This window comes from Sphingobacterium wenxiniae (assembly GCF_900116225.1).
Taxonomy (GTDB): domain Bacteria; phylum Bacteroidota; class Bacteroidia; order Sphingobacteriales; family Sphingobacteriaceae; genus Sphingobacterium; species Sphingobacterium wenxiniae.
Window position 1 is genome coordinate 1 of the sequence record NZ_FOZZ01000002.1, and the last position, 461,373, is coordinate 461,373.

The 461,373-nt window shown below is 40.5% G+C and carries 402 protein-coding genes, 12 tRNA genes, 8 pseudogenes and 1 riboswitch (1 of these 423 only partly in view); of the genes and pseudogenes, 195 read left to right on the forward strand and 227 right to left on the reverse strand.

The features are described 5' to 3' along the window. The 3 genes and pseudogenes from BM375_RS02355 to BM375_RS02365 all read right to left on the reverse strand — a co-directional run. Positions 1-279: transposase (locus tag BM375_RS02355; protein ID WP_170852570.1), on the reverse strand; the 279-nt coding region annotated here is incomplete at its 3' end. A gap of 25 nt (positions 280-304) precedes the next feature. Continuing rightward, positions 305-640 carry a cupin domain-containing protein gene (locus tag BM375_RS02360; RefSeq protein WP_093363583.1) on the reverse strand — a complete coding sequence of 112 codons (336 nt, stop codon included), beginning with the start codon at positions 638-640 and terminating at the stop codon, positions 305-307. 7 nt (positions 641-647) lie between these two features. Then, positions 648-1,190, reverse strand: a pseudogene (locus BM375_RS02365) (nitroreductase family protein); the annotation flags it as partial. A 198-nt stretch (positions 1,191-1,388) separates the two neighbouring features. Between BM375_RS02365 and BM375_RS02370 the strand changes: the two are divergent. The 4 genes from BM375_RS02370 (at position 1,389) to BM375_RS02385 (ending at position 3,896) form a co-directional block, all read left to right on the forward strand. Continuing rightward, on the forward strand, positions 1,389-1,688 hold the full coding sequence (locus BM375_RS02370; RefSeq protein ID WP_212611617.1) for a winged helix-turn-helix transcriptional regulator: 300 nt from the start codon (positions 1,389-1,391) through the stop codon (positions 1,686-1,688). Then, positions 1,689-2,282, forward strand: a complete 594-nt coding sequence (locus BM375_RS02375; protein ID WP_093363585.1) for a Crp/Fnr family transcriptional regulator — start codon at positions 1,689-1,691, stop codon at positions 2,280-2,282. An 84-nt stretch (positions 2,283-2,366) separates the two neighbouring features. Then, entirely contained in the window at positions 2,367-3,428 is a 1,062-nt protein-coding gene (locus tag BM375_RS02380) for an NADH:flavin oxidoreductase/NADH oxidase (RefSeq protein ID WP_093363586.1), read from the forward strand. Between the two features lie 48 nt (positions 3,429-3,476). Beyond that, a complete protein-coding gene (locus BM375_RS02385; RefSeq protein WP_244525824.1) occupies positions 3,477-3,896 on the forward strand; it encodes a DMT family transporter in 420 nt (139 codons plus the stop codon). A 64-nt stretch (positions 3,897-3,960) separates the two neighbouring features. On the opposite strand, the gene BM375_RS02390 is transcribed toward BM375_RS02385, so the two are convergent. From BM375_RS02390 to BM375_RS02415, 6 genes are all read right to left on the reverse strand, one after another. Next, positions 3,961-4,566 carry an RteC domain-containing protein gene (locus BM375_RS02390; protein WP_093363588.1) on the reverse strand — a complete coding sequence of 202 codons (606 nt, stop codon included), beginning with the start codon at positions 4,564-4,566 and terminating at the stop codon, positions 3,961-3,963. 272 nt (positions 4,567-4,838) lie between these two features. Beyond that, positions 4,839-7,343: a cation-translocating P-type ATPase gene (locus BM375_RS02395; RefSeq protein ID WP_093363589.1), complete on the reverse strand. Its 2,505-nt coding sequence runs from the start codon at positions 7,341-7,343 to the stop codon at positions 4,839-4,841. 77 nt (positions 7,344-7,420) lie between these two features. Continuing rightward, on the reverse strand, positions 7,421-7,984 hold the full coding sequence (locus tag BM375_RS02400; RefSeq protein WP_093363590.1) for a cytochrome b/b6 domain-containing protein: 564 nt from the start codon (positions 7,982-7,984) through the stop codon (positions 7,421-7,423). A 4-nt stretch (positions 7,985-7,988) separates the two neighbouring features. Further along, positions 7,989-8,738: a phosphatase PAP2 family protein gene (locus BM375_RS02405; RefSeq protein ID WP_093363591.1), complete on the reverse strand. Its 750-nt coding sequence runs from the start codon at positions 8,736-8,738 to the stop codon at positions 7,989-7,991. Position 8,739: 1 nt separating this feature from the next. Next, complete coding sequence (locus tag BM375_RS02410; protein ID WP_093363592.1) at positions 8,740-9,867, reverse strand: efflux RND transporter periplasmic adaptor subunit; 1,128 nt, start codon at positions 9,865-9,867, stop codon at positions 8,740-8,742. A gap of 9 nt (positions 9,868-9,876) precedes the next feature. Continuing rightward, positions 9,877-14,196, reverse strand: coding sequence for a CusA/CzcA family heavy metal efflux RND transporter (locus BM375_RS02415; RefSeq protein WP_093363593.1), 4,320 nt, complete (start codon positions 14,194-14,196; stop codon positions 9,877-9,879). A gap of 17 nt (positions 14,197-14,213) precedes the next feature. On the opposite strand from BM375_RS02415, the gene BM375_RS17120 reads away from it, so the two are divergent. After that, positions 14,214-14,387, forward strand: coding sequence for a hypothetical protein (locus BM375_RS17120; RefSeq protein ID WP_170852571.1), 174 nt, complete (start codon positions 14,214-14,216; stop codon positions 14,385-14,387). Here the strand turns inward: BM375_RS17120 and BM375_RS02420 are convergent. The 5 genes and pseudogenes from BM375_RS02420 to BM375_RS02440 all read right to left on the reverse strand — a co-directional run bounded on the left by BM375_RS02420 (position 14,384) and on the right by BM375_RS02440 (position 17,885). Beyond that, complete coding sequence (locus BM375_RS02420; protein ID WP_093363594.1) at positions 14,384-14,779, reverse strand: hypothetical protein; 396 nt, start codon at positions 14,777-14,779, stop codon at positions 14,384-14,386. The genes BM375_RS17120 and BM375_RS02420 overlap by 4 nt on opposite strands. A gap of 106 nt (positions 14,780-14,885) precedes the next feature. Then, positions 14,886-15,332: pseudogene (locus BM375_RS02425) on the reverse strand (conjugal transfer protein TraG); the annotation flags it as partial. A 227-nt stretch (positions 15,333-15,559) separates the two neighbouring features. Continuing rightward, positions 15,560-16,033 (reverse strand): Dps family protein, encoded by a 474-nt coding sequence (locus BM375_RS02430; RefSeq protein ID WP_093363595.1) that lies wholly within the window; start codon positions 16,031-16,033, stop codon positions 15,560-15,562. Positions 16,034-16,066: 33 nt separating this feature from the next. After that, entirely contained in the window at positions 16,067-16,846 is a 780-nt protein-coding gene (locus BM375_RS02435; RefSeq protein ID WP_093363596.1) for an SDR family NAD(P)-dependent oxidoreductase, read from the reverse strand. A 124-nt stretch (positions 16,847-16,970) separates the two neighbouring features. Then, positions 16,971-17,885 (reverse strand): AEC family transporter, encoded by a 915-nt coding sequence (locus BM375_RS02440; protein ID WP_093363597.1) that lies wholly within the window; start codon positions 17,883-17,885, stop codon positions 16,971-16,973. 116 nt (positions 17,886-18,001) lie between these two features. Here BM375_RS02440 and BM375_RS02445 point away from each other — a divergent pair, with 116 nt between their 5' ends. Beyond that, positions 18,002-18,526, forward strand: a complete 525-nt coding sequence (locus tag BM375_RS02445; protein ID WP_170852572.1) for an FUSC family protein — start codon at positions 18,002-18,004, stop codon at positions 18,524-18,526. 18 nt (positions 18,527-18,544) lie between these two features. Next, positions 18,545-19,411 carry an AraC family transcriptional regulator gene (locus BM375_RS02450; protein WP_093363599.1) on the forward strand — a complete coding sequence of 289 codons (867 nt, stop codon included), beginning with the start codon at positions 18,545-18,547 and terminating at the stop codon, positions 19,409-19,411. A gap of 21 nt (positions 19,412-19,432) precedes the next feature. Here the strand turns inward: BM375_RS02450 and BM375_RS02455 are convergent. Both BM375_RS02455 and BM375_RS02460 read right to left on the reverse strand, forming a co-directional pair. After that, a pseudogene (locus BM375_RS02455) lies at positions 19,433-20,790 on the reverse strand (IS3 family transposase). Positions 20,791-21,097: 307 nt separating this feature from the next. Continuing rightward, positions 21,098-22,354 carry a site-specific integrase gene (locus BM375_RS02460; protein WP_093363600.1) on the reverse strand — a complete coding sequence of 419 codons (1,257 nt, stop codon included), beginning with the start codon at positions 22,352-22,354 and terminating at the stop codon, positions 21,098-21,100. 286 nt (positions 22,355-22,640) lie between these two features. On the opposite strand from BM375_RS02460, the gene BM375_RS02465 reads away from it, so the two are divergent. Continuing rightward, positions 22,641-24,038 carry an APC family permease gene (locus tag BM375_RS02465; protein ID WP_093363601.1) on the forward strand — a complete coding sequence of 466 codons (1,398 nt, stop codon included), beginning with the start codon at positions 22,641-22,643 and terminating at the stop codon, positions 24,036-24,038. A gap of 29 nt (positions 24,039-24,067) precedes the next feature. Next, complete coding sequence (locus tag BM375_RS02470) at positions 24,068-24,598, forward strand: SAM-dependent methyltransferase (RefSeq protein WP_093363602.1); 531 nt, start codon at positions 24,068-24,070, stop codon at positions 24,596-24,598. Between the two features lie 80 nt (positions 24,599-24,678). Here BM375_RS02470 and BM375_RS02475 read toward each other — a convergent pair whose 3' ends face one another. From BM375_RS02475 to BM375_RS02485, 3 genes are read right to left on the reverse strand one after another with little or no spacing between them, the layout of a single operon-like run. Then, on the reverse strand, positions 24,679-25,245 hold the full coding sequence (locus BM375_RS02475) for a pentapeptide repeat-containing protein (protein WP_093363603.1): 567 nt from the start codon (positions 25,243-25,245) through the stop codon (positions 24,679-24,681). A gap of 19 nt (positions 25,246-25,264) precedes the next feature. Then, on the reverse strand, positions 25,265-25,867 hold the full coding sequence (locus tag BM375_RS02480; RefSeq protein WP_093363604.1) for a 5'-methylthioadenosine/S-adenosylhomocysteine nucleosidase family protein: 603 nt from the start codon (positions 25,865-25,867) through the stop codon (positions 25,265-25,267). A gap of 40 nt (positions 25,868-25,907) precedes the next feature. Next, positions 25,908-26,387, reverse strand: a complete 480-nt coding sequence (locus BM375_RS02485) for a GNAT family N-acetyltransferase (RefSeq protein ID WP_093363605.1) — start codon at positions 26,385-26,387, stop codon at positions 25,908-25,910. A gap of 78 nt (positions 26,388-26,465) precedes the next feature. On the opposite strand from BM375_RS02485, the gene BM375_RS02490 reads away from it, so the two are divergent. After that, positions 26,466-26,879 (forward strand): NUDIX hydrolase, encoded by a 414-nt coding sequence (locus BM375_RS02490; protein WP_093363606.1) that lies wholly within the window; start codon positions 26,466-26,468, stop codon positions 26,877-26,879. 28 nt (positions 26,880-26,907) lie between these two features. Here the strand turns inward: BM375_RS02490 and BM375_RS02495 are convergent, their stop codons facing one another. The 4 genes from BM375_RS02495 to BM375_RS02510 are packed head-to-tail and all read right to left on the reverse strand — an operon-like array spanning position 26,908 to position 30,312. Beyond that, on the reverse strand, positions 26,908-27,834 hold the full coding sequence (locus BM375_RS02495) for a LysR family transcriptional regulator (protein WP_244525800.1): 927 nt from the start codon (positions 27,832-27,834) through the stop codon (positions 26,908-26,910). A 33-nt stretch (positions 27,835-27,867) separates the two neighbouring features. Further along, complete coding sequence (locus tag BM375_RS02500) at positions 27,868-28,794, reverse strand: molybdate ABC transporter substrate-binding protein (RefSeq protein WP_093363607.1); 927 nt, start codon at positions 28,792-28,794, stop codon at positions 27,868-27,870. Positions 28,795-28,807: 13 nt separating this feature from the next. Continuing rightward, positions 28,808-29,272, reverse strand: a complete 465-nt coding sequence (locus tag BM375_RS02505) for a DsrE family protein (RefSeq protein ID WP_093363608.1) — start codon at positions 29,270-29,272, stop codon at positions 28,808-28,810. A 17-nt stretch (positions 29,273-29,289) separates the two neighbouring features. Next, positions 29,290-30,312, reverse strand: a complete 1,023-nt coding sequence (locus tag BM375_RS02510; RefSeq protein ID WP_093363609.1) for a c-type cytochrome — start codon at positions 30,310-30,312, stop codon at positions 29,290-29,292. 234 nt (positions 30,313-30,546) lie between these two features. Here BM375_RS02510 and BM375_RS02515 point away from each other — a divergent pair. The 3 genes from BM375_RS02515 (at position 30,547) to obgE (ending at position 32,341) form a co-directional block, all read left to right on the forward strand. Beyond that, positions 30,547-30,620, forward strand: a tRNA-Arg gene (locus BM375_RS02515). Between the two features lie 74 nt (positions 30,621-30,694). Further along, entirely contained in the window at positions 30,695-31,270 is a 576-nt protein-coding gene (locus BM375_RS02520; protein WP_093363610.1) for an adenylate kinase, read from the forward strand. A gap of 72 nt (positions 31,271-31,342) precedes the next feature. Next, entirely contained in the window at positions 31,343-32,341 is a 999-nt protein-coding gene (gene obgE, locus BM375_RS02525; RefSeq protein ID WP_093363611.1) for a GTPase ObgE, read from the forward strand. 145 nt (positions 32,342-32,486) lie between these two features. Here the strand turns inward: obgE and rimK are convergent, their stop codons facing one another. The 3 genes from rimK to BM375_RS02540 are packed head-to-tail and all read right to left on the reverse strand — an operon-like array spanning position 32,487 to position 35,106. Next, positions 32,487-33,425 carry a 30S ribosomal protein S6--L-glutamate ligase gene (rimK, locus tag BM375_RS02530; protein ID WP_093363612.1) on the reverse strand — a complete coding sequence of 313 codons (939 nt, stop codon included), beginning with the start codon at positions 33,423-33,425 and terminating at the stop codon, positions 32,487-32,489. A gap of 51 nt (positions 33,426-33,476) precedes the next feature. Further along, a complete protein-coding gene (locus BM375_RS02535) occupies positions 33,477-33,923 on the reverse strand; it encodes an ATP-dependent zinc protease family protein (RefSeq protein WP_093363613.1) in 447 nt (148 codons plus the stop codon). Positions 33,924-33,927: 4 nt separating this feature from the next. Continuing rightward, a complete protein-coding gene (locus BM375_RS02540) occupies positions 33,928-35,106 on the reverse strand; it encodes an AIR synthase related protein (RefSeq protein ID WP_093363614.1) in 1,179 nt (392 codons plus the stop codon). Positions 35,107-35,282: 176 nt separating this feature from the next. Here BM375_RS02540 and BM375_RS02545 point away from each other — a divergent pair, with 176 nt between their 5' ends. The 6 genes from BM375_RS02545 (at position 35,283) to BM375_RS02570 (ending at position 39,970) form a co-directional block, all read left to right on the forward strand. After that, the gene (locus BM375_RS02545; RefSeq protein WP_093363615.1) at positions 35,283-36,086 is read left to right on the forward strand and encodes a sulfite exporter TauE/SafE family protein; all 804 of its coding nucleotides are present in this window, start codon (positions 35,283-35,285) and stop codon (positions 36,084-36,086) included. An 80-nt stretch (positions 36,087-36,166) separates the two neighbouring features. Further along, positions 36,167-36,724 (forward strand): YeeE/YedE family protein, encoded by a 558-nt coding sequence (locus BM375_RS02550; RefSeq protein ID WP_093363616.1) that lies wholly within the window; start codon positions 36,167-36,169, stop codon positions 36,722-36,724. 18 nt (positions 36,725-36,742) lie between these two features. After that, a complete protein-coding gene (locus BM375_RS02555; RefSeq protein WP_093363617.1) occupies positions 36,743-37,159 on the forward strand; it encodes a YeeE/YedE family protein in 417 nt (138 codons plus the stop codon). A 1-nt stretch (position 37,160) separates the two neighbouring features. Further along, positions 37,161-37,808 (forward strand): Crp/Fnr family transcriptional regulator, encoded by a 648-nt coding sequence (locus BM375_RS02560; RefSeq protein WP_093363618.1) that lies wholly within the window; start codon positions 37,161-37,163, stop codon positions 37,806-37,808. Between the two features lie 85 nt (positions 37,809-37,893). Continuing rightward, positions 37,894-39,312 carry an MBL fold metallo-hydrolase gene (locus BM375_RS02565; RefSeq protein ID WP_093363619.1) on the forward strand — a complete coding sequence of 473 codons (1,419 nt, stop codon included), beginning with the start codon at positions 37,894-37,896 and terminating at the stop codon, positions 39,310-39,312. A 229-nt stretch (positions 39,313-39,541) separates the two neighbouring features. After that, positions 39,542-39,970, forward strand: coding sequence for a cold-shock protein (locus BM375_RS02570; RefSeq protein WP_244525801.1), 429 nt, complete (start codon positions 39,542-39,544; stop codon positions 39,968-39,970). A 61-nt stretch (positions 39,971-40,031) separates the two neighbouring features. Here the strand turns inward: BM375_RS02570 and BM375_RS02575 are convergent, their stop codons facing one another. From BM375_RS02575 to BM375_RS02635, 13 genes are all read right to left on the reverse strand, one after another. Further along, complete coding sequence (locus tag BM375_RS02575; RefSeq protein WP_093363620.1) at positions 40,032-40,742, reverse strand: HesA/MoeB/ThiF family protein; 711 nt, start codon at positions 40,740-40,742, stop codon at positions 40,032-40,034. Beyond that, complete coding sequence (gene thiH / locus BM375_RS02580; protein ID WP_093363621.1) at positions 40,739-41,848, reverse strand: 2-iminoacetate synthase ThiH; 1,110 nt, start codon at positions 41,846-41,848, stop codon at positions 40,739-40,741. Before thiH ends, BM375_RS02575 begins: the two co-directional genes overlap by 4 nt. A gap of 14 nt (positions 41,849-41,862) precedes the next feature. Further along, positions 41,863-42,636, reverse strand: coding sequence for a thiazole synthase (locus BM375_RS02585; protein WP_093363622.1), 774 nt, complete (start codon positions 42,634-42,636; stop codon positions 41,863-41,865). A gap of 40 nt (positions 42,637-42,676) precedes the next feature. Continuing rightward, positions 42,677-43,291 carry a thiamine phosphate synthase gene (locus BM375_RS02590; protein WP_093363623.1) on the reverse strand — a complete coding sequence of 205 codons (615 nt, stop codon included), beginning with the start codon at positions 43,289-43,291 and terminating at the stop codon, positions 42,677-42,679. Further along, entirely contained in the window at positions 43,281-44,024 is a 744-nt protein-coding gene (locus tag BM375_RS02595) for a hydroxymethylpyrimidine/phosphomethylpyrimidine kinase (protein WP_093363624.1), read from the reverse strand. Before BM375_RS02595 ends, BM375_RS02590 begins: the two co-directional genes overlap by 11 nt. Continuing rightward, on the reverse strand, positions 43,997-44,587 hold the full coding sequence (locus BM375_RS02600) for a thiamine phosphate synthase (protein WP_093363625.1): 591 nt from the start codon (positions 44,585-44,587) through the stop codon (positions 43,997-43,999). Before BM375_RS02600 ends, BM375_RS02595 begins: the two co-directional genes overlap by 28 nt. Next, entirely contained in the window at positions 44,584-46,401 is a 1,818-nt protein-coding gene (gene thiC / locus BM375_RS02605) for a phosphomethylpyrimidine synthase ThiC (protein WP_093363626.1), read from the reverse strand. The genes BM375_RS02600 and thiC overlap by 4 nt, the downstream gene beginning before the upstream one ends. 33 nt (positions 46,402-46,434) lie before the next feature. Then, complete coding sequence (gene thiS / locus BM375_RS02610; RefSeq protein ID WP_093363627.1) at positions 46,435-46,641, reverse strand: sulfur carrier protein ThiS; 207 nt, start codon at positions 46,639-46,641, stop codon at positions 46,435-46,437. Between the two features lie 62 nt (positions 46,642-46,703). Then, positions 46,704-46,801: riboswitch (TPP riboswitch) on the reverse strand. A 150-nt stretch (positions 46,802-46,951) separates the two neighbouring features. Beyond that, positions 46,952-47,146, reverse strand: coding sequence for a cold-shock protein (locus BM375_RS02615; RefSeq protein ID WP_093363628.1), 195 nt, complete (start codon positions 47,144-47,146; stop codon positions 46,952-46,954). Positions 47,147-47,187: 41 nt separating this feature from the next. After that, complete coding sequence (locus tag BM375_RS02620) at positions 47,188-48,297, reverse strand: DEAD/DEAH box helicase (protein WP_093364039.1); 1,110 nt, start codon at positions 48,295-48,297, stop codon at positions 47,188-47,190. A 337-nt stretch (positions 48,298-48,634) separates the two neighbouring features. Next, positions 48,635-49,696, reverse strand: coding sequence for a fatty acid desaturase family protein (locus BM375_RS02625; protein WP_093363629.1), 1,062 nt, complete (start codon positions 49,694-49,696; stop codon positions 48,635-48,637). A 187-nt stretch (positions 49,697-49,883) separates the two neighbouring features. Continuing rightward, on the reverse strand, positions 49,884-52,073 hold the full coding sequence (locus BM375_RS02630; RefSeq protein ID WP_093363630.1) for a glutamine synthetase III family protein: 2,190 nt from the start codon (positions 52,071-52,073) through the stop codon (positions 49,884-49,886). A gap of 185 nt (positions 52,074-52,258) precedes the next feature. After that, positions 52,259-55,054, reverse strand: a complete 2,796-nt coding sequence (locus BM375_RS02635) for a S9 family peptidase (protein ID WP_093363631.1) — start codon at positions 55,052-55,054, stop codon at positions 52,259-52,261. 91 nt (positions 55,055-55,145) lie between these two features. On the opposite strand from BM375_RS02635, the gene BM375_RS02640 reads away from it, so the two are divergent. Beyond that, a complete protein-coding gene (locus BM375_RS02640; RefSeq protein WP_093363632.1) occupies positions 55,146-55,892 on the forward strand; it encodes an SIMPL domain-containing protein in 747 nt (248 codons plus the stop codon). Positions 55,893-55,931: 39 nt separating this feature from the next. Here BM375_RS02640 and rnhA read toward each other — a convergent pair whose 3' ends face one another. Beyond that, complete coding sequence (rnhA, locus tag BM375_RS02645; protein ID WP_093363633.1) at positions 55,932-56,423, reverse strand: ribonuclease HI; 492 nt, start codon at positions 56,421-56,423, stop codon at positions 55,932-55,934. A 108-nt stretch (positions 56,424-56,531) separates the two neighbouring features. Here rnhA and BM375_RS02650 point away from each other — a divergent pair, with 108 nt between their 5' ends. Next, positions 56,532-58,376: an alpha-L-fucosidase gene (locus BM375_RS02650; protein WP_093363634.1), complete on the forward strand. Its 1,845-nt coding sequence runs from the start codon at positions 56,532-56,534 to the stop codon at positions 58,374-58,376. Between the two features lie 46 nt (positions 58,377-58,422). Here the strand turns inward: BM375_RS02650 and lon are convergent, their stop codons facing one another. Then, entirely contained in the window at positions 58,423-60,882 is a 2,460-nt protein-coding gene (gene lon, locus BM375_RS02655) for an endopeptidase La (protein WP_093363635.1), read from the reverse strand. Positions 60,883-61,170: 288 nt separating this feature from the next. Here lon and BM375_RS02660 point away from each other — a divergent pair, with 288 nt between their 5' ends. After that, positions 61,171-61,833, forward strand: coding sequence for a tetratricopeptide repeat protein (locus BM375_RS02660; protein WP_093363636.1), 663 nt, complete (start codon positions 61,171-61,173; stop codon positions 61,831-61,833). Between the two features lie 174 nt (positions 61,834-62,007). Next, entirely contained in the window at positions 62,008-63,435 is a 1,428-nt protein-coding gene (locus BM375_RS17615) for a 7TM diverse intracellular signaling domain-containing protein (RefSeq protein ID WP_093363637.1), read from the forward strand. Positions 63,436-63,483: 48 nt separating this feature from the next. Here the strand turns inward: BM375_RS17615 and BM375_RS02670 are convergent, their stop codons facing one another. Beyond that, the gene (locus BM375_RS02670; RefSeq protein ID WP_093363638.1) at positions 63,484-64,062 is read right to left on the reverse strand and encodes a PhnA domain-containing protein; all 579 of its coding nucleotides are present in this window, start codon (positions 64,060-64,062) and stop codon (positions 63,484-63,486) included. A gap of 793 nt (positions 64,063-64,855) precedes the next feature. On the opposite strand from BM375_RS02670, the gene ypfJ reads away from it, so the two are divergent. Then, the gene (gene ypfJ, locus BM375_RS02675; protein WP_093363639.1) at positions 64,856-65,722 is read left to right on the forward strand and encodes a KPN_02809 family neutral zinc metallopeptidase; all 867 of its coding nucleotides are present in this window, start codon (positions 64,856-64,858) and stop codon (positions 65,720-65,722) included. 69 nt (positions 65,723-65,791) lie between these two features. On the opposite strand, the gene BM375_RS02680 is transcribed toward ypfJ, so the two are convergent. Further along, positions 65,792-66,766 carry a long-chain-fatty-acid--protein ligase gene (locus tag BM375_RS02680; protein WP_093363640.1) on the reverse strand — a complete coding sequence of 325 codons (975 nt, stop codon included), beginning with the start codon at positions 66,764-66,766 and terminating at the stop codon, positions 65,792-65,794. Between the two features lie 51 nt (positions 66,767-66,817). Further along, a complete protein-coding gene (locus BM375_RS02685) occupies positions 66,818-68,545 on the reverse strand; it encodes a tetratricopeptide repeat protein (protein WP_093363641.1) in 1,728 nt (575 codons plus the stop codon). 505 nt (positions 68,546-69,050) lie between these two features. On the opposite strand from BM375_RS02685, the gene BM375_RS02690 reads away from it, so the two are divergent. The 6 genes from BM375_RS02690 to BM375_RS02715 all read left to right on the forward strand — a co-directional run bounded on the left by BM375_RS02690 (position 69,051) and on the right by BM375_RS02715 (position 79,694). Beyond that, positions 69,051-69,692 carry a phage tail protein gene (locus BM375_RS02690; protein ID WP_093363642.1) on the forward strand — a complete coding sequence of 214 codons (642 nt, stop codon included), beginning with the start codon at positions 69,051-69,053 and terminating at the stop codon, positions 69,690-69,692. Between the two features lie 5 nt (positions 69,693-69,697). Further along, positions 69,698-70,237 (forward strand): phage tail protein, encoded by a 540-nt coding sequence (locus BM375_RS02695; protein ID WP_093363643.1) that lies wholly within the window; start codon positions 69,698-69,700, stop codon positions 70,235-70,237. A 12-nt stretch (positions 70,238-70,249) separates the two neighbouring features. Beyond that, positions 70,250-70,810: a phage tail protein gene (locus BM375_RS02700; protein WP_093363644.1), complete on the forward strand. Its 561-nt coding sequence runs from the start codon at positions 70,250-70,252 to the stop codon at positions 70,808-70,810. 245 nt (positions 70,811-71,055) lie between these two features. Then, positions 71,056-72,201, forward strand: coding sequence for an ABC transporter substrate-binding protein (locus BM375_RS02705; protein WP_170852573.1), 1,146 nt, complete (start codon positions 71,056-71,058; stop codon positions 72,199-72,201). Between the two features lie 14 nt (positions 72,202-72,215). Further along, positions 72,216-78,617 carry a T9SS type B sorting domain-containing protein gene (locus tag BM375_RS02710; RefSeq protein WP_093363646.1) on the forward strand — a complete coding sequence of 2,134 codons (6,402 nt, stop codon included), beginning with the start codon at positions 72,216-72,218 and terminating at the stop codon, positions 78,615-78,617. 189 nt (positions 78,618-78,806) lie between these two features. Then, positions 78,807-79,694 carry a PorP/SprF family type IX secretion system membrane protein gene (locus tag BM375_RS02715; protein WP_093363647.1) on the forward strand — a complete coding sequence of 296 codons (888 nt, stop codon included), beginning with the start codon at positions 78,807-78,809 and terminating at the stop codon, positions 79,692-79,694. Between the two features lie 267 nt (positions 79,695-79,961). Here the strand turns inward: BM375_RS02715 and BM375_RS02720 are convergent, their stop codons facing one another. The 11 genes from BM375_RS02720 to BM375_RS02770 all read right to left on the reverse strand — a co-directional run bounded on the left by BM375_RS02720 (position 79,962) and on the right by BM375_RS02770 (position 91,139). Further along, positions 79,962-80,333, reverse strand: a complete 372-nt coding sequence (locus BM375_RS02720; protein WP_170852574.1) for a PQQ-binding-like beta-propeller repeat protein — start codon at positions 80,331-80,333, stop codon at positions 79,962-79,964. Positions 80,334-80,400: 67 nt separating this feature from the next. Further along, a complete protein-coding gene (locus BM375_RS17410) occupies positions 80,401-80,787 on the reverse strand; it encodes an RNA polymerase sigma factor (RefSeq protein WP_262987255.1) in 387 nt (128 codons plus the stop codon). A 354-nt stretch (positions 80,788-81,141) separates the two neighbouring features. Continuing rightward, the gene (locus tag BM375_RS02730; protein ID WP_093363649.1) at positions 81,142-81,555 is read right to left on the reverse strand and encodes a hypothetical protein; all 414 of its coding nucleotides are present in this window, start codon (positions 81,553-81,555) and stop codon (positions 81,142-81,144) included. A 173-nt stretch (positions 81,556-81,728) separates the two neighbouring features. Next, positions 81,729-83,228 (reverse strand): SulP family inorganic anion transporter, encoded by a 1,500-nt coding sequence (locus BM375_RS02735; RefSeq protein WP_093363650.1) that lies wholly within the window; start codon positions 83,226-83,228, stop codon positions 81,729-81,731. A gap of 115 nt (positions 83,229-83,343) precedes the next feature. Beyond that, a complete protein-coding gene (locus BM375_RS02740) occupies positions 83,344-84,663 on the reverse strand; it encodes an ABC transporter permease (protein WP_093363651.1) in 1,320 nt (439 codons plus the stop codon). Continuing rightward, positions 84,656-85,594, reverse strand: coding sequence for an ABC transporter ATP-binding protein (locus BM375_RS02745; RefSeq protein WP_093363652.1), 939 nt, complete (start codon positions 85,592-85,594; stop codon positions 84,656-84,658). The genes BM375_RS02740 and BM375_RS02745 overlap by 8 nt, the downstream gene beginning before the upstream one ends. 62 nt (positions 85,595-85,656) lie before the next feature. Further along, positions 85,657-86,562, reverse strand: a complete 906-nt coding sequence (locus tag BM375_RS02750) for a serine hydrolase (protein WP_093363653.1) — start codon at positions 86,560-86,562, stop codon at positions 85,657-85,659. Then, complete coding sequence (locus BM375_RS02755; protein WP_093363654.1) at positions 86,555-88,042, reverse strand: amino acid permease; 1,488 nt, start codon at positions 88,040-88,042, stop codon at positions 86,555-86,557. Before BM375_RS02755 ends, BM375_RS02750 begins: the two co-directional genes overlap by 8 nt. Positions 88,043-88,063: 21 nt before the next feature. After that, complete coding sequence (locus BM375_RS02760) at positions 88,064-88,762, reverse strand: hypothetical protein (RefSeq protein ID WP_093363655.1); 699 nt, start codon at positions 88,760-88,762, stop codon at positions 88,064-88,066. Positions 88,763-88,789: 27 nt separating this feature from the next. Then, positions 88,790-90,739, reverse strand: a complete 1,950-nt coding sequence (locus BM375_RS02765) for a M1 family metallopeptidase (RefSeq protein WP_093363656.1) — start codon at positions 90,737-90,739, stop codon at positions 88,790-88,792. A 52-nt stretch (positions 90,740-90,791) separates the two neighbouring features. After that, positions 90,792-91,139, reverse strand: a complete 348-nt coding sequence (locus tag BM375_RS02770) for an ArsC family reductase (protein WP_093363657.1) — start codon at positions 91,137-91,139, stop codon at positions 90,792-90,794. Positions 91,140-91,359: 220 nt separating this feature from the next. Between BM375_RS02770 and fbaA the strand changes: the two genes are divergently transcribed. From fbaA to BM375_RS02810, 8 genes are all read left to right on the forward strand, one after another. Then, positions 91,360-92,439 carry a class II fructose-bisphosphate aldolase gene (fbaA, locus tag BM375_RS02775; protein ID WP_093363658.1) on the forward strand — a complete coding sequence of 360 codons (1,080 nt, stop codon included), beginning with the start codon at positions 91,360-91,362 and terminating at the stop codon, positions 92,437-92,439. A 129-nt stretch (positions 92,440-92,568) separates the two neighbouring features. Continuing rightward, on the forward strand, positions 92,569-93,447 hold the full coding sequence (locus tag BM375_RS02780; protein WP_093363659.1) for a tyrosine-type recombinase/integrase: 879 nt from the start codon (positions 92,569-92,571) through the stop codon (positions 93,445-93,447). A gap of 15 nt (positions 93,448-93,462) precedes the next feature. Beyond that, entirely contained in the window at positions 93,463-93,807 is a 345-nt protein-coding gene (gene hpf / locus BM375_RS02785; RefSeq protein ID WP_093363660.1) for a ribosome hibernation-promoting factor, HPF/YfiA family, read from the forward strand. A 104-nt stretch (positions 93,808-93,911) separates the two neighbouring features. Continuing rightward, the gene (locus BM375_RS02790; protein ID WP_093363661.1) at positions 93,912-94,274 is read left to right on the forward strand and encodes a DUF6686 family protein; all 363 of its coding nucleotides are present in this window, start codon (positions 93,912-93,914) and stop codon (positions 94,272-94,274) included. A 163-nt stretch (positions 94,275-94,437) separates the two neighbouring features. After that, positions 94,438-94,965 carry a ferritin gene (locus BM375_RS02795; RefSeq protein WP_093363662.1) on the forward strand — a complete coding sequence of 176 codons (528 nt, stop codon included), beginning with the start codon at positions 94,438-94,440 and terminating at the stop codon, positions 94,963-94,965. Positions 94,966-95,343: 378 nt separating this feature from the next. Next, positions 95,344-97,941 (forward strand): outer membrane beta-barrel protein, encoded by a 2,598-nt coding sequence (locus BM375_RS02800; protein WP_093364040.1) that lies wholly within the window; start codon positions 95,344-95,346, stop codon positions 97,939-97,941. Between the two features lie 79 nt (positions 97,942-98,020). Beyond that, complete coding sequence (locus BM375_RS02805; protein ID WP_093363663.1) at positions 98,021-98,986, forward strand: NAD(P)H-quinone oxidoreductase; 966 nt, start codon at positions 98,021-98,023, stop codon at positions 98,984-98,986. Positions 98,987-99,068: 82 nt separating this feature from the next. Continuing rightward, on the forward strand, positions 99,069-101,363 hold the full coding sequence (locus BM375_RS02810) for a GH92 family glycosyl hydrolase (protein WP_093363664.1): 2,295 nt from the start codon (positions 99,069-99,071) through the stop codon (positions 101,361-101,363). 55 nt (positions 101,364-101,418) lie between these two features. Here the strand turns inward: BM375_RS02810 and BM375_RS02815 are convergent, their stop codons facing one another. After that, positions 101,419-103,896: a Kelch repeat-containing protein gene (locus BM375_RS02815; protein ID WP_093363665.1), complete on the reverse strand. Its 2,478-nt coding sequence runs from the start codon at positions 103,894-103,896 to the stop codon at positions 101,419-101,421. 400 nt (positions 103,897-104,296) lie between these two features. Between BM375_RS02815 and BM375_RS02820 the strand changes: the two genes are divergently transcribed. From BM375_RS02820 to BM375_RS02850, 7 genes are all read left to right on the forward strand, one after another. Further along, a complete protein-coding gene (locus BM375_RS02820) occupies positions 104,297-105,763 on the forward strand; it encodes a glycoside hydrolase family 76 protein (RefSeq protein ID WP_212611618.1) in 1,467 nt (488 codons plus the stop codon). A 107-nt stretch (positions 105,764-105,870) separates the two neighbouring features. Then, entirely contained in the window at positions 105,871-109,008 is a 3,138-nt protein-coding gene (locus BM375_RS02825) for a SusC/RagA family TonB-linked outer membrane protein (RefSeq protein WP_212611619.1), read from the forward strand. Positions 109,009-109,035: 27 nt separating this feature from the next. Then, on the forward strand, positions 109,036-111,096 hold the full coding sequence (locus BM375_RS02830; protein ID WP_093364041.1) for a RagB/SusD family nutrient uptake outer membrane protein: 2,061 nt from the start codon (positions 109,036-109,038) through the stop codon (positions 111,094-111,096). Positions 111,097-111,116: 20 nt separating this feature from the next. Beyond that, on the forward strand, positions 111,117-111,932 hold the full coding sequence (locus tag BM375_RS02835) for a DUF3823 domain-containing protein (RefSeq protein ID WP_093363668.1): 816 nt from the start codon (positions 111,117-111,119) through the stop codon (positions 111,930-111,932). Positions 111,933-112,071: 139 nt separating this feature from the next. Next, entirely contained in the window at positions 112,072-114,255 is a 2,184-nt protein-coding gene (locus tag BM375_RS02840) for a hypothetical protein (protein ID WP_093363669.1), read from the forward strand. An 84-nt stretch (positions 114,256-114,339) separates the two neighbouring features. Then, the gene (locus tag BM375_RS02845; RefSeq protein WP_244525802.1) at positions 114,340-116,805 is read left to right on the forward strand and encodes a glutaminase family protein; all 2,466 of its coding nucleotides are present in this window, start codon (positions 114,340-114,342) and stop codon (positions 116,803-116,805) included. Positions 116,806-116,912: 107 nt separating this feature from the next. Further along, positions 116,913-118,364: an aminoacyl-histidine dipeptidase gene (locus BM375_RS02850; protein WP_093363671.1), complete on the forward strand. Its 1,452-nt coding sequence runs from the start codon at positions 116,913-116,915 to the stop codon at positions 118,362-118,364. Between the two features lie 221 nt (positions 118,365-118,585). Here BM375_RS02850 and BM375_RS02855 read toward each other — a convergent pair whose 3' ends face one another. The 5 genes from BM375_RS02855 to BM375_RS02875 all read right to left on the reverse strand — a co-directional run bounded on the left by BM375_RS02855 (position 118,586) and on the right by BM375_RS02875 (position 122,716). Next, complete coding sequence (locus BM375_RS02855) at positions 118,586-119,665, reverse strand: agmatinase family protein (protein WP_093363672.1); 1,080 nt, start codon at positions 119,663-119,665, stop codon at positions 118,586-118,588. Positions 119,666-119,720: 55 nt separating this feature from the next. Next, positions 119,721-120,644: a DUF1801 domain-containing protein gene (locus tag BM375_RS02860; RefSeq protein WP_212611620.1), complete on the reverse strand. Its 924-nt coding sequence runs from the start codon at positions 120,642-120,644 to the stop codon at positions 119,721-119,723. A 43-nt stretch (positions 120,645-120,687) separates the two neighbouring features. Beyond that, positions 120,688-121,101 carry a DUF6157 family protein gene (locus BM375_RS02865; protein ID WP_093363673.1) on the reverse strand — a complete coding sequence of 138 codons (414 nt, stop codon included), beginning with the start codon at positions 121,099-121,101 and terminating at the stop codon, positions 120,688-120,690. A gap of 11 nt (positions 121,102-121,112) precedes the next feature. Beyond that, a complete protein-coding gene (locus BM375_RS02870) occupies positions 121,113-121,694 on the reverse strand; it encodes a Crp/Fnr family transcriptional regulator (protein WP_093363674.1) in 582 nt (193 codons plus the stop codon). A gap of 131 nt (positions 121,695-121,825) precedes the next feature. Further along, positions 121,826-122,716 carry a DMT family transporter gene (locus tag BM375_RS02875; protein WP_093363675.1) on the reverse strand — a complete coding sequence of 297 codons (891 nt, stop codon included), beginning with the start codon at positions 122,714-122,716 and terminating at the stop codon, positions 121,826-121,828. A gap of 104 nt (positions 122,717-122,820) precedes the next feature. On the opposite strand from BM375_RS02875, the gene BM375_RS02880 reads away from it, so the two are divergent. Beyond that, positions 122,821-123,291, forward strand: coding sequence for an Lrp/AsnC family transcriptional regulator (locus BM375_RS02880; protein ID WP_093363676.1), 471 nt, complete (start codon positions 122,821-122,823; stop codon positions 123,289-123,291). Positions 123,292-123,348: 57 nt separating this feature from the next. On the opposite strand, the gene BM375_RS02885 is transcribed toward BM375_RS02880, so the two are convergent. Further along, a complete protein-coding gene (locus tag BM375_RS02885) occupies positions 123,349-125,937 on the reverse strand; it encodes a DUF5686 and carboxypeptidase-like regulatory domain-containing protein (RefSeq protein WP_093363677.1) in 2,589 nt (862 codons plus the stop codon). A 157-nt stretch (positions 125,938-126,094) separates the two neighbouring features. After that, entirely contained in the window at positions 126,095-127,777 is a 1,683-nt protein-coding gene (locus tag BM375_RS02890) for an RluA family pseudouridine synthase (protein ID WP_093363678.1), read from the reverse strand. A 193-nt stretch (positions 127,778-127,970) separates the two neighbouring features. Here BM375_RS02890 and BM375_RS02895 point away from each other — a divergent pair, with 193 nt between their 5' ends. Both BM375_RS02895 and BM375_RS02900 read left to right on the forward strand, forming a co-directional pair. Further along, on the forward strand, positions 127,971-128,441 hold the full coding sequence (locus BM375_RS02895; RefSeq protein WP_093363679.1) for a Dps family protein: 471 nt from the start codon (positions 127,971-127,973) through the stop codon (positions 128,439-128,441). 86 nt (positions 128,442-128,527) lie between these two features. Continuing rightward, on the forward strand, positions 128,528-128,950 hold the full coding sequence (locus BM375_RS02900; RefSeq protein WP_093363680.1) for a DoxX family protein: 423 nt from the start codon (positions 128,528-128,530) through the stop codon (positions 128,948-128,950). A gap of 40 nt (positions 128,951-128,990) precedes the next feature. Here BM375_RS02900 and BM375_RS02905 read toward each other — a convergent pair whose 3' ends face one another. Together BM375_RS02905 and BM375_RS02910 are read right to left on the reverse strand one after the other, a co-directional pair. Next, positions 128,991-130,538, reverse strand: coding sequence for a SusD/RagB family nutrient-binding outer membrane lipoprotein (locus BM375_RS02905; RefSeq protein WP_093363681.1), 1,548 nt, complete (start codon positions 130,536-130,538; stop codon positions 128,991-128,993). A gap of 9 nt (positions 130,539-130,547) precedes the next feature. Continuing rightward, positions 130,548-133,721 (reverse strand): SusC/RagA family TonB-linked outer membrane protein, encoded by a 3,174-nt coding sequence (locus BM375_RS02910; protein WP_093363682.1) that lies wholly within the window; start codon positions 133,719-133,721, stop codon positions 130,548-130,550. Positions 133,722-134,028: 307 nt separating this feature from the next. On the opposite strand from BM375_RS02910, the gene fabV reads away from it, so the two are divergent. Next, a complete protein-coding gene (fabV, locus tag BM375_RS02915) occupies positions 134,029-135,228 on the forward strand; it encodes an enoyl-ACP reductase FabV (protein WP_093363683.1) in 1,200 nt (399 codons plus the stop codon). Positions 135,229-135,333: 105 nt separating this feature from the next. After that, positions 135,334-136,995, forward strand: a complete 1,662-nt coding sequence (locus BM375_RS02920) for a PNGase F N-terminal domain-containing protein (RefSeq protein ID WP_093363684.1) — start codon at positions 135,334-135,336, stop codon at positions 136,993-136,995. A gap of 59 nt (positions 136,996-137,054) precedes the next feature. Here BM375_RS02920 and BM375_RS02925 read toward each other — a convergent pair whose 3' ends face one another. From BM375_RS02925 to BM375_RS02940, 4 genes are all read right to left on the reverse strand, one after another. Next, positions 137,055-137,351 carry an HU family DNA-binding protein gene (locus BM375_RS02925; RefSeq protein ID WP_093363685.1) on the reverse strand — a complete coding sequence of 99 codons (297 nt, stop codon included), beginning with the start codon at positions 137,349-137,351 and terminating at the stop codon, positions 137,055-137,057. A gap of 219 nt (positions 137,352-137,570) precedes the next feature. Further along, positions 137,571-138,557 (reverse strand): aldo/keto reductase, encoded by a 987-nt coding sequence (locus BM375_RS02930; protein ID WP_093363686.1) that lies wholly within the window; start codon positions 138,555-138,557, stop codon positions 137,571-137,573. Between the two features lie 112 nt (positions 138,558-138,669). Continuing rightward, a tRNA-Ala gene (locus tag BM375_RS02935) sits at positions 138,670-138,743 on the reverse strand. A gap of 6 nt (positions 138,744-138,749) precedes the next feature. Continuing rightward, positions 138,750-139,055 (reverse strand): hypothetical protein, encoded by a 306-nt coding sequence (locus tag BM375_RS02940; protein ID WP_093363687.1) that lies wholly within the window; start codon positions 139,053-139,055, stop codon positions 138,750-138,752. A 242-nt stretch (positions 139,056-139,297) separates the two neighbouring features. Between BM375_RS02940 and BM375_RS02945 the strand changes: the two genes are divergently transcribed. Then, on the forward strand, positions 139,298-140,707 hold the full coding sequence (locus tag BM375_RS02945) for an alkaline phosphatase (protein WP_093363688.1): 1,410 nt from the start codon (positions 139,298-139,300) through the stop codon (positions 140,705-140,707). Positions 140,708-140,899: 192 nt separating this feature from the next. On the opposite strand, the gene BM375_RS02950 is transcribed toward BM375_RS02945, so the two are convergent. Next, entirely contained in the window at positions 140,900-141,286 is a 387-nt protein-coding gene (locus tag BM375_RS02950) for a single-stranded DNA-binding protein (protein WP_093363689.1), read from the reverse strand. 169 nt (positions 141,287-141,455) lie between these two features. Here BM375_RS02950 and BM375_RS02955 point away from each other — a divergent pair, with 169 nt between their 5' ends. Further along, positions 141,456-141,818 (forward strand): hypothetical protein, encoded by a 363-nt coding sequence (locus BM375_RS02955; RefSeq protein ID WP_093363690.1) that lies wholly within the window; start codon positions 141,456-141,458, stop codon positions 141,816-141,818. A gap of 440 nt (positions 141,819-142,258) precedes the next feature. On the opposite strand, the gene BM375_RS02965 is transcribed toward BM375_RS02955, so the two are convergent. The 4 genes from BM375_RS02965 to BM375_RS02980 all read right to left on the reverse strand — a co-directional run bounded on the left by BM375_RS02965 (position 142,259) and on the right by BM375_RS02980 (position 148,926). After that, positions 142,259-143,374, reverse strand: a complete 1,116-nt coding sequence (locus tag BM375_RS02965) for a serine hydrolase domain-containing protein (protein WP_093363692.1) — start codon at positions 143,372-143,374, stop codon at positions 142,259-142,261. A gap of 85 nt (positions 143,375-143,459) precedes the next feature. After that, complete coding sequence (gene purL / locus BM375_RS02970) at positions 143,460-147,131, reverse strand: phosphoribosylformylglycinamidine synthase (protein ID WP_093363693.1); 3,672 nt, start codon at positions 147,129-147,131, stop codon at positions 143,460-143,462. Positions 147,132-147,358: 227 nt separating this feature from the next. Then, positions 147,359-147,580 (reverse strand): VF530 family protein, encoded by a 222-nt coding sequence (locus BM375_RS02975; RefSeq protein ID WP_093363694.1) that lies wholly within the window; start codon positions 147,578-147,580, stop codon positions 147,359-147,361. A 71-nt stretch (positions 147,581-147,651) separates the two neighbouring features. Next, positions 147,652-148,926, reverse strand: a complete 1,275-nt coding sequence (locus tag BM375_RS02980) for a DEAD/DEAH box helicase (protein WP_093363695.1) — start codon at positions 148,924-148,926, stop codon at positions 147,652-147,654. A 507-nt stretch (positions 148,927-149,433) separates the two neighbouring features. On the opposite strand from BM375_RS02980, the gene BM375_RS02985 reads away from it, so the two are divergent. After that, on the forward strand, positions 149,434-150,567 hold the full coding sequence (locus BM375_RS02985) for an acyltransferase family protein (protein WP_093363696.1): 1,134 nt from the start codon (positions 149,434-149,436) through the stop codon (positions 150,565-150,567). A gap of 266 nt (positions 150,568-150,833) precedes the next feature. Here the strand turns inward: BM375_RS02985 and BM375_RS02990 are convergent, their stop codons facing one another. From BM375_RS02990 to BM375_RS03010, 5 genes are all read right to left on the reverse strand, one after another. Further along, complete coding sequence (locus tag BM375_RS02990) at positions 150,834-151,826, reverse strand: bifunctional riboflavin kinase/FAD synthetase (RefSeq protein ID WP_093363697.1); 993 nt, start codon at positions 151,824-151,826, stop codon at positions 150,834-150,836. Between the two features lie 31 nt (positions 151,827-151,857). Further along, on the reverse strand, positions 151,858-152,595 hold the full coding sequence (gene truB, locus BM375_RS02995) for a tRNA pseudouridine(55) synthase TruB (RefSeq protein WP_093363698.1): 738 nt from the start codon (positions 152,593-152,595) through the stop codon (positions 151,858-151,860). Beyond that, positions 152,596-153,390: an undecaprenyl-diphosphate phosphatase gene (locus tag BM375_RS03000; RefSeq protein ID WP_093363699.1), complete on the reverse strand. Its 795-nt coding sequence runs from the start codon at positions 153,388-153,390 to the stop codon at positions 152,596-152,598. It abuts the gene before it with no gap. A 6-nt stretch (positions 153,391-153,396) separates the two neighbouring features. Beyond that, a complete protein-coding gene (locus BM375_RS03005; protein WP_093363700.1) occupies positions 153,397-153,633 on the reverse strand; it encodes a DUF3098 domain-containing protein in 237 nt (78 codons plus the stop codon). Positions 153,634-153,708: 75 nt separating this feature from the next. Continuing rightward, complete coding sequence (locus BM375_RS03010; protein ID WP_093363701.1) at positions 153,709-154,587, reverse strand: cell division protein FtsX; 879 nt, start codon at positions 154,585-154,587, stop codon at positions 153,709-153,711. 210 nt (positions 154,588-154,797) lie between these two features. Between BM375_RS03010 and leuS the strand changes: the two genes are divergently transcribed. From leuS to BM375_RS03030, 4 genes are all read left to right on the forward strand, one after another. After that, on the forward strand, positions 154,798-157,581 hold the full coding sequence (leuS, locus tag BM375_RS03015; protein ID WP_093363702.1) for a leucine--tRNA ligase: 2,784 nt from the start codon (positions 154,798-154,800) through the stop codon (positions 157,579-157,581). Between the two features lie 78 nt (positions 157,582-157,659). Next, the gene (locus tag BM375_RS03020; protein WP_093363703.1) at positions 157,660-158,280 is read left to right on the forward strand and encodes a hypothetical protein; all 621 of its coding nucleotides are present in this window, start codon (positions 157,660-157,662) and stop codon (positions 158,278-158,280) included. A 1,029-nt stretch (positions 158,281-159,309) separates the two neighbouring features. Then, entirely contained in the window at positions 159,310-159,603 is a 294-nt protein-coding gene (gene trxA, locus BM375_RS03025; protein ID WP_093363704.1) for a thioredoxin, read from the forward strand. A 4-nt stretch (positions 159,604-159,607) separates the two neighbouring features. After that, complete coding sequence (locus BM375_RS03030) at positions 159,608-160,048, forward strand: rhodanese-like domain-containing protein (protein WP_093363705.1); 441 nt, start codon at positions 159,608-159,610, stop codon at positions 160,046-160,048. A gap of 134 nt (positions 160,049-160,182) precedes the next feature. Here the strand turns inward: BM375_RS03030 and BM375_RS03035 are convergent, their stop codons facing one another. From BM375_RS03035 to BM375_RS03045, 3 genes are all read right to left on the reverse strand, one after another. After that, positions 160,183-160,638, reverse strand: a complete 456-nt coding sequence (locus BM375_RS03035; protein WP_093363706.1) for a nuclear transport factor 2 family protein — start codon at positions 160,636-160,638, stop codon at positions 160,183-160,185. 209 nt (positions 160,639-160,847) lie between these two features. Continuing rightward, positions 160,848-163,331, reverse strand: a complete 2,484-nt coding sequence (locus BM375_RS03040) for a DPP IV N-terminal domain-containing protein (protein ID WP_093363707.1) — start codon at positions 163,329-163,331, stop codon at positions 160,848-160,850. Between the two features lie 79 nt (positions 163,332-163,410). After that, positions 163,411-164,448: a threonine aldolase family protein gene (locus BM375_RS03045; protein WP_093363708.1), complete on the reverse strand. Its 1,038-nt coding sequence runs from the start codon at positions 164,446-164,448 to the stop codon at positions 163,411-163,413. A gap of 224 nt (positions 164,449-164,672) precedes the next feature. Here BM375_RS03045 and BM375_RS03050 point away from each other — a divergent pair, with 224 nt between their 5' ends. Further along, complete coding sequence (locus tag BM375_RS03050; RefSeq protein ID WP_093363709.1) at positions 164,673-165,644, forward strand: YihY/virulence factor BrkB family protein; 972 nt, start codon at positions 164,673-164,675, stop codon at positions 165,642-165,644. On the opposite strand, the gene BM375_RS03055 is transcribed toward BM375_RS03050, so the two are convergent. From BM375_RS03055 to BM375_RS03085, 7 genes are all read right to left on the reverse strand, one after another. Further along, positions 165,645-166,652, reverse strand: a complete 1,008-nt coding sequence (locus BM375_RS03055; RefSeq protein WP_093363710.1) for an ATP-grasp domain-containing protein — start codon at positions 166,650-166,652, stop codon at positions 165,645-165,647. 12 nt (positions 166,653-166,664) lie between these two features. Further along, on the reverse strand, positions 166,665-168,500 hold the full coding sequence (locus BM375_RS03060; protein ID WP_093363711.1) for a peptidase MATCAP family protein: 1,836 nt from the start codon (positions 168,498-168,500) through the stop codon (positions 166,665-166,667). Further along, on the reverse strand, positions 168,487-169,272 hold the full coding sequence (locus BM375_RS03065; protein WP_093363712.1) for an N-formylglutamate amidohydrolase: 786 nt from the start codon (positions 169,270-169,272) through the stop codon (positions 168,487-168,489). The genes BM375_RS03060 and BM375_RS03065 overlap by 14 nt, the downstream gene beginning before the upstream one ends. A gap of 11 nt (positions 169,273-169,283) precedes the next feature. Then, positions 169,284-169,844 (reverse strand): NADPH-dependent FMN reductase, encoded by a 561-nt coding sequence (locus BM375_RS03070; RefSeq protein ID WP_093363713.1) that lies wholly within the window; start codon positions 169,842-169,844, stop codon positions 169,284-169,286. 66 nt (positions 169,845-169,910) lie between these two features. Then, a complete protein-coding gene (locus BM375_RS03075) occupies positions 169,911-170,219 on the reverse strand; it encodes a DUF4342 domain-containing protein (RefSeq protein ID WP_093363714.1) in 309 nt (102 codons plus the stop codon). A 65-nt stretch (positions 170,220-170,284) separates the two neighbouring features. After that, positions 170,285-171,235, reverse strand: a complete 951-nt coding sequence (locus tag BM375_RS03080; RefSeq protein WP_093363715.1) for a DUF4407 domain-containing protein — start codon at positions 171,233-171,235, stop codon at positions 170,285-170,287. A 2-nt stretch (positions 171,236-171,237) separates the two neighbouring features. Further along, the gene (locus tag BM375_RS03085) at positions 171,238-171,768 is read right to left on the reverse strand and encodes a hypothetical protein (RefSeq protein ID WP_093363716.1); all 531 of its coding nucleotides are present in this window, start codon (positions 171,766-171,768) and stop codon (positions 171,238-171,240) included. A gap of 330 nt (positions 171,769-172,098) precedes the next feature. Between BM375_RS03085 and BM375_RS03090 the strand changes: the two genes are divergently transcribed. Both BM375_RS03090 and BM375_RS03095 read left to right on the forward strand, forming a co-directional pair. Beyond that, positions 172,099-172,986, forward strand: coding sequence for an ABC transporter ATP-binding protein (locus tag BM375_RS03090; protein WP_093363717.1), 888 nt, complete (start codon positions 172,099-172,101; stop codon positions 172,984-172,986). Then, the gene (locus BM375_RS03095; protein WP_093363718.1) at positions 172,979-176,620 is read left to right on the forward strand and encodes an ABC transporter permease/M1 family aminopeptidase; all 3,642 of its coding nucleotides are present in this window, start codon (positions 172,979-172,981) and stop codon (positions 176,618-176,620) included. Before BM375_RS03090 ends, BM375_RS03095 begins: the two co-directional genes overlap by 8 nt. 157 nt (positions 176,621-176,777) lie before the next feature. On the opposite strand, the gene BM375_RS03100 is transcribed toward BM375_RS03095, so the two are convergent. Then, entirely contained in the window at positions 176,778-178,649 is a 1,872-nt protein-coding gene (locus BM375_RS03100; protein ID WP_093363719.1) for a TonB-dependent receptor plug domain-containing protein, read from the reverse strand. Between the two features lie 52 nt (positions 178,650-178,701). Between BM375_RS03100 and BM375_RS03105 the strand changes: the two genes are divergently transcribed. Beyond that, positions 178,702-180,183 (forward strand): aminotransferase-like domain-containing protein, encoded by a 1,482-nt coding sequence (locus BM375_RS03105; RefSeq protein ID WP_093364043.1) that lies wholly within the window; start codon positions 178,702-178,704, stop codon positions 180,181-180,183. Between the two features lie 216 nt (positions 180,184-180,399). Here the strand turns inward: BM375_RS03105 and BM375_RS03110 are convergent, their stop codons facing one another. Continuing rightward, positions 180,400-181,341, reverse strand: a complete 942-nt coding sequence (locus tag BM375_RS03110; RefSeq protein ID WP_093363720.1) for a zinc dependent phospholipase C family protein — start codon at positions 181,339-181,341, stop codon at positions 180,400-180,402. A gap of 366 nt (positions 181,342-181,707) precedes the next feature. Between BM375_RS03110 and BM375_RS03115 the strand changes: the two genes are divergently transcribed. From BM375_RS03115 to BM375_RS03125, 3 genes are read left to right on the forward strand one after another with little or no spacing between them, the layout of a single operon-like run. Further along, a complete protein-coding gene (locus BM375_RS03115) occupies positions 181,708-182,697 on the forward strand; it encodes a glycosyltransferase family protein (protein WP_093363721.1) in 990 nt (329 codons plus the stop codon). Then, positions 182,694-183,428 carry a BamJ family beta-barrel-assembly machinery protein gene (locus tag BM375_RS03120; RefSeq protein ID WP_093363722.1) on the forward strand — a complete coding sequence of 245 codons (735 nt, stop codon included), beginning with the start codon at positions 182,694-182,696 and terminating at the stop codon, positions 183,426-183,428. The genes BM375_RS03115 and BM375_RS03120 overlap by 4 nt, the downstream gene beginning before the upstream one ends. Positions 183,429-183,456: 28 nt before the next feature. After that, on the forward strand, positions 183,457-184,368 hold the full coding sequence (locus tag BM375_RS03125; RefSeq protein ID WP_244525803.1) for an aldo/keto reductase: 912 nt from the start codon (positions 183,457-183,459) through the stop codon (positions 184,366-184,368). 11 nt (positions 184,369-184,379) lie between these two features. On the opposite strand, the gene BM375_RS03130 is transcribed toward BM375_RS03125, so the two are convergent. Continuing rightward, on the reverse strand, positions 184,380-185,114 hold the full coding sequence (locus BM375_RS03130) for a tRNA threonylcarbamoyladenosine dehydratase (protein ID WP_093363723.1): 735 nt from the start codon (positions 185,112-185,114) through the stop codon (positions 184,380-184,382). Beyond that, a complete protein-coding gene (locus BM375_RS03135; protein ID WP_093363724.1) occupies positions 185,111-185,776 on the reverse strand; it encodes a TatD family hydrolase in 666 nt (221 codons plus the stop codon). Before BM375_RS03135 ends, BM375_RS03130 begins: the two co-directional genes overlap by 4 nt. Positions 185,777-185,963: 187 nt before the next feature. Between BM375_RS03135 and BM375_RS03140 the strand changes: the two genes are divergently transcribed. Further along, complete coding sequence (locus tag BM375_RS03140) at positions 185,964-187,250, forward strand: hypothetical protein (RefSeq protein WP_093363725.1); 1,287 nt, start codon at positions 185,964-185,966, stop codon at positions 187,248-187,250. Here the strand turns inward: BM375_RS03140 and BM375_RS03145 are convergent, their stop codons facing one another. From BM375_RS03145 to BM375_RS03160, 4 genes are all read right to left on the reverse strand, one after another. Further along, complete coding sequence (locus BM375_RS03145; protein WP_093363726.1) at positions 187,251-188,540, reverse strand: anthranilate synthase component I family protein; 1,290 nt, start codon at positions 188,538-188,540, stop codon at positions 187,251-187,253. It lies immediately after the preceding gene. 6 nt (positions 188,541-188,546) lie between these two features. Further along, a complete protein-coding gene (locus tag BM375_RS03150; protein ID WP_093363727.1) occupies positions 188,547-189,818 on the reverse strand; it encodes an adenylosuccinate synthase in 1,272 nt (423 codons plus the stop codon). 129 nt (positions 189,819-189,947) lie between these two features. Beyond that, complete coding sequence (locus BM375_RS03155; protein ID WP_093363728.1) at positions 189,948-190,445, reverse strand: Fur family transcriptional regulator; 498 nt, start codon at positions 190,443-190,445, stop codon at positions 189,948-189,950. Between the two features lie 80 nt (positions 190,446-190,525). Continuing rightward, positions 190,526-192,733 carry a RelA/SpoT family protein gene (locus BM375_RS03160; protein WP_093363729.1) on the reverse strand — a complete coding sequence of 736 codons (2,208 nt, stop codon included), beginning with the start codon at positions 192,731-192,733 and terminating at the stop codon, positions 190,526-190,528. Between the two features lie 148 nt (positions 192,734-192,881). Here BM375_RS03160 and BM375_RS03165 point away from each other — a divergent pair, with 148 nt between their 5' ends. From BM375_RS03165 to gloA2, 4 genes are all read left to right on the forward strand, one after another. Further along, on the forward strand, positions 192,882-193,523 hold the full coding sequence (locus BM375_RS03165; RefSeq protein WP_093363730.1) for a DUF4294 domain-containing protein: 642 nt from the start codon (positions 192,882-192,884) through the stop codon (positions 193,521-193,523). A gap of 20 nt (positions 193,524-193,543) precedes the next feature. After that, positions 193,544-194,035 (forward strand): glutathione peroxidase, encoded by a 492-nt coding sequence (locus BM375_RS03170; protein WP_093363731.1) that lies wholly within the window; start codon positions 193,544-193,546, stop codon positions 194,033-194,035. Between the two features lie 247 nt (positions 194,036-194,282). After that, positions 194,283-194,999, forward strand: coding sequence for a bacillithiol biosynthesis deacetylase BshB1 (bshB1, locus tag BM375_RS03175; protein WP_093363732.1), 717 nt, complete (start codon positions 194,283-194,285; stop codon positions 194,997-194,999). After that, positions 194,999-195,388, forward strand: coding sequence for an SMU1112c/YaeR family gloxylase I-like metalloprotein (gloA2, locus tag BM375_RS03180; protein ID WP_093363733.1), 390 nt, complete (start codon positions 194,999-195,001; stop codon positions 195,386-195,388). Before bshB1 ends, gloA2 begins: the two co-directional genes overlap by 1 nt. Before the next feature lie 28 nt (positions 195,389-195,416). Here gloA2 and clpB read toward each other — a convergent pair whose 3' ends face one another. Further along, the gene (gene clpB, locus BM375_RS03185) at positions 195,417-198,017 is read right to left on the reverse strand and encodes an ATP-dependent chaperone ClpB (RefSeq protein WP_093363734.1); all 2,601 of its coding nucleotides are present in this window, start codon (positions 198,015-198,017) and stop codon (positions 195,417-195,419) included. A 283-nt stretch (positions 198,018-198,300) separates the two neighbouring features. Between clpB and BM375_RS03190 the strand changes: the two genes are divergently transcribed. From BM375_RS03190 to BM375_RS03210, 5 genes are all read left to right on the forward strand, one after another. Beyond that, positions 198,301-198,373, forward strand: a tRNA-Thr gene (locus tag BM375_RS03190). Between the two features lie 218 nt (positions 198,374-198,591). After that, on the forward strand, positions 198,592-199,401 hold the full coding sequence (locus BM375_RS03195; protein WP_093364046.1) for a hypothetical protein: 810 nt from the start codon (positions 198,592-198,594) through the stop codon (positions 199,399-199,401). Positions 199,402-199,422: 21 nt separating this feature from the next. Continuing rightward, positions 199,423-200,490 (forward strand): Rv1355c family protein, encoded by a 1,068-nt coding sequence (locus BM375_RS03200; RefSeq protein WP_093363735.1) that lies wholly within the window; start codon positions 199,423-199,425, stop codon positions 200,488-200,490. Positions 200,491-200,569: 79 nt separating this feature from the next. Next, the gene (locus tag BM375_RS03205; protein ID WP_212611621.1) at positions 200,570-202,657 is read left to right on the forward strand and encodes a sensor histidine kinase; all 2,088 of its coding nucleotides are present in this window, start codon (positions 200,570-200,572) and stop codon (positions 202,655-202,657) included. Positions 202,658-202,710: 53 nt separating this feature from the next. Further along, a complete protein-coding gene (locus tag BM375_RS03210) occupies positions 202,711-203,796 on the forward strand; it encodes a hybrid sensor histidine kinase/response regulator (protein ID WP_093363737.1) in 1,086 nt (361 codons plus the stop codon). Between the two features lie 21 nt (positions 203,797-203,817). On the opposite strand, the gene BM375_RS03215 is transcribed toward BM375_RS03210, so the two are convergent. Continuing rightward, positions 203,818-204,288, reverse strand: coding sequence for a response regulator (locus tag BM375_RS03215; protein ID WP_093363738.1), 471 nt, complete (start codon positions 204,286-204,288; stop codon positions 203,818-203,820). A gap of 402 nt (positions 204,289-204,690) precedes the next feature. Here BM375_RS03215 and BM375_RS03220 point away from each other — a divergent pair, with 402 nt between their 5' ends. Further along, positions 204,691-204,840: a thermonuclease family protein gene (locus tag BM375_RS03220; protein ID WP_093363739.1), complete on the forward strand. Its 150-nt coding sequence runs from the start codon at positions 204,691-204,693 to the stop codon at positions 204,838-204,840. A gap of 69 nt (positions 204,841-204,909) precedes the next feature. Here the strand turns inward: BM375_RS03220 and BM375_RS03225 are convergent, their stop codons facing one another. Next, a complete protein-coding gene (locus tag BM375_RS03225; protein ID WP_093364047.1) occupies positions 204,910-206,547 on the reverse strand; it encodes an ABC-F family ATP-binding cassette domain-containing protein in 1,638 nt (545 codons plus the stop codon). Between the two features lie 487 nt (positions 206,548-207,034). Here BM375_RS03225 and BM375_RS03230 point away from each other — a divergent pair, with 487 nt between their 5' ends. Both BM375_RS03230 and BM375_RS03235 read left to right on the forward strand, forming a co-directional pair. Then, positions 207,035-208,378, forward strand: a complete 1,344-nt coding sequence (locus BM375_RS03230) for a PDZ domain-containing protein (RefSeq protein WP_170852575.1) — start codon at positions 207,035-207,037, stop codon at positions 208,376-208,378. A 103-nt stretch (positions 208,379-208,481) separates the two neighbouring features. Continuing rightward, positions 208,482-209,603, forward strand: a complete 1,122-nt coding sequence (locus BM375_RS03235) for a YARHG domain-containing protein (RefSeq protein ID WP_212611623.1) — start codon at positions 208,482-208,484, stop codon at positions 209,601-209,603. Positions 209,604-209,685: 82 nt separating this feature from the next. Here BM375_RS03235 and BM375_RS03240 read toward each other — a convergent pair whose 3' ends face one another. Then, on the reverse strand, positions 209,686-211,506 hold the full coding sequence (locus BM375_RS03240) for a hypothetical protein (RefSeq protein ID WP_093363741.1): 1,821 nt from the start codon (positions 211,504-211,506) through the stop codon (positions 209,686-209,688). 165 nt (positions 211,507-211,671) lie between these two features. Between BM375_RS03240 and BM375_RS03245 the strand changes: the two genes are divergently transcribed. Further along, on the forward strand, positions 211,672-212,451 hold the full coding sequence (locus BM375_RS03245; RefSeq protein WP_093363742.1) for a hypothetical protein: 780 nt from the start codon (positions 211,672-211,674) through the stop codon (positions 212,449-212,451). Positions 212,452-212,665: 214 nt separating this feature from the next. After that, entirely contained in the window at positions 212,666-214,165 is a 1,500-nt protein-coding gene (locus tag BM375_RS03250) for an acyl-CoA dehydrogenase family protein (protein ID WP_093363743.1), read from the forward strand. Positions 214,166-214,256: 91 nt separating this feature from the next. Here the strand turns inward: BM375_RS03250 and BM375_RS03255 are convergent, their stop codons facing one another. The 7 genes from BM375_RS03255 to BM375_RS03285 all read right to left on the reverse strand — a co-directional run bounded on the left by BM375_RS03255 (position 214,257) and on the right by BM375_RS03285 (position 222,271). After that, the gene (locus BM375_RS03255) at positions 214,257-214,622 is read right to left on the reverse strand and encodes a response regulator (RefSeq protein WP_093363744.1); all 366 of its coding nucleotides are present in this window, start codon (positions 214,620-214,622) and stop codon (positions 214,257-214,259) included. Between the two features lie 16 nt (positions 214,623-214,638). Beyond that, a complete protein-coding gene (locus tag BM375_RS03260; protein ID WP_093363745.1) occupies positions 214,639-215,208 on the reverse strand; it encodes a chemotaxis protein CheB in 570 nt (189 codons plus the stop codon). A gap of 19 nt (positions 215,209-215,227) precedes the next feature. After that, entirely contained in the window at positions 215,228-216,052 is an 825-nt protein-coding gene (locus BM375_RS03265) for a CheR family methyltransferase (protein WP_093364050.1), read from the reverse strand. Positions 216,053-216,054: 2 nt separating this feature from the next. Continuing rightward, positions 216,055-216,432 carry a response regulator gene (locus tag BM375_RS03270; protein ID WP_093363746.1) on the reverse strand — a complete coding sequence of 126 codons (378 nt, stop codon included), beginning with the start codon at positions 216,430-216,432 and terminating at the stop codon, positions 216,055-216,057. Between the two features lie 12 nt (positions 216,433-216,444). Continuing rightward, positions 216,445-220,032, reverse strand: a complete 3,588-nt coding sequence (locus BM375_RS03275; RefSeq protein WP_093363747.1) for a response regulator — start codon at positions 220,030-220,032, stop codon at positions 216,445-216,447. A 7-nt stretch (positions 220,033-220,039) separates the two neighbouring features. Further along, positions 220,040-221,509 carry an ATP-binding response regulator gene (locus BM375_RS03280; protein WP_093363748.1) on the reverse strand — a complete coding sequence of 490 codons (1,470 nt, stop codon included), beginning with the start codon at positions 221,507-221,509 and terminating at the stop codon, positions 220,040-220,042. Positions 221,510-221,731: 222 nt separating this feature from the next. Next, positions 221,732-222,271, reverse strand: coding sequence for a hypothetical protein (locus BM375_RS03285; protein ID WP_093363749.1), 540 nt, complete (start codon positions 222,269-222,271; stop codon positions 221,732-221,734). A gap of 479 nt (positions 222,272-222,750) precedes the next feature. On the opposite strand from BM375_RS03285, the gene BM375_RS03295 reads away from it, so the two are divergent. Then, positions 222,751-223,428, forward strand: coding sequence for a hypothetical protein (locus tag BM375_RS03295; RefSeq protein WP_139227484.1), 678 nt, complete (start codon positions 222,751-222,753; stop codon positions 223,426-223,428). Positions 223,429-224,039: 611 nt separating this feature from the next. Here BM375_RS03295 and BM375_RS17130 read toward each other — a convergent pair. From BM375_RS17130 to BM375_RS03320, 6 genes are all read right to left on the reverse strand, one after another. Further along, a complete protein-coding gene (locus BM375_RS17130; RefSeq protein WP_170852587.1) occupies positions 224,040-224,438 on the reverse strand; it encodes a nucleotide-binding domain-containing protein in 399 nt (132 codons plus the stop codon). 396 nt (positions 224,439-224,834) lie between these two features. Continuing rightward, positions 224,835-225,236: an SMI1/KNR4 family protein gene (locus BM375_RS03305; protein WP_093363753.1), complete on the reverse strand. Its 402-nt coding sequence runs from the start codon at positions 225,234-225,236 to the stop codon at positions 224,835-224,837. An 18-nt stretch (positions 225,237-225,254) separates the two neighbouring features. Further along, entirely contained in the window at positions 225,255-225,485 is a 231-nt protein-coding gene (locus BM375_RS03310) for a hypothetical protein (RefSeq protein WP_093363754.1), read from the reverse strand. Between the two features lie 243 nt (positions 225,486-225,728). Further along, positions 225,729-227,678: an ATP-dependent DNA helicase gene (locus BM375_RS17620; RefSeq protein WP_093363755.1), complete on the reverse strand. Its 1,950-nt coding sequence runs from the start codon at positions 227,676-227,678 to the stop codon at positions 225,729-225,731. Positions 227,679-227,703: 25 nt separating this feature from the next. After that, positions 227,704-227,856 carry a hypothetical protein gene (locus BM375_RS17290; protein WP_212611624.1) on the reverse strand — a complete coding sequence of 51 codons (153 nt, stop codon included), beginning with the start codon at positions 227,854-227,856 and terminating at the stop codon, positions 227,704-227,706. A gap of 6 nt (positions 227,857-227,862) precedes the next feature. Continuing rightward, on the reverse strand, positions 227,863-229,002 hold the full coding sequence (locus tag BM375_RS03320) for a PDDEXK-like family protein (protein WP_093363756.1): 1,140 nt from the start codon (positions 229,000-229,002) through the stop codon (positions 227,863-227,865). A 416-nt stretch (positions 229,003-229,418) separates the two neighbouring features. On the opposite strand from BM375_RS03320, the pseudogene BM375_RS03325 reads away from it, so the two are divergent. Further along, positions 229,419-229,581, forward strand: a pseudogene (locus tag BM375_RS03325) (tyrosine-type recombinase/integrase); the annotation flags it as partial. 442 nt (positions 229,582-230,023) lie between these two features. On the opposite strand, the gene BM375_RS03330 reads toward BM375_RS03325, so the two are convergent. Together BM375_RS03330 and BM375_RS03335 are read right to left on the reverse strand one after the other, a co-directional pair. Next, positions 230,024-231,283 (reverse strand): AAA family ATPase, encoded by a 1,260-nt coding sequence (locus tag BM375_RS03330; RefSeq protein WP_093363757.1) that lies wholly within the window; start codon positions 231,281-231,283, stop codon positions 230,024-230,026. A 6-nt stretch (positions 231,284-231,289) separates the two neighbouring features. Then, positions 231,290-232,057, reverse strand: a complete 768-nt coding sequence (locus tag BM375_RS03335; protein ID WP_212611625.1) for a hypothetical protein — start codon at positions 232,055-232,057, stop codon at positions 231,290-231,292. A gap of 220 nt (positions 232,058-232,277) precedes the next feature. On the opposite strand from BM375_RS03335, the gene BM375_RS03340 reads away from it, so the two are divergent. Continuing rightward, the gene (locus BM375_RS03340) at positions 232,278-233,990 is read left to right on the forward strand and encodes an N-6 DNA methylase family protein (protein ID WP_170852576.1); all 1,713 of its coding nucleotides are present in this window, start codon (positions 232,278-232,280) and stop codon (positions 233,988-233,990) included. Here BM375_RS03340 and BM375_RS03345 read toward each other — a convergent pair. From BM375_RS03345 to BM375_RS03355, 3 genes are all read right to left on the reverse strand, one after another. Then, a complete protein-coding gene (locus BM375_RS03345; protein ID WP_093363759.1) occupies positions 233,977-235,095 on the reverse strand; it encodes a nuclease in 1,119 nt (372 codons plus the stop codon). The two genes, BM375_RS03340 and BM375_RS03345, sit on opposite strands and share 14 nt — an antisense overlap. Next, positions 235,092-235,331: a helix-turn-helix domain-containing protein gene (locus BM375_RS03350; protein ID WP_093363760.1), complete on the reverse strand. Its 240-nt coding sequence runs from the start codon at positions 235,329-235,331 to the stop codon at positions 235,092-235,094. The genes BM375_RS03345 and BM375_RS03350 overlap by 4 nt, the downstream gene beginning before the upstream one ends. 402 nt (positions 235,332-235,733) lie before the next feature. Then, positions 235,734-236,252 carry a hypothetical protein gene (locus BM375_RS03355; protein ID WP_093363761.1) on the reverse strand — a complete coding sequence of 173 codons (519 nt, stop codon included), beginning with the start codon at positions 236,250-236,252 and terminating at the stop codon, positions 235,734-235,736. Positions 236,253-236,737: 485 nt separating this feature from the next. Between BM375_RS03355 and BM375_RS03360 the strand changes: the two genes are divergently transcribed. Next, entirely contained in the window at positions 236,738-237,634 is an 897-nt protein-coding gene (locus BM375_RS03360) for an IS1595-like element ISSwe1 family transposase (protein ID WP_086558096.1), read from the forward strand. Positions 237,635-237,652: 18 nt separating this feature from the next. Here BM375_RS03360 and BM375_RS03365 read toward each other — a convergent pair whose 3' ends face one another. From BM375_RS03365 to BM375_RS03375, 3 genes are all read right to left on the reverse strand, one after another. Continuing rightward, positions 237,653-238,561: a hypothetical protein gene (locus tag BM375_RS03365; protein WP_093363762.1), complete on the reverse strand. Its 909-nt coding sequence runs from the start codon at positions 238,559-238,561 to the stop codon at positions 237,653-237,655. Between the two features lie 144 nt (positions 238,562-238,705). Then, positions 238,706-239,176: a thermonuclease family protein gene (locus BM375_RS03370; RefSeq protein ID WP_093363763.1), complete on the reverse strand. Its 471-nt coding sequence runs from the start codon at positions 239,174-239,176 to the stop codon at positions 238,706-238,708. A gap of 95 nt (positions 239,177-239,271) precedes the next feature. Then, positions 239,272-239,631: a hypothetical protein gene (locus BM375_RS03375; RefSeq protein ID WP_093363764.1), complete on the reverse strand. Its 360-nt coding sequence runs from the start codon at positions 239,629-239,631 to the stop codon at positions 239,272-239,274. Between the two features lie 697 nt (positions 239,632-240,328). Between BM375_RS03375 and BM375_RS03380 the strand changes: the two genes are divergently transcribed. Genes BM375_RS03380 through BM375_RS03390 form a run of 3 tightly spaced genes read left to right on the forward strand, consistent with a single transcriptional unit; the run spans position 240,329 to position 245,668 of the window. After that, entirely contained in the window at positions 240,329-241,087 is a 759-nt protein-coding gene (locus BM375_RS03380) for a TlpA family protein disulfide reductase (RefSeq protein ID WP_093363765.1), read from the forward strand. Then, positions 241,084-244,296, forward strand: a complete 3,213-nt coding sequence (locus BM375_RS03385; protein WP_093363766.1) for a SusC/RagA family TonB-linked outer membrane protein — start codon at positions 241,084-241,086, stop codon at positions 244,294-244,296. Before BM375_RS03380 ends, BM375_RS03385 begins: the two co-directional genes overlap by 4 nt. A 10-nt stretch (positions 244,297-244,306) precedes the next feature. Then, entirely contained in the window at positions 244,307-245,668 is a 1,362-nt protein-coding gene (locus BM375_RS03390; RefSeq protein ID WP_093363767.1) for a RagB/SusD family nutrient uptake outer membrane protein, read from the forward strand. Between the two features lie 39 nt (positions 245,669-245,707). Here BM375_RS03390 and BM375_RS03395 read toward each other — a convergent pair whose 3' ends face one another. Next, complete coding sequence (locus tag BM375_RS03395; RefSeq protein WP_093363768.1) at positions 245,708-246,136, reverse strand: hypothetical protein; 429 nt, start codon at positions 246,134-246,136, stop codon at positions 245,708-245,710. Positions 246,137-246,303: 167 nt separating this feature from the next. Between BM375_RS03395 and BM375_RS03400 the strand changes: the two genes are divergently transcribed. Then, on the forward strand, positions 246,304-246,951 hold the full coding sequence (locus tag BM375_RS03400) for a hypothetical protein (RefSeq protein WP_093363769.1): 648 nt from the start codon (positions 246,304-246,306) through the stop codon (positions 246,949-246,951). Between the two features lie 6 nt (positions 246,952-246,957). On the opposite strand, the gene BM375_RS03405 is transcribed toward BM375_RS03400, so the two are convergent. Together BM375_RS03405 and BM375_RS03410 are read right to left on the reverse strand one after the other, a co-directional pair. After that, a complete protein-coding gene (locus tag BM375_RS03405) occupies positions 246,958-247,956 on the reverse strand; it encodes a helix-turn-helix transcriptional regulator (protein WP_093363770.1) in 999 nt (332 codons plus the stop codon). Between the two features lie 113 nt (positions 247,957-248,069). Further along, complete coding sequence (locus BM375_RS03410) at positions 248,070-248,501, reverse strand: hypothetical protein (protein WP_093363771.1); 432 nt, start codon at positions 248,499-248,501, stop codon at positions 248,070-248,072. A gap of 309 nt (positions 248,502-248,810) precedes the next feature. On the opposite strand from BM375_RS03410, the gene BM375_RS03415 reads away from it, so the two are divergent. Then, positions 248,811-249,746: a hypothetical protein gene (locus BM375_RS03415; RefSeq protein ID WP_093363772.1), complete on the forward strand. Its 936-nt coding sequence runs from the start codon at positions 248,811-248,813 to the stop codon at positions 249,744-249,746. Positions 249,747-249,783: 37 nt separating this feature from the next. Here the strand turns inward: BM375_RS03415 and BM375_RS03420 are convergent, their stop codons facing one another. Next, on the reverse strand, positions 249,784-249,984 hold the full coding sequence (locus tag BM375_RS03420) for a hypothetical protein (protein ID WP_212611626.1): 201 nt from the start codon (positions 249,982-249,984) through the stop codon (positions 249,784-249,786). 525 nt (positions 249,985-250,509) lie between these two features. On the opposite strand from BM375_RS03420, the gene BM375_RS03425 reads away from it, so the two are divergent. The 10 genes from BM375_RS03425 (at position 250,510) to BM375_RS03470 (ending at position 261,863) form a co-directional block, all read left to right on the forward strand. After that, on the forward strand, positions 250,510-251,268 hold the full coding sequence (locus BM375_RS03425; RefSeq protein WP_093363774.1) for a hypothetical protein: 759 nt from the start codon (positions 250,510-250,512) through the stop codon (positions 251,266-251,268). 175 nt (positions 251,269-251,443) lie between these two features. Then, the gene (locus tag BM375_RS03430) at positions 251,444-251,848 is read left to right on the forward strand and encodes a DUF5675 family protein (RefSeq protein WP_093363775.1); all 405 of its coding nucleotides are present in this window, start codon (positions 251,444-251,446) and stop codon (positions 251,846-251,848) included. 93 nt (positions 251,849-251,941) lie between these two features. Next, positions 251,942-252,145: a hypothetical protein gene (locus BM375_RS03435; RefSeq protein ID WP_093363776.1), complete on the forward strand. Its 204-nt coding sequence runs from the start codon at positions 251,942-251,944 to the stop codon at positions 252,143-252,145. 7 nt (positions 252,146-252,152) lie between these two features. Next, complete coding sequence (locus BM375_RS17135) at positions 252,153-252,293, forward strand: hypothetical protein (protein WP_170852577.1); 141 nt, start codon at positions 252,153-252,155, stop codon at positions 252,291-252,293. Positions 252,294-252,481: 188 nt separating this feature from the next. Beyond that, entirely contained in the window at positions 252,482-253,492 is a 1,011-nt protein-coding gene (locus BM375_RS03440; protein WP_093363777.1) for an SMP-30/gluconolactonase/LRE family protein, read from the forward strand. A 92-nt stretch (positions 253,493-253,584) separates the two neighbouring features. Continuing rightward, complete coding sequence (locus tag BM375_RS03445; RefSeq protein ID WP_093363778.1) at positions 253,585-254,037, forward strand: GNAT family N-acetyltransferase; 453 nt, start codon at positions 253,585-253,587, stop codon at positions 254,035-254,037. Next, complete coding sequence (locus BM375_RS03450; protein WP_093363779.1) at positions 254,030-255,016, forward strand: amidohydrolase family protein; 987 nt, start codon at positions 254,030-254,032, stop codon at positions 255,014-255,016. The genes BM375_RS03445 and BM375_RS03450 overlap by 8 nt, the downstream gene beginning before the upstream one ends. Before the next feature lie 700 nt (positions 255,017-255,716). Then, positions 255,717-256,859, forward strand: coding sequence for an Sb-PDE family phosphodiesterase (locus tag BM375_RS03460; RefSeq protein ID WP_170852578.1), 1,143 nt, complete (start codon positions 255,717-255,719; stop codon positions 256,857-256,859). 10 nt (positions 256,860-256,869) lie between these two features. Continuing rightward, on the forward strand, positions 256,870-260,109 hold the full coding sequence (locus BM375_RS03465) for a SusC/RagA family TonB-linked outer membrane protein (RefSeq protein WP_093363782.1): 3,240 nt from the start codon (positions 256,870-256,872) through the stop codon (positions 260,107-260,109). An 11-nt stretch (positions 260,110-260,120) separates the two neighbouring features. After that, on the forward strand, positions 260,121-261,863 hold the full coding sequence (locus BM375_RS03470; protein WP_093364052.1) for a RagB/SusD family nutrient uptake outer membrane protein: 1,743 nt from the start codon (positions 260,121-260,123) through the stop codon (positions 261,861-261,863). A gap of 294 nt (positions 261,864-262,157) precedes the next feature. On the opposite strand, the gene BM375_RS03480 is transcribed toward BM375_RS03470, so the two are convergent. The 7 genes from BM375_RS03480 to BM375_RS03510 all read right to left on the reverse strand — a co-directional run bounded on the left by BM375_RS03480 (position 262,158) and on the right by BM375_RS03510 (position 265,322). After that, positions 262,158-262,230: transfer RNA gene (locus BM375_RS03480), tRNA-Lys, on the reverse strand. A 180-nt stretch (positions 262,231-262,410) separates the two neighbouring features. Then, complete coding sequence (locus BM375_RS03485) at positions 262,411-262,707, reverse strand: LPXTG cell wall anchor domain-containing protein (protein WP_093363783.1); 297 nt, start codon at positions 262,705-262,707, stop codon at positions 262,411-262,413. A gap of 158 nt (positions 262,708-262,865) precedes the next feature. Continuing rightward, positions 262,866-263,309, reverse strand: coding sequence for a 50S ribosomal protein L9 (gene rplI, locus BM375_RS03490; protein WP_093363784.1), 444 nt, complete (start codon positions 263,307-263,309; stop codon positions 262,866-262,868). Positions 263,310-263,324: 15 nt separating this feature from the next. Beyond that, the gene (gene rpsR, locus BM375_RS03495) at positions 263,325-263,588 is read right to left on the reverse strand and encodes a 30S ribosomal protein S18 (protein WP_093363785.1); all 264 of its coding nucleotides are present in this window, start codon (positions 263,586-263,588) and stop codon (positions 263,325-263,327) included. Continuing rightward, positions 263,588-263,956, reverse strand: coding sequence for a 30S ribosomal protein S6 (gene rpsF, locus BM375_RS03500; protein WP_093363786.1), 369 nt, complete (start codon positions 263,954-263,956; stop codon positions 263,588-263,590). Before rpsF ends, rpsR begins: the two co-directional genes overlap by 1 nt. A 105-nt stretch (positions 263,957-264,061) precedes the next feature. Further along, entirely contained in the window at positions 264,062-264,442 is a 381-nt protein-coding gene (locus tag BM375_RS03505) for a YchJ family protein (RefSeq protein ID WP_093363787.1), read from the reverse strand. Between the two features lies 1 nt (position 264,443). Then, a complete protein-coding gene (locus tag BM375_RS03510) occupies positions 264,444-265,322 on the reverse strand; it encodes a cupin-like domain-containing protein (protein WP_093363788.1) in 879 nt (292 codons plus the stop codon). Positions 265,323-265,445: 123 nt separating this feature from the next. On the opposite strand from BM375_RS03510, the gene BM375_RS03515 reads away from it, so the two are divergent. Then, positions 265,446-265,952, forward strand: coding sequence for a lipocalin-like domain-containing protein (locus BM375_RS03515; protein WP_093363789.1), 507 nt, complete (start codon positions 265,446-265,448; stop codon positions 265,950-265,952). Positions 265,953-266,001: 49 nt separating this feature from the next. On the opposite strand, the gene BM375_RS03520 is transcribed toward BM375_RS03515, so the two are convergent. Genes BM375_RS03520 through gyrA form a run of 3 tightly spaced genes read right to left on the reverse strand, consistent with a single transcriptional unit; the run spans position 266,002 to position 270,851 of the window. Further along, a complete protein-coding gene (locus tag BM375_RS03520; RefSeq protein WP_093363790.1) occupies positions 266,002-267,171 on the reverse strand; it encodes a tetratricopeptide repeat protein in 1,170 nt (389 codons plus the stop codon). Between the two features lie 2 nt (positions 267,172-267,173). After that, positions 267,174-268,268 carry a tetratricopeptide repeat protein gene (locus BM375_RS03525; RefSeq protein ID WP_093363791.1) on the reverse strand — a complete coding sequence of 365 codons (1,095 nt, stop codon included), beginning with the start codon at positions 268,266-268,268 and terminating at the stop codon, positions 267,174-267,176. A 15-nt stretch (positions 268,269-268,283) separates the two neighbouring features. Next, complete coding sequence (gene gyrA / locus BM375_RS03530; protein ID WP_093363792.1) at positions 268,284-270,851, reverse strand: DNA gyrase subunit A; 2,568 nt, start codon at positions 270,849-270,851, stop codon at positions 268,284-268,286. A gap of 363 nt (positions 270,852-271,214) precedes the next feature. On the opposite strand from gyrA, the gene serC reads away from it, so the two are divergent. The 4 genes from serC (at position 271,215) to lysA (ending at position 276,197) form a co-directional block, all read left to right on the forward strand. Beyond that, the gene (gene serC / locus BM375_RS03535) at positions 271,215-272,282 is read left to right on the forward strand and encodes a 3-phosphoserine/phosphohydroxythreonine transaminase (protein ID WP_093363793.1); all 1,068 of its coding nucleotides are present in this window, start codon (positions 271,215-271,217) and stop codon (positions 272,280-272,282) included. A 94-nt stretch (positions 272,283-272,376) separates the two neighbouring features. Continuing rightward, on the forward strand, positions 272,377-273,324 hold the full coding sequence (locus BM375_RS03540) for a D-2-hydroxyacid dehydrogenase (RefSeq protein ID WP_093363794.1): 948 nt from the start codon (positions 272,377-272,379) through the stop codon (positions 273,322-273,324). Between the two features lie 261 nt (positions 273,325-273,585). Next, entirely contained in the window at positions 273,586-274,899 is a 1,314-nt protein-coding gene (locus BM375_RS03545) for an aspartate kinase (RefSeq protein WP_093363795.1), read from the forward strand. 122 nt (positions 274,900-275,021) lie between these two features. Next, positions 275,022-276,197, forward strand: coding sequence for a diaminopimelate decarboxylase (lysA, locus tag BM375_RS03550; RefSeq protein WP_398357074.1), 1,176 nt, complete (start codon positions 275,022-275,024; stop codon positions 276,195-276,197). Positions 276,198-276,275: 78 nt separating this feature from the next. Here lysA and BM375_RS03555 read toward each other — a convergent pair whose 3' ends face one another. Then, positions 276,276-277,910: an ABC-F family ATP-binding cassette domain-containing protein gene (locus tag BM375_RS03555; RefSeq protein ID WP_093363796.1), complete on the reverse strand. Its 1,635-nt coding sequence runs from the start codon at positions 277,908-277,910 to the stop codon at positions 276,276-276,278. A 158-nt stretch (positions 277,911-278,068) separates the two neighbouring features. On the opposite strand from BM375_RS03555, the gene BM375_RS03560 reads away from it, so the two are divergent. From BM375_RS03560 to BM375_RS03585, 6 genes are all read left to right on the forward strand, one after another. After that, on the forward strand, positions 278,069-278,920 hold the full coding sequence (locus BM375_RS03560; protein WP_093363797.1) for a TraB/GumN family protein: 852 nt from the start codon (positions 278,069-278,071) through the stop codon (positions 278,918-278,920). Between the two features lie 95 nt (positions 278,921-279,015). Further along, positions 279,016-279,876: a CPBP family intramembrane glutamic endopeptidase gene (locus BM375_RS03565; RefSeq protein ID WP_093363798.1), complete on the forward strand. Its 861-nt coding sequence runs from the start codon at positions 279,016-279,018 to the stop codon at positions 279,874-279,876. A gap of 156 nt (positions 279,877-280,032) precedes the next feature. Next, complete coding sequence (locus BM375_RS03570; protein WP_093363799.1) at positions 280,033-281,829, forward strand: DUF4091 domain-containing protein; 1,797 nt, start codon at positions 280,033-280,035, stop codon at positions 281,827-281,829. Between the two features lie 162 nt (positions 281,830-281,991). After that, positions 281,992-284,004 carry a BCCT family transporter gene (locus BM375_RS03575; RefSeq protein WP_093363800.1) on the forward strand — a complete coding sequence of 671 codons (2,013 nt, stop codon included), beginning with the start codon at positions 281,992-281,994 and terminating at the stop codon, positions 284,002-284,004. Between the two features lie 411 nt (positions 284,005-284,415). Then, a complete protein-coding gene (locus BM375_RS03580) occupies positions 284,416-285,666 on the forward strand; it encodes a site-specific integrase (protein ID WP_093363801.1) in 1,251 nt (416 codons plus the stop codon). A 122-nt stretch (positions 285,667-285,788) separates the two neighbouring features. Beyond that, positions 285,789-288,188 carry an AAA family ATPase gene (locus BM375_RS03585; RefSeq protein ID WP_093363802.1) on the forward strand — a complete coding sequence of 800 codons (2,400 nt, stop codon included), beginning with the start codon at positions 285,789-285,791 and terminating at the stop codon, positions 288,186-288,188. Between the two features lie 88 nt (positions 288,189-288,276). Here the strand turns inward: BM375_RS03585 and BM375_RS03590 are convergent, their stop codons facing one another. From BM375_RS03590 to BM375_RS03600, 3 genes are all read right to left on the reverse strand, one after another. Further along, positions 288,277-288,558 carry a helix-turn-helix domain-containing protein gene (locus tag BM375_RS03590; RefSeq protein WP_093363803.1) on the reverse strand — a complete coding sequence of 94 codons (282 nt, stop codon included), beginning with the start codon at positions 288,556-288,558 and terminating at the stop codon, positions 288,277-288,279. Further along, positions 288,555-288,851 (reverse strand): helix-turn-helix domain-containing protein, encoded by a 297-nt coding sequence (locus tag BM375_RS03595; RefSeq protein WP_076752779.1) that lies wholly within the window; start codon positions 288,849-288,851, stop codon positions 288,555-288,557. Before BM375_RS03595 ends, BM375_RS03590 begins: the two co-directional genes overlap by 4 nt. A 379-nt stretch (positions 288,852-289,230) precedes the next feature. Then, positions 289,231-289,731, reverse strand: coding sequence for a DUF3408 domain-containing protein (locus BM375_RS03600; RefSeq protein WP_093363804.1), 501 nt, complete (start codon positions 289,729-289,731; stop codon positions 289,231-289,233). A 447-nt stretch (positions 289,732-290,178) separates the two neighbouring features. Between BM375_RS03600 and mobA (BM375_RS03605) the strand changes: the two genes are divergently transcribed. The 8 genes from mobA (BM375_RS03605) (at position 290,179) to BM375_RS03640 (ending at position 301,405) form a co-directional block, all read left to right on the forward strand. Further along, entirely contained in the window at positions 290,179-290,706 is a 528-nt protein-coding gene (gene mobA / locus BM375_RS03605; protein ID WP_244525804.1) for a conjugal transfer protein MobA, read from the forward strand. A gap of 4 nt (positions 290,707-290,710) precedes the next feature. Then, complete coding sequence (mobB, locus tag BM375_RS03610) at positions 290,711-291,970, forward strand: conjugal transfer protein MobB (RefSeq protein ID WP_093363805.1); 1,260 nt, start codon at positions 290,711-290,713, stop codon at positions 291,968-291,970. Between the two features lie 48 nt (positions 291,971-292,018). Further along, positions 292,019-292,357 (forward strand): DUF6660 family protein, encoded by a 339-nt coding sequence (locus BM375_RS03615; RefSeq protein WP_003010400.1) that lies wholly within the window; start codon positions 292,019-292,021, stop codon positions 292,355-292,357. Positions 292,358-292,489: 132 nt separating this feature from the next. Further along, on the forward strand, positions 292,490-296,848 hold the full coding sequence (locus BM375_RS03620) for a CusA/CzcA family heavy metal efflux RND transporter (protein WP_093363806.1): 4,359 nt from the start codon (positions 292,490-292,492) through the stop codon (positions 296,846-296,848). Positions 296,849-296,856: 8 nt separating this feature from the next. Beyond that, positions 296,857-298,140 carry an efflux RND transporter periplasmic adaptor subunit gene (locus tag BM375_RS03625; RefSeq protein ID WP_093363807.1) on the forward strand — a complete coding sequence of 428 codons (1,284 nt, stop codon included), beginning with the start codon at positions 296,857-296,859 and terminating at the stop codon, positions 298,138-298,140. Positions 298,141-298,153: 13 nt separating this feature from the next. Continuing rightward, entirely contained in the window at positions 298,154-298,576 is a 423-nt protein-coding gene (locus tag BM375_RS03630) for a Fur family transcriptional regulator (protein ID WP_013597180.1), read from the forward strand. Between the two features lie 47 nt (positions 298,577-298,623). Further along, the gene (locus BM375_RS03635; RefSeq protein WP_093363808.1) at positions 298,624-299,328 is read left to right on the forward strand and encodes a transglutaminase-like domain-containing protein; all 705 of its coding nucleotides are present in this window, start codon (positions 298,624-298,626) and stop codon (positions 299,326-299,328) included. 22 nt (positions 299,329-299,350) lie between these two features. Next, the gene (locus BM375_RS03640) at positions 299,351-301,405 is read left to right on the forward strand and encodes a heavy metal translocating P-type ATPase (protein WP_013597178.1); all 2,055 of its coding nucleotides are present in this window, start codon (positions 299,351-299,353) and stop codon (positions 301,403-301,405) included. Positions 301,406-301,531: 126 nt separating this feature from the next. On the opposite strand, the gene BM375_RS17140 is transcribed toward BM375_RS03640, so the two are convergent. Further along, positions 301,532-301,708 carry a hypothetical protein gene (locus BM375_RS17140; protein WP_170852579.1) on the reverse strand — a complete coding sequence of 59 codons (177 nt, stop codon included), beginning with the start codon at positions 301,706-301,708 and terminating at the stop codon, positions 301,532-301,534. A 36-nt stretch (positions 301,709-301,744) separates the two neighbouring features. Between BM375_RS17140 and BM375_RS03645 the strand changes: the two genes are divergently transcribed. Beyond that, positions 301,745-302,566 carry an RteC domain-containing protein gene (locus tag BM375_RS03645; RefSeq protein WP_093363809.1) on the forward strand — a complete coding sequence of 274 codons (822 nt, stop codon included), beginning with the start codon at positions 301,745-301,747 and terminating at the stop codon, positions 302,564-302,566. Between the two features lie 330 nt (positions 302,567-302,896). On the opposite strand, the gene BM375_RS03650 is transcribed toward BM375_RS03645, so the two are convergent. The 3 genes from BM375_RS03650 to BM375_RS03660 form a co-directional block, all read right to left on the reverse strand. Then, positions 302,897-303,457, reverse strand: coding sequence for a DUF4256 domain-containing protein (locus tag BM375_RS03650; protein WP_093363810.1), 561 nt, complete (start codon positions 303,455-303,457; stop codon positions 302,897-302,899). A 53-nt stretch (positions 303,458-303,510) separates the two neighbouring features. Further along, positions 303,511-303,595, reverse strand: a tRNA-Leu gene (locus tag BM375_RS03655). A gap of 5 nt (positions 303,596-303,600) precedes the next feature. Then, positions 303,601-303,673: transfer RNA gene (locus BM375_RS03660), tRNA-Gly, on the reverse strand. Positions 303,674-303,857: 184 nt separating this feature from the next. Here BM375_RS03660 and BM375_RS03665 point away from each other — a divergent pair. The 4 genes from BM375_RS03665 (at position 303,858) to trxA (BM375_RS03680) (ending at position 311,846) form a co-directional block, all read left to right on the forward strand. Next, positions 303,858-306,089 (forward strand): glucoamylase family protein, encoded by a 2,232-nt coding sequence (locus tag BM375_RS03665; protein WP_093363811.1) that lies wholly within the window; start codon positions 303,858-303,860, stop codon positions 306,087-306,089. Positions 306,090-306,147: 58 nt separating this feature from the next. Then, positions 306,148-306,663 (forward strand): outer membrane lipoprotein YfiB, encoded by a 516-nt coding sequence (locus BM375_RS03670; RefSeq protein WP_093363812.1) that lies wholly within the window; start codon positions 306,148-306,150, stop codon positions 306,661-306,663. Between the two features lie 335 nt (positions 306,664-306,998). Beyond that, positions 306,999-311,423: a DNA polymerase III subunit alpha gene (dnaE, locus tag BM375_RS03675; protein WP_093363813.1), complete on the forward strand. Its 4,425-nt coding sequence runs from the start codon at positions 306,999-307,001 to the stop codon at positions 311,421-311,423. 105 nt (positions 311,424-311,528) lie between these two features. Further along, a complete protein-coding gene (gene trxA / locus BM375_RS03680; RefSeq protein WP_093363814.1) occupies positions 311,529-311,846 on the forward strand; it encodes a thioredoxin in 318 nt (105 codons plus the stop codon). 164 nt (positions 311,847-312,010) lie between these two features. Here the strand turns inward: trxA (BM375_RS03680) and BM375_RS03685 are convergent, their stop codons facing one another. The 9 genes from BM375_RS03685 to BM375_RS03725 form a co-directional block, all read right to left on the reverse strand. Beyond that, positions 312,011-312,571 carry a DUF4230 domain-containing protein gene (locus BM375_RS03685; RefSeq protein WP_093363815.1) on the reverse strand — a complete coding sequence of 187 codons (561 nt, stop codon included), beginning with the start codon at positions 312,569-312,571 and terminating at the stop codon, positions 312,011-312,013. Between the two features lie 45 nt (positions 312,572-312,616). Further along, positions 312,617-313,870, reverse strand: coding sequence for a hypothetical protein (locus BM375_RS03690; RefSeq protein WP_093363816.1), 1,254 nt, complete (start codon positions 313,868-313,870; stop codon positions 312,617-312,619). A gap of 4 nt (positions 313,871-313,874) precedes the next feature. Then, positions 313,875-315,896 (reverse strand): hypothetical protein, encoded by a 2,022-nt coding sequence (locus tag BM375_RS03695; protein ID WP_093363817.1) that lies wholly within the window; start codon positions 315,894-315,896, stop codon positions 313,875-313,877. A gap of 2 nt (positions 315,897-315,898) precedes the next feature. Further along, positions 315,899-316,615 (reverse strand): hypothetical protein, encoded by a 717-nt coding sequence (locus BM375_RS03700; protein ID WP_244525805.1) that lies wholly within the window; start codon positions 316,613-316,615, stop codon positions 315,899-315,901. 82 nt (positions 316,616-316,697) lie between these two features. Beyond that, positions 316,698-317,048: a DUF4870 domain-containing protein gene (locus tag BM375_RS03705; protein WP_093363819.1), complete on the reverse strand. Its 351-nt coding sequence runs from the start codon at positions 317,046-317,048 to the stop codon at positions 316,698-316,700. A gap of 40 nt (positions 317,049-317,088) precedes the next feature. Continuing rightward, a complete protein-coding gene (locus BM375_RS03710; RefSeq protein WP_139227487.1) occupies positions 317,089-317,556 on the reverse strand; it encodes a hypothetical protein in 468 nt (155 codons plus the stop codon). A gap of 147 nt (positions 317,557-317,703) precedes the next feature. Further along, positions 317,704-318,333: a response regulator gene (locus BM375_RS03715; RefSeq protein ID WP_093363821.1), complete on the reverse strand. Its 630-nt coding sequence runs from the start codon at positions 318,331-318,333 to the stop codon at positions 317,704-317,706. Next, positions 318,330-320,579, reverse strand: coding sequence for an ATP-binding protein (locus BM375_RS03720; protein ID WP_093363822.1), 2,250 nt, complete (start codon positions 320,577-320,579; stop codon positions 318,330-318,332). Before BM375_RS03720 ends, BM375_RS03715 begins: the two co-directional genes overlap by 4 nt. Positions 320,580-320,748: 169 nt before the next feature. Further along, a complete protein-coding gene (locus BM375_RS03725) occupies positions 320,749-322,077 on the reverse strand; it encodes a WG repeat-containing protein (RefSeq protein WP_093363823.1) in 1,329 nt (442 codons plus the stop codon). Between the two features lie 1,136 nt (positions 322,078-323,213). Between BM375_RS03725 and BM375_RS03730 the strand changes: the two genes are divergently transcribed. Together BM375_RS03730 and BM375_RS03735 are read left to right on the forward strand one after the other, a co-directional pair. Then, positions 323,214-323,825, forward strand: coding sequence for an RNA polymerase sigma factor (locus tag BM375_RS03730; RefSeq protein ID WP_093363824.1), 612 nt, complete (start codon positions 323,214-323,216; stop codon positions 323,823-323,825). Positions 323,826-323,837: 12 nt separating this feature from the next. Then, positions 323,838-325,175, forward strand: a complete 1,338-nt coding sequence (locus BM375_RS03735) for an outer membrane beta-barrel protein (RefSeq protein ID WP_093363825.1) — start codon at positions 323,838-323,840, stop codon at positions 325,173-325,175. Here BM375_RS03735 and BM375_RS03740 read toward each other — a convergent pair. After that, the gene (locus BM375_RS03740; RefSeq protein WP_093363826.1) at positions 325,172-325,783 is read right to left on the reverse strand and encodes an HAD family hydrolase; all 612 of its coding nucleotides are present in this window, start codon (positions 325,781-325,783) and stop codon (positions 325,172-325,174) included. The genes BM375_RS03735 and BM375_RS03740 overlap by 4 nt on opposite strands. A gap of 11 nt (positions 325,784-325,794) precedes the next feature. Next, entirely contained in the window at positions 325,795-326,994 is a 1,200-nt protein-coding gene (locus BM375_RS03745; protein WP_093363827.1) for a proline dehydrogenase family protein, read from the reverse strand. An 89-nt stretch (positions 326,995-327,083) separates the two neighbouring features. Here BM375_RS03745 and BM375_RS03750 point away from each other — a divergent pair, with 89 nt between their 5' ends. The 16 genes from BM375_RS03750 (at position 327,084) to BM375_RS03830 (ending at position 349,026) form a co-directional block, all read left to right on the forward strand. Further along, complete coding sequence (locus BM375_RS03750; RefSeq protein WP_093363828.1) at positions 327,084-327,293, forward strand: RNA-binding S4 domain-containing protein; 210 nt, start codon at positions 327,084-327,086, stop codon at positions 327,291-327,293. Between the two features lie 10 nt (positions 327,294-327,303). Continuing rightward, entirely contained in the window at positions 327,304-328,368 is a 1,065-nt protein-coding gene (gene aroB / locus BM375_RS03755; RefSeq protein ID WP_093363829.1) for a 3-dehydroquinate synthase, read from the forward strand. A gap of 3 nt (positions 328,369-328,371) precedes the next feature. Beyond that, positions 328,372-329,082 carry a ThuA domain-containing protein gene (locus tag BM375_RS03760; RefSeq protein WP_093363830.1) on the forward strand — a complete coding sequence of 237 codons (711 nt, stop codon included), beginning with the start codon at positions 328,372-328,374 and terminating at the stop codon, positions 329,080-329,082. Between the two features lie 596 nt (positions 329,083-329,678). After that, on the forward strand, positions 329,679-332,957 hold the full coding sequence (locus BM375_RS03765; protein ID WP_093363831.1) for a SusC/RagA family TonB-linked outer membrane protein: 3,279 nt from the start codon (positions 329,679-329,681) through the stop codon (positions 332,955-332,957). Between the two features lie 19 nt (positions 332,958-332,976). Continuing rightward, entirely contained in the window at positions 332,977-334,695 is a 1,719-nt protein-coding gene (locus BM375_RS03770) for a RagB/SusD family nutrient uptake outer membrane protein (RefSeq protein WP_093363832.1), read from the forward strand. A gap of 135 nt (positions 334,696-334,830) precedes the next feature. Next, a complete protein-coding gene (gene dacB / locus BM375_RS03775) occupies positions 334,831-336,135 on the forward strand; it encodes a D-alanyl-D-alanine carboxypeptidase/D-alanyl-D-alanine endopeptidase (protein WP_093363833.1) in 1,305 nt (434 codons plus the stop codon). A gap of 832 nt (positions 336,136-336,967) precedes the next feature. Continuing rightward, positions 336,968-338,275, forward strand: coding sequence for an MFS transporter (locus tag BM375_RS03785; protein ID WP_093363835.1), 1,308 nt, complete (start codon positions 336,968-336,970; stop codon positions 338,273-338,275). Continuing rightward, positions 338,272-339,000, forward strand: coding sequence for a (Fe-S)-binding protein (locus BM375_RS03790; RefSeq protein ID WP_093363836.1), 729 nt, complete (start codon positions 338,272-338,274; stop codon positions 338,998-339,000). Before BM375_RS03785 ends, BM375_RS03790 begins: the two co-directional genes overlap by 4 nt. 62 nt (positions 339,001-339,062) lie before the next feature. Continuing rightward, positions 339,063-339,947 (forward strand): sugar phosphate isomerase/epimerase family protein, encoded by an 885-nt coding sequence (locus BM375_RS03795; protein ID WP_093363837.1) that lies wholly within the window; start codon positions 339,063-339,065, stop codon positions 339,945-339,947. A 154-nt stretch (positions 339,948-340,101) separates the two neighbouring features. Then, a complete protein-coding gene (locus tag BM375_RS03800) occupies positions 340,102-340,902 on the forward strand; it encodes a hypothetical protein (protein ID WP_244525806.1) in 801 nt (266 codons plus the stop codon). Between the two features lie 149 nt (positions 340,903-341,051). Further along, the gene (locus tag BM375_RS03805; RefSeq protein WP_093363839.1) at positions 341,052-342,758 is read left to right on the forward strand and encodes a peptide MFS transporter; all 1,707 of its coding nucleotides are present in this window, start codon (positions 341,052-341,054) and stop codon (positions 342,756-342,758) included. Positions 342,759-342,989: 231 nt separating this feature from the next. Then, positions 342,990-344,747, forward strand: coding sequence for a peptide MFS transporter (locus BM375_RS03810; protein ID WP_093364055.1), 1,758 nt, complete (start codon positions 342,990-342,992; stop codon positions 344,745-344,747). 33 nt (positions 344,748-344,780) lie between these two features. Continuing rightward, positions 344,781-346,265 (forward strand): peptide MFS transporter, encoded by a 1,485-nt coding sequence (locus tag BM375_RS03815; RefSeq protein WP_093363840.1) that lies wholly within the window; start codon positions 344,781-344,783, stop codon positions 346,263-346,265. Between the two features lie 36 nt (positions 346,266-346,301). Beyond that, positions 346,302-347,030 carry a polyprenol monophosphomannose synthase gene (locus tag BM375_RS03820; protein WP_093363841.1) on the forward strand — a complete coding sequence of 243 codons (729 nt, stop codon included), beginning with the start codon at positions 346,302-346,304 and terminating at the stop codon, positions 347,028-347,030. A gap of 28 nt (positions 347,031-347,058) precedes the next feature. Next, positions 347,059-348,081, forward strand: coding sequence for a Holliday junction branch migration DNA helicase RuvB (gene ruvB, locus BM375_RS03825; RefSeq protein WP_093363842.1), 1,023 nt, complete (start codon positions 347,059-347,061; stop codon positions 348,079-348,081). Positions 348,082-348,144: 63 nt separating this feature from the next. Continuing rightward, on the forward strand, positions 348,145-349,026 hold the full coding sequence (locus tag BM375_RS03830) for a hypothetical protein (RefSeq protein ID WP_093363843.1): 882 nt from the start codon (positions 348,145-348,147) through the stop codon (positions 349,024-349,026). 63 nt (positions 349,027-349,089) lie between these two features. On the opposite strand, the gene BM375_RS03835 is transcribed toward BM375_RS03830, so the two are convergent. Both BM375_RS03835 and BM375_RS03840 read right to left on the reverse strand, forming a co-directional pair. Beyond that, a complete protein-coding gene (locus BM375_RS03835) occupies positions 349,090-349,638 on the reverse strand; it encodes a hypothetical protein (protein ID WP_093363844.1) in 549 nt (182 codons plus the stop codon). Next, on the reverse strand, positions 349,628-351,049 hold the full coding sequence (locus BM375_RS03840) for an ATP-dependent DNA helicase (RefSeq protein WP_093363845.1): 1,422 nt from the start codon (positions 351,047-351,049) through the stop codon (positions 349,628-349,630). The genes BM375_RS03835 and BM375_RS03840 overlap by 11 nt, the downstream gene beginning before the upstream one ends. A gap of 91 nt (positions 351,050-351,140) precedes the next feature. On the opposite strand from BM375_RS03840, the gene BM375_RS03845 reads away from it, so the two are divergent. The 4 genes from BM375_RS03845 to BM375_RS03860 are packed head-to-tail and all read left to right on the forward strand — an operon-like array spanning position 351,141 to position 353,344. Next, the gene (locus tag BM375_RS03845; protein WP_093363846.1) at positions 351,141-351,935 is read left to right on the forward strand and encodes a DUF3822 family protein; all 795 of its coding nucleotides are present in this window, start codon (positions 351,141-351,143) and stop codon (positions 351,933-351,935) included. After that, complete coding sequence (gene rsmD, locus BM375_RS03850) at positions 351,926-352,465, forward strand: 16S rRNA (guanine(966)-N(2))-methyltransferase RsmD (RefSeq protein WP_093363847.1); 540 nt, start codon at positions 351,926-351,928, stop codon at positions 352,463-352,465. The genes BM375_RS03845 and rsmD overlap by 10 nt, the downstream gene beginning before the upstream one ends. 26 nt (positions 352,466-352,491) lie before the next feature. After that, on the forward strand, positions 352,492-352,959 hold the full coding sequence (gene coaD / locus BM375_RS03855; protein WP_093363848.1) for a pantetheine-phosphate adenylyltransferase: 468 nt from the start codon (positions 352,492-352,494) through the stop codon (positions 352,957-352,959). A gap of 25 nt (positions 352,960-352,984) precedes the next feature. Further along, a complete protein-coding gene (locus tag BM375_RS03860; protein ID WP_093363849.1) occupies positions 352,985-353,344 on the forward strand; it encodes a DUF4180 domain-containing protein in 360 nt (119 codons plus the stop codon). A gap of 9 nt (positions 353,345-353,353) precedes the next feature. On the opposite strand, the gene BM375_RS03865 is transcribed toward BM375_RS03860, so the two are convergent. Next, the gene (locus BM375_RS03865) at positions 353,354-354,658 is read right to left on the reverse strand and encodes a DEAD/DEAH box helicase (RefSeq protein WP_093363850.1); all 1,305 of its coding nucleotides are present in this window, start codon (positions 354,656-354,658) and stop codon (positions 353,354-353,356) included. Positions 354,659-354,932: 274 nt separating this feature from the next. After that, positions 354,933-355,520, reverse strand: a complete 588-nt coding sequence (locus BM375_RS03870; RefSeq protein ID WP_093363851.1) for an outer membrane beta-barrel protein — start codon at positions 355,518-355,520, stop codon at positions 354,933-354,935. Between the two features lie 404 nt (positions 355,521-355,924). On the opposite strand from BM375_RS03870, the gene BM375_RS03875 reads away from it, so the two are divergent. Then, positions 355,925-357,646, forward strand: a complete 1,722-nt coding sequence (locus BM375_RS03875) for a M14 family zinc carboxypeptidase (RefSeq protein ID WP_093363852.1) — start codon at positions 355,925-355,927, stop codon at positions 357,644-357,646. A 7-nt stretch (positions 357,647-357,653) separates the two neighbouring features. Here the strand turns inward: BM375_RS03875 and BM375_RS03880 are convergent, their stop codons facing one another. Continuing rightward, positions 357,654-357,980, reverse strand: coding sequence for a c-type cytochrome (locus BM375_RS03880; RefSeq protein WP_139227488.1), 327 nt, complete (start codon positions 357,978-357,980; stop codon positions 357,654-357,656). Positions 357,981-358,095: 115 nt separating this feature from the next. Here BM375_RS03880 and BM375_RS03885 point away from each other — a divergent pair, with 115 nt between their 5' ends. Next, entirely contained in the window at positions 358,096-358,953 is an 858-nt protein-coding gene (locus BM375_RS03885; protein ID WP_093363854.1) for a DUF808 family protein, read from the forward strand. Between the two features lie 99 nt (positions 358,954-359,052). Here the strand turns inward: BM375_RS03885 and BM375_RS03890 are convergent, their stop codons facing one another. Continuing rightward, the gene (locus tag BM375_RS03890) at positions 359,053-360,177 is read right to left on the reverse strand and encodes a lipid II:glycine glycyltransferase FemX (protein WP_093363855.1); all 1,125 of its coding nucleotides are present in this window, start codon (positions 360,175-360,177) and stop codon (positions 359,053-359,055) included. 243 nt (positions 360,178-360,420) lie between these two features. Here BM375_RS03890 and BM375_RS03895 point away from each other — a divergent pair, with 243 nt between their 5' ends. Further along, on the forward strand, positions 360,421-361,509 hold the full coding sequence (locus tag BM375_RS03895; RefSeq protein ID WP_093363856.1) for an endonuclease/exonuclease/phosphatase family protein: 1,089 nt from the start codon (positions 360,421-360,423) through the stop codon (positions 361,507-361,509). A 118-nt stretch (positions 361,510-361,627) separates the two neighbouring features. On the opposite strand, the gene BM375_RS03900 is transcribed toward BM375_RS03895, so the two are convergent. The 8 genes from BM375_RS03900 to BM375_RS03935 all read right to left on the reverse strand — a co-directional run bounded on the left by BM375_RS03900 (position 361,628) and on the right by BM375_RS03935 (position 369,596). After that, positions 361,628-362,833: an NAD(P)/FAD-dependent oxidoreductase gene (locus tag BM375_RS03900; RefSeq protein WP_093363857.1), complete on the reverse strand. Its 1,206-nt coding sequence runs from the start codon at positions 362,831-362,833 to the stop codon at positions 361,628-361,630. Positions 362,834-362,926: 93 nt separating this feature from the next. Next, complete coding sequence (locus tag BM375_RS03905) at positions 362,927-365,041, reverse strand: catalase (RefSeq protein WP_093363858.1); 2,115 nt, start codon at positions 365,039-365,041, stop codon at positions 362,927-362,929. A 60-nt stretch (positions 365,042-365,101) separates the two neighbouring features. Then, positions 365,102-365,608, reverse strand: a complete 507-nt coding sequence (locus BM375_RS03910) for a pyridoxamine 5'-phosphate oxidase family protein (RefSeq protein ID WP_093363859.1) — start codon at positions 365,606-365,608, stop codon at positions 365,102-365,104. Between the two features lie 150 nt (positions 365,609-365,758). After that, complete coding sequence (gene dnaJ / locus BM375_RS03915) at positions 365,759-366,907, reverse strand: molecular chaperone DnaJ (protein ID WP_093363860.1); 1,149 nt, start codon at positions 366,905-366,907, stop codon at positions 365,759-365,761. A gap of 4 nt (positions 366,908-366,911) precedes the next feature. Then, on the reverse strand, positions 366,912-367,445 hold the full coding sequence (locus BM375_RS03920; protein WP_317614812.1) for a nucleotide exchange factor GrpE: 534 nt from the start codon (positions 367,443-367,445) through the stop codon (positions 366,912-366,914). A gap of 190 nt (positions 367,446-367,635) precedes the next feature. Beyond that, a complete protein-coding gene (locus BM375_RS03925) occupies positions 367,636-368,316 on the reverse strand; it encodes a cell division ATP-binding protein FtsE (RefSeq protein ID WP_093363861.1) in 681 nt (226 codons plus the stop codon). An 8-nt stretch (positions 368,317-368,324) separates the two neighbouring features. Next, positions 368,325-368,528, reverse strand: coding sequence for a fructose-6-phosphate aldolase (locus tag BM375_RS03930; protein ID WP_093363862.1), 204 nt, complete (start codon positions 368,526-368,528; stop codon positions 368,325-368,327). 54 nt (positions 368,529-368,582) lie between these two features. Further along, the gene (locus BM375_RS03935) at positions 368,583-369,596 is read right to left on the reverse strand and encodes an acyl-CoA reductase (RefSeq protein WP_093363863.1); all 1,014 of its coding nucleotides are present in this window, start codon (positions 369,594-369,596) and stop codon (positions 368,583-368,585) included. A 144-nt stretch (positions 369,597-369,740) separates the two neighbouring features. Here BM375_RS03935 and BM375_RS03940 point away from each other — a divergent pair, with 144 nt between their 5' ends. Continuing rightward, positions 369,741-370,091, forward strand: coding sequence for a 4Fe-4S dicluster domain-containing protein (locus BM375_RS03940; protein ID WP_093363864.1), 351 nt, complete (start codon positions 369,741-369,743; stop codon positions 370,089-370,091). 177 nt (positions 370,092-370,268) lie between these two features. Then, positions 370,269-371,708 carry a dicarboxylate/amino acid:cation symporter gene (locus BM375_RS03945; RefSeq protein WP_093363865.1) on the forward strand — a complete coding sequence of 480 codons (1,440 nt, stop codon included), beginning with the start codon at positions 370,269-370,271 and terminating at the stop codon, positions 371,706-371,708. Between the two features lie 120 nt (positions 371,709-371,828). Here BM375_RS03945 and BM375_RS03950 read toward each other — a convergent pair whose 3' ends face one another. Both BM375_RS03950 and ribD read right to left on the reverse strand, forming a co-directional pair. After that, positions 371,829-372,455, reverse strand: a complete 627-nt coding sequence (locus BM375_RS03950; protein ID WP_093363866.1) for a TetR/AcrR family transcriptional regulator — start codon at positions 372,453-372,455, stop codon at positions 371,829-371,831. Between the two features lie 63 nt (positions 372,456-372,518). Beyond that, complete coding sequence (ribD, locus tag BM375_RS03955) at positions 372,519-373,571, reverse strand: bifunctional diaminohydroxyphosphoribosylaminopyrimidine deaminase/5-amino-6-(5-phosphoribosylamino)uracil reductase RibD (RefSeq protein WP_093363867.1); 1,053 nt, start codon at positions 373,569-373,571, stop codon at positions 372,519-372,521. Between the two features lie 63 nt (positions 373,572-373,634). On the opposite strand from ribD, the gene prmC reads away from it, so the two are divergent. Both prmC and BM375_RS03965 read left to right on the forward strand, forming a co-directional pair. Continuing rightward, positions 373,635-374,501 carry a peptide chain release factor N(5)-glutamine methyltransferase gene (gene prmC / locus BM375_RS03960; protein WP_093363868.1) on the forward strand — a complete coding sequence of 289 codons (867 nt, stop codon included), beginning with the start codon at positions 373,635-373,637 and terminating at the stop codon, positions 374,499-374,501. Positions 374,502-374,634: 133 nt separating this feature from the next. Continuing rightward, positions 374,635-374,707 (forward strand) — tRNA-Lys (locus BM375_RS03965). Positions 374,708-375,494: 787 nt separating this feature from the next. On the opposite strand, the pseudogene BM375_RS17425 reads toward BM375_RS03965, so the two are convergent. The 3 genes and pseudogenes from BM375_RS17425 to BM375_RS03975 form a co-directional block, all read right to left on the reverse strand. After that, positions 375,495-376,244 (reverse strand): annotated as a pseudogene (locus tag BM375_RS17425) (recombinase family protein); the annotation flags it as partial. A 26-nt stretch (positions 376,245-376,270) separates the two neighbouring features. Further along, on the reverse strand, positions 376,271-376,432 hold the full coding sequence (locus BM375_RS17150; RefSeq protein ID WP_170292239.1) for a hypothetical protein: 162 nt from the start codon (positions 376,430-376,432) through the stop codon (positions 376,271-376,273). Between the two features lie 190 nt (positions 376,433-376,622). Further along, positions 376,623-376,808 (reverse strand): hypothetical protein, encoded by a 186-nt coding sequence (locus BM375_RS03975; RefSeq protein WP_093363869.1) that lies wholly within the window; start codon positions 376,806-376,808, stop codon positions 376,623-376,625. A 184-nt stretch (positions 376,809-376,992) separates the two neighbouring features. Here BM375_RS03975 and BM375_RS03980 point away from each other — a divergent pair, with 184 nt between their 5' ends. Continuing rightward, complete coding sequence (locus BM375_RS03980; protein WP_262987252.1) at positions 376,993-377,625, forward strand: antirestriction protein ArdA; 633 nt, start codon at positions 376,993-376,995, stop codon at positions 377,623-377,625. Positions 377,626-377,742: 117 nt separating this feature from the next. On the opposite strand, the gene BM375_RS17155 is transcribed toward BM375_RS03980, so the two are convergent. After that, positions 377,743-377,895, reverse strand: a complete 153-nt coding sequence (locus tag BM375_RS17155) for a hypothetical protein (RefSeq protein WP_170852581.1) — start codon at positions 377,893-377,895, stop codon at positions 377,743-377,745. Between the two features lie 126 nt (positions 377,896-378,021). On the opposite strand from BM375_RS17155, the gene BM375_RS03985 reads away from it, so the two are divergent. Then, entirely contained in the window at positions 378,022-378,267 is a 246-nt protein-coding gene (locus tag BM375_RS03985) for a hypothetical protein (protein WP_093363870.1), read from the forward strand. Between the two features lie 2 nt (positions 378,268-378,269). Further along, positions 378,270-378,989, forward strand: a complete 720-nt coding sequence (locus BM375_RS03990; protein WP_093363871.1) for a hypothetical protein — start codon at positions 378,270-378,272, stop codon at positions 378,987-378,989. A 34-nt stretch (positions 378,990-379,023) separates the two neighbouring features. Here the strand turns inward: BM375_RS03990 and BM375_RS03995 are convergent, their stop codons facing one another. The 15 genes and pseudogenes from BM375_RS03995 to BM375_RS04065 form a co-directional block, all read right to left on the reverse strand. Beyond that, complete coding sequence (locus BM375_RS03995) at positions 379,024-379,404, reverse strand: response regulator transcription factor (protein WP_093363872.1); 381 nt, start codon at positions 379,402-379,404, stop codon at positions 379,024-379,026. Between the two features lie 297 nt (positions 379,405-379,701). Continuing rightward, entirely contained in the window at positions 379,702-380,595 is an 894-nt protein-coding gene (locus BM375_RS04000) for a hypothetical protein (protein ID WP_093363873.1), read from the reverse strand. A gap of 40 nt (positions 380,596-380,635) precedes the next feature. Then, positions 380,636-380,914: a molybdenum ABC transporter permease gene (locus BM375_RS04005; RefSeq protein ID WP_093363874.1), complete on the reverse strand. Its 279-nt coding sequence runs from the start codon at positions 380,912-380,914 to the stop codon at positions 380,636-380,638. Between the two features lie 104 nt (positions 380,915-381,018). After that, positions 381,019-381,417 (reverse strand): DUF3872 domain-containing protein, encoded by a 399-nt coding sequence (locus BM375_RS04010; protein ID WP_398357077.1) that lies wholly within the window; start codon positions 381,415-381,417, stop codon positions 381,019-381,021. A gap of 59 nt (positions 381,418-381,476) precedes the next feature. Then, entirely contained in the window at positions 381,477-382,034 is a 558-nt protein-coding gene (locus tag BM375_RS04015; protein WP_093363876.1) for a conjugal transfer protein TraO, read from the reverse strand. Positions 382,035-382,051: 17 nt separating this feature from the next. Continuing rightward, the gene (gene traN / locus BM375_RS04020) at positions 382,052-382,954 is read right to left on the reverse strand and encodes a conjugative transposon protein TraN (protein ID WP_170852582.1); all 903 of its coding nucleotides are present in this window, start codon (positions 382,952-382,954) and stop codon (positions 382,052-382,054) included. A gap of 24 nt (positions 382,955-382,978) precedes the next feature. Beyond that, positions 382,979-384,304, reverse strand: a complete 1,326-nt coding sequence (gene traM, locus BM375_RS04025) for a conjugative transposon protein TraM (protein ID WP_093363878.1) — start codon at positions 384,302-384,304, stop codon at positions 382,979-382,981. Continuing rightward, positions 384,291-384,575 carry a nitrogen regulatory IIA protein gene (locus BM375_RS04030; protein WP_093363879.1) on the reverse strand — a complete coding sequence of 95 codons (285 nt, stop codon included), beginning with the start codon at positions 384,573-384,575 and terminating at the stop codon, positions 384,291-384,293. Before BM375_RS04030 ends, traM begins: the two co-directional genes overlap by 14 nt. Positions 384,576-384,578: 3 nt before the next feature. Then, positions 384,579-384,974, reverse strand: a complete 396-nt coding sequence (locus BM375_RS04035; RefSeq protein ID WP_045756384.1) for a hypothetical protein — start codon at positions 384,972-384,974, stop codon at positions 384,579-384,581. Between the two features lie 10 nt (positions 384,975-384,984). Then, entirely contained in the window at positions 384,985-385,608 is a 624-nt protein-coding gene (traK, locus tag BM375_RS04040; RefSeq protein ID WP_093363880.1) for a conjugative transposon protein TraK, read from the reverse strand. 13 nt (positions 385,609-385,621) lie between these two features. After that, positions 385,622-386,617, reverse strand: coding sequence for a conjugative transposon protein TraJ (traJ, locus tag BM375_RS04045; RefSeq protein ID WP_093363881.1), 996 nt, complete (start codon positions 386,615-386,617; stop codon positions 385,622-385,624). A 3-nt stretch (positions 386,618-386,620) separates the two neighbouring features. After that, a complete protein-coding gene (locus BM375_RS04050) occupies positions 386,621-387,253 on the reverse strand; it encodes a DUF4141 domain-containing protein (protein WP_093363882.1) in 633 nt (210 codons plus the stop codon). 21 nt (positions 387,254-387,274) lie between these two features. Beyond that, positions 387,275-389,832, reverse strand: a pseudogene (locus tag BM375_RS04055) (TraG family conjugative transposon ATPase). Continuing rightward, entirely contained in the window at positions 389,829-390,161 is a 333-nt protein-coding gene (locus BM375_RS04060) for a DUF4133 domain-containing protein (protein ID WP_093363883.1), read from the reverse strand. The pseudogene BM375_RS04055 and the gene BM375_RS04060 overlap by 4 nt, the downstream one beginning before the upstream one ends. 11 nt (positions 390,162-390,172) lie before the next feature. After that, a complete protein-coding gene (locus tag BM375_RS04065; protein ID WP_093363884.1) occupies positions 390,173-390,478 on the reverse strand; it encodes a DUF4134 domain-containing protein in 306 nt (101 codons plus the stop codon). Between the two features lie 318 nt (positions 390,479-390,796). On the opposite strand from BM375_RS04065, the gene BM375_RS04070 reads away from it, so the two are divergent. After that, a complete protein-coding gene (locus BM375_RS04070) occupies positions 390,797-393,829 on the forward strand; it encodes a metallophosphoesterase (protein WP_093363885.1) in 3,033 nt (1,010 codons plus the stop codon). A 146-nt stretch (positions 393,830-393,975) separates the two neighbouring features. Here BM375_RS04070 and BM375_RS04075 read toward each other — a convergent pair whose 3' ends face one another. From BM375_RS04075 to BM375_RS04095, 5 genes are all read right to left on the reverse strand, one after another. Continuing rightward, positions 393,976-394,614, reverse strand: a complete 639-nt coding sequence (locus tag BM375_RS04075) for a conjugal transfer protein TraD (protein ID WP_093363886.1) — start codon at positions 394,612-394,614, stop codon at positions 393,976-393,978. A 2-nt stretch (positions 394,615-394,616) separates the two neighbouring features. Further along, on the reverse strand, positions 394,617-394,892 hold the full coding sequence (locus BM375_RS04080; RefSeq protein WP_093363887.1) for a DUF3408 domain-containing protein: 276 nt from the start codon (positions 394,890-394,892) through the stop codon (positions 394,617-394,619). Between the two features lie 11 nt (positions 394,893-394,903). Then, complete coding sequence (locus tag BM375_RS04085) at positions 394,904-395,317, reverse strand: DUF3408 domain-containing protein (protein ID WP_093363888.1); 414 nt, start codon at positions 395,315-395,317, stop codon at positions 394,904-394,906. Between the two features lie 4 nt (positions 395,318-395,321). Beyond that, complete coding sequence (locus BM375_RS04090) at positions 395,322-396,089, reverse strand: ParA family protein (protein ID WP_093363889.1); 768 nt, start codon at positions 396,087-396,089, stop codon at positions 395,322-395,324. A gap of 156 nt (positions 396,090-396,245) precedes the next feature. Continuing rightward, the gene (locus tag BM375_RS04095) at positions 396,246-396,683 is read right to left on the reverse strand and encodes a hypothetical protein (protein WP_139227489.1); all 438 of its coding nucleotides are present in this window, start codon (positions 396,681-396,683) and stop codon (positions 396,246-396,248) included. 160 nt (positions 396,684-396,843) lie between these two features. Between BM375_RS04095 and mobA (BM375_RS04100) the strand changes: the two genes are divergently transcribed. The 3 genes from mobA (BM375_RS04100) to BM375_RS04110 are packed head-to-tail and all read left to right on the forward strand — an operon-like array spanning position 396,844 to position 399,488. Further along, the gene (gene mobA, locus BM375_RS04100; protein ID WP_093364059.1) at positions 396,844-397,281 is read left to right on the forward strand and encodes a conjugal transfer protein MobA; all 438 of its coding nucleotides are present in this window, start codon (positions 396,844-396,846) and stop codon (positions 397,279-397,281) included. Position 397,282: 1 nt separating this feature from the next. Beyond that, positions 397,283-398,572 carry a conjugal transfer protein MobB gene (gene mobB, locus BM375_RS04105; protein ID WP_093363891.1) on the forward strand — a complete coding sequence of 430 codons (1,290 nt, stop codon included), beginning with the start codon at positions 397,283-397,285 and terminating at the stop codon, positions 398,570-398,572. 40 nt (positions 398,573-398,612) lie between these two features. Beyond that, positions 398,613-399,488: an AadS family aminoglycoside 6-adenylyltransferase gene (locus BM375_RS04110; protein WP_093363892.1), complete on the forward strand. Its 876-nt coding sequence runs from the start codon at positions 398,613-398,615 to the stop codon at positions 399,486-399,488. Between the two features lie 161 nt (positions 399,489-399,649). On the opposite strand, the gene BM375_RS04115 is transcribed toward BM375_RS04110, so the two are convergent. Further along, a complete protein-coding gene (locus tag BM375_RS04115; RefSeq protein ID WP_434059696.1) occupies positions 399,650-400,456 on the reverse strand; it encodes an aminoglycoside 6-adenylyltransferase in 807 nt (268 codons plus the stop codon). 249 nt (positions 400,457-400,705) lie between these two features. On the opposite strand from BM375_RS04115, the gene mobC reads away from it, so the two are divergent. The 8 genes from mobC to BM375_RS04155 all read left to right on the forward strand — a co-directional run bounded on the left by mobC (position 400,706) and on the right by BM375_RS04155 (position 406,802). Further along, entirely contained in the window at positions 400,706-402,703 is a 1,998-nt protein-coding gene (gene mobC / locus BM375_RS04120; RefSeq protein ID WP_093363893.1) for a conjugal transfer protein MobC, read from the forward strand. A gap of 151 nt (positions 402,704-402,854) precedes the next feature. Next, a complete protein-coding gene (locus tag BM375_RS04125) occupies positions 402,855-403,766 on the forward strand; it encodes a bifunctional helix-turn-helix transcriptional regulator/GNAT family N-acetyltransferase (protein WP_244525808.1) in 912 nt (303 codons plus the stop codon). 3 nt (positions 403,767-403,769) lie between these two features. Beyond that, positions 403,770-404,180 (forward strand): DUF2000 domain-containing protein, encoded by a 411-nt coding sequence (locus BM375_RS04130; protein WP_093363895.1) that lies wholly within the window; start codon positions 403,770-403,772, stop codon positions 404,178-404,180. A gap of 9 nt (positions 404,181-404,189) precedes the next feature. Next, complete coding sequence (locus BM375_RS04135) at positions 404,190-404,513, forward strand: cupin domain-containing protein (protein WP_093363896.1); 324 nt, start codon at positions 404,190-404,192, stop codon at positions 404,511-404,513. Between the two features lie 44 nt (positions 404,514-404,557). Further along, positions 404,558-405,238, forward strand: a complete 681-nt coding sequence (locus BM375_RS04140) for an alkylmercury lyase family protein (protein ID WP_093363897.1) — start codon at positions 404,558-404,560, stop codon at positions 405,236-405,238. Positions 405,239-405,247: 9 nt separating this feature from the next. Further along, entirely contained in the window at positions 405,248-405,649 is a 402-nt protein-coding gene (locus BM375_RS04145) for a PaaI family thioesterase (protein WP_093363898.1), read from the forward strand. Positions 405,650-405,661: 12 nt separating this feature from the next. Continuing rightward, positions 405,662-405,898 (forward strand): hypothetical protein, encoded by a 237-nt coding sequence (locus BM375_RS04150; RefSeq protein ID WP_139227490.1) that lies wholly within the window; start codon positions 405,662-405,664, stop codon positions 405,896-405,898. Positions 405,899-405,974: 76 nt separating this feature from the next. Further along, positions 405,975-406,802 (forward strand): RteC domain-containing protein, encoded by an 828-nt coding sequence (locus BM375_RS04155; protein ID WP_093363900.1) that lies wholly within the window; start codon positions 405,975-405,977, stop codon positions 406,800-406,802. Between the two features lie 162 nt (positions 406,803-406,964). On the opposite strand, the gene BM375_RS04160 is transcribed toward BM375_RS04155, so the two are convergent. The 4 genes from BM375_RS04160 to BM375_RS04175 form a co-directional block, all read right to left on the reverse strand. Continuing rightward, the gene (locus BM375_RS04160) at positions 406,965-409,049 is read right to left on the reverse strand and encodes a type IA DNA topoisomerase (protein WP_093363901.1); all 2,085 of its coding nucleotides are present in this window, start codon (positions 409,047-409,049) and stop codon (positions 406,965-406,967) included. Positions 409,050-409,153: 104 nt separating this feature from the next. Continuing rightward, positions 409,154-410,596, reverse strand: a complete 1,443-nt coding sequence (locus tag BM375_RS04165) for a DUF3945 domain-containing protein (protein ID WP_093363902.1) — start codon at positions 410,594-410,596, stop codon at positions 409,154-409,156. 87 nt (positions 410,597-410,683) lie between these two features. Beyond that, positions 410,684-410,992 (reverse strand): helix-turn-helix domain-containing protein, encoded by a 309-nt coding sequence (locus BM375_RS04170; protein ID WP_090603262.1) that lies wholly within the window; start codon positions 410,990-410,992, stop codon positions 410,684-410,686. A gap of 264 nt (positions 410,993-411,256) precedes the next feature. Further along, positions 411,257-412,105 (reverse strand): RteC domain-containing protein, encoded by an 849-nt coding sequence (locus tag BM375_RS04175; protein ID WP_093363903.1) that lies wholly within the window; start codon positions 412,103-412,105, stop codon positions 411,257-411,259. 268 nt (positions 412,106-412,373) lie between these two features. Here BM375_RS04175 and gapS4a point away from each other — a divergent pair, with 268 nt between their 5' ends. From gapS4a to BM375_RS04200, 5 genes are all read left to right on the forward strand, one after another. Beyond that, positions 412,374-413,309 (forward strand): GapS4a family protein, encoded by a 936-nt coding sequence (gapS4a, locus tag BM375_RS04180; RefSeq protein WP_028069427.1) that lies wholly within the window; start codon positions 412,374-412,376, stop codon positions 413,307-413,309. 4 nt (positions 413,310-413,313) lie between these two features. Beyond that, complete coding sequence (gene gapS4b / locus BM375_RS04185; RefSeq protein ID WP_037532904.1) at positions 413,314-414,420, forward strand: GapS4b family protein; 1,107 nt, start codon at positions 413,314-413,316, stop codon at positions 414,418-414,420. Between the two features lie 905 nt (positions 414,421-415,325). Further along, positions 415,326-415,505 (forward strand): hypothetical protein, encoded by a 180-nt coding sequence (locus BM375_RS04190; RefSeq protein WP_093363904.1) that lies wholly within the window; start codon positions 415,326-415,328, stop codon positions 415,503-415,505. After that, on the forward strand, positions 415,502-415,957 hold the full coding sequence (locus BM375_RS04195) for a hypothetical protein (protein WP_093363905.1): 456 nt from the start codon (positions 415,502-415,504) through the stop codon (positions 415,955-415,957). The genes BM375_RS04190 and BM375_RS04195 overlap by 4 nt, the downstream gene beginning before the upstream one ends. Positions 415,958-416,024: 67 nt before the next feature. Beyond that, entirely contained in the window at positions 416,025-417,137 is a 1,113-nt protein-coding gene (locus BM375_RS04200) for an MBL fold metallo-hydrolase (protein ID WP_244525809.1), read from the forward strand. A gap of 28 nt (positions 417,138-417,165) precedes the next feature. On the opposite strand, the gene BM375_RS04205 is transcribed toward BM375_RS04200, so the two are convergent. Then, the gene (locus BM375_RS04205) at positions 417,166-418,506 is read right to left on the reverse strand and encodes an amidohydrolase (protein ID WP_093363906.1); all 1,341 of its coding nucleotides are present in this window, start codon (positions 418,504-418,506) and stop codon (positions 417,166-417,168) included. 312 nt (positions 418,507-418,818) lie between these two features. Between BM375_RS04205 and BM375_RS04210 the strand changes: the two genes are divergently transcribed. The 4 genes from BM375_RS04210 (at position 418,819) to BM375_RS04225 (ending at position 421,166) form a co-directional block, all read left to right on the forward strand. Continuing rightward, complete coding sequence (locus tag BM375_RS04210) at positions 418,819-419,313, forward strand: hypothetical protein (protein ID WP_139227491.1); 495 nt, start codon at positions 418,819-418,821, stop codon at positions 419,311-419,313. Positions 419,314-419,397: 84 nt separating this feature from the next. Next, entirely contained in the window at positions 419,398-419,688 is a 291-nt protein-coding gene (locus tag BM375_RS04215; protein ID WP_262987253.1) for a helix-turn-helix domain-containing protein, read from the forward strand. A gap of 93 nt (positions 419,689-419,781) precedes the next feature. Beyond that, positions 419,782-420,591: a metallophosphoesterase family protein gene (locus BM375_RS04220; protein WP_139227492.1), complete on the forward strand. Its 810-nt coding sequence runs from the start codon at positions 419,782-419,784 to the stop codon at positions 420,589-420,591. Then, positions 420,591-421,166, forward strand: a complete 576-nt coding sequence (locus tag BM375_RS04225; RefSeq protein ID WP_093363910.1) for a hypothetical protein — start codon at positions 420,591-420,593, stop codon at positions 421,164-421,166. The genes BM375_RS04220 and BM375_RS04225 overlap by 1 nt, the downstream gene beginning before the upstream one ends. Before the next feature lie 12 nt (positions 421,167-421,178). Here BM375_RS04225 and BM375_RS04230 read toward each other — a convergent pair whose 3' ends face one another. Together BM375_RS04230 and BM375_RS04240 are read right to left on the reverse strand one after the other, a co-directional pair. Further along, positions 421,179-421,901, reverse strand: a complete 723-nt coding sequence (locus tag BM375_RS04230) for an AAA family ATPase (RefSeq protein WP_093363911.1) — start codon at positions 421,899-421,901, stop codon at positions 421,179-421,181. Positions 421,902-422,678: 777 nt separating this feature from the next. After that, positions 422,679-423,872, reverse strand: coding sequence for an ATP-binding protein (locus BM375_RS04240; RefSeq protein ID WP_093363913.1), 1,194 nt, complete (start codon positions 423,870-423,872; stop codon positions 422,679-422,681). A 635-nt stretch (positions 423,873-424,507) separates the two neighbouring features. Here BM375_RS04240 and BM375_RS04250 point away from each other — a divergent pair. Beyond that, positions 424,508-425,668: pseudogene (locus tag BM375_RS04250) on the forward strand (site-specific integrase); the annotation flags it as partial. A gap of 159 nt (positions 425,669-425,827) precedes the next feature. On the opposite strand, the pseudogene BM375_RS17680 reads toward BM375_RS04250, so the two are convergent. Further along, a pseudogene (locus BM375_RS17680) lies at positions 425,828-425,947 on the reverse strand (conjugative transposon protein TraK); the annotation flags it as partial. On the opposite strand from BM375_RS17680, the gene BM375_RS17435 reads away from it, so the two are divergent. From BM375_RS17435 to BM375_RS17450, 3 genes are all read left to right on the forward strand, one after another. Further along, positions 425,939-426,298, forward strand: coding sequence for a hypothetical protein (locus BM375_RS17435; protein ID WP_093363916.1), 360 nt, complete (start codon positions 425,939-425,941; stop codon positions 426,296-426,298). The pseudogene BM375_RS17680 and the gene BM375_RS17435 sit on opposite strands and share 9 nt — an antisense overlap. A 514-nt stretch (positions 426,299-426,812) precedes the next feature. Further along, the gene (locus BM375_RS17445; protein ID WP_093363918.1) at positions 426,813-427,385 is read left to right on the forward strand and encodes a hypothetical protein; all 573 of its coding nucleotides are present in this window, start codon (positions 426,813-426,815) and stop codon (positions 427,383-427,385) included. Next, positions 427,363-427,611 carry a TonB-dependent receptor gene (locus BM375_RS17450; protein ID WP_093363919.1) on the forward strand — a complete coding sequence of 83 codons (249 nt, stop codon included), beginning with the start codon at positions 427,363-427,365 and terminating at the stop codon, positions 427,609-427,611. Before BM375_RS17445 ends, BM375_RS17450 begins: the two co-directional genes overlap by 23 nt. Positions 427,612-427,736: 125 nt before the next feature. Here BM375_RS17450 and BM375_RS04280 read toward each other — a convergent pair whose 3' ends face one another. The 4 genes from BM375_RS04280 to BM375_RS04295 all read right to left on the reverse strand — a co-directional run bounded on the left by BM375_RS04280 (position 427,737) and on the right by BM375_RS04295 (position 430,591). Continuing rightward, on the reverse strand, positions 427,737-428,561 hold the full coding sequence (locus BM375_RS04280; protein ID WP_093363920.1) for a hypothetical protein: 825 nt from the start codon (positions 428,559-428,561) through the stop codon (positions 427,737-427,739). Between the two features lie 62 nt (positions 428,562-428,623). After that, positions 428,624-429,421 (reverse strand): helix-turn-helix domain-containing protein, encoded by a 798-nt coding sequence (locus tag BM375_RS04285; RefSeq protein WP_093363921.1) that lies wholly within the window; start codon positions 429,419-429,421, stop codon positions 428,624-428,626. Positions 429,422-430,016: 595 nt separating this feature from the next. Next, entirely contained in the window at positions 430,017-430,274 is a 258-nt protein-coding gene (locus BM375_RS04290; protein WP_093363922.1) for a hypothetical protein, read from the reverse strand. 134 nt (positions 430,275-430,408) lie between these two features. Continuing rightward, positions 430,409-430,591, reverse strand: coding sequence for a hypothetical protein (locus BM375_RS04295; protein ID WP_093363923.1), 183 nt, complete (start codon positions 430,589-430,591; stop codon positions 430,409-430,411). 32 nt (positions 430,592-430,623) lie between these two features. Here BM375_RS04295 and BM375_RS04300 point away from each other — a divergent pair, with 32 nt between their 5' ends. After that, positions 430,624-430,830, forward strand: a complete 207-nt coding sequence (locus BM375_RS04300; RefSeq protein WP_093363924.1) for a hypothetical protein — start codon at positions 430,624-430,626, stop codon at positions 430,828-430,830. A gap of 135 nt (positions 430,831-430,965) precedes the next feature. On the opposite strand, the gene BM375_RS04305 is transcribed toward BM375_RS04300, so the two are convergent. Then, a complete protein-coding gene (locus tag BM375_RS04305) occupies positions 430,966-432,267 on the reverse strand; it encodes a site-specific integrase (RefSeq protein WP_093363925.1) in 1,302 nt (433 codons plus the stop codon). 188 nt (positions 432,268-432,455) lie between these two features. Next, positions 432,456-432,529: transfer RNA gene (locus BM375_RS04310), tRNA-Ile, on the reverse strand. A gap of 88 nt (positions 432,530-432,617) precedes the next feature. On the opposite strand from BM375_RS04310, the gene BM375_RS04315 reads away from it, so the two are divergent. Both BM375_RS04315 and rpsU read left to right on the forward strand, forming a co-directional pair. Beyond that, positions 432,618-433,247 (forward strand): HAD family hydrolase, encoded by a 630-nt coding sequence (locus BM375_RS04315; RefSeq protein ID WP_093363926.1) that lies wholly within the window; start codon positions 432,618-432,620, stop codon positions 433,245-433,247. A gap of 115 nt (positions 433,248-433,362) precedes the next feature. Further along, on the forward strand, positions 433,363-433,554 hold the full coding sequence (gene rpsU, locus BM375_RS04320; protein WP_093363927.1) for a 30S ribosomal protein S21: 192 nt from the start codon (positions 433,363-433,365) through the stop codon (positions 433,552-433,554). Positions 433,555-433,689: 135 nt separating this feature from the next. On the opposite strand, the gene BM375_RS04325 is transcribed toward rpsU, so the two are convergent. The 4 genes from BM375_RS04325 to BM375_RS04340 all read right to left on the reverse strand — a co-directional run bounded on the left by BM375_RS04325 (position 433,690) and on the right by BM375_RS04340 (position 434,597). After that, a tRNA-Pro gene (locus BM375_RS04325) sits at positions 433,690-433,763 on the reverse strand. A gap of 114 nt (positions 433,764-433,877) precedes the next feature. After that, positions 433,878-433,962: transfer RNA gene (locus BM375_RS04330), tRNA-Leu, on the reverse strand. A 5-nt stretch (positions 433,963-433,967) separates the two neighbouring features. Further along, positions 433,968-434,040, reverse strand: a tRNA-Gly gene (locus BM375_RS04335). Between the two features lie 62 nt (positions 434,041-434,102). Then, a complete protein-coding gene (locus BM375_RS04340; RefSeq protein ID WP_093363928.1) occupies positions 434,103-434,597 on the reverse strand; it encodes a regulatory protein RecX in 495 nt (164 codons plus the stop codon). A 73-nt stretch (positions 434,598-434,670) separates the two neighbouring features. Here BM375_RS04340 and BM375_RS04345 point away from each other — a divergent pair, with 73 nt between their 5' ends. From BM375_RS04345 to BM375_RS04355, 3 genes are read left to right on the forward strand one after another with little or no spacing between them, the layout of a single operon-like run. Then, the gene (locus BM375_RS04345; RefSeq protein ID WP_093363929.1) at positions 434,671-437,103 is read left to right on the forward strand and encodes a bifunctional UDP-N-acetylmuramoyl-tripeptide:D-alanyl-D-alanine ligase/alanine racemase; all 2,433 of its coding nucleotides are present in this window, start codon (positions 434,671-434,673) and stop codon (positions 437,101-437,103) included. A gap of 24 nt (positions 437,104-437,127) precedes the next feature. Then, complete coding sequence (locus BM375_RS04350) at positions 437,128-437,721, forward strand: DUF502 domain-containing protein (protein WP_093363930.1); 594 nt, start codon at positions 437,128-437,130, stop codon at positions 437,719-437,721. Positions 437,722-437,730: 9 nt separating this feature from the next. Further along, positions 437,731-438,336, forward strand: a complete 606-nt coding sequence (locus tag BM375_RS04355; RefSeq protein ID WP_093363931.1) for a hypothetical protein — start codon at positions 437,731-437,733, stop codon at positions 438,334-438,336. A gap of 339 nt (positions 438,337-438,675) precedes the next feature. On the opposite strand, the gene BM375_RS04360 is transcribed toward BM375_RS04355, so the two are convergent. Continuing rightward, positions 438,676-439,521 carry an ATP cone domain-containing protein gene (locus tag BM375_RS04360; RefSeq protein WP_093363932.1) on the reverse strand — a complete coding sequence of 282 codons (846 nt, stop codon included), beginning with the start codon at positions 439,519-439,521 and terminating at the stop codon, positions 438,676-438,678. Between the two features lie 101 nt (positions 439,522-439,622). On the opposite strand from BM375_RS04360, the gene BM375_RS04365 reads away from it, so the two are divergent. After that, positions 439,623-439,931: a YgaP family membrane protein gene (locus BM375_RS04365; protein WP_093363933.1), complete on the forward strand. Its 309-nt coding sequence runs from the start codon at positions 439,623-439,625 to the stop codon at positions 439,929-439,931. A gap of 184 nt (positions 439,932-440,115) precedes the next feature. Beyond that, the gene (locus BM375_RS04370) at positions 440,116-440,799 is read left to right on the forward strand and encodes an SIR2 family NAD-dependent protein deacylase (RefSeq protein WP_093363934.1); all 684 of its coding nucleotides are present in this window, start codon (positions 440,116-440,118) and stop codon (positions 440,797-440,799) included. 188 nt (positions 440,800-440,987) lie between these two features. On the opposite strand, the gene BM375_RS04375 is transcribed toward BM375_RS04370, so the two are convergent. From BM375_RS04375 to BM375_RS04410, 8 genes are all read right to left on the reverse strand, one after another. After that, positions 440,988-441,233 carry a hypothetical protein gene (locus BM375_RS04375; protein WP_093363935.1) on the reverse strand — a complete coding sequence of 82 codons (246 nt, stop codon included), beginning with the start codon at positions 441,231-441,233 and terminating at the stop codon, positions 440,988-440,990. Positions 441,234-441,316: 83 nt separating this feature from the next. Next, the gene (gene gdhA, locus BM375_RS04380) at positions 441,317-442,651 is read right to left on the reverse strand and encodes an NADP-specific glutamate dehydrogenase (RefSeq protein ID WP_093363936.1); all 1,335 of its coding nucleotides are present in this window, start codon (positions 442,649-442,651) and stop codon (positions 441,317-441,319) included. Positions 442,652-443,037: 386 nt separating this feature from the next. Beyond that, positions 443,038-444,282, reverse strand: a complete 1,245-nt coding sequence (locus tag BM375_RS04385) for a sulfate adenylyltransferase subunit 1 (RefSeq protein ID WP_093363937.1) — start codon at positions 444,280-444,282, stop codon at positions 443,038-443,040. A gap of 87 nt (positions 444,283-444,369) precedes the next feature. Further along, positions 444,370-445,260, reverse strand: a complete 891-nt coding sequence (cysD, locus tag BM375_RS04390; protein ID WP_093363938.1) for a sulfate adenylyltransferase subunit CysD — start codon at positions 445,258-445,260, stop codon at positions 444,370-444,372. Positions 445,261-445,374: 114 nt separating this feature from the next. Continuing rightward, on the reverse strand, positions 445,375-446,082 hold the full coding sequence (locus BM375_RS04395; RefSeq protein WP_398357012.1) for a phosphoadenylyl-sulfate reductase: 708 nt from the start codon (positions 446,080-446,082) through the stop codon (positions 445,375-445,377). Positions 446,083-446,094: 12 nt separating this feature from the next. Next, positions 446,095-446,667, reverse strand: coding sequence for a precorrin-2 dehydrogenase/sirohydrochlorin ferrochelatase family protein (locus BM375_RS04400; RefSeq protein ID WP_093363939.1), 573 nt, complete (start codon positions 446,665-446,667; stop codon positions 446,095-446,097). Then, complete coding sequence (gene cobA / locus BM375_RS04405) at positions 446,668-447,429, reverse strand: uroporphyrinogen-III C-methyltransferase (RefSeq protein ID WP_093363940.1); 762 nt, start codon at positions 447,427-447,429, stop codon at positions 446,668-446,670. 48 nt (positions 447,430-447,477) lie between these two features. Next, on the reverse strand, positions 447,478-449,577 hold the full coding sequence (locus tag BM375_RS04410; protein ID WP_093363941.1) for a HEPN domain-containing protein: 2,100 nt from the start codon (positions 449,575-449,577) through the stop codon (positions 447,478-447,480). Between the two features lie 160 nt (positions 449,578-449,737). Between BM375_RS04410 and BM375_RS04415 the strand changes: the two genes are divergently transcribed. From BM375_RS04415 to BM375_RS04430, 4 genes are read left to right on the forward strand one after another with little or no spacing between them, the layout of a single operon-like run. Then, on the forward strand, positions 449,738-450,742 hold the full coding sequence (locus BM375_RS04415; protein WP_244525812.1) for a PstS family phosphate ABC transporter substrate-binding protein: 1,005 nt from the start codon (positions 449,738-449,740) through the stop codon (positions 450,740-450,742). Positions 450,743-450,788: 46 nt separating this feature from the next. Further along, positions 450,789-451,604, forward strand: coding sequence for a phosphate ABC transporter permease subunit PstC (gene pstC, locus BM375_RS04420; protein WP_244525813.1), 816 nt, complete (start codon positions 450,789-450,791; stop codon positions 451,602-451,604). Then, a complete protein-coding gene (locus tag BM375_RS04425; RefSeq protein ID WP_093363944.1) occupies positions 451,604-452,458 on the forward strand; it encodes a PstA family ABC transporter permease in 855 nt (284 codons plus the stop codon). Before pstC ends, BM375_RS04425 begins: the two co-directional genes overlap by 1 nt. Positions 452,459-452,463: 5 nt before the next feature. After that, the gene (locus tag BM375_RS04430; RefSeq protein ID WP_244525814.1) at positions 452,464-453,222 is read left to right on the forward strand and encodes a phosphate ABC transporter ATP-binding protein; all 759 of its coding nucleotides are present in this window, start codon (positions 452,464-452,466) and stop codon (positions 453,220-453,222) included. Positions 453,223-453,282: 60 nt separating this feature from the next. Here BM375_RS04430 and BM375_RS16975 read toward each other — a convergent pair whose 3' ends face one another. From BM375_RS16975 to BM375_RS04445, 4 genes are all read right to left on the reverse strand, one after another. After that, positions 453,283-453,435, reverse strand: a complete 153-nt coding sequence (locus BM375_RS16975) for a lmo0937 family membrane protein (protein WP_139227493.1) — start codon at positions 453,433-453,435, stop codon at positions 453,283-453,285. A 148-nt stretch (positions 453,436-453,583) separates the two neighbouring features. Beyond that, positions 453,584-456,913, reverse strand: coding sequence for a DEAD/DEAH box helicase (locus BM375_RS04435; RefSeq protein WP_093363947.1), 3,330 nt, complete (start codon positions 456,911-456,913; stop codon positions 453,584-453,586). A 180-nt stretch (positions 456,914-457,093) separates the two neighbouring features. Further along, positions 457,094-457,627, reverse strand: a complete 534-nt coding sequence (locus BM375_RS04440) for a DUF1697 domain-containing protein (protein ID WP_093363948.1) — start codon at positions 457,625-457,627, stop codon at positions 457,094-457,096. 121 nt (positions 457,628-457,748) lie between these two features. Further along, positions 457,749-457,836: transfer RNA gene (locus tag BM375_RS04445), tRNA-Ser, on the reverse strand. A gap of 95 nt (positions 457,837-457,931) precedes the next feature. Between BM375_RS04445 and BM375_RS04450 the strand changes: the two genes are divergently transcribed. The 4 genes from BM375_RS04450 to coaA all read left to right on the forward strand — a co-directional run. Next, entirely contained in the window at positions 457,932-458,981 is a 1,050-nt protein-coding gene (locus BM375_RS04450) for a patatin-like phospholipase family protein (RefSeq protein WP_093363950.1), read from the forward strand. 66 nt (positions 458,982-459,047) lie between these two features. Further along, entirely contained in the window at positions 459,048-460,277 is a 1,230-nt protein-coding gene (locus BM375_RS04455) for a nucleoside recognition domain-containing protein (protein WP_093363951.1), read from the forward strand. A 21-nt stretch (positions 460,278-460,298) separates the two neighbouring features. After that, entirely contained in the window at positions 460,299-460,664 is a 366-nt protein-coding gene (locus BM375_RS04460; RefSeq protein ID WP_093363953.1) for a methylglyoxal synthase, read from the forward strand. A gap of 120 nt (positions 460,665-460,784) precedes the next feature. After that, positions 460,785-461,373: the 5' portion of a type I pantothenate kinase gene (coaA, locus tag BM375_RS04465; RefSeq protein WP_093363954.1), read on the forward strand. 359 nt of this gene lie beyond the right edge of the window; only the first 589 of its 948 coding nucleotides appear in the window; it begins with the start codon at positions 460,785-460,787; the stop codon falls past the right edge of the window.

A 461,373-nucleotide genomic window follows, 5' to 3' on the forward strand; every position in this document is an offset into this window, starting at 1 on the left:
CTCGAAAGTGCCGTTTCGGTCACGACCGCTCTCCAGTTCAAAATGACCCGATTGGAGGCTTCTTACGGTCTTTTTTGTCTTCCCGTTTTTACGGTTCGACTCTCCGGAAGCTTTATTCTCCTGCAGGTGGTGATCAAGCTCTCCTTCTAACATCGATTCCAATAAGTGTTTTAGCATAGGGGCAAAAACACCGTCTGTACCACCCATTTTCTTGCCTTTATAAAGGCCTTTCATTGCTTCTTCCTTGAAGCGCTCAAAATCAAATTCCTCTTTTTCCATTTGCTGTGTCTAATATAAAAATTCTTTATTTGACACAGTTTACTTTACACCCTCCATTTGGCGGAATAATAATTCCATCTCCGGCTTTGACGATATATTTATCATTGTTGATTTGTACTTCTACACTACCTTTGATAATAATAGAATACTGCTCATTACTGTGTTGATGAGTTGGAACAACTGGCCCTTTTTTATAAGTGAAATATCCTATGTTGCCTTGTTCGCCAAAAATACTTCCACGAGTTAATAGTGAATTGACATTTTTACTTGGTAAATCTGCTAAAGTAAATTTCTTTACTTCCTGAGCCTGTAACAAATATTGCGACAATATGGCTAAGCCCGTAATAATACTTTTTTTCATGTTTAGATTATATAGAGTGAATAATGTTTTTTGATGATAAACATGATTTAGGATTGCGAGACGGCTGATTACTGTCTTCGGGATTTCTGTAACCGATAGCCACGGCAAATAACGTTTTGTAGCCATCCAATTTTAGTATTTTATCATACTCAGCGTTTTTAATCCCTTCCATAGGTGTACTATCAATCCCTATAACAGCACAACCACTAAGGAAAAAACCTAAAGAAAGATACACCTGGTGTTGCAACCAGGATTTGATTTCCGCTTCGGGCAAGGGTTTCAGAAAGTTGTTATAATAATCAATCGACCCCTGTGGCAAATTTTGTTGAATCTGCTCTTCAAATTTTTCCACCTTATCAATAACGGTAAACACCACCAAATGACTGGCATCATTAATTTTATGCTCGTTAAAATAAGATACTTCTGCCAATTGTCGCTTTGTGGTTTCATCCGAAATAAAGTAAAAATTCCACGGTTGACTGTTAATTGAAGAAGGACTTAAACCAATTATTTCTTTCAGTTCTTCAATTTTATCAGATGATATTTTTTGATTTGGGTCGTACTATTTTGTTGTGTACCTGTTTTGTGCAATTGTTGTAAAATCCATTTTTCCGTTTTTAATTAAACTATATAATTTATAGTTGCAAAACTAAATATAGTATTGTACATTTGCAATAACGGATAAAAATGATAGTAACAGATGTATTGTATAGACAATAAACAATTTCCTTGCAGCACCAGCTTGACAATGAAGTATATAGGCGGAAAATGGAAGGCTGTAATCCTCATTCATCTAATCGAAAAAAAACGATATAATGAATTGCGTAAAGAGCTGCCAATGGTTACGGAACGCACCATCAGTCTGCAATTGAAAGAATTGGAAGAAGATGGTTTGATTTCCCGTACTGTTCACACCAGCAAACCACCTTTAAAAGTAGATTATGAACTAACAGATTTTGGGAGGACACTCATTCCCGTATTGAAAGTTATTGCCGATTGGGGGAAAGAAACGGCGAAAAATGACAAACGTATCAAAGAGATAAAATAAATGGATTCTCCGACACAAAAAATAATTACATTTCTCCGTCAGCGGGTAGATGTTTCGGATGCCGAAGCATTGGAATTTGCTGCTATGTTTCAGGAGAAAAAACTGCGTAAAAAGCAGTTTGTCATTCAACCCGAATTTGTAGCCCGACACCGCTATTATATCATTGATGGGGCGTTGCGGTCGTTTATTGTAGATGACCACGGGCAGGAAACCACCATTGCACTTGCCATTGATGATTGGTGGATTACCGATTACAACAGCTATATCTATCAGCAACCTGCTACCTTGTTTGTTGAAGCGGTTTCTAACGCCACCGTTTTACAATTGAGTTACGAAAATGAGCAGAAGCTCAAAACCTCCAATCCTAAATTTGAAACTTTTTTCCGCATCATTGCCGAGCGTGGACTGGCCGCCCAGCAACGCCGGATCATCACCAACCTCACCCAAAATGCTGAACAGCGATATGAAAGCTTTGTGCAGAAATATCCGCAGTTTGTCAACAGTATTCCGCAATACATCATTGCATCTTTCCTGGGAATGTCCACCGAATTTCTTTCCAAAATCAGGAATAATAAAGTGGGTAAAAAATCTTGAACTACTTCAACCTTATTTTTTAAGCTGCTTCATTTTTGTTGACGATAGTGTTGCTGAACTTTGTGTCAACAAAAGCAGATAAAAATGAAACATCTTTTTAGCCCGCTGCGGTTGCGGGATATGACCCTCAAAAACCGCATCGCTCTTTCGCCGATGCAGCAATACAGCGCCGTTGACGGCATTCCGGGACAATGGCACTTAGTGCATTTGGGCAGCCGTGCCGTGGGTGGTGCCGGATTGATTCTCACCGAATGTACCGCCATTTCTCCCGAAGCCATGTGTACCCTTTACGACACCGGAATATGGAACGAAGCCCAGGTTGCAGGTTGGAAATTTATTGTAGATTTTGTGCATCAGCAGGGTGCAAAAATGGGTGTACAGCTTTGGCACGCCGGCGGAAAAGCCAGCAGTAAACATCCCAACGAAGGAATGAAACCGCTCCCCTTGGAAGAAGGCGGCTGGATACCTAAAAGTTCTTCTGCTACGCCTATCAATGCCCACCATCCGCAGGCAATGACTTTGCAGGAAATACAGGAAGTGAAAAATCAATTTGCCCAAGCAGCAAAAAACGCGATAAAAGCAGGGTTTGACACCATTGAGTTGCACGCTGCTCACGGTTATTTATTGCATCAATTTTATTCTGGATTGATCAATAAAAGAACCGATGAATACGGTGGCAGTTTTGAAAACAGGATACGACTTTTGGTAGAAGTGGTAAATGAAGTTCGTAATACTATTCCCGATGAAATGCCTTTGCTGGTAAGGCTTTCGGCGGTTGATTACAGCAACGAACCCGAAGCTTGGACATTAGCCGACAGTCTGAAACTGACAGAGATTTTAAAAGACAGCGGTGTGGATTTAATAACCGCATCGGGCGGCGGATTTGTACAGGTTGACCCTTCAATTGTAAAACCGAATTACCAATTGCCTTTGGCTACTGCCATCAGAGAATCCGCCAATATGCCCGTAGGCACGGTAGGAATGATTACCGATGCACATCAGGCAAATGCAATCATTGAAAACAGCGAAGCCGACCTCATCGTAATAGCAAGAGAACATTTACGCAATCCTTATTTCGCTGTGGATGCGGCAATAGAACTCGGACAAACGCCGGATGTTCCGTGGCAATATAAAAGAGCTTATTAATCATTAAACTAAAAATCGAAAACAATGGATAAAATAATCTGGATCGCAATGGCATTTTTGGCGGGAGCATTTCTTCCGCTGCAAGCCGGGCTTAATAGCAAACTCGCCAAAACAGGCGGCAGTCCTGTTCACGCTTCGATGATTTCGTTTGCAGTGGGCGTGGTGGCATTAATCGTTTATATTTTTCTCACCTCGCAAAACGTATCGTGGAAAGGCATCCGTGAAGCGCCGGCGTATGCCTGGGCAGGCGGAGTTTTGGGAGCGTTTTATGTAACCGTTATCGTATTGGCATTTCCGAAAATTGGTCCCGGACTCACTTTCGGATTGGTGGTGGCAGGTCAATTATTAATCTCTATGCTGATGGAACATTTTCAGGTATTGGGCGCACAGCCGCAGCCTGTCAGCATCGGGCGTATATTGGGTATGCTGCTCATTATCGGCGGTGTGGTGGTGATGAAAAAGTTTTGATATGTGAATAATGCTTCTTAGTGATGTTATCTTGTTTTCCTTAAATCTCCACTGCAACTTCCTTCTATTCATCCTGCAACTTAAAGAATTGGAAGAAGACGGTTTTCATTATAGAGTTTGATGAAATATTAGACAGCTTATTTTCCAAATAGACTTTTATTAAATCATTGGAAATAATTTTGGCTACCTTGTAATCATAAGAAGTCGAAAAGCTGTGGTCAACTTCAAAAAAGAAGGTGTCAAGAGTTAATTTGATATCATATCTGCCCCTAACAAAATACTTATGGTCAAGATAGGTACTGTTTGTTCTATAATATTTGCAAAAATCAAGATTATTGTCAGAGAAAATTTTCAATTTTAATATTTCATTATTCAAATATGTCTTTATCACTTCCATTCCTCCAAATGGCATTTTTGTCTTAATTTTGTAGATTGAATTGTAGTAGATCAGTTTGGAAAGTATCAAAGGTTTTAGATGCTTAAAAAAGTGAATTTCTTCATTTTCACTCTGAAAGCCATTCTGTAATACAAATTTTTTCAACGTAGCCATATTTTCTAAAATTTTATGAATTATTGTTTCACATAGTTGAATGATGTCCTTATTATCTTTAGATAAGACATCTATTTCCATAGCCAGTTTTGTAATTGTTTTATTGCTAAATTCATTCATGAGTATCGATTATTAAATGATATATATGGCAACATAATCTATACTCTACAGGAGAATTAAATAATAATTTTCACATAGATTATATAGAGATTGTATGGTAGCTACCATTAAAAATTGCCATTGAACCTGCCGATATTGCTCCATTAGTAATGGAAATTGAATACAGGCATTTATTTGATTTGGTGTCATTAAAGAATATATTTGCCATATTTCGTTGCCTTTCTCTTATTATAGAAAAATTGTTTTCTACTTAAACTGTTAAATGAAAAAAATCAATTCTTCTTCCGTCTTTTCATCCATTTGTAAGCCTCAAACCAAAGCACCGAAACAGCGGATATAAGTACTGCAAGTGATAATTCAGTAAGACCTAAGTTCGTCACCTTAAAGAAAACTGATACTGCCGGGATATACAGTATAGCAAAAAGCAATATCAGGGTCAAACTACTGATTGCAGGAAAGAGGATGTTTCGGTTCTTAAAACTGTCAAACATGCTATAATAAAACGAACGGTTTGTAAAGCTTAGCAGGATGTTGGCAAAAATTAGTGTGGTGAACACCATTGCCCTTGTTTTTTCCTCGTTTCCGCCTTGAATAACACTCCATTGATATGCAAATAACACTCCTGCTGTAATAAAAAGCCCTTGTACGATGCTGATGGTAAGTTCTTTCCAGTTAAGAAAAGTTTCGGTCATTTTTCGGGGGCTTTGTTGCATAGTATTCTTTTCCATCGGTTCATTTTCATAAACCAATGAGCAGGTAGGTCCCATAATCAGTTCGAGAAAAATAACGTGAACCGGTGTAAAAATGTGCGGAAATATCCACCCTAAGAACAGCGGCAAAGATACTGTAAGTATGATTGGGATATGAATGGAAATAATATACTGAATAGCTTTTTTTATATTGCTGTATATCCGTCGTCCGGCAGCTATAGCCGTGATAAGTTTATCCAAATCATCGTTGGTAATAACCAAAGAGGCGGCTGCTTTGGCTATTTCAGTCCCCTTACTACCCATAGCCACACCTATGTGAGCAGCTTTCAATGCCGGACCATCGTTTACACCGTCGCCCAGCATAGCCACTACTTCACCTTTCTTTTTCAGGGCATTGATCACCGTAAGTTTTGCATCGGGAAACATACGGGTAAATAATACCTTTTTTTCCACTTCTTCCAAAAGCTGATCCTCGCTGTAATTCATAATAGCTTTACCTTCTATCGCATCAACTGTATTCACAATTCCAGCCTGTGCAGCAATACTTTGTGTGGTGTCTGAATTATCTCCGGTAATTACTTTGACTTTTATGCCAGCATCGTAGATATGTTGGAATACTTCTTGAATACCTCGCTTTGGTGGATCGAAGAATACGACCAAACCTAAAAAATCAAATCTGAAATCCTGCTGTTTTTCTGGAAAATTATCTCCTTCAAAATGGGACTTCGCTACACCCAGAACCCGAAATCCCTGTTCTCCGAAATTTCTGATTATCTGACGAACTTTTTCTTTCTCTTTTTCTGAAAGCACCGATACTTGAATAATGGCTTCAGGAGCCCCCTTTGCAGCAACGATCCTTTCTTTGTGCCCGTTTTCAAAAAGATGGGTCATCATAGGAGGTTTGCCCTCCAACGGATATTCATGGAATAACTGCCATAATATCCGTTCATCCCGCTGTTGCGTTTCTTCATAAACCCGGTGAAGTGTTTGTTCCATAGGGTCAAAAGGAACGGGTTCGCTACTCCACATCGCATAATCAATGAGCGTAGAAAGGGTTTCGTCGTTAAAGTGACTTTCATTAAAAGTTTTGTCAGATGAATAATCATATAGATACTTCAACTGCATCGTATTTTCGGTAATAGTTCCTGTTTTATCAGTACAGATAACAGTAGTGCTTCCTAATGTTTCTACAATACTGCTTCTCTTGATAATGATACCATCACGCATCAGCTTCCAGGCACCAAGAGCCATGAAAGTGGTAAAGGCAACAGGTATTTCTTCAGGTAGTACCGACATTGCGAGTGTAAGTCCGCTAAGCAGGCTTTCTACAAGATTTTGGGTACGAACATAATTCACCAAGCATACCAATAAGAAAATCAAAAAACCTATGACTGCCATTGCCTTAACAAATTTCCGGATCTGTATTTGCAATGGAGAGGTTTCGGTTTTAATTTCGTTAATGGATGTTCCTATCTGACCAATACGGGTTTCCTTTCCTATTTTCTCTACTTTAAAAACTGCCAGACCCGAAACGGCTATCGTGCCACTATACACTTTGTTGTCATCGGAACCAACACTTTTGAAGACAGAATAGCTTTCTCCGGTAAGCGAGGCTTCATTGACTGAAAAATCATTACTATGAATAATTTCGCCATCGGCATTGACTACTTTTCCTTCTTCGGTAATGCACAAATCGCCTACGACTATTTCATGGGTAGGAATTTCTTCAACCGTTGAATTTCGGATTACTGTACTCAATGGCTCGTTCAGTTTTTCAAGTGCTTCTAATGCTTTTTTACTCCTGTTATCCTGATAGAATGATATAGCGGATACTGCAATAATTGCTACAAACATGAATAGAGCTTCTCCATAATCCCCTACGATTACGTAGATAATGGATATGGCAAAAAGTAAAATGAGCATAGGCTCTTTCAATATGTCAATGAGCATATCCAATACGCCGTTTTTTCTTACTGTCTCCAATTTATTGAGACCGTATTGTTTTTTTGAAAAGTCTACCTCATTATCACTAAGACCTTTGAGATAGTCTGGTATGTTGTATTTCATTTATTTCACTTTTTAATGGGATTTACCCCTCATGATAAATTAAACAAGTTTAGTATTTCTTTTGCTATAGGAATAAGCTATCCACCAATCATTTTAGACGTTATTCCCTTTTTGCCTGTTAATTCCGCTATAACAATACCTGTAATATGTACCAATATAAAAATCGGAAAACAGTATATCGCCAGCTTATGTACAGTTTCCATAGGCTCTTTCCATTCCCCGTTACCCCATTTGAGATAAAATCCGGTGATACCGGCAATAATGACAAACACATAAAATAATATATATGTCATCCCTTGCAAACGTTCTTTTATGGACTGTTTTCCGATAAAAGGATTGGGGAAACGAACTCCTTTCATCAACATATAAGCAATCCTCATTAAGAAGATAAAAATGATGATATACGATGCGTATTCGTGCCATTGCCACATAGGATTAAGAATATCATTGACTATAGCCATTGTCTGTTCCTTTGTCATCACTCCGGGAGCATCCTGCTCGATGACCGCAACAATGGGCTTTCTACCCATCCATTGCATTCTTAAAAATCCGGTGATGAACAGTACGGTCATCAGAAGTCCCAATAACCAGTGCAATATTCTATCAGTTACAGTAAACTCTTTCTTAATAATTGTTTTCATTATTTTAAAATGTTTTAATAATTGTAAGTCCAACAGCTTTGGATTGATAGAAAGGAACAACAGACAATGCTTGCCTTTCTTCTTTTGACGAAAACCATTTCGATGTGAGAGGAAACAGCCAATAGGCAATCTCGGTGGACAAGATACCAATGCCTGCCCCCGCAACAATATCACCGACCCAATGCTTATCGTTGAATACCCTGTATATTCCTGTCATAGCTGCCACAGGATACCCTGATATGCTAAGCCAGAAATTACGGTCCTTATATTCCCTGAACATAAAATGGGCGGATGAGAAAGCCGTAGCCGTATGTCCGGAAGGGAAAGAAAAATTATTAGAACCATCGGGGCGTTCTTCGCCTACGAATTGTTTTGTGGGCAGTACCAATGCTGCGGAGACTAATTGAGACGTAGCATAGATAATGGTTCTGTCTTTAAAATTATGCTTTCCTTTAACTCCTGCAAGATTAAGCCCATATACGGCTGCTGCCGGAGCATACTGCATATAGTTGTCTATGGTTGCTCCGGCAATGATATGTTCCCGTGTTTCGTAGCGTGTAGACTGGTTCAATGATTTTAAATCATCCGATATCAAACTCAATACTCCGTATGAAATCAAAACAGAAGGAACGATCAGTTTTTTTGCCGAAAATTTATACGCTTTATCGTCAATGTTTAATGTGTCGTTGCCTCCTGTTTGAGCTTTTAAGCTCAACGCATACAGCAAAGTCATCAATAACAATACAGGCTTCATCTTAATCCTCTGCGGTATTTTTTAGTGCCATTAATAAAGTATAAGCCCCTTTCTGTGCGATTTTTTTACCGCTCAATTGGTTTCCGTTGACAATCTCTATCCAACCATCGCCAGTGTTTCCGATTTCTACTGTTGTCATCCTGAAACTGTTCTTGTCCAATACTTCAAAGACGTAATGTTTTCCTTCAAACGCCAAAATGCTTTCCTCCGGTAGTGCCAATGCCTTGCTTTCGGGTATGGGAACCTCGGCATTCATATACAGACCGGGAATAAGCTGTGCATTGCTTTCCGTGAAATGGGCGTGAACCTCCACAGCACGGTCTTGGGAAATATTTTTACTGATCAGAATGATTTCGCCTCCGTATTTCTTTTCCGGATGGCTGTTGGTGTATGCCGTAAGCGATTGTCCGATGCTTATTTTATCCCAATCTTTTTCAAATACTTTCAGGTTCAGATGCAGATCTTTCGGATCTACGAGTTCAAACAGCACATCCGATGGCGAAACGTATTTGCCTACATTCACAAAAACCTGCGAAACGAAACCGTCAAAAGGTGCATACACAGATGCAGTACGTTTGATGTTGTTCACCGAAACATTAGAAGGATTGATGTGGATCATCCGCAGTTTTTCTTCCAGTGCCTTTTGGCTGATGAGCAGCGTTTCATAATTGGCTTTTGCCTGCAAATACACTTTATCACTGCTTGCTTTACTCTGGTTCAATTTCTTCTGGCGGTGGTATTCGGCTTCTGCATTTTGCAATTGAGCCCTTGCCGTCAAGTAATCCTGTTGCAGTTGGATGAACTGGTTGTCTTCCATTACGGCGATCACTTCACCTTTTCGGAAGTGCATTCCGGGCAGCAATTTCGTGGATTTTACATATCCGCCCAATGCACTGCTTACCGACACGAGGTTTTGTGGCGGTACGTCCACCGTTCCGCTCAGTTTTAGCGTTTTTGTCACGTTTCTTTCTTTTAATTCAACGGTCGTCAGCGAGAATGCTTTTAGCTGTTCGTCCGATAGTTTCAACACATTTTCGGTAGTTTCCGTAGTGTTTTCTTCTGTTGTGTTTTCCTTATTTCCGCAACTCCATAACAGGAGCAAAACGAAAATTCCGACTATATTTTTCATTTGAATAATTTATTTTGAAATGAGATATTGAAGATTGATGATTTGGAAATTGAGCTGCATCACGGCATCGTAATAATCACGCTGTATCTGTATCGCCTGATTATTGATCATCACCCAGTCTAAGTAATTGATTTCGCCATTGGCAAATTGTTCTTCTGCTGTTTTGAAAATCTGCTCGGCTGCCGGCAATTGTTTTTTCTTATACGTCCCGACGATGTCAAGCTGTGTCCGGTACTGCTGCAATGCCGCTTCATAGCCGCTTTCCCATTCGGCTTTACGCAAAGCGAGTTCATTTTCCGTGAAGAGAATACGTTGTTCCTCTGCTTTGATCTGTGATTTCTGTGCTTTGAAAAAAATAGGTATGCCTACACCCACCTGAAAGGAATTAAAGCGATTGCTGTTCAAATCCCTGAAGCTCTGGTTGAAATAACCAACGGACAGATTGGGCAACAGCTTCGATTTTTCTAATCGAACCGATGCTTTTGCTTTTTCGATTTCCTGTGCCGACAATAGCAAGACCGGATGTTGTGCGACATCTGCATCCGCATCAAAAAGTCCATCCATAACAACGATGCCGGAAGCCGATGGTTCATAGCGGGTGTCAGCATTCAGCATCAGTTGAAGCTGTATTTTTGCCAACTCGATTTCGTTTGCCAACGCTTTTAATTGTATAGCAATGTTTTCCCGTTGCACTTCGGCAGCCGTTTTTTCAAGCAGGTTGCTTTCACCGCTTTCCATTCGCAGAGAAGCTTTTTCTAAAAAACCTTTATACATTTCATTGGTACGGTTCAGGATTTTTTCCCGCTCACGCAAAACCAAAATTTGGTAAAACAGCTCGCTTACCGTCTTGCGGATGTCCAGCTTGTTCAGGTTCACCGAAATCACTGCCGAATTCCATTCTTCGTTCAGCAATTTCTGTTGGTTGCCATACACAGTCGGAAAACTGAAAGATTGTGAAATCCCGAATTTATTATCGGAAGTACCACTATTGACCTGCCCGAATTCGCCCGTTACGACAGCCTGTGGAATGTTGGCTCCGGTAGCCGTCCGCTTTTTATAATATTCGGCAAGCAGGTTTTGGCTTTTTGCCGACAGGTTGTTTTCCGTAGCCATTTTTACCGCTTCTTCGAGTGTGATGCTTTGCGAAAATGCCGAACCACTTAAACCCAACAAAATAAGCAGTGTTGCACTTTTCCTGCCGAATGTCAGCTTGGGAAATTTAAGTTTTTCAAACAGCACAAATAAAGTAGGCAATACAAAAAGGGTCAGAAATGTGGCAAACAGTAAACCACCGATAACCACCGTTGCCAACGGACGTTGCACTTCAGCTCCTGCACCGTTGCTCACCGCCATCGGTAAGAAACCGAGTGATGCTACGAATGCGGTCATCAGTACCGGACGAAGCCTTGTCTTTGTTCCAAGCAATGCTATCTGGTACAGGTCTTTATCGCCCGTTTGTTTCATCCGGTTAAACTCTGCGATAAGCACAATCCCGTTGAGTACGGCTACCCCGAAAAGGGCAATGAAACCGATACCTGCACTGATGCTGAACGGCATTCCACGCAATGCCAACAGGAATATTCCGCCGATTGCAGACAGAGGAATGGCGGTATAAATCAACAAACTTTCCTTGACGGAACGAAAGGCAAAATACAGCAGAATGAATATCAATGCCAGCGAAACAGGAACGGCTACCATCAATCGGTTGGTGGCTTCATTCAGGTTTTCAAATGCTCCTCCATAGGTTACGTAGTAGCCGGGCGAAAATGCCATCTGTTTATCGGCTTTCCCCTGCAATTCGTTGACGATGCTCTGTACATCACGTCCACGAACGTTGAAACCAACCACAATCCTTCTTTTGGCATCTTCCCGTTGGATCTGTGCAGGGCCTTCAATGATCTGCACATCAGCTACCTGATACAGCGGTATCTGGTTGCCTTTGGGCGTTGGAATGAGCAGGTTGCGTATATCTTGTAGATTTTCACGTTGTGTTTCGTCCAGACGAACCATCAGGTCGAAACGTTTCTCTCCCTCATATACTTTTCCCGTGCTTTGCCCCGCAAAAGCAGTGTTCACGACTTTGTTGATGCCGGCTATATCCAGATTGTACTGGGCAATGTTTGCACGGTTGTATTTGATTACCACCTGCGGCATTCCTGTGATGGGTTCGATGTATAAGTCCTGAGCCCCTTCAACCGTTTTGATGATTTCGCCGAAGCGGGCTGCATAAGCCGACAGGCTATCCAGATCTTCACCGAAAATCTTACAGACCACATCCTGCCTTGCTCCGGTCATCAGTTCGTTGAAACGCATCTGCACAGGATATTGGAAACCCGTGGTAATACCCGGAACAGCTTCAAGGGATTTTCCCATTTTTTCAGCCAGTTCGGGAAAGGTTTTGGCAGATGTCCATTCCTTTTTATCTTTCAATATCACCATCAGGTCGCTCGCTTCCATCGGCATCGGGTCGGTGGGTACTTCACCGCTTCCTATTTTGGTCACGACCTTTTCTACTTCGGGATAATCCCTGATGAGGATATGGGCTGCTTTCTGCGTGTATTCAACCGTTGTTTTCAGATTACTTCCCGTCAATACACGGGTATCTACCGCAAAATCGCCTTCTTCCAATGCCGGAATAAATTCGCCTCCCAAGCGGGACAAAATAAGCACCGCAACGATGAACAGAGCAACCACCACACCAATAACCATTTTTGGAAAATGCAGCACCTTAGCGAGTGCTTTGTGATGAATGTTTTCCAACTTTTGCATAATGCGGTCGGAAAAATTGGGTTTGTGCTTGATTTTCTTACTCAACACCAATGAACTCATCATCGGGATATAGGTCAGTGAAAGGATGAATGCACCGATCAGAGCAAAAGCTACGGTCTGTGCCATCGGTTTGAACATTTTTCCCTCGATGCCTTCGAGCGTGAAAATAGGCAGGTACACAATCAGGATAATGAGCTGACCGAATACGGCACTATTGACCATTTTGGTAGCCGAATTGCTGACCTGATTGTTCATTTCGTCCTGCGAAATACGATTGGCAACTGCAAATTTCTTTCCGTGCAACTGGTGCAGCACGGCTTCGACTATGATGACCGCTCCGTCCACAATCAATCCGAAATCCAATGCCCCCAAGCTCATCAGGTTACCGCTCACGCCAAACAAATTCATCATAATGATGGCAAACAGCATCGACAGCGGTATGACGGAGGCAACCAGAAATCCTGCCCTGAAATTTCCGAGGAACAAGACCAGTACAAAGACTACGATCAAGGCTCCTTCGGCAAGGTTGGTCTCAATGGTGCTGATGGCATTGTTGACCATCTTGGTACGGTCGAGAAAAGGTTCAATGACCACACCTTTGGGCAATGTTTTTTTGATAACGGCAATGCGTTCTTTCACATTTTTGATAACTTCGGCACTATTGGCTCCCTTGAGCATCATCACCACCGCACCGGACACTTCCCCCTGATCGTTGTAGGTCATAGCTCCATAGCGTGTGGCATAGCCTGTTTTCACTTCGGCAACATCTTTCAACAATACAGGAATACCATCCTGCGTAGCCGTGACCGAAATGTTTTCTATATCTACTTTATTACCGATCAGTCCTTCGCTACGGATATAAAGCACGGTAGGGCCTTTTTCGATATAAGCACCTCCGGTATTCTGGTTGTTATTTTCCAATGCCGTGAATACGTCACTGATGCTGAGGTTCAGCGATTGCAGTTTGTTGGAATTGACCGCAATTTCATATTGTTTCAGCTTACCTCCGAAGCTGCTGACTTCGGCAACACCTTTTACACCTAATAGTTGTCGCCTTACGATCCAGTCCTGAATGGTACGCAGTTCGGTGGCATCGAATTGGTTTTCAAACCCTTTTTCGGGTCTTACCACGTATTGGTAAATCTCTCCCAATCCGGTGGAAATAGGCCCCAGTTCGGGCGTACCTACACCGTCGGGGATTTCGTTCTGTACGGTTTGCAGCCGCTCGGCAACTTGCTGTCTTGCCCAATACACATCGGTATTGTCGTCAAAGACGATAGTCACCAACGATAATCCGAAGCGGGAAAAACTACGTATTTCGGTGATGCCGTTGATATTGCTGTTTGCCTGTTCAATGGGGAAAGTAACCAGACGTTCGATGTCGGTCGCTCCCAATGAAGGAGCTACGGTAATGACCTGCACCTGATTGTTGGTAATATCAGGTTGTGCGTCAATCGGCAATTTGGTGGCTTCGTATAAGCCCAAGCCGATAAGGGCTATGGTAAAAAGCCCGATGATGAGTTTATTCCGAATAGAAAACTCAATAATTTTATCTAACATAATTTGTAATACTGTTAATGATGAATGGAATACGGGATTTGCAGGCATACACTGGTAGTGCAAAGCCCGAAAAAACGCAGATGATTAATTGGGAACAGGCTTATGCTGCGGCAATATGCTTTCTGTACAGATATACAGAAGTAACATCCGCAAAAGCGAATTTAATTAAAAATCTGTCCAAGAAAAATTAACAGTATTTGGGCGGTTGCCAGATAGCAGAAAGATAGTTTTTGTCAGAGAATGTATCGTCCAAAGGCAAGGCTTTGGGTTCTTCACCCACAGGGATTTTCGTTTCTATTTCAAAACTAAAAGGTGGGGTAAGTACAAAACTGATACTCAAAACATCGGTATGAACAATAAACGGTAGTTTCTTATCTTGTTCGTAATCGTCATCCTTTGGATGATTTTCGAGGTGATTGCCTTCGTAGTGAAGTGCGAGAAATTCAACCACAGTCATTTGAGGGTTTTTCTCTTTGTGTTCGAAATAATGTTCTACCAGCATAGGGAATTTCAGCAACTGACCTAATTCAGTTGTTGAAATAAGATACACGGATAGAAACAATATGGCGAGTACTCTCCTCATACAGCAAAGTTAATGAAAAAGAGTATTCAGTTTTTTAAGTTGTTGTAATTTAAAAGCTTTCAAAATTAGGAGCTAAAGAAAGTTAGATTTTTTTAAATATTTCTATTTACCCCTGTTGTACCAAATGTTGCAAATTTGGGTCATTTTTAATTCTTTCCATCTCACTCTCAACAATATGAACAATGTCTGATTTTATCTTACGGTAATTGTTCTCAATATCCTGTTTCATATTATCTGTTCCGTGTTCATCTACAAAGGATAGAATTTCGGGTATCTTCTGATAGGTTTTTGTTTCGGCTGCAACTTTCTCGTTATCTACGACAATTTCAGCGTGGAATATCTTTTGTTCGATACGTTCATCGAAGTTATCGGAAACAGAACCGACAAACATACCTTGTGTTAAAGTTGAAATTTTGGAAGCTGGTATCAAGCTATCCAACTGTGTGGATATTGAAGTAGATTTATCGTTACGGTTAATCGTCATACTCTGCCTTTTTTGTAAAACTTTCCCAAAACGTTCCGAAAGGCTTTTTGCCGTTTCGCCAACTGTTTTTGGTAAATAACCGTGAACACATCTAATTTATATTACGATAAGAGCATGGGAATCTATGTCTTAAAAGTTGAATAAAATATATGAAAAACGTAATCAGCCATTTTATTGTTGTAATTTTTCATACTGTAATTTTTCGTTTTTATACTTAACAAATAAAAAGAAGAAAAACCAATCTTATTCATTCTAGGATTGGTTTTCTTTATAACTAAAGATGGATTTAAAATTTACTATTTCAAGTGTGCTCTTAGCATCCACGCCATTTTTTCGTGGGTTTCAATAAATCCGGTGATGTAATCGCTGGTACCGGCATCTTTATATTTTTCCTGAACTTCATCAATACTACCTCTGATAAAATCGATTATTGCGTCATGATCAGCCAAAAGTTCTGTTATAAAACTGGCACTGTCATTTTTTTGGTTAGTGGCTTCGCTAAGATGCGTAAGTTCTAAAAATTCTTTTAATGTTCCGGGAGCGTAATGACCTATAGTACGGATACGTTCAGCCACACCATCCATCAAGTCTGCCAATTGTTGATATTGACCCTCGAAGAAAATGTGCATAGAATGAAAGTCAAGGCCTTCTATATTCCAGTGTGCATTTCTTGTTTTGGTGTACAATACAAATTCATCTGCCAATAATTTACAAAGAATTTCGGCTACTGCCTGTCTGTTTTCGCTTTTAATTCCAATTTGCGTTTTCATTTCTTGATTTTTTAAATTTATTAATAATATTTTTTACATAGTCATCCCGCCATCAACGGCTATGGCTTGCCCTGTGATGTGTGGAGCAGAAGCGATGAATAAAACTGCGTCTGCTATATCCTCTGCACTTTGATCTACACCTTGTGGTATCAATGTCTTTTTGTTACGTTCCCAAGACTGGCTTTCGGTTTCGTCGTCTTGTTTCCAGCGGTCTGCGATACCGCCTTCGCCACGCCACATGCCAGTACCAATGATACCAGGACAAATAGCATTTACGGTAATTCCTGTTTCAGCCACCTCTTTTGCAATACTGTTGGTAAAACCAATCACTGCAAATTTAGAAGCTACATAGTGTGATAAATGTGCCATGCCCATCTTGCCGGCTATAGAAGCGGTATTGATGATTGCTCCACTTTTTTGTGGTTTCATGACTTCTAAGACAGCTTTGGTACAAATAAAAACTCCTTTTGCATTTACCGAAAGTACTCTGTCCCATTCCTGTTCGTCTATTTCCTCGATACTTCCTATACCCACTACACCGGCGTTATTTACGGCTATGTCTAAACTTCCAAAGGCATTTACTGTTTCATTTACTGCACTTTTTACGGAAGCATAATTGGTTACGTCTACTGCCAAGGCCAAAGCTTTGCCTCCAATTGCTTTGATTTCTTCAGCCACTTTTTCAACATATTCTTTTTTTACATCTGCCAAAGCTACATAAGCACCTTTCTTAGCAAAAGTCAAAGCAATTGCTTTTCCAATTCCGCCGCCAGCTCCGGTTACAAATACTGTTTTATCTTTAAAATTGTCCATTTTTTTACCTTTTTAATGTTAGCTATTTGTTTTTTATACTACAAATATACTTCATTATCAGCCAAGTCAATTTGTAGAAAGATGACAAAATGATGTAGAAAAGATTTAATCATTCTAAAATCTGTCAGATACCCAATAACTGCATAATGCTGTTCCAGAATGCGGTAGTAATAAAACCAACTAAAATGCTGACCCCGATAATCAGGTTAATTAACCTCGCATTAAGCCTGAATTGTTCTGCTATAATGCTGGAAGTAATCAGCGTGGGCATTGCCGCTTCAAATACGCTTATACGTGCAATATCTCCTTTGATGCCCAGAAAAAGTGCAGCAATTAAAACCAATGCCGGAGCAATCATTAATTTGTACAGCATAGTCATTGAAATCTGGGAGATTTCCTGTTTCCATCCATTGAATTTCAATTGTAAGCCAACGGAAAAAAGAGCTAATGGCCCTACCGTTGCTGCTAATTTATCAAAGAAAGGTTCAGCTATGCTCAAATCTGTCACATGAGATAAGATAAGCGCACCCATACAACCTATAAACGGTGGAAAAGTCAGCAATCTTTTAACCAAAACCGATGCTTTTATTCCTTCTTTATCTGAACGGTTTCCTTTAATTGCTGAAATTATACCTACAGTGGATAAAAGTACAAACATCACCTGGTCGCAAATAATGGCTATGCTTAAATCCTGCTCGCCATAATATGCCATAATCAATGGAAAACCTATAAAAGACGTATTGCTGTATCCACCGGCAAGCTCAAGTGTGCTTCGGGAGCGTTGACCATACCCTTTATATCGGGAATAAAGCTCCATAAAAACCCAGCATCCAGCCCAAACCAATATAGGAGAAAGAGCAGGAAACAACATTTGACTGCTCCATTCAATCTTAGGAATATATTTAAAAGAAACAGCAGGAAGTGCCAGATATAAAATCCAAGTGTTAATTCCCTTATGTGCATCTTGTGGAATTAATTTTGCTTTTCGAAATATCATTCCGGCAGTTATGCAGAATGCTATCATGACAAAATTGACCATAATTTCAATAAAATTTTAACTATGCAAAGTTAGCCGATAGGAATACCGTTGTGCTTGTATAAAATAAATAAAGGTTTGTATATTTGTGTTATATTAACCTATCTGAAAAAGAATTTGTGAAACTTGATTTTTTTAAAGATCCGCCCGATGCCGGTATTGTTGTAAAAGCTTCTTTACTTACGCTTGTCATACTCATTTCTTATTTTTTAGGACTTGGGATTAATAAGTTACTACAACTTTCTGATGATTATTTAAGCGGTATATGGTGTGCCGTATCTGCCATTGTGGTGTTTGATGACCTTCCAAAAAATGCCAAAAGCCTTATGAAAGACCGGCTTTTGGGTACATTTGTAGGTGCTTTATTAACCACTATAATTGTTTACTTTACTAGAAATCTTTTCTTGTCAATTGGCATTGCATTGTTCTGTACTTGTATTTTTATTTCTGTTTTTAAATGGACTGGGGCTTTGAAAATTGGATGTATAACAGTGATTATTGTAGGATTGAGTACCCATGACAAAGCTTTTGAAATTGTTTGGCAGTCAGGATTAATGCGTTTTCTTGAATCTGTTGCTGGATGTACTCTATCTCTTATCGCTACCATAATCATAGAACAGATAAAAACACGAACTATTAAGTAATATTTGAGAGAAAGAACTATGACCAAACTAAAACAGTTTTATCCCTTAGAGATATTGGATTTTGAAGAGGCTTCATTTCACCTTACGGTTCACGGTCAAAATTATTTTGAGCTGGTGTATATTTATGAGGGAAAAGGTATTCACCAGATTAATCAAAACCAGCTTCCATATTGTTCAGGAGACTTATTTGTAATTTCTCCGGAAGATGAACATAATTTTAAAATGGATACAAAAACCAGAATCATCTGCATTAAGTTTACAGATGACTATTTTAGCGGTAAAGAGCATTGGAAATTTCAGGATTATATGAATAACAATCCTGAAGGCATTATGAATAACAAAATCTTGAAGGAAGTCAAATTAGAATTTAGTCAAGAAATTCATCAAATACTACGACATATAATTGACAATATATTGCTTTACAACGCCTCGTATAATGTTGCTACCTCACCTGTCGTTTTTCATCAGGTACTTTCTGTTTTCGGTATCATAAAGGAAACGATGCAGGATATGTCACTTAACGGGAATGACCACCTTCCCGAAAAAGAACAATTGATTTCTTATATTCATCAGCACATTTACATTCCTGAAAAAGTAAAAGTAAAGAATATTGCTTCACATTTCAATATCGCCATTACCTATTTCAGTGCTTATTTTAAAAGAAATTTTGAAATGAACTACAGAGATTACCTAAATCAATATCGACTTATGCTCATTAATAAAAGACTGGAATCTGGTCAATTTACTATGAGCCAAATTGCTGAGGAATTTGGATTTAATGATGAAAGCCATTTTTCCCATTTTTATAAGAATAATGTAGGTATTAACCCCTCAAATTATGTTTCACTTGTACGTCTTCAAACTAAATTAGACACATTAGGATGAAACCTTAAGGAGACTTTCGAGTTATAAATTTATTAATTTTTGTTGATTATACAATTGTCTTCTTTTATTCAGAGAATCGATTTTTACCTGTTGTCTTTTTTCCAAAATTCTTTCAGATCGTCCACAATAGACATCTGCAGGTGTTAAGTTTTGCAGCGATTCGTGATAACGTCTGTTGTTATAGTTGTCCACAAAGTTTCCCAGGGCTTCGATAAGTTCTTCTGGATGGTAAAAATGGTTTAATTTCACTACGTTTTTCATCGTTCTGTGATACCGTTCAATTTTTCCCTGTGTCTGCGGATGCATTGGTCTGCCGTGAACCTGCTTCATCTTCATATCCTCTTTCAGATAAGTTTTTAACTCGCTGGAGATATAACAAGGGCCGTTATCGGATAGCAATTTCGGTTTTGCTTTCGACTTTAATTTTGCTTTTTCAATGGCTGTATTTACCGTTCTTTTCACATCTTCTGCATTCATTGAATCGCAAAGCTCCCAGTGGATGATATATCGACTGTAATCATCCAGAACCGTGCTCAGATAATACCATCCCCAACCGATAATCTTGAAATAGGTAAAGTCGGTCTGCCACATCTGGTGCACAAATTGGGTTTTGTCTTTGAACTCATTAGCTGCCGAGATAAGAATATGATTCGGAGCCGGGATTAGATCCCTTTGCTTCAAAATCCTGTAAACACTGGATTCTGATATGAACACACCCTGTTCATCCGTGATCTTGTGCGCCAGTTCCCGAGAAGATAACTCAGTGTGTTCCAGAGCAATTTCAACCACTAGGTCTTTTTGTTCTTCGGGAATACTGTTCCATTGTCTTCTAGATGCCCTGCAACCTTGTTTCAAGCCGTCATAACCGTTCTTGAGATAGTTTTGCTACCATTTGTAGAAGGTACTCCTTTGGATACCGAAGCTTTCAAGGGTGCGCTTTACACCAATTGCACTGGTGGTAACCGTTTGTATGATCTCGTATTTTTCTGCAGCTGATAATCTCATATATTTTCGGTATTTATGGATTAATCCAGCATGTCCAAACTTTTTTTTACGATATCGTAACGCAATACCAGATCGGCCACCATCTCTTTTAAGCGAGCGTTCTCTTTTTTGAGCTCCGATACTTCATCGCTAGTGGCTTCTCTAACTACATCACCGTTCAAACGCTTCTTGCCTGCTTCCATAAACTCTTTGTTCCAAGCGTAAAACTGGGATTGGGCTATGCTGTGCTTTCTACAAAGCTCTGCAACGGAAAGCTCTGCTCTAAGCCCCTCCATAACGATCAAAATCTTCTGCTCCGCTGTAAACATCCTACGTGTCTGCCTGCGAATGTCCTTGACAAAGGATTCAGTACTCTTCTTCTTCGGTGTTCCCATAATTAAATCTAATCTTTTTTGATGAAAACACTCCTTATGATTCTAAAATATCGTGTCCACTTTTTGCTGACGATTTACATATTTTTTACTGTGTGGCTTTGAGAGCCACCTTACCAGGGATTTTAAAAATGCTGTAAATGGTAGTAGCGTAGGTAGGGCATTTTTCAAATGGCTGTTTCAGAAGTAGCCGAAAAAGCTCTTTTACAGTGAGGGAATAGGAAAGCGGTAAACGTGCTTTGGTTATCGAAAACTTGGGCAAAAAAAACAGAGCCGTCAAGCTCTGTTCTATAAGTTGTGTTGGATTTAATTAAATAGCTACCGTTAAAAATGCTTCTTCCATTGCCTTGAATTTCGGTGTTACCAAATCCATATCCTTGCTGATTTTATGGCTGGTAATTTTTGCATAAATCTGTGTAGTGGAAATGTTTTTATGCCCCATCATTTTGCTAAGGCTTTCAAGCGGTACACCCTCGGTCAAAAACATTGTTCCGAAAGTATGCCTTGCCGTGTGGAAAGTTACTTTTTGTTCCGTAATAATTTCGGCTTTCTCAATCAATTTACCTATGTGAGTATTGCAGGTCGCATTGGTCGGAACCGGAAAGATAAATTCATTACGGGTTGCACCCTGATACTTTTCAATGATGCGTTTCGGAATTTCCATTAACCGAACATTGGAAGCAACATCTGATTTCTTTCTCCTACTGATAATCCACTGATGACCGTCAAAGAAAGATTGAATATTGTTCCTTGTCAGTTTTTTAATATCCGCATAAGCAAGCCCGGTGAAACAACTGAAAATAAACAGGTCTTTTACAAGTTCGTACCGTCGTGGGTGTGACGGCATACACAACATCAATTTTTCTACGTCTTCTTTTAGAATATAACCCCTGTTGGTTTCTTCCATACTAATTTCGTAATCCTGAAACGGATTATCACGTATCAAGCCTTTCTTAATAGCTAACTCCACCAGACTTAATACAGGCATTGTGTAAACCCAAACCGTATTATGTGCACACTGTAAATCGTACCGGAGGTAAAAATCAAACTCACGGATAAAATCGGCAGTCAATTCTCGAAAAGCCATATCATCACGATGATAGCGTTCTTTTATAAACGTGCTAAGATGGTTGTAAACTGTGATGTACTTATTATAGGTGGCTCCAGACCGTTCTTCTTTTTCGACCAATTTTTTAAAATATTCATTTTGGTCGTTGAAGACTTTCAATATGGCATCATCCATTACACCCACACCCAAAAACGAAAGTTTTACTTTCTGTGCGGTTGCAAAGCCCTCGTGCTTCAGCATATCTTCGTATATCTTGTCGATACGCCCACGTATGTTGTCAAGTTTTTTGTTAATGCTCAAAGCTGTGGCACTCTTGCCCTCAACTCTTCCATATTTTAAATCCCAATTGTTAGGGTCAATTTCTAACTTTGTTCCCAAAGTTTTAGCTGTTCCATCAATGGTAATACGTGCCATAATCGGGGCGTTCCCATTCTTTTTCAGTTCGTTCTTTTTCAAATAGAAAAGCAGTTTGAACGTCGATTTTTTTGTCTGCTCCATAACTCAAATGTTTAATGTTTAAAATTAAATTACATTGAGTTACAAGGGAATATAAAAAAGGGTGCAAAACTCTGAAATATAATCAGTTATAATATATGCTATTGCCTTTGTCAATCGGTAACGAATTAGTAACCTAACCTTGTCGTTTTAAGCCCAAAACCTATCAGACACCGAGTTCCAAACCAAGACTACTATTTTATAAAGCATTGTATAGCAACGGTTCTAACCGTTTTGCCTATTTTTGCTTTTTACTAATCTTTTTTTATAAAAAAGTTCAATACATTATATGAAGGAAGGGAAAACAAGCTCTTATCAGAATAGGGACGCGGCTTTGGATGGTGAGGTAGGAAGGGGTAATACGCCAAAGCAGGTACTGAGTGTCACCGATGCGGTTTTTGTCATTGTAGGGATTGTAGTAGGAGCTGGTATTTTTCGTACACCGTCAATTGTCGCATCGCATACTGGCAGCTGGCAGTTGTTTTTATTCGTGTGGGGTTTGGGCGGTGTAGTGTCGTTGGTAGGTGCGATGTGCTATGCGGAGTTGACAGCTGCTTTTCCAAATACAGGAGGAGACTACCACTTTCTGTATCGAGCTTTTGGTCGACGGTTTGCCTTCCTGTTTGCTTGGGCAAGGATGAGTGTTATACAGACTGGTTCCATAGCTTTGTTAGCGTTTATCGTGGGTGATTATATGGCAGAATTGTATGCTATTGGCCCTTATTCTTCGTCCATCTATGCGGCGATTGTGGTCATTGGATTGACCATGGTGAATATTGTTGGCGTTCATGTCGGGACAAGTGCACAAAAGATATTGGTTAGTTTGCAGTTCATTGGACTTTTTATTCTGGTGATTGTTGGTCTTTTTTTCAGACGAGGGGATGGGGTTGTAGCTGAGTCTCAAAGCCTCGAGCAAAGCAACCATATGGCAAAGGCGATGGGGGCGGCACTGATTATGGTTCTGTTGACTTTCGGTGGTTGGAATGAGGCGGGGTACATCTCCGCCGAGATGCGAGGTGGGAGTAAAAAAATGGCGACGGTAATGGTGGTGAGTATATTGCTGATCACAGGGATTTACCTGCTCATCAATTTGGTTTATCTCCATGTGCTTGGTATGGAAGGCATGGCACAGTCAGATGCGGTAGCAGTAGACATGATGCGGATAACAATGGGTGAAGCAGGCGTTGTTTTTATCGGTTTGTTAGTGATGATAGCCGCATTGACTTCTACAAATGCGACAATCTTTACAGGCGCGCGAACCAATCATGCTTTAGGACGGGATTTTCCGTTCTTTTCTTTTATGGGAAAATGGCAATCACGTAAATCTACACCCGTAAATGCGTTACTCATTCAGGGAGCTATTGCTACAGTATTGATTGTTATCGGTTCTTTTGCCCGTAGTGGATTCGAATCTATGGTCGATTTTACAGCGCCGGTATTTTGGTTCTTTATTTTATGTACAGGGATTGCACTTTTTGTGCTGCGCTATAAAGAGTCAGAAGCTGTGCGACCTTTTAAAGTCCCATTTTATCCTGTTTTGCCGTTTATATTCTGTTTAAGCTCGGGGTATCTGCTGTATTCTAGTTTGGTATTTGCAAGCAAAGGAGCATGGTTAGGTATCATTGTACTTGCATTAGGAATGTGCTTTTTTTGGCTCATGCCTGGCAAAGGAAGTGAGAAGATGTAATTGTGTAATATATTTAACGTTATTTGTGTATGAAAACTTTAAGAAATTTTTTGGTAGTCCTTTTTGTTTTGGGAGGGCTACAAACTTTTGCGCAGACAAAAGAATTGGATGTGCCGTATGTACCCACCAATCAGGCTGTCGTGGATGCTATGCTTGACCTTGCTGGTATCAAGTCAGGTGATATCCATTACGATTTAGGTTGTGGAGATGGTAGGATTGTGATTTCGGCGGCTAAACGCGGAGCAATAGCCACAGGAATTGATTTGGATCCGCAACGCATCAAAGAGGCTAATGCAAATGCACAGGTAGCAGGGTTAGCTGATAAGGTGAAATTTATTGAAGGTGATTTGTTTGACTTTGATTCTAGCAAAGCAGATGTATTGACTTTGTATCTTTTACCTTCAGTGAACTTGAAACTGCGTCCTAAAATCATGGAGGAACTAAGACCAGGTACGCGTGTGGTATCGCATGCTTTCGATATGGGTGATTGGGAACCGGAAAGAGAAATTGAAGTGGGCGGAGACAAAGTATTTTTATGGATTGTTCCAGAGAAGGAGTAATACACTTATTTTGTACGACCCCGAGCTAATTTGGTTCATAAGTCGTTGAAATAATATTGTTCAGCTTTTACTTATGCGCTTTAACTATTTTCAATCTGGATATCGTATTTGTCCAAAAGCCCGGGGATACCCGATAAGGAGAATTTTGCTTTCTTGATACGGTTGGTCTCAGGAGGGATGGAATAATGTCGGGCAGTTCTGAAGTCTGCACGTTCCAATATCGTACGGTCGAAGACGGCTTGTGTTAGGTCGCAGTTATCAAAAATAGCTGAGGAGAGGTCTGCTTCTGCAAAATCGGCCTCTTGCAATAGGGAATTCCTAAAAATGGTTTTCTTGATTTTTGTTTTATAGAATGACGAATGGTTCAACTGACAATTGTCAAATGAAAAAGAAAGACCAAAATCGTCGCAGGTATCGAAGTGTAGTCCGAGCATCTTGCAATCTTTGAATTGTACATTTTGAAAACCAGTTTGGTTGACTTTCGCTAATGTGAAATTGCATCCGTTGAAAACGCAGTCTATAAACTTGAAAGCCGAAAGATCGCTATCGGAAAAATTGCAACCATTGAAAATACAATTTTCGTACTCGCCTCTTGGGAGTTGTTCGTCTTTATTGAAGGTTGTGTCTTGCGTGATATAGTTCTGCATGCTTGGGCAAAAGTTGGATTTATATTGAAATTTTGTTGCTATTTAACTTGAGTACCTCACCGAAAGCAACAGCTGCCTTATGTACCTGGACTGTCCAATCCTCAGCTGCATTGTCATCCGCACCGTCTGAAATATATTTTAGGCTAAGGAACGGGATATTTTCCTGTTTAGCGACCAAAGCTAAGGCATAGGCCTCCATATCCACGATATTGTAAATAGTTTCGGCATGTGCCATTTCAAAATTATCACCCGTTCCACAAATAGCTTCAGGCAGACCATCCATCTTCAATCCGTATTCTAGGACAATGGGTAATCCCGACAGGGGTGTTTCGTATAGGTCAAAGCCTAATCCGCGTACATCCATATCTCTTTGTACAAATTTTGTACAGCAGATAACCTCGCCTTTTTGATAATGATTGCTCCCGGCAGAACCCAGATTTACAATTAATGAAGGTTTCTTTTGCTGAATGGCTTTTGTTAGGTTATAGGCTGCGTTAACTTTGCCAATACCACAGATTAAAAGTCGGTAGCCTGTGAATACATCTGCAGCCTCGGATGCTAAAGCAAATGTGAATAATACGTCTTCAATAGGAAAAATATGTTCTTTATTGATGCTAATCATGCGTTATATATAATTTGGAGCAAAGTTAACCTTTTTGGTTTTAACAGTTACGGTCTTTGATTAGATCATCAAGTGGATATATCATTTTGTACATATCGAAGCCTTGAGCCCAGTAGTCCTGATGTATTTCCTGTAGTTCGAAACCATTCTTCTCATAAAATTTGTAAGCAAGCTGAGAGGTTCTTACCATGATGATTTTGATATTGCTCATTGATTTGAGGATATTCAACCGATGGGACAATAGTTTTGCTCCAATACCCATACCTTGAAAGTCTGGATGTATCAGATCCCAACTGATTTTTCCTATCTGTTGGTCGTCCTCAAAATTAATCCCTCCCGAACCGATTAAAATTCCATTCATCTCTATAACGAAGTATAGCTCAACCTCCTGATCCAGATACGTCCTGAAATCTGCAACCTCGGTTTGGTCAAAGTATTTTGGTATGTTTAACTGCAACAGCGTTAAAAGCTCGGCTTTGTCACTATTGATGAATGGTCGGATATAAATGGTGTTGCTCACAATAGATAAAGCTACAAAAACTTAAGAATAAACGATGTCTTTTTGTAGTTTTGAACATTTGTTTTAAAGAATAACCCGATGTCGACAAAAATTATTAAAACTGCTGGATTGATTGTCGTGCAGGACAATAAACTGTTTTTGGCTTACAGCAACAATAAGAAGGCCTGGTATCTTCCTGGTGGAAAAGTGGATGCCGGGGAAACATCCCTGCAGTCTTTACAAAGAGAGATATGGGAAGAACTTACGCTGAAGATTGATGCAGAAGATTTACAATACTACTACCATATTACCGCGCCTGCTTATGGAGAGCAGAAAGATGTCGTAATGGAACAGGACTGCTATCTGTATGACTTAAAAGAAGCTGTCGTGCCAAGTCATGAAATAGGAGCGGTTAAGTTTTTTGATGCAATGGAATATGCTAAGGAACCTGCTCAAGTGGTAGGCGTCATCGAGGCTTTCAAGAAGTTGAAGGTTGATGGATTATTAGCTTGACTTTTTCTTGGGAAAACGGATGGTTGTATCAACCATCCGGATGGAAAATGCCATTCTTTTCAAATCGCTGATAGGCAAATCTTCTAAAAGCTTCGGGTAAGTGACCGATGACTCCGTGCGGCCTGACAAAATAAAAGTTGCGCTCCATATTAAGGTTTTCTACGTCAACGATTTCCAATTCGTCGCTTTGCAACTCTTTGGAGATGGCGTGTACCGACAAGAAGGAAAAACAGTTCGTCTTCAACAGAAAATTCTTGATGCTTTCCGAACTTGCCAGATGTACTTTAACATACAGCGAATGCCAATCTATCCCTACTAGCGTAACAGCTTTTTGGATGACATCATTTGTACCGGAGCCCTCTTCTCGGAGCACATATTCCAAGTTCATAAGCTGTTTGGGCGAAAGTGTATCCTTTCCTTTTAATTTGGGATTTCCTTTCCGGGTTACCAACACCACTTCATCTTTAAGAAAAGTCTCGTATTTCATCGATGAATTGTCCGATAGTCCTTCTACCACCCCTAAATCTATGGTTTTGTCCGACAAAAGTTCTTCTATCTTTCTGGAATTGCCATGAAGAACTTTTACGTTGATGCTTGGAAACGAGAGGTGGAATTCTGCTAATATTTCGGGCAAGATATAGTGAGAGAGGGTCGTGCTTGCCCCCAGTCTAAGCTCACCTAATAAAACACCATCCAGTAGACCTAATTCTCCGTTAAGTGTTTCGTAAATGGAGGTGAGCCGTATAGCATGCTTCAAGAACAATTGTCCAGCTTCTGTGAGCGTCAAACGATGTCCGCTCCTTTCAAAAAGATTGCGGCCAGCCTGTGCTTCGAGTTCCTGAATGTTCTTGCTGACAGCTGGTTGGGAGATATTCATCTCCTTCGCAGCTCTCGTAAAGTTCAGATTCCTTGCAGCAGAAATAAACACCAATATTTTGAAATCAACATGGATCATGACCAATTATACTTAAAATTTCTATATATCCGGCTATTCAACTTCAAATCCATACTTTTTATATATTTCCTTTGCTTCATCGGAAATCAGGTATTCCATAAATAAATCTGCCGCTTCAGGTCTGGGTGCATTTTTGAGCCTACCGGCACAATATGTTGACCTGATATTGTGTTCTTGTGGGATTTCTACTTCATCAACAGGATGCCCTATCATTTTTTGGTAAACGACTTCAGAAGTCCAAACAGGTGCAGCATCGCTCTCTCCTAAAAGTATTCTCAAAGGGCTTTCCCGATGATGAATGCGTGTGAGATAAGTTGAGCCGTCTTCCACCTTCTTTTCCATTATTGCTTGGTGTAATGCATCTCCGCCAGCTTTTTTATAAGCAATTTCTATCTGTCGGCCAATGCCCTCCCAAGCAGGGTTAGGCATGCTTACCCGCACATTTTTGGATTGAAGATCTGTTAGTTTATGAACCTTCTGGGGATTTCCCGACGGCACCATAAGGCTTAGCTTGTTATAGGCGTAGCTTTCTATCCGGCTAAAATGATCCTCCATCAATTCTATCCTTGATTTCCCGGCAGTATATACATCCGGTTTATGAGTAATGCGAAGGTTTCCAATGGTCAACGAACCGCCTTCAATCTGCTTTGCCAATATACCTGGAGGTAATGTTTCCGCAAAAATACGCTCGATATGAGGATGCTTCTTTTTGAAACCTTCCAAAAGTTCGTCAATGCACATAAACTGATTACCGGCAAAAAAGACAACAAGCTGCGGGTCGACAATATCTCCATAGAGATCGGGTACATTATTTATCCCTTTTATTGTAAATTCAACTGCAGCTTTCGGAGCTGTGTTCCACGGTGGGTCAAAGCGGTGCGCATCTTGCGCTTGAACAGTTGCTGCGGTCGTAAGAAATATCAGCGAAACGCCGTAAACAAGTTTTTTAAATAATATCATTGTGTCTACTTCTTTATGGTTTGATAATTGTCCAACCTTCGTTGGCTCTGATAAGAAGCTCTCCGTTTCCTGTTGGTACGTAAGCCAGGAAATCGTATAATTCGCTCTTGTTAATCTTTCGCTCTTGTAGCGTATTCAAGCATTGGGCAACGATGACGCCCTGATTAATCAGTCCCTTGATGGCTTCTTCGTATTCGCTGCCTTTGCGGTAGGCTTCTGTGCCACAGGAAAAGGCGACAAGCTCTATCTGCACTTTTCCTTTTAGCCTCGGATCTTTCAGCAGGTTGTTGATATTCCGAATCGTCTTCTTGATAATTTCGGGCGAACCATTATCCATTTGATAGATCGCCTTATAGACTTGCTCCGTAGCTTGTGCTCCGTTGTAGAGCTTGTTCTGTTCCAATGCTTCCTGTGCATGTGTTTGTGTCGTTAAGCACGCGATAGCGATAAATGCCAATAGAATGAATTTCTGTCTCATGTGTACTGTGTTTTCGTTTAAAAATTAAATGGGCCAATTTTATGTTGTTCCTGTGGAATATTGTCGTTATAAGGTGGATAAGGGCAATCTTTAGGCTTCTTTGCCAGATTGGGGTAGTCCAATTCTTTATTTGCTTTTTCGGGTCTGTTGTGACTATTAATATATGCAGCTACATCATAAGCTTCTTCGTCGCTGAGTTGAGGCGCATCATGGGTCACCCCGTAGGGCATGTTCCCTTTAATGAATCTGGCGGCAGTAATCAAGCGCGCCATGCCAGCACCATCGTTATAGGTGTCATCACCCCATAGAGGTGGATAAATGTAACCACCTTCTCTATTACCGGCGATCCCTTTGATGCCTTCACCGTTGGCACCGTGGCATGATAGACAGGTGTTTTTATAGACCAAAGCGCCTTTCTCTATATCCGCTGGTCTATCCGGAGCAACAAAATCTACAAAGCCCTGTCCTTTGATTCGATTTCCGACAGGTGCATCTTTGCTGATGTGTTTAATATAACTCATCATAGCACGCATTTCCTTGCTGTTGACATCGATGGCTTTCCCGTTCATGCTCCGTTCGAAACAGCCGTTGATTCGTTCTTCCAGCGACCCAACCCGGTCTTCTCTACCCGAATACATAGGGAATATTCCGCTCAACCCTACGTAGGGTGCTGCATAGGGTTTGGTTCCACCTTCGAGGTGACAGCTTGAGCAAGCCAGTCTGTTGCCTGTTGTGGCCAATGCTGTCCCAGGACCTATAAGGGCATAAGTTTCGGTAATCAAGCGGTATCCATATTCAGCCATCCGACCTTCTTCTGTATCGTCAAAAGGTGGAATTTGGAAATTGTCGGTTAGGATTGCTGTTTCTGCTGTTGAATTTTTTTCTTCGTTTTCCTCTGAAGGCAATCTGCCTGCGTTGACATGCAGTAGTATGGGCACAACTATCAACAGGATGATACACAGCACGGCTAAAAATTTAACATAGCGGAGTATTCCTTTTATATCAGATATAGTGTCTTGATTTGTATTTTGTTGTTCCATGTTGCAAATCTCTTGAAAGATGGCATGACATGGAAATGACACTTTTTTATGGGCTATAACTTTTGGTTATCATAATCTATGATGTTATGGGGGACATTCTAATCATTAAGTGGTGTGCAAAATACAATTTATATAGCTTAACAAAATTGAAAAAAAGTTTGTGTAGCGCTTGAATTTCGCTATATTTGCATCACCAAAACAGAAAAGGCCATAAGTCAGGAAGTAATGGTAGCCGCGTTCCTAGCTCAATTGGATAGAGCATCTGACTACGGATCAGAAGGTTAGGGGTTCGACTCCCTTGGAGCGCACGAAGTAATATAGCGAAGCCTAATTCTCAAAAAGATGGATTAGGCTTTTTTTGCGAACATAACATACTTAACTCATGCTAAACCTCGTTTTATTCGGGCCTCCAGGGGCTGGTAAAGGTACCCAATCGGAAAAGTTAATTGAAAAATATCAATTAGTACATATCTCAACGGGTGATCTCTTCCGTGCACATATTAAAGGACAGACTGAACTTGGACAACAAGTAAGTCAAATTATTGCAGATGGTAATCTGGTTCCTGATTCGATAACGATTGCTATGTTAGAGGAAGAAATCAAGAAAAACCCGCAAGCAAAAGGGTTTATCTTTGATGGATTTCCACGTACGGTAGGACAGGCTGAAGCTTTGGATGCTTTCATGGCTTCTATCGGTGAAGAGATTTCTGGTGTAGTGGCTTTGGATGTAACCGAAGAAGAGTTGACACAGCGTATCGCTAAACGTCAGGAAATTTCTGGCCGTGCTGATGACGCTGCAGATAAGCTTAAAAAACGCATTGAGGAATACTTCAGCAAAACAATCCATGTGTTGCCATATTATGAAGGACAAGGTAAGCTGTCTAAAGTAAATGGTATTGGCGATATCGACACGATTTTTGCTTCTTTAACTGCTGTTGTAGATAGCTATAAAGCATAATTTTTTAACGACTACAATGAGATTTCAAGCAAATAGCTTGACATCTTATTGCTATTATCTGATATCTAATATATGGCGCAAGGTTCTAATTTTGTTGATTATGTGAAAGTCTGTTGTCGCTCCGGACATGGAGGGGCAGGCTCGGCGCATTTGCATCGTGATAAGTTCACTGCCAAAGGTGGACCCGATGGTGGAGATGGTGGTCGTGGCGGTCACATTATCCTCAAAGGGTCAACACAGCATTGGACGTTGCTGCATTTGAAATACCGCAAACATATTATTGCCGCCAATGGCGAACCGGGGGGAAGCGGGCTTCGAAGTGGGGCAAACGGTAAGGATGATATATTGGAAGTGCCCTTGGGCACGATAGCCAAAGATGCTGAAACCGGCGAGATCCTTTTTGAAATTACAGAAGACGGTGAGACAAAAATTCTTACGCCAGGTGGACGTGGCGGATTGGGAAATTGGCATTTTAAATCTTCTACACAACAGACTCCACGCTTTGCACAACCGGGTATGCCTGGTAAAGAAGAGTGGATCATACTGGAGTTGAAGGTGCTAGCCGATGTGGGTTTGGTCGGTTTTCCGAATGCGGGTAAATCTACATTACTTTCTGTAGTTTCGGCAGCTAAACCCGAAATTGCCAATTATCCTTTCACGACTTTAGTGCCTAACTTGGGGATTGTCGGCTATCGGGATAACAAGTCTTTTGTAATGGCTGATATTCCCGGTATTATTGAGGGGGCATCACAAGGCAAAGGATTGGGATACCGTTTTCTGCGTCATATTGAGCGTAATTCAGTGCTTTTGTTTATGGTTCCTGCGGATACTGATAGAAGTATTGAAGAAGAATATCAGATTTTGTTGAATGAACTCACCGCATACAATCCAGAATTAGTAGACAAACCACGTTTGTTGGCTATTACAAAATCAGACATGTTGGATGATGAATTGGAACAAGAGATGGCTGAAACTTTGCCACAAGGAATACCATCAGTTTTTATATCCTCCGTGTCAGGGAAAAATATTCAGCAGCTTAAAGATATGATTTGGAAAGCTATCAATAGCTGATTCCAAAAAGCTTGCCGTCACCGTCATTGCGAGGTCTCGAAGTCCCGCTTTGAGCGGGAGTGATGGCAAAAATGCAGATTGCTTCCTCACTACGTTCCTCGCAATGACGCATTTTTACGTTTTGAAATTTTCAAAACCGCTTTTCTTATAATTTACTTTCCTTTTTTACTTTTCTTTTTCTTCCGGTTGTCGGTACTGATGCCTGTTTAATGGTATACTGGTTTTCAAGATATTTGATTACTTCGGTCGCTATATCCTTACCAGTAGCGGTCTCGATACCTTCCAGTCCTGGGGAAGAGTTTACCTCCAGAATAAGCGGTCCGCGGGCGGAAGGGAGCATATCCACTCCAGCTACAGTTAGTCCCATGGCTTTTGCAGCCGAGATGGCCGTTTCTTTCTCAGCTCGTGTTAGTTTTACGATTTTAGCTGTTCCTCCACGGTGTAGGTTGGACCGAAATTCACCTTCTTTAGCCGTGCGTTTCATAGCACCGACTACCTTGCCATCTACAACGAAAGCACGTATATCAGTTCCTCGAGCTTCCTTAATATACTCTTGGATAAGGATGTTGTTTCCAAGTCCGTAGAAAGCTTCTATTACTGAAGATGCCGCCTTTTTGGTTTCTGCCAAAACGACGCCTATACCTTGTGTACCTTCCAATAATTTGATGACCAAAGGAGCTCCACCAACCATATTGATTAAATCATCCACGTCAGATACCGAACGAGCAAAACCAGTTATTGGCAATCCCAATCCAGCACCGGAGAGGATTTGCATACAGCGCAGTTTATCGCGCGAACGTGTAATCGCTTGACTAGGATTAGCTGACACGACGTCCATAACTTCAAATTGTCGGACAATAGCCGATCCGTAGAACGTGATGGAGGAGCCGATACGCGGAATGATGGCATCAATGTGGGACAGATCCTGTCCTTTATAATGTATAGTGGGCTTGCCTTGTTGGATACCGACGTAGCATTTGCTATGGTCGATGACCTGACAGTTATGTCCTCGGGCTTCAGCCGCTTCAACGAAACGGCGTGTCGAATAGAGATTTCTATTCGTAGATAAGACAGCGATATTCACTTGATGTATTTTTTTATTGTAATTAACAGATAGACGGTGTGTCAGGTTTTGCTAACCTGTGTTTTTAGCTAAATATTTTTGTGATACGTCCACTAAAAACTTTTTATTGATAAAATTTCGTCCCAACAACATGGGATAGGACATGTTTGAGCGGTCTCTTACAGATAGTTTAATGTCAAATAATGTGTCAAATAACTTAATCTTTGTAATAAAGATGTGGCGTAATTCCGCCTGTCCGAAAGAACTTTTGACGACGCGTTCCCGGTGAATAGGGAAAGTAATGGTGATAAATTTCCCTTGTTTTGTCTCCGGATGCTCGTCAAGTTCACAGCGGATATAACGATGTCCGTTCTTCTCAAAAATTTCAAAGTTCTCGCAATGCAATACCGATGTTGCCGCGCCTGTGTCGATTTTCGCTTGTATGTTATACAAGCCAAGCTCGGGTAGGTCTACGATTTCCACACTGCCAATGATGGGCTTCTGAGGCAATACAGGCATTGTCCTATTCGTATATGAATTCTCCAAAAGGGGAACGGATGGTCACTTTTTTCTGCGAAGCAGATTCTACACGTCCGATAATCTGTGCAGGAATACCAAAAGACTCGGAAATAGCGATGATATCAGCAGCAATTTCTTCGGATACATACAGTTCCATACGATGGCCCATATTAAATACCTTATACATCTCTTTCCAATCTGTATTAGATTGCTTCTGGATAAGCTCAAATAGTGGAGGAATAGGGAAGAGGTTGTCTTTTATGACGTGTACATCTTCTACAAAGTGCAACACTTTGGTTTGTGCACCTCCTGAACAATGAACCATGCCGTCAATCTGTTTACGGTATTTGTCTAAAATTGCTTTAATAACAGGTGCATAGGTACGTGTTGGAGAGAGCACCAATTTGCCTGCCGTAACTTCCTCTCCGGTCTCTGTTTTGATTTTATCCGTTAAGGCACACCCACCGGCAAATACCAATTCATAAGGCACTGCTGGATCGTAGCTTTCTGGGTATTTCTCTGCTATGGCTTTGTGAAATACGTCATGGCGTGCGGAAGTTAACCCATTGGATCCCATGCCGCCATTATATTCTTTTTCGTAGTTTGCTTTGCCATAAGAAGCCAAGCCGACGATAACATTCCCACCTTGGATACGGTGGTTGGAGATGACATCTTCACGTTTCATACGGCAAGTTACGGTGCTGTCTACAATAATAGTACGCACCAAATCTCCAACATCAGCTGTTTCACCTCCTGTAGAATAGATACCAATACCTAACTTGCGAAGTTCTTCCAGGATTTCCTCGGTGCCGTTGATGATTTCGGCGATTACTTCACCTGGGATGCAGTTTTTATTTCTACCGATAGTTGAGGAAAGCAGGATATTGTCTATTGCCCCTACACAAAGTAGGTCATCAATATTCATAATGATAGCATCCTGCGCTATACCGCGCCATACGGAAGCATCACCTGTTTCTTTCCAGTACACATAGGCTAAAGAGGATTTAGTGCCAGCTCCATCGGCATGCATAATGTTACACCAGTTCTCATCGCCACCCAAAATATCTGGGATAATCTTGCAGAAAGCTTTAGGGAACAAACCCTTGTCAATGTTCTTGATCGCATTATGTACATCCTCTTTTCCTGCGGATACACCTCTTTGGTTATATTTTAAATCTGACATCTTGCCTGCAAAAATAGCTAAACCGACTGATATTAAAGGAATGGAAAGATTATTTTTTGTGATATCGGAGAAATGTAACCGAAGTTGCTTTGGATTAAAATTTATTATTGGACATTTGTAGACGAAGAAGAAGAGTAAAGAGCAAAGAATCAAGAATAAAGAAGAAAGAACCAGATATGGTAATAGGATTAATATTAGCGATTGTAGTCGGTATAACATTAGGGCTGGTTGGTAGTGGAGGAACAATATTGACAGTACCTATATTGGTTTATCTCATGGGAGTGAATCCGATTCTTGCGACAACCTATTCTTTGTTTGCAATTGGTATTACCTCATTTGTTGGTGCTGTGAAAGGATATAGGGAAAAGGAAGTGGATGTGAAAAAAGTATTCGCTTTTGGTCTTCCATCTTTAGTAATGGTATTCATCACAAGAACTTTTATTTTGCCTTTAGTGCCGGATGTTATTCATATCGGCCCTTGGGAGTTCGAGCAGGAGGTGTTGTTGATGATTATCTTTGCCTTTGTTATGCTGGCATCCGCTATTTCAATGATTAAGGGCGCTAATAATGATACGACGATTATTCCCGAACGTGTCAATACACCTTTGAGCTTAGTCATTGGGCAAGGTGTTTTTGTAGGTATGGTTACTGGTGTAGTAGGCGCTGGTGGTGGTTTTTTGATTATCCCTGCATTGATTAATTTCTTTAGGATGCCCATTAAACGAGCCGTGTCAACCTCTCTGGCTATTATTGCGATCAACTCGTTTTTCGGTGTATTGGGTGATTTAGAGAAGTTTGCAGAATTTGACTGGTTAATGATCCTGACCTATACTTTTCTTACTGTTTTAGGACTTTTTATTGGTTTTGCCGTGTCCCGAAAAATGGATGGCAAAAGCCTCAAAAAACTATTTGCTTATCTTATTCTAATTATCGGAGCCTATATACTGTTTAGGGAGGTGTTTGTGGAGGGAAATATCTAACTTTCCCCAATTGTAACCTATGTAACCAAGTATTTCCACTTATTACCTCATTTTTGTAGCAATAACAATTAAATCATTATATGGAATGGATTTTAGCACCCTGGCCTTGGTATGTAGGAGGCCCGCTTATAGCTTTGACGATGTTCACCCTATTATATGTTGGGAAAAGCTTTGGCGTATCATCTAATTTTAGGACTATGTGTAGTATCTGTGGAGCAGGGAAGACCTGTGATTTCTTTTGCTTCGATTGGAAGTCCCAAAGTTGGAATCTTTGGGTTCTTCTAGGTGCTGTAATCGGTGGGTATATTGCATCGCATTATCTTGCTGTTCAACAAGTTCCCGAAATTAACCTTGATACAGTAGCTACACTTCAAAGACATGGTTTTGAAAGTGCAGGGCAGGCTTATGCTCCTACGGAATTATATGGCGATGGGGCATTTTCAGATGTGAAAACAGTACTACTTTTATTAGGAGGAGGAATGCTTATCGGTTTTGGTTCCCGTTATGCAGGAGGTTGCACCTCGGGACATGCTATTTCGGGATTGAGCAATTTGCAGTTGCCCTCTTTGCTGGCAACTATCGGCTTCTTTATCGGAGGACTTCTTATGGTACATTTGATTTTCCCACTGTTGTTTTAAAGAATTAAGGATAAGATAATGAGAAAGAATATTATATATTTATTAGTCGGCATTTTCTTCGGTATTGTGATGTATAAGTCCGAAGCAGCATCCTGGTTCAGGATTTTTGAGATGTTCCAGTTTCAGTCTTTTCATATGTACGGAGTAATAGGTTCTGCTTTGATATTGGGGATATTAGGGACACAATATATCAAGCGTAAACAAATGAAGGACGTAGCGGGTAATACGATTAAAATAGCTGACAAAGAAAAAAGTATTTCCCGGTATCTTTTTGGCGGAATTATTTTTGGGTTGGGTTGGGCTTTAGCGGGAGCTTGTCCAGGGCCGATGTTTGTTTTGTTGGGTGCCGGATATTTACCTATTTTAGTGGTGATATTGGGGGCTTTGTTAGGTACTTGGCTCTATGGCCTGCTAAAAGATAAATTACCACATTAATATGGACAAGCAAGCATTACTTTATGATGTTTATACTGGTGTTTTTGAAAAGCCTTTGATCGAAGAACTGATTGTCGTTGGTCAGTTGCAAGCCTTTCAAGATGGCGATGTGCTGATTGAGATTGGTAGGTATATCAAAACGATGCCACTGCTACTAAGTGGTGCAATAAAAGTGATGCGTGAAGATGCAGACAAAGGAGAGCTTTTGTTGTATTTTTTAGGAAAGGGAGATACATGCGCCATGACGTTAGCTTGTTGTATGGGTGATAAAAAAAGCGAGATTAAGGCTGTGGCCGAGAATGCAGGTGTATTGCTGATGATTCCAGTAGGGAAAATGGAGGAATGGATGGGGAAGTATCGTTCTTGGCGAAATTTTATCCTTGAAAGTTATAATAACCGTTTTAATGAATTATTGTCCGCTATTGATAGCATTGCTTTTATGCATCTAGACGAACGTTTAGAAAATTATCTCCAAGAAACGGTCAAAGTCAATAATTCACCTGTTATCAACAAAACACACCACGAAATTGCGCATACTTTGAACAGTTCAAGAGTTGTAATTTCACGCTTGCTTAAGGTTTTGGAAAAAGAGGGAAAGATTCGCTTGCATCGTAATAATATTGAGGTACTTGTATTAAAAGATAACTGAAAAATCATAGTGTAACTTAGGTTACCCCTAGGGCTATAAATGAGTCCTATCTTTATTTCAGTAGTTAAAGAAGAAAGGAAAGAACATGAATGTTGAACAGATTTATACCGGATGCTTGGCACAGGGCGCTTACTATATAGAGAGCGATGGCGAAGCCATAGTCATAGACCCACTTAGGGAAGTAGAACCTTATATCCGTAAAGCAGAAAAGCGAGGAGCAAAGATAAAATATGTTTTGGAAACTCACTTTCATGCCGATTTTGTAAGTGGTCATTTGGATTTGGCGAAGAAGACCGGAGCAACTATTGTGTATGGTCCAACGGCAAAACCAGGGTTTGATGCACATATTGCAGAAGATGGTGAGGTGTTAGCGCTTGGAAAAGCACAGATAAAAGTTATCCATACGCCAGGTCACACCATGGAAAGCACTTGTTTTCTATTGATGAATGAACAAGGAAAGGAAATCGCCTTGTTCACAGGAGATACATTATTTATAGGCGATGTGGGGCGTCCAGATTTAGCGCAAAAAGTGGTGGCAGATTTGACACAGGAGAAGTTGGCGGCACATCTATACGAATCGTTACACCATAAGATTATGCCTTTGGCGGATGACATTATTGTATATCCAGCCCATGGTGCAGGATCTGCTTGTGGTAAAAACATGAGTAAAGAAACAAGCGATACATTGGGTAATCAAAAACGGACGAACTATGCCCTTCAGCCGATGAGCAAAGAAGAGTTTGTGGAGAAAGTATTGGATGGATTGATGCCTCCCCCCGCATATTTTCCCGAAAATGTGTTGATGAATATTCAAGGCTATGAAAGCATCGATGAAATACTGGATAAAGGATTGAAAGCTTTAGATCCAACGGAGTTTGAACATGCCGCAAATACGAATGATGCGCTAATATTGGATACCCGCGCACCGCAAAATTTTGCGAAAGGGTTTATTCCGAACAGCATAAATATTGGTATTGATGGTAATTTTGCGCCATGGGTTGGTGCATTGATTCCAGATATTCGTCAAGCTATTTTGATTGTGGCTGAACCGGGGAGGGAAGAAGAGATCGTAACGCGGCTGGCACGTGTTGGTTATGACCATACCATTGGGTTTTTGGACGGAGGTATTGAAGCTTGGGAAGCTGACCAAAAAGAAATAGATCGTATTGAATCCATTCCGGTAGAAGAATTGCACGTAAGGTTACAAAGAGACCCTGAATTGCATATTCTCGACGTACGTAAAAAGAGTGAACATTACTCCGAACATGTTATTGGTGCTGAAAATATGCCCTTGGATTATATTAACGAGTACCTTTCGGAGGTGGATAAAGACAAGACGTATTATGTACATTGCGCAGGAGGATACCGCTCCATGATTTTTATCTCTATTCTAAAAGCGCGAGGTTATGAAAATCTGATTGATATTCAAGGAGGATTCAAAGCTATTAAAGAGTCGGGTGGTTTTGATGTGAGTGATTATGTTTGTCCTACAACGATGTTGTAGGCGAGGTTTTCTTGTATATTTCTTTGCCATGGCTCAGGTGGCAAAGAAATTTTGATCAAAGAAAATAAACATAACAAGACTTATGAAGAGAAAGCATCTATTCGTTTTTCTCGGGTTAAAATCGTATATTTGTAAACATCTCTTAAAAAGGCTTTTATTTCTTATCCAAAGCTATTTCCGCTACTTTAAGACTTGCAGCAGCAATATTTTTTTATTTTAACCCCTTTTAATGTCAAGAAATCAATTAACATTCAAGAAAAAAGAACGAGCAAAAAAACAGCAACAGAAGAAACAAGAAAAACTGGAAAGACGGGAGTTCAACAAATCCAATAATAGCAAAGGCAAATCCTTGGAGGATATGTTTGCTTATGTAGATGAATTTGGAAATATCTCGGATCGTCCGCCTGAAAAGCCCTATAAATTTAAAGAAACAGATTTAGAACGGCCAAAAGACCCTACGGAAGAATTTCAGTATGGAAAGGTATCCTATTATAACGAAGCCGGACATTATGGTTTCGTCCGGGATAATCAGACAAGGGATACTGTTTATTTCAATGATACATTAGCCGGCATGGTGTTGCAGCTAAACCAGAATGTCAAATATAAATACATTCGGACGAAGCAGGGTAACCAGATTTCAGAAATCGAATTGATATAAAAATTGATATAAAATAGGAACGCGATGAAAATCGCGTTCCTGTTTTAGTAATTTTAAGACACTAAAACACGACTTGATCTGTTTTTTCATGATACGTGTCGACGATAGTCAAGGTGTTGATGGCGATAGGCAAACCTGTAATTATTTTCAACACATGCATAGCCATCATCGATCCGATGATACCCGCTAGAGGGCCGAGAACTCCTCGGCTGTCACAATCAGGAAGCAGGTCCTCGTTTGGTGACTCAGGAAAAATATCCCGCAAATTTTTACTCCCATGTAGGTTGAAGACGGCCGTTTGGCCTTCGTAAGCCAATATGCTACCATATACTAACGGTTTTCCTAAGATGACACATGTATCATTGACGAGGTAACGTGTAGTAAAGTTATCCGAACCATCAACCACGATATCATAATCCCGAATAAGGTCAAGGGCATTCGCTTTGGTTATTTTTGCGTGGATTGGAATTAAATTGATGGCAGAATTCAAAGATTGCACGAAATGTACCGCACTATCCACCTTCGCTTTGCCTACTTGTGCTTCGGAATGGATAACCTGCCTGTTCAAGTTATGTAGTTCTATACAATCATCGTCCACTACGCCAATTTCTCCTACACCACTTGCTGCCAAATATTGTATAACAGGACTTCCCAGTCCCCCTGCACCGATAATCAATACTTTTGCCGCCATAATCTTTCGTTGCCCGCTTACCCCGATCTCCTCGATGAAGATTTGTCGACTGTAACGTTTAAAAACCTTTTCTTCATTCATAAATAATGCTCCCAATCTTTCATAACAGGATCATAGCCTGCCTCACGAATAATTTTTTTTATCTCTTCCATACTGCGTTCGTCACTGGTTTCAAATTGCTCCAGAGATTGCTTATCCACACTATATCCTCCTGGGTTAGTCTTAGAACCAGCACTCATCGTGGTTGCTCCTAGGTGGATGATGTGATTTCTGAAGGCTTCATTTTCACGCGTTGAAACCGACAATTCCAGGTCTTCGTTCCAAATCCTGTAGGCACAGATCAATTGCAAAAGCTCGCGATCTTCCATTATGAAATTGGGTTCGATGATTCCTTCGGCTGGACGTAAACGTGGAAAAGAGACGGAATACTTTGTCTGCCAATATTGCCGTTGTAAATAATCGATATGTAGCGCATTGAAAAAACTATCTACTCGCCAGTCTTCCAGCCCCAATAAGACACCAAGACCTATCTTGTGCATGGTAGCTTGACCAATACGATCGGGAGTTTCGAGACGAAAGCTGAAGTTTGATTTTTTACCTTTCGGATGATATCGTTGATATACTTCTTGGTGATACGTCTCTTGGTAGACCAAAACGGAATGCACTCCTGCTTCGTGCAATGCCCGATACTCTTCCTCAGATAAGGGTTGTACCTCGATGGAGATATGTGCAAAATGTGGCCGTAACAATTGGATGGCATTTAGAAAATAATCAATGCCGACGGTTTTATTGGCTTCTCCACTTACCAGCAAGACATGTTCTATGCCCATCTCTTTCAAAGCAAAGGTTTCTGATAAGATCTCGATATTGTTCAATGTTTTTCGCCGAATACCGTTGTCCATACTGAAACCGCAGTAGGTGCAGATATTCTGACATTCATTGCTCAAGTATAAAGGCGCGTAGAGCTGTATGGTTTTTCCGAAACGCTTTTGTGTAGTGCTTTGCGTTATTCTCGCCATTGTTTCCAACTCTGTGGATGCAGCAGGAGATAAAAGATTTAGGAAATCAGCCAATGTTTTCTTCCTTTTGTATAGGCTGTGTTGTACTTCTTCTGGAGTAACGGCGTAAATACGTTTTTTTATTTCGTCCCAACTATACTGCTCAAAGATTTCTTTAAATGATCTCATGTTTTATAACAACTTCATTCTCCTAATAAAAAACTCGTCAATGGACTTGAGGCTGATGCTTCAGTATGTGGCATTGCCAATCCAGCTTCGTAAGCTCTCCTGCCAGATTTTACAGCTTCCTTGAAAGCTATCGCCATTTGTACGGGATTTTGTGCTACCGCGATTGCAGTATTTACCAGAACAGCATCTGCTCCAATCTCCATGGCCTTGGCCGCGTCTGAAGGAGCGCCTATGCCAGCATCTACGACCACAGGAACTCTACTCTGTTCGATGATGATCTCCAAAAAATCCTGTGTGCGTAAGCCTTTGTTGCTGCCTATGGGGGCTCCCAATGGCATCACAACAGCCGTTCCAGCCTCTTCCAAGCGCTTGCAAAGAACTGGATCAGCATGTATATAAGGCATCACGATGAAGCCTAAGTTAGCCAATGTCTCCGTTGCCTTTAGCGTTTCTATGGGATCAGGTAATAGATAACGAGGGTCGGGGTGGATTTCCAATTTTACCCAATTTGTCTCCAAAGCCTCCCTAGCCAGTTGTGCTGCTAAGACAGCTTCTTCAGCTGTCCGAGCTCCTGAGGTATTGGGGAGGAGGTTCACATTTGAAATCTGTAAAGCATCCAGAAACCTATCGGCTTCAGATTGCAGGTTGATCCGCTTTAATGCCATAGTTGCCAATTCTGATTCGCAGGCGATAATGGCTTGTCTCATTACTTCTAAATTCCCAAACTTACCCGTTCCTAAGAATAGGCGGGAAGAAAAAGGCTTATCTGCTATAGTTAAGTTTGTCATGTCTATTTTGTTTTACATTTCTAATTCCATTTTCTTTTCACTAGGAGTTTAACAAAGTCTTTATTTTAGGAATACAATCAGGACTAGTGCCTATTAAACCTGAAACAGCGACCCCGTAGAGACCAATTGACCTCAATAGAGGAATATCCTCCAATTGAATTCCGCCTATGGCGTATATCGGTGGGTGAAAATTAGCTTTCAATCCTTGCATGATGGACGTATAGCCGTCTAACCCCAATACTGGACTTAGTTTTTCTTTGGTCGTTGTAAAACGAAAGGGGCCTAATCCGATGTAGTCGCAACCTTCCTGTATCCTTTGAGACACGTCGGTCAATGTATTTGCTGTTCCACCTATAATCTTATTCGGACCCAATAATTTCCGTGCCTCAGTAATAGTATCATCCGTTAAGCCCAGATGTACACCGTCTGCTTCAACGGCTTGCGCCACATGGATATGATCGTTGATGATACAAACCCCTCCATATGCTTTTGACTGCATGACCACGGTTTCTGCTAAGGTCAGAAGATCGGATAGTGAAGCTTCTTTCCAACGCAATTGTACCCATGTTGCTCCATTGTCGAAAGCCTTACGAATGTTCAGTTCCTGCTCAGCGGCGGTCTGTCCTTGTGATATGTATTGTAATCTATCTTTCATTGTGGTGATACCCGGTTAAAGTTGGGCTACTTTTTAAAAAGTTTTCTACATATTTTTTCCCTAGTCTGCAAGCTTCTTCTAGTGATTGACCGTTTGCCAGGTGGGCAGCTATTGCTGATGATAATACACAGCCTGAACCATGTTTTGGAAATATCTCCTGTACATCCGACGAAGGAAGCAAGCGTATTTCCCTGTCATTCTGTAAGAGGATATCGGTGCCTTTGTTGTCACTACGATGTCCCCCTTTTATCAAGATTGACAATCCGCCATAAGGACTTATATAGGGCTTCAATAGCTCGTATTCAGGATAGTTTGGTGTTATCAACTCGATGTATTTCATCAATTTGACCAGCTTAGGTAGGTCTTGTTCATTGAAAAAAGATGTTCCTGATGAACTCCTGATAACTGGATCCCAAACAATACGAATATGTTGTGCTTGCTGTCGTAATGTGTACAGTATTGTTTGTAATATTTTAACATTGGGCACAATCCCGATTTTTGCGACATCAATGGAATAGTGGTTCATCAGAACACCAATCCCTTTCTCAATATCTTCTGCACTACGCCAAATTACTTCGTAGCATACTTTCTCTGTCTGTAAGGTATCGGCCGTTATGATGGCTAAGCTTTGTACTTGGAGACTTTCAAGCGTCTTTATATCAGCCAAGATTCCAGCACCACCAGAGGGGTCAAATCCAGCGATACTTAGTACGATAGGTTTTTCTTTTTGCATTTCAAAAAAACAGCTAATGGATTATTATTTTGCCACAATGCTCCCATGAGGGCAATTCCGTCTATTCCCATTTGATAGAGATGATGACAGTTGCTCGCATCGACTCCACCCAGACCAATCAATTTTGTATTGTGGTTTTGCCTATGCGAAAGCGTATCTCTTACGTGTTGCACCACACCATATCCTGGTTTAGAAATACTGGGATAAATCGGTGATAAGAACGCATATTGCCAGCGATTGTCCAGTGTATTGAAATCAGTTGTGGAATGTGTGGAAGTTGATAATATATAATTACCATTGAGATACGTATAGCTTTCATTCTGCCTTTCCACCTCCCGAATATGTAACCTGTGGATGTTGAATTCCTCAGCCAGATCATGATGGGTGTGCAACACTAATCTATCTCGGTACGATTTATCTATTTCACCAATATAGTTTTGCATACTTTTCTTATCCAGCTGATATTTGCGGATATGACAATATTCCAATCCATTCTCTAACAGACGGTTTAGCCAATAATGTTCCTTTTGCAGGTTGTGTTCAGGGGTAAGAGCGATAATCATATATAGATCTCTTTTCCTTTTTCAATAAACTCCTGGGACATGTCCTGCATTCCTTGTTCAGCAGTATCTCGAATCTCCTGTGTGATTTTCATGGAACAGAATTTTGGCCCGCACATCGAACAAAAGTGTGCTACTTTGGCACCGTCTGCCGGAAGCGTCTCGTCGTGAAATTCCCGCGCAGTATCGGGGTCAAGAGACAGGTTGAATTGGTCTTCCCAACGGAATTCAAAGCGAGCTTTACTCAATGCATTATCACGGTATTGCGCACCAGGATGACCTTTGGCTAAATCAGCGGCATGTGCTGCAAGTTTGTAGGTGATTACGCCATCTTTTACGTCCTTCTTGTTGGGCAAGCCTAGATGTTCTTTCGGTGTGACATAGCATAGCATTGCACAACCATACCAACCAATCATGGCAGCACCGATTGCGGAAGTGATGTGATCATATCCCGGGGCAATGTCGGTAGTTAGCGGGCCTAGTGTATAAAATGGAGCTTCGTCACATTCTATCAGCTGTTTATCCATATTTTCTTTGATCATGTGCATAGGCACATGACCTGGGCCTTCTATCATGACCTGTACATCGTGCTTCCAAGCTATTTTGGTCAGTTCACCCAAAGTCTCGAGTTCGGCAAATTGAGCTGCATCATTTGCGTCTGCAATTGAGCCCGGACGAAGTCCATCTCCAAGTGAAAAAGCTACGTCATATCGTTTCATGATTTCACAAATTTCCTCAAAATGGGTGTACAGAAAATTCTCTTTATGATGATATAGACACCACTTTGCCATAATGGAGCCTCCACGAGATACAATGCCTGTCACCCGTTTTGCGGTCAGATGTATGTAGCGTAATAGCACCCCGGCATGGATGGTGAAATAGGAGACCCCTTGCTCAGCTTGTTCAATCAACGTATCTCTAAAAATCTCCCAGGTTAAATCTTCTGGTATTCCTTTGACCTTTTCCAATGCTTGATAAATCGGGACGGTACCAATTGGAACAGGAGAGTTTCGGATAATCCACTCACGGGTTTCGTGGATGTTTTTCCCTGTAGAGAGATCCATGATGGTATCGGCTCCCCAACGACAAGCCCAAACTGCTTTTTCCACTTCCTCTTCGATGCTTGAGGATACTGCACTGTTACCGATATTGGCATTGATTTTTACCAAAAAATTTCTACCAATAATCATGGGCTCGCTTTCTGGATGGTTGATGTTATTGGGGATAATAGCCCTGCCAGCAGCTATCTCATCACGGACGAATTCTGGGGTAATCTTTCCTACAGGTGTGCGGGCACCAAAGCTTTCACCAGGGTGTTGCTGTTTCATTTCTTCCGATGCAAGGGCTAATTGCTGTTCAATACGCTGATTTTCACGGATAGCGATATATTCCATCTCGGGGGTGATAATACCTTTCTTGGCATAGTACAGCTGTGTTACATTTTTACCCGCTTTGGCTACTTTGGGCCTATGGCTGTATTCAAAGCGAAGTTCGTCCAAGGATTTGTCTGCTAGTCGTGCTCGGCCATATTCAGAACTGATCGTATCTAATATGTCCACATCGCCTCTGTCCAATATCCATTGCTCACGGATTCTTGTTAAGCCTTTGCGGATATCGATTTCGGCGTTTTCGTCTGTATAAGGACCTGATGTATCGTAAATAGTAACAGGAGGGTTATATTCGATTTTACCATTGCTTAATTTTGTAGGCTGTAGGCTGATCTCTCGCATAGCCACTTGAATAGGAAACAAAGTTCCTGAGGCATATACCTTCTTAGAGTTTGGAAATGGTGCTTTCGTAATGGTTTGTTGTATCATAGCTATTTGAATTAAAATAATCGGGGATAAATGTTAGCCGCCCTGTGTGGCGGTAATGATAAGGATAGTGTCGTTTTCCCTAAGGGATTTAGATGCCCATTGATCTCGTGGTACGACCTGGTTATTGAGTGCCACGGCAATCCCTCTGGGGACTTCGGGGATTGTCAATTGCATCAATGCTTCCAAAGAGGAAGGTAGTTCTTCGAAAAATTTCTTTTGGTGATTGATTGTGATTTCCATTCCTTTAAATTCTATGTGTACATAAAACTTTAGGAATGACCACAATAGTGCAGAACGCACCATAGAAGACATCTACTTTTTCCTACGCTGGTATGATCCAGATCAGGTTCAAAGGGTAAATCTCAGCCTGCAAATATTGCAGACACCCCTAAAGTCGAGGACCAAGATAGGGGAAAAAGATGTATAACGCAAATTTATGCGTCAGAACAACAGAAATTAATATTCAAATAAAAAACCTGTCTTCTACATCTGCATGAAGCAAAAATAGAAGACAGGTTTCTTTTCTGTCTCGTTATGTATTATAGATAAACTATCCTACTACACGTACATTAACGGCGTTAAGACCTTTTTTTCCATTCTCTACATCGTATGTTACTGAGTCGTTTTCACGTACATCATTAACTAAACCAGAGATATGTACGAAAACATCTTGGCCACCATTAGCTGGTGTGATAAAACCGAAACCTTTGGTAACGTTAAAGAATTTTACTGTTCCTTCTTGCATTGTATTATTATTTATTGATGAATTAATTTATTTCTGTTTTATTATTGTGCTATCGGCAGTTGATAGCCGATTAACTTTTGTATATTTTTCAGTGCTGGTTTTTCCTCTTCACTACAGAAGGAATAAGCTAGGCCATCTTTGCCGGCTCTACCTGTTCGTCCGATTCTATGCACATAGGTTTCCGCATCTACCGGTAGGTCATAATTAATAACCTGTGGTAATTCCTGTATATCTATTCCGCGAGCCGCAATATCCGTAGCAATTAATATCTTTATTTTACCATTCTTAAAGGAAGATAATGCATTTTGACGGGCATTCTGCGATTTGTTTCCGTGGATGGCTGCTGAGATAATACCATTTTTACCTAGTACTTTAACCAGTTTATCGGCTCCATGTTTGGTGCGTGTAAACACCAATGTTTGGGTCAGACCACTTTCCCGGAGCAATTCCATAAGAAAAGCCGCCTTTTCTTTCTTCTCAATAAAGAATAAAGATTGTACAACCTTAGGAGCTGTTGAGGAGACTGGTGTGACGTTGATTTCTTCCGGATTGGTCAATATGGTATTCGCAAATTTACGTATTGGAGGTGGCATGGTGGCCGAAAAGAATAGCGTTTGTCTTTTGGCAGGAATATGCTTTAGAATACGCTTAATATCATGGATAAAGCCCATGTCCAACATGTTGTCTGCTTCATCGAGAACAAGTGTCTTTATACTTCCGATGCGCGCGTAACCCTGTTGTACCAAATCCAATAGGCGACCTGGAGTAGCAATGAGAATATCTGTGCCGCGTTGCAGTTCATCTACCTGTTTGTGCTGTGATACTCCGCCGAAGATAACGGTATGTTTTATAGGGAGGTACTTGCTGTATTGGCCTACGTTTTCTGCAATTTGCAAAGCTAATTCTCGAGTAGGGGCTAAAACTAAAACTCGTGGGTGTTTATATTTCTGCTTATCTGCGGCTAAGTTCTGTAAAATAGGAAGTGTAAAAGCCGCTGTTTTGCCTGTACCTGTCTGTGCACATCCGATGATGTCTTTTCCTGACAGAATTATTGGAATAGACTGTTGTTGTATTTCTGTTGCCGTCGTATAACCCATGTCATCGATGGCTTTTAAAAGGGTGTCTATTAACCCTAAAATATTGAATGTCATTTTTCTTTCTTTTTTACTCCAATTGTGGAGGTTCTTATATACCTTTTCTAATGATAGGGTATAAACTACTTTTTGAACAAGGTTTTGCTTTGACAAAACGTTGTCTATTCAGTTAACAGTAAATAATAAGGAGAATTTCAGGCTTGAAGACTTTTGATGCCCATCAACAGAATGCTATAGATATTATTTTGATAACGTAAAATGGCTACTGAAAAAGCGAGAACTGAACAAAGTCAGAAAAAGCAGAGGCAGCGCCTTATATGCCCCAAAGGTAAGTTTAATTAATTGTAAATAACAAATATTTCTTTTTTATTTTTTAGTTGAATTGAAATGCTTGTTAGCGCGCCATAGCTTGTATAACCTTAATATGTGATCGAAAAGCCTGCCAAAAGGTTGGGTATTCTATATATTGGATATTATACTCCTTACACGTTTGTTGTACTATGGCATTGATAGCAGGGTAGTGTACATGGCTGATTTTGGGGAACAGATGGTGTTCCACCTGAAAATTCAATCCGCCGAGTAACCAAGTCAGTACTTTACTCCTTGTCGCAAAATTTGCGGTGGATTGAAGTTGATGAATCATCCATTCTTCCTCTACCTTGGACTCATCTATTGTTTTGAATTCTGTATCTGTTACGACATGTGCCAGTTGGAATACAGTTGCCAAGCTTAAGCCACAAACGGCTCCAGCCACTAGAATGCCTATCAATGTGGGTAAAACCCCTACAGAAATCATAGGAATAACGATAAACACCAAGAAATGTAACGTTTTGCTTGTCCAAAAGATGATTTTTTCGCGTAGAGGGAAATGAAAGGTTTCTGAAGTTTTCCCCATTTTTTGGCGGAAGTATTTTTCATAATCTTGATAGAAAATCCAGGCTAAATAGGAGATACTATATAAGAATATAAAATAGATATGTTGGTAACGATGATGTTTCTTTAATTGCTGGTCTTGATGAATCCGCATAAATTTAACCTCGATGTCGTGGTCCTCTCCATCGATATTCGTGTAGGTATGATGGGCAACGTTATGCTTAAGCTTCCAGAAATATATATTCCCGCCGAGGAGGTTTAAAGTGTAGGATAATATGGTGTTCAGGCGTTTATTGTCCGAGAAAGAATTGTGTCCGGCATCGTGCATGATGTTAAAGCCGATAGCTGCCAAATTTGCACCTAATAACATACATAAAGGGATGCTGATAGCCCAGTGTGGTTGTACGAAGACTAGAATAATGTACAGCGCTACTATACTGCTTAGTAATACGGCTGCCTTAATATAAATTCTTCTGTTTCCGGTTTTGTTCTGCGAAGTGTTTTTGAAATAATCGTTGGCTTTAAGTTTTAAGGTTTTAGAGAACAATGTATTAACATTGTTAAATTTAACAGTTGATTTCATGTAATGTAAAAAGGGTATTAGACTGTGTTGTTGTATAGACCTAATAGGCTATAGAAAATTGTATTTTCAGTAAAGGTATCCTTTATAGTTGGTTAAATGTTATAATTGGCTGTTAAATATCTGTTAAATAAAAAAAGGGTTGTCTTCTGGACAGAAGACAACCCTTTGATGATGAAAGTCATCTAAATTATCTTAAGAACAATAATTCACGAAGCTTAGGCAATGGCCATTTCGCATCGTCAATGATTTTTTCCAGTTTATTGACATGATAACGGATTTCGTCAAAGTAAGGTTTAACGATTTCATCATAAGCGATAGCTCTTTCGCGAACATTTTCGATGTTGTTAGCTTTTTTACGTTCTTGACGCATCTCTTCTGCTTTTTCAAGGATGAGGTTCGTGTGCTTAGAAATACGCTCTACCAAGTTAAGTTGTGAACTGTAAGCTTCTTTTGCCAAGCCCAAATCTTTCAAGCCTTTTACGTTGGAAATCAGTTCATTTTGATAGGTGAAACAAGCAGGTGCGATCTGGCTGGTTACAACCTCACCGATAACACGAGCCTCAATTTGTAATTTTTTGAAGAAGTTTTCCAACAAAATTTCATGACGAGCTTCGGATTCACGTTTCGTATAGATGCCCAATTTCTCGAAAAGTTCTAAGATGTCCTCTTTTACGTATACGTCAAGCGCTTTTGGTGTAGATTTGATGTTGGACAAACCCCTTGCTTCAGCTTCTTGTGCCCACTCATCGCTGTATCCGTTGCCTTCGAAACGTACTGCTTTGGATTCTTTGATGTATTTGCGAACAACATTCAAAAGAGCTAAGTCTTTTTTCGTTCCTTTTTTGATCTGTTTGTCGACTTCGGTTTTAAATTCTACAAGCTGTGCCGCAACGATAGCATTCAGAATGGTCATTGGCTGAGCCGAGTTGGCTGCCGAACCTACTGCACGGAATTCAAATTTATTACCCGTGAAGGCGAAAGGCGAAGTACGGTTACGGTCGGTGGTATCTAATTTCAATTCCGGAATTTTTGGAATCCCGTGCCATAAGCTAGCTTCGTTCTTCACTTTTTTAGCCACACGTGCAGATTCTACTTCTTCTAAGATTTCATCCAATTGTGATCCCAGGAAGATGGAAATGATTGCCGGAGGAGCCTCGTTGGCACCCAAGCGGTGATCGTTACTGTGACTGGCAATAGAACCACGCAGCAAATCAGCATATGTGTGTACTGCTTTGATTGTATTGACAAAGAAAGTTAAGAACATGAGGTTGTTCTTAGGGGTTTTGCCTGGAGACAACAAGTTGATACCTGTGTTGGTAATCAAGGACCAGTTGTTGTGTTTACCTGAACCATTTACACCGCTATATGGTTTTTCGTGCAATAATACTTTGAAATGGTGACGTATAGCGATTTGCTCCATCAAGTTCATGAGCAATTGGTTGTGGTCGATGGCTAAATTGATTTCCTCATACATCGGCGCACATTCAAATTGAGAAGGAGCAACCTCGTTATGGCGGGTTTTCAGTGGAATGCCCAATTTCAAGGCTTCATTCTCCAAATCAACCATATAAGCCAATACGCGTTCAGGAATAGCTCCGAAATAGTGATCTTCTAATTGCTGGCCTTTTGCGGACATGTGGCCGAATAAAGTACGGCCAGTCAACTGCAAGTCCGGACGTGCGTTATATAAAGAAAGGTCAACTAAGAAATATTCCTGCTCGATACCCAAGGAAGCATTGACTTTTGTTACAGACTTATCGAAGTACTGTACTACATCTGTAGCAGCTTTATCGATAGCTGCAATCGCTTTCAACAAAGGAGCTTTATAATCTAACGATTCACCCGTATAGGAAACAAAAACAGTTGGGATACATAAGGTTTTGCCAGCTACTGTTTCAAAAATGAAAGCAGGAGAGGATGGATCCCAAGCAGTGTAACCACGTGCCTCAAATGTATTACGTATACCACCATTTGGAAACGAAGAAGCATCGGGTTCTTGTTGTACCAAAGAATCTCCAGAGAATTTCTCGATCGCTTGTCCATTATCATCAGGTTCAAAGAAAGCATCATGCTTTTCAGCAGTAGAACCAGTCAATGGTTGAAACCAGTGTGTGTAGTGCGTAGCACCATTGGCCAAAGCCCAGGTTTTCATTGCTTGCGCAATAAATTCTGCGATATCACGGGATATAGGCGTTCCTACGTTTATAGCGTGTACTAATTCTTTGTAAGTGTCTTTTGGAAGGTAATCACGCATTTTAGCAATGGTGAACACGTTTTTTCCATAAATACTTGTAGATTTTAGAGGTTCTATTTTTTCTACCTCTTCTAATGATCTTGATGCAGCAGATTGTGCTGCTTTAAAACGTAAAGTTGACATTTTTTTATGGTGTAAGATTGATTTTTGTCAAAAAAATATTATTTATACACTGTAAAAGTACATGAAAAAAATAAAAATCAAACTTATTTTTTATAAAAAATAAAAGAAAACGTTTGTGTTGAACAAAAAAGAGGAAATCATCCATGGATGATTTCCTCTTTTTTGTTTGGCTTTAGGGAATGGGGTTATTCTAATCCCCAGTTTATACCTTTTTCTGTGGCTTTAACACCTTTTGATAACCATTCCGGTGCAGGTTTGCCCTTTAAGAAATGATCGAAAAACTGAGATTGACGTATTTGTATGTCTTTTCTGTTCTGTCTTTTCATCAAATTGTGCTCGTCGCCGTTGTAATTGAGTAGCCAGACGGGTTTTTGGAGTCTACGCAAAGCAGTAAACATCTCGATGCCTTGATACCAAGGTACAGCGCCGTCGTTATCGTTATGCATAATAGCTACCGGAGTTGTTACACGGTTCATAAAGAAGAGAGGAGAGTTTTCGATATATAGATCCTGATCTTCCCATAAAGTTTTGCCTAATCTGGATTGTGTTTTTTCGTATTGGAATTGTCTTGACATACCCGTTTGCCAACGAATGCCACCATAAGCCGAAGTCATGTTGACTACGGGAGCTCCACTCCATGCTGCTGCATACATTGGTGTCCGCGTAATCAAGTGTGCAACTTGATAGCCTCCCCAACTTTGTCCTTGTATAGCCATTTTGGTGGAATCTACCCAAGCGTTTTGTGCGAGGTGACGCATACCGGAGTTGACATACTCCTCGGCCGATTTGCCAGGATACCCGATTTCATAACGGATGTCTGGTGCAAAAACCAAATACTCGTTGCTTACATAATAGGGGATATTCAAACGCGAAGGTGTAGGAGCAGGTGCTTGATAGGTGTATAGTCCATCGCTTAACCGTTCGTAGAAATAAGCGATGATCGGATATTTCTTATTCGGGTCGAAATTTTCCGGTTTATATAGGATACCTTGTGCCTCAAAGCCATTTGGCGTTGTCCATTCTACCAATTCGGCTGTTCCCCAATTGTAATCACTTTGTTGCGGGTTGATGTCCGTTAAGCGGGTTTCATCTTTAAAGTTTGATGTCAGATACAAATCGGGAGAAGCGGTGTAGTCCTCTTTGGTATAGACGATAACTTTTCCATCTTCTGAACTGTTGAACGTTCTATAGGTATGTGGAAGCGTGAATATTTCCTTCGGATTTGCATTTTTGGTAGAATTTGCAGTTGCAATACCATTGTACTTGGTTTCTTCATCAAATACGGTTAAATAGATCTCTTCTTTGGCAGGAATGAGCGTGGTACGTTTCCTCGGAAGGTCTTTTCTGGACAGATCAATATAGCGAAATGTGCGTTTGGTAACACGTCCTTCGCCGTTGGTCAACAGCTTTTTATCCTTTCCTTGCAGATCAAACAACCAGATGTCATAACGGTCATAGATGTAAATACCTTTGCCGTCGGCTGTCCAGCCAGCATACCCGTATGCGCCAGCATAGGTTGGTGAGTCGTTTTCTTCATCCGTGAAGTTGACAGGAATGCCATCGTTTAATTGTACGGAAGAACCGGAAGCAATACTGTAGCTATACCAATTGCTGCTTTCTCTGTCTAAATATACTACAAAATCACCATTCGGGGAAAGAAAAGCATAACCGTTCAAGTTTTCCTTCACTAATTTCTTTTGGCCATTAAGGGTAGAAACAAGATAGATGTCCGTAGGTGTAGAACCTTCCCATTGCATAGCGATGCGCTTATCGAAATCGGAAGTCGCTAAGATCCATTCGTTGTTGGCATCGTCCGTTGTGCTTGTGCGGCTGAATTTTTCGTCTACCAACGAAATAAGTCGTCCGCCTTCTTGCGGGTAAACAACGGCAAGATAATTCCGGCTTTGATCGCGTTTTAGGTTAACTAACTGCATTGGCTGCAAATAATCGTCTTTCCAATGCCAGATGTCTACCTGTGCATGTTCAAAATCGACTAAGGTCGTATCTTTTACCTTCGGAATAGGGGCTAAGCCAAAGAACAGTTTTTTGCCATCGGCACTGAAATTGACCTGTCCGTCTCCGCTGACATACCAGTTTTGTGGTACGCCTGCGGTATTTTGTTGTGCGAGGATGCGCGCTGTATCCAAGGCAGGTGTATAGTAATATAGTTTAAAGTCTTTTAATTGGGATTTCTCAGGAGATTTATCCGCCAGGAAGGAAAGTTGTGAACCTTGATCGTCAAATGTAATCTCTTTGTAGGTGCCTTTTCCATTGCTGATTTTCTTGAGCTGCTTGCTGGTAATGTCAAAGATGTATAATCCCGCATCATTTGCTAAAGAATCCTTAGCGTCGTTTTTCTTGCTGAAAGCGAGGAAATCCTCATTTTGACTCCAGACGTACTGCTCTACTTTTGGAAAGTGTAAAGTGTCACCCGTGCTGAGGTGCTGTACAATTAGCGTTTCTGTCTTTTTAGGTTTGTTCTTTTCCGTTTTGGTCGAATCGCTTTCGGTTATGCTTTTTTCTACTTCTGTAAGATAAGCTACATATTCGTTTTTTTTCTGCGCGAGCTTATAGGATTTTACGGCAGGAATTTTGCTTTCATCTTTGTTCTGAAGGTTCACGATCAGTAGCGAATCCTTAGGCATCTCATCGTTCTTTTTCTTTTTAATCTTAGCCTGTCTCGTTTCTTCGAATGTAGGCTTGATGCTTGTTAGAACAAAGTTTTCGTCTGTTGTAAAGGTTGTGTTGGCTGCTCGGGGAACGGCTAGGATAAGGTCGTTTTTGTTGGATTTGATCTGCAATAGACCATCACCTTCTTGCGGGGTAATCTGATAGTAGATAAATTGTCCGCTTTTACTGACATTGACCTGATTAAGGCTTTTCCAACCGTCATATACGGAGTGGTCTATGGGCTTTTTCTGTGCATATAAAGTTCCTGTGCAGAGTAGTGTGAGACCCAAGGCAATTGTTTTGATTTGCATAGTGTAAAGAATTTTGCAGACTAAAAGTAAGGTTTTTTGTGTAGATTTGATTGTGTATTTTCACATTGTTACAGAATAAATACGTAAGGATATGTCAAATAATTTAAGATCGAATAGTGTTATTGTAGCGCTGATAGGCAGTATTGCCATTATTGTTTTTGCTTGGGTGTTGGGCAATGCCTACAAATATAAATACCGAGTGAACAACACGATTAACGTTACCGGAAATGCCAAAAAGGATTTCGAATCGGATATTGTAAAATGGACAGCCTATTACAGTCGTAAATCCATGGATCTGAGTGTGGCCTCCGAACAGCTTGGTAAAGACCGGGATTTGGTTCGCCAGTTTTTGGAAAAGCAGGGGATTAACCCCAAAGAAATTTTGTTCAACGCAGTGAATATTAACCGTGAGTTTGCTTATCACTCCGATGGGCAGGGCAATAGCTATAATACGTTTACAGGTTATAGTCTCTCACAGAATGTCAGTGTGGAATCCAAGGATCTGGACAAAGTAGATAATGCTTCACGTGAGATTTCGACATTGATATCCCAAGGATTGGAATTGAGTTCGAATTCTCCGAGTTATTATTATTCCAAGTTGGAAGACTTGAAATTGGAACTTATATCGCAAGCTTCGGAAAATGCGAAGCAACGGGCAGCCAACATAGCCAAAGAGGCGGGCTCGTCTTTAGGCGACCTGATGAAGGCTGATTTGGGGATTTTCCAGATAACAGGTCAAAATGATAACGAAGAATATTCCTATGGAGGGGCATTCAATACTACTTCAAGGAACAAAACAGCAAATATTACTGTTAAAGCAAGTTACGGGGCGAATTAGTTTTGTTCTTGGCCGCCCTTTGGGCGGCCAAGAACAAAACTAACCATTCTCTGCCTCAAACACGGTATCAATCTTCCAACAAGATTTATCCTTAGAAGCTTTGACAGCGAGCTGGTCGCATCGCTCATTTAAAGGATGTCCCGCATGGCCTTTTACCCAGACCAGTTTAACCTGATGACGTTTATAGAGATTCATCAGTTTAATCCATAAATCCTTGTTTTTCTTGCCTTGAAAACCTTTTTGTATCCAGCCATAGACCCATTTCTTATCGATGGCATCAATAACATATTTGGAGTCTGAATAGATAGTCACCATCTGATTGTCGTTTTTTAAAGCTTCCAGACCTACAATAACCGCAAGCAGTTCCATACGGTTGTTGGTCGTCTTACGAAAACCACCCGAAAATTCCTTTTCGATGAGTTTGCCTTGAAAAGCAGGATTCGAGCCTTGGTATATTGTTCGCAGAATGGTGCCGTAGCCTCCCGGACCGGGATTGCCACTTGAAGCACCATCAGTATAGAGTTCTATCATTGCGCCAAAAATAAGGAATATCTTTATAGGTAGCCATATTTTTTATATCTTCAAAGTTTCAAATCTAATATCTCAATACGCAATACTCATATCTCAATACTAAATATAATGCAATTCAAGAAAAAAATAGTTTGTGCGTTGCTGTTGCTGTCTGGAGGCGTTGGACATGTGTCTGCCCAGGAGAAAGCATCGGCAGTGGAACAAAAGAAAATGGAGTGGTTTGACGATGCTAAGCTAGGGATTTTTATCCACTGGGGCATTTACTCCGTACAAGGTATTTCCGAATCATGGGCATTTTTCAATAATTATATAAGCCATGACAACTATATGAAGCAGTTGGATGGTTTCACCGCTTCTAACTATGATCCCAAAGAATGGGCACAGTTGATTAAGGAGGCCGGAGCAAAATATACCGTTATAACATCCAAACACCATGACGGTGTGTCGCTTTGGGATACCAAAGCCCCTGAAGCGATTACGACATTAACCCATACACCGGCAAAAAAGGATGTATTGACACCTTTTGTAGAGGAAGTGAAAAAAGCAGGATTGCATACGGGTATTTATTTTTCGTTGCCCGATTGGAGCCATCCTTATTATGATGTAAATACCCGCACGCAAAAACGCTACGAGATGAAAGATGATGCCTCGCGTTGGGCAAAGTTTGTAGGGTACTATCAGCAACAGCTTACCGAAATCTCTACGCAATTTAAACCAGATTTAATATGGTTTGATGGCGACTGGGAACATTCTGCCGAGGAATGGCAATCTCCGCAGACGTTGGCACTCTTGCAGAAATATAACCCGAATATTATTATCAATTCAAGGTTGAACCATTACGGTGATTATGAGACTCCAGAACAGGGTGTGCCGGTTGTTAAGCCAGCAAGCCGGTATTGGGAACTTTGCTATACGATGAACGATTCATGGGGGTATCAGCCTTTTGATAAACATTACAAAACACCCAACATGATTGTGCGTACATTGGTCGATTGTATTTCCATGGGAGGTAATTTGTTGTTGGATATTGGCCCTAAGGCAGATGGCTCTATTCCTAAAGAACAGCTGCAAATATTGCAGGAGTTGAAGCGTTGGACTTCCAAACACGGTGAAGCTATCTACGGTACGCGTGCGGGTTTGGGGCAGAGTATGCTGCGTGATAAGTCAGCTTTCTCCAAAGATGGGAAGACCTTGTATGTCTACCTTGACCACGTGAAAGAGTCAGTAGTGCTTAATAGTTTGCAGACAAAGCCAACTAGGGTGCGGATTGTAGGAGCGGAAAAAGACCTTGATTTCAATTATTCTTCCGCCATTGCGAGATGCCGTGTGAATTTACCTGCCGAATTGTTTGATAAGACGGTGACAGTGTTGGCTTTTGATTTTGATGAAAAGCCTGTTTTTACAGAAATGGTAGAAGGAACATTCCCTTTGCAAGAGATAGTGAAATTTAAGAAAGACAAATCTGTTATCGGTATGCTGGTCGATAAAACGGATAAAGGCTATAATCTGCTTGCTGGCAAAATAACAGAAGATGGACGTGTTTTAGACCAACAAATTGAGCAAGCTTCCCCTGCTGTACAAACTTGGATTAAGAAGCATGCAGAAGTATTGCATCAGGCGGAAGCCGGTATGCCGGAAGGTCATTATTCGGGATATTCAGCATTGTCTAAAGATAAACAGACCTTGTATCTTTTTGTTGAAGGCAAACCAACTGGTCCAATCGCCTTAAAAGGACTTAAAAATACGATCGCACGTATTCGTATTGTAGGAGAGGGGTCGATGATTGGTCATCAGATATTTAATAAGCTGTATTGGTCAGCCATTCCGGGGATTGTTTATATTGATGTGCCGGCAGATCGATTAGATAAGGACTATACAGTAATTGCGGTTCTGTTGGATAAGCCTATTGAACTTTATCGTGAGGAAGTAGGTGCTATTGAAAGTAATCTATAAAAATAAAGCGGCGAGGATAACCCCTCGCCGCTTTATTTTTATAGCGTTAATCCACGCTATTCAAATCCTTCGGATTTTTTACTTTCTTGTCCAGTAAGGCCAGTTTAATGACATCGGACATCTGCGTAACATAATGGAACGTCAAATCCTTGATGTAATCTTCCTTGATTTCCAGAATATCTTTCTCATTGGCTTTGCAAAGGATGATTTCCTTGATGTTGGCACGTTTAGCAGCTAAGATTTTCTCCTTGATACCACCTACTGGAAGTACTCGGCCACGCAGTGTGATTTCGCCGGTCATCGCCAATTTCTCTCTAACCTTGCGTTGGGTGAATAAAGAGGTCAAAGCGGTCAACATGGTGATACCTGCTGATGGCCCGTCCTTAGGTGTGGCGCCAGCCGGAACGTGAACATTCACATCCCATTTATCAAAGACTTTATAATCGATACCAAATTCATCAGCATGTGAGCGTAGGTAAGCCATGGCAATCGCTGCAGATTCTTTCATCACGTCACCCAAATTACCGGTCAAGCTTAATTTTCCCTTGCCCGGGCTTAGGCTCGATTCGATGAAGAGAATGTCGCCTCCAACCGAAGTCCAGGCCAAGCCTGTAACCACGCCCGCAACTTCGTTGTCTTCGTACAGTTCTTTGTCGAAAATAGGTGCACCCAATATTTCTGTAACCAATGGGGCATCTACTTTTGGATTATAGGCTTTCTCCATGACTATGCGGGTAGCAACCCCTCTGACAATGGAACCTATTTTTTTCTCCAACCCACGCACACCGGATTCGCGGGTGTATTCTTCGATAATTTTCTCGATAATCTTATTGCTCAGCGAAACATCTTTCTTTGTCAGCCCGTGGGTCTCCAATTGTTTGGGAAGAAGGTGTTTCTTTGCAATTTCTATTTTTTCTTCGATGGTGTAACCATTTACTTCGATAATCTCCATACGATCCAACAAAGCTGGCTGTATGCTATTCAGCGAGTTTGCCGTAGCAATAAACATAACCTTGGAAAGATCGTACTCCATTTCTACATAATGGTCATAGAAATTCGTGTTTTGTTCCGGATCAAGTACCTCTAGTAAAGCGGATGAAGGATCTCCCTTGAAATCGGAAGCAATTTTGTCGATTTCGTCCAATACGAATACCGGATTGGAGGTTTCAGCTTTTTTCAACGACTGGATAATACGTCCGGGCATAGCACCGATATATGTTTTGCGATGTCCACGAATTTCTGCTTCATCACGCACGCCACCAAGTGCCATACGGGTGTATTTTCGACCCAATGCCCGCGCTATGGATTTTCCCAAAGAAGTTTTACCAACTCCCGGAGGGCCTACCAGACACAGAATAGGTGCTTTCATGTCATTTTTCAGCTTTAGCACGGCAAGGTATTCGATGATACGTTTCTTTACCTTTTCCAAACCATAATGGTCTTTGTCTAGCACACGAACAGCACGGTTCAGATCGAAATTATCTTTTGAGTATTCACCCCAAGGTAAGTCCAATAACAATTCGAGATAGTTCAATTGCACCGAATAATCCGCCGCCGCAGGATTGATGCGGCCTAATTTCTCAAGTTCCTTATCGAAGTGTTTCTGTACTTCTTTTGCCCATTTTTTTGACCTTGAGCGTTTGTGAAGCTCTTCCATTTCCAGATCAGGCGTATTCCCGCCTAATTCCTCTTGAATGGTTTTTAGCTGTTGATTTAGAAAATAGTCCCGCTGTTGCTTGTCCAGATCGATACGAACTTTGTTTTGGATCTGGTTTTTGAGCTCCAACATCTGTATTTCCGTCGTTAGGTGCTCCAAAAGCATTTTCGCCCGTTTCACAAAATCTTTGGTTTCCAAAAGAGCTTGCTTTTGTTCCATCTCTAAAGAGAGGTTGGAAGAGATAAAGTTAACCAAGAAGGTTGGGCTTTCAATATTCTTGATCGCTAATCCGGCTTCGCTTGGTAAGTTGGGCGAGAGCTGAATAATCTGTAGCGCAAGTTCTTTGATTGAGGAAATCAAAGCCTTGAATTCCTTACTGTTCACTTTTGGCTTGTCTTCTGGCACGCGTTCAACCCGTGCCTTTAGGTAAGGCTCTGAACTGACAAGCTCACTTAGCTTAAAGCGTTGTTTACCTTGGATAATAACGGTGGTGTTCCCATCGGGCATTTGCAATATCTTGATGATATTGGCTACTGTGCCTATTTTGTGGAGCTGCTCTATTGTAGGTTCTTCGATGCTCATGTCCTTTTGGGAAACCACACCTATCGTGCGGTCACCTTTATAAGCTTCTTTGACCAGTTTTATCGATTTGTCACGCCCTACGGTAATAGGAATGACCACTCCCGGAAAAAGAACCGTATTGCGTAAAGGCAAAATAGGTAATATTTCAGGTATATCAGCCTTGCTCATCTCTTCTTCGTCCTGAGAACTCATCAGTGGGAAAAATTCGGTGTCTTCGTTTATGACAGATATTACTTGGTTGATATCAAACATGTCGTTTTTGTTCATATATATGTGTTTAAACCCGACAAGTTGTCAGATTTATGCTGTTTTATTTTAAATAAAGAATATCTACCCAATAATTGCAAGAGAAATGCCAACTTTAAATTTTGGTATCATTTATGTTAAGAAAAGAGTGTCTCCTGTTAAATCGGCAGTTTCAAAGTTAAGTATTAGCAGGGTAAGAACAAAAAATGTGGAAATGTTTATAACTTCGTGTTGGAAGCTTAAACTATTTAGTGGAATTTTATATCTAATAGAAGTAAAAGGTTAAAAAAGTATAGAAAAAGAGAACATATGAAACGTAGATTTTTGAGTAATCAGTGGAAAACAATTAAGTTAGGGATGGCTTCAGTAGCGTTGGCACTATTGACTTTGTCGGTACAAGCGCAAGAGCAGCATAGCAACGCAAATGTTCGTTTAGGACAGAAAGCGTTATTGGACGGAGATTTTAAAGGCGCTGCGGCTCATCTGCAAAAAGCTCTTCCTGCGGAAGCAAACGATCCGGATGTACAATATTTATTGGGATATTCTCAATTCCAGAGTGGAGATTTCGCAAAATCTATTGAAACGTTCAAAAAGGTATTGGCTTTAGAAGCAAAACATGGTTCTGCACTTTATTATAAAGCGAAAGCAAGTAATAATATCGCTGTAAGTGATAGTAAATTGAACAATAACGCGAAAGAACAATTATTGAAAACAGCCATTGAAGATTATAGTAAAGCTATCGCTATCAATGCCAACGATGCAAAATTGTATCAAAACCGTGCGATTGCGTACCGTGATTTAGGTATCTTAACCGGAACTACCGGTGCTGCTAATTACGATAAAGCTAAGGCTACTGATGCATACAACAAGGCGGTAACTGATTACGAAAAAGTGCTGTCTTACGATGCTTCCCGCAAAGACATCCAGACAGAAGTGAAAAAAGCGAAAGTCTATAGGGATAATTTAAAGTAGGCTACTTAAATCCGGCTGATTTAACATACAGAAGAGACGTAAGGAATTACGTCTCTTTTTTTTGTGCTAATTAAGATAATTGTATTGTCTTAGAAAATACCGTACGCTAATCTTATAACCGAACGAAAATAGTAGCTTTGTACAACTTGTCTTAACTATTAGTTATTGCTGTCGATGAAATATTGGTTGCGTGGAGTGTGTATTTTATGCTTATTACTGTACATGGGAGGATTTGCCGAGGCCCAAAGTCAGATCTTTTCGGTTGATCAGCTTCGAGAACTATCTTTTGAGCCTATAGATGGAAGCGATGGGCTGGAGATGGCCATTGACCGTTTAGGTAATAAATGGGTCCGTGGATATATTCCCTTGAGTTTATTGGGGAAATCGATTGTGTTCCAAATTCCTTCTGCGCGTATTCATCATTATAAATTATTTATATTTCAAGAAGGGAGGTTACAGCAGTTACTTCCCAATACATTTGAAAGTGGAGATTATTTTAAAGCCCGGTTTCCACAGTACAGATTTACAGCACAAGATTCTATTTATTATATTCAACTGCAACATAACCTGCCGGGGATTTTACAAGTGTCATTATATGAGCGACATGCTTTTTCTTCTGTAGAATCATCACAGTTGCTTCGGATAGGGTTATATTATGGATTGGCTTTGATGTCTGTTGTATTTAATGTGGTATTCTATGTTATATTCCGTGATAAACGCTTTATCACCTATTGTGTGCTGTTATTTACAACTTTTCTTTCTTTTTTCTATGAAGATGGTATGCTATATTATCTTACGGATGGCCGTTGGACAATGGATTACCTTATTATTTGGAATATTAGTATAACAGCCATCGTGTCACTTATGTTTACCTATTATTTCTTAGGATTGGAAAGGGTGTTACGATCCTATATAAAATGGTATATACTGGCTTCTGTTGTCCTGCTATCAGGAGCGTTGGTGTATACGCTGACGGATTACAACTGGGTTTATCATTGGGTATCTATATTGTGTTTTTGTTTTGCCCTTGTAGCACTCTATTTGGCTATACGGCGTTTTCGTAAAGATATATATGCACGTTTTTTAGTGCTGTCATTTAGCTTTGTGGTGCTGACGGCTATTTGTTATGTCATGTATACTTATGTGAGCTCTTCCTCCTTTGCTTCTTTTGATATTGGTGTATTCCGGACGGTGAGTGCCATCGAAATCATTGCTATCAGTTTTGCTATTATCTTTAAAGTGAAAAATTTACAGGAAGAGAACGAGCGATATCGAATGGAGTTGGATACTTACCTTCGCCGACTAGCCTATCAGTCTAATGGCTTGAAAGACGATGCAAATGAACACGATATCATGATGCTCGGTTCTCCTGTTCAGCGCACAAAAGAACAAATTGGAGCATCGCTACGGAAACAGTATGAGCTTACGGAACGAGAAATAGACGTATTACACGCCATCTGGGATGGTTTGACCAACAAGGAGATTGCTGAAAAACTTTTCATTACACTTAGTACAACGAAATATCACGTAAGCAACTTATACTTAAAACTGGATGTCAAAAACCGTAATCAGGTACAGGTACTGCGGGATTCATTGAAATAATGAAACGAGAGTCTCTAAAAGCTTATCTTTTTAGACACTCTCATCTGGTTAGCCTTTACGCAGATATTTTGTCAGGATAACAATGGTTTGTCCTTCTACCTTTCCTTCAATCTGCTCTGTATTATCGGGTACCAAACGTATATTTTTCACCACCGTGCCCAGTTTAGCTGACAAGGTTGAGCCTTTTACATCCAATGTTTTTATTAAAACCACGGTATCGCCATCATATAACCTTGTTCCGTTGCTGTCTTGATGAAATTCTACGGTTCCATCCTGCTCATGATCGCCTGTTTTCTTCGCCCATTCTAAGGTTTCATCATCTAGATAAAGAATATCCAAACTATCGGATGCCCAAGCCTCATTGCGCAAACGGCTTAACATGCGCCAAGCGACTACCTGTACAGCAGGATGTTCAGACCACATGGTGTCAGAAAGTACTTTCCAATGATCAGCATTTAACTGCTCACGTTTTTCTAACTGATCTAAGCAGGTTTTACAGACCAAAACGGCGTTATCCGCATTTACCTGATCAGTTGGTGGTACAGCATAAACAGCTAATTCTCCGGTGTTTTTACACAGCTCACATTCGTTATTGCTACGTGTCGCTAATTGTTGCTCTAAAGACATTGTTTAATTGATTTGCGACAAAGATACGAAATTCTCTATGGACTCCTGTTAAAGCCGTCCTGCATAGCAAACGCATTCTATTTTTATTTTTAAAATAAACGGAGGTTTTCTTTCGACAGGTTGTCGATTTTTTCCATCGCACAACCTGTCCGCCCCTGGCCGGGGCAAGGCTTTGTACCTTTTTTATAAAAGGTACCCAAAAATCGCCGCTGAAAAGTTTTGATGGGTAGGGTATTGCTAAAATTAGATTTCTACATATTTCAAAATTTTTGAGGCGACATTTAGGGGTAATGAAAGGACAGTGCGAGTAGTCTTTGTAGACTTCAGAAGTTTCAAAAACTTCCGAAGTCTATGTTCTTATCGCATGGTCCAATCCTTAACGGAAAAATGGCGCCTCCCTTTTTGTGAAGTATTGTAGTCATTTGCCTTTTGCACAAACAACATTTTCACAAAAAGAAGCACCGAGTTTACCTTCGGTGAGCTCGCTTCGCTCGGTTTTGTTTCTTTTTCCGGTCAAAAAGAAAAGCCATGCCACGGCTCGAGTGGTAAAGAAATTTGAATAAATTAAACCTCCAATTAAACTTTATAACGCTTTGATGCCCGAAGTTTTCAAACGGCGAAGCACTCAACGAAGTTAAACTTCGAAAGCTTAAACAACAAAATCTCAAAAATTTTGTAATATTGATTGGAATTTAACATAGAGTGATGATGGTGATACAGCTTATGGTAGTGATGAACGTTGCCTCCATAACTTCCTTCACTTTTGTCACTTCGTAACTTTAAACAAAAATATATGAAATGGCAAAGCGGCCGCAGAGGCAGTAATATAGACGACAGAAGAGGAATGAGCGGTGGTCAGAAGTTGACCATAGGCGGCATAGGCGGAGTTATCGTCTTGATAATTGGTTTTCTGATGGGGGGCGATCCTGCACAATTGCTTAATCAGATGCAGGGTCAAATGAATGGGGCAGGTACTACGGAAGGTACCTATGAATCCACACCGGAGGAAGACCGCTTACTTGATTTTGCTGATGTCGTACTGGCAAGTACAGAAGATGTGTGGACAAACCTGTTTAAAGAGGCTGGAGAAGGCTATCCCAAACCGACTATGGCAATCTATACGCAAGGCACGGAAACTGGTGGTTGCGGTTATGGACAATCCCACTTTGGGCCTTTCTATTGCCCTGGTGATCAAACTGTTTATTTGGATCTGAGCTTTAATAAAGAATTGAGTGGTAAATATGGTGCAAAAGGAGAATTTGCCTTGGCTTATGTGATTGCTCATGAGGTAGGTCATCATATTCAAAATGTATTGGGAGTGTTGCAGCAAACAAATTCCCTGCGTGCAAAAATGAGCGAGACGGCATATAACAAAATCTCCGTCATGACTGAATTACAAGCTGACTTTTATGCGGGTGTCTGGGCACACCACGTCAATAAGATGACCGATATTGAGCTGACATATCAGGATATTGTGGAGGGAATGCGAGCAGCCGCAGCCGTAGGAGATGACCATTTGCAGGAGCAAGCCTACGGCCATTCCAATCCTGAATCTTTCACACATGGAACTTCGGAACAACGGGCTTATTGGTTTAAAAAAGGGTACGATACAGGCGATATCCGAGCAGGCGATACATTTAGTGACCCGAGTTTGAAATAAATAACCATCTGTTAGATATTATTGTATACATTGCATCAGATATTTGCCAATTTTAAAATGATTTTTATGCTATTGCACCAATAAATTGCAACCCCGGATATCGCTATTGTCAAAACGTCCTAAAATTTCAAAAGAGCCATCGGCATGGTATTTACCCAGATCCTGCGTGGCGATAAATGAGCAAGAATGATAATTGGCCAGATCAATAACATTAATTGCTCCAGTACGATTTTCCGCGATCAACGACAAGGGATCGTTGGTATCGCGTATAAGCACCCGCATCCATGGCGGTGTTTTAAAACGTCCTTTACCCGAAGAATAGCCTTGTGATAGCAATTCTGTCATCCCGTATTCGGAATGGATGTCAGATACACCGAAGCCTTTGCAAAGAATAGCATGCAGTTCTTCACGTATCATTTCTTTACGTTTGCCTTTCATACCTCCAGTTTCCATTACGGTGAGTTCCGGAAAATCCAATTGGAAATGTTCGCAGAAATCCAAAAGCGCATGGGTAACACCGATTAGAATCGTTTTCGTTCCTTTTTCTTTCAGAGCAAGCAATTTGTGGTAAAGTTCTTCATGATTGAAAAGGAAAAAATTCGACTCTGGCTGTTGGCTTTGCTGTATCAAATCGTTGACCATATAAATCAGTGAGGAGCCTGAACGTTCCAAATAGGAAGGGAGTAAAGCTAAAAAGGCGATGTTTTGCGATTTTCCGTAAAAAAGCTCGAAACAACGACGGAAGCTTTGTATGTAATAATCCAAGTCAGCTACTAGATGTCGGCTGTTAACCATACCTGTTGTGCCTGAGCTGGTAAAGATAACTTCGGGTTTATATCCTCGTCCAATTACATCCTGAGTTTTAAAAAAATCGATGGGTAGAAAGGGTATGTCTCGGTAGTTTTTTACCGTAGCGGGATGTTTACCTAAATGCTGGACAAATTGACTGTAAATCTGCGTGTTTTCGTATTGAAACCGAAAGGTTTCAATACATAAACTATGGAAGTCCTGTTCATCGCGTATAGAAAGAATGGAATGTAGCATGTAATACCTGCAAAGGTAAGAAACGTTTTTTCTTTAAACAAAGTAGCCTATTTACGACTCTTCTCCAGCATCCTTAAAAGAGCGTATTTGATCGAACTCATCGCCATATTTTTTCTGAAGGCGTTGCTTCTGTTTTTTAACGGCCTCTACTGTTATGCCCAATAAGTTGGCAATTTGTGCATTTCTGAGATTGATCTTGAGCAGTAGAATAAGCCGGAGATTAGTTTCGGTAATATCAGGAAACATATACATGATATAATCAAAATAATCCGGTTCTTCGCGAATAAAAGCTGCCTTAAACCTGTTCCAATTCTCATCTGTCATCAAATGTGAAGTTAACATCTGCTGTAAAGGATCTTTAGGCTTAGGGGAAAGTCTATTGTTGTTTCCGGATTTAATTCGCTCTTTAAGCTTATGGAGTTCCGCTAGTGCGCTATCTCTTTCCATCATATAGGTTTGGTGAGCTTCTAAAGAATGATTGGCGCGGGCAAGCTTATCTTCTGATACCATCATGGCTAATTTTAGCTCTGCAATTTTTTTTTCGGACGCCAACTGCTTGCCATGCAGTTTCGTACGGTATAACATCGCTAAGGCCAAGCACAAAGTTAATAGCAGGATAACAGTTACCACATAGATGCGCTTCATAAACGTTTGGTGGTCGATTTCTTTTTGCTGATGCTCAAGCTGCCATTGAAATTTCTGCGCTTCTGTTTGTAGATGCACTTGGGTATTGGCCTGCTGCATCTTTTCGTTGCTTAAAATATGGTGTAATGAATCCAATACACGGTAGGTTTGTAATTCCGTGGCAGTATCTTTTTCCTTTTTCGCGATTTCGAGCGCAATTTCCGATAGTTGATAGTAGAAATCTTTAAGATACGGCTTGCTAGACAAATATATTTGGGCCTCTTGAAGGCTTGTCTTCGCCTCCTTTAATTTATTTGTATTTTTAAGTGCATTTGCGAGCGCTATCTGCGCATACATTCTGTTGCGATCATCGCCATATCTATTTGATATCCGTATATCTTCGCGTAGTAATTTTATTGCTTCTTCGGGTTTGCCATCGTCCATAGCTACGTAAGCCAATTCGCCCAACGCTTTTGCATAGCGTATGCTATCACCTATTTGGATTGCAGTTTCCTGACTTATCAGATAATAATGTCTAGCTGCATCTAAATTACCCTCCTTATAACGCTCCATTCCTAAGGAAAAAGCTATCTCGGCATAATCTGTTGAATGTGGAACTGCGATTTTATGCGCATCTTTTAATAAAGCCGAACCCAATTCCGTATATCCTATAGTACTAAAGTAGTAGCTGTTTTTTTTCAATACATCTACGCGTTGTATACCGGTATCTATGAGTGGCTGGTTACGCAATAAATGGGAGGCCTGGAGGAAATAGGGCATGGCTTGTATGTACTCCATGTAGCGGTAGTAATAAAATCCTGTTTCCGTGTTGACCCAGATCTGCAGATCCTCATCACGGAGCTGCTTGCTTAGCTGCAGTGCATCTTGATAGAGACGTGCACTTTCTGTATTCAAGCTATCCACTTCCTGTCGCCATCTGTCGGCTAATAACACAAGTTGAATAACGTTAACTACTTTTTTATCATCGCCTTTATACAATTGTTTTAACGAATCAAGTCTGTGCATCAGCACCTGACGATTCGTAATCTTTTTATTGTTTTCGATGATGTCATTCCAAGAGAGTGCCGAAGTCTTGGCAGCCCCAGCAAAGAAGGGTAATAATAGGATAAAGAATGACAACAGTAATCTGTGCATAGCCAAGCGTTAGGAAAAAAAGTTAATCAACATTTTCATAAATACTATAGAAAAAGTGGAAATTATTAAGTCTAACAAAAGTAAACAAATAGTTTGAAAAAAATAACACTATTTAAGCGCCATCAGAAGAGATGCCCTGTACTTTAGTATAGGGTCTACCTATTCTTTAGTGTAGGTGAAAAATGACTTTGCCGCTATTTTTTTCTAAAATGTCCACCCTGATGTCCACCATTAAATCAGGTCTTTTCAACCGGAGTAATTTATCTTTGTTCAGCAATACGACGCTATTCTCCTATTTGAGAAAGTCGGTTGCTTACTATGAAAAAATACCATCTTGGTATCATGAAATGTAAATGGGTCTAAGAAGTCCATTTTTAGACCCCTTTTTCTCTTTTAAAGATGGTAGGTGTGTAAGATGAGGTGCAACTATGAATACTGAAAAGAGTACTATATTATATATAGCACCGGCCTTGAATAAGGTGTACAGTGTTAAAAAAAATAAACCATGAAAAGTAATAACCGTAGGGAATTTATCAAAAACAGCAGCCTGCTGTTGGGTGGGCTATTGCTCAATTCGAGCAAGATATTTAGCAGGGAAGATGCTGCTTTATTCAGCACAAAGCCTTTTCTTGGGGAAATAGCGATATTTTCTTTCAACTTTGCGCCCAAAAACTGGGCACAATGCAACGGACAGCTGTTGCCTATTAATCAAAATCAAGCCTTATTTTCATTATTAGGCACTACTTTCGGTGGCGATGGTCAGGTTGATTTTGCCCTGCCCGATCTTCGAGGCAGAGTACCCATACATGTAGGCAATGGCCATATTTTGGGGCAAAGAAGCGGTGAGCAGGCACACACCTTGCACATGCACGAAATGCCGATGCACAAGCATGCCGGCAAAGTATCCGTTGTCCAAAAGATTGGAGGCAATGCTGACCAGGAAAGCCCTGTCGGGGCTCTTCCCGGGAAGAACGATAACCATGCAAATCGTTTCTCGGCTTCGTATGACGAGATGATGGAGCTGGCTATTCCGGCAGCTGGAAATGAAGGAACGGTAGGAGGAAGCCAGGCGCATCAGAATATGCAGCCTTTTCTCACATTAAATTTTTGTATCGCTTTAGTGGGAATTTTCCCAACACGAAATTAACGATTATGGCAGCAGATCCCTTTGTAGCAGAAATAACTATTTATGCCTGTAATTTCCCTCCAAGAGGTTGGGCAGCATGTGATGGACAATTATTACCTATATCGCAGAATACCGCTTTATTCGCGTTATTAGGCACTACTTATGGCGGCGATGGTAAATCCACCTTTGCTCTGCCTGATATGCGGGGGCGGGTGCCCATGCATCCCGGGCAAGGTCCGGGCTTATCTTACCACGATCTGGGCGAGACTGGAGGCTCGAAAACAGTTACGCTTCTGGAAAGTGAAATCCCGCAACATAGTCACCCTATAAAAAACATCAGCTATCCGGTAGCGGGAGAGGCAGCTACGGCGAGTCCCGTGCAAGCCTATCTGGCTGAGGTAGCTGGAGAAAACCTGTACAGCAGCACATCGGCCAATGGGACAGCAAGAGATCTGATGGTGTTTGACTTGCCTGTCGGGGGCGATCTGCCCCATAACAATATGCAACCCTATTTAACATTAAATTTTTGTATTGCTCTGCAGGGCGTATTCCCTCCAAGAGGTTAATAATAATAAACTATGGCACAACCTTATGTTGGCGAAATAAGAATATTTGCAGGCAACTTTGCCCCAGAAGGCTGGATGTTCTGCGAAGGACAGTTATTGCCTATTGCTGAGTACGAGACTTTATTCAATTTAATCGGCACCACATACGGTGGCGATGGGCAGTCCAGCTTTGCCCTGCCGGATTTACGCGGACGCATACCCATGCATATGGGTAATGGGTTTCAACTTGCCGAAACAGGCGGAGTGGAGCAGGTGACTCTCAGTGTGAATCAAATCCCAGCACACAGCCACCTCGGTTCGAGTGTAGCGCATGAAAATGTAACTGCCAAGCTCTCTGCAGGTGCCCAGGGTTCGCAATCCGGCTCTTCAGCAGCTCCTGCAACAGGCTATCCGGCGATAGTGCCCGGCTTTAAACAATATGGTGATGTGAAATCTGCCGATAGATCAGCAAAGCTATTTGAAGATACCTATACACAGTCTAGAGGAGGTAGCCAACCGCATACCAACTTTCAGCCTTATCTATGTGTGAATTTCATTATTTCGCTGTATGGTATTTTTCCATCACCTACGTAAGAATCAAGTCAGGAAGAAATAACGTATACTCTTTGCTGTTGCACGGGCAATGTCATTAAGATGCGTTATGCTGTCATCGACTTCGGAAGGATCTATTTGAACGCTGTTTTTTTTAGATGCTTCCTATCGTCAGCATGACAATTAAAACGGCAGGTATTTTTAACCCTATCAAAAAAGACATAAGCTATAGGCCTGCGTCAACAAAAAAAACAACAATAACAACACCGATACACCATATATATAAAATGACGATAGCCGTACTGTTACCCAGCTCTACTACCCACAAGCAATTGGGGTACGATTTCTACCTGTCCCTGCAGTATGCCTTGGAACAAGAGCATAAGGATATAGAATGGATGAGTTCATCCATTGGGTTTGGAACAGACGAAGTAGATATGCTTGCCAAAGCGGAAGATATGTTGCTCAACAGAGGAGCGGACTTACTCATAGCCTTTGCGGATTACCCAAAGTTAAGTGTTGTTTTTCCGCTTTTAGAAGCGGTCAACAAGCAACTGCTGCTGGTCAATATGGGCGCAAAGCTGCCGGTTGATTGGCGGCCGCACCCACAGGTATTTCATCTGAATCTGCAAGAAAGCCTGCTGGCGCATATAGCCGGCAAGACGCTATATCAGGAAGGTAACCCCGAATTCGTGCTGGCGACAAATTATTACGAGGGCGGTTATGCACCCTGCCAGCTTGCCGTTGATGCTTATATGCAACAGGGCGGTACGGTTGGATATAATTTTATCCCCCATACGAAAGGAGAAACTTTCTCCATCGAACCGCTTACAACCTATCTTGCTGAATCTGAAACAAAGCCTGCCATATATGCTAATTATTCCCATCCGCTAACCACAGTTTTTTGGGAGCAATGGCAAAAATCAGCCGCTGCACAGGAAAATATACTTTGGTGCAGTTCCATCCTGTTGATGGAAATATTAGCCACCGATCCCGATACCCTGCTTAACAGCAAACATATAACAGGTCTTGTTGCATGGCACCATGCTTTGGATAATGTAGAAAACACAACGTTTGTGCAACAGTTCCAACAGAAACTTAATCGACCTGGCAACCATTTTGGAGCCTTAGGCTGGGATGCGGGACTACTGATAACACATGCGTTGCAAGCTTATCAAGCCCGACAGCCCTTTGAACTTGTGGCTGCTTTGACCAATTCTGCAAGTCCCATTAAACTGAGTAGAGGTGAAGCTGTGGTAGACAAAGATTTTCAGATGCTTATAGCGCCTGCCTATCGCTTGTCGGTAGTCGACAGGCAACTGCATTATCATGTTCTTGATGCCGCCGAATTGCTTGCAGCATGGCAGGAACTCAAACAACAACATCCACAACCCAATCAAAACGGTTGGTTTAATACCTATTTATGTTCCTAAAGAACGACTAGACTATGAAAAAGATACGCTACATCCTCATCAGCTTACACCTTGTCCTCCTCCTGCTTGGAGGGATAAGTTCGCTGCATGCACAATGTGTTGATAATACCGGACTAATTGCTTTTACGGGCTATCAGATAGCTGATGCCGGTAATCCGCAAGGACAGAGCGACAGGTTTTCTTTTGTCACGCTTGACTCCATACCGCCTAACACACCTATACGGTTTACGGATAGGGGGTTTACCGGGGGCAGCTCATTTCAGGACTTTGGCAATGCGCTCACTGATGGTGATTTTTCATGGTCAGATGCATCGGGCATTAGCCCTGGCACGCATATCGTTGTCACCTTGGGTTCTGGTACGGCGACATCCACTATAGGCAGTATAACAGGTTATTTGGGTAATTTTAATTTAGGGCTTTCGGGCGATCAAATCTTTGCCTATACAGCAAGCCCTTCTTTCAAGATACATGCTGCCATGCTGATCAACAAGTCTGCCTGGGATACCGAAATGCTTGAATTGGGCAACCCGATAGTAACTTCCTCGAAATCGCTGAACCCCGCTATAGCGCCAGTCAGACAATCCATTACTGTATATAATTCGACAGATGATGCCTTCCAGGCTAAGCTGAACCCGATAACATTGACCGGAAGCAGGACAGCATTACGCAATCAACTGTTCGCCGGAATATTTAATATCGCTAACAGCTTGAATACCGATGCCGTTAATTTATCCGTTTCACCTTTAACATGGAATGCCAGCGTACCAACTTATACGCCCATATCGCTTAACAATAAAATATTGTCAAGTACGGTTACAGATGCCTGTTATATCCAATGGCAAAGCAGTATCGATGGGATAAACTTTAGTAATATCAACGATGGGACAGCATTTAGTGGTACGAAGACTGCAAGTCTCACGATCAATACCCCGCTTGTGGCAGACACTTGGTTTCGTATGCACTTGACTGGAGCAGCTTATACCGTTACCGATGCTATAAAACTTACTTTACCCGCCGTCACGGCTCATCCCCTAAATAGATCGATATGTGTGGGCGAAAATACCTCCTTTTCAGTTACGGCCACAGGCACTGACTTACAATATCAATGGCAGGAAGACCGAGGTAGCGGATTTACCGATCTTTCAGATGGTGGGGTATATAGCGGCGTAACAACATCCACGTTGAATATCAGTGGTGCAACAGCCGGAATGGATGGTTATCAATACCGTGTTCGAGTATACAGCAGCATCGCCAACCCGGTAACTTCCAATTCTGCAACGCTTTCTGTCAGCAATATACAGGCCACTATATCCAAAACAGACGTAGGGTGCTTTGGCGAAGCTTCGGGATCCGCTACGGTAAGCAACGTAATGGGGGGGATAGGATCTTATACCTACAGTTGGGTACGTCAGGGGACAACCGATATCATATCTGACACAGAGACGGCTTCCGGTCTGACTGAAGGGACATATACCGTTACCATCAGAGATGCTATAGGATGTGTCAAAACGCTGGATGTTATTATTATGCAGCCATCTGCACTGACAGCCTCGACCACCCAGACCAATGTTTCCTGCTTCAACGGGTCAAACGGTACCGCTACGGTCTCTGTAAGCGGTGGCACAGGCCCTTATACCTATAGTTGGTTGCCATCGGGCGGTACAAGTCAAACGGCGACCGGTCTATCGGCAGGCACCTACACCGTCACCGTGACGGATGCAAATTCCTGCCAGATTACACGGTCTTTCACGATCACCCACCCGCCTGCATTGATGGCATCCGATGGAGGGAAAACCAATGTCTCCTGCAATGGTGGTAGCAACGGTACGGCTACCGTAAACGTCGTTGGCGGTACAGGTGCATACACATACACCTATAGCTGGGCTCCATTTGGCGGTACAAGTCAAACGGCGACAGGCTTGTCCGCAGGATTATATACTGTTACCGTGACGGATGCAAATGGCTGCCAGACTACACAGAATTTCGAGATTTCGGAGCCGACTTCAGCAGTTGTCATAACGACAAGCGACATTATGCATGTAAGCACAGTTGGTGGATCCGATGGTTCAGCTACCGTGGACGTTATGGGCGGAACAGCACCTTATACCTACAGCTGGTCGCCTACAGGCGGCACAGGTGCTACAGCCACAGGCCTGTCGGCAGGTGTCTATACCGTAACTGTGACGGATGCGAATACCTGTACGTACTCGCATAATGTAACGATTGAGCAACAGGCAGTCAATCAAGCGCCGGTCATCAGCAATCTGAATGGCGATGCCGTTACCTTTACCGAGGATGGTCCGGCTGTACTGCTTGATGTATTTGGAAATGCTACGGTCAGCGATCCGGATAGCCCCGATTTCAATGAAGGTAACCTTACGGTCTCCATCGTAACGAATGGCGTTGCGGCAGAAGATAGGTTGGGCATACGGCACGAAGGGTCTGGCCCCGGCCTGATCGATGTGGCAGGCGGTGACGTATATTACGGCGGAACACCTATAGGTTCACTTACCGGAGGTATTGCTGGGCAAGACCTTGTCGTAACGTTCCTTCCGAATTCGACTCCTGCAGCTGCGCAGGCATTGATCCGAAACCTGACCTATAGCAATGTAAATACAGGAAATCCTTCATCCGCCCCACGCACGGTCTATATTACTTTGTCAGATGGCGATGGTGGGACAAGTGCCGTTCAGGCCGTTACGGTAAGTATTAAGACGGTCAATGATGCGCCAACAATCTCGGTACCGGTACAGATTAATGTAACAGAAGACGTACCTGTTGCATTGACAGGGATTACTTTTTATGATGTTGATAATACCGATGTAACCGTGACCTTTAGGACCACCATCGCAGGGGCAGGTAGCGGTACGCTGACGGCAACGTCTACAGCGGATGTGACGGTCAGCGGTTCGGGTACGAACGAATTAACTATGGCAGGACCATGGGCAAGCATCAATAACCTGATAGCTGCTAATGGATTGGTATTCCTGACCGATCAGGACAACGTGAATACTGTCTTTCTAAATATTCAGGTAAGCGATGGAGCATTGGCTGATAGTACTGCTACTTCGCTAATTGTCGCTGCGGTCAACGATGCACCACAGATTAGTGTTCCTCTCTTGCAGACTGTCCTTCAGGATGCAACGCTGACATTCAATGCCGCCAATGGTAACCCTATTTCCATCAGTGATGTTGATGCCGGAACCAACCCTATAAAACTTAACCTGACTACAACCAGAGGTCTATTGAGCTTAGGAAGTACAAATGGCTTGTCTTTCGATATAGGAAATGGAACAGCGGATAATACGATGGAATTTACAGGAACGCTCGCCGATATCAATGCTGCACTAAATGGATTAGCATTTGAACCTACGGGCGGCTATTACGGACCGGCGGCTATTAATATTACGGCAGACGATCAAGGAGCGACCGGCGCGGGAGGACCAAAATCTGTTACGCGAGAAATCCCTATAACGGTCGAACCATTGAATCCGAAAGTAACTTCCGTTAGCGCATCAACGGCTGATGGCTTGTACAAAGCAGACGATGTGATTACGCTTACCGTTACCTTTAACCAGAACGTCGTTGTCAATACGAACGGTGGTGATACTCCAACCCTGCTGTTGGAAACCGGAATCATTGATCGCTCTGCGATCTATATGGGTGGTTCGGGAAGTAATACCCTGACCTTTATATACACCGTGCAGCCAGGCGATGTGTCCGCGGATCTGGATTACGTAAGCATATCGGCTCTTTCGCTCAATGGGGCAACAATCCTAAGTAGCTACAATGGCGCAAATGCCGTGCTTACATTACCAACCGTTGGCGGTGCAAGCTCTATTGCCGGGCAGAAAAATATTGTTATCGATGGCATAGTGCCTGTGGTTAATGCTGTTGCTGTGCCTGCCAATGCTTATTACGGTTCGGGAGATCAGTTGTACTTTACTGTCGAATTCAGTGAAGCGGTAGCGGTTAATACAACGGGAGGTTCACCTGCCTTATCGCTTACTATCGGTTCGCAGACCGTATCAGCACAATATTTAACAGAAAGTTCGACCACGACCGACTTGCTATTCCGCTACAGCGTAGCTGCGGGTATGCAAGACCACGACGGCATCGAAATCGGTACATTGAGCTTGAATGGAGCGACTATCCGTGATGCAGCAGGCAATGATGCCGTGTTGACATTGAACAATGTAGGCGCTACGACACATGTCAAAGTAGATGCTAAATCTCCGGTCGTGACGATGACGATCAACGGCGGCGCTACGCATACCAACGACCGCAATGTTACGCTTACGCTGACGACTGCGGACACCGATGTCGCAACGATGTCGTTCATGAATAGTCCTATTTTCTTTCCGGGATCGGGGGCATCACAACCGGAACCATTTGCGCCAACAAAAGCATGGCAACTGACCGCTGGAGATGGCATGAAATTCGTCAGTGGAATTGTGATAGATGGGGCAGGTAATTTGACTTCGGTGCTAGCTGTGATTACGCTCGACCAGACTGCGCCAATCGTGACCGGTGTGGATGAAGGCGAAAGTTATAATACAGACCGCACGATTACATTCAACGAAGGTACGGCGACATTGAACGGAGCAACGTTCATCAGTGGTACGACCGTAAGCCAGGACGGTGCATATACACTCATTGTAACCGATGAAGCGGGCAACAGCACCACCCTAAGTTTTGCCATTGACCAGACAGCTCCTGCTGTACCTGCCGGACTGACCGCTACGCCGGATGCAGGCAATATCAACCTGCAATGGACAGCCAATCAGGAGGCGGATTTAGCAGCTTACCGTCTGTATAGCGGTACAGCAGCCGATCAGTTGAGTGTATTGGCCGATATTCCGGCAGGCACAACGACCTATACCCATGGGCCGTTGACCATGGGTCAGCGCTATTATTATGCGATTACAGCCATCGATGCCTTGGGCAACGAAAGTGCACAGTCCGTTGTGGTGGATGCCTTGCCACAGGATACACAGACCATTACATTTGGTACTTTGAATGATATGACCTATGGCGATGCACCATTTGCCCTGACCGCAACGACAACTTCCGGTCTGACAGTGGCATACAGCAGCAGCGATAACAGCATAGCCTCTATCGCCGGAGATGTGTTGACTATCCATCAGGCAGGCGATGTCGTGATAACCGCAAGCCAGAACGGTAACAATGCATTCCTTGCTGCAACGCCCGTGACACAGGCATTGCATATCAATAAAGCTGATTTCGCAGGAATCACATTTGATGATAAAACGGTAACATACGATGGTTCGGCTCATTCGATTTTTGTGTCAAATGCTCCAACTGATGCAACTGTTATTTATACGAATAACAACCAAATCAATGCTGGAACGTACACCGTAATGGCAACGGTTTCGCAAGCGAACTACAATGATTTGCCATTAACAGCGGAATTAACCATCGAAAAAGCTGATTTCGCAGGAATTACATTTAACGATGCCACGGTAACCTATGACGGTTCGGCTCATTCAATAGCTGTAGCAAATACTCCAACAGGTGCAACGATAACCTATGTTGGAAATGCTCAAATCAATGCCGGAACGTATACGGTAAGGGCCACGGTTTCACAAGCGAACTACAATGATTTGGTGCTGACAGCTGAATTGGAGATTACTAAAGCAATGTTGACGGATATTGCCTTGAGAAATAACAGTTTCGTGTACGATGGCAATGCGAAATCCTTGGAGATTTCTGGCATATTGCCGACAGGTGTTCAGGTTATTTATACTGGTAATAATCAAGTGAATGCAGGTATGTACACCGTTGTGGCAGAGATTGCCGACACACAGAACCATACCGGTTTACGTCTGGAAGCACAGCTTCAGATCGATAAAGCTCCTCAGACGATTACTTTTACTTCACCGGGAATGCTTGGACGTGATGCAGGAACAGTAGCACTGGATGTGCGTAGTGACAGCGGTCTACCTGTTAGTTTATCTGTTGATGATGATATGGTCGGGAGAATTGAAGGTCTGAACCTGGAAATCCTTCGTCTGGGTACGGTGACTGTTACTGCAATTCAGCCAGGTAACGGGAACTATGAAGCCGCTGAACCGGTGAGCTTCAGCGTGCGCGTAGCGAACGATGCTACTGCAGCAGTGCCTATCCGTGTTCATCAAGCCGTATCACCGAACGGAGACGGTATTAACGATTTCCTGATGATGGAAGGGATTCTAGACTATCCGGAAAATAAGGTAACGATTTTTGATAAATCTGGAAAAGTGATCGACGTAATCGAAAGCTACAACAACAGGGATCGGGTGTTCACGGGACAGTTTGTGAATGATGGAACCTATTATTACTACATTGATGTTAAAGATGGTGGTGTTTGGAAACGAGAGAAAGGGTTCTTTGTCGTGAAGAGGTCTGTGAATTAGGAGTAGAGTGTTTAATGGGTTAATCGATTAATTGTTTATGTCTAACTGTCAAGGTAACTATACTTGTCCCTCTCTTTTGCCGTGCCTCGGCTCTGACGAGGGAGGGGGTAGGGGGAGGATGATACGAAAATGAAAAAAGTTAGACTTCCGAAGTTTTTACAACTTCGGAAGTCTTAAAAAAAACAGCATATGAAAAAAAGAATAATAAAGCTGATTATAGGGGCATTGGGATTTTTGCCATTCCTTGCGGAGGGGCAGCACGGAGTGAGCTACAACCAGTTTGGGCAGCTGCGGAATGCCTTTAACAGTTCGCTGAGCACGATGGATCTGGGCGGTAGCTTCAGTACGATAGGGCGCAGCCAGTGGGTTGGGGTAGATGGAGCTCCGAAGTCGGTCTGGGTCAATGGGAATATCGGTTTTCAGAAGGCATTGCTTACGGTTGGTATCGATGCGAAGCATGCTTCCTTGGGTGTGGTCAAAGAGAATGAGCTAAGTGCCTTTGTCGCCAAAGCGGTACGTTTATCAGAAGATGAATATCTGAGCCTGTCGATGGGCGGTGGGCTGATCCACTTCCGCGGTAACTACAATCACCTTGACCCGAACGACCCAGCCTTCCGCAACAATGTACAGGAATCGAACGGTTTCCTTAGCCTGAGCACTTCGTATTATCGGGAAGGTCGTTATTATGCTGGTATTTCGATGCCCCGCTTCTCGCTGAACCGGAACAAGAACCGGGAATACGAGTTCAAAAATATTTACTACATCACAGCTGGTGCTGTCTTTGCTCTAGATGAGTCTTTCCACCTGCGTCCTTCGTTCATTGTTAGCCATATGGATGATATGACACCGCGCTACGATGTGAGCGTTCTAGCATTTGTTAACCGCAAATTTGGCTTGGGTATGGGTGTGCAGAATCAAGGTGATCTATCGGCCTTGATGCAGTTGAATTTCGGGAATTTCGGCGTAGGTTACAGCTATCAGTTCAGTCCGAAAAGTCCTACAATGAACCAACGGCTTTCGACCAATACGCATGAAGTAGGGTTAAGGTATAGAGTAGGCGGGATAAGTATTCTTTAGTGAATAAATTAAAACCTATAAGGTTTTCAAAAACCTTATAGGTTTTTAGTTTTTAATTACGATGTCCACCCTAATATCCACCCTTTAAAGAGCCGATAAATGTTGCACTATATTTATCTTTGTATCAATAATAAGGTACATATAGAATTATGTATACCTGCTATGAAAAAATACCATTTATTATGAAATGTAAACACCCTCTCTCAGAATACTCAGAGGAGGGTGTTTTTGCTTTATAACAAATTTTGTCATCTCATCTTTTCAACCTCAATCTATACGGAAGCAAGAAACATTTCCGGCAAAATCTGCAACATAAAGCTGATTTCCTTCTACGGTTACTTCGGCAAAAATTGGAGCACCTATATTAACTTTGTCCAATAGCTTACCTGTCGTATCCAGCATGTATAGGTACCCATCCGAAGCACCGAAGAAAAGCTTCCCATTGGCTTTCACGATGGAAGATTCTACCGTGGCAACCGGTTGATGTTGGTCAGGTGTGCTGTATGGCGCAGTATATATCAATGCTTCTCCGGTTTGGAAATGCCATCTTTCAGCCAAAGTTATTTTATCGTATGCTTTTACACCCGTTGTTGAGGTTGGCATAATCCATAAATTTTCTAATAACAGCGGATTTGCCATTACTATCATTACTAAGGATATAGAAGTACCGAAAAAAAATGATTTTTATAAGATTTTAGCTGAATGTTTATTTGAACTTACTCTTTAATTTGTTGAGGGCTAACGAAATGTTGTTTTTTACCGTCTGTTCTGAAAGTGAAAGCTCCAATGAAATATCTTTGATGGTCATAGCTTGGTTGCGACTCATTGTAAAAACATTTCGCATGGTTGGGGGCATACGATCGACTTCTTGGTCAATGAGTTGAGAGAGTTCTTTTGCAATAAGGTGTTCTTCACTCGACCAGGTAACGAAAGACATTTTACTCATCTCTACTAATTTTGAGGCTTGTTTAATACTTTTTTGTTTTTTTACCATCCAGTCAATGACTTCATAACGAGCTGATTGGAATAGGTAGGGGTAGAAAGAATCTTCAATTTTAATCTCTTGTCTTCTTTTCCATAATGAGGTGAAAATTTCCTAAAGAATGTCTTGTGTGTCATTGCTGTCAGATATACGTTTATTAATGAATCGGTAAAGGACGGCAGAATAGCGTTTTACGATTTCTGCAAAAGCTAATCTATTATCCGCCTGAATACATTTTAATAACTCTATATCTTTAGGCAATCCATAATTCCTACTTTTATTAAGAGACGTGTACTTTAGTTGGTTGTGAATTTACAATTGTGATATTAAGGTAATGTTAAAAAATAGAATTTTAAAATAATATTCTTACTCAATCGATTGAGTAGTTTTTGTTTTCTAAAAAAAATCACCATGTAACAAACTTTGTAACATGGTGATATAATTGTGTTGAAAGAAAAATGGTTATTATCTCATATTGACAACCTCATCCACAACGTAGCGTGTGTTGCCTCGCCAAGGTAATACCCCATGATACTCTTTGTAGTGCAGGTCAAAATATTTGCCGCTATTGACCTCGAGGATTTTAAAGATGGAGTCGCTTTCTACGGAAAACTCAAATTCATTGTTAGAAACTCCAGTACCAACCTGATTGGTGCGTAATCCTTCCTGTATAAGTTTGCCTTCATAGGTTTTGAAGAGATTACCTTTTTTTACAGCGTAGTTCAGATAACCTGATTTTACGCCTTCACCGAAGACGAAGTAGTATCGGTAATATACATAACCGCCAAGGCCCAAAATCAGAATGACCAATAGCCAGCTTATAATACGGGCGAAGATGCCAGATTTTTTCTTTTCAGTGTCGGGAGAGGTGGTTTTCATTGTGTGACATATAGATTAAAGTGAATAATAAAGTTATGGAAGTGAACGAAGTTATGGAGGTGATGGAAGCAATATTCCTTATCACTATCTTCACTGCCATAGCCACTGTCACTTTATTTTAAAGTTAGCATGTTTTGTTATAAAATAAAACAAATTTTATTTCTGGATTATTGTTACTTGAACTTAAAGGTGATTGTTCCTTTTGTGTTTTCAATCAATCGCCTGCCGTCGTCGTTAACCTGTTGCAAATAGACCTGTTTGCCTAAAGCGTGATAACGATCTTGTATCTTTTTCAAGGCTTCGAGGGCGGACATATCGACGATTCTGCTTTCACTAAAGTCGATAATGACCTGTTGTGGATCGGTCGCAATGTCGAATTTTTGCATAAAAGTCGTAGCTGAACCGAAAAACAACGGCCCATAAATATGATAATACTTGATGCCGTCAGCGTCTACATGCTTTCTTGCACGGATCATCTTGGCATTATCCCAGGCAAATACGAGTGCAGATATGATAACCCCAACTAGCACAGCTAAAGCGAGATTATGAAGAATGACTGTAATCGCTGCCACAGTGATGCACACAAACATATCGGATTTTGGCATCTTGTTAAGCATGCCGAAAGTTCCCCATTTGAACGTACTGATGGCGACCATCATCATCACACCGACCAAAGCAGCCATCGGAATTTGTTCGATAATGCTGCTGCCGAATAAGATGATACATAATATGGTCAATGCTCCGATGATTCCGCCAAGGCGTGCCCTTGAACCGGCGTTGAGATTCACGAAGGTCTGGGCAATCATAGCACAACCGCCCATTCCTGAAAAGAAGCCATTAGCAATATTTGCTGTACCCTGCGCTATGCATTCCCGATTGGAGTTGCCGCGTGTATCCGTCAGCTCATCGACGATAGTCAACGTAAGTAAACTCTCGATAAGCCCAACACTGGCCATCATTAGAGCGTATGGAAAAATAATAGCTAACGTTTCCAGATTGAAAGGGATTGCCGGGATATGAAAAGGAGGGAAGGAGCCTTTGATATGTGCGATGTCTTTTACAGTTTTGGTGTCAATTTGGAAAATCAAAACGACAGCAAAGATAACGACAATCGCAATGAGGGAAGCCGGAATTGCTTTGGTCAGCTTGGGGACAAATTGGATAATGACAATGGTTAATAAGACCAAACCTAGCATATACCAAAGTTGAGTACCTTCTAACCAAGCGGATTGTTCTTGGTCAACAGCTTTAAACTGTTCTATCTGCGCCATGAAAATGATGATAGCTAAACCATTCAAGAATCCATACATAACAGGTTCGGGAATAAGTCTAACGAATTTCCCTAATTTGAATATACCGACCAATATCTGTATTAAGCCTGCCAGGGCAACGGCGGCGAAGAGATATTCCACTCCATGGCTGCTGATGAGTGCCATCATAACCACAATGGTTGCCCCTGCACCACCTGAGACCATTCCGGGACGTCCGCCGAGAATAGCGGTGATTAACCCCATAAGGAAAGCCGCATAAAGTCCGGTAAGAGGAGATAAACCCGCAAAAATAGCAAAGGATAGGGATTCAGGAATCATGGTCATAGCTACGGTTAAACCAGCTAAGACCTCGTTTTTGTAGTTGACCTTTTGCTTAAAGTCAAATAAAGCAAAATTGCGCATAAAATAAACCAGTATTCTATGCGCAAAAGTGCAAATTATATTTTAACGACAAAAAACCGTTTTTGAAAAAAGCATCATTGCGAGAGTTTTCTCTTTTCTTGTTGTAATATTTAATTTAAGCGCTGCGTCTAAACCATTTGATTAGTTCTTTGAAACTTGCTTTTTTACCATACATGAGGATTCCTACACGATAGATACGTGCTGCTACCCATGTTGTAAATATGAAACCTCCTATAAGTAGGAGTGCTGAGACGATAATCTGCCAGAGGGGTACACCGAAAGGTATACGAACCAGCATAGCAATTGGAGAGGTTAATGGTATAAAGCTCAACCAAGTGGCAATAGGACCGTGAGGATCGTTAACCAGCACACCGAAGGAAAGCACATAAGGTATGAGCAGAGGCATGGTAATTGGCATAGTGAATTGTCCGGCTTCGGTTTCATTATCGACTGCAGAACCTACAGCCGCAAATAAGGCGCTGTACAATAGGTATCCCCCCAAGAAGAATATAAAAAAGCATATCAATAGCTCGGGGAAGTTAACTGATTCTAAGGCTGCACTAATATCAAAGCCCGATTTGCTGGCCTCTATCTGGGCATTCGCCATATCTGGCATAGACTGTTCCATAGCTTGCTGAGCGGTATCTTTGTTGCCTAATAAAGCAGAGGTCGCAATGGTAATCAAACCAAAGGAAAGTAATATCCAAAGAGCAAACTGCGTGATACCAACCATACCTATACCAATGATTTTACCCATCATCAGCTGGAATGGTTTGACAGAAGAAATAATAACCTCAACAATACGGCTTGTTTTTTCTTCAATGATTCCGCGCATCACCTGCGTTCCGAAAAGGACTAACGATAGGTAGATAAGGAAAGATAGTGCCATCGCAATACCCATCGCTACCTCGGTGTGGCTTTCTTTGGCATCTCCTGTTTCGGTGACTTCTTTTGCTGCGATTTGAATTTTGTCGTCGATGTTACGAATGCTATCAACATTAAATCCCATTTTACGGTACTGTTCGTTACGGATAATATCCCGCAGTTGTGTTCTTACTTCTCCCAGTGTGGCCATATTGGGTTTGCCTGAGGAAAGGAGCTCAATTCTGCGAGAGGTATAAAAATCAGCAGGAATAATTAGGAGATTGTTGTTTTTTTCCTTTTGTTTCAGTTCTTCGATCTGTTGCTGTAAATCCTCTTTTGAAAAGGAATATGTGATGTTTTTGTTGCTCTTCAGCTGTTCACTGATACTCCCTTCTTGATCTACAACGTGAATGATAGCGTGATTGTCCTCAAAGCTTTTCATCGTTAGGTAGAATACTGCGAAATACATACCAATGAAAAACAGCGGTACAAGAAAGGTAGCAAGCAAGAAAGATTTCTTCTTGACGCGGCTAAAGTATTCGCGGTTTATGATGAGTAATATCTTATTCATGATTTGCGGTGTTGGAAGTAGAAGATTGCGTGACTTGGTTAATAAAAATATCGTGCATGGATGGAATTATCTCTTTGATTTGATGGATCTCGACCTGAGGAATAAGATAGAGCAAGATCTCGTTCAATGATTTAGAAGCATCAATACGGATGGTGATTTCGGTTTGTTCTTCTGTTGTATTTTCGGATACGATTTCAAACAAGTCTGTATGGGTTAAGGTCAAGCCATTGCTTACTTTCGGTTCGTATTCGATTGTAAAGGTCTGATTACGGTAAGAGCGCTTGATGTCTTTTACAGCTCCGTCCAGAATTTTATGTGATTTGTTGATGAGCGCAATGTTGTCACACAACTCTTCGACAGACTCCATGCGATGCGTAGAATAGATGATGGTTGCTCCTTTCTTGTTGAGTTCCAAAATTTCCTCCTGGATAATCTGCGCATTGACCGGGTCAAAACCGGAGAAGGGTTCGTCAAGGATAATCAAATCTGGCTCATGGACAACTGTTGCAACAAATTGTACCTTTTGCTGCATTCCTTTACTGAGGTCTTCGACTTTCTTATCGTACCAAGTATCCATGTTGAGTTTTTCAAACCAATATTTGATACGGCGTATGGCCTCTTGTTTTTCCAGACCTTTCAACTGGGCGAGGTAAATCATTTGTTCGCCAATCTTCATTTTCTTGTACAGTCCGCGTTCTTCAGGCAGATAGCCGATGCGTTCGATATGTTTGGGGTTGAGAAGTTCGCCGTCAAAATAAATTTCGCCGCTATCGGGAGCGGTAATCTGGTTGATGATACGAATGAGGGAAGTTTTTCCTGCTCCGTTAGGCCCCAATAAGCCAAAAATACTTCCTTTAGGCACATGAAGGGAAACATCGTCCAATGCACGATGATTGCTGTATTGTTTTACAATATTCCGAATATCTAACATATAAGTTGGTTTTGGTCTTAAATATAATAAAAAAGTGGATGATTAAATCATCCACTTTTTTATTATAGTACTGGTTCGTAAGCTTTAAACCGTTGTTTGGGCTCAAAATAATCCCAAAGCAGATGGGATATTTTACGTGTTAATTCCTCTGCTTCATTAGTATCTGTCCAACTCTGGTCTTTGTTGTTTTTTGTCAGTACTGAAAACATATAATCTCCGGAAGGAGCGTGGACAACGACAACCTCGCCACGGGCATCATCTACTGATCCGGTTTTGGATGCAGTAGCGATGTGTGCAGGAATCTGGGAAAGCGAACGTCCGTTGTAGAACTGGTTCTTCAAATAGCGGTACATCTTATCAGAAAGGCGTGGGTTCAATGCTTTTCCTTCGCGTATCAATCGCATCAGTTCTACGATTTCACGAGGGGTGGTCTGTCCCCAGCCATACTTTTTCCATATTTCTTCACGTCCTTCGGTGCGTGAATTTACTTTAGTATTTGGAAGCCCTAATTCGTCCATCAGCTGATTGATCGTAGCGCCACCTCCAGAAAGTTCCTGACACCAGATGGAAGTGACATTATCGCTATAAGTCAACATAAGCGAGACCATGGTGGATAAATCCGTCTGCGCACTGTCTTTGTAAAACTGCATCAGTCCAGAGCCTCCATATGCACGTTTTGCATCATAGCGATATGAATCGGAGAGTTTCAACTCGCCTTGATTTATTTTATTGAATACACCGACCAGAATTGGCACTTTCACGATGCTAGCTGTAGGATAAATCGTGTCTGCATTTATCGCTACAGATGTGTTTTTCTTGCTGTGGTATACATAAATACCTATGTCGCCTTGGAAATCCTTCACTTGTTCAAGCAGAAGGTTTTCCAATTTGCGATCGGTTTTCTGGGCAAAAACGGTCATTGTGTATATAGCAACCGTAATAAACAATATGATTCTTTTATTAAACATTTTGTTCTCCTTTATTCTGTGCCTGCTGGCGTATTTTACTGTGTTTTTTGCTGTAGAAAATATAGATTACTAGACCAAGAAGTAACCATATGCCCAAGCGTTCCCAGCTTTCTATAGGTAATGACGCCATCAATACTACACAGACTATTACTCCTAAAATAGGAATAACAGGAACAAAAGGTGTTTTGAAAGGTCTTTCGATATCCGGACTGCTTTTGCGCAACACAAGCACACCAATACACACCAACGCAAAAGCGAAAAGCGTACCTATACTGACCATGTGTCCTAAGTCGGAAACTGGAACAAACCCAGCAAATATGGAAACAAAGACCATGAAAATAAGGTTGGTCTTCCAAGGAGTTTGATTTTTAGAAAGGTCCGAAAATATTTTAGGCAGTAAACCATCTTTACTCATGGAATAGAATACACGACTTTGTCCAAGTAGCATAACCAAGATTACCGACGTATAGCCAGCAATAATGGTGATGATAAGTGCCGTGTTCAGGAAAGTATATCCAGTCTTTGCGAAAGCTGTAGCAACAGGTTTGGCGTCACCGGCAAAAACTTTATAATTTTCCAATCCTGTCATGACATAGGCAAACAATACATAAAGGATCGTACAGATGACCAAAGAACCGATTATACCTATTGGCATCCCTTTTTGGGGATTTTTTGCTTCCTGAGCAGCAGTACTTACGGCATCAAATCCTATAAATGCAAAGAACAATACTCCTGCAGCCCGTAAGATGCCGCTGATACCAAACTCACCAAAGTGTTCACTTTTTAAGAAAGCCCAAAGTCCCATTTCGCCGCTTTTTACCATTTCTTCACCTGTATTAGCAGGAATGAATGGGTCGTGATTTGCTGAGTCAATAAAACTCCAACCCAAAGCGATGAAAATCAATACAACACTGACTTTTAAGATAACAAGAATGTTGTTTACGGTTGATGATTCCTTGGTTCCGCGCATAAGTAGGAGCGAAAGCAAGCAAACTATAATGATGGCCGGAACGTTGACAATACCGCCTTCCCAAGGTCCTTTTAAGAAGTTGTCTGGAATGGACATACCAAAGGTCATCAGTAGTTGGTTGAAATATTGCGACCAGCTGACAGCAACCGTGGCACTGGCAAGGGCATATTCCAGAACCAGATCCCAGCCAATAATCCAGGCCATGAATTCGCCCATGGTTGCATAGGAATAGGTGTATGCACTTCCTGCAACTGGGATCATGGATGCAAATTCTGCATAACATAATCCGGCAAAAGAACAGGCCAAAGCGGCTACGATAAATGAAATGATAACGGCGGGTCCTGCATTTTCAGCTGCGGCGATACCAGTTAAGGAGAAAAGCCCGGCACCGATGATAGCCCCCACGCCTAGGGAGATTAGCCCTGTGCTGGTTAATGTTCGTTTAAGGGTATGTTCACCACTTTCTCTGGCTTCCTGAATAATCTGAGGAATAGATTTTTTATAAAGCATGGTATTTATAGGGTTAGTTGTTTATTTGTTGTTCGATTTGAATTTACTGTATGATTCTAAAATATAGGCACGGATATCCTCCGGAGAGGCTGTTTCCATGAACTCCTGCGTAGGGCGGAATTGCTCTCGGAATAGTGCTAGTTCAGCATCATCAAGTGGTACAATGCCAATTATTAATTGCTTGCTGAATAGACGGTCTACTCTTCTGTCGTTTTGTTCTCGGAGAAGCAGATCGAGATTCTGACGTGCTAATTTTCCCTGTTTGCCAAACAGACGGGAAGGGGATAAGCGCAGGCCACCTCGGTGTTGGCTAGCTTCAGAGACCTGTCCTTGTTGTTTGGCCTTTGCAATTTCATAGACCAAGCGGCTATCCGTTAAACGACTGACTACGATTTCATCTATGACAATGGCTTTCTCATCGCGGACAAGGTAAATGCGTTGGATACCTTCTTGGTAAATAAAGGCGGTATCCACCTCATAACCAGATTGTGTGAGGGTAAGATAGTCGTTTATCTGTCCCTCAATATGGAATTGTCCTTCTCTATCTGTGAGTGTTTCCTCCGCTGTCCGTAGATTCTTTACTTTAACACCAGGGATACGTTGGCTGCTTTCCAGCTCATGAACGATACCTTTAATGGTATGTGTCTGGGCTGTAGCGATAGCTACGCTGAAGAGCAATGCTAACAGGAGAATATGACGGATATATTTATATGTGTTCATGTGTGTTTTGTTTGTTGTATGGTTCTTCTATTTTTTTTGCCATACATTATTATCCGGATTGATATCTGGATAAACCTGATCGGGATCGATTACTACTTTTGTTAATGGTTCCGTCGTGTCTAGTTTGAATGTCCAGGTTTGATTACGTTGCCAGACTTCAACAGGCAGTTTCTTACGTACTTTTTTACCGGATTCTGTTGTTGCTTCGATGACCACTGGCATCGGAAGCTTTTGCAGGTTTTCAATAGTGATGCGCGCACCGTTCTTGGCGTCAAAATTTTCATAGTCCACATTGCTTATAGCCTGATCCAATTTCCAGTTATTCTGGAACCAGCCTCGCCAGAACCAGCTTAAGTTTTCGCCGGTTTCATTTTCCATAGTGCGAAAAAAATCGTCTGGGGTTGGGTGTTTGTAAGCCCAGGCAGCTATATAATTCCGAAAAGCTTTGTCAAAACGCTCCGCTCCGATGATTTCATCGCGCAATAACCGCAGACCAAATCCAGGTTTATAATAAACGAGGATACCGATGTTGCGCTCTTTCATGTTTTGAGGCGAAGACATAACAGGTTCCAAGTTATCGTTGAAAAGGGCAGGAGTGATGCTATTTCTATTTCCCATACGTCTGTGATATTCGCCTTTGTTAAAAGCTTCTGTTGATAGTTGGTTGATAAAGGTATTGAAGCCCTCGTCCATCCAACCATGCAGACGCTCATTGCTGCCGACAATCATCGGGAACCAGTTGTGTCCGAATTCGTGGTCAGTAACACCCCACAAGCTTCCTCCGCGGGCCTTATGACCACAGAAAGACAAGGCAGGATATTCCATGCCGCCAACATTGGACGCTACGTTTACAGCAACCGGATAGGGGTATTCAAACCACTTGTTGCTATAATATTCAATGGATGCTTTGGTATATTCTGTCGAACGTTCCCAAGCATTGTTTCCATTGCTTTCCACCGGATAAGCCGAAAGTGCCAAAGCCGTTTTTCCGCTTGGGTTATTGATTTTAGCGCCGTCGATGATGAATGCTGTCGATGATGCCCATGCAAAATCGTGTGCCTGTTGGAGCTTATATTTCCATGTTAGCGTAGATTTATTCGGACGAGAAGCTGGATTTGCCACCTCTTCGGCAGAACGAATGATAACTGTTTTATCGCTTTTGTGTGCCTGCTGATAGCGTTTTAGCTGTTCTGGTGTCCAGACTTCCTCCGGATTGAGCAATTCGCCGCCCGCAACTACAATATGGTTGGCTGGTGCGGTAACCTCTATTGTGTAATCACCAAATTCAAGGTAGAATTCACCTGGGCCTGTATAAGGTTCTGTATTCCAGCCTATGATGTCATCGTATACACAGACGCGTGGATACCATTGCGCAATCGCATATATTTTACCATTTTGTGTAGGAAGTATTCCTGTACGGTCTGCACCGTATTCCGGAACGGTATAAGAAAAGTCTAAATCAAAAGAAATTTGGCCTCCTTGTGGCTTTAGGGACGCTGGTAATTCCAGCCGCATGCGTGTGTCGATGATAGCGTATTTTGCAGGAGTGCCATCTGCGAAACGGATATTGTCTAATGTGAACCCACCGTTGAATGTACTGGAAGCTGAACCATAACGGCTATCTTCTAAAGGTACAACTGCCTGTCCGCGCGAATCTTGATGGAATAAATTTTGGTCGAGCTGTAACCATATAAAACTCAGCTCGTCAGGACTATTATTGGTATAGGTGATGGTTACTTTGCCCGCGACTCCATCCGTTTTGTCGTCTAAGGATACCTTGATAGCGTAATCGGCACTGTTTTGCCAGTAGGCGTGTCCCGGCTTACCATTTGCAGAGCGGTAAGGCGTACCGTTTTGTGTGTAGAAAATAGGGTTGAAAGCCTCCGTATAATCGTAAATGCTGCTGTTTTGCGCTTGAGTAGCCGTACTCCATAAGAGGAGCCCCATGCAGCTTAATCCCAATAGTTTCTTAATCATTGTTTATAAAATTATGAAAGTGAGCGAGGTTACGTGAAGTAATATCATCACTTTATTTTAGTTTGTCTTGGTATTCTTTTTCGTCAAAACCTAAAATAATGCCTTTGGTGGATTCGATTAAAGGTCTTTTTATCATACTGTTATTTTGTAATAGCACTTGGTTTGCCGTGTGTGCATCAACAACTTGGGCTTGTTCTTCAGCTGATAACTTTCGCCATGTCGTTCCTTTTTTATTGACTAGGGCTTCCCACTGTACTTCTTTTTCCCACTGTTTGAGCTTTTCTTCTGTAGCAGGTTCTTTTTTATAGTCATGGAATTCGTAGCTTATTCCGTTTCCTTCTAACCAAGTTAATGCCTTTTTGACTGTGTTACAGTTTTTAATTCCGTAGATATGTAGCATGCTAAAGTTTATTTGTCCCAATACGTATAACCAAAGATATTAATATATTTAAAAAAGGAAGAACGGTATGTGTAATTTTCTATCCGGTTGATGCGATTCAAAGGAGAATCCATAATAAGGGTAAGTGTATTTTTTACACTATGGATTGCGGAAATAAAAAATTATATCTACCTTTAGTCATTCGTATCAAATAGAATAATTAAAAAATAAATAATAAAATATGAGCCTAAAAGATTTTAAAGGTGTTTTGACAGGTGATCAAGTTCAAGAATTATTTGAAATAGCTAAACAGCATAAGTTTGCTTTGCCTGCGGTAAACATAATCGGTACTAATTCGATTAATGCAGTGATGGAAACAGCAAAAGCTGTGAACTCTCCTGTAATCATTCAATTATCCAACGGAGGAGCCCAATTTTACGCGGGGAAAACATTGAATAATGATAATCTAAAAGCTTGTGTTCTGGGAGCAGTCTCTGCAGCACATCACGTTCATTTATTAGCTGAGCATTATGGTGTAGCGGTTATCTTGCACACGGATCATGCTGCTAAAAAATTGTTGCCTTGGATTGATGGTTTGTTGGATGCCGGTGAAAAATTCTTTGCTCAGCACGGTAAACCTTTGTTCTCATCCCATATGTTGGATTTATCAGAGGAGCCTATTGAAGAAAATATTGAAATTTCTGCGAAATACTTGGCACGTATGAAACCGCTTGGCATGACAGTAGAAATTGAGTTAGGGGTAACAGGTGGAGAAGAAGATGGCGTGGATAACTCGGATGTGGATAGTTCTAAATTATATACACAGCCGGAAGAAGTGGCTTATGCTTACGAAGAGTTGTCTAAAGTATCAGATAAATTCACAGTAGCGGCAGCTTTTGGAAATGTACATGGGGTTTACAAACCCGGCAACGTGAAATTGCAACCGGTTATCTTGCATAACTCACAAGAATATATCCGCGAGAAATACAGCTTAGCAGCAGAAAAACCAGTTAACTTTGTTTTTCATGGTGGTTCTGGTTCTTCACCAGAGGAAATTGCGGAAGCGATTTCATACGGAGCTGTTAAGATGAATATCGATACAGATATGCAATGGGCATTCTGGGATGGTGTTCGTGCTTACGAAGCGAAAAACCACGATTACCTACAAGGACAGATCGGTAGCCCCGAGGGAGCGGATTCACCAAATAAAAAATACTACGATCCACGCGTATGGTTACGCAAAGGAGAGGAGGCATTTGTTACACGTCTGACACAAGCTTTCGAAGAATTGAATGCTGTAGATATCAATAGCAAGTTGTAAGCAAGAGCCTATAATAAATAAGGAAAGCCTGAGCCGTAGAAATATGGTTCAGGCTTTTTTGTTTTTTTTGTGAAATAAATTTGTTTGTATCCTTCTTTTTGTTATTTTTATGGGAGAAGGTTGGCGGTTATGTATAAGCAAAGATTTTTAAATTTTCTGCAGTTTGAGAAGCGCTATTCAGAGCATACACTGACAGCATATACGTTGGAAATAGATGTGTTCTTGACGTTCTTGGAACAGGAGAGTATTGCTTTTGAGGAAGTGGATTATCGGGTAGTGCGGCATTATCTGGCTACGTTGAAAGATTCCGGGAAACAGTCTTCCTCAATTAACCGTACAATTTCAGCCTTACGTTCTTTTTATAAATTTTTAGTGCGTGAAAACTTAAGCAAGAGTAATCCCATCAATATGGTGAAGGCGCTCAAGACACCGAAAAAATTACCTGTTGTTGTTGAGCAGGATAAATTGGTGGATTTGCTGGACAGGCAATCTAATCCGGAAAGTTTTGAGGAGGTACGCGATTTGTTGGTTTTAGAGCTGCTTTTTGGTACGGGTATACGTTTAGCTGAATTGTTGGCTATAAAGGAACGTGATGTGGATATGTACAATAAGAAGATCTTGATTTTCGGGAAACGCAGCAAAGAGCGTTATGTGCCTATACACGCAACATTAGTGGAAACGATCAAGAAATACCTGCATGCCAAATATGCAGCAGGGTATGAAAACAATTCACCGAACCTTTTGGTTACGAAAGAAGGCAAGCCGGCTTATCGAGAGTTGATATACCGTATCGTAAACCGAAACCTGTCGCAGATTACTTCGCAGGATAAGAAAAGCCCGCATGTGCTGCGGCATTCGTTCGCCACGACATTGTTGAATAATGGTGCTGACTTGAATGCTATAAAAGAGCTGTTGGGCCATGCAAATTTGGCCGCAACACAGGTGTACACACATAATTCTATTGAAAGATTGAAGTCAATTTATAAACAAGCCCATCCAAAGGCTTAAAAAAAAGGAGGAAAAATGAACATTACTGTGCAATCTATCAAATTCGATGCAGATCAAAAATTGGTTGATTTTATTAAGAAGAAAACCGGTAAACTGGAGCAATTCTTAGATAATATTATTGAAGGCGTCTGCTATTTGCGTGTGGAAAATGTCGAAGATGAGGCTAATAAGATAGTGGAGCTCAAGATAAATATTCCCGGAAGCCAGTTGTTTGCAAAAGCACAGGCCAAAAGTTTCGAGGAAGCGACCGATGTGGCTGTAGAATCGTTACGAAGGCAAATCAATAAACATAAAACCAAAACCCGTACAAACGTCAGCAACCATAAGGAATTGTTGAACACACCGGAAGACGAGTTTTAGTATATTAAAAATTTTTTTTAAAGCCAATCGAAAAGATTGGCTTTTTTATTTGGATTGAATACAGATAAGGTTTATATTTGCTCAGCAAAAATTGAGAGAGAACGATGATTTGCCCATTAGCACATGTAGAAGAGGTGTTTCAGACTAGCAACGGAGCGGTATACCAATGTAGCCGTAAGAACTGTTATTGGTTAGAATTCAACGATACGACAACTGCTTTTAAGGTGTCGGATTTTTTCTTGTTCAAAAAACGTATTGATGCTATTGATGTCGCATCCATGTTGGCCGATACATCGCGAAGTTCAGATTTTGCAATTATTATGCCTCACCGTACGGAACGATGCTTTATTCTCTCTGTGCAGGATATTCTCAACTTAAGAGAGATTTTAGCAGGTGCCAAGTTTATGATTGAGCTCAACAGCGAAGTGAAGAAGATGCTTCGAAAGGATGCTATTCTTGCTTTTTAATTATACTGATTCCAAACAACTTACGGTTTTGTGTATCTAATTTAGACTGAATTCGTATTGCAGTTTTTTTGCTTATTTTTTCTTGAGCTACTGTATCTTTGTAGCAAACAATGGGAGGAAAACATTGTTGTAATTGATAGGAACAAATAAGTAAAAAACAGATATGAAAGATTTATTGAAATTAAAATCATCTTTATCCGAAGAGATTGAAAATATATTGAATGCCCAAGTTAAAGTTGAAGGACATGCATCTGCATTGTATTTGGCTATGTCAGCGTGGTGTGACGATCAAGGCTTGGACAATGCAGCTACTTTCTTTGCAAAACAATCCAACGAAGAGCGTGAACACATGTTGAAACTTTTCAACTACATCAGTAGCCGTGGTGGTCGTCCGATCTCTCCGGAAATCTCCAATATCCCTGTTGATTTTGACTCCTTCCGTGGTGTTTTCGAACAAACTTTGGAACAAGAGATGTTCGTAACGGAGCAGTTTAACAACATTGCAGACAAATGTATGAAAACAAAAGACTATGTTACTTTTAATTTCGTGCAGTGGTTCTTAGCAGAGCAAGTAGAGGAGGAGTATGTTGCTCGTCGTATCCTTGAATTGTTCGATGTAATCGGTGAAGAGGGAACTGGTAGATGGGAAATCGATAAACACTTGGTGAAAGTGACTTTCGATGGTGAATAGTCTTTAAGAAGAAGAGATAATAGAAAAGCGGGTTGTTTAATTATTAAACAGCCCGTTTTTTATGCGTTTATTTGTTTTTAACAGACAAATCAAGTTTTGCGGGAGATATGACAAAGAAACAATAGATTATACAAAAAAAGCAGAATGTTCGTTATTAATATAACTTTCGTGAAACGTTAATTTTTTGTATATTGACCTCAAACGTAAGGAAAAGTTGTTTTTGTGCAAAAGCATCGGTGTCTGATATTCTTTTTTTCGCTAACGATATGCATTTTAGCATGTTGTCCCTTTTATGTAGGGGCTCAATCGCCATCTAAGCATATCGAAGGATATGTCGTCGATACGGCTGGTGTACATCTGAAAGGTGTTACCATCCGGATGACTAGTAAGACAGATACGTTGGTTGTCATTAGTTCTGAAAGAGGATTTTATAAATTTCCCCAGGTACAAGGAGAAGATATCCGGATCTCATATAGTTTAATCGGTCATCAACTTGTTTATAAGAACGTCCCACTTTTTGGGAATACTTCTTTTATCCTTATGCCCAATGTAGTCATGATTCCTCAGCCCTCGTTGATCGAACATGTCAATATTGTAAAAACTATACCTGTTGTCTATCTCAACGATACTATTCAATATAATATGGATGCCTTTTCCTTTAGGAAAAATGCTTTACTGGAAGAGGCTTTAAAACAACTTCCTGGAATTCAGGTGTCGCGGGATGGGTCGGTCTACGCACATGGGAGGTTGATTTCTTCGGTGCAGGTAGATGGGAAAAAGTTTTTTGGAGGTGACGTTTTGACTGCTACCCGTAATCTTCCTGCAGATTTTATCCAGAAAGTTCAAGTGATTGATTTTTATGGGGACATGGGAGAAGAGCGGGGCATAAAAAATGAGGAACCCGAAAAAATACTGAATTTTGTATTGCGAGAAGATCGCAAACGTATATCTTTTGGACAGGCTACGGCGGGTATTGGTACCAGTGAACGTTTTATCGGTAGCATTGGGGCGAATCGTTTCAACGACGGACAGGAATTTTCAATTGTAGGTTCTATAAATAACACGAATACGAGTCTGTTTTCGTTTGGGTCGCCGAGTGGTGCGGGGGAGCGGGAACGCTCTCTTTTTGATGCGGTTGATTTCGTGGATCCTACAGATGGATTGAACAATATCAAATCTCTTGGATTTAATTTTTCTGACAACTTAGCCGAGCGCACATCTTTTAATGCAAGTTATAGCTTCACGCGCAAGGAGAATGTGACCAAAGGGATTTCGAGGCTTCAATCTAATTATATCGGGAACTCAATTTCTAACGAGGAAACCTACGAAACACAAACGCAGGATAATTTCCATAGGTTGACAGCAGAGTTTAAACATCGCTTTAAAAATAATGATATGTTGGAAGTCAAACCTGTCTTTTCTTATAATCGGGTGGGCGTTGATAATATCAGAGAGAGGTTGGTTGAAAATATTCGTATAACGAATGATGGATATTATAGGGATTCTTCTTATAACTCCAGTCCCAATATGGATTTGGATGTACTTTACGCCAAGTCTTTTCGAAAGCCTGGACGAAAACTGTTGGGACATGTAGCATTGAATTTCAATAACCATGATAAGGAAGAAGATGTCCGGGATACTTATCGCACGATAGATGAAAGAAAGACTGACCCTGTTATATCCCGGTTCGAACAAGAGTTATTTATTCGTCAAAAGAACGGTACGAATGGAGTGAAAGCAAATTTTTCTTACGTAGAGCCTTTTTTGGAGCATAGCTTGTTGGAAGTAACATACAACTATGAGTTGACGGATATGAGTGCCATGCGCTTGGTGGAAGATAGGTTGCAATCTAGAGGAACAGGTTTTCCTCACTTTGTGGACTCTTTGAACGTAAATTATAATTATCGTTTTCATAGCAGCAGAGCTGGTCTGAACTATCAATACAACCCAGATAAAACGTTCCGTGCTAATATTGGTTTTGCGGTTCAACCGCTTACACTTTCGGGTTATTTGCCACGGGAAGACATGCATTATGAGTATTCAAATGTGAATTTGGTTCCGACAGCCGGTTTTAAATGGCGCTTTAGTGAGGAAATGGATTGGAGCGTGGATTATGTGGGGAAAAATAACCAACCGAACTTTATGCATATTATTCCCGTGAGGGATAACTCAAATTCCCAGAATATTGTTGTGGGAAACCCGGAATTAAAAGCCGAATTTTCCAATAGGATTGCTACGACTCTGCGTAAGTTCGTGAGTAGTAGAGGACAATATTTTGAAACCAATTTTGCCTATAATTTTGTGTTGAACAAAATTGTGTCTGATAAAAAGGCAACGGGAAGATCCACAATACAGGAAACGACATTTAAAAATACGAGTGGGTATTACGACTTAAAATGGTATTTTCTATTCAATACGCCTGTATTTAATGAAAGCCTACAATTGGATATTGTTGGCAATACTGATTATTACAATAATCTTTCTTATGTGGAAGATAAGCAAAACACGACCCGACAGTTTATCTACTCGCAGTCATTGCAGTTACGATATAGCTGGAGTGATTATTTTGAATCGGCGTTTAATACTAATTATATGCTGAACCACGCCCGCTATACATGGCCTAGTGTCAATAAAATTACAGCACATAGTCTATTGCTGAGTGCGGGAACGAAAGGTTATCTGGGGGACTACGTGACGATTGGGGGTGAAATGTCGCAGCGTGTTAACGCAGGCTATGAGAGCGACTTTATGAACAATAGCCCGACAATTATCAATGCCTATATGGAGTTTTCTTTCAATAAAAATAGGCTGTTGATGCTGCGTTTGCAAGGGTTTGACTTGTTGGATAAAAATAAGGATATGGGAACGTATAGCGAATATATCGGCAATGATATGTATGAAGCCCGTAACAACCGACTGGGGAGATATTTTATGGTAACATTGAATATGCGCTTACAGAAATACCCAAAGAAGTGATAAGTAATCAGTGATAAAGGACAAGTAATCAAATCTCTAACCTTCGGTTTCCAATCTCCAGTCTCTAACATCTAAAAAAATGAAAGCAGTTATTATTACAGAATTTGGTGGGCCAGAAGTATTGCAGGTAGTGGAAAGACCTATTCCGATTATTCGGGAAGAAGAAGTTTTGATAAAAGTAAGCGCTGCTGGCGTTAATCGTCCGGATATTTTTCAGCGTAAAGGAAACTATCTTGCTCCTGTAGGGGTTGTACAGGATATTCCAGGATTAGAGATAGCAGGGGAGGTCGTACAAACAGGAGCAAAAGTTGATACGGTGAAAGTTGGGGATGAGGTTTGTTGTTTGGTTGCGGGAGGAGGATATGCAGAGTATGCAAGTGTGCACCATCGCATGTGTTTGCCGGTGCCCGAGGGATTTACTTTTGTGGAAGCAGCAAGTTTGCCGGAAACTGTTTTTACGGTGTGGGATAATGTGTTCCGAAGAGGGAAGTTAAAACGAGATGAACGTATATTGATTCATGGTGGCTCCGGTGGTATCGGCTCAGCGGCTATACAGCTTTGCAAGGCTATGGGCGCGGAAGTATACGTCACAGCGGGGTCGGAGGAAAAAGCTGTCTACTGTGAACAACTGGGAGCTGACCATGTTCTTAATTATAGGACTCAGGATTTTTCGGAAGTATGGCAGAGTGAAAATATGAATGTGGTACTGGACAGTATTGGCGGTGATTATTTCAGTAAACATATTGCACTCTTGGCAGAAGATGGTCGGCTGGTGCATATCAATGCGGTGAATGGAGGAAAAGTAGAGCTTAATATTTTTAAAGTTATGCAGAAGCGTATTGTGATAACGGGAAGTACATTGCGAGCGCGTTCACTAGATTTTAAGATTGAGCTTGCAGATGATGTATTGAAGCATATTTGGCCACTGTTGGGACAGCAGTATCGACCACAAGTTTATAAATCTATTCCGTTGGTAGAGGCCGAGAGGGCACACCGGATGATGGAGATGGGGGATGTGTTTGGTAAGTTAATCTTGATTCCTTAACTCTGCTAAATACTTTTAGCAATACTGTTTTGGTTTTTATTTTATAACTTAGTGAAAAAAATAAAGTAAACCTATTGCTTGTATGAAGTTAAAACTATTAGCAACATTGCTTTTGTCGGGAAGTCTTTTTTCGATAGAAGCGCAAACGATTGACAAGGTAGATAAACCTATTGACCTGGTTAGTACTTTAGTGGGTACACAGTCATCATTCTCTTTATCTACAGGAAATACCTATCCGGCTATTGCGATGCCATGGGGGATGAATTTTTGGAGTCCGCAGACCGGTAAAATGGGAGATGGGTGGATGTATACATATACCGCAGAGAAATTGCGTGGCTTTAAACAAACCCACCAACCTTCGCCTTGGATCAATGATTACGGTCAATTCTCTATCATGCCCATGGTGGGAAACAAGACATTTGACCAAGATAAGCGAGCTAGCTATTTTTCGCATAAAGCTGAGATAGCCAAGCCTCATTATTATTCGGTTTACCTGGCTGATTATGATGTGAAAACAGAAATCACCCCGACCGAAAGAGCAGCTTATTTCCGTTTTACATTCCCGAAAACCAACGAAGGCTATGTGCTGATTGACGCTTTTGATAAAGGTTCTTTTGTCGAAGTGCTTCCGCGGGAGCAAAAAATCATCGGCTATTCTACTAAAAACAGCGGTGGTGTACCTGAAAACTTTAAAAACTATTTTGTTCTTGAATTTGATAGACCATTTGCCAATGTGGCTACGTTTGCTGATTCAGTGTTGACTGATGGACGGTATTTAGTACAAGCAAACCATGTTGGGGCTATCGTAGGCTTTCAGATTGCAAAACCGGGAGAACAGGTGTTGTTGAAGGTTGCTTCTTCTTTTATTTCGCCGGAGCAAGCGGATCTCAATCTAAAAGAATTGGATGGAACAACCTTTGACGAAAGAGTGGCGAAAGGTGAAGAGACCTGGAATAATGAATTGAAGAAGATTGAAATTGAAGGTGGCTCCATTGACGATATGCGTACATTTTACTCTTGCCTGTATCGCTCATTGCTGTTTCCTCGGATGTTCTATGAGATTGATGGTAATGGACAGGTAATGCACTATTCACCGTATAACGGACAGGTTCTACCAGGCTACATGTTTACCGATACAGGAATTTGGGATACATTCCGTAGTCTGTTTCCTTTCTTAAATCTGATGTATCCGGAAATGAATTTAAAGATGCAGGAAGGGTTAGCAAATGCTTACCGTGAAAGCGGTTGGTTGCCGGAATGGGCAAGTCCTGGTCATAGAAACAGTATGGTAGGGAATAACTCTGCATCTGTTGTAGCTGATGCATGGATAAAAGGTGTGCGTTCGGCAGACATTGAAGTGCTGTATGAAGCGTTACTAAAAGGGGCAAACAATGCAGGCCCTATCACTTCGGTAGGTCGTGCAGGTGCAGAATATTACAAAGAATTGGGCTACGTACCATACGATGTTAAAATCCATGAAAATGCAGCACGCTCATTGGAATATGCCTATGACGACTTTGCTATTTATCAATTAGCAAAAGCATTGAACAAACCGAAAGAAGAACAGGAATATTATAAAAAACGTGCTTTTAATTACCAAAAGTTATATGACCCAGCTACGGGGTTGATGCGTGGCAAAAACAAGGACGGTAGTTTCCAAACGCCTTTCAGTCCTTTTAAATGGGGAGATGCTTTTACGGAAGGAAATAGCTGGCATTATACTTGGTCTGTTTTTCAGGACGTAGAGGGATTGGCCAAACTGATGGGTGGGCATCAAGCTATGGGCATCAAGATGGATTCTGTGTTTACTCTGCCTCCTGTTTTCGATGATTCCTACTATGGTTTCCCTATTCATGAAATCCGAGAAATGCAAGTTGCCAATATGGGACAGTACGCGCACGGTAATCAACCTATCCAACACATGGTTTACCTGTATAACTATATTGGTACACCTTGGAAAGCACAGTATTGGGTGCGTGAGACAATGAAAAGGATGTATACACCTAATCCGGATGGTTATTGTGGTGATGAAGATAACGGACAGACATCGGCATGGTATGTGTTTTCTGCATTAGGTTTCTATCCTGTTACGCCGGCTACCGATGAATATATTGTGGGAGCACCATTGTTCAAGAAGGCTACAGTACACTTGTCCAATGGAAATAAGGTTATCATTGAAGCACCTGATAATTCGGATACAAATAAATATATCCACAGTATGAAGTGGAACGGTAAAAACTATACAAAAAATTATATCAATCATAGTGAACTTATCAAAGGAGCCACACTGCGATTTGATATGAATGCAGAACCTAACACTACGCGAGGTACAGCCAAAGGAGATTTACCATTCTCTTTAAGTAAAGACGATATGTAACATACGACAAGAGGCGCTTTTCAGCGCCTCTTGTCGTATGTTATAGATGTTTTTATTATGTTGCTTTCTGCCATATCTCTTCAAAAGACAACCTATAATTTTCTCCTATTAATCGTTTGTACTGTTCTGTAAAGCGTTGGTAGAAGTCCGCAGGACGGGTTTCTATATTTCCTTTATTCAGAGCGTATAAGCCATTTTCTAACGCAAACTCATTGACGGGATCAATGTTTAAGAGCATATTTGCTGCTTGAAACAGAGCATACCAGTCCCGTTGTTCACGGCTTTTTAACATGGACTCCTGAAAAGCTTCAATCAGCATGCTTTCCAAATCGTGTTTAGCTTTATCGAATACCGAATCGTCAATACCCAACAAAAATTCACCACGTTCGAGAATTGTAGCGATCTCTGGTGAAAGGATGTCGGCTCCATTCCTGAGTAATTCCTTAAGATGCCAGTAATCGCAATAGCCTATGTTGCTGAATTCCACTCGGTAATGACCATTTTCATAAATAATTTCAATACCATCAATCTCCGTTAATACCTTTCGCAGATTATTGATAGCGACACCCCGCGAGGTTTTGACTTTATCCTTTGGCTTGTCCGGCCACAAAAGGTGACTGAGTAATTTGGAGCTAATTCCTGCGGCGTGACTGTGGAACATGATAAGGCAAAAGACCTGTTGTAAACGTGTGCTGAACAGATGTGAAATATCTCTTCCTCGTTTATCCAAAGCGGTGAAGTCACCGAAAAGATAAACCCGGTTTGCCCACGATTGTGCAGTGAGTTTTGTTTCGCCTATCGGAGTGTGGCTTATCGTTATTTGCTTTTTCTGGTGCCGCTTGTAAAAGATGTATACCGCCGCAGCAACAGACAGAACACCGAGAAGTGTGAAGAAATAAGGCAATATGCTCCGCCTTTGGCGCTCTCCGGGGAAAGCGTGCAGTTCGGATTCACTGATAGCCGGAAAATCTATGCTATAGACCGTAAGAGTAGACTGTATATCATCATTCGACTCTTGCACAAGCGCGATAAGTTGCTTGAGATGCGGATCGAAATTCAGCTTCGCATTGGTACTGATCTTGTCCGAATATATAGGGATGGAGTCGCCAAGCTCTTCCTGTTGTCCGTCTTGTATGGAAAATCTCCGTAATTTGATATGCGAGTGGGTGAGATGTTCCGGATAGCCCAGCATATACATCCAGTTGGTATCGGGAATAACAAGTCCGCGCGCTGGTACGAAAAGGTTTTCTTTGCGGTCGAGCTCCCAAAGTTTGGTTATGCGATTGGCTGCAGGGTCAAATTCGTACAAATCATAGAAATATTTACGTCCTACAATATGTTGACCGGCCTCATTACCCATACCACCAAAAATATAAAGCTTTTGATTAACCACTGAACGACCTATAGAAGTAAAGTAGCGGGGGATAATGGGATCGCCGGTTGCTGTCATCGGTGTAGACCAGCTATTGCTCTGGAGCATGTAATAACAAAAATCATTACTGTAGGTCATTTGACCGAAACCGCCGAATAACAGGAGTTTACGATCTTCTTCCAGGTAATAGGCCGCGTGATGGTTAAGCTCACGCTGCGGATAATCGCTACTTTCTATCCGCCAGATAAATTCCTTCAGATCTAGACTGGCGACAGTGGGACCTTTATAGGGCGTTTCGTAGTAAGTTTCATAGACATATAGCCTATCCTCTTGCTCGTCGATGAAGCTGTTGCAGAGTTTTAGCCGCATCGGGCAAGGTTGCAGAAAGGAAATAGTCCGTATTTCTCCTGACTGGAGTTGATAAATCTGTAGGGAATCGCGGTTAAAATAATAGATGGATTTTTTTCTCGCATCATATGCCGATCCTGCGGGAGTAGACGAATGCATCGTTGCCTGCTTACGCCATTGAAAAGCATTGTTCAATAACCAGGTTCCATTGGTCAGTGTTCCCCGCACTTCGCCCGTCGCATCATGTAGTTTATCCCCCTGACTTTCCCGTAATTGGAATACAATTTCTTTTTCATCATTACCGACACGAAAATTGCGGAGGGCAAAAGAAGGGACGTCGATTAGATATTCGCTTCGTCCGAAAATGATCGTGGGAGAGTAGGAGGAAGGAAAGGATGCATGGACGGATTGCTCGGGTTGATCGGCTATCTGCAGCCTGATCTGCTCATTCTGCAGGTCGCAGTGTAACTGTATAGGAAACCAGTGTTTTTCCTTGAGTTTATCAAGGGGAATACGCATGGTAATCAGATTGGTCTTGCCTTCTTCGTTGAGAAGGAACACGGCATGCCCGTTTTCTTGATCATAGTACAGGTTATAAATTGAATTTTCATTATGCCCCTTAATCCGGATGATATAACCAATAGTACCATTGTTAGGTAATTGAAGATCAAAGTTAATCGTGAAGTGCCGATGGAAGGACGGGGCCTTATCAGCAAAAAAAGTTGCAGATGTACGCTTCTCAATAGGTTGGTCACTTCCTGTAAATTGTATACCCTGTCCTAAGCTATGCTTGGAGAATAGCAGGGAACTCATTACCATGAATAGAGAAAGATAAAACCTTGAGATTCGGAATATGCTTATATTTTGGTTGATCACTTTCATGAAAGGTGTCTGTAACTTTTAAACAAAGATAAGTAATATCAGGTAAAAGCTGTGATTCCTTTGCTGGTTGTGGAATGTTTTATAGAGCAAGGAAATGGTTAAAAGTAAGGAAGGGTTTTCGGGCATGTGAAAGACATCCGTTAGACCTTATGTTGTGAAAAATATGGACAAAAAAATAGGGTTAATACTTTTTTAATGGGGTTAAATCGGTTTTTTAACCCAGGTTTTAATCCTTAAGTTTCTAAATTCCCTAAGAAATACGTCGAAAAAGACCTGTTTCGCCAATTTTAAATTTTGTGTTATAAATCTGAAAAACAATCTCGTTATGAAGATGAGTGTTACAACCATTTATTGTACGACGCTATTGAGCATGGCATCGGCAACAGTTATTTTTACAGGGTGTACGAGGAGTTCTGTGCCCACCCATGTGGAGGAAGAAGGAAAAGAGAATCTGGGTGAATTAGCTGTGCAGAACCTGCAACGGGCTGTAGATCTCGTAGACCTAACAATTGCGAACTACTTTGACCCTACGACCTTTGAAATGCGCCGCTTCTACAATCCCTTTACCCAGGTGAAGTCTGATGAACGGGCTTCAGTATGGATGTATACGGCGGGTATTGAAGCCGTTAATGCGGTCTTATCCGGACTTAACCAGGCTAAGGAAGCCGGGGAAAGTAAACTCTATGACAGCCACTATGAGCGTTATGTCCAGCTATTGGATGATCTCTATGCCAATGCAGATTATTACCTCGGTACATTTGAATTGGTCTCTTACACCCAAACCAAAAGCTGGTCGGTATATGCAGTTGACCGCGTAAATCAGAAAGGACAAGCAAATGTAACAGGCATACTGAACGTTTATGACGATCAGATGTGGCTGATCAGGGAATTGCTGGACTCGTATAAGCTGACAGGTAACAGTGCGTATTTAGAAAAAGCAGAATACCTGACGGCTTATGTGCTGGATGGTTGGGATGTGACACGTGATGAGAACGGTAAAGAGAACGGCGGCATCCCATGGGGACCGGGATATACGACCAAACATGCATGCAGCAACGGGCCGTTAATCAGTCCGTTGGTCTGGTTACATGAACTCTATAAAGGAAAGTCTGACAAGATAGAACATCGCTATATTGATGAAAATGACCGCAAAACCCGCCGTACGAAAGAAGTGGAGAAGCAACAATATTACCTTGATTACGCGCGTGCGGTCTATGACTGGCAGAAAAGTAAATTATTGAATGCTGATGGCGTGTATACTGATATGATGGGTGGATGCGTGCCAAACTGTGATTTGCGCTATGAAGAGGTGGACGGCGTGCGCTATCGTGCAAATACACCTTTAACCCAAGCTGTAGGTCAAAATTATACCTATAACAGCGGAACCATGCTATCAGGCGCGGTCGACCTATACCGTGCTACGGTAGAAGAGAAATATGCTGCCGATGGACAGCAACTCGCTAAAAACAGCTTCAGGCATTTTGCTGAGTTGGGAAAAGAAGTGCCGCAATATTACAGCTTTGAAACCGAAGGATTTAGGAATTGGTTCAACGGTATTTTGATGCGTGCTTATCACGAAGCGGTTACGCTTGACGATCAGGCTGGAAATTACCTGACCGTTTTTCAACGGAACCTGGACTATGGTTTTGAACGCTTTAACCACAATGGTTTTCTGCCGACCAATTTATTAACCGGATGGGCTGGGGATAAGGAAGGTCAGGGTGTTGAGGGGATGTTTATGTTTACTTATGCTGCGCAATATGCCATTTTAGGGAAACATCAATTAACATCCCATTGATAAACATGCGGACAGCAAAAAAAATAGTTAGCTAATATCATCAATCTTTTAAGCATAAACTAATCTATATGAATGTAAATTTAACAACACGAAAACCATTATGCAAAATGGTGTCTATCCTGGTGCTTATACTGCTACCGGGATGGCTGTGGGCACAGAATCAAGTGTCAGGCGTGGTTACCGGTTCTTCAGGTTTCCCGATTAGTGGTGTATCGGTCGTCGTTGTCGGATCTTCTCCGCAGATTGCGACCAGTACGGATGAAGCCGGTCGGTACTCCCTACAAGCACCGACAGGTGCTGTACTTCGGTACACTTTTGTGGGGTATCAGACGCGGGAGGAACCGGTCGGTACACGTACCCAAATCAATGTTTCCCTGGAAGAGGATGAATCGACTTTGGATGAAGTCGTTGTAGTGGGATACGGTACCCAAAAGAAAGTAACGCTGACGGGAGCCGTCTCCGGGGTTAAAGGAACGGAAATGCGCGCCACCAAGAATGAAAATCCGCAAAATATGCTTGCCGGGCGTGTGGCCGGTGTACGTGTATGGCAACGCGGTGCTGAGCCGGGATCCTATCAGGCAAATTTCGATATACGCGGGATGGGTGCGCCATTGGTCATTATTGACGGTGTTCCGCGGTCTATTCAAGATTTCCAGCGTTTAAACCCTAACGATATTGAGGATGTGTCGGTTCTGAAAGACGCTTCAGCTTCGATTTATGGAGTGCGCTCGGCAAACGGGGTGATGCTCGTTACGACACGTAAAGGACGTGAGGGGAAAGTATCCGTAGGCTACAACGGGTCGTTTACAATGCAAAGACCGTCAAACATGCCTTTCCTGGCTGATGCCTTTGGTGCAATGACGTTGTATAACGAAAGGTCAATGAACAATATTAACGGCGGTAGTCTGATCTATACCGAAAGCGACTTTGAAGCATTTCGTAACGGTACGCGTCGCTCTTCAGATTGGACGTCACTGATCTTTTCAGAAGTATCGCCACAGACGGCACATGATCTGAGCGTATCGGGCGGTAGTGCCAAAACCCAGTATTATATCGGTACGGGATATTCCTATCAGGAAGGATTTTTCAAGACCGGCGATCTGAATTATAACAAGATGAACCTGCGTTCGAATATCACGACAGAGATTGTCAACGGATTGAAGCTGGATCTTAATCTTGCAGGCATGGCCGATCAGCAGAACAATCCGTACTCCAGCTCGGTGGATATTATCCGGAATTACTGGAGGCAAGGAGTGTTGTTTCCTGCCTATGCTGATCCGGAAGGAACTATGCTGAATTATGAAGGTCTGGATTTGGAACAGAATACTGTAGCGATGATCGATGCAGATATTTCTGGTTACAGAAAATACAAGAAAAAGACTTTCCAGTCCTCAGCAGCATTGAATTATGACTTTGGAACCTTAATGGAAAGCTTGAAGGGATTAAGCGCAAGAGCGTTGGTGTCTTATGACTATCGAGCGGATAATAACAGCATTTTCCGGAAAGAATACTTCCAGTATGCGCTTGATCCCGTTAGTAACAGTTATCTGCAGAAACGCTACGACCTGAGCAGTCCGAACCGTATGCGTCGTGAATTCTATGAAAAGCAGCAGATACTAAGTCAGATTACTTTAAACTATGAGCGGTTATTTGCCGAAAAACATCAGCTGAGTATGCTACTGGGTTGGGAAACGCAGAAGAATGATGGCGATAACTTCTACGGGATGAAGAATCTTGCGTTTGGTTCGGATATTCTACTTTCCGGTGTGGAAGAAGGACGGATGACAGGCATGTCGGGAGGATTAGCCGATTATTACCGCGAAGCGAAACAGGCTGCATTGGGGCGTGTGAACTATGACTTCCGGGGGCGTTATATTGCAGAATTTCAATTCCGATACGACGGTTCATCCCGTTTCGCCAAAGGAAACCAATGGGGATTTTTCCCTTCGGGTTCAGTCGCATGGCGTATCTCGGAAGAGCCGTTTTTTAAATCTATCAATGCATTAAGCTTTGTTGATCAGTTTAAGGTACGCGCAAGTTACGGAGTGTTGGGAGATGACCTGTCAAGCGATTGGGATTTCGGTTGGGTAGCAGGCTATGATTATCCATCGACCAGTGGAAATGCAGAAAATGGGTATTATAACCAGTATGCTCCGGGCTATGTGTTCGGTGGTCAGTTTATAACAGCCGCTAACCGCAAGGCAATTGCGAATGCACTTATTACCTGGTACAGGGCAAAAACTTTGAACGTTGGTGTGGATATGGATGCCTGGAACGGCAAATTCGGGTTTACACTCGATTATTTTGATCGTCGTCGTACAGGATTGTTCCAACGTCGCACAGGGTTATTCCCGACCGTTATCGGCGCAACCGCTCCGATGGAGAATGCAAACAGTGACCAGCACTATGGCTTAGAACTTGAATTGCGTCATCGAAACCAGATCGGAGACTTTGGTTACAGCATAAAAACCATTGCCACGATTACACGAAACAAGTACCTTACTGCTGTGCAGAATGGTCCTTATAAAAATTCCTATGACCGTTGGCGCAATGATAACCTGAACAACCGCTATCAGGGTATTCAGTTTGGCTATCGTGGAGATGGTCGCTTTATGGACTGGAACGATATTCGGACATATCCGATCTACACCGAACGCGATCAGTTGCCTGGCGATTATAAATATGTTGACTGGAACGGTGACGGGGAAATCAGCGGTCTGGATGAGCATCCTTTTGCTTTCGATCAGACGCCTTGGTTGAACTTTAGTGCGAATCTGCAGGCGAATTATAAGAATGTTGACCTTTCGATGTTGTTCCAAGGGTCGGCATTGGGTTCTATGGAATATAAAGAGCCTTTGTATTCTATTTGGGGAACTAACGGAGGCGGTACGTTGACGCAATACCTGGATCGTTGGCATCCAGTAGACCCAACAGCTGATCCTTATGATCCAAGTATAGCATGGGTGCAAGGGCATTATGGCTTTACGGGACGCTACCCTAGAGGTAATTCCGATTTCAACAGGGTAAGCACAGCTTATCTGCGCCTGAAAAGCTTAGAGCTGGGATATACTTTGCCGACATTCCAAAGGCGTCCGAATATGCGTCTGCGGGTGTTCGCTAATGCCTATAACCTGCTGACTTTCACAGCGGTGAAGTTTGTCGATCCGGAGCATCCGGATGATGACCTGGGTCGGATGTATCCATTGAATAAAACGTATACCATGGGCGTTTCCATGACTTTTTAACGTGATGTAGAGAAAAGAAAAATGAACATGAAAAGATTATTATTCATATTGGCGATCGCTGCAAGCGGCAGCTTGAATTCCTGTGTAGACATGGATATAACGCCAAAAAATATTGTTACCGATAATGAATTGCTCAATACACCGGCAGGAATGGATATTTATATGTCCCGAATGTACAGCCTGATGCCTTTCGAAGATTTTAAGTATACAGCGCAATGGGGTTTTGAAAGCAACGGCTGGCTAAATTCTACAGGTATTGAGGGAACAGGCGAAGCTGTCAACCGGGAGGGACTTTCTGCTTCTTTTACCGGGGAACGCACATCTTATTGGAGCAAGGGTTTTGTACTGATTCGCGATGCGAACCACCTGATAGAGACATTACCGGCTTTTAGGGAGAATTTCAGTGAAGAGCTGTACAATCATTACCTCGGGGAAGCGTATTATGTCCGCGCAATGACGTTCTATACGATGGCGAAGCGATTCGGGGGGATTCCATTGGTGACTAAAGTTATCCAATACCCATCCAGTGAGGATGAAATGGAAGTGCCGCGGGCGAGTGAAGAAGAAACCTGGGATCAGATACTTGCTGATTTTGATCAGGCTATCGAATTGTTGATGCCGCAGGAGATTAAAGAAGGTTATGCCAATAAGTATGTCGCGTTGGCCTTTAAATCCGAAGCCATGCTTTATGCAGGTAGTGTAGCCAAATACAATCAGGATGTATCGGGACGTTTGACCGGAATAGGACGTAAGACAGGCGTAAGAGTAATCGGTTTTGATGAAGCGAGCTGGAGGACGGCCTCTGTCCGTTATTTTACAGAAGCTTATCAGGCTGCACGGACGATCATGCAGGATGGGAAATATTCCCTTTACAAGAAACGTTGGATAGCGGGAGATACTGAGGCGCAATACCAGAATATGGTGGAGATGTTTTCAGATTTAAGCAGCCCGGAAAATATCTATGTAAAGGAATATATATTCCCGACAGCAACGCATTCTTTCGATGCATATAACATGCCATTTAGTTTCCGTTCACCATTATCGGCAGGAACCTGCCCGACATTGGATTTCGTAGAGCTGTTCGACGGTTTTGACCGTTATCCGGATGGCAGTATCCGTGTGACGAATGGCGACCAAAATGCATCGGGCGAGTACCTGATGTTTGATAGTCCGCTTGATTTTTTCAAAGATGCTGAACCACGTCTACGTGCTTATGTAATCTTCCCGTTCGATCAGTTCAGAAACAAACAGATCGAAGTACGCGGTGGCGTATATACCGGAGATGCGCCGATCAAGCCTTTCTTTTCGAGCTATGCGTATAACAATGCGGATACACGTTATCAAAACCTGTCTATCTATAATGGTTCCTCCAAATCGCTGTACTTAAGTCCGCGTGAAGGGGGAAGTCAGGAACTTGTGGACTATAATGGGCAACAGATGACGGCGGCAGGTCAGGAAGGGCCTTTCTTTGACAATGGTGAAGCTACCGTAACAGGGCTTTATCTGCGCAAATGGCTACAGACCAATCCGAGTGCTGAACTCGGTGAAGGAAAATCTGCACAGCCTTTTATCCTGATGCGTTATGCTGATGTACTGCTCAATGCTGCCGAAGCTGCTATAGAATTGGAGCTGGTTGGCGCGAGCTCACCTGACGGCAGTAGCCTTTTACAAGTCGCTACTGATGCAATAAATGCGATCCGTGAAAGAGCGGGGGCGGTAATGTTGCAGGGAACACTTACGGGAGATGTCAACGGGCGCAATATTGTGCGTAAAGAGCGCCGCAAGGAACTGGCTTTTGAGCATAAATCCAAATGGGACATCCGCCGTTGGCGCGTAGCACACTACGAAGGAAGAGATGGTTTCTGGGGCGAGTCAAGGGATAAGAATAAGTTCAGCAACAACGAAAATTTTCGTTTCCGCGGGCTTTATCCATTCTTCTCAACCAAAACCGGGAAATACTTTTTTGATGCCCGTTTCCAATGGATAGCCTCTAAAACATTTGGGTACAGACCGTTGGATTATTATTTTGAGGTTCCAAGTGGCGAAGTGGCCAAAAGTAGTGTTATTGATCAACAACCGAATAGATAAGGATTTTAGAATTGATAAATATGAAAAAGATAATAAAAGGCGGACTGTTGTGCATGTTAGCACTGGTGAGTTCATGCAGCCTGTTTGAAGCGGATAGTTACGATGCGCCGGATGTGACATTAGTAGGTTCGGTCGTAGATGTATTAACCGGAAAACCGGTATTAACCGATCAGGGATCGGAAGGAATACGGGTCCGGTTGACAGAGCTAAGTTGGGGAGATAATGTAGAGCATAACCCTGATTTTTACTGTATGCCTGACGGCACCTTCCAGAATACCAAACTTTTTAAAGGGAATTATCATATTACTGTTGATGGCCCGTTTGTTCCTTTGCTACGCAGGGATCCCGATGGAAAGGAGTTAGCAGATGAAAGTATAGTGATGAATCTGGAAACCAGCCATCAGGTGAAATTTGAAGTGCAGCCATTTCTGCATGTGGAATGGGTAGGAGAGCCTACCGTGCAAAACGGCAAGATTACAGCAAAGGTGAAAGTAACCAGAGGAGTGAGTCCGGAAGATTTCAAAGCAAAGGTTGAGCCTATGGGGAATTACAACGACGATTTCCTGAACATGACCGATATTCAGTTTTTTGTGAGCTATTCCTCGAGTGTGGGGTATCGTGCACGTGATGAGCGTTGGTCAAGTCGTCTGGATTACTCCGGTAATTCTTTTGAGGACTTATTCGGTCAGACGATAACGATTGAATCCAATGGTGAAATTCCTGCAGGGCGTACGGTGTTTGTTCGTGCTGCTGCGCGCATCAACTACAATACACCGGTCGGTAGCGGTACAAGGCGTTGGAATTACAATGAGGCAAAAGAGATCCTGGTGAATTAATACGGGGATATTAACTTGATTTCCTCCTGTCACATGGAATTAATAGACGTGTGGCAGGAGGAGATTTTCAAGGATGCGGGGTTATGATTTGAATTCGCATACATCAGTAAAACGGATTAAATAATTAACGAATTATAAAATGATAAATTGGAAAGTACTTATAGGCACGTTTGGCTTGCTGGCACTCAGCGGATCCCTTGCTGCACAGAAAAAAACAGATCAGGTCAAAACCACCTTTCAAACTTCGCGCGAATGGTGTCCTACTATTGACAATCGCGCCGATGCGGTGATGATATATGGCGTAGGTGGCAATCCTTCAGACAAACATAAAAGGGTTCCCTTTGCAGAACGTATAAAATCCTGGAAAGATAGAGGATATACTATTCATTTCATGACCGGGATTGCCTGGGGTGAATATCAGGACTATTTTACGGGGCAGTGGGATGGCGAGTGGCATCTGGATGAAGGGCAGGTTACGCAAAAACAGGACACCATCTGGCATGGATATATGGTGCCTTATATCGTTCCGACAGATAATTTTCTCAAATACCTAAAAGAAAAACACGTTAAACCTGTCATCGACGCGGGTATCGATGCTATCTTCATGGAAGAACCGGAGTTCTGGGCGCGGGCAGGATATAGTGAATCGTTCAAGCGCGAATGGAAAAAATACTACGGATTCGACTGGCGGCCTCAACACGAATCCCCGGAAAACACTTACCTCTCCAATAAGCTCAAGTACCACTTGTATTACAAAGCGCTGAATGAAGTGTTCACGTTTGCCAAGGAATATGGAAAATCAAAAGGGATGGACGTAAAGTGCTATGTTCCTACACACTCTCTGGTGAATTATGCACAGTGGATGATTGTTTCTCCGGAAGCCAGTCTGGCATCGTTGCCTGTGGTGGACGGATATATCGCCCAAGTGTGGACAGGTACATCCCGTGAACCGAATTTCTTTAACGGAAAGGAGAAAGAACGGGTGTTTGAGACGGCTTATTTAGAATACGGTTCAATGGAATCGATGACGGAACCTACGGGGAGAAAGATGTTTTTCCTGACTGACCCGATTGAAGATCGCGCCAAGGATTGGGTAGATTATAAAGTCAACTATCAGGCAACTTTTGTTGCTCAGCTGCTTTACCCGAATATCGCAGATTACGAGATCATGCCCTGGCCAGAGCGTATCTATGAAGGGTTGTACCGTACGAATCCAAATAGTGATCAGAAAGAACGTATCCCAAGACATTATTCTACACAGATGCAGGTCATGGTGAATTCGCTGAACCAAATGCCGCTAAGCAAGAATAAGCTATCGGGCAGCGAAGGTATTTCAGTACTGATGGCAAACTCTTTAATGTTTCAACGTTTTCCGATACATGCAGGGTACGATGATCCGCAATTAGCAAATTTCTATGGCTTGGCACTTCCTTTTCTTAAACGTGGTGTGCCTGTAAAGACGGTGCATATCGAAAATATCGGCTATAAGGAAGCTTTACGGCATACCAAAGTATTATTGATGACTTATGCTAATATGAAGCCTTTGGATCCGATTGCACATGAGCAATTGGCGGAATGGGTAAAAGCCGGAGGACAACTTGTTTACAGTGGAACCGACAAAGATCCTTTTCAGCGTGTACAAGAGTGGTGGAATACGGGAGGCAATCAATACCAAACGCCTGCAGATCACCTTTTTGAAAAGATGAATATCCAACCAGGTGCGGTTGAAGGTATTTATACTTATGGAAAGGGCACTATACAGATTATCCGTACAGACCCTAAGGATTATGCGATCAAGGCTAATAACAGCAAATCGCTGATCGATGCGGTCCAGGAACGGTATAAAGCTTCGGGAAGCGGCACATTAGCCTTTAAAAACCATTTTCATTTACAACGTGGTCCTTTTGAATTGGTTGCCGTAATGGATGAAAGTGTCAGTGCGGAGAGTTATACCATTCAGGGGACACTGATTGATCTTTTTGATCCCAATCTGCCGGTGGACAGTACGCGGGCTGTTGACCCCGGCGAGCAAGGTTATTTTCTGAATATAGATTTGATCAAAAACAAGAAACAACCACAGGTTTTAGCGACAGCCAGCCGTGTTTATGACGAACAGATAGGTAAAAACAACTATTCCTACATCGCCAAGAGCCCTATAGAAACCACGAATATCGCCAGGGTGCTTCTACCTAAAACACCACAGAGTGTTAAAGTTAATGGTGAAGAGGTATTTGCAGCAGCAAACTGGGATACAAAATCTAAAACTTACCTTCTTGGATTTGAAAATGATCCTGAAGGAGTTCGTGTTGAATTTGTATGGTAGGATGAATTAAATAACTATTTAGGATGCGGGTATCGTTGGCTATGTCGTAGTAAACGATTGCGTATATTGAAAACACAAAATTTTATGAAAATGCGAGTATATGTATGGTTATGGTTCTTTGTTTCTGTATTACCCATTAAAATGACCTATGCTCAGGATGGTCAGGTTCGAAAGGCAGCGGCTTATCCGTTGATTACACATAATCCGAATTTTAGCATTTGGTCGACCAATGATGTATTGACAGAACAAGCCACCGAGCACTGGACCGGGACCGAACATAGTTTAACCGGATATATTGAGATAGATGGTGTTATGTATCGTTTTATGGGTAAAGAAACTCCTCAATATAAAACGATATTACCTACAAATGATGATGCCAAAACGCGGGTTAAATATGCAAAGAATGGACAATTGGGGGATTGGAAATCCCTGGATTTCAAAAGTGAGGGATGGAAAGAGGGTGAACTCCCTATCTCTGATAATAAGGTATCGTCCGGTACATTTTGGAACTCCGATAAAATATGGATAAGGCGTGAGTTCTCGCTTGACAAAATAGATCTGAACGAGCCTTTATTCCTCAAGTTACATCATGATGATAATATTGAGGTATATTTAAACGGTGAGTTAGTGTTCAAAAGGGATGGTTGGAACAATCGATTTGATTATTTCGATATATCTTCGAAGGCGAAAAACCTACTAAAAACAGGCAAAAATGTACTGGCCATTCACCTGAAAAATACGGCTGGCGGACGCTTCCTGGATTTTGATTTGGTGAAGAAAGTACAGGATGACAAGACAAATATGCCTGTTGCAAAGCAAACATCGATAGATGTCCACGCTACGCAGACGGTTTATACTTTTGATTGCGGAACGGTTGGCCTTACCGTTACTTTTACTTCGCCTCTTTTGATGGACAACCTTGATCTTCTTGCTCGACCAATCTCGTATATATCATACGATGTAGTCGCTAAAGACGGGAAGAAACACGATGTAAAATTACACCAGTTGGTTTCATCGGACATCGCGGTTTACATGCCCGAACAGACGGTAGAAAGCAGAGTCTATAGCGATGATGGAATATCCATCTTGAAGACTGGTACTGTTGAACAGCCGGTATTTCAGAAAGCTGCCGACGATATGCGTATAGATTGGGGGTATTTATATGTAGCTGCACCGTCAGGTAATGATGTGAAGCAGTTTGTGTCGGAATATGAGGGACCGTCGAGTAAGGTTAATAAAAGAGATACACACCGTGGAAAATCCTTATCGTTGCATACAGAATTTTCACTGCAAAATGTTGGTAATACGCCTGTTCGTCGCTTTCTATGTCTTGGCTATGACGAAGTATATGCTATCCAGTATTTCAATCATGATTTACGCCCCTGGTGGAATAAAGAGGGCAACCTTACCTTCGAATCGCAATTGCATGCAGCCGTAAAGGACTATGAAAAATTGATGAAACAATGCACTGATTTTGACAAATCCCTGTGGCATCGGGTTGAACAGGCAGGAGGTGAAAAATATGCACACTTGTGTGTGCTGGCCTATAGACAGAGTATAGCCGCGCATACCTTGGTTGAAGGACCGGAAAAAGAGGTTTTGTGGCTCTCTAAGGAAAATAACAGCGGTGGTTTTATTAATACAGTAGATGTGACCTATCCATCCTCTCCATTATATTTGATCTACAATCCTACCTTGTTGCAAGGGATGTTGAATGGTATTTTTTACTTTAGCGAAAGTGGCAAATATCCTTATCCGTGGGCTGCCCATGATTTGGGTACGTATCCTTTAGCAAACGGGCAGACTTATGGCGAACCGATGCCGGTAGAAGAGTCAGGTAATATGCTGATTCTGACTGCTGCTATAGCACGAGCGGAAGGGAATGCACGGTATGCAGAGAAACATTGGAAAATTTTGACACAATGGGCTGATTATTTAGCAAAGGAAGGACTTGATCCCAAGGAACAGCTTTGCACAGATGATTTTGCAGGTCATCTTGCCCGGAATGCTAACCTTTCGTTGAAGGCCATTATGGGTGTAGCGAGTTATGCCAGGCTGGCCGATATGTTGGATTTGAAAGAGACAGCTGTTCGGTATCGGAAGATTGCGGAGGAGATGGCAAAAGAGTGGTTGGTATTGGCGCACGCAGGAGATCATTATGCATTGACATTTGATGATCCAAATACATGGAGTCAAAAATATAACTTGATTTGGGACAAGGTGTTGGCGTTCAACTTATTTCCCAAAGAGGTCATCGATACGGAACTTGCTTATTATATCCCGCGTATCAACCGTTACGGCTTGCCATTGGATAGTCGAAAGAATTATACGAAAAATGACTGGATAGTATGGACGGCTACCCTGGCAGATAATCCAGAGACTTTTGAGAAATTAATAGAACCCGTGTTTCGACATGTTTTAGAGGGTCCTACACGTGTACCGTTGAATGATTTCTACGATAGTACGAGCGGTATACGTGAAAATTTTAAAGCAAGAAGTGTTGTCGGAGGGTTCTATATGAAATTGCTTTCGGAGATGTGGGATAAATAATGTTTTTGAATTAAAGACGATATGTAAAATACGACAAGAGGCGCTGAAAAGCGCCTCTTGTCGTATAAAATAGGTAACTTTGAACTGTAAAAATCCATAAAGAAAGAATGAGTTTGAATGTTAGAGATTTAGAACCGAAAGCTATATGGCAGCATTTCGATGATTTGAATGCTGTACCAAGAGCTTCCAAAAAAGAAGAGCGTGTTATTCAATTTGCCTTAGATTTTGGGAAGAATTTAGGTTTACAGACGGAAAAAGATGCTGTCGGTAATGTGATTATTCGTAAGCCGGCAACATCGGGCATGGAAGACCGTAAAACGGTTGTTTTGCAATCGCATTTGGATATGGTGCACCAGAAAAATAACGACACCGATTTTAATTTTGACACACAAGGTATACAGATGTTTGTGGATGGAGATTGGGTAAAGGCTGATGGTACAACTTTAGGTGCGGACAATGGAATTGGCGTAGCTGCAATTATGGGGCTGTTGGCTTCAACGGATATTCCTCATCCGGCATTGGAAGCACTATTCACTATTGACGAGGAGACCGGTATGACTGGCGCCAAAGGCTTGGAAGGAGGGGTCTTAACAGGTGATATTTTGTTGAATCTGGATACGGAAGAGGATACGGAAATAGATATTGGTTGTGCAGGAGGTGTGGATGTGACGGCTAAGTTGAGTTATGAACCAGAGCAATTGCCTGCCAACGGACGAACTTATCTTTTAGAGGTAAAAGGTTTGCAGGGCGGACACTCGGGAATGGAAATCCACAAGGGATTGGGAAATGCCAACAAGATATTGACGCGTATATTATTTGAATTGGAGCCATACAGTATTCGGTTAGGGCAAATTGATGGGGGAGGTTTGCGTAATGCTATACCACGGGAATCAAGAGCTTGGTTTGTGGCAAATGCAGATGATAATTTGCAAACCGCAGTAGAAAATATTGCTCAGGCTATTCGACAGGAATACCGCACTGTGGACTCCGGTTTACAAATTGTACTGAAACAAGCGGATACACTTTCGGATGTTCTTCCACAGACCGTACAGGATAAATTGATTCGAGGACTGTATGCTACACATAATGGGGTGTACCGTATGAGTGCCGATTTTGATGAGCTTGTAGAAACATCCAATAATGTAGCGCGAGTGGAAGTAGGAAAGGGGAATATCACGATAAAATGTCTTACACGTTCTTCTGTGGAATCTTCTAAAATGGACTTGGCGCAAGCACTTCGTGCGACATTTGAATTGATGGGAGCTGAAGTGACTTTTTCGGGAGATTATCCAGGTTGGACACCGAATGCTGACTCAGCTATTCTGAAAGTGCTCACCTCTACCTATACCCGTTTGTTCAATGAAGAACCAGCAGTAGTGGCCTGTCATGCAGGACTGGAATGCGGTATCTTGGGCAGCAATTATCCGGGTATGGATATGATTTCTTTTGGACCAACTATTCTGGGGGCACATTCACCACAAGAACGCGTGTCTATAAGCTCAGTTCAGAAATTCTGGAGTTTTCTGTTAGCAATATTGCAGGAGACGCCGAAGAAATAGTATGGAGTAGTTCGTATTGGGTATTGAGAAAAAAGAGGGTGTCTAAAAAGCTAAACATCATCGTCATTGCGCTGTGCCACGCCTCTGGCGGTGGAGGTAACGAAGTCCCGCCTGAGGCGGGAATGATGTCAAAAACGCAGATTGCTTCCTCGCTACGCTCTTCGCAATGACGCGTTTTGCGTTTTATAGACCTTTTTAGACAGCCCTTTTTTATTTTTTATTTAGAAATAAATTCTTTCGCCGGTAGTCAAACCGTTGTTCTTAGCTAATGTACCACACATGTGGAATAACAAACGAGCTCCTACATTTCCGTCCCACTCGTCGTGTTCGCCAGGAGCGACTTCTACTAAATCTATACCAATGATTTTTTTGTCGGAAGCTGCTAATTTATTCAACATATAAACAGCCTGTTCGTAGGATAAACCTCCTGGTACGGGGGTCCCTGTATTTGGACAGTACCAACGGTAAAGTGCATCGATGTCAAAGCTTACCGCAACATGCTCAGGTAATAAATCCAGCATTTCGTCTACCTGCTGTTGCCATGTACGGCCTTCAAATTGTCCTTTTTTCAAATCTGCATCCGTAAATACTTTTACTTTACCTGATGTGCGTACAACCTCAACTTCCTGTTCGCAGAAATCGCGGATGCCGACCTGTACCAATTTACTTACCTGCGGCAATTGAATCGCGTTGTACATGATTGAAGCATGCGAATAGGTAAAACCTTCGTAAGCTATACGCAAATCCATATGTGCATCAAAATGTAGGATACCAAAGTTGTCATATTGGGATGCCAAAGCCTGATAATAACCTAACGGTGTAGAGTGGTCGCCCCCCAAAAGGATAACTTTCTTACCTTGTTTTGTCCAATGCAGTACTTTTTCTTTTAATGTTGCATTCAGCTGTGCACAGGCTTCATTGATTGCTTCCAAATCTGCCTGGAGCGCAGGGTGGTCGGCTATATTTTCACCGGCTTCCAAAGCTTCAATAATGGGTTGAGCCAGTGCTTTGAACTTTACACTGTTGTTTTTCCAATTTTCAGGAGCCTCATCCATATAGATACCCAGCTTCCATAGGTCAGGGAAATCTTGATGAAGCAAATCTACTTGAAAAGAAGCCTCAAAAATGGCTTCCGGGCCATCTGAAGCACCAGCACCATAACTTACGGTTACTTCCCATGGTACAGGTACGATAATGATTTCACTTTCCTCCGCTGTAAAGGGCAAGCCATAAATACTGCCTTCTGCCAAGCCGGGCTGGGATGGATCGAAAGTTGCTATTTTCTGTTCTTTTGTTGACATATGTTAATTCAAAAAATTAAAGAGCAAAGATAAGAAGATAGGCTAATAATCGGTTTTACTTTTTATACTTATCATGTAGTCCTTTTCCTTCTAAAATCAGCGATTTTATTTTATCTATGCGTGATAATTTTGTTTTTTCCTGTTTCGCTTCATCGACGTACAGGATATACTCTTTTTGTTTGCCTGGTGTTAGCTTTTTAAAAGCTTCGCTCAGCTGTTTATCTTGGGTTAAAGTTTTCTTTAGGATTCCTGCAAGCACTGGAGTTTGGGATTTTTCTGGTTTGATTTCCTTGCCATCTATAACCGTCTGTATCGCTTCCTGAATATAGGTTTTTATTTTGTCGGGTTCGATTTCATCTGACGAAGAGAAACGCCATTGCCGTAATGCTTTGGTCTTTCCTTCTGAAGCTGTGATTAATACATTGTATTTATCTTCCAAGAATACGCCGTTATAAAACAAAATAGCAAAGTGGTTTTTAAATCCGCCATACCCGACAACATTTTTACCCTGATAGGTGTATATGTCGCCACCCCATTTAAATTCTTTGGTCAACGGAAGTTCATTAATAACCTGCTGAACAATTTCAGCAGCTTCTTTCCATTGTTGGTTGTACCGTTTCCAATCCGGACTTGATTTATCTTTGAAACGTTCAAGATTGAAATACACAATAGCTTCAATTATTTCGTCGGGGATCTCCTTGTCCAAGGGAAATTGAATGGTGCCTTTGGATGTTTTGAATTCATGTAGTTGCTCTTGAAAGGCTTCAATGGCTTCTGGGCCGGGATATACGCCTAAGTGGTTTTTGGATAGAGCAAAATGGATAAGGTTTCCCTTTTGACGAAAGGTTGGCATCTGATAACTCATGGTTTCCGTTGCCTCGGGGGCAGCCTTTCGGATGCGTTGGCGGAGTTTTTCCAGAAGCTTTTGTGCCGCTGTGTCAAATTGGGCGATATATTCGTCAACGCTGTTTGGTTTCATGTCTGTTTAGATGTTTTATTCTCTATTTGTCCATAAGTTCCTTTTACTTTTTAGATTTCATTGCTGAAACCTTTTTGATTTGTTCATCGCTTAACATTTCCTGAAATTCGGTAGAGGCTGAGTCAATGAGTTTTATTTTCCCGTCTTCATCGGCATAAATGCCCCAACCATAGGTTTTTGTAAGGGGTGAAGTCCGTAAGCAGGGCTGTCCTTTGGAGAAAAACTGCTGTCGGGCAGCTTCTTTTTCCGTAGGAAGTAAATCTTGCTTTAAGGCATAAATCTCGAAGATAATATCGTCGGAGGTGTATTGGAGGGGATGCTGGCTTATCCACTCAAACTGATAGTTGGCGATGGTCTTCTTATCCACCTTCTCTGGCGGAACGATACCTTGTTGCGCACTGCAATCCCGTGCAGGAGTAATCAAGGTTTTATAGTAGTTCGTCGAATGGGTTTTCATATACTGAAGTTTTAAGGCTTGTTCACTATTTCTTTCCGTATCCGGCTCAACGAGGTGTCAGTTATGCCGAGATATGTGGCTATATGTTTCAAAGGTGCCTGTTGCAAAATCTGTGGTTTTTCATCCAAAAGCTGTTGATAGCGATCCGATGCGGAAAGGCTAATCATTTCCAAAGAACGTTTTTTGCCCAGAAAAAGTTGATAGGCCATCCATGCACGTCCCCACTCGGCAAGTGCCGGAATAGTTTCAAAAAGGCTTTGGAAAGCATCAAAATCTATTTTCCAGAGTGTACAATCTGTTAAGCATTGTATATATTCATTCGTAGGGATACGATGAAAAATGGAAGCAACCTCAATGACCAATTCATTATTGCACATAAAATCCGTGGTAATCTCATGACCTTCGTAATCATACACAAAGGAACGAAGCAAGCCGGATTCAACGATATAGTACGTATTGGACACCTGTCCTTTACGAAGTAAAAAATCACCCTTATGACAGCTTATTTTTTCATGGGTAGCAAATAGCATTTCCAAATCTTGCTGTTGGAAAAGGGGGTGTTGATAAACTTGTCTTAAAACGTCGTGTTCCATTGAATAAATTTAGGGAATATCAACCGTAATAAAACAAACAAAATGATAAAAGCCCCAGTCCTTACGGAACAGAGCTTTTGCTTAACTTTTTTTATATATCGAATTACTAATAGCTGTAATATTCCAAAATATTATTTTGTTTCTTTTTTTGTTAGCAAAAATACGGTTGATATAATGCAAAGGCTTCCAATCCACTCAATGATAGAGAAAGGAGTTTTTAGCCAAATTACGGATAAAATAACAGCTACAAGAGGCTCTGCTGATGCCAGTAAACTTGTTTTTTGTCCACCGATAATCTTAACTGCATTTAAATAAGCATAAAAAGCTATCAATGTGCCAAAAATGATGATGAATGCAGCACTGAGAACTGTTTTTATATCCCAATCTCCTTCTACTTGCCACGGAGCTTTTACAAAACTGAATATAATTCCACCAATAAGCATTCCCCAACCTACAACCAATGCAGAATTATATTTTGAGAGTAGTGTTTTGGGTTGTAGGGTATAGATGGCTAAGGTAATAGCCGATGCAATTCCAAAGAACAAAGCCGTTCCCGAAATGGAAAGGCTGTTAAAATTTCCACGGGTTACCAGTAAAAAAGTGCCTGTCACAGCTAATAAAATAGCTAACAGCTCTAATTTTTTAGGTAATCTTCTGTATTTCAACGCCAGATAAATTGCAATAAAAATAGGTCCTGCAAATTGCAAAACTGTTGCGGTAGCTGCATTTGAATGTTTGATGGCAGCAAAATAAGTGTACTGCACACCTATCATTCCCATTATACTGAAAATGAAGATTTGAATAGCATCTTTTTGATTCGTCCAGATGGTAAAAATATTGTTCTTCATACTTTTTGCAAGCAGTAAAAGCCCAAATCCGGAAAGTAATAATCGAAGTGTGATGAGCCATTCTACATTTATTCCTCTTTGCTGAAATAAAAACTGTCCCAATGTTCCTGATATTCCCCAAAGTGCAGCTGCGATAATGCCTAATAAAATCCCTTTCTTACTTTCTGTGTTCATTTAGAATTAATCATTTTTTGCAAAAATGCATCAAAATAAAATTGTTTTTTCATTAAATTGGATTGTTGATTTGCAATTTTGTTTCATCGAAAGACTGTTTTAGTATGCTTGATACTTTTGACCATAAGATTTTAGAGATTATTCAGAAGAATAATTTAACGCCTCAAAGAGATATTGGAGAGCGAATAGGATTATCTGCTGCTGCGGTTCAAAGACGAATAAAGAGAATGCGTGAGTTGGGCATCATTGAGAAAGATATTACCATTGTTAATCGGGAGAAGATAGGCAATAATGTTACCTTGCTTGTCGAAATTTTTCTTGATAGCGAAAAGATTGAACAAATCGATACTTTAAAAAGGGAGTTTGAAAAAATCCCTGAAGTTCAACAATGTTATTACGTTACAGGGGAATCTGATTTTTTTCTTGTAGTGGTTGTTCCCTCCATGGCATATTATGAACAGCTTACCCGAAAAGTATTTTTCAGCAATGAAAACATCAAGCGTTTTCGCACGGTCGTGGTAATGGGGATAACGAAAAACAGCTTGGAGATACCGTTTAGTTTATTTGTCTCATAAAATGGTAAAAGCCCCATTCCTTACGGAACAGAGCTTTTGCTGTTGTTTAGTGATATTTTAAAAATCAAATTTTACACGGACACGAACACCATGTTTAGGGACATCCGGCTGATCGAGATAGTTTAACCGTCGGACATAATCCACGCGGATAAACTTAAATATGTTTGTCAATCCTACGCTGGCCTCCACATAAGGCTTACTGCCTAAGCCATAGGTAATAGCTTCCTGATCTTCATTTTTCTGAAACTGGAAGACATCATCTGTAAACGCCGGGTTATTGGCATCGCGCAGACCACCATAAATCGCTTTTGCGCTGAACACTTCACGCCATTTTAGCTTCTTGATCAAAGGTACTTTGTTGAGAATGAACCCATTCATGTAATATTGCACATTCGCAGATACCGAGTGGTCACTCACGAATTCCAAAAAGTTCATCAAGTTGTATGAGCGTAGCTGATAAGCATAGGTCTGGTTTGCCCGGTGTATATTCAAGAAAGGAAAAGGAATATTGTCACCCAGGATATAATTACCTTCTACATTGACATCTGCATAGCCAAGCTGCGAGAAATAAAACCGTTTATCTACCCCTAAAGTAAAGTTGTGGTAATTATATTCACCTTGCAACACATTTTTCAGTCCTGCCACATAGTTCAGATAGAAAATAGGGTACTTGTTGTAAATAGGCGTACGGTACAGTTTCCCCTGATAAAATTCCTCATGCGGAGCGTAACGCAAACTCAAGGATAATTCTGTCGTGTTCAGATCATCGAACAATTGACTATTGCCTTGGTTGTCAATTTTCTGATAGGTCAAAATTCCGGCTGGGCTTTGTCGCCATTTGGAGAATCCCAGTGTGTAGGAAAAGTTATTTTCAAATTCCCGCTTATATTCCAAACGGTAAATATCGTTGTAGAGGTAACGCTCGTTTTCTCCTCGTTTAAAAGAAAGTAAGAAGTTGTCTTCTTGTACGAACTCCAGGTTTTGCCCCGGAATTTTGGTGTCGCGCATAAAAGAAGCACGCAGGTAATGCTGTGGGAAAGTATATACTGATTTGTTGTTTAAAGAGTAGGTTCCACTGAGGAAATACTTCCATTTTTCATCTTTGAAACCATAGGCCGTATAGCCCTCTGCATAGAACCTTTTGCTTAACCTATCGGTCGTACGTCCCCCTACACGTAACCGAAAACCTTCCACAGGATTGAAGCTGTAGAAAGTATTGACAGGGCCGATTTCCAAAGGACCAGCCTGCTTGTATCCTGAAAGTATCAACGCGCTGATGTCCATAAAGCGTTGGAAAGAAGGAATTAGCTGCAGGGTATCTATATTGTGGTAAATATTCTGTTCGTTTTTACGCAAAGGAATTGGGCGGTTTTGCACAAAATATTCCTCCAGATCTTGTTTTGTTTCTTCTTTTTTGACATAGACCATTGCAGGTCCGGCATAAATGCTGTCTGGTTGAACAATATCTGTTTTAAAGTCGTTAAACGTAACTGTCCGATTTCCCCGTATCCCAGTACCTTTGTCGGTCAGGGAGAAGTCCAGTCCTAAGGAGCTGGTTTCCAGGTAATATTTTCCATTTGGATCGGTGCTGAAATCTAATTTTACATCCAAATCCCGTACAAAGTTCAGGTTAATGTCGTCCGAAACCGCCAGTTCGGCTTTTTTAACAGCGTATTTGCCATCCAAAGTGATATAAAGTTTGCCCTGGAACAACATATCGGCTTTATTGCGTGGGAAAAAACTTAATTCCACGAGATATGGACTTTCTGTTTTTACAGTATCTGTGATATAAAAGCGATAGAAAGTCGGAGAAGAGGAAGCAATAGGGCTGAGGAACTGATTGGTCACCAATTCGATATTGCTCTCATAGATGTCGATATCTTGATATAACTTGTTAAAATAAGCCGATAAACCGTCATTATCAACGAACTTTGGATCAAATTGCGCTTTCTGTTCAGCTAACACCAATTGTTTGGTTTTGCTCGGTTTTTTGCGGGAATAAACTTGGGATAAGCGCTCCTCGATATAGGCGGGCAGTGTATAACTGCTACTTTGGCTACCTTCTTCTGCATCCTCTTTTTCAAATAGAAATTGATAGTTTTTGAAAACTTTTCTATTCTTGAATTTTTCTGAAAGGTTGCTTAGTCCCAAGGAAACTTTCTCATATTGTTGATATTCTGTATAGTCGTAAGCACTGAGACGGTTTTCGTCTTTATGCGCTATAACTTTGCGTATCAATTCTACAGCTGGATTATTTTTGTTGGAATACTTTGTTCTTCTTGGTGCTTTGATAACAACAGCTTCGATCGTATTCTCCTCAGGAACTAAATAGATGTTCACCTCCTGAAAAGCTTCTTGGGTAACGGACAATTCCTGGGTTTCGTAACTTAAATAAGATATTCTGATTTTGGAGTAATTGCGTGGGATTTCCATCGCATAGTTTCCATTTTCGTCTGTGGAAGTTACCTTATTAGCACCAATAGCAGCCACAGTGGCATAGCCAATAGGTTCTTTGGTAGTGATATCCATGACCTTTCCTTTCAGATGGATGTTCTGAGCCGAGGCGATGGAGGAGATAAAGAATAATAAAATGCTTAAACTTATATAGAGTTGTTGGCCAAAATTCGTTGTAAAGGTATATCTCATATCATTCAAACTATCTTTTTGACTATTGTTCTTTTTTAGTCAATTATTTTAAAAACGAACAAATGTAAGTATAGTTTGGATGATAAAGAATACCTAAAATAGCAGAAAGTCAGATTGTGACTTTTCGCTGATTTTTCTGATGTTGAGGTTGTGAAGATTAAAAAGGATCGGCCACGGTAAATGTTACCTTTTCTTTGGAAGAGGGGTGGATAAAGGTAATCTTTCCGGCATGAAGATGCAGTCTATTGGCCCGTTGTCCATAGAGATCATCTCCTACGATTGGATAGTTTAATCCCAGATGATGGGCTGCATGCATGCGTAATTGGTGTGTGCGTCCAGTCAACGGGAAAAAATGAATTTTTGTTTGTCCCTGCTTTCTCTCGACGACTTTGAACCTTGTCTGAGCAGGCTTGCCATATTGGTAACAAACCATTTGGCGAGGTCTGTCGTCAAGGTCTACACGCAACGGAAAGTCTATCAAGCCTTCTTCTGTTTCCACCAAACCGTCTAAAAGCGCAGTGTATCGCTTCTCTACAGTGTGGCGGATGAACTGATCCTGGATAAACTTGTGGGCATCTTTGTTTTTGGCTAAAACCAAAATGCCAGAGGTAGACATATCCAGTCTATGGATAATGACCGGTCCTGTGATTTCCGGACGCATGGTACAAATACGTGTATAGACTGAGTCCTTCACATGGATGCCGGGGACGGAAAGGAACTCTTCAGGTTTGTTGACAACAATAATGTCTTCATCTTCAAAAAGAATATCAAAACTTCGTCCTTTCGCAGGATTCTCTAGTAAGGGGTTGGTTTCTACGGAAAGCCCTTTTAGCATGTGAGTGAGGATTGGTTCACATTTACTTTTGCAGGAAGGGTAGAAGAGCTTGTGTTTTCTGACTTCGGAATTAGGGGATACGCCCCACCAGAACTCGGCTAATGCGATAGGTTGGAGTTGATGCTCATAGGCATACTGTAGCAGTTTTGGTGCGGCACATTCGCCTGCGCCAGCAGGAGGCAACATTTGTGAACTCTCTTCAAAAATATCGAGTACGGAACGTCTTTCTCCTTTTGCATTCAGAAATTGATATCGTTCGAAAAGTTGTTGTTGTAAAGTAGAAGATTTCTGCTTCCGAAGGCGTTTTAACTCCTCAATCTTTTCTTTTTCCTGATCTATAGCCTTTTGGAAAGTCTGTAATTGATTTTTCCAATGGTCTTTTAGTACCGCATATTCATGTTGGTCGCGATAGCTTTGCTTGATGAGGTCTTGTTCTAACGCAGTATATTCGATAGGATTCAGCTGTGATTTGGCCCTTTCCCGAATGGATTTGCGCCCCGCTTTTGCTACTTTCATGGCATCTCGTTTAGCTTTTAGCTCAGCGTCTGAGATTTCCTGTTGCTGCTGTGCTTGTTTCTGCAATGTTGGAATGTGTTCTTGTAGCTGCAACTGTTTGATTTGACGGTTCAGTGCATTGATCGTTTCTTCTTCTTTGAGGAAAAAACTGTCTTTAGTCAGCATATCAAAGATCGGGGGCACGAAATAACGATGTTGGTTGGAATTTGCCAATTTGCCGGATGTCGCTGCCAGATAACCCAATTTGCCTTCAGTATTTTCAACGACCAGTACGCCGAACATCTTACCGATAGGCTGTCCTTCCATGGGGTGCAAACCAAAATTATGGACAAAATCTGTTTGAGCTTCCAAATACTGTTGCAGCTCTTCTGCAGCTAAAATACTTAACGCATGCGGTGTATAGGAAAAAGGAAAGGTGAATTTTTCGGGCTTGGCGATATGGGAAATATCTTGATTGAAATCATGAAAAAAAATAGGGCTTCCGCTCATCCTGTCGCTGTTGTTAAATGTCTACGCAAAAATAGGAAGGTTTTTTGAATTATATGACAGTAAAAGGAGGATGTTATGACAGCTATAGCGAGATGTTTTTCGTATCTTGTATACGTAGTAATTTTAAGAAAAAAGCAAACAAGCTGCCTTGAAAATTGTTATGGAATTAATCGTTTAACAAAAAATAATTTTTATGAAAACAAATATTGGATTAAAAGAAAAAGATACCGCTGCAGTAGCTGTAATTTTGAATAAATTGCTAGCAGATGAAAGTGTGCTTTACCAAAAAGTAAGAAATGCACATTGGAATGTTGAAGGCCCTGGTTTCCACGAATTGCACCTGTTTTTTGAGACTATCTATAATGAACTAGCCATTGTGGTGGATGATGTGGCTGAGCGTGTACGTACTATTGGGCATTATGCGGCAGGTACATTAAAAGAATATTTAGAATTGACACAATTGACCGAAGCGAAGAAAGGTAAGAATGATGGAAATTCGTACATCAGTGAGTTACTAAATGATTTTGAAAGTTTGATTATTTCTATCCGTGGCGATATTGATGTCGTTGAAGAACATGGTGATAAAGGTACTTCAGATTTTCTGAGCGGTGTTGTTGAGCAGCATGAAAAAACAGCCTGGATGCTACGTGCACATTTGAGATAGTAGTGTAAGCACGTAAATATTAGAAAAGCGAAAGAAGAACTCTTTCGCTTTTTTGTTATTTTTGAAACAAATAACTAACAAATAATATGATAAAAAGATTTTTTCTTTCGGTGAATAAAGGTACTTCAACTTCCAACTTAACAGCATTAGTCTTACGCTTGGGTTTTGGGATATTGATGATACCTAAACACGGTTATGCCAAATTAGTAGGATTTAATGAGCTAAAAGGTCAATTTGTAGACTTTATGGGATTGGGAAGCACGCTATCCTTAGGGTTGGCTGTATTTGCCGAGTTCTTCTGTTCTATTCTATTGGTACTTGGGCTATTTACACGATTTGCAGCATTATCCTTACTGATAACGAGTTTGGTTATTCTTTCCGTGCACGATTGGCAGATTTTTGGGAAGTATGAGTTAGGTACAGCTTTTTTTATAGGTTACTTAGCTATTCTTATACAAGGCCCAGGAAAATACAGCTTGGATTACCTTATCTTTAAGAAAGGACGTTAATAATAAGAGCGGACAACTAATTAGCTGTCCGCTCTTTATTCTACTTGTTCCACCAGATTTTGGTATTGATAATATCATCACCTTGTTCGGACAAAGCTTGTTGATAATTACTTCTATTGGTGCTTTGTTCTTTTAGCGGATAAGTCAATCGACTTGGAACAGCATTTCCTACTTCCGGTTCAAAATAATAAGTTTTTGGTGTGCCGCCTACTGTTCCGCTCCACAGTAAATCACCTTTTTTCACGATAAAATTCGGATAACCGGTTCTTCTCAGTTCTGACCATCCCTCGATACCTTGTCCATACAGGGCGAAGTATTTCTGCGTCAATACTGTTTCTTGGTTCGCCGAAGGAAGGCTGTTGATATAATCCTGAAAAGCAGCGGCGGTTATGCCCCATTTTTCCAAGGATGCCTTAACTCCTTTTTCATAATGGCTTTGATCCCAATTTTTGTATTCGGCAATCAAAAATTCCACTTCGGCATATTCCTGTAATACCTCTGCATAATCTGCTGCATTCAAAATCGAACCCGGTAACGAAATTCTATTGTAAGGAAAGATATTGCCTGCTTCCAGTGGAAGGCCGTAAGGCTGTCCTACGTAGTCGCCAGCTTCATTCGGGTTTGCGTATTTTTCTAAACGAGGGTCAGCATGGGTGAAAGGTCCGCGACGACCGCTCAAAGCCTCCACAATAACATTGGACACGGCGAAATCCTTTCTGTTAGCGATGACCGTGGCACGGAATAAAGGTGCTTCATTTGGCGAGTTAGTAGAGTATTTAAAAACAGCATTATCACTGTTTGTTGTGAACACACCTTGTGCTAAAGCATCTTCGATATGCTGTTTTGCCACAGCTGGTTCTTTTGCGAGGATACGATTTGCTAAGCGTAGGCGTAAGCTGTTCGCGAATTTGTACCATTTGCTGTTATCTCCTTTATAGATGATGTCTGAGGCCCCAAAAGTACGTTGCGTTTGATATTTGTATAAGGTGTCAGCAGCCTGATCCAGTTCGTTCAGGATGTCGGCGTATATTTTTTGCTGGCTTGCATATTTTGGTGTCAGAATATCCGGTGCTTGTTGCAGTGCTTCAAAATCAGCATCCTTATTGCCGTATGATTCATACGGAATATTGCCGAAAACATCCGTTAAATTATGGAAAACGTAGGATTTTAAAATCCGTGCAATAGCAATCTGATTTGCGTTAGTACCTGCCGTTCCGGCGCTGGCAATCGCCTTGGTGCTTTCGTCACTGTTTAACTTAATGATTTCGTTGAACGTGTTCAACGATAGGTAAGCACTGTTCCAGAAAGAGCCTGCATAATCTACAGGAATCAGATAACGCGATTGGTCGGTGTAGATATTTTGGGCATAATATTGCGCAAATAATTGTGCGCCTCGTAAATGTATGCTTTCACTGCGTATAGCGTTCAACGCTTGTTTTTGACCCGAAACCAACAGACTTGTAGTCGCTACTGTAGTAGGATTGTTGGGGTCGGTATTGATCTCCGTAAAGATTTGGTCAGAACAGGCTGAAAAAGCCGTTATAGAAAGACCAATCAGGGCTATATAGGATTTTTTAAATAATTTCATGAGTACAGATTAAAATTTAACGTTGACATTAAAACCATAAGATACTGGCGTTGGGATATTTCCGCCTTCAATACCTTGTACATTTCCACCGCTACTGGTCACTTCAGGATCTATATACTTGCTCTTTGTATAAATATTCCATAGGTTTCGTCCATAGACAGATACTCCTAGGTTTTTCACAAGAGAGGTGTTTTTAAGCGGAATATTGTAGCCGAAAGTCACTTCGCGCAGCTTGATGAATGTTGCATCAAAGATGCTGAACGTTGTAGGTCCGCTGTATTCATTCCGCGCCCATTGCAAAGCGGAAATGTTTTTGTCGTTCGTTGCTGTATTGGTTACGGTATACGTCCCATCCGAATGGAATTGTACATCGCCGGTAACACCATCCAACACTACGCCTGTCTCGCGTATATTGTTTGCAGCAGTTTTGTCCAAAATACCGGCATACATTGCCACTTTATAGGTTTGGGAGAAGAAATTACCACCAAAACGGCTGTCAATCAGGAAGCCCAGGGTGAAATTCTTGTAGCGGAACTGGTTTTGGAAACCAGCTAAAAAATCAGGCAGTACAGAACCCAAAGGCACCAATTGTGAAGTACGCATATACGTGCCGTCGTCTTGCACTACACGTTGTCCATCCGGCGCATAAACGAAATCATAGCCGAGGAATTGTCCATAAGTCTGTCCTTCGCGTGCCACAAGATTAACCAATCCGTCGCTAAGCGTGAGTGTGTTCACAAGATCATCTAGTTTGACAACTGTATTTCTATTTTTAGACCAGTTTACAGTGGTGTTCCATTCGAAATTGTCTTTTCGGACAGGAGTTCCTGTTAACGTAATTTCAATACCTTTGTTGTTTATCTTGCCGGCATTCAGGACTTTGTATTCATAGCCAAAAGCGGTTGAAACAGGAACCGGCAGAATCTGGTTTCGGGAGTTGTTGTTGTAATACGTTACATCTAATCCCAATCGGTTTCTGAAAAACTGCAGGTTGATACCTGTTTCCCACGAACTAGTGATCTCTGGCTTCAATTCTGCATTATTTAAAGTTGTTGGTAGGGCATATGAGGGGTTTCCTTCGAATGCTTGCTGTGCCACATAGGTTTTGTACAATTGATATGGGTCAGTATCATTACCAACCTGCGCCCAGCCCAATCTTACTTTACCGAAAGATAACCAATCGATTTGGCGGAAAGCATCCAACTGACTGAATACAAAGCTTCCTGTTACAGAAGGGTAGAGGAAGGAATTGTTGTTGACAGGAAGGGTCGATGACCAGTCGTTGCGTATTGTACCGTCAACGAAGAGAATGTCGTTATATCCCAATGAAGCACTGGCGTATAAGGATGATACACGCTTATGGTAGGTGTAATTGTTGATTAATACATTGGATGCATTTTTCAGATTGTAGTAGTTCGGTAAGATTAGTCCTCCTTGCGTAATAGCATAGTCTGAACGACGTTGCTGGTCGCGAAGGTTGGCGCCGACATTTGCAACCAACGATAGATTGTCCCAATTCTTTTTCGCAGTGGCCAAAAACTCATAATTGTATTCATTCAGCTTAAGGCTTGTTTCTTCATACTGTGATGCTGAGCGAGAATATACAGCGATGCGGTCTTGCGTATCGTATGCATAAATATCGCCATGGGCTTTCGCTGTTAAGGATAACCAGTCAGTCGCATCATAGGTCAGCCCAAAGTTACCGTAAAAACGATCTCTGTTTTCTTCGACATAGCTCTCGTAGGCTGCCCAATATGGATTATCGATAAATCGGGTAGCCTCTCCAGCGGCGGTATTTTGGTGGCTTGTCCTGTTCCAGGAGATTTGCGTGCCGTCCGCACGTTTATAATTTTTAAGCTTTTCGAAATCCACCTGCACACCTCCCCATTGGAAAGCATTTAGGATGATGCCTCGGTTGGTCGCCCCAACCCAAGGTTTACCCACACTTGAATTTTTTATGTAATTGACATTTGCACTCACTTGTATCTTGCCCAATCGGGTAGAACCAGATAAATTCAAGGTATTTCGATTCAATGAGGAATTTGGCGTTGTTCCACCAACATTCTTGTTGGTATAGGAAAGCCTGTAGTTGGTATTTCCACTTGAGCTACTGATGGAAAAATTGTTGGTATTTGCCAGACCTGTATTGAAAAAGTGTTTTACATCGTGTTTAGGATATACCCACGGTGTCAATTTAAGATAGTTTTCTTCATCTTCCGGATCTAAGCTGTACCATTGCAACACAGGTGTTCCGTCTAATTTTGGTCCCCAGCTTTCGTCGGAGGCATAATCTACAATCTTGTATTCCGTACCATTGATAGTCGCGGTCTGGAAGATCGTAGAATACCCTTGACCATACAATTGCTGGCGCTTTGGAAGGCGAACCACATTTTCGAAGTCCAAACCTGTATTTAGGGAAATATCGATATGTTCGCCTTTTGCACCCTTTTTCGTGGTGATCAGGATCACGCCATTCGCTGCACGAGAGCCATATAGAGCGGCTGCAGAAGGTCCTTTCAATACGGAAATGTTTTCAATGTCATCCGGGTTTAAATCCTGGATCATACTACCCAAATCTTTACCCGCACTGCCGTTTACTGTCGCAGAACTGTTTGGGTCCGTATTATCTATTGGTGTGCCGTCGATAACATATAAAGGCTGGTTGTTTCCAGAAATCGAGTTGATACCTCGCAGTAGTATCCGACTGGAACCGCCCATATTTCCTCCTGAAGAGACCACTTGAAGACCTGCAACTTTACCGGATATGGCACTCAGCGCATTGGTTGGTCGGGTTTGCAGTTCACTCGATTTAATGTCCTGAACAGCATAACCAAGCGCTTTCTTTTCTCTCGATATGCCTAATGCTGTAACGACTACTTCGCCAATTTCCTGATCGGTGGATTGTAAGATAACGGACAATGGAGATGCCGAATTTACCGTCAATGTCTGTCTTTGATAGCCCAACAGGGTAAAAGTCAGGTTGGCTGGAAGCGTTGCTATTTGGATGCTGAAGTATCCCTGTGCATCAGATTGTGTGGTTGTGCCTGTAGCTGTAACAGTAGCCCCGGCTAATGGATTTTGCGCGTTATCTGTGACCTGTCCTTGGATTTGGACTTGGCTATAGGCCAGTTGACAGGTCAAAAATAAGGCAATAAGAAGTATGTAATGAATTTTCCTATTCATAAGTTCATCTGTGTTAATACAATAAATAAAAGTTGTTAATTCCTAAAGAAAGGGGTTATTGGAGAATAAGTCTACTTACTCTCCTAAGCGCATTCGTTGATTGTGGTTTGGTATCTTCACTATGTTCAATCCTTTTGATTTGTTTGCGGTGCAAATATATAAAATCTATTAAATAGGTAGATTAAATATTTTTATTTTTTTGTTTCAAGTGTACTGTTGTAGAAGTTTATCACGGAAATTTCATATTATTCTATTAAATTTACTTAATTTGCATCTTGAAAAATTAGGAACAGCATAAAATAAGAATATGATTATACAACCACGTGTAAGAGGATTTATTTGTCTGACGTCGCACCCAGAAGGTACGGCAGCGCATGTAAAGCAACAGATAGACTATGTAAAATCTAAGGGCAAAATCGAGAATGGCCCGAAAAAAGTTTTGGTAATCGGAGCTTCTACAGGTTTCGGCTTAGCTTCGCGGATTACCGCTGCATTCGGTTCGGATGCTGCTACTATCGGTGTTTTCTTTGAAAAACCTGCAGTAGAAGGTAAGCCTGGTACAGCCGGATGGTATAATTCGGCGGCTTTTGAGAAAGAAGCGCAAGCGGCAGGTTTATATGCGAAGAGCATTAACGGCGATGCTTTTTCGGATGAAGTGAAGCAGCAGACCATCGATTTGATTAAACAAGATCTAGGACAGGTGGATTTAGTGGTTTATTCTTTAGCCTCTCCACGTCGTACACATCCGAAAACAGGTGTGGCACATGCATCGGTGTTGAAACCGATCGACCAACCTTTTACGGATAAAACGGTTGATTTCCACTCAGGTGTGGTATCTGATATTTCTATCCAACCAGTTGAGAATCCTTCAGATATTGAAAATACAGTTGCCGTTATGGGTGGCGAAGACTGGAAGTTCTGGATAGAGGAATTAAAAGCCGCAGGTGTTTTGGCTGAAGGGGTGAAGACGGTAGCCTATTCGTACATCGGTCCTGAATTGACCTATCCTATTTATAGAAACGGAACTATTGGTCGTGCAAAAGATGATTTAGAAGGTACTGTTTCTGTTCTGAACGACTTGTTAAAAGACCTGAATGGTATTAGTTATGTGTCTGTAAATAAAGCTTTGGTTACGCAATCCAGCTCAGCTATTCCTGTTGTGCCTTTGTATATTTCCTTGCTTTATAAAGTGATGAAGGAAAAGGGTATTCACGAAGGTACAATCGAACAAATGCAACGTCTTTTTGCCGATAGATTGTATTCCGGCAAAGCTGTAGAGTTGGATGAAAAAGGCAGAATCCGTGTAGACGATTGGGAAATGCGCGAAGATGTACAGGCTGAGGTTGCGGCACTTTGGGAACAAATCAGCACGGAAAACTTAGAGGAAATTTCAGATATTGCAGGATATAGAAATGACTTCTTCAACCTTTTCGGTTTCAACTTTGATTCCGTAGACTACGATGCAGACACCAACGAAGTGGTGGATGTGCCGAGTATTAAAGGGTAATCTGGACGGATTCCATAACTATTATAATAAATTTAGGTGTCTAAAGATTTGCTCCAAGCAATTTTTAGACACTTTTTTTCTTTTTTGCAGTTAATTTAAAAGTATATGAAGTATTTATTTTCTCTCCTGCTGACAACAATATTCTGCCTGCAATCCTGGGCACAAAATACCTATAGAATAACCTATCAACGGAGCTATAATGACCAGGTTAGTCCTAATCAAGATCCATTACTGGTTTACACGAATCCGGAGCAAACGGTCATAAGCAGTGAAAAGATTGTACAATCGGAGGCGAAATACCCTTATGAGACTTTTTATGTGGAGCGAAGAGGTAATCTCTATCATCGTTTGACTTCTTTTTCAGCGACCAAAGAACTGGCTACGGTTGATGCTACAATTTTGGATAGGAATACCTATACCTTTTCAGATGAGACAAAGGTTATCTTGGGGCATACCTGTAAAAAAGCAACAACATCGGTTAATTCCAATACCATTGAACTCTGGTATACCGATGAATTGGGTGTAAAAGGCGCACCAACTGAACTTGGGCAGAATTTAGGTTTGGTATTAGAGTATGTGCGTAATGGAAATACCAAGATTACGGCCAATAAGATAGAGCCGATAGACCATATCCCGACACATGTAGCCTTACGCTCCTTTGAGAAAACGGTAGATGCGGTGGCTTACCAGGATGCTGTTTGGAAAAGTCGCTTTATCCATATTCCGGTTTTTCAGGATGAGCAGATTAATTTCGTAGAGACACCAAAACAAGACAGTGTTCTACGTTTTGCTCATGGCACGGTGATTTTGAAAAAAGTAAAAATTCCAGTACTCAATAAGGGAAGCCAGGCATTTATACAGCTGATTGAAAAATCCAACGGTGATGCCTACGACAGAACAGGTTCTATATTTATGATTGCAGATGATCAGCCGCAGACATTTTTGGATGGTATGAAAAATGGCATGAATACCCTGCCTATGTACACTAATGGTGATGGCGATGAGTATCCGGGCATGGTTCGTACCGATAGCTTTTCACCTGTATATGAACTGATGCGTTTCTTTACACCGTTTGGCGTATCGCATTTCAATGAAAGAGCCAACCTGATGGGAAAAACATGGCAAGATTCCGTAATCTATCGTCAGGATGTTTCTGAATTCCTGTCGGTAATGTCTGGCAAGGAAGTGTATATAGGGACGTATATCGGTAATTATGATGGCGGTGGACATAAAGTAAGCGTCGAGCTGACGATACACCCGGGATATTCCAAAATGGGCTTTCAGAAGGTAATGTCCATCTTTAACAGTACCAATGTGATGGAGATGGGAGGGCAGACGTATGCTCGTTTTTTCAGTCAGGAGAAGGGCTTGGAAGTGACCTTTGAGTTACCAGAAGACGCCAAAGATGTTCAATTGCGTTACATCACTACCGGACATGGAGGATGGGGCAATGGCGATGAGTTCGTGCCAAAAGAGAACAGTATATTCTTAAATGGAGAATTGGCATTCAAATTTACACCATGGCGGACGGATTGCGGTTCGTACAGATTGTACAATCCTGTGTCCGGCAATTTCCAGAATGGCCTCTCTTCATCGGATTTAAGTCGTTCCAACTGGTGTCCGGCTACAATAACGAATCCCAACTACATTAGTCTGGGAGATTTGAAAGCAGGTAAGCATACTATCCGTGTGCATATTCCACAGGGAGAGCCTGAAGGTTCGAGTTTTAGCTTCTGGAATGTGTCGGGAGCGTTGATTTATAATTGATCACAAACGAGAAAAGGAGTCGCGAACGACTCCTTTTCTTTTTGTCCGAAAGGACAATTTTATTTTTTCTTACCTTTTTTAGGCGCTTCTACAGCTTCTTTCAAAGCTTTTCCTGCTGTAAACTTAGGAAGTTTTTTAGCAGCGATTTTGATAGTAGCACCAGTTTGCGGGTTTCTACCGTTGCGGGCTGCGCGCTCAGAAATTCCGAAAGTACCGAAACCGATTAACGTTACATTTTCTCCTTTAGCTAAAGAAGAAGAAACTGCTCCTGTAAAACCGTTAACGGCTTTCTCTGCTTGTGACTGCGTAATTCCAGCCTCGCTGGCAATATGCTTAATCAAGTCTGTTTTGTTCATTAGTATTAAATTTAAGATTTATAATATTATTTTACCAATTTTGATGCCAATAAATCAAGGTTTAAAAAGAAAGTATCCTTTTGCACGGAAATTTATTGTTAAACTTTTCTTTCTGTGCTATCTACTTGGTTTATCCTTATTTACGAATCTAATATAGGGATATATATTTTAAAAGGCAAAAGATATTTTTTAAGTGATGAGTGGTACTTTACCACTTCATTAGATAAAACTATTAACCAGCTTATTAATTGTTTCGATTTCTTGGGCTGTTAATTGCACGTCGATACTTTTAGCATTTTGAATAGCCTGCTCTGCATTTCTGGCACCGGCTAAAGCTATAGTAATGCCTGCACGCTCAATGGTCCAACGTAGAACCAGTTGACCAAGGGATACCCCTTTGCTCTCGGCTATTGGTTTGATTTTATCTAAAAGAGCATTGGTCTTTTCAATAAAATCTGGTTGGAAGTGTGGTAAAGAAGCACGGTGATCACCATCTTGAAAGGTGTATCCACGATGGATTTTTCCTGTGAGTAGCCCGCGTTGGAGCGGACTATAAGCCAGTATAGATTTTTTATGACGGATACAGTAAGGGACGGTTTCCTCTTCAATGCTGCGGTTAACCATGCTAAAAGGTATTTGATTGGACACCAATGGGACGGATTTCTCTGCTTCTGCCATCTGTGTGCTTGAATAGTTGCAGACTCCGGCGTAACGTACTTTTCCTTGTTCTATCAATCTTGAAACAGCTTCAAAACTTTCATCGATAGGAGTAGTAGTATCCGGCCAATGTATTTGATAAAGATCAATATAATCGGTTCCTAAGCGTTTAAGGCTTTGCTCACATTCATATATGACGCTTTCCTTTCCTGCATACCGATAAACATCAATGCCCTGACCATCGTTGTTTTTGCTATGCATAGCGAAATCTCCTTTTGCTAAATCCCAACGCATACCAAACTTAGTCAAAACTTGGACTTTGTCACGAGAAATGCCACGGATAGCTTCGCCAACAATTTCTTCACTGGTACCTTGTCCATAGATAGGAGCGGTATCGATTGACGTTACACCCATATCATAAGATGCTTTTATAGCCTCGACAGCATCTTTACGATCCGTTGAACCCCACATCCAACCGCCAGCAGCCCATGCGCCAAAAGTAATTGCAGATACAGATAAGTCGCTTTCACCTAATTTTTTATATTCCATGTTTTTTGATTTTGTTTTTCAGTTAAAGGTAGTAAAAAGCTGAAAAAAATAGGTGAGTTTTCTGGGGAAGATATAACACAAAAGCCACTTCTTAGAGTGGCTTTATTTGTTGTGGAGAATATCGGAGTCGAACCGATGACCTTTTGGCTGCCAGCCAAACGCTCTAGCCAGCTGAGCTAATCCCCCTTGATGTTACGCAAATATAGGGCTTAGAATGGAATAATCAAGTGAAAAATCAGAAATTATTAGTTCTATTATCTCCTTCTGATCAGCAGCTGTGATACTGTTTTTTAAACCCGCGTTGAAAGACTTCAAAAGAAGTTCCGCAGTTGCAGCTCGCTCGTTGTTGGCGATAAGATTGCTACCTTCATAAAAGTTGACCAAAGAGATCGCAAAAGCTACAAAGCCTTCTAGGGTAAAAGGTTGGGGTTGTCCAATGGCGTGTCGCATATACTTTTCGAAATCCCCGATAATCATTTCCTGTTGTTGTGTCGTCATGCTGGACAAAAATACATTTCATACGGCATATTTTGTGTATTGTCGTTCTGTATTTTATTTTTTGCACAAAGAGTCGTATCTTTTCAATTTGTTAAACTTATAAGAGTTAACATTGGGTTTACATTAGGATTTTAACTTTGTTTCGAAAAATCAATTCAAAATGAAATACTCCTGTTTTCAAACACACAAGTGTCACACATGAGTACTCCATATGATATGTCAAAAAAACAAACAATACACATATGAAAAAAACACTTTTTATTATTTCGCTTTTATTTATCCAGATTCTTGTTTTTGGTCAACAGAAGCCTAAATACGTTTTCTTTATGATTGGCGACGGGATGGGACTGAATCAGATTAACCTAACGGAAGTCTTTTTAGCTGCACAAGAAGATAGAAATACTGTCTTTCCTTTGGTATTCTCTACTTTTCCACATGCTACTTTCGCAACTTCTTATTCACTTTCGCACGGTGTGACGGATTCCGCAGCCGGAGGTACGGCATTGGCAGTTGGATATAAAACCAAAAACGGTGTTATCGGAATGGACAGTGCGGCGACAAAATCCTACAAGAGCATAGCTTATGCCGCGAAAGAAGCTGGTTTGAAAGTAGGTATCACGACTTCGGTCAGTATAGACCACGCTACGCCGGCATCTTTTTATGCCAACCGTGCTAACAGAAATATGTACTATGAGATTGGACAAGACTTAATCAAATCCAACTTTGATTTTTTTGCAGGTTCCAGTTTTCTAAGTCCTGAGAAAAACTACGAAAAGGATGCTGTTCCGTCACTTTTCCCACAGTTTGAAAAGGCTGGTTATCAGCTTGCGTACGGTTTGTCGGCGTATAAATCTTTGGCAAATAAAGGGAATAAGACTATTCTGATGAATACAAAAGATAGTGAGAAAGACGCTTTAAAATTTGCTATCGACCAAGAAACTGGTGATTTGAATTTGGCAGAAATCACGGATGCGGCGATTGAGTCATTGACAAAAGATAATGATAAAGGTTTTTTCTTAATGGTTGAAGGTGGAAAGATTGATTGGGCTTCGCATGCTAATGATGCAACAACGACCATTCGTGAAGTTCTTGATTTTAATGAAGCTGTTAAGCGAGCATACGCATTCTATGAAAAACACCCTGAGGAAACGTTAATCATTGTAACCGCAGATCATGAAACGGGTGGTATTGCTATTGGCAACGGCAGTAGCAGGTTGAATGTAAAATTGTTGGCCGAACAGAAAGTCTCACAGGGAGCGTTATCAAAATTGATTTCTGATTTGCGTACGTCTAAAGATGAAGTTTCTTGGGATGAGGTGAAACAACTTTTGAGTGAGAATACGGGTCTTTTCACGACAGTGACAGTCAACAAATCGGATGAGGAAAATCTTTTTGCTATTTATGAGAAAAGCTTTGTAAAACATGAGGAGGAAACTTCGAAAAGTTTATATGCAACGGACGATAAGTTGGCAACAGAGGTCATCACAGTATTGAACAAAGTTGGTTCGGTTTCTTGGGCTTCGGGTAATCATTCCGCAGCCTATATCCCTGTGTTTGCTATCGGAGCTGGTTCGGATGTTTTCACCCACAAAATGGAAAACACTGATATTCCAAGAAAGGTCGCAGAAGTTGCCGGTTGGTCTTTGGACTAATTGCATAAAGATTGTATATCATAAAAAAAGGGATGTCCGAAAAGGTTGTTAATCATTAAAAAAAACGCGTCATTGCGAGGAAAAATGACGAAGCAATCTGCGTTTTTACCGTCATCAGATTGCTTCGTTCCTCGCAATGACGATGACGGCTGACTTTTCGGACACCCTCTTTTTCTTTTGAGTCTGTTCCTTTTAAAACGGCAGGTCTGCTCTTTCTGTTGTTTTCGTGTTTTGGAATGTTTCTGTGGCTTTATCCAACAGCATAAACTGATTCACACGGATTTCTGTTACCTCACGTTTTATATCGCTTGCATCGATATATTCGCGATAGGCAAGGGAACCTTTCACAGCCAATCGAGAACCTTTCTTTCCAGTTTTTTCTAATTTTTCAGCTAATTTCCCCCACACGATGAGTGTATGCCAATGAGTTGTTTCATTCCAATCTCCCATACTGTTCTTATTGTATTCGTTGGTTGCCATTCGGATACGGCATACTTTTGTACCACGTGCGGTAGTTTTGATTTCTACATCTGCGCCTAAGCGACCAATCAATTGTACGGAATTTACTAAAGTTGTCATAACATTAAATTTTAATAGTACACAAATAATTATTAACTTAAAAACCAATTCATCAACATGTATTGCTGATGTTTGATACAAAGTTGAGAAGGGAAGAGATGCTTAATCGGTAGTTAATCAATTATATACGATTATAATCGTTTTTAAACGTTTACAAACGGATAATAAGATGGAAGATAGATTTTGCTTAGCCTGTGGAGAACCTGTTCGCGGTCGTTCAGATAAACGCTTCTGTGATGATGGTTGTCGGAATACCTACAATAATAAATTGAATAGCATTCCTAATAATTTCGTTCGACAGATTAATGCCATATTAAAGAAGAACAGAAGAATTTTGGAAGAGACTTTAAGTTCTGAAAAAATGATTAAGGTGCATCGGAAAAAAATACTGGCAAAAGGGATGGACTTTAACTATTTTACCAATCAATTGCATACCACCAAAGGACAGATTTATTTTTTTGTATATGAATATGGTTATCTTTCCTTGGAGAAGGATATGTTGCTCATTGTGAAACAAAAGGAAACGATTTAAGAAAGAGAGTTTAAAATAAAACCTATAAGGTTTGGTTATATATCCATGAGAAAAATGGAGTATCTCGAAAACCTCCGCATCAGGAAAAACCTTATAGGTTTAAATGGGAAACTTTAAAATAAGAAAGCCTCCTGATCAAGAAGGCTTGATTACATTTTTGTACAAGAATACCAAAAAGCCTGAAACGTGGTTCTTAAAAAATTTAAAAGTTTCCCATCTTGTGTTTACTTTGGCGGTAAAAGCTGTGTCTAATGATTTATTCATGCACTGTATTTTAAAGTTTGTGGCTTTAAGCCGTAAGCTATAAAGCGTAAGCATCTGTATAGTTTATATAAAACTTATAGCAAAAAGCAAAAGCTTTATTTTAAACAGGTTCTTTTAAGACAAAGATACAACCCCTATGTGGTGCAAAAAATACCCAATAGTAGGTATTTTTATTGCTAATATGCTGCTGCAATCTCTGGAAGGAACTTGTTCCATCTTATTTTACCATGTTTCTCGCCTAAGCGCACGATAATTAATTTTTTCTCAGGATCAATAAAGATATATTGTCCTAATATCCCCTGAGCATAAAATGTGCCATTTTCATTGGGAAGCCACCATTGATATTGATAATACCAAGCACTGTTATCGCTGCTGTCCAGCCTGGTTGACTCCTTTACCCATTGTTCAGATACAATTTGCTGTCCGTTCCAGTTTCCTTTGTTCAGATACAGTCTTCCTAACTTCGCAAAATCGCGGGCACGAGCATTGACACAACAAAATGTCTTTTCCAAACCATCTTTTTTGCGGTCAAGGCTCCAACTTGCATCAAATTCCATGCCTATAGGTTTCCATATTTTTTCTTCCAGATAGGTGCTTATGGTTTGTCCTTGCAGTGCGCGTTCCAACACCAGCCCCAAGATTTGGGTCGTTCCGCTTGTATAATCAAATTTTTCTCCAGGTTTATTTTTCAATTGGAGCTTATTGATAGCCTTTCGCAGATTTGTTCCATAGTAAAAAGTAGCTGCATGTCCGAATGGATTCGAATAGCTCTCATTGAAGTCCAATCCTGAAGTCATTTGAAGAAGGTGCTTGATAGTTACTATATCAAAGCCATTCTCTTTTAATTCTGGAATATAGTTGGTGATTGGCTCATCTACAGACTTGATCTTCCCTTCATCGATAGCAATTCCGATAAGCATGGAAGTAATAGATTTTGCCATAGAAAAAGAAGCTACAATAGATTCCTCATCATATTTGTTAAAATATTTTTCATATTGGATACTATCGTTTTGGATGATGAGGAAGGCGACGGTCTTGTTTTGGGAAAGATATTCGTCAAAGGTAACTTCAGTTTCATCTACGGTAATGTTCTTGGGACTTTTAGGTTGTTGGACATAGGGGAAAACAAAAGGTGTTTCTGGTGCTTCCACAGTCCGAGATGGGAATATTTTATGATCCGTAATGTTCGCAAAGTTGTAGAATACAAATCGACCTAATTTACAGGATTGCAAAAGAACAAGACTTAAAAATAAAAGACAGATTAACCGGAATATATTTTTCGTAGGACTCATAAGGTTTATAACTTATTTGCTAAAGATACGAAAGATTTCGAATCTTTAGCAAATGAGAACGACCCCATTTGGGGTCGTTCTCATTTTATTTATTCGTCTCGCACCATTTGCGAGCGTTGATGAATGCTTCTATCCAAGGAGAAACTTCATCCTGTCTGTTCGTAGGGTAATGTGCCCAGTTCCATTGGAAGATAGAGCGTTCGATATGCGGCATGGTTACCAAGTGGCGACCTGTGCTATCACACAGCATAGCTGTGTTGTAATCGGAGCCATTAGGATTATGCGGATATTCCTCGTAAGCATATTTGGCCACGATGTTGTATTGCTCTTCTGCATGTGGCAAGTGGAATTTACCCTCACCATGGGAAATCCATACACCCAAGGTACTGCCTGCAAGCGTAGACAACATGATAGAGCTGTTCTCCTGCACTTTTACCGACACGAAATTGGATTCGTGTTTCTGTGATGTATTGTGGTGCATCTTTCCGTGTATTTCGTGTTCAGGATTTATAAGTTCCAATTCCATGAATAATTGGCAACCGTTACAAATACCAACCGACATGGTGTCGGGACGTGCAAAGAAGTCTTCCAGGGCTTTCTTCGCTTTCTCATTATAAAGGAAAGCACCAGCCCAGCCTTTGGCAGATCCCAATACATCGGAATTAGAGAATCCACCCACAGCTCCGATAAATTGAATATCTTCCAAGGTTTCACGACCGGAAATCAGGTCGGTCATGTGTACATCTTTCACATCAAAACCAGCCAAATACATCGCGTTGGCCATCTCACGCTCCGAGTTGGAACCTTTTTCACGGATAATGGCCGCTTTAATCCTCCCCAAACCCCTCCCAAGGAGGGGCTTTTTACCGCTGAACTGTGTCGGGAATACAAATTTTAAAGGTTGGTTCTTGTAATTGTTGTAGCGTACTTCTGCCATTCCGTTTTTAGACTGTTTGTTGTCCAGTAGGAAGGAAGTTTTGAACCAAGTATCGCGTGTTTCTGCAACATGGAAGGTGAACTCATCTGCATTGTTTTTGATGGAAACGATTTCTCCCTCAATAGACTTACCAATTTTGGTTGCTTGTATACCTGCTTTGGATAAGGTAGATTCTAGAGTCAAATCGTCTTTGGCTTGTAGCACAACGGCGATGTTTTCGTTGAAAAGAACTTTTACCGTATCCGCTTCGCCTAATGCACTGAGGTCGTATTGAGCGCCTAAATTCACATCGGCAAAGGTCATTTCCAATAAGGTAGTGATCAATCCTCCAGAACCAATATCATGTCCTGCTACGATTTGGCCTGTGATGATGGCCTCCTGAATGGTGTTGAAAGCCTTTTTGAAATATGCGGCGTCTTGGATCGTAGGTACGTCTGACCCGATTTTATTATTTATCTGTGCGAAGGAAGAACCTCCTAACTTGAAGCTATCCTGCGAAAGATTGATATAATAAATAGAACCAGCATTTTTAGAAAGTACAGGTTCGACTACTTTGTTGATGTTCGTACAATTACCAGCTGCTGAAATAATCAAGGTGCCTGGCGCAAGCACGTTTTCTCCGTTCGGATACTTCTGTTTCATGGATAGGGAATCCTTGCCTGTAGGTATGTTGATGCCCAAAGCGATGGCAAAGTCCGAACAGCCTTTAACAGCTTCGTATAAGCGTGCGTCTTCTCCTTCATTGTTACAAGGCCACATCCAGTTAGCGGATAGGGAAACACCGGCCAAACCATTTTTGATAGGCGCGAATACCAAGTTGGACAAAGATTCAGCAATGGCGTTACGAGAACCTGCTACAGGGTCAACCAACGCGGTTAATGGTGAATGTCCTACTGTCGTAGCAATACCCTCGGTAGAAGTATAGTCAAGTGCCATTACTCCCACGTTGTTCAACGGAAGTTGCAACGGACCTGTACATTGCTGTTTAGCAACACGACCACCCACACAACGGTCGACCTTATTGGTCAACCAATCTTTGGACGCAACAGCTTCCAACTGTAAAACATGATTGAGATAGGTTGGCACTTGCTTCACATCGTAAGCAAGGTCATCATATTGGCGTACAATCTTCTTGTCCTGCATGATGGTCTTCGGCGAAGAACCGAAGAAGTCTTCCAAAGCATAATCCATCGGTTTTTCGCCTGTGGTTTTGGATTGGAAGGTGAAACGATGGTCTCCTGTTACGTCACCTACAGCATACATCGGTGCACGTTCACGATCTGCTATCTTTTTCAAGGTCTCGATATCTTTTTCGGCAATCACCAATCCCATACGTTCCTGAGATTCATTGCCGATGATTTCTTTGGCAGAAAGGGTAGGGTCGCCCACAGGCAACTTATCCATATCGATTAACCCTCCGGTTTCTTCCACCAGCTCTGAAAGGCAATTTAGATGTCCGCCAGCGCCATGGTCATGGATAGAAACGATAGGATTATGATCGGACTCAACAAAAGCACGGATAGCATTGGCCGCCCGTTTTTGCATTTCAGGATTAGAGCGTTGAATAGCATTTAGCTCAATACCAGACCCAAAGGCTCCTGTATCGGCCGATGATACAGCTGCACCACCCATTCCTATACGGTAGTTTTCACCTCCTAGGATAACAATCTTATCACCTGTTTTCGGCATGTGTTTTTTAGCTTGGTCAGCTTTACCATAACCAACACCACCAGCTTGCATGATAACCTTATCATAACCCAACTTACGGCCTTCTTCTTCATGTTCAAAGGTCAATACGGAGCCAGTAATGAGTGGTTGACCGAATTTATTTCCGAAATCCGAGGCCCCGTTGGATGCTTTAATTAAGATATCCATAGGTGTTTGGTATAACCAATTACGCTCGTCCATACCTTTTTCCCATGGGCGTTCCTCATTAAGACGGGAGTAGGCAGTCATATAGATAGCTGTTCCAGCCAAAGGAAGCGCTCCCTGTCCACCTGCTAGGCGGTCACGGATTTCTCCGCCGGAACCTGTCGCAGCTCCCGCAAAAGGCTCCACCGTAGTCGGGAAGTTGTGTGTCTCGGCTTTCAGCGACAACACCGATTCAAATTCCTTTTCTTCATAGAAGTCGGGTTTGTCGGCTGATTTTGGTGCAAATTGTGTGACTTTAGGTCCTTTGACGAATGCCACGTTATCTTTATAGGCCGAAACAATATCATTAGGATTCGTTTCGGAAGTTTTTTTAATCAGTTTGAATAGGGAAGTGGGTTGCTCTTCACCATCAATAATAAACGTACCATTGAAAATTTTGTGTCGGCAGTGTTCAGAATTGGCCTGTGAGAAGGCAAAGACTTCCGAATCGGTCAACTTCCGTCCCAGTTTGTTGGACAGGTTATTCAAGTAAGTTACTTCTTCGGAGCTAAGGGCAAGCCCTTCGGATTTATTGTAGGCATCAATATCGTCTATTTCCAAAATAGGTTCGGGTTGAATATTGATGTTGTACATTTCTTGTGTTAAAGACTCATATTTCTGAGAAATCATGGGGTCGAAATCGGTAAAGTCTTCATCGACCTTCTGGAACTCCTCGATACGGATAATGCCTTCTATACCCATATTCTGGGTGATTTCTACGGCGTTGGTGCTCCAAGGCGTAATCATAGCCGCGCGTGGGCCTATGTAGTAATCGCTAAGCGTCTGTTCGTTGAGTTTTGTAGCGTTTCCAAAGAGCCAGTTTAGTTTCGAGATATCTTCCGTAGATAAATCTTGTTGGGTTTGCACACCATATAGAGTGTGGCTTGGGTTCACAAAGAAATGAATCATTACTAAGGGTGTATTTTGAACGTTCTTCAAATCAAAGCACAAATTTAACTAAATTCATGTTCATATACAATATAATTGCAATGCCTAGGAAAACGAATTTGCAGTTAACGATGTGTTGTCGGTTTACAATGACTTATTGTCAACGCTCAATGGTGTTGTGCTGGTCATCAGCGGCTTATTGTCAGCCTACAATCATCCATTGTTCATTCGCAGTTTGTTGATTGCGGCTATTTCCCCAATGTTTCAATATATAAATCTTCGACTTTTTTTCGAGCCCAAGGCGTTTTGCGTAAAAATGTAAGAGAAGATTTTATACTAGGGTTTTCTAAGAAGCAGTTGATTGGTATCTGTCGTCCCAGGGGCTTCCAACCTCCGTAATAATCCAGCAGTTCTTCGATAATCGTATCTAACCTTTTGCCGTGCAAGGGGTTGTTCGGTTGTTTTTCCATATCTAAATAAAGGTTTAAACGCAGTCGCAAGCTACAAAAGCTTGCGACTGCGAGGAATAGTGCCTCAAGAATTATCTTTTCTTATTCTTTTTGGTCATTTTGGCTTTTGTACCAGCACCATAATTATAGGTTTTGCTGTTACTTTCTTTCTTTTTATGAAAAGCGCCACCCTGTGATTCGTCCACTTCTATCTTTTCCTTCGGATTATTAGAGGGTTGATAAATTTTGAGATCATCAGGTAGCGGCATGACCGGGATTTTCTTTCCAAGTGATTGCTCTATTTTTTTGAGTTCCGGCAGTTCGATGTCTGTAGCAAACGTGATTGCAATCACCTCTTCATCTCCTGTTTTTACCATGCGTTGTAGAAACAGATCTCTATTTTCTGGTATTTCGAAATGAAAGATAAAAGGAATTTCACTTAAATCAAGGTCATCCGTGCCTTCATTGGCAACAATCAATATCCTGCACTCCGGTATTTGCTTGAAATCTTGGATGTCATCCATGCCTGCATCGTCATAAAATAAAGGATGCAAGACAGCGACTTCTCCTTTTTTAGCCCGTAGACTTTGGCTGAGCTTTTGTGCTGTAAGTCGGCTATTTACGAATACCACCACTTTGTCAAATACCTCATCATCTGCCATCATGAGGTTAAGCAAATTGATTTTTGTGGTAAAATTAGGCACTTGGTACAGCATGAGCTCGTGCGTTTCAGCAATGTCCTGCCCCAGCTCATCAACCTCGACCAAAGTAGCAAAAGGCATAAAACCATCGATCATCAAATGTAGCTTTTCATGTTCGACCGTGCTGAATGCCAGATACTGAACTTTACCACAGCTTTGCGCAAGTTCCCTAACAGGAGTTTGCATGCCTTGCTTTACGATTTCTTCTGCGTCATCGATAATGAAAGTTTGGATGCGATTCAAATTAAGGCCAAGCTTAAGATACACCGCACGTGCACGGTTAGGTGTTGCAACGACAATATCTACCCCACGAACCAGATCTTCGATTTCTTCCTCCATGCTGCCGCTTGTTTTAAGCCCCATGATATGGAGGTTCCTATTCTTGCTGATGGCTAGAAAGCGATCTACTATTTCTGTTATTCGCTCTTCATTAGGTGCCAAAATTAAAACTTTTGGAGCTTCATCCTGCGTGTACTTTAGTCGCATCAATACGCCAAGGACATAGGATGTGGTTTTTCCGGCACCTTCGGGTGCAATGCCGAGAATACTGTGCCCGCCAATGATTCGGGAGATGGATTTTAACTGAAATTCCTTTGCGGTAAAATACCCCAGATCATTCATCGCTGAATGAAGACTTTTACTAAGCTTTAATTTATCTAAAGACACGGCTGAATAATTAAATGAATCCGAAGGGACAAAGTTAACCAAATATTTACAGAACAAAATGTTTTTAGCGAGAATCGTGTTGAGGTAAAATGGAGGGTTCCTTTCGACAATGTGTCTATTATTCCCATTGCAAAACCTTTCTGTCCCTCGCCGGGACTAGGCATTCGTTATCAAAAAGCTTTTTGTAATAGTCCTCACCCTTAATCACTCTCCCAAGGAGAGGGAGACCAATTAGTTGCCTTGACAGTTAGACAGGTAGCAAACTATACACTCGAGAGGGCTGGGGAGAGGAGAATAATGCAGGCACACTTATCTTGACGCCAAAGCGAAAGCTTTTGGAGGGCTGGGCGATATAAAAAAACTGTCTAATAAAACCCTCTATTTGTTTTAAGCATAAAAATAAGATGCGTTGACCCTAGGTTTTAGCATATTCTTAGAACTGAATTTAAGGTGTATTTCCTATTTTTATCCCGAGATAAAATGCATCATCATCTTTAGCAATACGAAATGATCCAAACTGAAACGCCTTCATCGGCATTTGTAGATTCGAAACCCCATTATACTATTCTGGATGGACTGCGCGGTGTAGCCGCTTTAATGGTTTTAGGCTACCATATATTTGAAGCTTTTGCTACCAGCCATATCGATCAACATATCAACCACGGCTATTTAGCGGTAGATTTCTTTTTTCTGCTGTCCGGTTTTGTGATAGCCTATGCTTATGATGAACGCTGGAAAAAAAATACCATAACCCTGAAAGGGTTCCTGAAGCGTCGCTTGATCCGTCTACATCCCATGGTCGTCATCGGGGCTATTATTGGTGCTTTTATGTTTTACTTCCAAGGCTGTGAGGTGTGGGATGTATCGGTTGTGCCGGTAACATTGCTTTTAGTGTCTACGATGTTAAATGCACTGTTAATTCCTGTGACCACGGGCTTTGAAATCCGTGGCGTAGGGGAGATGTATCCTTTGAACGGCCCCAGTTGGTCTCTGTTCTTTGAGTATATCGGCAATATTTTATATGTGTTATTTCTTCGTCTGTTGCCCACACGGGCATTGGCCGTCCTTGTCTTCCTTGCAGGGTGTGGATTAGCTTCTTTTGCCATTTTCGGTCCTTTGGGTGATCTTGGTGCTGGGTTTGCGATGACGGAAAATGATATTTTAGGGGGTTCCTTGCGTCTACTGTTCTCCTTTTCGGCAGGTTTGTTGTTATCCCGGATATTTAGGCCCACGAAGATAAAAGGGGCATTTTGGATCGGTAGCCTTGTTCTCATAACAATATGTGCTATCCCAAGAATCGGTGGATACGATCATCTGTGGATGAACGGTTTGTATGATAGTATCTGTGTGATTCTTATTTTTCCACTACTTGTTTATATTGGTGCTTCGGGTACACTGACCGGAAAAACGGCTACACGTGTATGCAAGTTTCTGGGCGATATATCTTATCCTTTGTATATGGTACATTATCCTTTTATCTATCTTTATTTTGCCTGGGTGAAGAATGAGAATCTAACGTTCGTAGAATCGCTACCCGGAGCAGTGGCTGTAGTTGTCGGCAGTGTGCTGTTGGCGTATCTGTGTTTAAAGTTCTACGATATACCTGTACGAAGATATTTGACCCGAAGGTTTTTGAAATAAAGCTTATAGCAATAGGCTATAAGCTTTAAATAAATTATACAGCAGATAGCTTACTGCTTTAAAATCCTCACCCCAGCCTTCTCCCTCGTCAGATCCCTTTCCTGAGTCGAGACCTCGCTGGCGCGAGCGTGCCGCTCGTGCCTTAAATAATTAAAGGACCCCCTCTCTCTTTCAAGTTACACTTCGTTAAACTTGAAAGAGGGAGGGTGAGGATGTTACGAGAATAAAGAAAGTAAGACTTCCGAAGTTTTTAAACGGCGAAGCCCTCAACGCAGTGAACCTTCTTCGTCAAAATATTGTCGGATAGCTACTTCATCCTGTTTAATCTGTTCGCGCATAAGGTCTAGGGATTCGAACCGCTGGTCATGGCGAATAAATTTAAGGAATTTGACCCGTAGGGTCTTTTTATAGATGTCGTCTTTAAAATCTAGTAGATTAATTTCTATTTTCCGGCTCATCCCATCAATAGTCGGGCGTGTACCAATATAGGCCATTCCTTTCGCGACTCTTTCGGGTTGAGGGTGCATATATTCGCCGGTATGGATTTGTGGCATTGCAGGATATATTTCTGCCTCAACAGCATATATGCCATAAGCCGGAATCAGCTTATGCTGTTCGTGGATATTTAAGTTTGCTGTGGGGAAGCCAATTTCTCTTCCAATTTGATCGCCTTTAATAATACTGCCGGTAAGCTCGAAAGGATAACCTAAGTATTTGTTGGCAGTTTCGATATCTCCTTTAATCAAAGACTCACGAACGCGTGTGGAAGACACGGCTACGTCTTCAATATCCTGTTCTGGAATCTGCTCTACAACGTAATCAAATATAGAGGCATAGTGCTTTAAATCTTTAATAGAGCCCGCTCTGTTTTTACCAAAATGATGGTCATAACCGATAACGATATGCTTTGTGCCCAATTTACCGACCAAGACATCGCTAATGTATTCCTCAGCACTTAGGTTTGAAAAATCACGGGTAAAAGGTGTGATAATCAGGTGGTCGATGCCTGCGAGAGCTAAACGATGCGCTTTCTCTTCAATATCGTTTATTAGCCGAAGACTATCGTCATTCGGGTTAATGATTAGCCTTGGATGTGGAAAGAAGGTTAATAGCACAGTTTCCCCTTGGGTCTTTTCTGCAACTTCTTTAAGTTTTGCTAATATTTTTTGATGACCAATGTGTACACCATCGAAAGTCCCGATAGTAACTACGGCGTTGGGTAAGGTACCAAATTCATCTAAGCTTCTATATATTTTCATTTCCTTGTTATCGGATTAGCTTAACAAACGGTTATTGCAGTGCCGTTGTTGTATGCAATTTAATTTTTTCAACCAATTCTGTCAAGTTCCAGGCATTATCGACATGGAACTCTCCACTTTTTGTTCTGCGCAAAGCACTTAAGTGGCCACCTACTCCCAGATTTTTGCCAAAATCATTTGCGACGGAGCGAATATAGGTGCCTTTGGAGCAACGGATACGGAAATACACGTTTGGTAATTCAATTTTCTCAATTTCAAATTCTTGAATGAACACGGTGCGCGATTTCATCGCAACATCTTCGCCACGTCTGGCTTTCTCGTACGCACGCTCGCCGTCGATTTGTACGGCAGAATGCGCAGGTGGATATTGTTCTAATGCGCCCTCGAAAGATTTTGCGGTACGCAAAATGTCTTCTTCTGTGATATGCGCATAGTCGAAAGTCTGGTCGATTTCGGTTTCCAAATCGTAGGAGGGAGTTGTCGCCCCAATTGTTATCGAGCCTGTGTATTCCTTGTCTTCGGCTTGAAAAGTGTCTATTCGCTTTGTAAATTTCCCGGTGCAGACAATCAGCAAGCCCGTAGCTAGGGGGTCTAAAGTGCCAGCGTGACCAACTTTGAATCTTTTCGGGAGACCCAGTGACTTTATCAAGGTGTATTTCAGCTTATTGACAACATCAAAACTGGTCCATTCCGATGGTTTATCCACCAATAATACTTCGCCTTCTGCGAAGTTAAAAGGAGAAGAGAGCTGTTCTTCTATGTTTTCCATTTATATAATTTGCAGACTGTGTCCGCTTAACAATAATCCAATAATCACTAATCCCACAACAATTCTATACCACCCGAAAGCTTTAAAGCCGTATTTTGTCAATACATTAATGAAAGTTTTAATGGCTATAATGGCTACAATAAAACCAACTACGTTTCCCACAATGAGTAGGTTTATTTCTTCACCGGTGAAGGTATGTCCTTCTTTAATGAATTTATACAGTTTGACGATGGATGCGCCCAGCATCATTGGAATAGCTAAAAAGAAGGAAAATTCTGCAGCTGCTTTGCGTGTTAGTTTTTGGGTCATCGCTCCGACAATTGTGCTGGCAGAACGTGAAGTGCCAGGAATCAATGCCAGACATTGGTACCACCCAATAATGAAAGCTTGCTTGTAAGATATTTCATCGGAATTGTCGATGGTGGGTTTGTTGAACCAACGATCCACGAATAATAGAATAACGCCACCAAGAACCAACATCACAGCAACCATTAATGGGCTTTCCAACAAAGCGTCGATATAGTCGTTCAGTACCAGTCCCAAAATAGAGGCAGGAATAGCTGCTACGACCAATTTATAGTAAAAGTCCAGCGATTTAAAAAAACGCTTGTAATAGAGCACCAATACGGATAGGATAGTACCTAATTGTATAACAATAGTAAATAATTTGACGAATGGGGAAGGTTCCATCCCCATTAAAGCTGTCCCAATAATCATGTGCCCGGTAGAGGACACAGGAAGAAATTCGGTCAATCCTTCAATGATTGCCAATACGATCGCCTGAAAATAGGTCATCTGTTCTTAACTGCTTTTCTTCTTAGGTTTATACAATATAGCTACAAACCCTAAGGCAAAACCCAATACGACAACCAATGGAGCTAAGGTAATCTTCGTAAAGCTATAGATATCTTCTGTTCCCATCATCAATAGGAAACCAATCAATACAACGACAATGCTGGCTATAAAGAGTTGGTAATTTACCTTTTCAAATGGGAAAGATGCTTTTGTTGTGGTGGTATGTTGTTTTTTTTCTGCCATGATTTTTTTATTGTTAAATCCCCCTAACCCCCGAAGGGGGAACTTATTTACACCCCCTTTGGGGGATGGGGGGAATTACCTATACAAACTATGTGACTTTGCACGCAAATATTTCGTTACAGCAAAATAGGTGCTTAATCCAGAAATGATAATCCCTAGTATAACGACAATCAAAAAGATAGCGCCAAACTCATACCAATTACGAAGGAAAACCAAGTCCGGGATTTGCTTTTGCGCAAACTGAAGGGTGAATATCAGCAGTAAAATCGCTATCAATGCCCCCAGCAGACCATGGAAAATACCGTAGAAAATATAAGGTTTGCGGATGAATGTCTTCGTCGCACCGATTAATTGCATGCTCTTGATAAGAAAACGCTGCGAGTAAATAGCCAATCGTATGGTGTTATTGATAAGCGCAACCGCAATGATTAAAAGTACCACTGCAAATGCCAATACCACCATACCAATGATACGGATATTTTTGTTGACCATGTCGATCAAAGATTCTTGGTATACAACCTCTTTCACACGGCTGTTTTTAGAAGCTTTCTGTATGAAATTCTGTATGCTATCCGTATTGGCATATTGCTCTTTGAGGTAAATATCAATAGAAGGTAATAATGGATTATGCCCCAAATACTCGACAAAATCCTCACCAAGGTCTTCTTTGAGGTTTTTAGCAGCTAATTCTTTGCTGATATATTCCGTGCGGAGTACATAAGGGTCTTTTTCCAGATCCTTTTGCATTGCCAATACATCACCTTCATTGACATTGTCATTGACGATAATGTTCAATACGATATTCTCCTTGACGTATTTGGAAAGGTTTTTAGCGTGGACGAGAATAAGTCCAAGTAAGCCTGTCATTAACAAAACCAAAGCTATACTGATGACCGTAGAAACGTAAACCGATTTCGTTTTTCTCCTTGGAGAACCTTCTTCGTGTACCGACATATAGTGTTCTTATATTTGATTGCGAAAGTAAATAATAATGTGCATTTAAGAAATATTTTCCTGTAATATCTTCGATGAAAAGGTATATTTCTTTCATTATTTAACATCTCGTACGTGCAATTTATTGTTCAATATGAAACTTTTGTCCCTATTTTGCCGTAAAATAGCTATTTTCGCAACACTTTAGAGATTAGCAGATAATAGGTTAACATGGAATATAATCATCAGTCGTTAGAGAAGAAGTGGCAACACTTTTGGTCGGATAAAGGTACCTTCAAACCTTCTGAAACCACAGAAAAGCCCAAGTATTATGTATTGGATATGTTTCCTTATCCTTCGGGAGCAGGGTTGCACGTAGGGCACCCACTGGGCTACATTGCTTCAGATATTTTTTCAAGGTACAAAAGATTGAAGGGATTCAACGTTTTGCATCCGATGGGCTACGATTCTTTTGGTTTGCCAGCGGAACAATATGCTATCCAGACCGGACAGCACCCGGCTATTACGACCGAAACAAATATTAATCGTTACCGTGAGCAATTGGATAATATCGGTTTTTCGTATGACTGGTCACGGGAAGTACGCACGTCCAATCCTGATTATTATAAATGGACACAGTGGATTTTTATGCAGCTGTTCAACGCTTGGTATAATAAAGATACCGATAAAGCGGAATCTATTGATACTTTAATTAATGCTTTTAAAGTATCTGGTTCAGTTTATGTTAACGCTGTGTCAGATGAAGATGTTCAACAATTTACAGCTGAAGAATGGAGTGCTTTTTCAGAGGAAGAGCAACAACGTGAGTTGCTGAAATATCGTTTGGCTTATTTGCGGGAAAGCACTGTAAATTGGTGCGCGGCGTTGGGTACGGTATTGGCAAATGATGAAGTTATCAATGGGGTTTCTGAACGTGGAGGACATCCTGTTGAGCAGAAGAAAATGATGCAGTGGTCTATGCGTATTACAGCGTATGCAGACCGTCTATTGCGTGGCTTGGAGACAATAGATTGGCCAGAGCCATTGGTGGAAATGCAGCGTAACTGGATTGGTAAATCTGTGGGGGCGTCTGTCAAATTCCCAGTACCTGAACAGGTTGGGGGGATTGAAGTATTTACAACTCGTGTCGATACAATTTTCGGTGTGTCCTTTATCGTGTTGGCGCCAGAACATGAATTAGTTGATGCTTTAACTACGGATGAACAACGTTTTGAAATAGAGTCTTATAAAGAAAAAACAGCGAAGAAGTCCGAATTGGATAGGATGGCTGATACAAAAACTGTTTCGGGTGCATTTACCGGTGCGTATGCTAAGCATCCGTTGACAGGGACAGATGTGCCAATCTGGATTGCTGATTATGTATTGGCGGGTTACGGAACCGGTGCTGTAATGGCGGTGCCTTCCGGAGACCAGCGTGATTATGTATTCGCCAAACATTTTAATTTACCGATTGTCCCTATTTCGGATTCGCAAAACATCGAAGAGGAAGCTGATCCAAATAAAGACGGACGTTATATCAATTCGGATTTCATCAACGGTATGACCTATGCCGAAGCGGTTCCTGCACTAATTGAGCGACTGGAGGAATTGGGCTTAGGGAAAGCTAAAGTCAATTTCCGTATGCGTGATGCTATTTTTGGCCGTCAGCGCTATTGGGGCGAACCTGTACCGGTTTATTTCAAAAATGGGTTGCCATACTTGATTAAAGAAGAGGAATTGCCTTTACTATTGCCTGAAGTAGATAAATATTTACCAACGGAAACCGGCGAGCCTCCATTGGGCCGCGCTGAGGATTGGAAATATCAAAATCAGTATGACTATGAATTGAGCACCATGCCGGGCTGGGCAGGTTCTTCCTGGTATTGGTTCCGCTATATGGATCCAACCAATGAAAAAGATTTTGCTTCCAAAGAAGCAGTTGATTATTGGAAAGCCGTCGATTTATATATTGGTGGTTCTGAGCATGCTACGGGTCACCTGCTATACTCTCGCTTCTGGAATAAAGCGCTAAAGGATCTGGGGTATCATAATGAGGAGGAACCTTTCAAGAAGCTGATTAACCAAGGGATGATACAAGGCCGATCAAACTTTGTATACCGTCTGTTGAATGAAGAAGGTAAGGGAACGAATACTTTTGTCTCTCATGGTCTGCGCGATCGATATAGAACGCTTCCTCTACATGTGGATGTTAATATTGTTCACAACGATATTTTGAATACGGAGAAATTCAAATCTTTCCGTCCGGATTTTGCCAATGCCGAGTTTATTTTGGAAGATGGCAAATACATCTGTGGGACAGAGGTGGAGAAGATGTCTAAATCGAAGTTCAATGTGGTCAATCCTGACGATATCATTGAAACCTACGGTGCGGATACACTTCGCTTATATGAAATGTTCTTAGGGCCTTTGGAACAAGCAAAGCCTTGGAATACAAATGGTATAGAGGGCGTATATAAATTCTTACGTAAGGTGTGGCGTTTGTTCCATGATGCAGAAGGGAACTTTGCCGTATCAGATGAAGAACCGGTAAAAGCAGAGTATAAGGCCCTGCATAAGATTATCAAAAAAGTGGAAGAGGATATTGAACGGTTCTCTTTCAATACTTCAGTATCCGCATTTATGATTTGTGTGAACGAATTAACTGATCTGAAGTGTAACAAACGTAAGATTCTTCAAGACTTAATCATTGTGTTACAACCGTACGCCCCACATATTACCGAAGAACTTTGGGCACTATTGGGCAATGAAGCGGGTACCATTTCTTACGCTGAATATCCTGTATTTAATCCAGAATACTTGGTTGAGTCAGAATTTGCTTATCCTGTCTCGGTAAATGGTAAGATGAAGATGAATCTTCCCTTAGCTTTGGATCTGGATCAGAAAGCCGTAGAAGAAACGGTTCTTGCAAATAAGGATGTACAGCGTTACCTGGATGGAAAACCGGTGAAAAAACTGATTTTTGTAAAAGGAAAGATTATCAATATTGTGATTTAATCCCCCTAACCCCCAAAGGGAGAACGATATGTTTATATAAAAGGGGATTGATTTATTTATTTTTAATTTCGGACAGTGATGAATACATTTACGTTTGTTGTAGGGCCGGTAGCAGCAGGAAAATCTACCTTCATGGAAAATAAACTGTACAACATTGATAAAAATGCGTGTAATTTTTTTGACCATGATAAAGTAAAATTAATGATTCATTTATATGCAGAAGATAAAAGCAAAATAAATGACTTGAATCTTGCGAATGCTCAGAAAAACGCAATAAATGATAGTATCAGTAGCCATAAGGATTTTATGATGCAAATTCATTTTACGAATGAACAACAATCACAAATAAATACTTATCTGCACGAATACAAAAATAAGTTTGTTTTTAACGCACACTTCATTGCCGTGGATGACGTGGAAATATTAAGGGAGCGAGCGAATAAAAGAGAATTGTTGGGTGGACATTCATCACAAGGAAAATCAATAGAACAGTCTTTTAAACAGTCTTTTAAGAATTTCATTACATATCTGCGAAAGTTTAAAAAAGCTACTATTTGGGATAATTCAAAGGATTTTGGTTTTAACAGTATGGAAGAACAGTTAGTATTCGAGGACGGAAAGTTAGTCTTTCAAAACCCTAATCTAACGCCCTATGCTATAAAATTGCTGACTGAGATCGAAAACACAAATAATAGCTAAAAGGGTTAAAGATTGCGATTAGATATCTTTATCAATAGGAGAATTTACTTGCTATAATCCTTCAAATAATGTTCCAATGAGGATATACGTTGAAGGAACGACAGCTGTTATGAAAGAATGAGCCTGTACAATACCAATTTGTACAGGCTCAGTTTTTTTGAAGTGTAAGCAAAACGAGATAAAGCGGTGTCTAGGGTTGCATATGTGTTATTAATAATAACTCCTCAAATTTTACTTGTATGCATGTGGAGGAGACGGCATACATTCCCTCCCTAGGGGTTGAAAATATAGTATAGCCTGTTGCGTTGTGCATGATAATTTACAGTTTAAATTCTACGTAACATGAAAACGATGACGACATACATGGTTATAAAGACAATATACATTAAAGCAAAGTCAAAAGGAATGAACAATTGGACTGTTGTGTTTTAGATTCGTGCAATGCTCTTTTTCTTGATGATAAGTGTCTATTTTGCATAGCGCATTGAAATTTTGCTGTTGTCATCGTGGTTTTGCATGCAGACTATGTGCAGAACGATAAAGTCTATTGTCTTTTGTACAGGAACAGACTACAAGTTGTACTTCTCTGTTTAATTTAAGGTAAAGATCATGTTCTTTTAAAGAAATTAATGCTTCTTTAAAAGCATGTTACGTAGCAAAATGACAAAGACATACTACTTCATCCATATGAATGAGTACGTTATCATTAAGTCTATTGTATCCCTTGCTTAGAATATGTACATCACGAAAAGGATTGTCTACACTGTGCAATAAACAGTTGAGTCTGTGAATATGACCTTGTACAGAAAGCATAGGTATATTTACATGTTATGGAAAACAGTTGTGCCTGTTGTGTTGTTCATGCACTTTGGTAATAAGTATATGCTGGGCGCTCTGTTGTATGTCGTAAACATGTCGTTGTTTCTCAAAATAAGGCAGGGGGTTGAAAATAGCCTCAACTTTTTTACAGAATAGTTCTTCAATTTGTTTATATTGTATTTAATATTTGTAGAAGAAAAACAGTAGAATATGACATTTCAAGAGATTATCAATCAGGATAAGCCTGTGTTAGTGGATTTTTTTGCCGAATGGTGTGGCCCCTGTAAGATGCAGACCCCGATTTTGGACGACTTAAAAAGCAGGATAGGAGATAAAGCGAGTATCATTAAAATCGATGTTGATAAAAACCCTCAAGTTGCTGCGGCTTATCAGGTAAGGGGCGTCCCTACGCTCGTGTTGTTCAAAAATGGCAATATCCTTTGGCGACAATCCGGTGTAGTACAGGCAAATGATTTGGAACAGTTGATTACACAAAATATATAGGGTTATGATGATGAAGAAAGTGATTTTTATGCTTTTACTGTCTGTTGGGATAGGCAGTTGGGCTACGGCACAAGAGCAGGATTCGGTAGAAATAGTGAAATTGGAAGTACATACGTTTTTGGAACAGGTCAAAGACACAACAGGTATTCAGCTAATTGATGTACGTACGGCAGAAGAATTTCAGGGAGGACATGTAAAGCATGCTATCAATATAAACCTGAATGCAGAAGATTTTGAAGAACAGGTTGCGAAATTAGATAAATCAACACCTGTTTACCTCTATTGCCTAGGAGGTGTGAGAAGTGCAAAAGCGGCGGAACGGCTGAAGAAGCAAGGATTTGAACATATCTTTGAAATGAAAGGAGGGATGACGCAATGGCGTTCTAACAATCTGCCGGAAGTGAAAGAAGAAATGCCAGAGGAAGGAAACAAGCCTAAAAATTAGACTTTGAAGCATAAAAAAAGGTTTCCAAACGGGGAGAATGGAAACCTTAAACTAACCAATTATAAACCTAAATTATGATGATGCAAATATAAGTGTATTTTATACACTATGCAAATATTTTTTATTTTTTCCTGTTAAGGATAAGTGACGTCAATTTTGCTGATTTTCCAACCATCTTCCGTCTTTTGCATGGTGAGCATATCCACTCGTGTGAAATTCTCAAAGTTCAAGGTCGCTTTTACAACTGTATAACTATCTTGATCTTCTAACACACTGTACGATGTGGTGCAATTGTAATTATATCCTTTGTTGCTTTCGATATATTTAACGATTTCCTTTTTCTGATGAGTTGCTTTCGTTCTTTTTCCGTGGAAGGTCTGTGTAAAACCGTCTTCAAATAGATACTTTGCCAAATCAACATCCTGACCTTTAGTAACAGCATCTAGATATACATCAACCATGGTTGTTGCTTTGACGTATTTTAATGGATTTGCTTCTACAGGAGAACCGATAACTGCGGCAGAAGTAAATGAACTGGCAGAAACAACAATCATTGCAGCTGCGATAATGGATTTTGCTAAATTTTTCATGACTCTTATTTTTTAATGTTTTTAAATTATGTTTTCTTAAATCGTTGATTCAAAGGTAGTAGTCATGAAGAGGATAGGAGATAGTCTTTAGATTAATGTAGGGGAAAACTCGGTAAATATGGTGGGTTTTTCGGTGAAAGCGGGATGGGTAGATAAGCAACAAGGGCGAGGTCAGGTGACCTCGCCCTTGTTGCTTAATTCGTAAGCTACTATTTCCGCAGTGGGTTCTCTCGGTTTATTTCGGTCATATCCACCTCGTAGGATTTGGAATCACCCAATAAATGTTCTGCAAAATAATCTGCCATTTTCCAGAAGAAATATTCTGTCATGTTGCCAAAACCGTGTCTTTGTCCAGGCAATAGTAAGAAATCAAAACGTTTGTTGGCCTTGATGAGTGCATCAGCCATCCGAATAGTGTTTGCTGGATGTACGTTGTTGTCGATATCCCCAGTTGCTAATAATAGCTTTCCTTTCAGATTTTTGGCAAGCTCAGTATTACGTTCGATCTGATAAGTGAAGGTCGTATCTCCTTCAGCGTCAATTTTCTCATTTACGCCATGATGGCGTTCGCTCCACCAGCGATTATAAATGTTGTTTTCATGATTTCCAGCTCCGGAAACAGCAACTTTGAAAAAGTCGGGGTAAACCAACATTGCCGCTGTAGACATAAACCCACCACCAGAGTGACCGGTAATACCTACACGATCAATATCGATAAAAGGATGTCGATCGGCTAATTGCTCTGCAGCTACTTTTTTATCTTCCAGCCCGTAATCACGCAGGTTGCCGTAACCGTAGGTGTGATACCATTTGGAACGATCTGGATGACCACCGCGATTGCCGACAGTAATGACGACAAAGCCCATCTGGGCCAAACGGTCTATACGATCCATACTGCGCCCGAAAGACTTGTTAACCGCTTCTGTTTGTGGGCCTGGGTATACGTATTCTACAATGGGGTAAACACGTGTAGAATCAAAGTCAAAAGGCTTATACATAACCCCGTACAAATCTGTAATACCGTCGCCAGCCTTTACTTTAAACGGCTCAGGGAATTTATAACCTGCGGCAAAAAGTTGGGAAAGGTCGGCTTCTTCCAATTTCATGATAAGTTGTCCGTTGCTGTTATACAGTTCGGAAGCAGGGATCGTATTTACGCGAGAGTAATTGTTCACGAAGTATTTTCCACTCTCACTTACGCTGACTTGATGATCATAGTCGCCTTTATTGAGTAATTTTGGCATTCCCCCGTTTACAGATAGTGCATAATGATGTAGGTAATAAGGATCTTCGCCCTCTTCCTTGCCATTGGCGGTGAAGGTAAACTGGTTGCTGGTGAGGTCATAGCCGGTAATATCGCAGCAGTTGAACTCGCCGGAAGTCAATTGTTTTACCAAGGTTCCATCTGTATTATATAGATAAAAGTGTCCCCAACCATCACGTTGCGACCAATGGATAAACTGTTTGCCGTTATTGATAAAATATGGTTTTTTGATGTCTAAATAGACATTTGAGCGTTCTTCTACAATAGTGCGGGTTGAACCGTCAATATTTACCGCAACAATATCAATCCTTTTTAAATCTCTGCTGGAACGACTGATGTAGAACTCTTCGTTGGTTCCTAACCAATAATTGATAAAATGCTTCCCGCTATAGCTGCTCTTATCCCGGTTCTTGCCATAAATACCTGCAGTCTGGTTTTTAAAAGCATTGATCGGTACACGTTTTGAGGATAGGGAGGAGGCGTCAAAGATGTATAGCTCAATCTCGGTGGAGTCGGTTTCACCCGGCATGAGATATTTGTAGGTTTCTAAGGTAGGGCGTTTTGCCGAAACATTATTGATGACCCATAATGCGCTCAGATGCCTATTGTCTTTTCGGGTAAGAGCAAAATATTTCCCGTCGGGCGACCAACTTAACCATACCGGTTTTCTCTTTTTCAATTCTTCATCTTCTTTCTCATCGCCTGTGGTGGTGCTATATTGGTCGCCACCCCAAGCGTAATATTGTATGCCATCTGTCGTTACCTGATGCTCTACGATGGTGGAATCTTTTTCATCTTTTACAGCTTTGTCGTAATTGACTTTGTCCATCCAATATATATTATAGTTTTTGGCAAAAAATATCCGACTGGTATCTGGTGAAAAGTTTGCCCAAGAAGGCTTTGTCTTTTCTTTCAGCGTATCGGAAATCTCACGTAATTCTTTGTTGGCAATATCGTATTCCAGATGAAAAACCTTTTTCTTCAACGAATCAGATTTGTTTTTGAGCTTCGCCAATTCTTCTTTGTTTTTCACCGTGTCTTTGGTGCTCTTCACTTCAAAACGGATACGTTTCTCGTCATCTGTGAATTTTAGGTTTTCCAAAGTAAGATGTTGGGCGTCAAAGGGATTTTTAACAATTTTTGTAACCTGACGAGCCATATCCGCATTGTCGAATAACAATTGTTTTGAACGTGCTGCGGGATCTACCAAATACCAGTATTTTCCTGCGGGAGTTTGGTACTCATACCAAAACTTATCGGAATGATTGATCCAGTTTGGTTTTACATCAGTAGAAAAAATCATGGTGCGAAGTTTCGCAGGAGAGAATTTAGCAGCTAAGTTGTAGTTGGCTTTTACAACCTGTTTATCTTCTTGAGCGTGAGCGGATAAGCAGATAAGCCCTACACATAGGGTGAGTAATTTGCGCATTATGTCTATTAATCTATTAGTTTAAGGTGGCTAAAGTATTGAAAAAATAAGCAAGAGGGTGACAGTATTCTGTAAAATTTTAAGGACAAATATGCTTACTGCTTATAGCCGCTATAAATTGATCTACTACTTCTTCAGGCGTAGCCCAGGATGTAATCAGCCGGATGGCGCTATGTTCCGCGTCTATAGTTTTCCAGGTGTAGAAAGAGTAATTTTTAGACAGCTCATGGATTAAGTTATTGGGCAATATTGGGAAGGTCTGATTGGTCGCCGGAGGATTGAGAAAAGAGAACCCAAGTTCTTCAAATGACTGAGCCATGCGTAACGCCATTCTATTGGCATGGGTTGCCAAGTCAAAATAAAGCCCACTTTCAAAAAGACCAAGGAACTGCAGGCCAAGGAAACGGCCTTTTGCGAGTAATGCACCTTTTTGTTTTAAAGCATAATCAAAGTCGATTGCTAACGATGGCGTACTAAATACAATGGCTTCACCCAACATGGCACCATTCTTCGTGCCGCCGATATAGAAGACATCGCACCGATTCGCTATTTGTGGGAGTGTCAAATCATTGAAAGGTGAAGTCAGCGCATGCCCTAACCGCGCCCCATCCATAAATAAAAGGAGTTCGTGCTCCAGACAAAAACGATGAAGTGCATCAAGTTCGGAAAAACTATAAATACCGCCTATTTCGGTCGAGTTGGAAATATAAACCAAACGAGGTTTCACCACATGGGGGCGTAAGCTGTATTCTGCAAGTACTTGCTCGAGTTGATGGGGATAGAGCTTGCCGTCTGTACTGTCTACCGTGATAACCCGATGCCCGGTAGCTTCGATAGCACCGGTCTCGTTGGCAAAGATATGTCCGGTTTTGGCGCTGATTGCCGCTTCATGTGGTCGCAAAAGATGGGAGATAACCAAAAGATTTGCCTGTGTGCCTCCGGAAGTGAAAAAGATTACTGCATCCTCCTGTTGCAGCTGTTCTCTAAGGATGTTTTTTGCTTTGATGGAATAGGAGTCTTCGCCGTAGCCAAGCTCTTGTGTGTCATTCGTTTCTATAATCTTTTGTAGGACATGCGGATGCACGCCCTCGGCATAGTCGTTTTTGAAGTTATACATGTACGTCCTTTAGTTGTCTGTAAATATAGTCGTTTTAGAAGGATGCTAAAAACCTATTGAAACCTAAATCTAATTTATTTGTTCTATAATAGGAACAGGCGTTGTGCATTATTACTTTTCTTTGTCATCCTGAGGCTTCGATAAACTCAGCCTGACATTTGTCGAAGGAATGGTTTTTATTTCATAATGTACAACCGATTAAGAACAAATATTGAAAAACACAGATGGCAAATAATTTTAAACAGTTTTTTAAACAACAATTTCAGATTCTGAAAAATACAGTTATGGGATTTACCAACGAGGATAGTATGAAATATAGTGCTTCTTTATCGTACTATACGGTTTTTTCTATAGGACCTATCCTTGTTTTGATGATATCTTTGGCGGGTATTTTTCTGGGAGAAGAGGCTATAAAGGGAAAGGTTTTTGCAGAACTCAGCGGTTTTGTCGGGCCAACGGCAGCCAATCAAATTCAGGAGGTCATTAAGAACTTGCAATTGTCTGGTAAGTCCAATATGGCGTTGGTTATTAGTTCAGTAACCTTGATATTGGGAGCTACTACGGTTTTTGGTGACATACAGAACTCCATTAATAAAATCTGGCATGTTCGTCCGAAAGTAAAAAAAGGATGGTTGAAGTTGGTAAAAGACCGTTTATTGTCTTCTTCACTGGTTATCGGTTTAGGTTTTTTATTGGTGGTGACTTTGATCATTAATGGTGTGATTTTGGCATTTACGGATCGATTAAAGCTCTATTTCCCCGATGTTACGGTGATATTGATTGATGGGTTGAATTTCCTGCTTTCATTTGGAATTATCTTTTTGTTGTTCTCCGTGATTTTTAAAGTATTACCGGACGTGAAGATCAGCTGGCGGACTGTACGCTCTGGAGCATTGTTCACTGCTGTACTTTTTGTCATAGGACGATTCCTTATTGGTCTTTATATCCAAAACTCCAACACAGAGTCAACATATGGAGCGGCCAGTTCCATCGTGCTGATTCTACTTTGGGTATATTATACAGCGGCTATCTTATACTTAGGGGCAATTTATACCCGGGAATATGCAAGCGTGAAAGGTGTACCTATCGAACCATCCGAATTTGCAGTGCATGTGGAGTTGCAAGAAATAGAGCGGGAAGTGGACGAAATTCCACCCGCACCGCTCAGTGCTGAAGAAACCACTATAGAGAAGTAATTATATATTTTTTCTTTGTTTTACTTGCTCTTCCAAATCATTGATAACAATTGTTGCAAAGTCGGTTTTGCTCAATTCTGATGCAAGGCCTAATGCGCCTGGACTAAATACATTGATTTCCATTATTTTATCTCCCACGATGTCTAAACCTACGAAATACATACCGTCATCTTTCAATTTTTTACTGACTTTCTCAACGGTTTGCAAGATAGTGTCGTCTATTTCAGCCGACTGTGCTTTCGCTCCCTGATGAATGTTACTCCTTATTTCGCCTTCCTGCTGTACTCGATTAACGCAAGCATAAGCGCCATTTTTCTCTAAAGGCGCGCCATTTAACAAGAAGAAGCGTATATCACCTTTTGTAGCTGCTGGCAGGTACTCTTGAGCAAGTACATAACCATCACGTGCGATTCCTTCTACAATCTGTTTGAGATTATGGCGTTCATCCTTTTTGACCAAGAAAACGTTTTTCCCGCCAGACCCCTTCAAAGGCTTGAGAATAATTTGATCTTCCTGCTTTTCCAAAAATTGTACAACATCGTCATAATTGCGGGTAACTATCGTTTTTGGTCGGATTTCCTTAGGGAAATTTTCCAGATAAAGTTTGTTATTTGCTTCAATAAGCTGATCTGGATCATTAATAACCAAGGTTCCTTGACGCTTGATCAAGCGTGCAAATTGTAAAGCTGTAGAAGATGCCCAAGGTCTGTTGATCATATCTAAAACTGGGTCATGACGAATCCAGAGCACATCCATACTTTCAGAATCTACAAAGATTTTCTCCTTTTCTTTCAGTTTTTCCAATAAATCTTCTTGATCTAAGATGGTCTCAGCGGGCTCAATGACTCTACAATGCGCACCTACTGTTTTTTTGCCTAAATAAGCGAAGTCTGCAAGTCCGATATATAGGATGGTATGTCCCAGTTCATGTGCCCGGAAAGCCAAGAGGGTTGTCGTGAAAGCGGCGGCCTCTTTATGGGTTTGGTTGATTAAAAAAGCGATTTTCATATAGTAATATGTTTAATAATTTATCATTTTGAAAATACTGGTAAACTGCTGCACATCCTTGAGCTTATCTGCATAAGGGGATTCCAGATACCGAGGTTTTAATAAAGGTTTCCGTAATATGCCCCGTTGCACCAAATCTGAAATAATGGGAAGATAATCTTCTCTGATTTTTCCGATGGTTAGGATATTGAGATCTTTGCCATCCTGGATGTATCGGATAAGCTCGATAAACCCTTGTAGATATACAGCATCTTTGGTCAACCCACCTGCACGGTATACCCGCATTGTCATGGTATAGGCGGTGTACAGCGAAAAGTTGTACTCTTCGTGCAATAGCGTGAAAGTGTCGAGAAAACTGTTGCCCATAACCATATTGCGCACTGCGATAACTCTTCCCGCTAATATGCGAAGGCGTTCGTTCGTTAAGCCGCCTATGAGATATTCTGCAAGTACGGCAAGACCTTCCTGCAACTGTTCGTATCCCGGCACGCCCTGACGAAATGAACTGAACGTCTGCTCTTTGCCGTTGAAATACGTCACCACATGTGTACCAATTTCATGTTGGATGAGTGCTATTGCCCGCCTTTTTGAAATCTGGTATTGTTTGCTGATATTGAGCGTGCCGTGGTTGACCATAATTCCCGAAACATCGTCTCTTATGCGTACTGTTGTGTTGAATTGCGGAGCTTGTTGTCGCAAGTAGGCTATCTCTGCCTCAGCAAGCCGGGCAAATTCCTGTGCGTTTAGGTACTCTTCTTCGACTGTTTCCCGTGCCGGGAGGCTATCGATGGCAATGAGTAAAGCTTTCGCCATCTCAAACAAATCATCGCTGACTGTTCCAAACACCATCATACTGCCGTGTTTGAAATCTGCCGTACCCCGCGAAGCCAACATGGTCATCATATCGTCCAGCTCCCGCCGTTTATCCCTTAGGATATAGGCCACAGTAGGATCGTATATATCTTCGATGCGTAAGTTGTATAGGTTTCGCTTTACCAAATCCGGATCGATGGGCATGGGCCTGTAATGAAAAACGGGCTCTTTTCGATAATTGTCCTTTTTGAATTGTAACCAGGCTTCATGGTTATTTAAGGGCGTGATTAAAAGCAAGAAATCGAACTTTTGACTTTCTTTTGCTAGATGTTCATCGATCTCATATATCTCGGGACTTAACCGTTCGTGTCCCTTCATTTTGAAATTAGCAGCCTTTACGGTGGTGTATAGGCGGACAAACTCGAAGAAAAGTCGGGAAAGACTCTTGGCGAGCGATTCTCGAAATTCACGCAAAAGCAGCGGAAGATAAGTTCCTGATAGGTTTTTATAACGTGTCTGAATAGCAAGCCCCAAAGTTAAAACCATATCATCTTTTATATCCTTGTTTTGCAAGAGTGCGGGTAAATGCTCGGGCTTTGGTAGTTTTTTATCTTTCCGTAATGCAATCAACAATTCCGGGGCTTCTTTCTGTATATTCTTCTGTAAATATTCAGCAAGTACCAATGCATTTTTCTGGGATAAATGGATGGCAATATCTTCGCTCTGTTTTGTTTCTGCTGTCCATACTTCTACCAATAGGCAAGTGCCAAACTCTTCTGCCAACGCTTTTGCAATGATAGGGATCCAACGGCTGATGCTATCATCTTCCTCCGATTTATAGATAATGCTTGCCAATTCGGATTTCGTCAGTTCAGACAATAGCCTGTCCTTGGACTCCGTCGGCACGCGGTAAATAAAGAGATACGGCACTATCTTCTGAAACACAATCTTTCCCTTGTTGGGTATCTGCTTATGGATAGGCTGTTTTTCCTTTATGGCGCGCAATATCTGTTTCAGGGTCTTATCTTGCTCCATTTTTAAATAGATCTTGCAGGTTATTTAAAGCATACAGCAGCAGTTGCTTGTACTCTTTGATTAATGGAGGATAGGGGATGCCTGTCCATTCGTCCATAAAATCTTTACGGAATTCAATAGAGAGTACACAACCCTGTTCTCCAAATTTTTGGGTGAGCTGTTGGGCTACATATCCCCCTTTGAATTTGATATTCTCCCGAATGTCGACTGCTCCATCGAACAGTTTGTGTTGCGAGATGCTTTCGGAAAAGCTCTTTGCGATATAATCCCATTTTGGATGATTATATGCCGTACCCAGATTGATCTGTGGGTTGGCATGTGTATCTACTATATCATCTGGATTGCTTCGTTTTGCGTTATAACTGTGTATATCCAATACAACAAAAAAGCCGTAATGTGCGATGCTATGTTGTATCCAAGCTTCAATTTTCTGATGTATGGCGGCATGTTCTGCGTACAACTGGTGTAGAAGTTCTGCGGGTAATGTCTTTTTCCAGACCTGCAGCCCCCATGCTTGTTCAGGACGAAGATAAACGGCATCTTCCGGCTGTCGGTTGATGTCCAATTGAAAACGCGAGGTGCTGACCATAAATTGGTTAACGGGAAGCTCCGCAAAAGTCGCTGTATAAGGATCTTCTTCACGCAAGCGCTCGGTTTCATTCAATCGCATATAGGGCATAACTTCGTCGCTGATTTGGTGTCCGTCGTGAATGGCGAATGCCCAAAAAGGACTATCTACCCGTTTTAATCGATACTCAAATAGTGGATGCATAACGGGTTGATTTATAGTTTGTCAAAACGTTTTGCGAAAGCGATGAAGCTGCTCAATGTATCCCGTAGAAACTTGCCTGTTTTCTCATCTGTGAGGTTGCCCTGCTCATCAAACAATTTTTGAACATTTGCGATGTAGACTTCGGGTTGTTGGAGTGTAGGCATGTTTAGGAACACCAGGGATTGGCGAAGGTGGTGGTTGGCGCCAAAGGCACTAAGATTACCAATAGAGGAGGAGACAACCCATGCAGGTTTGCCATCCCAGGCACTCTGTCCATAAGGACGGGAACCTACGTCGATGGCATTCTTCAATACACCGGGAACCGAGCGGTTATACTCTGGCGTGACGAAGATAATGGCATCCATGTTTTTTACCTTAGTACGAAAAGGGGAATACGATTGCGGTGTATTCCCCTCGTCATAATCTTGATTGTACAGCGGAAGCTGCCCAATCTCGATGCATTCCAATTGATAGCCCTCCGGTGCATGTTGCATAAGGTAGTTGGCTATCTTTTTATTGAAGGATTCCTTGCGTAAGGATCCAACGATAATTCCTATTTTCTTGTTGCTCATGACCTGTTTTTCTTTTACAGGTATTAACAATTTTAAAGCGGATTGGTTTCGGAAAAAAGTACTTGATTACTCTTCGGTGACTGTTTCTTCATCGGGTGTCAAGGCTTCCGAGGCAGTATCTACATCCTCTTGTTCTTCTTTTCTTTTTTCCACGGTAATCTTGCATTCCGTCAGTAAAGCTGCCAGTGCCCCGACAGCAGCGAAGACGGGTGCAAATACTACCCCGACGACACCAATGGTCACCGGAAAGCTCATGATTTCTTTTCCCGATTTATCGGAAATGCTGATTTTGGTTACATTGCCTTCGGCAATAATTTCCTTGATTCTCTTTAACAGATTTTCGCCTGTCACAAAGAAGGTTTCTTTAATAGACATAGTGTTTGATATTTATGAGTTATACAATAAAATTTGATTTTTGTTATCGCGGACAACCAACGGTATTAAGCCTGTAGCTTTTCCAACATCTGCACGCGTACTGCTGTTTGGTGTTTAATTAATTTGTCGTAATCTGATTCCTTATCGGTTAGCTTCATGACCAGGACAAATAGTTCTATCGCCAGAAAGAATAACATAAACAATAGGTACACAAATATGCCGATGTTTGAAGAGGTGACTACATCGTGCAGTAGCGTAAGCTCATCCAGAAAGCCGGTTGAGGCTTTCAGCTCCTGCTCTTTACGTTCTTTAATCGTCATAATAGACTGTGCTAATTCAAACCGTTTTTGCTGCAAGGTCTCAATTTGCTTATGGAGCTGTTCCAATTCCATTTTCTTTGGGTTTTCCATGACCGAACGGTTCGTGGATTGGGTGCTGTTGATGGGTTTCCCTTCTTTATCCTTGGTTACACTACTGTTTGTATAGGTCGTAATAATGACAGGGTTTTTCTTGAGATCTGCACTGACGGCCTCGTATTTTTGATTTGCACCGGCAAGCATGCTATCTAAACCCAACAGCTGTTTCTCTATATCGGCTTCGGACTGTTGTACAGCAAGTTTCACCCGCTCATCCATCACTTGTGCTTTGCGCAGTTCGATATCGTCTTTGAAAGTAATCTGATCCATAATAAAAGCACCTAAGATGGACATTACCAAAGCCAAAAGCACCCGAAAGCTTGTAGACCAAACGCTTACTTTTGTCGAAAGAATAATGATACGTTCAATCTGTACAATGACAAAGCCCATAACCAGCCCACCGATGATTCCACCCCAGATTTCGAAATGCAGATAGCGGGTAGCAAAGCTATAACCTATGAAAAACCAGACCAGTACAATCAATAGCATGGCCGAAGTATATTTTTTGACATTTTTAGCCGATTGCTCGCTGGAGTTTTTAACTAATTTATAGTTGAACCCTGTAAGGAAACAACCGAATTTTAACCACCAATCTTTCATTTTTAATAATTTTTACGGAGTAAATGTGCTTGCGTAATGGAAGCCAAACCTTTCATAAATCCACGCTTATAGGCTAATATTGCACGTTCGCAAAGGCCGGTATCCTGTTGTAAGCTCTGCTCGAATTCCTGTACCTTTTCCATCTGTGCTAATAAATCGGTCTGTTTGATTCTAAGCTCGTCCACCAAGTCAATCAATCCAGCCCGGCTACGCGAGTGGATGTGAAATTCCATGTCTTTCATCAGTGAGTCCTGGTAGGTCTTGACCTGATGGATAAGGATCTCCAGATCGTACTTTATCAGACGGGTATTGTCGTTTCTATAGCCTTCATCGGGACTAATCAGCGCATCGTTATAGCCTTTAGCCTCAAAATCCTGCTGTAAATAGCTATATATCTGAAACAATCCCTGATTGTCATGAACGGAAGCGCCATTGAGCCTAACATAAGCGTTGTTCTCGGTTGCAGACATTTGTATCGGTTGAGGTGGGACATCACCTGTTTTGCGTTTATTGAATATTGTAAACCATCCCATTGTGTTGTTTGTTTAATTTCTCTACAGTGAATGACAAAAAATAATGTCATCGTCATTGTGAGGTAACGAAGCAATCTGATGACATAAAAAACACAGATTGCTTCGTCATGCTTCCTCGCAATGACGCGTTTTTTATGATTTGTTCTGTTCTGTCATGTACTAAATAATTTCTTCAAAGAAAGCGGGTTATAAACAAGAAAGACCATGTATTTAGGTAAATGAAAGCGGATTTTAGGTGAAAGGCGGAATTTAATCGGTGAAAAAAATCAGAGATTCTGTAACAAACTGCAAATTCGTACGACATATACTGAAAAATAAATATCACAACCAATGAGTCTACAAATTACTGAATTGACAAAAACGTATAAAAATGGCGTCAAGGCATTAGATGGCGTGAATCTTGAAATTGGAAAAGGTATGTTTGGCTTACTGGGACCGAATGGCGCCGGAAAATCCTCACTGATGCGTACTATTGCCACTTTACAAAATCCTGATACAGGAAGCATTAACTTTAGAGGTATTGATGTATTGGCCGATAAAATGGCTCTGCGCAAGGTTTTGGGCTATCTACCACAAGAGTTTGGTGTTTACCCCAATATATCAGCTGAAGAATTGCTTCATTATTTTGCACAATTAAAAGGGATATCCAATACCAGAGAACGCAAAAGCATTATTCAGGAAGTGTTGGAAATAACCAATCTATATGATGTGCGGGATAAAAGCGTAAGCGGCTATTCGGGGGGTATGAAACAACGCTTTGGTATTGCCCAATTATTGCTTAATAAGCCGCAACTGATTATTGTTGACGAACCAACGGCTGGTCTTGATCCTGCGGAAAGACAGCGTTTTCTGAACGTGTTGCGTGAAATCGGTACGGACAATACGGTTATTTTCTCTACCCACATCGTCGATGATGTACGTGAGCTTTGCCATGAACTGGCGATTATGAATGGTGGAAAAGTATTGTACCGCGGCACCGCTATAGAGGGTGAGAAGATGCTGGAAGGCAAGATATGGAGGAAAGTCATCCAACGTGCTGATTTTGATGGAGAACAAGCCAAATACAACGTGATTTCGTCCAACTATAATGCCGATAATTCCTTGAATATCCGTGTTTACAGCGCGGAAATGCCAGATAGTAGCTTTATGCCTGCGCAGCCGATGTTGGAGGATGTATATTTCGTAAATCTAAAGAAGGAGCAGGGCCAACATGTTTAGTCAGATTTTTCTTTTTGAGATAAAACGCTGGGTTAAGAATCCCGCTTTTTATATCTATGCTGCGGTGTTTTTTGGTTTTGCTATCCTCGTCATGGGAACGAATATCGGGCTGTTTGACAATGTAACTGTCACGGCATCCGATCCAGTGTACGCCAATTCACCTTTGAAAGTGAGCGGCATGTTGAATGCCTTGTCCATTTTTGTGTATTTCCTTTTGCCGACCATTGTTGGTGGAGCTATTTATCGGGATTATAAATATAATGTGCATCAGGTCCTTTATTCGTATTCCGTGGATAAGACATCTTATCTTTCTGCAAAATTCTTAAGTGGATTGGTGGTCACGGTAGCCATTGTCATGGCAACGACGTTGGGCTTTTTTGCCGTACAGCTGTTCCCCAATGTGAATAAAGAGCTGTTGGGACCTAATCACCTCTGGTCTTATATGCAGGCGTATGTCTATTTGATTATCCCGAATCTGTTGCTATTTGGTGCTATTGTATTCGCTTTGGTGACTTTCACACGGAATATTTATATCGGATTTATTTTTATCATTTTCCTGTTCGTACTTGATGCATTTTTGGCAGGGGTGCGGAACAATATGGATAATGAATATCTGGCGGCGCTTATTGACCCTTTTGGGTTTGAAGCCTTGCATTATGAAACGAAATATTGGACCGTCGAAGAACAAAACTTTCTGAATATTCCATTTTCAGGGGCTGTGCTCTATAATCGGTTGATTTGGTCTTCGCTGGGGATTTTGGTGCTATTTTCTGTTTATGCGACTTTTGATTTTTCTTATGCTGGCTTCCAATGGCGCAATAAAAAGAAAGGGAAACGTATCACAAAGGACAATTTCGGGAGTATTATTACCATCAATCTGCCGAAAGTCACGTTGGATTATTCCTTCCTAACGCGTTTGCGTACAGCTTGGAATCTTTCCAATGGTGATTTCAAATTCGTTGTACGCAACTGGATATTCATTATCATGATGATCTTTGCGGTGTTGATGGTTGTGGTCGTTACGTCGATTTCGGGAGAGATCTACGGGACGGAAACTTATCCTGTGACCTGGCAGATACTCAGCACTATGGGCGGGATTTATGGATTTTTCCTGACGATGATTATCTATCTGTTTTCAGGCATGTTGGTGCAACGTTCGTCTACCGCTCGCATGAACCTATTGGTCGACGCAACGGCGACACCAAATTGGGTGTTGTTGCTGTCCAAGGTAATTGCGTTAATCAAGGTAGCGATACTGGTGTTAGGTATCAGTATGCTCACTGGTATTGGCTATCAGCTTGCACGTGGTTTCTTTCAGATAGAGATCGGGCATTATGCTTATGAGCTGTTTGTATTGGATTTGCTGAAATATCTGGTTATTATTCTTTTTGCCTTTTTTGTCCATGCGTTCTTCAAGAATTATTATGTAGGCTTTTTTGTTTGTTTGCTTGTGATGATGGGCATTCCGATGTTGTCGCGCATTGGTATAGAGCAAAGTATCTTTAAGTTCAATCAAGGTCCCGCTTATACCTATTCGGATATGAATGGTTACGGAGCTGTACGTCATTACATTTGGTACAAAGTTTACTGGTTGTTGTTTGCAGGTGTATTGTTCGGCATGACATTGTTATTCTGGCGGAGGGGTATTATCTCGAATGTTCGTGACCGGTTAGCGGTAGCAAAAGCGAGGTTTAGACCTGCAATCTGGATTCCTGTGTTGGGGTTAAGTATCGCTTTTGTGGGATTGGGATATGCCATATATTACCAAAATAACGTGGCAGAAGATTATGTTTCAAACAAGATATATGAAAAACAGCAAATTGATTATGAAAAGAAATACAAACGTTATCAACACTATGTACAACCCCGTATTGTAGATGTGAAAGTTGATATGGCGATTTTTCCGAAAGAGCGGGATTTCGTTGCCAAAGTGGACTATGTACTGAAGAATAAATCGAAGGTAGCCATTGATACGATTTTGGTTAACTATCACGACGAAGTGGATTCAATTTATATAGCCAATGCTAAACTTGTACAAAGAGATAGTGTGGCTGGTTTCAATATTTATGGACTTGAAAGGCCATTACAGCCAGGTGACAGTTTGCAGATGTTCTCCCAGGTGAAAAACAAACCGAATAGTTTTCTGAAAGATCGCTCGCCTGTATTAGCGAACGGAACATTTATGAATAACCGTTATTTCCCGGGTATCGGCTATGAGCAAAGTCTGGAGCAGATGGATAACGACATACGGAAGAAATATGGCTTGCCGGAACGTGATCGTATGGCAGAGCCAACGGATACTACTGCTTTGCAAAATACGTATATTGCTGATGATGCAGACTGGATACGCTTTGAAGCAACGGTGAGCACATCTTCGGATCAGGTTGCTATAGCACCCGGCTATCTGCAAAAGGAATGGGAAGAAGATGGCCGTCGGTACTTCCATTATAAGATGGATCAGAAAATGCTGAATTTCTACGCGTTTATGTCTGCACGATATGAAGTGAAGAGAGAAGAGTGGAATGGTATCAATCTGGAAATTTATTATCATGAGGGACATGAATATAATCTGGACAGGATGATGTTGGCCATGAAAAATTCTTTGGCTTACTATGGAGAAGCATTCAGTCCTTATCAGTTTAGCCAGATGCGTATCATCGAGTTCCCAAAAACACATGGTACTTTTGCCCAAGCTTTTGCCAATACGGTGCCTTTCTCTGAGGGAATTGGTTTTATTGCGAAGGTGGATGACGATAATCCTGACGCGGTAGACTATGCTTATTCCGTGATTTCACATGAACTGGCGCATCAATGGTGGGCACATCAGGTTATTGGTGCAAATGTAAAAGGAGCAACGGTGATGTCTGAATCGTTATCGGAATACAGCTCATTAAAAGTGTTGGAAAAACGTTATGGCGCATCGCAAATGCGGAAATTCTTAAAAGAATCCTTGGATAACTATCTCAAAGGCAGAGCGGCAGAGAAATTGAAGGAAAACCCATTGGTATTGAACGAAAACCAGCAATATATCCATTATAACAAAGGGGCTGTGGTCATGTATGCAATGAGTGATTTTCTGGGTGAACAACGATTTAACGATTTTCTAAAAGCCTACGTGTCCAAAGTGGCATTTCAGGAAGCACCGTATACCACTTCTTTGGAATTTGTGGCGATGCTGAAGGAGCATACTCCGGACTCTTTGCAATATACGATTAAGGATATGTTCGAGACCATTACGGTGTATGATAATGATATTCAAAAAGCTTCTTATAAAAAACTGGCGGATGGAAAATATCAGGTTGATATCGAGTTCAAAGTCGCGAAATATCGTACGGATGAAAAAGGGAAACGTTTGTACGAAGATGTGAAAGGGCAGGCCTTGAAAACAGCAATCAATAAAAAAGAAGTACAGTCATTGCCTTTACAGGATTATATCGAAATTGGTGTGTTTGGAAAGAAAAAAGGAGAGGGAAAAGAGGAGAAGGAACAGCCTATTTATCTGGCAAAACATAAAATTGATAAGATAGCGAATAAAGTGGTGCTTATCGTGTCGGAAGAACCTGTTGAAGTAGGGGTAGACCCGTACAATAAACTTATCGATACCAACTCCGGAGACAACCGGAAAACTTTGTAAAGGAATAAGGGTGTCCGAAAAACCCGCCGTCACCGTCATTGCGAGGTAACGAAGCAATCTGGTGACGGCAAAACGTAGATTGCTTCCTCGCTATCGCTCCTCGCAATGACGCGTTTTTTTAATGGTTAATAATCTTTTCGGACACCATCTTATTCCTTTATTTTTTCAACCAATTATATCTTACTCCCATACTAAACCATCTTCCCGGCATAGGAATGGCAGCACTTTCGATATAGGTAACATCGAAGATGTTCTGCACATCAGCGTAAATATTTATGTCTGAAAAAGCATAACTCAAACGTATATCGGTCAAGAAATACGCTTTCCGAGACATCCGTTGATTCCAGCGATTAGCTACAGAAATGCGCCAGGTATCTTGGCTTGCGGATAACAATAGCTTGGCTTGGTGCTTTAAACTACGCAGGTTGTATTTAGAATCTACGCCTTCCGGTGTTTTGATACTTGGGTCTAAATAATTATAGCCTAAGTTGATATGATATGTCGTGTGGTTTTCTGTGAAATGATAGTTTATATTCGTGTTGATTCCGTTGACCAGATTCTGCCCAAGATTAAAAGGTTGGTACGGTTCATCGGCATTGTCCCTTACGTAATCAATGAAATTATCGATAGTACGGTGGAAATAACCCGCATGAGCGGTCAGGTTTTGACGCTGAAATTTAATTGCACCCTCCAATTGCCAAGCTTCCTCCGGACGTAAATCTGGATTGCCAATATTGCCTGGACGCTGGTTGATATATAAGTCGGTAAAGGAAGGTATGCGCTGACTGGAACCGGCATTGAACACGACTTTCCAGTTGGGATGCAGCGCATAGCCCATATCGACTCCCGGATAGAGTTGCCAACCGTATTGACTGTTGTAATTTAAATAAGCGCCTGCATTCAAGGTCAATCTTCTGATGCTTTCTGTGCGAAACTCCGCATAAGCACCATGATTGTTGCGCTCATGGTCACCTAAATTTGAACTATTGATACGCTCCAGTCGGGATTCCCAACCCAGTCCAAAATCTCCAAACCCCGTTTGATAACGGCTGTTCAGCTCCATAGATAAAGCATTGTTGTAGTGCAGGCTGCGCGCACGAGACAGATCGTGTTTGAAATAGCGGTAGTCATCCTCATTATAACGATTGCTTAGGCGGGGAGTGATGGATAGCTTATCGCTAAGCTGATGGGTAGAGCTGATGCTGGCAAATACGGTTTCCACAATCTCTTCTGATTCCTTATCTCCAGGAGCTGCGTAAAAGCCATTGGCACCGAATCTATTGTGCATATAGCTTCCTAACCATTCAATTTTATTATCGCTATTGATATCCCATTGACCCTGGTAATGGAGTTTGTCATTTTCCGAAGCCGTATTATAACGTTGTCCGTTGGATTGCTCTTTGTTGTAATAAAATTGATGCTGATGTTTCTCCTGAAATAAGGTCGCTCCGATTTGTGCTCCAGCATGGTAATATATACCATCTTTTTCCTCCTCCTCACGGTCTTTGAAAGAAGATCCACCGTAAAGATGTGCATGTATGCTGCTTTGTTTAGCCGTTTTTGTGATGATATTAATTGCACCCGTAAGTGCATTCATGCCGTATATGCGCGCAGCCGCTCCACGCAATACCTCAATTCTTTCGATCGCCTCTAAAGGGATAGGCAAGTTGAGGTTATGGTGCGCTGTCTGGGGGTCTGCAACTTTGACACCGTTGACAAGCAATAAGGTCTGTTCAAAGCTTCCGCCGTCGATGCTCATATCGGCTTGTGAGCCAAAAGGTCCGCGTTGTCGTATATCTACACCATTTAAGAATGTCAAGGCTTCGTTTAAGGTTTTAATCGGTAGGCGTCGAATATCTTCGGCTGTCAGGATCTCTACGTTGCGGTTGTCCTTGCTGAATGGAATTTGTAAACGATTAGCATGCACCATCACTTCCGGTATACTATCCTTTCTCATATCTTGTCCTATACCTGATAGTGGTAACAGGACTGTGGCTAATAAGATTTGTCTGCTGTTTTTTAATTTCATGGCGCAAAAGTGCTATCTTTCCGGATTATTTGATGGTTCCGATTTTAATATAATGAGTAGTCCGGTTTTGGATTTGTTTTCTGGATTTGTGCAGATTGATAGACAATCTGTTCAGCCGATTTATTTACAGGTGGCGCAGCAGGTCATTAATGCCGTGCAACGTGGATACCTGATGGTGGGTACAAAACTACCGGGAAGCCGCGCTTTATCGGAACGATTACATGTGCACCGTAAAACGGTTATTGCTATATACAATGAACTGGAAGCACAAGGCTGGGTGGAGGTTCGACCAAATAAGGGAACATTTATTATTCACCAACAACAGCTGCTGAAGTTGGAAAAACCATATGCCAAGTTGGTGTCTTTAGCGCAATATCCATCGCAGACGGGATATGATTTTCGGAAGTCTACGGTACTTGATTCTCCTTTTGAATCTACCAAAAGTGATTTCTATTTTAGTGATGGCACACCGGATATCCGCTTAACCCAGTTGCAAAATCTTTCACGGCTGTATACAGCTTCTTTGAAACGAAAAACCACCCTTAAACGTATGACACAGCTCCATCAGGATGGCAGTGCTTATTTCAAAGAGCAGTTGAGCAATTACCTGAACTTTTCCAGAGGGTTACATATTTCGAAAAGTAATGTATTGATTACCCGAAGTGTGGAGATGAGTTTATATATCATTTCCCGTATTCTGATTACACAGGGTGACAAGGTATTGGTAGGGGAACTTAGCTTATTCTCGGCTAATATGGTTTTTCAACGATTGGGTGCGAAGGTGCTTACTGTTCCGGTTGATGAACAAGGACTAAATGTGGAGTATATAGCGGAAAACTTTCGCACGGGCGAATTACGTATGGTGTATATTACGCCACGGCACCATTACCCAACGACAGTCACGCTATCTGCACAAAGAAGGATCGCTTTACTGCAGCTGGCTCGGGAATATGGTTTTGTCATTGTGGAGGATGATTATGATGGTGACTTTCTATACGAACAATCGACCGTAATGCCCTTGGCAAGTGCTGATGTGGATGGCATGGTGGTCTACGTAGGATCTTTTGGCAAGTCATTGGCTCCGACATTCCGAACAGGGTTTGTTGTTGCACCAGACAACTTGATGGTGGAAATGCGCAAATATCTGGGGATTATAGATAGGCAAGGTGATGTGATTATGGAGCATGCCTTAGGCGAAATGATCGAAGAAGGAGAAATCCATCGGCATCTGAAAAAATCGTTGAAAGTTTACCGCGAGCGTCGGGATTATTTCTGTGATATTTTGGAGACAGAGTTTAAAGATATTGTGTCTTTCCAACGACCTACTGGAGGCTTAGCTGTCTGGACAATCTGGAATAATAATATCTCCCTTTTTAAATTGGCAAATAACTGTGTGCCAAAGGGGCTGTTTATTCCCCAAAATTTGTTGTATCAAAATAAGAAATTAGCAGCAATGCGTCTGGGCTTTGGTCACTTGAACAAAAGTGAAATAGAGGAGTCTTTGACTGTTTTGAAAAACGCTGTGTTTCTATAGTTCACCATGGGGTGTCTAAAAAAGTTCTCCAAACTTAAAAACGCGTTCCCGAAAGCATTCGGGACGAGAAGCGCAGCGACGACCGCGAAGCAGCTCCGAAGGAAACCAATCTGCGTTTTTAACATCATTCCCGCCTCAGGCGGGGCTTCGTTGCCTCGCAATGACGATGATGTTGAGCTTTTTAGGCACCCTCATGATGAGGTACGAAGAGAAAAACTAATGCCATTCTTCCCGACCGATAATTCTTTTATTCTGTATATCGGGAATATCCTCTGTTTCCAATGGTCTATATTTCATGTTGAGCTTTGGCTGTCCGGCATCTACCCAAGCTGAAAACCAATATGAACCTATCCGCTGAATGGATTTTCGCATTCGTGCTTCTACCATACCTTCCATTTTGTCATGATAAGCTTTGGCATAATCGTCGGAATAGGTCAGCACCAGTACATTCTTACGATTGATGTAGCTTTTTTGCTGGTGTTTCGGAAAGCTGTTGGATAATTCTTTCTCTATTTGCAAGACATTATCTACTAAGGCATTGCTTTCTTTAATAATATCCCAGGCCAATTGCAAAGGGTCTTCTATATATTCAGCTTTACCAACGAATAAATTGTACTTGCCCGCAAACATCTCGGGCAATCGGCTTTCCCAAAAAGCATGTATACCTATTTGTTCGCTGAACTGCCCATTGTAGTTTTTGGTCGTGTGCAGTGGCACATGTGCATCGGCGATATAATGTCCTAAATCTGCGGAGTACCGAACGATACGTGTGACGTCTCCATCGGCAAAGGCCGTTACCAGGTTTTGGTACGAGCGGTATATCTGCCATGGTACGATTCCCTGTGCACGTAAACGTCGTTCTTCATATTTGGCGACCGCTTTACTCCAGTGTATTGGAATGGAATCTATCGATTCTTCCTCGTAGTCATCGATGTCAATAAAATGTCGGGGAGATTCTAAGGTATCAATATAGCAACGTCTATCTGCATCTACAGCTTTTTCGGTAATAGTCTGGACATGTTTTTTGTAGAATTGAGCCAATTGGGTAGGTAAAGTAAAAACAGCCGATTGATTGATAAGCTTATGCGCATAAAATCCCCAAGAGCAGCAGAGCAATATAATAAACATACCTAGGAAGTAGATGATTTTACTTTTCATTGGATGTTCATGATGGTTTACTCTATAAAAATAAGTAATCTCTTTTGTTTGTGGGGTATAAACGCCGAAGTTTCTTAGATCGGGGGTGTTTTGTTTTGTCGTTTTTCCTTTCCTTAGCCTTTTGAGGAGGAGTAAGGACTTTTTAATATTTAGTAGTCTAAGACTACCTTTTTATTCATCATCCTTAGATCGCTTCGCTAACTCTAAGGATAGGTATGATATATTGCCGAAAGAAAACCTCCATTTCACCTCAACACGACTCTCCTTAAGAACAATTTTTGATCCGTTTACCTTGCGAAGTTTCTAAAACTTCTGTAATATTCGCTATAAAATTAGTACTTTGGTCACGCAAAAAAATAGTGCTGTATGAGGATATTGTACGCTGTACAGGGTACAGGTAATGGGCATTTATGCCGGGCCATGGATATTATTCCTGTCTTGCAGGAATTGGCTGAGGTAGATGTGTTGGTCAGTGGCATTCAAGCTGATATTCCACTTCCTTTCGAGGTAAAATACCGTTTGCATGGTTTGAGTTTTATTTTTGGAAAATCGGGTGGAGTAGACTTATGGCGAACGTTTATGAGTTCCACGGTGCGTAAGTTTATACAGGAAATCAATAGTTTGCCAGTCGAAAATTATGATTTGATTATCAATGATTTTGAGCCTATTTCAGCATGGGCTTGCCAAACAAAGGAGATTGCTTGTATAGGACTGAGCCATCAGATTGGTGCGCTGGATGCTTCCAGTCCGAAACCGGATGAAACTGATATGTTGGGCAAATTTATCATGAAAAATTATGCACCGGCCAGTATCTCATACGGCTTCCATTTCAAATCTTATAACGACAACATCTTTACCCCGGTCATTCGGCAGTCTATTCGGGAACTGGAACCGGAGGATAAGGGACATTACACGGTGTATTTGCCTTCGTATGATGATGCCCATCTGCTCAAAAATCTGTCGAAATTTCCGGATATACAATGGGATGTCTATTCCAAGCATAATAAAAAGCCCTTCACACTGAAGAATGTGTCCATTAATCCCATTCAGAGTGATACCTTTATTCGTAGCATGGCAACCTCAGCAGGAGTGCTTTGCGGAGCAGGGTTTGAGACGCCGGCAGAAGCATTGTATTTAGGGAAGAAGTTATTGGTCATCCCGATGAAGAACCAGTATGAGCAACACCTCAATGCGGCTGCATTGGAATTGATGGGTGTTCCAGTTATCCACAGCCTGAAGAAAAAATACGACTACGCTATCGAATCGTGGTTAAATAGCAAAAACAAGGTAAAGGTGGATTATCCGGATGTTACAAAAGATATTATAACTAAAATCGTAGAAAAACACAGTTCATGAAGAATATAAAATGGATAGCAGGGTTTGGTCTGTTGCTTTTTGCACAGCAAGGAACGTTAAATGCCCAGGAATTAAAAAATAATCAAGACACGGTATCTTATGCTTTAGGTATCGACGTGGGCAAATCCCTGTCAAGCTCGGGCATAGCAATCGAAAGTAGCAGTTTTTTGAAAGGATTGGAAGCAAGCTTAAAGGGTGGAGAAAGCCTTTTGGGTGAAGAGGAGCGTATGCGTATTCTTCGCGATGCGTTTAATTCGGCTGCTGAACAGCGGACAGCAAAGTTGAAGAGTGAAGAAACGACTTTTTTTGAGAAGATAAAACAAAATCCGAATATCAAGCATTTCCAAGGCGGCTTGTATTATGAAGTTATTCGGGAAGGAACGGGTGAGAAACCGACAGCGAACGATGAGGTGGACGTGCATTACCTCGGTACCTTGGCTAACGGAAAGGAGTTTGATAGTTCTTACAAAAGAGGTCAGTCTACGCAGTTAGACTTGAATCGAGTGATCAAAGGTTGGCAGATGGGTATTCCGTTGATGTCGGTGGGATCGAAATATAAGTTTTATATCCCCTCGGAGTTGGGATATGGCGAACGCGGTGCCGGAGCGAATATTCCGCCATATAGTGCGTTGGTATTTGAAATTGAATTGTTGGGGGTTAATAAGACCGGAGGTGAGACCAGTGGTAATATGCCCGCAGACGAACCTATTAAGATGCAAAAAATTCAATAAGGAAGAATTCTGGATTTAATATATGCAGATGAGCTTGACATATAATACATTAGGAAAATCGGAATTAAAGGTTTCACAAGTGAGTCTAGGTACAATGTCGTTGAAAGGTGGCATAACCAAGCTCAATGTGGATATTATCCATCAAGCGCATGCAATAGGCATCAATTATTTTGATACAGCCGATTTATATGAACGCGGTGTCAACGAAAGTATGGTCGGACAGGCACTAGCTGCAGTACGTAAAGATGTTGTGCTAGCCACAAAGGTTGGCAACCAATGGCGTTCAGATGGTAGTACATGGGATTGGAGAGCTTCGAGGCCCTATATTATCAAAACGGTAGAAAGCTCTCTTTCTCGTCTGCAAACGGATTATATCGACTTGTATCAATTGCATGGTGGTACTATCGATGATCCTATCGATGAAATTATCGATGCTTTTGAACAGTTAGTAAAAGAAGGAAAAATACGCTATTACGGCATTTCTTCCATCCGTCCGAATGTGATTCAAGCGTATGCCGAACGATCAAACATCAGCAGCGTGATGATGCAATATAGCTTATTGGACAGAAGAACTGAAATGGTTTTTCCTTTGTTGCAAGAAAAAGAGATTTCAGTAATAGCCCGAGGGGCTCTGACACAAGGATTGTTATTGGATAAACCTGCAGACAAATATTTGCAGTTCACCTCCAGTGAGGTTCTCCATGCCAAGAAGGCCGTAGAAAAGACAGCCTTGTCTTTAGGACTTAGTAAAAGCAGTGTGCTGCTGGCTTATGTGCTGGATAGTGGGGTAGTGGCTTCTGCCGTTGCCGGTATACGGACATTGTCACAGCTTAAAGAAATACAAGAGGCGGTAAAACAGTTGAAACAGCTTCCCGAAACAGAAAAAGAAAGTTTGGAAAAAAGTATCCGTCAGATAAGCTATACCGAACATTTGGTTTAAGTGCCCAATTCCTAGGATTTAACTTTCATCCCCATCAAATCCCGTATGGCAACAGAAGCAATTGCTCCGCCGAATGCAGCAGGTAAATAGGACATAGTACCATACGCTGATTTCTTGAAGTTACTGCCATCTGTATAGAGCAAGGAGTTCTTGTCTGGAAGTTCAGTTGAGAAAGCAACTTTAACCCCTTGACGGATGCCGTGTTTTCGTAATTTCTTACGTATATGTTGCGCCAGTTTACAGTTATAGGATTTGCTGATATCAGCAATCTGTATTTTCGTTGGATCAACTTTACCACCAGCACCCATTGAACTGACGAAAGGAATCTTAGCATCTATGGCCAGTCGGATAAAAAATAATTTTGGTGTGATACTATCAATGGCTTCTACGCAATAATCAGGTTGCAGCTCCAATAAGGAAGGGATCTTTTCCGGTATAATGAAATCTTGAATAACATTGAGTTCCAACTCGGGATTGATTGCTAAAAGACGTTCTTTCATGATTTGTGCTTTAGCTACGCCATGGTTGGTTGCCAAGGCAGGCAATTGCCTGTTGCGGTTGGTTGGGTCGACGGTATCACCATCGATAATGGTCATCTTTCCAACCCCGGCACGACAGATAAATTCAGCGGCATAAGAGCCTACACCCCCTAAACCCAATATCATCACATGCGAGTTAACCAATTTTTCCAAGGCCTCGCGACCGGTTAATGCTTCTGTTCTCGATAACCAAGATAAATCTTTCATTCTTCCTTTAGCGGATAATTAAATACATGTATAAAATTCTGATAAAGTTGTTCTTTCAACAGAGGAAGCTCTGTTTTTCGAACGCGGCAAAAATACATATAAATATCTACTATATTGATAGATTTATCATCTGTTTCCAAGAAAATTTTGTTCCAGGGGAAGTCGATGATAAGATCGTCTTTTTGCCCTTTCAAGAGGGCAGAACCTAAACTGATATAATAACCTTGTCGATAGATCTGATAGGCAAGGGCTATGTTTTTGTCAAAACCATGAAAGATAACCGGAACTTGTACACGCTCTTCCTGAAGTATGCGAAAACACTCTTGATATGCGCGGACACAATGAATAATTAATGGCTTTTTCAGTTGGTTTGCCACCTTAATCTGTATACGGAAGATCTCTTTCTGGAGGGAAAAGTCGCTATCTGTAAGTTTGTCTAAACCACATTCTCCGATTGCCCATACATTGCTGCGTTTAGCATAGGTGTAAAGAATATCCTCTTGTTCCTTATAATTGAAATGAATATACCAAGGGTGTATACCTAATGAACAAGGTTGCGGAATAAGATAATCCTTGGCGATAATAATATTCGGTAATGAAAACACCTCAGTTGTATTCTCCTGATAACTATGGGTATGGATATTGATGTAAGGCGTTGACATACACAAACCTAAATAATTTCATTTTTATATGCAATTTGATTGTGCATCATATAAAATGAAGTTCTCGGCCCTAAAGAGCTGTTTTGTAGAGGAGATAGAATGTAATTTTTTGCAAAAGTACGGAGCAGGAACATTACTTAATTGGGGTATTTTCAATATCTTGTAACTATTTATTTCATATTCCAATATGATCAAATTTACGAAAGCACTGTGGACGATCCTTCTGTTATGCATGTTGCATAACCTTTCTGCACAAGACAATTTTCCGGGTAAGTGGGAAGTGCAATATAAGCCTTGGCCACATATTCCCGCTATAAAAATGGAACTTGCTATTTATGAACCGATTCAAGGAATGGTTTATCCAACAATTCTGCGATTGTCTAACCATTTGTTTGAAGGTGAATATGATTTTTTGTTGATTAAAAAAGATGATAATCAATTGGGGATCGCCCGTAATAAATATCCTATCCTGGAGAAGCCATTTCCGTTAAAATCTTGGATGATGTATCTAAATGGTCATTTTGAGCTAGATGAGCAAAGTGAAAAATTGATATTGCAACGTCTTTGGATAGACCGATTTGGGATTTTTATGGATGGGTTGTACGATGATGAACTGTTTACACATCCTAAAACTTTTCTGAGAGACTTTCTCTATCAAGTCCCTATTACTTTAGAACGGAAGAACAAGATTAAGGAGAAACATCCAAGGGAAAAGGAAATATTGGGGTCAGAAGAAATTTATTATGGTATTTATGACCCGATAAAAGTCAACAGGCCGGAACTGCGAATTTCAGTGCTTGATGAAGAGAAATTTGATAAAGATACGGTTACTATTGTGCATAATGGTAAGATCATTGTCGATAAATTGCCCGTGGGTGAGACCATGTTTCTGGATGATATAACTTTGGAGGAGGGCAATAATTACTTTGCGTTCTTTGCCGAAAATTATGGTGATCTACCGCCTAATACAGCAAATTTTCTGATCTACACAGATGGAGGAGATGAACCTCAATATTCTTTTGATTTTACACATCGGTCGAATGTATATGCTACGGCTATGGTTGCGCATTTTATCTATGAGAAGCCAAAGTTGGAAGAAAACAAAGTCCAGCAAACTCAAAAGGTGCTTAAGGATGGAGATAGGGATAATTTTCTTATTGGTAGGTTGCAGTCTTCTGAAAATAAGGTGCTACTGAAAATATGGGATGCACAACAGGAGGATGGTGACTTGATTACGATTCACTTAAACGGAAAGCCACTGTTAGAAAATATGGAAGTGCGGCATCAGCCGCGCTTTATAGAAATAACCTTGAAAAAAGGTGTTAATCAATTGTTGTTCAGAGCGGAAAATGTTGGTCGGATACCGCCCAATACGGGTGTTGTGGAACTTTCTACCAAAGACTTTCAGCGGCAGATTCTCTTCAATACAGATATGAACCGTAGTAATTATATTGAGATTCTGAACTTGGAATAATTATTCCAAAAGCTTAGCATCCAAAGTTTTTAAAATCGCACTGGCTTTCAATAAACATTCTGCATATTCTTTTTCTGCATCAGCATCAATGGTAATAGCGCCACCTGTATGGAAAGAAAGATAACGGTTTGTACTGTTGTATAGCAAAGAGCGGATAACTACGTTGAAATCAAAATTACCCAAAGGATCGAAATAGCCAACTGTACCAGCGTATACGCCACGTCTGCTATTTTCATAGCAATCACATAATTTCATGGCGCTGATTTTTGGTGCACCTGTCATTGAACCTGCAGGGAATGTCTGTCGGATAGCTGTTATGTCAGAAATTGTAGGATTTTTTTTGCAAGTGACGGTAGAAATCAACTGATGTACCTGCTCAAAAGTATGCACCTCCAGTCGTCTGTCGGCTTTTACAGAACCTTCTACTGCGCTACGTGTCAAATCATTACGGACCAAATCCACAATCATGACATTTTCTGCGATTTCTTTGGGATTATTTTTCAGCGCATCGATAATATGTTTGTCCTCCAAGGTTGTTTTCCCACGTGGGGCTGTACCTTTGATGGGCTGGGAGATTAAGGTCTGTTCACGTTTGGCTAAAAAACGTTCGGGAGAGGCTGAAAGAATATATTTATCGCTAATCTTGAAGAAACAGGAAAAAGGTGTAGGTGAAACTTTATTTAATCTTTCATATACCGCTAAAGGAGAAAGGGATACCTTTTCCGCATAGAATTCCTGACAAAGGTTGACCTCATAAATGTCGCCCTGTTGGATATGTTGTATCATCTGGTTAAAGGCCTCGATATAGGCCTCTTTAGACATACGTTTCCGAACTTCAATATTTAGACTAGACAAAGAAGGTTCAGTGGGAAATTCCGTAGAAAAAATACTATTGTAGATGGTCTCGGGCTGTAAGCCCTGTATTTCTACTTGATCTCTTCGAAAGGAGATAATCACAGCTGGAATAAAAAAATAAGCTTCTGGAAATCCTAAGCGGTTTGGGGAGGAAGTTGTCAGCTCTTCTATCTCATTCTTGAGATCATAACTAAGAAAGCCAGGCATCCAACAATGTGGATGCTTGGCTCTAAATTTTTCCAAGTCTTGAAAGACCTGTCCCTCGAAAGCTGTAAAGCATGCTGTAGCCTGTACGGCAAGTAAGCTATCTATTTGGCTGTATTCATCGGCATAACCATTGGATTGAAAGAAACAAACTTCCTCAAATTGTTGTGCCCATTGTAGAGCTTTTCTTTTGAATAGTTGTATGTCAACCTGAAAAACGGCTGTTGCCATGAACAATTACAATTCAATTGTCTGAACGCGATCTGGACCAACAGATAAATATTTGATAGGCACTTCCAAAGCTTTCTCTAAGTAAGCGATGTAATTCTGCAATGCAGCAGGAATTTCATCTTTTGTACGGATGCCTGTAATATCCTGATTCCAACCTTCTACTTCCTCCAACACAGGTTCTGCCTTGTTGGTAATGATTTCGTAAGGCATATAATCAATGGTTTCACCATTGTGCTTGTAGTGGGTACATACTTTTATGGTTTCAAAAGTATCCAATACGTCAGCTTTCATCATGATTAATTCCGTTACACCATTCAGCATGATCGCATACTTCAATGCCGGAATGTCAATCCAACCTGTACGGCGTGCACGACCTGTTGTCGCACCGAATTCATGACCAAGTTTGCGTAGTTCTTCGCCAGTTTCGTCTTCCAACTCCGTAGGAAAAGGACCGCCCCCTACGCGTGTAGCGTAAGCTTTGAAGATACCATAAACGGCACCGATTTTATTAGGTGCTACACCCAACCCTGTACATGCTCCCGCAGTAGTGGTATTGGAAGAGGTTACGAAAGGGTAAGAACCGAAATCCACATCCAATAATGTACCTTGTGCTCCTTCGGCAAGTACTTTTTTACCTTCTTTAAGATAACTGTTTACAAGGTGTTCAGCGTCTACGTGTGGAATGCTCTTGATGAATTCGATGGCAGCTAAGAAAGCCGTCTCTTTCTCTGAGAAATCAGGAATTTCGCCGTAATGTGAAAGGATTTCTAAATGTTTAGCTTTCAACTTTTCATATCGTTCCATGAAGTCGGGCAGGGTAGTATCACCTACGCGGAGACCATTACGCCCAGTTTTGTCCATGTATGTAGGACCGATACCTTTTAATGTTGAACCGATTTTGCCTGCACCCATTTTGGATTCCGAAGCGGCATCCAATAGCTGATGTGTAGGGAGGATCAAATGTGCTTTGCGTGCTAAGACCAAAGAGCCTTTGCCAACAGGATCAAACCCAGCCGTGCGTAGGTTGTCCAATTCCCGTTTTAAGATAATCGGATCGATAACCACACCGCCACCGATAAGGTTCAGCGTACCTTCGTTGAAAATTCCGGAAGGGATGGTGTTCAACACAAATTTTTTATTGTCAAACTCCAATGTATGTCCAGCATTGGGACCGCCTTGAAAGCGAGCGATTAAATCATATTTCGGACAAAAAACGTCCACGATTTTTCCTTTACCCTCATCGCCCCATTGCAGGCCCAGAAGCACATCAACTTGCATAATATTTGAAATATTGAGATTTAAAATTATTTGAAACGTTCAAAACTCTGTAAAACATAAAGTTCAGAAAAGGTGGGATAGACCAGTCTTTTCTGAACAAAGGTAATACAATAATTTTCGATTACCACATTAATTTGAAATTACAGAAGCTTTGCTTTTTTCTTCGGACTCTTCCGCATTTTTCTTTTGACAGTCTTCGCAGACACCGTATAAGTTTAAAGAATGGTGCTTGATGTCGAATTTAAGCAGATCGCCCATCAGACTTTGTATCTGATTGATGCGTGGATCACAGAATTCCACGACCTTGTTGCACTCGATACAGATAACGTGGTCATGTTGTTTATAGCCATAAGACTTTTCAAACTGCGCCATATTGCGGCCAAACTGATGCTTGGTAACCAGATCGCAAGAAACCAGAAGTTCTAAAGTATTATACACCGTTGCGCGGCTTACGCGGTATTTCTTATTTTTCATGTGGATGTACAGCGACTCCACATCAAAATGGTCTGAACGGGAGTAAATCTCTTCCAGAATGGCGTAACGCTCGGGGGTTTTCCTTAGATTTTTGTTTTCTAAGTAAGCTTCGAATATTTTTTTTACCGTTTGGTAGTTTTCACCTTGATTCATTATACATGATAGTAATACCCTACAAATTTACCAATTTACTTTTTAAAAAACGATGTTTTGTACATAAGCCGAAATCAGCATTAATTTTCAGCTTCATAACGGGTCACCCCTGTGATGCCACTGATATCTTTTAGACTTTTCATCAAGTTATCCAATTGCCCTGTGTTGTTGACAAAAACCATAATATTTCCTTCAAATATCCCTTCATTGGACGAAATGCTCAATGAACGTATATTGACTTTAAACTCTTGGGAAATAATATGTGTAATTTTATTAATCAGTCCTACGTCATCAATACCAACAATACGTAACCCTGTTAGGAATGCTGCGTCTACTTGAGAAGATGCCCATTGTGCTTTCAAAATACGGTAACCATAGTTCGCCATGAGTTTTGAAGCGTTTGGACAGCTCGTGCGGTGTATTTTAATGCCATCATTTACAGTCAAGAAACCAAAAATGTCATCTCCCGGAATCGGGTTACAGCAAGGGGCTAAGGTGTAATCTACCTTTTGCAAATCGTCACCAATCAGGATCGTGTCTAGATCTTTTTTATTGATTTTCTCAACGAGTCCAGACACGTGGGAGCTGAACTGATTATGATGTTGCTCCGGTGTCTTTTCACTGGCTACATATTCCCGAAGGTTTTTTACGTCGATAACACCTTTTGCTACATTGTAAAACAACTCCTGTGAGCTGGGATACTTAAAGTAGTTGGCAATTTTGTTGATGTTATCCGTGTTGTACGTTATTTTTAATGACTTAAGCTTCCTTTCCAAAATTTCCTTCCCATCTTCTGCTACTCGTCGCTTTTCTTCTTTTAGTGAAGATCGGATTTTGGATTTTGCTTTGGCGGTTACTACAAAATTCAACCAGTCTTCCTTCGGAACTTGCTTGCTGGATGTAATTATTTCTACCTGATCGCCGTTTTGCAAAGGGTGGCTTAGCGGCACAAGTTTATGGTTGACTTTCGCACCGATACAGGTTGCCCCAATATCGGTATGGATTTCGAATGCAAAGTCCAATGCAGTGGCACCGTTTGGCAACTGTACTAACGTACCTTTCGGGGTAAAGATGAATATTTCATCCGAGAAAAGGTTCATCTTGAAGTCATCCACAAAATCCAATGCGCTTTGTTCCGAATTGCTCAAAAGACTGCGTACTTTTTGAATCCATTGATCCAGCCCGCTGTCGGAATTGGACTCCTTGTATTTCCAGTGTGCCGCAAAACCTTTCTCTGCAATCTCGTTCATGCGCTTAGTACGGATTTGTACTTCTACCCATTGCCCTCGGGGCCCCATTACCGTGGTATGTAGCGATTCGTAACCGTTGCCTTTCGGAGAAGATACCCAGTCACGCAAACGATCGGGGTTCGGACGGTATAAATCCGTTATAATGGAATAGACTTTCCAACATTCCGTTTTTTCTCTTTCTGCAGGCGTGTCTATAATGACGCGAATAGCAAACAAATCATAGACTTCTTCAAAAGGAATCGATTTTTTGCGCATCTTATTCCAGATGGAATGTATGGACTTCGGACGCCCGAAAACATCGGCTTTTATATCCTGCTCTTCCAGTATTTCTTCGACAGGCTTGATGAAGTCTTCGATGAATTTTTCGCGTTCGGTCTTTTTCTCGTTAAGTTTCTTAGCGATGAATTTATACGTGTCAGGATCGGTGTATTTCATGGAAAGGTCTTCCAATTCCGATTTAATGGCGTACAAACCCAATCGATGAGCGAGTGGTGCATAGAGATAACTCGTCTCGGAAGCGATCTTGAGTTGTTTATGGCGAGCCATAAATTCCATGGTACGCATATTATGCAATCGATCCGCCAACTTGATTAAGATCACACGTACGTCATCTGCTAAAGTGAGTAACATCTTACGGAAATTTTCCGCTTGCATGGAACTGTTCGGATCGAATATACCTGATATCTTTGTCAACCCATCGATGATCCGTGCTACTTTCTTGCCGAATTGTGTTTCTATTTCCTGTAAGGTAATGGATGTGTCCTCTACAACGTCATGCAACAGGGCACAGACGATAGAAGTTGTACCCAAGCCTATTTCCTCGGCAGCAATCTGTGCTACCGCAATGGGATGATATATGTAAGGCTCGCCCGACTTGCGGCGCATGTCTTTATGCATTTCCAAGGCCAGGTCGAAAGCCTTACGGATTTCTTGTTTGTCTCCGCGTTGCAACGTAGGCTTACATGCACGCAGCAAGGCCCGATATCTCTTCCTGATTTCCTTGTTTTCCGCTTCAATGTCAATCACATAATCTTCCATAAACAAGTATTAAAAAATTGCTTATTAAATATTTTTTGTATTTTTATTAACGATTCCGCCTAAAGTTAAACATTCGGTGGAAACCATAAAATAAATGTAGTGAAAATTTGGTAGATTTAAAAACAGGATAGGATTTTTTGCTTTTCGGATGATTAGGCTGTTAGGATTAGGTTTATTGTTGTGCTGTATGCTTCCTTTTTATACAAAAGGGCAGGCATTGCAGGTGCCACATTATGGGGAAGGAGAAGGAAGGGTTATCGATCGCTACTCGACCGATAGGTTGGAGGATGGAGAGATTGTGCCTTGGTTTGTCATACAGGAAATCGTTATTACTGCGAAACGAACATTTAAAACCGAGCAGGATAGGTTAAACTATCTTAGATTGGAGCGGAATGTGCTGCGTGTATTGCCTTATGCAATTTATGCGCAGAAGCGCTATGAACAGTTGGACAGGGAGCTAGCGATGGTTTCTTCACGTCGGGAAGAAAAGAGATTGATAAAAGTCTGTGAGGATGAGATAAAAGCCAAATTTAACGCTGAAATTAAAAATCTCACTGTGTCCCAAGGAAAGATTTTAATAAAATTAATCGAAAGACAGACAGGAAGCACAAGTTACGAACTGGTGAAAAACATGAAAGGTGGTGTTTCAGCTTTTGTTTACCAATCTGTTGCTAAGGTTTTTGGACACAACCTAAAGTCTACATACAATGCGCAGGAAGATTACGAAATAGAGAATATTATACGCAGTTATGAAAGGGTAAGGCCTATCAAGAATTTATACAATTACTAATCAAAAAGAAAAGGGGGATTATGCCAACGGTTTATGATTTTCAAGCTTTACAATTTAAGGGTGGGAAAAAATCGTTGCAAGACTATTCTGGTAAGGTCTTACTGATCGTCAATACAGCGAGCCGCTGTTTCTTTACTAAGCAATTTCAATCTCTGGAGAAGTTATACCAGAAGTATAAGGATCAGGGTTTTGAAATCCTAGCTTTTCCTTCCAATGATTTTCGTGGCCAGGAACCTATGACGGGGTTGCAACTGGAGACCTTCTGCCGTATCCAACAGCAGGTAACTTTCCCTGTATTCAAACGTATACATGTCGTGGGTGATTATTGCGACCCGCTGTATCGTTACCTTTCCGATAAAACATTGAATGGTCACATCAATTCCAAACCTCGTTGGAATTTTCATAAATACCTCGTGAATAAAAAAGGCGAGGTGGTCGATTACTTCTACAGCACGACTAGTCCGTCTGCCCAGCGTGTTGGAGCAAAAATTGAACAATTATTGGCTGAATAAGATATTCCGTTGCTCTGTTTTGTCATTCCGACAACAGGAGAAATCTGTCTTCATTCAACTCCCTCCGTTCAGCTTTGTCCCGGCGAGGGACGGAAAGACTGTGCGATGGGAAGAATCGGCAGTTGTCAAAATTAACCCTCCATTTGTTTTAAACATAAAAATATGATGCTTTTGCTCTGACACATCTTGGCTTTTAGAAGAAAGAAAAATAAGTAATTCATATCTTTGCACATAAAAATTACAGGATATGAAATTGGATTTGATGGTGATTACTGTTCACCCTGATGATGCAGAGCTTGGAGCGGGGGGGGCGATAGCAAAATATGTAGCTGAAGGAAAATCAGTCGGTATCGTGGATTTAACCCGTGGAGAATTGGGTACACGTGGTACGGCGGAAACCAGAAAAGCCGAGGCAGCCAGAGCGGCTGAGATATTAGGCGTGCAGGTGCGGGACAACCTGGATCTGCGTGATGGTTTTTTCCAGAACGATGAAACCAGTCAGTTGGCTATTATTCGTTGTATCCGTAAGTATCAACCCGAAATTGTAATCACGAATGCATTAGACGATCGTCATCCTGACCATGGCAGAGCGAGTAAATTGGTCAATGATGCTTTGTTTCTAAGTGGTTTGAGGAGAATCGAAACGACGGATGAACATGGTGTACAGGAAGCTTTTCGTCCGCGTTTGCAATTGCAGCTGATTCAGGATAAATATATACAACCCGATATTATTTTGGATATTACGGACTATTGGGATATTAAAGAACGTTCTATCTTGGCGTATACAACGCAGTTCAACACCGAGGATGATTCCGAGCCACAGACTTATATTTCTAATCCGGATTTTATGGAATCCACGAAAGGAAGAGCATCGGAATTGGGACGAAGTATTCAGGTGAAATATGCGGAAGGGTTTACTGCCCGTAAACTTTTAGGAGTTCAGGATCTTTTTCAGTTGCTGTAATGATTAATATTCTCCGTGTTCATCATATTGCAATTATTTGTAGTGATTATCGTAAGTCCTTATCTTTTTATACTGAAGTTCTGGGATTTAAGCTACTTGTGGAAACCTACCGGGAAGAAAGGGATTCGTATAAAGCTGATTTGGCGCTGAGCGGTCAATATATAATTGAGCTTTTTTCTTTCCCGAATCCTCCTGAAAGACTCTCTTTCCCGGAAGCCACAGGGTTAAGACACTTGGCTTTTGCAGTGAAGGATGTGGAAGTTGTGCGGAATGAGTTGTTGTCGTTGGATGTGTCGGTTGAAGAAATTCGGGTAGATGAGGGAACAGGGAAGCGTTTTTTCTTTACGACCGATCCGGATGGTTTACCTTTGGAGTTTTATGAAAAATAGAGGGGTGGCTTTGCCACCCCCTTTATTTTTATTCCTGATCCTTGTTGAGGAAGACAAACTGTCCATCAAAAGCATCCAGTTGTATGACAGCATCCCTTGAGATTTTTCCAGAAAGAATCTCTTTAGAGAGCTCGTTGAGGATGCGTTTTTGGATCACCCGTTTAAGTGGTCTCGCTCCGTATATAGGATCATAACCTAACTGCGCTAGCCAGTCTAGTGCCTCGTCGGTAGCGCTGATAAAGATGTTTTGTTCAGCTAACTGTTTTGCTACGTGTCGGAATTGCATGCGCACAATATCACCGATTTCCTCACGGCTAAGCGGAGTGAACATAATGACCTCATCGATACGGTTCAGGAACTCAGGACGAATCGATTTCTGTAAAAGATCGAATACTTCATCTTTCGTTTTGGCTAGAACCTCCTCTTTATTTGCATCCGTCAGCTGAGAAAAATTCTCCTGAATGATATGCGAGCCGGTGTTGGAAGTCATGATGATGATTGTATTTTTAAAGTTGACCACACGACCTTTGTTGTCGGTCAAGTGTCCATCGTCCAATACCTGCAACAAGATGTTGAATACATCCGGGTGCGCTTTTTCTATCTCGTCCAATAGCACCACGGAATAAGGTCTGCGTCTTACAGCTTCCGTTAATTGTCCACCTTCATCGTAGCCAACATAACCCGGAGGCGCTCCGATTAGGCGCGAAACCGCATGGCGTTCTTGGTATTCAGACATATCTATGCGTACTAAAGCTTGTTCGTCATCAAACAGGAATTCGGCCAAGGCTTTCGCCAGCTCTGTTTTACCCACTCCCGTAGTTCCTAAGAAAATGAATGAACCTATCGGACGTTTTGCATCGCTCAAACCTGCGCGTGAACGGCGTATTGCGTCAGAAATTGCTTCAATAGCCTCTTCTTGCCCTGCAACACGTTTGTGTAGCTCTTCTTCCAGATTTAGCAGCTTTTCGCGTTCAGATTGTACCATTTTGCTGACCGGAATGCCTGTCCAGCGGGATACCACATCTGCAATGTCTTCTGAAGTTACTTCCTCTTTCAGCATGCGGCTGCTTTCCTGCTGTTCAGCTAGCTCGGCTTTCAGCTTTTCTACGTTGTCTTGTGCCTCTTTGATTTTGCCGTAGCGTAATTCGGCTACTTTGCCATAATCTCCGGCACGCTCAGCTTGCTCGGCTTCGAGCTTGTAATCTTCTATATGTTGGATTTCCTGATTGACCCTGTCTACTAAGCTTTTCTCCGATTGCCATGCCGCTTTCAACGAATCACGTTCGTTGGATAAGTTGGCAATGGTTTCGGTCAGCTCAGCGACTTTTTTGTCGTCGTTTTCACGTTTGATAGCTTCACGTTCGATTTCCAATTGCATAATGCGGCGGTCCAGCTCATCGACGGCTTCCGGTACGGAGTCCATCTCCAAACGGAGCTTGGAAGCTGCTTCATCGATCAAGTCAATGGCTTTATCCGGTAGAAAACGATCCGTGATATAGCGTTGTGATAACTCTACTGCAGCGATAATGGATTCGTCAAGAATACGTACCTTGTGGTGTGTTTCATAACGTTCTTTCAGTCCACGGAGAATCGAAATCGCATCCTGTGTGTCCGGTTCATCCACCATGACTTTCTGGAAGCGGCGTTCCAGGGCTTTGTCCTTTTCAAAGTATTTCTGGTACTCATTCAAAGTTGTTGCACCTATAGCACGTAATTCGCCTCTTGCCAAGGCGGGTTTTAAGATATTGGCTGCGTCCATAGCGCCTTCGCCGCCACCGGCACCGACCAGGGTGTGGATTTCATCGATAAATAGAATGATTTCGCCATCGCTGTCGGATACTTCTTTGACCACGGCTTTCAATCGCTCTTCAAACTCACCTTTGTATTTGGCTCCGGCGATAAGCGCGCCCATATCTAAGGAAAATACCGTTTTAGATTTTAGGTTTTCCGGCGCATCACCCTTGATGATGCGATGTGCAATCCCTTCGGCAATTGCTGTTTTACCCACGCCTGGCTCCCCAACTAAGATAGGGTTGTTTTTGGTGCGACGTGAGAGAATCTGCATTACGCGACGGATTTCTTCGTCACGCCCGATTACCGGGTCTAATTTTCCGGATTCGGCAAATTCATTTAAGTTGCGCGCGTATTTCCCCAAAGCGTTATAGGTGGCTTCTGCATTCTGATCGGTTACCCGGTTGTTGCCGCGAAGCTCTTTGATAGCTGCTTTTAAATCTTTTTCGTTCACACCCTGATCTTTTAGTAGGGTAGCGGTTTTGTCGCTTGCGGATAAAAGACCTAAAAGCAGGTGTTCGATCGAAACAAATTCGTCGTTAAACTCTTTCAGGTAGCTTTGCGCTTTTTGCAATACGGAAGCCGTAGCGTTGCCGATGTAAACATTACTGCCGCTTACTTTGGGAAGCGCTTCAATTTGTTTGTCAACCTCGCTGCTCAACAGGTTGATGTTCACGTTCAGTTTCTTTAACAAATGGCTGATAACGTTCTCATCAACAGTAAGCAGGGCTTTTAATATATGTGCGGGCTCAATCGCCTGCTGCTGGTTGCCCACGGCTATTTCAGAAGCTTTCTGAATGGCCTCCTGGGCTTTGATTGTATAGTTGTTAAAATTCATATATGTTGCTTTTAATAGATATGCTTTTGTTTTACAATAACTATGTAACAAACTAAATGCCTTTTTGATTTTTAGAATGATTTCGGAAATTTTGTCGCTTAAAAATAAAATTAAATGCCAAAATGACGTTTTTATTTGTTGTTTAATGGTGTGTATTGCTTTTTTTTCTTTTTGATTTTCAAATGTTTACTTTTCGTATAGCGATAAAAGTGATAGAAATACTTGTGAAAAATAGCGGAACTTCTGATATTTGCAGCAGTGATACAGCAAAGTACCATTTAAAGCCTCCTTAGCTCAGCTGGTAGAGCAACTGACTTGTAATCAGTAGGTCATTGGTTCGATCCCGATAGGAGGCTCACGGAAAGCCGTCTCTCTGAAAAGAGAGACGGCTTTTTTTGTTAAGATTTTTTTAGAAAAGGATAAATAAACGTTATAACATTTATCAACGCATTTACCTATTCTTGAAAGAAAATATATTTATAGATGCTGTAGAAAAAAAGCTACTTTTTAGACTATAGATAAAAGACTTTTGAGTAGTTTTGTGTTTGTTGTAGATGACATTATAACCATTGATGTGGCATTAATATTTAAAGATGGGCGTCCCGTTGTTCGACTTCGGGCATTCCGGGCGATTGACGACCCAAAAACATGTGAACTTTTTATCGCGGGACATGAACATGTTCTTACGGCGATAGGGGTAAAGAAAGTTACTTCTTCCAAGAATGATTGGATGTACAACCCTGCAGCCTTTGTGTTGATTGTAGAGTCTTTGGATGGTGAGCGCGTCTTTGGAGGAGCGCGAATTCATGTTGCAGGTGGTTCACAGCCTCTGCCCATCGAGGAGGCGACGGGAAATATGGATTCGAAAATCTTCGATTTGGTATGGGATTACGCACAAGAAGGAACGGGAGAAGGGTGTGGCTTGTGGAACTCGAGAGAGATTGCGGGTTATGGTATTGGTAGTATCTTTTTGACTCGTGCAGCGATAGCTATCGCTCCGCGCATTGGTATAAAGTCGATGTTCGCACTCTGCGCGCCCTATACTATAAACTTAACCAAATGCGTAGGATATAGACAGGAAACAAGTGTAGGAAACAACGGTACCTTTTATTACCCTAAACTCGACCTTTTAGCAACAACAATGATTTTAGACGATGTGCAGAGTTTGCATTTAGCTTCTGAGGAAGACCGAAATGCGATTATGGATTTGCGTTCTCAAGGAGAGGTCGTTCGGGTAGAAAAATTGCGAAATAAAGAAATTGAGATTCATTATGACCTCCAATTAGAGGGGTTGAAAAATTGGGATTTGAAGGAGGTAATCGCGAATGCTCGAAAATCATACTTAAAAGGTGAATTCGATGAAAAGGATATACAACTATTCTAACGAAGTATTTACTGCGAAAACATGAATAAAGATAGCTATAGACCGCTGATATATAATATGTCCAACGAAAAGGAAAGGGCACTGTTGGCGGAGCTTCGAAAGAACGGAAGCTCTTTGGTTGTATTGGATGAAATGGAGCGTCAACTTAAGGAGCTTGTGCGCTGTCGACAACCAACGATAACCGATTCTTCTGAGAAACTTCACGACTATATCAATGAATTGTTGGATGGAAAGGCTATAGAGGAATACGGTGTTTGGGTTTATTATCCGTGGCGAAACACCTTGGTTCATCTCCTTGGAGAGCAGGAGTTTGTTGAAGTTAGGACCAATAGAAACCAGCTTAAGATTACGAAGGAGGAACAGCAAACTTTAGCGTTAAAAAGAGTTGGTATAGTAGGTCTTTCAGTAGGACAGTCAATCGCACTGACGATGGCTATGGAGCGTACTTGTGGTACATTGCTGTTGGCGGATTTCGATGAATTGGATTTGAGTAACCTTAATAGATTGCGAACTGGGGTTTTTAATATAGCTGTGTCCAAGGTGGTTATTGCAGCTCGTGAAATTGCTGAGATAGATCCGTTTTTAAAAGTAGAGATTTTTCCAGAAGGATTAAATAAGGAGAATTACAATCGTTTTTTGTGTCCTGATACGCCTATTGATCTATTGGTGGAGGTATGTGACAGTTTTGATGTGAAATTAGAAAGCAGAATGCAGGCAAGAAAATATCAAATTCCTGTTGTAATGGATACCAATGATCGAGGAATGCTGGATGTTGAGCGGTTTGATATGGAGCCCGGTCGTCCGGTTTTTCATGGATTGGCAGGTGACCTGACAGTAGAAAAATTGACTGAACTGTCTCCTGCGGATAGATTTGGCTTTCTTATGAAGATTGTTGGTGCAGAGCACTTGTCTGTTCGAATGAAGCAGTCTGTTCCAGAAATTCGGCGCAGTTTGTTGTCTTGGCCGCAATTGGCCTCAGACGTGGTACTGGGCGGAGCCATTACTACTCATATCTGCCGTCGGATCTTGCTTGGCGAGTCTGTCGCTTCAGGACGTTATTATGTAGATATGGAAAACCTTATTGGCTGAAAAATTAATGGACTGTAGAAAGATTATATTCATATTTATACTTTTACTGTCGTATTGTAGTACGTATGCAGATAACGTTTTGCAATTTACTGCTGATGAGGTTAATAAATATATTGGAAAATATGTTTCTATTTATAGGGATACAACCGGAACGCTTTCATTTGAAGATGTCCGAAAACATGATGATCTATTTGTCCATAGTCAGCAGACAGTTCCTAATCTTGGTACGGATGCTTCTGTAAGTTGGGTAAAATTTAAGGTTAAAAATCTTTCTACGGCAAGGCGATTAATTGTTAACTTTTCCCATACAACCATCGATGAAGCTATTTTTTATAGTGTCATCGGTGATAAGGTAGATAGTGTACGGATTGTCTCTGGCGAGAGTATAAAGGATAGGGAGTATCCACATCAGTTCTTTCTTTTTGAATTGCCCTTACCAAATGGAGCAGAGGCCACCTGTTACCTTAAATTGAAAAGCAGTACCCCATTGTTGGCACCTATTTCTATTCATACGACCAAAACCTTGTGGCGGACTCTTATACGAACGGATGTTTTTTCTGCATTGTATCTGGGTTTGATGCTGTCCATGATATTATATAATATCTTTCTGTATTTCTCTACCAGAGAGGCGCATTATTACATCTATGTGAATTATATCTTTTGGGTTATGATGGCCCAATTGGCAATCATGGGTATTTTTGAGCCTATCTTCTCCATTGAGAGCAAGTGGATCTCTTCGCGGCTATTGGCTTTTACAGGGGCTATGTCGGGATTAGGAGCTATTTTCTTTGTTAAATCATTCCTGAACACAGCTGTCTCCGTACCTCGGTTTGATAAACTATTGAATATTTTTGCAATAGGTTATGTCATTGCAGTTGTTCTTTTGATTGCAGGTGCAATTGTGCCGGCCTATCTATTGGTCAATATTGTTGCAGGAGGAGGTTCAACCATTGTTTTGATATTAGCATTTAGGCTTTCCAGACAGAATTACAAACAGACCCATTATTTCCTCTATGCCTGGTGTATATTTCTGGTAAGTGTATTGATTTATGTGTTAAAAGATTATAATATTCTTCCTTACAATTTCTTTACACTTAGGTCTGTACAGATCGGCTCAGTCATCGAAGCGATGTTGCTCTCGTTCGCATTGGGCGATAAGATTAATATGTATAGGAAAGAAAAGGATGCGTCCCAGGCACGAGAACTGGCGGTGTCTCTTGAAAATACTCGTCTGGTGCGTGAGCAGAATACGATTTTGGAGCAAAAGGTCGAAGAACGGACCTATGCGCTTACCGCTTCCAACGAATCGTTGCAAAAGACGTTGGTGCATCTGAAAGAAACGCAGTCCCAACTTGTTGAGGCAGAGAAAATGGCTTCTTTGGGTCAGTTGACGGCAGGTGTAGCACATGAAATCAATAACCCGATTAACTTTGTAACTTCCAATGTTGCACCACTAAAGAGGGATATCAAAATGATTTGGGATACTCTCGCGGAAGTGGAGCGTATTGCGCTTACAGAAGGGTTGTCCACTGAAGAAAAACAAACGCGTATCCGAGAATATAAAGAAGATCTTGATATCGATTACCTACAAACAGAAGTCGACTTCTTACTTAAAGGAATGCATGATGGTGCGCATCGCACAGCAGAGATTGTCAAGAGTTTACGTGTATTCTCCCGAGTAGATGAAGATAGCTTGAAAGTAGCGGACATCAACGAGGGTATAGAGTCTACGATGGTTATCCTGAATAGTCTGGTTCGGGAGAAAATCGAGGTAGAGAAATCTTATGGAGAGATACCGAAGATAGAATGTCATGCAGGAAAACTCAATCAGGTATTCCTAAATATTTTGACTAATGCAATTTATGCCATCAACAAAAAATTCAAAGATGGCAACGGTGGAATATTAAGGATTGAGACAGGGATCCATGTGGATGATACGAATATCTTTATAAAAATAACGGATAATGGAATTGGTATTCCAAAGGAAATCCGAGAAAAGATTTTTGAACCTTTTTTTACAACGAAAGATGTCGGTGAAGGTACAGGGTTGGGGATGTCAATTGCTTATAACACCATTGCAAAACATCGGGGACAGATTATTGTTGATTCTACGGAAGGAGAGGGAACCGCGTTCATTCTGATCCTTCCAGTTAGACAGAATAATTGACTGAAAAATATTGAGGTTAATAGTTAACGTATGGGCTTTTGTTTTACAAGATCATGCAGAAAGAAATAAAAATATTATATATCGATGATGAAGTAAACAATCTTGTCAGCTTTAAAGCTAACTTTAGATTGCACTATCAGATTTTTACAGCATCAGATACAACGGAAGGATTGCAGATTCTGCGCCACCATCCAGATATACGTGTTATTTTTTGTGATCAGCGCATGCCTGGAGAGCTGGGGGTTGATTTCTTTAATCGTATTAAACATGATTTTTCCCAGCCGATTCGTATTCTGTTGACGGCCTATGCGGATATGGAAATGGTGATAGATGCTATCAACAAAGGTCATATCTTCCGGTTTGTCCGCAAGCCATGGGTGGAGGAAGAGATCATATCGGCTATTGAGGAGGCGAATAAGTTTTACATTGCAAGCTCTCTTCTAGCTGTTCGAAATGAAGAGCTACAAAGAGCATACGATGAGTTGGATAAGTTTGCTTATAGTGTGAGTCATGATCTGCGAGACCCACTTACGGGAATTCTTTCGGCCATACAACTGTCGTCAAAATTTGATGAGATTGAAAAGGTTCGTGAGCTGCTCTTCTTAATGGATGGCTCCGTTCGGATGTTAGATGCGTATATTGATAGTCTTCGGGACTATTACCTGCTCCGTCGGGGAGAGCTTACTTTGTCTACCATTGATTTTAATGAACTTATGGATAATATTCGACAGTTTTATACGGTATATATCCAAAATAATGATGTAGCATTTAATATTGACGTCAATCAACAGGAAGTTTTTCAGGGGGATAAGGCTGTTATCGAATTGATTCTGCATAACCTTTTATCCAATGCCTTTAAATACCAACGAAAACATGCTGACAATAAAATGGTGAATCTCTCTGTTGATGTAAAGGAAGGGTATCTCCATATTGAGATAAGTGATACTGGAATCGGAATTTCACCAGAGTATATTGACGATATTTTTAAGCTTTTCTTTAGAGGAAGTGATCAGGCTACCGGTATGGGCTTTGGTCTTTATAATGTACAAAGCGCACTTTTGAAAGTGCAAGGAACCATAGAAGTAGATTCCTTGCCCGATGTGGGGACACATTTCAAAATAAAAATTCCAAGCAAATAAGCAGATGTTTCTGGAGAGAAATTAAGAAAGTAATTTCTGCCGTAGCAAAAACTCCAACTGCTCATTAGATACTTCTAATTTGGAATAAGTTTCCATAATGTTTTTCCTGTCTGCATAAATTTCGTAAGCCCGTTGTATTGTTTGGTCAAGCTCTTCTTCGCTCCAGGGTTTATTGAGGTAGTGAAAAATCTTGCCTTTGTTGACTGCGTCAATAACAGCACCCATGTCGGTATACCCAGTTAAAAGGATACGCATAGGATCTGAATTGATCTTAATGATTTCTTCCAGAAACTCTACGCCTGTCATCTCGGGCATTCGTTGGTCGGTGATAATGATGTTAATGGGAGTGTTTTTAACGATATCTATTGCTTGAGCTCCACTTATAGCCGTGTACACCTTATATTTTAACCTAAATGTGGCTTTAAAGGATACCAAGTTGTTCTCCTCATCATCAACGTATAGCACAGCTATTTTACTGTCTTTGTTTTCCATGTTTATCTTTTAAATAAAGGTGTGATTTAATGCTTTTTATGCTGACAAAAAACCTGGGTTAAAAAAATGTAATTTGGAACTCACCTCCAACAAATTCATTTATATAAACTAAAGATGCTGCAAATTTACGAAAAGAAGAAATAGAAAACTTAATTATAGTATTTCCATTTTGTAGATTTAGCTATTTCTTTTCTTCAATAATGCTCGTTTAAAGAATCATCGTTTGGTTCTCCTTTCTTGTCACCTGAGAAAAATCGAGACATACAGCATTTTTTCTGTTTGAAAATAGTAATTATCTGTTTGAAAATCATTATTTCTTGCACAGTCCTCCTCACTACCTTTGTATTTGTAAAAAGGAGTGGACATGAAGATGACTGAACAGGTGTTAAAAGGGTTTAAGGTATATTACCGAAGCATTTCCTCAATGCGGATTTAGTGAAGAAAGGCTATGCCGTTGTGGCAACTTTTCCGCCAAATGTGAAGCATGTGGATGAGTTTATGGAGTTGCAGGAAGGTGCTCGGGAGTATAAGCTCGGGGTATGGGGAGAATAAAAAATGGAGGTAATATGTAAATAGCCTCCATTTTTTTTATAAATCGAAACGTAATATTTCAACACTTAATTAAATAGCCTTTTCGATATCTTTTAAGCTATTCATTTTTTTGTATTCCAAGAAACCTTTGATATCTTCAAAATGTTCCCTGACACGTTTGTTCCCAAATTCAAATACTTTTGTCGCCAACCCATCAAGAAAGTCTCTATCGTGAGATACCAAAATGAGGGTGCCATCAAAATCCTGTAGAGCATCCTTTATAATATCCTTGGTTTTCATGTCCAAATGGTTGGTTGGCTCATCGAGAATAAGTACATTGACTGGCTCTAATAACAGTTTTATCATGGCCAAACGTGTTTTTTCACCACCGGATAATACTTTTACTTTTTTAGTGGTATCGTCACCACTAAACATAAATGCTCCCAATAGATCCTTGATCTTTACGCGGACATCCCCAATGGCAATCTGATCAATGGTTTCAAATACGGTTAACTCTTCATCCAATAGAGAAGCCTGATTCTGGGCAAAATAACCGATTTGTGCATTATGTCCCACTTTCAGACTGCCTTCGTAATCGATTTCACCCATAATAGCTTTAATCATGGTAGACTTTCCTTCTCCGTTTCTGCCTACGAAAGCTACTTTTTCACCACGCTCAATAACCATGGAGGCTTTTTCAAAGACGATGTGGTCACCGTAGACCTTAGTCAGTTCTTCAACAATAACGGGGTATTGTCCCGAACGGGGGGAAGGAGGAAATTTTAAACGTAGGGCAGAAGTATCCACTTCATCTACTTCGATGATATCCAGTTTTTCTAACATTTTGACACGCGACTGTACCTGTAAGGTTTTAGAATATGTGCCTTTAAATCGGTCGATGAATTCCTGGGTGTCAGCGATAAAACGCTGCTGCTCCTCGTAGGCCTTTAGTTGATGCTGACGGCGTTCCTGACGCAATTGTAAGTAATGTGAATATTTTGCTTTGTAATCGTAGATACGACCCATGGTGACTTCAATCGTACGGTTGGTAATGTTGTCTACGAATGCGCGGTCATGGGAAATGACAATTACCGCTTTGGCAGAATTGACCAAAAAGTCCTCCAACCATTGAATGCTTTCAATGTCCATGTGGTTGGTCGGCTCATCCAGAAGAATCAAATCCGGTTTTTTCAAAAGAATTTTAGCCAATTCGATACGCATACGCCATCCGCCAGAGAACTCGGAGGTCTGTCGTGTAAAGTCCGAACGTTCAAACCCCAGACCTTTTAATACCTTCTCGACTTCGGCATCGTAATTGGTTTCTTCGATAGAATAGAATTTTTCGCTCAATTCTGAAACGCGTTCAATGAGCTTCATATAATCGTCTGACTCGTAATCGGTACGGATATTCAGCTGTTCGTTCAAAGTTTCCAGCTCATCCCGCATCTTGTAGACCTCATCGAAAGCTTTGGAAGTTTCCTCGAAAACGGTCATATTATCTTCTGTTAACAGATGCTGTGGGAGATAGGCGATGACAGCATCCTTAGGGCCGCTCACATGGCCTGTTGTTGGCTTTCCTACACCTGCAATAATCTTTAGCAATGTAGATTTTCCAGCACCATTTTTACCCATGAGGGCTATTTTGTCGTTTTCATTAATGGAAAACGATACATCACTGAAAAGGGTAGTTCCACCAAAGGATACGGAGATATTATTTACGTCTATCACGATATGCATTTATTAAATCAGCCGCAAAGATACCGGAATAAAATGCAGGTTGGAGAAAAAGAAAAAAAAATGTCGTCAAGATAGTGGTGTTTTTTTAAAGGGGATATGGGTTGTTGCCATATAGGATATTACCTCAGATTTAGTATGTATTCCAAGAAAGTAACGATTCTTTTGCTCTCTTTATTGCTGTAATTCTATCTCATTCAAAAATCAAGATTTGTGATGAGGGTTACAAGTATTGGGCTTCTACAAAAGGTCTACTATTGGGAAAATGGGTGTCTACAAAGGGACTACAATATTATGTAAGTGATTGATTTATAAGGTTTGTTTTAAATATAGTATTTAGGCTTCGAGGGTATATAAGAGAGTCGAAGTATATTATTATGAGGGCTGAATAATGAGCTTATGGAGTTATAGGAACGGAAAATTCATACGTGCTATTGAATGCAAGACCTATTTCGTATATTCGTTTTATGTACAATCGACGATGAAAGCAATTTTATGCCTTATATGTTTCTGTTGGGTAACCTTCATTCATGCTCAGGGGCTTTTCCAGATAGCCGGTAAGAAACCGCGGTCTTTTAAGTTTGAGCTGGTTAATCATGTGGTGTTGGTCCCGCTAACTATTAATGGCATTGGCTTTACCTTTCTGTTGGATACCGGAGTTAAGGAAACAATCTTATTCGCGAATACTGAAGATTCGTTGTATCTGAACAACCAAAATAAAATGAGATTTTATGGTATCGGTATCGAAGATGGGATTGATGGGATTCTTTCGACCGGTAATGTGGTCACAGTTGGTAATGTGGCGGTGGATTCTTTGCACTGGCTATATGTTATTCAGGCCCATGAGTTGGATATTTCCAGTAATGTGGGGGTTAGTATAAACGGAATATTGGGTTCAAAGTTCTTTAATAGCTTCCCGCTCAAAATTGATTATATCAAGTCACGTATTACGGTCTATCCGCCTTCTCATAACTACGAAAAGGCCGTACGAGGATATGAGAAATTGCCTCTCGAAATAGAAAACGACAGGCCTTATATACAAGCTGCTATACAATTAGGGAATCGATGGGTCAATGGAAAGATGCTTATGGATATGGGGAATACGGACGCTTTTATGCTGTTTCCCTTTCTTCTGCCTGATTTCTATGTGAATGAACCCTATGTGGAAGAATATATCGGGAGAGGTTTTAATGGGGCAATTTATGGGAAAAGAAATCGGGCGCGGAGAGCAGCTATACAAGGGTTTGAATTGGATTATCCGATTGTTGCTTATCCCGATTCCAATGCTGTTTTTATGACCAAATTGGCAAGTCAACGGATTGGTTCCGTAGGTAATCAAGCTTTACAGCGCTTCCATTTGCTGCTTGATTATGGCAGTAAGGAAATGTATGTGAAGAAGAACAAATGGTTTAAAAAACCGTTTTTGCTGAATATGGCGGGAATGGATGTGAAGCATGATGGTATGATTTGGTCGAGAGAAATCATAACTGCTCAAAGGCCTAAACCTGAAAGAGAGGGATTAGTCGGGGCAGATCAAGGAGTGACGATTAATCTGAATAATAGCAATATGCAGTATAAATTTGTATTACGGCCTAGTTATAAGGTTGTCGGTTTACGCAAAAATTCACCCGCGGAAAATGCAAGTGTGAAAGTTGGTGATACCTTGTTGAAAATTAATGGTGTAAATGCTGGTAGTCTTTCCCTTCCCAAGCTTTTGGGTAAGCTACAAACTCATCCAGATGATGAAATACGATTGTTGTTACGTCGTGGAGAGGAGGAAGTGCATGTGCGTTTCCTGCTGGTCGATCCGATTCCCTATCGATAGCAACATGCAATAATGGGGACTGTAATAACATATAGATGATATGTTTCTGTCTATTAATCTGTAAATTGTTCATCGAATAATAGCAAGATGAAAGAGTTTTTTTATGACATATTACAAATATTTGAAAGCCATCACTTTAATAATCTCCATACTCATCCATTCCCCATTATTCGCCAATGACGGAGCCTTTTTCGCCAGAGGCAACCAGTTGATACCAATCAACGAGACTGAGATCAGTGTACAAAAGGAAATCCTACGTATCACCAAAATTGATAACCGTTATATCGAAGTGTCTGTCTATTACGAGTTTTTTAACCCTGCAGAAGAAAAAGAAATCATTGTCGGTTTTGAAGCCATGTCACCTTCGGGAGACGTAGACGGAGCACCCATAAACGGTCAGCATCCCTATATGCACGACTTCACGGTTCGTATGAATGACCTACCCTTAGACTATAAAGTCGCGTTAATAAGCGATTCGCTCTATAACCATAACGGCAATATAAAGACCATTGATTGGGAGCATTTCGATGGTCACAAGGCCGGAAATTATGTCGATTTTTTCTACGTTTACCACTTCAACACCAAATTCAAAAAGGGGAAAAACACCATTAATCACACCTATCGGTTCGATGTATCAGGAGGTATCGCCTACAACTATTATTTCGAGTATGTGCTCACGGCGGCCAATCGTTGGGCCAATCGACAGATAGACGATTTCACCTTGGAGATTGACATGGGGCATTTTGAAGAGTTTTACCTAAATAAGTCCTTTTTCAACAACATCAACGACTGGAAGATACAGGGAAAAGGTAAGATTTGTGAAATAGCTGGTTCTCCCGACTCACCAATCAATACTGATGCGATGCACTGCTATGTCCAACATGGAAAAATTGTCTTCACCAAGAAAAAATTTAGACCAAAAGGTGAGTTATTCCTCCAAAGTTTCAGTCCGTATATGGGTGTATCTGAAATAGACGGTGTGGATTTCTACCTCCCTTTTTCCATCTATTTGCAAGAACAAGCCTTTTATGGGGACAACACGACTCCGGAAGCAAAGAAAATACTGCGTAACCTACCATTTGCAAGACGGGGTTATGTATTCCAAGATCCCCAACTCCATCATTTCTATAGTGATTTTGGCTGGTATATACCGAATCCGAAGTATGTTGCAGTGGTAAAAGATTTGACTGTCGAAGAACAACAATGGTTAGAGCGATGGAAGTGATGGGTAAATGGCACATTTGACTGAAGTTTGTCAAAATCTATATCATGGTATCTTTGGTTTCATCTTATCAAACATAGTTGAATCAATTTTTCATCGTATTCATGGTCCCTAAAAAGCTTTCTAAATCTATTTCTTTCCCTAAACCAAATTTCTGCTTGAGCCTATACTTGAACATACGTACACTTTGTGGTTCGACATGTAGTGCTTGAGCAATCTGTTTTGTTGTCATCTTCAAATAGAGATAGGCGCAGTATCTTAAATCTAATGGGGTGAGTTTCTGTATGGCTTTTTCATTCAACTGATTGAAAAAATCAGGATGTAGAGCTTGTATCTGCATTTTAACATCCTCGAAATCTGCGTTTAGCAACATTTCTTCTTTCAGGAGTTTTTGTATTTTCCCTGTATCACCTTCTTGTATCTTGGACTTGATCTGTTGAAGCATGTCGTTCTTATGGTCGATAAGCAAACTATTCGCCAAAGCTTCTTTTTCCAATTGTTGACGTTTCAAATCCAACAGCTCCTGTTCGGCTTTTAAGCGCTCCTGTTCTTCTTTCTCGATTTTTAGCTGTAATGCAGCTTGGTTTTCCGCGTCATTCTTCTCCTGCTGTAGCTTTTTCTCTCGTTCTACAGAATATTTTAGCCTGAAATGATAAGAGATAAACATAAAAACCAGGCCAAACAGTAGTGCAGCGGCTATTCCGCCATAGAGATAATTCTGTTTCTTGCGAAAAGATTCCCGTTCAGATAATAATTTAAGCTGTTGGTCTTTTTTATCCGTTTCGTACTGTACTTCCAGGCGCTGTGCATTAAGGAGCTGTTGCTCATCAAATGATTTTCGTAACAATTGTTCTGCTCGTTGTTGATAATTGATGGCAGACTTGAGATCATTTTTCTTTAAAGAAATTTCTTTTAAATCTTGGTTTATGGCATATTCTAAACGGTAATAATGCCCATTGTCATTCATGAGTATAGCCAAACCTTGTAGCAAATACTGCTCAGCAAGAGGGAGATTCCCTTCTTTTTGTGCAAAGCTGCTTTTGATACCGAAAATATTGACCAGCTTGTCTGTAGAAGCCTCTTTCTTTTGGAGTTTTGTTTCCGCATATTCAAGGTATTGGAAGGCCTTCTGCTTTCGTGTTGGCAAATCCTCTGAAGAAAATTCCAGGTAATAATTTGCCAGATTTATACAGGTAATGACAAATGTATTCCCACTGACCTTATCAGGGTTTTGCTGTTGTAAGGTAAAGGAGTTGTTTAGGTAAAAGAAGGAGCTATCCAGAAGATGTGATTCGTTGGTCTTCCTATAGCGTGCCTGATACATGCTAGAGATGCCGTTATTCACATTCGCCTGTAGATTGATATTTTCAGCCTGAATGGCATATTTACGGCAGGCGCGGATGTATTTCTCCATTTTCTCACTGTCGTCCCATTTGCTGTAAGCTCCGTAAAGCAGGTAGTTCAGGGCGTATTTTGTTTGCAGATCTTCGTCTGTTTCTTCTACATATTTAAGACCGGTCAATGCATCGTTTATGACGGCGTCTGGAAGGTTCAGGCTGTTGTTGAGATGCGCTTTCGCCCGGTACGCTACTGCTAAAGCTGTGTTTTGCTCAGATTTGATAGCTTCTTCAAGGCTGCGGTCAAGCAGCTCTTTGCCTTTCCGCAGACTGTCCAAAGCGATGTACCAGCTACTCTGGTAAGCATATAGATAGGCCAAGTCGGCAGGGGATGTCGTTGTCCGGATTGTCTCCTCCAATACAGGCAATATGTGCTGAACCTTATTCTTTAGGTGCGACTGTTCTACCTTTTCCAGCGTCTCTTTGGTGCTGGGAAGGAGGGTTTGTGCTTGAATTTGGACAAGCGGGCAGATTAAAAAAAATATATGATATAAAAACTTAGCTTTCACGTGTATAAGTCTTGTAACAAGAAGAACCAAAGTAACAAATTTATATGATACTTCCATTCCTATTTCGTATGTTTATTGATAAGAAAGTCTATTATGCGTGTTTTTATACTGTTATTGTCCTTTTTGTTTACTGTATGCATATCATGTGGACAGCGGAAAGACTATATGGATATATCTGACAAGTTTAGTCCCGAACTTTTTAATAAGATCAAGGCATTTGTACTTGAAAATGGATCGTCGCAGACTTACCGTAATTTGGATAGCGACAATCCGAGTTATGCTTTTGCAACATTGACTATCTATCTGGGTGTCTCCCAATCTTATGCTGCTTACATATTAAAAGATTTTAAGGCTACGGATTATTACGAAATGGTTTTCCATGATGTCGAGGGTAACTATTACACTTTTATCTGCTTTGATCATCGCCCGCCCAAGGAAATCTTTATTCATAAGGATATGCAGGTATCTCGGGTATATTGGAAATATTGGGAGGAAGGAGGATCTGTCGAACGCTCAATTCTTCCTCTCCTGGCACAGATAGAAGATGAAATTGTACAAAATACTGCTGCAAATAACCCAAAAAACTTTACGGCTTATACCTGGCAATTGAAAGCGGAATCTGATTGGCAGTCCATAGATTTATATATGCCTGTGCCGCAGGGAGACCTATTGTCCTTTGAAGGTAATCAGGTATTCGTTAATGAGCAATCTGTCGGGACATATCAACTGGATGAAAAAAACAATATCATTGCGTTGAGTTTGATAGGGGAGAAAACACCCGCTTTCTGCCTTTATCGGATAGACGATGTTTATTATTACCGTTATCATTTTAATAAAGTAAAGGAACAATTGCATCTCGTTCCGTTGGATGAGAAAGATGAAAACGGAAATCTGATGCGTGTCGAGGGGAGGGCACTTCAATGGGAAAGTCCCGACAAAGATTAATCAATTGTGCGCTACAGAAAGTCGAGATAAATTAGTAGGAACATATAATGATTTTTTTTTTTTTTTGTTAATGCACGATTTGTCCTATATATTGTCCAAGTCTTCATAGTCTTTTTTTTCATAACTGGTTAATTTTGTTTCAGATGCTTGTTTGTAGATATTGTAGATTTAGTACAAGGAGGTGTCGATAGTATTAAATAAGTAATAAAAAAACATGAACGCAGTAGACGCACAAACCGATTTTAGCACCTTTATCACAGACTTCAGAAATCACCTTAAGCATTTGTTCCGCGAGGAGTATGATTTTAATGCGCTAGGACTTCAGCGTGATCTTCCTGCTGAATTTCTTTCGGAGATCATGAAGAAAAAACCTTTATCGGTTGCTGTTCCGACACTCTACGGAGGACGGGGAGTTTTGGTGAAAGAATGTTTGAGTGTTCTATCAGCCGCATCTTATGAATCGTTAGCGCTTTCCCTAATGTTTGGGATTAATATTGCTCTTTTCTTGGAGCCGTTGGCGAAATATGGACAATTTTCTGTTCAGGAGCGTGTATTCAAGAAATTCATTGAGAACAATGCAATGGGTGGATTGATGATTACTGAACAGGCTTACGGAAGTGATGCCTTGAATATGAAGACATCGTATCAAGAAGTAGGAGATACATATCGTGTCACTGGGCAAAAACATTGGCAGGGACTAAGCGGTGCAGCTGATTTCTGGTTGGTGACTGCTCGTAAATCTATTGCAAATGGTGAATTGGCAAGAGATATAGACTTCTTTGTGACAGATGACAGCAATCCGGCAGAACATATTCCAATGGTACACCGCTACAACAATTTAGGCTTATACGCCATTCCTTATGGTATCAATGAGATTGATATTGTAGTTCCGGAAGATCAAAAATTAGTAGCGGAAAGCACGGGTATCAAATTGATGTTGGATATGCTTCACCGCAGTAGATTACAATTCCCGGGCATGGGCATGGGCTTTATCAAAAGACTATTGGACGAAACTTTGCAACACTGTCAGCAAAGGATTGTGAGCGGTGTTCCTTTGTTGAATATTGACTCGGTGAAATATCAGGTTTCGAGAATACAAACTGCTTATACGATCTGTTCAGGAATGTGTGCATATAGCGTTGGACAGAGTGGTATTGAACATGATTTGGCAACAATGAGCATTGAAGCGAATACATTGAAAGCTTTGGTGACAGATTTGATGCAGGAATCTGCACAGATCAGCTTGCAGTTGGCCGGAGCAAATGGTTATAGACTGGATCATGTTGCTGGTAGGGGTGTTGTCGATAGCAGACCGTTCCAGATTTTTGAAGGTTCTAACGAAATGCTGTACGCACAAATAGCAGAAGCCGTGGCGAAATTAATGCGTAGAGCTAAAGAGATTAATCTCTTAAGGTTCTTAAAAACGTATAGCAATACGAACCAGAGTGCAGATTTCTTTAAGGCACAATTGGATTTCAATATAGATAGCTCACTGAAGCAACGCGACTTGGTAACGATTGGCCGTATGATTGCCCGTGTTATTAGTTTCCAATTGGTGTTGCGATTGGATGGTTTCAATGCAGAATTGGTAGAAATTACCCGTCAGCATATTTTAACAGACTTGGGTATGTTTCATGGACAGCTAAACGCAAAAAATAATGCTGAACCGGTGGTAGATTATGAAGGCGATTCAGATTGGGCTAACTTCGTATAGTATGAGCTTTTTGAAGGAATTATAGGTAAACAGGAGTTTCTCTCATCGAGAAACTCCTGTTTTTTCTTTATCAAAAATTCAATATATGCTTTTAGGACGGAATGATGTCTGCAATTTTTCTTTCCAGATCATCTAGGTCAAATGGTTTGGAAAGGTAAGTTTCTGCACCTGCAAGACTCGCTAAAGACTCTATATCGTTGTTTGCAGAACAGTAGATGACTGGAATCTGTTGAAAATCTGGGTGGCTTTTTAATAACCGTGTCGCTTCTACACCACCAATTTCAGGAATCCAATTATCCATAATAATTGCATCAGGTTTTATCTCTGCTACTTTCTCAATAATATCATGGGAAGTGGAGGATATCTCGACTTTATATCCACCGGCTTCCAATACGATAGAGAATATATCTAAAATAGCTTGATCGTCATCAAATACGAGGATAGTTTTGTTTTTCATGGTTATGTTAGTTTAGTTATTTGTAATGTTTCAATTGATTAATAGCGTCAGCCATATGCTCAGGACGCAGTATAGTAGCCGTAGGCAGAGCCTCCATTGCTTGTTGGGGCATGTAATCTACTTCAGCTGTTACCGGATCTTGTATCAGCACCCTTCCTTGGTGCTCGACAATGCTTACCAATCCTTCTACACCATCCTTGTTACCTCCCGATAGCAATAATGCCACTGTTCTGTCACCGAATATACTGGCTGCAGACAGAAATGTGACATCTATAGAGGGGCGTGAATAATTTACCTTTTCGGACACATCCAGTGCTATGGAACGCTCGTCTTCAAATAATAAATGATAATCAGCAGGGACCAAATATATCTTTCCGTTTTCCAATTCCATTTTATCGTCTACCTCCTGGACAGGAAGAGCGGTTGAAATTTCTAACAAGTGGTCTAACTCACTTTTCGGATACGATTTACGATGTAAGACAATAACGATAGGAAAAGATATATCTGTGTCAATAGCGGGCAAAACCTGCAACAGAACAGTGATACTGCCCGCCGATCCTCCTATTAATAGTATATCTGTTGCCATAAACTTATTGTTTACCTTCTTAATTTAATTTTTGCCATATTTTTTGATCTTTCACCTGCCTGTAACGACTTTCTAATGAAGAAAATCGAAGGGTCTCTTTGTCTCCCAATGCCAAGTAACATAGATTTTGTAAACTGTTGTCAAAAAGACGGAAGACTTTGTTTTGCAGATCTTTGTCAAAGTAAATCAATACATTTCGACAAAGAATTAACTGAAATTCATTGAACGAGCTGTCTGACACTAAGTTATGTGTGGAGAATAATATGCGCTTACTGAGGCTCTCATGGAATTTAGCAATATCATACATCGCAACATAATAACTTGAGAAATCTTGGGTACCTCCAGCATGAATATAATTCTCTGAATATTGTTTCATTTTACTCAGTGGAAAAATGCCTTTTGAAGCCTTCTCTATAACAGTCGGGTTGATATCGGTCGCATAGATCAAAGATTTGTGATACAAATTGATTTCTTGTAATAAAACTGCTATTGAATAAGCCTCTTCTCCGGTAGAACAACCTGCTACCCAAATACGGATAAAGGGATAAGTACCCAATTTTGGTAAAATATCTTCCCGTAGTTTTTTATAAAAATAAGGATCTCGGAACATCTCGGTAACGTTGACCGTTATCTCTTCAACGAAACGTTGGAGATAGGAGGGGTCATTTACGACCTGATATCTTAGTTCAGCAAAACTGGCCAGCTTATCAATAAGACAGATACGGTTTAGACGTCTTTTAAGGGATGCTTTGCTGTATTGGGTGAAATCGTAGCCATAAATTGTGGATACATCTTCCAACAGCAGATCCATTTCATCATCTTTGATAATATCCAGTTCCATCATTACTACATCCATTTTTTTAGTACATTCATTAAAATGTCTACATCAATTGGCTTGGCGATGTAGTCTGCTGCCCCTGCCTGTAAACATTTTTCGCGATCACCACTCATCGCTTGAGCGGTTACGGAAATAACAGGGATATTGGGATATAGCGCCGATGATTGTATAATCTTCAAAGCTTGATAACCATCCATCTCGGGCATCATCATATCCATCAATATTAATCCAATGTCAGGGCGGCTAGACAAAATTGTAAGTCCCTCCTCAGCACTTGAAGAAGATATAAATTTATAGCCTTTTGCCTTTAATGTCAATTGCAAGGCAAAAGTGTTACGATTATCATCATCGATAATCAAGATAACATCTCTTTTCACGGTAGTCATTTTTTCTGTTATTTATATCTCATATAACCAAACACGCAATAAGGATAAAAGTTGATCCTTGTCTACAGGTTTTGATATATAGTCAGAAGCTCCTGCCTGAATACATTTCTCTCGGTCTCCCGTCATGGCTTTGGCTGTTACCGATATAATCGGTAGGTCCTTATATGCCGTTGTCTGTCGAATCTTTTGTATTGTCTCATACCCATCCATCTCGGGCATCATCATATCCATCAATACGATTGAAATCTCGGGATGTACCTGCAGCTGTGCTAGTGCTTCCTTACCGTTCATCGCAGATATGACATTGACCTTATATTTTTCCAATATTTTCGTTAAGGAAAATATATTTCGGACATCATCATCGGCGATCAATATTGTCTTTCCATGTAGTACATCACCAAGCTTTCCTAATTTATTACTTTTACTTTTAGGTTCTGCTTGATGTTCTTCTACCAAATGAAGAAATATACCTACTTCATCCAAAATACGTTGAAATGAATGTGCTGTCTTAATGACAACAGAATCTGCATAATGTTTTATTTTGAGTTCCTCAGCATGCGAAACATTCTTACCTGTAAAAATAATGATAGGAAGATTTTCCAGACCTTCATGGCGCTTGATTGCTTCCAATGTCTCGTAACCAATTTTATCCGGTAGTCCCATGTCCATAATGACACAATTCACTTTGGAACTCAATAGTGTTTCGATACTGTCTTCCACACTGGATTTGATTTCAGAGGTGATATCGTAGTTGTGTAAGAAATAGGAGAGTGCAGCGGCATGTTTCGGATTTTCCTCGACGATCAGTACTTTTTGATTATGCCGACTTAGCGCATCTTCGATCTTTTTAAACATCTGATCCATCTGTTCTAAGGCAACCGGCTTATTGATAAAATCAATCGCCCCTTTCAGCAGACTTTCTTTTTTCATCTGCAGGGAAGACATGATATGTACAGGGATATGTCTTGTTTTTAGATTGCTTTTTAGTTCGTCCATCACTTCCCAGCCATTTTTTATCGGCAACTGAATGTCCAATAGGATAGCCAGTGGTTGATATTTTTCGGCTATTGAAAGTACCTGATCTCCACGAACGAGCACAATACCTTTGTATTTTTGCTGATGTGTATATTTTAACAGTGCTTTTGCAAAATTAGTATCATCCTCTACGATAAGGATAAGTTTATCGTTGGGCATTAGGTTGTTTCGATCATCCTCAACTTCTTCTGGAATATCGGGAACCATATAAGTTTCAGCAGGTGTCAGTTCCTTGATTTCTTCGTCTATGGATGGTGCTATTTCGAGTTCTGACAATATCCTGTCTTCAAGTTGGGATATTGTAGCTTGCATCGGTATGTGGATGATGAATGTGCTGCCTTCACCAAGCTTGCTTTCCAAGGTGATATGTCCACCCAATAGCTTGACAATTTCTCTACTGATGGATAGACCAAGGCCAGTTCCGCCGAACTTTCTTCTGGTTGATCCATCTGCTTGTTGAAAGGCCTCGAATATGATCTGTTGATTCTCTTCACTGATGCCGATCCCCGTGTCAGAGACGGCAAAACGAATAAAATTTTTGTACTTATTGTCGGCTTCGATAGTGAGGCGGACTTCTCCTTTTTGGGTAAATTTGATAGCGTTGGCAAGTAAATTGCGTAGTACCTGTTCCAGCCGTAATTTATCGGTTTCGATTTTTTCTGGAACTGTCGAATCGATGTTTGTTTGGAATACAAGCCCTCTTTCCGATGCCAGTGGCTGGAACATGTTTTTCAGATCACGGCAAAGTGTAGTCACCCGGACGGATTCATATTCAAGTTCCATCTTGCCCGCCTCAATCTTGGACAGGTCGAGAATTTCATCAATCAGACTTAACAGGCTTGAACCGGAACTTTGAATAACTTTTGCCGATTCAATTTGATCTTCGGTAAGGTTTTTATCTGCATTCTCCACCATAAGTCTAGAAAGCAATAATATGGAATTGAGCGGAGTCCGCAATTCGTGCGACATATTTGCTAAAAACTCCGATTTGTATTTGGTGCTTAAGGCGAGTTCTTCTATATTTTTCTGTATTTCCGAGTTTCGCAAAGCAATCAATTGGTTCTTTTCCTCGAGGAGTTTAGAGCGCTCTTCCAATTCTTGGTTGGACTGTAGCAATTCCTCTTGTTGTACTTTAAGTTCTTCTTCCGATGCCTGTAAGCGCTGGGTGTGGGCTTCTAATTCCGTGTTGAGATTTTCCAGCTCGCCGTGCTGCATTTGCAGTTCTTCGGACTGCGCTTGGGTCTCTTCTAAGAGCATTTTGATATGTTGTCTGCTTTTTGCTGCTAATATTTCCAACGTAATCATGCGACATGCTTCTTGGAAGAAGCTGAGATCAACTTTGTCAAATTTCTTACTTGCCCCCAATTCGATAACGCCAAAACATTCTCCTTTGGATACGAGAGGCAACCAAACGACATGGGTCAGTTTGAGTTGGCCTGTCGCAAAACTCACAACGAAATTGTCTGTATCAATATCCTCAAATAGTTTTAAGCGTTTATTAGCGAATACCTGACCGATCATACCCTCACCCGGATGATACTCTTTTTGCATGTTCGATTCCAGTCCATAGGAACTTTTTAATAGGAGACGCTTGTTTTCCAATATATAAACAGCTCCATTTATACATTCTCCGTAGTTCACCAAATGGGCCAATGCATCACCGGCAATATTTTCTTCATTTTTGTTTCCGGTCAATATCTCATTGATCTTCACCAATCCCGTTTGTTTCCACTCGTTTTCATTGATTTCATTAAAAGATGCTTGTAGTGATGCCGTCATCTCGTTCAATGCTGATGCGATTCCACCAAGATGGTCTTTTTCATCTTCGTGGGCCCGTACAGTATAATCACCAAGCGCAACCTTCTTAGCGATTCGCTGAACAGCAGCCAATCGCTTCGCTAATTGTTCATCTTTTGTTTGAAGTTCCTGTTGTAATTTTTCCCTTTTTGAAAATTCGTTTCGAATCTGTCTGTAGAAGATGAAGGTGATTATCAATGAAATGAAACAGGCTAAAAGAATGAATATCGAAGTATAGTTGGAGAAGACATTCATTGTATTACTGCGTCTCTCCAAACGCTCGGTTTCGGAAGCTATAAAATCTTGTATAACCATACGGCAACTATCCATATACAATTTTCCCTGTTCCAAACGATCAGGATCAATATTGCCTCCAGCCTTTTTGGTATTGACTAAATCGGTTAATATATTCAATCGAGTACTAACCAAATAGGAAATTGTATCCATGCGCGCAACTTGCATAGAGGTATCAGGTAGTTGTTTCTTTATTTCCGATAGGGATTTCGGCAACGATTCCAATCCTCTATAATAGGGTTCTAAAAAGGATTCTCGATTGGTCAGGTAATACCCCCGTTGACCTGTTTCTGCATTTAATAAGTCGACCAATATCCGGTCAGCCTGTAAAAGTACATTTTGAGTCTGCATAACTCTGGATCGGTGCTCTATTTGATTCTGTACACTAAAATAAGATGCAAATGACGTGATGATCAGAATTGCACAAGAAAACCCAAATCCAATCTGTAGCTTTTTGAGAAGTTGCTTAGGCATATTTTGATTAATTTAAAGGTATGGTAAAGTAGATGGTTGTTCCTTCTCCGATATTGCTATGGATACCGAAACTGCCTCTGTGCTGATTAATAATCTCAGCACAGATGTACAAACCAATGCCTAAACCTTGAAATTTTAAAGACGATTCTTCCACACGGTAAAATTTTGAAAAAATGTATTTCTGCTTTTCCAAAGGGATTCCAATGCCGAAATCCTGTACAGCAATATAAGCATTATTGTCTTTAATTGCTGTTTTGACCAAAACCTTGTCAGTATTTGGAGAATATTTGATTGCGTTGGTTAGAAAATTGATCAATACCTGCTCAATACGTAGCGCATCTGCAAAGATAGGGTGTTCAAATAGCTCACCTTGCCTTTCAATTATAATATTTGATGCATGGGTATAGCCGATTGTTTCAATGGCATGATTTATTGTCTTTTCCATATCCATCTCCACCTTATTGATTTTTAGTTTACCATTTTCTATTTTAGAAATGTCCAAGAGATCTGAAATAAGGCTTTCCAGTTTTAAGACTTCATCTTTGGCTCTTGAAATATAGGTATGTGTTTTTGACTCCGAAGAGATATTAGACGACCGTTCTAGTAATTGTATGTAAGCCTTGATACCGGTAAGAGGAGTCTTTAATTCATGGCTAGCAATACTCAGAAATTCGTCTTTTTTGCTCTCCATTTGTTTTTGATCCTCTATGTCAGTAAATGTGCCAATCCAGTTTCGAACGATTCCTTCCTCCACTATAGGCATAATGCGTAGAAGATGATGGCGAAATGTACCTGTTTCTATCTCTTTGATACGGATTTCATTTTCAACGGGCTGGGTCAAAGTTGCGCAATTGCATAGAAAATGCTCCAGGATATGTTTGTCTTCCGCAGGTATTTCAGGAAATCGAGAAGAGGAAAGGGAATAACGAAACCAGTTTTGGTTAACAAATGTTATTTCTCCGTGGATATCGGATGTGAACGCAATCTGTGGAAGACTTTCCAGGATAGAATGCAGGTGCTCTACTTGATTTTTTAACTCTTCTTGGGCTTGCTTTCTCGTTTCTATCTCGGATTGTAACCTCTGCTGCGCTTCGTTCAAAGACAAGGTCTGCTCATATAATCTATAGAAAGTTCTGACTTTCAATAATAAAATATCAGGGTCTACAGGTTTAGTAATGTAATCTATTCCTCCCGATTCGTACCCCTTGGTGATGAATTTTTTATCGGTATTGATGGCTGATAAAAAAATAACCGGAATGTCTTTGGTCTTGCTGTATCCGGATAGCGTCTCCGCAACTTCAAATCCATCCATACCTGGCATCTGGACATCAAGAATAATAAGGGCATAATTATTTTTTAAAACCTTTTTTAATGCCTCTTCACCGGATAAAGCCGTATCCACATGAAATTTTTTAGATTCCAAAAGAGTTCTTAAGGAAAATATATTCTCTGTTTTATCATCAACAATTAATATCATAAATGCGCTAAAATTATGTCAAATTAATTTCAATGGTTATACTGACTAATCTTCGGGTTTATTTTTCTAGGTGGAACATAGCAAAAATCAAACCAATAGTAATACGCCGATGAGTCAAAATCTGGTTACACAGGATGCGCAATAATTTATCCACTTGATAGCTTCTGCTTTAAAAAGGCTCTGCCAAACCTTACAACAGATAAGCTGCCCCCATTTCTTCTATTATTCTAATGTATCCTGAATAGATATATCAACAGGAATTCTTATTTCTTTTTTATTGCCGTTAGGTATTTCGAACACGATCTCTATAAACCCATCTAGTTTTTCAAATTTTTTGTCTAGTGTGAGCATAATACCTAGCTGCTGATATAATATGGTTTCATATTCTTCTATAGCATATTCCTGTAGAGAGGGTGAGTTTCCGATATCCTTGAATTGAAGTTTTTCGTTTTGTTCATTTATCAGTTCATGATTTTTAATTGTATAGGTGGCTATATCCCATATATCGTCGTCGGTATTGATTATGGAGCCATTATTAGTATGATAGGTTTCAACCAAATCATCTGGCAAACGGCACCTTGTGGAAATGATAAATGTATTCGTCGGTTGTCTTTTTAGTTCCGTTATGTCCGTAATGGAAGCTTTTGCATGTTGCGCAATCTCAGCTAAGAATGTTTCGTTTTCCTGTGACCGATAATCAGCGCCTTTATTTCCGCAAGCGACAATTGAAAGGAGTAGTATAGCTATAAATAGTTTGTTCATAGGATGTTAAGCTTGTGTTTGTAACCTTACCCAATTGATAATAAAAAGAAGTATTATACTACCAAGGATATAGAATTGTATTTTATTGACACTTTTCGTCCCGAACTTTCTGACACAGATACGGTCGGCGATAAGCAAAACTACCAGAGGAATAAGTGTGAACAATAAGTATATACCTGCCAACTCATCGGGTGCTGAATGACCGCTTATCAATATGCTGGCAAATAGTATCACTGCTAATGAAGATATTAGGCCAAGTGCAAAAAATATTGTCAATTTATTACTGATAAAATCTTTCATATTCACTTCTTCGAGCGTATTGGTTAAACCTTACTTTTAAAGTTGGTATTCTCTTTGGTTCTAAAATTAGGAAAAAGTCTGATACATATTTAAAAAGTTATATGTTGAACAGTACTCGCTATTTAAACTTTCCTGTGCTGTACTCGTCAAATTTGGAGAAACAGTAATCTTAACGTATTATGAGAATCTTTGTTATCATTCTTGTTCTGAGTATGTTTAATACCACATTTGCCCAAAAAGTGTGGGTTGGTGGTGATAGCCGATCACCGCTTATAGGTGTGCAGGAAGGAGCGGTCCATTTGTTAATGGATTATCGGGGTGAGATTAAAGACATTGATCCTGCATATAGCAGAGGTCACAATGCCCGATTGGATTATAACTTGGACGGAAAGATATCACGTGTTGGTGAATTGAGGATTGACTACAACTTGGATGGAAAGCTATCCCGTATTGGTGATTTGCGAATAGATTATAATTTGGATCGAAAAGTGAGTAGGATAGGAGATAAGCGAGTCGATTATGATTTGGACGGTCGAATTTCGAGGGTGGGTGATGAACGGATTAACTATGATTTTTTCAATAATAAGGTCAAACAGATCGGACATGAGAAAGTAGATTATGATCTTAATGGTCGCGTACGGATGTTAGGTAATGATCGTGTGGAATATGATTTGAATAATCGTATTCGAAGTATAGGAGGAAATCGCATAGATTATGACTTCGAGGGACGTGTAAGGCAAATCGGAGATAGACGTATAGATTATGATTTGGAGGGGCGCATACGGTCGATAAGTGGAGAAATAGAGGGTGACTTGATCAGACGTTATAGGATGATCCAGCGGATGAACAAGGAGTAGATGCACAATGCATTTATTATAAAGGTTCGTGTTTGTGCCAATTTTCGGATACTGCGAAAATTCGTTTGGCACAGAAACAAACCTTTTCTAAAGCCTTAAAATAGCTTATTCACTGATATTAGTGTGTAAGGCTTAGAAAAGTCTGGCTTAAACAAAAAAAGCAACTCTTTTGGAGTTGCTTTCTGTTGTGAACCCACTGGTACGTCAGCCGAACCGCTTTTTGGAAGATTTACGAAAAATAAACCAGTTGAAGGACAGTCAGTATCAATATGATTTGGACAAGAAAGTAGTAAATCAACCTAAACCTAAAAAGCTACAGATCCCTAACAAAGTAGGAAAGCTAAAAAGATGATTATTTTATATTTTTATTCGTTTTCAGTTGCTGAATATAACTACCTCTATTGTTTTTAGTGCAAAGGAAATACTATTCGCTATTGAAAAGGCTTTACAAAACATCAAAATTAGCCAATATCAGCCATTATAAAAATCAAGATTCTATAGCTATTAAAATAACAAACCTCGCTTAAACAGGCTTAAACGAGGTCAAATATTTTGATATATCAACAAAAAACCGAGTTGTGCAACAGCTACCGATGTTGTGTGTAGTGTTTTTATTTTATGATTCGAACTTCAAAATTTTGAGATTCAACTTTAATATTATTCTTATAAATTTCAGCTTTTAATTTATGCACTCCTTTATAAGCAGCTCTCTCCCAATGAAAATTTATTTGATTATTGCAATTATAATCCCACGTCTCATGTCCAAGGTCAGGAATTGCTTTGGCTTCATCTCCATCATTCTCGACTATCCATTTCACATCAAATGGAGGTGAAATTTTAGTTTTTAAAGTAAATCTAAGCCATAATTTTTTATGTACTCTAAGTTGTTTAGGTATATTTGATAATATGGGACCTAATGATTTATCTCTATGAACAGAAACTGATATCGAACTATTTTCAATAATAGATTGTTCTTTGATACTACTGAAGTTTTTTGCTTCCTCTTGTATATTAAAGACCCAATTATTATAAAATTCACTTGCTTTTTTCTCAGTACAATCATTTTTATATAGAACTTCAGATTTTGATACAGCTCCAAGCGCGTGTTAGAGGACAGTCCCGAAGGGCTGTATTCCGGCAAGCGCCTGATCCGTTGAGAGGGAAGCCCGGAGGGATTTCCTCTCAACGGGCCGCGTATTGGCGATAGTGGCGGATTAGAAAGCCAAAACTTTCAATTTTGCACTAAGCTAAGCAACAGCCTTTTAATATTTTCTAAATTTAAGAAAAAAGGAAATATAAAAGGCTGTTGCGACAAAAAAAGGAGACCACGAAGTAGCAGCGAAGCTAAACTTTCAATTTTCCCTTAAACCGCCATTTCGCCAATGCGATGTTGGCGGTAGTTATTATTAGTTGTCCATTAGTTCGTCAATTATATTTGCAACTTTTTCTGTTTTTCCTGTTTCGTGATACCAAGTGAAAATTTCATCACTTAGTTTTCCGTTATTCTCTTTTGTCGGTAATAATACTAAATGATCGCCACTTCCATTTGAAGCAATTGCAATTCCGTTTGAAGGAAAATTGCCCCAGTTTTTTGCTTGTTTAGTTTCTAAACCGATATGATTACAAGTTCTACTAATTCTTTTCTTATCTGATTTGTCAAAAAATGGATATAAGTTCCAATCGTCGTCCTCTGTCATTAATTCTCCGCCATTTTCTTGCATCATTTTAGACTTGAACTTGTCAGGAAAAATAACTCCAAGTTCGTTTTCAGTTTCGGTAATATATTTTTCGTCTAATGGGAATGGCATTTTTCTATGTTTTAGATATTAGTCAATAAAGTTCCAAGGAATTTCTTTTTTGAAAGTCTGAATACTTTCTTCAAGCAAGTCTAACGAAATATCTTGCTGAAAAAAGGTCACAGTTCGTGTTCGTTTTGTGTCATCACGAAATATTTCCATAATTATTTTGTTGTCACGGTAAATTTCAACGCCAATACCATCTCGGTCGCCACTAACATCACTTGCAATAATTACTCTGTCTTTCAATAGTTTTTTCATTGGTCAATTCATTTGGTATTGGGTCGTTTTTATAATTACCGCCAACGGATCAGGCGCTTGCCGAAGGCGGGGAAATCGAAGCGGAAAGTTTCGATTTTGCACTGAGGCGAGCCAAAACGAATTTTTATGAAGTAAATTTATAGAAAAAAAACGAATAAAATTCGTTTTTGGCGGAATAGAAGCACTAACGCTGAATTTTGTACTTCAGCCCCGCTTTTGGCAATACCTTGTTACAGGCAGGCATTATTTCTGTCCGAATAGTTTTTGATACCATTTTAAATTTCTTAGCCGTTCAATTTCTTGTTCGTTACTCTTTCTTGTCGTTTCCAATTTTGAAATTATTGCCTTATTTCCTTGAATTGTTTTTTGATGTTGCTGTATTGTTTTTTCTGCGTTTGCTTTTTCTGTTGTCAAAGTTGAAATTTCAGATTTCAGCTTTTCGCTTTGTTTTTCAAGGTCTTTGGTTTTGTCAAGCAAGAGTTTAATTGCTTTGTTTTGGTCGTTTATTTTTGTCTGCTGACTTAGTTTTTCATTTTCTAATTCCGAAACTGAAATTTGCAATTCTTCATTTTCTTGCGTTTTCGTTACAAGTTCGTTTAATGTGTCAGTGTGTTTTTGTCTGAACGAACCAAGTCTATTGGCTGTTACGACAAAATACTTTTTAAACAAGTCGGTTTCAATATCGTTTCTAAATTTGATTGCTTTTACAAAATTGTCGTATGCCTCTGTGAAGTTTAGTAATTTAATTTCTTCACGAACTTTTTTGTAATAAAAATCTGCTTTTCCTGAATTTAGCTCTTGAACAATTAAGGTGCTTGGTGTTTCAGTTTTTGCAAACTCAATTACTTTTGAGTTTGTTCTTATTTTGTTACGATGAATTTGCGACTTTAGAACAAGCCCGTTATATGAAGTGCAACGGCTAAGAGCAACATAAACTTGTCCGTCTTCAAAAGCTGAACCTAAATCAGCATAAACATTTTCAAAAGTAAGTCCTTGACTTTTATGAACTGTAATAGCCCAAGCCAATCTTAAAGGATATTGCGTAAAAGTTCCTATTATTTTCTCTTCAATTTTCTTTTTTTCTTTGTTCCAAGTGTATTGAACATTGTCCCAAGATGCTTTTTCTATTTGAACTTTTGATTGGTTGGAAAATTCTACAATTATTTTGTCATTGTCTAATGATGAAATCTTGCCAATTTTTCCATTGAAATATCGCTTAAATTCTCCCGTATCATTTTTCAAAATCATTACTTGTGCGCCAACTTTCAAATGCAAATTCAATTCGGTGGGTAATAAATAGTTTCCTCTACTGTCTTTCGGGAATGTTCCTGTTATTTCACCTGCGAAAACTTTTAATTCGGATTTTAGTTCATCTAACTTTGTGGTGTTTGTTTGATTTACTTGAGCATTTGTTGTAGAAAGGATTATATGATTATTTGAACCATTGGCTGAAAATGTCGGGTTGTATTTTTGATTTAACTTATTTAGTTCTATATCAGTAATTTGATTTACTCTTATTTTGTTCAATAGGTCAATAAATTCTTGTTCTTTTTGTCTGTATATTTTTTTTAGTTCAATGTATATTGGTTTATTTTCGGTTACAACTTTTGAGCTGAAGAAAAATGGACTTTGATAATAATCTTTCAAAATTTCCCATTGTTCAAAATCAGCTATTGGCGGAAGTTGGAATGTATCGCCAATTAAAATTACTTGAACACCGCCAAATGGTTGATACGGCTTTTTTCTAAAAACTCTTAAAATTCTGTCTATAACGTCTAAGGTGTCACAACGAACCATTGAAATTTCATCAATTATCAAAAGTTCAAGTTCTTCAAGAATAATTCTTTTGTCTTCACGATACCTGAACGTGTTATATATTGTAGTCTCATCAGTATCGCCAAAATCCTTACTTGACCGTAACCTTTTATCATTGATTACAAAAGGGCCAAATGGTATTTGAAAAAACGAATGAATTGTTTGTCCACCTGCGTTAATTGCTGCTACACCTGTTGGCGCAAGAATTACAGTATTCTTTGTCGTGGTTTCACGAAGATATTTTAGAAAAGTCGTTTTACCTGTTCCTGCTTTTCCTGTCAAATAGACAAGCCTGTCCGTGTGTTTAACAAAATCTGACGCATAGTTGAACTCTACGTTCGTTTCGTCTAATGGAATGTTGTCTATTACTGTCGCCATTGTTCAATTTATGTAGGGTGTCGGTTTATGCTTGCCTGTAACGTTTTGCAGCTTGGCGAAGTGGCGGTTTTTTAGCATAAAAGTTCAATCGAAGAACTGCACTTGAACCTACCACTAAACTGTCATACGAAGCACTGAACCCGCCATTTTGCCAAACTGCTGTTAGGCGGTCGCCCATTTGGTTTTAAAAATTTATTCCTTCCATCGCTATAAGTAATTTTTCAATTTTTTCTTTGCACTCATTCAGAAAGTTGTCACTTTTAATAATGTCATTTTCCCAAGTGTCAAGCGACAAGTTTGTATAATGAGCATAAAATGGCCACCAATTACTTTCTTTGCGAGAAAATATATCTAACTTGTTCAAATTCTCGTGAAGAGTTTTTCTGTTCTCTTCGGATATTCTGTAAACATTGGGATTGTTGCATAATCCATAATGACAACGATTACCTTCAAAAGTGAAACCTATCCAACATTTCCCTTGCCAATTTGAATTTGTCAAGTGAAATCTAACATATTGTTCTTCACTACGTTCATAATGATATTCTAATCCTTTTTGTTTTGCAAACTCTTCCATTTTAGGATTAAAATGCTTTTCAATAAGGTAGTTGTAAGTCGCAGAATAATTCTGATAAATTGCTTGAGCAGCTCTTAAATTCTCAATTTTTGATAGAACTTCTGTTATTTCTTCTTTGTTCTTTATGTCCATATCTTGATTGGTTAATTGCTTTAAATGATTAATATATTGAATTATAGTCTCTCTGACAGTTGGGAAACGAGAGGCGATTGCAACACATTTTTCAAGCCAATTGATTATATTTTCTTTATACGAAATTGATAAATAAGAAACACCACCACCACTTTGTTCTGATGCATTATCTCCTAAAAGTGTAAGATATAATATTTGATAGCCATTTTTATATGTTTGAGCATATCTATTGTATCTTTTTAATTGTTCTGGTTGGTCGTTTGCATAAATTTTATTCTCAATAATTATTGCCTTGTTTTGATTGTCCTCAATCAAAATATCAATTCGTCCTTCTTCTGTTGAGTGTTCAGTATGTATTCGTGATTTGTCAAAGTCGAATTTCTCAATGGTAAAATAATCTCCTAATGTGTCAATAAAACACTCCAATAATTTAGATTTTAACCCGTGTGTTCCTTTTGGATTTAAAAGTTCTGCAAGTATTGCCGAATGTGTGTTTTCATAATGGTTTACGCCACAAACACGAAACATATTAAACCGCCCACCAGTTGCATCTAAAATTTCAGCATTCTTTTTATTTATAATTGCTACTTGATTTAGTAAATTATTTATTTTCTCCATTCAATTCTTTTTGTCGATACTATAATGTCTGTCGTTATTAGTTTTTGGTCGGGTGTCGCCTAACGGATCAGGCGCTTGGCGCACGTGCTGGAGCATTGCTCCAAGCGCGTGTTAGAGGACAGTCCCGAAGGGCTGTACTCCGGCAAGCGCCTGATCCGTTGAGAGGGAAGCCCGGAGGGATTTCCTCTCAACAATTCTATTAGCGAAACTAATATACAAAATTTTTCGCCAATCCATTACTATAGGCGAATTTCGTTTTTTGTGTCTTTTAATTGTTTAATGTGTTGATATATTGTTGTTTAATTATTTTTTATTTACGTATAACGAAACAATTTCAATAAAAGGGCTGTTTTATTTGTATGAATAGCGAAAGAATACTCAGAGCATTTGAAAAAGTCAATACCTGTGGCACTGTACATACGTTAAGACATTCTTACGCCACCCATCTGATCCAGTCGGGTATTGATGTTCGCACTGTACAAGAATTATTGGGGCATGAGTCTATCAAGACAACGATGATCTATACCCATATCACCTATGTGGATAAGAAAGGACGCCAGTCCACTAGATTTTTTGTGATATTGAAAGGCTCTCCGATATTAACTTTTTATTGACAATTGGTGTCGTTGTTTAAAGTTAAGAATTTTCTCATTTCAAACAGTCCAATTTCTTCGGAGGATTACAGTTTATTTTATACAGAAATCTTTCCTAATATTAGAAATCAACTCCTGTTTTAATTTATGGTATTGGTCTCCTTCAGTAAGGTTTTTGAGTTTAGATAAATAATCCTCAAATTCTTCATTTTTTGCCTGATTCCTCGAGGTCAAATATTTTGATATATCAACAAAAAACCGAGTTGTGCAACAGCTACCCTTGTTATCGGTAGCGGCTCTTTTAGGTCGCTTTGTTGAGCGTTGGGTTGGTAGCTCTTTTGCATTTTTGTTTGGCTTTTGTTCGGTTGAAAAAATGCAAATGTGCTACCAAAGTGTGGATTTAGTTATTGAGCATTTTACTATTTCCTTTAACCATTAAGAATATTCAAAAGTTTTCTTGTAAAGCCAACTTTGGTCGTATTGTTTTGTATTTCAATGTTTTCATCTTGATTGGATTGGTATATCGAAAGATATGTCAAAAATTCCTTTTTTATTTGTTTGTTTATATCTCTCATATTTTTGTAAGAAGATACATTTATACAAGTTGAAAGATATGCTTTTAATTGTTCTCCCAAGTCTATTTTAAATTCCGATTTTACCTTTTTACTAATACTTTCAGCCCTAAACTCTATATACTTCATTTTGTCATTGTCGCTTAACAAAGTGAAAATACACTTATAATCAAATCTTGACCTTAATTCAGGGGAAATTCTTTTTTTGAAATCCTCTTTTGAAATGTTTGAAGTAAATACGATAATAAAACCATTCAAATCCATTTCTTCTCCTAATGAACTTGTCATTTTTCCACTTTCTAAGACTTCCAAAAAATAGTTGAATAGAGTTGAGTTAGATTTTTCAAATTCATCAATTAATAAAATCCCCATATCTGTTTCCCTTACTTTCATAAAGATTTCACCGTCATCACTTCCGATATATCCTCTTGCTGAACCGATTAATGAACTTAGCGAAAATTCATTACTATAATTTCCAAAATTTATTTTTGCAAGTTTCTTTTCTCCTTTCAAACAATTAAAAATTGTTCTTGCTACTTCTGTTTTTCCAACACCTGATTCTCCCATTAGAAAAAGGGACAAAATCTTGTGTTCTCCTAATTTATTGAATACCCGAAATGTTCTGATTTGCTGTTCAAAATCATCTTTGAATTTGGAATGTCCGTAAAGTCTATTTCTAAATTCGCTGAAGAACTGACTTAATTCATCATCGTTTAGGTCAATTATTTTCTTGTGTCTTTTAGATACTAATTGCTTTTCGTTATTTAGTAATTCTGTTTCTTTCACTTTTTTTACAAAGGTCTCTCTATCTACATTTTCAAATTCATCAAATATAAAACGTAGCTCGTATTCTAATTTTTCTCTTTTAGAGACATCGCAAATAAAAATAGGCGTTTCTTCAAATTGATATATCATCTGCTCAAAAATGGATTGAATGCTATTGTATTCAGTAAGAGCAGAAAGGTCGATTATTTCACTATTTGTATCAAATTCTTTAATCAAAGATAAGTTGTGAATTAATTTGGTAACACTTATAATTGAATAACCCTCCAAAGTTTTTGAATCTTTGAAGTCATAATAATCATCTTTCTCGTAAAACAGTAAAACTTTATCCATTTATGATTATTTTATATTTACATTTTGGATAATTGCAAGCAAATCAATATAATGATATTCATTTCCGTCTCCAGAACTTTTAAAAGTAAACTGATTATTGACTTCACTAATTTTATAATGACTTTCTTCTATCTCTTCATCTTCTTTATTTAAAGGGAATGCATTTTGTAATTGACCAAGTTCCTGAAAATATTGGAATGAGTTTTTTAAGTCATCAACTTTGATTTTTCCTTTGTACAATCCTATTACCGAAACTTTACCTACAAACAAATCATCTACACTATAAGAACTTTCAAATTCACTTTCAAAAGTTAATGGAATTTTAATTAGTATATTATCGTCATCTTTAAAATTTCCTTTGATTTTATAAGCGTAATCTTTAAACATTGAATTAAAAAGATTATTCATATCAAATCCGTTAGCTCCTGGTACAACTAAATCTTTCATTGCACCACTATTGATAAATTTCACAATTCGTAATTCATCTTCGTTTTCAAGACTTAATTTAACATTGTCAATTCTAAGTAATTCACCTTCTTCAATAGAAGAAAAATCTTTTACAATCTTAGATTTTTCAATTATATCGTTTAGAATTACGGATTTGGTTGTTTTAATTTCAAAGGTTTCAAATACCTTTTTCGAGCCTGAACCTTTTAACTCTCCGGACGCTTCTACTTCACCCAATTTAAACCAATCCATAAAGTTGATACCGAGTTTAGTTTTCATAGATGCCTGACTTTCCCCTGCAACATCTTTGGTAATTTCTTTATTCAAAGAAATTACATTGCTAAGCATCATTTTTATTTCATAAACTTTCGGAAAGTTTATGTAGTATATATTGAAAATCATTTGTTTGACTGGTATTGATTTGAAACTGCTAATTTACGAATTTAGGATTAGGTTTTGCTCAAAAATAATTACCCTGCAAGTCTTAATGATAATTTTTGTAGATTTATACCTTGTAGTATTGATGATTTTAAGTATCTTTGTAGAGATGGCAACTAAAGAGCAAATAAAAAATACTGGAGCAACTTTTACACCGAAAGAACTTGCTGTTTTTTTGGCTGAAAGAATTGCGTTGTATGCTAAATCAACAAGTAACCGTGTTCTTGACCCTGCTTGTGGAGAGGGCGAATTATTAGTTGCAATGGGAGAAGTTCTGAATGAAAAAGCAATTGATTTTTCGCTAACTGGTTATGATGCTAACGAGCAATATTTGAGTTTTTCAAAAGACCGTTTGTTGTGTTTTGGAAAGAAGAAATCTGATTTAATTCACGAAGATTTTTTATTGTCTGTTGACCTGTCAAGTACTCGAAATACACCGTCATTATTTGATGAATGTACATCTTCTGTTAATAATTCATTTGATATTGTAATTGCAAATCCGCCTTATGTTCGCACTCAAATTTTAGGAACTGAACAGGCACAGAATCTTGCCCGAAAATTTAATTTGAAAGGTAGGGTTGATTTGTATTATCCGTTTTTAATGGCGATGACCGAGAGTTTAAAAGAAAATGGAATACTAGGTGTAATTACTTCTAACCGTTATTTATCAACTAAGAGCGGTGAAAGTATTCGTAAGTTTTTATCTGAAAACTATGAAATTTTAGAATTGATAGATTTAGGAGATACAAAATTATTTGATGCTGCTGTATTACCTGCTATTTTTGTCGGTAGAAAGAAAAAACAAAAATCATCATCATCGGCAAGTTTTATCAAGATTTATGAAGAATTAAATGGCTATAAGGGTGATTTAATTTCTGTTGAAACAGTCTTTGATATTTTAAAAAATAATCAATCAGGTTACTTTGTAACAGAAAATGGAAAGCGGTATAAAAAATCATCGGGAGCATTAAAATACAAAGTTGGTTCAACTTCTTGTTGGGAAATGTTATCGGGTGATGAATCAGATTGGGTTTCTAAAATTGATAAAGCATCAAAAAATAGGGTAGAAGATTTTTTCAAAGTGAAAGTTGGTATTAAATCAACGGCAGATAAAGTTTTTATCAGCGATAAATGGGAAGAATTAAACGGAACAAAGCCCGAAGATGAATTATTGAAAGATTTGATTTCACAAGAAAATATTGAACCTTGGAATGCAACAGAAAATTTTAAGTTAAAAGTTCTTTATCCTCACATTTCAGTTAATGGTGAAAAACAAACGGTAGATATTGAAAAATATCCAAAAGCAAAAAAATATTTTACACAACACGAAGATAGATTAAAATCAAGAAAATATTTGATTGATGCAGGAAGACAATGGTTTGAATTATGGGTTCCGCATCGACCTGACCAATGGAGGTTTCCTAAACTTGTTTTTCCTGATATAAGTTTAAAACCTCGTTTTTATTTTGATAATGGTGGGAAAATCGTAAATGGAAATTGCTATTGGATTGTTGCAACTAAAGATGAAGATGTCGAAAAACTAATGTTGATTCAAGGAATTGCCAATTCAAAGCTAATGACCAAATATCACGATTTGGTGTTTAATAATAAATTGTATTCGGGTAGAAGAAGGTATTTTACGCAATATGTAGAAAAATATCCTTTGCCTGATTTTAAATCGGAAAAATCAAAGGAAATAATTACAATTGTCAAAAAACTTAATCACACTAAAGATGAAACTAAAATTTCAAAATTGGAAAACCAATTAGAAATTTTAGTCGCTGAATCTTTTGGAGTTGAACCTGTTTTTAGCTTGGATTAAAAACGGATTTTCCGTAATATTTTTCAAAAAATGACATTGGTATTGCTCGTTGACATTTATAACTTTCTGCACTAACATAAGAAAACAACTCTCCTAATTTTTCTCCAGGGGAGAGTATAATACCCTCTATTATTTCCGTTTTAGGATTAGTTAAAGCTATCAAATATCTTACATCAAAAGTTGTCAAATTTGAATCTTCAATAACGATTTCCTCTTTTTCTGGTGAGAATTTACCCAAATCAACTGTTGGGCTATCTTGAACTTTTACTTCTAACAATTGGTTTCTAATATCAGGAAAAGCTCCATACAAAAGGTCATTTTCATTCACTTCATAACCTAACAATTCAAGTACTTTTTTTTCTAATGCCTGTCCTCTGTTTTTAGTTGCTGCTGCATCTAATTTAAATCCGATTAGTTTTTCAGCAACCATTTTTTTCAATAAACCAATAGAGAATAAATGTTTAATATCTGGTTCTTCTACCATTCCCGACTTTGGTGGTTCGTAATCGTGGCGAATTTGATAAGAAAGTTTTTTTGAATCGGGGAAGGAAAGGATTTTGTCTTCACTTCCATAAATATCTTTTCTTACTTTTCCAGAAATTAGTAATTGATGTTTAATAGTTGGTTTGCCAAACTTTCCAAATTTTTGTTCAATGTATTCGGGTGTAAGAATAATAACAGAAGCGACAACGTTCTTTTCGGTATCAATTCTCACAAAAACAAAACGTACATCATTACATTTTAAACTTTCACCCGATTCGTATTTTATCAATAGGGTTTCTGTTGCAGGTATTCTATTCCAAACTTGTAAGTTGTAAGATGTTCCGCTTGTAACAATATAAGTGTCAATAAATTCTCTTACAATTTTTGGAACTCCTTTTGCTTTGGGAGGAACTATTTCAAATTCTCCTTGTTCTGCTAATTCAGGCAATGAATGTTTTTCTAAAGTAGAAGCAATTAATTTACGAATGTTAGAACCATCTGTTCTTGTTTTTCCAGTTAGTATAAATGGTTGTCCTACTAATTCAGAAAAGTATTGTACTAATGTTTCGGGTTGAGTAAGTTTTTTGGCTGACTTTGGAGGAGTCTTAAAATCTTTATTCATTCTTCAATGTTTAATAAAATAGGAACTTTTGTTTTTAATGCTTTTGCAATTTTTCGTAGGTTGATGACAGAGATATTTCTTTCGCCTCTTTCAACAGAACCGATGTAAGTTCTGTCAAGGTCGCAAGCAAAAGCTAATTTTTCTTGAGATAAGTCGGCTTCCATACGAAGTTCTCGTATTTGATTTCCTATTTGTTCTAAATAGTTTTTTTCACTTTCAGAATATGTCGCTCCCATATCGGTAATTTGAAGTGCAAAGTTCGAAAATAGATGTAAATAAGTCCACGGACTATAAGTATCAAATTGAGATATAAAAATATTGGGTGGTGGGTGGGCTTGGGAGCGTTGGGGCAAAATTAAATGTGGTGCAAAAGTGCTGGAGTTGTGCGGAGGCTTGCACCTCTTTTAATTTTTGTGAAGCGTTGGCAAATTTTTCGTTTTTGTCAGTTGGTTGATTTTGTGTCGAAGCGTTTCATGCCATTACCGATAACGGATCAGGCGCTTGGCGAAGAAGCGGATTTTGAAGTACTAAACTGTCTGCCAGCACTGAACTTGATAAGAAGCACAAGGCTTCATTTAACCAATTAACCCGCTTTTTTGCCAAACGCTTGTTAGCGGTTTGTGCTTTTTGTGTAATGTTCAACCATTCACACCTATTGAGCAAGACCCATTCTTTTCCAGCCAAATTCCAATGTTACAATTGCTAATTGTATTTCCCGACATTATTATTCCACCAATTTTTAATTCATTACCAGTGGAGTCATAAAGATTTGGAGATGGGGAATCAGAACACTTCACGAAACAACCATCAGGGGTGTAAATTTCTGCGGTAGTTTTAAAAGCGTTAACACTTTGTTGTTGTATTTCAAACAGTGTATTTTTATCCATTGTACATACCCACAAATTTTGATGTTTTTCGATTTTTAAGCCAGCTTTTTCACCATCTTTTGTCAAGTACATTCTATTTCCTTTTACTTTGGCTAAATAAGTACCGTCTTGGTGGTAGATTGGAATTTGTGTAGTAAATCCAATGCCTTCTTCTTTAACGACTTCAATTAAGTTAGTATCTTCGTATTTTAAAATGACAGGAACATTTATGAACTTATTTGTCGATAAGGTAACTTCCGGTGAAGTTTGAAAAATTAATGAGTTGTTCATATTATTTATTTTGTCTTTAAAGTTATTTTAATTTTCGTGGGTTTCGTGATAGCATAACCGCTAACGGATCAGGCGCTTGGCGCACGTGCTGGAGCATTGCTCCAAGCGCGTGTTAGAGGACAGTCCCGAAGGGCTGTACTCCGGCAAGCGCCTGATCCGTTGAGAGGGAAGCCCGGAGGGATTTCCTCTCAACTACTTTTTTACCGCAACTCGTTGCGCCAAATATCCTCTATATCTGAATTGCGTAAAAAAGCTTTGGTAAATTTAGTAAAATACTTTATTATAATACAATTTAACTATTAGGAATTTGCTTAACGAAACAAAATACAAATCAATCTGTTGTATCCAGTATGGATAGCGAAAGAATAGTTAAGGTATTTATAGAGCGTATGCGCTTACAGCGGTATTCAGCCAGTACCATAAAGTCCTATACGGAATACTTAAAACTTTTTAGAGTTATTCATTTAACTACGTATATTTGAGCTATGGATATTTTCAAAGGTGAGAGCATAGTCAGTTTTTTTGACCGTTTCAAGAGTGATGCGGATTGTCTTTGTTATTTGGCAGACCGTAAAGCTTCTATGGGATACAGTTGTTTAAAATGTGGTCATACCAAATATACGGTCCGCAAGAAGAATTTGGCCAGGGACTGCAACAAGTGCCATCATTTGGAAAGCCCAACCGCAGGTACGCTTTTCCATAAGGTTAAGTTTGGACTTCGCAAAGCCTTCGGTATGGTTTTCGAGATGAGCGCTACGACCAAAAGTATCTCCGCCAACCAGATGAGCACGCGCTATGAGGTTCGTTATGTGACTGCTTGGCTGTTTATGCAAAAAGTCCGCAAAGCAATGAAAAGCAGTGGTAAAGACCCTATGGAAGGGGATGTTATCGTTGATGAATTTGTTTTTGGTGGCCGTGAAGCCCTCAAGCAGGGCCGAAGCACGGATAGTAAGAAAAAGAAAATCGTTGCCGCCGTTCAGAAAGATGATACGGGTATTAAGCGGGTCTACTTCAAGCCGATCGAGGATTACAGTTCGTCCTCGTTGAGAGTCATCTTCGATGCGCACATTTCACAGCATGCCCGGGTCAAGACCGATAAGTGGACAGGTTATAAGCCGTTGAAGAAGGAATACAATATCAGCCAGACAAAGAGTGATAAAGGGAGAACTTTCTTCGAGATGAACACCATTGTGCATCAGCTAAAAGCGTGGATGAGATCTAACTTTTCCAATATACACAAACATCATATACAAGCGTATTTGGATGAGTTCAGCTATAGGATAAACAGGTCAATACACAAGCAAACCATTTTTGACAACCTGATTTCAAGTATGGTAAAGCATAAAAATCTGACTTATAGTGATATTATAATAAGTAACTAAGTGAATAGCTCTAAAAACTTATTTTATTAGAGAATTTAGTTTATCGGCGTCTTCTCTCAAACGTTTTATGTACCCTTGGTTGGTTTCTTTAGTGACTTCAAATAACTTTTCTATGGATTGGATACGTGCTAAAGCGTAAACTATTTCTTGAGCATACTCTGAACTCAACTCTTTACTTGCAATCTCATTTGTTTTAAGTAGATCTAGTTCCATAAGGAAATTTCTAATTTTTATTGGTTGATTGTTTGTTTCGTCTTTCTGGAAGTTTTCAACTGCCAAATGCATATTATATGCTAGATTTGTTCGTGGCTCTTCAAGTTGATTGTGGCTTAAGTCATGGGTTGAATATGTTCCAAATCTATCATGTATTATATGTGAGGTTTTATGGGAAATGCTATGCGTCAGCTTATTGAGTTCAGAATTGATACGGTTATACTCGTTGCTTACGTATAACAAGTATTCTTCAATCTGTCGAAAGCGATGCGGCGTGTTAGAAATAATTTCCCAATATTTCATGAAATCTTCTTCAGAAAAATGCAGTATATTCTTTGTAATATAATATGAGTTTTTATATCCAATTTCTTTTAAAGAAGTAAAAAATGATCCGTCTGTCTTGTTCACTACCATGTTTTCATATTTATCATATGACAGTTCCAAATTTTGCTTTTCTAATAGTGTAGCCAATTTAGAAAGCTTTTCAGAAAGTTTCGGAATAGTGATTTTAATCAGTTCTGAGGTAGTGTTATCAAATTCTAACTTGTCATTTTTTTCCTTCTCTAATTGACGCCTAAATTCCTCTTTAGATAGATGAATTGAAAAATACACTGTCAAAAAGAGTACAGTGCCTGGCATTAAAAAATCTTTTGCAAATTCATAAATACCTTTATTGTAGGCATCAATAAAAAACTGGCACCATAATAATTCCATTTTTTGATAAGTTTGGGTGGGACTAAGATAATGAAAAAACAGTATTAAACATTAGCAACCCTATAGAATGCTGAATTTTTCGTTTATTCTCTAGGAAGATGTAGGTTACTTGTAATTTTTTCTTGTATACGTTTATGTATACGTTTACCTTCTCACCCGCCTATACTCCCATGGTGGTTTAGCATTGCCTTGTACCCACAATCCCTTTTTATATACCCTAGCCAAGTGTTCAGCTTGGGCAAACTCCTCGCTTTTGTCAAAATGCTTGTAATGCCAAGCTAGTCCCTCTCTCAGCAGTTCCAGATTGACGTTAGTGGAATCCGACCATACAATCCCTACAGTCCTTCCATAGCGATCAATGTCTTTGACATCTACACATACATGTTTTTGGAAACACATCTCCGAAGTAAACTTCTTTGCTACATTGGAAAAGTCCTGCCCGTTTTCCGGGCAATCTATTCCATACAGTCTTATCCGTATCTTGTTATTGGTGGAATCCAATAGTGTTATAGTATCTCCGTCCGCAATACGAATGACTTTCCCCTTTATAGTTTGGGATAGGCAACCTATAGATACAGCAGTACTTAAAATATATGTAAGAAAATACTTTATCATAATTTCTTATTTAGGCACAGGTACTAAAGTAAAAAGAAACTTCCTTAAAACAAAAAAAGCCGGAGTGCCCGGCTTTTTTTGTGTAAATATGAATTTTATTCAGTAGGTAATAGTGCGGAGATGTCTCTTTTCACATGATTTTTCCTAGCTTCGGCCATAGCAACTGCTAATACTATTTCGACATCCGTTTCCGTAATATCAGCCGTAGTAAGAATGTCTCCTAATGTCAGTAGCTCTGGATTATGAAACCTCTTAATCATCGTTTCATAGCCAATTCCTAAAGCAAAAGGCATCCCTGTAGCATAAGAACCTGCCACTTCTTTCATTGATTTTACATCTCCTGTTGCAAAACGAGATTTTAGATTTCTTAAGGCTTCTTGCATAGTTCTGGTGTTTACCCTACTTTCATATTTTGCTGAGTTTTTTCCTTTGTTGGTATTTAGTTTCTTAGCCATAGTTGTCCTTTCACCTTTCAAAAGCTAAGATCATTGTATCTTTTTGGTTTTAAGTGTAATATCACATTAAACAAAATAAATATCACATATATTATGATATTTATTTTGTTTATTAAAATTTTATTTAGTATTATTGTGATTGATAACATATATTACTATATAATTATTCAATTATATAGTGTATTTATCAAACTTTTGGTGTTTGAACTAAGAGTCTTGCGGCTACAATTTCTGAGGTCACGACGCAAGGCAGCAGATTAAACACCCATGTCTATACTTATTATGCTATCTTTGCATATTAGATAGATGTGGGGCTGCTGTAATTCCGTGTCGTGTAAAGCCTCAGAAACTTTTGTAGCCACGGTTTGTAGCCCCACATGTATCAAAAAGCCGCAAACCACAGAGACTCGTTAAGGTATAGCGAGTATGAACCATAAAAAGCAACTTCTTAAAAATAAAATCTCTGCCCCCGAATAGTTCGGTTGGCCCAAAAGCCTATTACTGGCTTTCTTTATTGAAGACGGCTAATGATAACCGTATTATAGACCAGAATGATAACCGCGTGGTCCGTCTTCTAATTTCATTAATCAATTTTTATTAACTGTGTGGCCTAAGCAAGGCTTAGGCGCAGTGATGAGCTAGCAAAGGAACAGTCGCCGAAGCACCTCGGGCCACACCCTAAAAACCATGTTAAAAAATGAACAATTTTTACAAGGGTGGGAGAGGTATGGCCTGCGGCCATAGTGCTAAAGTGACTGAGTTACGAAGTAACCAGACCTGTCAATATCCACCAAAACAGAATATTTTGAATAGCTTATGGCTGATAGCTAATGGCTTATTGCGGATGGCCTATAGGCTACAATTTAAAATAAAATGCCTAAAGCCCATCGCTTACGGCTTACTGCTGATATTTGTTTCAATGTTTAGTTTATCTGACGCCTGGGCGCAGTCCGCGGAAACGCGGGCTGCCGAAAGGCAAACCGAGATTAAACCGTTGTTGACAGCACAAAGAGTACCAGAGGAATTCTGGATAAGGAAGCACCTGTTCTATATCGATGGAGATACTGTTAGCAAGGATCTATCAGCATATAAAGATAAAATGTTGGTGCTGGGTTTTTGGGCGACATGGTGTTCTTCTTGTCTAAAGAATGGACCAATGATCGAAGCCATCGTAAACAAAAATCCTGAAAAATTAGCTTATGTAAAAGTCAATTCTGTGCGGACGAAAGACAATATCGCAAAGATAGATAATCTACTCAATGGTCCGATTGGACGAGGCTATAAACTACGCGCAGACGATTTCTCGTCCATAGTAGAAGATACATACCTTCAGGAACTCTTTCCAAATCATGGCTATCCCTTATATGTATGGATATACAAAGGAGTGATCCAGCTGATGACCTATCAGAACCTATTTAACTACAACCTTTACATGCGATTTGTAGGAGGAGAATGATGAAACGGTATATATTATTAGTAGTATACGCATTGGCAATAGTTGCAACTGCGTATGGCCAGGTCAATATCAAGGGTTCAGTATTGGATAGTTTGGGTAATGGTATTGCTAAAGTTTCGGTAATGGAAGCGGGGTATGCACGAGCAGTTACGACAGATAGCGAAGGGAGATTTGAAATTCAGACCTTGCAGGATAAAGGAAGTCTACTGTTTAAACACGTTGGTTATGAAAACGTAATCCGGAATTTCGATAACGGAACAAATAGTATAAAAGTGTTTTTGATCCCGGTTATTTCCCAGATCGAAGAGGTCACGATCTCAACCGGTTATCAGAGCCTTCCCAAAGAACGAGCTACCGGCAGTTTTGAGTTCATGGATAGAAAGATGTTGGATACAAGAACGGGGTCCAATGTTCTTGAATTGTTAGAAGGCCTTACCCCAGGATTACAGTTTGATAACCGAAAGGGTAGTCCCACGCTGAATATTCGGGGGCTAAGTAGTCTGAACGATGTGATGACTAAACCGCTTATCGTTCTGGATAACTTCCCCTATCAGGGAGATATTGAGCATATCAATCCCAACGATATTGAATCGGTAACCTTGCTGAAAGACGCCGCCGCTGCGTCCATATGGGGAGCAAGGGCAGGGAATGGGGTCATCGTGATCACAACCAAAAGGCGAAAGGGCCAAGACCGTGTGGCTATAGAATACAGTACAAATCTAAATTTTACAGAGAAGCCTAACCTGCTGTATTATCCGGATATGCGCTCGTCCGATTTTATCGAAGCAGAGCGGTTCCTCTTCGAGAAAGGACATTATGATGCTGCTTACAACGGTACAGCACGCACCAAAAATAATACGGTCTTTTCGCCCGTGGTGGAATTGCTGTTTAAGGAGCGCGAAGGTCAGCTGAACAGTGGGGAGGTTGAGCAGGCTATAGCACGCTTTAATAATATTGACCACAGATATGAGATGATGGATATATTCTATAGAAAGCCCTTCAGACAGCAGCATTTTGTAGGAATGGGTGTCCATGCACAGAACTTTTCCAGCAGGTTCAGTATAGGCTATGATGCCAGTCATGGCGATCAGATAGGAAACAAAAGCAATAGGCTTACTTTGCGTTCGATCAATAGATTAGACCTATCAACCAAACTGTCTGTTGAGGGCAGCATTTCTTATAGCGGAAATACTGCAGGGCGCTACGGCAATTTAATGAGTCATAACTATAGTCCCGGCGGAGGGAAATCTAGATTGTATCCTTATGCACAGTATCGGAATGAGAAAGGCGAGCCCTTGCCTGTGCCCAGTGGATATAATATGGAATATGTACGCAGCCTACAGGGTTCCCAATTATTGGATTGGATGTACTATCCTGTTAATGAGATCGGTACAGTGGTTTCTGAAGATAGCCAAAAATACTTGCAGACCCAGCTGAAACTTGATTATAAACCTTTGGAAGGGCTGGCTTTATCCGCGTTATATAATACCGAAAACCAAACTTCTGATGGTGAGTCTCTTTACAGAGAGCATTCGTTTTATATACGGAATCTGGTAAACCGTTTTACGCAGGTTGATGGAGATAAGGTTACTTATGTTTTTCCTTTGGGCGCGATGAAAAGTTCCTCAAGAAGCATCCTTAACTCGTATAACATACGGGGACAGGCTACCTATAATAAACAATTCTTGGATCTGCACGATATCCATGCATTGCTCGGCGCAGAAGTTTCTAATCGACGACGTGATACAAGAGGTTTTTGGGTACATGGTTTCGATGAATATTTATTGACAAGTCAGGTTGTAGATCCGGTTAATACGTATCCTATTTATGATGGTCTATCATCAAACAGTATGATACCACAAGCAGGAGCCAACAACCATTCTTATGATATTGACCGCTTTGTGTCTATGTTTTTTAATACCGGGTACACTTATTTAAACCGTTATGGCGTCAGTTTCTCCATGCGACGCGATGCCTCCAATCTTTTCGGTGTCAAAACAAACGATAAATGGAAACCACTATGGTCGGCAGGTGTGAACTGGTTATTACATAATGAGAAGTTTATCAAAGATATGGACTGGATCAGTAGTCTGAAAATAAGGATGACATACGGCCACAGCGGTAATTCGGGCGGTGTTGCCAATACACTGCCCATTATCCTCCATCTAAAACCGGAATATGGAGCGCTGACACAGTTGCCACGTGCGTCATTGACCACCTTATCAAATCCCAACCTGCGCTGGGAAGATGTCAGAATGATGAATGCAGGAATTGATTTCTCATTATGGAATGGGAAACTTCATGGTTCGATAGAAGCGTACAATAAAAAATCAACTGATCTGCTCGCGAATGACCTTATGGACATCACCACGGGGTATCAGACCATCACAAGAAATGTTGGCGAACTGAAGGGGAAGGGGATAGATCTACGCCTATCATCTGGTTACGGCAGCGGTAATCTGAAAGGAAGTACAACAGTGAATTTCTCGGCCAACACAACAGAAGTGACCAAGTTTTATGGTACAAACTTTAGAGGGTCGGTCTATGCAGAGAACACGGGGAACAGCATACGACCTGTGTTAGGAAAGCAGCTATATCCTGTTTTTTCGTTTAAGTTCAGCGGTCTGGACCCTGAAACCGGAGATCCGCGGGGTATACTGGATGGAGAAATTTCTAAGGATTACACGAAGTTGCTTAACGACTCGATACAGTATCTTAATTATCATGGAACGGCTCTACCGCCCTATTATGGCTCCATGATACAACAGCTCACATGGAAAGACATCACCTTGTCATTTTTGGTTGCATATAAATTCGGCCATTTTTTTCAAAAGGAAACAATTCGGTATAACGACCTTTTTCAATCTTGGATAGGGCATCGGGATTATGCAGATCGTTGGCAGCAATCCGGAGATGAGCAACGGACTACAGTCCCGTCAATGGTATATCCTGCGACAGCCAATCGGGACCGTTTTTATGCAGCATCTGAGCCTCATATTTTGAGCGGAGATATCATTAGACTGCAGGATGTAGGATTGGACTACCGATTACGGGCCCGATATGGACAACGTGATGTGCAATTGAATCTTTTCTTTAAGATAAATAACGTTGGCCTCTTATGGCGCGCAAATTCAAAAGCATTAGACCCCGACTACGATGGGCTTCCACCCGGCAGACGATACGTTTTTGGAATAAGTGTAAACCTTTAAATAAAATGTTATGAAAAACAGAATATTTATCATACTTACAATGGTTATAGGAAGCATGGCTTTCTATAGCTGTGAAAAATTTCTGGATGCGAAACCCTATAACAGTTTATCGCATCCAAATTCATTGAAGGACCTGCAGGCATTATTGGATTTTGAGTGGGAGGTGAATTACTGGTACCCGGGGATCGGTGAACTTGCGTCAGACGATTTTGTTATCAGTTTCAGAGGGTTTTCAGCAATGCTCCCACACATGCAGGATGCGTATCTATGGAAAGATGATAGCGGAGATTCAGGAGAGTGGCAGTTGGGGTATAAAATGATCAGCATAGCCAACGTGATCCTCGAGGGGCTGCAAAGAATAGATGGTGGAGATCCCAAACTCAGGAGCCAAATAGAGGGCGAGGCTCTGTTTTTACGGGGTTGGGCTTATTTTAATCTGGCGCAGATTTATTGCGCTCCTTATAGCGTTTTAGAAACGTCGGACAATATGGGGTTAGTGCTTCGGGCAGATTCAGATTCTGAAGTTAACTTGCCCAGATCCAGTTTGGAAGAAACCTATATTCAGCTTTTCAGGGATCTTAACAGGGCGGTAGAACTACTGCCGGAAAAAGCGACTCATGTTACCAGAGCCTCTCGATGGGTGGCATTGTCTGCATTAGCTAGAGCATATCATACCATAGAAGATTATCAATTGGCCGAAAAAATGGTAGATAGGGCAATGGAAATAGAAAACACACTGTTGGACTATAATGATTTGGATTATGCTGCAGCCATGCCGTTCGATGTAACGAATAATGTAGAGTTAATTCATTATGCAGTTTCGCGATCTACGGAATACTTAATATATGATGCCTCTACGCGAGTTTCCGAAGAATTATACAAACTGTATGAAGATACTGATCTCCGTAAAAAGCTATTTTTTGAGCAGTCCAATGCCGGGGTGAAATTCAAAGGTTTTTATCATGGGAAGCGCTCTTGCTTTGTGGGATTAGCACAAGATGAAATGTATCTGATCAAGGCGGAATGTTCAGTGCGGAGAGATGCTAAGGCAGAAGCAGAGTCATATCTTAATACTTTTTTATCTACGAGATATGAAAAGAATAAGTTCAGTAAACTTTCCTTTGCAACAGCCGAATTGGCATTGGATAGGATATTGTTAGAGCGACGCAAACAATTGGTATTTCGAGGCATTCGATGGATGGATTTGCGCAGGTTGAATCGTTATCCGTATAGGGCAGTGGTAGTGGAAAAGAGATTTGACGATGTAGATGAGAGTAAGGTCTATAAATTATTGCCTAATGATCTTAGATATACTTTTTTAATTCCCATACTTGCTATAGATGCCGGTGGGTACACACAGAACCCAAGATAAAAAAGGAGAGAGGCTGCATAAATGCCTCTCTCTCTTTTTTTAGTTTTCCGATCGATAGGCCGTTACGACACTATTCGGAGGTAAGGGAGTAGAAGTTCCAAGGGAGTTCATCGCATCCTCAACATGTTGACCTACACTTTTTCCGTCGATAACTTCTTCAAAATTAGGTCTTCCATTATCCTCTGTAGTCTCGATGCTACAGATTGTCCGAGAAGGTCCTTCACAAGGTGGAGCCTCTAAGGGGTTGTCCGTGTAGTCGTTCGGAGATTCAGGATTACCACCTTTAAAATACCAGGTTTTGGTAACCAACGTCTTCACAGGTTCAACCACCTTAGTAGTTTTCTCTTTGTCTCCGTCCTTACCTTTTTCTCTGTTCATCACGCTCGCATTGGCATTCATCCCGATTGCCAAGAAAGCTAAGATTAAAGTGAAGAGTGATGTGGTCTTCACTATTTGTTTTTTAAGCATACAGCAAATATAGAGGCGTGAGAAAGGCAAACGTTAGGCGAAATCCGACCAGTTTAGTGGTAAAAATCTGACTTTGTGTTTTTTTGGATGATGAAATGTCCTTCTCTTAGTGTGAAATTTCTTAACTTGGGTTAATTTGATCGGATTAAAGAACGTGACGACTAAGCATGGCGTTTATATTATTGGAAAGGAACGACTGGGTATGGGTATCGTATCCCAAAGAGCCAAAACTTGGTTTGGTGCTTGCCGTGCGTGAGCATACGGTCGTGTTACGTATGCTGGTCGGCAGCCGTCAGCTGCAAGCTTCGCGGGAAGTCGTATCTAAGCGTTTGCTCAGCAAAGCCGAACTGAGCGAAGAGGAAATCCAACAGCTCCCCTGTGGTAAGCGTCCGCTTGTGCTGGGGCGGGCCAAGCAGATCGTAGCGGTCAATCGCATATTTACCGATAATCCCAACAGGAAGGAAAGGCGCGTATACTATTGCAGACGCTGCGAAGCATTTCATACAACAGCACAGTTCAAAATTCCTGTCGAACTACTTATGAAGCTGAGATCGTTTCCGTATATCCCGGATGAACGGGAGGATTATGCGAAAGGACGAGCACGCAAGAAAGTGTGGCGATGGTTGAAGGATATTATTGGAATACGGGTGCCCTATAGGATTTTTGATTATTCGCTCTTAGGCTACGGCGACGGTAACCGGAAAAATGCTGTCGTCAAAATACTTCTCGATCCGTTGGATTACCTTCATTATCTGTTTCTCTTTCTTTATATGCGCAGGAAAGAAAGATTAGCGAAACAAGAAACGGCAAACTGAAAAGAATTACGACCGTTTCTGCTGGCCAACTTCACTGGGGTTGAACTGAAATAACTGCTTAAATGCCTTGCCGAAAGCCGATACGTCCCAAAATCCCAGTTTAAATGCTACATCTCCTACTTTTTCACCCGTCAGCAATAGCTCATACGCTTTGTGCAAGAGTTTTTCTCGAATAAATTGCTTCAGGCCTATGCCGTAATACACGCGATGGCACCGGCTGAGGTAATCCGGATGCACGTGGAAGTGACTAGCGATCTCGCTTATCGGCGGGATATGGGCCCCATGCTGTATGCTCTTGATCACGTAGCGTTGTACAGCCTCTGCAATTGCTGCACAGCGGTTTCCAGAAACAACTGGTGGATCTTCTGCTTTCAGGTAGGATACTCTTTCTAGCTCTACCAATTGCGAAACGGGTTGGTAGATAGCACTGTCCTGTGACAGCCGCGCCGATAGCGGCAGGGTCATTAAGCTTAGAATCTCAGCCTGCATGGCAGGAGTGGTGCGTACGGGTGGACGTATCGTATACTTGGATGCTTCATTGTTGTTTACACTTCGGGATGGGGGCAGGAAGTCCAGGCCGTCCGTCATATACCGCGATAGCCACCCTTTGGCCACCGTGAATCCTACAAGGATATGCCTTCCGCTTCCCGCTGAAAGAGTGGTTCTGTCGGTTAGGGTAATGTATTGCGCATGAAATCCTTCTTGCAATTTCTGTTGGGTATACTTGTCGTTTAACGATAGTCTTCCTTTAAGCAGATACAGCCAGTGTATGTCATCGCAGAAGCATCTGAGCACAACATCGAGTCCGTTTTTGCTATGGATCTCCATGCAGTAAACATAGGCATGCTTTGCATCATACCACTGCAATGCCATCCACCATGCTGCACCACGCCAGGATATTTTGTTGGTATAGGGAATATGATAGCTGCTGATTTTCGGGATGTTGCCAGCTACGCTATGGGGCTGGGGCAACTCCTCGCTGATTATACGAAAAGGGATCTTCATAGGCCATTTCTTCTTTCCTGATATTCTTTTCGTCGATACGCGGTGATATTATAGGATTACAACCGCCATGCGGAAGGTATGGCGCATGGCGGTCTGTAGTTCATACCACCGGGCTAGGCATCCTTGTAATAAATACGAACGACCAATTCGCCATTCATGGTTGAATCAGAACCCAAGGGTAGTGGATCGGAGCCTTCCGGCTGATAGCTAGCGCTTGCAGCTGCTTTTTTGCGCGTTTCAGTTACTTTGACGGAGTCCTCAGGCCCGGAACCATTGGAGAAAGGACGTATTTCTTTTTCCAGAATAATGTCAAAATGATGGTTGATAGCTTCGATAAGATCGGCTTGGAGGATCTTGATAAACTCGGGCGGCAATGCATTAAGGTAGGTTACCTGACTCGGCATAAGCGAAAATCTTACCGTAGCCCAATTGACTAAGGAGAGACCAATCATGGCCTGCTCACGGCGCTGTGTCTGTAAATCGGAATTGTACAATTCTGTTTTCCAACTGTACACATCCTCACGGGTTAAACTGTAAGTGTTCATACACATTTGATTTTGTTAGATAAAAAATGATTGTTGATCGCGATCTATGGACCAAAATTAAATACCGGTGGGAAAGAAAAAGAATAACAGGAGCTGTTAAATCGCGAACACCGATACCCCTTGCGCGAAAAGGAGGAAAATCATGGTTTAAATAGGTTTAGAGGGTGTTTTCTCTGCGCGAACGAAAGAAAATAAATCGCGAATCTTTGAAAAAATGAAGCAAATTTCATACGGGAAAGTAATTTCTTTTTGTTATTATTGCTAACACCTATATAATTGTGACTGATTATGAGACGATTTTTTTGCCGCATGAAAGGCTTCTTTGACTCTTGGTATGGGAATAAAATAGTATGGGTAATAATGGCTGCTCTATCTGCGTTTTCCGTCACGTTCTATGCTACCCGCTTGCCTTTACTACATAGCTTTACCAAGACCCATTTGATCAATTTCCTGGCATCTTTTGTATTGATGTACGTATTGGCTATGATTATAGCTTGGTTAAGCTATGTTTTTGACCGGCTGTCGTCTCCCGTGAAAAAGAAGCGATATGTATGGGCTAGAGTGATACTTTTTGTTACTGTTCTTCCTTTTTTAGTTTTAAGGATAGTGTATGAAATATATGACAGCATGTTCGGAGTCGATCTTTCAAAGACCGAATATGTCGACAGGGATTTTGTAGTTGTCGTGTTCTGCATGTTTATGATGCAGGGCTACTATATCATACGGAGAGATGAAAAAAGGATTCAGCGGCTAAATGAGGACATACAGGAAATAAAATTACAGCGGCATGATTTGGAGCAGCGTATAATTGGGGTAGATCAAGTAAATGGCAGGATGAATAAAATGCTCGATCTGATGAAACAACTGATGTTGCCAGTTGAAGTTCGGTTGGAAGATGAAGGCGAAGTGTCCGTTCCTATCCATCTTGTGAGCACCTTTTACATCGCTAAACCCTTTGCTGGCCAGAAGATCGTACACATCCGGCTGATGGATGGCCGAAGGGGCGAAACTAGAGATAATGCGCTGTCGGAAATTATGAAAAAATATTCCTTATTGTGCTACAAACTGACGCGGAGTGAATTGGTATCGCTGCTGGCGATTGAATCTATTGAGAAAACAACTGAAGAAGCGTATTTGCACCTACGGGGGGAGGGGGAGGAAGCACGCATTATACCAAACGGTGCGCTCAAAGAATTGGAGGAAGCACAGGAACAATTACAGCAATTGACACAGCAAAGAGGCTGAGCGAAAGCGCAGCCTCTGGCAGAAATTGCATATCTGATCAATTCAGCCTTTCGTAGAGCTCGTCTAAAGGCAGGCCATAATATTCGGCAAACTCGCGGAAGGTCAGGTGTTGATGTCTTAAGCGCCCATAAGCGTCTTTAGCTTGGTTATAGCGTCTATTAGCTTGACGCAGACTGATGTCAAGAATGATGGCAATATCCTTAGGGCTAATACATAGCCTTTTACTTTTCTTTAACATAGGATTTATAATCTGGCGATTGCCACAGGACATAGGTATATCCGGCTGTGGACAATCAGGGTGATACCATGATTCCCCGTTTCAGCGAGATACCCTCCCGTAGGTAAGCGACCATCGCTACACCTCAACGGCCCTGTTATAGAGAAAGTTAATAACACCGGTTAAACAACACTTTCGAGAAATTGTTTGCTGCATCCCATAGGTGTGGTTAATGAGATAGGCCGGATGTACCAACAATTTACCGCGGTTATACTAAAGAGGTACCAAATAGGAGGGATTTAGTACCTCTTTAGTAGCTCTCCAGTACCTCAGTCCTACTACTTTGGTAGAACTTTAGTAGGACTACAGTACCTCAACAGTATCTTTTGTCTTTTTTATTTTGGACATATTAGGACATTTTATGCCGTTTTAGGACATATCAGGAAATAAAACGACACTTTATGCCATCTTGGTCATATCAGGACATTTTGGACAAGCCTCGAAAACAGGCTCCTCATCTTTGGAGGACACAAAAAAATAAATGTTATGGCAAAACAAGAAAGTTTAGTAAAGTTCAGAGGGAGGATCGGGGATCTTTCCTTTAGCAAACACCGCACAAGAGGGTATGAAGCACGCATGGCCGGTGGTCCTGACAAAAAACGGATCATGTCCGATCCCAATTTCCAGCGTACGCGGGAAAACATGTCGGAATTTGGTAGCGCAGCCCAGCTGGCTAAGCTGATACGTATTCAGCTTAACAACCTTTTGAAAGGACTGGCAGACAAATCGTTCAGAAACAGGCTGACCTCGATAGTGCATCGTATCCAAAAGATGGATAGGGATAGCGTACGCGGCGAGCGGGTTTTTAAGCCGGAAAACTCCAGACTTCTCAAAGGCTTGGAATTTAACGACAACAGTAGCCTGAGTTTTATGTTTGGTGAAAATTTGTCGACAAGCTATGATCGGGAGTCGGGCGAAATCACCCTGACAATACCGGAGTTTGATCCTCGGGTTGACGTTACGCTACTGGAAGGCGCTACCCATATCCAGTTTACCTTGGCCGCTGTCGAGCAGACACTTGATCCGGAGAATATACCGCGCCCGGAGGTCCAACGATCGGCATTTATCCCCTTGATTGGAAAACACTTAGGGGAAACACTGGAGGTAAACCTACCGCCAGATAGTGAAAAAGTCGTGTACATCATGGTGGGGATCACAACCTATCAGGAAACCAACGACGATTTTTATCTGTTGAATAACAACCCCTACAACGTGATGACGATCGTGGATGTAAATATCCCCTAAGTGAAGGAGCTTGTCTAAAAGTTCTAAAATGTATTCTTGAGTGCCTGCCTTTCGCAGGCAGGCGCTCAGCTTGACAAAAAAACTTATCTTTTAGACATCCGCGACCTATCAATGGGTAAACCCACCTCGTCTCAATACCTGCCTGCAGCAGGCGCACTACGCATATCGCAATACGATGAAAACACAACACACCCTCGTTCTCCAACGGACTTATGGAGCACAGGGAACAAACGGAACAATTTATTACGAAGGAGAGAAAATCTGCCACACGATTGAACTGCCCGACAAGGATAATATACAGCGTATCAGCTGTATTCCACAGGGGCGTTATAAACTCGAAAAACGGAAGTATCCCAAACACGGCGAACAGATCGGTATCCCGAATGTTCTTGGGCGCGAAGCCATCCTGATCCACCCGGCCAACAACGCTATGAAGGAGTTGATGGGCTGCATAGCCCCCGTCACAGCACTGACGGGCGAAGGCACAGGCACCGAAAGCCGCAAGGCACTGAATAAGCTGAAAGCTTTGGTGTACAGCCTGTGGGATATGGAAGGAGAGGTGTTTTTGTTGATTCGGTAGGGGTAACCCTCGTGGTTACCCTTAACGTTTGGGCAACCACAAGGGTTGCCCTTACAATTGGAATATCATCACCATTAAAGACAATTTATTAAAATGAAAACAACAATCAAAAAAATCAGCCAGGCGGTACAGGTGGTACTGCTGGCACCAATAAAATTGCCCGGTAAGGCATTGCATATTTTGAAATATGTAGCAGTAGGATTAGGCGTGCTGGATGCGGTGCTGTCGGATAGGGCAGAGGACAGCGTTGCGCCAACCGCAGAGGGGAAGGAGGCTGGCGATGAAGCCGCTGAGTAATATACAGATGGGTACCCTAGGGGGTACCATCTGTTCCCTATTCGGGAGCATCACGCTTGACGACATGGTCAAGACCGCTGTATTAGCTGCAGTTGGTGCAATAGTCAGTTTTTTTGTCAGTAGTTTGCTGAACAAAAGAAGAAGTTAGTTAATACTATATTACATAAATTCATTTTTATGCTATGCAATTAAATTGTGCATAAAAATGAATTTATGTAGGTTTGTTAAAGTTGCTTAAGCAAATATTGAATGCTTGTAAAAGTGATTGCTAAACGTTTGGTTCTATTCTACTAGAATATAGATATAAACGTAATATTATGATAAAACATTCTATATATGAAACTGACATTTATTCCATGTATTTTAATTACAGCATTTGCATGTAATACTCCTCAACAATCTGAACAAACGCAATACGAAACCACGGGCAGTGTTGAGCGGTTGGATCCGGCGTTGGACAGCATTATCGACGGCAATACAGTGGCGGAAATTATTGCTGAAGGTTTTGAGTGGAGCGAAGGCCCGTTATGGGTCGAAAGCGAGCAGATGTTGCTGTTTTCGGATGTGCCAACAAATACAATCTACAAATGGACGGATGAAAAAGGAAGCGAAATATATGTAAAGCCCAGTGGCTATACCGGGGATGTTCCCAGCGTACAAAAAGAACCCGGCAGTAATGGACTCACTTTGGACAATGCAGGAAACTTAGTGATATGCCAGCATGGGAATCGTCAGGTTGCAAAAATGGATGCGTCGATACAGCAGCCTAAAGCTGTCTTCACGACATTGGCGGATCGGTATGACGGTAAACGGTTAAGTAGCCCTAATGATGTCGTGTACAACAAAGCAAATGAATTATTTTTCACAGATCCTCCCTATGGATTGCAAACCCAAGGAGATGATGACCCTGAAAAAGAAATTCCTTTTAACGGAGTGTATCAGGTAAAACAAAATGGTGAAATCGTGCTGTTAACGGATAAGATCAGCAGGCCTAATGGTATTGACTTCTTTTCGGATGAAAAAAAGCTGCTTATTGGGAACTCTGATCCCAACGCTGCAGATTGGTACTTACTCGATTTGACCGATACCGTCGTTACCCCAAAATTGTTTTACAGTGCTACAAACGAACGTAGAGGGGTAAAGGGATTGCCCGATGGTCTTAAAATAGATCGTAATGGCATTGTGTATGCCAGTGGCCCGGGAGGAATATGGATATTTAACAGTCAGGGTAGGGTGCTCGGAAAAATAAAATTAGATAATCCGGTGTCGAATGTGGCGTTGTCTGCAGATGAAAAAATACTATATATAACAAATAGCGACAAGGTATTACGGCTTAAACTGAAATAAATTAGTGCGATTAATCTTTCGGTTGAGCTTTTTTGACTGCATACAATTATTACAGTCCGAAACGATTTGCAAACAAAACTATTAAACCAAAAATGGATTTACAGATTAAAGAGATTACGGACTATAGTCATGAAGTAAAAAATACAGTTAAGCACTTACTGAAAGTATTAACAGATCCCGAAAGTAATATTTCCGATCAGCAGTTGAGAGAAATAATATGTTCTGAGAACAGTCATCTTTTTTTCGCTACTAACCTTCAGGATGTATGTATGGGTATGTTGACGGTAGGAATTTATCAGTCGCTAACCGGAAAGAAAGCTTGGGTTGAAGATGTTGCCGTTGACGAATCATTCAGAGGACAAGGTATTGGTGAGCATCTAGTAACATTTGCTATCCAATTTGCCAGGCAGCATAATGTGGATGTTTTGAGCCTGACATCTTCTCCTGCCCGGGTTGCAGCTAATAATTTGTATAAAAAAATAGGTTTTCAACCAAAGGAAACCAATGTTTACAAAATGACTTTAAGTACCGATTCTCATGCTTAAACTTGAAAATTTTCCGAAAATAGATGCGCATTTTCACTCGACATTTTATGACCCTGTGTATGAGAAAATAGCAAAAGACTATCATATAAAATACATCAACATTAATACAAATGCGGGTGTTTTCCCTGATATGGAAGTTCAGGAAAATGTGGCTTTGACATATATTAAAAAAGCTCCTGCACACTTCGCTTATATTGCCAGTTTTGAAATGCAAGGTTGGGAGAATCCAAATTGGTATCCCAATGTATTGGAACGCTTAAAAAAATCGATTAATCAAGGAGCTGTGGGTGTTAAAATCTGGAAAAATATCGGAATGGAGATTTTGAAACCTAATGATCAATCATTTTTAATGATTGATGACCCCTTTTTTGATTCGCTCTTCGTCTATTTAAGTGAAAACAAGATTCCTGTGCTTACCCACTTGGGAGAACCGAAGAATTGCTGGTTACCTATTGAAGAAATGACCTCGGAACGTAATAAGGCCTATTACATTAAAAATCCTGAATTTCATGCATATTTACATCCTGAGATTCCTTCGTACGAACGTCAGATAGAAGCAAGAGATTATTTACTTACTAAATATCCTGATCTAACATTAATAGGTGCTCATCTGGGAAGCTTAGAGTGGAGTTATGGAGAGCTTGCAAAGCGTTTTGATCAACATGCTAACTTTTACGTTGATTTATCTTCCCGTTTAGGGCATTTGCAGATGCAGTCGGTCCACGATTATGAGGGGGTGCGTAATTTCTTTATTAAATATGCTGATCGTATCCTATATGGAACAGACGCCTACAACAATCCGGAGAAATTGATGAGCTCCCTAATTAATGACTGGAACTACTTCACAACAAACAAAGGTTGTGAATATACAGAGGTAAATGGTGCTTTTATGGGTATTGATCTACCTGAAGAGGTTCTCTACAAGCTTTATTATGCCAATGCGCTAAGAATATATACAGGCCTTAATGTTGAAATCTAAAGTTGAGTATCTGTTTAGCTTTGGTGGGGTATGCTGGATATCTTTAAAATTATCTGTTTGCGTCGTGGGTTCTATAAAGATTAGTTACTTCTATGTTAAACGTGAGTTCGATAAAAAGACGAATAAATGATTTTGTCTAACACTCATCCCGGAACGAGATTGTTCGAACCCATCCCAACCCTTCTGTTCTCATCCCAGCTAACAAAAAAGCCCAATCTTTCGATTGAGCTTTTGTTTGTGATCCCGCTGGGATTGTTTGCGTCCCACAAGCCCGCACTCCAGGCCGCAAAGAAAAATGTTCGAACCCATCCCAACCCTTCTGTTCTCATCCCCAGCTATACAAAAAAAGCAACCCTTTTTGGAGTTGCTTTTGTTTGTGAACTTACTGGTACGAAACTCGAACTCTTTTTTGGAAGATTTGAGGCGATTCATCCTATTCAAAGATCTTCGATATTTACTAATCTTGACACAGTTTATTTTACACTCTCAAATACCCAAAGTAATATGTCCTTATCTGCTCTTTAAATACTTGTAATGAAGAATATCTTAATCCTTTTATGCTCTGTAATGGAGCCTTTTCAATGCAGGCTCCATCACGGACAGACCAAGCAATAAAGTTCACAGTTTAGTCATCTAAACTTCACATATTCTTTACGCTGCTTCAATAGCTTTGTGGCCAAATCACATTGTATTGATGAACATGAAGAAAACTTTAATTTTATTTGCAGCAGTAAGCTTACTGAGCTTTCCAAGTCAAGCACAAACGGATGATGGCATCCAACGCTTGGACGAATTTCGTTATCCTAAGAAACGTGAGATCATCTCTATTCCTAAAGTAAATGGTTTAACCGTTTTAAAGTGTGATTTCCACATGCATACGGTCTTCACAGACGGTCACGTATGGCCCAATGTACGTGTTCAAGAGGCCTGGAAAGAAGGTTTAGATGCGATTTCCTTTACAGAACATGTCGAGTACACACCTCACTCGGCCGATGTGAAGCCGGGTAACCTCCGACCACACGAACTTGCTGAAAATTTAGCGGCAGAGAACAACTTGATATTAATCAAAGGAACAGAGGTGACGCGTAACACGCCTCCCGGACATTTCAACGCACTGTTTATCGAGGATGATGCCAATTTGGTAGCCGACCGTGCAAGTGAACTTGATAAACAGGCTATACAAGCGGTAGTCGATCAAAATGCCTTTATATTCTGGAACCACCCGGGGTGGAAAGCGACCCAAATCCCTGGATCGTATGAGTGGATTCCCTTTGTAGAGGAAATGTATCAGGCAAAAAACCTCCACGGTATCGAAGTGGTCAATGGATTTGGTTTCCACAAAAAAGCACTGGACTGGGCCTTGGACCGCAACCTCACCGTCATCGGCAATACCGATATCCACAACCTCATCGCTCACGATTATGATATCGAACGTGAAGGTGTACATCGCACAATGACCCTGGTCATGGCAAAAGACCGTAGTGCGGCAGCTATTCGCGAAGCGCTTGAAAAAGGAAACACAGTGGCTTGGTCCAGCAACTACCTGTTTGGCAAAGAAGAAAATATCCGCGATCTATTCAATGCCTGCGTAACGATGGGTGAGGCATACCACGAAAAAGCGAATAACCAAGGAAAGGTAACAAAGTACTACGAGATCTCGAACAACAGTGATTTGTACTTTGAATTGCAACTAAAAGAAGGCAACGGTACCAAAAAAGTGATCTTGTATCCACAGTCTGCACAGACCATTACAGCAGCAGAAGGACAGTCAACACTGACTTACGAGGTGGTTTCGACCTATATCCGAAGCGACAAACATTTGGCGGTAGAACTCAGCTTATAATCAACTATATATGAAATTTTATATACCAATATTGCTATTGGCAGGGATGACTATGTCTACAAATCTCCTTGCTGACCCTATAACAAGGGAGATGAATACGTCGACGAGAGCGGTACAAAAAATCTCGGGTAAAGTAGTAGATACTCAGGGAAATCCACTTGCTTCGGCAACGATATCGCTACAAGGTACAGCATACAAAACACAGACCAACCTGCAAGGTGAATTCAGCTTTGAACAAATTTCCGAAGGTGAAAAAACTTTGGTCGTTTCGCTTGTCGGCTATAAAACGCTGGAGGTACAGGTACGGCCTAATGTCTATGCAACCATCACACTTACCGTAGCGAATGACTTGGAAGAAGTAGTCGTCGTAGGATATGGTACGCAGAAAAAGGCTAATCTGACAGGGGCTGTATCTCAAGTGGGTACTGAGGTCTTGGAGAATAGACCCTCACCAAGCTTAAGCCGTATGCTGCAAGGCACATTGCCCAACCTAAACCTGAAAATGGTTGATGGTAGTCCTACACGTAGCGCGACATTTAACGTTCGTGGTACCACATCTATTGGTGCAGGCGGTAGCGCATTAGTCCTAATCGATGGCGTGGAAGGTGATGCGAACAATGTAAATCCCAATGACATCGAAAGTGTCACTGTACTCAAAGACGCTTCTTCAGGTGCAATTTACGGTTCACGTGCTGCCTTTGGTGTGGTATTGATTACGACCAAAAACCCACAAAAAGGAATGACTAAAGTAGATTTCAACTCCAGCTACTCGATCAATCAACGTACGGTAGAACCAAAATTGATCACGAATGGGTACGAATGGGCAAACAATTTCAATGAGGCATTCAATGCGTGGTACGACTACAAGTCTACCCCCATCTCTGTCAACAATATCTATCCTTTCTCCCTGGAGTACTTGGAGGCACTGAAGCAGTATAACGACAATCCTACAGGGGAGGACGCCGTGTTCAATCCAGCAAAAAACAGATACGAGTACTTTGGAAATACGGATTGGTACAATATGATCTATAACGACATGATGCCAGCAACCGAACAGGCTCTTAGTGTGTCGGGCGGAGGTGAAAAAGCATCTTATTATGTTTCCGGTCGATATTACCACCAAGATGGTCTCTTCAAATACAGTCCTGACAAATTCAACAAATACAACCTACGTGGAAAAGGAGATATTCAAATCAATGATTGGATTACACTCCAAAACAACACGGAATTAAGCAGCTATGACTATGTGTACCCAATGTTTGCCGACGGAGATGGTAATATCTGGCGACAATTTGAGCATCAGGGCTATCCAATGGCTGTTATCTATAACCCTGACGGTACGTATACCCATACTGCCGTATATACGGGAGTAGCTTCTTATATGGAAGGCAACAACAAATCGGACTTGAACAATACTTATTTACGTAATACGACCACACTCGTTGTCAAACCTACAACAGGATTGACCTTGAAAGGTGATTTCTCCTATGCGAAAACCTGGGAAAAAGAAGTCCGTACCAACAACTATATGAACTACAGCAATGCGCCTGAGCAGATTTCCCGTTTTGGCAGAAGCTTGCTCAGAGAGTGGAATGAAGATACCAAGTACCTTGCAGCAAACGTCACGGCCAATTACGTTACAAAACTTGCCGATAAGCATGATATCAATGCGCTAATTGGTTATAACGTAGAAAGCTCATCAACAAACATTTTGCGTGCACAACGAGACGGTATTTTAGTCGAGAGCAAACCAGACTTCAACTTGATGGACGGACTCAACTACGCCATTACCGGCGGTGGTAACGAGTGGGCATATCTTGGTCTATTCTATCGTTTTAACTATGGCTACGACAACAAGTATTTGCTCGAATTAAACGGCCGATATGACGGTTCTTCAAAATTCCCATCGCACCAACGATATGGTTTTTTCCCATCGGTATCTGCGGGTTGGGTGGTTTCTAACGAAAACTTTTTCGAAGGAGCACGCTCGATCGTAAGCAACTTAAAGTTTAGAGCATCTTATGGCTCGTTAGGTAATGGTAATGTGGCTCCGTACCGCTACCTTGAACAAATGTCTGTCGCCAAAACTTCCGTTATCCTAAATGGCGTACAGGCCAACTACACCAGTATTCCCGGCGTGATTCCTAATGGACTCACTTGGGAAAGATCAACAACATTCAACATGGGGGTAGATTTAGGCTTGCTACAAAATAGCCTCAATATCAACTTCGACTGGTACAATAGGATGACCTACGACATGTTCACTTCTGGGCAGCCGTTACCAAATGTGTTTGGCGCAACAGTACCGTATGGCAACTATGCCGACCTCTCGACCAAAGGTTGGGAACTGACAGTCAACTACCAAAACAAATTTGACTTAGCAGGCAAACCATTCAAGTGGGGAATCAACGGTTCCTTGTGGGACAGTAAATCGACCATTGAGCGTTTCAACAATCCAAATAAACTTCTTACCACCTATTACGTAGGACAGGAAGTTGGAGAAATATGGGGTTACGAAACTTTAGGCTTCTTTACCTCTGATGAAGACGTGAAAAATCATGCTGACCAAGACTTCCTAAAGAACTCGAATAATAACGTGTGGCTGGCAGGTGATTTAAAATTTGCCGATCTGAATAATGACGGGATTATCAACCAAGGAAATAACACGGTGGACAATCCTGGGGATCGCCGCGTTATCGGGAACAACTCCCCTCGCTACCAATACGGGTTTACATTGTCGGGTAATTGGGGAGGCGTAGGTGTATCGGCATTCTTCCAAGGTATAGGAAAGCGGGATTGGTACTTCGCGTCAGAAGCGGGCTTGTTTTGGGGTCCATACAACAGACCTTATGGCTACCAACCTGTAACCATGATGAATGACTACTGGACGGAAGAAAATCCAGACGCTTACTTCCCAAGATATAGAGGTTATACTGCGTTGGGCACTGATCGATCACTTGGAGCACCTCAAACACGGTACCTGCAAGACGTATCCTATTTACGTTTGAAAACATTGACCGTGGATTATGCCTTACCGAATGAATGGATTTCGAAAATGAAAATCCGCAGGGCACAGGTATTCCTATCGGCACAAAACCTGTTTACAGCCTCAGGCTTATTCAAACACACGGAAAACTTTGACCCAGAAGTCATGGAAAACCCTGTGGGTGAATTGACCAATGGATCCGGCCAAGGGTATGCCTATCCGATGCTGAAAACAACAACCATAGGTTTGAACTTAACTTTTTAATGTCCAGAGAAATGAAAATTAGAACTATAATATTATTGATTTGTACCTGTGTAGGGTTCAGCTCCTGTTCAGACTTTTTGGACAAAGAGCCTTTCGACAAATTGGTGCCGACATCTTTCTTTAATACAGAAGCGGATCTGGCTCTTTACGTCAATTCCTTTTACCAAAATTTCACGCCAGCGGCGTTGAGCATTGTTCAGGCAGACGAAATGGGTGATTTCACCTCAAAGAACAACTCTCCTACCTTTATAGCGGGTAATTTCTCCCCCGTAGATCAAGGAAAATGGAATTGGACAAACCTACGTAATGTCAATTACTTTTTGGAAAAGTACAATAATCCTGCTATTCCAGAGGAGGCTCGAAACCACTATGCCGGCATTGCTCGTTTCTTTAGAGCATACTTCTACTTCGGAATGGTGAAAACGTACGGTGATGTTCCGTATTATTCAAAGGCTTTAGCGACAGACGACCCGGATTTGTATAAAGGCCGCGACCCGCGTACAGCGGTAATGGACTCTGTCTTAGCAGATCTGGATTTCGCGATCGCCAATATCCGCTCTAATAAAGATAACTCTGCCTCCACGATCACAAAATGGGTTGCATTAGGTCTAAAATCACGTATAGCGTTATTTGAAGGTACTTTCCGTAAAAACCACGGCCAACTGGGCTTACAATCTACCGCAAACTTTTGGCTCAATGAGGCAGCTGATGCTGCCAAACAAGTCATGGAATCTGGCCAATACAGCCTTCATCAGACTGGGAATGCGGACGTTGATTATCGGACATTGTTCATCAGCGAAAACCCAGTAGCGAGCGAAATTATGTGGGCTACCGTCTACAATAACGCATTAAAAAGATGGCACGAGGTAACCTGGAAATTTAACTCGGCGACTTACGGAGCACGTTGGGGTCTGAACAAACAGTTTGTAAACACTTATCTAAAAACAGACGGCACACGTTTCACCGATAAAGATAATTTTGACCAAATTCTATTTGTAGAAGAGATGGCAGACAGAGACCCTCGTTTAGCGCAAACCGTTCGTTCATTGGGTTACAAAAGATCGGATGGCTCTGCTGCGCCGCCCAACTTCGGATACACCTTTACCGGCTACCATATCTTGAAATTCAGTCTTGATGATAAGCGTCTCGATGGTGTAGCGGAGAGCTATAACTCCGTCAGTATGATGCGCTATGCCGAGATATTGCTAAACTATGCTGAAGCCAAAGCTGAACTTGGCGAGATGAATACAGAGGTATGGAATCAAACTATTGGTGCGCTACGAAGTAGAGCAGGTGTGAACAACCAGGAGCCTCAAACGGCCGATAGCTATCTCCAATCTGTATATTTCCCAGAAATATCGGACAAATATCTATTGGAGGTACGCCGTGAACGAGGAATTGAATTGGTGTATGAAGGATTCCGTTACGATGATTTGTTGCGATGGAGAAAGGGTAAATTACTTGAAATGGATTGGAAAGGTATATATGTACCGGCAATGAATACCGAAATGGATTTAGACGGTAATGGTACACCCGACGTTTCTTTCGTAAAATCTATTCCTGCACAAACTACGGCGAACGTTACCTATGTGGTAATCGATGGTGTAGCGTCCAAATTGTCAGAAGGGGATAAAGGTCATATCATTTGGCGTGCCGACGAAGACCGGGAGTTTTCTGACAAGAAATATTTCAAACCGATATCGAATGCGGATATCGTCGATAATCCAAATCTGGAACAAAACCCAGGCTGGTAATTAAAAAAGTGAATTCATAAAAACCTCCGTTCCGCTTATGGTGAAACGGAGGTTTTTTATTGTAAACACTTTTAGATAGTACAATCTGAATTGATAGACCTTCTGAAAACGGCGATATTGAGGAAAAAAGGCTTATAATGAGTTCGATGTTCCCCGATTTTTTGGAATTTGACGGAACAAGACATCGAACTCCGAGACTAAATTCCGCGATTGCTCTTATCTATCAGAATAACAGCAAGTTAAAAGGCAAAAAAAATGGGACAAGTCTTTCTTTTTTAGACTTGTCCCAAGAGGTGATCCCGCTGGGACTCGAACCCAGGACCCATACATTAAAAGTGTATTGCTCTACCAGCTGAGCTACGGAATCCTACTTCTTTTTTCGAAGTAACCTTCGTTGTTTGAAGTGATGCAAAGGTAGGTATTTCTCCCTTATTTGCAAACTATCTGTGGCTTTTTTTTTAATTTAATTGTCGAAAAAACTGGTTCTTAGGGAATTAAATTTTAATTTAAAAAGAGCTCGTCAGCTACAGGACAAAATTGAACTTATTTATTCTTTTCCCAGGAACTTTCTGTCTTCTTCGGAAAGGTGAGAATCGGAGTCTTCCTGTATCGTATTTTCATTTTCTATTGTATTAGAAATAATATATTCTTTCGGGTGTTTTTTCTTGCGTCGGAAGAGCAAACCGCCTGCGATGACACCTAATAAAAAGAATATTCCCAATATAAGCAGTTTAGATGTCCTTATTTCGCCGAAAAACCAGAAAGTGGCTTCCTCCTTGTTGTTGAACAAAATAATCAATACAAGAGCTGTTATGATGCTAAATATGATTGTCTTTGGTTTCATAATATCATTTTTACAATTGCAAAGAAAGTAAAAAACCTCAAAAAGTAGGGAAGGAGATAGACTTTATTTTTAAGTAGTTGGCCTGAACGGCTATATACAAAAAAAGGGATAACCATTCATTGGTTATCCCTTTTGTCTATGTGATACCGAATAATAGCTTATTCAGCTACAACTTCGAAAGGAACTTGAACTTTCACTTCTTTATGTAAGTTTAAGTTTGCTACGTATTCACCAACTGTTTTAGGTTCAGTTTCGAAAGTGATACGACGACGATCTACGTCAAATCCTTGTACTTTCAAAGCTTCAGCAATCTGAATGCTGTTTACTTTACCAAAGATTTTACCGCTTTCGCCAGCTTTAGCGCCAATAGAAAGTTTTATACTTTCCAATTTACCCGCTAATTCTGTAGCATCTTTTTTGATTTTCTCTTGTTTGAACTGAGCTTGTTTGATATTCTCAGCCAATACTTTCTTAGCAGACACTGTCGCTAAGATAGCAAATCCTTGAGGGATTAAGTAGTTACGACCGTAACCTGGCTTTACCACTACGATATCGTCTTTCTCGCCAAGGTTTTTAATATCTTGTTTTAATATAACTTCCATTGTGTCGTTTCCTCCTTATTTTAATGAATCAGTTACGTAAGGCAATAAGCTGATGATACGCGCACGTTTCACGGCTTGAGCTACTTTACGTTGAAATTTCAATGATGTACCAGTAAGACGACGAGGTAAAATTTTACCTTGATCGTTCACAAATTTCAATAAGAAGTTTGCGTCTTTGTAGTCGATATATTTGATACCGTTCTTTTTGAAGCGGCAATATTTTTTACGGTTGTCCTCTACTTTAGGAGCAGTTACGTATTGGATATTATCGTTTGCCATTAGTTTGCTACCTCCTCAGTTTTAGTTTCAGCTTTTTTGTTGAATGCACCGCTACGTTTTTTCTCGTTGTAAGCTACTGCATGTTTGTCAAGTGCAATCGTTAAGAAACGCATTACACGCTCGTCTCGCTTGTACTCAAGCTCTAATTTTTGGATTAATTCACCTGGAGCCTTGAATTCTGTTAAGTGATAGAATCCAGTTGTTTTTTTCTGGATTGGATACGCTAATTTTTTCAAACCCCAATTGTCTTCAGCGACAATCTCGGCTCCGCCTTCTGTAAGGATGTTTTTGAATTTTGCGATAGTTTCTTTCGCAACCTCCTCAGAAAGCAACGGGGTAAGAATGATTACAGATTCGTACTGTTGCATTTTTGTTTAAATAATTATGTTAACTTATTTTTTTAACTCCGTACTACAACGGAAGTGCAAAGGTAAGTTTTTTATTTGATAGTCCTATAGATAAGAGTAAAAAAATTAAACTAGTTTACCATCTATATAATACCATATATCTTGTACTTGCTTGAAATTAGATTTTTCATGATGTACTTCCACTTCAAGGTCGTTGTTCAGATAGTGCGCACGAAATTCTACCGTATGTTGAGATGCTTTAACGATTTCAAGCTGCATCCATTTGCTTTGAGTTGCCCATAACTGTATATCTCTTTTATTTTGAAATCGTCTTGTACTGGGATGAAAGCTGTCGTACAGGAAATCTACAAGCCCTTTAGTAAAGGCTGAATAGCGCGCACGCATGAGTGATTCAGCACTTTGCGCCGAGCGGAGGTCTTTATGTATCGGTTCACAACAATCAGAATAGGAGTGCTGCGAACCGCATGGGCATAGTTCGTTATGCATTCTATTTCTGCTTGGATAGGTGATGTTCTAAAGCTTGCTGACTCTTTTCAAAGGCTTTGCGTTGTTTGCGTTCCACCCATTTCTTTTTGAATAGCTTTCGCATGATTTTATCGGTATTGCGAATAACAAACACCTCCTTCAGCATATTGAGAAGACGTGTAGGCGAACTTGGAAAGGAGCGAAGCGTGACCGAGAATCCAGCTTCCAGATAACGGTTGAAGTGCCAATAGCCACTCGGCATGAAGAGGGCATCTCCATGTTCCATGAATATTTCATAGCCCTGAGCATAGGCTAATGCTGGGAACTGTTCATAATCAGGATTTTCATAATCTATGTTATAGACGGTATGTACAGATAGTGGTACTTTATAAAGGAAAGGTGCTTGATCCGGAGCGAAGAGCAGCACTCTCTTTTTGCCTTCGAACTGAAAATGCAATAGATCCCCCAGATCTACATCATAGTGCATCAAGACCCGGGCTTCACTACCACCAAAAAATAATGTGGGGATGCGTTTGAAATACTTAAACCCAAGATCTGGATAGCTAAAGTTCTTTAAGAGTTCAGGCAATTTATCAGTGATGATATAAAAGAAGATACGCAAATCGGAAGGCTCTCGCTGTATAAGCTTAATATAATCCCGCATCTTCATGTACTTGACAGGCTTATCTGTAGCTTTGTTGGGATCGGCTGGTTTATTATCGTATAAACCGACTTCTTGGTCCCCGGCTTCCTGATAGATGTAATCGAGATTCCATTTATCGAAAGCAGGCCATTTTTTGGCGAAGCCCTTGATCAAAACCGGCTTCTGGGGTTTGAAATATTTTTCCAAAAACTCCGCTTTACTGATGTCGTCGACAGTATCAATGGGTGATAGAATCATGGCTTTAATTTAACGATCTAAATGTAACAAAAATATTTCTGTCAAAATAAACTCATACTGCATTTTTATATAAACTATAACGGATATATCTGCGTTATTAAGATAAAACTAACACACGTTTTTATGACATCACTGAAAAATGAATTGATAGGAAGTTGGAAACTCCTATCCTATATAGAGGTGCCGATTCAAGGTGAAGATTCTTTATTCCCGATGGGGAAAAATCCATATGGTATATTGTTGTATTCCGCCGATGGGTATATGTCGGTTCAGATAGCGAAAGAGGAACGGCTCCTATTCGGGAGTAATGACAAGTTGATTGCTACAGGCGAAGAAATGGCTTCGGCATTAGAGGGGTACATTGCTTTTGCAGGCCGCTTTAAAGTTGATAATAGTAATGCAATCGTTTCATATATGATTAAAAGCTCTCTATTTCCTAACTGGAAAAACAAGGTGCAGCACCGCAAGGTGGATTTTGAAGGAGAAAATATCCTTTACCTGAAATCTACTGAGCCAATTCTATCCAATGGGCTTTTGGTAAATTCTTATATGACTTGGCAGCGGATGGATAGGACGATTGATGATTTTTTCGAAGAACAGATATTAGAAGAGAGAATGTATGACTCATAAAAAAAGCGGGATTTTTAAATATCCCGCTTTTTTATGAGCTGTATAGCGCTTAATTTAAAGCATCCATTTTAGCTTGTATCTCTGCTGATTTAGCTTCGTCCTGTTGGAAATCGTAATATCCTTTTAAGCTGCGTAAAGCATCGGAGTCTTGTGGATTCAGTTCAACTACTTTTTCCAGATAAGGAAGCGCGCCTTTGATTTTTTCTTTTAGAGCATCAACTTTTGTGTTGTAATCCGCATTTGAGAGCGTTTTATCTTCATTGACGGCATTTAGCTCATCACGTACACTGTTGATGATGGTTGCTGCGGCATTACGGTTGGCATCGGAATAATTCGGATCGATAGCGATAGCTTTTTTGTAAGCTTCGATAGCTTTGTCCGAATTGTTTGCTGCCGATTGTGCAATACCCAAGTAATAGTACAAAGATTTGTTGTTGCCATCTTTAGCAATCTGATTTTCGATGTCTGTAATTACCTTAGCTTCGTTACCAACAATTAAGTTCAACTCAATGTTTTGAACCACTGCATCATTGTCATCTGGATATTCCCGAACAGCAATAGCGGCATATTCCAAAGCATTGATTGTGTCCTGAGTTGATAAATAAAGCTTTGGTAAATCTACCAAGACCGATCTGTGTGCCGAAAACTCTTTCGCTGGAATCAACTCTTTATATTTTTCGATAGCGCTAGGGTAGTCCTGTGATTGGATTGCCGCTAAACCAGAATAATACGTCAACGTTGTGTCGCCTGGAAGATAAGTCAATGCGTTGCCGAATAGCTTATAAGCTGTTTTGAAATCTTGCTTATCCCATGCGCCTACACCTTGGTTGAAACTGAATTGTCCCAACATTTGACCTGCAATGGTAAGGTTGTCACCGTGCTTGTTGTCCGCATCCAACTCCTTGGCTTTTTTTATCGCATCAGCAGCAGCGGTTGCCGCTTCTTCAGAGTTATCTAAGGTCGCTACATTGGCATTCACCAATGCATAGACTGTCCAAGTTTCTGCATCATCTTTGGTTTTGTCATGAGCAATGGCTTGGTCGATAGCTTCTTTAGCTGTCGTAAGGTTGCTTCTGCCAAGCTCTGCCGAACCTGCAGATTTCAATTCATCGTACTTTTGTAAGCTGCTTTTTGCTTTTCGTAGGTTGCTGGTCTGGGCAAAAGTTGTTGTTCCTGCCGCAACTAATAAAGAGAATAATATTGCTTTTTTGAAGTTCATACTTAATTATTTGATAGTTGATTCAATAGTAAATTTACACGGTCCAATTGTGCCGGGTCGCCAGCTTTTTCGTAATAAAGAGCCAATGACTTTAAAGCATTAACGTCATAAGGACGGATTTCGTTTGCCTTAAGCAATAAATTTTGTGCATTGTATTGCGCTTCGACATTGTCTTCGTCTTTTAAAAAGTCGTTTAGGTATATTAAACCTAAAGCCAGATTGGATTCGTAATTGTTTCCATTCAGTTGTAAAGCCTGTTCGTAGTAACTTTTAGCAGTGCCAATATTTCCTGCATTTTCATTGGCATATCCTGCTAAATAGTGAAGTTCGATATTTTCAGGCTCGTATTTAATAGCTTCGCCAATAATAGGTACAATAGCTTTATATTCACCAAGCTGGGCAAATTCTTGAACCAAATTCATCAATACCGATTTGTTCTCAGGAAATTTAACGCGCGCATTTTGCAATGTGTTCAAAACTTCTTGCTTTGCACCTGTTTTGCGATAGATGTCAGTGAGTTCTAAATAATGTTCTACAGGAGCATTTTCTCTTTTTACAAGTTCTTGATAGTACTGTACAGCTTGCTCGTATTGCTTGGTTTCTGTAGCTAAAACGGCAAGGTTATACTGTACATCAAAGTTACTCACCGCTAAAGATTTTACTTTAAGGTACTCGTTATAAGCCTGTTCAAAATCCTTTTTTTCCATGGCTTTGGCAGCTTTGTAGACGTGTGCGGCTGCCAAATTTTGCTTAATGTATTTTACCTCAGCTGGATTGGACATTAGATCACGACTTTTTATTCTGCCAAACGCTTCATAAGTCAAATCAATCGGGTCTTTGTCATTCTTAATGCTTCTTGTCGAATCGGCATAGGAGATTGCACTGTAAACCATCGAACGGAGGATGTTTATCCGTGTGTTAGATGAGTCACGACGCGTTTTGTACGATGCATCGATAAACTTCTTGGCGTTCTCCAGATTTTTCAATTCACCCGTCTGCGTATACATGGCGAAGGCATTGCTTCCTTCCTTGTAATTAGACTGGGCAACAGCAACCGATGAAGCAGCTATTAATAAACACGACAGAATCGTTCTCATGTTATTTTTTGTTTTTTATTCTTCGTTATCTACCGATGTATCGTTGTCTTCTTCTGAAGAGATGTCGGCGTTGTTGTCTACATCAGTAGCTTCCAAGCCTTCTTCCTCCTCCTCACGCTCTACTTTCGTGATGGATGCAATAGCATCGGTATCCTTCAATGTAATCAACCGGACCCCTTGTGTAGCACGCCCCATGACACGAAGTGAATCCACACCAATACGGATGACAATACCTGATTTGTTAATAATCATCAAGTCGTCTTGATCTGTCACGCCTTTAATCGCAACAAGCTCTCCCGTTTTATCCGTCACATTGATGGTTTTTACACCTTTACCACCACGGTTTGTTACACGATAATCTTCAATATCGGTACGTTTGCCGTAACCTTTTTCAGACACGACCAATACAGTTGTCTCTGAATTATCTACAGCAATCATGCCAACAACTTCATCTTGTTCGCTAGCTAGTGTAATTCCGCGAACACCGGTCGCTGTTCTACCCATTGGACGCACTGTTGATTCGTTGAATCGGATAGCACGGCCAGAGCGCAATGCCATAACGACTTCGCTGCTTCCGGTAGTCAGACATGCTTCTAAAAGCTCATCGCCTTCGTTGATATTAATGGCGTTGATACCATTTGCACGTGGTCGAGAGTAAGCTTCCAAAGAAGTTTTCTTGATTGTACCCTTTTTGGTACACATGATGATAAAGTTGTTCTCTAGATAATCTTGGTCTTTCAGGTTGATTACCTTAATGAAAGCCTTGATTTTTTCTTCCTTCGGAACATTGATGATATTTTGCAAAGCGCGGCCTCTGGAAGTACGGCTGCCTTCTGGTATTTCGAATGCGCGAAGCCAGAAACAACGTCCTTGATCTGTAAACAAGAGCAAGTAGTTGTGTGCTGATGCCGTAATGATGTGCTCGGTAAAGTCTTCATCGCGGGTGGTGGATCCGATAGCACCTTTACCACCGCGCCCTTGACGACGGTATTCGGTAAGCGGCGTGCGTTTTACATAGCTGTTGTGTGAAATGGTAATCACGATTTCTTCGTCATCGATGAAATCTTCCATACGCATATCCTCTGCGGAATGTACGATAGTAGAGCGACGTTCATCGCCGTATTTCTCTTTGACTTCGATAAGCTCGTTTTTAATGATTTCCATACGCAGGCCTTCGTCAGCCAATACTTGTTTTAAGTAATCGATGGTTTTCATCAATTCAGCATATTCTTCTTTGATTTTGTCGCGTTCCAGTCCGGTCAGACGGCGCAAGGTCATATCTAGGATTGCACGAGCCTGAATGTCGGTCAATCCAAATTTTTCCATCAAGCCTATGCGTGCATCTTCCGGTGTATCGGAATTACGGATCAAGCGGATAACCTCATCCAAATGATCCAATGCAATCAAGTAGCCTTCTAAGATATGTGCGCGTTTTTCAGCCTCAGCTAGTTCGTATTTCGTACGACGGATGACAACCTCATGCCTGTGCTCCACAAATTCGTGAATCATATCTTTCAGATTCAACAACATTGGACGTCCTTTAACTAGGGCAATGTTATTGACTGAAAAAGAGGTTTGTAAAGCGGTGTATTTATAGAGGTTATTTAAGACAACATTAGCATTTGCTTCACGTTTTATTTCATAGACGATACGGAAACCCTCGCGGTCAGATTCGTCACGGATAGTCGAGATACCTTCAATTTTCTTGTCGTTGACAAGTTCGGCCGTGCGCTCGATCATGTTAGCCTTGTTGACTTGGTAAGGGATCTCGGTAACGATAATGCATTCACGTCCATTTTTCAAGGTTTCGATCTCTGCCTTACCTCGCATGACAATACGTCCACGACCAGTTTCGAAAGCATCTTTCACGCCGTTGTAACCATATATGATCCCTCCAGTAGGAAAGTCAGGTCCTTTAATGTGTTGCATCAACTCGGAAATCTCTATATCACGATTGTCGATGTACGCGATGGTGCCATCTACGACTTCTGAAAGATTATGCGGGGCCATGTTCGTAGCCATACCTACAGCAATACCGGAAGCTCCGTTTACTAATAAGTTAGGGATGCGAGTTGGTAAAACGGTAGGCTCTTCGAGGGAGTCGTCAAAGTTAAGTTGGAAATCAACAGTATCTTTATTGATGTCGGAAAGCATTTCTTCCGCAATTTTTTTCAACCGAGCTTCGGTATAACGCATAGCCGCAGGAGGGTCGCCGTCAATAGAGCCGTAGTTACCTTGCCCGTCCACAAGCGTATAACGCATACTCCAGTCTTGGGCTAAACGTACCATGGCGTCATAAACAGACGTATCACCATGTGGGTGATATTTACCCAGTACGTCACCGACGATACGAGCAGATTTTTTATAAGGTTTGCCGCTGGTTACCCCCAAGTCCAACATGCCGTAAAGTACCCTTCTGTGAACAGGTTTTAGTCCGTCCCTTGCATCAGGCAATGCACGAGAAACAATCACCGACATGGAATAGTCAATGTAGGCGGATTTCATTTGGTCCTCAATATTGATAGGGATAATCCTGTCGTTCGCAGGAATTAGATTGTTTTCGTTTTCTGTTTCTTCAGCCATATTAATTTGGATTCAATCAAACTATCTGTTGCATGGAATGAAAAGTCCACACATCGCATGCGAAGTTACAATTTTTTTCGTTCAAAAACGCAGCTTTATGCCAAAATTAGCTTTAGACTCTAAGCCAGAAGCTGTGGGGATTTGGTATCCTCTATTTACTTCATTAAGGCTAAAAGCTTAATGCTTATTGCATAAAGCTTGTAGCTGAAATATTTTTATCAGGTTAAGGTAAAATTTGTTTAATTTCTAACAAAATAAGCTTAAATGTGAAAATTTTTAAAATTTATTCTATTTTTGCGGTGGATTTAATCAGAGGGATTAAATTCATTACGATTTAATTTATTTACGCTTAACAAATTAACGATGAAACATAATTTTGGGGCAGGACCATGTATCCTTCCAAAGGAAGTATTTCAAGAGGCTTCTGAAGCTGTGATTGACTTTAATAACACAGGGTTATCCATTCTTGAAATATCACATCGTTCCAAGGAATTTGAGCAAGTTGTTATAGAAGCAGAGGCTTTGGTTCGCGAATTGTTGCAAGTTCCGGACGATTATTCGGTGCTGTTCTTACAAGGTGGGGCGACCCAGCAGTTTGCAATGGTTCCGATGAACATATTGCCAGAAGGAGGAAAAGCGGCCTATTTAGACACAGGTGTTTGGGCTACGAAAGCTGCAAAAGAAGCCTCTAAATTAGGTACAGTAGAGGTAGTGGCCTCCTCATCGGATAAAAACTATAATTATATTCCAAAAGACTTCTCCGTACCTGCGGATGCGACATACTTTCATTATACGTCCAACAATACTATATACGGAACGGAAGTATTCGAAAAGCCTCAGGTAGATATTCCGACTGTTGTTGATATGTCGTCCGATATTTTAAGTCGTGTTATCAATGTGGCGGATCACGATATTATTTATGCCGGAGCGCAAAAGAATATGGGGGCTGCTGGGGTAACTTTGGTGATTGTTAAAAATTCTATTTTAGGTACGTCAGGTCGTAACCTCCCTTCAATATTTGACTATCAGTCGCATGCGAAAGCTGGATCGATGTTCAATACGCCCCCGGTTTTTTCGATTTATGTGTCGATGCTAAACCTACGCTGGTTAAAAGCTAAGGGTGGAGTATCTGTTATCGAACAGGAAAATATCATCAAAGCGCGTACATTATATGAAGAAATAGATCGCAACCCGCTATTCAAAGGTACAGCTAACGAAGAGGATCGTTCACGCATGAATGTTACTTTTGTGATGGATACACCGGAGCAGGAAGCAGCTTTTCTTGAATTGGCTAAAAAACGTGGCCTGGTAGGTATAAAAGGTCATCGTTCAGTCGGTGGATTCCGTGCTTCGATTTACAATGCGTTAAGTATTACATCTATCAATGCACTGGTCGATGCGATGAAGGAGTTTGAGGAATTAAGTAAATAAATATTAGTATTGAGTAGTTAGTAGTGGGTATTGAGAAAGATTATTTCTAATCTAAAAATATCTATATGCTACATATACATATCTAAAGGAAAATATGAGAATATTAGCAAACGATGGTATTGATGCTGTCGGTAAAAAAATATTGGAAGAAGCGGGATTTGAAGTGGATACAAACCATATCCCGCAGGAAGAACTGATTGAAAAATTAAATGCTTACGATGCGATTACCGTACGTAGTGCAACCAAAGTAAGACAGGCTTTAATTGACGCTTGTCCGAATATCAAAGCAATTGGCCGTGGTGGTGTGGGAATGGACAATATCGACGTGGATTATGCACGTTCAAAAGGTATTGCTGTTATCAACACGCCGGCTGCATCATCTTTGTCTGTAGCTGAATTGGTATTTGCACATTTATTGAATGGTGTACGTTTCTTATACGATTCTAACCGTAAGATGGTGGGTGAAGGAAATACCAACTTTGGTGGTTTGAAAAAAGCGTATGCCAAAGGGGTAGAGTTACGTGGCAAAACTATCGGTATTGTGGGATTCGGAAGAATTGGCCGTGAAACAGCTAAAGTAGCATTGGGCTTGGGGATGGATGTTATCTATACCGACTTATATGACGGCCCTGCTTCATTGGAGTTGACTTTGTCAGGTGGCATTCAAGTAGACGTTCCTGTTCATCAGGTTTCTTTTGAAGAAGTATTGAAAAAATCAGATTTCATTTCCTTGCATGTTCCATTTCTGGAAAAAGCGGCTATCAGTAAAGATGAATTTGCTGTGATGAAAGACGGTGTCGGATTGGTAAATGCATCACGTGGAGGTGTAATTGATGAATTGGAATTGATCCAAGCATTGGATTCTGGGAAAGTAGCTTTTGCAGCACTGGATGTGTTTGACAATGAGCCAACGCCTCGTCAGGAAATTCTGACGCACCCGAAGATTTCGTTAACACCGCATATCGGGGCGGCAACGAACGAAGCACAGGAACGTATCGGTGTGGAATTGGCGAATCTGCTAATTGACGCACTGAAGAAGTAAAACTTCCGCATAGAATATTTCATGCGGCACGAGACTGATATAGATGTTTTGTGCCGCATTTTTGTTTAGTACATGACAGAAATCAATAAATCATCAAAAAAACGCGTCATTGCGAGGAAGAATGACGAAGCAATCTGCGTTTTCGATGTCATTCCCGCCTCAGGCGGGACTTCGTTGCTTCGCAATGACGATGACATTTCTTTGTCATGAAGTGTATTTTTTTTACATTTACAACCTTATAATAAATAGTTACATACCATTATGAAAATTTTAAAATTTGGTGGCACTTCGGTGGGAAGTGCGCAGCGCATCAAAGGATTGTTGGATATCGTCAATCCTTCAGAGCGTCAGATAGTGGTGTTGTCGGCTGTAGCCGGTACAACAAACGCTTTAGTGGAAATTGGACAGGCTTTCTTGGCAGGAAAGAAGGAAGAAGCCTTGGAACTCACTAAGCAACATAAACATAAGTATGAGCTATTGATTAAAGAGCTTTTTGCAACCGAGCAAGGCTTGGCAAAAGGACAAAATTTGATTGATTATCACTTCAATTATATCGCTTCATTAGGAAACGAAATGTTTACGCCTGTTGAGGAAAAGATCATTCTGGCACAAGGCGAATTGCTTTCCACTACGCTGTTTCATTTCCATTTGGAGGAAATAGGTGTACCGTCGGTATTATTGCCGGCACTGGATTTTATGAAAATCGACGAAGACAATGAGCCTATGGTGGAATACATAGGAGAGAAATTGACTAATCTGTTAAGTATTCATCCAAACAATACACTTTTCATTACGCAAGGGTATATCTGTCGGAATTCTTTTGGAGAGATTGATAACTTGCGTCGTGGAGGTTCAGATTATACGGCATCTTTGATAGGAGCAGCGATACAGGCGGATGAGGTACAAATCTGGACGGATATTGACGGTATGCACAACAACGATCCACGTGTGGTGAAAAATACCACACCAATCGCACATTTGAGCTTTGATGAAGCTGCGGAACTTGCATATTTCGGAGCGAAAATCCTTCATCCACAAAGTGTTTTCCCAGCACAGCGCTATAATGTTCCCGTACGTTTATTGAACACAATGGATCCGCAAGCTTCAGGAACCTTAATCAGCAAAGATGGTGGACAGACAGGACAAATCCGCGCGATTGCTGCTAAAGATGGCATTACAGCTATACATATCAATTCCTCACGGATGTTGTTAGCGTACGGATTCTTGCGTAAAGTATTTGAGATTTTTGAACGCTATAAAACACCGATCGATATGATTACCACTTCAGAGGTTGCTGTTTCGTTGACCATTGATGACACACGAAACTTAGGGGATATTATCAAAGAGGTAGAAGACTTCGGTAAGGTGCGTGTAGATCATAACCAGACTATTGTCTGCGTTGTGGGAGATTTTAGTGCCAATACCCACGGCTATGCAGCCCGTGTATTGGATGCTGTGAAGCATTTGCCATTACGTATGGTTTCCTACGGTGGATCGGATTATAATGTGTCGATCTTGTTGGATACGGAACATAAGACGGAAGCATTACGTTCTTTGCATAACCGACTGTTTTAGGAGTTAGATATTAGAAACTAGATATTAGAGACTGGGAGATTAGAAACAAGATATTGGGGATTAGGTCTTTCCAGTCTATGGTTTCCAATTTCGAGTCTCTAATTACGAATAAAGATTATATGTTGTTTAATAACAATCAGCAGGAAAGTATAAAAGCATTAGATACGCCTTTTTACTATTATGATTTGGACTTGTTGGATCAAACGTTGTCACAGGCAAAAACTGCCGCAGATAAACGCGGTTTCCATGTTCATTATGCGCTAAAAGCCAATTTCAACGACCGTTTATTAGGCCTTATTCAGTCCAAAGGGTTCGGAGCGGATTGTGTTAGCGGAAATGAGGTACAGAAATCTATTGACTTGGGATTCTCAGCAGATAAAATCACTTTTGCAGGTGTTGGAAAGTCTGATAAGGAAATCATTACAGCCTTGAAGCATAATATTTTTGCTTTCAATGTGGAATCTATACAGGAGATGGAAGTTATCAACGAACTGGCTGGACAGTTGGGGGTAACAGCAAATGTGTCTTTACGTATCAATCCGAATGTGGATGCGCATACACACCATTATATCACGACGGGCTTGGATGAAAATAAATTTGGGGTTCCGACATCTGAGCTGGAGAAAGCAGCGTCCGTGATTCGTCAGGCTCCGCATGTCAATTTGATTGGTCTGCATTTTCACGTAGGATCGCAGATTACGGATATGAACGTTTTCAAGAGCCTTTGTGTAAAAGTCAACGAATGGAAAAATTGGTTTGAAGAACGAGGTACGACTATTCAGGTGCTTAACGTAGGTGGTGGTTTGGGGGTTGATTACCAACAACCGGATGAAAATCCAATCCCGGATTTTGAGGCTTATTTTGCTATTTTCGATAAGTTTTTAGAACGTCAGCCTCATCAAGAAGTACATTTTGAGTTGGGAAGGGCTTTAGTTGCCCAATGTGGAGCTTTGGTGAGCAAAGTGCTTTATACTAAAAGCGGTGTAAAGAAAAACTTTTTGGTACTCGATGCAGGGATGACGGAACTGATGCGTCCGGCATTATATCAAGCGTATCACAAAATAGAGAAAGTGGGTGGGGAAAGTAATAATACTACACTCAATTACGATGTGGTAGGACCTATCTGCGAAAGTTCCGATTGTTTTGGCAAAGAAGTGCCATTGCCGGAATCCCAGCGCGGCGATTTAATTGCTATCCGCACAGCAGGGGCGTATGGTGAGGTGATGGCATCACGCTATAATCTTCGTGAAGAAATCCGTTATGCTTTCAAGCAGAACGAAGAGATTACAGTAGGGTAATAAAGAAAAGATTTATTAACAAAAAAACGAGGCTGCCTTAAAAAGGCAGCCTCGTTTTTTTGATGAGAGTGTATGCGATTACTTCTTACGTCCGTACATTTCCTCACGTTGTGCTTTAACAGCATCGGAGTTAATGTATTCGTCGTAAGACATCAATTTGTCGATAATGCCGTTAGGCGTTAATTCAATGATACGGTTGGCAACCGTTTGGGTCAATTCGTGGTCACGAGAAGTAAACAACATGGAGCCACGGAAATCGTTCATACCATTGTTCAATGCCGTGATGGATTCCAGATCCAAGTGGTTGGTTGGCTCGTCAAAAATCAAGAAGTTAGCGCCTTGTAACATCATTTTTGAGAACATACAACGCATTTTTTCTCCTCCGGATAATACAGAAACTTTTTTCAATACTTCCTCGCCAGAGAACAGCATTTTGCCTAAGAACCCACGGATAAATTGCTCATCTGCATCTGGGCGTGTTGTATAGTTACGCAACCAATCGACCAGATTTTCATTAGAACCTTCAAAATACGCTGCATTTTCGATAGGCATGTCAGTAGGCGTAATAGTCACACCCCATTTAAATTCGCCACCGAAATCCGTATCACGTCCGCTCAAGATATCGTAGAAGGCCGTTGTCACCAGGGAGTTGTCTGACAGCACGGCAATCTTATCGCCTTTATTCATCATAAAGGTAATATCTTTGAAGTAGACCTCACCGTTCACCGTTTTGCTCAACCCCTCTACGTTCAAGATCTGATCGCCCGATTCACGATCCATCTGGTTGAACATAATAGCTGGATATTTACGGTTCGAAGGTTTGATATCATCGACGTTAATTTTATCCAAGGCTTTCTTCCGCGAAGTTGCCTGTTTGGATTTGGAAGCATTAGCCGAGAAACGACGGATAAATTCCTGTAATTCCTTGATTTTATCTTCCATTTTCTTGTTCTGATCCGAACGTTGTTTCAATGCCAACTGAGATGATTCGTACCAGAAAGAGTAGTTACCAGTGTAGATAGACATTTTGCCGAAATCGATATCTACGATGTGGGTACAGACATGATCTAAGAAGTGACGGTCGTGGGATACGACCAATACGATAGCCTCATAGTCCGCCAAGAAATCTTCAAACCACGCAATGGTGTTAATATCCAAATCGTTGGTAGGCTCATCGAGAATAAGGATATCGGGGTTTCCGAAAAGCGCTTGTGCCAAGAGCACACGTACTTTCTCGTTACCGTCTAATTCTTTTACTAACTTATAGTGAAGTTCTTCCTTGATGCCCAAGTTACTCAATAGGGTAGCAGCATTGCTTTCCGCATTCCATCCGTCCATTTCTGCAAAAAGACTTTCCAACTCACCAGCGCGCTCGCCATCAGCATCGGTAAAGTCTTCTTTCATGTAAATGGCATCCTTTTCTTTCATGATCTTGTACAGCTCTTGATTACCCATCATGATCGTCTCCAAAACCGTAAATTCATCAAATTCGTAGTGGTTCTGTTTCAATACGGACATACGCTCACCAGGGGTGAAAGCGACCGAGCCTGTCGTAGGATCTACTTCGCCAGAGATAATTTTAAGGAAGGTGGATTTTCCGGCTCCGTTCGCACCAATGATGCCGTAACAGTTGCCGGGAGTGAATTTTAAGTTGACATCTTCGAATAGCACACGTTTGCCATAGCGAAGGGATAGATTCGATACATTAATCATGGCGCAAAGATACGCTTTATTATTTGATTTTTTTAGCATCATAGAAGAGCTTGCCGATCACAAAATCACAGGGGTTAGCGCTATTCAAAAAAAATAAAATTTCCTGTAACAAAACTGAAATATTGACTACTTATAGGCTATAACAAATAAATTTATAAATGATGAAAAAGTTTTTTTTAATTGCTTTAGGACTATTATGTATGACGGGGCTTTTCGCCCAGGATAACACTTTATTATGGAAGGTTTCGGGAAATGGACTTACTAAAGACTCCTATGTATTCGGTACATTACACATGGCTTGCGCAGATGATTTCCGTATCGCAGATAAAGTGAAGAATGCGTTAGGTGTGACGGATAAAATTGCTTTTGAAGTGGATGTTACCAAACCGGAAAACATGCAGTTGGTGCAAGGTGCACTTGCCCCGAATCCGGAGTTCTTTAATGGACTTGCCGTGGATAAAAAACAATTTATCGACAGTGTTTTGACATCCTTACAAGTGCCACCGATGATTTTCGACCAGGTATCGCCGGTAGCGGTTATCTCGATGTTGGCCATGAAATCATTTGATTGCCCAGATATGAACAGCATCAAGATGATGGAGATGGAATTGCAGGCTTTGGAAGATGCCAAGGGAAAAACCGTTGAAGAATTGGAAACGATCACTTTCCAGATGGATTTGATGAGTGAACTGTTCTCAGCCGAGGATTTGTACACATATCTTAAAGAATCCGGTAATATGTCTGAATTGACAAAACGTATGGTCAAAGCATATTTTGAAGAAAACATTGCTGAGCTGGAAGAAATGATGATCAATACCGCTTATCTTTCTCCGGAGAAACAAGCTTTGTTATTGGATACGCGCAACGAAGCTTGGTTAGAAAAAATGCCAGCAATGATGGAAGCTGATGCTTATTTCTTTGCGGTAGGCGCTGGACATCTAGTCGGTGAAAAAGGCATTGTACAATTATTGAAGGATAAAGGCTATACGCTTACGCCTATTTTGAATTAATATGGTTTGTTTTCCTGCAGATAGGCACTGATTTATGTATCTTCGCTCTCTGCGGGAAAACTCTAAAGAAAGTCAATATCAGCTTCAACGAAAATATGCGGAAAATACTCCAACATTTTTTGGAATTTATAAAATCACCTTCCGATAGAAAACTTTATGCAACCCATAAGCATAGTTATATCAAAATTTTCTTTACACTCTTTGTGTGTGAAATAGCCTTGACGTTGACAACACTTCCAGTTGTGATGTTGTTGGATCAATGGGTTCCGCTGGTTTATCGGATGGAAAAATATCATTCTTCTCCCATTAAGCTATTTTTTCTTGCCGTTCTATTTGTTCCTTTCTTGGAAGAACTAATTTTCCGCTACGGCATTAAGTATAGGAACTTCTATCGTTGGGTAATAAGCCGTAATACTTGGCGTAAGTATTATCGATGGATTATGTATAGCAGTGTATTGGTCTTTGGATTAATACATTTGTGGAATTATGATAATGAACAGTTCTTATTCTATCTTTTTTGTTTTGTGTTTGTATTTTCTCAATTGACAGGTGGTGTTGTGCTTAGTTTTATCCGTGTGCGATTAGGGTTCCGTTACGCCGTGTTTTATCATGCCTTATGGAATATGTCTGCGATATTTATCATGGGCTGGTTTATTATTTGGATTGGTAATCCTGTGATTGATAAAAATAAAGATATAACACTGAAGGTTGTCGAACATGCCTTTATTGATGAAAATAGGGCTACATTTCACATTGAACGCTGTCATGATACCATTTATATGATTGATGCAAAAGAACAATTTCTTAGTCATTTGGTAGATACTGTTTTTGGAAAAGGGCAGTATAAGGTATATGATGGATTTTATGACCTACAGCTCAAATCCGAAAAAGGTATTCATAAGGATTCTTTATTACAAGAATTAAAACAGGAATTGACCATTATCCAAGCGAACTAATCCTATGCAACAAAGAGCAGGGAGCTACCTTTGTTTTTCCTACTGTTGTCATTTTAAACAACCGTTTGCTTTCATTAAGAAGTTGCCAAAGCCATGAAAATTGGTTAAGCTTGTATAAGGATATACATACGTTTTTTAGATAAAACCTAATTCTTTATGGTAAATACAACACGATTACACCGTTCTTTTGGTAAACTGATTGTCTTGGGACTGTTGTGCAGCTCTACATTCGCAACTGCTCAAATAAGGAAGCAACCTGTAGCCGAACAATTTCAGGAGCTTGCCGATCCTACAGCCGATACCTTGTCCGATTGGTCAAAAGTAAGCGTGGGGTTGAATAGTTCATTTGTGACGATTGATAAGCGTTTCCCAAAATCCATAGCACCCAATCTAGTAAAAAAACAGACACAATTTGTACAAGGCTGGAAAGGAGAGCGGGTTTCAGCACAGGTTTTGTTATGGAGCTCGTCAGTAATAAAGCAAACAACGGTAAGTATTTCTCCCTTTAAAGGTGAGCAAGGATCCGTATTGCCTCAAGACATAGCTTCGGCACGTTTTGTCCGATACGTAATGACGGATGAATTTGCAGGTGGTTGTGGTCATCGTAAACCTGAAGATTTCGCTGCTTCGTTAGCTTCAGATATGTTGGATAACCTGAAAAGTTTCGATCTGGAAGCAAACAAGGTGAGACCTGTCTGGGTAACTATCGATATACCTCGTGATGCGGAAGCAGGATACTATACAGCTGATGTGACCGTGGAAGGACAAGGACAGCAACCACAAAACCTAACATTACGTTTGGAGGTAATAGAGCAGGTATTACCGGAAGTAAAGAATTGGACTTACCATTTAGATCAATGGCAACATCCTTCGGCAGTAGCGGAAGTTTTGGGATTAGAAATGTGGAGTGATGCACATTTCGAGGCAATGAAACCAACGATGAAGATGCTGGCTGATGCAGGGCAGAAAGTAATTACAGCTACGGTCAATAAAGATCCTTGGAATGTACAGACTTTCGATCCTTATGCGGATATGATCACATGGACAAAGAAAAAGAATGGTAAATGGTCGTATGATTATGCTGTCTTTGACCGTTGGGTGCAGTTTATGATGGACTTGGGCGTGAAGAAGATGATTAACTGTTACTCCATTATTCCTTGGAATAACGAAATACACTATCAAGATGAGAAAACCGGGAAGTTAGTAAATGTTGTTGCGAAGCCCGGTACACCGGTTTTTGAAGAGCTATGGACTCCTTTTCTAAAAGATTTTGTAAGACATTTGAAAACCAAGGGTTGGTTGGAAATTACGAATATTGCTATCGATGAACGTACACGTGAGGAAGTGGACGGTGCATTGGGCCTATTGCAAAAGGTTTCACCAGAACTGGGTGTGTCGTATGCGGATAACCAGAAGACTTACCAACGCTATCCAAATAGCAATGATATCAGCATTGCCCTAGGACATCCTTTTTCGGCAGAAGACTTGAAGGACCGTCAGGAGAGAGGCTTGAACACAACGTTCTACATCTGTTGTAGTGATGCCTTCCCGAATCAGTTCACATTTTCTGATCCAGCAGAATCGGCTTATTTGGCTTGGTATGCGGAGGCTGCAAATTTTGATGGCATGTTGCGTTGGGCCTATAATTCTTGGGTAGAAAATCCGTTGCAGGATTCCCGTTTTCGCACTTGGCCTGCAGGTGATACCTACATTGTTTATCCACATGATCGTAGTTCCATTCGTTACGAACGGTTAAGGGAAGGTGTACAGGACTATGAGAAAATCCAAAAAGTGAAAAAACAACTTCAGGAAATAGGCGATACGGGCAATCTCGACCTCTTGGAGAAAACTATACAGAACCTTAATGTCGTCTATCGTGTAGATAATTGGAATGAAAATTTCAATGAAGCAAAAACATTACTGAATGAGCTTTCTAAGCGCTTAGCAAATTAAGAACTTAACAAAAAAAGCGGAAAAGGTCTGAAAAGTATGAATAAAGTACTTTTTAGACCTTTTTTGTGATAATATTCCTCCATTTTACAGAAAATGATGCTTTTCAGTAACAATTACCTTTAAAAATTGTTATTCCATGGTGTAATCTTTATTTTGTCCACCATGAGTAAATTTAATAGTATAAAACCCAGGACTACATTTAATAAAGGCATTGTGTTACCAAGCCTTTTTTTTATTCTTTTTGTAAGCTTGGTGTCCTCTTTTTTTCCTGATATTTCAGATCAATCTTTAGAAACGGTAAAGCAATTTTTGTTTGTTAACTTAAACTGGGTGTATGTGTGGGCGGTTACTATCTTCGTCCTCTTTCTGATTTTTTTGGTGTTCAGTAAATACGGTTCCATTAAACTGGGAGCTAACGACACTAAACCAGAATATTCATTCTTTTCATGGGTATCTATGCTCTTTGCAGCAGGTATGGGGATAGGCCTGATGTATTTTAGTGTTTCTGAACCTATTTCCCATTATTCGGATAGCGTGTATATGATGAACTCTTCGGTTCAACGTGCTAAAGATGCACAACTTTATACCTTTTTTCATTGGGGAATACACGCCTGGGCTATTTATGGGGTGGTAGGCCTTTCTTTAGCTTATTTTACCTATCGCTACAAATTGCCACTTTCTTTGCGTAGTTGTTTTTATCCTATGCTGAAAGAAAAGATTAATGGAACAGCAGGAAATATTATCGATATGTTTGCTTTGTGTAGTACGTTTTTCGGTATCACGACAACTTTAGGATTTGGAGTAGTACAGCTTAATGCAGGGCTGGTTCATCTCGGAATCTTGCACAGCGATGAGTTTATCTATCAGATTGGGATTGTTGCTATCATTATGGCGATTTCTATTCTTTCAGCTACATCAGGAGTAAATAAGGGAGTTAAATTCCTTAGTCAGGTGAACATTGTAGGAGCCGTACTACTTATGCTCTTTGTTGTTGTTTTTGGTCCCACAGTCTTTTTGTTCGGTTCGTTTTCAGAAGGATTGGGCTATTACATCAATGAATTTTTCAGTCTTACCTTTAATACACATGCTTTCGAACCAGAAACACTCCCTTGGTATTTCAATTGGACTATATTGTATTGGGCATGGTGGATTTCCTGGGCTCCATACGTAGGTTTATTCATTGCGCGTATCTCCAAAGGACGAACCATAAGGGAGTTTATCGGTGCAGTATTGATTATTCCATCCTTATTCAACTTTATGTGGATGACCGTATTCGGTAATAGTGCTATTTGGTTTGATCAAAACGAAGCATCGGGTGCATTAAGTGCAATAGCGTCCGAGGCAGATGCCTTGATGTTTAAGTTTTTTGAATATCTTCCAGCACAAGTCATAACCAATACCTTAGTCGTGCTTATTATCTTTATTTTTTTCGTGACCTCTGCGGACTCCGGAATCTTTGTCATGGACAGTATTTCTACCAATAACTCTTCCCGTTCTCCCAAATGGCAACTGGTATTTTGGGGGGCTCTTTTAGGTGTATTGGCGTTGGTGTTATTAAATGCAGGCGGACTACAATCTTTACAGACGATGACTTTAATTACAGCTTTGCCTTTTGCTGTGATTATGTTGTTGTTCTGTTATAATCTTGAAAAAGGGTTGATTATTGATAATGCCTATTATCAACGAGGATTTTCCCATTCAACGGATAGTTGGTCCGGTGATTTTTGGAAAGAACGGTTACAACGAATTGTCAGTTATAAAGATCAGAAGGCAATAGAATTATTCTTGAAAGAGGTTGTACAGCCAGCTTTTAATGAGTTGACAGAAGAATTGAAAAAGCAAAATATTATTGCCGAGGTTTCGGTCTTTGAACGACCTCATCGAGTAGAACTATTAATTGGACACGATGCAATCAACAACTTTAAGTATGGGGTGCGTACACAACCCAAGAATATATCAGACTTTCTGATTAATGAAGAAAATGCTCCTGACATTGACAGCAATAAAATATTCATTCCTCAGACCTATTTTGGTGATGATAGAAGAGGTTATGATATTCAGTATTACACGAAAACTGAAATTATTAGTGATGTTTTGAAGCAGTATGAGCGTTTCTTGTCGCTATCTGAGGAAACGAAAAACGAAATATTTATCGGCACACCGCCAATGATGTAACCTGAAAATTAGGTGCATATGAAATTTTGAAAACAGGAATTATTGCTATTCATAGTAATAATTCCTGTTCGTTTTTTTGATAAGAGCAAAAAAATGAACATCTTCGCTATCGAACGAAAAGAATAACTATTAAATCCATTTACTTTATTATAAATTTTCAGTAAAAATACATCAAAGATTAATAACAGGCAAAACGGTTGTATATAAAGGCTTTACAGCCGTTTTATGATTTTTTGGTAATGAGGTAAAAAGCAATAAAAAGCGATGTTTGGCAAAAGTAAGGTTACTAAAACGTTACTTTCAAACATTACAAACAATCGTTTTAAGATGCTGTATTTCAGCTTTCTGCATGATTTTTCATATTGTACCGTAGCTCACATAAGTTTAATTTTATCATTAAGAATTGTGAGTATGGAAACGACAAAAAAATCAACATTTAAGGTATTGTTTTACCTTAAAAAGAACGCCCCAAAGAAAAACGGAAAAGTTACGGTTATGTGCAGGATTACCGTAAACGGCAAACAGTCTGCATTCAGTACAAAGCTGGATATTTCCGCAACAAATTGGGATTTGAAGTACGGCAGGGTTTTAGGTAAAAGCCGAGAAGCCCAAGCTATAAACGGCAAACTTGACAAAATTCGTTTGGGTATCGAGGAGTGCTATTCCAAAATTTTAAAGAATGAAGGAACTGTAAACAGTGCCAAACTTAAAAACACCTTTCTCGGTATGGAAAGCGGAGAACTGACCTTTTTCAAATTCTATGAACAGTTCCTTTCCGATTATGAGAAAAAAGTCAATAGCGGACTTCGGGTAAATGGAACACGAAGTAAGTATAAAACACTATTAAGACATCTTCGCAACTTTGCATTGACAAAATACGGTTATTCTGACTTATCATTCAACGACCTTACATCTGATTTTGTGCAGGACTTTGATTATTACCTGCGTGACGAACAAAGCTTGACACACAACACCATTTGGTTGTATATGATTGGATTTACCACGCTTTGCCGTTTGGCAATTAGCAGAAAGCATCTTGCTTTCAATCCGTTCAGCGAGTATAAGAACACTAAAAAGGACAAAGACAGAGGTTATCTGCTACGGAATGAATTAGAACAACTTGTAACGTTCAACTGCGATAAAAAGAAAGACGAATTGGTTAAAGACCTGTTTGTTTTCAGTTGCTTTACAGGTCTTTCCTATTCAGATATGAAAGGACTTAGAAACAGCAATATTCAGGATTTCTTTGATGGCAACCAATGGATTATCATACGTAGGAAAAAGACAGCCACATCGTCAAACGTGATGCTGTTGGATATTCCTAAAATGATTATTGAGAAATATGCGGGATTTTCAAAGGATGGAAAGGTATTCCCTGTACCATCAAACACCGTCTGCAATGATAGTTTGAAACGAATATCCCAACAAATCGATTGCCTTAAAGAAAAGAAAGTAACCTTTCATTTAGCACGTCATACCTTTGCCACGTTATTTTTAAGCGAAGGTGTTCCGCTCGAAAGTTTGAGCAAAATGTTAGGGCATAAGAATATTGCCACCACACAGATTTATGCAAAAATTCTCAACGAGAAAGTTGGAAAAGATATGCAAAAGGTTTCCCATAAATTCAAGGGCATGGAACGGTCTTTCATTACTCAACTTTAATATAATATTCTTCAGATGATAGATTTGGAAGTTCCATCATCTTAATAAATAGTTATATTTCATTATATTCGTATTTCATCCATATTGTAATACTTAAATCATAAATTCAGAATAATGCCATAATGATTACGAAGTTCAAATCAATCAATAACCTTGCTGTTTTCCAAAATTTCAATTGGGACACAGCTATTCGCGACGATGGAAATAATATAGTTTTATTTAAACCAATCAACATTTTATACGGACGTAACTATTCTGGTAAAACAACTCTTTCAAGAATAGTAAGAGCATTAGAAATAGGCAACATTTCTGATAAATACGAAAATCCACAATTTGAAGTAAGCATTCAAGATATTGCAGATACAACGCAAAATAATCTAACGGCACACGGAAAGAAAATCAGAGTGTTTAACGAAGATTTTGTAAAAGACAACCTTCGTTTCATTGTGAATTCGGATGAAAGTATTACCCCATTTGCAATAATTGGAGGTAATGCCACCATTGAAGAAGAAATACAAACATTAAAACATGATTTAGGTAGCAACGAAGAAGCAAACGAAACTGGATTTTATCTTGAACTTAAAAACGCTACAACAATTGCAAACACAGCATTACAAGCGTATCAAACAGAGAACAGTAGTTTGAGCCAACAACTAAGCCATAAAGCAACTAACAACCCTAACGGAATAAAATACAAATCTGAAAAGTTTGGTGACCAAAATTATAACATCAATAAACTTCAAAATGATATTTCCACTGTTTTAGAAACTTCGTTTCTACCATTAACAGATACCGAAATAACAGAAAAACAAAATTTACTGAATGAAAGAACAAATGCAGATATTCCCACAATTGTAAAACCAAATTTAGATTTAAACACGCTTAATACAAAAGCGAAAGAAATTGTTACGAAATCAATCAGCAGTTCTAACAAAATCGAGCAACTTTTGAAAGATGCTATTCTTAATCGTTGGGTTAAAGATGGACGACAAATACACAAAGATAAACTTGAACAATGTGCTTTTTGTGGCAATGATATTTCAGAGAATCGTTGGAACGAACTGGACAGCCATTTTGACGAAGAATCTGAGAAATTAGAAATAGAAATCAATGTGTTAATTTCTCAAGTTGAAAATTCAATTCGCGATGTTGATTCACAACTTCAAATCGACAAAAGTGCTTTTTATTCAAAATTTCATTCGGATTTAGATAGATTAATTTCACTAAGACAAAACATCGTTGATAAAATCAAAATAGAATTAAATCGCATTATTACAAGCCTTAAAGAACGAAAAGATGACCTTTTAAATACTAAAGAATATATTGATATTATTGATAATAGTAAGAGAATTCAATGGTGTTGGGAAATTTTTGAAAAATATAAAAATGAAGCAAACGGTTATAGTAATTCCTTGGGCAGCGAACAAACAGAAGCAAAAAAACTTTTGAGATTACGTGAAGTCTCCGATTTTGTAACAACAATTCAATATTCGAATGCAACCGCAAGAATACAGACATTGAAAGAAACTTCTGAAAACGAAACACAGGGCAAGCAAGCTGTAGAAGAGAAAATTAGACAACAGATTACCCAGATTGAAGATAAAGAACGCCTGATGAAAGATGAAGAAAAAGGAGCGTTGAAAGTAAATGAATATCTAAACAATTTCTTCGGGCATGATTTTCTAACATTACAAGCCTTAGAAGATACAGATGTTTTAGGCGGTAAAAAAATACGATTTGAAATAGTAAGAAACGGAAAGAAAGCACACCACCTAAGCGAAGGTGAATGTAGTTTGATTGCATTTTGTTACTTTATGGCAAAACTTGAAGATATTGATACCAAAGGAAGCAAACCAATCATTTGGATTGATGATCCAATTTCAAGTTTAGATAGCAATCACATTTTTTTCGTTTATTCTCTTATTAATGCTGAAATTATTGCCAAACAAGAGTTTGAACAAATATTCATTTCTACACACAACCTTGATTTTCTAAAATACTTGAAACGTTTGCCGAGTGCTTTAAACAAAAACCAGAGTGCATACTTCTTGATTACACGAGAAAAAGAAAGCAGTAAAATCAAAATAATGCCACGTTATTTAAAGGATTATGTAACTGAATTTAATTTTTTGTTTCATCAAATTTATTTGTGTTCAACAGCCAATGCTGACGATGAAATCCAACATAACTTATTTTACAACTTTGGAAACAATACACGAAAGTTTTTAGAAGCATTTCTTTATTACAAGTATCCAAATGCAGTCGAAAAAGACGATAAACTAATAAGATTTTTTGGAGGGAATAGACAAGCTTCAAGCTTAACAGACAGAATAAATAATGAATTTTCACATTTAGAAGCATTGTTTGAAAAAGGTATGACCCCCATTGATATACCTGAAATGAAAAAAACTGCAACATTCATTTTAGATAAAATCAAAGAAAAAGACAGTGAACAATATGAAGCTTTACTTTTAAGCATTGGAGTCGAAGTTCTTGCTGAATCAGAAACGCCTCAATCATAAATATTACAGCCCATTGTTTTTAAACAGTGGGCTGTTTCTTTAATTGACCGATACGGATTACAGTTTTAAAGCATTTATTTAAAATCGACTAACGCTGATAGTTATTTTCCAATACTTTCACAATATCACTTTCACGAAAAAGGATTTTCCTTTCGAGTTTGATAAAAGGTATCAGTCCGTCATCTCTGTACTGTTGCAACGTCCGTTTGCTGATGTGTAACATCTCGCAGACCTGTTCGCCTGAAAGATAAATTTCCCCTTGCAATAATGGGTGGAAATATTCCCTGATATACAGCAGTTCATTTTTGATGCCTACCACAGCTTCGAGCAGAGCAAGCATATCCTCGTTTGAATTTCCAATCTGTTTCATTTCTTTTGCTTTTTTAATGGTCGCTCTCCCTGCATCAGTAACTCCACTTCGGATAATCTGAAATATGTTTTCCGATTGATTTGCGTTGCCCCAAGAATACCTTTTGCCCTGTACGTCTGCAAAGTCCGTTTACTGATATTGAGCAGTTGGCAGGCTTCCTGTTGGTCGAGCCATTTTGTTGCCTGTTGTAATGCTTTGTAGGGTGCAGTCATTTCCGCTATCAAATTGGAAACTTCCTTTACTTCCCTATGCAATGCCTTTAAAATCTGAATGTCTAAAACTGTTATTTCCATATCAACATCATTTAAACCTCGAAAATAAAAGCTATTGATATAGGTCATTCTAATGTTGTATCCATTGGCGTTGAGTGGCGGTGTTTTGCCAAATACTATGATGAAATATTTAAAAATGTACCAAAAAAAGAATAAAAAGGTAGCAAAATTAAGGCGGACAGCCACCGCACTGCCCAACCAAAAGCTTACGGCATAATAGCAGGGCAAAAAAAGGTCGCTTTGGCGAGTTGCTCAGTTGCCCTGCCACCCTTCGGGACTTATTCCGTTTCCTTTTGGTTTTTCCCCTGTCCACCTTGATTGAACGGCTTTCTTTTTTTCTTTTTTTTTCTTTTGGAAACAATTTAAAAGGGAGTTAGGCATCCTGACCAAAGGACGGTCATCAAAACAATGGCTTGTGCTTATCGTTATAGATTTCCTTAATCAGTTCTCCGAACTCCTGAAAATGGTATTCGATAATGTTGTCCAGATACGCATAAATCGTGAGCTTGTCGATACCCATAATGTTTGTAAGCCTGTTAAATGTTTCGTGATGTTCCTGCCTTACATAGACTGATTTTCCTTTGCTTGCAATCCTGTTGGAGATTTTAAAGAACTGCCCGCAGTAATCCTCTTGCGTCATCTTCTTTGGCTTTGAGGTACTTTTTTTCGTGGTGTTCGCTGACGGTTTGGTTTGTCCCATTTCTGTTGCTATTTGCACGGGTTCTTCCCCTGGAATTATGTTCATCAGTGCTTCCTCGTCTACTTCGGGTTTGGCAAAATCTTCCCGATGTGTTACTGCCTGTTGTTCCGTCAAGGGTTGTTTCTTTTCATTACTTAGGAAATTTTCTATAGAGAAATCCTTTTTTTTGGGTTGCTGATTTTTGGTTTCTTCATTTATCATATCTATCGTTTTTAATATTATATCAAATTAGCTGTTTCGCTAGCTGAACAATCAGTCATAAATATCATAGCACGTATGTAAGTTGCTATGCACCTATATACCCTTAATCAACTAGTTCATTAACTCAAAAATTTGTAATTAGTCTGCATTCAATCACGCAGATTAGCTGTCAGGATTTATGCTGTTTAGTTACTTGATTAAGCAAATAACCAATCAGCCAACTAACCAGTTACAAAGGAAATAAAAGCAGTCCCAATGCGTATAGAGGTGGCACTATTTGGCGTCCATTGGCTTTATTTGGCGTAATTGTAAGTGAATGTTATTCAGATAGTCTTGTCGAAATTTGTAATCGGAAACGATGAGGTTTTTCCTGCTAACTCCAATCCGTTTGCAAAACGGATTTTCTGAACTCCTGTTCAGAGCAAGTTATCTTTTGAGGTACTCGAAATGAATTTCGGCACTCAAAAGCACTTGCCCTTGCAGGGAGCTGAAAACCGCTCCGAAGTCGCAGTTTTGTTTAACATTAGAAATGGATTTATTACGGAAGAAAAGAACAGTAAACAAATTAGGAAAACAGGGAGAAAACCGAAGAATGACCCTGCCGTACATCGGTATTCTATTAACCTGAATGCAGAGGAAAACGCCAAGTTCCTTGCCCTCTTTGACCAATCGGGGATAAGTGTAAAGGCACATTTCATTACGGCTTGCATCTTTCAAAAGACCGTAAAGACCGTAAAAATTGATATGAATGCGGTAGAATACCACGCAGGACTGACCAAATTTTTCAGTCAGTTTCGAGGAATAGCAACCAATTACAATCAGATTGTAAGGCTATTGAACGCCAATTTTTCGGAGAAAAAAGCATCTGCATATCTCTATAAATTGGAAAAACAGACCGCAAAAATGAAAGAACTGTTGCTAAAGGTTTTAATTCTTACCGACAGATTTGAAAAGCAATATCTACATAAAGAGTAAAATTATGATTGCAAAAATCGGAAAGGGAAGCAATATGTACGGAGCGATTTTGTACAATCAGCAGAAAGTGGACAGGGAAAACGGAGCGGTTTTGTTGCTGAACAAAATACCCGACACAATGGACGGCAGGTATTCCGTAGCGTATTTCAATAAATGTTTTGAGCCGTATTTGTCTGCAAACATCAAAACAGAAAAAACGGTACGGCATATTTCATTGAACCCAGACCCGAAAGACGAGGTAAGCGATGAGCAGTTTACGGAAATGGCACAGGAATATATGGAACGTATGGGCTACGGAAATCAGCCTTATATTGTTTTCAAACATACGGACATTGACCGAATGCATATCCATATCGTTTCGACCTGTGTAGGCATTGACGGTAAGAAAATCCCCGATGATTACGACCACCCACGTTCAATGGCAATCTGTCGGGATTTTGAAACGAAATACAACCTGCACAAAGCAACCGAGCAGGAGCAGAAACAAGCCAACAAAGTTTTCAAACCTGTGGATTACCACAAAGGCGACATCAAAAGTCAGATTGCTTCGGTAGTACGGCATTTGCCGAAGTATTACAGCTTTCCGACTATGGGAAGCTATAATGCTTTATTGTCGCTGTTCAACATCACAGCGGAAGAAGTCAAAGGCGAGCGGAACGGTCAGCCGGTAAACGGATTGGTCTATGTGGCAGTGGACGAAAACGGAAACAAGGCAAGCAATCCGTTTAAGTCATCGCTTTTCGGAAAAGACGCAGGAGTTGCACAACTACAAAAGCATTTTGAACAGTCAAAAGAGAAAATGAAAACCAATCCTGTAAGGTCAGTTTTAAAGAATACTGTTGAATTGGCTATGCACACGACAAGCAACGAAATAGAATTTAGAAAACAATTGACCGAACACGGTATTAATACGATTGTTCGCAGAAACGACAACGGACGGATTTACGGAGTAACTTTCACTGACCACGAGAGCCGTAGTGTATGGAATGGTTCACAGTTAGACAGAAACCTGTCTGCAAATGTTTTTAACGATTGGTGGAACAACGGCAACAAACCCGAACTGAAAACACAGGATAACCCTCTTTCCAAAACGAATACAATAGACAACCAACCAACAAAAGACCTTTTTGAGTTTATCCCACAGGAACATTCTCAGAATTTCGATATAGGATTATTCAGCCTTTTACCTGATGCACAAGGCGTGGATTATAAAGAAGAAACATTTGCTAAACGGATGAAGAAGAAAAAGAGACGATTGCAATAAACAATGCAATGCCATTGCATTACTTTTTTACTAACTTTGCAAAAGTATATGAAAGTCTTTTACTCCATATTGGCAATTTATATGATGACGGTATTTTTAATGCCGTGTACCGATATGTATGAAAAGGACAACTTTCAAAACCATAACCATTCGGAAGAATTAACCCATCAAGGAAGCCACGACCATCAGGAAACAACTGATATGTGCAGTCCATTTTGTTTATGCGGTTGTTGTGGAATAGTTTCAGGTATAGTGCTTCAATGGAATGTATACAGCTTAGTTAAGGCGAAGACTTTTGACCTTTCTAAGCCTAAAGTTTATTATAAATGTACCTTTATATCCCACTATCTGGGGGGAATTTGGCAACCGCCAAAGATTAATGCATAATTTTTAATGTTTTAATGATTATAGCTTTTTGCGTACAGCAACAAGCTGAATGTTTTGGGTCATACTTCGTATTTCTCGTATTCATAATCATTGCAATTTATCATTAATTATTCATCATTAATCACAATAGAAGTGTTAAATAGTATTATAAAATTCTCTATAAAGAATAAGTTCATTATAGGATTGATGACCTTGTTTCTCATCATTTGGGGGGTATGGAGTGCCAAGCAAATCCCCATTGATGCCCAACCTGACATTACAAACAATCAGGTTCAGATTATTACCCTGTCGCCTACATTGGCAGGACAAGAAGTAGAACAATTAGTAACATTTCCCGTAGAGCAAAGTATCGTTAATCTTCCAAAAGTAGAAGAGATAAGAAGTGTTTCAAGATTTGGATTATCTGTTGTAACCGTTGTCTTTCAAGATAATGTCGATATTTATTTTGCACGACAGTTAGTAAGCCAACAGCTGAAAGAAGCACAAGACCAGATACCTGACGGGATTGGAACACCTGAACTTGCTCCTGTCAGTACAGGTCTTGGCGAAGTGTACCAATATATTCTTCATCCCAAAGAAGGCAGTGAAGACAAATATTCCGCAATGGATTTGCGGACAATGCAGGACTGGATTGTTGCCAGACAACTTTACGGTACTCCGGGAATTGCAGAAGTCAATAGTTTCGGTGGTTTGCTTAAACAGTACGAAGTTTCTATCGACCCAAACCGCATCAAGGCAATGGACGTTAGTATTTCCGATATTTTTACCGCCCTCGAAAACAACAACCAAAATACCGGAGGTGCATATATCGATAAGAAGCCCAATGCTTACTTTATTCGCGGGATTGGTCTGGTTACTTCATTGGAAGATGTAGGAAATATCGTCGTTAAAAATACAGGTAGCGTTCCGGTATTTATCAAAGATGTGGCAGAAGTACAATTTGGTCACGCCACCCGGTACGGAGCATTGACCTATAATGGCGAAGTAGATGCTGTGGGTGGGATTGTAATGATGTTGAAGGGAGAAAACACCTCTGAAGTTGTAAAAAGTATCAAAGAAAAAATACCGGTTATCCAACAATCTCTACCCGAAGACGTGGTCATAGAACCATTTTTAGACAGAATGGATTTGGTTGATAGAGCGATAAGTACGGTTCAAAAGAACCTCATTGAGGGCGCACTGATTGTTATTTTTGTATTAATTCTATTCCTGGGGAATTTCAGAGCAGGACTGATTGTAGCCTCAGCCATACCGCTATCTATGCTTTTTGCGTTGGGAATGATGCGGCTGTTTGGTGTAAGTGCCAACCTGATGAGTATGGGGGCTATTGATTTCGGATTGGTAATAGATGGTTCCCTGATTGTTGTTGAAGCGACAATGCATCATTTGGGCTTGCGGAAATCCACACAAAGACTTACGCAGGCAGAAATGGATGAAGAGGTATATGAATCTGCACGGAAAATTCGTACGAGTGCCGCATTTGGCGAAGTTATCATCCTCATTGTCTATATCCCTATCCTTACTTTGGTGGGTATAGAGGGTAAAATGTTTACGCCAATGGCACAGACTGTAAGTTTTGCCATTTTGGGAGCATTGATTTTGTCCTTTACCTATATCCCGATGATGAGTGCTTTGTGTTTGTCTAAAAAGCCGATTACCAAAAAGAATTTTTCAGACAAAATGATGGACTATCTTCAAGGGGTTTATAAACCATTGTTAGAAAAAGCCATTCGGATGAAATATGTGGTTATTGCGGTTGCCGTTGGGCTGTTTACCATAAGTATATTCTTTTTTTCACGGATGGGCGGAGAGTTCCTGCCAAAATTGGGCGAGGGCGATTTTGCTTTCCACTGTATCCTGCCACAAGGAACATCGTTAAGCCAAAGTCTGGAAACCTCTATGCAGGCATCAAGGATAATCAAGGAATTTGACGAAGTGAGAATGGTCGTAGGCAAGACTGGTGCTGCCGAAGTACCGACAGACCCGATGCCTCCCGAAGCCACTGACCTGATGATTATCCTAAAACCGCAGGACGAATGGAAAACAAAAAAATCCTATGACGAGCTTTCCAATGAAATGATGGAGAAACTTGAAGTTATTCCCGGTGTATTCTTTGAAGCCAATCAGCCGATACAGATGCGGTTTAATGAACTGATGACAGGTATCAGGCAGGATGTAGCCGTTAAGATATTCGGAGAAGACCTCGACAGTTTGTTGGTTTATGCCAATAAAGCGAATGCTATTATTCAAACAGTAGAAGGTGCGACTGCTCCGCAGGTAGAACGGGTAGCAGGTCTTCCCCAAATCAATATCGAATATGACCGTACCCGAATAGCCAATTACGGCTTGAATGTACAGGAAATAAACGATATTGTCAGCACTGCGTTCGCAGGTAAATCAGCAGGTGTGATTTATGAAAACGAACGAAGATTTGATTTGGTGGTACGGCTTGATGAAGCCCACCGCAGTTCCATTGAGGATGTGAGCAATCTGTTTATCCCACTACCAAACGGCGACCAAATACCGCTTTCACAGGTTGCAAACATTGATTACAAATTAGGGCCCGCACAAATCAGCCGTGAAGGCGGTAAACGCAGGATATATGTCGGCTTCAACGTACAGGGGCGGGATGTAGCCAGCGTTGTCAATGAAATTCAGGATAAATTGGCTGAACAGATTAAGCTACCGACAGGTTATTATTTTACTTATGGTGGTCAGTTTGAGAACCTCCAAAAAGCTACCGACAGATTGCTGATTGCTGTACCTATCGCATTGCTTTTGATTTTTATCCTGTTGTATTTCACATTCCATTCGTTTAAGGAAGCCGTTTTGGTATATACAGCTATCCCGATGAGTGCCATTGGAGGCGTATTTGCCCTGTTATTGCGGGATATGCCATTCAGCATATCAGCAGGTGTCGGATTTATCGCCCTGTTTGGTGTTGCTGTTCTGAATGGGATTGTACTGATTGCCACGTTCAATAGACTGGAAAAAGAGGGTTGGAACGAGATTATTCCGAGAATTATCGAGGGAGCTAAAACAAGGCTTAGACCTGTATTGATGACGGCATCTGTGGCAAGTTTAGGTTTTTTACCAATGGCGTTGAGTACAAGTGCAGGTGCAGAAGTACAAAAACCGTTGGCAACCGTGGTTATCGGTGGACTGATTTCGGCAACTGCCCTGACATTGTTCGTCCTGCCATTGCTGTACCTCGTATTTATGAGAAACCAAAAACCTCCGAAAAATAGTAAAACGAAAGCCATAGCACCCGTGCTGTTGCTGTTTGTGTTCTTGGGTTTTTCTCAAAACGGTAAGGCACAAACTCCGATGAGTGTAGATAGAGCTATTGAAGTAGCTGTGGAGACCAACCCTCAGCTACGTTCCAAAAATATGGATATTCAATCTGCCCAAAGCCTTAGCAAGACGGCGTATGAACTACCGAAGACCGATGTAAACTTCCAATACGGGAATAATGAGGGATTTGAATATAATGACGGTTTCCAAATTTCACAGACCATTCCCTTTCCGACACTCTTTGGGGCAAAGAAAAATCTTGTCAAAGAGCAGGTAAAAGGTCAGCAGTGGGCGAAGGCTCTGACAGAAAACGAACTGAAAAAACAGGTAAGAACCTATTATTATCAGTTGGAATATTTGGAGCATAATGCTTCAGTTTTAAAGTATCTTGATAGTATTTATGTAGACTTTATCCGTGTTGCGGAACTCCGGTATAAAACGGGAGATATAGGTAAATTAGACGTTAATACTGCAACTACCAAGAAAGGGGAAATAAGTCTTTTGTATCAACAGAACGAGGTTTTAAGGCAGAACGCCTATCAAAGCCTTAAAAATCTGATGCAGACACAGGAAGATTTCTTAATAGAACCTCAACCGGATTATACACCATTGCTGTTAAGTTCTTTCATTGACAGTTCGGCTGTTGCAAATCATCCGAGCATCCAGCTATTGTACCAAGAGGCGAAAATTGCCGAACAGAACAAGAAATTGGAACGGGCAAACAGCCTGCCTGATTTTACGTTCGGCTATAATAACATATCGCTGATAGGAATGCACAGTAAAAATGGTGTAGAGCAATTTTATGGCAGAGGACAGCGGTTTAGTTTTGTTGATGTAGGTATTACAATCCCCATTTTTACAACCACCAAAGCAAAAATTCGCTCGCTTGATTACAAGAAACAATCATTGGAATTAAATGCGCAATGGCAGGAACAACAGCTTAAAACGGAATTGGCAAACGCCTTGAAACAATACGAACAATATGTAGCGCAGTTTACCTATTTCAAGGAGCAGGCACTTCCCAATGCTGATGAGATTATCAATGCTGCAAAGCTGGGGTACAGTACCGGAGATATTTCTTATGTGGAGTACCTATTTGCCTTGCAGACAACAGCAGACATTCAGCTTAATTATTTAAATAGCATTCAGCAAATCAATGAGGCTGTAACGCTTATCCATTCATTAATCAGTAAATAATACAATATATGAAACGTATCATAAATAATATAGTTTTTAGCGTTCTTGTCCTCGTAGCATTCTTTGCTTTCAACGCCTGTACAAATAATCATAAAGAGGGCGATGGGCATAATCACGGAACGGAAGCAGAAACAACAACGGACGAACACGAAGAAGAAAATGTTGCCGTGCTGACCGATGAGCAGATGAAAGCCGTTGGTATCGAAATAGGGATGATTGAACAAAAACAATTATCCGCAACATTGAAAGCCAACGGAGGATTGAGAGTACCCAACAGCAACAAGGCAAATGCAACTTCAATGTTTGGTGGCGTTATCAAATCCCTCAATGTGGAGATAGGCGATTTTGTAAAGAAAGGTCAGGTCATCGGCACAATTTCCAATCCGCAATTCATACAGTTGCAGGAAGAATACCTAAGCATTAATAGCCGGATAGAATTTGCAGAGCAGGAAGTGGCAAGACAAAGAGAGCTGAACGAGGGAAATGCAGGTGCAAAGAAAAACCTGCAAAGTGCCACATCTGAATTGAACACGTTGAGAACACGAAAAGCATCGTTACAACAACAAATCCAAATGATGGGTATTAATCCGGCTTCCTTGTCAAATGCGAGCCTTAAAGCCTCGTTGGTCGTTACAAGCCCGATAAGTGGCACTATAAGTAACGTTTTTGCCAAAATCGGAAGCTATGTAGATGTGTCTTCGCCTATTGCCGAAATAATAGAGAACACAGCATTGCACTTGGATTTACAGGTTTATGAAAAGGATATTCCCCTTATCAAAATAGGTCAGAAAATAGATTTTGTCGTAACCAACAATCCCAATAAGACCTATTCTGCCGAAGTGTACAGTATTGGTTCATCTTTTAGCGGAGAGAGTAAGACCATTGCCGTTCACAGCAGAATTACAGGCGATAAAACAGGATTGATTGACGGAATGAGTATAACCGGAATGGTAAGTTTAGATGATGTATTAAGTACGGCTGTACCCAACGATGCTATTGTCAATGCAGACGGAAAGTATTACATCTTTTTGGTCAAGGAGCAGGAAGAAGAACCCCACGAGCATAAAGAGGGAGAAGCTCACGACCACGATGAAGAGGAGGCTCACGACCACGGTTCTGAAAAGGGAACTCGATTTGTAAGAATGGAAGTCATTAAAGGTGCTTCTCTATTAGGTTATACGGCAATTACACCTGTAAGTGAAATTCCTTACGGAACGCATATCGTGGTAAAAAGTGCATTTTTTGTGAATGCAAAAATGGATGATTCGGGAGAACACGCCCACGCTCACTAAAAAACATTGGATAATGAAAAAAAACATTGAACAGAAGCTGTTGTCAAAGAACACCAATCCGACCAGTATGCGGATATTGGTTTATGATTTCTTGGAGCAACAGCAAACAGCAATGTCCCTATCTGAAATCGAGAGCCATTTTTATAAAGCAGACAGGGTTACGATTTACAGGACTTTGAAAACTTTTGAAGAAAAAGGCATTGTACACAGTATTCAGGAGAACACTACGGTCAAGTATATTCTGTGCCACGATGGGTGTGATGAAAATACACACAAGGATTGGCACTTACATTTCTATTGTAAGATTTGTAAGCAGACAACCTGTAAGGAGGATTTTATAATACCGCAGAATGGAAGTCAGAATTACCGTATCGACGAACTAAAATTATTTGGTAAGGGAATTTGTGAAAACTGTTTAAAGGAGAGTTTGCAATAGCATTGCAGGCTCTCCCTGTGTAACTTTGTTATAAATATAAATGTGTTATGGACACCTATCTTAAAGAAACAAAAATCCTTGACTACTCCAATGCTTCCATACAAAAGCTATTGGAGCAGAGAGGGTGGGAAAACTTGGACACCGTTGCCAAAGTTCAAGCCATTTACAATTTTGTACGGGACGAAATAAAGTTTGGCTATAATGTTTCTGATTATATTTCCGCATCGCAGGTGCTGAATGACGGGTACGGACAATGCAACACAAAAGCCACTTTATTAATGGCTTTGTTAAGAGCAACAGATGTACCTAACCGTATTCACGGCTTTACCATTAACAAGGCATTGCAGAAAGGAGCTATTACAGGTATTTGGTACAGACTATCGCCTAAGAATATCTTGCATAGCTGGGTTGAAGTTTGGGTAAACGAGCAATGGTATTTTTTGGAGGGCGTGATTTTGGATAAACCGTACCTCACTAAATTACAGGAACAGAACAGTGATTGCAAGACCACTTTTTGCGGTTTCGGGGTTTATACCGATAATTTTGAGAACCCGCCGATTGAATGGAACCTCAATAATACATTTATTCAGGATAAAGGCATCAATCGGGACTTTGGCGTTTTTGATACACCCGATGCGTTTTATGCAAAACATCAACAAGAACTGAACGCTTTCAAGAAGTTTATTTTTCAGCATATCGTGAGGCATATAATGAATAATAATGTAGAAAGAATAAGAAATAAAAAAGTGTAACGAACCTAAAAAATTAAAGGCTATGATAAATACAGACAAAAATCACAAGCATACTTACGATGCACAAGGCAAAATGACTTGTTGCACACAGGAAGAAAAAATCTACACCAAAGCAGGTGCTAAGGAATTGGTAAAAGGGCATCACAAAAATGACGGGCATAATCACGACCACAGTGATGATGACGGACACGACCATTCGCATTCAGGAGATACTGACAATGTTTTCAAGATGTTTCTTCCCGCCATTATTTCCCTTGCGCTGTTGCTTGCAGGTATTGCAATGGATAATTGGTTTCCGCAGACGTGGTTTACCGATTGGGTACGGATTATTTGGTACGTGGTGGCTTATGCTCCTGTTGGACTGCCCGTACTCAAAGAAGCCGTTGAGAGTATTCGCAAAGGCGAGATTTTCTCGGAGTTCTTTTTGATGGGCATTGCAACTATCGGGGCATTTGCCATTGGCGAATATCCCGAGGGCGTTGCGGTAATGTTGTTCTATGCCGTTGGCGAAGTTTTTCAGACAATGGCTGTTTCGAGGGCAAAATCAAACATCAAATCTTTGCTTGACCAAAGACCCGATGAAGTAACCGTTTTAAAAAACAATGAACCGCAAACCGTAAAGGCAGAAACTGTTGCCGTTGGCGAAATTATACAGCTTAAACCGGGAGAAAAATTAGGCTTAGACGGAGAACTGTTGTCCGAAACGGCATCTTTCAATACATCGGCTTTAACAGGCGAAAGCAAACCAGATACAAAAAACAAAGGCGAAACCGTTTTGGCAGGGATGATAAATCTCAACACCGTATCGCAGGTAAAAGTTACGACCGCATACACCGACAGTAAGTTGAGCAAGATTTTAGAATTGGTGCAAAACGCCACTGCACAAAAAGCACCAACGGAATTATTTATCCGGAAATTTGCAAAAATCTATACGCCTATTGTAGTGCTGTTAGCCATAGCCATTTGCCTACTGCCTTATTTCTTTGTGGAAAATTATGAGTTTAGAGATTGGCTGTACAGGGCTTTGGTATTCCTGGTTATTTCCTGCCCTTGTGCGTTGGTTATTTCCATTCCCTTAGGTTATTTCGGTGGTATTGGTGCTGCGAGCAAAAATGGAATACTGTTCAAAGGAAGTAACTTTTTAGATGCTCTTTCCGATATTCAAAACGTAGTGATGGATAAGACAGGTACAATGACAGAGGGCGTTTTTAAGGTTCAGGATATCAACTTCAATCCCGAATTTGATAAAGCTGAAATTCTGGAATTAGTCAACATTTTGGAAAGCCATAGCACACACCCCGTAGCAACCGCTATTCACGAATACGTGGGGAGACCGAATAATGAAATTCGATTGGAAAATACGGAGGAAATCGCCGGACACGGTTTGAAATCAACGGTAAACGGTAAGGATTTATTGGTCGGGAATTTCAAACTGATGGGTAAGTTCGGCATATCATACGACTTAGACCCGAACAGCATCGTTTATACAACTATTGCCGTTGCATACGACAGCAAATTTGTTGGTTACATCACGATTGCCGACAGTATCAAAGAAGATGCACAAGAAACCATAACCCTATTGCATAAGCTCAATGTTAAAGCAACGATGCTTAGCGGAGATAAAAGTACCGTTGTGAAATATGTAGCGGAGCAGTTGGGGATAGACAATGCCTTTGGAGATTTATTGCCCGAAGACAAAGTAAACAGAGTTAAAGACATCAAAGCCAAAGGCGAAAGCGTTGCTTTTGTGGGCGATGGTGTAAACGATGCTCCTGTTGTGGCATTGAGCGACGTAGGTATCGCAATGGGTGGATTAGGGAGTGATGCCACTATCGAAACCGCAGATGTGGTCATACAGGACGATAAGCCAAGTAAAATACCTATGGCAATCAACATCGGTAAACAGACAAAGAAAATCGTTTGGCAAAATATCGGTTTGGCTTTCGGTGTAAAAGCTATTGTACTCGTACTTGGAGCAGGTGGATTGGCGACAATGTGGGAAGCTGTTTTTGCGGATGTTGGCGTAGCGTTATTGGCAATTTTAAATGCGGTAAGAATACAGCGAATGAAATTTTAAACCCCTTCAATTTATGAGTTTTGAAAAGGAAAAAGAAAATACGCAAAAAGAAATATATCCCCAATCGGCATATTTCTCAATCAAGAAAGCCTGTAAAAAGGGTAGAAAGATTGCATCACCGAATACTTAATTGGACAATGCTAATTTTCCTCTCTGCCATATTGATATTCCTAATTTTTGCTGTTGTCCGTCATATTTATCATCATTATATAGGTAATTTTCAGCACCATCAACACCAACATCATCATCATCGTTGAAATGACAGATGTTTTTGATGAGGGAACAGCGCTGTTGGCAATTCACTACTCATAGTGCGCTTAAACATTTCAAAATAATCGAATGAATAAATTTTACAACGAAACATTACATAGGTTAAAAACAACAGTCAACGAATTGGAGGTTGAAGCTGATTGCTCCATACAACGGATAGAAGCTGTTATACTTCTTATTGTAGAATGCCTATCCGAATTAAAGGAATATGTGCTAAAAACAGGGTTCAGCGATGAAGGCGAAGAAATCCGTTTTTTCAAACATCAGAAACCTACCATCGTTGCAAAGCTCATTTATTACAATGCTGTGTATAAGATTGAAGCCAAAAGACCTTATGGCGGAAAAGAAGTTTTGGAAGAATATTTCAATAAAGAATTATCAAAGCTCAAAAGGGTTTTTGATAACAATATGGCGTTTTACAGCTATTACAGAACCGACAGCACTTATCTTGACCACACCTATTTTGTTCGTGGCAAGCACAATGTTCAATTGAGTTTGGACACATTCTATTTTGAAACCGACCACAGTTTTTCCACTTCCCACGATTACAAAGTAGCAAAGATTATTGCCAATGATTTGATACAGGACTACCTCGAAGACCAACTATCAAAAACAGCCACAAGCGACAAACCGACAACCCTGCATTGGACAGGTAGCAAGACCGCTTTAACCGAATTGATTTATGCACTACATTCACAAGGCATATTCAATAACGCCAATGCAGATATTAAACCTATCGTCAAAGTCTTTGAAAGCACTTTTAATGTTGATTTGGGAGATTTCTATCACACGTTTTTAGAACTCAAATCCCGAAAAATGAACAGAACTAAATTCCTTGACAGCCTTAAAGAAAGCCTTATCAAAAAAATGGACGAGCAGGACGGTAGGTAGGGTTTGCTATATCTGTACAGCGTAAAAAGGGTTTAATAAAAGCCCTTTTTTCTTGTCCTGTTTTACCAAGTGTAATAATCGGATATTAAAATCCTTTGTATGGTTTTGAGAATAATAAATTTTGTATATTTGCTGTGAGCTAACGGAAACGTGTTGAAAAGCAAAGCAATAAGCACCGTTACCAAATCGTTACTTGACTATCTTTGATAACCCACATAAGAGCCTTGTATTCAACCGAAAAGGCTTTTTCCTGAAAACTTTAAAATAAAAAATACTGATAAATTTATAGCACAAGCACACCCATAAATCGTATTTTAACATCATTGCTTTTTAAACCCTTAACATCCCTCTAAAGCCCCTGACACCATAGTAAGACTCGGCTCCATTATGGTAAATAAAAACACGTCCGAAACGGTAATCACCAAATATAGCTCCACCGAGTTCCCGAACAGAATTAGGTGTGGTCAACCAGCTGGAAGTTTTAGTGTCAAACTTTCCTAACTTCTGTAAAGCGTGATATTGCTCCTCACTCAGTAGTTCGATTCCCATATCTTGAGCCATTTCCTGTGCATTATTCTTAGGTTTATGCTCCTTTCTGGATTCTAATGCAGCACGATCATAGCATAGGCTACGACGTCCCTTGGGGCTTTCTGCAACGCAGTCACAAAAGATATATTCGTCGTGTTCTTGGTCATAGCCTATCACATCCGGTTCGCCTTCCGTTTCCTCCATTTCATTTAAAGACCAAAGCTTTTTGGGATTATTTTCTATCCTTTGTTGCACATCTACCCATTCTATACCTTTGTGACGTTGCTTATTTTTTTCAAAGCGTTTTTGTAAAATTGCTAATAATGCATCTTTACGCTCTACTGGTAGTTCGAACTTTTTCATATGTAAATTTAATAAAAAAGCGCTTCTATTTAGTAAATAGAAGCGCTTTTTTGTACTCGGAGCGGGAATCGAACCCGCACTCCTTTAACGGGAACAGGATTTTAAGTCCTGCGTGTCTACCAGTTCCACCATCCGAGCAACTGAGCGAAAGACGAGATTCGAACTCGCGACCCCAACCTTGGCAAGGTTGTGCTCTACCAACTGAGCTACTTTCGCTTGACGTGGTGCAAATATAGAGAGAAATTGTCATTCTAAAAATTATTTCCCTATTTTTTAATGTGTCAATAGCTAACAGGCTAAAAATGTGCGTAATATTTTTCTTACTTAAAGCTTTCATCGCGTATTTAAGGGGAATTGGAGCAATATTTGCTTATTTTTGCCGCAAATCAATCATGCTATAATGAAGTTGTTTTTATATTTTTTACTGGGGATAGTCTATTTATTCTTGCAGCTTGGCAATTTAAAGGCCGACACTTATCCAGATGTTATTTTTGATAATAGCTTGGTAAGTGGTGTATATGCCAAGAGCGAAGTACGCTATGAAGGAGATTCTTGGGTAGAAAATCTGAATCGGCACTTATTAGTCTCGGACACTTTATTCTTTACACCAGGGAATGCACTATCCCTACAATATCGATCAGGGAAATCCGGAGATTGGCAGGCCGAGTTAAAATATAGTCGTCAGAAGTTGCATTATCAGTTGAATAATACAGACTTTTTAGTTTTAAAGATTTTTATCAAGAGTGAACACACGAGTAAAAAACAACTGCCTAAAATTGCTATTCGTCAACGAGACAATGAAAGTGAGTTCTTGGATTTAGCTTCTTTTATAGAAGATTTTGGCTACAGTACCTGGCTTAATGTCAAGATCCCTTTATCCAGATTTAAAAACTTAAATATGGAAGAGGCCGTGCGTGCTGTTCGTTTTTACCAAAATGAGAGCGATGGAAAAACACATCACATTTTTATCGATCAGGTCGAATTCTTATCTAAAAACTATTCGACGGCTACTTTATCGTCTGCGGCAATTTTGTCTTCAGCAGTAGCATACGATAAGCAGATACACTTGCAATGGCAATTGCCTTTGACACCTTCCATTCGTTATATCAAGATATACCGCTCAGAAGATAATACCAATTTTCAACCTGTTGACATCCGCCCAATAACTATGCAAGGATGTTTTACCTACGTCCCCGAGGTAAACAGGACATATTATTATAAGATAGCTTGGGTGGATTACAATTATGTCGAATCTCCATTCTCAGAAGTCAAAGAGGTGAGAACCCAACCTTTGGACAAGGATAAGTTACTGGATTTGGTACAGGCTGCGCATGTAAATTATTTTTTGGAGAACTATGATATCAATAGCGGCATGTACCTACCTTCCCGGGGAAAAGATAAAGCTGTTGTTTCTGTGAAAGAGAGCGGACATGCGGTGTTAAGCCTTATCGTTGGTGCAGAGCGCGGACTTATCCAAAGACAGGTGGTGTTGAATAGAATTTCACGTATGGTATTTTTTCTGCTGAAAGGTCAACATCGTTATGGATTTTTTCCTGCTTATTTTGATGGAAGGGCGGGTGTGCCCGATTATCGGGGTGGGGAAGCTTCTTATGACGTAGTAGCTACAACGACAATGATTGAAGCCCTTTTGGTGGCCCGTCAATATTTCTCAAACGAGAATGAGGCAGAAGCTGATTTACGCAATAGGATTACGCAGCTTTGGCAACAGGTGCAGTGGAATAAGGCGATTATGCTGAACACAGACGATGTGCTTGTTGAGCATATATCCGGAATAGATACGGCTTCCAATGCTTCTTTACAATATGCCACATTGGGTGGAGTCAATGAAACGATGAATGCTTATATTTTAGGTATGGCAGCTCCCAAATATAAACTTCCGCTTTCAGCTTATGAGAACGGCATTAAGAAGATACAATTCGATAGTTTGCACCTAGATCAACCTGTGGACTCCATCTATAGTGATACGCTGTCATGGTCACTAAACCCTTATGATTTTGTGCATAAGCAGTTACAGAAATCGCAGGAAGACACATTAATATCTGTATTACCTCTGCGGGGTTCTATTTTAAAGGACACGATTGTATACGGGGAGAAATTGCCTTTTGGGTGGGATAACCATAGTCTTTTAGAACTCTATAAACCATTTTTTACAATCAATCCTGTAAACCTTCGGGATAAGGAGGTTGATTACCTCAGCGCCATCAAGAATTACATCTTGGCGAGAAAACGTAAGGATAATGAAGTCGGTGTTGGTTCGACACATTCCGATATCTGGGGTTTCTACCAATTCCGGGATAGCATTGGCGGTTTTAGGGTTAATCCGGCGATAGCTCCAGCAGCCATGTTTGCACTTAGAGATGTAGGGGAGAGATCCATTGATGCTTTGTATCAGCATTACGGGAATAGACTGTTTACAGAATACGGCTTTAGAGCCTGGCTAGATTTGCGTAATGATGATGTTTCTGATGAATATTTTGCAGGTAACCAAGCTGCTGTCTCTATCTTATTGGAAAACGCCAGAAGTGGTTTAATATGGAGATTATATAGCGAAATTCCCGAAATCAAAGAAGTTATGGAACAGCTCTTTGACGAACATGAAAAAAAGAATTAGTTCCTTGATTTAAAATTGTACATTTTACTATCTTTACAAAATAACAAATCCCAATTGCATGAAACGAATAGGTACATTTTTAGTGTTAATTTCAAGTGTTTTAGGTGTGATGTCCTGTAAGCAACAGGCGATCATGGTGAATCCAGGGGCCGTGGTTTCCAAGGACGGTACAGATGACGGACTAAAAAACGTGAAAAGTGAATTTGAAAATGCCGCACGTACGGACGAAGGTATAAAATTTACACTTTCTTCCGATCTTTTGTTCCCGACAAACTCATCCTATCTGACTGATAAAGCTAAAGTTGAACTGGATAAATTAAGTAAGTTGTTGAAAAATGATGTTTCCAAAAAGATCAGAGTAGATGGACATACTGATGCTACAGGAGAAGCTGGTTACAACCAATGGTTGTCGGAAAAACGTGCTGCTTCAGTCGAAAAATTTTTGGTTGATGCCGGTATTCCTGCCTCGCGTATATCGACCCAAGGTCTTGGACAAACAAAACCTGTTGCCGATAACAAAACACCTGAAGGACGTCAGAAAAATAGACGGGTTGAGGTCGTGATTTTGAATTAGGAATAAGGAAAAAAGATAAAGGAATATTCCCTTTTATAGCTAAAAGTGCAACCTGTATAGGTTGCACTTTTTTATTCTAAAGTTTTCTATTTAAACCTATAAGGTTTTTCTTGATACGGAGGTGTTCGTGAAACCCTATTTTTCTTATGGATATATAACCAAACCTTATAGGTTTTTATTTTAAAGTTACTGATGAAACGTAAGTAAGACTTCCGAAGTTTTCCAAAACTTCGGAAGTCTGCTTTGTTTTTTAAGGACGTGCATAGATTATGTCAATCTGTGGAAAACTGACATTGATATTTTGTTAACTTTGTTTGACGAGAAAAGGATTTTGCATGTATATAATTTTTGATACAGAAACAACAGGTTTACCCAAACGTTGGGATGCGCCGATAACCGATACAGACAATTGGCCAAGATGTATTCAGATTGCTTGGCAATTGCATGATGAAATGGGCCGGTTGTTGGAGCATCAGGATTACCTGATTAAACCTGATGGTTTCAACATTCCGTACGACTCCGAAAAAATCCACGGTATCTCAACAGAGCTTGCCGAGCAGGAAGGTGTGCCTCTGCCTGAGGTATTGACCAAGTTTAATGAGGCATTAGCCAAAGCAAAATTCGTGGTAGGTCAGAATATCGGTTTCGACCTCAATATTATGGGGTGTGAATTTTATCGGTATGGCGTTGATTCGACTATGGCTTCCATGCCGGTGTTGGATACCTGTACTGAAGTTACTGCAGAGCTTTTACAACTTCCTGGTGGTCGTGGAGGTCGTTATAAGTTACCGAACTTAACGGAGCTGCACTCGTATCTATTTGGTGTTCCGTTTGCGGAAGCCCACAATGCGACTGCCGACGTAGAAGCAACAACACGATGTTTCTTCGAATTGGTGCGTCGTGAGGTCTTTTCTCCAGAAGAGCTACAAGTCGATACGGGCTATTTCGTGGATTTTCGACAGGAAAACTCGGATATAATACCGTCCGTTGGTCTTACGCATATCAATCTAAAGGCGGCTTCCGATAAAATTCGTGCTAAACAAGCCTCTGATACGACTCACGTGGAGGTGGACGAAGCACAACTTGAAGCATTGGACGAAGCCGAGTTTGTGCATCTACATAACCATTCCCAGTTTTCCGTTCTTCAATCGACCATTGCTGTAGGTTCCTTGGTAGATGCTGCTGCTAAAAATAACATGGTAGCGGTGGCATTGACTGACCATGGCAATATGATGGGCGCTTTCCATTTTGTAAATAAAGCGTTAACTCATAACAAAGAAATTGAAGCCAAAAATGCCGAAGCACTTGAAAATGGCGAAGCCCCTGTCGGACGACCTGTAAAACCAATTGTAGGCTGTGAGTTTTACATATGTGAAAATCATAAAGATAAAAGCAGAAAGGACAACGGCTATCAGATTGTGTTTTTAGCGAAGAATAAAGAAGGTTATCATAATTTGGCGAAAATGGCTTCCATAGCTTATACGGAAGGCTTCTATTATGTGCCGAGAATTGATAAATCGGTCGTTGAACAATTTAAAGAAAACCTGATAGTGCTTTCTGGCAATCTGCAAGGAGAAGTGCCGAGTAAAGTACTTAACATTGGTGAAGCTCAAGCAGAGGAGGCTTTGGTCTGGTGGAAAGAAGTCTTTGCTGATGATTTTTATATAGAATTGATGCGGCATGGTCAGGAAGATGAAGACCGTGTTAACGCGACTTTAATTCAACTGGCGAAAAAACATGATGTAAAGCTTATTGCAACAAATAATACCTATTACGTACAAAAGCAAGATGCACACGCGCACGATATCCTACTGTGTGTAAAAGATGGTGAAAAATTGTCCACACCAAAGGGGCGGGGGCGTGGCTTCCGTTTTGGCTTACCTAATCAGGAATATTATTTTAAATCGGCAGCCGAAATGAAAAAAGCCTTTGCTGATATTCCAGAGGCTATTGTCAACATACAAGAAATACTAGATAAGGTCGAAATATACTCTTTGAATAGAGATGTTTTGCTGCCTAAGTTCGAAATTCCAGAGGAGTTTCAGCACGCTGAGGACGACGCTGACGGTGGTAAGCGAGGAGAAAACGCTTATTTGAAATATCTAACCTACCGAGGAGCAGAGAAACGTTATCCGGAGATTACAGAAGAAATACGCGAGCGTTTGGATTTTGAATTGGCAACAATCGAACGTACAGGATATCCGGGATACTTTCTTATTGTACAGGATTTTATCGCTGCAGCGCGGGATATGGGCGTTTCCGTTGGGCCTGGACGGGGGTCCGCAGCTGGATCGGCTGTAGCCTATTGTTTGGGGATTACCAACATAGACCCGATTGCTTACGATTTGCTATTTGAGCGCTTTCTTAACCCAGACCGCGTTTCTATGCCCGATATCGATATTGACTTCGATGATGAAGGTCGTGGTCGTGTTATGCAATACGTTATTGATAAATACGGCGCATCACAGGTCGCACAAATTATCACTTACGGTACTATGGCTGCGAAGTCTTCCATTAAGGATACTGCACGCGTGTTGGATTTGCCGTTGCATGAAGCGAATGAGATCGCAAAGCTGATTCCCAATCTGAAGTTGAGCAAGATATTCAATATGGACGAGAAATCGCTTAAAGAAGCTTTACGTTCAGATGAGTTGGAAGCAGTCAATCGCTTGAAATCATTGGCGGATGGTGCTGGGCTAGAAGCCGAAACGATCAAGCAGGCACGGGTATTGGAAGGTTCAATGCGAAATACCGGGATTCACGCCTGTGGTGTGATTATCACACCCGATGATATTACCAATTTTGTTCCAGTATCGTTGGCGAAGGATTCTGATTTATATGTCACACAGTTTGACAACTCTGTGGTAGAAAGCGCAGGCTTGCTGAAGATGGACTTTTTGGGACTGAAAACCTTAACGTTGATTAAGGACACGGTAGCCAATGTGAAGTTGCGCCATGGAATCGAGTTGGATCCAGATAATTTTCCGATAGATGATGAGCTGACCTACGAACTGTTCCAACGTGGTGAAACCATAGGGGTGTTCCAGTACGAGTCGCCCGGCATGCAGAAATACATGAAGGAGCTGAAACCAACCGTCTTTGCGGATTTGATTGCGATGAATGCCCTATATCGTCCAGGACCGATGGATTATATACCTTCATTTGTCAAGCGTAAGCATGGTATAGAACCCATTACTTACGATTTGGATGCCTGCGAGGAGTATCTGAAAGAAACGTACGGTATCACAGTTTACCAAGAGCAGGTGATGCTTTTGTCTCAGAAATTAGCGGGTTTCTCCAAGGGTGATGCCGACGTACTTCGTAAGGCCATGGGTAAGAAACAGAAAGCAGTATTGGATAAGATGAAACCTAAATTCGTCAACCAAGCAGCTGAAAATGGACATGACCCGAAAGTTTTGGAAAAGATCTGGACGGACTGGGAAGCGTTTGCATCCTATGCCTTCAACAAATCCCACTCCACCTGCTATGCTTGGGTAGCTTACCAAACGGCGTATCTGAAAGCCCATTATCCGGCGGAATATATGGCCGCAGTATTATCCAACAACATGAATGATATTAAGCAGGTGACATTCTTTATGGAAGAATGTCGGCGGATGGGATTGGAGGTGCTCGGGCCTGATGTGAACGAGTCACACTACAAGTTTACGGTAAACGACAGGGGAGCGATTCGTTTTGGTATGGGAGCTGTTAAAGGTGTAGGAGCTGGGGCTGTGGATACGATCGTGCAAACACGTATATCGGGAGGACCCTATAAGTCTGTGTTTGATTTGTCCAAACGTATAGATTTGCGTGCTGCTAACAAGAAAGCCTTTGAAAGCTTGGCGTATGCAGGTGGTTTTGATAGTTTTACCACTACGCACCGTGCACAATATTTCCATGTCGATGGGGATAGTTCCACGGGTTTGGAAAAGGCTATTAAATACGGACACCGTGTAAAAGAAAATGAAAATTCTGCCCAGGCCAGCTTGTTCGGCGGATCTGCAGCTACCGAATTACCGGAACCGGTGTTAGCTCCTTGTCCACAATGGGGGCTTATCGAAAAATTGAAATACGAAAAGGATGTTATCGGTATTTATCTGACAAGCCATCCGCTCGATAATTATAAATTTGAGATTAAGCATTTCTGTTCCAATAGAGTAAGTGATTTGCAGCTGATTAATAAGATGAAAGCTAGTGAAATCGAAGAGGAAACACTTTTGGAGTTCAACCGCATAAAAAATAAGGAAGTGGTAATGGGGGGAATCATTGCCTCGGCAAACCACCGTATAGCTAAGTCAGGAAAGCCTTTTGGATCGTTCATCATTGAAGATTATAGCGATTCCTTTGAGATTATGGTTTTCGGTGAGGATTATGTGAAATTCAAAGGCTATTTACAGGAGGGTTTCTTTGTACAGATTCGGGGATTGGTGCAGGAAAGGTTTAAACAGGTCGGCAATTGGGGATTTGAGCTGAAAAACATCCAGCTTTTATCCGATTTACGTGACAAGATGGCCAAATCCTTCACCATACAGCTTCCATTGCACCTGATTGATGATACTTTCGTCTATAAAGTCCATCATTTGGTGGAGGCTACAAAAGCGGAAGGACAAGAAGCGAACTGTCAGTTGAAATTCAAAATTTTGGATATTCAAGATGAATTAGCGATAGAAATGCCTGCCAAATCCATACGTATCAACCTGACTAATGAGTTTCTAGACGGTTTAGAGCAGTTTGAAGGCGTGAATTATAGATTAAATTGATAGGCTATAAAAATTAGTGAACAAAGGGAGACGATAATATATCGGCAAATAGCTATCTTTGTTCAAGAGTTAAGAGAAAATTACGTTATTTAAAAATTAAACATCATGGCATTAGAAATTACTGATAGCAATTTTGAAGAAGTTGTTCTAAAATCAGATAAACCCGTTTTAGTGGATTTTTGGGCAGAATGGTGTGGTCCATGTCGTATGGTGGGTCCTGTTGTGGACGAAATCGCTAACGAATATGATGGTCAAGCTGTCGTTGGTAAAGTGAATGTGGATAACAACCCGGATATTTCCGTGAAATACGGTATTCGGAATATCCCTGCTTTATTATTCTTTAAAAACGGAGAAATCGTGGACAAGCAAATCGGTGCTGTTCCGAAGTCTGTATTGGTAGAGAAATTGACAAAGCAATTGTAGTTGCTGAGAATAAAACAAAGCTAAAAGGGACGGTGTCACAAAATACAAGCATCACCGTCATTGCGAGGAACGAAGCAATCTGGTGATTTCAAAACGCAGATTGCTTCGTCATTTTTCCTCGCAATGACGCGTTTTGAGGCTGTAACATGATACCGTCCCTTTTTTTATTCAAAGTTTAGCGTCACTTTTGTGAAGCCCAAACCTTCTAAGAATGGTTTTAGCACATGCAAGGCGTTTGCCTCTGTTTGTTTCATAATATCCGATTTTTTCACCTGTCTGGAAATCTCCTGTTCAGCACTGCGAAAAGCCTCACCGACCAGTTTCCCTTCACGGAAAAAAGCCATTTTTGTGTCGTAAACCTTCGAAGCCTCGTGGTCAATTTTTACATAGCAGATCTCCGATCGAGGTAAAGTAATCGAAACCGAATCATGCTGTGTATAGATATGCTCCTTTTTTATCTTGGTGAGGTCTATACAACCGACGGCGTCAGCCTTGATAATCAACAATACAGAAGCATCAGGCAAATAGGTATTGACATTCTTATGTTCGACTACGTCACTGAACCGATATTTCACCAACTCCAATTTACCCATGGACTCGATCCTTTCGAGCAATACTTGATGATTCGTCTCAACCCCTTCTTTAGGTTCCATCTTCTTCCAGACGAACCATCCTAATCCCGCCACGATGGCTACAATCAGTATGAATTTTAAAAAATTGTTCATGTAAGCTATGACACAAAATATAGACCAAGTTTTAACGGTTTATTGTCATTTTTCAGACAGGACTTTACCACGGATATGCAGTGTCTTCTCGCTTGAAGGTTGACCTTGTAGACTAATAACCATTTTTTTCTGTTGCAAAGCCACGAAGGGGCCGAATGTCCATGCCTTTGGCCATTGTTGAAAATCTGCTCGAAAGAAGAAAGGCGTATTACTTTCTCTTAAAACGAGATCTTCCGATATTTCCTCTTGGGTGGATAGAATTATTCCTTGGTCAATGGTCTTTGGATAAAAAGTATAGAAGAACTGAAAGGGTGAATGTATAGCCTCTCCACTTGACGCGGTCGTAAATAGGCGGATTACAGGAACTTCTTTTTCAATGATTTCCCTTTTCTCTATGGTATTGAAATCTGCATCGTAGTCATATGTTATCGCAGTATCCAGTTGTGTAGTCGATTTTTTTTCGACAACGAAATCCATATAATCCACGGTATGTATTCCTAGTTCACGCAAAGGACGAATAAGATGACTAAGGAGCGTACTATCGGTCATGGCGATAGCATTCCAACAGACCAACGCATGTTTCGCCGTGTCGATTTGACGGACTTGAAAACGGGGCGGGAGTGGATTGGAAACTTCCCACTCTCCGTCCAGCAGAATCTCATTGCCCTGAATATTCGCAGTAATGTATTTGTCTGCATTATCCGATGTATAGACAAGATCATGATCCCAAAGCACTTTTTCTATACCACGGAAATACCGTATCGGTCTGCGATTGCCTTTGTCTGCTAGCATATTCAATAAAAGCGAGCTGTCAGGTATGCTGTTGTTGCTAAACTGCCATAAGACTTGCTCTTTATTGTATGCTAAAGCAATGTGACTATTGAGCTTTATGAAAGCCCCTGAAGCAGTAGAACTATCCTCCGAATCTTTATCAACTCTATGTTGCATATAACTCTCCCAAGCAGATAAATCTTTGATTTTGCTAAATGCATACCAAGTACCGCTTTGCTCTGTCAAAGCAAAAAAGAACAATTTTGGTGGGATGGCGAGACCGCTCTTTGTGGCAAGCTCTTTAAGTTGGTCAGCACTGGAACTCGTATCATCTTCATTTGTCAAAAGTGTTCTAATCTCATCAGTATTCTTGAGCATGATATTATCCAGCGCCAGAATAAGGATGGCCTTGCTATCGCGATGAACTTCCTGTTTAACAATGGAATTCCGGTGTAAGTAATGAATCAACCATCCACCCAGAAAAATAATAAATAGGATGATAACAATAATATAGAAGACCTTTTTCATGCGATTATCTGTTTTCTGACTCCTCAGCTTGCTCTTTTATCTGTTTTAGCAAATAGCCTAAGGCATTCTTTTCTTCCTGTGGAAAATCCAGGGAAAGCTCCCCCGATATTCTACCTTTACGGATACCCTGCATTTTTGCCTGCATATCGCCATATTTTCCCAGATTTTGTACGGTACGGTTCCAAGACTTGATGATGGGAACTTCTAAACTCCTCAATACTTCTGGTATACGTTGTGTGTGTACAACAAGGGATGCTGTATTTGCAAAAAGCTCTTTTTTTAGTTTGCTATCTCCGGACGAACGGAAATTGTTATCGCGAATAGACGCTATCTGAGGTAGATTGTTGCCGACAAAAACCATGTCATCCTTGAAATAGATGTATACACTATCTGTATTTCGCGCTGCTTCAAGTTTATAAATATCTCCGATGAATGTACATTCGCCCTTGCGCACTCCGTAATTCAAGATTTGTTTGAAAAGACGCTGATCTTCCGACGTAAACATCCAAAGGAAGTTAGGAACCTGTTCTTCTTTCGTTTTGGTCACAACCTTATAGTCATAATTTTCATCATATTCATAATCGGTATATTCCCGCGTAACTTTCTGCACATCATTGACAAATAAGACGTGGTCACCACGCATAACTTTGGAAATAGCTTTCTCGTCAAATGTAATTTCGATACTGGTCATAAGAATATCCATCACATCAAGGATACCGTAAGACATACCGCCGTACCAACGATTCATCATATTGGGCAATTGCTTAATAAAAGCTTCCGTATTGACATTTAGCGTCATATAACCCAAGTGGTTCTCTGGGACATAATTTGTGAATTTACGGTTGTATTTACTGCTGTATACACTTTTCAGCATGTTTTCGACCTCCTTATCCAAACCAATACTGCTGCTTAGTTTAAGTGTATGTCCATCTTGTACAAAATCAAAAATTGCATCTTGATAACCGTAATTGAGATTGCTTAATGCAAACCCGTAGCTACTGGTAAAAGCATCTAAGGGAAGAAAGCTTTTATAGACATCATCCAGATCTTTAATCCATACACGGGTAAGGATTGTATTTTTGCCTTTTAGTTGGATTTGTTTGTTTTTAGATAGATTTTGAGCCGGTAGAAGGTAGCTGTCAAAATCCCGAAGCAACCATTGTTGGAACAAGCTATCCTGAATGGCTTTATTGTACGCAATTCTATCTTGTTCAGCTTGATACGTTGAGTCTGAATAGGCACTATCATACGTGCTTTCCCAATCGTAGTTAAAATCGGAATCATAATCAGCACTGTCCACTTCCATATCAAAATCATAGCCTTCCCAATAGGTGTCCACGGAATCGCGCAGGGTATCTTGGTAAAACTCCTCAGCTGCATCAACGGCACTCTCTACCATAGCAACGCTATCCGCAATCCCTTCAATATAATCAGCAGTCGCGTAATCCTCATAAGCATAAGCATCTGTTTCAGTCCATGGATAGGCTGCATCGACTTCATAAGCACTTAACTGTATGCCATAACGTTCGGCAATAGCGCTGTTTTTAAAGTAGAAGGTGTTGATGTCGCCAAAGAACAGAAAAAGCATATTGTCATTCCATGCACCAAGCATTTTATTGTCGCTGGATATTCTGCGCTGATAGCCTTGGGAAGGGGAGAGATCAGTCCATTTACGCATTATTTGCTGCGTTATTTGATGGTCTTTGCGTAAAGGAAGAATGACACCAATATAATGGACACTGTCACTGCTGCTTTTATAGATATAGGCGTTCCGGCTATAATCTATATCGATCTCGCGAATGTCCTTTATATCTATTTCTCTGTCCGCATTCATACTGGAAAAAACATCTAAATGCTGCAACATTTCATTGACATCTTCGAATGTGCTGTGTTTAAAGATAGCCGGGTTATTAAAGCTCACAACCAGATCAGCATTGGCTGGAATTCGGGTTATCAGATCTTGACCAAAGCTTAAAAGGCCTGTAAACAAGCTTATGGACAATAGAATATAATATTTGAGTTGCATAGTTATTTTGTTAACGTAATTTGATTGGAAAGATTGGCTTTGCCTGTAATGAGATCGGTTGCCTTGACTTTAAGGAAAACAGCTTTGCGGTTACTGGCAATCTTTGCTTCCTGATGACTGCTCGACTTCACTGGACTATTGAAACGGACAATATTGGTGTAATAAGCCTCATCGAAAATTTTTCTATCCTCGGCAGAGAGTTTTGAAAACTCCTTGCCAATGCTTGGCATATAAGTATAATTTCGTTTAAAGGACTGCGTATTATTATTAAATTCATAGCTATTGTAGCTGGTGATCTGGCTATTGAATTGTTTAGATAAAGTTTTGGTAAAGTCATTCAACGCATTGATGGATTGGAAGTCGCAGGAAATCGTAGCAATGTAATTATTGAAGTCCAGATTATATTGCACGTTACTAATTCCTGTTGTATTCCGCAAAAGCTTAACGGCGGTTTCCATTTCTTTTTTGATGGTCGCTTCGGATGGAATATTGATGCCGTTCACGCTTTTTAGCTTCATTAATGAAGCTACTTTTGAACGACTTTTGCTCATGTTCAAAGTTGCCTTTATGGCGCCAGAGCCATCTGTTTTCATATCGACCTGCTCGACCAAGTCAAAACAGCTGCTCAGCGCCATGCAACTCAGCACGGCACAGAACAGTAATATGTATTTTTTCCAGAATTTCACTCTTGAAATGGGGTGTTGTCTTTGTCTTGTCATATCTACGGTGCAAAGGCTTGTGAACCTTTCGTGTATCAATATAAATGCCATCTTTTGCAAAATACGACTTTCTGTCCAAAGGTTATAGACTTTTGAAGGTCTCCTGTATCTTTTCACCAACAAGAGGAACTGGTTTTGTGCTACCATTTAGGGCACTCATAATTCCCATTACGAGGAAAGCGATAAAAATCACAAACGTTACGATACCGATAATCCAACCGATAAAAGGTATAAAATTGAGTAATCCGCTGACAAATGACAAAATGGTCAGCCCTACGCTCTGGCGGATATGAAACTGTGCAAAAGCATTGTTTTTATCTTTGTTCATGACAAAGGCTGCAATAAGACCGATTATAGTCAGATAGGAGATAATGGCGATTGTCTTTCCTTCTTCGATGTTGTTTGTAGGAGTTAAGTTTTCTGATGTCTTCATGTTCGTTAAAATTTAATGTTTATTATAATAAAATGATAGATTACTTGGGATAGGATGCTTCAATGCGATTTGCCAGATCGTTGAATATCTGCGTCATCTGTTGATGTGTATAGTTTACCTGCTTTTGTGCAAGATCTTTGTCTTTTTTATTTGCATGGGTATGTAACAAAGTTGGATATGCATTCTTCACTAATTGTTGGTAATCTTTGAGTGTCTCGACAATATTTGCTTTAGATTCCTGATACAATGGATTCAGGGCCAATGCTTTGATGGTTTTAATATCTTCATGAAGGGTATCCTGCCATTTGTCGAGCAATATTTGTGCACTATCGTGTTGCGCGGACTTTATTGTTTCTTCTAAGAGGCTGATTTGTTGTTCGTTCTTACTGATAATAGCAATCAGTAGCGTAGGGTCATTTCTCTCGTTTTTGTCTGTTTGACAAGAAGTGGCAAAAATCAACCCACCAAGGTATATCATGTGTAGTGCTTTTTTTATCACGTTTAGCATAGTACAAAGCTACGGGATAAAGGAGAGCTAGGCTATCCCCGAAAACAGGGGATTTTTTACTTCTTTGACTACTGAACACGTAAGACTTCCGAAGTTTAACTTCGTTGAGGGCTTCGCCGTTTGGAAACTTCGGAAGTCTTCTTTGTTTTACGCTCGGATTAAGCCATATTCGATGGCTAATTTGATAGCCGAACTTAGGTTTGCCGATTGAAACTTTTCAATAAGGTTTTTACGATGACTCTCTACAGTATGGGGACTGATAAATAGCTTTTCGGCAATCTGTCCTGTGGTCAAACCTTTTGACGCTTCGATCAAAACTTCTTTTTCTCTTCGCGTAAGTTTAGGTACGTTGTTCAATTTGTCTGACGTTTTTTTGCTGATTACCTGTTGGGTCTGCTTACAGAGAAACACCTTTCCTTGCAATACGGTATCTATGCCTGCTATAATCTCTTCAACCGAGGCATTTTTTTGGATATAGCCTTGTGCGCCTTCTTGGCGTACACTGTTGATGACGGCGTATTCATTATGCACACTCAATACGATGATATGCATGTTTGGGTATTGTTTTTTTAAGGGCTTAATAAGTTCTATGCTATTGGCATCTGGGAGGTTAATGTCTAACAGAAGGACATCGACAGCGGTATCTTGTAGTGCTTGACACATGGCTTCTGCTGTGGCATAACAGCCTACGACTTGGTGTTCGGGAATATTGGATAAAATATTCTTGAGTCCTTCAACGAGAAGGGGATGGTCATCGGTAAGTGCTATTTTTATCATTTTGTTTTTTGTTTTGGGAATCGTATCTCCATACTGGTACCCAGTCCGGGTTCGGAATGAATATGGAGATCCCCTTTTAGAAAATCAATGCGGGACTGTATATTGTGCAGACCGGCTGACTTCTGTAATTGTTTATCTTTCGGGTTAAATCCCTTTCCGTCATCTTCTACGGTTAGGGTATATTCCTGTTCTTCTTCTGCCATCTGTACGATAATCTGGGAGGCTTCGGCATGCTTGATGGCATTGTTCACCAGTTCTTGTATAATCCGATAGATGAGCAACTGTTCTTCGGAAGGCAATGGATGATGGTAATGCAAAAATTGTACATCGACCTCTAGACGTTCATTTGACATGCGTGATGCGTAGTCCTGTAAAGCTTCTTCAAGCCCGTATTTATAAAGTAGATCTGGCATCAGGTTATGGGCTACTCGACGGAGCTCATCTACGGCCATATCAACTTGTTCGATTGATTGGGACATTTCTTGTTTTGCCGATTGGTTTACTTTCTCATGCAGGTGAGATAGTCGCATTTTGGTGCCTGAAAGCAGTCCTCCTAATCCATCGTGCAGATCACGTGCTAAACGCCCGCGTTCTTGTTCTTGTCCTTCAAGCAAGGCTGTTAATGTTGATATTTTGGAGTTTTGTTTTTCTTGCTCCATGGCTAATTGATGCAGTACCTGTTGTTGTTGCATTCGTTTAGCACGTTGTTTATATGCATATAATAGGAGCAGAAGCATGATCGCGAAAACAAGGATTAGGATAATATAATATCCATTGATCTTTTCTTTGTAATTGAGTTCTTTCTGATAGTTAAGGATGTCTTGCGCGCGATTCTGGGTTTCCAGCCGTGATAATTTTAATTCCTGCGCTCGTTTTTCGGATTCCAACTGGGTTAGTTCGAGTTGTTTTCGTTGATTTTCTTCATGTAGCTTGAGGTTTTCAAGTTCCTGTTGCTGCTGTATGCCTAGTGAACGCATCAGGCTGAGCTGCTGTTCTTTTTTATCAGCTTCTAACTGCATGGTTTTCAGTTGCTGTTGCTGTCGTTCTTTTTCAAATTGTGATTCCAGACGCTTGCCTAAGTCCAGTTTTTCCTGATCATAAATTACGGAAAACAGGTGCATATACTCTTTATAGTATCGAATGGCTTCTCCTAGGTTATTTTCAGCTTCGGCAATTCGGGCAAGGCTTTCGTATATGTTCATCTGGATACGAGGGTCTGAGACGGACTCCTTATTGATCTCGACCAATGCGGCTAAGAGGTAGGCTTTGGCTTGTGCAAGATCTTGTTTTTCCAAAGCCATTTCGGACATGATGCCATAGGCGGTGGCAACGTGGCTATATTGTTCCGTTTCCAGTCCTTGTTTTTTTGCCAGTTCGGCGTAGTATTGTACTTTATCTCTATAGTTTTCCGGATAGAAACGGAAATATAGATTGGCTAAGTTACTGGCTACATAAGAAAGGTTGGAAGGAATGGGCATCCGTTGTTTATTCTTATTGTAAGTATCGATTGCCTGCAAATAGTACTTTTCAGACATGGCCCTCGAATCGATCTGTTGTTGGTCGTGGAGATAGTGCTGCTCATGCAGATAGCCCATCAACATGTATGCGTCAAAGATCGCGAGAGGGTCGTTTTGCCGTATGGCCAAGTCCAAAGAGAGCTTACTGTATTTTTCCTGTAATTCGTAGTCGTCCCAGTTGGCGTAAATGGATGTCAGTTCTTTGTAGACCGATGATTTGCGGGCAAACAGCGTAGGGGAGTTGGGTGAGCTATCATAGAGATCAATTGCACGCAGAAAACTGCGAACAGCCTCGGCTTCATTGGAATTTCGAACCTGCAACCAACCTTCGGCATACGTCACGTAGCCTTTTATCTCTTGACTCTGAGATTTTAATGTGTATTGCCTGGCATGGGCCATATTTTGCTGTGAAGCCGTGATCTCGTCATTGATACGGTTATTCATGGCTTTGATGGCATAAAGATAGGCTGCATATTGACCATCTTTTTCCTGCTGTGCCCTTAGGATATTTTCGTTGAGAATCTGGGAGGCTTTTTCCTGCTGTTGATTGAAAAATAAAGCTTGTACATATTTCCCTGCTACCCAAAAGCGTTCGGTATCCTTGGCAGATAAACGGTTATATTGCTGCTGTAGGTTATACAATACTTCTTGGGCATACGATGTTGGCAAACAAAGTGAAAACCAGAGCACACTGAGCAAGAGATATTTTATAAAACCTTTATTTTTCATGGAAACTTCTTATGTTTCAACGTTTTGTATTGTGAAATAAAAAATACACTATCCTTCGACAGGCTCAGGATGACAAAAAACGCATATTATCCGCCAACGAGTTATGTTTCATTTTGAAAACGAAGATAGGGCTTTCGTACAAAAGCCCTATACAATTCATTGAAATCTTTTACTGATAAAGCTCTACCCGTTCGCCTTTGGCATCTATCAAATAAAATTCCTCCAGATCATCATCTTCTGCTACCGTAGCGATGCCGCCTGTAAATATGCTGGCAGAGGTAAATTTGAATGGGATGACTGTATTGCCAGCTGTATCGACATAACCATATTTCTCATCTTTATAGGCTAAAAGTAGATTGGGTTCATCTGTAAAAGTAAGCAACTCAAATCCTTTGGTGACAGGTTTGTTCTCTTTTATGCTGTAAAGGAAATACTCATCGTTCTCTACCACGATAAAGTGGGTTTTGCTTCTGTCCAAAAGAATGTCATAAGTTGCCGGAACGATGACTTTTCCTTTCTCATTGATCAATCCATCTTTATCGCCCATGCTAAAGATGGCAATACCGTTTTCCATATAATCCAATCTGTCGTATTTTGCATCAATATAAATTGAACCATCCTTATGCATCAAGCCATATTTGGCATTGATGCTGTATAGAAACTGTTCAACATCCGGATTATAGCTCAAATAATCATACTGAAAAGGAAGAACCTCATTCCCGTTTATATCAATGACGCCATATACATCGCCTTTGGTAGCGATAGCGATGTCATCAATAGCCATGTGGATATAGGTAAATTGGGCTTCTGCAATAATGTTTCCATCTTCATCCTTTAGCCCAAGCAGCTCCGAGGATTCATCTCTGAAGATAAAGCGGTTTTCAGCGATTTGATTATCCGACTCTTCCATATAGGCGTCCATCGTGTATTCGGTATAATTTGCGGGCAATTCGAACTGTGATGTCAAAAGTTTTTCCTTAACCACGTTATTGGCTGCAAAACCATTGCCGTTGATGTCGATACGGAGAGCTGCACCGTTGATGTGGCGTAGGAAATCAAATTCTCCCCAATATACATTTGGAATTTTATCCGTATACCAAATCTTGATAAATAACTCTTCATTTGTATCCTCATCAGTACCTATCCCAATCCGTGCTAACTTACAGCTATAGCCTGCTATATCCATTGTTTCGGATGTGTTCAAGTCTATATCCGGTGCTTCTGAAATTGCTTCGTCGGAAAGGTCTATATATTCCTCGGATTCGGGGATGAGATACCAAGCTTGTCCAGCGGTGCGCTGTGCAATATAAATATTGCTTTCATTGATGGCTGTGACACGCAGGTAATCTGGATTTGTCCAAGCTTGTAAGGCTGGCGTTGTTTCCGATTCCTCACTTGTGAAATAATGGTAATCAATGCGAAAAATATTCTGATTTTGCGCCTGTAACCCAAAAATGCAGTACAATACTGCTAAGCATGTTAAAGTTATACGTTTCATTGTTTTAATCAATTGCTGAGGCAAATATCCACAAACTCATCAGCAGTTTCTATCCCCGATAACAGCTATATTTTATGGTAGGGTATTAGCTATTGAAAATATGGAAATGCTTGTTCGAAAAGCGGTTGAAAAATTGATAATATAAGACGGACTCAGCTTATGAAAAGTATAATTTTGTTTCGTATTTATTAAGTTATCGATATTTGTTCGGGTGGTCTTCGACATCGCTTCTACACTGCTTCGGCTTAGATAGGGCTTAGGTTCGGTAATGCTTATGGGTGTCACAGTGGTTCATGTGTCATTCTTCCGCCATAAGTCCGTCCTAAGACTCGGACTCAACACGGACTCAAGTCGGACTTACCACGGATTCATCTATAGGCAGTCTCGAATCTGTCCCGACGGAATCTCGACTCGATGTGGTATGACAATTAAAACAAAATTTACGCCAGATATTTTTAATATAGTCACGAATATTAGTCACGCGCGCTCAGTAGTATTAAGAGCCTGTTTAAAATACGTCATTTCGACGAGGGACGAGGAGAACCGAACGAAGTGATCTCTGCGAAGCAAAATCTATGGATAAGCTTCTCCTCACAGCTTCAAAACGCAGATTATCACGTCGCTAACGCTCCTCATAATGACGCGTTTTGGGCTTTTGTAGAAATTAAAACAGGCTCTAAGTTAAGAAATATTTATCGCATGTTTTGTCATCTCGTCTGAGCCGAGACACAGCGAGACAAGTTGTCGAGGATACAGCCTGTCCCGATATTCGGGAAGACATCTATTTATTCATGTAGCGTATAGATCCCTCCTAATGTCGGGATGACAAAATAACGCTGACTTAATACCATTGCGCGTGCACCAGCGGTTTGCTTTATTATTCTTCCAATAAACTTGAAAGAGGGGAGTGACCAAAACCCGTTCATGTGTCATCTTGAGGCTTCGATAGGCTCAGCCTGACATAGTTTATTCCATAATGCATTACAAGTTAAAAAAAGAATGTAAATCATGTTGTAGCGACAGGGCAAATAATTACGTTTGTACTGGAAAACGGGGCAATATGCAAAAAAGTAATTCTCTGGTCTGGTAGTAAATAATTAATTCATTAAATTGGGGTATCAGAACAGGCGATATTAGTGAAGGTTATTCGACAATATCTTAAAAAAGACAAACCATACTCTCTGCGAGAGGCTTTGGCAGATTGCCTTTTGGACAAAACCGAACGAGGGAAGGCCTTTGTTTACAAAACATATTATGGCTATGCTATGGCGGTCGTGTTACGTTATGTTCAGGCTGAAATGGAGGCAGAAGAGATTGTCAATGAAAGTTTTGTAAAAGTATTCCGAAAGTTGAATGCCTTTGAAATGCATGCTGAGGATAGTGTTCTGGAAAAAACTTTTAAATCATGGTTGGCACGTATAGCCGTAAACACATCTATTGATGTACTACGTGCAAAGAAGCCAACGGATATGTTGGAGGACACATCCGAAGCAGATTTGCAGATGCATGCGGTGATGATTACCGACAATCTGGCCGTACAGGATATCTTAAAACTATTGGACAGGATTCCTGAGGTGCAACGTTCCATATTTAATTTGTTTGAAATAGAGGGGTATTCGCATGAGGAGATCGGGCAGATGCTGGAGATTCCTGAAAGCACATCAAGGACTTACTTGACCCGTGCAAAACAAAGGTTACGAAAATTGTACATGGAGGAGTTCAGTACAATAAAAAACATACATTCTTAAGCTATATATAGCATGAAAGAAAAGAATAAAAAAGAATTAATAGAGGTTATTAAGCAACAGCTACAGGCTGATCGGGAGCTTCCTTACCGGGAAGGTGCTTGGGAAAAATTCCAAGCCAAATATGCCGATAAGAAGCCTGTTAAGCGTTTGTTTCCGGTCTATTGGGGAGTGGCGGCAGCTGTATTGCTGCTTGCCTTCGGACTATTGTATATCTATAAAGGTCGACCTAGTGAAGAGTTGCTATTGCAACAGCAAAGTGCGAGTGTGGTATCTCCGAAAGAACAGCCTATGGTTGAGAAACCTGTAGGAAATACCTCTTCCGATATACCTATGGATGAGGAATTGAAAGATAAAATCGTCTTAGGTGTTTCTGTAGATAACAATGAGTATATAGTTAATAATGAAGTTAAAAAGGTGTTTTCATTACAGAAAGTAAATAATTCGAAGTTATTGGAAACTACCCCTTTTTCTATGGCTTATATACCGGAAATTTCCGCTTTAAAAGTAACTATTTCACCTATGCGATTATCTGGAGATATCGATGAAAATCCTTTGTTAGCAGAGGTTGATTTAGGTGATCAGCTTACAATGGCGCAACAGGTGAACCCTTCGTATGCACAGACTGTAGAAACTGCAGGTCAACTTAGCCCCAAACGGATGAAGATTACGGATAGGATGGAACTTGGTGCTTTTTTAAGTCCGGGTCTTATGCAGGAAAGCTTTGATCTGGGCGGGGGATTGGTACTAGGCTACCGCCTAAGTGATAAAATGACGCTGCGTACTGGAGCTTCTTTCCATCAATATGAGGTCAATGTCTTGGCTTCAGACATCAAGGGGAAAGCCGATCAGAAGCAGATGGATATGCCAGTTGGAACGGAGCAGCTGGCTGCTAAAGGACTCCCATATCAGGGAATGAATGTCATACTTCCTAACTTGAACGCGGTCACTGGAAAAGTACAGGCTTTGGATATTCCATTGGAGTTAAAGTACAATATGGGCAAGCAATTTTATACGACTGCGGGTGTATCGTATGTCGCTGTGCTTTCGCAGGAACGTTATAACCATTATCGAGAGTATAGCAATCCCATTACGTATTCCAGTGAATCTGAGAACGGACAGCCTTCCAGTCAACCGAATGAAATGGTTGAACGGGTAACCAAAAGTCAGGAGTCTAATGTCAGTACCAATGGTTTTGGTGGATTTGTAAACTTTTCCATTGGTCGGCAGACACCGATTTCACGAAAGTTAAAACTTTCGGTAGAGCCGTATGTAAAAATTCCAGTCGGTCAATTTAAAAGGACAGATATGAACTATACTAATGGTGGAGTCCGTATTATGACTCACTTTTAGATTTGGTCAATCCTGATCCAGCCCATTCCGGCTGCGATAGCTCCTTGTACTCCTGGGTCACCATCTTCAAACACAAGGCATGTTGTAGGGTCTACCTGAAGATTTTTTGCAGCCAACAGAAATGGTTGTGGAGAAGGTTTTCCTTCAGGTGTATCGCCGGCACAAACCAATGTTTCAAATTTTCCGGTTAGACCGATGACATCCAACGTAATCGTTAGCGTAGAGCGCGAGCCACCCGATACCACGCCTATCCTTTTCTTACCAATATTGGCCAAAAGATGCTGATGTACGAAATCTACAGGTTTTGTATTATAAATGAACCGTTCGATGAAAATTTCTGATTTACGTTTCGAGAAGGTAAGAATGTCAAAATCTGTATGGTATCTTTTTGAAATTTCAGCAGCGACATCTACTGTTGGCCAGCCTGCTAATTCCTCGACAATCTGATCGTCTAATCTGATGTCATATTCTTCTGCTACAGCTACATAAGCAGCTTTATGAGCAAACATGTTATTGGCCAATGTGCCATCAACATCATAGAGTAATGCTTGGAAAGGCTCTGAAGCTTTTTGTAATATATCGAATTTCTGCTTTGCGCTTGTTGTCATGTTCTATTTTATTACCCTGCCTTATTTTCTCTACGGCGTTTTTTCTCTTTGATGATAAGTGCTAATTCACGACCTGTCTGTCCCCCCACGGAAGTGTTCTCCTGTGCTCTTCGGAACAAATAAGGCATAACAGCTTTTACAGGCCCATAAGGCATATATTTTGCTACGTTAAAACCAGCGGCTCCCAAGTTGAAGGATAGGTTATCGGACATACCTAGTAATTGTGCAAAAAACACATGATCATTTTTTGGAGAAATACCACGTTTTATGATTTCTTCTGCGAGCAGTCGGCAGCTTTCTTCATTATGTGTCCCAGCCATAAGACCGATTCTGTTGATATGCTCCAGACAGAATAAAATACCTTGGTTGTAATCCTCATCCGAGGCTGCTTTATTCGGTTGGATAGGAGAAGGGTAGTTCTTTTCATTAGCACGCTCCCTTTCGATTTCCATATATGCACCACGCACAATTTTAGCACCTAAATAAAAGTTCTGTGTCTGTGCATAAGCAAAATCTGCTTTGAGCGAAGCTAACTTGTCGTGGCGATAGAGTTGATAGGTATTATACACGATAACTCGTTCTTTGTTGTATTTTTCCATCATATCGCGAGCAAGGTCGTCAATGGTATCCTGTATCCAGGAATGTTCAGCATCTATGAGGACTTTTATCTGTGCGTCGTGACATGCTTTGCAGATGCTGTCAGCTCTCTTGTAAACGCGGTCAAACTCTTGTTTCTCTTCGTCCGTTAAAGGCTGTTTGGCATCTATCTTTGCGAAAAGGTCAAAACGTCCTAATCCTGTAGGTTTGAATACACAGAACGAAATCAACGGATTTTTTTGCGCATACTCTACTGTTCTCAAAATTTCGGCACAGGTTTGATCAAAACTTTCTTCGGATTCCTCACCTTCTACAGAATAATCGAGGATAGTGGTCACATTGCCGGATCCTAATTCAGCAATAGCGTGTGCACAGCCTTCGATTGATTCTCCACCACAGAATTGCTTGTAGATGGTGTTACGTATTATTCCTTGGATAGGTAGGCCTATATTCAGGGCAAAATTGGTTAAAGGTGTGCCAATTTTAATTAAGGAATTGCTGGCTACCATCTTGAAAAGCCAGTAAGCTTTGTCTAAAGCTTTATCACTTTTATTACGAAAAGCTATTTCAGTATTGTTGAAATCAAGCCCAATTTCGTGGTTTTGAGGCATCATAACGTAATTGAAAAAATTTAATGAACAAAAGTAATTATTTATTTTGAATAGCTTTATCTTTACGGTCTACGAGGAAGAGCAAATTATTTATGCAAACATTTACATTAAAGGGTGATTTTATTCAACTGATACAACTGTTGAAAGTAATGAACTGGGTAGAACACGGAGCAATGGCACAATATGTCGTGGAAGAAGGTATGGTCAAATACAACGGTGAAGTTGACTACCGCAAACGCTTGAAGGTACGTGTCGGAGATAGGGTAGAATTTGATGGACAGATTGTAGAGGTTGTCGGGTAAAAAAATATACATGAAAAAGAATATAGAAAGCATAGGTTATAGCGTTTTTTTTGAGAAAGGGTTGGAATCCCTACAGCAGTTCATCTTGAATGGTGGGTATTCTCAGGTGCTCGTATTAGTAGACAGAAATACAAATGATTATTGTTTGCCCGTGCTACAAGCCACTATACCGGATATTACAGATTATGATATCATTGAAGTAGATCCTGGGGAAGAGAATAAAAACATTGATTTTTGCATCGGTGTATGGAATACGATGTTGGATTTCGGTGCAGACAGGAAAGCATTGATGCTGAACCTTGGTGGTGGCGTAGTGACCGATATGGGTGGTTTTGCTGCGTCAACATTTAAGCGTGGGATTGATTTTATACAGATTCCTACGACATTGCTTTCACAGGTAGATGCTTCTGTTGGAGGAAAGACGGGTATAGATTTAGGCAATGTCAAGAATATCATTGGCACTTTTGCTCAACCTAAAGCTGTATTTATCAGTTCGGCTTTTTTGACGACTTTAGATGAAAGACAGATGCGTTCCGGGTTTGCCGAAGTCATCAAGCACGGATTGATTTTTGATAAAGCTTTGTTTGAGAAGACACAATCTATCGATTTGAAAGATAATAACTTGGATGACATTATCTACAGATCGGTACAGATAAAAAATGAAGTGATTACCCAGGATCCTACTGAAAAAGGGTTGCGTAAGATTTTAAATTTTGGACATACCATCGGTCATGCTATTGAGGGGTATTCATTGGAAAACGATAGTAACCCACTTTTACATGGCGAAGCCATAGCAATAGGGATGATATGTGAAGCTTATCTTGCCCATAAAATAAACAACCTGTCTATCGAAGGATTACATGCTGTTGTTGAGGCGTTTAACAGCCATTTTGAGAAGTATAATTTTAATAAGGAAATTTATCCAATATTGATACAACTTATGCAAAACGATAAAAAGAATGAGTCTAATAAATTAGGTTTTGCTTTGCTGAGCGAGATTGGAAAATGTGATTATAATATCTTCGTGGAAGAAGACTTGGTCTTGGAAAGTCTGGATTTTTATAGAAGCCTTTAAATCATGTCACGTCCCTTTGTTATATTCGTCCTGCTATCCTGCTGCATTTTTGCGAGCGGGCAGGATAAAGTTCTGATTTTTACCAAAACGGCTGGATTTCGACATAGCAGCATCCCTAAAGGTGTTGAAACCGTGAGGTCTTTATTAAATGAGGAAGGAATATTATCTACGCATACAGAGGACGCATCTTACTTTTCAACGGACAGTCTTATACAGTTTGACGCGGTTATCTTTCTCAATACTTCAGGCGACATTTTGGATGAAACACAAAAAGGTGCCTTTATGGCCTATATTCGCTCGGGTAGAGGCTATGTCGGTATACACGCGGCTTCTGATACAGAATTTAACTGGCCTTGGTATGGTGGATTGGTAGGAGCTTACTTTAGCCAACATCCTCCTGTACAGGATGCAAAGATGGATGTAGTGAATCGGGAGCACCTGTCAACGAAGCATCTTCCTGAAGTATGGTTCCATAAAGATGAATGGTATGACTTCAAAGATGTAAAACAAGGTTTGAATATACTCATGACCTTAGACGAAACGTCTTACAAAGGTGGGACGATGGGGAAATTTCATCCTATTGCCTGGTTTCAGGAGTACGACGGCGGGCGCTCTTTCTATACTGCATTGGGACATACGGATGAGTCTTATGATGAGGAGCGTTTTCAAAAACATATCATAGGAGGGATACGCTATGCTTTGGGGGCAAGATAAGAGTGATATCCTCACCCCAGCCCTCTCCCTCGTCAGAGCCGAGGCACGGCCAAGGAGAGGGAGTCGTATAGTCTGCTATCTGCCTAACTGTCAAGGAAACTAACTTCGTTGGGGTCGTCTCAAAAGCTAAACATCATCGTCATTGCGAGGTAACGAAGCAATCTGATGATGTTTAAAACGCAGATTGCTTCGTCGCTGCGCTTCTCGCAATGACGCGTTTTTGCGGTTTGCGAACCTTTTTAGGCACCTTCTTAAGGGTGAGGAAGAAAAAAGTTAAACTTCGGAAGTCTAAGGACAGTATCGTTTGCTGCCTGTCTAACTATTAAGGAAACTAATGTACAGTCTTTAAAAATCACAAGCTGAATCTGAATAGGTTCAGCTTTTTTTTGAAAAAATAGTTGCTTAAAATTTTGATATTACAAACGATTGCGTAACTTAGATATGACAATAATTTATAAACCTTCAAAAAAAACGACACGACATGACTTGACTGTACTTCTAACTTTGTATCTATCAAAACCTTAAACTAACAAAGGTTAATCAGGAACGGTTAACCATCTAATCAATTCACAATTTATAAACTTATAATGCTAATCATGAATAAACATGTAAAGTTTTATAGTGGGCATTCCTTTATCCCACAAAAACCATTAAAACATGCACTCTGGATTTCGGGAGCATTGTTGATGTTAAGTTCTACAGCGTTCGCCAACACCAATTTGGATAACGCGTCGGAACCAACTGCATTTTATAATAAAGCAGCTCTGCAACAGAAAGAAATCAGAGGGGTTGTAAGAGGAGCCGACTCGGGCGAACCTTTAGCGGGTGTTACCGTGCGTGTGGTTGGTAAATCTGTTGCCACATCCACGGATGAAAACGGTGTTTTTACAATCCAAGCTGCTGTAAACGATGTGATTGAAATCAATTACATTGGCTATCAACCAAGTCGGATTACGGTGTTATCATCTACTTCGCAAGTCAATATAGACTTACAGGTGGATAACAGCAATCTGGAAGAAGTGGTTGTAACAGGTTATGGGGCCCAGCGTAGGAAAGATTTGACCGGTGCTGTTGCCGTTGTAGATGTGGCCGAATTAAAGGCACAACCAGCAGCTTCTGCTGTAGAAGCTTTGCAAGGTAAAGCAACAGGGGTTCAGATTGTTAACGATGGAGCTCCTGGTTCTACTCCTTCCATTAAAATCCGTGGTTTCAGTACGATTAACAATAATGAACCTTTGTATATTATTGATGGCGTGCCATTCGAAGGTAAATTATCTTGGCTAAACCAAAACGATATAGAGTCAATGCAGGTATTGAAGGATGCATCAGCAGCTTCAATCTACGGTGCACGGGCAAATAACGGGGTGGTTATTATCACCACAAAAACAGGAAAACAGGGTAAAACTCAATTTACTTTTGATTCCTATGTGGGTATACAAACTCCTCAATACGAACGTTATCCAAAGATGATGTCGCCTCAACAAGTCTATGACTTGAACAATGCATTAAATGGAACTAATATCCCATTACCAGACTATCTATTGGCAGGTGCAAAAGGTAGAGAGCAGGTAAACGATATGACGGCATCGGACGTAGATATGTCAAGATACAATTATTCTCGTGATGCAGGAAGTTTCTATCAAATCACTAAAGCCAATAAAGCAGGTACTGATTGGTTCAGGGAACTATCGCAGAGTGCACCAACACAAAGCTATCAGATAAATGCATCTGGAGGGAATGATAATGCGACATATTCAATGTCTGCGGGACATTTGAAACAAAAGGGCACTATGATTCACTCTGGTTTTGAGCGTTTTAATGTGCGGACTAATACTATGTTCAAAGCATTTGATGGAAAACTTCGTATCGGAGAGAATATGCAATATAGCTATACTAAAGGCTTTGGTATGGGAGTAAATCCAAATACAGCTGGTGGATATATTGGGGAAGGAAGTGTAATTGGGTTTGCTTATCGGATTCAAAATATCATCCCAGTCTACGATGAAGGAGGAAATTTTGCTGGATCCAAAGGTGGTTGGGGTAACGGACAAAATCCGGTTGCAATGGCTTACCGCGGTAAAGATGATATCAACAAGAGCAACCTATTCTTTGGTAATATATATGGGGAATATGACTTAATTGATGGTCTAACCTACAGATCAAGTTTTGGTATCAAATATGAAAATTACAATGGTATCGACATTAACTATCCTAACCCTGAGTTTTCCGAAGGATCTTTCAATAACAGTTTAAGTGAATACCATGGTTATGGAACGGAATGGACTTGGACAAATACATTGAATTATAGAAAACAATTCGACAAGCATAACTTAAACATTTTGGCAGGTACAGAAGCTATTGACAACCGAGCACGTGATTTATCGGGTAGTCGTAATGGATTCTTTATCTTGAACAGTTTAGATTACTTTTATTTAAATGCTGGTAGCTCCAATTTTGGAAACGCAAGCAGTGGTGGATTGTCTTCATTATTTTCGGTATTCGGTAAAGTAGATTATAGCTTTGATGATCGTTATGTTTTGAGTGCAACTGTTCGTCGTGATGGTTCTTCTAACTTTGGTGAGAACAATCGTTATGGGGTGTTCCCAGGAGTGAGTGGTGCATGGCGCTTATCGAGCGAAGAGTTTTTGAAGCCTGTTACTTGGATAACAGATTTGAAACTACGCGCAGGTTATGGCGTAACGGGAAATCAACGTATTCCAGCATACCAATACATGAATAGATATGCCTCAGTCATTAATGAGTCTTCATATCCAATAAATGGAACAGTCGAAACGGGTATCTGGCAGAATGCATACTCTAACCAGGATGTGAAATGGGAGCAAGTAAACGCTTTGAACTTAGGTTTGGATTTTACCATATTGGATGGTGATTTTGATGGTGCTATTGACTATTACGACAAGAAGACCAAAGACATGTTATTCCGCGTACCACTTCCGGCTATTGCAGTAGGGCGTGCTGCTTCACCTTATGTCAACGTTGGTAATATGCGTAACAAAGGGGTTGAGTTGTCCTTAGGATATCATTATGGTCGTCGCCAACAGAGTGATTTTACATTGGATTTAACAGGAACATTTAGCCGTAACGTTAATAAAGTTGAGGCTTTAGCTCCTTCTGTATCATCACAGATTTATGGTAACTTCAGAAGTATGCAGACTACGATCTTAAAACCAGGAGAGGAATTTGGAGCGTTCTTCGGATATGAAGTAGACGGTATCTATAAGGATGCTGCCGATGTAACGAATTCGCCTTCTTATGCAGATGCACGTCCAGGAGGTCTTAAATTCAAGGACATCAATGGTGATAATCAGATTACAGATGCTGATAGAAAGGTAATTGGCTCTCCACATCCTGATTTTATATACTCTTTAAGTATTAATGCCGCATATAAGAATTTTGATTTATCCATGTTCTTCTACGGTTCACAAGGAAATGAAGTATATGATGCCACACGCTACTTTACAGATTTTAGTGTGTTCTCAGGTCAGAAAAGTGCTCGTCTGTTAGATGCATGGAGTCCACAAAACACAGGTAGTATGACCCCTTCACCTATCTTAGATGCTTCTTCTTATGAATATGCTTCTTCTTCGTATTACATTCAAGATGCAAGTTTTCTTAAGTTGAAGAATTTACAATTAGGGTATAACCTACCTGTAAAAAATGTATTTGGCCAGTCATCGACAGTTAGTAAACTACGATTATATGTGGGAGTTGCCAATGTCTTTACCATTACAAAATATGATGGATTGGATCCAGAGGTAACTGCGACACCAAGTGACTACCCAGCTCTTGGTGTGGATTTTGGAGTATATCCACAAGCCCGTCAGTATACATTTGGAGTAAGTTTAGGTTTTTAATCGCTAATAAAGAGAAGTCATGAAAAGAAAATCAATATATATCGCCTTACTTTCAGTCAGCTTTTTAGCGGCAGGTTGTGGTAAGGATTTTTTAAATAAGATACCTCAAGCAGAATTATCAGATACACAAGTAAATAATAATGAAGGTATAGAAGCCATCTTATTAGGAGCGTATGGTATTATGAATGGTAATGTAAGTGGTACATGGGGGAATTATGCTTCTGCACCAAGCCAATGGCTATTTGGGGAAGTTGCTGCAGATAATGCGCATAAGGGTTCTGAGGCTACCGATCAGCCAAATATGAACCTGATTGAGTCGCTACGTCCAAACCCTGCAAATGATAACTTATCCACGATGTGGGAAGTATATTATGAAGGAGTTTTACGGAGTAATAATACATTGCGCTTACTGAAAGAAGATCAGGAAGGTGCAAAGACTATCAGTGCAAGTAGAGCGGTAGAGATAGAAGCGGAAGCAAAAATGCTGCGTGGACACTATTATTTCTTCATGTGGCGTGTATTCAGAAATCTTCCATGGATTGATGAAAATACAACCACAGAGGATGCTAAAACAAAACCAAATGATAGTGATATTTACGAAAACATCATCAGTGATGTAAAATTTGCAGCTGAAAATCTTCCGACTACAAAGATTAATGGTGAAAAAGGACGAATGGACCAGAATATAGCTAAGGCTTATTTAGGTAAATTATACCTTTATCAAGGTAAGCATGATTTAGCTTATCCACTATTTAGGGACGTTATCGGTAGCAAGGACATTACGGTTATGCCTTTTGAAAATAACTTTAATGTAGAAACAGAAGATGGACCAGAAGCATTATTGGTTGCCAAGCATGCTATTAATCCTAATGGATCTGGAGATAATGCCAACGTGGGTGATATGCTGAGCGGTCTGTATGGCACTTCTCCGGTAGGTTGTTGTGGTTTTTATCAGCCTTCTATTGACCTTGTAAATGCTTATAAGGTAGATGCTAATGGACTTCCTTATCTAGATGGTTCATATCGTACTAATCCTTATAAGTCTGATATGGGACTTTCTGGCGCTGCAAAAACAAATTATGCAGTAGATAAAACTTTAAGAATAGATCCTCGTTTAGATTATACAGTTGGGCGTCGCGGTGTTCCATATTTGGATTACGGAACGATGCCGGGTGATGACTGGATTCGAGATGCTTCTTATGCAGGGCCGTTCGTTGGTATGAAAACTATGGTGTATCAAAGCCAATTTGGTAGCCATACCGTTCCTGGTGAAGCTTATATGACTGGTTTAGATGTTAATATCATGCGTTTAGCCGATGTTATCCTTATGGCAGCAGAATGTGCTGTGGAAGCAGGTGATTTGGATGCAGCATTAAAATATGTGAATTCAATTCGTGTACGCGCATCCAAATTAGCGCCAAGGAAATTAGCGGATGGTTCTAATGCGGCAGATTACCAAGTTAAACCTTATCCATCTTTCCCTGATAAAGAATATGCAAGAAAAGCAGTTCAAATGGAGCGTAGATTAGAATTGGCAATGGAAGGTCACCGCTTTTTTGATTTAGTTCGTTGGGGAAATGCTAAGCAAGTGATAGAAAGTTACTCTCAGTTTGAAGGTTCTATATTACCTTCTTTCTCAGGGGTTACGTTTAATACATACAATGCGTATTTCCCTATTCCTCAATCGCAGATTGACCGTAGTGGAGGTACATTGAAACAAAACGACGGACCTTGGTAACAGAACCAGAACTATACAAATAGTTTAGGTCAAATACTTAAATAAAGTATGACCTTTAAGATTAATAACTTAACAGAGACTGCCCCCTTTTTGGGGCAGTTTCTTTTTATCCGTGTTTTTTGTAAGTTTACTTCCATGAACAGATTCCGTATACTCTTACTTATCGTTACCTTATTCCAGCTACAGGTCAAAGCGCAAGATACCGCTATTCTCAAACAGGTTTTTGAGCAGTCTCCGGTTTTAAAGGATTATTTTTTTGGTTTCAGTCTGTATGATTTGGATCAAAATAGATTTCTGATAGGTATTGATGAAGGGAAATATTTCACTCCAGCATCCAACACTAAGGTTTTTACACTGTTTGCATCCCTTAAGCATATTGGCGATTCTATTCCGGGGATTCATTATGTAGAGCGTGGTGATTCTCTGATATTCTGGGGGACAGGAGATCCGACTTTTTTACATAGCAAATTGGACTCACACCGCGTGTATAATTTTCTCAAAAATACATCGAAAAAGCTCTATTATGCCGAGGAAAGAAACGTAGAAGAACCTTTCTACAGACATGGTTGGGCGATAGACGATTATGATGAATATTATCAACCTGAATTAAGTACATTTCCAATATACGGGAATGTTACTACTTTTCGTGCAGAAGGCGGAAAGCTTAAGGTTACCCCCCAATATTTTGAAAAACAAATTTCCATAAAGGAGAAAGGAGAAAATAAATTCGGTGTACAACGTGATTTTAATCAAAATAGATATGTGCTTAATGGCACTGTTATACCTAATAACTATATCAATGAAAAGCCCTTCAAGTATTCAACTGAAGTTTTTATTGATCTTTTACAGGATACTTTAGGTAAAGCTGTGGAAGTGGTTCAAGTGGAAAAACCACAAAACCATCAAGTGCTGTATTCTACGTCCACCCGTGAGGTTCTGCGAGAAATGATGTTGCCAAGTGATAACTTTTTAGCAGAGCAGCTTAATATGGTCGCTGCGATAAACCAATACGGTGAATTTAAAACGACACAACTTCGTAAAGACATGGAAGAAGGGTATTACAAGTATTTTACAGACAAGATTGCTCTTCGAGACGGTAGTGGTCTGTCGGCTTACAACAAGGTGACACCAAGAAGTATGGTTGAATTGTTGTTGATGGTTCAACAAGAAATACCGGATGAAACGGCTTTACACTATTTGTTTCCCACAGGTGGAGTAGACGGTACGCTAAAGTCGGCGTATAGCCTTGACGGAGGAGAGGCATTTGTTTGGGCAAAAACTGGCACAATTAGCGGTGTACATAATCAGAGCGGTTTTATACGGACAAGAACAGGGAGAAGGTTGGTCTTTTCTTTTATGAATAATAACTTCCTTGGATCGGCTACACCTGCCCGAAAGGAAATGGTGCGTATTATGACTTTCATTCGTGAAAAGCTGTAGAGGGCTTTAATCTATATAGATTAAACGTATCTAAATTGTCTTTATATAATTTGTTACAATATGTTGATTTTTCCCAATCGCACAACCTTTCCGTCCCTCGCCGGGACAGGGCATTACTTTTGAGACCAAAAGTAATCAAAAGTCTTTGTCTCATCCGAGGTGGCTTTTCGCACAGTCCTTCCCGCACAAAGAAAATCCCTCCCAAGGCTGAAACCACTGTCCGAAGCTCTTTAGTTAGCTTCGGACAATAGTTTCCATGCCTTTCCCTTCCACACAATCCCCCGGGATTTCCTTTGTCTTTCTGCCACTGGGATGAAACGGAGAAACGCTTTCGCGTCTATGTGGAGTGTACTCAAACTATTCTCGATGCGGGATAAGTGCGGGGATGTGGGACGCATCAAACGTTTTGACCTTGTAGAAGGCTATTTTCTGCACTATCCCTCTGGTCAAAGCTCAACGATACGCTTTTGCATCCACGTCAAATTAAAGCTTTTTGTTATAGTCCTCACCCTTAGTCCTTCTCCCTCGTCAGAGCCGAGGCACGGCAAAAGAGAGGGAAACCAATTAGTTTCCTTGACAGTTAGACAGATAGCAGACTATACTCTCCCTCTCCTTGGGAGAGGGTTGGGGAGAGGATTATAAAGCATGCATTCTTATCTTGATTCCGATGTGAACGGCAAACGAAGAGTTTAATTGAAACAAAGCCTCCATATATTTCAAGCATAAAAATAGGATGCGTTTGCCCTGACTATAGCTATTTTTTAACTATACAATAAGCTTATCGCTTACGGCTTACAGCCTATAGCTATTTTTTACTATATTCGCCCTACGAATGCAAATTATCGAGAAAAACAACAAGAAGCTGATCCGCTCCTGGTCTATGTACGACTGGGCAAATTCAGCTTATAACTTAGTCATTACATCCACAATTTTTCCTGCATACTATACGGCGATTACGAAAACCGAAGAAAATGGTGATGTCGTTAACTTCTTTGGTTTGAAGGTTGTAAATACAGCCTTATCCAATTTTGCTTTAGCTGGGGCTTACCTGTTGATGGCATTTACTTTACCTTTTATCTCGTCTTATGCGGACGTGAAAGGGAAGAAAAGACCCATTATGATGTTTTTTACATATATGGGAGCCTTGTCTTGTATGGGTTTATTCTTCTTTCGATTAGAGACCTTAGAGGTAAGTATCATCCTGTTTGCTTTGGCTGCAATGGGTTATATTGGCGGTGTGCTATTCAATAATTCCTATCTCCCGGAGATAGCGACTGTAGACCAGCAGGATAGGGTAAGTGCACAAGGCTTTGCCTATGGTTACGTAGGCTGTGTGACTTTACAGATAATATGCTTGCTTTTTGTGTTAAAGCCTGATTGGTTTGGGATTACAGACGCTTCTTTTGGTGCGCGTTTCTCCTTTTTTCTGGTAGGGCTCTGGTGGGCAGGATTCTCGACTATTCCTTTTCGGGCACTTCCCAATAACCAAGGATCAGCGATAAAAGCCAGCAAAAACTTATTTCGTATTGTGGTATTGGAATATAGAATTGTTTACCGAAAAATCAAAAAAATAACGGCGATACGACGATTTTTACCTGCTTATTTTTTCTATTCGGCAGGCGTGCAAACGGTCATGATTGTGGCCGCAGCTTTCGGTGCAAAGGAATTACAATTGGAATCATCTAAACTGATAATCACCATTCTCTTGATCCAGTTGTTGGCGATAGGAGGAGCAGTGTTAATGTCTCGATTATCACAACGCTTCGGGAATATCCGAGTGTTGTTAAGCGTTGTTTGTGTCTGGATAATAATTTGTGTGTCTGCATTCTATGTGCAAACAGAAACGCAATTTTATCTATTGGCCTGCTTGGTAGGGATTGTTATGGGGGGGATTCAATCTTTATCGCGTTCGACCTATTCAAAATTCCTGCCTGAGAATATCAAGGATACAACCTCGTTTTTTAGTTTCTACGATATTACAGAAAAACTGGCTATCGTGGTTGGGTTGTTTTCTTTTGCCTTCATAGAACAGGCGACACGCAACATACGTTATTCGGCCGTATCGTTGTCTATTTTCTTTATTCTTGGTCTGTTGTTGCTGGTTCGGCTCTTAAAATCCCAAAAAACTGAAATCTCATGAAGGTATCTTTATTCATTCCTTGCTTTATCGACCAGATATATCCTGAAACTGCATTCAACACCATCAAATTGTTGCAGAAGGCCGGATGTGAGGTAAGCTATAATCCGAATCAGACTTGTTGTGGGCAGCCAGCTTATAATGCTGGTTTTTGGGATGAGGCGAAGAAAATAGGGCTTAAATTCTTAAATGATTTTCCGGAAGATACTTACATCGTTTCGCCCTCAGCTTCTTGTACAGGGATGGTGAAAAATGGGTATAATGACCTTTTTACAAATTCAATGGAACATAACCGATGCCGTAATATTCAAGGAAATATCTATGAATTAAGCGATTTTTTGGTAAATGTGCTAAAAAAAGACTATTTTGGAGCTGAATTAGTGGGTACAGCAGTATACCATGATTCATGTTCAGCTTTGCGCGAATGCCATATCAAGGATGAACCCCGACAATTATTAAGTCAGGTGGGCGGATTGGAGCTTTTAGAAATTCGCGACCAGGAAAGTTGCTGTGGATTTGGAGGCACTTTTGCTGTGAAATTTGAAGGAATATCGGCGGCGATGGCTGAACAGAAAGTGCAGAGCGCAGTGGCGGTAAAAGCTGATTATATTATTTCAACGGATAGTTCTTGTCTATTGCAATTGCAAGGATATATTGACAGGCAGGGATTACCTATAAAAACGAAACATTTAGCGGATGTATTAACATCTGGCTGGGCAAATATTTAATCCCCTCGTAACCTCCCCGAAGGGGAGGAAAAGAATAGACGACAATGTAAATCAAAATAAATATGAACTCAAGAAGAACATTTTTAAAAAATTTAGGATTAGCAACTGCAGGCTTGGCATTGGCGCCATCTTTGGATGTGTTCGCTGCCAAAAAATCATGGTTTGAAATCTCTTTGGCGGAGTGGTCATTGCATAAGACCTTATTTAAAGGAGATTTAAAGAATATTGATTTTCCAGAATTTGCTGCGAAAAAATTTGATATCCATGCTGTAGAGTATGTAAATCAATTCTTTAAGGATAAGGCTAATGACTCTGCTTATTTGACTGACTTAAACAATCGTGCTAAGGACAACGGTGTGAAGAATGTCCTTATTATGGTAGATGGTGAGGGTAATCTTGGTGACGAGGATAACACAAAACGTCTTCAAGCTGTTGAAAACCATTACAAATGGGTTGATGCAGCTGCATTTTTAGGTTGTGGCTCTATCCGTGTGAATGCAGCAGGAAAAGGCACTCCTGAGGAAGTGGCTAAGCGCGTTATCGAAAGCTTAAGTACGCTTGCAGATTACGGCAAAAAGTCCAATATCAATGTGATTGTAGAAAACCACGGTGGTATTTCATCTCACGGTGATTGGTTGGCAGGTGTATTGAAAGCGGTAGGTAAGAAAAACTGCGGTAGTTTACCGGACTTTGGAAATTTCTACGAATATGATCGTTACCAAGGCGTTACAGATTTGATGCCTTATGCAAAAGGTGTAAGTGCTAAAACGCACGATTTTGATGAAGCTGGTAATGAAACGAAGGTGGATTATGATCGCATGATGCGTATCGTTAAAAAGGCAAAATTCAAAGGCCACGTTGGTATTGAATACGAAGGAAGCAACTTGCCGGAGGTAGAAGGAATCATTGCTTCCAAAAAATTGTTAGAACGCTATAAGAATTTATAGTAGCAATTGAATAGGAAAGACTTCCGAAGTTTCAAAAACTTCGGAAGTCTTCGTTAAAATCAATATGAAGATTCTCTTTAAAAAAATATTACTATCCATCTGTTTATTAACAGTTTGCTTACAGGAGTCAAAAGCACAAGTGAACTTTTACAACATGAATAAATGGCAAGATAGCTTGGTGAATCTTGGCAAAGACATGTACCGCTTAAAAGGGGAGGCTGAACGGTTGGAAAAAAACTTTGCCTTTGTCAAGACCTTGGTGTCTTCTTTAAAAGAAAAACACTCTTTTATCTATACTTTTGACAAACTGGATATGATTTCCATTATCCAGGACCCCAATGATAACTTCCGTATTTTTTCTTGGCATATTGCTTTGAATGATGGATCATATCTGTATTATGGTGCTATCCAAAGGAAGTCCAAAAACGGGGCATTAGAACTCACTCCACTTCTGGATAAAACTTTTGAAATCCAGAATCCGGAAGAAGAGCAAACGGGGCTGGACTATTGGTACGGCGCGCAATATTACGATATTATTCCTATCCAAGATGCTTATGTATTATTGGGATGGAAAGGTCACGGTCCGACTTATTCACAAAAGGTAATCGAAATTTTACATCAGGATAATGGGGCTTTCAAATTAGGGAAACCTGTATTTTCGGACAATCCGAAAATGGCAAGAAAAATATTTCGTTATACACGACAGGCGGCCATGTATCTGAAATATCATGAAGCCGAGCAACAGATTATTTTTGACCATATTGTACCTGCTGATCCCAGTTTAGAGGGCAGTTACGAATATTATGGCCCTGATTTGAGCTTTGATGCGTACAAAATTAACGGAGCGAACCTGCAATTCTTAGAAGATATTCCATTTGAGAATCCTCCAAGAGATGAGGATGATCTTAATATTGTTCCCGGCAGAGCGATTCCAAAGAAAAAAAGTGGTCTTTGAGACTTAAATTTCCTTTTAAGTCGAGAATAATTTATATTTTTTGTTTTCTTTGCAGTATAGAACTGATAAAACTAACAGGTAGAGGACCACTATTTCTTGAAATGAGTGGCTAACCCTACACAAATATGTATTAACTATAATTTAAGAATATGATTCAAGAAAAAGATGAGGCTTTAGTCAATCACCTTGCCAAGCAGGGCGTGAATGATAAAATGGTTATGGGACATCCGGCCAGTCTGTTTGTACTCTTCTTTACAGAGATGTGGGAACGGTTCAGCTACTATGGTATGCGGGCATTATTGGTAACATTTTTAATAACCGAAATTGCCAAAGGTGGTTGGGGATGGACGAATCCTCAGGCTATGGAATTGTATGGATGGTATACAGGTTTAGTCTATGCCACACCTCTATTGGGTGGCATGCTTGCTGATAGATTAACTGGCTATAAAAAAGCTATTTTGCTAGGTGCACTTACTATGACCTTGGGACATGCTTCCATGGCTTTAGAGGGCTTTTCTCAAAACTTTTTCTATTTGGGTTTGGCATTGATGATTTTGGGCAATGGTCTATTTAAGCCCAATATCTCTTCTATGGTTGGTCAATTGTATCCTAACACAAGTGCAAAAAAAGATGCTGGCTATACTATTTTCTATATGGGTATTAATGCCGGAGCATTCTTAGGTTCCTTACTTTGTGGATATATTGGAGAGAAAGTGGGGTGGCATTATGGTTTTGGTTTGGCAGGTGTATTCATGTTCTTTGGAATGTTGCAGTTTTATTTTGCACAAAAGATTTTTGGAGTGATAGGTGATAGTCCTAATCCAGAAAAAGATCCTACCGTTGCTGCCCTGCATACTGTTCGACATGGAAATGAAGAACGAGAAGATCTGTATAAAGAATTTGATGAGGCAGGGGCAAAGCAGAATATTGAGTCAAAGCTTACAGATGCAACGGAAGAAGAAAAAGTAAGTGTTTTCAAATATTTGAGAGAAGCTTTTGCCAATAAGATTATTAGGGATCGTTTAATTGTTGTTGCAGTTCTGATTTTAGCTAGTGTCTTTTTCTTTTTGGCTTTTGAGCAAGCAGGTGGTTCAATGACTATCTTTGCAAAGAATTATACACAACGCGTACTTGATGGGGCAGCAGGAATAACTTTTAAATGGGCAGACGCAGCCTTGACACTTTTACCTATTTTAGTAGTTACGTTTGTTCTCTTGAAATTGGCTGCTAAAATTATCAAACAGTATCCTTTGACCATCATTTTTACCTTGATTTCCTTCTTTTCTATTATGCTACTTGGTGTATGGAAAATCCATCGTGAATTTACTTCTGATGTAACAGAAGTGACCGTGGCTTGGTTTCAGATACTAAATGCATTTTTTATTGTTACGTTAGCTTCTTCTTTTAGCAAGTTTTGGGAAAAAGTATGGAATCCTTCAGGGCCGATAAAATTCGCAATGGGACTGGTATTGGTAGGCGTTGGTTTTTTGGCTTTGTCATATGGTAGCTTGAGTATTCCTCAGGGAGCAGCTACGGCCTCGGTGAGTATGATTTGGTTGATTCTAGCTTATTTCTTCCATACAACTGGAGAATTATGTGTATCTCCAGTGGGTCTTTCTTACATGAGTAAGCTCTCTCCAAAGAAATTTATAGGACTTATCTTTGGATTTTGGTTCTTAGCCTCTGCTATAGCAAACAAGTTGGCGGGATGGAGTGGAGGATTGATTGATAAGATTACTGAAATGTACTCCATGTCAACCTTCTTTTTAATTATCGCAGGTTTACCGATAGGAGCAGCTTTATTGTTATTACTGTTTAGCGGAAAACTTAAGAAAATGATGCATGGTATCAATTAAGATTTTCTCATCATAAATTTGGTTTTTAATGCCTGCAAGTTTCTTTGCAGGCATTTTTTATTAGAATAGGCGAATATCTATTTGATTTTTTTAAATTTCCTCTTAATCTTTAAAGATAATTCTATATGGCAGAGGAGAGCTAAATAAATTCATTTTATAATATGTACAATTAAATTGCATATAAAAATGAATTTATTTAGGTTTGGCAATCTTAATTTTAACAATATAATTATGGTACAAGATTCTTCGGTATTGAATCAAGATGAAAAGAAGGTGTTGGGACATCCTGCGGGATTATTTGTCTTGTTTTTCACCGAAATGTGGGAGCGTTTTTCATTCTATGGGATGCGTGTTCTTTTAATCCAATTCTTAACAGCTTCGGTATTAGGTGCTAACCCGGGATGGGGTTGGTCGGCTGAACAGGCTGGCGCATTATACGGAACGTATGCTATGCTGTTGTATATTACCCCGATTTTCGGAGGTGTTATCGCAGATAAATATATCGGTTCGCGAGCTGCTGTGATTATCGGGGCAGCCATCATGACCTTGGGACATGCGGCCATGGCTTTTGATTCACCGGCCATGTTCTTCATCGGTTTAGGGTGTTTGGTCATCGGTACGGGCTTTTTCAAACCTAATATGCCTGCTATTTTAGGTGAAATGTATAAGGGGCTACCTGATAAGAAAGATGGAGCTTATACGATTTTTTATATGGGGGTGAATGCCGGAGCGTTCTTTGGAATGATGCTCTGTGGATACCTGGCGGAAACAATAGGCTGGCATTGGGGCTTTGGTCTTGCTGGAATCTTCATGTTATTGGGAACTATTCAATTTTGGTTAGCGGGACCTCTTTTAGGAAAATTAGGCGTATTGGATAAAAAGCCAAAAGAAGACACAGAAGTTAAGAGTAACTTGGAGGAAGGTGAAGTAAAACATAATAACTTTACACTCGTTGATATTATCTTGATGGTTATTGTCGGAATCGTAGGCTTGGTTTATGCTTTTAACGACCCTCTATCCAAGAACAATGTGCTTGATGTATTCGCGTTTTTGGATACGCCTGTATTGCGCGGTCAGAACATCATGATTATCGGAGCATTGGTATTGTTCTTAGTCCTGATTGTATCCCGGATACAACGTTACGCCAAAGTGGTGCGTGATAGAATGTATGGCGTGATCCTGTTGGCTTTCTTTCTGATATTTTTCTTCATGAGCTTTGAGCAGGGCGCGACTTCGTTGGTATTGGTCGCACGTGATTATGTGAACCGTGAACTGACTGGAAACAGCCTGTTGATGTTCAATATCGTAAATACGTTGTTGACGATTGTGCCACTGATCATCATCTCTTGGGTATTGATAAAATTGGCTTTAGCCACCTGGAGTAAAATTGCCTTATCCAATATTATCCTTTTTGTCTGCTTTATCCTGATCTGGGGTGCAGGTATCTGGATGCTATATAACGAGTTCACGGCAGAGATCTCCGAGATAAAAGTTTCCTGGTTTTCCATTCTGAACTCCTTCTTCATCATCTCTTTGGCTTCTTCGGTTTCTAAAATTTGGGAATCGAAATATAATCCTACAGCAGCAATGAAGTATGGTATTGGGCTGATATTGGTTGCTATTGGCTTCTTGATTTTGGGTTATGGTTCATTGGGTGCTGGTCAAGGCGTGAAGATATCGATGATATTCTTAGTATTGACTTATCTGTTCCATACGTTAGGGGAGTTATTTATTTCGCCTGTAGGTCTGTCGTATGTTTCCAAACTTGTACCAGCACGGATGCTGGCATTTATGTTTGGTATGTGGTATCTGGCAATTGCAATAGCACAAAAATTAGCAGCTATTTTAGGTGGACAGGTAGAGACTATTCAAGAGAACTACTCATTGAGTCATTTCTTCTTCTTATTCACAATTATTCCAGCGGCTGCAGGTCTTTTGGTAATGGTATTGAATCCTATTATCAAGCGACTGATGCACGGAATTAAATAAGGTGGATTCGATAACTTTAAGAATAATTAAACAATGTCAAAACAGGTTACATTAGAGGAAATCCAGAACTTTGAAGGTAAATACCCTAAACAATTATGGTATTTGTTTCTGGTAGAAATGTGGGAACGGTTCTGTTTTTACGGAATGCGTGGTGTATTGGCCATTTTCATGGTCGATGAACTTTTTCTTTCGGATAAAGAGGCAAACTTGAAATATGGTGCTATTCAAGCATTTGTATATGCATTTACGTTCGTCGGTGGTATTTTCGCAGATAAAATATTGGGATTCAAACGATCTCTGGTGTTTGGCGGTCTGTTGATGATTGCAGGCAACGGTCTTATTGCAATAGATCCACATCAATTTTTCTATTTCGGAATTGCGTTGACGATTATCGGGACAGGTTTCTTTAAGCCGAATGTTTCATCGATGGTAGGCGATCTGTACAAAGAGGGAGACGCTCGCCGTGATGCTGGTTTTGGTATATTCTATTCCGGGATCAATGTCGGCGCATTATTAGGCGGTGCATTGTGTGTATGGTTAGGGAAAGAGCATTCTTGGAATCTGGCCTTCCTTGCTGCTTCGATTGTGATGGTTGTCGGTGTTGTAATATTTTTGTTGACCAAAAAGCACTTAGGACCGATAGGTAATAGTCCAATTGAACATCTTTCTAAATCGACTAAAATTACGCGTGAAGTTATGGTCTATATTGGAGCCTTGATCTGTATTCCTTTAATATTTATCATGGTAAACAATACAGGTTATACGGACATATTCATGTATGTCATCGGGCCATTGGCGCTATTGTATTTCTTCTACCAGTTGGTACGGGAAAAAGATAAAAAAGTGCGTCAGCAACTTACGGCAGCGTTGGTGCTCATCTTATTTTCAATTTTATTCTTTGCAATTTTTGAACAGGCGGGTGGTTCTTTGGCTTTATTTGCTAATAACAATTTGCATTCGAACCTCTTGTTTTTCAATATAGATCCCAATGTAGTCAACAATGGTGCAAACTCTTTATTTGTCATTATTTTCAGTCCATTGGTAGGTTTATTGTGGTTAGCGTTGGCAAAGAAAAAATTAGAACCCAATACAGTTATCAAATTTGGTTTAGGCTTTTTATTGTTAGCTGGAGCATATTACATCTTTTTCAGCACACGTTTCTTTGCAGATGAAAGTGGAAAGACATCCTTGGGTATATTTACTTTGGCTTATTTGGCTGTAACGTTAGGTGAGCTTTGTTTGTCACCGATCGGTTTGTCCATGATTACTAAACTTTCACCAAGGCATTTAGGCGGGATGATGATGGGTTTGTGGTTCTTAGCCAGTGCATACGGACAATATGTTGCCGGATTATTAGGTGCAGGTATGTCAGCTCCTGATGAAAAAGCGTCTTTGTGGGATAAATTGATTGCTTACACTGATGGGTATCAGCAATTGGCATTGTATTCATTAGCCGCAGGTATAATTATTATTTTGCTTTCTCCGGTTATTAAACGCCTGATGAATGGTGTTAATTAATTCGTACCTTTAGAACCGAATTAAAAATAGAAACAAGTGACAGATAGCTTAGTCATTATCCCAACGTATAACGAGAAGGAGAATATTGAAAAAATCATTCGGAAAGTGTTTTCACTTTCCGTTTCCTTTGATATCCTCATCGTAGACGACGGTTCTCCAGATGGTACTGCTGATATTGTGAAAAGACTTCAACAGGAATTTTCCGATAGATTATTTATGGAGGAACGTGTTGGGAAGTTGGGGCTTGGTACAGCTTATCTACATGGTTTTAGGTGGGCCTTGAAAAGGACTTATGACTATATCTTCGAGATTGATGCCGATTTCAGCCACAATCCTGAAGATTTGATACGTTTGCGTGAAGCATGTCTGACAGGCGGCGCAGACATGGCGATAGGGTCTCGCTACGTGCAAGGTGTGAACGTAGTGAACTGGCCAATGAGCCGGGTATTGATGTCATACTTTGCTTCCGTTTATGTACGGATGATTATGCGTATCGATATACAGGATGCTACTGCAGGTTTTGCTTGTTTTTCAAGGAAAGTTTTGGAGAAAATCCCACTAGATGAAATCAGATTTGTAGGATATGCTTTCCAGATAGAGATGAAGTTCAAGACTTTAAAATATGGGTTCAAAGTTGTCGAAGTGCCTATTATCTTCACTGATCGTACGGAAGGTGAATCGAAGATGAGCACAAAGATATTCCGTGAGGCCTTTTTTGGAGTTATCCAATTGAAATTGGAGAGTTTGTTTAAAAAATATCATTAATTACGAAGAAAACAATTAACTTTAACGTATGAACGAATATCTTGATCCGAATCCTGAAAGATTAAATGCTGTCGACAAAGACATCGAAAGAGCGTTGCGTCCACAGGCTTTTGAGGATTTCACCGGTCAAGAGAAAATCCTCGAAAACTTATCCATATTTGTTAAGGCGGCTAAATTGCGTGGAGAGGCATTGGATCACGTTTTACTGCATGGCCCTCCAGGTTTGGGAAAAACGACGTTATCCCATATCATTGCCAATGAAATGGGCGTAAATATCAAAATTACTTCTGGACCTGTATTAGATAAACCCGGAGACTTAGCAGGCTTATTGACGAACTTGGAAGAGGGCGATGTACTGTTTATAGACGAAATACACCGTTTAAGTCCATTGGTAGAAGAATACTTGTATTCGGCCATGGAAGATTTCAAAATAGACATCATGTTGGAGACAGGACCAAATGCCCGCTCCGTACAGATCAGTTTGAATCCATTCACTTTAATTGGTGCGACCACACGCTCTGGGCTATTAACGGCTCCATTACGTGCACGCTTCGGTATTAACTCAAGACTTCAATATTATGATGCTAAACTTTTGACAACTATTGTTTTAAGATCGGCTCATATTCTAAATACACCCATTACCGACGAAGGTGCTTATGAAATAGCACGAAGAAGTCGGGGGACACCACGTATTGCGAATGCTTTGTTACGTAGAACCCGCGACTTTGCACAAATCAAAGGAAATGGCTCTGTGGATAAAGCGATTGCACAATATGCTTTAAATGCGCTTAATGTGGACGAAAATGGTCTTGATGAGATGGATAACCGTATTCTGTTGACCATTATCGATAAGTTTAAAGGTGGTCCTGTAGGTGTAAAAACCATTGCAACAGCTGTCGGTGAGGATGAAGGAACAATAGAAGAGGTTTATGAACCTTTCTTGATTCAGGAGGGCTATCTGATGCGAACTTCAAGAGGGCGGGAATGTACAGAAATGGCATTCAGACATTTGGGGAAAATCAATTATAATAAAGGGAATACCTTGTTTTAGAGATATATAAGTCGTAAGATTAAAGACAAATAAATCTCCTTTGGGGATTTAGGAGACAAGAAAATGAAATTACACATGACACTGAATGGATTAGCATTTATTTTAATGACGATTCCTGTATTTTCTTATGGACAGTTAAAATGTCCGCCGATAGATCAATCTGGACAAGGTTTGCAAAAGTTTGACGTTACTGCCGGCGTGGGACCGACATTATTGTACGGCGACATCAATCACCGTAGCAATATCGGTTATGGGGCGTTTTTGAAGGCAGATTATAAACTTTATAAAGGTATATATGTTGGTCTGGAAGGACAAGTCGGAAAATTGAAGGCTAAAGGCAATCAGAGCATTGATGCACGAGATTGGGATCCGCGCTATGTGGACAATAGCTATTATGCAGGATTGGTAAACGCAACTGTTTATCCGTACCGTTTTTTTATCAATGAGCGGGAATTACTACGAAAAGGATTCTTTGAGCGTAATATCCTCTATGGTTTCCATGTGGGTATAGGAGCTGGTCTAATATTTAATACCTATAAAGATGTCAATCGTCAATTTGAGGGGTATGAAGATGCGGATGGCAATATAATCAACATACATGAAGGTCTTATATATGGATCGCATGATTTAGTCTATCCAGTGGATGCTGCAGGGAATCCCATTGCCGATGCCTCTCCAAGTCCTCGTTGGCATAAAAATGTACGGAATACCCTATTACCAAGTGTATTTGCAGGATTATCCATTCCTTTGAATAAGTATACGACACATACGGGCCGCTATTTCAGCGCTGTCGTAACGACACAATTCAATTTTTCCAATGCGGATGATCTGGATGGATATGATCCTGTTATTATCAATGATGCGAATCCTCAAGGACGAAGAGCAACTGGGGCGAAAAATGATATGTATAATTTTACGGCAGTGGGTCTACGTTATACATTTTAAAATAAAGCTTACAGCAATAAGCGTATAAATAATATAATACAACAGATGCTTATGGTTTATAGCTTAAAGCACAACCTTTAAAATACGTTTGGCACGGCTGTTTAGAGCAGGTGTTGGATTTTTTAATAAATGATTTATCTGAGCGACAAGTTCTTCCTTTATCCAAGGATGTTTGTCGCTCAGATTGTTTAATATGTCCAAACAGTTTACCACAATAGCTACAGGGCAAGCATCTGTTATCAGCCATTGGAAAACATTTTCAATAATGGCAATTTCTTGTTCTTCCGTATGCGCTATAGGGGTATGTTTCCCCGTTGTCAGCATCAATATCTTGGTAAAACTCCGCTGGCAACTCCAATTCTGTTGTTCCGGTAACTTCTCAATGAATGTTGGATAGATTTCGGTTAATAACGTAGGTTCTTTCAAGATAATATGTTCCAATAACCAGGCTGCGCGAAAAGCAATCTGTTTATCGTTGTGATAGCTATATTGGAGCAAGTCCACCATATCTATTTGATATTGCTGTGCAAGCTGTATATCAAATGTGGCTGTAGGATGGTTTCGTATATCCGTTTTTAAGAACTTTAAAATCGTTTTCTCCCTATTCTCCATAAAACTTGGGGTTGAAGTTAACCAAAAACAACTGTTGCGTGGCACGGGTAATCGCTGTGTACAACCAGCGTAGGAACTCTGTATTGAGCATTTCGTCGTTCAGATAGCCTTGATCGACAAATACGCAGGGCCATTGTCCACCTTGGGCTTTATGACAGGTTATGGCATAAGCAAACTTTATCTGTAATGCATTGTAGTAAGGATCTTTTTTGATCGCTTCCAAGCGATCTTTCTTTGTGGGTATATCTGCATAGTCCTGCGCAATGGATTCGTAGAGCTGTTGCTGTTGTTCATAGGGCAGGTTAGGAGCATCGACATAGATACTATCCAATAGTACACGGCACATAATGGGATCGAGCTCATCATCATCAAGAAACTCTAAAGCAATATCTGCAAAACGGAAACCATGTTGTTCGTGCATATTGGTCACTTTCCTAACCTTGGCCATATCGCCGTTTGCAATAAAACCTGTATTCTTTTCATCATGTTGCTGCAGCCAATAATAATTGTTTCGCACAACCATAATCAAATCTCCACCTGTTATTTCTTCTTCTCGAAATAAAATCTGATGCCGTATATGCTTATTGTACAGGTTGGCAGAGCGGTTAGATCGGCAGATCACCATGCTGTTTTCGATATCGAAATGGTCATAACTGTAATGCAGACCTTCGATAAGCCGATCACCATTCATTCGAAAAATATCTTTAAAGCCTTTGGTCTGTAATTCCGGGAAGGCTAACCCTTCCTGATGGTTGATCTGAATGTTATTCCGTATTTTGGTTGCATTATACAGAATCCCCGAAGTTTGTTGCTGTCGCACGACCTCTCTAAGTTCATAATGCGAGGTTTGTAGGTGATAATTACCCTGAATATAATCCGCGTCCAAAGCCGGGCTTTCCAACATACCAACAGGGGGGAGCTGTGCAGTATCGCCGACAAACATCAGACAACACTTATCGCCGGAGCGAACATAGCGAATCAGGTCATCTAATAAACTTTTGGAAAAAAACTGTATACCTTCATCGGCAATCATCGAGGCTTCATCGATGATGAAGAGTGTGTTTTCATGGAGATTTTCTGCTAATACAAAATCCAGTTCAACGGTTGAAGCCGATTTTTTACGGTATATCTTCTTATGGATGGTATATGCTTTTTTGCCGGAATAATGGCTCATTACCTTCGCAGCACGCCCTGTAGGCGCCAACAGCACTGCTTGTTTCTGTATGCGAGGCAAGATACTGACTAATGCACTGATAATGGTGGTCTTACCAGTACCTGCATATCCTTTGAGAATAAAACATGAAGAAGGGTGAAATGCGCTAAGAAATTGGTCCAACAGCGTAAAAGCTTCAACTTGTTGTTGTGTGGGTTTCCATGTAAAACGCTGTTCCAGCAGGTTTTGAATATGCATAACCAAAGTTAGGGGAAAAGGTTGGTCATTTCAATTGTAAAAGTTAATTTTGTTAGGAATAAGAATTGCCTCTGTGCATCAAGAACAGTACATGAAATATACATCAGCAAATTTTCAAATCCATTACCTATCGAGCTACACCTTGTTGGTCAAGACGGATTTTATCCATGACACTTTGATCGTGCTGGATAAAGAACGTGAAATACAGGTATTCCACATATATCCATCCAATGAACCGGATGGCGATGCTATGAAGTTATTGGGTTTGCCTTTTCAAAATGTATATGTCATGCTTCCTTCGCAAAGTACAGTATTCATTCCTGGAGAGGTTTTTCGAGCGGAAGAGTTGGATACTTATCAAGCTTTTTTGTTGGATGAAAACAAGAATAGGACAGAAATACATACTTTAGATAACATGAATATAACAGCTTGTTATCAGTATGATATGCTATTGCATAATCGCTGGAAGAATATTTTTCCCAATGCTGTTTTCTTTACGCCTTTTCAAGCGGTTTTAGGCCAGATACAAACACATGTTCCACTGCAAGGCACAGTTTTAGGCGTGCATTTCACAGATGTGCAAATGGATATTTACGCTTTTGTGAATGGACAATTCAAAGCTTATCAATCTTTTGAAATATCCAACAGTAATGATTTGAACTATTTTGTGCTTACCTTTTGTCAAGCTTTTTACATATCCTTGCCGGTACAAAAAATTGTTGTTTCGGGAATAGAATTGGAGCATACGTACGCGTTGAGTTTAAAGCAATTTACAAAACAGATAACGCTTATTTCTGAACTAGCCTATTGGAAAGTGGATGATGGGGAAGTGGGAAGGTCTTTGACGGAGTATCAAGGGACATTGGATTTTGTACTATGCGTATAATAGGAGGTAAGTTTGGAGGATTGCGGCTGAACCCTCCTGCTAATCTACCCGTTCGGCCTACGACGGATATTGCTAAAGAAGCTTTATTCAATATTTTGGACAATCGTATTGAGTTCGAAGGGGCGGTGTGTTTGGATCTGTTTGCCGGAACGGGAAATATCAGTTTTGAATTAGTTTCGCGGGGCGTGCAACAGGTCGATGCCATTGATATTCATTTCAAATGCCTGAGCTATATCAATGAGACGGCAAAAAAATTAGCCATAGCCGAAATCAGGACGCGAAAAGCTGATGTTTTGAAGTTTATTCCTTCGGCAAAGGGAACATACGATTTTATCTTTGCCGATCCGCCTTATGATCTTGGTTCCCTTCCTCAGTTGGGAAACAGTATTTTGGAAAAGGGTTTGTTAAAACCTGGTGGAGTGATGGTGATTGAACACCCGTCTATGCGAAAAATGAATGATTCACCTTATTTGGTTGAAACAAGGAAATATGGATATTCCTCTTTTAGCTTTTATGAATTGGAAAAATAGTAATGGAGGTGTTATATTTTTAAAATATGAAAACAGCGGTATTTGCAGGTTCTTTTGACCCTTTTACATTTGCACATCAGGATTTGGTTGACAGAGGCTTATTGCTTTTTGACAAGATTATCATTGCTATCGGGGTCAATAGTACAAAGAAGGGATTGATGAGCTTTGAGCAGCGTGTCAACGCTATCAAAGAACTTTATATAGGAAAAGAAAACGTTGATATACAGCAGTTTACTGGGCTAACGGTAGACTTCTGTCGTACTGTAAATGCGTTATATATATTGCGTGGACTGCGAAATACCAAGGATTTTGAGTTCGAAAATGCCATTGCACAGAATAACTTGTTGTTGGCACCGGAGATAGAAACGTATTTTCTGATGGCTCGCTCCGGACAGGGACATATTTCTTCGACAATAGTCCGTGATATTCTAAGTCACAAAGGGGATGTGTCAACGTTAGTTCCGCAAGAGGTATTGAAATATATTGATAAGTAATACCTAATCAATCACACTATAGATAATGGAAATCAAGAATCACCAGAAAAATAGTATTGAAATAGCAGAGATTATCACCGATAGAATTGTCATTCAAAATGCAGAAGATGCTTTGGACCTATTGGGTAACGTATACTATCAGGGATATGATAAAATGATTATCCATGAAAAAAATATAAGTCCCGATTTCTTCGATTTGAAAAACAAAATGGCGGGAGAAATTCTCCAAAAATTCTCAAATTATCGTGTTTCCCTTGCTATTGTAGGTGATTTCCTATCACTTAGCAGCAAAAGCCTAAACGATTTTATATATGAAAGTAATAAAGGGCGACATGTCAACTTCGTTGCCTCTATTGATGAGGCAATCATCACTTTAAGTCGATAAGCTCATCCATTACGCCCGCATTATACGGACCTTCTTTCCTTTTATCTTTTGATTATTTCCTTGTTTGATGATTTGAGCGGCAACTGATCGCTCCACAGCAACATAGGCTTCTTTATCTTTTACTTCAATAATTCCAACCTGTTCTTTGTTGATGTCGTTTAAATTGAGTAGAAAGCCTACAATATCTATTTTGTTGATTTTATCTTTTTTACCACCACTGATGTACAGTGTAGCAAAAGGCGAGTTTGGAGGAAGTTCATATTCACCATCCAGTTGTTCTTCAAGGGTATCTGTTGCTATATATGGGTAATCTTCTTCTGGTTTTAGAATCACAAAGACTTCTCCTTCGGCCTGCATACGAGCCGTACGCCCATTGCGATGGATAAAAGCATCTTCTTTGTAAGGAAGTTGATAGTGAATAATAACATCAACCTCTGGAATATCAAGTCCACGAGCTGCCAAATCAGTCGTGATCAGAATGCGATTGGAATTGTTCCTGAATTTTAAGAGTGCCAATTCGCGGTCGCTCTGTTCTAATCCACCATGGAATACATCGTGCATAATTTCTCGATCATCCAACAGTTCACTGATATGATCTACTGCGTCTCTATGATTGCAAAAAATCAGCGTTTTCTTGATACCATTTTTGCAAAGCAAATTGAACAATGCTTTAAGCTTATATTGAGCCGGAGCAATAACTTTCCGTAATGTCAGTTTTGGAGCAGTTTCTTCCTCATTCAGATGATTGACCATGACATACTCGCCGATACCTGTAAATTCAGGAATTTCTGTCATAGTCGTGGCAGAAGTCAGAATACGGTGCTTCAATGAGGATAACCGTTCAATTATTGCTGACATTTGTTCTTGGAACCCGAATTCCAAGGACTTGTCAAATTCATCCAGAATTAATGTTTCTATATTTTGTGCATCAAAATTGTCTCGTTCCAGATGATACAGAATACGGCCGGGCGTACCGATTAATAGGGCAGGAGCCTCTTTGAGTTTGTTCCGTTCTGCTTTCGTGTCATTGCCACCGTAGCAACAGGTTATTTTATAGCCTATATGCACTTTTTTCATAACCTGTTCAATCTGCAAAGCTAACTCCCTTGTGGGAACGAGTATCAAAGTTTGCACACCAGTTTTTCCCTTCTCCAAATGGTTGAGTAATAAAAGTCCAAAGGCTAAAGTCTTCCCGGAGCCAGTAGGTGAATGCAGTATGAAATCCTGGGCAGGATTGTATACTTTTTGTACCTCTTGCTGCATAGCATTGAGGTCATTAATCTGCATTCTTTGCAAAATCTGTTGTAATGACATGACACAAAAGTACATTTTTTAACCTGTAGAATAGATAGATTCCCTAAAAATAAAGGGAAGATTAATGAATAAGCGAATAATCCACATAATTTATATGTTTTTGGCATACATCTTGCTAGTAAATAAGTAATTTCATAATTTAGGTTAATAATTGGTTAGTTAGAAGACTGTCACCTCCCCGGCGACGGTCTTCTTCTTTTTTAAGACTCTGGAGCAAAAAAAATGCCGACATCACGTCGGCACTTTCTCATACTTCCTCTAAGTTAAGTTATTCTTAGAAATAAAATTGTACACCTAAAGTTGGTGCTAATGAATTAGCATCTAAACCAAATTTGTTGGTCGTAACATCTGCAGTTTTGTTTTTGTTTGATTCAAAATACAAACCTCTTACTTTCATCTCAACACCAATTTTGCTGGTTGGGAAGAAAGCAAAACCAGGAGCTAATTCTACACCATAGTTTTCAAATTTGCTTTTAGTTTCTGCGGAAAGAACTTCTGTAGTGGTTTTACCCCATGACATTGGTACGGATAATTGTGTAAAGTATCTAAACTGACCATTACCGATGTAGTTTCTTACAAAAGGAGAAACTTGGAAAGCATCTCTCTTAATACTGTTGTCAGCTGTAGTTTCAGCTTTAGACCAGTTGTAACCAACACCTGTACCTACAGCCCAGTTATCACTCACGAAATAACCTACAGTAGGATTAATAGAGAAAGAGTTGTTTTTGTTGTCTGTATCTTTCACTTTTGAAGTTTCAAAACCAACTTGTCCACCCACGATGAATTTACCTTTTTCAGTTTGTGCTTGTGAAGCTGCTGTTAAAGCTGCTACTGCTGTAAGCGTTAAGAATAACTTTTTCATAACAATCTAAATTAAATTTTGTTCTTTTTATTTGACTATTTTTAAAATCGGGTCAAATAGTTCAATTGCTGTGCCAAACTCAAAACCAATTGTCATTAAATTGTTTGTTTATGCAACTAAAATTTATCGTCCTTATCTGATAAAATATTCAAGATATAACTAATACATTGTGCTACATTACCTTATAAATACAAAATTTATTTCTGTTGAACACATCAATTCATTTGTTTTTATTCCGAATGTAGCTAAATATCGACATGAGCCCAACAAATATATAGTTGCTTAGTCTGACAGATTTTTAAATAAGACGTTTTTGCTATACAGTTTTTGAAAAATCAATTGATTAAGACTATGAGGAACTACAGAATAATATTACCTTTATCTTATTCAATACACCTTTATCCATGATATACAAACTGACATGTACGCTTGTATGCTTTATTCTTGCATTTCAACTTAAAGGACAAGAGATTGCTTATGAACTGGATCCTAAAAAAAATACCACAGCAACATACGAGGAACTGATCCAGTTTTACAAGGACTTAGCAAGTTCTGACTCTCGTGCAAGACTGTTGGAAATTGGTGTAACCGATGTAGGTAAGCCCTTACATTTGCTGGTGCTTTCAGCGGATGGCCATTTTGACCCTAAACAGGTTAAGGCTGCCAATAAAGCAGTTTTACTCATTAATAATGGCATACACCCAGGCGAACCTGAGGGAATAGATGCCTCAATGATGTTTGTTCGTGACATCTTAGCAGCTGACAAATTGCCGGAGAATGTGGTTATGTGTCTGATTCCGGTATATAATGTGGCTGGTATGCTCAATAGGGGTATATCACGCGTTAATCAAAATGGACCTGATCTGTATGGTTTTAGAGGTAGCAGGCAACATTATGATCTGAACCGAGACTTTATTAAAACCGACACACGTAATTCTAAGCTCTTCCAGCAAATTTTTCAGACATGGGATCCCGATGTGTTTCTTGACACACATACTAGCAATGGAGCAGATTATCAATACATAATGACACTCATCGCTACTCAGAAAGATAAGCTACATCCATTATTGGGCACTTGGATGGAAGAGACTTTTACCAAACCACTTTATACGCGTATGGAAGCATCCAATTATCCAATGATTCCATATGTAAACAGTCTTGGCGAAACACCTGAATCGGGTCTGGTTGGCTTTTTGGAATCTGGGAGATATTCCACTGGATATGCGGCTCTGCATCATACGATTGGATATATGCCGGAAACACATATGTGGAAGCCTTATGCCGAACGCGTGCAATCCACATATACCCTTATGAATCATTTGTTGGAATTAACAGCCAGTCAACAGGTGACATTGATCGAAAAGCGAAGACAAGTTAAAGAAGCTGTCAGACAACAGACTGTCTTCCCCATTACTTGGCAACTCAACACCGGTCAGGTTGACAGTCTGCAATTTTTAGGTTATGAGGCTGGACATAAGGAGAGTAAGGTGAGCGGATTACAGCGTTTGTTTTATGACCGAGGCAAACCAACCAAGATTCAGATCCCGTATTATAATAATTATGAACCTGTTATAAATATCGAAAAACCAATAGCTTATATTGTTCCACAAGCCTATGATAGGGTAGTTGACCTATTAAAAATAAATGGTGTTAAGCTACAACCTTTGAGTCGAGATACAACCATAACGGTAGAACTGTATTATATCACGGACTATAAAACAATGAACAAGCCTTATGAAGGACATTACTTACATCATGATGTCCAAGTACGCACTGTTCAAAAAAATATGCAGTTTTTTGCTGGTGATTTATGGGTGGAGATGAATCAAGAGCGCAACCGTTATATTGTAGAAACTCTAGAACCTCAGGCAATAGATTCATTTTTCAATTGGAATTTTTTTGATGCTATTTTGTCTCAGAAAGAATATTTCTCTGCTTATATATTTGAAGAAGAAGCTGTACGATTATTAGAGGAAAACCCTGAATGGAAAGTAGAATTGGAGTCAGAAAGGGTACATAATTCTAAGTTTGCCCAAGACGGACGCGCCCAACTGGATTGGATCTATAGGAAATCACCTTATTATGAAGTAGGACATCTTTTATATCCGATAGCTCGAGTGAGGTAAACGACATCTATTCATCTTTGGCATTGGCAATAAGATAAGCCCGTACGAGCATTCCGTCCTGGTCATTAAGTTTTGCCTTGGGAATCATCCGCTTCACTATTTTGTTCCAACGCTCCGGAGTTTGGGTTTCTGCAGCTTTCAATTTGTGACAACTGCCACAGTTATTGATGAAGAGCTGTTCACCTTCTTTAAGTTGTTCCGTATTATACTGTGCCAAAATTTGTTGTTTGGTTTCTACGGGCAACGCGCGTATGGTTTTACTGGCCATTGGGAAACAGGCTACCATAAAGATTATGAGCATGCTTGCAAAACACAAAATCTTTAATCTTTTCATAATTATTATCTCCTTTCTCTTGTGTATAACAAACAATAAATAAACATTGTTTGTTAGGGTAAAATAATCACAGAATAAATTTCTACATTTACGGGCATATAGACTTTATAAAAATATGGCTTCTGGTATTTTTGCTATTTTAGATGATATTGCCGCTTTGATGGATGATGTGGCTGTGGCCAGTAAGATTGCAACGAAGAAAACGGCAGGAATATTAGGCGATGATTTGGCAGTAAATGCCGAAAAAGCAACAGGTTTTTTGGCTTCAAGGGAAATCCCGGTTTTGTGGGCCATCACCAAAGGATCTTTTATCAACAAGCTGATTATTATCCCCATCGCTTTATTACTGAATGTATTTTTTCCGATCGCCATCAAGGTTATTTTAATTTTGGGTGGTCTCTATCTGGCTTATGAAGGGATGGAAAAAATTGTGGAGTATCTCTTCCATAAAAATGAAAAGAAGGAGCACAGTATAGATGACTCTCAAGAAGACAATGGAATTGAAGCTGAACGTACAAAAATAAAGTCGGCCATCACCACGGACTTTATCTTATCGGTAGAAATTGTTATCATCGCTTTAGGGACAGTTTTGGACAAGAGTCTATCAATACAAATTTTGACAGTATCTGTTGTAGCTTTGTTGGCTACCGTAGGCGTTTATGGTATCGTAGCCGTTATTGTAAGGATGGATGACGTTGGTTATAGGTTGATTAAACAATCGGACGATAAGGGATTTGTTGCAAAGGCAGGTCATGCGTTGGTGCGGTTACTGCCCATCATTATAAAGTCCCTGGGTGTTATCGGAACTATTGCCCTGATATTAGTATCGGGAGGTATATTTGTCCACAATATCGATTGTTTCCATCATCTCTTACCCAGCTTGCCATCTGTGATAAAAGAATTCTCGATAGGGCTTATTGCAGGAGCATTGGTCGTTGCTGTGGTTACACTTGTAAAAAAGGTTATAAGATAAAATGATGGTTATAGGAGTGAAGGGGATTATATAAAACAAGAGAGAAACGTTTTCGTTGTCATTCTTCGACCATGCACAGAGTGACAACGAAAACAGTTTTTAAGAAAGGTGATAACTCTGGTTTTTAAATTCCATAGATGTATAATAATTATACTTTTCATTGTCCAATGGATAATCCCAACAACCTAACCGTCTATACATTTCTCCTCCAAAACCAGCCTTGAAACGATAGAGCCCATACATTGGATGGGAGGGATCTGCTGATGGGGCTACACCGAAGAAGTCATATTCCGTACAGCCTTTTTCTTTTGCTATCTGCATTGCTCGCCATTGTAGTGCATAGCTTGCCATATAATTACGATGTTCAGATGCTGACGCGCCATAAAGGTAAGTTCCTCGACTTGCAGATAACACCAGGAACATTGCTGCTAGCGGTTTTTCATCAACCTCCGCAACCAACAGGTATACCTCTGCCGGTGAACTTGTATCATTTGCACGGGCAGACAGCACAATCTTAAAATAGTTGATGTCATGAAGAAAGAAATTATTCCGATTGGCCGTCTGTCTATATAGTTCGTACCATATATCAATACTTTCCAAGCCTAAAGATTTTATGCGTACCCCTTTCCGAGTAGACAGGTGGATGTTATAGCGGGTCTTCGGTTTCATCAGCCCCAATAGGGTGTCCGTATCTTTTTTAAGATCCATGAAAATGGTATTGGAAGGAAGGATGTCTGTATTTGCCTTTCTCAAGTTCCAATGTTCTGTATTGTAATTTAGACGAATTTCCTGAATATGTCTATCTGGCGCTCCCAGCCAATTACCGTGCAAATCATAACAACTATCATCTTTTGCCCAATGAGACTCCCAGGACAAGTCGTAACGTATCAAAATGCATTTAGCTGGCAGGAAGGAACGAAGGCTTTCCGAGAGTTGTTCTAAGAAATAGCCTTGGTTTTCTTCAGAAGGTTCTATTTCTGGTCCATAGGGAACATAAGCGATACAATGCTCCGCATCAATAGCTTGGATTAATATCAATAAATCTCCTACAAAATAGCTCATTTCTTCTGTATGGGTAAACAGATCGGATAATTTTGTGGTAAAATTAAAAGCTGATGTCTGTACGCCTTGCTGTTTTTTCACTTCAGACCAATAGGCCGTCTGTTGTATAATTGATGTTTTGTAAATCTGTCTATTTTCTTTCTGTTGTATATCTGCGATCATATCCTTCTTAAAAAGTGAATCTAAAACAATAGATTTTCATAAAATGAGATATATTGCTCCTTAGATTTCTTTGCCCAAAACCGCAAACATAGCCAAAACATTCCTTATTCCCTAAAATCCTTATATATACAGCTTATCTGTTACAACAATAGGAAGAAAAAAGTCAAAAATGTTTTGTAACTTTAACATAAAGAATTAGTGCTCATACCATTTTCCCGTATGCTACCAAACAAATAATGTACTATGGCTACAATTATTCTTATCCTCTCTATTCTTTTAATTTTACTAAGTCTATTACCGTTCGTACAAAACCAACATTGGATATTTCGTGTGCCCGAATTTTTGAAATTGCAGATTTTTGTATTGCAGGTTATTGTGTTTATTGCTGCATTCTTTTATATGAAAGATACCCAATGTTTCTGGATAATCCAGCCTATACAGGCAGCATTGATAGTTTACCACGCAATTATTCTGATGCGTTATACTAAATTCTGGCGGACAACGACGTTTGAACAAAGAGGAAATGCTTCGGACAAAATCAAAATTATTTCTTGCAATATTTATCAATTCAATACAGAATATCAACGCTTTGTGAATTTGATTCAAAAAGAACAACCTGATATTTTCCTTACTATGGAAAGCAACAGCGATTGGGAGCAAGCAATGCGTGTCTTGGAAAAGGAGTATCCTAATTTTGAAAAAGTCACCTTGGAAAATACTTACGGCATGCACTTTTATACAAAATTAAAAGTGCACAAGGTACAGACGCATTATTTTGTAGCTGAAGACCTCCCTAGTATAGAAGCTGAACTTGAAACTCGTGACGGACATCGCTTCGTGTTTTTTTGTGTACATCCGCCGCCGCCAAGCCCTACAGAAGAGGACAACTCCAAAGAAAGGGATGGAGACTTACTCAGTGTTGCTAAACGGGTTAGGGATTATAAATTACCTGTAGTTATTACCGGAGATTTTAATAATGTGGCTTGGGCAAGATCCTCTGTATTATTTAGGAAGACCAGTAGACTTATCGATGCGCGTATTGGTCGAGGTATTCTATCTACTTTTCATGCTAAATATTGGTTTTTTCGCGTGCCACTAGATTTACTGTTCCATAGTCCCGAGGTTTTCATTGACAGACTTTTTATCTATCCATCTGTAGGTTCTGATCATTTTCCCATAGGATGTACTTTTCATATAGACTGCCATTCCGAAGAGCAAGAAGAACAGATAGAACACCTTGAGGCAGGAGAGATGCAGGAAGTAAACGAGCTTATCGAAGAGGGCAAGAACGAAGAAAGTGATAATAGGGAAGATGTAGTGAATAATTCTTAAAAGAGTTTTATCTATAGCTACCACACCCAAGGGTTATCTCCCAAGAGCGTACTCTTATTAATAGTTGTATGTTTAAATGGTTAAATTTTTCTTTAGTATAAGAATAAAAAGTTATTCCTTATCTCCCAAACCTAAACCACTCACTTAGTAAATGCTTTTTGCCTTTCAGCCAGAGCGAAACCATTTCCATTCCCGTTACGGAAAAGGTAATGCCATTGCCTCCGAAACCACAGACGAAATACGAGTTTTTAAAATCCTTATGTTCGCCAATATAAGGCAGTCCGTCTTTAGTTTCTCCAAAAGTTCCTGCCCAAGCAAAATCGGGTTGAAACGGAACGTGAGGCAGATATTTCTCAAACGATTTGACGAGTTTCTGTTCCTTTTTGTTAATTAAGGCATCTCGTTTTTGTGGGTTTCGGAACTCCTCGTCTTCGCCGCCAATAAGCATTCGCCCATCATCGGTAGTGCGAAGATAGATGTAAGGATCTGCTGTATTCCAAATCAGAATGTCTTTGTATTTCCTGCTCTGCTCAAGCATTACTTCCGAAACAATCGCATAAGTGCTGATAAGGTCAACGAACTTCTCCTTTATCATAGTGTCGCTCTCGTAACCCACACAATACACAATCTTTTTGCATTTGAGAGTCGCACCTCTACTCAGGGTTACAAGGTTGTGTCGAGGATTATATTGCACGTCCGTAAGCTCGGTGCGGTCGTATATCTGCAATCCTTTCTTTTGGTTATAGACTAGAATTTCGTGTACGAGCATAAACGCGTCCACACTGGCTCCCTGTTTGGAAAGGATGCCTCCGTAGGTTTTCTGCACACCGTATTTCTTTTCGATTTCATCGGCTTCGAGCCATTTTACGTCAAAGCCTGCTTTTTTTCGCGCTTCAAATTCTTTTTTCAATCCGTCCACATCTTTTTTGTATGCCGAAAAATACAGCGAGTCTTTTTTGCGAAAGCCAGCTTTGGATTTAATCTTTCTGGCTACTTCACCCAAATCGTCTATGGCTTTGGAACAAGCGTGATAACTCGCCACAGCTCCTTTTTCTCCGACCATCTCTATCAATTCGTGCAAAGGCGTATCAATCTCGTACTGCAACATAGACGTCGTGGCAGATGAACTACCGTTTGAGATTTCACGCTTGTCAATCAGAATAGTTTTGTATCCGTCCTGAATGCACTGATGTGCTATCAATGATCCTGTAATACCTCCTCCCACTATTAAAACCTCGCATTCCGTATCTTCTTTCAGTGAAGGGAAGGACTGTATTAAACCGTTTTTGATTAGCCAAAATGGCTCATTTGATTTTATGTCCATAGCGTTATGATTTTTGTAAAATTTTTGTTTCTTCGCTAATTTTCTTTTCCTTCCAACCCGATAAATTGGGTTGGAAGGAAGAAAGTCTTTCAATTATGCCGGTACTTTTCTTGGCTTTTCACGTTCCCATACACGGTGTCCTTTCATTACATGAATAAAATCTTTCACTAAATTATCTGAACTTTCAAATATAACACCTGCATCTTTTTCGATAAAGGATTTTTTGGCTAATTCTTCTGCTCCCTTAGCAAATGACAAGGCTTTGCAATGTCGGTAGCCTTCATTTATAAATTGCAGATAATCTGAATTGTCTGAAAGCTTCTGTACAGAATCTCCATCAGGTGTGTAGAACGCATCATAACAAACCGATGCTTCAGTAAGATAAGAATGTTGGATTTCTGTTTCTCCCCCTTCTTTGTACATTATTTTTCCAACATGCGAAGCAATCAGCACAATCTGGGCGCCCTCTTTTTCCAATTGCTTTTTCATCTTATCCACAGATACTTTGCTCACACCTTCATCAACTAGAAATGCCACTTTACGACTTTTAATTGTACCTTCCCCAGCTTTCACCTTCATACTCAAAGCAGCAGATGTTTCCACTTCGGGCTTTTGTGGTTTGATTGGATATTTGGGATGATTATGGCGGGCAAATTTTATAGTCAAGGCATCTAATTCTTTCGGTGGTACTAACCCCAAATTATTCCCCACTTTCTTGGCAAGTGTTTTATCAATCTGATTTAAAATTGCTAATTCGCGTTTGCGTATATCCACATCATTGACTTTTGAAAGCTCAAAACTATAAGCATTGATAATATGCTCCTGTTCTTCGGGACTTTGTGAATTAAAGAATAATCTTGCCTGCGTAAAATGATCGGCAAAAGAAGTGGAACGCGCCCTTACTTTCGATGCTTCTATCGGTTGTCTGTGCGACTGAAAACCTGTTTCGCCTTTCAGCATTGCATGGTATGGACAGCCTTCGGCTTTGCTGTTGGGGAAGTAGCTGACCGCTCCTTTGTTAATATCCATTCTTGAAAAACCGTCTTTTTGATTGTTGTGCTTGCTATTGATAGGACGGTTGATAGGCAGTTCGTGGAAGTTAGGACCTCCTAATCGATAATTCTGCGTATCCATATATGAGAAAATTCTTCCTTGCAGCAGAGGGTCGTCCGAAAAGTCAATGCCGGGAACTAATCTTCCCGGATCGAAAGCAGATTGTTCTGTTTCGGCAAAAAAGTTTTCAGGATTACGGTTAAGTGTCATCGTTCCGATCAACTGAACAGGAACCAATTCTTCGGGAATAATCTTGGTCGGGTCAAGTATATCGAATGAAAACTTCATCTCATCCTCTTCAGCGATAAGTTGTACACCTAAATCCCATTGTGGGAAATCACCATTTTCAATGGCTTCCCATAAATCTCTACGATGAAAATCAGCATCAAAGCCCGAAATTTTTTGCGCTTCGTTCCAAGCTACAGAATGAACACCCAATCTTGGTTTCCAGTGAAATTTTACAAAAGTACCTTTTCCTTTTGCATTCACGAATTTAAACGTATGCACGCCGAAGCCTTCCATCATCCTCAGACTCCTCGGGATTGCCCTGTCTGACATTGCCCACATTACCATGTGCGCAGACTCGGGCATCAGCGAGATGAAATCCCAAAAGGTGTCGTGTGCAGAAGCCGCTTGAGGCATCTCATTGTTTGGTTCTGGCTTTACTGCGTGTACCAAATCTGGGAAATTCATTGCATCCTGAATGAAGAATACCGGAATATTGTTACCTACAAGATCATAGTTACCCTCTTCGGTATAGAATTTTACTGAGAAACCACGTACATCCCTTGCCAGATCAGTTGAACCTTTAAAGCCTGCAACGGTAGAAAATCTTGTAAATACAGGTGTAATCGTTCCTTTCTTAAGAAAGGCTGCAGTTGTGTATTTGGACATATCGGCCGTTGCCTCAAAGACACCATGTGCTCCCGAACCTCTGGCATGAACAACTCTTTCGGGAATACGCTCACGGTCAAAGTGCATTAGCTTATCAAAGAAAATATGATCTTGTTGTAGAGAAGGCCCTCTATCTCCGGCTTTAAGCGTATTGTTATTGTCATACACTGGTACGCCATCATTAGTGGTCATCACTTTGTTAGTGTTATCCACCAAATATTTATCTATATGTGTTGCTTTATTTTTTTTCTGATTTTTCATAGCTGTATTTTAAAAGTTATGAATAAGTGAAATATTATGTCGCAAGTTTAAATAAGAACGCTATAAATTAAGCTCGCCCTCTCTGCCAATATCCAACTGTTGTCCTGACACCGCGCTTGCTACAATTTTCATCAGCGTAACCAGTTTATTGGATTTGTTATCCCAATAGTAAGCGTCAGTGGGGGTTACTTTCAACACACGGATTCGTGAATCTTTTTTGCCTTTTTCGAACCATGCTTCAATCATTTTGTTCCAGTATTTGTCAATCCGTTCCTGGTCTTGTGAGATAACAGCGGTTCCATTGACACTTAGAAAATTGTAATCGCCCACGTGGGCATACAACAAACTAACCTTATTATTTTTCTGGAGGTTACGATAGGTTTCACTTTCCGAGGAAAACAAAAACCAGATATTTCCTCCATCGTCCACTTCCTGTCTACTCATCGGAACTGCATGCGGATAATCACTTTCTGAAGTAAAAGAGCACATCATACTGATGTCAATTTTATCAACCATTTCTTTAACCTTTTCAATGGCTTCCTGATTGTTCAAATTTTCTGTACTCATAGGATTTAATTTTTAGAGGTGAATAAATCGTTACAAATTATTGCTAATAACAATGTTAGATGAATTTGGTTTGATAGGAGAGGAATAATCCAATAAAAAAGAAAACCCCAGAATTTTCATTCTGGGGCTGCTCAAAAAAATAGATTTTATTTATTCAAAGTATTCTTTGATACGTTCAAAGAATGATTTTTCGCTTTTGCCCGGTTGTGGCTTAAAGTTCGCAGAAGTTTTAAATTTTTCCAAAATGCTTCGCTCTTCAGAAGAAACTACTTTCGGGGTCCAGATATTGACGTAAACCAATTGATCGCCTTTGTGATAGGAATTCACTTCTGGAATACCTTTACCTTTCAGACGCAATATTTTACCGCCTTGTGTTCCGGCATCGATTTTTATCTTCGCTTTGCCATCAATCGTAGGCACTTCTACACTTGTACCTAAGGCCGCATCGGCAAAGTTGATGTAAAGATCATAAATAACATTGATCCCATCACGTTTCAATGTCTCGTGTGGTACTTCCTCAATCAGAATTATTAAATCGCCTGGTACACCTCCACGTGCAGCAGCATTTCCTTTGCCACTCATAGATAGTTGCATACCTTCACTAACACCTGCTGGAATGTTGATAGTAATGGTTTCTTCACCTCTTTCCAATCCTTCTCCTTTACAGGTTGTACATTTGGAGGTGATTTCTACACCCTCACCGTTACAAGTAGGACAGGTGCTAGTCGTCTGCATTTGCCCCAAGATGGTGTTCGTTACGCGACGAACAGATCCCGAACCTCCACAAGTGTTACAGGTATGATAGGATGATTTATCTTTGGCTCCGGTGCCATTACATGTATGGCAAGAAACTAATTTATTGACTTTTACTTTTTTCTCAACACCTTTCGCAACCTCTTCTAAGGTTAACTTGACCTTAATACGCAAGTTGGTTCCGCGAGGGGTACGACGACCTCCACCACGTGAACCTCCACCAAAGAAGCTTTCAAATGGATTTCCTCCTCCGCCAAAGATATCACCAAATTGGCTGAATATATCGTCCATATTCATACCGCCTCCACCGAAACCGGACGCAGAATTACCTGCATGACCGAATTGGTCGTAGCGCTGACGTTTCTCTGGATCGCTCAGGACTTCATACGCTTCTGCAGCCTCTTTGAACATCTCTTCGGCTTCATTATCTCCTGGATTTTTATCTGGGTGATATTTAATCGCTAATTTCCTATAAGCCGATTTGATCTCAGCGGCATCCGCATTTTTGGATACACCTAATATGTCGTAATAATCTCTCTTTGCCATTTTCTTATTGACCTATAACCACTTTTGCAAAACGGATAACTTTATCATTCAAAAAGTATCCTTTTTCCACGACATCGATAACTTTATTCTTCATATCTTCTGTAGGAGCGGGGATAGCTGTTATAGCTTCCTGATATTCCGCATCGAAAGGCTGACCGATAAGGTTTTCCATTTCTTTCAATCCTTCATGTATTAAGGTTTTACGGAACTTCTGGCTAACCAAGTCAAGGCCTTCTTTTACAGCAACAACATCCTGGGCCGTTTCCATTGCTGCCATTGCTCTGTCGAAATCATCCAATACAGGCAATAGTTTCGTCAATACATCTTTGCTTGCTGACTGGATAAGCTCTACTTTTTCACGTGCTGTACGCTTCTTGTAATTATCGAATTCAGCAAATAAGCGTGCATATCTATCTTGTACAAGAGCCAGCTCTTCCTGTAATTTATCTTCAGCAGATACGTTCTCCTCTGTAGTTGGTTGCTCTTGATTCTCTATATTCTCCTCTTGGATATTGTTATTTTCCTGTTCGTTCATCATATCAATTTCGTGTAATTCTAACTCTTCTGTCTGCAGGAACAATTATATTGCCAACCATCCGAAATCGGACAGCCTGTCAGTTTAAACCAAAGGCTTACTAACATAATGACGGTAAAAGGTTGTTCTGTCAGTTTGGAAAGTTATTGTTTGACATCCGATGTTCTCTAATCTTCGGATGCCAAACAATAATTTATATAGATACATTGTCATATAACGCCGTGTCCGCTGTCTTAATGATACGGGCAGGCATATTGCGGATAATCTGATAATCGTGAGTAGCCATCAACACAGCAGTACCTGATGCAGCGATATCACGCAATAACAGCACTATTTCTTCCGAAGTCGCCGGGTCAAGGTTGCCGGTAGGTTCATCGGCAAGAATGATTTCTGGATTGTTTAACAGCGCACGTGCGATGACCACACGCTGTTGCTCTCCACCCGATAGCTCATGTGGCATTTTCCGGAGCTTAGAGCGTAATCCCACTTTCTCCAACACATCCAACATTCGGTTTTCGATAAGACCACGGTCTTTCCAACCAGTAGCTTTTAATGCAAATTCCAAGTTTTTTTCTACAGTTCTGTCATTCAGCAGGTGGAAATCCTGAAAGACAATTCCCAATTTTCTACGTAAGAAGGGAACATCGTTTTCATGAAGTTTTTTAAGATCGAAACCAGCAACCATACCTTCACCACTGGTGATGTACAAATCGCCATAAATTATTTTCAATAAACTACTTTTTCCGGTTCCAGACTGACCAATCAGATAGATGAATTCACCTTGTTGTATGTCCAGGTTTACATGAGAAAGCACCAAGTGCTTTTGTTGGTAAATATCTACGTTTTTAAGCTTTATAACTGTATTTTCTGCCATGATACGTTTTATACATCAATTTTTTTTATCTGCCCGAAAGGCATTTCTTTAACCACCTCCATAATATAGGATGCTTTATCGCCCAAGCCGATCTTCTCCAGCGATTTATCGGGCCGATCGACCCTAAAATATGCTAATAAGGTGAAAGCATCATCCCGTAACTGTACATAATCTGGAATCTTTGCTACGCCCTTTACTTTTATAACATACATATCCAACAAAGTTAGAATTTTTTATCAAACCTTCGCCGTTTTCCCTGATAAACTTTAAGCATTAGCGAAAAGGAAATCCAAGGTATTTACCCCATCTGCATAATCTGTCAAAGCCGGACATTGGCTCTGTCCTAAAGGAAACGTAGGAATATGCGTTTCTATTGCCACCTCACTTACCAAACATTGAATTTTATCCTGCTGTGCATTCAGAGAAGCCATAATAGTCGCTATATCTTCGTATTCTTCATAGAACACAGTAGCCAATGGTGAAGTTAATCGGCCGTCTTCTTTCAGCAATAGAAAACCATTGTCGTAATGCTTATCACCATTGATGAGGTAAATGGATTTGTTGTAGTCATAGTTGTTGGCATATTTGTAATGGTCTTTGATATCTTTAAAGTCTTCTATGCCCTCAAAGAATTGCGCTATATCATAACCTTTTGGGATATAAAGCTTAGAAACCGAACGGCAACCCAATCCGAAATAATCAAAAATATCATGTCCCAGTCCTTTAAGAGCTTCTTTGGTTTCCTTGCCATCCAATACTGCTGCAGAATTACGGTTTTTGCGGATGATGTGCGGTTTTTTTCCAAAATAATATTCAAAATACCGCGAGCTGTTGTCACTCCCTGTGGCGATAATAAGGTCAAAGTCTTGTAAACGCTCAGCAATCTGTATCTTGTGTTGAAAGGAGGGGGCGATATGTAGCAGCTTTTTGACAAGAAAATTGGTTAATCCGGCATCATCAGAGGATACTTTTATCTGCGCAGTGAACCCCGAAATAAGCACCGTAAGCAAATCATGAAATCCAACCAGCGGGATATTTCCTGCCAATATCAGACCAACTGTTTTTTCAGTATCCAAATCCGGATAAGCAGATAACCAATTGTTTAGCTTTTCCTCCGTTAAGTTTTGGGCGATAGACTGGATTTGTTTTGTCGTATTTGCGGGAGTATACCATGGATTTTGGATGGAAGCTCGGTGGAGCATTTCGTTTAACTCGGTGGAATCCTGCTGTAAAAACTCGCCCAACGCCACAAAAGCAGCTATTCGTTGTTTCTTTGTCAAAATCTTACTATTTAGAATTATTCTGATATTTTTTTACTGTATCTTTGTTCATCGAAAAATAACTACTGAATTTGTATAGATTATTTTCAGTGGTCGTTACGATTGGACAAAATTAGTTTATTTTATATAATTGTGAGGTTATAAATGGCAATTAAAATTACTGACGAGTGTATAAATTGTGGGGCATGCGAACCAGAATGCCCAAATAATGCAATATATGATGCAGGGGTGCCTTGGAAATTTTCTGACGGTACAGCCTTAGATGGAGTTATTGATTTTGGTGATGGCGTGACATTGGATGCAGCCGCTTCGCAGGAAGCTATTTCTGACGAGGTGTACTATATTGTTTCGGACAAATGTACGGAATGTGTTGGTTTTCACGATGAGCCGCAATGTGCTGCCGTATGTCCGGTAGATTGTTGTGTGGAAGACGAAGAAGTCGTGGAGTCGGAAGAAGAATTGTTAGCCAAAAAAGCTTGGCTACACGCAGAATAATGCGTAAATATGAACAGTAAAGGAAAAGCACCCCATTTTGTTGGTGCTTTTTTTATGCGTTAAAACGTATGTCATCCCTGTTTTGCTGTTTTTGCAACCGTTTTGACTCCATTTTAGATTTGGTTTAAAAAGCTATTTTTATATTTTTGTTTGTTCAACAACATAAAACAAAACTACATGCTAAAAAAACAAGTTGGTTTTATAACCCTTTTTACCGTATCCATTGCCATTATACTTACCTTAATCTACGAATTTAACCTATTCGCCGTGCATCCTAACGTGATGATGGGCGTGCGTTGGGTAGTGGGAGCGGCCATCACGCTTAACGCCATTGTGCGTAAAAACCTAACCACTTGGATATTGACATGTTTGGTTTTAGGTGTCTTCGTAGGGTTGGACTTTCCTAACCTCGCCCGAGCCATGCAGCCACTTTCCCAAGGCTTTATCAAATTGGTGAAAACCATTGTTGGTCCGATACTTTTTGCAACATTGGTATTTGGTATTGCAGGTCATTCGGATTTGAAATCAGTAGGACGTATGGCATGGAAGTCTATGCTTTATTTTGTAAGCGCTACTACCTTAGCTATTTTCATTGGTCTAATTGTTATCAACATTACCAAGGCCGGTGTAGGAGTAGATGTGGCAAATATGCCTCATGAAGAACTTCCACAGACATCTACAGTCACGGAATCTGATGCGAGAGCATTGGAGCATATCAGCGAGAATGTACATGGTGTCTATAAATTCAATACCTTCATTCGTGATACTTTTCCAGAAAATATCGTCAAGTCTGTATATGAGAACAAAGTTCTCCAGATAGTAATTTTTGGGGTAATTTTTGGTATTGGTTTGGCCTTGGTAGAGGAGAAGAAAAGAAAGCCTTTGGTTGATTTTACAGAGAGCCTTTCGGAAGCGATGTTTAAGTTTACAAACTTAGTGATGCTTTTTGCACCAATAGGCGTAGGAGCGGCCATGGCCTATACCGTAGGGCATCTGGGGGTAGATATTCTGAAAAACCTCTTCATGTTATTGGGAAGCTTGTACCTGGCTCTAATACTTTTTCTTGGCTGTGTATTACTTCCTATCGCCTTGTTTCTTAAGATACCGATCAAACAATTTATCAGTGCTGTAAAAGAGCCTGTTTCCATCGCCTTTGCAACGACCAGTTCAGATGCTGCGTTGCCGAAAGCGATGAGTGCGATGGAAAAATTTGGAGTACCGCGTAAAATTGTTTCTTTTGTCATCCCAACAGGGTACAGCTTCAATTTAGATGGAACATCACTTTACCTATCATTGGCATCTATATTTGTGGCACAAGCTGCGGGAATCGAGCTGAGTATCGGACAACAATTACTTATTGCCTTTACATTGATGATCACTTCTAAAGGTGTGGCAGCAGTGCCGAGAGCCTCATTAATTGTACTGATTGCAACAGCTGATCAATTTGGTTTACCGACCTTTGTTATTGCAGCAATTTTAGGGATAGACGAGCTTATGGATATGGCACGTACATCGGTAAATGTTATAGGAAACTGTCTGGCAACCGTCGTTGTTGCGAAATGGGAAGGTGAATTTGATGAAGAAGCACCATTCCGAAAAGAAGAAATCGAAGCTTAATTTTAAAAAGTAGTCACATCGTCATTGCGCGGAGGAAGAATGACGACAAAGCAATCTGTGATGATAACAAAAACGCAGATTGCTTCGTCACTACGCTCCTCGCAATGACACGTTTTTATTTTATAACGTTAATTTAAGAATCTTTTTAATAGCTTCTCGAATACGGCCCATCCCTTCTTGGCTCTTTAAATCTATTTCGCAGAATGTGCTTTCAGTTGCTTTGGAATGCAATACAAGATAATAGATACCAGCTACTAAAACACTCGTAATAGCGCGCAAATCCACATCTTTTCCTTTTAATTGTGTATCAGCTATAGGGAAGAGCTGAGAGCTTAATTTCTCACGACTTTGCGCCACATGCGACATGATATCCGAATGCTCACTGATTTCCCAAAGGATGGCTTTCTGCATTTCCGTGTTCTCGGAAAAATTCTCCATTTGGTTAAGAAGCATACCCTCTAGAAGACCTCTTATCTCATCTGTGGTTAGATTTTGTTCTATTTTCACGGTGTCTTGTTCAAGAGAAATCCAATAATCTTTCCTTTTGATATAGGTCTCTATCAGATTTTCGACCGATCCAAAATATAAAGTAACGAGTTTCCTATCCACACCTGCAGCCCGAGCTATATTCGCAATGGTAAGTGCTGTGTATCCGCTATTTTCCAATACCGTTCCTACACCCTGAATCAGCTTGTTCATGGTGCGTTCTTTATTGTTTTTTTCTCCGTTATATATTTTTCTTGCCATTGGGTTATACGAGTTGATTGCCAAAAATAGTGAAAATTTCTTTTCAGTTATAAACTATTTCTGTTAACGTCGCTCATAAACGACCAATTTGTCTTGTGCAATTTTCTCTTCTCTGCAGATTGTTCCTTCAAATGTAGGAGCCTTTATACCTGTTTCCCATTGCTGTGGAGAAATAAATATGCGCGCTTCATCCCAGACTTTGGCATCGATGAAAGATTGTAAAGTTTTTGCACCACCTTCGATGATAATAGACTGTACATCCATAAGATAGAGCTGATAAAGGATGTTTTGTGGAAGGTACAATCCAAAATTTTCCAATTCAATATACTTTATATGTCCCTGCCAATCGGTTTTCACAGCGTTGAAGATAATGGTTTCCGCATCCGAACTAAATATAGCCGAATCTATGGGAAGAGACAAATCGCGGTCTATGAGGATACGTTTCGGGTGTTTGCCTTTCCAAAGCCTAACGGTCAACGATGGGTTATCGACCAGTGCTGTTCGGGTTCCGACGAGGATAGCGTCTTCTTCAGCACGCCATTTGTGGACCAATTGCTTACTGGCATTATTACTGATCCATCTTTGTTCGTTTTCTTCTGGGGCAAATTTGCCATTTTGGGTTTGAGCCCATTTAAGAATAACATAAGGGCGTTGCTGCTGTATACGGGTAAAAAAACGTCGGTTAATATACTTACATTCTTCCTCCAATAGTCCTACTACCGTATCTATCCCAGCCACTTTTAGCTTGCGGATCCCTTCTCCATTCACCTTTGCAAAGATATCCATACAACCTATTACTACTTTTTTGAACCGTAACCGTACGATTAGGTCTGCACATGGCGGTGTTCTGCCAAAATGGGCGCAAGGTTCTAGGCTAACGTACAGTGTCGATTGCTGAAAAAGACAGTTGGCTTCCGTTTCACCATAGCATTGTATCGTATCATTTACGGCATTTACTTCCGCATGCGGACCACCATAGGGGGAGGTGTATCCTTCTCCTATAATTTTGTCTTCATGAACAATCACGGCACCCACCATAGGGTTAGGACTCACTGAACTGCCCCCAAGTAGAGCCAGGTCCAAACAGCGCTTCATATACTTCTCATCCTGCGTCATAGTACAAACTTAGTATTTACAAAACAATATCAAAAATAGTATAGGCTTTCGTATGTTTGCGGAATGAGAAAGTATGGAGAAATAGCAGAGCTATATGCGGAAGGATTAAAGGAAATCTACCCGAAAGAGGAAGCGCAACAGCTTTTCTTAATGACTTATTCTCATCTTACCCATAGAAAAAGTGTCTATTTTGGCTTAGATCGTAATCAAGTCGTAGGGGAGGACAAGGAGAGAGGATTTATCCGTATTCTGGAAGAACTCATGACTTCCAGACCTCTGCAACATATTCTCGGAATGGCAGATTTTTATGGTATGCATTTACAGGTCAATGAACATACGCTTATACCCCGACCAGAAACAGAGGAACTGGTCGATTTGATTATCAAACAACATCGACAGGAAAGCACGCTTAGCGTAATAGATATAGGCACTGGTTCTGGCTGTATAGCCATAGCCTTAAAAAAGCATCTGCCACAAGCGGAGATAAGCGCGATGGATATTTCAACAGAGGCAGTCCAATTAGCACGGAAAAATGCTTTGAACCAAGAGGTCGATATAGCATTTATGGAAGCTGATGTATTGGAATGGGATGTTTTTATGCCAGAGGAACTGCAATTTGATGTTGTGGTCAGCAATCCGCCGTATATTACTCCTCAGGAAAAAGAACAGATGCACCGTAATGTTTTACTATTTGAACCGCATACTGCTTTATTCGTGGAGGAGCATGCACCCTTGCTTTTTTATGATGTTATAGCGCAAATGGCAAAAAAACATTTACGTCCCGAAGGAATGTTGTATTTTGAAATTAATCAATATTTAGGAAAAGAAACGGTCGATTTATTGGAGAAAAAGGGGTTTGTGAACGTTCAATTATTGCAGGATATTAATGGCGTAGATCGCATGGTGTGCGCCAGTCAATATTTAAGGTGATTTTTTTGTTCTGAATAACAGTGTTTTAAAAGGTAATCTTAAAAATAAAGCGCAATAGATTTGGTGGAAGTGAACAATTTTTCTACCTTTGCATCACTTCAAACAACGAAGGTTACTTCCAAAAAAGAAGTAGGATTCCGTAGCTCAGCTGGTAGAGCAATACACTTTTAATGTATGGGTCCTGGGTTCGAGTCCCAGCGGGATCACATCTTGGGACAAGTCTAAAAATGATAGACTTGTCCCATTTTTTTTGCCTTGTAACTTACTGTTATTCTGATAGATAAGAGCAATCGCAGAATTTAGCCTCGGAGTTCGATGTTGTGTTCCGTCAAATTCCAAAAAATCAGGGAACATCGAACTCACTATAAGCCTTTTTTCCTCAATATCGCCGTTTTCATAGCGTCTATCAATGTTTGCAACCTTTTTTAAGGTGGATGCTACCAAGTCTTTTATCTCCGTTCCCACTACTGCCAAGTCGTTTAATCTACGTTCCAAAACCTCAATCTTTCCTTTGGTCAATTTCTTTACTTCTTGGAAATCGTCATCTGCCATTTCTCCATCGGCATTTTTCAAAAGCGAATTTTGATAGCGTTTGTTCAACGCATCAATCTCACCTATGATATTTGCCCGTTCCGTGTTTTGGGCTTTGGTTTTGTTATTGAAGTCTTTTATAAAGGCTTCGATAAAAACATCGACCATACCCTCTTTTGGTGATAGATGCCGTAACTGTTTTAAGAAAGCCTCATTGGTGGTTTCGGCTTTGAACCGTACTCCGCAGGAAGAAGTGCAATGATAGTAGTAATAGTAATTGCCCATCTTGCCCTTTGAGGCACTTCCTGTGAGCATCCTATTACAATTAGGATTAGGGCATTTAATAAACCCTCTAAGCGGTAGATTGTCCATAGCCACGATTTTAGGCTTTACAGCCCTCTTTCTCCCATCGAGAATATCCTGTACATCCGCAAATGTCTTTTCGCTGATTAATGGCTCATGCTGTCCTTTGACAAAATATCCCTTTTCCTCTTTGTAGGGAGGAATGAATATTTTGCCACAGTACAAGGGGTTTCGGACGGCTACCCAAAAGTTATTTTTGCTGAACCGACCTTTTCCATCGGCTTTCTCCCGAACCATTTTCCATATCTGTTCCGTATTGAAGTTATTGGAAACGATTTGCTCAAACGCCCATTTTAATATGGGTGCTTCAAAATCATGGGGTGCAATGAACTTCTTTTTGCCCTCTGTTATCTTATTGACATATCCCAAAGGAGCAGTTCCCATATACCGCCCCTCTTTTTTCGCCCTACGCATTCCGTGAAAAACATTTAATGCACGCCTGTCGTTCTCAACTTCCGGTGAAGCGAGATAGAATGCAAGCATGATTTTATTTTCGGGAATGGTAAGGTCTAAGGGCTGTTCTATCGCAACAGGCTCAACGCCATGTGTCCGTAACTGGTTAATCATTTGGTACGCATCACCTGCGTTCCTACTGAACCTATCCCATTTGGTAAATAATATTATTGACCCCGCTTTGTTGTTTTTTGTTTTACGCAGGTTGGACAAATATTTCTGCCACTCTGGACGTTTGAAAGATTTTGCCGAATGGTCTTCTATGTAAACATCCCTTACCGGAATGCCTTTTATCTCGCAATATTTTCTTAATCGATCTTCTTGGTCACGTTGCGAATATCCCTTGTCCGCTTGCTCGTCTGTCGATACACGTATGTATAAATCTGCCTTTCTCATCACAACAGTTTTCCTTGTTCATTAGGTTAAAGTTTTCCTCTTAGATACTGGTTAACTGCAATGTCAGCTATCTTCTTTACAAACTCCAAGATGGTTTTTGCTTCCTCTAAATCGACCTCTGTTCCTTTCTTTTTCAAGATTTGCACAACTCTTTCGGGAGTTAAATCGTTCGCTTTTTCTTTCTCCATCTTCAACTCTATTTTGCTTGTTAACCGAGCGGAATAATCCGCATCACGAACAAACTTATAGATATGATGGAATGGCTCTTTGAATATGTCTTTGGATTGAATTACTTGGCTTAGATTGGCTCAAAGCGTTAATATAGCCAAAGCACATTTACGGCATTTACTCCGCTACTTACCGTAAAAGAGCTTATGGCTATGATTGGGAACAGGAGATTGAAGATGTCGCTCCACAGAGTAGCTGTTTCACTCCAAACTTCAACCACCTGTTGCTGTATGGATTAACATTAAATTCTTTCTGAACCATTTCGGCAATGCTATCCTCATTACTTCCACGATTTGTTTTATCCGAAAGCCAGTATGCCTGTTGTTCACGTTTCATGGAGCAAAGGTTGGACGTGTTCTTAACGGAGGCAAAAGGTCATGCAAGTTTGAAAAAAAATCTCCACCCGTTGGGTAGTATTTGTTTTCCAAAACCTTGTGCATCCTAAACACTAACCTAAACTGCTCCCGAAACGAAACACAGCATACTCCGGCTCTTTACACGAATAAAAAAAATGTCAGGCATGAGGAATAGAAGCATTGGAAATGGTATTGAAACAAAACAACAGCACCACCTCTCATTGCCGAATAAATCAAAAAAATTAATTCAAAACAGTAAAGAAATGACACATCAAATAATCACATCGGAAGCAAGGGTATATGTCGGCACATACGCAAAATATAATGACGGTTCAATCTTCGGGGAGTGGCTAACGCTATCCGACTATGCGGACAAAGACGAATTTTACGATGCTTGCAGGGAGTTGCACGATGACGAGGAAGACCCCGAATTTATGTTTCAAGATTACGAAAATATCCCCAACGGCTTAATCGGCGAATGTTGGATAAGCGACAGCATATTTGACGTTTTAGAGGCTTTGGAAGATATGGACGAGAGCCGACAAGAAGCATTCCTAATATGGTGCAACAATGGACACCGTAAGCTATCCGAAGGCGATATTGACGACCTAATAAGCGACTTTGACGATGACTATATAGGCGAATACAAGGACGAGGAAGATTTTGCCTATGAGCAGGTAGAACAAATGGACTTGCCCGAATTTGCAAAAAGGTACTTCGATTATGAGGCTTATGCCCGTGACCTGTTTTGCGGTGATTATTGGAGCGATGGAGGTCATGTATTTTACAATTCCTAACCCACAGGCGACCGCCTGCAAAGGTGGTCGCCTATCAAAAATCAAAGCTATGATAATAGAAACTTATAGAGCGACCGTAAAACATGATACGGGCGTGATACGAAAAAAATCTTTAGCCTAAAATTCGGTCGGGCAAAAAGACAGATCCTCCCCCAGGTCGGAACCGTCTTTTTGCGGACAGCGGAACAACCCTTTTGTAAATGCTACGCTCCAAAATGCCAACACATCTGCATTTACCAAATAGGTTGGTCGTGGACTACTTTCTTTCATGAGTGAGACGAAAAAGAAAGTAGCAAAGAAACCAGAGTATTATCAATTAGCTCTTTTTGAGGATGTAAAGGACGTTATTTTTACTAAATTTGTTGTTGACAAATTATTATAAACCCAAGTAAAGCAATGGCGGTAATTTTAAAAAAAGATGAAAAAATTGGTAACGTGGTAAACAGCCTAGCTAAAGAGTTTGGTATCGAAGATTTTATTGACAAGTTTATCGAACTATATCCAAAAGACTACGCTAAAATTAAAAAAACTTATGCAGAACACACCAAAGACCTAAAGTTGGGAAAAAAGCAACCTATGCCCAACCCAAAACAATATTTGACAAATGCTTTAAATGTATGGACAAAAGCCAATAAAAAATAACTATGACAGGAGAGCAATTTATTCAAATAATAATCGAAGTAATACTATTTTTAATAGTCTCATACTTTCTTTTCTATAATTCATGGCTAAAGCAACTTGGCAAAGAGACTGCCAAGCTATCAACGGCAGAGGAGTTAACACGATTGACCGAAAATGTCAAAAAAGATTTTCATGAACAAATTGAGAGTTATAAAAGCAAACTGAATGAAGAATTAACTTTGAAAATTGAACCAATCAAATCAGAACTTGCTAAAGCCAACATTACGCATCAAATTCAATTTGGTTTTTTGCATCAAGAAAGAGCCAAAGTTATAGTTGCACTCTATCAGAAACTTGTAGAATTACATTCTGCAATGATTGACTGGACAAACTTTATGCATGAAATAAGAGAAGATGCCGAAAAGGAAAGCCAAGAGAGAAATAGACGAGCAAGTACCGCACTATATGATTTTAGAAATTTCTACCTCCTTAATAAGCTCTTTTTTCCTCAATCAATCTGTGCGTATATTGATGAAGTATTTACAGAATATTGGGATAAAGGCTGGGATTTTGGATATCGTCAAGACAGAATAAGAAGTGGGAGTTTAACAGGGGATTATTATAAATCTTACCTTGAAGATATGTCTAAAATTTCAGATGAACTAAAAAACAAACTACCCATAAAAATTGCGGAGCTTGAAACAAAATTTCGTAAGATTTTGAATGTTGAAGATGAGTTATAATAAATGAGGTTTTTAGAGCCTCTTTAATAGATAATTAGCCATTGACCACCCCGTCAATGGCTTTTTTCATGTCATTGCCAATCAGCACATATTTTGAAAAGCCAAGCTCCCCAAGTTCTCTGATAATTTTTTCATCATCCATATCACTATGGGCAATTAGCTTCAATTTAGGGTATTGACTTCTTAATTCCCGTAAATGTTTCATGATGCCTTTATCAGAAAAATCGAGGTCGATGATGCAGATATTGGGTAACGATTTTAATGCTGACAGTTGATTTATCCCATCCACAACGTTATCTGAACGAAAGACAATGTCTACCCCCGAAGAAACGAGGTCATCATGCATTAAATCCATCACTGGGCTTCTATCATTGATAAATACTGTGGTAATTCGGTTTATGTTCTTAGTCTCCATATGGACGTAGTTTTTTATTCTGTATGGAGTGCCTGCAATAAAAAAGCGCAGGCAACTACACTTACCGACATTAAGGCACTGGTACGCCCGACCACCGAATAAGAGAGTACCCACGCCTATAGCATGAGCATTCTTACTTATTGCCTCGGGGTCTAAAAATTACCAGTTTTTAATGTCGAGACTTAAAGCAAAAACACTTTAAGAATTTTAATATTTTACAATAGCAAAGATAGTGAACGCAACATTATGAGGCAATACCATCACGATGAAATTCTATCTCCGTAATTTCATTTCTCATTATTTTTGGAACCACGGCAACTTTTCTTTTTGATAGTTACCAAAAGATTTTAGATATTTTTTTGCCCATTCTATTCCAATATTAATATTATCTTCCAAGGTGTCATTAGTGTATTCAAACTTTTCTACATTATTTAGTTTGTGATACAAATCTTCAAACATCCATGTAGCACCATCACCCTGTCTTTGCAAAACAATAGTCGTCAGTTCGGCGAATTTTGTAATGTGAGGAAATTCGTAAAGATGTCCTGTCGGTTCGCTATTTTCTACTATTACAAATCTTGAAGATAATCCAAATCTTAAAACCTTTTGCATAACACTTTCACCAATTACATCAGGTTGTTCCTTGATGATGTAGGTATAAAAGCCTAAGTTTTCAAGATGTGCTTGGATACGCTTTAATAATGCCAGCCCATCACCAGTATCTTTTCCCAAGATTAAGACACTATCAGAGTTTTCTAACATTGCGTTGGCTCTTTCAAATACACTGTCAAAAGCATAATTGACGCTTTCCGACAAACTTTCTATGTCAATATTGGATGGAACTTTAAGTGTCCATCTAACAAAAATATGAACATCATCATCTTCGTCAAGTTCTTCGTCAGAAAATGGGAAGCCATCAAGCCTTAACCTTTTTATGGCTTTAATCATTGCCTCTGAAAACACAGAAGCATGGTATTTATGAAACCAATATTTAGTATAAATGTGTTCTTCTATTCTGATAATCAAAGTTTCGCCAACCCTATTTATATAGCATTGAGGAAAATTGTCCTCAAATATATTGTACGTTATATTTTCATCAATAGACGTTAGGTCAAGTTGACTTAGTTCTGATAAATTGATGTCTTCCATGTCATCATATTCCTCGCCATCTATATTATGAATATCAGTCATGAGGTTTAAGCTATTTGGTAAATGAAAACTGTATCGTTACTTATCGTGGGTTCTGTATTTCCATATTTTGGGAAGCCTTTTCTTTTTCCTTTTTCTGTCTTGAATAACTCCACAGAAAAAGCACTCCGAATATAATCAAAGCATAAGCTATCCATTTGCCCAAACGTTCAGAAGTTTTTATAATAACCGACTTCTCATAAGATGAAAAGCCCTCTGCTCCGGTGGGGCTACGCCTGTAAAACTTCCTACGGTTAATCCAGTAACGCAGACCCAAACCTAAAACCAAAAATATTATGCCTAAAACTAATGATGCCCCCATAACGATAGCTATTATAATTCGACCCTTTGAATTTACGAAAAAGCACCGAATAACAGGCTTAAAAAATGAAAAATCCCGCCACATCGGGCAGGATATTTCTGTCTTTAATCACGGCTGTTAAACTGGAAACTTATCTGTTTTTCGTTCCCGAAATTGTCCGAAATCCAAATATCAAACGACTGTGATACGGTCGATTGGGAAGTGTAATACAATCTAAACTGTGTCTGTGGCAATACGTACAGGTCATTGGGCATATACGGCGGTTCGCTGTAATACCGCAATGCTCCCTGTCCGTCAAACTGGAAATAGCGGATAAAGTATTTCGCATCGCTGAAATTGCCCGACCGTTGAACGGTAATCCGTATTTCAACGGTCTGCCCGTTTGTCACCTCTTTGGGTACAGGCATCACCTGTACCTCAAAAGGGTAATTCTGCCTGATGTCGAGTTCATCTTTTTCGCACGAGGTCAGCACTATGGAGCAGACCAACATCGCCAAGAGCATGAACGATGCCTGTAAATGAAGCCTGTATTTTCTGATTAATGTTTTCATTGCAAATCAATTTAAAAGTTAAACCTTAGTCCAATCCCTGCCGATGGACGAAACTGTTTCAAATCCGTACCCCATAGCACTTTTGTCCGCCCTTGCAGGAGCAGGACAAAACGGTCGGACAGGTACGTTTCAAGTGTGAGCCGTCCGCCTGTACCATAGACAAAATTGTCTTTGTCAAGGATGGTTGAGCCGTCCGGTAGCACTGCCTCGCTCCGGTTGATGGTTTCGTAACCTGCCACGGTTGTAAGCCCTGCATTCAGCGTGATGGTCTTCCGTGCATCGCCCAATAGCTGAAGACTGTAACCCACCTCGCCCGTATAGGTTTCGAGCGGTATCTGTACATCCCTGTAATCCGAGAGCTGATGCGTGTACTCCGCACCCCATATCCAGTAATTGCCGTTCTTTCCGTTCACGGTAAGGGTCAAATTCAGATAGTAATTGTCGCTTACTTCTTTGGACAGCATACCTGCGTTTACTTCCAATCCCTTTTGTTTGGGGAGCATTCGCTGTGCCTGTACCGCCGTGATGCTCCACATGGCAAGCACCACGGCAAAAATGTATTTTATCATTGTTCTTTCGTTTTGGGTTAATTAATCTTTAGGTGCATATCGTTTATCAACTTGGCATTTACGAGGTCTGAATTTTCCACCTGCAATACCTGTTGTCTGCCACCGTTCTTTTCAAAGATTTCAATCACGAGTACCTTGTCATCCGTGATGGTAAACTGGTCGAGCAGGAACACGTTTTGGTCTGTCGTATTGCCCGTGATTTCACCGAGCGTTTTGTACGTCCGCAGTGGTTGCATTGCCTTTTCCTGTACCACGGTACGCTTGGCGACTTTCTTGTCCACCACCTTGAAATTCACAAAATCAATATTGAACGGCACATTGCTTTTGTTGCGCAGTTCCGTATGGAAATAGAATTTTCCATGATGCACGTAGATACCTTTCAGCAGGAATTGTATGCCGTAGCTTTTCGACCCGATATGCTTTACAATCCGTTTGTTTTTCCTGTAAATCGTCTCCATGAGCAAGCCTGCCAGTGACGGAGAATTGCCCCCCAATTCCTCAAACAGAACATCGTTCCCGTTTTCCCTGTCCGACGCCTTTTGCATCGTCAGCAAATCATAATTCAGCGTTGAGGGATAAGCACTGTAAAAGACGTTGAAATTGTAGAAACGACCATCGTCCGTAATAACCGAAAAATTGGTTTCCTCGTCAAAATCCCTCACGCTTGCCTTAATGCGCAAGACGTTTTCCGCATCTTCGGCTTTGCCTGCGATAAGGTATTCACTGCCCAAATCCACGTAGCGGATAGCGGACGGGAATATCAGATGCGAGGTTTTGCTGTACGTCACCTGCATTTCGTAAGGCTCTACCTTGCCCATGCTCAATTTTGTGGTATTGGATGCAACTTGCTGTGCATTTGTACCTGTGATAAAGAGGGTCAAACATACCATTGCCAAGAGTCTTTTAAATATTGCTTTCATTTTCGTTTTTATTTTAGTTGAACATTAGTTTTTTGAAACAAGGAAAATTTGATGACCGGCTTTGACGGTTACTTTGGGTGTTCTTACTTTCTTGGAGAAGTAACCCGACACACCCTGTACCACGCCACGGGAAAGGTCGCCTGCCACCTGTTGACCTGCCGAGCGTGTCATCATAATGGACGTGCCGGAGGTTTGGCTCATGTTGGAGGCTATCTCACTTAGGGCGTTCATTTCGGGAGAATATGGCACATATAGCCCTTGCTGTCCGTCCACATCGTACACGGTTATATCGACCGGAATAATGTTGCCCTCATATTCGATGGACGTTACCTTTAACTGCAATCTGCCACCTTGAAATTTGGCATTTGCCGTTAGTACCGTTCCTGCCGGAATGGAGCGGACAGGCGTTTGTGCCGTTTCCAACAGGCGCAAACGCACACCACTTTCGCCCGTCACGACCTGTGTTTCCTGTACCACTGCCTTGATGCTGTTTTTTGGCTGTATGACCTGTTCCGAAACACCTGCCGTATAGAAGCCACGGTTTCGGGTTTCGTTCCAGTTTGTCAAAAAAGCACTGTCGGTCGGTTCACGGTACAGTGCGGAAACCGTATTTTTCCTTACAGGAGTAAACGCCACAAAATATTCCTTTTGCGATGCACCCTTTGCCGAAGCCATTGTGTCCGTCCTGTTCGGCTGTGCAGGGGTTTGTGGCAGGTAACGGGAAGCCATTTCGTAAGACTTTTCCATCAAAGCCAGTTGGTCATCTATGGTCGTTACAGGCGGTACGTCTTTTTCTGCCAACTGTTCTTTAAGTTCCTCAATCTGTCTGCGGAGTTCCTGCGTTTCGTAATCGCTGTTATCGTAGAACGAGGTCAGCGTACTTTGCGCATTGCGGTAACTGTTCAGAGCAGGGTTGCTGTTCCTGCGTGTACCACCGCCGTAAGCGTAACCGTCTTCGTAAACCTCCTCCGGTTGCTCCGCTTCCGGATCGGCGGTACTGTCCTCGCTCCAATAGTCAGATAGTGACAGGAGCGCATTGCGCTTTTCCTGCATTTTCTGTTCGAGCAGTTCCTGTTCATAAGCCTTTTGCTTATCGGATTGAAGCCCTGCATCGCTTGCCTGCGGTACGGCATCGTTCAGACCAATATCCTCAACCGCTTTCTTATCGGAGGACGGTTTGAAGATTAGGTACATACAGCCGAGGAACACCACGCCCATAAGGGCAAAAATGATAGGCTTCTTTAACTTGTCGGCTTTGTTCTGCGCCCCGTCTTGGGTTGCATCCATTCCGTTTTTCGGGTCGTCATCTTCGACCAAAAAACTTACCTTTTTGTTTTCACTGTCTTTCATGATTTTTATCTTTTAAGATTGTTTTAATACTGTCCTGCGGTGAAACCGAGGAATTGTTTTGCCTAATGGGGTTTTCGATATGCTCAATGGTCATGGTATTATCGGAATGCGCTACATCGTAGCACACTTTCAACAGTACGATGACGGACAGCAGTGCATAGCCTGCAAAGAGCAGTAGCGTATAGCGATGCTGTTTTCGGGCAGGCATCGCTCGCCACTGTCCATCGAGCTTGTTAAACCAATTACTGATTGCTGTTCTTAGATTTTTCATGTTTTAATTGTTATTCCGTTCCACTGCATCACTGACCATAGCGATTGCCTCTTTTGCTTTGGGAGCGGTTACGACCGACAGGTCGGTCAGTTCCGATTGTTTCAGCACCTGCCCATAACGGTCTTTTTTTGCAATCTCCATTCTGCCCAAGAAGAATTTGCCGTTTAGGTACTTCACCCACATAAGGCATTCTATCCTGGGCAGGGCTTCGCCTGCCCATTGCAGAAAGCAGGATAGCAACAACTCCTTTTTAGCTACACCTTTGGGGCAGTTAGCGAGATATTCGCTGATGCTTGCTTTCAGTTTTCCGGCATACGCACCCTGCGTATGGAAATCGCCGTCATACCCCTTTGCAGTAAGGATTTTGGCGAACGTGTTCAAATCTGATATTGCTTCCATAATTTTGGCTTTAGCGGTCGATGACTTCTATATCCCTGTTTTCCAACACGGCAAACTTTTCGATATTGAAGCCCTGCGGGTTGTTGTCCGAGCGGACGGAGTTCACGAGATAACAGGAGGTCACAAGGTTTCGCCTTGTAACGTTGCTTGACCGGATGATAAACTGTTTGGCATACGTCCGTACTGCATAGGGATAGGTATCGAAGTTGCAGACTACGCTGTCCACTTCGATGCGCTGTTGCACGTTGCCCGAAATGATACGGTTATAATAGCCTTTTTCCGAAAGGTCTTTGTAGTAATCGAATGCCGATTTGTCGGCAAGATTAAAAGCCCTTTTCATGTTGCTTTCGATAGCGTTCTTATCCGGCGCGAGCGTAAAGAAAAGTTCATGGAAACGCTTAACGTGTTCCCTTGCCTCAACAGGTCTGTTGAGGCTTGCATCCTGTGACAGTGCCAACATCAAGGATTTGCCGTTGTCCAGTACGTAAACCTTTTGGCGTTGTGCTTCCGCAAACTCATAGGCTTTCCATACGCTAAAGCCTACCACACTGGTACAGAGTACCGCAAATACGATGGCATACAGCCGTATTTGCCTAAAGCTGTTTTCTATGTTTCTTAGTGTTTTAAATTCCATTGCTTTCTGATTTTTATTTGTTCATTAACCTGCCACCGATATTGCCTGCCACAGCACCCGTTCCGGCTCCGGCGATGTTTCCTGTTTTCGATGCCGTCTGATTGACGTTGCGCATGAAGTTTCCTGCGCCTCCGGCTTGGATAACCCAACCTGCCACCGTTGGCACGGTGAAGTAACCCACTATGCCAATTATCATGAAGATGACATACACCGTATTGGATGTGTCGGGGATATAGGTCGGGTCGGCAAGCATATCAATATCCCGTTCGATGATGAGGGTCTGTATCTTGGCGAGCATGGAACTGAACATATCGGCAATGGGCAACCATAGATACACGCTGATATATCGGGTCAGCCATTGCGTGAGTGTGGACTGAAAACCATCCCACACTGAAATCGCAAAGGCTATCGGCCCGAGTATGGACAACACGATAAGGAAGAACGTCCGTATGGTATCTATGACCAGTGCCGAGGCTTGGAAAAGGACTTCCAGTAGTTCCCGAAACCAATCACGGATGCTTTTCTTTAAATCGTACATTCCACGCTCCATGTACATACCGGATATGGCAACCAAATCGGACGGTGACCATCCCAATTCTTCGAGTTTCTTGTCAAATTCGGCATCACTTACGAGGTAAGCGGTTTCGGGGTTGCGGAGCATCGCCTCCCTTTCCAACAGGTCTTTTTGTTCCTGTAACTTGTTCAAGTCAAGCACTTGGTTTTCGAGCATGGCATTTGTGCCTTTTACTACCGGACTTAGCACCGCATTGATAGTTCCCAATACGATGGTCGGGAAGAACATAATGCAAAGCCCGATGGCGAACGGTCGCAGGAGCGGAAACACGTCTATCGTTTCGGCACGGCTCAATGCCTGCCACACTTTCAGTGCTACGTAGAACAGTGCGCCCAATCCGGCGATGCCCTTAGCCACTGTCGCCATATCGGCGGACAGTGGGAGCATCTCATCGTAAAGCGAGCGCAGGAGTTCGTGAAGATTGTTCCATTCCATAGCTTACCAGTATTTTTGTTCAGCAGTTCCGTACAGTTCAAGCACCCTTTTGGTGTTGTTGTGTTTCTTAGCCCTCAAAATGCTTACGGAGATATTCTTGTTGGTGAAATAGCGGACAAGGCTATGGTAGTCCTTGACCTCTTTGTAAACCCTGTCGATGATGTCCATACGCTCTTTGTCGTTCAGCGAAAGCGAGGAAGAAGTGACAATCTGTTTCAGTTCTTTGAGCAACTCGGTGCTTTCGTTGAGCAGAGCAGAATAACCGTTGGCGATTGCCGTGAGTTCCTGCGGACTGAAATTGGGGTCGTTCAACATCTTGCCGAAATTGTTCACGTACATTTCGGACACATCACCCACGAGCAAAACCGTCTGTTGCACCTTACGGGCATCTTTCACCAAGTTGTTTACGGCTTGCAGTTTGTCGTAATATTCCTTGCCCTGCTCATACACTTTTTTGACCTCGTTGAAATTCTTAACCACGTTGGACACGGTGGATGAGGTCTGCACGATTTCATTGGCGGAGTTGATAATACCCGATGCCAAATTTGAGGGGTCAACAACGACCCATTGTGCTTTTGCGGACGGTGCAACGGCAAGCATAAGTGCCGTAAACACCAGTAACATTGTTTTTTTCATTGTTTCTGATTTTTAAAATGATTAATAACTATTTGTGCTTTCACGTCTCTGTTGGGCAATGCGCTTTATCGCCAGTTCCACATTGCCGTCCAGTTCGGAAGCCAGTTGCATGACTTCCATTTTTTCGGTTTCCTCTGTGGTGTATGCGAAATACTCTTCGAGCGAAACCTCTGTGGCATACACGGCGGAATGCGTACCGCCAAGCCCAATCCATACCTCTTTGTAAAGCCTTGACGGGTCGTTGTTCTGATTGATGGAAAGGATTTGGGATTTTTCCTTTTCTGTAAGCCCCAACATTTCCTGTATCGCATCGAATTTGTTCATGTACTTGCGTTGGTCAAGCAGGATTTTACAGTCGGAATTGTTGATGATACTTTCCTTTACCACGGGTGACTGGATGATGTCGTCCACTTCCTGCGTGACCACGATAGCCTCACCAAAAAATTTGCGGACGGTCTTAAACAGGTACTTGATGTACTCCGCCATTCCCTCTTTGGCTATGGCTTTCCACGCTTCCTCAATCAGTATCATTTTGCGCACACCTTTGAGCCTGCGCATCTTGTTGATGAATACTTCCATAATGATGATGGTCACTATGGGAAAGAGGATTTTGTGGTCTTTAATCGCATCAATTTCAAACACGATAAAGCGTTTGGAAAGCAGGTCAAGTTGCTTGTCGGAGTTCAACAGATAGTCGTATTCTCCACCCTTGTAATAGGGTTCAAGCACGTTCAGAAAATTTGCGAGGTCAAAGTCTTTTTCCCTTACCTGTTTGTCTTCTAGTACCTTTTTATAGTCACCCTTTACGTACTCGTAAAATCCGTTGAAAGAGGGATATTCATCGCTTTGCCTGATACGGTCGATGTAACCGCTCACGGCATTGGACAATGCCACTTCCTCTGAACGGGTCGGCGGTTCATCGTCACGCTTCCAAAGCGTAAGGATGAGCGTTTTGATACTTTCCCTTTTCTCGATGTCGAATACGCCGTCATCCGTATAAAATGGATTGAATGCTATCGGGTTGTCTTCGGTGTAGGTAAAATACACACCGTCTTTGCCCTTTGTCTTCCCCTTAATCAGTTCGCACAATCCTTGATAGGAGTTGCCCGTATCGACCAATAGTACATGAGAGCCTTGCTCATAATACTGCCTCACCATGTGATTGGTGAAGAATGATTTTCCACTTCCAGTTTGGAGGGTTGGCGGGCTACTCAATTAAGAATAGCCCGCCAACCCCCAGATGGGCCTAACACGAAGCGGTTCCGATTTGTGATAATGCCCCGCTTCATAGGCAAATCTGATATATCCAAATGGATGGGCTTTCCTGTCAATCGGTCTGCCATCTTGATACCGAAAGGCGATGGCGAATTTTGGTAGTTGGTTTCCTCGGTGAAGAAACACAGCGCAGGTTCAATGAACGTGTAAAAACTTTCCTCTGCCGGAAAGTCACCTGCATTTCCTGCCATGCCTGCCCAATACAGTGTGGCAACATCCACCGTGTTATGCCTCGGCTTGCATTCCATCAAAGCGAGCGCACTGCCCGTGTCGTTCTTTAGCTGTTTGAGTTCGTTCGGGTCATCCGACCACGCCATCACGTTGAAATGCGCACGGATAGAGGACAGCCCGAAGCTGTGCGCTTCGTTCAGATACCTTTCTATCCATTCTTTGTTAATCTGATTGGCACGGCTGTACCTCGCCAGTGAGTGCATATTACGGGCTGACTTTTCAAACTTGCGCAGGTTCTCATCGCTGTTGTCCAAAAACAGATACTGGTTATAGATATGGTTACAGCTAAGGAACAAGCCAACCGGAGAGGCAAAGGACAACAGGCAATCGCTCCTGTCCGTGGACAGCTTTTCATACCTCGAATTGGACGATACCGTATTGGGCAAATCGTCCGTATCGGACAGCGTGTGCAGGCACAGCCTTTTGTTTCCGATACGCACATCCTCACTGCCCAAAGCTATATCCTGCATAGGCGTTCCGGCTTCCCTTGACAGGGTAAGGTACTGTTCGAGCAATCCCTGCCTGTCGCCTGTTCCGATGATGTCATCCTCGGTCAAGCGTTCCAGTTTCACAAAACCGCTGTCATTGATAATGCGCTCAAACTGTGCGACCGCTTCCATAAACCTGCGGACGGTTTCTTTATCCCTTATTTCTTTCGGAATAAGGACACCTTTGCAAAGCGAACTAAAGTTGCTCTGCATCCGCATCCGCTCTTTGGTCGTCTTGGTCAAAAAAAGATAGCAGTAATGGTTTAAAAAAGGACGTTCGTTGAAATGTTGCTGATAGGATTTGGCAAGGAAACTCAACCCGTCCTGTGCCATATCCGGCGCATAACTTTCCTTGATGTACCAGTCCTGTTTGTGGACAATGGTGTAATCCGGCAATGTCTTGATAGCCTTATGCCAAGCCGAATGGATGGCATCGTACTCTGCCGATGCTACCGTGAACAGTTCCGGCAGTTGTACCCGAAAGCAAGCCGTGATGTCTGCATCCTTTGATATGATGCAGTTCTGTTCCACCGCCAGTAATGGAAACTTGCTCTCCAACGTTGTGGCTTTTCCTGTATTTCTCATAAATGACTGGATTTAGAAGTGAATTTTAAATAGCGATGTACGGCTCTGCGACAGATGATGTATTTCGGATGCCTTTTCTTTGCCCCGACTTTCATTAGTCCGTGTTCGCCGTACTTGCCGTTCAATGCGAATGTTTGCCAAACGATGAGCGATGCACCGCCCGCCCCGACGAACAGGCAGATGTAAGGGTTTACGCCTGCCATGTACATGACCATGACGAGGATAAGCACACCGAGCAGACCACCTACGAAGATGAAAAGGTACTGTGCTTTCAGTCCTTTGAACTCTACCGTCCTGCCGATACCTTTATTGATATTGTAATTGCTCATAGTACGCCAGGTTAAAGGAAGAATGAGCGGAGAATGGTCGCCGCAACGATTAAGAAGATACAAGCCCCAAACCACGACGCCGCCGTCTTGCTTGTATCGGGGTCTCCGCTACTAAATTTGTTGTACACTTTTACGCCTCCGATTAACCCGACCACCGCCCCGATGGCATAAATCAACTGCGTTGCAGGGTCGAAATAACTCGTTACCATCTGCGTAGCCTCTTGGATGCCTGCCGAGCCGTTGCCCTGTGCGATTACACCAAATGCAGACAGTAACGCAACGCCTGTCAGCAACACTTTTTTGCTTTGTTTTTCCATGATTTAACTGAATTAAATTGTTATTGCCTACCCACCCCGTGTGGGCTTTCGCAACAAAAGTCTTATGGAAATCGAAGTGGTACGGGAAAGTGGAAATCCGTGGAATTAGTTGGCAGTTAGTGGCGTTTTGAGTTTGAAAAGGGCATAAAGAAACTTGAAAGCTTGTTTGCATTACAACTATAAAGTAGTCTTGGAATTAATAATGCTAATGAGTTTTGTATTAGCTTTTTGTGTAAATTAGCCAATTAGACAACAAACGTTAACTTGCGTCTATATTACTGTTAGAACTAAGATTAAAACAAAAAACCATATCAATATATGAAAATAGGTATTTTACATTTGACTGATTTACACATAGAAAATGAGATATTTTCCGAGCGAATTGATAAACTAACTAAAGCAATAGAATACGATATAAAACAGATAAGTCACATTTACTTAGTGTTGTCTGGTGATATTGCCAATTATGGAAGAAAATCTGAATTTGACAATGCTAAAGTTTTCATAAGTAAGCTAAAAGAAAATTTGAAATCAATTGGTAAGCTTTTGCAAATCGAAATCATTGTAGTACCTGGAAATCACGATTGTTGTTTTGATAATGTTAAAAAGACTAGAAAATCAATTCTAAATGATTGTAAAACTGACATTATTGAGGAAGAAGATTATTTTCTTGATGCTATGGCAGTTCAATCTGATTTCTGGAACTTCACTAATGAATTGACCAACATTAAAGAACAATATCTCGCTTCATATAAATATGATTTTAGACCTCATATTGACTTCAAAGTTTCATTTCATTGTTATAATACAAGCTGGTTAACCGAAATTCATGAAAAACAGGGTAGCTTAATTGTTCCCGAAAACAAATTTTTACAAAATGAAAATGGAGAATATGTTATATCTGTTTTTCACCATCCAATTGATTGGCTGTCAGCAAATACCTCAAGAAATAATAAACAAAGGTTTGAAGAGCATTTAATAAACACTTCCAATCTAGTAGTCTATGGACATGAACACGATAAAGGCAAATCGAAAGCAATAATTCAACAAAAGCAAAATGTAGTTTTTTGTGGAGGAAAAGCATTTAATATTTCTGACTTGAGAAACACAGGATTCTCTTATTATGAAATTGACTTAACCGATAAGTCTATTAATATAAAGTCGTTTAATTTTAATAATGATATATATGAGGTTGAGTTTGAGGATAATCATAAAATAATTGCAAAGAATAAACGAAATTTTGTTTTAAGTGAGGATTTTGAAACTAAGATTTCAAGTCTCAATATTCCATTAAAACATTCTAAAAAAGAAAGGTTATTAATTTCTGACGTTTTTGTTTACCCTGATCTTGAGCCACTAATTGATGATGATATCGTTCAATATCCTAATTCGTCCGAATTAATTGAAAAGGTTAAAAATAACAACTCTTCCAAAATATTGATTGAAGGTGCCGATCAGTGTGGTAAGACATCATTACTGTATGTATTATATAATAGATTTTATGAGTTAGGATTTAATCCGCTATATTTAAGGGGTAAGTATTGCAATGAGACAAACATTAAAAAACTGATAAAAAGGTCTTTAAAAGAACAGTATGATAGCGACAACGTAGATTTATATTTTCAACAGGATAAGAGAATAATTCTTTTGGATAACTTTCATAAATCTTCTTTAAATTCAAAGTATAAAAAAAATTTAATTGAGTCAATAAACGCTCATTTTGATTACATTATATTAACATCAGATAATACTTACAGCTCAAGAAATGTTACTGAAGAAGCAACGAGTTTAAAGGATTATTCAAAATACAAATTGCTTCCACTGGGTCATGAAAAAAGAAGTGAACTAATTGAGCAATGGTTAATGATAGGTGAGAATAAACTCACAGTTCAAGAAGAAGTAATTTTATCCGAAGTCAAGTTACGATTCAATGAAATTGACGCATTGATCGGAAATCGTTTAATGCCATCATATCCTATTTTTATTTTAACACTGCTTCAAAGTTTAGATGAGAACTTGCAAAACTTCTCTCAAACTTCATATGCCAATATTTATTTGGTTTTAATTAAATCCGGTCTAATCAAGGAAGGTATTAAGGATAGTGTTTTAACTAGTTTACTTAATGTATTAAAGGAATTATCATTTTATTTATACAGTGAGTTGAAAGCTTCGACTTTTACCCCAACTCAATTTGAAGAATTTGTGCATGAATATTCTAAAAAATTTTTTAGACATGAAAAGCTTACGATTCATAAAATTCTTTCTGTACTATGTAATTCAAATATTTTAAAATTTGACGATGAACATTATACATTCTCATATAAATACATATATTATTTCCTTATTGCTCAAAAAATTTCATCGGAAATTGATAGCTATCAAGAATTAATTTATGAACTGTGTAATAATATTCATCTTGAAGTAAATGCTAACATACTAATATTTTTATCACACCATTCTAAGGCACAAATTTTAATTGATAATATTGTATTAACTAGTCAAATACCGTTTGAAAAATACACTCCTATAAGCTTAAATAAAGATGATGAGTTTGTACAATTTATAACTGAATTTACAAATGAAATCAAACATGAGATAATTGAAGAAATTAATCCAAAAGATGAAGTAAAGAAAGATCTTAAAAGAAGAGATGACAATGAAAGAAAAAGAAATAAAAGTGCTGATTTAGATTTAGAAGAGGATGACGACAGCGTTTTACCAATTGAAGTAATTGAGATGAGCCAGGCTTTTAGAACCGTTAAAATAATAGGTCAAATTGTAAAAAATCAAAGCGGTGATTTTGAAAAAGATAAATTAATAAATCTAGTTGAATCCGCTTATAACACTATGTTCAGATTTTTAGGCTTTTATTCCGAAATATTAGTAAGAGATAAAGAATTATTAATCGACTCACTGGTTGAAAATATTATAGAAAAAGAAAGTCATAAGCAACAAGTCAGTATTGATAATAGAGTAATTGAAAAAGCTGTAAAGAAAATGCTTCAATTCATTTCCTGGAGAATTTGTATAGACAGTATGTCGAATCTTATGTTTTCAGTTGGAACAAAAGGTCAAAATGAATTATTTGAAAAAGTCAACTTAAGAATGGACTCAACAGCATCAAAACTCGTAACATTTGCCATAAAAACTTTCTATGATAAAATTGATACAAAAGAACTTTCAAAGCTATTCGACGACGTTAAAGATAACTATTTGGCTCAGTGTATTTTACGAGAATATATAAAAAGATATTTATATACGAACTATATTGAACGTAGTAAAAGAGATCAAATAATTAATATTGCTGGATTTAGTAAACAAAAATTAATACCGAAAATGAAAACGGTATAAAAATTCAGTTAAAAAACAGAACTCGATTAAGTGTCAACATTCGTGTTTTCTATCTTCAAGAATATTTTTTATTTGCTCTTTTTGGAGATAATGTGGAGCCGTAAAAAAGGAGATTTTAGAAATTATTTCTAAAAAAGGGAGTTTGTTTACACAAACTCCCCAATATCGAAACCATCTAAATCACTTTTCCGCAAATCGGGAGAACTGAAATCCGTTCCGGCGGAGAGGCTCTTGTCCAACAACTCTGCAATCTTCCGTGAAGCTCCATCCATTGAGTTTTCGAGCAGACTTAACAATTCCGTTCCCTGTAATCGCTGAACTATATCCACCGCTTTTTTTTGCAGGGCAGGTTCGAGCGTATCTTGCTCCAACCATGTCCCCACGGTCGTCAGTTCATCAAAGGTAACCCCTGTGGCAAACTCATTGTCGCTGTCCTCAAACCCGTATTCATCCCATTCGTCTTCCTCATTTTCAAAATCGGTCATACTTCCGAAGACTTCATCCGGTTCTCCCTCAATCTGCGGATTTTCCAATCCTAAACCTATCCCGTAGGTTTCTGCATCAAAATTATCAGCTATCCCGTCACGTTCGCCGGATTGGCACTTTGTGGCATTCATGGGCAACGTGTGTCGTTCCACGGGCTTAGGAAGCCCCATAATATCCGGCAGGTCGGGTCTTTGCTTTTCCGGCTTTATCTCCCTGCGGACGGTCTTATTGATGACCACCCTATCTTTCAGCAAAAGGATAATGACGATGATAAGGCATATTACAATCAATGTTTCCATAGCTATAATATTGGCTTTTGGTTTCGGGCATGGATGGTATTTATTTCCTCGCCGAAATCCTCAAAGTGGTTTTTCAATACGCTGTGCAGATAATCGGTAAGCGTAATTTCCCCGTCTCCGAGAATACAGACGATACGGGATAACTTCTTGTGAAAATCGGTGCAGATGTACACCGACTTTCCACATCTTGCGACAACTCCGGTCGGTTTTAGAAACACCGACTTATATCGGGTTATGCGCAGTACCTTTTTCGGTTGTTTTTGCTGTTGCTTGTTCATAATCAAATGTTTTAAAAAATGGGTTTAAACTTATCGTTGAAATCCTCGGTGATAGCTTTTTCAAACTGTACAAAGTGATGTTCGAGAATATTGTCCAAATAGGCATACAAGGGTATCTTATCCTCGCCGATAACCTGCACGATACGGGAAAGCCGTTCGTGGTATTCCTGCCGGATGTAGATGCTCTTATCGCCTCGGCGTGTCATGGTATGGCTGTTGAGAAACCGCTCGCCATAGCCTATATCGGAAGTCCTCTTTTGCCGTGTTCGTTCTTTGGCTACGGGCTTTTCCGTGGGTATTTCCTTTGGCGGTTCTGCCGTTGGCTCATGGGGTGCTACCACCTGTTGGGGCTTCTTTGTTTCACCTGCCATAATCGACATGAGATAAGCCTCGTCAATCGGCTTTTTCTTATTTTCGTTTTCCATAGCTTTACAGGTTAATGGTTCTTAAAAACTCACTGATGAACAAATCCAAGCCGGAGGATTTTAGCAATCTTTTGTCGGGTGGCAATAGCGTAGAGCGGAAGACGGTCTTTGCCGTTGCCTCGCTTTCCTTTCGGAAGCGTTTGCTATCCCTGATGCGTGTTTCCATCGCTTGCAGTCCGACTTCCTTAATGACGTTGCCGTAGATTTCGTACAGGTGCGATTTTTCCCTGCCATCGACCATGTTCCAAAACAGCCGTATGGTTTCGATAGAGGTCTGCCCGTGTTTCATAAGCACGTTGGTCAGCACATCGGTAAAGCTCAATGTGCTTTCCATGACTACACGGTCTGCCGTGATGGGCGAAAAGATGTGGTGCATCCCTGCCAGTGTGTTGAGCAAGCCCGTAGTGTTCACCGTTCCGGTCAAGTCAAAGAAAACCATATCCACGGGAACAGCCGAAGCCTGTAAGAATGCCTGCGCATCCGTTATTGCATTGTCAGCCCTACTTTGCAATACCGGATAGGCTTTCTTGTTGATGGTTGAAAACTGGCGGTGCGCCAGTTTTTTCAGCACCTCGTTTTGCATGACCGCTTTCAAATCCCGTTCCCTCATTTGGCAGATGCTGTGCTGTGGATAGTCACAGTCAAAGACGGCTACATTATATCCCATTTGGTAATGGAGTATGCTTGCCGTAACCGTTGTAAACGTGCTTTTTCCAACGCCCCCTTTTTGGCTTGAAAAAGCAATGAATTTTGTCCTGTTTGTTGCTTCCATTTCTATTCTATTTTTAAGTTTCTGTTTCCGTGGACTGCCTGCCGTCCTGCATGGAGCAGGGCTTTCATCCCTGCACACTGTCCGGCAGTCTTGATACAATTCCGTCTGTCGGGCTTGCCCTCATCCGTTCAGTCAGCCGTGCCGTCATTCCGGCTTTCATACAGGCAAGACCGATGGCTTGCCTATCGTCCTGCTTGTTGGAATGGCTACCGGATAGCTTTCATGCCGTCCGGCATTCCTGTCTGCCATTCGGAACTCCGTCATGCGTTCCTGTTTTCCTGCAATCCTGCGCTGCGGCTTTCCTAACTGCCATCGGGAGCGGATGCCTGCAAACAGGCTTGCGTGACTGATAGCGCAAAGAAGCAGGTTATTCCGATGCACTCTTTTAATGCGGTAGTTCGGGGCATTTGTTGGCAATGTTTGGTTGTGGGCAACAGGGCAATCGTTCGGAAAAGCTACCCTTACTTTGTAAGGACTTAAATGCAAGGGGTAAATGGAAAAATCATTGGCGTATGGAAGTTGTGGGCGGAACGGCGAAAAGCCGTTTTTTTCCGCTTTACCCAATCCGACCCGTAGGGCGGATTTTCTGTTCACCCGAACAGAGCAAGTTATGTTTTGAGGCACTCGAAACCCGTTTCGTGCCTCAAAACCACTTGCCCTTGCAGGGGGCTTGGTAAACACCCTCCGAAGTCGGGGTTTATGTTAATTAACTAAAGTTGAGCTCGCTGAAGCTCGGTTATTAATGGATTTAGATATGGAAGACAACAGAAGAAACCGAACAAACAAAGGTGGGCGCAAGCCTAAAGCAGACCCAAGCATCCACCGTTATGTATTTCGTCTTACGGACGAAGAAAATGCGAAATTCCTTACGTTGTTGGAGCAATCGGGAATGAAAGTATTGGCACATTTCATTACAGCCTGCATCTTTCAGAAGCCAATCAAGACCGTAAAATTTGATATGAATGCAGTCGATTTTCATACGAGGCTCACCAATTTTTACAGCCAGTTTAGAGCGGTTGGCGTGAATTACAACCAAATCGTGAAGAAACTTTACCGCAATTTCTCAGAGAAAAAGGCATCGGCTTACCTCTTTAAACTGGAAAAGCAGACGGCAGAAATGGCGGACTTGTGCCGGAAAGTGATTGAGCTAACACAGGAATTTGAAAAAGAACACCTGCAAAAACACAAGTAATATGATAGCAAAGATTGGCAAAGGTGAAAATCTGTACGGTGCAATTTCATACAACCAAAAGAAAATTGATAGTGAAAACGGGCAGGTTCTGTTACTGAACAGAATACCCGAAACGTTGGATAATACCTATTCGACAAGTTACCTGCACCAGTGTTTTGAGCCGTACCTGTCCGCAAATATCAGAACAGAAAAACCAGTGCGCCACATATCGCTGAACCCCGATCCTACGGATAGGGTCAGCGATGGGCAGTTCATGGAAATGGCACAGGAGTACATGGAGCGCATGGGGTATGGCAACCAACCCTATATCGTTTTCAAGCATACCGATATTGAGCGTACCCATATCCATATCGTGACGGTCTGTGTGGGTTTGGACGGGAAGAAACTACCGGATAGCTACGACCATCCACGTTCAATGGCAATCTGTCGGGATTTGGAACAAACGTACAATCTTATACCTGCCGCGGAAAAACAGCGCACAGGTAATGAGCAGGTATTCCGTCCGGTCGATTACAGAGCCGGAGACGTTAAGAGCCAAATCGCTTCGGTGGTGCGAAACCTGCCGAAGTATTACGGGTACGCAAGCCTCGGAGCATACAACGCCTTGCTATCACTTTTAAATATCACCGCCGAGGAAGTCAAAGGGGAACTGTACGGACAGCCCAAAAATGGGCTTGTCTATTTTGCATTGAACGAACAGGGAGAAAAAGCGAGCAATCCTTTTAAGGCATCCCTTTTCGGCAAGCAGGCAGGACTGGACGAACTGCAAAAACAATTCGCAAAGGCTAAGGAGAAAATGAAAGCCGACCCCACAAGAGCCGTCCTCAAAAGCACCATTGAAGTAGCGATGCACACCGCTACAAACGAAGCCGATTTTAAAAAGCAGTTATTGGAGCAGGGTATCAATACCGTGGTACGGCGAAACGATGAGGGGCGTATATACGGTATGACTTTTATAGACCACGAAAGCCGTACGGTTTGGAACGGTTCAGCTTTGAGCAAAAACCTTTCGGCTAATGTCTTTAATGATTGGTGGAACGAGCAGGCAATCGGAAAACGCCAAGAAGCCGAAAAAAAATCCGTACAAAATCAGCCATCGACCACGGGCAATCCCTTAGAGAAAGAGGAAGCCCATGCACTTTTTGACTTTCTGAATAAAGGACAGCCGACCGATGATTTGTTGATAGATGGCTTGGGTGGGTTACTGCCGGAGGCACAGGGAGAAGACTACGAGGAACAGGAATTTGCCAACCGTATGAAGAAAAAGAAGAAACGAAAAAGGCTACCTTAAAAATAAATGGATATTTTTGTTAGATATTGGCATTTATAGCATGAAGTATAGAGACGAGAAATTAAAGCGTATCATTGATTGGTCAGAAAAAAATAGAGAGATAAGAGCGGTATTACTAACAAGCTCCCTTGTAAATCCATTAGCATCTGTTGATGAATTTAGTGATTTGGATATTGAACTTGTTTTTGAGGATAACACTACATACATTTCAGACAATAATTGGATAAGCAATTTTGGAATTCCAATTGCGATGATTGAAGAAGATGAAACCTATTTTGATTACAAACACGCAATGAAAATGGTTTTATACGATGATTATGTAAAAGTAGATTTCAAACTATATAGCAAAAAAGAATTTTTAGAAGAAGTTCAGCAAAATGAATTGTGCGAAGATTGGGATATTGGTTATAAAGTTTTGATTGATAAAGACAACTTAACCCAAAATCTGAAAAAACCGACATATCAGGTTTCTATTATTATAAAACCAACCGAACAAAAATTTGAACAGCTTTTAAATGATTTTTGGTGGGATACCACTTATGTAGCAAAAAGCCTTGCAAGAGATGAGTTGTTTTATGCAAAATTTATGTCGGAAAACAATATCAGAACCGACTACTTGATACCTTTAATTGAATGGCATATTGCCATTCAACACGATTGGAAAATAACAACCAATAAATTTGGAAGACTTTTTAAAAATTACCTCACATCTGAAATGTGGCAAAAAGTAGAGCAGACATTTTCGGGAAGTATCATTGAAGATAATTGGAATGCATTATTTGCAATGGCAGATTTAGTATCAGAAATTGGTAAAGAATTGTCAGAAAAATTGGGGTTTGAATATCCTATAAAGTTAGAGACTGATATAAGAAAGTATTTGCTCGATTTAAAAGAAAGCTACTTGGACAAACAATAAGATTTCTATAAAAACCACAAAGACCAGGATTAACATCTTGGTCTTTGATGGTTAGCTTTTAATGTCCACGTTTAACAGAGTGGATGGGTTAACCGCATTTGTCGGAATAGATTACAAACAATAAACATTTCCCAACCACATAAAGAAGTAGAAAACTTCGGTTATTCAATCCTATTTAGTAGTCGTTTTAGGTCTGTCTTAACACCTAATTCATCAAACAGCTTTTTTGATAAGTTCAATGAATTTTGGAAAGCTACTTTTAAATTGCCAGTGTCCAAATCAGATGTTGTCAATTTAAATTCTGAATACCAATCTTTGTCAATATCTTTCTCTAAACTTTTTGTCGGACTTTCCCAATGATGGGTTTGATTTGTTGCTATTCGTATTAACCAAAGTAAATACTTTTGTACGTTTGACAGACTTTGGTAAGCGTGAGCGTATTCCTTTCTTTTAATCAAGTTACTTGTTGTCAACAATACATTCAGTAATGATTGGCTTAAAAATAAGATATTTTCATTTGTAGTTCTGTCGGGCAATTTTGTTTTTATTTGATTAAGTGTGTCAGCCAAAAGACCGTCTTTGTCAATGATGTTCATTTGGTCAAAATCGCTGAACGCCACAAAGCCCTCCCACGATTTTATAACGTCAATCTCATTTATTGTTAAAAAATGAAATTCACCTCTAATCAGGTTCTCAAAAATTGCGACCTCACTGCCATATTCATTCGTAAAATATAACGCTGTCGGATAAATCTGATTTACCCACTTTTCGGCAGAAAAATTTTCTTTGTTTTTCAGAAAGATATAAAATTCGATGTCAGAATATTGGTCGCCCTCGTTTTTGGTAAACGAACCATACATTAAAACTGCGGAAACATTTTTGTCCTTTTGAGCGATTGATTTGGTCGTATCAATCATTTGTAACTGTGTCATTGTGCTAAATTTAAAGTTTGGAATGCATTTATTCATCACTTGTACAAAGTGATGGATTGTCAATTCTCTTTTAGAACAGTTACTTACAGCTTCATTGGATTAAATATTTTAGTTTTTATTAGGAACAAAGTTACAAAATTTGCTCTTGATATTCAATAGCGAGTTTTACCTTTTCGGCTTCTACGATACTCTGCCAAACTAAGCCACCAAAAGCCATCCGCCCCCCTTTTGTATAAGTGCTTTTAAATAACCTCTAAATTTCCTGCATCACTAAAAATTTTTGTTATGCAAGGAGAAGACGATTTGAGAGGATTAGCCAAAATCATGGCTTTTATGCGTGCCGTAAGTATTCTGTTGGTACTGATGCACTTTTATTGGTTCTGTTACGGGTTCTTTGCCGAACGGGGATGGACACTGGAAATTATCGGTAAGATATTGACCAATTTCAACCGTACTGCAGGGTTTTTTGAACACACGCTTTACACCAAGATTTTTGCACTGGTATTATTGGCGTTAAGCTGTCTCGGTACTAAGGGCGTAAAGAATGAAAAGATAACATGGGGCAAGATTTACACCGCCTTAGCCATTGGCTTTGTCCTGTTCTTTCTGAACACGCCATTGTTAAAGCTTTCGGCAGGGATTGCCACAACGCTTTATATCCTTACAACGGGCTTGGGATATATAGCCCTACTCATGGCAGGGGTATGGATGAGCCGACTACTCCGCAACAATCTGATGGACGATGTTTTCAATAATGAAAACGAGAGTTTTGGGCAGGAAACCCGTCTGATGGAAAATGAATACTCCGTCAATCTTCCTACGAAGTTCTATTATAAAGGCAAATGGAATGACGGTTGGATTAATGTCGTCAACCCATTTCGAGCCTCGATTGTACTTGGTACTCCCGGCTCTGGAAAATCCTACGCCATCGTAAACAACTACATCAAGCAACACATCGAAAAGGGGTTTGCGATGTACATCTACGATTTCAAGTTTGACGACCTCTCCACCATTGCCTACAATCATTTGCTGAAACACTCCGATAAGTATAAGGTAAAGCCCAAGTTTTATGTTATCAATTTCGATGACCCACGCCGAAGCCACCGATGCAATCCGCTTAACCCTGTCTTTATGACGGATATATCCGATGCCTACGAAGCGGCATACACTATCATGCTTAACCTCAATCGTAGCTGGATAACCAAGCAAGGGGATTTTTTCGTGGAAAGCCCAATTATATTGCTTGCTTCCATCATTTGGTTTCTGAAAATCTATGAAGACGGAAAGTATTGTACGTTTCCCCATGCTATTGAATTGCTGAATAAAAAATATGCAGATGTTTTTACGATACTTACCTCATATCCCGAACTTGAAAACTATCTTTCGGCTTTCATGGATGCGTGGCAGGGCGGAGCGCAAGACCAGTTGCAGGGGCAGATAGCATCGGCAAAAATTCCATTGTCACGGATGATTTCGCCACAGCTTTATTGGGTGATGACGGGTGATGATTTTTCACTGGACATCAACAACCCCCAAGAACCGAAAATCTTGTGCGTGGGTAATAATCCCGACCGCCAAAACATTTATTCCTCCGCTTTGGGATTGTACAATTCAAGGATTGTAAAACTCATCAATAAGAAAGGACAACTTCAAAGTTCCATTATCATAGATGAGTTGCCCACAATTTATTTTAGAGGTTTGGATTTTATCAGTACGGCACGTTCAAATCGGATTTCGTCACTTTTTGGCATCCAAGATTATTCGCAGTTAACGAGGGATTACGGCGATAAAGAAAGTAAAGTTATACAAAACTTGGTCGGTAATATCTTTAGCGGACAGGTCGTTGGAGAGACAGCAAAAACACTTTCTGAACGCTTTGGTAAGGTCTTGCAGAAACGTCAGAGCATCACCATTAACCGCAATGATAAATCCACATCCATATCCACCCAATTGGACACCCTTATACCTGCATCCAAAATATCTACCTTGACACAGGGAATGTTCGTGGGGTCTGTTTCAGATAATTTTGATGAGCGTATCGAGCAGAAAATATTTCATGCTGAAATTGTCGTGGATAATGAAAAAGTTTCTGCCGAAACCAAAGCCTATAAGAAGATACCGCAGATATTGTCCTTTACCGATGAAAACGGCAACGATAATATGAAGCAGGTCATTGAAGCCAATTATAGGCAGGTCAAAGCGGACGTTGTGCAGATTGTGGAAAGCGAAATGCAGCGCATCAAGAATGACCCCGATTTACAGCATTTGATACAGCAAGATTGAAAGGGTTGAAATTTATATCATAAACGGCAAAAACATGAGCGGTATTTGCCAAATAAAATTTGTTTCGTACATTTGCATAACTGGTTATGTAATTATTTATGTGTTTATGGACTTTTTTAACAAAACGGGAAAAATGGCGTTGGGTAGCAGAATGAGGCTACTAACTGCTAAAATTACAGATGATGCAACGAAAATCTATGAGTTATATGATGTTGAGTTTTCACCAAAGTGGTTTCCTGTGTTTTATACGCTTTCTTTAGACGGAGCAAAAACGATTACGGAAATAGCTAACGAAATAGGGCATTCTCAACCATCCGTTACAAAAATCATTAAAGAAATGGCGGTAGCAGGATTGGTTAAAGACAATCTTAAATCAAAAGATAAGCGTAGAAACGTTGCAGGATTGACCGAAAAAGGGATAAAGCTATCAGAAAGAATAAAGGTACAGAGTGCCGATATAGACAATGCTATTAACGGTATTATCAGCGAAGCCACACACAACCTTTGGGAAGCTCTTGCAGAATGGGAATTTTTATTGGAACAAAAATCACTGTTGAAAAGAGTACAGGAACAAAAGAAACTGCGGGAAAGCAAGGACGTACAGATTGTAGCTTACGAGCCAAAATATCAATCGGCTTTTAAATCCCTCAACGAAGAATGGATTTCGACCTATTTTGAAATAGAAGAAGCCGACCGCAAAGCCCTGGATAATCCCGAAGAATACATTTTGAGCAGGGGCGGAAAAATTTTTGTCGCTCTTTACAACGGCGAACCATTGGGCGTTTGTGCCTTAATCAAAATGGACGACCCCGACTATGATTTTGAAATGGCTAAAATGGCGGTATCCCCCAAAGCACAAGGTAAAAATATAGGTTGGTTGCTTGGGCAAGCGGTTATCAATTCAGCCAAAGAATTAGGAGCTTCAAAAATATACTTGGAAAGCAACACCATTCTAAAACCTGCAATCAATCTGTATTACAAATTGGGATTTCAAAAAATAGCAGGACACCCCACACCTTACAAGCGTTGCAATATTCAAATGGAATTAAACTTAAAAGATTAAAAAATGTACGATAAAAAAGTAGCAATAGTTATCAAAGGCGATTTATTGCCGTGGCAAAAACTAAATGTAGTTTCATTCTTGGCAAGTGGCATTGCCATTCAGTTTCCCGAAACACACGGTAAAGATTTCATTACTGCGGACAATGTAAAATTCCTGCCTTTTTTAAAGCATCCAATCCTTGTTTACAAAGCCGACACACAGGAAAAAATACAACGTGCGTTCCAGCGTTCCAAAGACCGAGAGCTTGCAATCGGCATCTACACAAAACCACTCTTTGATACACGTTCGGGCGAAGAAAACATTTTGGAAATCGCAAAACACACAACAGACGATTTGGACTTGGTGGGTATTATCGTTTATGGCGAAAATAAGAAAGTGGATAAGGCACTGGACGGATTAAGGTTTCACGAATAAACATTTAGAATGAAAAACATCGTAAAAAAAGAAAACGCAGTATCAAGACAGTTCTTAGGTGTTGATTTCGTAGTGCTTTCCATTGGAAAAGATACAATGGTTACAAAAATGTTGTATAAAACAACCGATAATGTTCCCTTTCATAATCACCCAAATGAACAAAGCGGATATATTATTTCCGGTCAATACAGGTTAAAGTTTGGAGGAAGTGAATACTTATTATCAGAGGGCGACACCTATTCCATTCCTGCCGATGTATCGCATTCCATAGAAATCATTGAAGCAGGTGAAGTGGTTGATGTATTCAGCCCCATACGACAGGATTATTTGTAGTCCGATAAGTGAGCTTTTATAATCTTAAAACAAAGTATATTATAATGATAACAAATTCAAATCTACATTATTCCATCATTCGTGGAATAATTGATAACGGGTTCGCACCGAGCGTAGACGACTTGGCTGAAACCTTAAAAGCGGACAAAGAAGAAATAATTAAAGGATTGTACGACTTACAAGAATATCACGGTGTCGTACTGCATCCAAACGAGCCAAAAGTTTGGGTAATCCATCCTTTTTCATTAGCACCAACCAATTTTTATGTAAAATCAAGTAAAGGCGAATGGTGGGGTAATTGTGCTTGGTGTTCGTTAGGAGTAGTAGCCTTACTAAAAGATGATGTAAAAATAACTACAACGGTCGGAGCGGAAACCAAGCAAATCGAAATCAATATTATCAACGGAGAAATTCAAGAGAAAAACTATTATATACATTTCCCCATACCAATGAAAAACGCATGGGATAATGTGATTTACACTTGTAGCAATATGCTGATTTTTGAAAATGAGCAACAAGTTGATGAATGGACTAAAAAACATAATATTCCCAAAGGGGATATTCAACCCATCGAAAAGATTTGGAATTTTTCAAAAAAATGGTACGGCAATCATTTAAACCCAGAGTGGACAAAATGGACGATTGAAGAAGCCAAACAGATATTTAGAGAGTTTGAATTGGAAAATAAAATTTGGGATTTGGGCAGTTCAAACGAAAGATTTTAATAGCGGATTATGTACGATAGAATAAAACAGAGTTTTGAAAAACAGGGGATAATGAAAACCCTCAATGCACAATTAGCAGAGGTTGAAAAAGGACAAGTGAAAATCACTTGCGAATTTTCTGAAGCATTAACACAGCATAACGGCTTTTTCCACGCAGGGGTAATTACAACTATTGTTGATAGTGCTTGCGGTTATTCCGCCTTAACGACAATGCCCGAAAATGCGAACGTGTTAACCGTAGAGTTTAAAGTTAATTTTATGAAACCTGCAAATACAGACAAACTAATTGCCATTGGTAAAGTATTGCAGGCAGGCAGAACATTAACCATTTGCGAGGGCTATGTCTACGACAGCAACGAAGAAAAGTTAATAGCGAAAATGACAGCTACAATGATAGCCGTCCAACAATAACAAAACCTTATTATGGTACAGGTCATTGGTTATACAGCCCTATCACTCAATCTTATTTCCATGTCAATGAAAAATATACTCTATTTAAGAGTATTGGGATTAGTGGCAAATGCTGTTTATGTTGTGTATGGTGCAATGCTTGATGCACCACCTGTTTTCATCGGTTGTGCTATTGGTGTGCTACTGCATTCGTACAGGATATACAAAGCAGTGAATGAGAAAAAAAAAGCAAATGAATTGAAGTATTAAAAATGAGTAATGCCTAAGCACCAAGATTTAGACATTTTTTCAAAAACCAGCGTATCAAGATTTCAAGGTAATAAAAATGGATAAATTTTATAATGAAACTCTGCACAAACTGGAAATTGCAATCAAAGATTACGAAATTGAAACCGATTGCTCCATACAACGGATGGAGGCTGTAATACACCTAATTGTAGAATGCCTTTCCGATGTAAAAGGATATGTCTTAAAAAAAGGGTTTAAAAATGTGAATGAAGAAATCCGTTTTTTCAAATATCAGAAACCTGCCATTGTTGCGAAACTCATTTACTACAATGCCATTTATAAAATCGAGACAAAGAAACCTTATGGTGCAAAGCCCATAAGGAAATACCTTAACAAAGAACTGAAAAAGCTAAAAAGGTTCTTTGACAACAACCTCGATTTTTACAAGTATTACCGTAGCAATAACTCGTTCCTTGACGAGAAAATGTTTTTAAGGGGCAACCACGATATAAAGCTATGGTTGGACACTTATTATTTTCAGTCTGACCAGTCCTTTTCCACCTCACATGATTACAAGGTCGCCAAGATAATAGCAAACGATTTGATACAGGTTTACATCGAAGACCTGTTATATAACAAATTCCAAAAAGACAAATCGAAAGCCCAAAAGAAGCTGAAATGGACAGATAGCAAAGTAGCCTTGATAGAACTGATTTATGCCCTGCACTATCAAAATGTATTTGACAACGGGAACAACGACATAAGGGAAGTCGCCCAATATTTTGAAAGTGCCTTTGGTATTGACTTGGGCAATTTCTATCAGACCTATTTGGAGTTGAGAAACCGGAAGATGAACCGTACTAAATTCCTTGATGCGCTTCGGGAGGAACTTATACGGAGAATGGACGAGCAGGACGAAAAGTAGGGTTTGGGCGTGCCACCGTCTGCATTTTAACCCCCATGCCCAGGCTAACGAAAAAATGCAGACGGGTCGGGCTATCCGCTATATCTTTTGCGGATCTGCGAGGACCGCAAAAGGATGTCGCTTCTATCCCTCACGCTGTATGCCGTCCAAAAAACAAAACATTTATTTCCTTTTTGGTTTCCTGTTTTCAAACTCAAAGGAGGTTTCGGCTTTATCATTCATGACGATATAGGCATTGAATTTATTGCCCGAATTGCTTTTCATGCCTTTGATAAGGTTGGTCTTTCCTTTGGTCACAAGGCTCTCTATATCGGCAACGCTCAACGGCACTCCGCACACGATACGGAATTGAAGCCAACCACAAGCCTCATCGGGGCATTTTACAACCTTGTTCCAAATCAATAGCTGACGGCTCTTACATTTGGGGCAGGTCAGTTCCAGTTGTTTTTCATTGGCAATGCCCGTGTCCAAAAGTTCCCGTGTAATGGAAGTGGCATAGGCTTCCATTTCACGGTGAAAAGTACCTGCATCCGCCTCGTTGCTTTCGATTTTCTGCAATGCCATTTCCCATTCGGCGGTCATGGCTACATCGGCAATCTTTTTGCCTTTTACTGCCCCGTAAACCTGCAATCCCTTATCGGTAGGGATAAGGGATTTCTTTTCACGCCTAATGTAATCCCTCTTAAAAAGCGTTTCTATAATGGATGCTCTTGTAGCAGGTGTACCGATACCGATGTCTTTTAGGGCTTTCCGTTCGTCCTCGTTATCAATTTCCTTTCCGGCATTTTCCATTGCGGACAACAGACCTGCCTCGGTGTAAAGCACAGGCGGTTTGGTCTTCTTTTCCAGTACGGATGCCTCTTTGATTTTCAGCTCATCGCCGACCTTTAATTCCGGCAGTTCCTGCACAGGTTCGCTGTCCTCATCAGTAAATTTTTCTTTGATGCCACGCCAGCCGGCTTCGAGGATTTTACAGCCTTTCAATGTAAAATCATAGTGAAAAGCCTGCAATCCGATGTCCGTTATTTCTTTGGTACAGGCAAGTGAAAGGGCTTCCAACAGGCGGTACGCAATCATATCATAGATAACGTTTTCGTGTGCCGTTAATTCGGACGGGATTTTTTCGGTAATCAGCAGACCGTGGTGGTCTGTGACCTTTACATCATTCACGATGCGTTTGTTGAAACGCCCCCATTTCACTTTTCCGACCGCTTTTTTGCAGGAAGCCCGTGCTTCCAAATTCCTTACCAGTGCAGGGATTTCCGACCACATATCTTCGGGGATGTACTTGCTCCCTGTACGGGGGTAGGTGATAAATTTCTTTTCATATAGGCTTTGGGCAATGTTCAATGTTTCCTCGGCAGTATAGGATGCTCTTTTATTGGCTTCTTTCTGTAATTCCGTAAGGTCGAACAGCAAAGGCGGTTGCTCCGTAGCTGTTTTGGTTTCCACTGCCGTAACGGTTGCTGTTCCGTTACGCTGAATAGATTTCAGCGTATCGTCAGCGAGTTTCCTGTCATCCCATTTGGTCTTTGAAAGGCTCTTAAAGTCTGTAAATTCCTTGCGGTGTTCCAACTGGATTTGAAAGTATTTCTTGACGGCAAAGTCTTTGTTTTCCAAATACCGCTTGCAGATGAGGGCAAGCGTTGGCGTTTGTACTCTACCAAGCGAGTAAACGCCACGCCCTGCCGAAATACTCAATGCCTGCGAGGCATTGATGCCCACAAGCCAGTCGGCTTTGCTCCGCCCTTGTCCGGCACGGTATAGCCCGTCAAATTCGCTTCCGGCTTTTAAGTTGTCAAAGCCCTGTTTAATCGCCTTTTCCGTGAGTGAGCTTATCCATAGACGTTCAAAGGGCTTACGGCATTTTAGATATTCATAGATGTACCTAAAGATGATTTCGCCCTCACGTCCGGCATCGGTGGCCACGATGATACTATCGCATCTACCGATGACCTGTTCGATAATCTTTAACTGTTTTAATGCCCCGTTATCGGGAACATAACTTTTGTCCTTTTTTATCTTCCGTACCGTAAGTATAAAAGGGTCGGGCAATATGGGCAGGGCTTCCCTTTGGAAGCCCGATACCCCGTAATCTTCGGGCATCGCCAGTCCGACCAAATGCCCCAATGCCCACGTAACTTCATAGCCGTTCCCTGTTAGGTAGCCATCCCGTTTTTCCGTTGCTCCCAACAGGGTAGCTATTTCCCTCGCCACACTTGGCTTTTCTGCAATGATTGCTTTCATGATACTATTTCTTTTAATGGATTATGTGGTGAACATTTCTCTTTGAGAAACCCCTTCGTATTCTGTGAAAGGGGATTTCCAAAGAAAAATGTTTTTTGATGGTGTTATCTTCTTACCCCTCTGGATTTTGCCGGAGCGATGGGAGCGTTCTGTCGTTGCTGTTGCCTTGTATTTTTCGGCGTTTGTTGCTCCGGTTTTAGAGGCTCGTTGATATGCTTGGTTGCCTCGTTGGTTTTCCCGTTGGAGTTTACGGCAACCTGTGTTTTGTGCGCTTCGGCAGGCTGTACCTTATTTTTCAGCGCATTGGGTTTTTTAAAACTGAAATCATAACCCCCTGTTTCCTTGTTCAGCGTAACGTAGCCTTTGTAGGCATTTCCCTGTCCGTCTTTGAAATCCGAAATATAAAGGGTCTTGCCCTCGGTGAGTTGCTTGTACTGTTCATCGGAGAACACCTTATTTCGGAACATTTTCGGGTCGTTTTCCTGTGCCTGTTTGGGGGCTTTATCGCCAAAAAGAAACTCCGTATATTTTTTGTCGGCGTTGAACTGCACATGGGCATTTTTGTTCGTACTGTTCTTAAAATCCAACCCCTCTAAATAAATGGCTTTCCCATCTTTTAAATCCCGTTTTTGGTCTTCGGTCAACTTTACGCCCTTAATCTCATCGGGTACTTTTATCCTGTCCTGCCGGAATGCAATAACCTCATTCGTTAGGTGGTCAATACTGATAATGGACGGTATCTTTTCGCCTGTCTTGCGGTTGGTCAATTCCACCACACGCCCCATGTTTCCGGTTTTGAGCAGGTTTTCCCTGTCCTCTTTGGTAAACTCGTGACCAAAGAAAGGGGCTTTAAGGTTGGGTTCATGGCGTACACCATACATCATAAGTACAGGTTTTCCGTCTTCACCGTCTTGGAAACCGAGCCTTGCATCCGAGCGCATGATAACCGCACCGAAATTGACACTTGTGGGATATACTTTATTGGTCTTATAGCCCTTTAACAGCAAATCCAATTGCCCGTCTTTTTCAAGCCTCTCTTTGTTTATCCCAAATTGCGCTAAATAATTCCAGTCCACATCTTCCGCCTTATAGCGGTATTCGCTTTTTTCCGGTGCTTGCTGTGTTTCCGGTGTCGCCTGTGGTGTTTCCACATCCTTTTTGGTTTCCTGTTGTTGCTCCTTTGGCTCTTTGACCTCATGCTTTGCCATGACAGCCTCGCCCTCTTTGGTGGGGGCATTGACCTGTTTCTGCATTTCTTTGGCGGTTTCGACCGCTTCCTTTGCAGGTACTTTGAAAAATGAGAAATGGGTTGGGTCTTTAAGCTGTCGCCAAAAGTTGGAGAAGAAATTTGTAAACAAATCTCCGGCTCTGTCAACCCGCATAAATTGGCTTTGGTTTTTCTTGGTGGCATCAACGGTTTTCAGATTACCGTTTTCGTCAACGCCCGTAACGGCTTGGATTTTCTTTTTTTCCTTGTCCATCACCAACAGCACATCCGAAAGCTGTTCGGGATATTGCTGTGGATTTTCATTTGTCTGTTCGCTCATGATATTGATTTTTTAAAGTTTACATTGTCCGAAAGTAGGCGAAGCAGGTACGGCATAGCCGTACCCGTCTTTTCGTGGTAGGGTTTGTCATCGGTTTTCTTTTGTACGCCGTAAGGGGGCTTTAAAACTTTCCCTAATGAACTGGTGTACATCCGATAGTTTGTAGTACAGCTTTCCGCTAATGGTGTAATATGGTAGCTTGCCCGTGGAGCGGTATCGTTGCAGAGAACGGTGGCTGATTTTCAGCATGAGAAGCAGGTCTTGGTTGTCCAGTAATTCCTCGCCGTCTATGCTGTGCCGTTCTTTCTTGATGTTTAGGACGTACTCTTTCAAAATATCGAAACGCTCCATTATACGTTCCATCCATGCGATAAATTCCATTCTGTCGATGTTCATAGCAATACTTTTTAATGATTTCTAACACCACAAAATTGGAGCGATTGGCGCAGGCTGTCTTCCGATACGTGTCTATCAAAAAGGCACTTTTTTCATTTTTTTACAATTCGTGTAAAGTGCTGTTTTTGGAGGCTTTTCGCACTTTTGGTCAATCGGTCGGCATCCAAATCAATTGATTTGCCGATAGACACATATAGGCAAACGGGCAAAAAAAAGACAGCACCGATTGATGCTGTCCTTTTTGATGGAAAGAGAAGACAAAAATTATAGGTTGTCTTCCCTGTCCATATATTCCTCTAAACTGTATTTGAGTTGGTCTAAAAACAATGTGCGTGAGCCTGCACGGGTCTTCATCCGGTGGAAGCTGTTATGTATGTCGTTCAGTGATACACGGAACAGGATTTGGAAAACCATGCTGATTTTGCGGATGCCTATTTTCCCATGTGAAATGGCATCGCAGGCGTAAAGAGCATAAATCAATTCGATAAGGGCATTTTTTGTCTGTGTCCAAAAGAAGTCTTTTGTTTCCTCGTGTTGTAGCAGTACATCGGGATTTTGTTCGGGGCTTAGCTTTGTCGTCAGATAGTTATAGATTAATTCGTTGGCTATGATTTTCGCCACTTTGTAATCAAAGTAGGTCGAAAATTTGGGGTCGATTTCAAATACAAAGCTGTTCAGCCCGTCATAGCAGTTGATTTTGCCAAGAGTAAAGTATTGTTCATCTCGGTCGGTTCTGCCCGAACGGTAATAGCGGTAAAAATCGGAATTGCAGACATGCTCGGTATATTCCAGTTTCAATTCACGCAGGTGCATGGCAAAATAGCTCTCATACATATTTCCATTGCTTGCTGGGCAGGCAGTTTCAATTCTAAACACTTTGTTATAATAGATGAGCTTACCAAGAACGGAGGGTTTTATCTGCTTAAAGAAAAGGATTTCGTCTTCTAATGTTGTGAAGCCCTCGTTTATAATATCTTCTTTGATGTCTGCGAGAACCTCTTTCAGATAGACCGTCATCCTGTATGCCTCGTCCATAAAACTCGAAGCCTCCGCCGACAATTTACGTTCCTGTTTCTGTATGTCGGAGACGATTTTGTGTAATAAGTGTCTCATAATACTAAAGGTTTAAAATGAAGCCAATATGCCTCTCCAAATTTTACGATTAGTACCGAGCTTTTTTCATGAGACAGGACGAAGTAGGGGAAGATAATTAAAGATTAAATGAGCATCTTATTCCTTGTTTACGCTTTGACAACATCATTTTTATGATATTTTTATCTATATTGTCAATATTTTTTGTTTCAGCCGTCTTTACTGATTTCTTTTAATCTGTAAAAACGTTATCAAACCGTATGTAACTTTTAAAACCAACAAATTAAATATGGGAGAATGGTCGAAATCCATTGGAGAAAAGGGCGAATATATAGTCAAATTTATTTTTGAAAATATCTTGAACTTCAACTCTTTAATAGAAAACCCTTCAATCGACTGTATTAAGGGCTTTAAACATAAAGACAAATATGCAGAATCAAACAAATCGTCTCACGGAATAGACGGGCTGATTAGCTATAAAAGTCCATTAGAAGACTATAGTCTTGACATCGGCATTATTTCATCTAAGTATGTAGGAGGTGAATACCCCAAATATCCGTCAACCCTATTCAAATCCCACATAAAAGATTTAGCTCAGACTTTAGAGTGTTTTTACAACTCTAAATTAAAAAACAATATAAATCAGAATTTTACAGGTGTTAACAAAACAGAAATTTTCGGCATTTTAGTTTGGTTGTCAAATACAAGTGATTTGAATTTTGATTTAGTCTCAAAGGTTGATAACATTCAAATTGATACGGACTTAGTTTTTGATAAAATAATACTATTGGACAATAGCAAAGTCAATTTCTTATATGAGAGTATCTTTAGAACAAAAGAAATATTTGGGAACGATAATGTTGATTTTGTCTACCACAATAGTGGTCTAAACTTCACTTCCATTCAAGAAAACTCTTATGGAAAAATCTTTCCTTTAAACTATTTATACTCCGACATAATTGCACTAAGGACAGCAAAGAACAACAGAATTACATTAAGTATATTCATAAATGATGACTTCGAAGAAGAACAATTTGTACAACTTTTAAATTTTGCAAAATCATTTGACCATTTAAATGCAGTTGATAAAATAATCTTGAGCTATAAGACGTATGATTATTTGACAAATGAAAATATTGTGAAAGAAAAGCTTGTAAAATTTCCGATGTATAAGCTCGGTGAAAATTTAGAAATAAAGAAGTTCCCGTCTGATTTTAGAAATTAATGATATGAATAAAGATATTTTACCTCAAGGAGATTATATAAGACAGCTACTTGTTAAATCTAATGTCACAAACGCAAACATAAACTTTCTTATGAGAGAAAAAGGAGTGTTTCTTGGTCATAACGAGAAGAATAACTCTGTTCCATTGTTAATGAAAAGTGTTATAAGTCCGAGGGATTATTCTGTTTTATACGACACGCAAAAAACGAAAGAAGAAAGTATAAAATATAGGACTTCTTCAATCAAATGCAATTCAGACTTTGATTTTACAGATATTTTTGATACTGCAATTGACTTGCATACTCTAATTGTTGACAAACATACATACAAACCAAATTATAAAATCATTGGTAATCCAACTTTCTATTTCGAAGACGAAAACACTGCAATATTTGAATATCAGATAGAACGAGAGAACCTACTTAGTGATTGGACAAATAATAAAACCTATCACAACGGAGCGATAACACTGAAGAAAGTTTCTGAACAGGACATTCAGATTTCAGTGCAACAAAACTCAACATCAAAAGAGACTTTTGAAGTCAATAATTTGATTATGAATGTGGTGAAAGAAAAGCTCTTTCAAAAATCAATAGTCAGTTCAAATGATGATATTATTACCGTTAAATTTAATCATTTTGATAATTCTTCAAGAATTAAATTTTTCTATTCCTTTGCAAGTGACTTCAATATTTATCTCGAATTCAAATCTATAACTGACATTGATGTTTATTTAGATGAGAATGTTGAAAGCCATAACGATGTAAAGATATTTTTAGATGAAATAGACAATTTAAAACTGAATGGAAAAGGGCTACAGAACCACATATTACTTAATAAGGTCGAATACTTTCCCAAATTAATATTTGGCGCAGTAAAATTTAGATATAAACTGAATTATAGTGGTATTGAAGGCTTTGCAATAATTAATCTTGGCTTTCCTGATTATGTGAAATCTAAAGACGAAAATTCAGATTTTCAAATTTCAATCGACTTAGTTCTAAGTAAACAGGACAAAAATCAAAAAACTGACAATGCTATAAGAAAAAAACTACTGGAATTATTTGAAATTAAAAAAGTTGAAAGCTATGAAAAATTCAAAATAATATAGCTGAGGATATTACCTTTTAAATTTTCTCCCTTTAATGGTAGATATGGATTCTTTAGTTTTATTAATCTTTTCCACGAATATATCAGATTGGTACGGACTGTCTTTAAGTTGGTTTAATCGTCTTAAATCTTCCAGAAAGGAGTTCGAGTTCTGTACCAACGGGTTCACCTCCAGGGACAAATCTGAAAACAACAGGTTTGTCCCTTTTTTTTTCTTGTAACTTACTGTTATTCTGACAGATATACGTTGACTCTGAAATTATTTTCGGGGTTCGATGTTGTGTCTCGTAAAATGATCGAAATTTAGGGAACATCGAACCCAATTTTGCCCATATTCTTGAGATATAATTGATTTTCAATTTATTACACCATTTTATTAAAAAGTAGGCATGCTATTCGTTTCATTTTCACGGGCAAAGGTAAATCAGTGTTTTTACGCTTTACAAGGTCAAGCCTTCGGTTTGCTAAAAAAATTCCATCCGCTTTTGGCGGATCGTATTTTTCAGTCAAAACCTTGCTTCAGCGAAACACTGACCTTTTTGACCCATGAAACGAAACATAGCATACTCCGACCTTTGAACGAATAAATGGTAGTGATAGAGAAACAAAACAGCACCTCCTCTCATTACCGAATAAATAAAAAGAAGTTGTCAGACTGATATATAGAAAGCCGTCATGCCTTCCTGCAATCTTGCCCTCTGTCTATCAAGGCAGACGTATGGCTTGAACGCAAGCAAGCTCGGCTGATGGCCATCCTAAAAACTTAGAAACTTGCTATAAAGCTGGTAGAGAAAGTCCGCTCGGACAACCCTATGATGCTCCTACAGTACGGAATGACACCAAGATCAACATTCCTAGTCATCGTAGCAGCAATCGCAGCATTGAGTATTCTTGTGGTATTGCATTTTGGTATTGCATTTTGGTATTGGCGATAGCCAGGCTACGTCATTTTTCAGCCTTATTATCGTTCCGCTTGTCGGTATTATGGTTTGGTTTACGTTCAAAGACCGACTACATACCGTTGCCCGTGGGGAAACCGTTCCGCAAAAAGTTTTCCCGGGTGATATTGATAGATTGAAAAAATGAAAAAAGACGATAAAAACCATCGGATATACGAGAGCAAACGACAGCCGACCCTTTATTTCATCAGCATTATCACGGTGGCATTGTCCATCTTTGTGTTTTATATGATATTCTCGGATTGGGAAGAATTTGCTTTGGAATACAGTTCCGAATTTTCGGCAGTGGCTTGGACAGTATATATGCTCGTTGCAGGAAATGCAATGTTAGTCTGTATGCTTTGGATGAACGGTAGATATATTTTACAGATAAAAAAAGCTGACGAAAATTATATTTTTATAAAAACATGGTCAATTCTTGGATTTCATAAAACACGTAAATACCCTGCCGATATACTCAAAACGACAGTTTTTCATAAAGGTATTTCCAAATATCCGAATACACCTGTTGTGGTTGCACCTTACTCGGTGATAAAGACTCCCAAAGGCAAAAAGTTGATTTTGGATGAAGCAAGATAATTTATATCTGTAATATGGTTTATGACTTTTAGATTATATGCATTCTACTAATTTTGAAACTGTTTTTATGATGAAAAAATTTTTAATTAGAAGTATGCAGATTTTACTTATCCTCGTGGTACTTATAGTCGTTGGAGGATTTTTATATATGTTTCATCCACGCTTTGGTACAAATGCATCAGGGGAGCGTCTTACGCTTATGGAGGGGAAACCTAATTTCAAGAATGGATCTTTTGATAACCTGGAACCTACACCTGCATTGGCCGAGGGAACGACATATAGTGATATTATGTTGAGCTTCTTCAAAAAAAGAGAACGTAATGTCCCTAAAGATCTTATTCCTGTAGTGAAGAGCAATCTACACGCTCTTCCATTGGACAGTAATGTATATGTGTGGTTCGGGCACTCATCTTATTTCATGCAGTTGGATGGAAAACGAATTCTGGTTGATCCTGTTTTTAGTAAGTATGCTACCCCAGTACGCATTAGTGTACGGGCATTCAATAGCACGTATGATTATACCGCTGCAGACATACCTGAGGTAGATATACTTTTCATTTCGCACGATCATTGGGATCACTTGGATTACAACACCTTTATGCAGCTGAAAGGTAAAATCAAACATATTGTTACTGGGATAGGAGTAGGGGCTCATTTGGAAAAATGGGGATATCCTGCCAATCAGATTACGGAGTTATATTGGGGAGAAACAGCTGAAGTAGCCGGTTTTTCAATAACTTCAACGACAGCAAGACATTTTTCCGGCCGTGCATTCAAAAGGAACACGAGCCTTTGGTCTTCGTTTGTATTGAATGGAAGCAAAAAAATCTTTGTAGGTGGGGATAGTGGTTACGGCAAACATTTCAAGGAAATTGGAACGCAATATGGTCCATTTGATTTTGTAATTTTAGAAAATGGGCAGTACGACAAAATGTGGCATTATATCCACATGATGCCGGAAGAGGTTGTCCAGGTCGCACAAGAGTTACAAGCTGCGTATCTTATTCCTGTCCACTCATCCAAATTTCCATTGGCGAACCATTCCTGGGACGATCCGCTTATTCGTGTTACCACAGCGGCACATGCAAAGCACGTGGATATAATCACTCCACAGATAGGGCAAGTCGTCTCTCTGGATAGTGTTCCTGAAACCAGTGCCTGGTGGGAAGGTCTTGATTAAATTTGATGGAATTCCACAATAAGCTGTATTAATAGACTATATTTCCTTCGTGTATAAGTGATTTCACTTCGGAAATTCGAGATACTGCTTCAGCTGAGCAACTTGCATCAACTAACACAATATTGGCTGCATCACCGGATTTAGGCCATTGCTGTTCACCCATATTGTCCAATGGAAGTATATCGCCTGTAGCTAATTTTAAGCATCTGGAGAGTGAAAATTCAGTCGTATAACCATAAAGCTGTGCCATGAGATTAGCTTTTTGGAGAACGCTTCCGCTTCCAAAGGTATTCCAATGATCGATTATACTGTCATTACCGGTCAATACTTCAACGTTATGCTTATATATCATAGGTATTGGCATAATCAAATTTCCAAATGGTATAGTAGAAACAATCCCTATTTCAGCAGCCCCCAACTGTTCGATAGTATCTTCTTGTACGTTTTTATCTAATTTTCCCAGAACAAAAGCATGACTTATATAAGTTTTACCCTTGAGAAAAGGGTTTTCGTTGACCTTTTGTATAAGATATTGCACAGTCTTTAGCCCTGATTCGCCGGTTTCATGTAGATGTAAGTCTATTCCTTTTTGGTTATCCAGTGCTAATTGAACCGTAAAATCTATGGTTTTCTCAATGGCACCATCGATCGTGTAAGGGTCGACCCCACCAATAAAGTCGATATCCATTTGCGCAGCTTCCTTTAAATAGGGAGCTGAATCTGTGTAAAATACACCATGCTGCGGGAAGGCTACAATCTCAGCACCGAAGCTGTCTTTTCTATTTTCAAGCGCCTTCTGTAGATTTTTGAGTGACTGTAACTTTGACGTAGGTTCGATATTTACATGACTTCTGGCAAACGAAGTTCCTTTTGATTGAAGTAGCACAATAAGTTTTTCAGCACGTTCAGTCGATGTCTTTAACATTCTAGGAAGTATTTCCTTTTCCAATGCAATCATCCCTTTGACACCTCCTGTTCTCCTTTGGGTAGCTTGCCAAGCGCCACCATAAAAGGTCTTGTCCAAATGGATATGCATATCTTTAAATGCCGGTAGCATTAAATATCCTTTTGCATCAATGGCTTCAGAATCATCTGGTCTATTGGTTGATATTTTTTTTATCTTTCCCTCGGCAATAGTAATACAGTATAACTCCGTTTTCGTGCGGGTAACCTCGTCATCCATGTACTCAAAACCAGTCTCTAAACGGACATTCTTCAACGTATAATTTTTTGAGGGATATTCCGCCATGCCATCTTTTGTTTCATCGGTAGTTTGTGCATTCACTGTCTTTGGTACGAAGGCTAATCCCATAAGTCCTAATCCCGATTGTCTTATAAAATTCTTACGGGATAATACTTGTTTGCTCATAAATATAAAAAAGTGTCTTTCAAAGTAAAGTTACCTAATTATCTATATATAAAGTAATGTCGGGCTATGTTATTCAGGGCAAACGCATCTTGTTTTTATGTTTATAAATATACATCCCCGCACTTCTGTGATATGGCGAATAGTCTGATGCGACATTTTTTTGATTGAATCCGTAAAAAGTATCCATTTTCCAATGAAAAAGTATCCGAATACACTTTCTTAAATACGCAATTTTGTATATTACTTTTAAGAGAAACGGTTAAGAAAATATTTAACATACAAGAATTTGTGAATTATGCACAATTTTCAACTTTGAAAAATGATAATTTGCATATAGTCAATTTCGCAAACGAAAAGGATTTTCTGCGTAAATCCCAAAAAATCAATATTGATTTATATATGATGGCTATAAAGCCTCCTTTGGAAAAGGATCAGATTATCGATCAAAAATTTGAGGATCAGGCCAATTCTTTTTTATATGTCGACTGTCCACAGAACACGATGGCTTGGGATGTGAACGAACCAGATTCAGGATATGTTATTATGGTCGATGCAAAACTGATACATCGGGTTGCGAAGGAATATAACTTTGTGCATTACAACAACCACGAAGCATTGTATTTGACTAAAGATGACGAGGTTTTATTATGGGATTTATTCAAGAAGGCGTATGACGAGTTTCAAAAACCACAGTATTCCCAAGATGTCATCGTATCTTACATCACGCTGATATTATCTTATACCCAGATTTACTACTCTACCTATAAACAAGAAATTATAAGACATACTGTTTTGGCTGGTATTTAAGAGTTCTATACGGTTTTTGCTACAAGAATAGCATCCACAGCAAGTATAAGTAAGAACGCTGAATTTCAAGCTGCATTCTTTGACTTGGTCTATACACACTACAGAAAAGAACATCAATTAGCCTATTATGCTGATCTATTATGTTTGACCCCGAAATACTTAGCGACAAAAATCAAACATTTGACTAGCAAATCAGCCAATGATTGGATTAATGAATTCTTGATCTTAGAAGCCAAGAGTTTACTCCAATCAACCAACAAAACTATTAAAGATATTGCCTACCATCTTGGCTTTCCAGATGCCACCTCTTTCGGGAAGTTTTTCAAAAACCATGTTGCCATGTCACCTAAACGATACCGTGAAATCAAAATTTAAAGACAGATTCTTATTTTGACTTTTTGATTACTATGTTCAATTAATAATGGTTTAATTTTGTAGAAATTTTGAATTTGTTTAAAAATTGCGACTGTGTATTATAGAATATACGTACTATTACTTTTCTTCACTGCTTTTTTCTTTTCAGCTTGTAAACGAAATTTTCAGTATTCAGTACTTGAAGTAAGACCTTTGGATCGGGAAATCAATCAGAAATCCATAGCGGAGATCAATCAATTATCCCCGAAAGATACCTTTAGTTTTCTGATTATGTCGGATTCACAAGTGGCCTATAAACCCCTTGAGTCTTTTGTAAGACATGTCAACAAGACTTATGCAAAGGATAGCGTTGCGTTTATCCTACATGCGGGAGACTTTACGGATTATGGAGCAAACTTTGAATACAATCTTTACCACGAGTTGACAGAGAAACTTAACTTCCCAGTCGTTGGCTGCATAGGCAACCATGATATGCTTGGGAACGGACAAGAAATCTATAGAAAATTCTTTGGTCCGGAGAATTTTACATTTACCTATGGAGCCAACAGATTCATTCTCTTTAACAACAATGGGAGAGAAGTTGGTTTTAATGGAACATTGCCTGATTTAAGTTGGCTCAACACTGAAATCCTTAATGCTAGAGAAGACAATCTATTCTTTATTTCCCACGTACCGCCGATGTCGGATGACTTTGATCCGGCATTAAGGGATGACTTTGTAGACCTTTTGGCAGTAAATAAAAGCACACGCTTATCAATACATGGACATACACATTCTTTTGAATATGGTGAGTTTTTTAACGATGGTGTGCCTTACCTCGTCGTTCCTACATTGCTAAAAAAAGAATATGTTAAGGTCACCGTCTTTGGTAACGAGATACTTGTACAACAAAAATACTTCTAATGCGCTGCTTCGCTATTCTTATTTTGATAAGCCTACATCTCAATGTCTTGGCTAATGAACCGGACTCTACACAAAGAATAATCGATAGGTTACTTCCTAATAACGTTGTCCTCCAGTTTGCGGGAAATATTGGCATGTTCTCGACAGGCGTGCGATATGTTACCCCAAATAAACATTGGAAAGGTGGGATTATGTACGGGTTTGTGCCTGCTCGTTATGCGGACGATCCAATACATTCCTTGACTTTAAAAGGGCAATACAGTGGTTTTCATAGAGAATACGGTGCTGACACCAAAGTAGAGTGGTTAAATGTCGGGATTTGGTACAATTCATCTTTCGGCAGCAAATATTTCAAGAAGTTACCCGGTTATTATGATAGTGGGTATTACTATTTTACGACCGCTCTTAATGTGGGCCTAACCTTAGGAAGTGAATTGAAGTATAAAAAGTGGGGTATTTATTACGAGCTAGGAACTACAGACAAGCGCACAATAAACTATATTAAAAGTGCTAAAGCAATCACATGGCACGAAATGTGGAATATAGGATTGGGAGTAGTCTACCACCTAAAATAGTTGCTAAAGACCTTAATTGTTGGCGTATTGTCTTGCTGTCTCTAATCTGCGTAAAAGAGCCGCCTTCACCTGTGTATGCGTATGGTCTTTTGCTTCAGCAAAGGAAATATTATATACCCTTGTCACTTCTCGGAGCTCTTCGGGAAAACGTGTTAACAATGTATCGTAATAACTGTCCAAAAGTTCTTTAGAAGGCATTGCAAAGCGTATGCGTAGCTGAAAGCGTCTTAACAATGCTGTATCGATAATCTCAGGATGATTGGTTGCACAGATGAGCAATGCATCATTAGGGAAATAATCTATTAACTGGATAAGCGTATTCACCAAACGGCGCATCTCCCCAACATCTTTGTCATCATTACCTCGAGCCTTGCCAATCTGATCAAATTCATCCAAGAATAGAACAGCTTTTTCCCGTGCAGCTTTATCAAACACTTGTTTGATATTTTGTGAAGTTTCACCGATACGGGCAGACACAATATTGCTTAGGTTAAGGATGAGAATATTCTTTCCCAAGGCCTGCGCAATTGCTTTAGCTGTCATCGTCTTGCCACAGCCCGAACTACCGTGAAGGAGCACTTTGTGATTCACAGGTAGACCGTATTGTAGCAACTCACCAACATAGGTATGCTCCTTAATTAATTGCTGTACCTGTTGTCGATTATCTTCGTCCAACAAAATATCATCCAATTCGACCTTCTCCCTGTCGTGTATAATGAAATCAAATATATTCATAAATGTCCCTTGTAAACAAAAGTCCCAGCTTTCTATGGGGAATGGCGGTAAGGTAATAAGTATTTTCCAAAAGCCAAAATTTTGTAACGGTGTGCCGATTGTACCTAAAATCTCTCTACAAAAAACGACAAAGTATGCGCAAGGAACACCAGCTTTCCTATTAAAGACACCACCCTGTATAACTCAATCGGTAGCGTTCAAGAAATATACGCTACCGTTTAGGATGGAAACGTCAGCGTGTAAATCATAAACGGTAGTGTCTGAGAAATAAACGCTACCTTTTTTTATGGGAAAGCTAGCGTATAGACCTTAAACGGCAGTGCCCTAGAAAGAAACTCTACCTTTTTTTGTGAGAAAGGTAGCGTATAGACTCTAAACGGTAGTGTTTAAGAAATAAACGCTACCGTTTTTAATAGGAAAGGTAGCGTGTACGTCGTAAACGGTAGCTTTTCTATCAGAAACTCTAGAGTTCACTTTTTCGTTTTTGGCGTGTTGTTCAAGAACAAAAACTATGTTAATGATAGTTTAAACCCTGTTTTTGCTTCTAAAATTACGAAATATATGACTTTTGAAATTGTAAAATCGTGCCAACTACTGTTTACATAATCGTGGAAATATGGCACATATTTACAATTTTTGCCTATTGTCATTACAGAACGATTGTCAAGCCAAACGCACAATTGAGAAAACATTTTTAACAACAAAAAAGGCTTTTTCCCATAAGGAGAAGGTAGGGTCTTCCCCTATTTTTTTAATACTTCAATGAAGTAAATGTAATCAATACATAAAGCCGAATAGCCATAAAGGAATTTTGGTACCAAACCCTAGTTCAATATCATCAGCTGCTATAAGATAAGAGACTTCGTCTCGAACCTGTTTTGTCGATTTGGTTTTTCCTCCTACTTCAATTGTGATGCCGTCGATTAAAAAACCTCCACTATGTGGTTCAAACACGTCAAAACCTGCATTTAGTAATTGACCTAAAAGGAACGTTTCCCTTAGGTTACCTTTATCGGGTATTGGATGGATTGCATAAGAAAGGTTGGTGTTTTCTAAGAAAATTTTATCAGGCTTTTGGAGTCTTGAAACGCCTTTTCCGACAACAGACAATACATTCAATAATCTAGCATCTCGTAGCTGATAGATATACTCTAGTACACGATCACGAGGTATATCTAACTTATTCGACAGTGCAGAAATATTCGGTTTAAAAGGAGCAGACTCTGCAACAACCCCCAGTAATTTCTTTACCTTAACAGCCGTACCTGCATTATATGAAGCAATATAGGCAAGATCCGTATCTACCACCGCATTGATAATCTGTTCTAATTTAGGTAGATATTCATTTTCGCCCTCTGTAAAAATAGGCAAATAACAACTTTTCAAATATTTAGTAAAAAAAGGTAACGGTCGAATAACAGAGACTATCTCTTGACTGATTTCACGATGACGATCACGGATTTCCATCAGCGAAATAGGAGGGAAAGTAGCGACTCCTGTAAAAGCCAAATATTCCCGCAGGGATAGGCCGGGCAGTGAATAACTAATCACCCGTCTGCTGAGGTCTGCCTGACCACGATAGATATCTAGTGCGGATGACGCAGAAAAAATTACCTTCATCTGTGGTAACCCGTCATAAATATTCTTGAGTTCCCTCGACCAATTTGGATATTTATGCACCTCATCAATCAAAAATACTTCCCCTCCTTGTTGATGCCATTCCATTGCGGTATCTAATAAACTTTTATTATAAAACCAAGTATGATCTGCTGTAACATATAACCCTTTACCAGAATGGGGGCCTAAGTCATATTTCAAATGCTGTAACAATAGAGTCGTTTTTCCGGCTCCTCGCGGACCTTTTATACCTATCATCCGTTGATCCCAATTAATTTCATCATGCAGATATCTCCGGAAATCGTTATTGATACTTTGTAATAATGTATCTTGAAAGTTTAATATAGCCTGCATTTTGTTGTTTGTATTCTACAAATATAACTCTATTTTGCGGTTTTAAAACAACAAAATAGCTTTATAAAAATAGTATTTCAACAAACTCAAAATGAGTACAGAAATGAGCACAAAGCTCCCTAAATAGACCAAAAATCAATCAAATTTTTATAAACCTAAAAGGATAAAAAAATCCCTTAACCTATTTAAGATTAAGGGATTTTACCTGTGCGCCCACCTGGGCTCGAACCAGGGACCAAAAGATTATGAGACTTTCGGCCTGTACCTTTTTACACGGTGCAAAATCATCGTTTCCGACTTGCAGAAGCAATATATGGACAATTTTTGGAACCGCGAAATTTTCTTCTGTTACGTATTTGTTACTGTTTATTAATAAAAAATAACGACAAAAAGCAAAAATAAGCAAAACGGTGAAGTCCGCTAAAACACAGTAGTTTATAACACGTGGGTCTAAAATTGGAAGTCTCTGTACTTTGGTTTTTGGGCTTGAAAAGACAGGGTTAGGTTACTAAATCGTTACTGGTTACAGCCTAACCACCCATAATATAACTGATTATATTTCAGTATTTTGCACTCCTTTTCATCTTTCCTTGTAACTCATTGAAATTTAATTTTAAACATTAAACAATTGAGTTATGGAACAAGCGAAAAGGTCAACGTTTAAGCTGCTTTTCTATCTAAAGAAAAACGAACCGAAAAAGAACGGCGCAGTCGCAATTATGGGGCGCATCACCATTGATGGACCCCCCGCATCATTCAGCACCAAGCTGGAAATACACCCTGACAATTGGGATTTGAAGTATGGACGTGCGTTAGGCAGGAGCAATCAGGCTGTAACCCTGAATGGCAAGCTGGATAAAATACGGACACGTATTGATAAGATTTATGAGGACATGATGAAAGATGAGGGCTTTGCCACCGCCGATAAAGTGAAGCTGACGTTTCTCGGTGTCGGGGTCATGGATGATGCTATCCTAAAGGTCTTCAAGCAAGAGAACAAGGATTTTGAAAAAATGGTAGCGAAAGGCGAAAGGTCAGCAAGCACCTACGCCAAGTATAAGAAAGTTTACGAACACCTTGCAGAGTTCATCAAACTACGCTACCATCGGGAGGATATGGCTTTCAGGGAATTGAAGTCTGACTTTATCCGTGAGTTTGACTTCTTTTTGAGGATTGACAAGGAATGCACCCATAATACGGTTTGGGTTTATACGATGCCCGTTATCGCACTGGCTAAATTGGCGGTCAAATGCAAGTTGATACGGGATAATCCTTTTGAGGATTACGAAATCAGCATGGAGGAAACCGACCGTAGTTATCTCTTAAAAAAGGATGTAGAAACGCTCATGCTTTTAAAGCCGTCCAAAAGCAGGTATGAACTTGTTAAAGACCTCTTTATTTTCAGTTGCTTTACAGGGCTTTCCTACATTGATATTAAAAAGCTGAAATGGAGCAACATTCAGTCCTTTTTTGACGGGCATCAATGGATTATTAGCCGGAGGAAAAAATCAGACGTTGCTTCCAACGTCCGGCTTATGGAAATCCCTAAACGTATCATCGAAAAGTACAGGGGTGTTACCCGTAATGATTTGATATTTCCCGTTCCATCCAATTCAACCTGTAATGTCCACGTAAGAAAACTCACGAAGGAAGCAGGTATTGTTACCGAACAAAAAATATCGTTCCACACAGCCCGTCATACTTTCGCTACGATGTTCTTAACCGAGGGTGTGCCTCTTGAAAGCCTTAGCAAAATGATGGGACACAAGCATATTACCACCACACAGATTTACGCTAAAATCACCAGCCAAAAAATCAGCAAGGATATGGATTTGGTTTCTCCAAAATTTGCAGCTATGGAAAACGCATTTGTTGCCATGCAAGCGGAGGCTGCTACGCAGGAAGAAACAGTTACTAACATCAAAGTTATTGTTGATGAACAGGAGTTTGAATATAAATTTTTCGATGTTAAATCCCTGCGGGTTGTTGTCCGAACGGACGGAGTTCACGAGACAGCAAGAGGTTACTAGGTTTCGCCTCGTTACGTTGCTTGAGCGGATAATGAATTGTTTGGCAGTACGCAGGAGCTCAATAGCTGGCTGCAGGGACTGTCTTTCTCGACACGCGTATCCTATGCGAGCGTCGAGTCCAATGGCCGCGAGCAGGCCCGGGACGAAATCCCGGTGTACCGCTACGACCCCTCGACCAACGGTTATCTGTTAAAGGGCGGGGCGCCCTATGTACTGGGAAATTATACGCTGCGTGCCTATCAGGGCGATTACAACAACCGTGTGAACGTGCAGGCTAATTTTAACTATGCGCGTTCATTCGGCGACCACAGCGTGACGGGACTACTGCTGTACAACCGTGAGTCGTACAAGACCAAGGGCGATCAGAAGACCAACTGGATCCCGCTGAATTTTTAGGGCAACACCTTCAGGGCGGGCTACAGTTACAAAAAGATGTTTTTGCTGGATGCCACTGCGGCCTACAATGGTTCGGACCGTTTTCGGGGGGCATAGTGCTATGGGCTGTTTCCGGCCGTGTCGGCCGGATACAACCTGTCCAAAGAAACATTCTTTAAGGATGCCTTCGACTTTGTGGAGCTGTTCAAGCTGCGGGCCTCGTACGACATCGTGGGTTCCGACAAGGTGATTGCTGACCGCTACCTCTATCAGCAGGTATACAACCAGGGGGCAGCTATTCTTTTGGCGAGACACACCAGCCTTCGCTGATTATCACCGAATGGGATCTGGGAAATGATAACGTGACCTGGGAAAAGCAAAAGTCTTTTGATCTGGGGCTCGATATCAACCTCTGGAAAAATAAGTTCTCGTTGACCCTGGATTACTTCAACAATATCCGCTATGATTAGCTGGTGACCTCCCAGTCGCTGTTCCAGCATATCGGGGTGGGGTATCCCCGACCAATATTGCGCGTGTGCGCTACAGGGGGCTGGAGCTGGAGCTGAACGTCAACAACAATATCGGGGCGTTTAATTACAATATCAAGGGGATGCTGACTTACTTCAAGAATAAGATCCTCTTTCAGGATGAACCCGCACCGGCATTTCCCTGGCTGCGCCTGACGGGGCAGCAGATCAACCAGCCTCTGGGCTACCTGTATGACGGCTTTTATACTGAAGAGAATATTGCCGACAGCCCCAAGCCTTCGGGTGGTTATCAGGTGCAGCCGGGCGACCTCCGCTATAAGGATCTGAACGGCGATGGTATCATCGATGACTACGACCGGACGGTCATCGGCAGACCCGATATTCCGAATACGAGTTTCGGCCTGACCCTGGGCGGCAGCTACAAGAGCTTTAGCTTCAACGTGCTGCTGCAGGGCACCACAGATTACAGCTTCAGCATCAGAGGCAGTGGTATCGAGCCGTTCCATAGTCAGTTTCAGCCGATCCATCTGCAGCGGTGGACACCGGAGACCGCGGCTGACCACCAACCCCACGACCATCAACAGCCCCTCGACCTATATGTCGGATTTCTGGCTGATTGATGCCACTTATCTGCAGCTCAAAACCGTGGAGCTGGGCTATCGGCTGCCCAACAGGAGGCTGCCGTTTAAAATCAACAATGCACGTCTGTACCTCAGCGGGTATAACCTGCTGACCTGGACCAACTATTCGCTGTACCAGCAGGATCCGGAGGTGACGGCCAACAGTGCTGGCGACGCCTACCAGAACCAGCGCGTTGTGAAACTGGGGATCCAGATCGGCCTGTAGGCTAGATGCGCATTGGTGTTGCGCGAGCATCAGGGCAGTAAGCAGAGCGGCCTACCTCCGGGTATATTTCCGGAAGGTAGGCCGCTGTATTTAAAGGCTGCTGGTCAGCCATTGGGGCGGGGGACTTACCTCAGTCCCAGCTGCCAGGTCTCCTGGACTTTGCCCCGGCTTTTGAGCAGCTCCAGCTGTTCGCCCGTGGCCGCCGCCAGTAGCTTGGGCAGGCTGCTGTACTTGTCAAATTCGGGCGGGTACTTTTCGAGCACCCGGAAGCCCTCATCGTAAAAGAACTGCCCGGCCTGGTCGAAAGACTCGAAGTAGTTGGCGTGCACATTGTTTTTCCGGAAGAAATCGTTCCATCGTCCGTCTCTGTCGCTGCCCACGACCTGGGTCTCATGCCGGATATAAATATCGGCGGTGGTCCAGGTGCCGCCCTGCCGCTCGAGCAGCCTGCGGATATGCTGCAGGATCTGTTTTTTGGTAGTGTCGTCGAAGTACAGCAGCAGCCCCTCATTGATGATAGCGAGTTCGCTGCTGCTCTCCGGATAGCTTTCGGCGTGCAGCACGTCGAGCGGCTGTAATTGCAGGTTTTGCGGGACGGCCTGCTGCATGGTACGCAGCATTTCACTCTTCTGGCTGATGATGGCCGGCAGGTCCGTGTCGATGTAGCTGGCGTCGGGGTGCTTGCGGGCGTAGTCCAAACCGCGCAACGAGAAGCCTGTGGAGAGCTCGAGTACGGTAGGTGCTGCGGTCTTTTCCAGAAAATAATCCAGGGAGCGGTACCGCATTTCGAAGTGCAGCACGCTGGCCCAGAAACCAAAATCCTGTTGTGGAGCGGCAGGGCTTTCGATGCCGAAATGGGCGGCTACCTCCTCCGCAAAGGGAATGGAGCCTGCGGCCGCTTTGAAAGCCAGCAAGGCGCTGGCGGTATCTGTTACGTGTTTTAATAACATGTTTGTGTGTTTTTTCTGCAAAGTAACAGCACCCCGGGATTGCAAAATAGGAAAAAGTAGACCTATCGTTTTTTGTTGAAGGCATTCCCCAGCTGGTTGGGGGCGCGCATAAACTGCCGTGGCCGCTGTGCGAATACCTTGCGGAAGTCTTGCAGGAAGTGGGATTCGTCATAGTAAAGATCATACAGATGGTCTTTGTTTTCCCTTTGCTGATCACGGATATAGAGGTTGTACATCGCCTGGAGGCGCACGATGGAAGCATATTCTTTCGGTGTCAGGCCGACCTGCTCCTTGAACAGCTTATTGAGATGCCGCTGCGAGCCGGGAATATTTTCAAAGACCTCCCGGATGCGGATATTACCCTGATGCTGGTCGATGGCATCCACTGCGCTGATGACGCGCCCATCAGCTGCAAACTGTATCCGCTCGTCCAGCAGCTGCAGCAGCGGACCGATACTGTCCGCAGGCATACCAGTGCAGGAGTCCAGTACCATGCTGCCGTCCTGCTTCAGGCGAGAGATGGACGCTACCCCGTTGACTAATGTGGGCATGGCAGCACCTGCGATGGCATAATAGCCATAGGGCCTGAAGGTGATGCCGATGGAGCTGACCGGGGCAGAACCGCGGAGCGCAATATTTTTGTTATGAGGGCCCACCAGATGCAGGTCGTACAGCGGATGATGGAACACCGTGTCGTCCACGACATGCTCGTAAGTACCTTGATAGTTCCACAGCAGTACGCATTTACCGGTCGGGATCACCAAGGCCTGCTCGCGCTTGGGGAGCTGCTCCGGGCTCTCGAACGACCAGATGGACTCGATCAATGGAGATAAACTGTCAGGTACGGGATAATATTGCATGCAGTCATGTAAAAGAGCAAATATCGGAACAATATGGCAGTCGCGCAACAGGGGCTTCGTGAATTCTGATAGCGGTAAGTTATAAAAATGAATCCTGAACTATTTCTTTGGCATCATCTTCATTTTTTAGTAATATTAAATGCAAACGACACTAGTCCGAAAAAATGTAATTGATAGAAATAATTAAAAGCACCTTCGTCCTTCAGTTTAAAAAGAGGAAAGTACTCCGATGATATATTAGATGTAGACATGTGTTAGTAAGTCAAAAATAAAGACCCTTTATTGTATGTAACAAATATAGTAAAATACCAAATAATGTATGATTTAACGGTAGTGTAAATTGAACTGTCACATCACTCCTTTTAGGGTTCGTGCTCAGAGACTGAAAGCCTCAAATTCAAACCCCAAAAGGATTTGCCGAAGGCCTTAATTCTATCTCCAGTTTAAAGGATTTAGAAGTATAAAAAAATACATACTTTTGTAAAAAAGCGGGTTGTTTTTTAATCTATAATCTTCATTTTGTATCAGTCTGCCATAGGCGATAGTTTCTTGATTGTTTTATAATGGTTCCTTATTAATGAATTTAATAATGGGGTTATGGTATTTTGCTTTTGATCTTAGATGGAATGGCATAGAACAGTTCCCCGCTTGCGCCACAATGCAGCTCTATGATCCAACCGTCAGCACACATGCTCTCTACCACCCGGGCATATATCGGCTCATAGGGCAGCACATAAAATAAATCTGCATGGTTGTATCTGAAATATCGGTACAGGGATGAACACAATACATCCGGATCTGCCACTGCCGCATTGGATTGTCCGGAAGAAGGCTTACCATACTCCTCGGGCAACAGACGATAAAAAGCCTACGGACAAATTGTTGTAGTCGTTTCCACACAACTTGTTTTGTTGGTAGTGTCAGCGTTCTTCCTTTGGCACGCTGACTACCGGGTTGCATCTGATACGATGCCAATATCAAATAATTTTAAAAGCCTATACCGAACTGCGAGCCTGTTCCTATAGGAGCAGGTTGGTTATTGCCGAAGTGTGCAGGAAAAGGAGCAGCTACCCAATAATTATACGCCCGCCTTTTTGCGATCACTTTATTGAACACCAGAGTAAAATCGAAACGTCCATTGGTCTCAAAGGCCAGCCGTGCGGCCCCCAAAAGCCTTGTTTAAACTTAAACACTGCTCCGGGATGAAAAAGCACAGAAGTGACTTTGGTGCTGGTGCTGTCCGAGCGGATGGCGGACGAAAGCTCAAGGTTGAATCCGAATATTTCACTTTTCATCAGGTTAAATCCAATCGGAAAGATGACCGCATAGTTATCATTAAAATTTTACTTTATCCCTTCTTTATTCCATGTCCCTACATGATGTGTTATGCTGAAATAGTAGCCTGCTGAACGAGGATATTGCTGCTCTTGCGCCTGTATCTTTTGAACCGAGAGCAAACACTGAGTTTCATGTCAGCAAAATTTGCGATTTTATACCTATATTAAGTTGCATGGGTTAGTATTCCCATGCAACGAATTAATTACTTATGCAGCAAACTTATCTGTATTCTTTTGCGCTTGTATCTTCTTCATCACCTTAATTTCAATTTTTCTTAGCTGCGCAATGACTTTCCGTTGTACGTCATCCACAATTTTCCAATCTTTGGCGATGTAAATATCTGTTGTACGATTGCCCTCGTCAACATGATTGAGCGCAAGAGCCACATCGTCTTTGGACATACGGCAATCATTCCTTGCTGTATTTGCAAATGTGTGTCTCGCCCAATACAAAGTAAGTTCGGGTATCCCTATCAATTTGCGTAATTGCTCCATGCCTTTACACAACGCCCAATTCAAACAGTCACTACTTGAATATCGAACCGATAATTGACTTAAATATTTTTCCAATAAAGGTTTTGCTTCATCAACGATCTTGATACTGATAAATGCGTTGTCTTTGCGCTTATCCTCTGTTTTAGACCGATTATAGTCCACACGACCATTTCTAATTTCACGTTCTGTCAGTTGGTAAAGGTCTACTGCGTTTATTCCGCATAAGTAGAACGAAAGCATATAAAGCTCCTTTGCCAATTCCGCACGGCTTCCGGGTTTCGTGACACAATCCCGAATAGTCAATACCTGTTCAAGTGTATTGTTTCTTTTTTTTGTTAGGGGTGGGGAGCCAACTTTATATTTCTTGAACGGATAATGCTTGATGCGGTAAATGCCAAGGTCTTCATTATTATAATGATCCCTTGCAGCATTGAATAATGTTCGCAGGTCACGCATTTGGTTATGTAGACCGCTATCAGACAATCCTTTTTCTTTCGTGGTTACCTCATGTCCTAATTGGTTGATCCGTGTCATTGTCCTTTCTGACCGCAGATAGCGCTCATAAGCCATCAACATATTGGAATTTATCTCTTTGATGGAAACGGACGAACGGTTGAAATAATCGACCAGACTGTTACGGATTTTCCGGTGATTGTTGGCCGTTCCTGTTCGCTTTTCTTTTTTTAGACGTTCGATATGCTGATCGCAAAACTTGATAAAATCGACATCTTCATCTTTGTCCCGTAGGTAATCGCGTAGGGATTCAGCGGTGAAATAATCCAGTCGATCGTCGAGTTCGCTGATGATCTTTCGATAATCCCGTAGTTGTTGTTCGACCTTATCGGCGATAAATGGGTCTTTGACTTTAAAGTCTTTGGTTAACTGTTTCCTGACTACGAAATGAGTTGTGTCAAGATACTTTCTTAATCTTTTGTGTTGTACACAAATTTTCACATTGTAGGTGCCATCGGCTTTTTTGTGATGCTCGAACACCTTTGCACTAACTGTTGCCATAGTTCTCTCGAAATTGGCACGTAAAAGCTGTAACACATTTGTAACACTTTTACGTGAAGTTCAACAAAAATCTATGCAAATCACACCGTTTCGAGGTGTCCGAAATAGCGTAGAGCAAATGCTCCTAAAGTACCCTAAGAAACGAAAAAAGCCGTTTTTCCTTGCGAGAAAACGACTTTTTCGATTTGTGCGCCCACCTGGGCTCGAACCAGGGACCAAAAGATTATGAGTCTTCTACTCTAACCGACTGAGCTATAGGCGCAGGTTAATAAAACCTATCAAAAACGTCTCTGTCGTTCCGTTTTGACGATGCAATTATCGATATTTGTGGTGAGAAAACAAAATTTTCTATGCAAAAAATTAAAAATATTATCCTCGATTACGGCAATGTAATTTTTATGATTGACTTTGTTCGAGTACGGGAGGCATTTATGTCGTTGGGTATCAAAAACGTAGATGATTTTTTTGGTCATCGTACACAAGATCCCTTATTTGATGCTTTTGACAGGGGAGAAATAAATGCACGAGCATTTCGTGATGGAATCCGTGAAAGAGCAGGAGTGGAGAGTTTGACCGATGAGCAAATCGATAATGCTTGGAATGCTTTGTTGATTGGTGTCCCACAAGGCAAACATGATGTGTTGCTGTATCTGAAAACAAAATATCGAATGTTTTTACTAAGCAATAACAACGAGATTCATTATGCTTATTGTATGCAGCACTTACAAGATAAATACGGTATTGCTGATAACACGGTCTTCTTTGAGAAGACCTATTATTCTCACCTAATGAGATTACGCAAACCTGATCCGAGAATTTTCCAACAAGTAATAGATGAACAAGGGGTTATTCCGGAAGAGACTTTGTTCGTGGATGATAGTCCTCAGCATTTGGAAACTGCCAAAGCTATGGGCTTCCAGACTGAATTGTGTACCAAAGAACGTCCACTGGAAAAGATCGTAACAGATTTGAATTTATAAAATAGAGTAGAAGTAATAGTATTTTTTTATTTTTTATCTTTCGCTTTCTATTTTTTTAAACTATCTTTGCACACACAAAAAATTAAAAGGGCACGAAAGGAGGTATATTAGCAGCATGATTATCGTAAATGTAAAAGAAGGAGAATCTTTAGACAGAGCGTTGAAACGTTTCAAAAAGAAATTTGAAAAAACTGGTGTATTACGTGAACTACGTTCCCGTCAAGCATACGAGAAGAAATCAGTAACTCGTCGTACCCAGGTCAAGAAAGCGATCTACAAACAATCTTTAAACCAAGAAACAGTTTAATTTTTGTTAATTAAAGATAACAAGAGAAGGACACTATAGATTTAGTGTCCTTCTTTTATTTTATTAGGTTGCTTCTCCTTTCTTTTAAAGGATTTGCAAAATGAAAAAAAGCCCAACTTTCGTCGAGCTTCTTAGTCGGGTTGGCGGGATTCGAACCCACGACCTCCAGCACCCCATGCTGGCGCGATACCTGGCTACGCTACAACCCGGATAATATGTATGACAATTATATCAATAATTCTTGTTTTTTTCAACATGAACACACAATCATTAGGTTAATAATAAGAAAGGTTACAAATTTTTAATTTGTAACCTTTCTTTTGTACTCGGAGCGGGAATCGAACCCGCACTCCTTTAACGGGAACAGGATTTTAAGTCCTGCGTGTCTACCAGTTCCACCATCCGAGCAACTGAGCGAAAGACGAGATTCGAACTCGCGACCCCAACCTTGGCAAGGTTGTGCTCTACCAACTGAGCTACTTTCGCTTAACGTGGTGCAAATATATATAGAGAAATCGTTATTTCAAGAAAAATATTAAAGAAAAAAATCAATCTTCTGCTAATGACTTGTCAGCCAATATCTCCCATATTAAACTTTGTTCAAAACCTCTCCCAAAAGCGTACTGTATCAGCTTATGCCTACGTTTAAAAGGATCATTTTCTTGAAGCTGTTGATTTTTTCGTTCCAACACTTCGGTAAGTTTCTCGTAGTATTCTTCGGGATTTATGCTGCTTAGCGCCAATTTAATAAGTGGGTCGGAAACTTGCTTGAATTTAAGTCCCTGTTTAATTTTGATTTTACCCCAACCTTTCATTCGAAATTTACCTTGCGCATAAGCCTTGGCGAATCGTTCCTCGTTAAGAAAATTACCCGTAATAAGCTCAGATATTATATTTTCTACATCTGCCTGATGTAGTCCCCAGTCATAAAGCTTGTTTCGAACCTCTTGCTGCGCACGTTCTTGGTAAGCACAATAGCTTTCAGCTTTCAGTTGGGCTTGCTGTGGTGTCAACTTCTTTTTCTGAACCTTATTCTCTTCCATGGTACAAATGTTCGAAAAATGATGAACTTAAGGAAAAAATGATGAAATTCGCTTACATATTTTTTTCAAGCGCATGTACAGTATATTAGCCATTAGCGAAATCATCAAAGCAACCGAAACCGTATGGCAAAACCCAGAACAGCCAATACAGTATTTAGTATATGACAGTCGAAAGGTGGTTGATGCAAAACATAGCTTATTTTTCGCGCTCAAGAAAGTTCGCAATGGGCATGACTTTATTGCAGACGCTTATGATAGAGGTATTCGGAACTTTGTCGTTTCCGAACGTTCGGTTGATACGGAATTTTATGTAGGCGCCCAGTTTCTCTGGGTGAAGGATACTTTAGCCGCTTTGCAACAGTTAGCAAAATATCATCGCGAACAATTCCACAAACCGGTTATTGGTATCACGGGCAGTAATGGAAAGACAGTTATTAAAGAGTGGTTAAGCCAGTTATTACAGCATGACAAAAAGGTCTATCAAAGTCCTAAAAGCTACAATTCCCAGATTGGAGTAGCCTTGGGTTTATGGAACCTTTCCGAAGAATATGACTGTGCGATTATTGAGGCTGGAATAAGTGAACCTGACGAAATGGAGGCCTTAGCGGATATGATACAACCGCAGATAGGTATTTTTACAAACATTGGCATAGCGCATGCCAGCGGCTTTAGCTCCAAAGAACAAAAAATCAAGGAAAAGGCAAAACTCTTTAACTCCGCAGAGGCGATTATTTTTCCCTCTAAATATGATTTGGCACCTTATTTCCCATCTTCTAAAACTCTTTTTTCCGTAGGAGAGCGGAAAACTGACCAAGTACAAGTATTGAAGATTGAGGAAACCGACAAGCTACAAACCTGTATCCAAGTATGCTATAATGGTGAAATCACAACATTTCAGATCCCTTTTCGGGATAAGGCTTCTATTGAAAACATGTTGATATGCTTGACTGTAATGTTGTTTCTAGGCTACACGCTGGATACCGTTGTTCCTCTTTTATCTAAACTTAAACAGGTAGAAATGCGCCTGCAACTGAAAAAGGGAATCAATAACTGTTCTATCATTGACGACACCTATTCCAATGATCTGGCCTCCTTACAGATAGCTTTGGACTTCCTAAATCAGCAAAAACAGCACAGCCAAAAGACTATTGTCCTTTCAGATATGGAAGGGATGGACGAACGTTTGCGTTCAAAACTTTTGCGTGTGATGGAAAATCAGCAGCTCTTTCGTATGATATTAGTGGGAGAAGGGCTTCGCTATCTTCAGGGCAAACTTTCGACACCAATCTATTGGTATCGCACGACCGAAAGCCTTATCGAACACATGGAGAAAATTGATTTCAGGAATGAATCCATATTGATAAAGGGGAGCAGAACGTATCAATTAGAGCAGATCAGCAATTTATTGGTCGCTAAGTCGCATGAAACAGTCTTGGAAATCAACTTAAAGGCGATTGAAGGCAATCTACAGAAATATCGTTCGCTATTGCCCAACAACGTAAAAATGATGGCAATGGTGAAAGCCTTTTCTTACGGCAGTGGTAGTTTCGAGATCGCGAATCTGCTGCAGTTTAACAAAGTAGATTATTTGACGGTAGCTTTTGCCGATGAAGGCATTGAATTGAGACAACATGGTATAGATTTACCTATTATGGTTCTGAGTCCAGATGAGCAGGTCTTCTCTCAATTAGTGAACCATAAGCTCGAACCCGAAATATATAGTTTCCGTATCCTTCACGCTTTCCTTTCCTTTTTGGAACGAAGGGGAATCAAGAATTATCCGATACACATAAAAATTGATACCGGCATGCATCGTTTGGGGTTTCTTCCAGAGGAAATACCCCATTTACAAGAAACATTGTTGGCGACACAGGTAGTGCAGGTGAAATCTGTCTTTTCGCATTTAGTAGCATCAGGAGAACAATTGCAAGATAATTTTACACAGAAACAAATTGCATTGTACATTGATCTAGCAAAAGATCTGGAAAATAAATTAGGGTATACACTCATCAAGCATATTGCCAACACTTCGGCGATTACGCGCTGGCCACAAGCTTACCTGGATATGGTACGATTAGGTATAGGATTGTACGGCGTCAATGCAGAGCATAGTTCTTTGCAATTGGATACCGTTAGCCAATTAAAGACTACGGTGACACAGATTAAATCTCTTAAAAAAGGGGAGACTGTGGGGTATGACAGAAAGGGACTGTTATACCGGGATAGTCGAATTGCCACAGTGAAAATTGGTTATGCAGATGGTTACGATCGTCGTTTCGGCAACGGCACAGGAAAAATGCTGATTAACGGTCATCTCGTACCTACCGTTGGCAATATTTGTATGGATATGTGCATGTTAGACGTAACAGGCGGGAATGTAAACGAGGAAGACGAAGTTCTTGTATTCCCCAATCTATCCGAAGCAGCAGAATCCATCGGAACAATACCTTATGAATTATTGGTTAATATTTCATCTCGGGTAAAAAGAGTGTATTTTTACGAATAATTTTAAAACCCCACAATATTAAGAATGAAAGTTTTTTTTCAGCGACTGCTGTTTTATCTAATCCAAGGTTCATTGGTTGTTGTACCACTTGCCGGAGCTATTTTCCTCATTGTATGGATTGTGGCATCTTTAGACAATGCGCTTAACTTAACCTCGTTTTTCTTGGAAGACGAACATGGAAAACCACTATATGTGCCTGGGATCGGCATCCTTACTGTGTTGCTTTTATTGATTGCCGTAGGCATCGTTTTCACCACTATGGTCACAGACCCTATACGCGCTTGGTTCCATCGGACAATCAATAGGATTCCTTTATTCAACACCCTATATTCTTCCATCAAAGATTTCACAGAGGCTTTTGTCGGTGATGCGAAGAAGTTCAATGAACCCGTGCTTGTTTTGGTAAATGAAACTGGACTAAAAAAAATAGGGTTTCTTACACAACGGGATTTGCAGAAAATAGGTTTACAGGATGAAGTAATCGTGTATTTCCCGTATTCTTATTCCTTTGCAGGACAAGTCGTGGTAGTAAATGCGTCTCATGTTCAAAAATTGAACATGAGTGCGACTGATGCCATGAAGCTTGTCGTGTCGGGCGGAGTGAGCGGGATAGATTAATCGTAAGGTATGTCTTCATTTTTAGATAAAATATTTGGGTCAAAGATTGAAGTAGATTTGGCAAAAATCGGTCTGGAGGCAGAATTATGCTTTGAGCAGACACGGGTGGACATAGCGCTAATTCAAAAAATACGGGAAAGTCCAAGGAAAAATGAACTGACAAGCGATTACATGAATTTTTTCTTTCATCTAGCAAGCCTGAGGAAAGATCATTCGATAGACTATACCGAAGAATTAAGCTTGCTCAAGGACTATCTCCGTCTTTGGGAGCAGAGTTCGACAGAGCCGGTTTTTATTCGCTATGAGGAACTGGACGAACTAGTATCAGCAAAGAAAATTCCACCGCTGATTTTACTTCCTTTAATCGCCAATGCATTGCAATGGGGCTATAATTCGATGGAAAAATATCCTGTGAAGATTAAGGTCAAAGCTTTTGAACAATTATTAAGCATGGAAATCAGCAATCGTGTAAACCATCATATTGCATCACAGGAGGGCACTATGGCCATAGATCGTTATAAACAACGCTTGCTAGAAGTTTTTTCAGATAGATTTACCTTGCTTTTCAATAGCAATAGCAATACATTTAAAGCTATTCTCCTCATCAAATGGTAATAAAAAAGGAGCTGTTTCTGAGCAGCTCCTTTTCAATTTTATTCATTGAATCTGCGTTTCTGCCTTCGAAGCAAAACAATAACGACTATAATTATCAATATCACTGCAATGGCTATTGCTGATATTGGTGAAGTGTCCGATGTTATTGTTGCTATATGTTGGCTGGCATGTGCTAAACTCACTAAATAAGTCAATAAAATAACTAATCCCGCTTTTCTCATAATTATACTGTTTTAAATCTTCAAGTGGTGTAATCTAATCACTTTTTAGTTTAAAAGCAAATAAAACAAATGAATACATCTTTAAATTTATGTTAAATACTGTTAATGTTAACTAATTTTATCGATCTACATATAAAGGGCTATTAATAAGCTCTGTTGCTTCCAATACTACATGCTTCTTTTTATGCTGTTCGATGTCAATATGATCCAGGAAGGAGGGATGGTTCACCAGATCTTGCACCAAAATACACTGCAACTTTAACAAATCGGTTTTTTCCTTCTGTTTTAATGTGCTTAAGCAGGTTATAGGGTATAATCCATTATTATCTACCTGTAATTTAAGACTATTCTTCACAGGATAATTCCATGAAAGCATATTGAGGCGGTAATACTCTCCAAAACTAATGGAATCAGTGGTCAAGTAGGCATTGGTAACCAAACAACCTCCTGTAAAATTCCTTTTTCCTTCAAAAAAATCATAGGATATATCAGATATATCTTTCAGCCTCGACATGAAATACATGGGTGTCGTGACCGAAATCTTTGCGTCCACATCGTTTCTGAATTTACACTCAATTGCATACATCACATCTTCTTTAACTGCAACTACGTCGATTTCATGGGTTACGGCATGTCCCTGAACAGTTTGACCAGTGATAGTCTCAAAACCATCAGCTGCAAAAAGACGGCTTATCCACTTCTCAAAATAAAATCCCTCAGGACCAAGGTCACGTAATGCTTTTTTGAGCGAATAACGCGCAGCATAGGAATTCCGCTGTTTCTTCAATGCAGCATAAGCCCATTCGTATAGCTCTCGTGTGGTAATCCCATCATAGAGATGGGTTTTGATATCTTCATATACTTTATCTACTTCTTCATCTGTCGCTCCGGAGCGAGTAAGAGAGTGGCGCAGGCTGTTGGCATCAAACGGAACAACCTCACCAGAATATTTTGTGACTTTCATATTGTTGTTAAAATCTATTCGTTACAAAAAATCCGAATTTTTAATGAAAATTCCAAAACATTTTATGCTAGGAGCTGTTTAATAATTAAAAAACAAGAGTTATGAGTTTATTAGATTCAACACTAGATACGATAAAAGACAAAATAGATCATAGCTGTACCATGGGCGAGATTGATGATTCTGAAAGAATACTTTCATTGATATCAGGTGGCTTTATACTATTTTATAGTGCCAAGAAATTATTCAAGAGACCATATACGGCTATAGGAGGGATCACCCTAGGTGGGTTGCTCATTGGTCGAGCCATAACTGGAAAATGTCCATTGAAAGGTTCGATGAGAGAACTTGAAGAACCACACGAAAGTGGAGAAGTAGCCATGATTGAACGGCGTTATTTTGTCAACAAATAAGAAATCGGGTTAAGTGAATCAAACTTAACCCGATTTTTATTTTATTCCTTTCCTATTTTCTATTTTTAGTTGTATTTTTAATGTTAAGCACTTAAAAGGTTGTTTATTTGTCGAGCTTTGAACAGCCTTGACAAACTGGCAGCATGACCAATTTTATCAAGCATTTATATACAGCATAGAGAAGATGAAAAAACTTATCATTTTTACCGGAGCAGGTATATCTGCTGAGAGTGGATTAAAAACATTCCGTGGGACTGATGGCCTATGGGAAGGATATCGCGTCGAAGAAGTTGCCACTCCAGAAGGATGGAAGGCAAATCCAAAACAGGTGTTAGAATTCTACAATATACGAAGGAAGCAGTGCATCGCTGCACAGCCGAATGCAGCCCATCTGACATTAGCAGATTTGGAAAGGCAGTACGATGTGCAGATTATCACACAGAATATTGACGATTTACATGAACGTGCAGGTAGTTCCAATGTATTGCACTTGCATGGTGAAATCCGAAAAGCACAATCTTCCCTAAATCCAAAGTTCGTATACCGAATGAGTGAAGAGAACATTGAGATTGGGGATGTATGTGAGTGGGGATCACAGCTAAGACCCCACGTTGTGTGGTTCGGAGAAGCTGTTCCTAATTTAGAGCGTGCCACCCAAATTACAGCGGAAGCGGACATCTTTGTCGTAATCGGCACTTCATTGCAAGTTTATCCGGCCGCCAACCTTCTTCATGAAGTGAATAACACTTGTACGGTTTATTTAATTGACCCGAATGCCGACCAAATGGATGTGCCAGCGAAAGTTAATCGAATAAACGCAACAGCTACGGAAGGAATACAAATATTGGGTTCTTTTTTAACAAAATAAAATTTTGCTAACTTATTTTATAGCCTAAAAATCAGCCTATTGAAAAGTTTAATTAAAGAGATAGGTTATAGTAATATATAAATAAGAGCTTTTAAGCTAAAATGAAGGCAAAATAAAATTTTGTTTACAACATTTATTAAAATATAACAATTTGATTATAAGTAATTATCAACCTTTAAATAAAGCAATTATTCATATCTAGAATAAGCCTCTTTAAAGGAATTTCGCATAGTGGAAAACTGCTGGACAACTTCCTGTATAAATTGCTGATCAAGCAGTTCAAATACACCATTTACCCCACCAATTATATCAGCTTCAGATATTTTATAAGATTGCTCGAGCGAGCCTTGTTCAAACTTGATAATGAACTTCTGATTCATGGAGAAAATAGAAATCTTACAATCAGGATGGGGAAGTTCAGCAACAATACGCATATATAATTATATAAAAAATTTTAAACAATAAGAGCCCGTTCTCTTCTTCGAACGGGCTCTCAAAGCTACAAGTAAAAATAGAATTAAACTAATCCCTGCGCTTTCATTGATGTGGCAACTTTAATAAAACCACCTATGTTAGCACCTTTCAGATAGTTTACATACCCGTCTTCTTCTTTACCATATTTTACACAAGTCTTGTGGATATTCTCCATAATTCCTTTCAAACGACCGTCCACTTTCTCAGAGGTCCATTGCTGTCCAATCCAGTTTTGAGACATCTCAAGCCCCGATACAGCAACACCTCCGGCATTGGCGGCCTTGCCAGGAGCGAAGAAAATCTTCGCTTTATGGAACACCTGGACAGCCCCCATTGTGGATGGCATATTTGCGCCTTCACCGACATATTTACAGCCGTTCTTAACTAATTCCTTCGCATCGTCCTCGTTAAGCTCATTCTGTGTTGCGCAAGGAAGCGCAATATCACATTTGAAATGCCAAGGTTTTTTGTCCGGGTGGAAAGAAGCTGCAGGATATTTTTTTGGATATTTATTCAAATCCCGACCAATCGACCTTATAAATGTTAATTTCTCCGGTGTGAAACCATCCGGATCATAGATTGTACCTGTACTATTGGACAGAGTGATCACTTTAGCTCCGAGGTGGATAGCTTTTTCAGTAGCGTAGTACGCCACATTCCCAGCGCCTGACACGGTAACAATCTTGCCTGCGATTTCCTCATCAAGGCTCTCTAAAATACATTGCACAAAGTACAACAAACCGTAACCAGTTGCTTCGGGGCGTATAAAAGAACCACCCCAGTTTTTACCTTTACCAGTCAACACACCCGTAAAGTTATTTTGGAGCTTTTTATATTGCCCGAACATGTAACCAACCTCACGCTCACCAACACCAATATCTCCAGCAGGAACGTCAGTTTCTGCACCAATATGGCGATAAAGTTCGCTCATGAAACTCTGACAAAAACGCATAATCTCCATATCCGATTTGCCTTTTGGATCGAAATCTGAACCACCTTTGCCACCGCCCAAAGGAATACCAGTCAAGCTATTTTTGAACACCTGTTCAAAAGCAAGAAACTTCAAAATACTGAGATTTACAGTGGGAGAGAAGCGCAAACCGCCTTTATATGGACCAATAGCACTGTTCATCTGCACACGATATCCTCTGTTGACTTGGACTTCATTTTTATCATTCAACCAGCTAACACGAAAACTGATAACACGTTCAGGTTCAACAATACGTTCCAAAATCTTCAAATCTTTCCATGTGGGATGCCTTTCATTAATATATGGAATCAAGTCTTCAGTAACCTCTGCAACGGCTTGTAAAAACTCGGGTTCATTGGGATTTCGCTCCTCAACATATTTAATGAAATTTTTGAAGTTTAAAGACATTTTACTTGATATTTTTTAGTTTTATGATATTAAATTTTACGAATTTATCAAAAAATATGAGATTTTAAAAATGGTTAATTGATTTTTTATTGTGTTCAAAGCTCTGCTATTCAAAAATTCCTTTAGGGTAACCAACAGTGTAGTAGTACACAGGTTCTAAAAAACTTATGTTAAATAGAACATGATATTTTTCCAGCAAACACCTTATTTCTTCGTTTAAATCGCCTTTTTTCATTATTACAAAGTGTGTTATAATTTATATTATGTTAAATAATAATAAAAACAAATCCTTCCATCTAATACTTCACCATATACTTAAATAAAAAAAGTCACCGTAGAGCATCTTTCTTTACGGTGACTATTGGTTTAAAAAAATTATAAATCTATTATGCTATACTTTCAATCATCAATGCACCTACAGTCAAATTCGTACGTGGGTCAATAATAATTGCTTGCGAATTTTCAGGGAAATCCTTATGCAAATCAAATACAACATCCTGCGCGGCTTTTACAGCGACTTTGCCAATATCATTAAGTTTGATTTCTTCACCAAATAATTGCTCTTGTGTATTGACATCGTATTTATGCAGAATATCAGCAATTTTAATTTTTGTCAGTGCAGTATGATTTTGCAATAAATAAACTTGTGTAGTATCCAGGACTTTGTTATCAAACCAACAGATATTGGCCTCAAAATTCCGTTCAGTCAGAGCTGGTTGTGCTGCGCTAACGATAATATCGCCACGGGATATGTCAATATCATCAGCCAAATGTATGATAACAGATTGTCCATTTTCGGCTTGCACTAATTGTTCCTGATTAATTTCTATAGCTTTAATGGCACTTCGGGTTCCGCTTGGCAACACAATAACCTCCTCACCCAACTTAAGCCCCTCTCCTAACACTCTTCCGGCATATCCCCTATAGTCGTGTAAATCATCTGTTTGTGGACGAACGATCCACTGTACAGGAAAGCGCCAAGGCTGGTTTTTACGCTCTTCCAAATCTACATTTTCCAGATAATCAAGCAATGAAGCCCCATCATACCAAGTCAATCTATCCGATTTGTGAACAATATTGTCACCTTTCAAAGCCGAAACGGGAATAAAATCCAATTCTTTGATTTCCAACCTTTCAGCAAGCTTTAGATAATCTTGCTTGATACTTTCAAAGACTGCCTGATCATAATCCACCATGTCCATCTTATTGATACAGACGAGTACTTTCTTGAGAGATAATAATTTAGCTAAAAACGAATGTCTCTTCGTTTGCTCAATTACACCTTTGCGCGCATCAACCAAAATGATGATAAGATCGGAATTAGATGCACCTGTAACCATATTTCGGGTGTATTGTATATGTCCAGGTGCATCGGCAATGATGAATTTACGTTTTTCAGTTTGAAAATATTTGTAGGCTACATCAATGGTAATCCCTTGCTCTCTTTCCGCTTTAAGTCCGTCAGTAAGGATAGCCAAATCCACCGTACCATCGTTATTTTTCCGATTGGCTTTCTTGATGGCTTCCAATTGGTCATCCAGAATAGAGTTTGTATCGTATAGCAATCGTCCGATCAATGTACTTTTACCGTCATCAACCGAACCTGCTGTTATAAATTTGAGTATGTTCATTGTTTATTAGTATTGAGTTTTAAGTCCCCCTAACCCCCAAAGGGGGAATCTGTTGTGCTCCCCTCCTTTGGAGGGGTTGGGGGAGGATTAAAAATATCCCTGCTTTTTCCGCTCTTCCATTGCTGCTTCAGATACCTTGTCATCCATCCGTGCCCCTCTTTCGCTAACCGTGGATGCTTTAATTTCAGTGATAATATCATCCAACTCGGTTGCTACAGAATCTACAGCAGCTGTACAAGTCATATCCCCTACTGTTCTGAAACGAACAGACTTATGTTCAACAACATCTTCCTCATCTATTTGAAGGCACGGAGCTGCGGCCATCCACTGTCCGTTTCTCCAAACAACTTCACGTTCGTGGCTAAAATAAATGGATGGAAGCGCTATTTTCTCACGTTTGATATAATTCCACACATCAAGCTCTGTCCAATTAGAGATTGGGAAAACACGTACATTTTCGCCTTTATGTATCTTCCCATTGAGAATATTCCAAAGTTCCGGACGCTGACGTTTCGGATCCCACTGCCCAAACTCATCACGAACGGAGAAAATACGTTCTTTTGCACGTGCTTTTTCCTCATCCCGTCGTGCTCCTCCAATACAAGCATCAAAACCGTATTTCTCAATCGTATCTAACAGTGTAACGGTCTGCAAGGCATTTCTACTGGCATTCTTTCCCTTCTGCTCCACAGCTTTTCCTTCATCTATACTATCCTGCACCAAACCTACAATCAATCGCTCCCCTGTCTGTTCAACCAGCCAATCACGGAACTCAATAGTTTCCGGAAAATTATGGCCCGTGTCGATGTGCACCAATGGAAAAGGAAACTTTCCCGGACGAAAAGCTTTTTTAGCTAAGTGTACTAAAGTAATTGAATCCTTCCCTCCAGAGAAAAGCAAAGCGGGATTCTCAAACTGCCCGGCAACCTCCCTTAAAATATATATGGCTTCCGCTTCTAAATGATCCAAATAATCCATTTTTATCTCTTCTTATTTTATTGTTAATTTACGCGTTGTGCATTAGTTTCTTTGTCATCCTGAGGCTTCGACAGGCTCAGCCTGACATTCGTCGAAGGATAGACATGTTGCTCTCTATTTTGTGATATGCAACCCACACTCTTTTTTGCTCTTATCTTCCCACCACCAACGACCGGCACGAAAATCATCCCCGGCTTGTACAGCTCTTGTGCATGGTTGGCAACCGATACTCGGAAAGCCTTTATCATGCAAAGGGTTATAAGGCACAAAGTTCTTTCGCAGAAAATTGTCTACTTCTGTTAGACTCCAGTGAAAGATAGGGTGAATCTTGATGATCTGATTGACTTCATCCCATTCCACCATGTGCATGTCCTCCCGATTTGCAGACTGTTCTGCACGAATGCCAGTAATCCAAACCTTAAACCCTTGAATTGCGCGGTGTAAAGGTTCTATCTTGCGGATATAACAGCATTCTTTACGGTTTTCAACAGACTCATAAAAGCTTGAAGGCCCCTTTTCCGTTACCATTTTTTCAACGGCTACGGTATCCGGGTAGTAAGCTTTGATTGACAGTTTATATTTTTCCAATGTACGGTTCCAGACATAGTAAGTTTCCGGGAAAAGCCGTCCGGTTTCCAGCGTAAAAATCTTTGCTTGACTACCACTCTCCGCAATGAAATGTGTCAGAACCTGATCTTCGATACCGAACGAAGTAGAAAATACCGCCTGCTCGCCAAACTGTTGCTCGATATAACGAATGACATCAATAGCATCCAGTCCTTCAACTTCTTTCTGAATTTTATGTATTGTCGTAATTTCCAAAAATCCCCCTTTCTAAATTTTCAATGCTCCTTTGGTGTGTTCGTTCAACGCCTTTACTTTCTCTTGAAAATCCCCTTTTAAAGAATCTCGCAACTCACCCATAAGCGCTAAAGTTTCATCGATTTCCTCCGGTAGTAAATCTGCAAGAAATTCTTTCAACCTTTTGGCCATTGTCGGGGATTTCCCATTCGTGGAAATGCCTATTTTCAGATTACCCTTCTGCACAACAGAACCCAGATACACATCACACAGATCAGGTTTATCAGCCACATTCAACAGAATATTTTGCTTGGTGGCCAAAACTCGGATATGTTGGTTCAGTACAGCATTATTTGTTGCAAGGACAATAAAGCCGACATTTTCCAGGTCTTCATCCCGAAAAGCTCTTTCTGACAAATAGATGTTTTTTCTGTCTTTGATAAACTCCCGCACGCCTTCGCTTACTTCCTCTGCCACGAGATGAATACGTGCATTCGGCGAACTGGAAACCATTGCCTGAAGCTTTTCCAAGCCCACAGCGCCTGCTCCCACCAAAAGTGTATTCACTTGGTGTAACTTTAAAAATATAGGAAACAGTTCGTTCATTTATATAGCGACAGTATGTAATTCCTTTTTCAAGTCTTCAAATCGTTCATGTTTGGAGACAACATCCCCCAACACGATGATAGCAGGAACACCCACCAAATTACGCTCAGCTTCCTGCAAGATGGTATCTATCGTTCCCAAAGCAATTCGCTCATTGGGCAATGAACCATTTTGTATCACAGCAATAGGAAGATTTCCCTTACCATGTTCTTGATAAAGCGACACAATCTGAGCCAGTTTCGCATAGCCCATCAATACGACAACTGTAGCGGTAGTTGTTACTGCAGTATACAGATCTTTGGACAAATTGCCCTCTGTGGTTGCACCAGTAATAACCCAAAAGCTCTCACTGACTCCTCTGTGCGTCAATGGTATTTGTTGTAGGGCAGTCAATCCGACAGATGAAGAGATTCCCGGAATGACAGCAGTCGGAATATTAAATTGCCTTGCGTACTCCAGTTCCTCTCCCCCTCGTCCGAAAACGAATGGATCTCCACCTTTCAAACGTACAACATGACCATGTGTCAAAGCGTAGTCCACCAACAGCTTATTAATATAATCCTGCGAAGTGGAAATACGTTCAGCACGTTTGCCAACGTATATTTTTGTGCAGCCTGGTTTCGCATAATCCAATAATTCTTCATTCACTAAGGCATCATACAAAATAACATCTGCTTGTTGAATAGCCCTAATGCCTTTCAAAGTAATCAAATCTGCTGCACCCGGTCCGGCACCTACTAAAGTTATATATGGGGTAATCATTGTTCTTTTTAGTATTGAGTATTTCTTCTATTTATTCTTTTATCCGCACTACGCCTTCACTACTGCTTGCCTATATTCTGCTGCCTCATAGTAAAATGCTGTAGCCTGTGTAAGATATGCTTCGGCAAACTCTTTAGACGGCTCATATTTATTGATCTGAAGCACACGTTCAGTAAAGGCCGTTGGAAATGTAAAGGTTCCTTCCTGAACATAAAGTGTCTCAAATTCATTGATAACCGCAATTTGCGTGCTCGCATTCACACCTTTATCCAATAATAATGCTTTTGCTGTCCACACAAATGAGCTATAAATATGATAAATGGCATCGGCATAGGAACCTTTTTCTAAGGCTTGTTTAGCCAATTCCAATTTTTCTTCAGTCTCAAACAATAAAGTCGCGACAAGATCGATAACCACACCTGCACATTCGCCAACGCCAATCGCTGTATTATAGACATCCTCACGCCCCCAATCCAGAAACTCATCTTCGGTGAGTGTAGAAAGGTCCGCGATAGGCTTTAACAGACGGTAAAAATAATCTTTGGTTTGTCTGTCATAGTATTCATGAAAGCTTTCATCAGCAAGCTTGTTAATTTTAAAATCATTCAAAACCAGATCCACAACTTGTGTTACGCGCTTAGTAGGCACTTTTGTAATCCGGTCGGCAATACGTCCGACTCCATTACCAACCGTACCGCCACCGATCATCACTTGCGCAGCCGGCAATACTTTGCCAGCGGCCTTCAATGAACCGCCATGAAAACCGATATGTGCCAAACTGTGTTGACCACAAGCATTCATACAGCCCGAAATCTTGATTTTCAAATTCTGCTCATACACAAAATCATGATGAAACTCTTCGATATATCGTTCCAATACACGGGCCATTTCTGTCGAGTTGGATATACCAAGGTTGCAGGTATCCGTACCTGGGCAAGTGGTTACATCCAAAGTACTGTTAAATCCATAGTGGGCATAGCCCAAGCTGTGCAGCACATTATAAATATGCGGTAAAGAAGCTTTGCGTGCATATTTCAACAACAGATTTTGATCTTGTGTAACCCGCATGTCGTCTGCAACATGCTCTTGGATTCCTTCGATAAGCAAACGGGCTTTAGCGGTTGGTATATCACCTGTCGGCACTTTAACATACACACCGTAAAATCCAGATTGCTTTTGTTCAAATGTGTTCGTTTTCAACCAGATTTCGTATGCTTTAGCATCTACAGGCTCTACCTCGCCTTTAAAAACAGCTGGCGGTTCGGGTTGAGCAACAGTCTCCCGATCGATAACAAAATGTTGAGTTTTATTCGCAAGGCGCTCCTCTTCTACCAATCTTAAAACCTCTTCCAATCCTAATTTTTGGACTACATATTTGAAACGCGCTTTGTTTCTATTGTTTCGTTCACCATAACGGTCAAAGACACGGATAGTGGCTTCTATAAGAGGAATAAACTCATCTTCCGGAAGAAAATCGTGGATTTTCTGTGCCAGAATAGGCTGCGCACCAAGTCCACCACCATACATAACGGTAAAGCCTCTTTGCTCCTCTCCTTCCACAATACGTACTTTAGGGATAAAACCAAAATCCTGCAAGTAGGAGAATGCCGTGTCTTTATCGCTCGATGAAAATCCAATTTTAAACTTTCGCCCCATTTCAGCACAGATAGGATTCCGAACAAAGTATTCAAAAGTTGTGCGTGCATACGGCGATACATCAAAAGGTTCGTCAGGATCAATACCCGCTGCCGGCGACGCCGTTACATTCCGCACCGTATTACCGCAAGCCTCACGCAGGGTCATGTCATCTTCTGCCAGTTGTGCCCACAGCTCCGGAGTTCTGTCCAAGCTTACAAAATGTATCTGTATATCTTGTCTTGTTGTAAAATGGATATTGCTGCTGGCATATTCGTCCGAAACATCAGCTATACGAAGCAATTGTTTGAAGGTTACCTTACCGAAGGGCAATTTAATACGTATCATTTGTACGCCCGGTTGGCGCTGTCCATATATTCCCCGAGCCAAACGCAGGGACTTAAACTTGTCCTCCACCATTTTTCCTTCTCTATAGGAACGGATTTTTCTCTCCAGCTCAATAATTTCTTGTTCTACAACGGGGTTCTCCAGTTCTGTTCTAAAACTCTGCATGTTATGTCTCTTCTCGTATTATGATTTTTACAAATCTAACTACATAATAGTAGTTTCTTTTCAATAACTCCGCGACAAAGTTATAAAATAAATATCTATAAATTATATAAACTCTACTGATTTAGTATATATTTGTAGAAAATTTTTCAACCCTTACATTGTGATTATTGAGAAGAGAAGATATAAATGGCTAAAATATAGCGTGTTAATCGCTTGTTTAAGTACCGCCTGCGCACCGAAAGTCAAAGAAGGTTATGATGAAGCAACAGGATATACTGGGAATATTTCCATATCCGGAGCCTTTGCTTTGTATCCAATTGTGGTTTTATGGAGTGAAGATTTCAAAGCTTTACACCCGAACGTACGCTTTAACATTTCTGCAGGTGGTGCCGGGAAAGGTATTTCCGATGTATTGACCAATATGGTTGATATAGGCCTTGTATCACGGGATTTGCATCCGCAGGAAGTGGAAAAAGGAGCTTACCCTATCCACATAGCCAATGACGCCGTATTGGGTACAATAAACAGTAAGCATCCAAACATTGATCTGATTAAGAAACGTGGTTTTACACAGGAAGAGCTTGCCAATATCTTTGTCCACCAACGTTACAAGTATTGGAACGACATTGATACCCGATTCGTAAAAGAACCGATTGAAGTCTATGTGCGCTCGGATGCTGCTGGTGCTGGCGAGACCTGGGCAAAGTATTTTGGCGAACGCCAGGAGGATCTGAAAGGGATAGGCATATTCGGTGATCCCGGACTGGCACAGGCTGTAAAGGAGAAGCCGTTGTCCATTGGCTTTGGCAATATCAATTTTGTTTACGATTTGCAGACGAAAAAGACTGCGGAACATATCACCACCATTCCCTTGGATCTGAATGCAAATGGTAGGATTGATGAAGATGAAGATTTTTACGGCCATTTAGATAGTCTCACCAAAGCTATCGCAGAAAAAAGGTATCCGTCTCCTCCGGCACGTGATCTTACGTTCGTGATACGAAAAGACAAGCAGACCAAGCTCATAGCCGCCTTTATATCTTTTGCCCTGGACAAGCAACAGCAAGGATATCTGTTGGAAAACGGTTATGTGCCATTAAATGATGAAACAAGAAATACAGAATTAAATAAGTTATCAAGTGGACTGGAGACTGATAAAAGATAGAATTGTCAAATATACATTTGCATTCCTGCTATTTATAGCATTGGGCATGGTGTTACTGATTTTTGTAGGATTGACAGGAAAATCGCTCCCTTTATTGCAAAACGAGCCTATCGGGCAGATTTTGACGGAAAGCGTTTGGTCACCTTTGAAAGGAAACTTTGGATTTCTGCCCTTCATTATGGGAACGGTTTGGGTTACTTTTATTTCTTTATTGATAGCAGTACCACTTTGTACATTGGCCTCGGCTTATTTAGTGGAATATGCCAGTGAGCATTTACGGAGACTCGTATTGCCATTAATGAACGTTCTTGCTGCGATTCCACCGGTACTTTATGGTGTGTGGGGCGTGTTGTTTGTCGTTCCTGTTTTAAGCCGTTATGTAGCACCGATGTTTGGCATAGACTCTTCTGGTTATTCGGTATTTGCCGGGGGAATTGTATTGGCAGTTATGATCTTTCCAATTATGATCAGCATCATGGTACAGGTTTTACAGACCATTCCCCAGGATCTCAAATCAGCATCCCTCTCTTTGGGAGCTACCAAATGGGAAACAATCACAAAAGTGGTTCTTGTAAAGGCCAGACCGGGATTGATTGCAGCGGTTGTATTGGGGATTTCTCGCGCTTTCGGTGAAACCATCGCAGTTTTGATGGTCTGCGGAAATGTTCCGCAGATTCCAAAATCGCTTTTTGATGCCGGCTATCCTATTCCGGCATTGATAGCCAATAATTTTGGTGAAATGATGTCTATTCCTTTATATGATTCAGCATTGATGTTTGCCGCGTTGTTATTATTCGTCATCATCTTCGGGTTCAATTTAATTTCTAGGCTTATCTTAAATAGATTGGAGGGTAAAAACTAATGTCAAATATTCAACGAAGATTACGAAAAGAGAAAATCGCAAAAATAGTGATGCAGTTATCCGGCATATCCATAACAGGCTCGTTATTTCTCATCATCGGTACGATTCTATACAAGGGATTGCCTTATCTCTCTTGGGAAATGATAAGTCAAACTCCTAAAGGAGGTTTTTATATTGGTAAGGAAGGCGGAATTTTGAACGCTATTCTGGGTTCGATCTATCTGGCAACTTTATCTACTTTATTGGCAACCCTCATTGGTATACCTATTGCTATTTATCTGGATGTTTACGTAAAATCCAAATCTTTTTTCGCTCGCTGCTGTAAGCTTTTGTTCGATGTATTGTTCGGTATTCCGTCTATTGTCTATGGTGCGATAGCGTTCAGTATTATGGTTTGGTTGGGGATTCGGGCCTCCTTATTAGGTGGCGTAATCACGATTACACTATTGACGATACCTATAGTGGTACGCACCATTGACGAGTTATTGAAAACAATTCCTGTCGATTTGAAAAATGTGACCTTTTCCATGGGTACAACACGATGGGAAACAGCCAGAATGCTGTTAAAATATATCAAGCCCGGCATATTTACAGCCATCTTACTTGCTTTTGGCAGAGCTATCGGCGACGTTGCAGGTGTGTTGCTGACCACAGGTTTTAGCGATAACCTGCCGAAATATCTGGATGAACCCACCGCTACACTACCGTTGGCGATTTTCTTTCAGCTGAGCAGTCCTGTGCCTGAAGTACAGGGGCGCGCTTATGCATCAGCTTTAGTATTGACTTTTATTATTTTAGTTATCGTTATATGCACACATATCCTCGCTTCGAAACAGAAGAAACACAAAATATAACGCAAATGGCGTTACCCCATATCGAGATAAAGGATTTGAATGTTTTTATAGAAGGACAACATATACTCAAAGATATCAATCTCTCTATTCCCAACAATTCCATTACCTCCATTATCGGCCCTTCGGGTTGTGGGAAAACAACCTTGCTCAAAACTTTGAACCGATTGGTGGACGATGGCAAAGGCGTTGAAATCAAGGGATCAGTATTGGTAAACGGTGAAGATATTTACGCTCCGCATGCCGAAGTAACGCATATCCGTAAAAAAATGGGCTTGCTCTCCCAACGACCTTTTCCACTGCCGATGTCCATTTTTGACAATGTTGCCTATGGTCCGCGCATTCACGGTGAACGCAATAAAGCCATATTAAAACAGATTGTAGAACAACAGTTGCGAAATGTTGGTTTGTGGGAGGAAGTAAAAGAGCGATTGGATGCTTCGGCAACAGGACTATCCATAGGTCAGCAGCAACGCCTTTGCTTAGCACGGGGATTGGCTGTAAAACCTGAGATTATTTTAGGCGATGAATCAACCTCTGCCCTCGACCCTATATCTACCCAAACGATTGAAAACTTGCTAATTGAATTAAAGAAAGATTACACCATTGTACTGGTAACGCATATCTTACGGCAAGCACGCCGTGTATCTGATTATATTCTTTTTGTCTATAATGGGGAAATTGTGGAATTTGGAAAAACGGAAGATGTTTTGTTGAACCCACAGAACGAGATAACCAAGCAATATGTCAAAGGCTTTATTAGTTAAGTTAAATAAAAAAGGCTGCGAAACCAGAAGGGTTTCTGCAACCTTTTTTTATTTCAACATTTATGCCGCACCTCGAATAATTCTTAATAAAATGGCAATAATGGCGATAACCAGCAAAATGTGAATGATACCCCCTGTTGCATAACCTCCGAAAAAACTAACCGCCCAAATGATGACTAAAATCACAGCGATCAAATACAAAATGTTTCCCATAACTTTTAAAATTAAATCAATAAAAAATATCCAACTTGTAAATATTGAACAACTTACAAGCATAATAGTTTTTGATTCTCAAAAAAATAATGGGAAATTTATGTTATACAATTCAAATGATGGATTATATCCCTTAAGAAAAGTAAGCCTATAAAATATCCAACAACTCACTTTTAGACAATTGGTTAAAGAAAGTAGCATCCGTGGCAATCAAATCTTGTGCTAACTTGCGTTTCTTCTGTTGTAATTTGGCAATCTTTTCCTCAACAGTATCCTTACATATTAGACGCACAGCAACCACATTTTTGGTTTGCCCGATTCGATAACTACGATCTATGGCTTGATTTTCTACTGCCGGATTCCACCATGGGTCTACCAGATATACATAGTCCGCCTCCGTAAGATTAAGCCCCACCCCTCCAGCTTTTAAACTAATTAAGAACACCCTGACGTCTTTATTCTGCTGAAAATTACGAACATTCTCCCCTCTGTTTTTTGTCTGTCCTGTAAGATATTCAAATACTATCTTCCTATCCTCCAATTCTACCCGGATTAAATCCAGCATCTCCACAAACTGTGAAAACACTAAAATCTTATGGTTTTCGGATTTGTTTTCAATCTGTTCCGCAATAACCTCAATCTTGACCGCATTTTCACCAGAATACCCCTCTTTCAGAAGCCGTGGCGAATTACAGATCTGCCGAAGTTTTGTTAATCCGGTTAACACATGCATACTACTTTTTTGAATCTCGTCGTCACTTTTGGAAGAAATGAACTCCCTCAATTCGCGTTCATAAGTATCATATACCAGTCTTTGCTCCGCATTCATTTCGCAGTAAATAAGCATTTCCGTCTTTTGAGGCAGCTCTTTCGCTACCTGTTGCTTAGTTCTACGCAACATAAAAGGGTTTATCTTTCTGCGGAGTTCTGTAGCCCGCTTATTATAAGCAAACTGGTCAATTGGTATAGCATATGTATCTTTGAAAAACTGCTTGCTTCCCAACAATCCAGGACAAGCAAAAGAAAGCTGTCCATAAAGGTCAAAGGTATTGTTCTCTACCGGAGTGCCCGTCAACACTACCCTATTCCGCGCCTGTAGCAAGCGTGCAGCTTTATAACGTGCCGAGTTCGGATTTTTGATTGCCTGTGCCTCATCCAAGAAGATATAGTTAAAACGAAAAGTTTTCAAAATACGAATATCCGAGAGTAACATTCCGTATGTTGTTAAAACGACTTCATATTTATTTAGCTCCTCGACATCTTTCTCTCTCTGCGGACCATAATGAACCTCAACCTTCATCGATGGTGCAAATTTTTCTATCTCTTCCAGCCAATTGAATAATAAAGATGTCGGTACAACAATCAGGTTCGTCCTGTGTCCATGTTTTTCTCTTTGGGAAAGTATGAATGCGATAATCTGCAAGGTCTTGCCTAACCCCATATCATCCGCCAAGCATCCCCCAAAATTAAAATTATCCAAAAAATTCAACCAGTTCAACCCTTCTTGCTGATAATCTCTTAGCTTAGCTTTTAATTCCTTAGGTCGTTTTACGACAGGAATATTCGTAAAATCCGAAAAATGCACTTTATAATTGTTTATTTCTTGCTGTGCCTCTTCACTTAACACTTCTTGCACAAACAATTTTTCCACTTCAGTAAAATTTATTTTGGCAATCTTAAGTATATCGCCATCGATATCACCAACCTGAAAATATTGGGCAATCTTGTTTATCCATTCTTCAGGAAGTATCCCTTGCGTACCATTATCCAACTCGACAAATCTATTCTTATTTCGAATTGCTCTATGCACCTGTTTTAAGGTTGCCTTTGTTTTCCCAAAGCTTACAGTCAATTTCGCATTGAACCAATCCTCCCCACTATGGACTTCGATATTAATTTTTGCCTTAAACGGGTTCAGGTTATTGTCTTTTATTTCATTAAATCCCAAGACCGTAATCCCAGCGCTGACCCATACATCAAAAGCGTCCAAAAACCAATCTTCCTCCAAAAATCTATCCTTGTGGAGGTAGAAATACTCTTGCTCTTCAAGTTGTTCCTTAAAATCACTATGCTGCTCCATTATAATGGACGTGAGGCGAATTTCCTTTTCCTTATTTCGTTCTATCTTAAATTCATTACCATTCCTATCCCTGTCAAAAAGTTGTTTTTTTGAATATACAGGAACTTCAATCACACCATATTGCATAACCGGTGTGATGTAAATAAAACTACCCTGTTGTTGTAGATAGATGATTGGTTGTATCGCCCATTCCTTTTCTTCAAGCTGAACAGACGTAGCTGTATGTATATAAGTATAGTTGATATGGACAAATTCTTCCAATGACGCAAGAGTAGTTTGGATAAACTCTTCATATTTAGAGGCATGTATCAATAAGATTTCATGGTTTGCCTTAAAAAACTTAATCAGTCGTAACATATCTGGATTGTCCACCAGATAAAAGGCTTGATGATGGTAAACAAAATAGTCGTATCGGAGAGTAATATTTTTAAATGGAATAGCAACATCTTGAAATATCAGTTCTCCAGTGATTTCATAGAACGGTTCCTTTTTAAAAACTGTTAACTGTATTTCTGCTTTCAGCATACCAATAGCAACAGGCAACAGAGATTTTGCAGAGATTGTTTCAGAAATATCCCGATCATGGTAATAGATCGGCAAGCCAAGAGGATTGGCTACAATTGCTTTTAGAGCCTCATGATCGATTTCGAAATTATCCTCACTATATTTATTTTGAAAAGCTAAGATAGCTGTGTAAAACTTGACTTCAAGCGCATGATCGGATTTCCAGATAGCCTGCAATGGATCTATATTCGTCAATGGATTTTTTATTTTTCCTGACTTGGTACAAGCAGATTCCATCAGTAGGAAGTTCAGCTGATTGTAGTAACGATGACGACTAATAACTAATAGTTGTTTTTTCTCTTCAATCTTTTTTACTAAAACAGACCGTTGCTTCGGAATGAGATTATTCTCGATGGCGTATCCATCAAATGAGAGCAATTCCTTTACTTTTTTTTCAACATGAAGCTTACCATCCTCATAACGCAATAGGAAATAGACGTCAAGGTCAGCTTCATTCTCGAGACCATAACCCCTTGCCGATTGCAACAGGATTTTATGACGGAGTTGTTTATCATAAAAAATACGAAAATCTCTTTTTTCAAGAATACAATAGATAACTTCCGCCTGATGCTCACACAATTTTTCCGAGCTATTATTGCAAGAGCAAACGGATATAATCGTATTATCTCCCTGATTTACGGATACGTGAGGGGATTCAACAGTTTCATCGTTTTTCGTGAAAAAGCCCGTGTTTAATTCCAGAGATAATGGATAGATATTTCCAAAATCTTTCCTATCCATGAAGTTACTGTCTTGCGTATGCTTTAAAAGATCGAAGACCGAGAGTGTAGCGATATTTACATTCTCCAGTATATACCCATTTGGTAAACTCATGAATTACCTCTAATTAAATTATTACTAAGCTTACAAATTACTAAAAAATCCAAAAAACAACTTCTATAATTAGGTTGTATAATTCCTACAACTAAAATAAAGGGTGATGGCTATAGCCGTGAAAATAGCGATGAATGATATTGTTATATCATCTCCACAACGCAGTGTACTTTAAAAATACTACATCTTTTTTAGAACTTTTTCAAAGGTATTCATATTCCGGGAAGTCAATGAATCTTTAAGTTTTTTGCGCCCTAATATTTTTCCAAATTCTGACCCTAATGTATTTCCTTTTGGCACTTTCCAATAGAAATTATTTGCGACAATTTTTGCTTCTTCGTCCTCTATTTTATCTGAAGATTCAAACTCTGCCATTAATAGCTCTTCAATTCCAGCCAACCCCACAAACCCATAAATATGAAAATCCACATGGGCTGTAAAAGGATTATTGTTGAAAATCTGTGCAACTTCATTTTTATCCTTCACGAAAAGAAAAGCTTCGTATTTAAAATGCTCAGACACGGCTTTCTCAAGTATCATTTTTAATTCAGTTTCATCTTTCTCGGACGAGAACAAAATATTTCCTGAAGCCAAAACGGAGGACACTCCTTCCATACTTATCCTTTCAAAAACAGAACAGACCTCTGTCATCTTCATATTCGTGCCTTTTACATTTACGCCCCGTAAAAAAGCACAGTAGCTCTTATTCGCCATTCTTAATTCTTTAATTTATTTATAAACACCATCGATAAACCATCAAGAATAAACAATATAAAAAGAATAATTCATTGGTCTAATATAAAAAAGAGGGGCTTCATAATGAAGCCCCTCTTTGCAGAGAGGATGGGATTCGAACCCACGATACGGTCATCCCGTATACAGACTTTCCAGGTCTGCTCTTTCAACCGCTCAGACACCTCTCTGTTTTGCGGAGTGCAAATATATTTCTTTTTGCCAATTAAAAGAAATAAAAACGAAATTCTGCTTATATTTACTTGACAACAACCTGAAACACTTTATGAAAAGAATTCTTTCCATAGATGGTGGCGGCATAAGGGGAATTATCCCGGGTATGTTTTTAGTGGCATTGGAGGAGAAAATCAAGTCTGCTACACAGAATCCCGATGCCCATTTAATCGACTATTTTGATTTTTTTGCTGGAACGAGTACGGGCGGTATTTTGGTTTCCATTCTGCTTTGTCCGGACGAAAATGATCCGAGCAAACAAAAATACAGTGCAAAAGATGCTTTAGATATTTATGTAGAGCATGGCACCAATATTTTCACAGCCACACGTTGGAGGCGCTTCCTTAGTAGATTCGGCCTACTGAGCGAACGCTATAACGATACTGTATTTAAAAATGTTCTGGAAGATTATTTTGGTGACTGCAAACTGAGTGAACTTCTCAAGCCTTGCATTATAACAGCCTACAATATAGAATTACGCAAAAATCATCTATTTCGCCAACAGAAAGCCATATCCAATGGAAAATCTCGGGATTTCTATCTTCGCGATGTCTGTCGGGCAACCTCCGCTGCGCCCACCTATTTCTCTGTTGCTGAAATATTCTCTTTAGCCAATACACGTTATCCCCTGGTTGATGGTGGCGTTTTTGCTCACAACCCCTCCCTATCGGCTTTGCTTGAAGTCATCAAAAGCTACAATACATATCGTATCAACGATATCTGGATACTTTCCTTGGGTACAGGACTTTCCAAGGAATCGTATAATTATGAACATTTCAAGAAGAAATGGGCAATTTCCGTTGGTCCTGCACTGGTCGATATTATGAGTAGCAGCTCTGCCGAAAGCACCAATTACTACCTGAAACAACTGTTTCGTTCCGTCAACAAACCGGAAAACTATATCCGTATTGAGCCAACCTCCCTTTCGTCCATTGACCCCGCTATGGATGCTGCCTCCAAAGGCAATATCCAAAAAATTATTTCCTTGGGAGATAAATTAGTCAGCGAAAATGATGACTTGCTGAATCAAATAGTTGCCGAAATCATTCAAGACAAAAAAGACAAGAAGGATAAATCGGTTTGGAATTTTCTAAAAAATTAACATTATCACATTCCTTTTGATGCTTTTGATGATAAACCTTACATTTACCCCTATAAACACAATTACATGGCTTTAAATTACGTATGGGTATCCTTTTTTCTCATCACTTTTGTGGTTGCAATAGTGAAGTTAATCGGCGGAGATACCGAAATCTTTCAAAACATCGTCAATTCGCTTTTTGAAAGTGCCGCTAACGGAGCAACTATCTCTTTGGGATTAATAGGTATGATGGCCTTCGCCTTGGGAATTATGAAAATCGGGGAAAAAGGTGGTATGATTGCTATTTTTGCTCGTTTAGTAGGACCTTTTTTTAACAAATTATTCCCAGAAATCCCTAAAAACCATCCAGCTTTAGGTTCTATTCTCATGAATTTTTCTGCTAATGCTTTAGGATTGGACAATGCCGCCACGCCTTTAGGACTTAAAGCGATGAAGGAATTACAGGAGCTTAACCCGCAAAAGGATACGGCCAGCAATGCGCAGATTATGTTCATCGTATTGAACGCATCCAGTCTGACATTACTCCCGATTTCCATTATGGCGTATAGACAGGAAGCCGGTGCAGCACAGCCTTCCGATATTTTCTTACCAATTCTGATTGCTACGTTTTTCTCCACATTAGCAGCACTTATTATGGTTGCTATCTACCAGAAAATAAATCTTTTCAACAAGACCATTCTATTATACTTGGGCGGGTTAACCGCATTGGTTGGTGGTACGTTATACTATTTCAGCACGCTTGGGCAAGAGGAAATCGGAGTTATATCGCGGGTAGTAGGAAATTTAGTTCTATTTGGGCTTTTTATTTCTTTTATAGCGCTGGCTTTTTTCAAGCGCATTAATGTATATGATGCCTTCATTGAAGGGGCAAAAGAAGGTTTTGATGTCGCCGTGAAAATCATCCCCTACCTTGTTGCTATTTTAGTCGGCATTGCCGTTTTCCGTGCTTCGGGCACAATGGATTATCTCGTGCAAGGCATTTCATTTTTAATAAGTTCCGTAGGCATAGATACGGGTTTTGTTGATGCCCTACCAGTTGCTTTCATGAAACCTTTGAGTGGTTCAGGAGCACGTGGACTTATGGTTGAACTGATGGCGACTAAAGGCGCAGATGACTTCGCTGCACGTGTAGCCTGTGTCATACAAGGTTCTACCGAGACTACATTCTATGTGCTGGCGGTCTACTTTGGCTCAGTAGCTATCAAAAAGACAAGGCATGCATTACCTTGCGCCCTTATCGCCGAACTTGTCGGAGTGATTGCTGCCATTATTGTTGCATATATTTTCTTTGGATAAATTTAAAATCACCTACAACACATGAAAAAAACAATTGCTTTAATCGCTCATGACGGTAAAAAAGCCGATATGGTGGCTTTTGTAAAAGATCATATCGAAGATTTGAAACAGGGACATATCATTGCTACTGGAACTACCGGCTCATATATCCAACAGACTGGACTAGAAGTGGAGTTGAAGTTAAGCGGACCCATGGGAGGCGATGCTCAAATTGCTGCATTGGCAGCTGAAGGCAAAGTCCATGGCATTATTTTCTTCAGAGATCCTTTGGGCAAACATGCACATGAACCTGATATACAGATGTTGATGCGCATATCGGACTTGTACAATGTGCCGTTGGCGACCAACGTTGCAACCGGCACCCTTATTATAAAAGGACTTCTTTAAAGTTATCAAAGTGGACGAAGTGATAGTAAATCGCCATAACCAACATCACTTTATTTCAAATAATCTTGCTCGTTTTTTTCCAAAGCAAGTATATTTGCCGCATTAAAAAAACAAAATACGATGTCTTTAAGTACAGTAAGCGCAGCCAACGGTCCTTTTCAATCCTTTAACAGGGCTGAATGGAGGGACCTCAACGGTCATTTTTCTTATGACCTGACCGCGCATGAAATAGACAACCTTCATGCACTTAATGAGCCGCTTACAATAGAAGAGATCAATGATGTGTACTTTCCTTTAGCACATCTACTCGATATTTTAATTCAAAAAAACAAGGATACCCATACCCATGTCAACGGATTTTTCAAGAAAAATACACAAACGCTACCATATATTATCGGTATTGCGGGCTCGGTAGCCGTAGGCAAAAGCACCACCGCACGAGTTTTGCAAAAAGTTTTATCCTTATTGCCTAACAAACCAAAAGTAGACTTAGTGACAACAGACGGTTTTCTATACCCAAATAAAACCCTAGTCGCGCGCAATATTCTCAATAGAAAAGGATTCCCAGAGAGTTACGATACCAAATTATTGTTGAATTTTCTATCTGCCATGAAATCCGGAGAGGAAAGTTTTGAAGTACCCGTATATTCCCATATGGAATACGATGTCTTGGAAACAGAGAAACAGATTATTACCCGACCAGATATAC

Excerpts from the sequence above, each read along its gene's own strand:
- BM375_RS03465 (WP_093363782.1), top strand. The coding sequence starts at position 256,870 with ATGAAATTTTATATACCAATATTGCTATTGGCAGGGATGACTATGTCT.
- BM375_RS04315 (WP_093363926.1), top strand. The coding sequence starts at position 432,618 with ATGCAAAAAATTAAAAATATTATCCTCGATTACGGCAATGTAATTTTT.
- BM375_RS04165 (WP_093363902.1), bottom strand. The coding sequence starts at position 410,596 with ATGAGCGAACAGACAAATGAAAATCCACAGCAATATCCCGAACAGCTT.
- BM375_RS03270 (WP_093363746.1), bottom strand. The coding sequence starts at position 216,432 with ATGACTACCGTGAAAAGAGATGTTATCTTGATTATCGATGATGATAAT.
- BM375_RS03565 (WP_093363798.1), top strand. The coding sequence starts at position 279,016 with ATGCGGAAAATACTCCAACATTTTTTGGAATTTATAAAATCACCTTCC.
- BM375_RS02555 (WP_093363617.1), top strand. The coding sequence starts at position 36,743 with ATGAGAAAGAATATTATATATTTATTAGTCGGCATTTTCTTCGGTATT.
- BM375_RS03420 (WP_212611626.1), bottom strand. The coding sequence starts at position 249,984 with ATGTTAAAGAAAAGTAAAAGGCTATGTATTAGCCCTAAGGATATTGCC.
- BM375_RS04195 (WP_093363905.1), top strand. The coding sequence starts at position 415,502 with ATGAAAAAAGACGATAAAAACCATCGGATATACGAGAGCAAACGACAG.
- BM375_RS02360 (WP_093363583.1), bottom strand. The coding sequence starts at position 640 with ATGAAAAAAAGTATTATTACGGGCTTAGCCATATTGTCGCAATATTTG.
- BM375_RS03000 (WP_093363699.1), bottom strand. The coding sequence starts at position 153,390 with ATGACCTATTTTCAGGCGATCGTATTGGCAATCATTGAAGGATTGACC.
- BM375_RS02835 (WP_093363668.1), top strand. The coding sequence starts at position 111,117 with ATGAAAAAGATAATAAAAGGCGGACTGTTGTGCATGTTAGCACTGGTG.
- BM375_RS03365 (WP_093363762.1), bottom strand. The coding sequence starts at position 238,561 with ATGGAATTATTATGGTGCCAGTTTTTTATTGATGCCTACAATAAAGGT.
- BM375_RS03155 (WP_093363728.1), bottom strand. The coding sequence starts at position 190,445 with ATGAATCAAGGTGAAAACTACCAAACGGTAAAAAAAATATTCGAAGCT.
- BM375_RS03650 (WP_093363810.1), bottom strand. The coding sequence starts at position 303,457 with ATGAAAAAGTTCGAACTACCAGTAGAGCGTAAAGATGCATTATTAGCA.
- BM375_RS04350 (WP_093363930.1), top strand. The coding sequence starts at position 437,128 with ATGAAAGTTTTTTTTCAGCGACTGCTGTTTTATCTAATCCAAGGTTCA.
- BM375_RS04175 (WP_093363903.1), bottom strand. The coding sequence starts at position 412,105 with ATGAGACACTTATTACACAAAATCGTCTCCGACATACAGAAACAGGAA.
- gapS4b (WP_037532904.1), top strand. The coding sequence starts at position 413,314 with ATGAATAAAGATATTTTACCTCAAGGAGATTATATAAGACAGCTACTT.
- BM375_RS03665 (WP_093363811.1), top strand. The coding sequence starts at position 303,858 with ATGAAGTTGTTTTTATATTTTTTACTGGGGATAGTCTATTTATTCTTG.
- coaD (WP_093363848.1), top strand. The coding sequence starts at position 352,492 with ATGAAAACAGCGGTATTTGCAGGTTCTTTTGACCCTTTTACATTTGCA.
- dacB (WP_093363833.1), top strand. The coding sequence starts at position 334,831 with ATGAACAGATTCCGTATACTCTTACTTATCGTTACCTTATTCCAGCTA.
- BM375_RS03920 (WP_317614812.1), bottom strand. The coding sequence starts at position 367,445 with ATGATGAACGAACAGGAAAATAACAATATCCAAGAGGAGAATATAGAG.
- BM375_RS03210 (WP_093363737.1), top strand. The coding sequence starts at position 202,711 with ATGCAGAAAGAAATAAAAATATTATATATCGATGATGAAGTAAACAAT.
- gapS4a (WP_028069427.1), top strand. The coding sequence starts at position 412,374 with ATGGGAGAATGGTCGAAATCCATTGGAGAAAAGGGCGAATATATAGTC.
- BM375_RS02810 (WP_093363664.1), top strand. The coding sequence starts at position 99,069 with ATGAAGTTAAAACTATTAGCAACATTGCTTTTGTCGGGAAGTCTTTTT.
- cysD (WP_093363938.1), bottom strand. The coding sequence starts at position 445,260 with ATGGATTATTTGGATCATTTAGAAGCGGAAGCCATATATATTTTAAGG.
- BM375_RS02885 (WP_093363677.1), bottom strand. The coding sequence starts at position 125,937 with ATGAGATATACCTTTACAACGAATTTTGGCCAACAACTCTATATAAGT.
- fbaA (WP_093363658.1), top strand. The coding sequence starts at position 91,360 with ATGAGCCTAAAAGATTTTAAAGGTGTTTTGACAGGTGATCAAGTTCAA.
- BM375_RS17155 (WP_170852581.1), bottom strand. The coding sequence starts at position 377,895 with ATGAAAGAAAGTAGTCCACGACCAACCTATTTGGTAAATGCAGATGTG.
- BM375_RS03435 (WP_093363776.1), top strand. The coding sequence starts at position 251,942 with ATGAAAACAACAATCAAAAAAATCAGCCAGGCGGTACAGGTGGTACTG.
- BM375_RS04440 (WP_093363948.1), bottom strand. The coding sequence starts at position 457,627 with ATGGCGAATAAGAGCTACTGTGCTTTTTTACGGGGCGTAAATGTAAAA.
- BM375_RS03685 (WP_093363815.1), bottom strand. The coding sequence starts at position 312,571 with ATGAACAATTTTTTAAAATTCATACTGATTGTAGCCATCGTGGCGGGA.
- BM375_RS02905 (WP_093363681.1), bottom strand. The coding sequence starts at position 130,538 with ATGAAATTATTTAAAAAATCCTATATAGCCCTGATTGGTCTTTCTATA.
- BM375_RS04410 (WP_093363941.1), bottom strand. The coding sequence starts at position 449,577 with ATGCAGAGTTTTAGAACAGAACTGGAGAACCCCGTTGTAGAACAAGAA.
- BM375_RS02750 (WP_093363653.1), bottom strand. The coding sequence starts at position 86,562 with ATGTTTAATAAAAGAATCATATTGTTTATTACGGTTGCTATATACACA.
- BM375_RS03690 (WP_093363816.1), bottom strand. The coding sequence starts at position 313,870 with ATGAAAAAGGTCTTCTATATTATTGTTATCATCCTATTTATTATTTTT.
- BM375_RS03860 (WP_093363849.1), top strand. The coding sequence starts at position 352,985 with ATGGAAATCAAGAATCACCAGAAAAATAGTATTGAAATAGCAGAGATT.
- BM375_RS02460 (WP_093363600.1), bottom strand. The coding sequence starts at position 22,354 with ATGGAGCAGACAAAAAAATCGACGTTCAAACTGCTTTTCTATTTGAAA.
- BM375_RS04015 (WP_093363876.1), bottom strand. The coding sequence starts at position 382,034 with ATGATAAAATACATTTTTGCCGTGGTGCTTGCCATGTGGAGCATCACG.
- BM375_RS03545 (WP_093363795.1), top strand. The coding sequence starts at position 273,586 with ATGAAAATTTTAAAATTTGGTGGCACTTCGGTGGGAAGTGCGCAGCGC.
- BM375_RS03295 (WP_139227484.1), top strand. The coding sequence starts at position 222,751 with ATGAGAATCTTTGTTATCATTCTTGTTCTGAGTATGTTTAATACCACA.
- BM375_RS17120 (WP_170852571.1), top strand. The coding sequence starts at position 14,214 with ATGATGAATGGAATACGGGATTTGCAGGCATACACTGGTAGTGCAAAG.
- BM375_RS02720 (WP_170852574.1), bottom strand. The coding sequence starts at position 80,333 with ATGGCAAATCCGCTGTTATTAGAAAATTTATGGATTATGCCAACCTCA.
- fabV (WP_093363683.1), top strand. The coding sequence starts at position 134,029 with ATGATTATACAACCACGTGTAAGAGGATTTATTTGTCTGACGTCGCAC.
- BM375_RS02440 (WP_093363597.1), bottom strand. The coding sequence starts at position 17,885 with ATGGTCAATTTTGTCATGATAGCATTCTGCATAACTGCCGGAATGATA.
- BM375_RS04145 (WP_093363898.1), top strand. The coding sequence starts at position 405,248 with ATGTACGATAGAATAAAACAGAGTTTTGAAAAACAGGGGATAATGAAA.
- traJ (WP_093363881.1), bottom strand. The coding sequence starts at position 386,617 with ATGGAATGGAACAATCTTCACGAACTCCTGCGCTCGCTTTACGATGAG.
- prmC (WP_093363868.1), top strand. The coding sequence starts at position 373,635 with ATGAGAAAGTATGGAGAAATAGCAGAGCTATATGCGGAAGGATTAAAG.
- BM375_RS03230 (WP_170852575.1), top strand. The coding sequence starts at position 207,035 with ATGAAAGCAATTTTATGCCTTATATGTTTCTGTTGGGTAACCTTCATT.
- BM375_RS02505 (WP_093363608.1), bottom strand. The coding sequence starts at position 29,272 with ATGAGACAGAAATTCATTCTATTGGCATTTATCGCTATCGCGTGCTTA.
- BM375_RS03130 (WP_093363723.1), bottom strand. The coding sequence starts at position 185,114 with ATGAAAGATTTATCTTGGTTATCGAGAACAGAAGCATTAACCGGTCGC.
- BM375_RS03055 (WP_093363710.1), bottom strand. The coding sequence starts at position 166,652 with ATGAAAATCGCTTTTTTAATCAACCAAACCCATAAAGAGGCCGCCGCT.
- BM375_RS02535 (WP_093363613.1), bottom strand. The coding sequence starts at position 33,923 with ATGCCTGTATTGCCTCAGAAGCCCATCATTGGCAGTGTGGAAATCGTA.
- BM375_RS02730 (WP_093363649.1), bottom strand. The coding sequence starts at position 81,555 with ATGAAAACCACCTCTCCCGACACTGAAAAGAAAAAATCTGGCATCTTC.
- BM375_RS02520 (WP_093363610.1), top strand. The coding sequence starts at position 30,695 with ATGCTAAACCTCGTTTTATTCGGGCCTCCAGGGGCTGGTAAAGGTACC.
- purL (WP_093363693.1), bottom strand. The coding sequence starts at position 147,131 with ATGATTCATTTCTTTGTGAACCCAAGCCACACTCTATATGGTGTGCAA.
- BM375_RS02735 (WP_093363650.1), bottom strand. The coding sequence starts at position 83,228 with ATGCGCAATTTTGCTTTATTTGACTTTAAGCAAAAGGTCAACTACAAA.
- BM375_RS03800 (WP_244525806.1), top strand. The coding sequence starts at position 340,102 with ATGAATAAATGGCAAGATAGCTTGGTGAATCTTGGCAAAGACATGTAC.
- BM375_RS03200 (WP_093363735.1), top strand. The coding sequence starts at position 199,423 with ATGAATAAAGATAGCTATAGACCGCTGATATATAATATGTCCAACGAA.
- BM375_RS03870 (WP_093363851.1), bottom strand. The coding sequence starts at position 355,520 with ATGAAAAAGTTATTCTTAACGCTTACAGCAGTAGCAGCTTTAACAGCA.
- aroB (WP_093363829.1), top strand. The coding sequence starts at position 327,304 with ATGAAAAAGAATATAGAAAGCATAGGTTATAGCGTTTTTTTTGAGAAA.
- BM375_RS03050 (WP_093363709.1), top strand. The coding sequence starts at position 164,673 with ATGGCAAATAATTTTAAACAGTTTTTTAAACAACAATTTCAGATTCTG.
- BM375_RS02400 (WP_093363590.1), bottom strand. The coding sequence starts at position 7,984 with ATGAAAACAATTATTAAGAAAGAGTTTACTGTAACTGATAGAATATTG.
- BM375_RS03770 (WP_093363832.1), top strand. The coding sequence starts at position 332,977 with ATGAAAAGAAAATCAATATATATCGCCTTACTTTCAGTCAGCTTTTTA.
- BM375_RS02410 (WP_093363592.1), bottom strand. The coding sequence starts at position 9,867 with ATGAAAAATATAGTCGGAATTTTCGTTTTGCTCCTGTTATGGAGTTGC.
- BM375_RS03280 (WP_093363748.1), bottom strand. The coding sequence starts at position 221,509 with ATGATATTAATTGTTGATGATAAAACAGAGAATATATTTTCCTTAAGA.
- BM375_RS03310 (WP_093363754.1), bottom strand. The coding sequence starts at position 225,485 with ATGAAAAAACTATTGAAAGACAGAGTAATTATTGCAAGTGATGTTAGT.
- BM375_RS03330 (WP_093363757.1), bottom strand. The coding sequence starts at position 231,283 with ATGGATAAAGTTTTACTGTTTTACGAGAAAGATGATTATTATGACTTC.
- BM375_RS02635 (WP_093363631.1), bottom strand. The coding sequence starts at position 55,054 with ATGCAAATCAAAACAATTGCCTTGGGTCTCACACTACTCTGCACAGGA.
- BM375_RS04340 (WP_093363928.1), bottom strand. The coding sequence starts at position 434,597 with ATGGAAGAGAATAAGGTTCAGAAAAAGAAGTTGACACCACAGCAAGCC.
- BM375_RS02660 (WP_093363636.1), top strand. The coding sequence starts at position 61,171 with ATGAAACGTAGATTTTTGAGTAATCAGTGGAAAACAATTAAGTTAGGG.
- BM375_RS02715 (WP_093363647.1), top strand. The coding sequence starts at position 78,807 with ATGAAAAAAAGAATAATAAAGCTGATTATAGGGGCATTGGGATTTTTG.
- BM375_RS02470 (WP_093363602.1), top strand. The coding sequence starts at position 24,068 with ATGAAAACTTTAAGAAATTTTTTGGTAGTCCTTTTTGTTTTGGGAGGG.
- BM375_RS02740 (WP_093363651.1), bottom strand. The coding sequence starts at position 84,663 with ATGAATAAGATATTACTCATCATAAACCGCGAATACTTTAGCCGCGTC.
- BM375_RS02510 (WP_093363609.1), bottom strand. The coding sequence starts at position 30,312 with ATGGAACAACAAAATACAAATCAAGACACTATATCTGATATAAAAGGA.
- BM375_RS03265 (WP_093364050.1), bottom strand. The coding sequence starts at position 216,052 with ATGATGGAACTGGATATTATCAAAGATGATGAAATGGATCTGCTGTTG.
- BM375_RS04425 (WP_093363944.1), top strand. The coding sequence starts at position 451,604 with ATGTCAAATATTCAACGAAGATTACGAAAAGAGAAAATCGCAAAAATA.
- BM375_RS03985 (WP_093363870.1), top strand. The coding sequence starts at position 378,022 with ATGGCGGTAATTTTAAAAAAAGATGAAAAAATTGGTAACGTGGTAAAC.
- BM375_RS03105 (WP_093364043.1), top strand. The coding sequence starts at position 178,702 with ATGAGTAGTCCGGTTTTGGATTTGTTTTCTGGATTTGTGCAGATTGAT.
- BM375_RS02765 (WP_093363656.1), bottom strand. The coding sequence starts at position 90,739 with ATGATTAAGAAACTATTGGGATTAAGCTGCATGGGGCTCCTCTTATGG.
- BM375_RS02560 (WP_093363618.1), top strand. The coding sequence starts at position 37,161 with ATGGACAAGCAAGCATTACTTTATGATGTTTATACTGGTGTTTTTGAA.
- BM375_RS02685 (WP_093363641.1), bottom strand. The coding sequence starts at position 68,545 with ATGCACAGATTACTGTTGTCATTCTTTATCCTATTATTACCCTTCTTT.
- BM375_RS03445 (WP_093363778.1), top strand. The coding sequence starts at position 253,585 with ATGGATTTACAGATTAAAGAGATTACGGACTATAGTCATGAAGTAAAA.
- BM375_RS03940 (WP_093363864.1), top strand. The coding sequence starts at position 369,741 with ATGGCAATTAAAATTACTGACGAGTGTATAAATTGTGGGGCATGCGAA.
- BM375_RS03430 (WP_093363775.1), top strand. The coding sequence starts at position 251,444 with ATGAAAACACAACACACCCTCGTTCTCCAACGGACTTATGGAGCACAG.
- BM375_RS02780 (WP_093363659.1), top strand. The coding sequence starts at position 92,569 with ATGTATAAGCAAAGATTTTTAAATTTTCTGCAGTTTGAGAAGCGCTAT.
- BM375_RS04150 (WP_139227490.1), top strand. The coding sequence starts at position 405,662 with ATGGTACAGGTCATTGGTTATACAGCCCTATCACTCAATCTTATTTCC.
- BM375_RS04005 (WP_093363874.1), bottom strand. The coding sequence starts at position 380,914 with ATGGGGGCATCATTAGTTTTAGGCATAATATTTTTGGTTTTAGGTTTG.
- BM375_RS03900 (WP_093363857.1), bottom strand. The coding sequence starts at position 362,833 with ATGGACATAAAATCAAATGAGCCATTTTGGCTAATCAAAAACGGTTTA.
- BM375_RS17450 (WP_093363919.1), top strand. The coding sequence starts at position 427,363 with ATGTCGGATTTCTGGCTGATTGATGCCACTTATCTGCAGCTCAAAACC.
- BM375_RS03830 (WP_093363843.1), top strand. The coding sequence starts at position 348,145 with ATGAAATTACACATGACACTGAATGGATTAGCATTTATTTTAATGACG.
- BM375_RS02955 (WP_093363690.1), top strand. The coding sequence starts at position 141,456 with ATGGAAGATAGATTTTGCTTAGCCTGTGGAGAACCTGTTCGCGGTCGT.
- traM (WP_093363878.1), bottom strand. The coding sequence starts at position 384,304 with ATGAAAGACAGTGAAAACAAAAAGGTAAGTTTTTTGGTCGAAGATGAC.
- BM375_RS03515 (WP_093363789.1), top strand. The coding sequence starts at position 265,446 with ATGACATCACTGAAAAATGAATTGATAGGAAGTTGGAAACTCCTATCC.
- BM375_RS02820 (WP_212611618.1), top strand. The coding sequence starts at position 104,297 with ATGAGTGTTACAACCATTTATTGTACGACGCTATTGAGCATGGCATCG.
- BM375_RS04450 (WP_093363950.1), top strand. The coding sequence starts at position 457,932 with ATGAAAAGAATTCTTTCCATAGATGGTGGCGGCATAAGGGGAATTATC.
- BM375_RS02625 (WP_093363629.1), bottom strand. The coding sequence starts at position 49,696 with ATGAAATCAACTGTTAAATTTAACAATGTTAATACATTGTTCTCTAAA.
- BM375_RS04355 (WP_093363931.1), top strand. The coding sequence starts at position 437,731 with ATGTCTTCATTTTTAGATAAAATATTTGGGTCAAAGATTGAAGTAGAT.
- BM375_RS04435 (WP_093363947.1), bottom strand. The coding sequence starts at position 456,913 with ATGAGTTTACCAAATGGGTATATACTGGAGAATGTAAATATCGCTACA.
- BM375_RS04375 (WP_093363935.1), bottom strand. The coding sequence starts at position 441,233 with ATGCGTATTGTTGCTGAACTTCCCCATCCTGATTGTAAGATTTCTATT.
- thiH (WP_093363621.1), bottom strand. The coding sequence starts at position 41,848 with ATGAGATCATTTAAAGAAATCTTTGAGCAGTATAGTTGGGACGAAATA.
- lon (WP_093363635.1), bottom strand. The coding sequence starts at position 60,882 with ATGAACAAAAACGACATGTTTGATATCAACCAAGTAATATCTGTCATA.
- BM375_RS02855 (WP_093363672.1), bottom strand. The coding sequence starts at position 119,665 with ATGTCAACAAAAGAACAGAAAATAGCAACTTTCGATCCATCCCAGCCC.
- BM375_RS04115 (WP_434059696.1), bottom strand. The coding sequence starts at position 400,456 with ATGAATAAATGCATTCCAAACTTTAAATTTAGCACAATGACACAGTTA.
- BM375_RS04065 (WP_093363884.1), bottom strand. The coding sequence starts at position 390,478 with ATGGAAAAACAAAGCAAAAAAGTGTTGCTGACAGGCGTTGCGTTACTG.
- BM375_RS03615 (WP_003010400.1), top strand. The coding sequence starts at position 292,019 with ATGAAAGTCTTTTACTCCATATTGGCAATTTATATGATGACGGTATTT.
- BM375_RS02480 (WP_093363604.1), bottom strand. The coding sequence starts at position 25,867 with ATGATTAGCATCAATAAAGAACATATTTTTCCTATTGAAGACGTATTA.
- BM375_RS03645 (WP_093363809.1), top strand. The coding sequence starts at position 301,745 with ATGAATAAATTTTACAACGAAACATTACATAGGTTAAAAACAACAGTC.
- BM375_RS02585 (WP_093363622.1), bottom strand. The coding sequence starts at position 42,636 with ATGACAAACTTAACTATAGCAGATAAGCCTTTTTCTTCCCGCCTATTC.
- BM375_RS04160 (WP_093363901.1), bottom strand. The coding sequence starts at position 409,049 with ATGAAAGCAATCATTGCAGAAAAGCCAAGTGTGGCGAGGGAAATAGCT.
- BM375_RS03990 (WP_093363871.1), top strand. The coding sequence starts at position 378,270 with ATGACAGGAGAGCAATTTATTCAAATAATAATCGAAGTAATACTATTT.
- BM375_RS04285 (WP_093363921.1), bottom strand. The coding sequence starts at position 429,421 with ATGCAATATTATCCCGTACCTGACAGTTTATCTCCATTGATCGAGTCC.
- trxA (WP_093363704.1), top strand. The coding sequence starts at position 159,310 with ATGACATTTCAAGAGATTATCAATCAGGATAAGCCTGTGTTAGTGGAT.
- rpsR (WP_093363785.1), bottom strand. The coding sequence starts at position 263,588 with ATGGCAAACGATAATATCCAATACGTAACTGCTCCTAAAGTAGAGGAC.
- BM375_RS03385 (WP_093363766.1), top strand. The coding sequence starts at position 241,084 with ATGATGAAACGGTATATATTATTAGTAGTATACGCATTGGCAATAGTT.
- BM375_RS04280 (WP_093363920.1), bottom strand. The coding sequence starts at position 428,561 with ATGTTATTAAAACACGTAACAGATACCGCCAGCGCCTTGCTGGCTTTC.
- thiS (WP_093363627.1), bottom strand. The coding sequence starts at position 46,641 with ATGGAAATCACAATCAATCACCAAAAGAAATTTTTCGAAGAACTACCT.
- pstC (WP_244525813.1), top strand. The coding sequence starts at position 450,789 with ATGGTGTTACTGATTTTTGTAGGATTGACAGGAAAATCGCTCCCTTTA.
- BM375_RS02370 (WP_212611617.1), top strand. The coding sequence starts at position 1,389 with ATGAAGTATATAGGCGGAAAATGGAAGGCTGTAATCCTCATTCATCTA.
- BM375_RS17135 (WP_170852577.1), top strand. The coding sequence starts at position 252,153 with ATGGGTACCCTAGGGGGTACCATCTGTTCCCTATTCGGGAGCATCACG.
- BM375_RS03740 (WP_093363826.1), bottom strand. The coding sequence starts at position 325,783 with ATGACAACAAGCGCAAAGCAGAAATTCGATATATTACAAAAAGCTTCA.
- BM375_RS04360 (WP_093363932.1), bottom strand. The coding sequence starts at position 439,521 with ATGAAAGTCACAAAATATTCTGGTGAGGTTGTTCCGTTTGATGCCAAC.
- BM375_RS02710 (WP_093363646.1), top strand. The coding sequence starts at position 72,216 with ATGAAAAAGATACGCTACATCCTCATCAGCTTACACCTTGTCCTCCTC.
- BM375_RS03700 (WP_244525805.1), bottom strand. The coding sequence starts at position 316,615 with ATGACAAGACAAAGACAACACCCCATTTCAAGAGTGAAATTCTGGAAA.
- BM375_RS02845 (WP_244525802.1), top strand. The coding sequence starts at position 114,340 with ATGAAAATGCGAGTATATGTATGGTTATGGTTCTTTGTTTCTGTATTA.
- BM375_RS02770 (WP_093363657.1), bottom strand. The coding sequence starts at position 91,139 with ATGCTACATATCTACGGAATTAAAAACTGTAACACAGTCAAAAAGGCA.
- BM375_RS03980 (WP_262987252.1), top strand. The coding sequence starts at position 376,993 with ATGAGGAATAGAAGCATTGGAAATGGTATTGAAACAAAACAACAGCAC.
- BM375_RS03485 (WP_093363783.1), bottom strand. The coding sequence starts at position 262,707 with ATGAAACCAAAGACAATCATATTTAGCATCATAACAGCTCTTGTATTG.
- BM375_RS03140 (WP_093363725.1), top strand. The coding sequence starts at position 185,964 with ATGATCAAATTTACGAAAGCACTGTGGACGATCCTTCTGTTATGCATG.
- BM375_RS03810 (WP_093364055.1), top strand. The coding sequence starts at position 342,990 with ATGGTACAAGATTCTTCGGTATTGAATCAAGATGAAAAGAAGGTGTTG.
- BM375_RS02630 (WP_093363630.1), bottom strand. The coding sequence starts at position 52,073 with ATGTCAACTTTACGTTTTAAAGCAGCACAATCTGCTGCATCAAGATCA.
- BM375_RS04370 (WP_093363934.1), top strand. The coding sequence starts at position 440,116 with ATGAAAAAACTTATCATTTTTACCGGAGCAGGTATATCTGCTGAGAGT.
- BM375_RS04300 (WP_093363924.1), top strand. The coding sequence starts at position 430,624 with ATGAAAAAGCACAGAAGTGACTTTGGTGCTGGTGCTGTCCGAGCGGAT.
- BM375_RS02590 (WP_093363623.1), bottom strand. The coding sequence starts at position 43,291 with ATGAAAGATAGATTACAATACATATCACAAGGACAGACCGCCGCTGAG.
- BM375_RS03110 (WP_093363720.1), bottom strand. The coding sequence starts at position 181,341 with ATGAAAAGTAAAATCATCTACTTCCTAGGTATGTTTATTATATTGCTC.
- BM375_RS03150 (WP_093363727.1), bottom strand. The coding sequence starts at position 189,818 with ATGCAAGTTGATGTGCTTCTGGGCCTGCAATGGGGCGATGAGGGTAAA.
- clpB (WP_093363734.1), bottom strand. The coding sequence starts at position 198,017 with ATGAATTTTAACAACTATACAATCAAAGCCCAGGAGGCCATTCAGAAA.
- BM375_RS02575 (WP_093363620.1), bottom strand. The coding sequence starts at position 40,742 with ATGAATGAAGAAAAGGTTTTTAAACGTTACAGTCGACAAATCTTCATC.
- gyrA (WP_093363792.1), bottom strand. The coding sequence starts at position 270,851 with ATGGCTGAAGAAACAGAAAACGAAAACAATCTAATTCCTGCGAACGAC.
- BM375_RS03795 (WP_093363837.1), top strand. The coding sequence starts at position 339,063 with ATGAACTCAAGAAGAACATTTTTAAAAAATTTAGGATTAGCAACTGCA.
- BM375_RS02950 (WP_093363689.1), bottom strand. The coding sequence starts at position 141,286 with ATGACAACTTTAGTAAATTCCGTACAATTGATTGGTCGCTTAGGCGCA.
- BM375_RS02450 (WP_093363599.1), top strand. The coding sequence starts at position 18,545 with ATGACCAAACTAAAACAGTTTTATCCCTTAGAGATATTGGATTTTGAA.
- BM375_RS03090 (WP_093363717.1), top strand. The coding sequence starts at position 172,099 with ATGAGTCTACAAATTACTGAATTGACAAAAACGTATAAAAATGGCGTC.
- BM375_RS03785 (WP_093363835.1), top strand. The coding sequence starts at position 336,968 with ATGCAAATTATCGAGAAAAACAACAAGAAGCTGATCCGCTCCTGGTCT.
- BM375_RS02495 (WP_244525800.1), bottom strand. The coding sequence starts at position 27,834 with ATGATCCATGTTGATTTCAAAATATTGGTGTTTATTTCTGCTGCAAGG.
- BM375_RS03895 (WP_093363856.1), top strand. The coding sequence starts at position 360,421 with ATGGCTACAATTATTCTTATCCTCTCTATTCTTTTAATTTTACTAAGT.
- BM375_RS02985 (WP_093363696.1), top strand. The coding sequence starts at position 149,434 with ATGATCCAAACTGAAACGCCTTCATCGGCATTTGTAGATTCGAAACCC.
- BM375_RS02420 (WP_093363594.1), bottom strand. The coding sequence starts at position 14,779 with ATGAGGAGAGTACTCGCCATATTGTTTCTATCCGTGTATCTTATTTCA.
- BM375_RS17290 (WP_212611624.1), bottom strand. The coding sequence starts at position 227,856 with ATGGGCGACCGCCTAACAGCAGTTTGGCAAAATGGCGGGTTCAGTGCT.
- BM375_RS03040 (WP_093363707.1), bottom strand. The coding sequence starts at position 163,331 with ATGCGCAAATTACTCACCCTATGTGTAGGGCTTATCTGCTTATCCGCT.
- BM375_RS02875 (WP_093363675.1), bottom strand. The coding sequence starts at position 122,716 with ATGAACACAGAAAGTAAGAAAGGGATTTTATTAGGCATTATCGCAGCT.
- BM375_RS02430 (WP_093363595.1), bottom strand. The coding sequence starts at position 16,033 with ATGAAAACGCAAATTGGAATTAAAAGCGAAAACAGACAGGCAGTAGCC.
- BM375_RS03520 (WP_093363790.1), bottom strand. The coding sequence starts at position 267,171 with ATGAACTTCAAAAAAGCAATATTATTCTCTTTATTAGTTGCGGCAGGA.
- BM375_RS04230 (WP_093363911.1), bottom strand. The coding sequence starts at position 421,901 with ATGAATATATTTGATTTCATTATACACGACAGGGAGAAGGTCGAATTG.
- BM375_RS03095 (WP_093363718.1), top strand. The coding sequence starts at position 172,979 with ATGTTTAGTCAGATTTTTCTTTTTGAGATAAAACGCTGGGTTAAGAAT.
- BM375_RS02860 (WP_212611620.1), bottom strand. The coding sequence starts at position 120,644 with ATGAAACCAAACAGCGTTGACGAATATATCGCCCAATTTGACACAGCG.
- BM375_RS03345 (WP_093363759.1), bottom strand. The coding sequence starts at position 235,095 with ATGAATAAAGATTTTAAGACTCCTCCAAAGTCAGCCAAAAAACTTACT.
- BM375_RS03395 (WP_093363768.1), bottom strand. The coding sequence starts at position 246,136 with ATGCTTAAAAAACAAATAGTGAAGACCACATCACTCTTCACTTTAATC.
- BM375_RS02500 (WP_093363607.1), bottom strand. The coding sequence starts at position 28,794 with ATGATATTATTTAAAAAACTTGTTTACGGCGTTTCGCTGATATTTCTT.
- BM375_RS04135 (WP_093363896.1), top strand. The coding sequence starts at position 404,190 with ATGAAAAACATCGTAAAAAAAGAAAACGCAGTATCAAGACAGTTCTTA.
- BM375_RS03170 (WP_093363731.1), top strand. The coding sequence starts at position 193,544 with ATGCCAACGGTTTATGATTTTCAAGCTTTACAATTTAAGGGTGGGAAA.
- BM375_RS02930 (WP_093363686.1), bottom strand. The coding sequence starts at position 138,557 with ATGGAATATAAAAAATTAGGTGAAAGCGACTTATCTGTATCTGCAATT.
- BM375_RS04460 (WP_093363953.1), top strand. The coding sequence starts at position 460,299 with ATGAAAAAAACAATTGCTTTAATCGCTCATGACGGTAAAAAAGCCGAT.
- BM375_RS04050 (WP_093363882.1), bottom strand. The coding sequence starts at position 387,253 with ATGAAAAAAACAATGTTACTGGTGTTTACGGCACTTATGCTTGCCGTT.
- BM375_RS03035 (WP_093363706.1), bottom strand. The coding sequence starts at position 160,638 with ATGAAAAATTTAGCAAAATCCATTATCGCAGCTGCAATGATTGTTGTT.
- BM375_RS03510 (WP_093363788.1), bottom strand. The coding sequence starts at position 265,322 with ATGATTCTATCACCCATTGATACTGTCGACGACATCAGTAAAGCGGAG.
- BM375_RS02790 (WP_093363661.1), top strand. The coding sequence starts at position 93,912 with ATGATTTGCCCATTAGCACATGTAGAAGAGGTGTTTCAGACTAGCAAC.
- BM375_RS02815 (WP_093363665.1), bottom strand. The coding sequence starts at position 103,896 with ATGAGTTCCCTGCTATTCTCCAAGCATAGCTTAGGACAGGGTATACAA.
- BM375_RS03120 (WP_093363722.1), top strand. The coding sequence starts at position 182,694 with ATGAAGAATATAAAATGGATAGCAGGGTTTGGTCTGTTGCTTTTTGCA.
- BM375_RS17620 (WP_093363755.1), bottom strand. The coding sequence starts at position 227,678 with ATGGCGACAGTAATAGACAACATTCCATTAGACGAAACGAACGTAGAG.
- BM375_RS02380 (WP_093363586.1), top strand. The coding sequence starts at position 2,367 with ATGAAACATCTTTTTAGCCCGCTGCGGTTGCGGGATATGACCCTCAAA.
- BM375_RS02890 (WP_093363678.1), bottom strand. The coding sequence starts at position 127,777 with ATGAGCGGAAGCCCTATTTTTTTTCATGATTTCAATCAAGATATTTCC.
- BM375_RS02940 (WP_093363687.1), bottom strand. The coding sequence starts at position 139,055 with ATGACGACACAACAACAGGAAATGATTATCGGGGATTTCGAAAAGTAT.
- BM375_RS02965 (WP_093363692.1), bottom strand. The coding sequence starts at position 143,374 with ATGAGTCCTACGAAAAATATATTCCGGTTAATCTGTCTTTTATTTTTA.
- BM375_RS04345 (WP_093363929.1), top strand. The coding sequence starts at position 434,671 with ATGTACAGTATATTAGCCATTAGCGAAATCATCAAAGCAACCGAAACC.
- BM375_RS02620 (WP_093364039.1), bottom strand. The coding sequence starts at position 48,297 with ATGACATTCAATATTTTAGGGTTAATAGACACCCTTTTAAAAGCCATC.
- gdhA (WP_093363936.1), bottom strand. The coding sequence starts at position 442,651 with ATGTCTTTAAACTTCAAAAATTTCATTAAATATGTTGAGGAGCGAAAT.
- BM375_RS03570 (WP_093363799.1), top strand. The coding sequence starts at position 280,033 with ATGGTAAATACAACACGATTACACCGTTCTTTTGGTAAACTGATTGTC.
- BM375_RS03100 (WP_093363719.1), bottom strand. The coding sequence starts at position 178,649 with ATGAAATTAAAAAACAGCAGACAAATCTTATTAGCCACAGTCCTGTTA.
- BM375_RS02830 (WP_093364041.1), top strand. The coding sequence starts at position 109,036 with ATGAAAAGATTATTATTCATATTGGCGATCGCTGCAAGCGGCAGCTTG.
- BM375_RS02910 (WP_093363682.1), bottom strand. The coding sequence starts at position 133,721 with ATGAATAGGAAAATTCATTACATACTTCTTATTGCCTTATTTTTGACC.
- BM375_RS03575 (WP_093363800.1), top strand. The coding sequence starts at position 281,992 with ATGAGTAAATTTAATAGTATAAAACCCAGGACTACATTTAATAAAGGC.
- BM375_RS03255 (WP_093363744.1), bottom strand. The coding sequence starts at position 214,622 with ATGAAAAACAAAACTATCCTCGTATTTGATGACGATCAAGCTATTTTA.
- BM375_RS03905 (WP_093363858.1), bottom strand. The coding sequence starts at position 365,041 with ATGAAAAATCAGAAAAAAAATAAAGCAACACATATAGATAAATATTTG.
- BM375_RS03945 (WP_093363865.1), top strand. The coding sequence starts at position 370,269 with ATGCTAAAAAAACAAGTTGGTTTTATAACCCTTTTTACCGTATCCATT.
- bshB1 (WP_093363732.1), top strand. The coding sequence starts at position 194,283 with ATGAAATTGGATTTGATGGTGATTACTGTTCACCCTGATGATGCAGAG.
- BM375_RS03950 (WP_093363866.1), bottom strand. The coding sequence starts at position 372,455 with ATGGCAAGAAAAATATATAACGGAGAAAAAAACAATAAAGAACGCACC.
- BM375_RS03995 (WP_093363872.1), bottom strand. The coding sequence starts at position 379,404 with ATGGAGACTAAGAACATAAACCGAATTACCACAGTATTTATCAATGAT.
- BM375_RS04030 (WP_093363879.1), bottom strand. The coding sequence starts at position 384,575 with ATGAAAAATCTAAGAACAGCAATCAGTAATTGGTTTAACAAGCTCGAT.
- BM375_RS02550 (WP_093363616.1), top strand. The coding sequence starts at position 36,167 with ATGGAATGGATTTTAGCACCCTGGCCTTGGTATGTAGGAGGCCCGCTT.
- BM375_RS03085 (WP_093363716.1), bottom strand. The coding sequence starts at position 171,768 with ATGGGATGGTTTACAATATTCAATAAACGCAAAACAGGTGATGTCCCA.
- BM375_RS02850 (WP_093363671.1), top strand. The coding sequence starts at position 116,913 with ATGAGTTTGAATGTTAGAGATTTAGAACCGAAAGCTATATGGCAGCAT.
- obgE (WP_093363611.1), top strand. The coding sequence starts at position 31,343 with ATGGCGCAAGGTTCTAATTTTGTTGATTATGTGAAAGTCTGTTGTCGC.
- BM375_RS02615 (WP_093363628.1), bottom strand. The coding sequence starts at position 47,146 with ATGCAAGAAGGAACAGTAAAATTCTTTAACGTTACCAAAGGTTTCGGT.
- BM375_RS03010 (WP_093363701.1), bottom strand. The coding sequence starts at position 154,587 with ATGTCGGTACACGAAGAAGGTTCTCCAAGGAGAAAAACGAAATCGGTT.
- BM375_RS03275 (WP_093363747.1), bottom strand. The coding sequence starts at position 220,032 with ATGCCTAAGCAACTTCTCAAAAAGCTACAGATTGGATTTGGGTTTTCT.
- BM375_RS17150 (WP_170292239.1), bottom strand. The coding sequence starts at position 376,432 with ATGGAGAAAGAAAAAGCGAACGATTTAACTCCCGAAAGAGTTGTGCAA.
- BM375_RS02600 (WP_093363625.1), bottom strand. The coding sequence starts at position 44,587 with ATGATTATCGCTCTTACCCCTGAACACAACCTGCAAAAGGAACATTAT.
- BM375_RS03415 (WP_093363772.1), top strand. The coding sequence starts at position 248,811 with ATGAAAGGCTTCTTTGACTCTTGGTATGGGAATAAAATAGTATGGGTA.
- BM375_RS02570 (WP_244525801.1), top strand. The coding sequence starts at position 39,542 with ATGTCAAGAAATCAATTAACATTCAAGAAAAAAGAACGAGCAAAAAAA.
- BM375_RS03735 (WP_093363825.1), top strand. The coding sequence starts at position 323,838 with ATGAAAGAAAAGAATAAAAAAGAATTAATAGAGGTTATTAAGCAACAG.
- BM375_RS03405 (WP_093363770.1), bottom strand. The coding sequence starts at position 247,956 with ATGAAGATCCCTTTTCGTATAATCAGCGAGGAGTTGCCCCAGCCCCAT.
- BM375_RS03635 (WP_093363808.1), top strand. The coding sequence starts at position 298,624 with ATGGACACCTATCTTAAAGAAACAAAAATCCTTGACTACTCCAATGCT.
- BM375_RS02540 (WP_093363614.1), bottom strand. The coding sequence starts at position 35,106 with ATGTCAGATTTAAAATATAACCAAAGAGGTGTATCCGCAGGAAAAGAG.
- BM375_RS03745 (WP_093363827.1), bottom strand. The coding sequence starts at position 326,994 with ATGATGCCTCAAAACCACGAAATTGGGCTTGATTTCAACAATACTGAA.
- mobB (WP_093363805.1), top strand. The coding sequence starts at position 290,711 with ATGATTGCAAAAATCGGAAAGGGAAGCAATATGTACGGAGCGATTTTG.
- BM375_RS02805 (WP_093363663.1), top strand. The coding sequence starts at position 98,021 with ATGAAAGCAGTTATTATTACAGAATTTGGTGGGCCAGAAGTATTGCAG.
- cobA (WP_093363940.1), bottom strand. The coding sequence starts at position 447,429 with ATGATTACCCCATATATAACTTTAGTAGGTGCCGGACCGGGTGCAGCA.
- dnaE (WP_093363813.1), top strand. The coding sequence starts at position 306,999 with ATGTATATAATTTTTGATACAGAAACAACAGGTTTACCCAAACGTTGG.
- ruvB (WP_093363842.1), top strand. The coding sequence starts at position 347,059 with ATGAACGAATATCTTGATCCGAATCCTGAAAGATTAAATGCTGTCGAC.
- BM375_RS03640 (WP_013597178.1), top strand. The coding sequence starts at position 299,351 with ATGATAAATACAGACAAAAATCACAAGCATACTTACGATGCACAAGGC.
- BM375_RS03815 (WP_093363840.1), top strand. The coding sequence starts at position 344,781 with ATGTCAAAACAGGTTACATTAGAGGAAATCCAGAACTTTGAAGGTAAA.
- BM375_RS03305 (WP_093363753.1), bottom strand. The coding sequence starts at position 225,236 with ATGCCATTCCCATTAGACGAAAAATATATTACCGAAACTGAAAACGAA.
- BM375_RS03625 (WP_093363807.1), top strand. The coding sequence starts at position 296,857 with ATGAAACGTATCATAAATAATATAGTTTTTAGCGTTCTTGTCCTCGTA.
- BM375_RS04155 (WP_093363900.1), top strand. The coding sequence starts at position 405,975 with ATGGATAAATTTTATAATGAAACTCTGCACAAACTGGAAATTGCAATC.
- BM375_RS02880 (WP_093363676.1), top strand. The coding sequence starts at position 122,821 with ATGCTTGATACTTTTGACCATAAGATTTTAGAGATTATTCAGAAGAAT.
- BM375_RS03115 (WP_093363721.1), top strand. The coding sequence starts at position 181,708 with ATGAGGATATTGTACGCTGTACAGGGTACAGGTAATGGGCATTTATGC.
- BM375_RS03885 (WP_093363854.1), top strand. The coding sequence starts at position 358,096 with ATGGCTTCTGGTATTTTTGCTATTTTAGATGATATTGCCGCTTTGATG.
- BM375_RS03600 (WP_093363804.1), bottom strand. The coding sequence starts at position 289,731 with ATGATAAATGAAGAAACCAAAAATCAGCAACCCAAAAAAAAGGATTTC.
- BM375_RS03840 (WP_093363845.1), bottom strand. The coding sequence starts at position 351,049 with ATGCATATTCAAAACCTGCTGGAACAGCGTTTTACATGGAAACCCACA.
- BM375_RS02415 (WP_093363593.1), bottom strand. The coding sequence starts at position 14,196 with ATGTTAGATAAAATTATTGAGTTTTCTATTCGGAATAAACTCATCATC.
- BM375_RS03790 (WP_093363836.1), top strand. The coding sequence starts at position 338,272 with ATGAAGGTATCTTTATTCATTCCTTGCTTTATCGACCAGATATATCCT.
- BM375_RS03390 (WP_093363767.1), top strand. The coding sequence starts at position 244,307 with ATGAAAAACAGAATATTTATCATACTTACAATGGTTATAGGAAGCATG.
- BM375_RS03350 (WP_093363760.1), bottom strand. The coding sequence starts at position 235,331 with ATGGGAGCGACATATTCTGAAAGTGAAAAAAACTATTTAGAACAAATA.
- BM375_RS03720 (WP_093363822.1), bottom strand. The coding sequence starts at position 320,579 with ATGAAAAATAAAGGTTTTATAAAATATCTCTTGCTCAGTGTGCTCTGG.
- BM375_RS02705 (WP_170852573.1), top strand. The coding sequence starts at position 71,056 with ATGACGATAGCCGTACTGTTACCCAGCTCTACTACCCACAAGCAATTG.
- BM375_RS04130 (WP_093363895.1), top strand. The coding sequence starts at position 403,770 with ATGTACGATAAAAAAGTAGCAATAGTTATCAAAGGCGATTTATTGCCG.
- BM375_RS02680 (WP_093363640.1), bottom strand. The coding sequence starts at position 66,766 with ATGCTACATTCCATTCTTTCTATACGCGATGAACAGGACTTCCATAGT.
- ribD (WP_093363867.1), bottom strand. The coding sequence starts at position 373,571 with ATGACGCAGGATGAGAAGTATATGAAGCGCTGTTTGGACCTGGCTCTA.
- BM375_RS03505 (WP_093363787.1), bottom strand. The coding sequence starts at position 264,442 with ATGCATAACGAACTATGCCCATGCGGTTCGCAGCACTCCTATTCTGAT.
- BM375_RS04125 (WP_244525808.1), top strand. The coding sequence starts at position 402,855 with ATGAGGCTACTAACTGCTAAAATTACAGATGATGCAACGAAAATCTAT.
- BM375_RS03375 (WP_093363764.1), bottom strand. The coding sequence starts at position 239,631 with ATGGCTAAGAAACTAAATACCAACAAAGGAAAAAACTCAGCAAAATAT.
- BM375_RS03725 (WP_093363823.1), bottom strand. The coding sequence starts at position 322,077 with ATGAAACGTATAACTTTAACATGCTTAGCAGTATTGTACTGCATTTTT.
- BM375_RS03145 (WP_093363726.1), bottom strand. The coding sequence starts at position 188,540 with ATGGCAACAGCCGTTTTTCAGGTTGACATACAACTATTCAAAAGAAAA.
- BM375_RS04090 (WP_093363889.1), bottom strand. The coding sequence starts at position 396,089 with ATGGAAGCAACAAACAGGACAAAATTCATTGCTTTTTCAAGCCAAAAA.
- BM375_RS03705 (WP_093363819.1), bottom strand. The coding sequence starts at position 317,048 with ATGAAGACATCAGAAAACTTAACTCCTACAAACAACATCGAAGAAGGA.
- BM375_RS03360 (WP_086558096.1), top strand. The coding sequence starts at position 236,738 with ATGGATATTTTCAAAGGTGAGAGCATAGTCAGTTTTTTTGACCGTTTC.
- BM375_RS03450 (WP_093363779.1), top strand. The coding sequence starts at position 254,030 with ATGCTTAAACTTGAAAATTTTCCGAAAATAGATGCGCATTTTCACTCG.
- BM375_RS04240 (WP_093363913.1), bottom strand. The coding sequence starts at position 423,872 with ATGCAGGCTATATTAAACTTTCAAGATACATTATTACAAAGTATCAAT.
- BM375_RS02760 (WP_093363655.1), bottom strand. The coding sequence starts at position 88,762 with ATGAACACATATAAATATATCCGTCATATTCTCCTGTTAGCATTGCTC.
- BM375_RS03160 (WP_093363729.1), bottom strand. The coding sequence starts at position 192,733 with ATGGAAGATTATGTGATTGACATTGAAGCGGAAAACAAGGAAATCAGG.
- BM375_RS02640 (WP_093363632.1), top strand. The coding sequence starts at position 55,146 with ATGTCAAATAATTTAAGATCGAATAGTGTTATTGTAGCGCTGATAGGC.
- BM375_RS03030 (WP_093363705.1), top strand. The coding sequence starts at position 159,608 with ATGATGATGAAGAAAGTGATTTTTATGCTTTTACTGTCTGTTGGGATA.
- BM375_RS17615 (WP_093363637.1), top strand. The coding sequence starts at position 62,008 with ATGAAATATTGGTTGCGTGGAGTGTGTATTTTATGCTTATTACTGTAC.
- mobA (WP_244525804.1), top strand. The coding sequence starts at position 290,179 with ATGAATTTCGGCACTCAAAAGCACTTGCCCTTGCAGGGAGCTGAAAAC.
- BM375_RS02390 (WP_093363588.1), bottom strand. The coding sequence starts at position 4,566 with ATGAATGAATTTAGCAATAAAACAATTACAAAACTGGCTATGGAAATA.
- BM375_RS02435 (WP_093363596.1), bottom strand. The coding sequence starts at position 16,846 with ATGGACAATTTTAAAGATAAAACAGTATTTGTAACCGGAGCTGGCGGC.
- BM375_RS03075 (WP_093363714.1), bottom strand. The coding sequence starts at position 170,219 with ATGTCTATTAAAGAAACCTTCTTTGTGACAGGCGAAAATCTGTTAAAG.
- BM375_RS16975 (WP_139227493.1), bottom strand. The coding sequence starts at position 453,435 with ATGGGAAACATTTTGTATTTGATCGCTGTGATTTTAGTCATCATTTGG.
- trxA (WP_093363814.1), top strand. The coding sequence starts at position 311,529 with ATGGCATTAGAAATTACTGATAGCAATTTTGAAGAAGTTGTTCTAAAA.
- BM375_RS03080 (WP_093363715.1), bottom strand. The coding sequence starts at position 171,235 with ATGAAAGATTGGTGGTTAAAATTCGGTTGTTTCCTTACAGGGTTCAAC.
- serC (WP_093363793.1), top strand. The coding sequence starts at position 271,215 with ATGAAACATAATTTTGGGGCAGGACCATGTATCCTTCCAAAGGAAGTA.
- BM375_RS02475 (WP_093363603.1), bottom strand. The coding sequence starts at position 25,245 with ATGCAGAACTATATCACGCAAGACACAACCTTCAATAAAGACGAACAA.
- BM375_RS03845 (WP_093363846.1), top strand. The coding sequence starts at position 351,141 with ATGAAATATACATCAGCAAATTTTCAAATCCATTACCTATCGAGCTAC.
- BM375_RS03060 (WP_093363711.1), bottom strand. The coding sequence starts at position 168,500 with ATGGAGCAAGATAAGACCCTGAAACAGATATTGCGCGCCATAAAGGAA.
- thiC (WP_093363626.1), bottom strand. The coding sequence starts at position 46,401 with ATGATACAACAAACCATTACGAAAGCACCATTTCCAAACTCTAAGAAG.
- BM375_RS02925 (WP_093363685.1), bottom strand. The coding sequence starts at position 137,351 with ATGAACAAAACAGACTTGATTAAGCATATTGCCAGCGAGGCTGGAATT.
- BM375_RS03585 (WP_093363802.1), top strand. The coding sequence starts at position 285,789 with ATGATTACGAAGTTCAAATCAATCAATAACCTTGCTGTTTTCCAAAAT.
- BM375_RS04200 (WP_244525809.1), top strand. The coding sequence starts at position 416,025 with ATGATGAAAAAATTTTTAATTAGAAGTATGCAGATTTTACTTATCCTC.
- dnaJ (WP_093363860.1), bottom strand. The coding sequence starts at position 366,907 with ATGGCAAAGAGAGATTATTACGACATATTAGGTGTATCCAAAAATGCG.
- BM375_RS02650 (WP_093363634.1), top strand. The coding sequence starts at position 56,532 with ATGCAATTCAAGAAAAAAATAGTTTGTGCGTTGCTGTTGCTGTCTGGA.
- BM375_RS04430 (WP_244525814.1), top strand. The coding sequence starts at position 452,464 with ATGGCGTTACCCCATATCGAGATAAAGGATTTGAATGTTTTTATAGAA.
- BM375_RS02385 (WP_244525824.1), top strand. The coding sequence starts at position 3,477 with ATGGCATTTTTGGCGGGAGCATTTCTTCCGCTGCAAGCCGGGCTTAAT.
- BM375_RS03595 (WP_076752779.1), bottom strand. The coding sequence starts at position 288,851 with ATGGAAATAACAGTTTTAGACATTCAGATTTTAAAGGCATTGCATAGG.
- BM375_RS02870 (WP_093363674.1), bottom strand. The coding sequence starts at position 121,694 with ATGGAACACGACGTTTTAAGACAAGTTTATCAACACCCCCTTTTCCAA.
- BM375_RS03245 (WP_093363742.1), top strand. The coding sequence starts at position 211,672 with ATGGATATATCTGACAAGTTTAGTCCCGAACTTTTTAATAAGATCAAG.
- BM375_RS04070 (WP_093363885.1), top strand. The coding sequence starts at position 390,797 with ATGAAAATAGGTATTTTACATTTGACTGATTTACACATAGAAAATGAG.
- mobC (WP_093363893.1), top strand. The coding sequence starts at position 400,706 with ATGCAAGGAGAAGACGATTTGAGAGGATTAGCCAAAATCATGGCTTTT.
- hpf (WP_093363660.1), top strand. The coding sequence starts at position 93,463 with ATGAACATTACTGTGCAATCTATCAAATTCGATGCAGATCAAAAATTG.
- BM375_RS02990 (WP_093363697.1), bottom strand. The coding sequence starts at position 151,826 with ATGAAAATATATAGAAGCTTAGATGAATTTGGTACCTTACCCAACGCC.
- BM375_RS02800 (WP_093364040.1), top strand. The coding sequence starts at position 95,344 with ATGACTAGTAAGACAGATACGTTGGTTGTCATTAGTTCTGAAAGAGGA.
- BM375_RS04305 (WP_093363925.1), bottom strand. The coding sequence starts at position 432,267 with ATGGCAACAGTTAGTGCAAAGGTGTTCGAGCATCACAAAAAAGCCGAT.
- BM375_RS02670 (WP_093363638.1), bottom strand. The coding sequence starts at position 64,062 with ATGTCTTTAGAGCAACAATTAGCGACACGTAGCAATAACGAATGTGAG.
- BM375_RS04035 (WP_045756384.1), bottom strand. The coding sequence starts at position 384,974 with ATGGAAGCAATATCAGATTTGAACACGTTCGCCAAAATCCTTACTGCA.
- traK (WP_093363880.1), bottom strand. The coding sequence starts at position 385,608 with ATGGAATTTAAAACACTAAGAAACATAGAAAACAGCTTTAGGCAAATA.
- BM375_RS03250 (WP_093363743.1), top strand. The coding sequence starts at position 212,666 with ATGAACGCAGTAGACGCACAAACCGATTTTAGCACCTTTATCACAGAC.
- ypfJ (WP_093363639.1), top strand. The coding sequence starts at position 64,856 with ATGAAATGGCAAAGCGGCCGCAGAGGCAGTAATATAGACGACAGAAGA.
- BM375_RS04365 (WP_093363933.1), top strand. The coding sequence starts at position 439,623 with ATGAGTTTATTAGATTCAACACTAGATACGATAAAAGACAAAATAGAT.
- BM375_RS02700 (WP_093363644.1), top strand. The coding sequence starts at position 70,250 with ATGGCACAACCTTATGTTGGCGAAATAAGAATATTTGCAGGCAACTTT.
- BM375_RS04110 (WP_093363892.1), top strand. The coding sequence starts at position 398,613 with ATGAAGTATAGAGACGAGAAATTAAAGCGTATCATTGATTGGTCAGAA.
- BM375_RS03630 (WP_013597180.1), top strand. The coding sequence starts at position 298,154 with ATGAAAAAAAACATTGAACAGAAGCTGTTGTCAAAGAACACCAATCCG.
- BM375_RS03215 (WP_093363738.1), bottom strand. The coding sequence starts at position 204,288 with ATGGAAAACAAAGACAGTAAAATAGCTGTGCTATACGTTGATGATGAG.
- BM375_RS03320 (WP_093363756.1), bottom strand. The coding sequence starts at position 229,002 with ATGGAGAAAATAAATAATTTACTAAATCAAGTAGCAATTATAAATAAA.
- BM375_RS02545 (WP_093363615.1), top strand. The coding sequence starts at position 35,283 with ATGGTAATAGGATTAATATTAGCGATTGTAGTCGGTATAACATTAGGG.
- BM375_RS03590 (WP_093363803.1), bottom strand. The coding sequence starts at position 288,558 with ATGAAACAGATTGGAAATTCAAACGAGGATATGCTTGCTCTGCTCGAA.
- BM375_RS03555 (WP_093363796.1), bottom strand. The coding sequence starts at position 277,910 with ATGATTAATGTATCGAATCTATCCCTTCGCTATGGCAAACGTGTGCTA.
- mobA (WP_093364059.1), top strand. The coding sequence starts at position 396,844 with ATGGAAGACAACAGAAGAAACCGAACAAACAAAGGTGGGCGCAAGCCT.
- BM375_RS03400 (WP_093363769.1), top strand. The coding sequence starts at position 246,304 with ATGGCGTTTATATTATTGGAAAGGAACGACTGGGTATGGGTATCGTAT.
- BM375_RS02840 (WP_093363669.1), top strand. The coding sequence starts at position 112,072 with ATGATAAATTGGAAAGTACTTATAGGCACGTTTGGCTTGCTGGCACTC.
- BM375_RS02490 (WP_093363606.1), top strand. The coding sequence starts at position 26,466 with ATGTCGACAAAAATTATTAAAACTGCTGGATTGATTGTCGTGCAGGAC.
- BM375_RS03930 (WP_093363862.1), bottom strand. The coding sequence starts at position 368,528 with ATGTATGTTATAAAAGTAAAGGGCGTAGCAAAGATTCCAGATTATGTA.
- BM375_RS04400 (WP_093363939.1), bottom strand. The coding sequence starts at position 446,667 with ATGAACGAACTGTTTCCTATATTTTTAAAGTTACACCAAGTGAATACA.
- traN (WP_170852582.1), bottom strand. The coding sequence starts at position 382,954 with ATGAAAGCAATATTTAAAAGACTCTTGGCAATGGTATGTTTGACCCTC.
- BM375_RS02975 (WP_093363694.1), bottom strand. The coding sequence starts at position 147,580 with ATGGAAAAACAACCGAACAACCCCTTGCACGGCAAAAGGTTAGATACG.
- BM375_RS03460 (WP_170852578.1), top strand. The coding sequence starts at position 255,717 with ATGAAGAAAACTTTAATTTTATTTGCAGCAGTAAGCTTACTGAGCTTT.
- BM375_RS04140 (WP_093363897.1), top strand. The coding sequence starts at position 404,558 with ATGATAACAAATTCAAATCTACATTATTCCATCATTCGTGGAATAATT.
- rplI (WP_093363784.1), bottom strand. The coding sequence starts at position 263,309 with ATGGAAGTTATATTAAAACAAGATATTAAAAACCTTGGCGAGAAAGAC.
- BM375_RS03165 (WP_093363730.1), top strand. The coding sequence starts at position 192,882 with ATGATTAGGCTGTTAGGATTAGGTTTATTGTTGTGCTGTATGCTTCCT.
- BM375_RS02565 (WP_093363619.1), top strand. The coding sequence starts at position 37,894 with ATGAATGTTGAACAGATTTATACCGGATGCTTGGCACAGGGCGCTTAC.
- BM375_RS03925 (WP_093363861.1), bottom strand. The coding sequence starts at position 368,316 with ATGGCAGAAAATACAGTTATAAAGCTTAAAAACGTAGATATTTACCAA.
- BM375_RS02375 (WP_093363585.1), top strand. The coding sequence starts at position 1,689 with ATGGATTCTCCGACACAAAAAATAATTACATTTCTCCGTCAGCGGGTA.
- BM375_RS03045 (WP_093363708.1), bottom strand. The coding sequence starts at position 164,448 with ATGTATAACTTCAAAAACGACTATGCCGAGGGCGTGCATCCGCATGTC.
- BM375_RS03695 (WP_093363817.1), bottom strand. The coding sequence starts at position 315,896 with ATGCAACTCAAATATTATATTCTATTGTCCATAAGCTTGTTTACAGGC.
- rpsU (WP_093363927.1), top strand. The coding sequence starts at position 433,363 with ATGATTATCGTAAATGTAAAAGAAGGAGAATCTTTAGACAGAGCGTTG.
- BM375_RS04205 (WP_093363906.1), bottom strand. The coding sequence starts at position 418,506 with ATGAGCAAACAAGTATTATCCCGTAAGAATTTTATAAGACAATCGGGA.
- BM375_RS03425 (WP_093363774.1), top strand. The coding sequence starts at position 250,510 with ATGGCAAAACAAGAAAGTTTAGTAAAGTTCAGAGGGAGGATCGGGGAT.
- BM375_RS04385 (WP_093363937.1), bottom strand. The coding sequence starts at position 444,282 with ATGAACATACTCAAATTTATAACAGCAGGTTCGGTTGATGACGGTAAA.
- BM375_RS03880 (WP_139227488.1), bottom strand. The coding sequence starts at position 357,980 with ATGAAAAGATTAAAGATTTTGTGTTTTGCAAGCATGCTCATAATCTTT.
- BM375_RS03470 (WP_093364052.1), top strand. The coding sequence starts at position 260,121 with ATGAAAATTAGAACTATAATATTATTGATTTGTACCTGTGTAGGGTTC.
- BM375_RS04060 (WP_093363883.1), bottom strand. The coding sequence starts at position 390,161 with ATGAGCAATTACAATATCAATAAAGGTATCGGCAGGACGGTAGAGTTC.
- BM375_RS03355 (WP_093363761.1), bottom strand. The coding sequence starts at position 236,252 with ATGAACAACTCATTAATTTTTCAAACTTCACCGGAAGTTACCTTATCG.
- BM375_RS03440 (WP_093363777.1), top strand. The coding sequence starts at position 252,482 with ATGAAACTGACATTTATTCCATGTATTTTAATTACAGCATTTGCATGT.
- BM375_RS03760 (WP_093363830.1), top strand. The coding sequence starts at position 328,372 with ATGTCACGTCCCTTTGTTATATTCGTCCTGCTATCCTGCTGCATTTTT.
- BM375_RS02865 (WP_093363673.1), bottom strand. The coding sequence starts at position 121,101 with ATGAAAACCCATTCGACGAACTACTATAAAACCTTGATTACTCCTGCA.
- BM375_RS03765 (WP_093363831.1), top strand. The coding sequence starts at position 329,679 with ATGAATAAACATGTAAAGTTTTATAGTGGGCATTCCTTTATCCCACAA.
- BM375_RS02595 (WP_093363624.1), bottom strand. The coding sequence starts at position 44,024 with ATGCAAAAAGAAAAACCTATCGTACTAAGTATCGCTGGATTTGACCCC.
- BM375_RS03670 (WP_093363812.1), top strand. The coding sequence starts at position 306,148 with ATGAAACGAATAGGTACATTTTTAGTGTTAATTTCAAGTGTTTTAGGT.
- BM375_RS04085 (WP_093363888.1), bottom strand. The coding sequence starts at position 395,317 with ATGGAAAACGAAAATAAGAAAAAGCCGATTGACGAGGCTTATCTCATG.
- BM375_RS02695 (WP_093363643.1), top strand. The coding sequence starts at position 69,698 with ATGGCAGCAGATCCCTTTGTAGCAGAAATAACTATTTATGCCTGTAAT.
- BM375_RS03020 (WP_093363703.1), top strand. The coding sequence starts at position 157,660 with ATGAATACATTTACGTTTGTTGTAGGGCCGGTAGCAGCAGGAAAATCT.
- BM375_RS03975 (WP_093363869.1), bottom strand. The coding sequence starts at position 376,808 with ATGAAACGTGAACAACAGGCATACTGGCTTTCGGATAAAACAAATCGT.
- BM375_RS03125 (WP_244525803.1), top strand. The coding sequence starts at position 183,457 with ATGAGCTTGACATATAATACATTAGGAAAATCGGAATTAAAGGTTTCA.
- mobB (WP_093363891.1), top strand. The coding sequence starts at position 397,283 with ATGATAGCAAAGATTGGCAAAGGTGAAAATCTGTACGGTGCAATTTCA.
- rsmD (WP_093363847.1), top strand. The coding sequence starts at position 351,926 with ATGCGTATAATAGGAGGTAAGTTTGGAGGATTGCGGCTGAACCCTCCT.
- BM375_RS03715 (WP_093363821.1), bottom strand. The coding sequence starts at position 318,333 with ATGATAAAAATAGCACTTACCGATGACCATCCCCTTCTCGTTGAAGGA.
- BM375_RS03070 (WP_093363713.1), bottom strand. The coding sequence starts at position 169,844 with ATGAGCAACAAGAAAATAGGAATTATCGTTGGATCCTTACGCAAGGAA.
- BM375_RS03370 (WP_093363763.1), bottom strand. The coding sequence starts at position 239,176 with ATGATAAAGTATTTTCTTACATATATTTTAAGTACTGCTGTATCTATA.
- BM375_RS03560 (WP_093363797.1), top strand. The coding sequence starts at position 278,069 with ATGATGAAAAAGTTTTTTTTAATTGCTTTAGGACTATTATGTATGACG.
- BM375_RS02895 (WP_093363679.1), top strand. The coding sequence starts at position 127,971 with ATGAAAACAAATATTGGATTAAAAGAAAAAGATACCGCTGCAGTAGCT.
- BM375_RS03340 (WP_170852576.1), top strand. The coding sequence starts at position 232,278 with ATGGCAACTAAAGAGCAAATAAAAAATACTGGAGCAACTTTTACACCG.
- BM375_RS03285 (WP_093363749.1), bottom strand. The coding sequence starts at position 222,271 with ATGAACAAACTATTTATAGCTATACTACTCCTTTCAATTGTCGCTTGC.
- BM375_RS03235 (WP_212611623.1), top strand. The coding sequence starts at position 208,482 with ATGACATATTACAAATATTTGAAAGCCATCACTTTAATAATCTCCATA.
- BM375_RS03135 (WP_093363724.1), bottom strand. The coding sequence starts at position 185,776 with ATGTCAACGCCTTACATCAATATCCATACCCATAGTTATCAGGAGAAT.
- BM375_RS02465 (WP_093363601.1), top strand. The coding sequence starts at position 22,641 with ATGAAGGAAGGGAAAACAAGCTCTTATCAGAATAGGGACGCGGCTTTG.
- BM375_RS03710 (WP_139227487.1), bottom strand. The coding sequence starts at position 317,556 with ATGCTAAACGTGATAAAAAAAGCACTACACATGATATACCTTGGTGGG.
- BM375_RS03910 (WP_093363859.1), bottom strand. The coding sequence starts at position 365,608 with ATGAGTACAGAAAATTTGAACAATCAGGAAGCCATTGAAAAGGTTAAA.
- BM375_RS03890 (WP_093363855.1), bottom strand. The coding sequence starts at position 360,177 with ATGATCGCAGATATACAACAGAAAGAAAATAGACAGATTTACAAAACA.
- BM375_RS03540 (WP_093363794.1), top strand. The coding sequence starts at position 272,377 with ATGAGAATATTAGCAAACGATGGTATTGATGCTGTCGGTAAAAAAATA.
- BM375_RS03525 (WP_093363791.1), bottom strand. The coding sequence starts at position 268,268 with ATGAGAACGATTCTGTCGTGTTTATTAATAGCTGCTTCATCGGTTGCT.
- BM375_RS03805 (WP_093363839.1), top strand. The coding sequence starts at position 341,052 with ATGATTCAAGAAAAAGATGAGGCTTTAGTCAATCACCTTGCCAAGCAG.
- BM375_RS02755 (WP_093363654.1), bottom strand. The coding sequence starts at position 88,042 with ATGCTTTATAAAAAATCTATTCCTCAGATTATTCAGGAAGCCAGAGAA.
- BM375_RS02900 (WP_093363680.1), top strand. The coding sequence starts at position 128,528 with ATGATAAAAAGATTTTTTCTTTCGGTGAATAAAGGTACTTCAACTTCC.
- rnhA (WP_093363633.1), bottom strand. The coding sequence starts at position 56,423 with ATGATAGAACTCTATACTGATGGTGCTTCAAGTGGCAATCCCGGTCCG.
- BM375_RS03750 (WP_093363828.1), top strand. The coding sequence starts at position 327,084 with ATGCAAACATTTACATTAAAGGGTGATTTTATTCAACTGATACAACTG.
- BM375_RS02945 (WP_093363688.1), top strand. The coding sequence starts at position 139,298 with ATGAAAAAAACACTTTTTATTATTTCGCTTTTATTTATCCAGATTCTT.
- leuS (WP_093363702.1), top strand. The coding sequence starts at position 154,798 with ATGGAATATAATCATCAGTCGTTAGAGAAGAAGTGGCAACACTTTTGG.
- BM375_RS04000 (WP_093363873.1), bottom strand. The coding sequence starts at position 380,595 with ATGACTGATATTCATAATATAGATGGCGAGGAATATGATGACATGGAA.
- BM375_RS04455 (WP_093363951.1), top strand. The coding sequence starts at position 459,048 with ATGGCTTTAAATTACGTATGGGTATCCTTTTTTCTCATCACTTTTGTG.
- BM375_RS02690 (WP_093363642.1), top strand. The coding sequence starts at position 69,051 with ATGAAAAGTAATAACCGTAGGGAATTTATCAAAAACAGCAGCCTGCTG.
- BM375_RS02825 (WP_212611619.1), top strand. The coding sequence starts at position 105,871 with ATGGTGTCTATCCTGGTGCTTATACTGCTACCGGGATGGCTGTGGGCA.
- BM375_RS02920 (WP_093363684.1), top strand. The coding sequence starts at position 135,334 with ATGAAGTATTTATTTTCTCTCCTGCTGACAACAATATTCTGCCTGCAA.
- BM375_RS03065 (WP_093363712.1), bottom strand. The coding sequence starts at position 169,272 with ATGCATCCACTATTTGAGTATCGATTAAAACGGGTAGATAGTCCTTTT.
- BM375_RS02405 (WP_093363591.1), bottom strand. The coding sequence starts at position 8,738 with ATGAAGCCTGTATTGTTATTGATGACTTTGCTGTATGCGTTGAGCTTA.
- BM375_RS03005 (WP_093363700.1), bottom strand. The coding sequence starts at position 153,633 with ATGGCAGAAAAAAAACAACATACCACCACAACAAAAGCATCTTTCCCA.
- BM375_RS02795 (WP_093363662.1), top strand. The coding sequence starts at position 94,438 with ATGAAAGATTTATTGAAATTAAAATCATCTTTATCCGAAGAGATTGAA.
- BM375_RS03875 (WP_093363852.1), top strand. The coding sequence starts at position 355,925 with ATGATATACAAACTGACATGTACGCTTGTATGCTTTATTCTTGCATTT.
- BM375_RS04170 (WP_090603262.1), bottom strand. The coding sequence starts at position 410,992 with ATGAACATCGACAGAATGGAATTTATCGCATGGATGGAACGTATAATG.
- BM375_RS03580 (WP_093363801.1), top strand. The coding sequence starts at position 284,416 with ATGGAAACGACAAAAAAATCAACATTTAAGGTATTGTTTTACCTTAAA.
- BM375_RS04075 (WP_093363886.1), bottom strand. The coding sequence starts at position 394,614 with ATGGAAACATTGATTGTAATATGCCTTATCATCGTCATTATCCTTTTG.
- gloA2 (WP_093363733.1), top strand. The coding sequence starts at position 194,999 with ATGATTAATATTCTCCGTGTTCATCATATTGCAATTATTTGTAGTGAT.
- BM375_RS02395 (WP_093363589.1), bottom strand. The coding sequence starts at position 7,343 with ATGAAATACAACATACCAGACTATCTCAAAGGTCTTAGTGATAATGAG.
- BM375_RS04225 (WP_093363910.1), top strand. The coding sequence starts at position 420,591 with ATGCGCTGCTTCGCTATTCTTATTTTGATAAGCCTACATCTCAATGTC.
- rpsF (WP_093363786.1), bottom strand. The coding sequence starts at position 263,956 with ATGCAACAGTACGAATCTGTAATCATTCTTACCCCGTTGCTTTCTGAG.
- BM375_RS03410 (WP_093363771.1), bottom strand. The coding sequence starts at position 248,501 with ATGAACACTTACAGTTTAACCCGTGAGGATGTGTACAGTTGGAAAACA.
- BM375_RS03380 (WP_093363765.1), top strand. The coding sequence starts at position 240,329 with ATGAACAATTTTTACAAGGGTGGGAGAGGTATGGCCTGCGGCCATAGT.
- BM375_RS04010 (WP_398357077.1), bottom strand. The coding sequence starts at position 381,417 with ATGCTCTTGGCGATGTTGGTCTGCTCCATAGTGCTGACCTCGTGCGAA.
- BM375_RS03865 (WP_093363850.1), bottom strand. The coding sequence starts at position 354,658 with ATGTCATTACAACAGATTTTGCAAAGAATGCAGATTAATGACCTCAAT.
- BM375_RS04080 (WP_093363887.1), bottom strand. The coding sequence starts at position 394,892 with ATGAACAAGCAACAGCAAAAACAACCGAAAAAGGTACTGCGCATAACC.
- BM375_RS03260 (WP_093363745.1), bottom strand. The coding sequence starts at position 215,208 with ATGGCAACAGATATACTATTAATAGGAGGATCGGCGGGCAGTATCACT.
- truB (WP_093363698.1), bottom strand. The coding sequence starts at position 152,595 with ATGGAAAACATAGAAGAACAGCTCTCTTCTCCTTTTAACTTCGCAGAA.
- BM375_RS02745 (WP_093363652.1), bottom strand. The coding sequence starts at position 85,594 with ATGTTAGATATTCGGAATATTGTAAAACAATACAGCAATCATCGTGCA.
- BM375_RS03835 (WP_093363844.1), bottom strand. The coding sequence starts at position 349,638 with ATGGAGAATAGGGAGAAAACGATTTTAAAGTTCTTAAAAACGGATATA.